The 461,373-nt window shown below is 39.8% G+C and carries 377 protein-coding genes, 3 tRNA genes and 3 pseudogenes (2 of these 383 cut by a window edge); 145 read left to right on the top strand and 238 right to left on the bottom strand.

The window, feature by feature from the left end; translation table 11 throughout:
* Positions 1–104 carry the start of an ABC transporter ATP-binding protein gene (locus P162_RS13375; RefSeq protein ID WP_031428054.1) on the bottom strand. It extends 583 nt beyond the left edge of the window, so only the first 104 of its 687 coding nucleotides appear in the window; it begins with the start codon at positions 102–104; its stop codon lies beyond the left edge, outside the window.
* A 72-nt stretch (positions 105–176) separates the two neighbouring features.
* Between P162_RS13375 and P162_RS13380 the strand changes: the two genes are divergently transcribed.
* The 5 genes from P162_RS13380 (at position 177) to P162_RS13400 (ending at position 5,485) form a co-directional block, all read left to right on the top strand.
* The gene (locus tag P162_RS13380) at positions 177–875 is read left to right on the top strand and encodes an arylesterase (protein WP_031428055.1); all 699 of its coding nucleotides are present in this window, start codon (positions 177–179) and stop codon (positions 873–875) included.
* A 60-nt stretch (positions 876–935) separates the two neighbouring features.
* The gene (locus P162_RS13385) at positions 936–2,261 is read left to right on the top strand and encodes a dipeptidase (RefSeq protein ID WP_031428058.1); all 1,326 of its coding nucleotides are present in this window, start codon (positions 936–938) and stop codon (positions 2,259–2,261) included.
* A gap of 64 nt (positions 2,262–2,325) precedes the next feature.
* Positions 2,326–3,507, top strand: a complete 1,182-nt coding sequence (locus tag P162_RS13390) for an AIR synthase related protein (RefSeq protein ID WP_031428059.1) — start codon at positions 2,326–2,328, stop codon at positions 3,505–3,507.
* An 18-nt stretch (positions 3,508–3,525) separates the two neighbouring features.
* Positions 3,526–4,524 carry a DUF3078 domain-containing protein gene (locus P162_RS13395; RefSeq protein ID WP_241077776.1) on the top strand — a complete coding sequence of 333 codons (999 nt, stop codon included), beginning with the start codon at positions 3,526–3,528 and terminating at the stop codon, positions 4,522–4,524.
* Positions 4,525–4,744: 220 nt separating this feature from the next.
* Positions 4,745–5,485 (top strand): hypothetical protein, encoded by a 741-nt coding sequence (locus tag P162_RS13400; RefSeq protein WP_031428063.1) that lies wholly within the window; start codon positions 4,745–4,747, stop codon positions 5,483–5,485.
* A gap of 79 nt (positions 5,486–5,564) precedes the next feature.
* Here P162_RS13400 and P162_RS13405 read toward each other — a convergent pair whose 3' ends face one another.
* On the bottom strand, positions 5,565–6,059 hold the full coding sequence (locus tag P162_RS13405) for a peptide-methionine (S)-S-oxide reductase (RefSeq protein ID WP_031428065.1): 495 nt from the start codon (positions 6,057–6,059) through the stop codon (positions 5,565–5,567).
* Positions 6,060–6,370: 311 nt separating this feature from the next.
* Between P162_RS13405 and P162_RS13415 the strand changes: the two genes are divergently transcribed.
* Positions 6,371–7,498, top strand: coding sequence for a formylglycine-generating enzyme family protein (locus P162_RS13415; RefSeq protein WP_117434202.1), 1,128 nt, complete (start codon positions 6,371–6,373; stop codon positions 7,496–7,498).
* 175 nt (positions 7,499–7,673) lie between these two features.
* Here P162_RS13415 and P162_RS13420 read toward each other — a convergent pair whose 3' ends face one another.
* Positions 7,674–9,167, bottom strand: coding sequence for an SLC13 family permease (locus tag P162_RS13420; RefSeq protein ID WP_031428071.1), 1,494 nt, complete (start codon positions 9,165–9,167; stop codon positions 7,674–7,676).
* Positions 9,168–9,337: 170 nt separating this feature from the next.
* On the opposite strand from P162_RS13420, the gene P162_RS13425 reads away from it, so the two are divergent.
* A complete protein-coding gene (locus P162_RS13425; RefSeq protein WP_031428072.1) occupies positions 9,338–9,868 on the top strand; it encodes a hypothetical protein in 531 nt (176 codons plus the stop codon).
* Between the two features lie 30 nt (positions 9,869–9,898).
* On the opposite strand, the gene rpe is transcribed toward P162_RS13425, so the two are convergent.
* From rpe to P162_RS13480, 11 genes are all read right to left on the bottom strand, one after another.
* Entirely contained in the window at positions 9,899–10,561 is a 663-nt protein-coding gene (gene rpe / locus P162_RS13430; RefSeq protein ID WP_031428074.1) for a ribulose-phosphate 3-epimerase, read from the bottom strand.
* A 188-nt stretch (positions 10,562–10,749) separates the two neighbouring features.
* Positions 10,750–11,163, bottom strand: coding sequence for a BLUF domain-containing protein (locus P162_RS13435; protein WP_051907888.1), 414 nt, complete (start codon positions 11,161–11,163; stop codon positions 10,750–10,752).
* A 204-nt stretch (positions 11,164–11,367) separates the two neighbouring features.
* A complete protein-coding gene (locus P162_RS13440; RefSeq protein WP_031428078.1) occupies positions 11,368–12,231 on the bottom strand; it encodes an RNA polymerase sigma factor RpoD/SigA in 864 nt (287 codons plus the stop codon).
* Positions 12,232–12,432: 201 nt separating this feature from the next.
* Positions 12,433–13,632: a glutamate-5-semialdehyde dehydrogenase gene (locus tag P162_RS13445; protein ID WP_031428079.1), complete on the bottom strand. Its 1,200-nt coding sequence runs from the start codon at positions 13,630–13,632 to the stop codon at positions 12,433–12,435.
* Positions 13,633–13,655: 23 nt separating this feature from the next.
* On the bottom strand, positions 13,656–14,426 hold the full coding sequence (gene proB / locus P162_RS13450) for a glutamate 5-kinase (protein ID WP_031428081.1): 771 nt from the start codon (positions 14,424–14,426) through the stop codon (positions 13,656–13,658).
* Between the two features lie 15 nt (positions 14,427–14,441).
* A complete protein-coding gene (gene proC / locus P162_RS13455; protein ID WP_031428083.1) occupies positions 14,442–15,242 on the bottom strand; it encodes a pyrroline-5-carboxylate reductase in 801 nt (266 codons plus the stop codon).
* A 298-nt stretch (positions 15,243–15,540) separates the two neighbouring features.
* Positions 15,541–17,796, bottom strand: coding sequence for a polyribonucleotide nucleotidyltransferase (locus P162_RS13460; protein WP_031428084.1), 2,256 nt, complete (start codon positions 17,794–17,796; stop codon positions 15,541–15,543).
* 288 nt (positions 17,797–18,084) lie between these two features.
* On the bottom strand, positions 18,085–18,354 hold the full coding sequence (gene rpsO, locus P162_RS13465) for a 30S ribosomal protein S15 (protein WP_031428086.1): 270 nt from the start codon (positions 18,352–18,354) through the stop codon (positions 18,085–18,087).
* A gap of 93 nt (positions 18,355–18,447) precedes the next feature.
* Positions 18,448–19,305 carry an acetyl-CoA carboxylase, carboxyltransferase subunit beta gene (accD, locus tag P162_RS13470; protein ID WP_031428088.1) on the bottom strand — a complete coding sequence of 286 codons (858 nt, stop codon included), beginning with the start codon at positions 19,303–19,305 and terminating at the stop codon, positions 18,448–18,450.
* Between the two features lie 87 nt (positions 19,306–19,392).
* A complete protein-coding gene (fbaA, locus tag P162_RS13475; RefSeq protein ID WP_031428090.1) occupies positions 19,393–20,460 on the bottom strand; it encodes a class II fructose-bisphosphate aldolase in 1,068 nt (355 codons plus the stop codon).
* A 59-nt stretch (positions 20,461–20,519) separates the two neighbouring features.
* Positions 20,520–23,075 carry a BamA/TamA family outer membrane protein gene (locus P162_RS13480; protein ID WP_316931608.1) on the bottom strand — a complete coding sequence of 852 codons (2,556 nt, stop codon included), beginning with the start codon at positions 23,073–23,075 and terminating at the stop codon, positions 20,520–20,522.
* A 54-nt stretch (positions 23,076–23,129) separates the two neighbouring features.
* Between P162_RS13480 and P162_RS13485 the strand changes: the two genes are divergently transcribed.
* From P162_RS13485 to P162_RS13500, 4 genes are all read left to right on the top strand, one after another.
* Positions 23,130–23,867 (top strand): TrmH family RNA methyltransferase, encoded by a 738-nt coding sequence (locus P162_RS13485; protein WP_031428094.1) that lies wholly within the window; start codon positions 23,130–23,132, stop codon positions 23,865–23,867.
* 137 nt (positions 23,868–24,004) lie between these two features.
* Complete coding sequence (locus tag P162_RS13490) at positions 24,005–25,750, top strand: AAA family ATPase (RefSeq protein WP_031428096.1); 1,746 nt, start codon at positions 24,005–24,007, stop codon at positions 25,748–25,750.
* Positions 25,751–25,842: 92 nt separating this feature from the next.
* A complete protein-coding gene (locus tag P162_RS13495) occupies positions 25,843–26,763 on the top strand; it encodes an arginase family protein (protein WP_031428098.1) in 921 nt (306 codons plus the stop codon).
* Between the two features lie 173 nt (positions 26,764–26,936).
* On the top strand, positions 26,937–27,404 hold the full coding sequence (locus tag P162_RS13500) for a hypothetical protein (RefSeq protein WP_164076260.1): 468 nt from the start codon (positions 26,937–26,939) through the stop codon (positions 27,402–27,404).
* Between the two features lie 256 nt (positions 27,405–27,660).
* Here the strand turns inward: P162_RS13500 and P162_RS13505 are convergent, their stop codons facing one another.
* The 4 genes from P162_RS13505 to ubiE all read right to left on the bottom strand — a co-directional run bounded on the left by P162_RS13505 (position 27,661) and on the right by ubiE (position 32,448).
* Positions 27,661–29,412 carry an ABC transporter ATP-binding protein gene (locus P162_RS13505; protein WP_031428102.1) on the bottom strand — a complete coding sequence of 584 codons (1,752 nt, stop codon included), beginning with the start codon at positions 29,410–29,412 and terminating at the stop codon, positions 27,661–27,663.
* A gap of 225 nt (positions 29,413–29,637) precedes the next feature.
* Positions 29,638–30,870 (bottom strand): porin, encoded by a 1,233-nt coding sequence (locus P162_RS13510; protein WP_051907889.1) that lies wholly within the window; start codon positions 30,868–30,870, stop codon positions 29,638–29,640.
* Positions 30,871–30,989: 119 nt separating this feature from the next.
* Entirely contained in the window at positions 30,990–31,715 is a 726-nt protein-coding gene (locus P162_RS13515) for a porin family protein (protein ID WP_031428105.1), read from the bottom strand.
* A gap of 4 nt (positions 31,716–31,719) precedes the next feature.
* The gene (ubiE, locus tag P162_RS13520) at positions 31,720–32,448 is read right to left on the bottom strand and encodes a bifunctional demethylmenaquinone methyltransferase/2-methoxy-6-polyprenyl-1,4-benzoquinol methylase UbiE (RefSeq protein ID WP_031428107.1); all 729 of its coding nucleotides are present in this window, start codon (positions 32,446–32,448) and stop codon (positions 31,720–31,722) included.
* A gap of 123 nt (positions 32,449–32,571) precedes the next feature.
* On the opposite strand from ubiE, the gene trkA reads away from it, so the two are divergent.
* The 4 genes from trkA to P162_RS18020 all read left to right on the top strand — a co-directional run bounded on the left by trkA (position 32,572) and on the right by P162_RS18020 (position 37,336).
* Entirely contained in the window at positions 32,572–33,921 is a 1,350-nt protein-coding gene (gene trkA, locus P162_RS13525) for a Trk system potassium transporter TrkA (protein WP_031428109.1), read from the top strand.
* A gap of 10 nt (positions 33,922–33,931) precedes the next feature.
* Complete coding sequence (locus P162_RS13530; RefSeq protein ID WP_031428111.1) at positions 33,932–35,431, top strand: TrkH family potassium uptake protein; 1,500 nt, start codon at positions 33,932–33,934, stop codon at positions 35,429–35,431.
* Positions 35,432–35,485: 54 nt separating this feature from the next.
* Positions 35,486–36,460: a YpdA family putative bacillithiol disulfide reductase gene (locus P162_RS13535; RefSeq protein WP_031428113.1), complete on the top strand. Its 975-nt coding sequence runs from the start codon at positions 35,486–35,488 to the stop codon at positions 36,458–36,460.
* Between the two features lie 105 nt (positions 36,461–36,565).
* Positions 36,566–37,336 carry a fasciclin domain-containing protein gene (locus P162_RS18020; RefSeq protein ID WP_035917067.1) on the top strand — a complete coding sequence of 257 codons (771 nt, stop codon included), beginning with the start codon at positions 36,566–36,568 and terminating at the stop codon, positions 37,334–37,336.
* Between the two features lie 100 nt (positions 37,337–37,436).
* Here the strand turns inward: P162_RS18020 and purT are convergent, their stop codons facing one another.
* The 3 genes from purT to P162_RS13555 form a co-directional block, all read right to left on the bottom strand.
* Positions 37,437–38,600 carry a formate-dependent phosphoribosylglycinamide formyltransferase gene (gene purT / locus P162_RS13545; protein ID WP_031428116.1) on the bottom strand — a complete coding sequence of 388 codons (1,164 nt, stop codon included), beginning with the start codon at positions 38,598–38,600 and terminating at the stop codon, positions 37,437–37,439.
* Positions 38,601–38,765: 165 nt separating this feature from the next.
* Positions 38,766–39,962, bottom strand: coding sequence for a pyridoxal phosphate-dependent aminotransferase (locus P162_RS13550; protein WP_031428118.1), 1,197 nt, complete (start codon positions 39,960–39,962; stop codon positions 38,766–38,768).
* A gap of 13 nt (positions 39,963–39,975) precedes the next feature.
* Positions 39,976–41,079: a fatty acid desaturase family protein gene (locus P162_RS13555; RefSeq protein ID WP_031428120.1), complete on the bottom strand. Its 1,104-nt coding sequence runs from the start codon at positions 41,077–41,079 to the stop codon at positions 39,976–39,978.
* Between the two features lie 216 nt (positions 41,080–41,295).
* On the opposite strand from P162_RS13555, the gene rsmG reads away from it, so the two are divergent.
* The gene (gene rsmG / locus P162_RS13560) at positions 41,296–41,925 is read left to right on the top strand and encodes a 16S rRNA (guanine(527)-N(7))-methyltransferase RsmG (RefSeq protein ID WP_031428122.1); all 630 of its coding nucleotides are present in this window, start codon (positions 41,296–41,298) and stop codon (positions 41,923–41,925) included.
* A gap of 37 nt (positions 41,926–41,962) precedes the next feature.
* Here the strand turns inward: rsmG and P162_RS13565 are convergent, their stop codons facing one another.
* The 5 genes from P162_RS13565 to P162_RS13585 all read right to left on the bottom strand — a co-directional run bounded on the left by P162_RS13565 (position 41,963) and on the right by P162_RS13585 (position 47,133).
* Positions 41,963–42,241: a hypothetical protein gene (locus P162_RS13565; protein ID WP_031428124.1), complete on the bottom strand. Its 279-nt coding sequence runs from the start codon at positions 42,239–42,241 to the stop codon at positions 41,963–41,965.
* 158 nt (positions 42,242–42,399) lie between these two features.
* Positions 42,400–44,028 (bottom strand): L-glutamate gamma-semialdehyde dehydrogenase, encoded by a 1,629-nt coding sequence (gene pruA / locus P162_RS13570; protein ID WP_031428127.1) that lies wholly within the window; start codon positions 44,026–44,028, stop codon positions 42,400–42,402.
* A 170-nt stretch (positions 44,029–44,198) separates the two neighbouring features.
* Positions 44,199–44,585, bottom strand: a complete 387-nt coding sequence (apaG, locus tag P162_RS13575; RefSeq protein WP_031428129.1) for a Co2+/Mg2+ efflux protein ApaG — start codon at positions 44,583–44,585, stop codon at positions 44,199–44,201.
* A 4-nt stretch (positions 44,586–44,589) separates the two neighbouring features.
* Positions 44,590–45,777, bottom strand: a complete 1,188-nt coding sequence (locus P162_RS13580) for a DUF3667 domain-containing protein (protein ID WP_164076261.1) — start codon at positions 45,775–45,777, stop codon at positions 44,590–44,592.
* Between the two features lie 93 nt (positions 45,778–45,870).
* Positions 45,871–47,133: a DUF5103 domain-containing protein gene (locus tag P162_RS13585; RefSeq protein ID WP_031428133.1), complete on the bottom strand. Its 1,263-nt coding sequence runs from the start codon at positions 47,131–47,133 to the stop codon at positions 45,871–45,873.
* A 230-nt stretch (positions 47,134–47,363) separates the two neighbouring features.
* On the opposite strand from P162_RS13585, the gene P162_RS13590 reads away from it, so the two are divergent.
* The 8 genes from P162_RS13590 to P162_RS13625 all read left to right on the top strand — a co-directional run bounded on the left by P162_RS13590 (position 47,364) and on the right by P162_RS13625 (position 55,140).
* Positions 47,364–48,716 (top strand): Na(+)-translocating NADH-quinone reductase subunit A, encoded by a 1,353-nt coding sequence (locus tag P162_RS13590; protein ID WP_031428135.1) that lies wholly within the window; start codon positions 47,364–47,366, stop codon positions 48,714–48,716.
* Positions 48,717–48,723: 7 nt separating this feature from the next.
* Positions 48,724–49,935, top strand: coding sequence for an NADH:ubiquinone reductase (Na(+)-transporting) subunit B (locus tag P162_RS13595; protein ID WP_031428137.1), 1,212 nt, complete (start codon positions 48,724–48,726; stop codon positions 49,933–49,935).
* A 60-nt stretch (positions 49,936–49,995) separates the two neighbouring features.
* On the top strand, positions 49,996–50,682 hold the full coding sequence (locus tag P162_RS13600; RefSeq protein WP_051907890.1) for a Na(+)-translocating NADH-quinone reductase subunit C: 687 nt from the start codon (positions 49,996–49,998) through the stop codon (positions 50,680–50,682).
* A gap of 3 nt (positions 50,683–50,685) precedes the next feature.
* Positions 50,686–51,333 carry an NADH:ubiquinone reductase (Na(+)-transporting) subunit D gene (locus P162_RS13605; protein WP_031428141.1) on the top strand — a complete coding sequence of 216 codons (648 nt, stop codon included), beginning with the start codon at positions 50,686–50,688 and terminating at the stop codon, positions 51,331–51,333.
* 68 nt (positions 51,334–51,401) lie between these two features.
* A complete protein-coding gene (nqrE, locus tag P162_RS13610) occupies positions 51,402–52,145 on the top strand; it encodes an NADH:ubiquinone reductase (Na(+)-transporting) subunit E (RefSeq protein ID WP_031428143.1) in 744 nt (247 codons plus the stop codon).
* A 3-nt stretch (positions 52,146–52,148) separates the two neighbouring features.
* Positions 52,149–53,456 (top strand): NADH:ubiquinone reductase (Na(+)-transporting) subunit F, encoded by a 1,308-nt coding sequence (nqrF, locus tag P162_RS13615; protein WP_031428145.1) that lies wholly within the window; start codon positions 52,149–52,151, stop codon positions 53,454–53,456.
* Positions 53,457–53,782: 326 nt separating this feature from the next.
* A complete protein-coding gene (locus P162_RS13620; RefSeq protein ID WP_031428147.1) occupies positions 53,783–54,145 on the top strand; it encodes a hypothetical protein in 363 nt (120 codons plus the stop codon).
* Positions 54,142–55,140: an FAD:protein FMN transferase gene (locus tag P162_RS13625; RefSeq protein WP_031428149.1), complete on the top strand. Its 999-nt coding sequence runs from the start codon at positions 54,142–54,144 to the stop codon at positions 55,138–55,140. Before P162_RS13620 ends, P162_RS13625 begins: the two co-directional genes overlap by 4 nt.
* Before the next feature lie 7 nt (positions 55,141–55,147).
* Here the strand turns inward: P162_RS13625 and P162_RS13630 are convergent, their stop codons facing one another.
* From P162_RS13630 to P162_RS13660, 7 genes are all read right to left on the bottom strand, one after another.
* Positions 55,148–55,915 carry a methyltransferase domain-containing protein gene (locus P162_RS13630; RefSeq protein ID WP_031428151.1) on the bottom strand — a complete coding sequence of 256 codons (768 nt, stop codon included), beginning with the start codon at positions 55,913–55,915 and terminating at the stop codon, positions 55,148–55,150.
* Positions 55,912–56,451, bottom strand: coding sequence for an HNH endonuclease (locus P162_RS13635; protein WP_031428153.1), 540 nt, complete (start codon positions 56,449–56,451; stop codon positions 55,912–55,914). Before P162_RS13635 ends, P162_RS13630 begins: the two co-directional genes overlap by 4 nt.
* A gap of 47 nt (positions 56,452–56,498) precedes the next feature.
* Positions 56,499–57,317 (bottom strand): type I methionyl aminopeptidase, encoded by an 819-nt coding sequence (map, locus tag P162_RS13640; RefSeq protein WP_031428155.1) that lies wholly within the window; start codon positions 57,315–57,317, stop codon positions 56,499–56,501.
* Positions 57,318–57,560: 243 nt separating this feature from the next.
* On the bottom strand, positions 57,561–58,976 hold the full coding sequence (locus tag P162_RS13645; RefSeq protein WP_031428157.1) for a TolC family protein: 1,416 nt from the start codon (positions 58,974–58,976) through the stop codon (positions 57,561–57,563).
* Positions 58,973–60,331 (bottom strand): HlyD family secretion protein, encoded by a 1,359-nt coding sequence (locus P162_RS13650; protein ID WP_031428159.1) that lies wholly within the window; start codon positions 60,329–60,331, stop codon positions 58,973–58,975. The genes P162_RS13645 and P162_RS13650 overlap by 4 nt, the downstream gene beginning before the upstream one ends.
* Positions 60,332–62,005 (bottom strand): peptidase domain-containing ABC transporter, encoded by a 1,674-nt coding sequence (locus P162_RS13655; protein ID WP_031428160.1) that lies wholly within the window; start codon positions 62,003–62,005, stop codon positions 60,332–60,334.
* Complete coding sequence (locus P162_RS13660) at positions 61,998–62,684, bottom strand: TetR/AcrR family transcriptional regulator (protein WP_031428162.1); 687 nt, start codon at positions 62,682–62,684, stop codon at positions 61,998–62,000. The genes P162_RS13655 and P162_RS13660 overlap by 8 nt, the downstream gene beginning before the upstream one ends.
* Positions 62,685–62,876: 192 nt before the next feature.
* Here P162_RS13660 and P162_RS13665 point away from each other — a divergent pair, with 192 nt between their 5' ends.
* Positions 62,877–63,995 carry a DEAD/DEAH box helicase gene (locus tag P162_RS13665; protein WP_031428164.1) on the top strand — a complete coding sequence of 373 codons (1,119 nt, stop codon included), beginning with the start codon at positions 62,877–62,879 and terminating at the stop codon, positions 63,993–63,995.
* Here the strand turns inward: P162_RS13665 and P162_RS13670 are convergent.
* Both P162_RS13670 and P162_RS13675 read right to left on the bottom strand, forming a co-directional pair.
* Positions 63,973–64,398, bottom strand: a complete 426-nt coding sequence (locus P162_RS13670; RefSeq protein ID WP_031428166.1) for a hypothetical protein — start codon at positions 64,396–64,398, stop codon at positions 63,973–63,975. The genes P162_RS13665 and P162_RS13670 overlap by 23 nt on opposite strands.
* A gap of 317 nt (positions 64,399–64,715) precedes the next feature.
* Positions 64,716–65,531, bottom strand: coding sequence for an NUDIX hydrolase (locus tag P162_RS13675; protein WP_051907892.1), 816 nt, complete (start codon positions 65,529–65,531; stop codon positions 64,716–64,718).
* Positions 65,532–65,719: 188 nt separating this feature from the next.
* On the opposite strand from P162_RS13675, the gene P162_RS13680 reads away from it, so the two are divergent.
* The 7 genes from P162_RS13680 (at position 65,720) to tkt (ending at position 74,016) form a co-directional block, all read left to right on the top strand.
* Positions 65,720–66,214 carry a GyrI-like domain-containing protein gene (locus P162_RS13680; protein WP_031428169.1) on the top strand — a complete coding sequence of 165 codons (495 nt, stop codon included), beginning with the start codon at positions 65,720–65,722 and terminating at the stop codon, positions 66,212–66,214.
* A gap of 226 nt (positions 66,215–66,440) precedes the next feature.
* Positions 66,441–66,821, top strand: coding sequence for a PH domain-containing protein (locus P162_RS13685; protein WP_031428171.1), 381 nt, complete (start codon positions 66,441–66,443; stop codon positions 66,819–66,821).
* 217 nt (positions 66,822–67,038) lie between these two features.
* Complete coding sequence (locus P162_RS13690) at positions 67,039–67,278, top strand: DUF3820 family protein (protein WP_031428173.1); 240 nt, start codon at positions 67,039–67,041, stop codon at positions 67,276–67,278.
* Positions 67,279–67,394: 116 nt separating this feature from the next.
* Positions 67,395–69,035: a CTP synthase gene (locus P162_RS13695; RefSeq protein ID WP_031428176.1), complete on the top strand. Its 1,641-nt coding sequence runs from the start codon at positions 67,395–67,397 to the stop codon at positions 69,033–69,035.
* A gap of 110 nt (positions 69,036–69,145) precedes the next feature.
* Positions 69,146–71,023 carry a membrane protein insertase YidC gene (yidC, locus tag P162_RS13700; protein ID WP_031428178.1) on the top strand — a complete coding sequence of 626 codons (1,878 nt, stop codon included), beginning with the start codon at positions 69,146–69,148 and terminating at the stop codon, positions 71,021–71,023.
* Between the two features lie 191 nt (positions 71,024–71,214).
* Positions 71,215–71,715, top strand: coding sequence for a hypothetical protein (locus tag P162_RS13705; protein ID WP_031428179.1), 501 nt, complete (start codon positions 71,215–71,217; stop codon positions 71,713–71,715).
* A 291-nt stretch (positions 71,716–72,006) separates the two neighbouring features.
* Positions 72,007–74,016: a transketolase gene (gene tkt, locus P162_RS13710; protein WP_031428181.1), complete on the top strand. Its 2,010-nt coding sequence runs from the start codon at positions 72,007–72,009 to the stop codon at positions 74,014–74,016.
* Between the two features lie 98 nt (positions 74,017–74,114).
* Here the strand turns inward: tkt and P162_RS13715 are convergent, their stop codons facing one another.
* Positions 74,115–74,654 carry a hypothetical protein gene (locus P162_RS13715; RefSeq protein WP_031428182.1) on the bottom strand — a complete coding sequence of 180 codons (540 nt, stop codon included), beginning with the start codon at positions 74,652–74,654 and terminating at the stop codon, positions 74,115–74,117.
* Positions 74,655–74,869: 215 nt separating this feature from the next.
* Here P162_RS13715 and P162_RS13720 point away from each other — a divergent pair, with 215 nt between their 5' ends.
* Positions 74,870–76,141: an MFS transporter gene (locus tag P162_RS13720; RefSeq protein ID WP_031428183.1), complete on the top strand. Its 1,272-nt coding sequence runs from the start codon at positions 74,870–74,872 to the stop codon at positions 76,139–76,141.
* A gap of 2 nt (positions 76,142–76,143) precedes the next feature.
* Here the strand turns inward: P162_RS13720 and P162_RS13725 are convergent, their stop codons facing one another.
* From P162_RS13725 to P162_RS13735, 3 genes are read right to left on the bottom strand one after another with little or no spacing between them, the layout of a single operon-like run.
* Complete coding sequence (locus P162_RS13725; RefSeq protein ID WP_031428184.1) at positions 76,144–76,797, bottom strand: hypothetical protein; 654 nt, start codon at positions 76,795–76,797, stop codon at positions 76,144–76,146.
* A 5-nt stretch (positions 76,798–76,802) separates the two neighbouring features.
* Positions 76,803–77,450: a hypothetical protein gene (locus P162_RS13730; RefSeq protein WP_164076262.1), complete on the bottom strand. Its 648-nt coding sequence runs from the start codon at positions 77,448–77,450 to the stop codon at positions 76,803–76,805.
* Entirely contained in the window at positions 77,443–78,078 is a 636-nt protein-coding gene (locus P162_RS13735; protein ID WP_031428186.1) for a hypothetical protein, read from the bottom strand. Before P162_RS13735 ends, P162_RS13730 begins: the two co-directional genes overlap by 8 nt.
* A gap of 236 nt (positions 78,079–78,314) precedes the next feature.
* Here P162_RS13735 and P162_RS13740 point away from each other — a divergent pair, with 236 nt between their 5' ends.
* On the top strand, positions 78,315–79,202 hold the full coding sequence (locus P162_RS13740; RefSeq protein ID WP_031428187.1) for a carbon-nitrogen hydrolase: 888 nt from the start codon (positions 78,315–78,317) through the stop codon (positions 79,200–79,202).
* Complete coding sequence (locus tag P162_RS13745; protein ID WP_031428188.1) at positions 79,202–80,245, top strand: agmatine/peptidylarginine deiminase; 1,044 nt, start codon at positions 79,202–79,204, stop codon at positions 80,243–80,245. The genes P162_RS13740 and P162_RS13745 overlap by 1 nt, the downstream gene beginning before the upstream one ends.
* Positions 80,246–80,412: 167 nt before the next feature.
* Here P162_RS13745 and P162_RS13750 read toward each other — a convergent pair whose 3' ends face one another.
* The 5 genes from P162_RS13750 to P162_RS13770 all read right to left on the bottom strand — a co-directional run bounded on the left by P162_RS13750 (position 80,413) and on the right by P162_RS13770 (position 90,496).
* Positions 80,413–81,426: a zinc-binding alcohol dehydrogenase family protein gene (locus P162_RS13750; protein WP_031428189.1), complete on the bottom strand. Its 1,014-nt coding sequence runs from the start codon at positions 81,424–81,426 to the stop codon at positions 80,413–80,415.
* 456 nt (positions 81,427–81,882) lie between these two features.
* Positions 81,883–84,690 carry an alpha-amylase family glycosyl hydrolase gene (locus P162_RS13755; RefSeq protein WP_031428190.1) on the bottom strand — a complete coding sequence of 936 codons (2,808 nt, stop codon included), beginning with the start codon at positions 84,688–84,690 and terminating at the stop codon, positions 81,883–81,885.
* A 60-nt stretch (positions 84,691–84,750) separates the two neighbouring features.
* A complete protein-coding gene (locus tag P162_RS13760; RefSeq protein ID WP_031428191.1) occupies positions 84,751–85,923 on the bottom strand; it encodes a SusF/SusE family outer membrane protein in 1,173 nt (390 codons plus the stop codon).
* Positions 85,924–85,953: 30 nt separating this feature from the next.
* A complete protein-coding gene (locus P162_RS13765) occupies positions 85,954–87,561 on the bottom strand; it encodes a RagB/SusD family nutrient uptake outer membrane protein (protein WP_031428192.1) in 1,608 nt (535 codons plus the stop codon).
* A gap of 10 nt (positions 87,562–87,571) precedes the next feature.
* Positions 87,572–90,496, bottom strand: coding sequence for a SusC/RagA family TonB-linked outer membrane protein (locus tag P162_RS13770; protein WP_031428193.1), 2,925 nt, complete (start codon positions 90,494–90,496; stop codon positions 87,572–87,574).
* Between the two features lie 217 nt (positions 90,497–90,713).
* Here P162_RS13770 and P162_RS13775 point away from each other — a divergent pair, with 217 nt between their 5' ends.
* The 3 genes from P162_RS13775 (at position 90,714) to P162_RS13785 (ending at position 95,524) form a co-directional block, all read left to right on the top strand.
* The gene (locus tag P162_RS13775; protein WP_031428194.1) at positions 90,714–91,733 is read left to right on the top strand and encodes a LacI family DNA-binding transcriptional regulator; all 1,020 of its coding nucleotides are present in this window, start codon (positions 90,714–90,716) and stop codon (positions 91,731–91,733) included.
* Positions 91,734–91,832: 99 nt separating this feature from the next.
* Positions 91,833–93,626: a glycoside hydrolase family 13 protein gene (locus tag P162_RS13780; protein ID WP_241077777.1), complete on the top strand. Its 1,794-nt coding sequence runs from the start codon at positions 91,833–91,835 to the stop codon at positions 93,624–93,626.
* Between the two features lie 17 nt (positions 93,627–93,643).
* Positions 93,644–95,524: an alpha-amylase family glycosyl hydrolase gene (locus P162_RS13785; protein ID WP_031428196.1), complete on the top strand. Its 1,881-nt coding sequence runs from the start codon at positions 93,644–93,646 to the stop codon at positions 95,522–95,524.
* A 3-nt stretch (positions 95,525–95,527) separates the two neighbouring features.
* Here P162_RS13785 and P162_RS13790 read toward each other — a convergent pair whose 3' ends face one another.
* Together P162_RS13790 and P162_RS13795 are read right to left on the bottom strand one after the other, a co-directional pair.
* Positions 95,528–95,962 carry a hypothetical protein gene (locus tag P162_RS13790; RefSeq protein WP_031428197.1) on the bottom strand — a complete coding sequence of 145 codons (435 nt, stop codon included), beginning with the start codon at positions 95,960–95,962 and terminating at the stop codon, positions 95,528–95,530.
* A gap of 244 nt (positions 95,963–96,206) precedes the next feature.
* Positions 96,207–96,530 carry a YbaB/EbfC family nucleoid-associated protein gene (locus tag P162_RS13795; protein ID WP_031428198.1) on the bottom strand — a complete coding sequence of 108 codons (324 nt, stop codon included), beginning with the start codon at positions 96,528–96,530 and terminating at the stop codon, positions 96,207–96,209.
* Positions 96,531–96,742: 212 nt separating this feature from the next.
* On the opposite strand from P162_RS13795, the gene P162_RS13800 reads away from it, so the two are divergent.
* The 3 genes and pseudogenes from P162_RS13800 to P162_RS13810 all read left to right on the top strand — a co-directional run bounded on the left by P162_RS13800 (position 96,743) and on the right by P162_RS13810 (position 101,344).
* On the top strand, positions 96,743–98,878 hold the full coding sequence (locus P162_RS13800) for a S9 family peptidase (RefSeq protein ID WP_031428199.1): 2,136 nt from the start codon (positions 96,743–96,745) through the stop codon (positions 98,876–98,878).
* Between the two features lie 70 nt (positions 98,879–98,948).
* Positions 98,949–99,989: a PLP-dependent cysteine synthase family protein gene (locus P162_RS13805; protein WP_031428200.1), complete on the top strand. Its 1,041-nt coding sequence runs from the start codon at positions 98,949–98,951 to the stop codon at positions 99,987–99,989.
* 90 nt (positions 99,990–100,079) lie between these two features.
* A pseudogene (locus tag P162_RS13810) lies at positions 100,080–101,344 on the top strand (aminotransferase class I/II-fold pyridoxal phosphate-dependent enzyme).
* Between the two features lie 111 nt (positions 101,345–101,455).
* Here P162_RS13810 and P162_RS13815 read toward each other — a convergent pair.
* On the bottom strand, positions 101,456–102,217 hold the full coding sequence (locus tag P162_RS13815; RefSeq protein ID WP_031428201.1) for an alpha/beta fold hydrolase: 762 nt from the start codon (positions 102,215–102,217) through the stop codon (positions 101,456–101,458).
* A 149-nt stretch (positions 102,218–102,366) separates the two neighbouring features.
* Between P162_RS13815 and P162_RS13820 the strand changes: the two genes are divergently transcribed.
* A complete protein-coding gene (locus tag P162_RS13820; RefSeq protein ID WP_031428202.1) occupies positions 102,367–103,179 on the top strand; it encodes an SDR family NAD(P)-dependent oxidoreductase in 813 nt (270 codons plus the stop codon).
* Positions 103,180–103,507: 328 nt separating this feature from the next.
* Here the strand turns inward: P162_RS13820 and P162_RS13825 are convergent, their stop codons facing one another.
* Positions 103,508–105,691, bottom strand: a complete 2,184-nt coding sequence (locus tag P162_RS13825; RefSeq protein WP_031428203.1) for a glutamine synthetase III — start codon at positions 105,689–105,691, stop codon at positions 103,508–103,510.
* 197 nt (positions 105,692–105,888) lie between these two features.
* Here P162_RS13825 and P162_RS13830 point away from each other — a divergent pair, with 197 nt between their 5' ends.
* Positions 105,889–106,908 (top strand): glutamine synthetase beta-grasp domain-containing protein, encoded by a 1,020-nt coding sequence (locus P162_RS13830; RefSeq protein WP_031428204.1) that lies wholly within the window; start codon positions 105,889–105,891, stop codon positions 106,906–106,908.
* Between the two features lie 161 nt (positions 106,909–107,069).
* Here P162_RS13830 and P162_RS13835 read toward each other — a convergent pair whose 3' ends face one another.
* Together P162_RS13835 and folP are read right to left on the bottom strand one after the other, a co-directional pair.
* Positions 107,070–108,026, bottom strand: a complete 957-nt coding sequence (locus P162_RS13835) for a calcium/sodium antiporter (protein WP_031428205.1) — start codon at positions 108,024–108,026, stop codon at positions 107,070–107,072.
* Between the two features lie 54 nt (positions 108,027–108,080).
* Positions 108,081–108,908: a dihydropteroate synthase gene (gene folP / locus P162_RS13840; protein WP_031428206.1), complete on the bottom strand. Its 828-nt coding sequence runs from the start codon at positions 108,906–108,908 to the stop codon at positions 108,081–108,083.
* 65 nt (positions 108,909–108,973) lie between these two features.
* On the opposite strand from folP, the gene P162_RS13845 reads away from it, so the two are divergent.
* From P162_RS13845 to P162_RS13900, 11 genes are all read left to right on the top strand, one after another.
* Positions 108,974–109,528: a DUF1599 domain-containing protein gene (locus P162_RS13845; RefSeq protein WP_031428207.1), complete on the top strand. Its 555-nt coding sequence runs from the start codon at positions 108,974–108,976 to the stop codon at positions 109,526–109,528.
* A 56-nt stretch (positions 109,529–109,584) separates the two neighbouring features.
* Positions 109,585–111,285: a BT_3928 family protein gene (locus tag P162_RS13850; protein WP_031428208.1), complete on the top strand. Its 1,701-nt coding sequence runs from the start codon at positions 109,585–109,587 to the stop codon at positions 111,283–111,285.
* A gap of 3 nt (positions 111,286–111,288) precedes the next feature.
* On the top strand, positions 111,289–112,365 hold the full coding sequence (locus P162_RS13855; protein WP_031428209.1) for an ABC transporter permease: 1,077 nt from the start codon (positions 111,289–111,291) through the stop codon (positions 112,363–112,365).
* A 123-nt stretch (positions 112,366–112,488) separates the two neighbouring features.
* Entirely contained in the window at positions 112,489–113,244 is a 756-nt protein-coding gene (tpiA, locus tag P162_RS13860; protein WP_031428210.1) for a triose-phosphate isomerase, read from the top strand.
* Positions 113,245–113,271: 27 nt separating this feature from the next.
* On the top strand, positions 113,272–114,108 hold the full coding sequence (prmA, locus tag P162_RS13865; protein ID WP_031428211.1) for a 50S ribosomal protein L11 methyltransferase: 837 nt from the start codon (positions 113,272–113,274) through the stop codon (positions 114,106–114,108).
* A gap of 23 nt (positions 114,109–114,131) precedes the next feature.
* Positions 114,132–114,407, top strand: coding sequence for an ATP-dependent Clp protease adaptor ClpS (locus P162_RS13870; RefSeq protein WP_031428212.1), 276 nt, complete (start codon positions 114,132–114,134; stop codon positions 114,405–114,407).
* Between the two features lie 240 nt (positions 114,408–114,647).
* Positions 114,648–115,508, top strand: coding sequence for a M57 family metalloprotease (locus P162_RS13875; RefSeq protein WP_051907894.1), 861 nt, complete (start codon positions 114,648–114,650; stop codon positions 115,506–115,508).
* 137 nt (positions 115,509–115,645) lie between these two features.
* Positions 115,646–115,719 (top strand) — tRNA-Arg (locus P162_RS13880).
* 232 nt (positions 115,720–115,951) lie between these two features.
* The gene (locus P162_RS13885) at positions 115,952–117,208 is read left to right on the top strand and encodes a site-specific integrase (RefSeq protein WP_031428214.1); all 1,257 of its coding nucleotides are present in this window, start codon (positions 115,952–115,954) and stop codon (positions 117,206–117,208) included.
* 625 nt (positions 117,209–117,833) lie between these two features.
* Positions 117,834–118,205, top strand: coding sequence for a BfmA/BtgA family mobilization protein (locus tag P162_RS13890; RefSeq protein ID WP_206340686.1), 372 nt, complete (start codon positions 117,834–117,836; stop codon positions 118,203–118,205).
* A 654-nt stretch (positions 118,206–118,859) separates the two neighbouring features.
* Entirely contained in the window at positions 118,860–119,663 is an 804-nt protein-coding gene (locus tag P162_RS13900) for a hypothetical protein (RefSeq protein WP_031428218.1), read from the top strand.
* Positions 119,664–119,792: 129 nt separating this feature from the next.
* Here the strand turns inward: P162_RS13900 and P162_RS13905 are convergent, their stop codons facing one another.
* The 11 genes from P162_RS13905 to P162_RS13950 all read right to left on the bottom strand — a co-directional run bounded on the left by P162_RS13905 (position 119,793) and on the right by P162_RS13950 (position 136,063).
* Positions 119,793–120,521 (bottom strand): M48 family metallopeptidase, encoded by a 729-nt coding sequence (locus P162_RS13905; protein ID WP_031428220.1) that lies wholly within the window; start codon positions 120,519–120,521, stop codon positions 119,793–119,795.
* Entirely contained in the window at positions 120,511–123,540 is a 3,030-nt protein-coding gene (locus tag P162_RS13910; protein WP_031428222.1) for a type I restriction endonuclease subunit R, read from the bottom strand. The genes P162_RS13905 and P162_RS13910 overlap by 11 nt, the downstream gene beginning before the upstream one ends.
* The gene (locus tag P162_RS13915; protein ID WP_031428224.1) at positions 123,537–123,959 is read right to left on the bottom strand and encodes a hypothetical protein; all 423 of its coding nucleotides are present in this window, start codon (positions 123,957–123,959) and stop codon (positions 123,537–123,539) included. Before P162_RS13915 ends, P162_RS13910 begins: the two co-directional genes overlap by 4 nt.
* 71 nt (positions 123,960–124,030) lie before the next feature.
* Complete coding sequence (locus P162_RS13920) at positions 124,031–126,022, bottom strand: DUF262 domain-containing protein (RefSeq protein WP_031428226.1); 1,992 nt, start codon at positions 126,020–126,022, stop codon at positions 124,031–124,033.
* A gap of 2 nt (positions 126,023–126,024) precedes the next feature.
* Positions 126,025–127,875, bottom strand: coding sequence for a DUF262 domain-containing protein (locus P162_RS13925; protein WP_031428228.1), 1,851 nt, complete (start codon positions 127,873–127,875; stop codon positions 126,025–126,027).
* 78 nt (positions 127,876–127,953) lie between these two features.
* Entirely contained in the window at positions 127,954–128,460 is a 507-nt protein-coding gene (locus P162_RS13930; protein ID WP_031428229.1) for a hypothetical protein, read from the bottom strand.
* On the bottom strand, positions 128,460–129,764 hold the full coding sequence (locus tag P162_RS13935) for a restriction endonuclease subunit S (RefSeq protein ID WP_051907896.1): 1,305 nt from the start codon (positions 129,762–129,764) through the stop codon (positions 128,460–128,462). The genes P162_RS13930 and P162_RS13935 overlap by 1 nt, the downstream gene beginning before the upstream one ends.
* Positions 129,755–132,166, bottom strand: a complete 2,412-nt coding sequence (locus P162_RS13940) for a type I restriction-modification system subunit M (protein ID WP_031428230.1) — start codon at positions 132,164–132,166, stop codon at positions 129,755–129,757. The genes P162_RS13935 and P162_RS13940 overlap by 10 nt, the downstream gene beginning before the upstream one ends.
* Positions 132,167–132,374: 208 nt before the next feature.
* Positions 132,375–133,382 (bottom strand): DUF2779 domain-containing protein, encoded by a 1,008-nt coding sequence (locus tag P162_RS17905; RefSeq protein WP_241077779.1) that lies wholly within the window; start codon positions 133,380–133,382, stop codon positions 132,375–132,377.
* A gap of 3 nt (positions 133,383–133,385) precedes the next feature.
* On the bottom strand, positions 133,386–134,336 hold the full coding sequence (locus P162_RS17910; RefSeq protein ID WP_241077780.1) for a hypothetical protein: 951 nt from the start codon (positions 134,334–134,336) through the stop codon (positions 133,386–133,388).
* A gap of 809 nt (positions 134,337–135,145) precedes the next feature.
* The gene (locus P162_RS13950; protein ID WP_031428231.1) at positions 135,146–136,063 is read right to left on the bottom strand and encodes a helix-turn-helix transcriptional regulator; all 918 of its coding nucleotides are present in this window, start codon (positions 136,061–136,063) and stop codon (positions 135,146–135,148) included.
* Between the two features lie 80 nt (positions 136,064–136,143).
* Between P162_RS13950 and P162_RS13955 the strand changes: the two genes are divergently transcribed.
* The gene (locus P162_RS13955) at positions 136,144–136,341 is read left to right on the top strand and encodes a hypothetical protein (RefSeq protein WP_031428233.1); all 198 of its coding nucleotides are present in this window, start codon (positions 136,144–136,146) and stop codon (positions 136,339–136,341) included.
* 81 nt (positions 136,342–136,422) lie between these two features.
* The gene (locus P162_RS13960; protein ID WP_051907897.1) at positions 136,423–136,983 is read left to right on the top strand and encodes a metallophosphatase domain-containing protein; all 561 of its coding nucleotides are present in this window, start codon (positions 136,423–136,425) and stop codon (positions 136,981–136,983) included.
* A gap of 70 nt (positions 136,984–137,053) precedes the next feature.
* Here the strand turns inward: P162_RS13960 and P162_RS13965 are convergent, their stop codons facing one another.
* The 12 genes from P162_RS13965 to P162_RS14020 form a co-directional block, all read right to left on the bottom strand.
* Positions 137,054–137,362: a DUF6804 family protein gene (locus P162_RS13965; protein ID WP_031428237.1), complete on the bottom strand. Its 309-nt coding sequence runs from the start codon at positions 137,360–137,362 to the stop codon at positions 137,054–137,056.
* The gene (locus P162_RS13970) at positions 137,352–137,891 is read right to left on the bottom strand and encodes a hypothetical protein (protein WP_031428240.1); all 540 of its coding nucleotides are present in this window, start codon (positions 137,889–137,891) and stop codon (positions 137,352–137,354) included. The genes P162_RS13965 and P162_RS13970 overlap by 11 nt, the downstream gene beginning before the upstream one ends.
* Positions 137,892–137,893: 2 nt before the next feature.
* Positions 137,894–139,666, bottom strand: a complete 1,773-nt coding sequence (locus tag P162_RS13975) for an AAA family ATPase (RefSeq protein ID WP_031428241.1) — start codon at positions 139,664–139,666, stop codon at positions 137,894–137,896.
* On the bottom strand, positions 139,667–140,353 hold the full coding sequence (locus tag P162_RS13980) for a hypothetical protein (RefSeq protein ID WP_031428243.1): 687 nt from the start codon (positions 140,351–140,353) through the stop codon (positions 139,667–139,669). It lies immediately after the preceding gene.
* Between the two features lie 19 nt (positions 140,354–140,372).
* Complete coding sequence (locus P162_RS13985) at positions 140,373–142,832, bottom strand: Hsp70 family protein (RefSeq protein ID WP_031428245.1); 2,460 nt, start codon at positions 142,830–142,832, stop codon at positions 140,373–140,375.
* A gap of 16 nt (positions 142,833–142,848) precedes the next feature.
* Complete coding sequence (locus P162_RS13990; protein ID WP_031428248.1) at positions 142,849–143,784, bottom strand: hypothetical protein; 936 nt, start codon at positions 143,782–143,784, stop codon at positions 142,849–142,851.
* Entirely contained in the window at positions 143,784–144,398 is a 615-nt protein-coding gene (locus tag P162_RS13995) for a CFI-box-CTERM domain-containing protein (RefSeq protein WP_031428250.1), read from the bottom strand. The genes P162_RS13990 and P162_RS13995 overlap by 1 nt, the downstream gene beginning before the upstream one ends.
* A complete protein-coding gene (locus P162_RS14000) occupies positions 144,382–146,043 on the bottom strand; it encodes a CFI-box-CTERM domain-containing protein (RefSeq protein WP_031428251.1) in 1,662 nt (553 codons plus the stop codon). The genes P162_RS13995 and P162_RS14000 overlap by 17 nt, the downstream gene beginning before the upstream one ends.
* Before the next feature lie 1,772 nt (positions 146,044–147,815).
* Entirely contained in the window at positions 147,816–149,015 is a 1,200-nt protein-coding gene (locus P162_RS14005) for an AGE family epimerase/isomerase (RefSeq protein ID WP_051907899.1), read from the bottom strand.
* Positions 149,015–150,208: a glycosidase gene (locus P162_RS14010; protein ID WP_051907901.1), complete on the bottom strand. Its 1,194-nt coding sequence runs from the start codon at positions 150,206–150,208 to the stop codon at positions 149,015–149,017. Before P162_RS14010 ends, P162_RS14005 begins: the two co-directional genes overlap by 1 nt.
* An 11-nt stretch (positions 150,209–150,219) precedes the next feature.
* On the bottom strand, positions 150,220–152,055 hold the full coding sequence (locus tag P162_RS14015) for a sodium:solute symporter family protein (RefSeq protein WP_031428257.1): 1,836 nt from the start codon (positions 152,053–152,055) through the stop codon (positions 150,220–150,222).
* A complete protein-coding gene (locus P162_RS14020; RefSeq protein ID WP_051907903.1) occupies positions 152,056–153,198 on the bottom strand; it encodes a glycoside hydrolase family 26 protein in 1,143 nt (380 codons plus the stop codon).
* Between the two features lie 178 nt (positions 153,199–153,376).
* Here P162_RS14020 and P162_RS14025 point away from each other — a divergent pair, with 178 nt between their 5' ends.
* From P162_RS14025 to P162_RS14050, 6 genes are all read left to right on the top strand, one after another.
* Positions 153,377–154,249, top strand: coding sequence for a helix-turn-helix domain-containing protein (locus P162_RS14025; RefSeq protein WP_031428260.1), 873 nt, complete (start codon positions 153,377–153,379; stop codon positions 154,247–154,249).
* Between the two features lie 293 nt (positions 154,250–154,542).
* Positions 154,543–157,683, top strand: coding sequence for a SusC/RagA family TonB-linked outer membrane protein (locus tag P162_RS14030; RefSeq protein ID WP_035917401.1), 3,141 nt, complete (start codon positions 154,543–154,545; stop codon positions 157,681–157,683).
* A gap of 10 nt (positions 157,684–157,693) precedes the next feature.
* Positions 157,694–159,268 (top strand): RagB/SusD family nutrient uptake outer membrane protein, encoded by a 1,575-nt coding sequence (locus tag P162_RS14035; protein WP_031428263.1) that lies wholly within the window; start codon positions 157,694–157,696, stop codon positions 159,266–159,268.
* A 32-nt stretch (positions 159,269–159,300) separates the two neighbouring features.
* A complete protein-coding gene (locus tag P162_RS14040; protein ID WP_164076263.1) occupies positions 159,301–160,344 on the top strand; it encodes an IPT/TIG domain-containing protein in 1,044 nt (347 codons plus the stop codon).
* Positions 160,345–160,417: 73 nt separating this feature from the next.
* Positions 160,418–161,626, top strand: a complete 1,209-nt coding sequence (locus P162_RS14045; protein WP_031428265.1) for a glycoside hydrolase family 27 protein — start codon at positions 160,418–160,420, stop codon at positions 161,624–161,626.
* 86 nt (positions 161,627–161,712) lie between these two features.
* On the top strand, positions 161,713–163,197 hold the full coding sequence (locus P162_RS14050; RefSeq protein ID WP_051907907.1) for an FG-GAP repeat domain-containing protein: 1,485 nt from the start codon (positions 161,713–161,715) through the stop codon (positions 163,195–163,197).
* Between the two features lie 108 nt (positions 163,198–163,305).
* Here the strand turns inward: P162_RS14050 and P162_RS14055 are convergent, their stop codons facing one another.
* From P162_RS14055 to P162_RS14075, 5 genes are all read right to left on the bottom strand, one after another.
* Entirely contained in the window at positions 163,306–164,724 is a 1,419-nt protein-coding gene (locus P162_RS14055; protein WP_051907909.1) for a sialate O-acetylesterase, read from the bottom strand.
* Between the two features lie 44 nt (positions 164,725–164,768).
* Entirely contained in the window at positions 164,769–165,863 is a 1,095-nt protein-coding gene (locus P162_RS14060) for an SGNH/GDSL hydrolase family protein (protein WP_031428268.1), read from the bottom strand.
* A 200-nt stretch (positions 165,864–166,063) separates the two neighbouring features.
* Positions 166,064–168,007 (bottom strand): hypothetical protein, encoded by a 1,944-nt coding sequence (locus P162_RS14065; protein ID WP_164076264.1) that lies wholly within the window; start codon positions 168,005–168,007, stop codon positions 166,064–166,066.
* A 4-nt stretch (positions 168,008–168,011) separates the two neighbouring features.
* Entirely contained in the window at positions 168,012–169,004 is a 993-nt protein-coding gene (locus tag P162_RS14070; protein ID WP_051907911.1) for a glycosyl hydrolase, read from the bottom strand.
* Positions 169,005–169,017: 13 nt separating this feature from the next.
* A complete protein-coding gene (locus P162_RS14075; protein WP_031428272.1) occupies positions 169,018–171,504 on the bottom strand; it encodes a glycoside hydrolase family 9 protein in 2,487 nt (828 codons plus the stop codon).
* Between the two features lie 142 nt (positions 171,505–171,646).
* Between P162_RS14075 and P162_RS14080 the strand changes: the two genes are divergently transcribed.
* The 4 genes from P162_RS14080 to P162_RS14095 all read left to right on the top strand — a co-directional run bounded on the left by P162_RS14080 (position 171,647) and on the right by P162_RS14095 (position 181,622).
* Complete coding sequence (locus P162_RS14080; protein WP_031428273.1) at positions 171,647–172,996, top strand: AGE family epimerase/isomerase; 1,350 nt, start codon at positions 171,647–171,649, stop codon at positions 172,994–172,996.
* A 248-nt stretch (positions 172,997–173,244) separates the two neighbouring features.
* Positions 173,245–176,361: a SusC/RagA family TonB-linked outer membrane protein gene (locus tag P162_RS14085; RefSeq protein ID WP_081868431.1), complete on the top strand. Its 3,117-nt coding sequence runs from the start codon at positions 173,245–173,247 to the stop codon at positions 176,359–176,361.
* A gap of 11 nt (positions 176,362–176,372) precedes the next feature.
* Positions 176,373–177,920 (top strand): RagB/SusD family nutrient uptake outer membrane protein, encoded by a 1,548-nt coding sequence (locus P162_RS14090; RefSeq protein WP_031428275.1) that lies wholly within the window; start codon positions 176,373–176,375, stop codon positions 177,918–177,920.
* A 285-nt stretch (positions 177,921–178,205) separates the two neighbouring features.
* The gene (locus P162_RS14095) at positions 178,206–181,622 is read left to right on the top strand and encodes a CBM35 domain-containing protein (protein ID WP_051907913.1); all 3,417 of its coding nucleotides are present in this window, start codon (positions 178,206–178,208) and stop codon (positions 181,620–181,622) included.
* A 288-nt stretch (positions 181,623–181,910) separates the two neighbouring features.
* Here P162_RS14095 and P162_RS14100 read toward each other — a convergent pair whose 3' ends face one another.
* Complete coding sequence (locus P162_RS14100; RefSeq protein ID WP_316931609.1) at positions 181,911–182,438, bottom strand: molybdopterin cofactor-binding domain-containing protein; 528 nt, start codon at positions 182,436–182,438, stop codon at positions 181,911–181,913.
* An 89-nt stretch (positions 182,439–182,527) separates the two neighbouring features.
* Here P162_RS14100 and P162_RS14105 point away from each other — a divergent pair, with 89 nt between their 5' ends.
* Entirely contained in the window at positions 182,528–183,169 is a 642-nt protein-coding gene (locus P162_RS14105) for a molybdopterin cofactor-binding domain-containing protein (RefSeq protein ID WP_241077781.1), read from the top strand.
* 740 nt (positions 183,170–183,909) lie between these two features.
* On the opposite strand, the gene P162_RS14110 is transcribed toward P162_RS14105, so the two are convergent.
* The 14 genes from P162_RS14110 to P162_RS17735 form a co-directional block, all read right to left on the bottom strand.
* Positions 183,910–185,529 (bottom strand): DUF5597 domain-containing protein, encoded by a 1,620-nt coding sequence (locus tag P162_RS14110; protein ID WP_031428279.1) that lies wholly within the window; start codon positions 185,527–185,529, stop codon positions 183,910–183,912.
* 477 nt (positions 185,530–186,006) lie between these two features.
* Positions 186,007–186,600, bottom strand: a complete 594-nt coding sequence (locus P162_RS14115) for an HD domain-containing protein (protein ID WP_031428280.1) — start codon at positions 186,598–186,600, stop codon at positions 186,007–186,009.
* Positions 186,601–186,603: 3 nt separating this feature from the next.
* Complete coding sequence (locus tag P162_RS14120; protein ID WP_031428281.1) at positions 186,604–187,152, bottom strand: phosphatase PAP2 family protein; 549 nt, start codon at positions 187,150–187,152, stop codon at positions 186,604–186,606.
* Positions 187,153–187,262: 110 nt separating this feature from the next.
* A complete protein-coding gene (locus P162_RS14125; protein WP_031428283.1) occupies positions 187,263–188,924 on the bottom strand; it encodes an ArnT family glycosyltransferase in 1,662 nt (553 codons plus the stop codon).
* A 185-nt stretch (positions 188,925–189,109) separates the two neighbouring features.
* On the bottom strand, positions 189,110–189,562 hold the full coding sequence (locus P162_RS14130) for a PepSY-like domain-containing protein (protein WP_051907916.1): 453 nt from the start codon (positions 189,560–189,562) through the stop codon (positions 189,110–189,112).
* A 66-nt stretch (positions 189,563–189,628) separates the two neighbouring features.
* Complete coding sequence (locus P162_RS14135) at positions 189,629–190,420, bottom strand: hypothetical protein (RefSeq protein WP_316931610.1); 792 nt, start codon at positions 190,418–190,420, stop codon at positions 189,629–189,631.
* 19 nt (positions 190,421–190,439) lie between these two features.
* Complete coding sequence (locus P162_RS14140) at positions 190,440–192,872, bottom strand: outer membrane beta-barrel family protein (RefSeq protein ID WP_031428288.1); 2,433 nt, start codon at positions 192,870–192,872, stop codon at positions 190,440–190,442.
* Positions 192,873–192,943: 71 nt separating this feature from the next.
* Positions 192,944–194,176 carry a sensor histidine kinase gene (locus P162_RS14145; RefSeq protein WP_241077782.1) on the bottom strand — a complete coding sequence of 411 codons (1,233 nt, stop codon included), beginning with the start codon at positions 194,174–194,176 and terminating at the stop codon, positions 192,944–192,946.
* A 25-nt stretch (positions 194,177–194,201) separates the two neighbouring features.
* On the bottom strand, positions 194,202–194,876 hold the full coding sequence (locus P162_RS14150) for a response regulator transcription factor (protein WP_031428290.1): 675 nt from the start codon (positions 194,874–194,876) through the stop codon (positions 194,202–194,204).
* Between the two features lie 59 nt (positions 194,877–194,935).
* Entirely contained in the window at positions 194,936–195,592 is a 657-nt protein-coding gene (locus P162_RS14155; RefSeq protein WP_031428291.1) for a VTT domain-containing protein, read from the bottom strand.
* 6 nt (positions 195,593–195,598) lie between these two features.
* Complete coding sequence (locus P162_RS14160) at positions 195,599–198,595, bottom strand: efflux RND transporter permease subunit (protein WP_031428293.1); 2,997 nt, start codon at positions 198,593–198,595, stop codon at positions 195,599–195,601.
* Positions 198,592–199,521: an efflux RND transporter periplasmic adaptor subunit gene (locus tag P162_RS14165; protein ID WP_031428295.1), complete on the bottom strand. Its 930-nt coding sequence runs from the start codon at positions 199,519–199,521 to the stop codon at positions 198,592–198,594. The genes P162_RS14160 and P162_RS14165 overlap by 4 nt, the downstream gene beginning before the upstream one ends.
* Before the next feature lies 1 nt (position 199,522).
* Positions 199,523–200,797 (bottom strand): TolC family protein, encoded by a 1,275-nt coding sequence (locus P162_RS14170; protein WP_031428297.1) that lies wholly within the window; start codon positions 200,795–200,797, stop codon positions 199,523–199,525.
* A gap of 1,155 nt (positions 200,798–201,952) precedes the next feature.
* Entirely contained in the window at positions 201,953–202,114 is a 162-nt protein-coding gene (locus tag P162_RS17735; protein ID WP_164076265.1) for a hypothetical protein, read from the bottom strand.
* Positions 202,115–202,819: 705 nt separating this feature from the next.
* On the opposite strand from P162_RS17735, the gene P162_RS14175 reads away from it, so the two are divergent.
* From P162_RS14175 to P162_RS14220, 10 genes are all read left to right on the top strand, one after another.
* Positions 202,820–204,019, top strand: coding sequence for a fumarylacetoacetate hydrolase family protein (locus tag P162_RS14175; protein WP_051907918.1), 1,200 nt, complete (start codon positions 202,820–202,822; stop codon positions 204,017–204,019).
* Between the two features lie 490 nt (positions 204,020–204,509).
* A complete protein-coding gene (locus P162_RS14180) occupies positions 204,510–205,025 on the top strand; it encodes an RNA polymerase sigma factor (protein ID WP_031428299.1) in 516 nt (171 codons plus the stop codon).
* A gap of 100 nt (positions 205,026–205,125) precedes the next feature.
* Entirely contained in the window at positions 205,126–206,361 is a 1,236-nt protein-coding gene (locus P162_RS14185) for a FecR family protein (RefSeq protein WP_031428300.1), read from the top strand.
* Positions 206,362–206,584: 223 nt separating this feature from the next.
* Positions 206,585–209,905 (top strand): SusC/RagA family TonB-linked outer membrane protein, encoded by a 3,321-nt coding sequence (locus P162_RS14190; RefSeq protein WP_206340688.1) that lies wholly within the window; start codon positions 206,585–206,587, stop codon positions 209,903–209,905.
* 10 nt (positions 209,906–209,915) lie between these two features.
* On the top strand, positions 209,916–211,448 hold the full coding sequence (locus P162_RS14195; RefSeq protein ID WP_031428303.1) for a SusD/RagB family nutrient-binding outer membrane lipoprotein: 1,533 nt from the start codon (positions 209,916–209,918) through the stop codon (positions 211,446–211,448).
* Between the two features lie 85 nt (positions 211,449–211,533).
* On the top strand, positions 211,534–213,036 hold the full coding sequence (locus tag P162_RS14200) for a mandelate racemase/muconate lactonizing enzyme family protein (protein ID WP_031428305.1): 1,503 nt from the start codon (positions 211,534–211,536) through the stop codon (positions 213,034–213,036).
* A 162-nt stretch (positions 213,037–213,198) separates the two neighbouring features.
* Complete coding sequence (locus P162_RS14205) at positions 213,199–214,137, top strand: RraA family protein (RefSeq protein ID WP_031428307.1); 939 nt, start codon at positions 213,199–213,201, stop codon at positions 214,135–214,137.
* A gap of 32 nt (positions 214,138–214,169) precedes the next feature.
* On the top strand, positions 214,170–214,640 hold the full coding sequence (locus tag P162_RS14210) for a nuclear transport factor 2 family protein (RefSeq protein ID WP_051907920.1): 471 nt from the start codon (positions 214,170–214,172) through the stop codon (positions 214,638–214,640).
* An 11-nt stretch (positions 214,641–214,651) separates the two neighbouring features.
* A complete protein-coding gene (locus P162_RS14215; RefSeq protein ID WP_241077783.1) occupies positions 214,652–215,758 on the top strand; it encodes a bile acid:sodium symporter family protein in 1,107 nt (368 codons plus the stop codon).
* A 43-nt stretch (positions 215,759–215,801) separates the two neighbouring features.
* Positions 215,802–217,079: a mandelate racemase/muconate lactonizing enzyme family protein gene (locus P162_RS14220; protein ID WP_031428313.1), complete on the top strand. Its 1,278-nt coding sequence runs from the start codon at positions 215,802–215,804 to the stop codon at positions 217,077–217,079.
* 45 nt (positions 217,080–217,124) lie between these two features.
* Here the strand turns inward: P162_RS14220 and P162_RS14225 are convergent, their stop codons facing one another.
* The gene (locus tag P162_RS14225; protein WP_031428314.1) at positions 217,125–218,072 is read right to left on the bottom strand and encodes an RraA family protein; all 948 of its coding nucleotides are present in this window, start codon (positions 218,070–218,072) and stop codon (positions 217,125–217,127) included.
* Positions 218,073–218,464: 392 nt separating this feature from the next.
* On the opposite strand from P162_RS14225, the gene P162_RS14230 reads away from it, so the two are divergent.
* Both P162_RS14230 and P162_RS14235 read left to right on the top strand, forming a co-directional pair.
* The gene (locus tag P162_RS14230; RefSeq protein WP_031428315.1) at positions 218,465–219,334 is read left to right on the top strand and encodes an SDR family oxidoreductase; all 870 of its coding nucleotides are present in this window, start codon (positions 218,465–218,467) and stop codon (positions 219,332–219,334) included.
* Positions 219,334–220,758, top strand: a complete 1,425-nt coding sequence (locus tag P162_RS14235) for a phytoene desaturase family protein (protein WP_031428316.1) — start codon at positions 219,334–219,336, stop codon at positions 220,756–220,758. Before P162_RS14230 ends, P162_RS14235 begins: the two co-directional genes overlap by 1 nt.
* 30 nt (positions 220,759–220,788) lie before the next feature.
* Here P162_RS14235 and ligD read toward each other — a convergent pair whose 3' ends face one another.
* Together ligD and P162_RS14245 are read right to left on the bottom strand one after the other, a co-directional pair.
* Positions 220,789–223,233: a DNA ligase D gene (ligD, locus tag P162_RS14240; RefSeq protein ID WP_031428317.1), complete on the bottom strand. Its 2,445-nt coding sequence runs from the start codon at positions 223,231–223,233 to the stop codon at positions 220,789–220,791.
* A gap of 9 nt (positions 223,234–223,242) precedes the next feature.
* Positions 223,243–224,022 (bottom strand): Ku protein, encoded by a 780-nt coding sequence (locus P162_RS14245; RefSeq protein ID WP_031428318.1) that lies wholly within the window; start codon positions 224,020–224,022, stop codon positions 223,243–223,245.
* A gap of 626 nt (positions 224,023–224,648) precedes the next feature.
* On the opposite strand from P162_RS14245, the gene P162_RS14255 reads away from it, so the two are divergent.
* Positions 224,649–225,377, top strand: a complete 729-nt coding sequence (locus P162_RS14255; protein ID WP_051907922.1) for a hypothetical protein — start codon at positions 224,649–224,651, stop codon at positions 225,375–225,377.
* Between the two features lie 474 nt (positions 225,378–225,851).
* On the opposite strand, the gene P162_RS14260 is transcribed toward P162_RS14255, so the two are convergent.
* The 6 genes from P162_RS14260 to clpB form a co-directional block, all read right to left on the bottom strand.
* On the bottom strand, positions 225,852–226,478 hold the full coding sequence (locus P162_RS14260; RefSeq protein ID WP_031428323.1) for a hypothetical protein: 627 nt from the start codon (positions 226,476–226,478) through the stop codon (positions 225,852–225,854).
* A complete protein-coding gene (locus P162_RS14265) occupies positions 226,468–226,971 on the bottom strand; it encodes an RNA polymerase sigma factor (protein ID WP_031428324.1) in 504 nt (167 codons plus the stop codon). Before P162_RS14265 ends, P162_RS14260 begins: the two co-directional genes overlap by 11 nt.
* Positions 226,972–226,981: 10 nt before the next feature.
* Positions 226,982–227,848: a TraB/GumN family protein gene (locus tag P162_RS14270; RefSeq protein ID WP_031428325.1), complete on the bottom strand. Its 867-nt coding sequence runs from the start codon at positions 227,846–227,848 to the stop codon at positions 226,982–226,984.
* A 675-nt stretch (positions 227,849–228,523) separates the two neighbouring features.
* Positions 228,524–229,276 carry a hypothetical protein gene (locus P162_RS14275; protein ID WP_031428327.1) on the bottom strand — a complete coding sequence of 251 codons (753 nt, stop codon included), beginning with the start codon at positions 229,274–229,276 and terminating at the stop codon, positions 228,524–228,526.
* 343 nt (positions 229,277–229,619) lie between these two features.
* Entirely contained in the window at positions 229,620–229,925 is a 306-nt protein-coding gene (locus tag P162_RS14280; RefSeq protein ID WP_031428329.1) for a hypothetical protein, read from the bottom strand.
* Between the two features lie 227 nt (positions 229,926–230,152).
* Complete coding sequence (gene clpB, locus P162_RS14285; RefSeq protein WP_031428331.1) at positions 230,153–232,756, bottom strand: ATP-dependent chaperone ClpB; 2,604 nt, start codon at positions 232,754–232,756, stop codon at positions 230,153–230,155.
* A 186-nt stretch (positions 232,757–232,942) separates the two neighbouring features.
* On the opposite strand from clpB, the gene ytxJ reads away from it, so the two are divergent.
* Entirely contained in the window at positions 232,943–233,335 is a 393-nt protein-coding gene (gene ytxJ, locus P162_RS14290; RefSeq protein ID WP_031428332.1) for a bacillithiol system redox-active protein YtxJ, read from the top strand.
* 77 nt (positions 233,336–233,412) lie between these two features.
* On the opposite strand, the gene P162_RS14295 is transcribed toward ytxJ, so the two are convergent.
* The 4 genes from P162_RS14295 to P162_RS14310 all read right to left on the bottom strand — a co-directional run bounded on the left by P162_RS14295 (position 233,413) and on the right by P162_RS14310 (position 238,171).
* Entirely contained in the window at positions 233,413–234,192 is a 780-nt protein-coding gene (locus P162_RS14295) for a hypothetical protein (protein WP_031428333.1), read from the bottom strand.
* A 20-nt stretch (positions 234,193–234,212) separates the two neighbouring features.
* Positions 234,213–234,941, bottom strand: a complete 729-nt coding sequence (locus P162_RS14300) for an MIP/aquaporin family protein (protein ID WP_031428335.1) — start codon at positions 234,939–234,941, stop codon at positions 234,213–234,215.
* A 12-nt stretch (positions 234,942–234,953) separates the two neighbouring features.
* Positions 234,954–236,447 carry a glycerol kinase GlpK gene (gene glpK / locus P162_RS14305; protein ID WP_031428337.1) on the bottom strand — a complete coding sequence of 498 codons (1,494 nt, stop codon included), beginning with the start codon at positions 236,445–236,447 and terminating at the stop codon, positions 234,954–234,956.
* A gap of 146 nt (positions 236,448–236,593) precedes the next feature.
* Positions 236,594–238,171, bottom strand: coding sequence for a glycerol-3-phosphate dehydrogenase/oxidase (locus P162_RS14310; protein ID WP_031428338.1), 1,578 nt, complete (start codon positions 238,169–238,171; stop codon positions 236,594–236,596).
* 373 nt (positions 238,172–238,544) lie between these two features.
* Here P162_RS14310 and P162_RS14315 point away from each other — a divergent pair, with 373 nt between their 5' ends.
* Complete coding sequence (locus P162_RS14315) at positions 238,545–239,306, top strand: DeoR/GlpR family DNA-binding transcription regulator (protein ID WP_031428340.1); 762 nt, start codon at positions 238,545–238,547, stop codon at positions 239,304–239,306.
* 224 nt (positions 239,307–239,530) lie between these two features.
* Here the strand turns inward: P162_RS14315 and rplT are convergent, their stop codons facing one another.
* The 10 genes from rplT to P162_RS14365 all read right to left on the bottom strand — a co-directional run bounded on the left by rplT (position 239,531) and on the right by P162_RS14365 (position 249,383).
* Complete coding sequence (gene rplT / locus P162_RS14320) at positions 239,531–239,875, bottom strand: 50S ribosomal protein L20 (RefSeq protein ID WP_031428341.1); 345 nt, start codon at positions 239,873–239,875, stop codon at positions 239,531–239,533.
* Between the two features lie 98 nt (positions 239,876–239,973).
* On the bottom strand, positions 239,974–240,171 hold the full coding sequence (rpmI, locus tag P162_RS14325; protein ID WP_031428342.1) for a 50S ribosomal protein L35: 198 nt from the start codon (positions 240,169–240,171) through the stop codon (positions 239,974–239,976).
* A 119-nt stretch (positions 240,172–240,290) separates the two neighbouring features.
* The gene (infC, locus tag P162_RS14330; RefSeq protein WP_081868435.1) at positions 240,291–240,809 is read right to left on the bottom strand and encodes a translation initiation factor IF-3; all 519 of its coding nucleotides are present in this window, start codon (positions 240,807–240,809) and stop codon (positions 240,291–240,293) included.
* Between the two features lie 55 nt (positions 240,810–240,864).
* The gene (thrS, locus tag P162_RS14335; RefSeq protein WP_031428344.1) at positions 240,865–242,811 is read right to left on the bottom strand and encodes a threonine--tRNA ligase; all 1,947 of its coding nucleotides are present in this window, start codon (positions 242,809–242,811) and stop codon (positions 240,865–240,867) included.
* 304 nt (positions 242,812–243,115) lie between these two features.
* Positions 243,116–244,417 (bottom strand): DUF58 domain-containing protein, encoded by a 1,302-nt coding sequence (locus P162_RS14340; protein WP_031428345.1) that lies wholly within the window; start codon positions 244,415–244,417, stop codon positions 243,116–243,118.
* A gap of 39 nt (positions 244,418–244,456) precedes the next feature.
* Positions 244,457–245,422: an AAA family ATPase gene (locus tag P162_RS14345; protein ID WP_031428346.1), complete on the bottom strand. Its 966-nt coding sequence runs from the start codon at positions 245,420–245,422 to the stop codon at positions 244,457–244,459.
* A gap of 164 nt (positions 245,423–245,586) precedes the next feature.
* Positions 245,587–246,780 (bottom strand): DUF4350 domain-containing protein, encoded by a 1,194-nt coding sequence (locus P162_RS14350; RefSeq protein WP_241077784.1) that lies wholly within the window; start codon positions 246,778–246,780, stop codon positions 245,587–245,589.
* Between the two features lie 17 nt (positions 246,781–246,797).
* Positions 246,798–247,550, bottom strand: a complete 753-nt coding sequence (locus tag P162_RS14355; protein WP_031428348.1) for a DUF4129 domain-containing protein — start codon at positions 247,548–247,550, stop codon at positions 246,798–246,800.
* Entirely contained in the window at positions 247,550–248,413 is an 864-nt protein-coding gene (locus P162_RS14360; RefSeq protein WP_031428350.1) for a hypothetical protein, read from the bottom strand. Before P162_RS14360 ends, P162_RS14355 begins: the two co-directional genes overlap by 1 nt.
* Positions 248,406–249,383 carry a stage II sporulation protein M gene (locus P162_RS14365; protein WP_031428351.1) on the bottom strand — a complete coding sequence of 326 codons (978 nt, stop codon included), beginning with the start codon at positions 249,381–249,383 and terminating at the stop codon, positions 248,406–248,408. The genes P162_RS14360 and P162_RS14365 overlap by 8 nt, the downstream gene beginning before the upstream one ends.
* 35 nt (positions 249,384–249,418) lie before the next feature.
* On the opposite strand from P162_RS14365, the gene P162_RS14370 reads away from it, so the two are divergent.
* The 3 genes from P162_RS14370 (at position 249,419) to P162_RS14380 (ending at position 251,451) form a co-directional block, all read left to right on the top strand.
* Positions 249,419–250,138 (top strand): RDD family protein, encoded by a 720-nt coding sequence (locus P162_RS14370; protein ID WP_031428352.1) that lies wholly within the window; start codon positions 249,419–249,421, stop codon positions 250,136–250,138.
* A 40-nt stretch (positions 250,139–250,178) separates the two neighbouring features.
* Positions 250,179–250,799 carry a trimeric intracellular cation channel family protein gene (locus tag P162_RS14375; RefSeq protein WP_031428353.1) on the top strand — a complete coding sequence of 207 codons (621 nt, stop codon included), beginning with the start codon at positions 250,179–250,181 and terminating at the stop codon, positions 250,797–250,799.
* Between the two features lie 109 nt (positions 250,800–250,908).
* Entirely contained in the window at positions 250,909–251,451 is a 543-nt protein-coding gene (locus P162_RS14380; protein WP_031428354.1) for a pyridoxamine 5'-phosphate oxidase family protein, read from the top strand.
* Between the two features lie 3 nt (positions 251,452–251,454).
* Here P162_RS14380 and P162_RS14385 read toward each other — a convergent pair whose 3' ends face one another.
* Positions 251,455–252,183, bottom strand: a complete 729-nt coding sequence (locus P162_RS14385) for a peptidylprolyl isomerase (protein WP_031428355.1) — start codon at positions 252,181–252,183, stop codon at positions 251,455–251,457.
* A 47-nt stretch (positions 252,184–252,230) separates the two neighbouring features.
* Here P162_RS14385 and P162_RS14390 point away from each other — a divergent pair, with 47 nt between their 5' ends.
* Both P162_RS14390 and P162_RS14395 read left to right on the top strand, forming a co-directional pair.
* On the top strand, positions 252,231–252,827 hold the full coding sequence (locus tag P162_RS14390) for a CoA pyrophosphatase (protein WP_316931611.1): 597 nt from the start codon (positions 252,231–252,233) through the stop codon (positions 252,825–252,827).
* A gap of 146 nt (positions 252,828–252,973) precedes the next feature.
* Positions 252,974–253,777, top strand: coding sequence for a lysophospholipid acyltransferase family protein (locus tag P162_RS14395; protein ID WP_031428358.1), 804 nt, complete (start codon positions 252,974–252,976; stop codon positions 253,775–253,777).
* Between the two features lie 31 nt (positions 253,778–253,808).
* On the opposite strand, the gene P162_RS14400 is transcribed toward P162_RS14395, so the two are convergent.
* From P162_RS14400 to P162_RS14410, 3 genes are all read right to left on the bottom strand, one after another.
* Entirely contained in the window at positions 253,809–253,988 is a 180-nt protein-coding gene (locus P162_RS14400; RefSeq protein WP_031428359.1) for a hypothetical protein, read from the bottom strand.
* 122 nt (positions 253,989–254,110) lie between these two features.
* Entirely contained in the window at positions 254,111–254,755 is a 645-nt protein-coding gene (locus P162_RS14405; RefSeq protein ID WP_031428360.1) for a hypothetical protein, read from the bottom strand.
* Positions 254,756–254,760: 5 nt separating this feature from the next.
* Entirely contained in the window at positions 254,761–255,255 is a 495-nt protein-coding gene (locus P162_RS14410) for an RNA polymerase sigma factor (RefSeq protein ID WP_031428361.1), read from the bottom strand.
* Between the two features lie 122 nt (positions 255,256–255,377).
* On the opposite strand from P162_RS14410, the gene P162_RS14415 reads away from it, so the two are divergent.
* On the top strand, positions 255,378–256,673 hold the full coding sequence (locus P162_RS14415; protein ID WP_031428363.1) for an NAD(P)/FAD-dependent oxidoreductase: 1,296 nt from the start codon (positions 255,378–255,380) through the stop codon (positions 256,671–256,673).
* 88 nt (positions 256,674–256,761) lie between these two features.
* Here the strand turns inward: P162_RS14415 and P162_RS14420 are convergent, their stop codons facing one another.
* From P162_RS14420 to P162_RS14450, 7 genes are all read right to left on the bottom strand, one after another.
* A complete protein-coding gene (locus P162_RS14420; RefSeq protein WP_081868436.1) occupies positions 256,762–257,874 on the bottom strand; it encodes an adenylate/guanylate cyclase domain-containing protein in 1,113 nt (370 codons plus the stop codon).
* A gap of 6 nt (positions 257,875–257,880) precedes the next feature.
* The gene (locus P162_RS14425) at positions 257,881–258,711 is read right to left on the bottom strand and encodes an alpha/beta hydrolase (RefSeq protein WP_031428365.1); all 831 of its coding nucleotides are present in this window, start codon (positions 258,709–258,711) and stop codon (positions 257,881–257,883) included.
* Between the two features lie 175 nt (positions 258,712–258,886).
* Complete coding sequence (locus P162_RS14430; RefSeq protein ID WP_031428366.1) at positions 258,887–260,233, bottom strand: cytochrome-c peroxidase; 1,347 nt, start codon at positions 260,231–260,233, stop codon at positions 258,887–258,889.
* A 426-nt stretch (positions 260,234–260,659) separates the two neighbouring features.
* Positions 260,660–261,457, bottom strand: a complete 798-nt coding sequence (locus P162_RS14435) for an aldose 1-epimerase (protein ID WP_031428367.1) — start codon at positions 261,455–261,457, stop codon at positions 260,660–260,662.
* 36 nt (positions 261,458–261,493) lie between these two features.
* Entirely contained in the window at positions 261,494–262,405 is a 912-nt protein-coding gene (locus P162_RS14440) for a hypothetical protein (protein WP_051907926.1), read from the bottom strand.
* An 88-nt stretch (positions 262,406–262,493) separates the two neighbouring features.
* A complete protein-coding gene (locus tag P162_RS14445) occupies positions 262,494–263,006 on the bottom strand; it encodes a hypothetical protein (RefSeq protein ID WP_031428370.1) in 513 nt (170 codons plus the stop codon).
* A gap of 47 nt (positions 263,007–263,053) precedes the next feature.
* The gene (locus P162_RS14450) at positions 263,054–264,337 is read right to left on the bottom strand and encodes a hypothetical protein (RefSeq protein ID WP_031428371.1); all 1,284 of its coding nucleotides are present in this window, start codon (positions 264,335–264,337) and stop codon (positions 263,054–263,056) included.
* 270 nt (positions 264,338–264,607) lie between these two features.
* Here P162_RS14450 and P162_RS14455 point away from each other — a divergent pair, with 270 nt between their 5' ends.
* The 3 genes from P162_RS14455 to P162_RS14465 all read left to right on the top strand — a co-directional run bounded on the left by P162_RS14455 (position 264,608) and on the right by P162_RS14465 (position 268,953).
* Positions 264,608–265,870 carry an NAD(P)/FAD-dependent oxidoreductase gene (locus tag P162_RS14455; RefSeq protein ID WP_031428372.1) on the top strand — a complete coding sequence of 421 codons (1,263 nt, stop codon included), beginning with the start codon at positions 264,608–264,610 and terminating at the stop codon, positions 265,868–265,870.
* A gap of 99 nt (positions 265,871–265,969) precedes the next feature.
* Positions 265,970–266,497, top strand: a complete 528-nt coding sequence (locus tag P162_RS14460) for a hypothetical protein (RefSeq protein WP_031428373.1) — start codon at positions 265,970–265,972, stop codon at positions 266,495–266,497.
* A gap of 83 nt (positions 266,498–266,580) precedes the next feature.
* A complete protein-coding gene (locus P162_RS14465; RefSeq protein WP_031428375.1) occupies positions 266,581–268,953 on the top strand; it encodes a TonB-dependent receptor in 2,373 nt (790 codons plus the stop codon).
* Positions 268,954–269,644: 691 nt separating this feature from the next.
* Here P162_RS14465 and P162_RS14470 read toward each other — a convergent pair.
* The gene (locus P162_RS14470; RefSeq protein ID WP_031428376.1) at positions 269,645–270,784 is read right to left on the bottom strand and encodes a TlpA disulfide reductase family protein; all 1,140 of its coding nucleotides are present in this window, start codon (positions 270,782–270,784) and stop codon (positions 269,645–269,647) included.
* 153 nt (positions 270,785–270,937) lie between these two features.
* Between P162_RS14470 and P162_RS14475 the strand changes: the two genes are divergently transcribed.
* Complete coding sequence (locus P162_RS14475) at positions 270,938–273,313, top strand: GAF domain-containing protein (protein ID WP_031428378.1); 2,376 nt, start codon at positions 270,938–270,940, stop codon at positions 273,311–273,313.
* Here the strand turns inward: P162_RS14475 and P162_RS14480 are convergent.
* Entirely contained in the window at positions 273,305–274,543 is a 1,239-nt protein-coding gene (locus tag P162_RS14480; protein ID WP_035917089.1) for a Pycsar system effector family protein, read from the bottom strand. The genes P162_RS14475 and P162_RS14480 overlap by 9 nt on opposite strands.
* 53 nt (positions 274,544–274,596) lie before the next feature.
* On the opposite strand from P162_RS14480, the gene P162_RS14485 reads away from it, so the two are divergent.
* From P162_RS14485 to P162_RS14495, 3 genes are all read left to right on the top strand, one after another.
* Positions 274,597–278,295: a metallophosphoesterase gene (locus tag P162_RS14485; RefSeq protein WP_031428381.1), complete on the top strand. Its 3,699-nt coding sequence runs from the start codon at positions 274,597–274,599 to the stop codon at positions 278,293–278,295.
* Positions 278,296–278,315: 20 nt separating this feature from the next.
* The gene (locus P162_RS14490; protein ID WP_031428382.1) at positions 278,316–279,872 is read left to right on the top strand and encodes a bifunctional GNAT family N-acetyltransferase/carbon-nitrogen hydrolase family protein; all 1,557 of its coding nucleotides are present in this window, start codon (positions 278,316–278,318) and stop codon (positions 279,870–279,872) included.
* 232 nt (positions 279,873–280,104) lie between these two features.
* Positions 280,105–280,965, top strand: a complete 861-nt coding sequence (locus tag P162_RS14495) for an SdiA-regulated domain-containing protein (RefSeq protein WP_031428383.1) — start codon at positions 280,105–280,107, stop codon at positions 280,963–280,965.
* A 162-nt stretch (positions 280,966–281,127) separates the two neighbouring features.
* Here the strand turns inward: P162_RS14495 and P162_RS14500 are convergent, their stop codons facing one another.
* Entirely contained in the window at positions 281,128–283,263 is a 2,136-nt protein-coding gene (locus P162_RS14500) for a T9SS type A sorting domain-containing protein (RefSeq protein WP_081868438.1), read from the bottom strand.
* Positions 283,264–283,560: 297 nt separating this feature from the next.
* Complete coding sequence (locus tag P162_RS14505; protein WP_164076266.1) at positions 283,561–293,562, bottom strand: PKD domain-containing protein; 10,002 nt, start codon at positions 293,560–293,562, stop codon at positions 283,561–283,563.
* Between the two features lie 747 nt (positions 293,563–294,309).
* Between P162_RS14505 and P162_RS14510 the strand changes: the two genes are divergently transcribed.
* Entirely contained in the window at positions 294,310–295,278 is a 969-nt protein-coding gene (locus tag P162_RS14510; protein WP_031428386.1) for an ATP-grasp domain-containing protein, read from the top strand.
* Positions 295,262–295,912, top strand: a complete 651-nt coding sequence (locus tag P162_RS14515; protein WP_031428388.1) for an HAD family hydrolase — start codon at positions 295,262–295,264, stop codon at positions 295,910–295,912. Before P162_RS14510 ends, P162_RS14515 begins: the two co-directional genes overlap by 17 nt.
* A gap of 258 nt (positions 295,913–296,170) precedes the next feature.
* Here the strand turns inward: P162_RS14515 and P162_RS14520 are convergent, their stop codons facing one another.
* The 4 genes from P162_RS14520 to P162_RS14535 all read right to left on the bottom strand — a co-directional run bounded on the left by P162_RS14520 (position 296,171) and on the right by P162_RS14535 (position 302,480).
* On the bottom strand, positions 296,171–298,522 hold the full coding sequence (locus P162_RS14520; protein ID WP_051907928.1) for a GumC family protein: 2,352 nt from the start codon (positions 298,520–298,522) through the stop codon (positions 296,171–296,173).
* Positions 298,523–298,528: 6 nt separating this feature from the next.
* Entirely contained in the window at positions 298,529–299,347 is an 819-nt protein-coding gene (locus tag P162_RS14525) for a polysaccharide biosynthesis/export family protein (RefSeq protein WP_241077785.1), read from the bottom strand.
* A gap of 50 nt (positions 299,348–299,397) precedes the next feature.
* Complete coding sequence (locus tag P162_RS14530; RefSeq protein ID WP_316931612.1) at positions 299,398–301,179, bottom strand: nucleoside-diphosphate sugar epimerase/dehydratase; 1,782 nt, start codon at positions 301,177–301,179, stop codon at positions 299,398–299,400.
* A gap of 167 nt (positions 301,180–301,346) precedes the next feature.
* The gene (locus tag P162_RS14535; protein ID WP_031428394.1) at positions 301,347–302,480 is read right to left on the bottom strand and encodes a DegT/DnrJ/EryC1/StrS family aminotransferase; all 1,134 of its coding nucleotides are present in this window, start codon (positions 302,478–302,480) and stop codon (positions 301,347–301,349) included.
* Positions 302,481–303,267: 787 nt separating this feature from the next.
* On the opposite strand from P162_RS14535, the gene P162_RS14540 reads away from it, so the two are divergent.
* The 4 genes from P162_RS14540 (at position 303,268) to P162_RS14555 (ending at position 309,158) form a co-directional block, all read left to right on the top strand.
* On the top strand, positions 303,268–305,058 hold the full coding sequence (locus P162_RS14540) for an alpha-amylase family glycosyl hydrolase (protein ID WP_031428395.1): 1,791 nt from the start codon (positions 303,268–303,270) through the stop codon (positions 305,056–305,058).
* 148 nt (positions 305,059–305,206) lie between these two features.
* Entirely contained in the window at positions 305,207–305,641 is a 435-nt protein-coding gene (locus P162_RS14545; RefSeq protein ID WP_164076267.1) for a hypothetical protein, read from the top strand.
* A gap of 60 nt (positions 305,642–305,701) precedes the next feature.
* Entirely contained in the window at positions 305,702–306,520 is an 819-nt protein-coding gene (locus tag P162_RS14550) for an SDR family oxidoreductase (protein ID WP_031428397.1), read from the top strand.
* Positions 306,513–309,158, top strand: a complete 2,646-nt coding sequence (locus tag P162_RS14555; RefSeq protein WP_031428398.1) for an MGH1-like glycoside hydrolase domain-containing protein — start codon at positions 306,513–306,515, stop codon at positions 309,156–309,158. Before P162_RS14550 ends, P162_RS14555 begins: the two co-directional genes overlap by 8 nt.
* Positions 309,159–309,290: 132 nt before the next feature.
* Here P162_RS14555 and P162_RS14560 read toward each other — a convergent pair whose 3' ends face one another.
* From P162_RS14560 to P162_RS14595, 8 genes are all read right to left on the bottom strand, one after another.
* Positions 309,291–312,311 carry an AAA family ATPase gene (locus tag P162_RS14560; protein WP_031428399.1) on the bottom strand — a complete coding sequence of 1,007 codons (3,021 nt, stop codon included), beginning with the start codon at positions 312,309–312,311 and terminating at the stop codon, positions 309,291–309,293.
* Positions 312,308–313,525 (bottom strand): exonuclease SbcCD subunit D C-terminal domain-containing protein, encoded by a 1,218-nt coding sequence (locus P162_RS14565; RefSeq protein WP_031428400.1) that lies wholly within the window; start codon positions 313,523–313,525, stop codon positions 312,308–312,310. Before P162_RS14565 ends, P162_RS14560 begins: the two co-directional genes overlap by 4 nt.
* A 144-nt stretch (positions 313,526–313,669) precedes the next feature.
* The gene (locus tag P162_RS14570; protein WP_031428401.1) at positions 313,670–314,866 is read right to left on the bottom strand and encodes an LETM1-related biofilm-associated protein; all 1,197 of its coding nucleotides are present in this window, start codon (positions 314,864–314,866) and stop codon (positions 313,670–313,672) included.
* A 433-nt stretch (positions 314,867–315,299) separates the two neighbouring features.
* Entirely contained in the window at positions 315,300–316,127 is an 828-nt protein-coding gene (locus tag P162_RS14575; RefSeq protein ID WP_031428402.1) for an anti-sigma factor domain-containing protein, read from the bottom strand.
* 8 nt (positions 316,128–316,135) lie between these two features.
* A complete protein-coding gene (locus P162_RS14580) occupies positions 316,136–316,666 on the bottom strand; it encodes an RNA polymerase sigma factor (protein ID WP_031428403.1) in 531 nt (176 codons plus the stop codon).
* 92 nt (positions 316,667–316,758) lie between these two features.
* Entirely contained in the window at positions 316,759–317,361 is a 603-nt protein-coding gene (locus P162_RS14585; RefSeq protein WP_031428404.1) for a superoxide dismutase family protein, read from the bottom strand.
* 230 nt (positions 317,362–317,591) lie between these two features.
* Positions 317,592–318,347, bottom strand: coding sequence for a C40 family peptidase (locus tag P162_RS14590; protein ID WP_031428405.1), 756 nt, complete (start codon positions 318,345–318,347; stop codon positions 317,592–317,594).
* A 112-nt stretch (positions 318,348–318,459) separates the two neighbouring features.
* Positions 318,460–319,638 carry an acetyl-CoA C-acyltransferase gene (locus P162_RS14595; protein WP_031428406.1) on the bottom strand — a complete coding sequence of 393 codons (1,179 nt, stop codon included), beginning with the start codon at positions 319,636–319,638 and terminating at the stop codon, positions 318,460–318,462.
* Between the two features lie 132 nt (positions 319,639–319,770).
* On the opposite strand from P162_RS14595, the gene P162_RS14600 reads away from it, so the two are divergent.
* The 5 genes from P162_RS14600 to P162_RS14620 all read left to right on the top strand — a co-directional run bounded on the left by P162_RS14600 (position 319,771) and on the right by P162_RS14620 (position 324,396).
* Positions 319,771–321,816: an HD family phosphohydrolase gene (locus tag P162_RS14600; protein ID WP_031428407.1), complete on the top strand. Its 2,046-nt coding sequence runs from the start codon at positions 319,771–319,773 to the stop codon at positions 321,814–321,816.
* A gap of 155 nt (positions 321,817–321,971) precedes the next feature.
* Positions 321,972–322,055, top strand: a tRNA-Ser gene (locus tag P162_RS14605).
* Positions 322,056–322,082: 27 nt separating this feature from the next.
* A tRNA-Pro gene (locus P162_RS14610) sits at positions 322,083–322,157 on the top strand.
* 227 nt (positions 322,158–322,384) lie between these two features.
* The gene (locus P162_RS14615) at positions 322,385–323,638 is read left to right on the top strand and encodes a site-specific integrase (RefSeq protein ID WP_031428408.1); all 1,254 of its coding nucleotides are present in this window, start codon (positions 322,385–322,387) and stop codon (positions 323,636–323,638) included.
* A gap of 350 nt (positions 323,639–323,988) precedes the next feature.
* Positions 323,989–324,396, top strand: a complete 408-nt coding sequence (locus P162_RS14620) for a hypothetical protein (protein ID WP_031428409.1) — start codon at positions 323,989–323,991, stop codon at positions 324,394–324,396.
* A gap of 295 nt (positions 324,397–324,691) precedes the next feature.
* Here the strand turns inward: P162_RS14620 and P162_RS14625 are convergent, their stop codons facing one another.
* A complete protein-coding gene (locus P162_RS14625) occupies positions 324,692–325,693 on the bottom strand; it encodes an IS110 family transposase (protein WP_031428410.1) in 1,002 nt (333 codons plus the stop codon).
* Positions 325,694–325,977: 284 nt separating this feature from the next.
* Here P162_RS14625 and P162_RS14630 point away from each other — a divergent pair, with 284 nt between their 5' ends.
* From P162_RS14630 to P162_RS14670, 8 genes are all read left to right on the top strand, one after another.
* Positions 325,978–326,814, top strand: a complete 837-nt coding sequence (locus tag P162_RS14630) for a DUF932 domain-containing protein (RefSeq protein WP_031428411.1) — start codon at positions 325,978–325,980, stop codon at positions 326,812–326,814.
* Between the two features lie 484 nt (positions 326,815–327,298).
* Positions 327,299–327,931: a Crp/Fnr family transcriptional regulator gene (locus P162_RS14640; protein ID WP_031428413.1), complete on the top strand. Its 633-nt coding sequence runs from the start codon at positions 327,299–327,301 to the stop codon at positions 327,929–327,931.
* A gap of 78 nt (positions 327,932–328,009) precedes the next feature.
* On the top strand, positions 328,010–328,816 hold the full coding sequence (locus tag P162_RS14645; protein ID WP_031428414.1) for a sulfite exporter TauE/SafE family protein: 807 nt from the start codon (positions 328,010–328,012) through the stop codon (positions 328,814–328,816).
* 7 nt (positions 328,817–328,823) lie between these two features.
* Complete coding sequence (locus P162_RS14650) at positions 328,824–329,693, top strand: sterol desaturase family protein (RefSeq protein ID WP_031428415.1); 870 nt, start codon at positions 328,824–328,826, stop codon at positions 329,691–329,693.
* 223 nt (positions 329,694–329,916) lie between these two features.
* Positions 329,917–331,245: an MBL fold metallo-hydrolase gene (locus tag P162_RS14655; protein WP_031428416.1), complete on the top strand. Its 1,329-nt coding sequence runs from the start codon at positions 329,917–329,919 to the stop codon at positions 331,243–331,245.
* An 80-nt stretch (positions 331,246–331,325) separates the two neighbouring features.
* Positions 331,326–331,853, top strand: coding sequence for a DsrE family protein (locus P162_RS14660; RefSeq protein WP_035917101.1), 528 nt, complete (start codon positions 331,326–331,328; stop codon positions 331,851–331,853).
* A 12-nt stretch (positions 331,854–331,865) separates the two neighbouring features.
* Positions 331,866–332,486: a class I SAM-dependent methyltransferase gene (locus P162_RS14665; RefSeq protein ID WP_031428419.1), complete on the top strand. Its 621-nt coding sequence runs from the start codon at positions 331,866–331,868 to the stop codon at positions 332,484–332,486.
* A 31-nt stretch (positions 332,487–332,517) separates the two neighbouring features.
* Entirely contained in the window at positions 332,518–334,110 is a 1,593-nt protein-coding gene (locus P162_RS14670) for a bifunctional metallophosphatase/5'-nucleotidase (protein WP_051907935.1), read from the top strand.
* 162 nt (positions 334,111–334,272) lie between these two features.
* Here P162_RS14670 and P162_RS14675 read toward each other — a convergent pair whose 3' ends face one another.
* The 6 genes from P162_RS14675 to P162_RS14700 form a co-directional block, all read right to left on the bottom strand.
* The gene (locus P162_RS14675) at positions 334,273–335,700 is read right to left on the bottom strand and encodes a bifunctional metallophosphatase/5'-nucleotidase (protein WP_031428422.1); all 1,428 of its coding nucleotides are present in this window, start codon (positions 335,698–335,700) and stop codon (positions 334,273–334,275) included.
* 47 nt (positions 335,701–335,747) lie between these two features.
* Entirely contained in the window at positions 335,748–337,832 is a 2,085-nt protein-coding gene (locus tag P162_RS14680) for a protein-disulfide reductase DsbD family protein (RefSeq protein ID WP_051907937.1), read from the bottom strand.
* Positions 337,833–337,906: 74 nt separating this feature from the next.
* On the bottom strand, positions 337,907–338,479 hold the full coding sequence (locus P162_RS14685) for a TlpA family protein disulfide reductase (protein ID WP_241077786.1): 573 nt from the start codon (positions 338,477–338,479) through the stop codon (positions 337,907–337,909).
* Between the two features lie 106 nt (positions 338,480–338,585).
* A complete protein-coding gene (locus tag P162_RS14690; RefSeq protein WP_031428426.1) occupies positions 338,586–339,008 on the bottom strand; it encodes a sulfur reduction protein DsrE in 423 nt (140 codons plus the stop codon).
* 6 nt (positions 339,009–339,014) lie between these two features.
* Complete coding sequence (locus P162_RS14695; protein ID WP_031428428.1) at positions 339,015–339,413, bottom strand: DoxX family protein; 399 nt, start codon at positions 339,411–339,413, stop codon at positions 339,015–339,017.
* Positions 339,414–339,541: 128 nt separating this feature from the next.
* Positions 339,542–339,859: a hypothetical protein gene (locus P162_RS14700; protein ID WP_031428429.1), complete on the bottom strand. Its 318-nt coding sequence runs from the start codon at positions 339,857–339,859 to the stop codon at positions 339,542–339,544.
* Positions 339,860–340,079: 220 nt separating this feature from the next.
* Here P162_RS14700 and P162_RS14705 point away from each other — a divergent pair, with 220 nt between their 5' ends.
* The 5 genes from P162_RS14705 (at position 340,080) to P162_RS14720 (ending at position 343,486) form a co-directional block, all read left to right on the top strand.
* Positions 340,080–340,643, top strand: a complete 564-nt coding sequence (locus tag P162_RS14705) for a YeeE/YedE family protein (RefSeq protein ID WP_031428431.1) — start codon at positions 340,080–340,082, stop codon at positions 340,641–340,643.
* A complete protein-coding gene (locus tag P162_RS14710; protein WP_031428432.1) occupies positions 340,640–341,053 on the top strand; it encodes a DUF6691 family protein in 414 nt (137 codons plus the stop codon). Before P162_RS14705 ends, P162_RS14710 begins: the two co-directional genes overlap by 4 nt.
* A gap of 188 nt (positions 341,054–341,241) precedes the next feature.
* Positions 341,242–341,394, top strand: a complete 153-nt coding sequence (locus P162_RS17740) for a hypothetical protein (protein ID WP_164076268.1) — start codon at positions 341,242–341,244, stop codon at positions 341,392–341,394.
* Between the two features lie 11 nt (positions 341,395–341,405).
* The gene (locus P162_RS14715; RefSeq protein ID WP_031428433.1) at positions 341,406–341,792 is read left to right on the top strand and encodes a DUF302 domain-containing protein; all 387 of its coding nucleotides are present in this window, start codon (positions 341,406–341,408) and stop codon (positions 341,790–341,792) included.
* A gap of 44 nt (positions 341,793–341,836) precedes the next feature.
* Positions 341,837–343,486: a multicopper oxidase family protein gene (locus tag P162_RS14720; protein WP_031428435.1), complete on the top strand. Its 1,650-nt coding sequence runs from the start codon at positions 341,837–341,839 to the stop codon at positions 343,484–343,486.
* A 441-nt stretch (positions 343,487–343,927) separates the two neighbouring features.
* Here P162_RS14720 and P162_RS17745 read toward each other — a convergent pair whose 3' ends face one another.
* Complete coding sequence (locus tag P162_RS17745) at positions 343,928–344,077, bottom strand: hypothetical protein (RefSeq protein WP_164076269.1); 150 nt, start codon at positions 344,075–344,077, stop codon at positions 343,928–343,930.
* Between the two features lie 678 nt (positions 344,078–344,755).
* Between P162_RS17745 and P162_RS14730 the strand changes: the two genes are divergently transcribed.
* The 6 genes from P162_RS14730 (at position 344,756) to P162_RS14755 (ending at position 349,238) form a co-directional block, all read left to right on the top strand.
* Positions 344,756–345,112, top strand: a complete 357-nt coding sequence (locus tag P162_RS14730; RefSeq protein WP_031428437.1) for a single-stranded DNA-binding protein — start codon at positions 344,756–344,758, stop codon at positions 345,110–345,112.
* Between the two features lie 76 nt (positions 345,113–345,188).
* Entirely contained in the window at positions 345,189–345,569 is a 381-nt protein-coding gene (locus P162_RS14735; RefSeq protein ID WP_031428439.1) for a DUF6876 family protein, read from the top strand.
* A gap of 21 nt (positions 345,570–345,590) precedes the next feature.
* Positions 345,591–345,788 (top strand): hypothetical protein, encoded by a 198-nt coding sequence (locus P162_RS14740; RefSeq protein ID WP_031428441.1) that lies wholly within the window; start codon positions 345,591–345,593, stop codon positions 345,786–345,788.
* Between the two features lie 433 nt (positions 345,789–346,221).
* Positions 346,222–346,602 (top strand): BfmA/BtgA family mobilization protein, encoded by a 381-nt coding sequence (locus P162_RS14745; protein WP_031428443.1) that lies wholly within the window; start codon positions 346,222–346,224, stop codon positions 346,600–346,602.
* Positions 346,603–346,613: 11 nt separating this feature from the next.
* Complete coding sequence (gene mobB, locus P162_RS14750) at positions 346,614–347,645, top strand: MobB family relaxase (protein WP_031428444.1); 1,032 nt, start codon at positions 346,614–346,616, stop codon at positions 347,643–347,645.
* Between the two features lie 9 nt (positions 347,646–347,654).
* Positions 347,655–349,238 carry a type IV secretory system conjugative DNA transfer family protein gene (locus P162_RS14755; RefSeq protein ID WP_031428446.1) on the top strand — a complete coding sequence of 528 codons (1,584 nt, stop codon included), beginning with the start codon at positions 347,655–347,657 and terminating at the stop codon, positions 349,236–349,238.
* A gap of 9 nt (positions 349,239–349,247) precedes the next feature.
* Here the strand turns inward: P162_RS14755 and P162_RS14760 are convergent, their stop codons facing one another.
* The 11 genes from P162_RS14760 to P162_RS14810 form a co-directional block, all read right to left on the bottom strand.
* Positions 349,248–349,994, bottom strand: coding sequence for a hypothetical protein (locus P162_RS14760; protein ID WP_008615570.1), 747 nt, complete (start codon positions 349,992–349,994; stop codon positions 349,248–349,250).
* Positions 349,984–352,896: an Eco57I restriction-modification methylase domain-containing protein gene (locus P162_RS14765; protein WP_241077787.1), complete on the bottom strand. Its 2,913-nt coding sequence runs from the start codon at positions 352,894–352,896 to the stop codon at positions 349,984–349,986. Before P162_RS14765 ends, P162_RS14760 begins: the two co-directional genes overlap by 11 nt.
* 305 nt (positions 352,897–353,201) lie before the next feature.
* A complete protein-coding gene (locus tag P162_RS14770) occupies positions 353,202–353,567 on the bottom strand; it encodes a hypothetical protein (RefSeq protein ID WP_008615577.1) in 366 nt (121 codons plus the stop codon).
* A gap of 7 nt (positions 353,568–353,574) precedes the next feature.
* Positions 353,575–354,408, bottom strand: coding sequence for a DUF4138 domain-containing protein (locus tag P162_RS14775; RefSeq protein WP_031428449.1), 834 nt, complete (start codon positions 354,406–354,408; stop codon positions 353,575–353,577).
* Positions 354,409–354,438: 30 nt separating this feature from the next.
* On the bottom strand, positions 354,439–355,368 hold the full coding sequence (gene traM / locus P162_RS14780) for a conjugative transposon protein TraM (protein WP_031428450.1): 930 nt from the start codon (positions 355,366–355,368) through the stop codon (positions 354,439–354,441).
* Positions 355,358–355,972 carry a conjugal transfer protein TraK gene (locus P162_RS14785; protein ID WP_031428452.1) on the bottom strand — a complete coding sequence of 205 codons (615 nt, stop codon included), beginning with the start codon at positions 355,970–355,972 and terminating at the stop codon, positions 355,358–355,360. Before P162_RS14785 ends, traM begins: the two co-directional genes overlap by 11 nt.
* A gap of 11 nt (positions 355,973–355,983) precedes the next feature.
* Complete coding sequence (locus P162_RS14790; RefSeq protein ID WP_031428453.1) at positions 355,984–356,826, bottom strand: hypothetical protein; 843 nt, start codon at positions 356,824–356,826, stop codon at positions 355,984–355,986.
* 2 nt (positions 356,827–356,828) lie between these two features.
* On the bottom strand, positions 356,829–357,398 hold the full coding sequence (locus P162_RS14795) for a hypothetical protein (protein WP_031428454.1): 570 nt from the start codon (positions 357,396–357,398) through the stop codon (positions 356,829–356,831).
* A gap of 4 nt (positions 357,399–357,402) precedes the next feature.
* Positions 357,403–359,805, bottom strand: coding sequence for a TraG family conjugative transposon ATPase (locus P162_RS14800; RefSeq protein WP_031428456.1), 2,403 nt, complete (start codon positions 359,803–359,805; stop codon positions 357,403–357,405).
* Positions 359,792–360,076, bottom strand: coding sequence for a hypothetical protein (locus P162_RS14805; protein WP_081868439.1), 285 nt, complete (start codon positions 360,074–360,076; stop codon positions 359,792–359,794). Before P162_RS14805 ends, P162_RS14800 begins: the two co-directional genes overlap by 14 nt.
* A 36-nt stretch (positions 360,077–360,112) precedes the next feature.
* Positions 360,113–360,400: a hypothetical protein gene (locus tag P162_RS14810; protein ID WP_031428457.1), complete on the bottom strand. Its 288-nt coding sequence runs from the start codon at positions 360,398–360,400 to the stop codon at positions 360,113–360,115.
* Between the two features lie 189 nt (positions 360,401–360,589).
* Here P162_RS14810 and P162_RS14815 point away from each other — a divergent pair, with 189 nt between their 5' ends.
* A complete protein-coding gene (locus tag P162_RS14815) occupies positions 360,590–361,237 on the top strand; it encodes an N-acetylmuramoyl-L-alanine amidase (RefSeq protein ID WP_031428458.1) in 648 nt (215 codons plus the stop codon).
* A gap of 143 nt (positions 361,238–361,380) precedes the next feature.
* On the top strand, positions 361,381–362,037 hold the full coding sequence (locus P162_RS14820) for a class I SAM-dependent methyltransferase (RefSeq protein ID WP_031428460.1): 657 nt from the start codon (positions 361,381–361,383) through the stop codon (positions 362,035–362,037).
* 37 nt (positions 362,038–362,074) lie between these two features.
* On the opposite strand, the gene P162_RS14825 is transcribed toward P162_RS14820, so the two are convergent.
* The 53 genes and pseudogenes from P162_RS14825 to P162_RS15070 all read right to left on the bottom strand — a co-directional run bounded on the left by P162_RS14825 (position 362,075) and on the right by P162_RS15070 (position 420,923).
* Entirely contained in the window at positions 362,075–362,737 is a 663-nt protein-coding gene (locus P162_RS14825; protein WP_031428461.1) for an ATPase, read from the bottom strand.
* Positions 362,721–363,473, bottom strand: coding sequence for a hypothetical protein (locus tag P162_RS14830; protein WP_031428463.1), 753 nt, complete (start codon positions 363,471–363,473; stop codon positions 362,721–362,723). Before P162_RS14830 ends, P162_RS14825 begins: the two co-directional genes overlap by 17 nt.
* Before the next feature lie 3 nt (positions 363,474–363,476).
* Positions 363,477–363,761: a helix-turn-helix domain-containing protein gene (locus P162_RS14835; RefSeq protein ID WP_031428464.1), complete on the bottom strand. Its 285-nt coding sequence runs from the start codon at positions 363,759–363,761 to the stop codon at positions 363,477–363,479.
* A 296-nt stretch (positions 363,762–364,057) separates the two neighbouring features.
* On the bottom strand, positions 364,058–364,897 hold the full coding sequence (locus P162_RS14840) for an RteC domain-containing protein (protein WP_031428466.1): 840 nt from the start codon (positions 364,895–364,897) through the stop codon (positions 364,058–364,060).
* A 177-nt stretch (positions 364,898–365,074) separates the two neighbouring features.
* Positions 365,075–365,998, bottom strand: coding sequence for a helix-turn-helix domain-containing protein (locus P162_RS14845; RefSeq protein ID WP_031428468.1), 924 nt, complete (start codon positions 365,996–365,998; stop codon positions 365,075–365,077).
* A 2-nt stretch (positions 365,999–366,000) separates the two neighbouring features.
* Entirely contained in the window at positions 366,001–366,495 is a 495-nt protein-coding gene (locus tag P162_RS14850) for an asparaginase domain-containing protein (protein ID WP_031428469.1), read from the bottom strand.
* Complete coding sequence (locus P162_RS14855; protein ID WP_031428470.1) at positions 366,492–367,757, bottom strand: MFS transporter; 1,266 nt, start codon at positions 367,755–367,757, stop codon at positions 366,492–366,494. The genes P162_RS14850 and P162_RS14855 overlap by 4 nt, the downstream gene beginning before the upstream one ends.
* Positions 367,758–367,789: 32 nt before the next feature.
* Positions 367,790–368,986, bottom strand: a complete 1,197-nt coding sequence (locus P162_RS14860) for an efflux RND transporter periplasmic adaptor subunit (RefSeq protein WP_031428472.1) — start codon at positions 368,984–368,986, stop codon at positions 367,790–367,792.
* 33 nt (positions 368,987–369,019) lie between these two features.
* Positions 369,020–373,411, bottom strand: a complete 4,392-nt coding sequence (locus P162_RS14865; RefSeq protein ID WP_031428474.1) for a CusA/CzcA family heavy metal efflux RND transporter — start codon at positions 373,409–373,411, stop codon at positions 369,020–369,022.
* Between the two features lie 203 nt (positions 373,412–373,614).
* The gene (locus P162_RS14870; RefSeq protein WP_031428475.1) at positions 373,615–373,974 is read right to left on the bottom strand and encodes a hypothetical protein; all 360 of its coding nucleotides are present in this window, start codon (positions 373,972–373,974) and stop codon (positions 373,615–373,617) included.
* A gap of 282 nt (positions 373,975–374,256) precedes the next feature.
* Entirely contained in the window at positions 374,257–375,990 is a 1,734-nt protein-coding gene (locus tag P162_RS14875) for an efflux RND transporter periplasmic adaptor subunit (RefSeq protein ID WP_031428477.1), read from the bottom strand.
* Between the two features lie 20 nt (positions 375,991–376,010).
* Positions 376,011–376,499: a DUF305 domain-containing protein gene (locus P162_RS14880; RefSeq protein ID WP_031428479.1), complete on the bottom strand. Its 489-nt coding sequence runs from the start codon at positions 376,497–376,499 to the stop codon at positions 376,011–376,013.
* An 18-nt stretch (positions 376,500–376,517) separates the two neighbouring features.
* A complete protein-coding gene (locus P162_RS14885) occupies positions 376,518–379,244 on the bottom strand; it encodes a heavy metal translocating P-type ATPase (RefSeq protein WP_035917113.1) in 2,727 nt (908 codons plus the stop codon).
* A gap of 77 nt (positions 379,245–379,321) precedes the next feature.
* Positions 379,322–379,879: a helix-turn-helix domain-containing protein gene (locus tag P162_RS14890; RefSeq protein WP_031428482.1), complete on the bottom strand. Its 558-nt coding sequence runs from the start codon at positions 379,877–379,879 to the stop codon at positions 379,322–379,324.
* A gap of 2 nt (positions 379,880–379,881) precedes the next feature.
* Positions 379,882–381,111, bottom strand: coding sequence for a permease (locus P162_RS14895; RefSeq protein ID WP_031428483.1), 1,230 nt, complete (start codon positions 381,109–381,111; stop codon positions 379,882–379,884).
* 8 nt (positions 381,112–381,119) lie between these two features.
* Positions 381,120–381,677 (bottom strand): potassium channel family protein, encoded by a 558-nt coding sequence (locus P162_RS14900; RefSeq protein ID WP_031428484.1) that lies wholly within the window; start codon positions 381,675–381,677, stop codon positions 381,120–381,122.
* A gap of 30 nt (positions 381,678–381,707) precedes the next feature.
* The gene (locus P162_RS14905) at positions 381,708–383,198 is read right to left on the bottom strand and encodes an FMN-binding glutamate synthase family protein (protein WP_031428485.1); all 1,491 of its coding nucleotides are present in this window, start codon (positions 383,196–383,198) and stop codon (positions 381,708–381,710) included.
* 9 nt (positions 383,199–383,207) lie between these two features.
* Entirely contained in the window at positions 383,208–383,867 is a 660-nt protein-coding gene (locus P162_RS14910) for a DUF2231 domain-containing protein (RefSeq protein ID WP_031428487.1), read from the bottom strand.
* A 361-nt stretch (positions 383,868–384,228) separates the two neighbouring features.
* Positions 384,229–384,681, bottom strand: coding sequence for a heme-binding domain-containing protein (locus P162_RS14915; protein ID WP_031428489.1), 453 nt, complete (start codon positions 384,679–384,681; stop codon positions 384,229–384,231).
* The gene (locus tag P162_RS14920) at positions 384,682–385,272 is read right to left on the bottom strand and encodes a DUF3347 domain-containing protein (protein ID WP_031428491.1); all 591 of its coding nucleotides are present in this window, start codon (positions 385,270–385,272) and stop codon (positions 384,682–384,684) included. It abuts the gene before it with no gap.
* Between the two features lie 132 nt (positions 385,273–385,404).
* Positions 385,405–385,725: a four-helix bundle copper-binding protein gene (locus P162_RS14925; RefSeq protein ID WP_031428492.1), complete on the bottom strand. Its 321-nt coding sequence runs from the start codon at positions 385,723–385,725 to the stop codon at positions 385,405–385,407.
* Between the two features lie 68 nt (positions 385,726–385,793).
* Complete coding sequence (locus P162_RS18025; protein WP_316931618.1) at positions 385,794–385,874, bottom strand: hypothetical protein; 81 nt, start codon at positions 385,872–385,874, stop codon at positions 385,794–385,796.
* A 125-nt stretch (positions 385,875–385,999) separates the two neighbouring features.
* A complete protein-coding gene (locus P162_RS14935; protein ID WP_031428493.1) occupies positions 386,000–388,441 on the bottom strand; it encodes a multicopper oxidase domain-containing protein in 2,442 nt (813 codons plus the stop codon).
* 275 nt (positions 388,442–388,716) lie between these two features.
* Entirely contained in the window at positions 388,717–390,021 is a 1,305-nt protein-coding gene (locus P162_RS14940) for an amylo-alpha-1,6-glucosidase (RefSeq protein WP_031428495.1), read from the bottom strand.
* A gap of 77 nt (positions 390,022–390,098) precedes the next feature.
* A complete protein-coding gene (locus P162_RS14945) occupies positions 390,099–390,665 on the bottom strand; it encodes a helix-turn-helix domain-containing protein (RefSeq protein WP_031428497.1) in 567 nt (188 codons plus the stop codon).
* A gap of 2 nt (positions 390,666–390,667) precedes the next feature.
* Positions 390,668–391,900 carry a TolC family protein gene (locus tag P162_RS14950; RefSeq protein ID WP_031428498.1) on the bottom strand — a complete coding sequence of 411 codons (1,233 nt, stop codon included), beginning with the start codon at positions 391,898–391,900 and terminating at the stop codon, positions 390,668–390,670.
* On the bottom strand, positions 391,897–395,724 hold the full coding sequence (locus tag P162_RS14955; RefSeq protein WP_035917116.1) for an efflux RND transporter permease subunit: 3,828 nt from the start codon (positions 395,722–395,724) through the stop codon (positions 391,897–391,899). Before P162_RS14955 ends, P162_RS14950 begins: the two co-directional genes overlap by 4 nt.
* Before the next feature lie 134 nt (positions 395,725–395,858).
* A complete protein-coding gene (locus P162_RS14960) occupies positions 395,859–396,275 on the bottom strand; it encodes an HYC_CC_PP family protein (protein WP_031428501.1) in 417 nt (138 codons plus the stop codon).
* Between the two features lie 352 nt (positions 396,276–396,627).
* Positions 396,628–398,508 (bottom strand): annotated as a pseudogene (locus P162_RS14965) (heavy metal translocating P-type ATPase).
* A 192-nt stretch (positions 398,509–398,700) separates the two neighbouring features.
* Entirely contained in the window at positions 398,701–400,584 is a 1,884-nt protein-coding gene (locus P162_RS14970; protein ID WP_031428503.1) for a malectin domain-containing carbohydrate-binding protein, read from the bottom strand.
* 166 nt (positions 400,585–400,750) lie between these two features.
* A complete protein-coding gene (locus P162_RS17830) occupies positions 400,751–400,981 on the bottom strand; it encodes a cation transporter (protein ID WP_206340689.1) in 231 nt (76 codons plus the stop codon).
* Positions 400,978–401,649 carry a cation diffusion facilitator family transporter gene (locus P162_RS14975; RefSeq protein WP_206340690.1) on the bottom strand — a complete coding sequence of 224 codons (672 nt, stop codon included), beginning with the start codon at positions 401,647–401,649 and terminating at the stop codon, positions 400,978–400,980. Before P162_RS14975 ends, P162_RS17830 begins: the two co-directional genes overlap by 4 nt.
* Before the next feature lie 11 nt (positions 401,650–401,660).
* Positions 401,661–402,017: an STAS/SEC14 domain-containing protein gene (locus P162_RS14980; RefSeq protein WP_031428505.1), complete on the bottom strand. Its 357-nt coding sequence runs from the start codon at positions 402,015–402,017 to the stop codon at positions 401,661–401,663.
* 58 nt (positions 402,018–402,075) lie between these two features.
* Entirely contained in the window at positions 402,076–402,216 is a 141-nt protein-coding gene (locus P162_RS17750; RefSeq protein ID WP_164076153.1) for a hypothetical protein, read from the bottom strand.
* A 73-nt stretch (positions 402,217–402,289) separates the two neighbouring features.
* The gene (locus P162_RS14985; RefSeq protein ID WP_031428507.1) at positions 402,290–402,784 is read right to left on the bottom strand and encodes a c-type cytochrome; all 495 of its coding nucleotides are present in this window, start codon (positions 402,782–402,784) and stop codon (positions 402,290–402,292) included.
* A 116-nt stretch (positions 402,785–402,900) separates the two neighbouring features.
* Positions 402,901–403,119 (bottom strand): hypothetical protein, encoded by a 219-nt coding sequence (locus tag P162_RS14990; protein WP_164076270.1) that lies wholly within the window; start codon positions 403,117–403,119, stop codon positions 402,901–402,903.
* 29 nt (positions 403,120–403,148) lie between these two features.
* A complete protein-coding gene (locus P162_RS17755; RefSeq protein ID WP_164076271.1) occupies positions 403,149–403,325 on the bottom strand; it encodes a hypothetical protein in 177 nt (58 codons plus the stop codon).
* Positions 403,326–403,339: 14 nt separating this feature from the next.
* Positions 403,340–403,519, bottom strand: a complete 180-nt coding sequence (locus tag P162_RS14995; RefSeq protein ID WP_031428511.1) for a hypothetical protein — start codon at positions 403,517–403,519, stop codon at positions 403,340–403,342.
* 1 nt (position 403,520) lies between these two features.
* A complete protein-coding gene (locus P162_RS15000) occupies positions 403,521–404,519 on the bottom strand; it encodes a sodium:calcium antiporter (protein ID WP_031428512.1) in 999 nt (332 codons plus the stop codon).
* Positions 404,520–404,566: 47 nt separating this feature from the next.
* Positions 404,567–405,358: a cation transporter gene (locus tag P162_RS15005; RefSeq protein WP_031428513.1), complete on the bottom strand. Its 792-nt coding sequence runs from the start codon at positions 405,356–405,358 to the stop codon at positions 404,567–404,569.
* A gap of 46 nt (positions 405,359–405,404) precedes the next feature.
* Positions 405,405–406,763 carry a Na+/H+ antiporter NhaA gene (nhaA, locus tag P162_RS15010; protein WP_031428514.1) on the bottom strand — a complete coding sequence of 453 codons (1,359 nt, stop codon included), beginning with the start codon at positions 406,761–406,763 and terminating at the stop codon, positions 405,405–405,407.
* 7 nt (positions 406,764–406,770) lie between these two features.
* A complete protein-coding gene (locus P162_RS15015; RefSeq protein ID WP_031428515.1) occupies positions 406,771–409,299 on the bottom strand; it encodes a heavy metal translocating P-type ATPase in 2,529 nt (842 codons plus the stop codon).
* 25 nt (positions 409,300–409,324) lie between these two features.
* Positions 409,325–410,218, bottom strand: a complete 894-nt coding sequence (locus P162_RS15020; RefSeq protein ID WP_031428516.1) for a bestrophin family protein — start codon at positions 410,216–410,218, stop codon at positions 409,325–409,327.
* 265 nt (positions 410,219–410,483) lie between these two features.
* Positions 410,484–411,200: a ZIP family metal transporter gene (locus tag P162_RS15025; protein ID WP_031428517.1), complete on the bottom strand. Its 717-nt coding sequence runs from the start codon at positions 411,198–411,200 to the stop codon at positions 410,484–410,486.
* Positions 411,201–411,244: 44 nt separating this feature from the next.
* A complete protein-coding gene (locus P162_RS15030) occupies positions 411,245–411,736 on the bottom strand; it encodes a Fur family transcriptional regulator (protein ID WP_081868440.1) in 492 nt (163 codons plus the stop codon).
* Positions 411,737–411,746: 10 nt separating this feature from the next.
* Positions 411,747–412,163, bottom strand: coding sequence for a Fur family transcriptional regulator (locus tag P162_RS15035; RefSeq protein WP_031428519.1), 417 nt, complete (start codon positions 412,161–412,163; stop codon positions 411,747–411,749).
* A 12-nt stretch (positions 412,164–412,175) separates the two neighbouring features.
* Positions 412,176–412,514, bottom strand: a complete 339-nt coding sequence (locus tag P162_RS15040; protein ID WP_031428521.1) for a P-II family nitrogen regulator — start codon at positions 412,512–412,514, stop codon at positions 412,176–412,178.
* A 197-nt stretch (positions 412,515–412,711) separates the two neighbouring features.
* Complete coding sequence (locus tag P162_RS15045; RefSeq protein ID WP_031428522.1) at positions 412,712–413,941, bottom strand: efflux RND transporter periplasmic adaptor subunit; 1,230 nt, start codon at positions 413,939–413,941, stop codon at positions 412,712–412,714.
* 11 nt (positions 413,942–413,952) lie between these two features.
* Positions 413,953–418,416 (bottom strand): CusA/CzcA family heavy metal efflux RND transporter, encoded by a 4,464-nt coding sequence (locus P162_RS15050; protein ID WP_031428523.1) that lies wholly within the window; start codon positions 418,414–418,416, stop codon positions 413,953–413,955.
* A gap of 98 nt (positions 418,417–418,514) precedes the next feature.
* Complete coding sequence (locus P162_RS18080) at positions 418,515–418,832, bottom strand: DUF6660 family protein (protein ID WP_081868441.1); 318 nt, start codon at positions 418,830–418,832, stop codon at positions 418,515–418,517.
* Positions 418,833–418,911: 79 nt separating this feature from the next.
* Entirely contained in the window at positions 418,912–419,283 is a 372-nt protein-coding gene (locus P162_RS15060; RefSeq protein WP_031428524.1) for a YkvA family protein, read from the bottom strand.
* Positions 419,284–419,670: 387 nt separating this feature from the next.
* Positions 419,671–420,537, bottom strand: coding sequence for an IS3 family transposase (locus P162_RS15065; protein ID WP_081868442.1), 867 nt, complete (start codon positions 420,535–420,537; stop codon positions 419,671–419,673).
* Entirely contained in the window at positions 420,534–420,923 is a 390-nt protein-coding gene (locus P162_RS15070; RefSeq protein ID WP_031428526.1) for a DNA-binding protein, read from the bottom strand. Before P162_RS15070 ends, P162_RS15065 begins: the two co-directional genes overlap by 4 nt.
* Before the next feature lie 152 nt (positions 420,924–421,075).
* Between P162_RS15070 and P162_RS17915 the strand changes: the two genes are divergently transcribed.
* Together P162_RS17915 and P162_RS15080 are read left to right on the top strand one after the other, a co-directional pair.
* On the top strand, positions 421,076–421,342 hold the full coding sequence (locus P162_RS17915) for a transposase (RefSeq protein ID WP_031428528.1): 267 nt from the start codon (positions 421,076–421,078) through the stop codon (positions 421,340–421,342).
* A 35-nt stretch (positions 421,343–421,377) separates the two neighbouring features.
* Positions 421,378–422,220 (top strand): IS3 family transposase, encoded by an 843-nt coding sequence (locus P162_RS15080; protein WP_241077814.1) that lies wholly within the window; start codon positions 421,378–421,380, stop codon positions 422,218–422,220.
* Positions 422,221–422,231: 11 nt separating this feature from the next.
* On the opposite strand, the gene P162_RS18085 is transcribed toward P162_RS15080, so the two are convergent.
* The 10 genes and pseudogenes from P162_RS18085 to xerA all read right to left on the bottom strand — a co-directional run bounded on the left by P162_RS18085 (position 422,232) and on the right by xerA (position 430,570).
* Entirely contained in the window at positions 422,232–422,666 is a 435-nt protein-coding gene (locus P162_RS18085) for a DUF6882 domain-containing protein (protein WP_410471170.1), read from the bottom strand.
* Positions 422,667–422,888: 222 nt separating this feature from the next.
* Positions 422,889–423,212 carry a type II toxin-antitoxin system PemK/MazF family toxin gene (locus P162_RS15090; protein WP_031428532.1) on the bottom strand — a complete coding sequence of 108 codons (324 nt, stop codon included), beginning with the start codon at positions 423,210–423,212 and terminating at the stop codon, positions 422,889–422,891.
* On the bottom strand, positions 423,203–423,448 hold the full coding sequence (locus P162_RS15095; protein ID WP_026915895.1) for an AbrB/MazE/SpoVT family DNA-binding domain-containing protein: 246 nt from the start codon (positions 423,446–423,448) through the stop codon (positions 423,203–423,205). The genes P162_RS15090 and P162_RS15095 overlap by 10 nt, the downstream gene beginning before the upstream one ends.
* 292 nt (positions 423,449–423,740) lie before the next feature.
* Positions 423,741–424,202 (bottom strand): hypothetical protein, encoded by a 462-nt coding sequence (locus P162_RS15105; protein WP_031428536.1) that lies wholly within the window; start codon positions 424,200–424,202, stop codon positions 423,741–423,743.
* 24 nt (positions 424,203–424,226) lie between these two features.
* On the bottom strand, positions 424,227–424,688 hold the full coding sequence (locus P162_RS15110) for a hypothetical protein (protein WP_031428537.1): 462 nt from the start codon (positions 424,686–424,688) through the stop codon (positions 424,227–424,229).
* 186 nt (positions 424,689–424,874) lie between these two features.
* The gene (locus P162_RS15115) at positions 424,875–425,603 is read right to left on the bottom strand and encodes a hypothetical protein (protein ID WP_031428538.1); all 729 of its coding nucleotides are present in this window, start codon (positions 425,601–425,603) and stop codon (positions 424,875–424,877) included.
* Entirely contained in the window at positions 425,584–426,999 is a 1,416-nt protein-coding gene (gene dgt / locus P162_RS15120; RefSeq protein ID WP_031428540.1) for a dGTP triphosphohydrolase, read from the bottom strand. Before dgt ends, P162_RS15115 begins: the two co-directional genes overlap by 20 nt.
* Before the next feature lie 177 nt (positions 427,000–427,176).
* Positions 427,177–427,509, bottom strand: coding sequence for a helix-turn-helix domain-containing protein (locus P162_RS15125; RefSeq protein ID WP_031428542.1), 333 nt, complete (start codon positions 427,507–427,509; stop codon positions 427,177–427,179).
* A gap of 9 nt (positions 427,510–427,518) precedes the next feature.
* On the bottom strand, positions 427,519–427,851 hold the full coding sequence (locus P162_RS15130) for a type II toxin-antitoxin system RelE/ParE family toxin (protein WP_031428544.1): 333 nt from the start codon (positions 427,849–427,851) through the stop codon (positions 427,519–427,521).
* A 1,588-nt stretch (positions 427,852–429,439) separates the two neighbouring features.
* Positions 429,440–430,570 (bottom strand): annotated as a pseudogene (xerA, locus tag P162_RS15135) (site-specific tyrosine recombinase/integron integrase).
* A gap of 63 nt (positions 430,571–430,633) precedes the next feature.
* Here xerA and P162_RS15140 point away from each other — a divergent pair.
* Positions 430,634–431,011 carry a DUF2116 family Zn-ribbon domain-containing protein gene (locus P162_RS15140; RefSeq protein WP_031428546.1) on the top strand — a complete coding sequence of 126 codons (378 nt, stop codon included), beginning with the start codon at positions 430,634–430,636 and terminating at the stop codon, positions 431,009–431,011.
* Positions 431,012–431,365: 354 nt separating this feature from the next.
* A complete protein-coding gene (locus P162_RS15145) occupies positions 431,366–431,773 on the top strand; it encodes a BLUF domain-containing protein (protein ID WP_031428548.1) in 408 nt (135 codons plus the stop codon).
* A 213-nt stretch (positions 431,774–431,986) separates the two neighbouring features.
* Here the strand turns inward: P162_RS15145 and P162_RS15150 are convergent, their stop codons facing one another.
* Positions 431,987–432,751, bottom strand: a complete 765-nt coding sequence (locus P162_RS15150; protein ID WP_031428549.1) for a DUF3891 family protein — start codon at positions 432,749–432,751, stop codon at positions 431,987–431,989.
* A 428-nt stretch (positions 432,752–433,179) separates the two neighbouring features.
* Between P162_RS15150 and P162_RS15155 the strand changes: the two genes are divergently transcribed.
* Together P162_RS15155 and P162_RS15160 are read left to right on the top strand one after the other, a co-directional pair.
* The gene (locus tag P162_RS15155) at positions 433,180–433,629 is read left to right on the top strand and encodes a ferritin-like domain-containing protein (RefSeq protein ID WP_031428551.1); all 450 of its coding nucleotides are present in this window, start codon (positions 433,180–433,182) and stop codon (positions 433,627–433,629) included.
* A 330-nt stretch (positions 433,630–433,959) separates the two neighbouring features.
* Entirely contained in the window at positions 433,960–436,092 is a 2,133-nt protein-coding gene (locus tag P162_RS15160; RefSeq protein ID WP_031428553.1) for a catalase, read from the top strand.
* Positions 436,093–436,525: 433 nt separating this feature from the next.
* On the opposite strand, the gene P162_RS15165 is transcribed toward P162_RS15160, so the two are convergent.
* The 4 genes from P162_RS15165 to P162_RS15180 form a co-directional block, all read right to left on the bottom strand.
* A complete protein-coding gene (locus P162_RS15165; RefSeq protein WP_031428555.1) occupies positions 436,526–437,017 on the bottom strand; it encodes a DUF4385 domain-containing protein in 492 nt (163 codons plus the stop codon).
* 66 nt (positions 437,018–437,083) lie between these two features.
* Positions 437,084–437,629, bottom strand: coding sequence for a hypothetical protein (locus P162_RS15170; RefSeq protein WP_031428556.1), 546 nt, complete (start codon positions 437,627–437,629; stop codon positions 437,084–437,086).
* A gap of 61 nt (positions 437,630–437,690) precedes the next feature.
* Positions 437,691–438,521 (bottom strand): SDR family oxidoreductase, encoded by an 831-nt coding sequence (locus P162_RS15175; RefSeq protein ID WP_031428558.1) that lies wholly within the window; start codon positions 438,519–438,521, stop codon positions 437,691–437,693.
* Between the two features lie 160 nt (positions 438,522–438,681).
* A complete protein-coding gene (locus P162_RS15180) occupies positions 438,682–439,698 on the bottom strand; it encodes a helix-turn-helix domain-containing protein (protein WP_031428560.1) in 1,017 nt (338 codons plus the stop codon).
* Between the two features lie 408 nt (positions 439,699–440,106).
* On the opposite strand from P162_RS15180, the gene P162_RS15185 reads away from it, so the two are divergent.
* Genes P162_RS15185 through P162_RS15205 form a run of 5 tightly spaced genes read left to right on the top strand, consistent with a single transcriptional unit; the run spans position 440,107 to position 445,560 of the window.
* Positions 440,107–441,402 carry a glycosyltransferase family 2 protein gene (locus tag P162_RS15185; RefSeq protein ID WP_164076272.1) on the top strand — a complete coding sequence of 432 codons (1,296 nt, stop codon included), beginning with the start codon at positions 440,107–440,109 and terminating at the stop codon, positions 441,400–441,402.
* Positions 441,403–441,404: 2 nt separating this feature from the next.
* Positions 441,405–442,490, top strand: a complete 1,086-nt coding sequence (locus P162_RS15190) for a glycosyltransferase family 4 protein (RefSeq protein ID WP_051907944.1) — start codon at positions 441,405–441,407, stop codon at positions 442,488–442,490.
* On the top strand, positions 442,487–443,554 hold the full coding sequence (locus P162_RS15195) for a hypothetical protein (protein WP_031428565.1): 1,068 nt from the start codon (positions 442,487–442,489) through the stop codon (positions 443,552–443,554). Before P162_RS15190 ends, P162_RS15195 begins: the two co-directional genes overlap by 4 nt.
* A 34-nt stretch (positions 443,555–443,588) precedes the next feature.
* The gene (locus P162_RS15200) at positions 443,589–444,377 is read left to right on the top strand and encodes a glycosyltransferase family 2 protein (RefSeq protein WP_241077788.1); all 789 of its coding nucleotides are present in this window, start codon (positions 443,589–443,591) and stop codon (positions 444,375–444,377) included.
* A 19-nt stretch (positions 444,378–444,396) separates the two neighbouring features.
* The gene (locus P162_RS15205) at positions 444,397–445,560 is read left to right on the top strand and encodes a glycosyltransferase (protein ID WP_031428567.1); all 1,164 of its coding nucleotides are present in this window, start codon (positions 444,397–444,399) and stop codon (positions 445,558–445,560) included.
* Here the strand turns inward: P162_RS15205 and P162_RS15210 are convergent.
* Entirely contained in the window at positions 445,475–446,827 is a 1,353-nt protein-coding gene (locus tag P162_RS15210) for a PIG-L family deacetylase (RefSeq protein ID WP_051907946.1), read from the bottom strand. The genes P162_RS15205 and P162_RS15210 overlap by 86 nt on opposite strands.
* Positions 446,828–446,974: 147 nt before the next feature.
* Here P162_RS15210 and P162_RS15215 point away from each other — a divergent pair, with 147 nt between their 5' ends.
* The 7 genes from P162_RS15215 to P162_RS15245 all read left to right on the top strand — a co-directional run bounded on the left by P162_RS15215 (position 446,975) and on the right by P162_RS15245 (position 454,182).
* The gene (locus tag P162_RS15215; protein ID WP_031428569.1) at positions 446,975–448,069 is read left to right on the top strand and encodes an acyl-CoA dehydrogenase family protein; all 1,095 of its coding nucleotides are present in this window, start codon (positions 446,975–446,977) and stop codon (positions 448,067–448,069) included.
* A 999-nt stretch (positions 448,070–449,068) separates the two neighbouring features.
* Positions 449,069–450,154, top strand: coding sequence for a DegT/DnrJ/EryC1/StrS family aminotransferase (locus P162_RS15220; protein WP_031428570.1), 1,086 nt, complete (start codon positions 449,069–449,071; stop codon positions 450,152–450,154).
* Entirely contained in the window at positions 450,151–450,861 is a 711-nt protein-coding gene (locus tag P162_RS15225; protein WP_031428571.1) for a WbqC family protein, read from the top strand. Before P162_RS15220 ends, P162_RS15225 begins: the two co-directional genes overlap by 4 nt.
* A gap of 12 nt (positions 450,862–450,873) precedes the next feature.
* Positions 450,874–451,569: an acetyltransferase gene (locus P162_RS15230; RefSeq protein ID WP_031428572.1), complete on the top strand. Its 696-nt coding sequence runs from the start codon at positions 450,874–450,876 to the stop codon at positions 451,567–451,569.
* The gene (locus tag P162_RS15235) at positions 451,569–452,504 is read left to right on the top strand and encodes a hypothetical protein (RefSeq protein ID WP_031428573.1); all 936 of its coding nucleotides are present in this window, start codon (positions 451,569–451,571) and stop codon (positions 452,502–452,504) included. The genes P162_RS15230 and P162_RS15235 overlap by 1 nt, the downstream gene beginning before the upstream one ends.
* Before the next feature lie 12 nt (positions 452,505–452,516).
* Positions 452,517–453,203: a hypothetical protein gene (locus P162_RS15240; RefSeq protein ID WP_051907948.1), complete on the top strand. Its 687-nt coding sequence runs from the start codon at positions 452,517–452,519 to the stop codon at positions 453,201–453,203.
* A complete protein-coding gene (locus tag P162_RS15245) occupies positions 453,196–454,182 on the top strand; it encodes a glycosyltransferase family 2 protein (RefSeq protein ID WP_051907951.1) in 987 nt (328 codons plus the stop codon). The genes P162_RS15240 and P162_RS15245 overlap by 8 nt, the downstream gene beginning before the upstream one ends.
* Positions 454,183–454,198: 16 nt before the next feature.
* Here the strand turns inward: P162_RS15245 and P162_RS15250 are convergent, their stop codons facing one another.
* The 7 genes from P162_RS15250 to P162_RS15280 form a co-directional block, all read right to left on the bottom strand.
* A complete protein-coding gene (locus P162_RS15250; protein ID WP_031428578.1) occupies positions 454,199–455,329 on the bottom strand; it encodes a glycosyltransferase in 1,131 nt (376 codons plus the stop codon).
* Positions 455,326–456,435 carry a DegT/DnrJ/EryC1/StrS family aminotransferase gene (locus P162_RS15255; RefSeq protein ID WP_031428579.1) on the bottom strand — a complete coding sequence of 370 codons (1,110 nt, stop codon included), beginning with the start codon at positions 456,433–456,435 and terminating at the stop codon, positions 455,326–455,328. The genes P162_RS15250 and P162_RS15255 overlap by 4 nt, the downstream gene beginning before the upstream one ends.
* On the bottom strand, positions 456,432–457,307 hold the full coding sequence (locus P162_RS15260) for a formyltransferase family protein (RefSeq protein ID WP_031428580.1): 876 nt from the start codon (positions 457,305–457,307) through the stop codon (positions 456,432–456,434). The genes P162_RS15255 and P162_RS15260 overlap by 4 nt, the downstream gene beginning before the upstream one ends.
* Positions 457,304–458,335, bottom strand: a complete 1,032-nt coding sequence (locus tag P162_RS15265) for a GNAT family N-acetyltransferase (protein ID WP_031428582.1) — start codon at positions 458,333–458,335, stop codon at positions 457,304–457,306. Before P162_RS15265 ends, P162_RS15260 begins: the two co-directional genes overlap by 4 nt.
* Complete coding sequence (locus P162_RS15270; protein ID WP_031428584.1) at positions 458,328–459,332, bottom strand: Gfo/Idh/MocA family protein; 1,005 nt, start codon at positions 459,330–459,332, stop codon at positions 458,328–458,330. Before P162_RS15270 ends, P162_RS15265 begins: the two co-directional genes overlap by 8 nt.
* Positions 459,333–459,417: 85 nt before the next feature.
* Complete coding sequence (locus P162_RS15275) at positions 459,418–460,722, bottom strand: ABC transporter ATP-binding protein (protein WP_031428585.1); 1,305 nt, start codon at positions 460,720–460,722, stop codon at positions 459,418–459,420.
* Positions 460,719–461,373, bottom strand: the 3' portion of a protein-coding gene (locus P162_RS15280) for an ABC transporter permease (RefSeq protein WP_031428586.1). 212 nt of this gene lie beyond the right edge of the window; the window shows 655 of its 867 coding nt (coding positions 213–867); the start codon falls outside the window, past its right edge — the gene reads right to left on this strand; its stop codon occupies positions 460,719–460,721. Before P162_RS15280 ends, P162_RS15275 begins: the two co-directional genes overlap by 4 nt.

Consider the following 461,373-nt stretch of genomic DNA (forward strand, 5'->3'; position numbering starts at 1 on the left):
TCCCGTTCCTCTATGCTAAAGGAAATATCGTGTAATACCGTAAGCTTTTTGGAACCATTGGTATAGCCTTTCTCCAAGTGCTCAACGTTTAATATCTTTGCCATCGTACTGTTCGTGTAATTTAGATCCTAAAAAGACAAAATACCGAATCGCTTTTAATTTAAACCCGTATCGCCGTGAAGAGCCTGTTAATGTTTTGTTGTTTTTTAGTGCTTACCTTTTTCGGTTCCTGTAAGGACAAAACGCCATCTGCCGCCAGCGCAAAACCAGAGCAATCCCAGGAAGAGTCAGCAGCTGCCACGGAAAACGATACAACTTCCGGATCTATTCTTTTTTTTGGCGATAGCCTTACCGCGGGCTACGGCCTTGATGACACGGAAGATGCGTTTCCCGCGCGTATTCAGCAGAAACTGGATTCTTTGGGGCTGAATTATAATGCCATCAACGCCGGGGTAAGTGGGGAAACCACTGCTGGAGGCAAAAACAGGATCAGCTGGGTGCTCAAACAAAATGTGGATATTTTTGTTTTGGAACTTGGTGCCAATGACGGTTTGCGCGGTATTCCGTTAACAGAGACCAGGCAAAACCTGCAGGCCATTATAGATACAGTGCATACGAAAAACCCAAATACGCAGATCGTACTTGCCGGGATGCAACTTCCGCCCAACTTAGGCCGGGAATACACTACAGAATTCAAAAATATTTTTCCCGAGTTGGCCGAAAAGAACAATGCGAAACTAATCCCTTTTTTACTCACAGACGTAGCCGGAGTTCCTGAACTGAACCAGGGCGATGGTATTCATCCCATCGTAAAAGGCCAAAAAATCGTGGCAGAAAACGTGTGGAATATCCTAGCACCATTGGTGAGAAAATAGCTTTTTTGACCTAAAATCGGCCTTTTTTGACCCAAAAACAATCTTATAAACAACCAAATTATGAACCGAAAAATTACTAAATACACCTTTTTATTGCTCTTTTTAGCCGTTTTTTTAAATTCTTGTCAGGAAAAAGATAAAAAACAGGAGATGGCAATGACCGATGAAGATCTTACTAAAAAAGCACAGCAAATTCAGGACAATGTCATTACACTCGACACGCATAATGATTTTAATGTCGCAAACTTTACAGATTCAATAAACTATACGCAGGATCTGGAAACACAGGTAAATTTACCAAAAATGAAATCCGGCGGCCTGGATGTATCCTGGCTTATCGTGTATACCGGTCAGGATTCACTAAACGAAGCTGGTTATGAAAAAGCATATGAAAATGCAATGTCAAAGTTTAAAGCCATTCACCATCTGGTAGAGGATATTGCGCCAGACCAGATTGCACTCGCAACCACTTCAGAAGAAGTAAGAAGGATTCATGCAGAAGGTAAAAAGGTAGCTATGATAGGCGTAGAAAACGCTTATCCTATAGGCGAGGATATAAGCAACGTACAAAAATTCTACGATCTGGGCGCCCGCTATATGTCGCTTGCGCACAATGGCCACAGCCAGCTGAGCGATAGCAATACGGGTGAAGCAGACAGCATTTGGCTTCATAATGGTCTTAGCGACATGGGCCGTGAAGTGGTCAAGAAAATGAATGAACTAGGGATGATGATAGACGTTTCGCATCCTTCTAAAGAAGCGATGCGCCAAATGATCGAACTTACCAAAGCACCCATCATTGCTTCCCATTCTTCAGCACGAGCAATGAGCGAACACAGTAGAAATCTGGACGACGAGCAGTTAAAATGGATGAAAGAAAATGGCGGGGTGGTGCAAACCGTAGCCTTCAAGAGCTATTTAAACAAGGATAAAAATGATGCAAGGGAAAAAGCACGAAAAGAACTTGGCCTAAAACTATTAGATTCTATGGGAATAACCTACATAGATGAAGACACGTTACCTCAATTATCTGACAAGGAACAGGAGGCTTACAATGAGAAAATAAAGTCCATGGCACCTATACTTGAGGAAAAAATGAACATGGATAGTTTGCCACCTGCGGTAAATGTTCAGGATTTTGTTGATCATATTGACTATCTCGTAGAAAAACTGGGGATAGATCATGTGGGCATTAGTAGCGATTTTGACGGTGGCGGTGGTGTAGAAGGTTGGAATGATGCCTCGGAAACATTAAATGTGACCAAAGAACTGGTACGCCGCGGCTATACTGAAGAAGAAATAGGAAAGTTTTGGAGCGGTAACCTCTTGCGTGTACTCGATGAAGTTCAGGAAGTTGCCCAGCGCCTGAAAAGTGAAACAAAATAGAGGATAACAAAAAACGGGGTAAAACGTTTAAATAATGCCTATTTTCACCAAATATTGAAGAAATATGAGTGACCAAACCTCAAAAAGATACGCACAACGCGGAGTTTCAGCAGCTAAGGAAGATGTGCACAATGCCATCAAAAAGGTAGATAAAGGCTTATTTCCAAGTGCTTTTTGCAAAATAGTTCCAGATCACCTTACGGGCAGTGAAGAACATTGCCTCATCATGCACGCAGATGGCGCAGGAACAAAATCTTCGCTGGCGTATATGTACTGGAAAGAAACTGGAGACCTATCTGTATGGAAAGGGGTCGCACAGGATGCGCTGATAATGAATATTGACGATCTGCTATGTGTGGGCGCTACAGATAATATCCTGCTTTCTTCTACCATTGGGCGCAATAAAAACCTGATACCCGGTGAAGTGATTTCGGCAATTATCAATGGTACCGAAGAACTTATCACAGATTTGGAAAACTTTGGCGTAAGCATAAAAAGCACCGGTGGGGAGACGGCAGATGTAGGCGATCTTGTACGCACCATTATTGTAGATTCTACCGTTACCGCGAGGATGCGAAGGGCAGATGTGATCAATAATGCGAACATACGCCCGGGCAATGTGATCGTGGGGCTTTCTTCTTCTGGCCAGGCCACGTATGAGAAGGAATACAATGGCGGTATGGGAAGTAACGGACTTACTTCTGCAAGGCACGATGTTTTTGGAAAATATCTGGCCGAAAAATATCCGGAAAGTTATGATGCCCTGGTGCCGGAAGAATTGGTGTATTCCGGTTCAAAAAAACTGACCGAAACGATCGAAAATTCGCCGTTAGATGCCGGTAAACTGGTGCTTTCCCCTACAAGAACCTATGCGCCCATCATAAAAAAAATACTGGAAAACGTAGATCGTTCCGCCATTTGCGGGATGGTGCACTGTAGTGGGGGCGCGCAGACTAAAATTTTACATTTTGTTGAAAAACTACACATAATCAAAGACAATCTCTTTGAGTTGCCGCCGTTATTCAATCTTATTCAGCAGGAAAGCGATACGAGCTGGAAGGAGATGTACCAGGTTTTTAATATGGGTCACCGTATGGAACTTTATGTTGATGAGAACGTTGCGGAGGAGATTATTGATATATCGCACTCCTTTAATGTGGATGCACAAATAATAGGCAGCGTAGCCGCGGCTGAATCAAAAAAATTGAGTATTTCCAGTTCTTTTGGCTCCTTTGAATACCATTAACGATTTAAATAGATTGCCTTGAAGTCTTACCACATTTTGATTGTTTTTCTGTTCATTACCATAAATCAAATAAATGCCCAGCAGGTTTTGGTGCATTTTGGGCTGGATGGCAGGGAGCTTACTGGTATGGTTAATGCTAAAAAAGCCCGTGATGAAAGGGCCTCACGATGGACGGAGAAAAATGTTATAGGCATTGACCTCAGTGAAGTTGCCTTTGTAAACTGGAATGCGGGAGGTAGTAACTCCATCTCTGGCCTTGCGGAAATGAACATAGTCAGAAATTATGCTGATGGTAAAAACAACTGGCGCAACAGTTTAAGGGCGCGATATGGTGTTAATAGTCAGCAGGGACAGGAAGTGCGCAAGACTGATGACCAACTGGAATTAAAGTCAGAATATGGTTACCGAAGGGATACAATATCCAACTGGTTTTATTCGGCGCGTTTTAGTTTCAACACGCAATTTACTAACGGTTATAATTATCCCAATACAGAAAGCACCATATCACAATTCATGGCCCCCGCGTATATCTTCACCGGGGTAGGTTTTGAGTACGGTAAGCGTATTGAGAATCTTTCATTGTATGCATCGCCACTTACTTATAGATCCACTTTCGTACTTGATCAGGAGCTTGCAAACCGTGGTGCTTTCGGGGTAACCGAGGCAATTCGGGATGCTGACGGCACGATCATAAAGGAGGGTGAAAATGTGCGTAGTGAATTGGGTATTCTTTTATCTGGGTCCTATAGTACAGATATTATGGAAAATGTGCGCCTTATCAACGACCTGCGACTTTATACAGATTACCTTAACAGTTTTGGGAATGTGGATGTGGACTGGGAACTCAACTTCAATTTTAAGGTCAACACCTTTGTAGTGGCAAAATTAGGTTCCCATCTTAAGTATGATAATGATATCAAGCTCAGTGAGACCAACGCTGACGGTAAAGAAGAAGTGTTGGGAGCGCGTACACAATGGAAACAACAACTAGGTGTAGGTGTTATAGTAGACTTCTAAGTATACAAAACCTGACGAGAATAAAGTTTATTTTCTTCCTTATTCTATTTTTCTAAACAAAATCAACTATCATCAAGGTGAAGATGTTGCCATTTCAATATGCTCAATTATTATAGCCTCAGAAATCACTAAGATTTATTTAAGAGGAAAAAGCCAATTAGTTAAAAATATTTTGATTATTTTTGAATTTCACAGATGAAATGCATAAAATATCGTCAAAATGCAATTACGAATAATTTCAAAGAAAAATTGGGTATTTACGATTATAGTATCTGTCCTTCTTTTTATTAATCTATCATTCGTTCTTTTTGCTGATTTGCAGAGTAGTAGATTGGCACGATTAGTCACCGTAGCGTTTTTGTTTATTTTTTACCTTTCCAGAAAACAGTATAAGAACTCGTGGGTAAAAGCTGCCTTGATTTTTTTCCTGATTCATGAAATTTTCTTTCAATTTTACGAATACTCCATAGGTTTGAAAGGGTACGTGATCGTAGGCTGCCTTGCATATATGATGGTTATTGTAGAATGTTTCCGTAAATTCAGTATCCGCTTTTTTAATACTTCATTTGTTATTTTAGGTGCACTCCTGCTCATAGTTAATATGTACATGCTTTATTCGGCTATTGAAATACTTAACCTTGTGTTTAGGGATTCCTTAGATATAGCACTTTATTATCTGTATGGCTCTTTCATGATGATCATGGCGGTTATTGCCGTCGCGTACAATACGAAGTACTACAGTACACGGTCTTTACGGTACACGTTACTCGTATTTTGTTTTCTATTTTCTGATGTATCCGCTCTTTTCGCGTATTACTTTGATTTTGAGTTGTGCTATATGTTTTCACTGGTGTTTTTTATTTTAGCACTCTCCATATTTGTTACCTATGGGCTTAATTATGAAATTGAAAGAGAAGAAAACTATCAGTATGAGATGATCCATAGTAACGAGTTCAGGTAACTTAAAATACAAATTACCAGGTTGAAGTAAAAGCCAATTATTGTCCCAACTGTTTCTTTTTACAGCTTAGAATCTATGATTACACGCGTTCTAATTCTTTAAAATTTTTGTTTATGAAGTCTAGTTTAGGGACGATATAGCGCTGGCAGAACGGCGCTTCTTTATTTTTCTCATAGTATTGTCTCAAGCTCATTCGGCTGGGTTCAAATTCACTAAAGGGCAACGCGCGGGTTATTAGTGTGGATTCAAAATTTTTCTGTAGTTCATCGATTATTTTTTCGACTTCCTCAATTTCCGACTTTTCATAGCTATAGACAGCTGATCTGTATTTCTTTCTGAAAGAATGTGCCGATGCGGATGCATGGGTATGCAGGTGAACATATATCAGATCCTTTAGGCTAATTTCGTTGAGATTGTAATGCACCAGGACCCCTTCGGAAAATGAATCGTTTTCATTTGTAGATGCTATATAACCCTGCTCTACATTTATCACGCCTTTCAGGGCATTAAAGACAGCTTCTGTACACCAGTGACAACCGCCTCCCATTCCTACTTTCCCTATATTTCCTTTCATTTTTTGATAGATTAAGCTGTTCTAGTCGTATTGAGGTAACGTTATTATCGTTTTTCGGCACGATATTTTCTGCTTTTGAAATAATAAAAACGGGTATTTTAACCTGAAAACCGGCTTTTTAAGGTATTTATTACGTAAAAAATTGATTGTATATTGATGTTTACGGTATAAATTCTTTTTTATTATATTAAGATGCACTACTAAAAATAGGTATTTATAAACCCTGATTTTGAGTTGAAGTTCTGCTGGTTTGTTCAACTTTATTGATTTGAGGATGAATTCATTCCTTGATTGCAGCAACATGTAATGTTATGAAATCTAGAACGTATTTTAAGAAAAATTCAATGCTCTTTATGGGACTCACCCTGGTGGGCATTTTATACTCTTGCAAAGATAAAGAAGCCGAAAAAACTGCTATAAGCAAGATGGAAGTTTCAGATACTTCAACATTACTGGTAGAGCAACCGGAGGAGATTTTAAAACCTAGCGGGATGGTATGGGTTTCTGGGGTTCACTTTACAATGGGGGCTCAACATGATGATAAACAGGCCCTTCCCAGAGAGAAGCCAGCACATCCCGTGGCTGTTGATGGTTTTTTTATAGATAAAACAGAAGTCACCAATGCAGAATTCAGGGAATTCATAGAAGCAACGGGATATGTGACCCTTGCTGAGGAACCCATAGATTGGGACGAGATTAAATCCCAATTGCCGCCCGGTACCCCACGCCCGGCAGATAGCATACTTCAACCGGGATCCCTCATCTTTAATGATGCGATCGCTGATGTATATGGCATGAGTGATTATTCCCAATGGTGGAAGTGGAAACGTGGTGCCAACTGGCGCCATCCATCTGGGCCGCATTCTTCCATAGAAGGAAAAGATGATCATCCAGTTGTTCACATTGCCTACCGGGATGCACTTGCTTTTTGCGAATGGGCAAATCGCGGGTTACCGTCTGAGGCACAATGGGAGGCCGCGGCTCATGGTAAATTGAATGGTGGAATCTACACCTGGGGAAATGATACTCAAATGATCAATGATAAAGCGAATATTTGGCAGGGCGAATTCCCCGTAAAAAATCTGGCTTCAGATGGATTTGATGGGATAGCTCCTACGGCATCATTTTCTTCTAATTCGCTGGGAATTTATGATATGGCAGGCAATGTATGGGAATGGACGCAAGATTGGTTTGATGTAAATTATTATGTCAGGGCATTAGGGAAAGGTGAACTTAGAAATCCCAAAGGACCGTCTAAATCATATAATCCCGAATCTCCTTATAGTCGGGAGAGGGTAATCAAAGGAGGTTCCTTTTTATGCTCCGCTTCCTATTGCAGTAGTTACCGTATTTCGGCCAGGATGGGAAATACTATGGATTCTGCTACTGATCATACAGGTTTTAGGACCGTGGCAACGGTAGAAATGCTTACGGACTAAGTCGGTTTTTACGCTTCCGCAGTACTTTTTTTCTTCTGGAATATTATCAAGATTAAACGTAGTAAGAAATAATTTTTAATTCTTTCAATAGCATAGATCTAATCATCCCAATAAAATCTACCCATTTTCGATCAAAAATGATCAAAAACAACCAATAAATTGACTCTAAACCTATTTAATTGGGTTTTCTAAAATTTGACGGAAACGAATCCGGTATAAAATCCCATAGATACGGTAACAAATAATAGGTCATCATAGTGAGCAGCAGTATAGAAATAATGTTCATCCATACGCCGGTTTTAACCATGTCTGGAATACGCAGGTAGCCAGAACCAAAAACAATAGCATTTGGCGGCGTGGCCACCGGAAGCATAAATGCACAGGATGCTGCAACCGTAACGCCTACCATTAAAATATAGGGATGAGTATTAAAAATAAGGGCAACCGGTACGATAACCGGTAGCAGCATGGCCGTTGTTGCAAGGTTTGACGTTATTTCGGTTAAAAAATTTACTGCGGCAATTAAGATAAAAAGCAGTAGGATCAAGCTTATATTTTCAATAGAAGTGAGCTGCATGCCTATCCATTCCGCAAGGCCAGTTTCAGAAAAAGCACTTGCAAGAGCTAGTCCGCCACCATAAAGCAACAATATTCCCCAGGGGAGCTTTACCGCCTCTTCCCAGTGAAGCAGCATTCCTTTTTCATCCTTTTTAGAGGGGATTAGAAATAGAACGAGCGCAAAAAATACCGCAATGATGGTATCATCTATTTCCGGAAACAAAGGTTGTAGCAAATATGCCCTAAACATCCAGCAAAAAGCTGTGGCTGCAAAAACAACAAGGACGATACGCTCTTCCCTGCTCATTTTTCCCAGGGACGTTATAAGTCGGTTTATTTCCTCCCGTCCTCCCGGAAACTGCTTGGGCATTGCAAGATCGTTGCCTTTAGAAAACGCGAAATGTGTAAGATATAAATAGCAGATAGCAAGTAAGAGTGCAGAAACGGGAAGGCCAAATTTCATCCACTGAATAAAACTTATTTCCACACCGTAGCTTTCTTCCAGTACTCCCGCAAGGATAAGGTTGGGTGGTGTCCCAATCAATGTAGCCATACCTCCTATGGACGCCGCGTACGCGATAGCGAGCATAAGCCCTTTTCCAAAAGTTAGGTGTTCATTGCCCTTAGAGGCGGGATTGTCCTTTAGCTGGGAAACAATTGCCATACCTATAGGCAACATCATTACGGTTGTGGCCGTATTTGAGATCCACATGGAGAGAAATGCGGTAGCTACCATAAATCCCAAAATGATTCGGTTGACGCTCGTACCTATAAGGTTGATTATGTTTAGGGCAATTCGCCGGTGCAGGTTCCATTTTTCTATGGCGATGGCTATTAGAAAACCGCCAACAAATAAATAGACATACTTGTGCCCGTAGCTTGCCGTAGTTATATCCAGGGGCAAGGCACCGCTCATGGGAAATAGAATAATGGGCAGCAAGGCTGTTGCTGCAATGGGCATAACCTCCATCGTCCACCATACCGCAATCCAGGCAGCACACGCCAGTGTGGACTGTGCTGCAGGAGAAAGACCCTCTGGGGCAAAAAAATAGTTGAGGTATACAAAAAGCAATGGTCCCATTATACCGCCAATAATCTTAGTCGTCTTCATAGTTGTTTCTTCAATCCTATAATGTATTCATTACGAGAATACCGTGAAATTTATAAGCGCTATTCATTTTAAAGACATTCATTTTCATCCCAAACCTACATATTTATTTCCTATGTTAGCCGAATAGTTTTATTTTGAAAAGGATCAACATAGTAAAGCAAAACTAAATGATGAAAATTCTAGGTATAGGATCACGTATCAACCATGCAGAATACGGAAAAGGGGTAATTACAAATAGCACATCTCAGGAATACTGGGTGACCTTTATAGAAAAAGGATTAGAAACCATTGATTTGGACAGTACTTTTGAAGTTATTGAAGCTACCGAAGATGCCGTAGACACCATAAGTCTGTACGAAGTCGAAAGCTCTTTAAAAGAACTTTTAAAGCGCTATTCAGATATTTCTGAAATTGTTCCCATTGCAGATAAGTGGAAAGGCGGCACAATGAATTTAATACCTAAGGACATCAATCTATCTGCTAAAGAAATACCCGTAGACACCTTCTTTCACAAAATTGTTATGGTGCGCGACCGCATACGGGTTATGGAGCAAAAAATCAATGCGAGCAAGAATCTTGACGATCAGGAAAAAGTTGATCTACAGCAATATTTAACCCGTATATACGGAAGTTTAACGACTTTCAATGTTCTTTTTAAAAATAGCTCACAAAGCTTTAAAGGGGAATCTTCTAAAAAGTAATAGTCGCCAATCTCAATATATTTTGAAGATTTATTTAGAGCTCCTCAGTTTTAGGTTTTCAATTGTTTCCAATGGATCTTTCGATTTAAATATAAAACTGCCCGAAACAAGGACATCAGCGCCGGTTTTAAAGAGTTTTCGGGCATTTAAGTCCGTCACGCCGCCATCTATTTCTATAAGCGTTGTGGCATTTTTAGCAAGGATCAGCTCTTTGAGTTCAGCAATTTTATTATAGGTGTTCTCAATAAACGTCTGACCTCCAAAACCTGGGTTTACGCTCATTATACAAACCATATCTATCATGCCTATTACCTCGCGCAAAGCATGAACAGGTGTATGAGGATTTAGGGCAACCCCCGTTTTTACGCCTGCCTGTTTTATGACCTGCAGGATACGATGCAAGTGGGTACATGCTTCGTAATGCACGGTAATGCTATTCGCTCCCAGTTTTGCAAAATCTTCCACAAAACGGTCTGGATCAACGATCATCAAATGAACATCAACAAACTTTTGAGTATGTCTTGTAATCGCCTCAAAAACCGGCATTCCAAAGGAGATATTTGGAACAAATAAACCATCCATGATATCTACGTGAAACCAGTCTGCTTTGCTTCCGTTAATCATTTCAATATCGCGTTGCAGGTTTGCAAAATCTGATGCGAGTAGGGAAGGGGCAATATATTTTTGTGACATGGGTTTCGGTTTTGGACAAAAATAGGACTTTTGAAAAAGTACATATACCAATTTGAACTATAAATGCGGAATTTTAGAATTCTCTCTTATAATTATTCAGAATGCTAATTTATAAACTAGGATCAATGTCGCTTTGTAAGTTTTCAGGGTTTCAAAGAAAGAAATCAGCTCATTTGAATATAAAAAATTTAGGGATTCATAGCTCTTAGAATTGCCTGTACCAGATGGATAGTCTTTTTTAACTCTGGTGTGTCCATTTTACTGATCATGGCAACATAATTTTTTAGATCATTAACAAGCGATGGATTGTCACATATTTTGAAACCGCTATGATAAAAGTCAAATCCTTTGATTTCCGTATGTTGTTCCATAACTGGAATAAGGTTACGATGTCTCCAGTCATTTTTAACGCGATCGTATATCATCATTACTTTTTCCTGGTCACCCTCCAGAAGCTGAAGAAAATTTCCCCTGTCATAAAGCAGAAAGCCAGAGATATTTAATGGATCGTTGTTCTTATGGGCAGCTTCCATTATTGCGTTTACGTCATTATTGTTCAGATCAGGAACACCACTGCTAATATACATTACGGAATAGGGCATAGTTGTAAAAATAGATGTTTGGGGTATTTAAAAATATGAAAAATCCCCGGTAATCAGCCGAGGATTCATTCATCAATCAAAAAACAAACAGTTATGATGAACTGTTGTCGTCTTGGATATTATTAATAAATCTATGTATTTGTTTTTCGATGTCAAGATATAAAAAGCTCTTTTTAAGTAGATGTTTTTTAACTTTTATTGGCATTAGCCAAGATATGTTTTAAGAATTTTACAACGAGAAGTATGTTTTAACCGTCGTATTGCTTTCTCTTTTATCTGCCTTACGCGTTCCCGGGTAAGGTCAAAGGTTTCCCCTATTTCCTCAAGGGTCATGGGTTGTTGTTCCGATAGGCCAAAATAGAGTCGTATTACATCTGCTTCCCGTGGTGTTAAGGTTTCTAGGGCACGTTGTATTTCTACGCGCAGGGACTCATTTAGCAACTCACGATCAGGATTAGGGGATTCGTTGGATCGAAGCACATCATATAAATTAGAATCTTCACCAGGTATGAGCGAAGCATCCATACTTACATGACGACCCGAGTTTTTAAGGGATTCCTTAACCTCATTTATGCTGAGGTCCAGTTCTTTCGCTATTTCTTCTGGACTGGGAGGACGTTCGTTCGCCTGTTCCAGAAAAGCATACGTTTTATTGATTTTATTTATAGAACCAATTTTATTGAGGGGAAGGCGTACAATTCTCGATTGCTCTGCAAGTGCCTGCAATATGGACTGCCGTATCCACCAAACGGCGTAGGATATAAATTTGAACCCACGGGTCTCATCAAAACGCTGAGCTGCTTTTATCAAACCCAAATTGCCTTCATTGATAAGGTCTGGTAGTGTTAAACCCTGATTTTGATATTGTTTGGCAACAGAAACCACAAAGCGCAGGTTGGCCTTTGTCAATTTCTCTAAAGCAATACCATCACCGGCCTTTATACGCTGGGCAAGTTCTACCTCCTCATCTGCAGTAATGAGGTCAACTTTACCAATTTCTTGAAGATATTTATCAAGGGAGGCCGTTTCACGGTTCGTTACCTGTTTGGTAATTTTAAGTTGTCTCATGATGTAGGGCTTTTGTCTATAGCACATTAGGTACTATACTAGGTATACGTAAAAAAGAAAAAAAATGTTACAGATAGACCCTTATATTTTCAATTATTTTTTAGATAACTAAAAATCAAATATTTAGAAACAGATTTATTTAAAGAACAGAACAAAAAAAATCCCCCGAAATGGAGGATTTATAAGAATATGGATTCCTGTTTATACGCGAATGTGGCCATCACCAAATACGTAGTATTTATTGGTTACCAATTGTTTGAGACCCAAGGGCCCTCTGTGGTGTAGTTTATCTGTACTTATTGCAAGCTCTGCACCTACGCCCATTTGACCACCATCAGTAAAACGGGTGGAAGCGTTGTGGTACACGGCAGCACTATCAACCTGCTCCATAAAAATCTTAGCAACATCTTTATCTTCTGTAAGGATCACACTAGAATGGCCTCCGCTATAGGTATTTATTTTTTGTATTGCTTCTTCGATACCGTCTACGGCACCAACAGCAATTTTCATAGCCAGAAATTCTTCTAACCAAACCTTATCATCTTCAATTTTTTCAAGGGTATCCAAAGTTTCGCCCACTTTTAAATCTACAATGGTTTCAACTTCCGCAGCGCTTAAGGTTTGTTCTAGATCCTTGAGGCGTTTTTTATAATCTGGGAGGTTTACATCTACCAATACTTTATCAAGCGCGTTGCATCCTGAAATTTTATCTGTTTTGGCATTTATAATGACCTCTAAAGTTTTTTTCCAGTCTGCTTCTGGATGAACATATAGGAAATTATTTCCACGACCACTAATCAATACGGCACATGTAGCATGCTCTTTTACAAAAGCGATCAATCTTTCACCACCACGAGGAACGATAAGATCCAATTGCTGATCAGGATTTCTTAAAAATTCCTGGGTTTCGGTACGGTTCATATTGAGCATGGTGATCCATTCTTCGCCCAGATCATTCTGTTTTAATGCTTTGTGCCAAAATTCAACCAACAGTTTATTACTATTGAAGGCTTCTTTTCCACCTTTAAGTAATATTTTATTATTTGCTTTAAAAGCAAGAACGGCAGCTTCTATAGTTACATCAGGTCTGGATTCATAAATAATCATAATGGTGCCAAAAGGTGCCGTACGATTAATAATCTCAAGACCACTGTCTAAAGTCCTATTGGAAATTTCTTTATTTACGGGATCTTCCTGATCACGTACTTCGCGAAGCGCCTGAATCATACCGTCAATTTTTTTGTCATTGACTACAAGCCTGTCATACAATGCCTGATCGTCGCGATCAAAAGCATCAAGATCCTTTTGGTTCGCTTCAAGAAGACTCTTTCTATTTTCATCAATGATTTTGATCATTGAATCAAGAACATTATTTTTTTTATCTGTATTTAATAACTGCATAAATTTTCTATTTTAAGTTAAAACTAGGCGTGAAACTTCGTCCCTATATCTTTACCGTCCATGATGTCAACAATGACATTTTTCCTCTTCCCGTTCGCGATATAGGTTATGATATTTTTGCGTGCGGTTTCCTTGGCAATCTTCAATTTAGACTCCATACCACCACGGCCTTCGCCTTCTGCTTTATTGGATTCCTGTACATATTTTTCTACATTTTCATCTGTATGTACGGCATTCAGTTTTTTTGAATCTTCTGCATCCGGGTGACCGGTATAAAGACCGTCCGTGTCAGTAAGAAGTATCAGCGCATCTGCCTGTATCAATTCTGCCACAAGGCTCGCGAGTTCATCATTATCGCTAAACATGGACATGGTCAAAGAAACTGCGTCATCCTCATTTGCAATGGGAATAATTCCTTCGGAAAGGAGCCCTTCATAACAATTGATCATATTCTCCCTGTACTTTCCGGCGGCAAAATCCCTTTTAGTGGCCAAAACCTGGGCGCAGCGCATACCAAAACTGTGAAATAGGGAATAATAATGCCGCATCATACGTGGCTGACCTACCGAAGAAAATATCTGTCTTCTTATGGATGGATCCTGTGCCGCACAATCGCCTAAAATTTCCTTACCGGCAATAGCAGAGCCTGATGATACAAGTACACATGCAATATCATTCTCATAGAGAACGGCTATCTGCCTAACCAATTCATTTAATATAGGGCCTACAATGCGGTTGTCCTTATTGGTCATCACATTGGTTCCTACTTTTATAACTACTCTCTTTTTGCTCATTACTTTACTTATAGGTTATTTTCCCAACTCAGTAGCCCTGTTGAAGGCCGCGTAAGCTGCATCTTTAATTAATTCTTTTACATTATTATCATCCATGCTGTCCAAAGCAGCACGGGTAGTACCTCCTTTAGAAGCTACCCTGTCCATCCAGGTCTCAGGAGATAGGTCTGATTCGTTGAAAATCGCCACGGCACCTTCAAAAGTTTTAGTGACCAACACGCGAGAGTCATTTTTAGAAAAGCCCATTTTCAAGGCAGCCTCTAGCATGCTTTGCATAAAATAAAATATATAGGCTGGTCCGCTACCGCTTATTCCCGTTGATGCGTTTATGAATTCCTCTGTATTAACATGAATAGAGCTTCCGGTGGTATCAAGTAGGTTGCGTACCATGATAAGTTCAACCCTGCTCACTTCTTTAGATTCTGTAAAGGAAGTCACGCCTTTACCTACTTTTGCGGGAAGGTTAGGCATTGTACGTACTACTTTAGAGATACCCAGACCATTTTGTATAGTTTCAATAGTTATACCTGCCATTAAGGAAACTATAATTTGAGAATCATTGACCAGATCTTTGATTTTGCCAAAAAGATCTTCTGTATGAAAAGGCTTAACCGCTAAGAAAATTACATCTGCCTGCGGTACGCAATCTTTAACATCAGCATAGGCATCAAAGTGGGGTAATTTGTCAAGTGCTTCAATTTTCTCAGCGGAGACATCGTGAATCATGAGATTCCTTTTATTGAGAAATGGGGATTGCGCCATGCCCTCGGCATACGTTAATCCCATATTTCCTGCTCCTATTACAAGTACTTTCATGTTTTTGCTACTTTTTATTTAATGAAATATATAGTGTGCAAGGACTATGCGGAATTCATGCAACAAAATAGATTTTCACTAAAATCTGATTAAAAATAGGGTATAATAGCTGTTTTACAGGTAATTAGACTTCTAATTTTTGTTACTATTTATAATTTTAACAGAATAATTCGTATTGCAGATATGGCGCAAACAATGGACAAGCAGTCAATTCCCTGCTATAATGACAGTAAAAAAGCGCCTAAGCTGTGAGGCATAGGCGCTTTTAAAAAATCGTACTTTACAAATTTAGAGCAGATTAATCGTCTTTACGATCGTTGTCCCTGCTTCTGGAATCCCTTCCTCTAGAGTTGTCCCTGTTTCGGCTATCACGGCCTCTGCTGTTATCACGCTTGCGGTCGTCACTGCGTGGTGGACGTTCTTTATAACCTTCTGGTTTAGGGAGTAGCGCTTTACGGGAAACTTTCTCTTTTCTCGTCCTGCTATCCATTCCCAGATATTTGATATCAAACACATCACCCATGTTTACAACATCGGTTACATTTTCGGTGCGTTCCCAGGCCAGTTCAGAAACATGTAGCAATACTTCATTTCCAGGAGCATCCACATATTCTACCACTGCGCCAAAGTCAAGCATTTTTATAGCTTTCACTTCATAAACGCTACCAACTTCTGGTTTGAAAGTAATAGAATCTATTTTTGCCAGTACAGCATCAATACCTTCTTTACCTGTACCTAAAATTTCAACAATACCTTCTTCGGTTACCGGATCTTCGTTGATCACGATCGTTGTTTTGGTCGTTTTCTGAAGTTCCTGGATTACTTTTCCACCAGGACCTATCAATGCGCCAATAAATTCGTTAGGAATAGTTACCGTTACCATTTTAGGTGCGTGGCCTTTAACGTCTGCATTCGGCGTAGCAATGGTTTCAGTCAATTTATCAAGAATGTGCAATCTACCTGCTGAAGCTTGTTTAAGAGCATTTACAAGAATTTCATAGGAAAGACCTTTAACTTTAATGTCCATCTGGCAAGCAGTGATACCGTCTGCGGTACCCGTTACTTTAAAGTCCATATCCCCTAAATGATCCTCATCTCCCAATATATCGCTCAAAACGGCATATTTTCCGCTCTCAGCGTCAGAAATCAGTCCCATGGCAATACCAGAAACCGGTTTTTTAAGCTGAACCCCGGCATCCATAAGTGCCATCGTACCGCTACAAACAGTTGCCATTGAAGAAGATCCGTTTGATTCCAATATTTCTGAGACCACACGTACGGTGTAAGGACAGTCTGCTGGAATCATTCCTTTTAATGCGCGTTGTGCCAAGTTACCATGACCAACTTCCCTACGGGAGGTACCACGAATAGGTCGTGCTTCACCAGTTGAGAAAGGTGGGAAATTGTAGTGCAGGTAGAACGTTTCTTCTCCTTCGTAAGAAGGCATATCAATCTGATTTGCTTCCCTTGAAGTACCTAAGGTTACGGTAGCAAGCGCTTGTGTTTCACCACGCGTAAATATAGCTGAACCGTGGGTAGAAGGGAGGTAATCCACTTCACACCAGATAGGGCGAATCTCGTCTGTTTTCCTTCCGTCAAGGCGTAAACCTTCATTTAAGGTAAGATCACGAACCGCTTTTTTCTCTGCTTTATAAAAGTATTTAGAAATAAGATCACCATATTCCTCTTGTTCTTCTTCAGAAAAACTGGCTTTCACCTCATCTTTTATTTCCGAAAAGGCGCTGCTGCGTTCTTTTTTAGAAGAACCATTTTTTGCAATAGCATAAACCTTATCATACGTAAGCTCCTGTACTTTTTTAGCTAGCGCTTCATCTTCACGTTCAGCTTCGTACTCCCGTACTTCTTTCTTGCCAAAAGCTTCAGCAAGTCTTATTTGTGCCTCACATTGTTTTTTAATGGCTTCATGGGCAAACTTAATTGCTTCAACCATTTCTTCTTCAGAGATTTCTTTCATCTCACCTTCTACCATCATCACAGATTCTGCCGAAGCGCCAATGACCATGTCAATATCACTTTCTGCGAGTTGGGCGCGGGAAGGGTTTATGATAAACTCTCCATTCACACGGCCTACGCGTACTTCTGAAATAGCGCATTCAAACGGAAAATCAGAAAGTTGAATAGCGGCAGAAGCGGCAAAACCAGCCATAGCATCTGGCATAACGTCCTCATCATGTGACATTAGTTGGATCATCACCTGGGTTTCCTGGTGATAATCTTTAGGGAATAGTGGGCGCAAAACGCGATCTACAAGGCGCATGGTAAGTACTTCACCATCGCTGGGACGAGCCTCACGCTTAAAAAAACCGCCAGGATAACGTCCTGCAGCTGCAAATTTCTCACGATAATCTACCGTTAAAGGAAGAAAATCAAGGTCTTTTTTCTCATATCCCGAAACTACGGTACAGAGAAGCATACAATTACCAGATTGAACAACAACAGAGCCGTGGGCCTGTTTTGCAAGTTTCCCGGTCTCGATGGAAATTTCTCTTCCATCGCCAAGGTCTATGACCTCTTTAAATGTTTGTGGAATCATAATGTTTTTCATTTACGCCGCGGTACGGCGTTGTTTTACAAATACATTTTTTGAACGAATTCAAAAAACGCGTGGTCGTTGTGTTGTGTGTGTAGTGAGTGGACCAATGAAAAACCTAGTGATAGCTTTCCTTGCCACAAATGATTGCTCAAAAGTGGTTTTTGTATTCTTGCTTTAAAATGAGAAAAATCCGGTTAAATATGGGTTTTTTCATCTAAAAGCACTATAAATTGGGGTGTTCTGTGCTAAATATAGAAAAATAAAAAGGGGCCGCAAAGCCCCTTGATATTATTTTCTCAAGTTCAATTCCTTAACAATAGCACGATATCTCAAGACATCTTTCTTAGTAAGATAATCTAAAAGTGATCTGCGCTTTCCTACCAGTCTCACAAGGGAGCGCTCGGTGTTAAAGTCTTTACGGTTATTTTTTAAATGCTCGGTAAGGTGGTTGATTCGAAGTGTGAACAAAGCGATTTGTCCTTCTGCTGAACCGGTATCCGTTTTGCTTTTACCGTGCTTTTCAAAAATTTCTTCTTTTTTTGCTGCGTCTAAATACATTCCAATATTATTTAAATGATTTTTATGTACATAACGGTTTTTCCGTTAAGGCTGCAAAGATACATTTTTTAATCTGTGCAGCGTTATGAAAAGTTATTTTCTAACGGGTTGATTCTGAATCAAGTCGAGGTAAAGGTTTACTTTTTGTTTCAGTTTACTGCGGTGTGTGATAAAATCAAGGAAACCATGATCCTGTAAAAACTCCGCCGTCTGAAAGCCATCAGGAAGTTCCTGACCGGTCGTATCGCGCACCACGCGTGGACCTGCAAAACCTATAAGTGCTCCCGGTTCTGAAATGTTGATATCGCCCAGCATGGCAAAAGAAGCCGTGGTACCACCAGTTGTAGGATCTGTACAAAGGGAAATGTAAGGGATTTTTGCGTCATGCAATTGTGCCAGTTTTGCAGAGGTTTTTGCCAACTGCATCAGCGACAGGGCCGCTTCCATCATTCGTGCACCGCCAGATTTTGAAATAATCATGAACGGAATATTGTTTTTAAGGGAATAGTGCGCCGCACGGGCTATTTTTTCCCCTACCACAGAACCCATGGAACCGGCAATAAATTTAAAATCCATTGCGGCAATTACAAGGTCTTTGCCCATACTTTTTCCCACAGCGGTACGTACGGCATCTTTAAGGCCCGTTTTTTCCTGGGCACTTTTCAGACGGTCACTGTACTTTTTACTGTCCTCAAAATCCAGCGGATCTTTTGAGGTCATATTCTTGTCAAATTCCTTGAACTTATTGTCGTCAAACAAAATTTGAAAATACTCTGCACTGTTGATACGTACATGGTAATCATCTTCTGGACTAACATAGAAATTCTTGGCCAGTTCTTCAGCATCAATGATCTTTCCGGTAGGGGACTTATACCAAAGCCCCTTGGGAACATCTTTTTTATTTTCTGTGGCCGTCTGTATTCCTTTTTCTTTTCTTTTGAACCAAGCCATAATTGTCTTTAATTTTAGAAAACCATTTTATACACGCAAAATGCATAAAATGGTTCTGATTACATTATAATTATGATCAACCCTTTATTAGAGTTGGTTTACATTATTAAGATCTTCAAATGCTTTTGTAAGTCTCGCGTTGAAGGAATCTTCTCCTTTGCGCAACCATACCCGGGGATCGTAATATTTCTTGTTTGGGCTGTCAGGACCGTTAGGGTTTCCTATTTGGTTTTTAAGATAGTCCGCATTTTCATCAAAGTAATTGCGAATACCTTCAGCAAAAGCCCATTGTAGGTCTGTGTCAATATTCATTTTGATCACACCATAACCTATAGCTTCCCTTATTTCCTCTACGGAAGAACCGCTACCTCCGTGAAATACAAAGTCGATCGTATTTTCTGGCAGGTCATGCTTCTTAGAAAGGTGTTCCTGTGAATTTTTAAGGATTTTTGGGGTAAGTTTTACGTTCCCTGGCTTGTAAACACCGTGCACGTTACCAAAAGCGGCAGCAATGGTAAACTGATCGCTTACTTCTTTAAGTTGTTCATAGGCGTAAGCAACTTCTTCCGGTTGGGTGTAAAGTTTAGAATCATCAATATCTGTGTTGTCCACACCATCTTCTTCACCGCCGGTTATGCCCAGTTCAATTTCCAGGGTCATATCCATTTTGGCCATGCGCTTAAGATATTCTTTACATATCTCTATGTTTTCCTCTAATGGTTCCTCACTTAAATCCAGCATGTGCGAACTGAAAAGGGAATGGCCAAATTGCTTGTAGTGCTTTTCTGAAGCATCAAGTAAACCATCTATCCATGGAAGTAATTTTTTAGCACAATGATCTGTGTGTAAAATTACGGTAGCACCATATTTTTTTGCAAGTTCATGAACGTGCTTCGCACCGGCAACAGCACCTGCGACAGCAGCCTGCTGATTGTCATTAGATAGACCTTTACCAGCGTTAAACTGTGCCCCTCCATTAGAAAACTGAAGGATTACGGGAGCTTTTAACTTTGCAGCGGTCTCTAACACTCCATTAATGGTATCAGAACCTATGACGTTTACCGCGGGTAACGCGTATCCATTCTTTTTAGCGTGGTTAAAAATTTCCTGAACCTCTCTTCCGGTGGCTACACCTGGTTTAATATGATTACTCATGAGTTATATTGTTTTTATGGTTGCGATCGTAAAAATAAGAAAATAAGCCGTGATTATCTTTAGAACGGGTAATTAATGCCAACATTGAACACAGCATCACCAAAATTATAATTTCTGAACCATCGGTTTCCAAGATCAAGTGCTGGGTTGTATGTTTTAAAGCCTACATCAAAGCGCAATACAAAAAAGTTAAAGTCATACCGAAGGCCAAAACCAGAACCCACCGCGATATCTTCCAGGCTTTTAAAATCATTAAAGCGTGCCCGGGGATCCTGCACATTATCAAGCACGTTCCATATATTTCCCACATCAGCAAAAAGGGCGCCCTTGAGGTCGCCAAGCAGGCTAAAGCGCTGCTCTACGTTAAAGGCAAGTTTCATATTTGCTTCATTAAACTCGTTAGGGCTATTTGTACTGCCCGGGCCCAGGCGATAAGCCTGCCAGGCACGGTTGTCATTGGCCCCGCCACCAAAAAAACTGCGTATAAAAGGGATGCTGTTGCTATTGCCGTAAGGGATCGCTATTCCGCCAAAAGCGCGTATGGCAAGTATATTATCATTCTGAAAATCCCAATGTTTTATAAAAGTAAGTTCTGCCTTGGTATATTGTGAAAATGTTACCCCAAAAACGCGGGCATCCCCATTGGCATCCCTTCCCAGCTGCAGTTCATCTGCCGCCAGGGAGAGCAGGTTTCCGGCAAGTTCTAAGCGCGCCCTAAAACTGGTGAACTCTTCGTCAAAAATGCCTTGTCTGGTATTTTTGAGATAGGTGATGCTTGAGGCCAGGATGAGGTTATCTTCGGTAAGGCGGTCACGGCGCTCCTCAATACGGTTTACCTGAAGGAGCTCGTCATTGGCAACATTAATACTGCCATTTTCTACCTGATTGATAAAACCCAAAGCGCCATCGGGAATGCTCAATCGGGGCAGACCGGTATCTGCTTCCGCTTGGCCATATAAGGGATTATCATCGGTCAGATTGTTACGGGCAATTTCATTCAGGTTATCGTAACTGTTACTGTACACATTAAAGTAGTTACTGGTATTTAGGTTACGTATATATTGAATATCGAGCAGGTCAAAACGGTAATTGACATTAGTGGTAGGATTCCAGCGGTAATCTATACCTGCGGTTAGGTTTTGCTTATCAAGCCCTATATTCTGCTGAACGCCCAGACCTGAAGTAAAACTCGTGCTGGGGGCCATTTCCGGGGTGATAAAACTACCGGTGCGAATAGGAAAAAATATACGTGGAAGGGTAAAGTTAAGATCAACGCCCAGTTCTGTAATATCAAAAAAGGCGCTGGCATCATCTGGGGTCGCAGAGGCACCTATGCTCCCGCGGGCAGAAAGTTGCAGTGTTTCCATACCGCCCAGAACGTTACGCATAAGCAGCGAACCGCCACCGGCTATACCAAATTTCTGAATGTTAGACCTGGAGACATCAAAATTCAACCGAGCATTAAATTTGGGTAGCGGAGAGAGGTAAAAGTTTGCAATTAAGTTTCTTCCGGTAGAATCTGCCGGGTCTTCGGTAAAGCGCAAATCGGGATATTTAAACGTACGCAACTGGCCCAGGCGAATAAGGGATTTATTACGCGACTCGTCGCTATAAACATCTCCCGGATCTATAAAAATTGCATTGGTTAGGTAGCGCGGCTTGTATTCTATCTTATCAAAGCCATATAGTTCATAATCATTAAACGACATCGTGTCTTTAGGAGAATCATTCCGCTGGGCGTAAGTGTAATCGGTATAAACTTTTACCGTACTTATATGGTGCACCTTGAGTTCTTCCTGATATACGGAATCCTGCGCCTTAATCTGTCTGTTCTTTATATACAGTTCAAGGTTTACTTTCTGACCGGTATTTACGGTGTCCCCTATAAAACTGATAAATTCCTGGTCAAAATGAAACATCCCGTTGTTTCTGAACAAAGTGGTAAGGCGCCGTGCTTCTGCATTAAGCTCCAGCCTTTTGTATTGTTCCCCTTGTGAAATGAAGGACTGGTTTTCAAATCTTTTATAGATAGAATCTACTTCTGCAGACTGTATAAAAGTCTTTAGCGAGTCGAGAATGTAGGGCTGGCCGGTTGTGACGTTGTAATCTACCTTTCCACGTTTATAAGATAGAGTGTCTATGCTGTAGGCGGTTTCCGCATTAAACCAACCGTTGCTCTTATAATATTCATCAAGCCGTTCTGCGGAACGCTGGGTAAGGCTTTCGGAAATAACGGTAGGGGCTTCGCCGGTACTTTTTAAGGCTTCATTAAAGGCAATCCTGGTCTCAATATAACGGTCCAGTTGTTTTCGGGAGAGAACGGCAGTCCAGAATTTGCGGGTGGCATCATCTTCAATGGCCCTCGCATGTAAAATACTATCAATATTGGGACGGGCCCAGTTGTAAATATACAGCCGAAGCGGGGCAGTAAAGAGCGGAACACGATTATTGGGCTGCTGGTAGGGAATATTGTTGATATTGCCAAGCTTGTTCCTGGTACCATTGACGTCTATGGTATTTTCCATGAGCAGAAGTTTATCGTCTGGTACGCGCTTAATGGCATTGCAACCCGCAACCGTATACAGAAGTACAATAAATAATGCTATTTTCGTCAACAGGTGCTGCAAGATGGGAATCGCTCAGAATAACGTCAAAAATACATAATAAGCATGGTAGCTAAAAGCCAAATAAAATTAATAACGAGCCTGGCTCAAAAAAAGTACCGGCAGCAGCACGGCTTGTTTGTGGTAGAAGGTATCAAAGGCATTCAGGAATTACTGCAATCCCGTTTTAAACTGCATTCATTATATGTTTTAGAGGAACATAAAACCGACTTTCCAGGCCAAAAAACCATCGAAATTGACCAAAAAACGCTTAAAAAAGTCAGTTTTTTAAAAAGTCCACAGAAGGCGCTTGCGGTATTTGAAATCCCAGAGGAAAGCAAAGCAGAACTTCCTGGGCAGGGGCTGCAACTTGTGCTTGACGACGTGCGCGACCCAGGGAACCTGGGCACGATCATACGGCTTTGTGACTGGTTTGGCATCACGCATTTGATCTGCTCTGCCCAGACGGTAGATTGTTACAATCCCAAAGTTGTACAGGCCACAATGGGTTCGCTGGGACGTGTACACATAACGTATCGCGATCTTACTATTTTCTTAGCAGAGCAAAAACTCCCCGTTTACGGCGCTTTTATGGACGGAACCGCCATTTATAAGGAAAAATTGCCCGAAAATGCCGTTTTAGTGCTGGGAAATGAAGGAAATGGAATTAGTACCGAAGTTGAAAAACACGTCCAGCACCGCATCAGTATACCGCAATTTGGAAGTCCTACTGCCGAAAGTTTAAACGTTGCCACCGCAGGGGCGATTTTAATAAATACGTTTAGGGAAAGGGGCGGGGTGTAGGTTTTAGATGATTGAATTTAATTGGTTGAAAATGATTAAATTAGTCGGAGTATAACGGGATAGACGGAATGGTACGTTTTTACACATGTTATGTCGAATAGAAGAAAACCAGATTTGTTAAATTAAGAGATGAAAGTATGTTGATTGATTCTTTAGAACTTAAAAATGGCCATACAATTGAGCTTAGGTCTCTCAACCTCGTAATTGGTCCAAACAATTCTGGTAAAAGCTCATTTCTGAAGGATCTTCAGAACTTAACTGATCAAGGTTTGATTTTAGGTTCTACAAACCCATCTGGGTTAACTGAGGAGCAAATCAAAATATTCATGGAGAAAGCCAACAACTTTTCTGTGCCTGCACCAAAAGGCGGATCATGGAATAGCGGCAGTTGGGAGGAGGCTCAGACACATGTGAAGCGAGAAATTAAATCCGTTAGCAATACTTTATTAAAAAGAAAATGGACTCAAACTACTATGATTCTTGATGGTAAAACCAGATTGGCGATGGTAGACGACAAGGCATACCAAGGCATATCTTCTAAAGAAAAGCAGAATGTTTTTGAAACTCTTAGAAGAAATAGGAAGTTAAAAGCAGAACTTCAGAAGCATATGGAGGTTATACTACCAGGCAAGTACTTTGCTTTATGGAACCCTAAGCCTGCAGTTTTAAGAGCATACATTTGTAATATCGAACCAATTAATGATATTGAATATTTCGATTCACCAGATGCGGCCACTTTCTTTGAAGAAAATGCTATTCCACTTTCATCTTACAGCGATGGTATTAAAGCATACTTAGGTATATTAATAAATGTTATTGCTGATGGAAAATTGCAATTCTTAATAGACGAGCCTGAAGCTTTCCTCCACCCCAATCTTTGCTTCAAATTAGGTCAGACTCTATCAACCATTTCACTGGGTAAAGATAATATGTGCTTTTGTGCAACTCATTCTCCATACTTCTTGAAAGGTTGTCTTTCACTAACACCAAATGAAGTGAGCGTGACGAGATTTGAATTTGAAAAAGAAATAAGTAAAGCCAATACATTGGCCACTGAGGACTTGAAGGCTGTAATTCATGATCCATTATTGAACAATATTGGGGTAACGGAAGGCTTATTCCATTCTAGGGTAGTTGTGACAGAAGGAGATTCCGATAGAGCATTCTACAACGAAATAAACAATCGGCTTGTCGCTTTTACTGATAAAGGAATTAGAGACTGCCTTTTTGTTAATGCTCAAAATAAGCAGACAATTGCAAAAGTTTTGGGTTTGTTTCGTAAAGTGTCAATTCCTTGTGCTGCTATTTCTGATATCGACACTTTTAAGGAGGGAGGTACAAACTTCACAAATATTCTAAATTCTCTTTCAATTATTGGAGGGTCTGCTGAATCACTTTCAGTACTTCGTGAACGAGTAAATCAAAGTTTGAAGGCGGCAGCCAACAGCACGGGAATAGAAGAAACTACATTTGAAATATTATCCGAAAGATTATCTAACGCCAATTCTGAAGGAAAATCTGTCTCAGAATTTCTAGGGTCACTAAGAGGAATTACCAAGCCCCCAGATTACAAAAGACTTGGTGGGGCAAGTTTGCTTTCAGGTTCTGAAATATCAGACGCCAATAACCTAATTACTCAATTAGCCAGTGCTGGTTGGTTTGTTATACCAAATGGAGAAGTAGAAAAGTGGCTGCTAAGCTTAGGCGTGGGTACTTCTAAACATGGTTGGCTACTACGAATTTTTGAAAAAATGGGATCTGACCCAATGCTCCCAGAATATGTGAATCCACCAAATCCACTTGATGATGTATGGCTATTCACTTCAAAGATTAACGAATGGTTTTTGAATCAAACGAATTTAAAAGAACATAAAACGACATAACACTATATATGAAATCATAGCACCCTGCGGGATGCTAAGCTTCATATACTTAAAGTTATGTGAAAGCTGAAAAACACCCCTGAACTCAAAAAATGAACAGTAATAAAATCACCATTTTGGAATTTCCAACGAACCTGGGGTTAAGAAAGAGAGATGCTGATACCGAACCCGGTGTAAAAAAACTTCCAGATTGGCTGAAAAAACACGGTTTTCACAAGCGGGTAAATGCTGAGCGAACCTTGCGTCTTGAACCGCCTGCATATGCTATGGATTTTGATAAAGTAACAGGGGTAAGAAACGCAGATAAAATCATTAACTACGCAATAGAACAAGCTAAGATCGTATCTGAACACTTAGAAGAGGATGTTTTTCAAATTAGCCTGGGAGGCGATTGTAGTATTTTAATAGGTACTGCTATCGCACTAAAACAGAAAGGAAATTATGGGCTGTTTTTTCTGGACGGGCATACGGACTTTATTACATCTGAAATTTCTCAAACCGGTGGTGTAGCCGGCATGGACCTGGCGATCGTTACTGGTAATGGCCATGATACCTTGACTAATATTACCGGTTTAGAGCCATATTTCGAAGAAAAGAATGTTTTTTGCGTGGGTAATAGGGAGTACGATACAGCCTATGTACGTCCCATTTTAGAATCTGGTATAACTTATTTTGATTTAAAAAGGTTACAAGAAAATGGGTTTACAGAAACAGCAAAGCAATTTCTAGAAATGGTTGAGATAAACAAGTTGGATGGTTTTTTTATTCATCTTGACGTTGATGTATTAAACGATGAGATCATGCCGGCTGTTGATTGTAGAGCAAATGATGGACTCACGTTTGAAGCGTTTAAAGAACTACTGAAACCTTTACTATTGAGCCCAAAAGCGGTTGGAATTGAAATCACCATTCTGGATCCCAATTTAGACGCCGATGGAACGTATACAAAACAGTTTATAAAGCACTTCCTTGAATTAGTAGACTACGGAAAAGCAAAAACTGTTAATACATAGATCATGGTCTTATAAAAACAGAGGGAACAATCTCTTTTGCAAATGATTAAGCCGGTGCAATATAAATTCTAGTTATCTCAAATGTATAATTTTCATGTCGCTACTATAAAAGTTCGGAATTTTATCTATCTTAGATTTATTAAACCATAACGTGTTGGTTTACGATATATAATATGATGAAAAAAGAACTTTCGATTTTAATAGTGCTTGCTTTAATAATTTTGAGTTGTTCTCCTGACGACCATGAATCAACCGTACAGCTTAACCAAAAAATCAAAGCTAAAACCTTTGAAATATCCGCCCCCTCAGGTTGGAAATTAGTAGAGGGAGAGGGAATTGATACTTATATAGGTAGAATAGAAAATGACAGGTTAAGTATTTTGTTTGATCAAGGCTATCTTAGTTTTGGAACCCTGGCTAATATTGATGAAACTGAAGAGACAACCTTTTTTCAACGCCTAGAAATAAATGGTGTTCCTGCCATAATACGTAAAGAAAATCAACCAATTTATGCAGCCGCCCACACTACATTATCGGTTTATCTTGATAATGGTACGAAACAAAATATGCTCTACGTTTTAGATTCAGAAGATGATGCATTTTTTATAACGCTGTTTAAGACCCATAAATTTCTCGATTAAAAAACGCAACAAAAAACTGAAAATAGCCTTTAAAGTGGCATTTTTCAGCTCAAATTGACAAAAAAGATATAAAATTCATTTTAAATCGAATACGTTAAATGAAGGAATATTTTCATTGGAAAAACGCCGCTAAATGCTTAAAATCAAGTCTTATTAAGTAAAAAAAGTGCTTTAAACCATTAAAATTACTCATTTTCTCAATATGATTTACCCTATAAATAGGGATTTTCAACCTTTAATAATTACGGATTAAACTTTAAATCTTCGCTTGATACGTATATAAATCGTGATACCTACCGCCCTGGGCGATCAAAGTCTCGTGAGAACCGGTCTCGGCAATTTTGCCATTTTCAATAACCAAAATCTTATCGGCTTTTTTGATGGTACTTAGTCGGTGGGCGATGATGATCGTAGTTCGGTCTTTAATCAGTTCCTGTAGGGATTTTTGAATCAAGCCTTCACTTTCGGTGTCCAAATTAGAGGTTGCTTCGTCCAGGATAATAATCCGTGGATTGGCTAAAATCGCACGCGCAATAGAAATACGCTGCCGCTGCCCGCCCGATAATTTTACTCCGCGCTCACCAATTAAGGTATCCAGGCCTTCCTCAAAACGATCTGTAAATTCATCAACATAACCCGCATTGACTGCTGCCAGAAGTTCAGCTTCCGAAGCCTCTGGCCTGGGGAATAAAATGTTTTGTCTAATAGTTCCTTCAAATAAAAACTCGTCCTGCAAAACCACGCCCAGATGTTTGCGGTAACTGTTGAGTTGCACGGTAGCAAGATCAACACCATCAATAAAAACCGTTCCCTGCGTGGGATTTATAAAACTGGCACAAAGCCCTGCAATGGTAGATTTACCCGAACCAGAACTGCCCACCAGTGCGATTACCTGTCCCGCTTTTGCTTCAAGGCTAATGTTGTGAAGGACATTTTTTCCTTCCGTATAGGCAAAAGTCACGTCTTTAAGCTGAAGGTGACCGCGTACTTCCTGAAGGGTAACCGTACGGTTTTGCATTTCTTCTTCCGTGGTCATATCCATCAGCTCCTCGGTACGGTCAAGTCCCGCAAGTGCCTCGGTCAACTGGCTGCCTATGTTGCTCATTTGTACAATGGGCGCGATCATAAAACCAAGCAGCAGGGTGAAAAGCAGGAAATCACCGGTGGTCATGCTACTTTGAATCATATAATAACCGCCTATTCCCATAATCCCCACGGAAGCCAATCCCAGTAAAAACGTGGCAGAACTGGTCATAAACGCGGTTGCGGTAAGGCTTTTCTTTACATTTTGAAACAAGCGTTCTACGCCCACTTCAAAGATTTTGTTTTCCTGTTCTTCGGCATTAAAACCTTTAATAACACGCACGCCGGCCAGGGTTTCGGTGAGGCGGCCGGTGACTTCAGCATTGATTTTACCGCGATCGCGGAAAATGGGTCGGATGAATTTAAAAGCTTTTAGCGCCACAAACCCGAAGATCGCAACCGGGACAAAGACAAACAAAGTCATCCAGGCATTTATGCGTATCAATAAAACCAGCGAAATCACGGCGGTAAGTGTACCGCCCACCAGTTGCACCAGACCGGTGCCTATAAGGTTGCGCACGCCTTCCACATCGTTCATGATACGGGAAACCAATGCGCCAGATTTAGTATTGTCAAAAAAACCAATGGGCAGCGAAAGCACTTTTTTCTGAACCTGGGTACGCAGTTCGCTGATAAGGTATTGTGCCTGTACGCTGAGCAATTTTGTCAATAAAAAGGACGTGACCGCCTGAACGAGTAATGCCGCGCCCACCATCCAGAGCAGGTTATAAAGACCGGAAATATCTTTGTTTGGTACAATCTCATCCAGTAGTTCCTTAGACTTGAGCGGTAGCACAAATCCCGCGAGCCTGCTTACCACGATGAGGAACAAACCGAGAAAGAGCAATTTTCTTCTGGGCCAGACAATCGTTTTAAATGCAGAGGCCAGGGTCACCTTGCCAGTGGTTTTATCTTTTTTTATCATAGACCGTAAAGGTACGCCAGTGTAAAATTTAATGGCAAAAACCTTCTATAAATGTGCTAAAAACCGCTAAAAATGGTTGAAAATTGGCTATAAATGATCAATTTCTATGCTGCGGAAATGCGTATTTACGGGTTTTGCAGACCCTTATCTTAGGTTCAGGGGTTGAATGCCTGACAATTACTTAGATATCGGAATATAAACTCCAAATCAGGAGATTTTATTTGCCTAAAAAGAGATATCCCATTGAAGTCGGAAGCGGAATTCGTCATCCATAGCACCTGAATCGGTTTCCAGATCAAACTGCGAAATTTCAACGGATAGTTTGTTGTTATGCCCATGAAAAAACCAATTGAAACCAAGGGTTTTTTCTTCAAAAGCCATACTTTCTTCCATATCAGGTCTAAAATGGGCATACCGGGCGGCTATTTCAAGCGCTTTTGGCCACCACAGAAAGGATTGATGCGCGAGATAGCCTGCATTTACATAATAACCGCCCAGTGTGGTTTTGCGGTTGTCCTCCAGTTTGTTTATGATCTCTTTTCTGTGAAATTCCCCCTGCGCACTAAAACCCTGATAAACAAAAGCTGATTCCAGATTGACCTGGTTGACACGATACTGGCCGTTTTCCTCCTTTTCAAAATCAGTAAGAAAACCACCGCCAGCGGAAGAAAAGCGGGTAAACGGACTACGGTTTGTCACTCCGGCGAGGGCAATAATAGCTTCCGGATCTTTGTGTATTTCCAGGTCGCTGCTATTAAAACCAAGATCTTCCCCAAGTACGTTCCATTGCAAACGGCCAAAATACATAAGGTGGCCATCATCGTTTTCCTGAGTACTCCTGCCCGTACCGGTAAAAACACCTGCCCAGTAACTAAAGTCCAGCGAACCATGCTGCCTTAAGCGGCCATAAAGCTCAATCCCCTGCTGGCGGTCTACGGTAAAGTTTCGGTTGAGGATAGAGCGGTCAACAAGTTGCTGCTTTCCACTACTTATGCGGCGTTCCCTGGAGAATTCTACTTTCCACTGACCCACTTTTAAGTTGAGCCATTCCCATTTTTCGATCATGATCCGGTAATCCAGTAGGTTGGATTGTCCCAGCTCATATTCCCAGTAAAATTTTAACCACGGTTTATACGCGTGTCCACCTACTTTGAGCCTTGCGCGGTTGATTTTAAAAACACTATTGGATTCATTATCAAAATCATCAAGGTTCAAAGGGTTTTGATCACTGGGTGTAGCAATCCTAAACTGAAGTCTGCTCTGTATCTGCAATAAATATTCATTGGAATTTGACCGTAGCTCAAAACCCTTATTTCCGTAGTCAATATTCCAGCCATCAAGAGAATCCTTTTTCATTTCCTGGGCATGTGCACCAAAAATGAAAAGGTTTAGCAGTAGGGCATAGCCTATTGCACGCCCGGAAACGTTGGTATTCTTACCCTGTAAACTAAAAGTCAATTGATTTAAATATAATGTATAATAAAAAGAGGGGTCCAAGATACCTCAATAGAAGGTTATTCTATGTGTTAGTAAGGGATTTTATAAATTTTTACCGCTGTCTGATTGCTGAAATGGACTTATTGAAACGTTAGGTTCAAGAAGATCCCACGGGTGGCCATTTTGTCAACATTGCCCGTATAAGGGCTAGAAATATTATTTATGTTTAGATTGTCCGTATTATCATCACGTACAAGTTCATCATTTAGGGCAAATACACCGCGAATACTGGGTGTAAATTTGAAATAATACAGATAAAAATCAATGCCAAGTCCCAGTTCATAATAATAGGTATTGTTTTTCATCCTGAACTGACCGTCAAAATTATCATCAGGATTGTCCTGATTACTGGAGAGGTTATAAGAATAACTTACACCGCCCATTATGAAGGGCTTAAAATTATTCAGTCGTTTTGTGGAAACTTTTAAAAGCAGGGGGACGTGTATATAAGTCGAATTACTCTCCCGAATGGCCGCTTGCTCGCTGGCAAACTCACCCGGAAATAGGATTTCCCTTTGTGTAAATACAAGACCAGGTTCCAGGCGCAGGTTGAAGTAATCATTGATGCGCATATCACCCAGCAAACCAACGTTGAAACCTAACGTCTGATTGACTAAAATATCATTTTCCTGATAGTCTGCGTAATCAAACTTGAAATCATAGCTGTTCAGACCTAAAAAGAAACCCCATGACCAGCGCTGCTTGTCAAAGTTTTCAATATTAGTGAGTCGCTCTTTACTGAACAGTTGAGCATGCCCTATCTGGGCGCAAAAAAGGAATAAGAAGAAAGGGATTATTTTTCTCATGCTATTATTTTGTAGCGGTATAGATTGTAGCGACCCCAAAGGTTTGTGGATCATCCTGCACATTAGTAAACCCGGTTTTGCGCAAAATATTGTTGAACTTCTCCCCATATGGGAATACAGAGGCGCTTTCGCTAAGATAGGCATACGCATCCTTGTCTTTGGAGAATACCCTTCCTATTAGTGGCAATAAATGTTTTGAGTAAAGCGAATATCCCTGTTTAAAAGGTGTTTTTGTGGGTACAGACGTTTCTAAAATGACAAATATTCCGCCAGGTTTAAGCACGCGGAGAATTTCGGCAAGGCCTTTTTCCAGGTGTTCAAAATTGCGTACGCCAAAGGCTACGGTGATAGCATCAAAATGGTCATTTTCAAAAGGAAGGTTCTCGCTGTCTGCCTGTACCATTTCGATTTTATCATGATACCCTTTAGCTGCGATTTTTTTGCGGCCCACATCCAGCATGCCGGCAGAAATATCAAGACCTACGATTTTGCCAGCCCCGGTGGGAACCATCTGTATGGCAAGATCACCTGTACCGGTAGCGACATCGAGAATACGGTCTGCCCCACTATTTTTTACCAAGTTGACCACTTTTTTGCGCCACTGCACATCGATCCCAAAAGAAATCACGCGGTTTAAACCATCATATTCTCCAGAGATGGTATCAAACATCTGCTCAACCTGTTCTTTTTTAGAGCGGTCTGAACTTTTATAGGGATTGACATTTTTTGACATGGGCAATTTTACTGCAAATATAAGATTTGTTGTGGGATAGCCCTTGTTTTTAAACAGTCTTGATATTCGCAAATTGTTGGTATTAAATCACGTATCTTTGCGCAGTTTATTTTAAAATATTTTATGAAAATAGTCATAGCGGGCGCTGGTGAGGTAGGTTTTCATTTGGCAAAACTACTTTCTTTTGAATCTCAGGATATCACTTTGATAGATGTTGACAAGGAAGGGATCGCTTACGCAGACACGCATTTAGATATACGTACCATTCGCGGGGATGCCACTTCAATAAGGGCGTTGAAGGATGCACAAATAGACCGGGCAGACCTTATTATCGCGGTAACTTCAAGTGAAACCACAAATATTACCGTTTGCGTTCTTGCAAAGCAAATGGGAGCTAAGCGAACCATTGCCAGGATCTCCAATACTGAATTTATTGATAATCAGGAGATGGTGGGCTTCAAGAAATTTGGTATCGATGAACTCATCTCGCCAGAAAGTTTAGCCGCTTCTGAAATTGAACTCTTGTTAAATCAGTCTGCCTTTAATGACAGTTATGAGTTTGAAGAAGGAGCGCTTACCATGGTAGGTACTATTTTATCACGTACCGCATCCTTTGTGGGCAAAAGTGTAAAAGAGGCCGCGCTTATTTTTCCTGAACTTCACTTCATGCCCATTGCCATACAGCGCAGCGGTACCCAGTACACGCTTATACCTAGGGGTGATACTGTATTTAAGGAAGGTGATCAGGTTTATTTCATGACCGTGAAGGGTGGGGTAGAGGAGATCTACAAACTTACCGGGCAGATGAAACAGCAGATCAAACATGTAATGATCCTGGGCGGAAGCAAAATAGGTTACAAAACCGCACGCGATCTTTGTTCTCATAATTTTAAGGTTAAACTGGTTGAAAAAGACCGGGAAAAAGCCATTGACCTTGCAGAAAAATTACCCAGGGCACTCGTCATTAATGGCGATGGCCGAAATGTGGAACTTCTTGAAGAAGAAAATATCTATGATATGGATGCCTTTATCGCGGTAACTGGCAACAGTGAGACCAATATCATGTCCTGTCTGGTGGCCAAATCAAAAAGCGTAAAAAAAACCATCGCCCTTGTTGAGAATATGGACTATTTTCAGCTATCGCACAGTATTGGCATAGATACATTGATCAATAAAAAGTTACTTGCCGCAAATAATATTTTCAGGTACATACGAAAAGGGGATGTGGTCGCCATGACCAAACTCAACAATATGAACGCAGAACTCCTTGAATTTATAGCCAAACCAAACTCTCAGGTCATCGGCAAACGTATCAAGGATCTAGATGTTCCCCGTGCTGCGACCATAGGGGGTATAGTGCGTGATGGCGTGGGGATTATCGCCCTGGGCGATCATGTGATCAAGGCGGGGGACCGCATTGTGATGTGCTGCCTCTTGCGCTCTGTCAATAAAGTGGAACGAATGTTTATTTAATTATCCTACTGTGCCCAGATTAAATTACAAGATTATACTGCACCTCATGGGTGTTTTACTGCTCTTTAATGGCGGTTTTATGATGATTTCGGCCATTTTTGGCTTTTTCTATGATGGCTATGACGTCACCATGCAAATTACCGCAGCAGCGCTGCTTACCATGTTTGTTGGGGCGCTCCTGATGTTTATTACCAAAGATCGCAACAAAGAAATACAACGGCGCGAGGGCTATATTGTCGTGACCTTTGGGTGGATTTTTATGTCCCTGAGTGGCTGTCTTCCCTATATATTTACCAATTCGATTCCCTTATTTACAGATGCTTTTTTTGAGACTATAAGCGGCTATACTACTACAGGCGCTACGATTCTCAATGATATTGAAGTTGTTCCTCACGGGGTACTTTTCTGGAGGAGCACGACCCACTGGATAGGCGGGATGGGTATCATCGTGCTGGCCATTGCTATCCTGCCTTTGCTAGGTATAGGAGGTATGCAGCTTTTTGCGGCAGAAGCCCCTGGGCCCAGTGCAGATAAGCTACACCCGCGTATCACCGATACCGCAAAAAGGTTATGGCTTATCTATTTTGGCTACACCGTTATTGAAACGATCTTTTTAAAGTTAGCTGGGATGAACTTTTTTGACGCTATAAATCATGCCATGAGTACGCTTTCCACAGGAGGGTTCAGTACAAAAAATGCCAGTATGGCCTATTGGAACGATAACCCAGCAGTGCAATATATCGTCATTCTTTTTATGTTTCTGGCGGGTACCAATTTCGTTCTCAGTTATTTCGCGTTTAAGGGTAAGTTGAAACGTGTTTGGGAAGATGAAGAATTTAAATTGTACACCACGTTTGTTTTCGGCTTTGCCATACTTACTTCCATATTCATTATTTGGCAGGCTGATGTCTCCATATCGTCCATTAGCCATCCTATGGTTTTGGGAGAATATGAAAGCGCGATACGCCACGGACTTTTTCAGGTACTTACGGTGATGACCACCACCGGTTTTGTAACCGCAGATTACACACTATGGGCACCGTTTGTGACCGTAATATTTTTTGGTTTGATGTTTCTGGGCGGCTCTGCCGGTTCTACTTCCGGGGGGATTAAGATCGTGCGGCATTTAATTATAATAAGGAACGGTGTGCTCGAGTTTAAACGTACCCTGCACCCTAATGCGATACTTCCCGTACGTTACAACGGCCGCGCGGTCTCTAAGGAAATCGTATTCAATATACTTGCCTTTTTCATACTTTACCTGCTAGCATGGATTATTGGAGCCTGCGGACTTGGTTTTATGGGATTGGGTTTTGAAACAGCACTGGGAACGGCTGCCTCTGCCCTTGGTAACGTGGGGCCGGCATTTGGCGATCTTGGTCCGGTGAACAATTACGACTCCCTGCCGCCCCTGGGTAAATGGTGGTGCTCTTTTTTAATGCTTATCGGCAGGCTTGAGCTCTTTACGGTCCTTATCCTGTTTACGCCATTTTTCTGGCGAAATAGGTAAGGATTGGTTAACTTTATAGTTACGGCCCATGGCCGAAATTAAAAACAAATTGCTTTGAAAACACATCAACTTATAATTATTGGGGCAGGTCCCATAGGGCTTGCCTGTGGTATCGCTGCGTCTAAGGCAGGACTGGATTACGTCATACTTGAAAAAGGCGTTCTGGTCAACTCGCTATATAACTTTCCTGAACAAATGACCTTTTTTTCAACCTCAAACCTTCTTGAGATAGGAGATGTACCTTTTGTTTCTCATAGTGATAAACCTACGCGTAAAGAAGCGCTTGAGTATTATCGTCGTGTTCATGACAGTTGGAAATTAAATATCAAATTGTACACTGCGGTAAAGGGAATGGAAAAGGAAAATGATGAATACCGTATCAAAACGTCTAAAGGTGATTTTATAACCGAAGCGGTAATTGTCTCCACCGGATTCTATGATACAGCACGAAAACTGGGAGTCCCGGGCGACGATTTGCCAAAAGTGAAACATTTTTACGATAGTCCACACCCTTACGTAAATCAGAATGTACTGGTGATAGGTGCGGCAAATTCTGCCTGCGATGTAGCCTTGGAGACTTATTACAAAGGCGCCCATGTGACGATGGCCATACGTGGAAATGAGATTTATGAAAAAACCAAATACTGGATCAAGCCGAATATTGAAAATAGGATCAAAGAAGGGGCGATAAAGGCGTATTTTAATACGGAAGTGAAGGAAATTACCCCAACGACCGTTATTTTAGACACCCCAGACGGGGAGATCGAACTGGAAAATGACTTCGTTTTGGCAATGATAGGATATACACCGGATTATTCCCTTTTTGAGCATTTGAACCTGCCTATTGACGAAGAGCATGAGAAACGACCTGTTCATGATTCCCTGACCCTTGAAACACCTTTGAAGAACGTTTTTGTTGCAGGGGTAATCAATGCGGGTATGAATACCAGTAAATTATACATAGAAAATACAAGGGATCATGCAGATAAGATCGTCAACGAACTCAAAGGAAAATTAGTTCATGCATAACTTGGCTATCCCTGTTAAAAACCTGCCAAACCTTTCCTAATCTGAAAACCGAAGCCCCTATTTTAGCGTTATATTTGATAATAAACCAAAAAAAACGCTATAAATATGAAAATTTCTAAAATTTTACCCGTAACGCTTTTGGCCAGTACTTTTGCTCTGACTTCCATATCCTGTGGTGATCAAAAGAAAGTTGCTGAGAACCGTGCCGATCAAATGAATCAGGATTCAAGAGAGGCCATGGATGATACCAGGCAAATGGCCGAGGATACAAAAGATGACATGGACGATACCATGCAAAATAGTCAGGAAATGGTAGCCAATGAAAAAGACGCCATGGAAGAAGAGGCTATGAATGAAATGGATGAGGTAACAGACGCTATGGGAGGCATGGAGAAAATGGTGGGAGGTGCAATGATGTCCCCTAACGAAACCATTGTAGCGAACGCTTCAAAAGCAAATAACCTTACCACTCTGGTGGCCGCAGTAGAGGCTGCTGATCTAGTTCAAACCTTACAAGGTGATGGACCGTTTACTGTTTTTGCGCCTACGAACGATGCTTTTAATAGTCTGCCATCAGGTACGGTAGAGACCTTATTAGAACCAGAAAACAAAACCATGCTTCAGGATATTTTAAAATATCATGTAGTTGCAGGGAAAATGAATGCTAAAGATGTCATTGCTGCTATAAATAGTGGAAATGGTAAGGCAGAATTTGCTACTGTAAATGGAGCCATGCTTACCGCGATGTTGGATGGTGATAAAGTAGTGTTAGAGGATGAAGATGGAAATACTGCTACCATCACCACTGCTGATGTGGATCAATCCAATGGAGTTGTACATGTCATTAATACAGTATTGATGCCTAAAAAGAATTAAGGATAGGATCACCAATCATATTAAAAAAAACAGTCCCAAATTTGGGGCTGTTTTTTTTTAATACCGATTTTAGAACGATTCTTTGAAATGGAAAAGAGAACTAGTTTGTAACAATGACTTCCTTAGCGCTCTGAAATGCGCGTTCCCTAACGACAGACATATCACTGTCCAGATCGTCGTAGCTTACTACAACGCCCATCCTGCGACCGGCAAAAGCGGTAGGCTTTCCAAAGATCCTGAAATCCGTTTTAGGCATGGCTGCGGGAATTTCAACATTTTTGTACGTAGGCCGCATACTGGTCTGGGTCGAAATAATTACCGCACTCGCACCCATTTTATCTAACGTGATCTCAGGTATGGGAAGTCCTAGAATGGCACGCAGGTGCAATTCAAATTGATTGAAGTTTTGTGTATGCGCGAGGGTAACCATTCCGGTATCGTGCGGTCTGGGAGAAAGTTCGGAAAAATAAACTTCATCTTCGGTAACAAAAAACTCAACGCCCCAGATGCCTGCACCGCCCAGTGCTTCTGTGATTTTTTTTGCGATTTCCTGAGCCGCTTTGAGATCTCCGGGTATCATCTCTGCAGGTTGCCAGCTTTCGCGATAGTCCCCATTTTCCTGACGGTGGCCTATAGGCGCGCAAAATAATGTTTTACCATTGCTCTGGGTTAGGGTCAGCAAGGTGATCTCGTATTCAAATTTGATAAATTCTTCTACAATAACTTCAGTAATGTCACCCCGGGAAGACTCGTGGGCATGTTGCCATGCGTTCGGAATTTCCGCGGGACTTTTTAAGGTACTCTGGCCTTTTCCGCTGGAGGACATCAATGGCTTTACGATGCAGGGAAATCCCACTTCTTTTGCGGCAGTTTCCAGTTCTGCCAGCGATGAGGCATAGCGATATTTCGCTGTTTTGATATCCAGTTCTAGACTGGCCAGATCACGTACCGCTTTCCTGTTCATTGCAAAATTTGCAGCTTTGGCACTGGGTACAACGGTAATGCCCTCTTTTTCATAATCATAAAACCGTTCGGTGCGAATGGCCTCTATTTCGGGTACGATAAAATCTGGTTTGTATTTTTCCACAATTTTATCCAGTTCATTGCCATTCAACATATCCACTACTTCAAAAGCATGCGATACCTGCATGGCCGGCGCATTGGCGTAACGGTCTACCGCAATTACCTTTTGACCAAGGCGCTGGGCCGCAATCGCAAATTCTTTACCTAATTCCCCACTTCCCAATAGAAGAAATGTTGCCATAAATTGATTTTTTTTAACTGACTATAATCAGATTTTGATTCTATATATTTTAAAATGGCCTATGAAATAATTCTTAATTTCATAGGCCCTGCAAACTTTCAATACGCTCCTTGTTTTAATAAAATAGGATAAAACCCGAATTTATATACTTAAAGTGTGATTTTATTAAGAAACAGCCTCTTTAATTCGGCTCATTGCATTTTTAATATCCTCCTGGCTTGCAGCGTAAGAAAGCCTGATGCAATTAGGACCGCCAAAAGCATCCCCGGTTACTGTAGCTACATTTGCGTGCTCTAGCAAAAACATAGAAAAGTCTGAGGCATCCTTAATGGTTTGACCTTTGAGGGTTTTGCCTATATAATGTTCAATATTCGGGAAAACGTAAAATGCACCTTCTGGTTCGTTGCATTCAAAACCAGGGATGTCTGCAAGAAGACCAAGTATTAATTTGCGTCTTTCCTTAAACTGATCTACCATAAACTGTATTTCAGAAATAGGGGCTTCCAGGGCTGTTATAACCGCTCTTTGTGCAATACAATTGGCACCGCTGGTAACCTGGCCCTGAAGTTTGTTACAGGCGCGTGCTATATATTTAGGGCCTCCTATATAACCTATTCTCCAGCCAGTCATGGCAAATGCTTTGGAAACACCATTAACTGTTACCGTACGCTCATACATATCGTCAAACTGGGCCATACTAAAATGATCACCTACATAATTAATGTGCTCATAGATCTCATCACTTACGACAACGATTTGAGGATGCTTCTGAAGCACATCTGCCAGCGCGCGTAATTCCTCTTTGCTATATATTGAACCACTGGGGTTGCATGGTGAGCTGTACCAGAGCATTTTAGTCTTCGGTGTAATTGCAGCTTCCAGCTGATCTGCGGTCATCTTAAAATCAGAATCTATGGTTGTGGGAACTTCTACTGGTACACCGTCAGCAAGTTTTACGATATCACTGTAACTAACCCAATATGGGCAGGGAAGGATAACTTCGTCACCCGCATTAAGGCAAACCATTGCAACATTGTAAAGAGATTGCTTGGCACCTGTAGATACGACAATCTGAGAGCGGTCATAAGTCAATTTATTATCACGCTTAAACTTTGTGATCACGGCATCTTTGAGCTCCGCATAGCCATCAACGGGGGTGTAGCTATTATAGTTATCATTAATTGCCTTAATTGCTGCTTCTTTAATAAAATCTGGCGTATTAAAGTCTGGTTCTCCAAGACTTAGACCTATGATATCCTTTCCTGCTTCCTTAAGTTCACGGGCTTTTGCAGCCATCGCTAGCGTAGCGGAAGTTTCAAGGTTGTTGATTCGATCAGAAAGTTGTTGTTGTTTTGTTTCCATTTAAATATTTAGGTTATGCAGTTTCTAAAGAAGGGCGTGTACCCATATCTTTTAAGTGTTTAAAATGTGCTATGATCGCCTTCCGCGTGGTTTTGTACTCATTGTAGGGAAGGTTGAACTCCCGGGCGGTCTCTTTCACAATGTTTGATATTTTAGTATAGTGCACGTGGCTTATGTGAGGGAAAATATGATGCTCTACCTGATGGTTGAGCCCGCCGGTGAACCAATTTACAATTCTGTTTTTAGTGGAGAAATTGACCGTGGTAAATAACTGGTGAATGGCCCAGGTATTTTTCATGGAGCCGGTATTGTCTGGCAAAGGCATTTCGGCATCATCAATGATATGCGCCAGTTGAAACACCATACTTAAAATTACCCCTGCGGTGTAATGCATTATAAAAAAGCCCAAAAGAACTTTCCACCAGGCAAGATCAAGGACCAGAAGTGGCAAAACAATCCAGATAAGTACATAAATTACCTTTGTTATTACCAGTTTTGTCCATTCTATGCGAGGATTAGGAAATTTACCATACGATAATTTTCGTTTTAGGTAGCGTTTCATTTGTAGAAAATCTACGGTGACTGCCCAGTTGAAGGTTAAAAGTCCGTAGAGGAGCACAGAATAGTAATGCTGAAAACGGTGGTGCTTTTTCCAGGGGGAATGTTCTGAGAAACGCAAGATCCTCCCGGCTTCAAGATCCTCATCGTGGCCGTGAATGTTTGTATAGGTATGGTGCAATACATTGTGCTGTACCTGCCAGTTATAAACATTGCCGGCTAAAATATAAATACTGCTGCCCATAAGCTTATTGACCCATTTTTTACTGGAAAATGAGTCGTGGTTGCCATCGTGCATGACATTCATACCTACACCGGCCATACCGATTCCCATAACAATCGTAAGGAGAATCTGGGACCAACCCGGTAGATTTAAAGTCAACAGTAAAAAGTAAGGCGCTAGAAAAAGACTGAACATTACGGCAGATTTCAGGTAGAGTTTCCAGTTGCCAGTGCGTTGTATTTCATTTTCCTTAAAATAGGAATTGACACGCTTGTTTAGTGTCCTAAAAAATTTAGCAGAGTCAATACGGGAAAATTTTATAATTGTATTATCCATTAGTGTTGTGATAAGTTAAGTGGAGAACATCGTAATCCCCTGAATTAGGGAGTCTTGTTCTTCAGATCGAGAACATCAATATCTCATCTATATATACGCAAATAATTAGGTAAAGATTGTTAATAACCAAAAATACCACTATAATCTTTTTTAAGATCGTCTCAGGTATAAAAATAACATGTCAAAACGTTAATTTTGCACCATATTAAACGATTTATGGAAAGAATACTTCACTATTTTCCAAATATGGAGCCGCAGCAAATTGACCAGCTCACACAATTGGAAAGTTTATATCAGGATTGGAATATTAAAATCAATGTGGTTTCCCGAAAGGATATTGACGAGATTTATCTCCGCCACGTATTACATTCCTTGGGAATAGCCAAAATCCAGGAATTTAGAGCGGGCGCCTCCATACTTGATGTAGGCACGGGAGGGGGTTTTCCTGGAATACCTTTAGCGATTCTTTTTCCGGAAGTTCAATTTCATCTTGTGGATAGCATAGGAAAGAAAATCAAGGTTGTTGATGAGGTTGTGGCAGGTCTGGGGCTGCAAAATGTAAAAACTACCAATGATCGTGTAGAAAATATCAAGGGACATTATGACTTTATAGTGAGCAGGGCAGTGGCGCAGATGGAAACCTTTGTACACTGGGTAAAACCCTTTATTGCGAAAGAAAGCAAACACGAACACAAAAATGGTATACTGTACCTTAAAGGTGGTGATCTAGCCGAAGAACTTGCGGTCTATAAAACGGCGACGGTTTATGAACTGGAAAATTACTTTGAAGAGGAGTTTTTTGAAACTAAGAAAGTGGTGCACCTGCCGCTAAAGTATAAGGGCTAATAAGCATAAAAAAAAGCGGCACTATTGCCGCTTTTTTTTATGCTCTAAGTATAGAGAAATAAGTTCTATTACACCTGTTGCCGAAGTTCTTCAAAAACTCCTGGCATTGATGCAGTACATTAGACCGCTCAGGTTCCTGTTCTTCAAGAAGATAATGCTCTAATTCCTTGAGCTTATCGTCTACAGTATCAGGATCTTTTACGAGATAAAGTTTTTCTTTTTTACGTGTAATTTTTCTTTTTGATTTTTTCTTCGTCACGTCGATCAAAGTATATTTTACCTTGAGCACGTACATTTTGTTGTCATCAGTCACCATAATCCATCTTTTTAAGTAAGGGTAAAGCTACAAAAATATTTCTAAGAATGATAATAAATTTACATTTACGTAACATTAAGTTAACATTGAAAGGTGCTAAACAAAAAAATCGCCCAAATAATGAGCGATTTTATCAATTTATGACCTAATTAAGTCAATTATTCACCTAAAAAAGGATATCTGTAGTCTGTTGGTGTCACAAAAGTCTCTTTGATAAGACGAGGGGAAACCCAGCGAAGCAGGTTGATCATGCTACCGGCCTTATCATTTGTACCTGAGTTACGCGCTCCACCAAATGGCTGATTACCTACAACTGCTCCCGTAGGTTTGTCATTGATGTAGAAGTTCCCAGCGCAGTTTTGTAGCGCATCGGTTGCTTGTGCAATCGCATAACGATCTGCGGCAAGGACTGCACCGGTAAGTGCATATTCACTTGTGCCATCTACCAGTTTTAAAGTATCTTCCCACGCAGTATCCTCATATACATATATGGTAACCACCGGTCCAAAAAGCTCTTCGCACATGGTCGTGTATTTAGGATCTTTGGCCAGAAGTACGGTGGGTTCTATGAAATAACCATCGGTTTTATCATAATTGCCACCGGCAATAATTTCCACGTTTTCATCTGCTTTGGCTTTGTCGATATACTGGGCCAACTTATCAAAAGAACGTTCATGAATTACCGCATTGATAAAATTACCCATGTCCAATGGACTTCCCATTTTAAAGGATTTGAGATCCGCTAACAAATAGTCTTTAACTTCTTCCCAAATAGACTGGGGTATGTAACATCTGCTTGCTGCACTACATTTTTGCCCCTGGAATTCAAAAGCGCCACGAGCGATCGCTGTTGCCACTTGTTTAGTATTGGCCGTTGGGTGTGCCAAGATAAAATCCTTACCACCGGTTTCTCCCACAATACGGGGATACGTTTTGTACTTATGGATATTATCGCCAATTTTTTTCCAGATGTTTTTAAATACGGTCGTAGAACCTGTATAATGTATTCCGGCAAAATCTGGGCTATCAAGAACGGTATCGGTGATCATTTCGGGATCTCCCATAACCATATTGATCACGCCATCAGGTACACCCGCTTCGCGGAAGACATCCATAATTACTTTAGCAGAATATACCTGGCTATCGCTAGGTTTCCATACAACGGTATTACCCATTAGTGCAGGCGCCGAAGGTAAATTACCGGCAATTGCGGTAAAGTTAAAAGGAGTAACGGCGTATACAAAACCTTCTAAAGGTCTTTGTTCTACGCGGTTCCAGGCTGCGCTGCTAGATTCTGGCTGATCTTCATAAATCTGAGACATGTACTGCACGTTGAAACGCAGAAAGTCCACGATCTCACAGGCGGCATCAATTTCGGCCTGATAAATATTTTTAGACTGTGCGAGCATGGTTGCCGCATTCATTTTTTGTCGGTAAGGCCCTTGTATGAGTTCCGCTGCCTTTAAGAAAATCGCCGCGCGTTGTTCCCAGGGTAGTTTTGACCATTTTTTACGGGCCTCTAGTGCACCGCTAATGGCTTCTTCTATATGTGCTTTATTGGCCAGGTGATATTCGCCCAATGTATGTTTGTGATCATGTGGGGGAGACATGCTTCGTGTGTTCCCGGTCCTGATTTCTTTTCCATTAATATACATGGGAGCATCAATGGTGCTCTTGTACATTTCTTTGTAAGTAGCTACAACCTCCTTGCGTTCTGGTGAGCCAGGTTTATAACTCATTACAGGTTCATTTACCGCTACGGGTACTTCAAAAAATCCTTTTCCCATTATTTGTCTAAATTTTGGTTCTTATTGTATCGTGCCGCCAAAATACGAAATTGAAGGCGGAGCGCAGTGGGACTGGGGCAATCATTATGCTAAAATTCACTTAACAATTGAAAGGAAGTAACGATATGTGTTAAATACAAGAAAATGGAGAGGCAATTCTTGCGCAAAAATCAATTAAGCGCAAAAGGGGAATGGAGTTTAAAGGTAGGGATCCTCACCTTAAATGTATTTCCGGTTGTAAAATTGGTCATCGTGTAATAACCACGCATGGCTCCAAAAGGGGCACTTAGCAAACAACCGGAGCTATAAGTATGCAGTTCACCAGGTTGTAGAATGGGTTGCTGACCTATGACCCCCTTACCATCTACAATTTCCATAATATTGAGAGCGTCGAGAATTTCCCAGTGCCTTGAAAGAAGCTGTACACTGTGTGGACTCTGGTTTTCTATGGTTATGTTATAGCCAAACGCAAAATTGATCTGCTGTTCCTTATAGAACGTGCCTTCAAAATGCGAGGTTACCGAAATCCTGATCCCTTTAGTAATCTGCTCAACCATAGTTTTAATAGATTGCCGCCCAACCCGTAAAGAAAAAGAGGGCGGCTATTCCTCCTACCGTTAAAAATACAATATTTATGGCAAAAAATTTGACGAGGGTGAGTATTCGATTTTCCTTGTAAAAATTACGCATCGCTTTATAAAAATAAACTGGTGAAATCAATAGAAAAATCATGCTAAACAGGTCTTTTCCTACTAATAAATCAGGTAAAAGGCAAAGTAGTAACCCTAGGAAAATGAAGATCAATACATGAAAATTGAATACTAAATGTTCCATATAATTTACCGTGCGGCGCACCCTGAAAATCCAATAAAAGAAGCTTAATACATTTAAGAATAGGCTACCAGCTTTGGTTTTGTGAACAAGAAATTGAATTTCTTTTCGGTTAGATCTTTGGATAGATTGTTTTATCGCGTCAAAAGGATACCATCTAAAATAGATCAAAAGATAAAATATTGATAAAAGCGGTGTGAAGAAAAAAAGGAAGAATGGCGTTTTGCCTTTTATATAAGTAATAAATTCATTGGGGTTTTCTTTGATCTGGTCAATGACCTTATTCTTTTTATAGAGCCACACGTTAAATTTGGTCTTGTTGTACTTTAAGCTGTCAAGGGCTATGTTAGGGTCGGTAATGGATTCTTTTTGATAAAATTCGAAGAAAAGAACCACTTTTCGGGCATTTTTATTAAAGAATGATAGCGTGTCAATATCTTTTTGGGAAATATAGGTAAAGTCTTCGCTATCTGTTGCATCAATGCTATCCTTGATACTGTCGTTCAGATTGTCTTCTGTTTCTGAGTTGGAAAACAGCTTAATATTTTGGTCTGTATCTTTTTGATCAATAAAATCCAGAAAGTTACTTACCAGAAAGAAAATGATGCTAACGCTAAGAAAAAACCTAAATGGATTTGCATAACGTACCCTTTTGCCAGAAATGTAATTTTGGCTAATCGTACCGGGTTTTAGAAAAAGATCTGAAACGGTATAATAGATACGTGAATCATAAGTGATCACGCTCATCAAAAGTTCGTTGAAATAGTTAAAGACGGTTAGTCTTTGTGTTGAATTTTGCTGGCCACAGTTGGGGCAGAAGCGATCGCTAATATCCAATGGCGTTCCACAATTAAGACACTGTTTTCCGCGATATTTCAGCGATTTTCTACCAGTAGGGGTGCTATTATTTTTATACACACATAGATGTGATTAGATGCTGTTATATAACTTCTGATTATCGTTTTAAAATCATTATTTATCCGTGGTAAAGAACTGTATAGTGATCACAAGCTAATCCTTTCTTACACCAGAAATGGATGTGGATAATGCGTTGCCCACGCCGATAAGTTCATCAAAGCGTCCCCCTGGTCTTCTGTAATAGATCAAAACATCATATTCATTTTCGGTCTGCCAGAAATCCCCACTGATAGGATTTTGTGGAAGCTGAACGCCCTGAGCGGCAACTATATAGTTATAGTTATAATACCCTTGTTTGAGCAGCAAAGGCAGTTCGTAAATACCAGCTTCGGCATTGTAATCCATTTTCACGGCATCTTCTATCACATAATTATTGAAATTCCCATTGATATAAACTTCCTGCCCTTCTGGTAACTGCTCGTGCTTTACTGCAAAGTGAATCCATGCATATTCAGATTCGGTATCAGGGTTTGTACCCTGTAATGTGCGAATCACAAAATTCCCGTTAATATCTGGATTGTAAGTATATACCTGATCAGCGCGTGTAGGATCCACGTAGAGATAATTGTGGTAGAGGTCTATAAGTTCAATATATTGTACACGATTTGTGGCGGCCCTAACATCTTTGTTTTCAAAAGCGAAAAATTCATTTCCGGCAAAAAATGAAGCCTGTTCATCATAGCGATATTGAAGTACGTTGCCTATGTAGTATTGAGGGATGAGACCGCCTATGGTGTTTTGCAGGTCATTGTTTTGTATTAAAAGCGGATAAACCGTTTCCTCTGGATTAATAAGGGGTTCTTCCCCAGAATCTACCTTGAAGTTTACTACTTGTTTTTCATCAATAAATTTAAGGTCGCGCGTACGTAGAATTTCTACACCTACGCTTACCTGGGGATCATAGATCATAAACTTTCTGGAAAATACGATCTCCTCATCACTGTTGCGAATTTTAAGCATGTAATTGCCAGATTTTGTGAGTGACCGGGTATTTTTATTTGGAATATTTAGTTCGTAATGCGTATAGATTTGAAGTGTAGCCAGGGAATTGGTATAATTGAAGATCCTAATATTGTCAAAACCTTCCATGTATTCGGTTTTGGCAAGTACACTGGGAGTCCAGTCTACGTTGAAATGCTCAATGGTGTAGTAATAATCAGCTTCGTCACCTATAATATCATCAAAACTAATACGTAAATTTTCCCCAAGCCTTAGTAAAGGCAGTTGGCTTAAAGGTGTATCTCCACGAAATTGAACAGTCTTAATATATGGAGGAGCGGGAATTTCAACTTCGACCTGACCCAGCGAAATAGAGGCAAGCGATAAGAAAAAACACACAAGTAATGTTGTCTTCATAAGATGTTTAAATGGTTTTCAAATATAGTTAAAATAGAGAAGTTCATACCTACAATGTTTTCGTAGGTAACGGTTAAGGCTCAAAATCTTATTTAATCCAATGTTTAACATTTTAATTGCCCTAAGATGTGCTTTAACGTACTAAAATTTGTAAATTCGCTCACCCAAAATCCAATTTATATTTCTCTTAAATGGATAGGGGCGAACAAAAAATTTAACATATTTTTTCTATGTCAAAAGACATTAAGATCAAAAGAGGTCTTGACATCAAATTGGTAGGAGAGGCCGAGAAAGTGGTGTCAAACGCTCCCAAGTCAAAAACTTATACGATCAAACCATCCGATCTGCATCTCGTTACTCCAAAGATGATGTTTAAGGAGGGTGGTACCTTCAACGCTGGTGACCCTATTTTTTATTCCAAATCTGATGAGACAATTAAATTTGTTTCGCCGGTAAGTGGTATACTTAAGGAAATTAAAAGGGGTGCAAAGCGTGTGATAACACATATTGTGATCGAAGCTGATGGTAAGGATACGTATGCTGATTATGGCAAAATGGATCCTGCAACTGCAAATGCAGAGCAAATCAAACAGCGGTTACTTTCTTCTGGGCTCTGGCCTTTTATCAAGCAGCGTCCTTACGATATTATAGCTGATACAGATGAAGAGCCACGTGATATATTTATCTCTGGCTACAACAGCGGGCCTTTGGCTCCAGATCTGGAATTGGTGCTAAAAGGGAAAAAGGCCCAGCTTCAGGCTGCGGTCACGGCACTTTCTAAACTTACGGAAGGTGCGGTGCATATAGGTGTACCTAAGGGTGTTAATTCTGTTTTTTCTGATCTAAATGATGCTGTGTTGCACGGGGTTTCAGGACCACATCCTTCTGGGAATGTGGGTACACAAATCAACAAGGTAGGCCCGGTAAATAAAGGTGAAACCGTATGGACGATCAGCGCAGCAGATCTTGTCATTATAGGTGAGCATTTATTGACTGGTAAATTCAATCCAGAGCGCATCATAGCTGTGTCTGGATCCTGCATAGAGAAGCCGAAATATTATCGCACAACTTTAGGGTCTGAAATCGCTACATTTCTGTACGATGCTGGCCTTAAAGATGAAAAGGCGCGTTTGGTTTCAGGAAATGTTCTTACCGGCGAGCGTGTTGCGCCAGATGGAAATTTAGGGTATTACCACAATGAATTTGTAGCGATCCCAGAGGGAGATGATTATGAATTTTTTGGTTGGAACAAACCTGTATTCAATAAAATTTCCCCTACACGTGCACTAACGTTTTCGTGGTTGTCACCAAACAAAAAATATGACCTTGATACCAATACTAATGGTGAGCACCGTGCGTTTGTAGTGACCGGGATCTATGAGGAGGTTTTTCCACTGGATATTTTTCCACTTCAGCTTTTAAAAGCTTGTATGGTGGAAGACCTGGATGCGATGGAACAAATGGGTATGTATGAAGTAGCACCGGAAGATTTTGCGCTCACTGAATTTATATGTATTTCAAAACAGCCCCATCAGGCGATCATTCGCAAAGGGCTTGATCTAATGCAAAAAGAAATAGGATAATATAGCTATGGGTTTTAAAGAAAAAATGAATTCCTTGAAAGAGGAATACAAAGGCAAAAAGATGGCGCCTGCCTTTAATGCGCTGCATACGTTTTTATACACTCCTAATGAGACGACTAAAAACGGGTCGCACATAAGGGCTGTGGATGATTTGAAGCGTACGATGAATACCGTTATACTGGCGCTCGTTCCTGTATTAATATGGGGTATTTTTAATGCGGGTTATCAGTATTATGCAGCTATTGATGCTGCAAATGGGATTATTCGTGAACCTAGTCTTTTAGGTAATTTCCTTACCTGGGATAATTTTGTAATTGGTGCCTGGACAGTTTTACCCCTGGTGATCGTTTCTTACGCTGTAGGCCTTGGTGTGGAATTTGTCTTTGCTGTAATAAAAGGCCATGAAGTGGAAGAAGGCTATCTGGTAACCGGAATGCTGGTTCCACTTATCGTTCCTATTGATATTCCATTATGGATGCTTGCAGTTGCTGTAATCTTTGGTGTTATTATAGGAAAAGAGGTTTTTGGTGGTACGGGAATGAATATCCTTAATCCGGCATTGACCATCAGGGCATTCTTGTTTTTTGCTTATCCTACATGGATGAGCGGTGATAAGGTATGGGTACATAATGCGGTAGATCTTGCAGGAACACCAGACGCGATTTCTGGAGAGACAATTTTGGGGACATACGCCGCAAATCAGGAACCTATCTACAATACTTTTGATATGTTCTTTGGTTTTATACCAGGTTCTGTTGGGGAAACTTCTACCTTTCTTATTATAATAGGCGCGTTGTTCCTTATGTTCACTAAAGTAGCAAGCTGGAGGATTATTCTAAGTGCGATTGTAGGGGCTGCGGTAATGGGATTGATTTTTAATGGTGTCGTAGATCAGGGTTGGATTACAGAAACCAGTAAATTCTATGGCCTGATGAGTACACCGTTCTGGAAACATTTAATAGTAGGTGGTATTGCTTTTGGTATTACCTATATGGCTACAGATCCAGTATCTGGATCACAAACCAATAAAGGTAAATACTGGTATGGTTTTTTAATAGGTTTCTTTTCTATCATGATACGTGTATTTAATCCAGCCTATCCTGAAGGCGTGTTTCTTGCAATATTGCTTATGAATGTATTTGCTCCTACCATTGATCATTACGTAGTTCAGGCAAATATCAAAAACCGAATGAAGCGTTTAAAATTAAGAACAGCTTAAAAAATATAAAGGCATGGCAAATACAGAAAAAATAGTTATACGGTAATTTTTGCCGTTGTTATGGTTCTTGTCGTAGGTTCGGTGTTAGCTTTTACCGCTTCTTCCCTGAAACCTACCATTCAGCTCAATGAGAAATTTGAGAAGCAACAAAATATTTTATACGCAATGGGCGTGAACAGAAATGTGGAAGGCTCTGCAGTTTTTGTTTCTACTGATAGTGTAAAGGATATATTTGACAACTACATAAAAAGGCAGCTAGTTATCCAGGATGGCCAAATCAATGAAGATCCAGAAGCGTATTTGATTGATTTAAAAAGCCAACTTACTAAAGAAGTAAAAGATCGAAAACTTCCTTTATTTGTTGGTGAAAAAGATGATAAGGATTATTATATAATTCCTATGTATGGTAAAGGCCTTTGGGATGCGATTTGGGGATTTATTGCCCTGGACGAAAACTTTGTAGTGCAGGGGGTTTACTTTGATCACAAAGGAGAGACCCCCGGACTTGGGGCGAACATAAAGCAGCGTTATTTTATGGATGATTTTACCGGGGAAGAAATTATGGATGATACCAAATATGGTGGTATTTCTGTGGCAAAAGGTAATAATGATCCTCTTAATGAACGTAAGGATGATGGTAAAGTTGATGCCCTTGCTGGTGCTACCATTACCGGCAACGGGGTGACTGCGATGATAAACAGTACCGTTAAATTATACATACCTTACATTAAAGATTTAAAAATATAAATAATGGCAATACTATCTAAAAAAGATCAAGGCCTACTATTAGACCCGCTAGCTGACAATAACCCGATAACAATTCAGGTATTGGGAATATGCTCTGCACTTGCGATTACCGCCCAGTTGAAAGCCTCTATAGTGATGGCACTTTCCGTAATGTTCGTGCTGGCCATGGGGAATGTTGTAATCTCCCTCATGCGGAATATTATTCCTTCTAAAATAAGGATTATTGTACAGTTGATCGTGGTTGCCGCTTTGGTAATTATCGTTGATCAGGTTCTCAAAGCATTTGCTTACGAACTCAGTAAAGCGCTTTCTGTATTTATTGGTTTGATTATTACCAACTGTATAATAATGGGACGTTTTGAGGCATTTGCCCTTGGTAACGGTCCATGGAGATCTTTTCTTGATGGCATAGGTAATGCCGCGGGTTATGGGTTGATTCTTATAATTGTGGGATTCTTCAGGGAACTTTTGGGATCAGGTACGTTATTGGGTTTTCAAATACTGGGAGACCCTATCCAGAAAACAGGATTGTATGCTTTAGGTTATGAAGATAATGGTTTCATGTTATTGTCTCCAATGGCCTTGATCGTCGTGGGTATTATTATCTGGGTACAGCGTTCAAGAAATTCAAAATTAATAGAAGAAAATTAAATAGATAAATAAGCTCCTTCTGGAGAATACCTCTAGGTTGATGGGTTTAATTCTTATATCTTAAAAAAATGGAACACGTAGAATTGTTTTTTAAGTCGATTTTTATAGACAACATGGTTTTTGCAACGTTCCTTGGGATGTGCTCTTATCTTGCTGTTTCTAAAAAGGTATCTACTGCGGTAGGCCTTGGCGCAGCGGTTATTTTTGTACTTGCCGTAACTGTACCCATGAACTGGTTACTTGATCAATATGTATTAAGACCAGGTGCTTTGGAATGGTTGGGTCCAGAATACGCAGAATATGATCTTAGCTTCTTATCCTTCATCCTTTTTATCGCTACCATCGCAACAATGGTACAGTTGGTTGAGATTGTTGTTGAAAAATTTGCTCCTTCACTATATACTTCATTAGGGATATTTTTACCTCTTATTGCAGTGAATTGCGCCATCTTAGGTGGTTCATTGTTCATGCAGTCTAGGGATATCGCAACTTTTGGGTTGGCATTTAATTATGGTATAAGTTCAGGTATTGGTTGGTTTCTGGCGATTTTAGCTATAGCCGCAATTCGCGAAAAAATTCGTTATTCTAATGTTCCTGCACCCTTACGTGGTTTAGGGATTACCTTCATTATTACCGGTCTTATGGCGATTGGTTTTATGAGTTTTGGCGGTATGTTAACCGGTGGTGGCGACACAGATGAAGATGCTACAGAAGAGCTTATGACCCCACAAGGTGAGGTTTCCAATGAAGCTACGGATGAAGAGCCCATCGCAGAAGTTAGCTTAAAAGACAAACAACAAATAAATAATTAGACTATGTTTTTAGCAGCAAGTACCGTAGGTGTTGTAGCGGCAACAGTGGTGTCATTTCTGGCGCTTACCCTAATTCTGGTAGCTCTTTTGCTTTTCGCGAAAGAAAAATTATCCCCATCTGGGCCTGTAAAAATTACTATTAACGGGGAAAAGGAAATAGAAGTTGAATCTGGTAGTTCTTTGCTTTCTACCCTGGGTGGAAAGAAAGTATTTCTTCCTTCTGCTTGCGGTGGGGGTGGTACCTGTATTCAATGTGAGTGTCATGTTCTTGAAGGTGGTGGCGAGGCCCTACCTACGGAAACCCCTCATTTTACTCGTAAAGAACTTGCCAGTGGAGCCCGTCTTGCTTGTCAGGTAAAGGTAAAACAGGATATGAACATAACCATTCCCGAAGAAGTTTTCGGTATAAAGAAATGGGAAGGAACGGTCGTTCGAAATTATAATGTCGCTTCTTTTATTAAGGAATTTGTAGTGGAGATCCCAGAGGATATGAACTACAAAGCGGGAGGATATATTCAGATTGAGATTCCAGAATGTGAGATCAAATTTGGGGATATTGACATTACGGCGCATCCTGAAGAACACGACGATCCTAAGAAATTTCAAGAGGAGTGGGATAAATTTGGTTTATGGCCATTAACCATGAAAAACAACGAAGTTGTTGAACGTGCTTATTCTATGGCTTCTTATCCTGCTGAAGGTCGTGAGATTATGTTAAATGTTCGTATTGCCACGCCACCATGGGATCGCGCCAAGAACCAGTGGATGGCAGTCAATCCAGGAATTGCTTCTTCTTATATATTTAGCCGAAAAGAAGGCGATAAAGTAACGATTTCTGGTCCTTATGGAGAATTTTTTATAAATCCTTCTGAGTCTGAAATGCTATACGTAGGTGGTGGAGCAGGTATGGCGCCCATGCGTTCTCATTTGTATCACTTGTTCAAAACCCTGCAAACAGGTCGTAAAGTAACCTATTGGTACGGTGGTCGTTCTAAGCGTGAATTGTTCTATCTGGAACATTTTAGACAGCTGGACCGTGATTTTGAAAATTTCAATTTCTATTTAGTGCTTTCAGAACCTCTTGAGGAAGATAACTGGAAAGTAAAAGAAGATATTGATGGGGATGGCGACGGTTTTGTTGGTTTTGTGCACAATGCTGTTATCGACCAATATTTAAGTAAGCACGAGTCCCCAGAAGATATTGAACTTTATTTTTGTGGACCTCCATTAATGAACAAAGCCGTTCAAAAAATGGGTGAAGACTATGGTATTCCAGATGAGAATATTCGTTTTGATGATTTTGGTGGATAAGTATTTGATGTAAGAATTATCTTTTAATCACAATTTTGATAAAAAAACCGATGCCTTTGCATCGGTTTTTTTTGTTTTACTATCAGGTTTATGTGGAATCCAATTTATTGTATTAAAGGTATGATTGAACTTTTAAAAAAATTAAATAGATCGATTCTATTCTGATAATATTGAATAAATTCATCTTAGAATGCCGTTTCATATTTTGAGTATATTTCTACCCTAAAACAGCCCTTTTAACCTTTAAATGTTTAAAATCACGCCAAATTATTAGGTTTTAGATATAGTTTTTAAATCTATAGAAAGTACTTGTTTATCTTTGCAAGATGTCTGAAGAACTAACAAAACAAGAGTTACACAACTTAGCGATGAATATTGTAGGCAAAGACCTGGAGGATCAAGGCTATGAATTTCTTGGGGTGAACTCAAAGCTTAAAAAAGATCCCCAATTTGTCGCATTGAAAGATAAAATACTTCATTTTGTTATTGTTCGTGCTAAATCATATCCTGATGATGCTAACGCATATGATCCCGTTTTTATGCAAACCATAAAGCAACATGCCGATAAATTTGAGGCAAAAACTTTTTATGCCGGCGTAGGTTTGGGTAATGCAATTGATTATGGCAAACCAGTATTGAAGGGATCAGATTATTCCGTTGTTTATAATGGATTACAGCCTATTTTATGAGATATTTCCTTTTACTTTTTATTTTTATTTCCTGTGTTGAAAAAGATGCTACTGAACTTCGGTCTTTCAACGGTGAAGCACTGGGCACGGGATATACTGTTCAGTTTTACAGCGATCATCAATTCCCGGTACAACAGCGTTTTGATTCGGTAATTGCAGCGATCAACCAGTCCATGAGTACGTATATTCCTGATTCTGATATTTCACGTATTAATACTGGCGATACCACAGTTGTTGTTGATGCTATGTTTAAGGAAGTGCTTTCCCAGTCGCGTAAGGTATATAAAGCTACAGAGGGGTATTATGATCCCACTGTTGGTATATTGGTCAATGCTTATGGATTTGGTCCAGAGAAGCCTTTGAAACAATTAGATAAACATATTCTGGATTCTTTAGAACAGTATGTAGGTTTAGATGAAATAAAACTTACTCCGGAAGGGCGGATACGTAAAGAAAATAGTTCGGTTTATATTGATTTTAATAGTATTGCAAAGGGCTACTGCATTGATAGGGTAGGAGTAATGTTAGAAGAAAGTGGGGTAAAGGACTATCTTATAGAAATGGGTGGTGAATTACGGGCGCGAGGTAAAAATATAGAACGAAAAAGTCCATGGAAGGTGGGAATTGAAAATATCAACGCGCCCATTGAAGACCGAACCTATACTAAAATTGTAGCGCTGACGGATCGAGGGATGGCCGGCTCTGGTAATTATAGGAAATTTAGGATAGATTCTACCACGGGAGCGCACTACGTACATACCGTAAATCCACTTACCGGTCTGGCCGAAAAAACGGATGTGCTCAGTGCGACGATAATTGCGCCCACTTGTGCTGTTGCAGACGCTTACGCGACGGCTTGCATGGCAATGGGATTGGAGCGCTCTAAGAAGGTACTGGAGAACCTTAAAGATGTTGACGCGTACTTACTCTATGCTACTGGAGATACTACGGCCATTTATATGTCTAAAGGTTTTAGTCAATATATAGAGGAATAAGATTGATTTATTTGAAACATATAGGCAAAATTTCGCCCTGTGCAAGCCGGAACCGATCTACTTCTTCTGGACTTAACGTGCTTGTATAATCTTCTTCATTTACTTTAAAACCCACTGCTCTTAATTTGTCAAAGTAATCTTTACCATAAACCCGTACATGATCGTATTGCCCGAATATTTTTGCGCGTTCTGCTCTATCGGTTATGCTATCATCTTCAAATGTTTTTTCACGATTGAGATCATGCGGAATTTGCAAAACCGCCATTCCTCCCGGTTTTAGCACTCGATAAAGTTCCTGCATTGCTTTATGGTCATCTGGGATATGTTCCAGTACATGATTGCAAAAAATGATGTCGTACGAGTTGGAATCGAAGGGAAGATCGCAGATATCTGCTTTGATATCTGCCAGAGGGGAATTTAAATCCGTCGTGGTATAATCAAGGGTTTTCATAGCACGGAAGCGTTTGTAGAACGCTTGTTCTGGTGCAAAATGAAGCACCTTTGAAGATTTTGTAAAAAAATCGGTTTCCCTTTTTAAATAAAGCCACAACAAGCGGTGGCGTTCTAAAGATAGCGTAGAAGGTGATAATACATTATCCCGTTGCTGCTCATAGCCGTAAGGTAAAAATTTAGAAAACCATCTTCCATCAATGGGGTCCTGGTAGTTTTTACCTTTTAGGGCAAAGGAAAGAATGGGTCGTGCATAGTAACTCAACCGTATAAGCACAGGCCTTGGCACAACATTTAATATTCCTTTAAAAACCGTTTTTATCATACTTTGAGATCACCCCAATTTTCCCCGGTTTTAATACGATGAAGCTGCATTTCCGAAACGCCGAATTGCTTTGCAAGTACTTTTAACCGTGTTTTTCTGTTGGGATCAAGAAGTTTTTTCTTTAGAATGGTTGCTTCGGCATAAGTAAGTTTGGTATAGTGCCGTTCGCCAGAATTGCGTCTTTTTATATCCATAGGACTGGTTTTCTGATGTGCATAGCGCTGTTTATGCGTGGCCCATTTCAAATTAGTCAAACGATTGTCTGTTTTATCGTGATTGAGGTGCAGCACGGATTTTTGACTAATTGTAGCTTCCAGAAAAGCCTTTGCGAAAAGTTTATGGAGGTAAAAATTACGTCTTTTGCCACTTTTCATTTTGATGTTGACCGTGCAATATCCATTTATATTACCACCTTTTATCACAGTACCTTTAGGATCCTGTGCATAACTGCGAACCCGGCCATAATTGGAAAGACCTATAACAAGATTTTCTTCCCATTCATCTTCCCGGTAATCTACCCATGTTTCTAATTGCATAATTGGTTGTTTTGGTTGTTTTATGGTTGTTTTTCATGCAAATAGGATCAGTTGGTTGTCTGATGTGCCCTAAAAGCGTTTTCTTCAGTACTGGTAACTCCCAGCGCTTCATAAATATATTCAAAGGTTGAAAGTAGTTCTGGTTTACCATCCACGATTGCAACATCATGTTCAAAATGTGCACTTGGTTTATTATCACGGGTTGTAATCGTCCAGCCATCACGATGCTGTTTGATACGGTGTGTACCTAAATTCACCATGGGCTCAATGGCCACTACCATACCTTCTATGAATTTTTTTCCCCTTCCACGACGGCCGTAATTGGGCATTTCTGGATCTTCGTGCATTTTTTTGCCCAGACCGTGACCTACGAGTTCACGAACGATACCATAGCCATGGTCCTCGCAATATTTTTGTATCGCATATCCCACATCTCCTACGCGGTTACCAAATTTAAATTCGGCGATTCCTACGTATAGGGATTCTTTTGTTACATCAAGCAGTTTTTTGACCTCTGGATCGACTTCACCTATAGCAAAGGTGTAGGCATGGTCCCCGTAAAAGCCATTTTTTATTGCGCCGCAGTCTATTGAAATTATATCGCCTTCTTTGAGGGGAGTGGTGTTGGGAATGCCATGAACCACCTGTTCATTAGGACTCATGCAAAGGGTATTGGGGAAGTCGTAAAGGCCTAAGAAACCAGGTACCGCCCCATGGTCGCGTATGCAGGTTTCGGCAATTTTATCAAGTTCCAGGGTGGTTACTCCTGGTCTGATTTCAGAAGCGAGTGCTCCTAATGTTTTTGAGACAATAAGGGCGCTTTCGCGCATTAATTCAATTTCTTCTCGGGTTTTTGCTATAATCATTCTATTGGATTGTAGGATCAAAGGTACGAAGAATACCTAATTTGAAGAGAACAAACCGACTTCTATAATGAAGAAATGTAACATTACCTAAACTTTTGATCGTTTTTGATTAAAATGTTCAATTAGGTAAGCAAAAGGGAGTTTAACAAACAATTTAATTGAATGATAGCAAGATTATTATTTCTTTATCCAATCAGCACTCAAATAGAATGTCAGGTTTTTTGAATTATGTAAATCCAGGTTTTATAGATCGGTGGGATCTATTGCTAAAGTGTTGAATAATTTTGCTTTTGCGGTGTAAAGCTTATTTGTAATTTCAATTGCCTTGAGCCTTGCTTCTATAAGATTGGTTTCCCTGGTATTTATAAGAAATATGGAACTCTCGCCTACCTGGTATTTTCGTTCTTCCGCTTTGAGCATGGTTTCATAATTGATAACTACCTCTTCAACCAAATTATTTTGCTGAATTAAAGTACTCAGTTCAACATATACTGCCGTTATTTTATTCTGAAGTTGAATTTTGGCATTGTCCAGTTCAAAGTTGGCATCTTGAACCTTTAATTGAGACAATGCCAAATCACCGCGCTCCTTTCTCAGGAAAAGGGGCATTTTAAACGTAAGACCAGCTTTATAATTCGGTACTTGAAATGAGTTTGCCAGCTCTGGGGTTGAAGTAATAAAATTGTAATCTACATCAAGCGTAGGCAATAGTTTATTACTTTTAAGGCGTCTTTCAATGTCCAGACCTTGTATTTTGAAATCGAGCGATTTGATTTTAGGATGTTCACTGGTCTCAAACCCTTCCGCCAGGATACTTTCGATCTTTAGTGCTTGTTCCACTACATTTCTAAGATTTTCTTCTGGTTTGATATCCTGTTGAAGTTCTACAGGGATATTGTCATTGAGCCATAGGTAATTTGCAAGTTCCAACCGTGATTTTTGATAATCGAGCTGAACCCCCTGCAGGCTGAGCTGGCGGTTTTGAACGCTTATTTTTGCTTCCGTAGTGTCAATTAAAGGTATGGCGCCGGCCAGTGCACTGCTTTTTATACCACTAAAACGTATTTCGGCATTTTCGAGAAAATTTTCGTACAGATTTACCTGATTGTATGCCTTTATCCAGTCAAAATAGGCGGTTGCAGCTTCAAAAATAATCTGGTTAATGGCCAGATCCTGGTCTGCTTCAAGCTGTTGTTGATAGACCCTCGCCTGTTTTAAAGTCGCCATTCGTTCATTGATCCATAAACCCTGGGCGAGGGAAACAGAAATACCTGCAGCATACAATCCGTTCTCTGGTACGTTGTTCTGCGGATTTAGATAATAGCCCGCATTTTCCTCAAATTGTGCTTTAAGTTCTACGCCATACCAGGTAGGAACTTTGAAGGTGGCGTTCAAAAGGTTGTAATACTCTGTATCTTTAAAAACCTTTTGATTAAAATCAACTTCCACTTTAGGATCAAAACCTCCCCGAGATTTTAAAAGATTTGCGTCTCCCTTTTTCTCAATTAAATAGGCTTGTTTTGCCACGGGGTGAAACTTCTTGACGAGTTCCAGATAATCTTCAAAAAGGAGCACGTTGTTTTTCAACTCCATATCCTGACCACAAAGTATGGAAGTAAAAAACAAGCCGAACAGTATAAAAATTAATCCCTTTCTCATTTTTCTACTTTATACGCTTCGTTTGAAGAAGTTTCTGGCGTGTAATAATTAGGAGGAAACCCATTGAGCTGACGCCACACTTCATACCAAATAGGCACATCTTCCAGAAGTGCCAGGGTAGAGGCGCCAGAGCCAATACTAATAAGTTCTGGCCATTCTTTTTCATCTGTATCAGGTGCAAGTAGGATACGGTATTTTCCGTTAGCACTTATAAAACGTTCTATGGCCACCACTTTTGCACCATAAGTCCCGAAGGAATTATAAGGCCAACCGCTAAAAACAATTGCCGGCCAGCCGTCAAATTGTACGCGCACTTTCTCACCTATGTGTACTAATGGTAAATCAATGGGCCGTACGTAGGTTTCTACGGCGAGATCATATTTAGTAGGCATAATACTTACCAATTGCTGGCCCTCTTTGAACGTTTCTCCCAGACCTCCTATTATAGCCCTGTTTATATATCCCGCTTGCGGTGCCTTGATATAATACAGGGAGTTTCTTATGGAATAATTGCTAAAATCGTTTTGAAGTTTGCTTACCGCCGCCTCAGAATCGTATTGATTTGATTCTGCGGTAGATTGATCGCTCTGTGCCTTTGAGATTTTATCGGCATATTCCGCAGAGAGTCGGTTAAGTTCAATTTTTGCATTGATAAGTTCATTTTTACTTGCCAGTAATTTATTCTCCTGAGACACGATTTTTGCCTGGGCTTCCTGAAGTTTCAGTCTTTTTTCTTCAGTATCCGTGACTGCTTTGAGACCTTCAACCTGAAGTTGTAGCGTACGTTCATACTGGCGTTCGGCAATACTTAAATTGGTCTTGGTAGCTTCAAAATCTATGCTGTCGCTCTTAATTTTGAGTTTGGCCTGTATGCGTTTGTTTTCAGCTTGATCGAGTTTGAGACCCCGTTCCCTGTAAAGTGCGTTGATCTGATTGCCCAGTGCAGATACCTTGTTTGTATACGAAGTGACAGAGCGCTCCTTAGCCTGTACCTGTTCCCCGGTACGTTCTACAAGATCTGGATCAAAGTATTCATTTTTAACTTCGGAAATAAATAAAATGGTATCCCCTTTTTCCACTAAATCCCCTTCCCGCACGTACCATTTTTCAACTCTTCCCGGTATGGGCGATTGAATGGTTTGCGGTCGCTGGTCTGGTGTAAGGGTGGTCACATAGCCAGTCCCTGATATGGTTTGCGTCCACGGTAAAAAGAGAATAACAAAAAGAATGATCGCAAAGGCAAGTAAAAAGCGGTTTAGGTATTTATAGTGTTCCCTGCCAAAAACTTTCTGGGAACGTGTACCTTGATAAACATCAATCTTCTCGCTGAGATTCTTATGGGATATATTAAGCATTTAAGATTGATTTAGAATGGTGATACTGCCTTCTTTTAAATGGATGCGATCTTGACAGTATTGTTGCCAGATTTCATCCTGACTGGCAACAATAAGGGTCCATGGGTTTTCTTTATCAAAAAGAAAATCAAGGATTTTGCGTTCTTCCTCCTGAGCAAATTGATTGAGGGGGTCTTTCAATACAAGCAGATGCGGTCTGCGCACAATACTTCTGGCAAGTACTATTTTCTTTGATACCGTGCTTGAAAACTGTCTGCCCTCAGGATAAACCATTGCCTGGAGACCCAGGGATTGTTGTTTTACAAAATCACGTAGCAGCGTTTTTTCTATGGCCCAGTCAATATCCTTCTGAGGGATGGTTGCATCGCCAAAAGTAATATTGTCCAGGATGGTACCTTCAAACGGCGATTCATCCGGTAAGGATTGTCCTATCAAAGAACGGTAGTGATTCAGGTTGATACCTTTTAAAGAACGGTTGTTTATGAAGATATCACCAGAAGTGGGCTCTAAGATCCCTGTGATGAGTTTCAATAAAGTTGTTTTGCCAGAGCCATTAGGTCCCAGCAGCAGTAGGGATCTTGAAGGAGGAATGGTCAGGGAAATATTCTTTAAAATTTCTTTACCGTCCAGTGCCGACTTAAAGCCTGCCTGATCCAGCTCAATGGTGAAAGATTCATTGTGTTCAAATGGTTTTTCGCCGGTCTGGGGCTCCAGTTTTTTATCTACGACCTGACCTATCTTTTCAAGGGCCGTAAGTACATCATAGAAGGTTTCCAGACCTAAAATCAGTTTCTCCACGGAATTGATAATAGTTAGGATAATAATTTCCGAAGCGACAAACTGGCCTATGTTCATTTGCTGGTTTAGAACCAGAATACCGCCTATAACGAGCAAACCACCAGTAATAAGAACTTTAAAACCTATTAGCTGTATAAACTGAATGCGTAGTATCCTAAAATGATTTTCACGGGAATCCAGATAATCGCTCACCAACGCATCGTTTTTACGGAGACCCAAACTGGTTTTTCCAGACAATTTAAAGCTGACCAGTGTGCGTGCAATCTCCTGAATCCAGTGTGCAATCTTATACTTGTACTTGGACTCGTTCAAACTGGTCTGCAAACCGGAATTTCCCGTAAACCGAAAGACTATATAGACTAAAATTACGAGTAGAAAACTGTAAATAATAAAAAAGGGATGGTAAAGTGATAACAGAAGTAGACCAAAAATGATCTGCACAAGTGCAGTGGGAAAGTCCAGTACTAACTTGAACAAACCTTTTTGAATGGTCAACACATCAAAAAAACGGTTGGCCAGTTCTGGTGGATAATAATTTTCCAGTTCGCTCATTTTGATTTTCGGAAAACGGTAGGTAAATTCAAAAGAGGCACGGGTAAATATCTTTTGCTGTATATTTTCAAGAATTCGTATCTGCATGAGCTGTAATATACCCACAAAACCTACCCCTAAGGTAACGAGCGTTACCAGGATGATCCAGGAAGTACTTACCTGTGCGCCCTGTATCAAGTTTACAATAACCTGTATGCCCAGCGGTAGTGAAAGACTTACAAGACCTGCAAAAAAAGAATAATAAAGAATCTGTAAAAAATCTTTTTGTTCAAGCTTTAATAGGTTGACAAAGCGTTGCCATGCCGTTAACTGTTTTTCAGGCATGGCTATTTGTATTTAGAAGTTGCTGTACAAGATGCTTGAAATAATTGGCCGGCGAGTTGTCTGCCCTGCAATCTGTAATGGAAGCAAAATGTTCTTTTAGAAAATGCTGGTGAAGGGAACCTTCCAGTATGGTGCTTGCAAGCGAAGCAGGATACGGGTAGTCGTTATCCACTTCGATAATCAGGTCTTTCAATCTATTGGCAAGCCGTTTGTAAACCATAAAACAACCATCTTTATTTTCCTGATCCACGTTCTTGGTAAGATAGGATTTAGAATACTCGTTAATGATAATCTTGTTCAGTTTTATCTCGTTAATATGGCTAAATGAGGAATCCTCTTCTACCTCCCTCGCAATGGTTTCAATGGCGCGATCCAGTTTCTGGCCTGAGTCTACGACATTAGTTATTGCAAAAACAAGTTGGTACTCCTTCCATCCCCAGTACCAGGAGGTGAGATAGAGCAAAAACCGGTGTTTGTTTTCAAAATACCTATAAATAGAACTCTCATTTGACCCAAGACAATCCCCCAATTTCTTAAAATTGAAATTCTCAAATCCCAGTTCATTAATAAGAAGTATACCGTGTTTTACGATACGCTGTCCCAGTTTAGAAGATTCTGGGTCCTTGAGGTACAGACTTTCGTTAATCGCAATTTTTACATTGCTGAGTACGTGGTTCATTCAATACATTTAAGCGCTAAAGTAATAGTAATACTATTAGGGTTGAACACAACTCTATTAATTTAACATTACTTTAATAACCTAATACGTTTGTAGTGGCTCTTTTGAAGGTGAACGCTTTGTAGGCTTAGCCAAATTTCAACGGGTTTACCAAAACAAGCCCTATATTTACCCAAAATCAAAGAACATATTTTGGAAAATTTTGCAGCGCTGGGGATCAACAAGGATATCATTAAAGGACTTAATGAAATGGGGATCGTGAAACCCACAGGTATACAACGTGAGGCCATACCCATTCTTATGCAGGGTGAAACAGATCTTGTAGGTCAGGCTCAAACGGGTACGGGAAAAACGGCCGCCTATGGGCTCCCAGTGCTGGAGCGTATTGATCCTACTTTTGATAAGCCACAGGCCCTTATTCTCAGTCCTACACGCGAACTTGCGCAACAAGTAGCAAAACAGCTTTTTAAGTTTACCAAATACACCGAAAAGATTTTTTGCGAAGCGGTTTATGGCGGGGAGAAAATTGATATTCAAATCAAGAACCTGCAACGGCCCACACAGGTTATTGTTGCTACCCCCGGCCGACTCATAGATCTTATTAAGCGTAAGGCAGTAGATCTGCGCTATGTGAAAATAGTGGTCCTTGATGAAGCAGATGAAATGCTGAGCCTGGGTTTTAAAAAAGAACTTGACGAGATTCTGGATACTTTAAAGCAAGTTCAGAACAAGTGGTTATTTTCGGCAACAATGCCACACGGTATTGCGGCGATTGTTAATAAACACATGAGCCCAGAGGCGCATCGCATTATGGTGGGTAAGGACAGTGTGGTCAATAAAAATATAGAACATAAATTTCTAATTTGTGACGATGTCAACAAACTGGAAATCCTGGTTGACTTTCTGAAAAGTAGGGAAGAGGAGCGCGGCGTTATTTTTTGCAAGACCAAAGCGGCTACTGCCAAGCTTGCCAAACAACTTATAGCGCGTAACATTTCTGGCGAAGCCATTCATGGTGATATGTTGCAGAAAGACAGGGATAAGGTAATGCGCGCCTTTAAAAATGAAAGTTTGCGCTTACTTATTGCCACAGATCTTGCCGCACGTGGTATTGATGTGGAAGATTTAGGATTTGTTGTACATTATCAATTTCCAGATCAGCAGGAATATTACACACATCGTAGTGGTAGGACTGCCCGTGCCGGTAAAAATGGTCTATCACTGGCGCTCGTGAATTCATTTGAGCTAAAGACACTTCGAAGCTATGAGAAGGCACTCGGTATAAGTTTTAGCCAGATACGACAAGTGTAATATAACTGTAAACAAAGAGCATGCTCCATAAAATAGTGCGCCACCAGTTATAGTTGACCAGTTTTAAAGTGATTTCTGAAGTTTTTTCAGCAGTTTTTATGGCATTGTGTAAGGGTACGAATTGATAAAAGGTATGGGCCCAGAGGATGATAAGTATTATTAGGCTCATTGTGGTATAGCTGTTTTGATCATCATAGCATTGGAGCACTGTTATTATCAACTGACCCAGCATTTGCGGGGCTATTAGTATGGCAGAAACCTGCATATATTTTTTATGCCAGCGTTTTAAATTGCGTTTTGAGTAGTATCTAAAGCTGGGATAGATAATCACTTGTACAAGCCAAATCAATACGAGCATACCGAAATCAAACAGTAGTCTTAATAAAGAAAGCGTGTTAGGCATTAAGTTGAAAATATAAATAAAATCTTAAGATCAAAAAACCGATTAAAATGACATAAAATCATGCTTTTTAATCGGTTTTTTAATGCTATTTTCTGTTTTTCGGGTAGTTGGAAAAGTGTTTTCTACATACTCGGTGTTATAGTCCCATTTTTTTCTTTTTCTTTTTGACTTTTCTGAAGAATTTATAAGTGTAGAACGCGATTTGTGCTGCACTTGATAACAGGAAAAATTTGCTTAGTATTTTGGTTTTCATAATTTTTATTTAGTCAGAATATCGTAAATATTAAAATAAATGGTGGTTAAAGAAATCTTATTATTTATAGTAATAGACCTTTTTCCTTTAAAAAATCAAATACAAACTGATCTACCTGAGAGACCATCGCAAGGTTTTCATGTGTAAGCCATACAATTGCGCTGACGTCAATCTCTGGAATAAGTTCCCCAATAAATTCAGCTGTATAACAATTTATGCGTACTAAAGCTGCACCTGTAGAGGCATTTGCCCGGCCTTCAAAAATTCCTAAGGGGTTCATGGTCGCGGTAATAAGATCAATAGCAAGTTCCCTTTTTATCTCACGCTTTAAGGTATGAGCATCGGTTTCTTCTGTTTTTTTTATACCGTTAGGTAGATGATAATGCTCTTCATTTAAAGATTTTATGGTCAGGATACGTCCTTCTATAAGATAGATCCAGGCCACTTTTTCAATGATTTGATCTGTAGGTTCGATATAATAATCTATGGAATTTAAAGAATGATCTGGGTCAAGCGCGTCAAGAATACGATCTAAAAGAAGTCCAGAGCTGTTAAGCAGGCCCAGTTTTTTATTCCGCCCCAAAGCGCTGGAAATAGTCTCGTCCCTGTTGCCAAAACGGTAAGCCCCTTTTTTTAACCAAAGTAGGTTGAGCAGGTGCTGCATTGCGACATTCCCCAGCTGATCTATAGAAATGGCCATCTTGAGGCAGTACTCTCCCAGGCCGCGCAGCCCATTTTTAAAAAGGTTATAGAAAAAACCATAAAGGAGCCCGAATGGAGCCGTTATTACGAGCAATAGGATAGAGACAAAAAAGAGCAAAATACCTGTAAAAGGTTGGATTTTTTTGTCTTTTTTATGTGCTCTGTCTTTAAAAATCATCGTGAGTAAATATATTCATTGCCACGCAATGCATCCCTTCAAATTGGTATCAAAACTGATTTTTTTTTGCGGCAAATGGAATATTTAATTTTTGGCTATAGCCAAAGATTAAAGGATATTCAACCACTGTGGATTTTGTTAGTTCTTTTCTTCTTGAAAAGTACCATGATTTTTGCTATTTTGCTTTCATGGAACCAACTTTTGAAACTATTGAACCGCGCAAATTGATAGGTATGCGCATTGAAGCCACGATCTCTTTTGACGATACGGCAAGGCTGTGGAAAGAATTTGTATCCCGACAGGGAGAAATTGAGAATAAAAAGAACACGGGATATTATTCGCTGCAGGTATATCCCGAAGGTTTGAAAATGGCAGATTTTACCGAAACAACAACCTTTGAACGCTGGGCGGCGGTTGAGGTTGGTGCTTTTGATAAAATCCCCGAAGGAATGGAAAAAAAAGTGCTTACGGGTGGTAAATATGCCGTCTTCACCCATGTGGGGCCCATCAAAACATTTGTTGAAACTTCAAATTATATTTATAGCGACTGGTTGCCAGCGTCTAAATATATGTTAGATACACGAGCACACTTTGAACGTCTGGGAGATAAATATTATGGCCCGGAACATCCTGAATCTGAAGAAGAAATCTGGGTTCCTATCAAAGAAAAAAACCAGGATTAGAGATAAATCGGTAATTTATAATGAAAACCGCATTGCATTTTAAAGCATATCCGCAATTGTCTATGGTTTTTCCAGTTTAAGAAAGGTCAAAAAAGATATAGACTTCAAATCAATAGCTGAGTTCCCCGAAAAATTACCGTAATTTTGAAGATCGTAAAGGAATGTTCTTTTTCTTTCTGAATGTAGAATACGCAATAACGCTAACTTATAGTACAATAGTAACCGCATGAGCATTTTTTCATCCATAATGGGGAACGCAGGTGTCGTAGAACCAGAAAAATTAAGAAAGGATTTTGCAGATCTACTTATTCCCTCTGAAGATATTGAAATAGGTTTTAAACTGTTGCGCGATATCTTTATCTTCACTACAAAACGGTTAATATTGATTGATAAACAAGGGATTACGGGTAAAAAAATGGCGTATTTGTCTATTAATTACAAGAGTATTTCAAGGTTTAGCATAGAGACCGCAGGTACTTTTGATCTCGATGCTGAATTGAAGATCTGGATATCAAGTGAAAGTCACCCCAGTATTTCAAGACGTTTCAACAAATCTGTAAATGTTTATGAAGTTCAGCGTATTTTAGCTCAAAACGTGCTCAAATAGCATCTTATTTGGTTATTTTCCCAGTCAATTTGAACATTTGAGTGCATTAAAAGCTAGTTTTCATTCCTTTTTAATTCACCTCTTTTCGTCCAATTCCTGTTTAGATTAGAATAGTTTTTTTTGTTTTACGAATGCTTTCCTTAAGCGTAATCTATGTCAGGAAATTTATAGTCACTTAAAATCAGCAATCCCAATAATTACCCTATAAAAATCAGTTTTGGATCAAGAAAAACTCATAGAACTTGCGCATTATAAAATGCCTTTTGGGAAGTATAAAGGCACCTATTTAGTGGCCATTCCAGAGTATTATTATGTTTGGTACAAACAAAAAGGATTCCCTGATGGAAAACTGGGGCGGTTGATGCATGAAATGTACGAGATCAAACTCAATGGCCTTGAGGAACTTATTTATAAGATCAAAAATAATTTCCCCGCACCCCGGCCCAAAAACAAATAGCCCAAACATTCTTAAAATTCCCTAAAATGGTTCGCAGATTAATCCCTAACTTTGCGCCCCGTAAACGCGCCTTAAAATTTCCCATTTGGTAAAAAAAGGCTTCATCTACAGTTCACATGGCAGATACAAAATACATCTTCGTTACGGGAGGGGTTTCCTCATCATTAGGTAAAGGTATAATCGCGGCCTCACTTGCAAAATTGTTGCAGGCGCGCGGGTACAGGGTAACCATACAAAAGCTTGATCCCTATATCAATGTTGATCCCGGTACACTCAACCCTTATGAACATGGCGAATGTTATGTCACCGATGACGGTGCGGAAACGGATCTGGACCTGGGACATTATGAGCGTTTTCTAAATGTCAAAACATCACAGGCGAATAATGTGACCACCGGTCGTATTTATCAAAGTGTGATAGAGAAAGAGCGCCGTGGTGAATTTCTAGGAAAGACCGTACAGGTGGTTCCCCATATTACCAATGAGATCAAAGAGCGCATACAAATACTGGGAAACAGTGGCGATTATGATATTGTGCTTACCGAAATAGGGGGTACCGTGGGCGATATTGAATCTTTGCCCTATATCGAGGCTGTACGCCAACTCAAATGGGAACTGGGCGATGACAATGCACTGGTGATCCATTTGACGCTAATCCCATTTCTTTCCGCTGCTGGCGAACTCAAGACAAAACCTACCCAGCATAGTGTGAAAACACTAATGGAAAGCGGTATAAAAGCAGATATTTTAGTCTGTAGGACAGAGCATGACCTTAATGTTGACCTTCGGGAAAAACTGGCGCTGTTCTGTAATGTGCGCAAAGAGGCCGTGATTCAGTCTATAGATGCTTCCACAATTTACGACGTTCCTAACCTGATGCTTGAAGAAGGGCTGGATACGATCACTTTGCAAAAGCTCAAACTTCCTGACGATACAGAACCTGTTCTTACGCGCTGGAACGAGTTTTTACGCCGACACAAAAATCCAAAGGCTGAGGTTCGCATCGGTCTGATAGGTAAATATGTGGAACTTCAGGATTCTTATAAATCGATACTCGAAGCCTTTATTCACGCTGGCGCGGAAAATGAAGTTCGGGTAAAGGTGGAGCCTATTCACAGTGAATTTATAAGCCAAAAAGTCATAGATACCAAAGTTTCTAAAATGGACGCACTTCTGGTTGCACCGGGTTTTGGCGAGCGCGGTATAGAAGGCAAGATTAGAGCAGTACAATACGCAAGGGAACATAAAATCCCTTTTCTGGGCATTTGCCTGGGGATGCAGATGGCGGTAATAGAATACGCCCGTAATGTGGTAAAGCTTGACAAGGCAAATTCTACCGAAATGCAGGCAGATACTGAAATTCCCGTAATTGACCTTATGGAAGAACAAAAAGACATTACGCACAAAGGCGGAACCATGCGCCTGGGTTCCTGGGACTGTGAGCTTGCACCAGATTCTATCGTATCGCGGGTTTATGGAACAAACCAGATCAGTGAGCGCCACAGGCATCGCTATGAATTCAACAATGCGTACAAACAGCAGCTTGAAGAAGCGGGCATGCGTATTACCGGAACCAACCCAAAAACAAACCTGGCCGAAATCATTGAATTGCCAGATCATCCCTGGTTTGTGGGCGTGCAATACCACCCAGAATATAAAAGTACGGTTGCCAGTCCACATCCTTTATTCGTGGCATTTGTAGCAGCTGCGGTAAAATATAGCCAGTCCGGAAGTTCCGACAATATGGCACCTCAATAAAAATTGGGTGTGTTCTTGTTCAAGCTTAAAAATGGTATTTTATTCCGGTTTTTCGGCTGAATATTAGGTTTTACAACAATTAAAGATAAAGCAGTTATACTGCCCTTATTATGGAAGAAAAAAAATTAGACTTTAAATCTATTATAGGTTTTGTGCTCATTGGGGCAATTTTATTATTTATGCTCTATCAAAACCAGCCCACGCAGGAAGAGCTGGATGCTGAACAGGCTAGGCAGGAACAGGTAGATGCGGCCGCACAGGCAAAAGAAACCCATAATACCTTAACATCAGAAGGCCAGCAGGAAAATCAAAATGCCATACCACAGGATTCGGTAGGGCAGGCGCGTATGCGTGAGCAACTTGGCAGTTTTGGATATTCAGCTACATTGCCTTCAGCAAAAGCGGGAACCACAACCATAAGTAATGAGTTGGTTGAGCTAAAAGTGAGCAACAAAGGTGGTTTTATTACCGAAGCGCGTTTAAAGGCCTATAAAACATACGATTCGGTACCTGTTTATCTTATAAAAGATGGGAATGCCAAATTTAACCTGAGCTTTAGTACTGCGGATAATCGCAATTTAAACACGGAAAACCTCTATTTTGAACCAAAACTGTCAAAAAACGGAGAAAATCAGGTGCTTACGATGCGCTTGAAGGTTGCGGCAGATAAATATCTTGAATATCGATATGAGTTGGAGCCTAAAGATTATATGATGAATTTTGGTATCAAGACCGTTGGCCTTCAGAATGTAGTCAATACGTCTAATCCCATGAACCTCAAATATGAACTCACAGGCTATCGTCATGCAAAGAGTATCAGTTATGAAAACAGGTATTCCCGCCTGGTTTATGACTATGAGAACGGGAGTACAGACAAACTAGGCGCTACAGGCGAAGAGACTGAAGTAGAAGAAAATGTAAGCTGGTTCAATTACCGCCAGCACTTTTTTAGCTCCATGTTGTTGACAGATACTCCTTTTGAGCAAGTGAAATTTACTTCTGATGATTTGGTCAAAAATGAGGAAGTAGATACAACCTTTACCAAGCATTATGCGGCAGATATGAAATTGACGCCGAAAAATGGCGAACTCAACTATGCCATGAATCTTTATTATGGCCCCACGGATTATACGATTTTAAACAACTATGAGCGTGGTCTGGATGAAGCGATGCCGCTAGGCTGGGGGATTTTTGGATGGATCAATAAGTATATTATAATACCCATATTTGGTTTTTTGATTAGTTTCTTGCCTGCAGGTCTCGCAATTATTGCTTTGACCGTCTTGATAAAACTGGCACTATCTCCCGTGCAGTACAAGCAATATGTCTCTCAGGCGAAAATGAAGGTATTAAAGCCAGAACTTGATGAGATCAAGCAAAAATATGAGGGCAACCAGATGAAGATTCAGCAGGAAACCATGAAGCTTCAGAATACTGCCGGTGCGAGCCCATTAAAAGGATGTTTGCCAGGAATACTTCAAATCCCGGTGTTTTATGCCCTTTTCACTTTTTTCCCTAGTGCTTTTGACCTGCGTCAAAAAAGCTTCTTATGGGCAGATGACCTTTCCAGTTATGATAAGGTTGCAGAATTGCCGTTCACAATTCCATTTTATGGGGATCACGTGAGTTTATTTCCCATTCTGGCTTCTATAGCTATATTTTTCTATATGCGCATGACCACAGGTCAGACCATGCAACAAAATGCACAGCCGGGCATGCCGAACATGAAATTCCTTATGTACCTGTCTCCCTTACTTATGCTTGTATTCTTTAATAACTATGCCAGTGGATTGAGTTTGTATTATCTTACTTCAAACCTGATTACGATAGGGATTATGCTCGTGATAAAGAATTTTATTATCGACGAGAACAAGATTCACGCACAGATACAGGTCAAGAAAAAACAGCCCAAGAAACAAAACCGTTTTCAGCGTAAGATGTCTGAAATCATGGAGCAGGCAGAACAGCAGAAAAATGCTAAGAAATAGTTCTATATGCGCTACGTTGAAAAGCCCATTCTTTAAAGAATGGGCTTTTTTATGTTCTACCTTGATAAACCTATAACGGTTGAGCGGAGGGTACGTTTTTTAAATAAACCTTAACGCGAGGCTATATCGTTTTCGACGATATAATGTATAATTTTAGCTAATATTTTACTTCAACTTAATTCGTTACGGCAATGGTAAAAGGAACAGATTTAATTTTAGGGATACAGGTTTTAATTGTTCAGCATAAAATCTGCCAGGATTTACAGGTTGTTGTGAGTACTAGTGATAAGTTTAAAGGAGATACTACGCTTTCAAATTTTTTTGTAAAGCAGTTTAGACTTAGTAAGAGTTTGAGGACAGATTTACAAAATCTGCTAATAAACCTTGGGAATGCTTACGATCACACTAACATGGATAACTTGCATAATTTTATTCAGGAAAAGCATTTGCCTGCCCTGAATCATGATTCTTTTTCATGCAAGGCGTACAAAGCTGTAAAAAGGCAATATTTTCTTCTTGTAGAAAGTTACAACAACATACTGGCTTTTAAATCCCTTCCAGTAGCAGTTGAATCCATTCTTTTATATCATCTCGCTGAACTGCAGGGCGCAGCAGCTTTTATGATAGATCACCAACTGGAATTTCAAGAGCCATCGACCGAACCTACTGCAAAATTCGACTTGGCAGTTTAGTATTTCAGTCTTCTATAAGGTTATAAACTGGTTTTTCTAAATCTTCATGCTCTTTTCTATTGGAGATATTTTCCGATAAATACATGTTTCTACATCTTGAACTTAAAATTTTTTCAGTATCGCAATTTTGAATTATGCAGATACGCACCTTATAGAACTTTGCATTGGAGCTGAACAGGTTTCCGGAAAATTCTAAAAAATTTGTAAAAAAGCTTAAATCTTCCCTCTTTTCGATAAATTTGTATTATTTTCTTTTTACAAATTTGAATTTATATAAATCAACACATCTCAATGAAAGATACTAACCAAGAAATTGTTCAACAAAGTATAAATACCGTGAGGGTACTGTCTGCAGATGCCGTACAAAAAGCGGAATCTGGACACCCAGGAACACCTATGGCGCTTGCTCCCATGGGACACGTGTTATGGGGTAAAGTAATGAATTACAATCCTAAGAGTCCAAAATGGCCGAATAGGGATCGTTTTATCCTATCAGCAGGTCATGCCTGTATGCTACAGTATAGTTATCTGTATTTAACCGGATACGATATTACATTAGATGATATAAAAGATTTTAGACAATGGGAAAGCAAAACCGCCGGTCACCCAGAGTATGATCTGCTTGATGGTGTTGAAGTAACTACCGGACCATTGGGCCAGGGTTTTGCAAATGCCGTTGGTTTTGCTGTTGCCGAGAAACACATGGCGGCGCATTTCAATAAACCAGATTTTGATCTTTTTAATTATCAAATTTATACTATTTGCAGTGATGGTGATTTAATGGAAGGTGTAACCGCAGAGGCTGCTTCTTTTGCAGGTACAATGGAACTTGGGAATATGGTTTGCCTTTATGATGACAACAATATTTCTATAGAAGGAGATACGGATATAACGTTCAGGGAAGATGTGGCCATGCGCTTTGAGTCTTATGGATGGCATGTAATTACCGTAGAAAACGGTCGAGATGTTGAAGCCCTTACCGAAGCTATTGAAGAAGCTAAAAAAGAAACAAAAAAACCAACCTTAATTAAGGTGCGTACCGAAATAGGTTACGGTAGCCCAAATAAAATAAATACTGCCGGAGCACACGGTTCGCCATTAGGTGAGGATGAACTCCGATTGGTAAAAGAGAAGTTCGGTTTTGATCCTGACAAACATTTTGAAGTTTCTGACGATGTACTTGATTTCTATCGCAAAATAGGGGCAGAGGGGGCAGATAAAGAACAAAAATGGAATGACCTTTATAAAAATTATAAAGAAAAGTATCCAGAACTTGCCAGTGAATATGAACAAATAAGCAGTGGCAAACTTCCCGAAGGCTGGTCTGATGATCTTCCGGTTTTTAAGGTAGGAGATGATATGGCTACGCGTAAAGCTTCTGGTAAAGTGTTGAATGCATTGTCTAAAAAACTACCTAATCTCTTAGGAGGTTCTGCAGACCTTTCCCCATCAACTAATACGGTTCTTGATGCTTATGATTCTTTTTCAGCATCTAACTATGGTGGGCGTAATTTCCACTTTGGTATTCGTGAGCATGCCATGGGTTCTATCTTGAATGGTATAGCGTTAAATGACTACCTTATCCCTTACGGTGCAACGTTTTTAATATTTTCTGATTACATGCGTCCACCGTTACGACTAGCTGCGATCATGAAAAAACGTATTATCATGGTGTATACCCACGATAGTATAGGCTTGGGAGAAGATGGTACTACACACCAACCCGTAGAGCAACTTGCAGGTCTGCGCTCTGTTCCTAACATGACAGTTATAAGACCAGCTGATGCAAATGAAACTGCACATGCCTGGAGAGTAGCAATCGAAAATACAGATGGTCCGGTATCATTGATATTTACACGCCAGACATTGCCAACCATAGATCAGGAGAAATATGGTAAAGCGAGTGGTGTTGAAAAAGGTGCTTATGTGCTTTCAGATAGTGATGGTACTCCAGATGTTATTTTAATAGGTACAGGTTCTGAGGTACAACTAGCCGTTGAGGCACAAAAGGAATTAGCCAAAGAAAATATCGCTGCAAGGGTTGTAAGTATGCCTTCCTGGAATCTTTTTGAAAAACAGGATTCCTCTTACAAAGAAAGTGTTTTTCCTAAAAGTGTAAGAAAACGTGTTTCTATAGAAGCAGGTTCTACCATGGGATGGCATAAATATGTAACCGACGAAGGAGCTGTAATAGGCCTTGATCGTTTTGGTGAATCAGCACCAGCAGAAAAGCTAATGGAAGAATTTGGCTTTACTGTTGAGAATGTTGTTAAAAAAGCAAAAGCGCTTTTAGATAAATAGGCATTTAGCTAGCACTAAATAAATCAAAAACGGCCCTAAATTGACTTTAGGGCCGTTTTTTTATGTTTAATAGATGATAATTGGTTGATGTCTATTTATTAGTCATTCTTTTCTTCACTTTTATCACTATCATCTTCTGCGACAAGGTGTTTCGTTTTGCCCAGACCTACATATTTGATTATGTTAGTAACCATCCCATAGAGCATTAACACTACTACAATAAGGGCTGCACTAAGAATGCTACTGATGATAAGGGTAATATAATAAATGGTATCAAACCAGTGTTCCGGGATGTTATCGCTTTCGGTCACTGGCAGGTTAAACAGGACAAAACAGAGTAGGGATACTATAAAAACCACAGTATCAACTCTCGCAATGTGCATAATATTTATATAATGAGCCTTCTGTAGTTTTGATGAAGTATTTGAACTCAATCCCAATACGGTAAGTAACAATGCTAAAATAGTAGCACTCGCCAGGACGATAGTATTGCAAAGTGTATTTAGTCCGGCAATTGATACTTTGATTAAATGTTTTGCTTCATAACCGCTTAAATGGCCGGTAATAAAGGAACCAACTCCTATTACCGCCAGAAATAAAATACCACCTGCCGCTGCCCTTTTATTAAATTCTGTCATTGTAAGTTACTTGTTTTCAGCTTAAAATATAAGATTTTTCAATTTAGGAATTTGATGCGATATCTTAAACTATTTAGAAGTAATCTGTAAAAATTCTATTTAGATATGTTCAAAAGATTGCTATAGAATCGCATGATTATGCTCAAAATCCCCTCTTTTTTAAAACACCGCTTTAGTTCTTTGAAGTATCTTTGATGCGCTTTAAATATCATCAAATGACTAAAAACGATCCTTATGCCGCCTTGAGGTATAAAGAATTCAATATTTTTTTAATTATTCGTTTTGCGATGGTATTTGCATGGTCCATGCAATTTGTAGTCATAGAATGGGAGGTTTATAGTATAACCAAAAATCCGCTTTCTTTGGGCATTATTGGTCTCATGGAGGTTATTCCTGCCGTTTCCCTGGCATTATTTGCAGGTCATATTGTAGATCAAAAAGAAAAAAAAGGACTTTTACTGAAATGTATTTTAGGTTTTTCAGTGATAAGCGTAGGGCTGTTCTTATTGACCTGGCAAGTTATCGTGGAAGATCTATCCACGCAGCTCACACTCTATTTAATTTACTTTCTGGTATTTCTGGGCGGTATTGTACGTGCCTTTTTAGGACCTACCATATTTTCCCTTTTTTCATTGATAATACCGAAGAAAGTATATCCCAATGCGGCCACCTGGAGCAGTTCTGTATGGCAGATGGGTGCGGTAGTGGGGCCGGCAGTTGCGGGTTTTAGTATTGACGGTATAGGCGTTCACTGGTCTATGTTACTCATTTTTGGCTTTTCAATCATTGCCCTGACCGCTTTATCCTTTATCCCGAAAAAACCAATTTTAAACCCCAAAATCGGTGAGAATGTTTTTGAAAGTCTCAAGGAAGGAATTCGTTTTGTAAGAAAAACTAAGGTAGTATTGAGCGCGCTGACATTAGATATGATTGCAGTGCTTTTTGGTGGGGCCGTTGCGCTTTTGCCCATTTATGCTCAGGATATTTTAAAAGTGGGACCAGAAGGTTTTGGTATTTTAAGGGCGGCACCAGCTGTAGGTGCTTTGCTCATTATGTTTACCTCTGCTTATTTTCCGCTGAATAAAAACGCAGGCTGGAAGTTACTTGGAGCGATATTTGGCTTTGGGGTCTGTGTTATCGTTTTTGGTGTATCAACGATCTTTTGGATTTCGGTCTTTGCTCTTTTTATGAGCGGTGTGACAGATGGTGTTTCCATGATCATACGCCAGACGATCCTGCAATTAAAGACACCAGACCATATGCGTGGGCGCGTGGCATCGGTAAATTCTATGTTTGTGGGATCCTCTAATGAGTTGGGCGTTTTTGAAAGCGGATTAACCGCTAAACTTTTCGGTACGGTAACAGCGGTGGTTTTTGGAGGGAGTATGACCCTGATCACGGTGGTCATAACCGGTTTGGCTTCGCCAAAATTCAGGAAATTGGATCTAAGAAAAGATCTTGAAGAGCTGGAAGCACAGCCTGATTGATGTTAAAACCCGGCGGGCAACGGTGCTGTAAACGTCTCCGAATTTCCCATATCTACAATGACATCATTTTGCGGTTTAGATATAAAACCGTTTCTGAAAATAATAAGGTTCATATAAATATCAACCTGAACATCTACATATACACCGCTTGAATTTGGAGACCTAAAGGTACCATCGTTAAAAAACCCTCTTAAAAACCATGTTTCAGTAGTAGTATTTTTGTAGGCATAAACCTGAAAACCAGGAATCTCGTCCACATTACTGTTGCTGTGAGACATTATGTTTGTATTGTTATTGGGTCCTGCGAAATAATATCCCTGTACGGTAACGAGGTAATCTGTAGTTGAAATTTTTGTGTCGTAATCTAAAAGACCATTCGTATTTGTATTTTCAAAGGCGAACTGGGCATAGTTTATAGGGCCATATTTACTTTGCTCAATATCATACTGCAAAACGGTATTGGTTGTAGAGTTAACAAGCAATTTAGACCCTCGAATTTCATTAAAATCTCCGGGTTCTTCAAGGTATAAATTTCCCTCAAGTAATCCGTTGCCCTCTACGTGAAGCATAGCCCTTGGTTCTGTGGTGTTTATACCTATTTGTGCTTCAGCTGATAAAAAGCCCAATGAAAAAAGTATGTATAGGACTATCCGCATGGTTGTTAATATAAGTTTGGGGTAGAAGATGCCGTACCCGTGTTATTTCCTCCAAGATCTGTTACGATCTCCGGTAGGTTTCTGTAGTAGGATTTATCATATATGATAAGCGTTATATGGTATTCTAGGGATTTTGAAGGAGAGAGATCTAAGAATCTGTTGCGTATTTCCAGGTGCCATGTTCCATTATCCACAAACGTACGAGATACAAAATCCCCTACTGAAATGTTACCATTACTTAAATCTTTTTTTAATATTGCATCCCCTACATACCTAAAATTGGCCAATCCCACGATGTATTTATCAGCATCATATTGAAGATTCACATCCCTTAAGTTGTCTTTGCTTATTCCTGTAAATTCATAGTTGACCACATTGACGGGAGCAACTTGAAGCTCGTCTACATTAAGTACGGCCACTTGTCCTTTTGGTTGGGAATTGGTAAGACGGGTAAGTAATTTAAAGTCAGCATCTGTATCCTGAACAAAAGGCAACGCGCCTATTTCCATAGATTCCTGAACCAATGTATTGCCTATGACGTGGAGATCGTCTTGAGGATCAACCGTACCTATCCCCACTTGCGCCTGTAGGCAAGGGAGGTTAAATAGGATCAGAAGAAATAGCAAAACATTTTTCATATAGAATTCAGTCAATAACAGCATTTGGTGCAGCTCCCGTACTTGCATTCTGCATGGGTATGATCACGGTACCAAACTGTTTGGATAGATCATTAGAATAAATTAGGGTGGTAAATGTCCAGGTTCCTACTTCATTTTGATTTCTATTGGTAACCGAAGGAAAATCTGCAATAAGGTGCCATGTTCCATTCTTTATAAATGCGGAAGTGTAAGGTGCAGAACCGTTTTCCCCGCTGTTGGCACCTGTTATTACCAACTCTCTATCAAAAAATGCAGAAATACTGATCAAAACAAATTCTGAGGCATTCACGCCTGTATCAAAATCCTTGACCCAGTCTCCGTTGGGATTTGTGATGATGTACTTTTGAATGTAGCCTAAAGCCGCACCGGTAGGGTTACTAACATCAAGCGTTTTTATCTCATCAATATCATTTTGGATCAAAAAAGTAGAATTGTCCGAATCCAACATGTCCCTTTTTTCCTTGATATCCAATGTTCCAGATACCACCATGCCTCCGGCGACCTCAAGAGTGGTTCGGGGAGTTGTAGTGCCTATACCTATACTATTTTGTGCCTGTGTTTTAATGGGCAAACCTAGCGGAAATAGAACTAAAAAATTAAGTATAATTTTTTCATGCTGCATCGATTCGGGGTGACAAATATAGAAATAAAGATGAATTTAACCAAATAAAAACCTGTTTAAAAGGATATTATATCAGTTTAAGTGCATAGTATGCGTTCTGTTTGCACTTTTCTTGTAAGAATAAATACATTCTTCCTTTCCTTTAAGAAATTTTCGATTTAGAATAAACTCCCTATACAGGGAGTAAACGGTGTTGATTTAATGAAAAACTGTTATTTTTGAATCAAAATAAAAACATGTCAAGAAAGAAATATACCATTGCAGTCTTACAGCTCAACCTCAATGATAAACCACAGAATAATCTTGAGAAATGTAAACAATGGGTGCGTGATGCCGCTGCAAAAAAAGCAGAAGTGATCCTTTTACCCGAACTCTACAGCAGTCACTATTTCTGCCAGAGTGAAGAGGTGGCCAACTTTGAATTTGCCGAACCTCGTGATGGCGTATCTTTTCAGGAGTTCAGTGCATTGGCAAAAGAACTGGGCGTAGTAATTATCGTTCCGTTTTTTGAAAAAAGAATGCCAGGTATTTACCATAATAGCGCCTTTACGATAGATACAGATGGTTCTGAAGCTGGTCTATACCGTAAAATGCACATTCCTGACGATCCTCATTTTTATGAGAAATTCTACTTTACTCCCGGTGATATAGGATTTAAGGCTTTTGAAACAACTAAGGGCAAGCTGGGTACACTTATCTGCTGGGATCAATGGTATCCAGAAGCAGCGAGACTCACCGCTTTGCAGGGTGCAGAGGTTTTGTTTTATCCCACCGCAATAGGATGGCATCCACAGGAAAAGAATGAATATGGAGAGAATCAAAAAGGCGCGTGGATGAACGCCATGAAAGGCCATGCGGTTTCTAACGGTGTTTATGTGGCTGCCGCAAACCGTATAGGTCTTGAAAAATATATTGAGGGAACCGAAGGAATTCAGTTTTGGGGAAGCTCATTTATTGCTGGTCCACAGGGCGAGATCCTGGCGCAGGCTTCAGAAGATCAAGAAGAAATCTTAATGGCAGAAGTTGATCTGGACCTTCAGGAAAATGTAAGGCAAAACTGGCCCTTTTTTAGGGACCGAAGGATTGATGCCTATGGTGAAATCACTAAACGAGCACTGGATTAATGGATTTTCCACAAAGAAGATTTCCCGCAGAATGGGAACAGCAGCAAGGCATTTTATTATGTTTTCCGCATAGCGGCGATGACTGGCCCGGTAAGTACGAAGCCGTACAATGGGCATTTGTAGAATTTATTAAAAAAGTGGCTGCCTACGAGAACGTATTTCTTGTGGTCGCCTCAAATAAATTGAAACAAAAAGTAGAAAAAATGTTGCAGCGTGCCCGCGTAGATCTAAATATGGTTCAGTTTATTGAGCATAAGACAAACCGTAGCTGGATGCGGGACTCCGGTCCCATTATCGTAAAAAATTCCGAAGGAGAAAACGAGGCGCTCAATTTCAATTTCAACGGTTGGGCAAAATACAGTAATTATAAATTAGACAGGGGAGTGCCGCGCAAAGTAGCAGACGTACTTGAATTGCCACTCACACAGGTTACCTACAATGGTAAACCGGTAATACTTGAAGGCGGTGCGCTAGAGGTTAACGGCAAAGGAACGCTTATAACTTCTGAAGAATGCTTGTTGCACCCAGACATTCAGGTTCGGAACCCGGGTTTTTCAAAAGCCGATTATGAATCTGTTTTCAAAGAATATTTTGGGGTCACGCAGACCATTTGGATTGGTGATGGGATTCAGGGGGACGACACACACGGGCATATAGACGATCTGTGCCGTTTTGTAAATGAAAATACCATTGTCACCGTTGTAGAGGATGATGTCAACGATCCTAATTACCATGCCTTGCAGGACAATCTGGACCGCCTAAAAAAAGCTAAATTACAAGATGGGACATCGCCTAACATCGTTACTTTGCCCATGCCAAAACGCCTGGATTTTGAAGATCTGCGATTGCCGGCGAGTTATGCCAATTTCCTGATCTTAAATTCCTGCGTACTTGTACCAACGTTTAATGATACCAATGATCGTATAGCATTGAATATTCTTGCCGATTGCTTTCCTGACCGAGAGGTTATAGGAATAGGGGCAATAGATTTAGTTTGGGGCTTTGGTACGTTGCATTGTTTATCGCAGCAAATACCGACATAAGCAAATAGAATTCCTGATTTTTCAGAAAAATCTTTTCGGAATTAATTTAAATATCAATAAAAACGAGCTTAAACACCTGATATTCGGTTGTTTAAGCTCGTTTTTGACTCTAAAAGGTAATATTTCGCTCTTATTTATTGCGCTCAAAGCGCTATAAAATACTACTTTTAATATTCGATGACTGTTTTCCCTATTGATTTTCCAGATTCCAGTTGGGCATGAACAGCCTTAAAGTTGTCAACCGTCATTCCCTGCAACGTATTATTGAGCGTACTTCTCAGTTCGCCATTATCCAGTAATTTTGCTACCGTATTTAAGATTCTGTGCTGGGCGACCATATCTTCGGTCTCAAACATGGAGCGCGTGTACATTAGTTCCCAGGAAAAAGTAACACTTTTGTTCTTGAGTTTATTTAATTCAAGTGGTTCTGGAGAACCGGTAATAGAGGTAATATGACCCTGTGGTTTGATCAGTTCTACACAATCGTCCCAATATTGATTTAGATCATGAAAATCAACAATAAAATCCACGGTTTCAAAACCTGCTTTTTTTACGTTCTCTACCAGATTTTTATAATTTACTACATGATCTGCTCCATGGTCTTTGCACCATTGTACCGTCTCATCACGCGAAGAAGTTGCGATAACTTCAAGACCGGCCAGACGTTTTGCCATCTGTGTGGCGATAGATCCCACGCCCCCGGCACCGCCAATGATCAGAATGCTTTTTCCTTCATCTTTTTCCCTTAAAATACGCATACGGTCAAAAAGCGTTTCCCATGCGGTGAGGGAAGTAAGTGGCATGGCCGCGGCTTCGGGGATACTTAGATTTTTTGGTTTGTGGCCTACGATGCGCTCATCGACCAGTTGAAATTCTGCATTGCTACCGGGCCGTGTAAGATCGCCTGCATAAAAGACGGTATCCCCTTTTTTGAAAAATTCCACATGTTCACCTACCGCTTCTACTATTCCCACAGCGTCCCAACCTATGATTTTAGGTTCGTCCAGGGTTTTATCTTTAGCGGCAGACTTACGTATTTTAGTATCCACCGGGTTTACAGATACTGCCTGAATTTTAACGAGCAAGTCGCGACCTTCTGGTTTTGGTGTTTCTGTTTCAAAAGAAATAAAACTTTCTTTTTCATTTATGGGAAGTGATTTTTTGAATCCTATGGCTTTCATGCGTATGTTTATTTATTAAATTTTGCTTCAAACCAATTTAAAGATTTAATTTCTGAAAATCGAACGGAGAATGATAAGCTTGCCTTAAAAAATGTATCGAAGAAATAGGCGGTTAAATGATTTCTTTAAAATATTGTACCGAAGGAATAGGTGGTTGAGTGATTTTTGCAAAAATTGTACCGAAGGAATAGGTGGTTGAGTGATTTTTGCAAAAAATTGTACCGAAACCACCTATTTCATCAATTTTTGGGCGTTCCCCTGCGGGTCGGGCTTTACGTTGCAATCTTTTTACTCGTTCCTCGCAAAAAGGATTTCCACTTCAATCCCTAACGCAAAGTAGTTTTCAAACAAAAAGTTTTATTTTGGAGTATTAATTTTAGAAATAACCACATAAAAAAGCGGATATTTCCCTGAGGAAAATCCGCTTTTTACGTTTAAAATCTACTCCTTTTCACCCTATTTTACGACTAATTTAAAGGTTTTTGAACCTTGTTCATTACTTGCTTTAACCAAATAAAACCCGCTGGATAACTGCGAAATATCCACCGTTTTTATCCGATTTTGACTCAAATTTGCCGATTTTGTCACCTGTCCAGAAATGTTATAAATCGTTACTTCATATACAGGTTTATTGAAACCAATAAATTGTGAAGCGGGATTGGGATACATGTTTAGAGAAGAAAGCGCTTTTGTATTATCAATACTCAAAGTCGTTGCTTCATTAGCGTAAATCTTGAATTCGCCGGGCGCCAGACTTATGGTTTCGTTAGTATTCGCTACATTAATCGTACTTCCATCAAGCATGTTAAACCAGGTACCATTTTCCTGAAACTGCGGATTTATACTTTTTGCAGTAACACTAAGATTACCTATTATGGTTACATATTTAATGGCATCACCCGTAGCCCTGTCATCAGTAAGTTGTATTCTCTTAAGTCCGTCTGGGGTAGACGCGTCCACTGTAAAATTATCGGTTTTAAAAATGGGCTGATTTAGCTTTAAGTCGATGAGTTTTTGCCAGGTATCGTGCAGTGCCACTCGGTTTGCATCGTTGAGATAGTCCCAGCCGTCAGGTTTTGGTGCGAGTTTACAATCGGGATTGGGGTAGGGCTGGGGCAACGTGCCATCTTCACAGGTAAAAATACTCACATCATAACCCAGTTCACCGAACTGCCAGATCATTTTAGGGCCGGGAACGGTAAAGAAAAATGCGCCGGCAGCTTCCATACGCTCTAATGCCGTGGGCAGGTCTTTGACGTTATAATCTGCATTAGCATTGCCAAATGCCAGGTTTTTAAACATGAGGCGCTCTTCGTCATGACTTTCCATATAACCTACCGCTGCAGGGACGTCAAAGCCTTTTTCTTTATAGGAAATTCCAACGAAATCAGCATTATCATAACCCATGGTCGCCTCGTTGTATGGACCGTTCTGAATATTCCAGAGCAGGATTCCCTTGCCTTCATCAGCGCGGTAATTTGCCCACTCGTTTTCTTCCTGAATTCCGCCTAAATGTTCAAAAATGACTATAAAATTATCATTTTTTGCCCAGTTATAGTCGGCATATTGCTTAAGTACGGCGACGCGGTCTGCCTGGTAACGGTTAGTGCAATCTTGATCTTCCGCAGTACAGTTTTGGGTAAAACCTTTGGTAAGATCATAACGGAAACCATCCAGTTTAAATTCGCTGATCCAGTAATCGGTTACGCGTTTTACGTAATCACGGGTTGCGGTTGCGCTATGGTTAAAGTCGTTAAAAACGTTATAGGCGTGGGTTACGGTCTCATTAAAAAAGGGATTATCGCTGCGCGGAACGCCATCGGTGCCGCCATTTGAAGTATTATACAACCTGAAATACGGATTTTGACCGGTCGCCTGATTGTAAACCACATCAAGAATAACCGCGATACCACGGGCGTGACAAGCATCTACAAGTTCTTTGAATGCATTGCGTGTACCATAATATTTGTCTAGCGCCATGTGAAAAGCGGGATTATAACCCCAGCTGATGTTACCGTCAAATTCCTGGACGGGCATCAATTCAATCGCGTTGATTCCCAGATCATCCAGATAATCCAGACGGTTCATCACAGCATTAAAACTGTGGTTGTCATCAAAATCTCGAATATGCAATTCATAAATGACCAGGTTTTCTTTCGCCGGCGCGGAAAAATTTGTGTTTTGCCATTCGTATTCGGTTTCATCCAGCGCTACGTAAGAGACATCCTGAGAAGTTTTATCTGAAGGATATTCGGGAAGGTCAGGATAGACTGAATCTTCAATAAATGCGTCATTAAAAGAATCCAAAACTAAAGTGGAATAAGGATCTGCAATGCGGATATCGTATTCCACCACGTATTGATACAACAAGTCTGAAACTGTATTTTCAGAAAGATCAAGGGTGATCCAAAAGCGGTCTGAAGCACTGTCTTTGTTCAAGATATAGTCATTGGAAATTTCCCAATCAGAACCATTAAAATTACCGATGAGGTGCACAAAATCCTTTTCCGGGGCATATAAAACAAAGGTAGCTTCATCAGGATTTGCAGGATCATAATTGAAACCATTTTGCATTCCTTCTGGAACGGAGGCTTCGGTAGGACTGGGATTTACAAAAGCATTAAAGATTCGTTCTACGGAATTTTCGGTACCGTTTTCAGAAGCGACTAGTTTAAAGTTAACGTTTGCGTTCACTTCATAAGAAAAAGTATAATTGGTTATCCCATTTTGAGTGTTTATTAAAGTCCCATTGGCGAACAATTCAAAATTTGCATTTGCGCTGGTTGTCGCATCGATATTCAAAGTATTTCCCGCGTTGAATATGTTTGTCTGTTCAGTTGGAGAATTCAGCACGAGACGAAAGGTGCCCACGTTAAAAAGAAAATCCCTGGTCTGGTTTGTACCATCCTTAGATTTGGCCAAAACGCCTATGCTTGAAATTTCCGTATCATTGTAAAAAGTAGTTGGAGTGAAGGTATAGGAATACGTTCCATCGTTATTATTGGTGAATTTTGCAGATTCTGGGGAATTTCCAAAATCAGTTCCCGTGGCATCTGGATTGCCCACAAAATCGCCATTGGCGTCAAAATGCCATGCCCAGAGATAAACGTCTGTAGTTCCCCAGGCCTGCTGCGCATCAAGTTCAGAAAGGGTAAGGGTAATTTCCTCATTTTCATCAAAAGGGTTAGGTGCGACCGTGATCTGCTGGGCAAAACCCATTGCGGCAATTAAAAAGGTAACTAGAAAGGGTAGTTTTGTTTTCATAGAAATGATTTAAAATAAAAAAGGCTGAATCGTTTAAAATTCAGCCTTTTTGAGGTGTTTTTATTCAGTAATGGGGATAAAAATATATCCACCAGTGAGATCGTTGAACCAAATTTCATAGGTTCCCGCAGTTACCGGAATATTGGCCCCGCCCATAGTACCAAAACCGCTCAGGGCAGTTGCTGCTCCCCAGTTGGCATCCCAGGCATCATTGGCACGAAATTTAAGTTCACCGTCCAGAAGTTCCACTTCCTGAATCTGCCAGATGTGCGGGTCAAAGTCAGATTGGGTCATATCAGTATCAGGAGCGTCAAAACCACCTTCGGTACGCGCGGTTCCAATGATAGCGATTGAAGTATACGTTGCAGCGCCGGTCACATCAAAAGCTTCTAACGTTATCACAGGTTCCTCTTTATTCAACGTTACCGTATAATAACCTTCTAAAGGAACGGTTACGGGCTGTGGATCTTCACCGCTACCATCGTTCACGGCAGCTACGCCATCCTGAAGCCCCCATTGCGGTTGCCACTGGCCGCGCATTTCAAGAAATTTAAATCCTGTGCCATCTGCCAGGAATTTACCGGTATAACTAAATTCCATTTCATTATCTGGATTTCTAACAAAAGCAGGATTATTCGTATTGTTATTGTAACCCACTGCTGTAGCGTCACCAACTAAAAACAACTGCGGAAGAATGACAACTTCCTCTTCGCCCACATTCTCTGGCAAGAACACATTTAATGCCTGTACCTCAGAAAATTGCTCTACTGTATTTGCATTTCCATTACCTGCAAAAGCGCGAAGGCGTATGTAAACCATACCACTGTTATTTGCTGACTCAATCCCATCAGCATCCGTTATTGTGGTATCAGGATCATTGTCCAGACCTGCCGCGGTTGCCAGTTGCAACAGTTGGTTTACGGTTATCCCGGCGTTGGTTTCCATAGTAGATGCCAAAGGCGAAAGCATGTCTGCAAAATCTGCAGCGGAAGAACCCTGAACTTCATAGGTTATATCTGTGGGCACACCCAGGTCTACTTCGTTCCATACGAAACGTTCTGCAAGGTTTTCCCCTGTACCATCAGTTAAAATGTATTGCGCAGAAACGTTACTTGTAAAATTAAGTCCTTCGGGATCTGGCTGAACGGTAAAGTTTAGCCCTTCATCATCTGAGCAACTGCTCAATCCTATGGCCATGAACAATGTCATTGCAATTAGATATGGTTTTTTCATTTGTATATACTTTATAATTAATATTTGAATTTAATAACCTGGGTTTTGAGTCAGGTTTGAATTTGAAGAAAGGCTTTGATCTGGTATGGGGAACAATTCCCTAAATTCTGGGATGGAAGTTCCAGATTGTGGCCCTCCTTTATAAGACCAGTTGTACTGACCGCCCGAATAAAGTCCAAAACGGATTAGATCCTGACGACGTACACATTCCCAGTAAAGTTCGCGCGATCGCTCGTCAATAAGAAAATTGAGTGTCAAATCCCCATCTGAAATATTTCCAGAACTGTTGCCAAAGGCTCTTGTCCTAAGCGCATTGATATATTCCAATGCGGTAGCACGGTTTCCACCGCCACCCCTTAAATGAGCTTCTGCATACATAAGCAATACATCTGCATACCTGAACAAGGGAAAATCAGTATCTGTAAAAGTCCTGTCTGAACCAAAACCTCCATCTGAAGTCCTATTGGAATATTTTGCAATAATATATCCCTGTGCCGTATTTCCCACATCACTGATTGCTATAGGACGATCTTCAGTAAGTAGTGTGTTGCGCGAATCATTTTCAAAAATTGGATTATCAGTAAATCGTCTTGAGAACTGACTTCTAACCCTAAACAATCCACCAAAACCCGTGGGATTAACACCCAGTGATTCTCCGTTAGCTTCAGGATTTCCTACTTCGCCTTGAATTAAAATGGTGGTTCCCCCATAATTTTGAGCAAAACTACCGTCATTGATTATCGGAAAAATAATCTCATTTTGTGCGCCATTCGTATTGTTATCTGCCATAAAATTATTGAGATAATTAGGGGTGAGCGTATAGCCACTGGCTATGATCTGCTCACACTGCGCAAGGCAATCTGCATATCTGGCTTCGCCGGTGTATACCTCTGCATTGAGATATATTTTTGCGAGCAGCATACGTGCCATTCCCTGATCTACACGACCATATTCATTCTGAAGTGCAGGTGCAAGGTCATTTATGATCTCAAGCAATTCCCCTTCTATGAACGTAAATAGTTCCTGGCGGTTGATTTCTTCTGCCTGCACAAAGCCCACAGCGTCATTTTCTGTGTAGAATGGCGCTTTACCAAACAAGTCCATAAAGTGATAATAGGCCAGGGCCCGTAAAGCCCTTGCTTCTGCGCGGTATGTTCGAATCTCTGTACGCAAACTTTCTGAAACATCCCTTCCGTCTAAAACTTCTGGTGTCGTCTGGCGCAAAAACTCATTAGCAAGGGAAAGTTCGTAACCCGCACGCGCAAAAACACCCAGAATCAAAGGATTGTCAGAACCCCAGGTATTGCGTTGCATGCCACGTAATCCCGGGTCGTTCTCGTAGCTCCAGATCGCTTCGTCTGTACTTAAATTTTCCAGGTTAAAAAGACCACGTATATACTGGCTTGTGCCTCCATCAATACCAGCAAGGTTGGGATCATTGTCAGGGCCCAGGATACCAGGGAAGCTCAAATTCCCATAGACGCCGGCAAGGGCCTGTCTATATGCTTCTGGGGATGTAAAAAGGTCGTCTGAGGTGAGCTCATCATCGTCCTCTAAGGTTACGTCAAGATCATTCTCACAACTGGTGAAAATGGAGAGTCCCAACATTAAAAATAATACTAATTTATAGGTACGCATTGTTGCTGTTTTAAAATCCATAATTAATTCCGAATAAGAAAGTTCTGGGTCGTGGATAGATGGTATTATCTATACCATTATTTGAGATTTCTGGATCAATACCCGAATAATCTGTGATCAGAAACGCATTTTGAATACCCGTCCATATTCTTAGATCATTGCCATCAATAAAATCCTTGTTGAAAGTGTAGCCCAGGGTAATGTTATCCATTCTTAAAAAACTACCATCCTCAAGATAATAATCTGATAAAATAACATCTGGGGTTGTTTGAAAATTAGTTTCTAGTATTTGGGTAGGCACGTTGTTCACAACCGTTCTAAAAACGTTACCGTATTGCGCTCTTGATGAATTTACGTTATTGTAAATTTCATTGCCAAAAGCGGCGCGCATATTAAAACTAAAGTCAACATTTTTATAGCGAAGATCAGTTAGGAAACCCATGGTAAGATCTGGTCTTCCATTTCCTGCAACATATTTATCTTCGTTATTGATGAGGTTGTCATTGTTCAGGTCTGCATAGGCACCTTCTACGGGTTTGCCCGTATTGTCATATAGTTGCTTGTACAGAAAATAAGAAAACGCATCTTCTCCTTCACGTTGTAAAAGTGCGGTAATTCCCGTACCGCCCGAAATACCTCCCGTAAGGATATCCTGACCAAACGCCAGCCGATCGATTTCACGGTCTATATAAGTCGCATTATAATTGAGATTCCAGCTAAAATCATCGTTTTCTATTAAATTTAGGTTAACCGCAAATTCTACACCCTGCGTGATAAATTTTCCGATGTTCTGAAAACCCTGATTGGAGAAGTTAGCTCCGTCTGGAATAGGTGCCTGAGAAAGGAGGTCATCAGATTCTTTTCTGAAGAAGTCTAACGAACCCGAAATTTTTCCGTCTAAAAAGCCGTAATCCAATCCAAGATTGTATTCTGTGATTTCCTCCCATTTAATCCCCTGATTGCGATACAATGGCTGCGCCAGAAATAAAGGTTGGTTGCCAAAAGCATACTGTGAGTTGTTAGTACCCAGTCTATAGCGGGAAAAATAGGCAAAGGCTTCCGTGATATCTTGCTGACCGGTAATACCGTACCCAACCCTTAGTTTTAGATTGCTTAAGGTTTTTGATTCCTTTAAAAAGTTTTCATCGCTAATTTGCCATGCGCCACTTACTGCGGGAAAGTAGGAAAAGCGTTCTTCTGGCCCAAAACGGGAAGTACCGTCCCGACGTACAGAAGCGCTAAGGAAATATTTATTTTTATAGTTAAAATTACCACGGGCAAAGTAAGCCAGTAGGACGATATCTGGAAAAGTAGTAGTATCAGGTTCTAAAGCATTGGGATCAAGTATCTGAAATGAATTATAATCTTCCTGCTCAAATTTTTGATAAGAATAGCCTGTTGTGATTTCTGAATTAAAATCCCCAAAAGAATCATTGTAAACAAAATAGCCGTCAAATAATTTATTGGAAACCTCACTGCTATAATCCCTTCTGCCCCCTATAAGTTCTCCCTGCTGGGCGTTTACACCCGTGGCGCTATTGGGATCTATCAACACCGTACCACGGCTATTGCTCTGGTCAAGTCCCAGGTTGACTACCGCACGTACTTTTGGCAAAAAGTGCAATTTATAGTCAAGTTTGAAGTTGCCATAGTATCTGCGTACATTGCTATAGTCACGCGTTTGTAACAGCTGGGCTACAGGGTTAAGCGGTATATTTCCTAATACGGAACCATCTTCCCCACCGGTGTACTCATAAAAACCACCATATTTTGAACTGGCGTCATAAACGGGTTGGGTGGGGTTATACTGTATCGCCTGTCCTTCAACACCAGGAGCAAAGCGGTTTTTCTCGAAGTTGAGGTTGGCGTTAAAATCCAGCTTGAGGTGATTGTCAAAAAGGCGTGGATTTATGGCGAGGGAGGTAGTGGTCCTTTCAAATTCCGAAGTTTTCCTAAGACCTTCCTGATCTGCATAACCGGCTGATAAACGAACTGGAAGCACATCGAAGAGCGATCCGCTTACAGATGCGTTGTGCTGCGTTGAAAACGTAGTCCGGTAAATTTCGTCTTGCCAGTCAGTGTTTGCCGTACCCAGAAAATCGGTCCGTTCTGGGAAGTTTTCATTGATAAAACCACTAAAATCCTCTGCAGAGAAAACATCTATTTTTCTAGCCAATGAACCTACGCTAACTTGCGTATCCACATTTACCTGAAGTTTTGATTTCCCTTTTTTAGTAGTAATAATGATCACGCCATTGGCACCACGGTTACCGTAAATAGCCGCTGCAGACGCATCTTTTAAAACCGAAAAAGATTCAATATCATCAGGGTTTATTGAAGAAAGAATAGATCGAGAACCTCCAGTGGCGTTGCTCTGTACCGGTAATCCATCAATCACAATGAGCGGACTGTTAGAGGCATTTAAAGAAGCACCCCCACGTATCCTAATCTCAGACCCTGATCCTGGCGCTCCGCTTGTGTTTATGCTAACACCGGCCACACGGCCGTTCAACAGATTTTCTGCGGTAACGTTGTTTCCTTTATTAAAATCGTCCTCGCTTACAAGCTCTACCGAGCCAGTGAGGTCTTTCTTGGTTGTGGTACCATAACCTACCACTACCACAGCTTCCAGTTCTGCGGCATCCTCAGCAAGGCTAACATCAATATTGGGCTGTCCCGTGAAAGGTATGGTTTGGGTTTTGAACCCTACAAACGAAAATTCAATCACATCGCCGTTGTTTATTCCGGTTAGGGTGTAATTTCCGTCAAAGTCTGTAGTAACTCCATTTGTGGTATTCTGTACCAGGATATTCACTCCTGGAATGGGTTGATTTGTAGATGCCTCGGTTATCGTTCCGCTCACAGTATTCTGCGCAAACGATGTAAAAGAGGCAAACAAAAAGAGGAACGAGAGTCCCTTTAAAATTGATCTCATGTACATATTTTGAATAATTCTATTATTAAAATTGCTTAATTCTGAATTTTAAGCGCATAAAAATAGATATTCTCAATATAACAGGGTAGTGTGAAACTAGAGCGGTGCCAACTATAACGGTTTCGTGTTGACAACTTTTTTTGAAGAGGAAGAAGAGCGCTTATTTTATGATAAGAAGTGACAATGTAGCTATATTTTTTTTAAATTGACCCACGCTATGAAAAGAAAAATAACCTTAAAAGATATTGCGAAAGAGCTGAGCGTATCTATTTCAACCGTTTCAAAATCCCTTAAAGATAGTTCGGAAATAGGGGAAGATACCCGTGAGAAGGTGAAGGCATTTGCTGCACTTTACAATTACAAACCCAATAATATAGCGATAAGCCTTAAAAATCGGCGTACCAAGAACATTGCGCTTATCATCCCCGAGATCGTAAACGATTTTTTTGGTGAAGTAATAGGCGGGGTGGAAGAAGCGGCTAATGAGAAAGGCTACAATGTTATCGTTTGCCTTTCCAATGAATCTTTTGATAAAGAGGTTGTCAATATAGATACCCTGGCGCATGGTGGTCAGGTAGACGGATTTATCATTTCACTTTCCAAAGAAACCATGTTGCGCCAGGATTATAACCATCTCATTGAGGTTGAAAATCAAGGTATGCCACTGGTAATGGTAGATCGTGTGACAGAGCAGGTTCTTTGCGATAAGGTAATTGTTGACGATGCACGTGGCAGTTATAACGCGGTAAGCCATCTTATAGAACAAGGTCGAAAAAAGATTGCATTGATAACCACGGTAGACTATATAAGCGTGGGGCACCTGCGTACTCAGGGCTATATTAAAGCCCTGGGCGATCATGGACTGGAAATAAATGAGGATCTAATTGTACGCGTAGATGATATTGCAAAATGTGAGGCGCAGATCGCCGCGATGATAAAGAAGAACGAAATAGATGGTGTTTTTGCCGTAAACGAACTTTTTGCGGTTATTGCTATGCAAGCTGTACATCAGCTGGGCAAAAATGTGCCTAAAGATGTTGCCCTGATCGGTTTTTCTGATGGTAAATTGCTAAAGCATTCCACACCGGCGATAAGTACGGTAAGTCAGCACGGCAGGGAAATGGGTCGTATTGCCGTAAAAATGCTCATAAAACGCCTGCTTTCTGATAAAGAGGAAGAAAGTTTTAGCACCAGGGTAATTAAAACCTCCATCATAAAAAGAAAATCTACGGAATAGTGATCTCCTTTTTAATTTTAAAAATTATAGTTAATGACCCAAAAATGCATATTTATTAAACCTTTCCATCTAACGGTACTATTCTTATTTTTTATTCAAATGACGCATGCGCAATTAAAACGTGTTGAACCGCCATTCTGGTGGTCTGGTATGCATATGGAAGAACTACAGATCCTTCTATACGGCGATTCGATTTCTGATTATGAAGTCAGCAGTGACGTTCTGGAGATTACAGAGGTTAAAAGTACCGAAAATCCCAATTATCTTTTTGTTACCATAAAGGCAAAAGATGTAAAGCCAGGGGAGTATAGCTTCCGTTTTAAGAAAGGCGGCAATACAGGCTTTATTCAGCAATATGTAATAAAAAAGCGAAGGGAGAATTCCGCTTTGCGGAATGGATTCAATAGCAGCGATATGATCTATCTGCTTATGCCAGACCGTTTTGCCAATGGAAATCCGTCTACTGATTCTGTTCCCCCCATGACCGAAAAGGCATCCCGAAAACAGCCCGGCGGCCGGCATGGCGGTGATATAAAAGGGATTATAGATCATCTGGATTACCTGCAGGACCTGGGTGTTACCACCTTATGGAGCACTCCACTCAACGAAGATAATGATGCCAACCATTCTTATCACGGCTATGCGCAAAGCGATGTTTATAATATTGACCCCCGTTATGGTACGAATGAGGAGTATAGGGAACTCGCTTCAGAACTGCATAAAAAAGACATGAAACTGATTATGGATTATGTGACCAATCATTGGGGAATAGAACACTGGATGATGAAAGATTTGCCCATGCACGACTGGATTCATCAATTTCCAGAGGGTTTTAAAAATACAAATTATAGGATGACGACGCAGTTTGATACGCATACCTCCATTATTGATAAGGAGATCAATGAGAAAGGCTGGTTTGTCAAATCCATGCCAGATCTTAACCAGAGCAACCCGTTAATGCTTAATTATCTTATTCAAAATGCCATCTGGTGGATAGAATATGCAGATCTTGATGGGCTGCGGGTAGATACCTATTCCTATAATGAAAAGGAAGGCATAGCCAAATGGACCAAAGCAATTATGGATGAATATCCAAACCTCAATATCGTAGGTGAAATATGGATGCACGAGCCGGCACATATTGCATACTGGCAAAAGGACAGCAAAATAGGAGCTATACAAAATTTCAACTCGCATTTGCCCACGGTGATGGATTTTCCGCTACATGATGTGATGGAGCGGCTTTTTGGAGAGCGACAGGACTGGGATACCGGCATGATACGCGCATATAATGTGCTGGCAAGCGATTTTCTTTACCCAGACACCAATAATTTACTCGTTTTTACCGAAAATCACGATACCCAGCGTACCAATACCAAATTGAAGGGAAGCCTGGCAAATTACAAACTTGCCACAACACTACTTGCCACAACACGGGGGATTCCGCAGTTATACTACGGTACAGAGATTGGTATGCAAGGAGATAAGGACAAAGGCGATGGCGATATACGCCGCGATTTTCCAGGGGGTTGGGAAGGTGATACAAACAATGCCTTCACGCAATCTGGCCGCACTAAAAAACAGGAAGAATATCATGCGTTCACTAAAAAACTATTCAACTGGAGAAAAAATGCAAAAGCGGTACATACGGGATGTTTGTTGCACTATGTGCCAGAAGAAAATGTATATATTTATTTTAGGATCCTTGAAGAACGGCGTATAATGGTCGTGCTGAACAACAATACAAACGATCAGGTCCTAAGGCTGGATCGATTTTCGGAAGGGTTAAATGGGAAATCTTCCGGAGTGGATATTCTCTCGGGAATTGAGGTAAATTTGAAAGATAAACTGAAAGTAACTGCCAAGACCCCAATGGTCATTGAACTGGATTAACTTTTGACCAACGGCATATGAAATACGCATCAACGATAAAAAAATTAGCAGCCGTCCTGTTAACCCTTACCACGCTTTCGTGTAAAACCGAATTGAAAAACACAAAAAACATGCAGAAAACAGCCCAAAAAGAAGTGATTTATCAGGTTTTTACCCGATTATTCGGTAATACCAATGAAACCAATAAACAATGGGGGACACTTGCCGAAAACGGTGTGGGAAAATTCAATGATTTTACGCCAAAGGCACTCAAGGAAATCAAAGATTTTGGGGCGACCTACATCTGGTATACCGGTGTTCCCCACCATGCGGTAATTACCGATTATACTGAATACGGAATTTCCAATGACGACGCAGATGTGGTTAAAGGCAGGGCGGGAAGTCCATATGCCGTCAAGGATTATTATCAGGTAAATCCTGATCTCGCCGAGGATCCAGCAAACCGCATGGAAGAATTTGAGGCGCTCATTAAACGAACACATGAAGCGGGCCTAAAACTGATTATTGATATTGTTCCCAATCATGTGGCGCGGCATTATGAAGGCAAAAACAATCCAGAAGGTGTGACCGATTTTGGTGCTGAAGATAGTACGGATGTGGTTTATGCAAAAGACAATAGTTTCTATTATATCCCGGGAAGTAGTTTTAAAATTCCCCATTGGCAAAATGGTTATGTTCCGCTGGGCGGAACAAAGGATTCCCTGGTAAATGGGAATTTTGAAGAAAACCCGGCAAAATGGACAGGCAATGGCTCCCGTGATGCACAGCCAGATCAAAATGACTGGTATGAGACCATAAAAGTAAATTATGGCGTAAAGCCTAATGGAACGACCGATTTTGATTCCCTTCCAGCCGATTTTAAAGATCGGGATCCTGAAGCGCATTTTGAGTTTTGGAAGGATAAAGAAGTACCAGGGTCCTGGAAAAAATTCAGGGATATTGCCCTATTCTGGACGGCAAAAGGCGTAGATGGTTTCCGTTACGACATGGCAGAAATGGTACCGGTGGAATTCTGGAGCTATATGAACAGCGCGATAAAAAGGAAGAACCCAGACGCTTTTTTATTGGCTGAGGTTTACAATCCCGCAATGTACCGCGACTATATCCATAAAGGAAAAATGGACTATCTGTACGATAAAGTTGAACTTTACGATACTTTAAAATATATCATGCAGGGCTACGGAAGTACAGATCATATCGCCCCAATTATTGAAGCCCAGCACGATATTGAAGGTCATTTGCTGCATTTTCTGGAAAATCATGACGAGCAGCGTATCGTAAGTCCAGATTTTGCCGGTAACGCCGAAAAAGGCAAGCCAGCAATGGTAGTCTCGGCAACGATAACAACGGCCCCCACAATGGTTTATTTTGGACAGGAATTTGGGGAACCGGCCAAAGAGGATCTTGGTTTTGGCGATCCCACGCGAACCTCAATTTTTGATTATGGATCTGTTCCCAGCGTCAGGAAATGGGTAAACAACGGAAAATTTGACGGTGGAAAAAACAGCGAAGAAGAGCTAAAATTGCGTGATTTTTATAAAAAACTGCTCAATTTCACCACAAATAGTCCTGCTTTAATGGGCGATTATGCCGATTTACAAAAATACAATAGGGAGCATACAGAATGGTACAATGATAAGGTTTACTCCTTTGTGCGCTGGTCTGAAGAGGAAAAACTGATCATTGTGACCAACTTTGACGCGCAGGATGCTTTTGGCTTTGAGCTTCAGCTTCCGCAGGAAGTAATCGCGCAATGGAATCTAGCAGACGGCAATTATAAAGTTACAGATCAACTGAACACAGAAAAAACCGGAAATCTCAAGATTACCGGTGGTAAAGGGCAGATTCGCATAGATGTTAATCCTTTGGAATCTTTTATATTCAAAGTGGGCAGTTAACTATTAGTTGGAAGCAGTTGCGATTTTCGCCTTGATTTCTGGAACTTCAAAGCAGATATTAAGTTTTTGATTTCCAAAATCGCGCGCCGCCTGCACATCTGTACCCAGGTGCAGGTCAATTTTTTTCTTATACCTGCGGTTCATTTTATCATTTACCTTAAAAGGTTCGTTAAAACCCTCAATATAGATCATCGTGCCATGAACCATCCCGCTATCTATTAGATCCCGGGAGATTGCAACAGAAGGGACATTGGGGTTGAGCGTATCTCCCCATGCGGTTATTTTGCCATTTGTCCCTATACGCGTCTGGTTGCCCAAACTGTTGTAAGCGGAAGCTTTGACCTCCATACATTTCATTTCCGGCGAATCTTTTTCATCGCAGGAAAGGATTAAAAGCAGGAATATTAAAGCGGAAATTTTTAGCGTAAAATTTTTCATGGCAGTTGGTTTTACACGTAAAATAGGGATTTAGGAGCGTAAATGCTTGTTTTTAAGACAAATATTAGGGTTTTTGGATTTCAAATGTTTCTGATTCTATAAATTATTTGGGGATTATGAACGGTAAATGTTCTATTAAATAACCACGTGAGAAAATATCTCTATAAAAAAGGGTTTATAAAAGCTGGCCATTCGTGACGACCAGAACTTTTATAAATCCTTTCAATGTTTCTATTCTAAAAAATTATTTGAACATATCCAGTCCCGGGATATCTGGCATGCCTTCTTTTGCAACTGCTGCAAGTTCGCCCTCATAATTATTTTTGGCACGTTCCAGTGCTTTGTTAAGGGTAAGGATCAGGTAATCCTCTAATTGCTCTTTATCTTCTAACAAAGAATCGTCAATGTCTATCGTTTTTATTTTTCCGGCAACACTAACGGAAGTTTTTAAAAGTCCGTCATTTGTTTTTTCATCAATATAAACGGTTTCAAGTCGTTTTTTTGTTGCTTCGGCTTTCTCCTGGGCTTCTTTGATTTTTCCCATCATGCCCATCATATCTCCCATCATAATTGTATACTTTTAAAGTTAGTTTAGTTTTCTGCGGTAATTTAAGGTAAGACCCTTTCGCCATTTCAAAAAGGACAGAATACCACATTTGCAAACAAAGCTAATTAAAGCCGCAAAAACAGATCGGCTAAATAACGTTTCTTTTTGATTGAAACGTAAATAAATCAGGCTCATTCTTCCTACATTTAGATAAAATCAAAATTTTCTTTTCAATGAAAAAAACCATACTCCTCATCTTGCTTTCTTGTACTTTTACACTTTCATTTAACGCTCAAAATACACAAGAAGTGCAACAATCGCCCACCCCTCCAGATGCAGAAAAAATTGCCAAGGAATTAGAAAAACACGGTGACAAACGTGTAGATGAGTATTACTGGATGAATGAGCGCGATACACCACGCGTGATGGATTACCTGAAGCGTGAAAATACCTATTACGACGTGATGACCTCGCATACCAAGCCTTTGCAGGAGAAGCTTTTTACGGAGATGAAGGCACGCATAAAAGAAGATGATGAGTCTGTGCCTTATAAATACAATGGCTACTGGTATTACCAGCGGTTTGAAAAAGGGCAGAACTATCCACTTTATTGCCGCAAACCTGAAACCCTGGACGCTCCAGAGGAAGTAATGTTTGACAACAATGCCATGGCAGAAGGTCATGCATATTTTGACCAGGCGGGCTATACGATCTCAGAAAACACAGAACTTGCGGCCTATTCGATAGATACGGTGAGCCGGAGGCAATATACCTTGCAGATCAAAAACCTCAAAACCGGTGAAATCTATCCCGAAAAGATTGAGAATACTACGGGCAATGCAATCTGGGCAAATGACAATAAAACCTTGTTTTACACGCGAAAAGATCCTCAAACCTTACGCAGTAGTCAGGTTTACAAACATGTTTTAGGCACCGCGGCCGATAGTGATACGCTTGTTTTTGAGGAGAACGATGAGACCTTTTCGGTGTATATTACAAAAACCAAGTCCAGGGAATATCTTATCATGGGATCTGGGAGCACATTGACCAGTGAAGCGCAATATACCAGTGCAAACGGACCAGATTTTGATTTTAAAGTCCTTCAACCACGGGTGCGCGGTCTGGAATATGATGTTTCCCACTATGGCGACTTTTTCTATCTGGTGACCAATAAAGACAAGGCAACCAACTTTAAGCTCATGAAAACCCCGGTCAATGCTACCACGCAGGAGAACTGGGAAGAGGTAATTCCGCACCGCGCGGAAGTATTGCTTGAGGATATAGAAATATTTAAAGACTATCTCGTAGTCGATGAGCGTAGCAAAGGATTGAACCAGATCAATATAAAGACGTGGGACAATACAGTGGATTATTATATTCCCTTCGATAATGAAACCTATAATGTCTATACCAGTATCAACCCTGATTTTGATACTAAAAAACTTCGGTATTCCTATAATTCGCTAAATACACCTCCTTCCGTGGTGGAATATGACATGGAAACCAAAGAAAAAATAGTTCTTAAAGAAGCAGAGATACTTGGAGGGGAGTTCAATAAGGATAACTATGAGACCAAACGGGTCTGGGCCACTGCTTCTGATGGTGTAAAAATCCCCATTTCGCTGATCTATAAAAAAGGAATGGAGCGTGACGGCGAGAACCCTTTGTTACAATACGCTTACGGAAGTTATGGCTATACTACAGATCCTTCTTTCTCATCGTCACGGTTGAGTTTGCTGGATCGTGGTTTTGTTTTTGCGATAGCGCATGTACGCGGTGGGGAATATATGGGGCGCAACTGGTATGAGGATGGTAAATTATTTAAAAAGAAAAACACGTTTACAGATTTTATCGCCTGTTCAAAATATCTGACCGGGCAGCGCTATACAAGTGCATCGCATTTGTATGCCTATGGAGGTTCTGCCGGTGGTCTGTTGATGGGTGCCGTTGCGAATATGGCTCCGCAGCTTTATAATGGTATCATCGCCGCAGTACCTTTTGTAGATGTGATCACAACCATGCTGGACGATACGATCCCGCTTACCACTTCAGAATATGATGAATGGGGAAATCCCAATGAGAAGGAATATTATGACTATATGTTGTCCTACTCACCTTACGATCAGGTAAAAGAGCAAAAATACCCTAATATGCTGGTAACCACGGGATACCACGATTCACAGGTACAGTACTGGGAACCGGCTAAATGGGTGGCAAAATTGCGCGATAAAAACCAGGGAGATGCCCTGATTTTATTTCATACAAATATGGATGCGGGTCATGGCGGTTCTTCCGGACGTTTTGAGGCACTAAAAGAAACAGCCGAAGACTATGCTTTTTTGATCGATTTAGAAGGAAAAACAGAGTAATTCGAATATTTCCCGTAACTTTACGGGATTTTTGAATCCAACTCAAAAAAGCAATACAATCAACTTTTTTATGAAAGAACATCTCAATGTTTATAATAACCTGCTTGGTCTTATTGGTAATACCCCTTTAGTGCGATTAAATACCATTACCAAGACTCTTCCAGGTTCTTATTTTGCAAAAGTTGAATCTTTTAATCCCGGTCAGTCTTCAAAAGACCGAATTGCCCTACATATTGTTGAAGATGCAGAACGTAAGGGCATTTTAAGTCCCGGCGATACCATTGTGGAGACCACTTCTGGCAATACCGGTTTCAGTCTGGCTATGGTGAGCATAATAAAAGGATATAAGTGTATTCTGGCAGTGAGTTCAAAATCATCAAAAGATAAGATTGATGCCTTGCGTACCATGGGGGCACAGGTTTATGTTTGCCCTGCACACGTAAAAGCAGACGATCCACGATCGTATTATGAAGTAGCAAAGCGTTTGCACAAAGAAAATGAAGGTTCAGTATATATTAACCAATATTTTAATGCGCTGAATGCCGAAGCCCACTACGCGACCACCGGCCCAGAAATATGGAATCAAACCGAAGGTAAGATCACGCATTTGGTAGCGTGCAGTGGTACGGGAGGAACAATTTCTGGAACTGCTCAATATCTAAAGGAACAGAACCCAGAAATTCGTATATTGGGTATAGATGCTTTTGGTAGTATTTTAAAAAAATATCATGAAACCCATGAGGTAGACATGAATGAAGTCTATCCTTATCGTATAGAAGGCTTGGGTAAAAACCTGGTTCCCACGGCAACCGACTTTGATGCGATCGATTATTTTGAGAAGGTAAGTGATGAAGATAGTGCGCACACGGCACGCGAACTTGCAAAAACCGAAGGTATTTTCGCCGGTTACACCAGTGGCGCAGCGATACAGGGTGTTAAGCAACTTGCCAAGCAGGGCGAATTTGATAAAGATAGCCACGTGGTTGTCATCTTTCCAGATCATGGCAGCAGGTATATGAGCAAAGTATATAGTGATGACTGGATGAACGCTCAGGGATTCCTGGATGAACAACAGCCAACGGCGACCAAAAAAATTGAGTATATAAAATAAATTTTTGGTGTATTGTATCAAATATGCCAGAGGAAAGATTTAACTGTGCAAAATATTCAATAATTTTGCACTTTGATTGAAAATGATTGTATGAAAGATTTATTCGACAAAATTTATAAGGACAAAGGTCCTTTAGGGAAATGGGCGGCGCAAGCCGAAGGATATTTTGTTTTTCCAAAATTGGAAGGGCCTATATCAAACCGTATGAAATTTAGGGGCAAAGAGGTAATTACCTGGAGTATCAATGATTATCTAGGTCTTGCGGATCATCCTGAAGTTCGTAAAATAGATGCTGAAGCTGCAAAAGATTACGGTTCTGCCTATCCCATGGGTGCACGTATGATGAGTGGCCATACAGACCTGCACGAGCAATTACAAACGGAACTTGCGGCATTTGTAAACAAAGAAGCTGCTTATTTGCTCAATTTTGGCTATCAGGGTATGGTTTCTACCGTAGATGCACTGGTTTCAAAGGATGATATCATCGTTTATGATATGGATGCACACGCGTGTATCATTGATGGTGTTCGCCTTCATATGGGTAAACGCTTTACCTATAAGCATAATGATATCGATAGCATCGAAAAAACCTGCAACGCGCCACTAAACTTGCTGAGCAGACCGGCGGTGGGATCTTATTGATCTCCGAAGGTGTTTTTGGAATGCGCGGCGAGCAGGGGAAATTAAAAGAAATTACAGATCTTAAGGAGAAGTACAATTTCCGTTTGTTTGTTGATGATGCACACGGATTTGGAACACTTGGAGCAACTGGTGCAGGAGCCGGTGAAGAGCAGGGCGTTCAGGATAAAATAGACGTGTATTTTGCAACGTTCGCAAAATCTATGGCCAGTACCGGAGCGTTTATCGCGGCAGATCAGGAGATCATTGATTATTTAAAATACAACCTGCGCTCACAGATGTTTGCAAAATCTTTGCAGATGCAACTTGTCGTAGGGGCTTTAAAGCGTCTAGATATGTTGCGCACCATGCCAGAACTTCGTGAAAAGTTATGGGAAAATGTGAATGCGCTTCAAAACGGACTTAAAAAGCGTGGTTTTGATATAGGTACCACACAGAGTTGTGTAACACCGGTTTATCTAAAGGGAAGTATTCCTGAAGCTATGGCACTTGTTAAAGACCTACGTGAAAATCACGGTATCTTCTGTTCTATCGTAGTTTATCCCGTAATTCCAAAAGGATTGATTTTATTACGTTTAATACCTACCGCAACACATACATTGCAGGACGTTGAAGAAACGCTGGATGCATTCTCCGCAATCAGGGAGCGTCTGGAAAACGGTGTTTACAAAAAACTTTCCGCAGGGGTTTCCGCCGCTATGGAAGAAGCTGAATAGGTCGTCATAAGCGTATAAAATTATTTTCAGCTTTTCTAAAGCTTAAATAATAGAGTAAAAAAAGCCCGAAAATCATTGATTTTCGGGCTTTTATTGTGTTTTTCTGATCTATTAATAGACCTGTTTACAGGTGTTGATTATTATGTCAGCGAGTTCTTTTGGGGCTTCCATTGGTATCAAATGGCCTATCTTTTTCAGCACAACTACTTTTGGATCGTTGAAGTAAGGTTTTACTTCCTCTTCTATCCATTTCATTGGGATAACGGGGTCATCTTGTGAACAAACAATCGTAGTGGGGGTATTCCCCTTTTTAATATGGGATGATACATCATTGTTCATTCCGGTTTCCAGCCACCAGTCCCACGTTTTATCATCTATCTCAAGTTGGGATGCAACTGCATGTTGAAACAGTTCGTCATTTAATGCTGCTACAGTTGCATTAGAAACCGTGGTAATAGCCTCCTGGCGATCAGGATGTTTGAGCATACGTTTTTTTTCTTCCACAGGCATTTTTTCAACCGTAGGAGGGGAAGGGGCGATAAGCAATAAATGCTGTGGTGGGTTTTTAGAACGTGCGGCGGCATAAGCGACTATTTTAGCACCCATAGAATGCCCGCACAAAATATACGTGTCCAGTTTTAATGCTTTTATTCGCGCTTCAAGATTTTCGGCAAAAGCCGAAATGGAAATGCGGTCTAAAGGTTCTGTATTGCCAAAACCGGGAAGATTGATCAAATAGCACGTAAAATCGTTTTTTAGGTATTCGGCAAGCCATTGCCAACTTTCAGCATTGCCGCCAAAATAATGGACAAACACCATGTTTTTATCTCCATTGCCCACTTTTAGGCAGTCATTTTTTTGTTCTTTTTTCATAAAAAATAGCAATTTTTTGTTCTTTTTCTTAGCTAAAAGTACTGTTTTGAATACAGAAGTTTTGACACTTTTCAGCCGTTAACATATATATAAAAGTAGCTATACCTATTCATTATAATGTATTTTTAACGAACAAAAAAAATTGAAAAATGGATTTAAAAATTAAAAACAAAGTTGCACTCATTACAGGCGGCGATTCTGGCATAGGCTTGGAAACTGCCAAATTACTTCTTAGTGAAGGAGTAAAAGTTATATTGAGTGATAAGGATCAATCTGACTTAGATGAAGTCATCAAAGAGTTGAAGAAGGAGACCAATACCGAAAATTTGTATGGTATGGCGGCTGATCTTTTAGACAATGATGCAGTAGTTGCTATGGCAGAAAAGGTCAAAAAAGATTTTGGCGGAATAGATATTTTAGTAAATGCGGCCGGAGCCAGGGGTGCTGCCGGGGATTTCCTCACCTTAAGCGATGAGGACTGGATGGAAACCATACAGATAGATCTTATGGGAGCCGTGCGTATTGCCCGGGCATTTATCCCACAAATGCAAGGTAAAAACTGGGGAAGAATCATTATGATCTCTTCAGAAAATGCCATGCAACCTTACGAAGAAGAGAGCCCGTACAATGCATGTAAAGCAGCGATTATCAATTTCGCCAAATGCTTATCACGTATTTATGGAAAAGAAAATATACTTACAAACACCGTTTCACCAGCTTTTATTGAAACGCCCATGACCAATGCAATGATGGAAGATCTTGCGGAAGAAAAAGGAGTTTCTGAGAAAGAGGCTGTAGATTGGTTCTTGAAAAACAAACGCCCACACCTGGAAGTACAACGTCGTGGTCAACCAGAAGAGGTTGCTGCAGTTATTGCTTTCTTATGTTCTGATCAGGCCAGTTTTGTAAACGGTAGCAATTACCGGGTAGATGCTGGTGCAGTAGAATCTGCATTCGGATAAAAACACCGAAAACAATTAAAATCAATCAAAAAACGCCTAATAATTATGATTATTAGGCGTTTTTACTTTTCGTTTTATTGAGCATTCTACTGACTTCTATATCTTTAAAAAATACCTCAAATTTTATATTGGTAAATATATTACACTATTTTTTGGGCGTTTCCCTGCGGGTCGGGCTTTATGTTGCAATCTTTTTGCTCGTACCTTACAAAAAGGATTTCCACTTCAATCCCTAACGCAAATTTAAGTCAATAGACTATACCATTAGATTATTTCAATATAGAACTACGCATTTTATTCATCCAGAAATCGATATAAGATAGCGCTACTACCTAAAAAACAATAATTCCCTACTTTTTGTAAGTGGCCAGAGTTTGTCTTCGACCAGTAATTCCAGTTTGTCACAATGGTAGCGCAGCGTCTCAAAATAGGGTTTTACCTTGTGGGTATATAGTTTTGCGCGGTTATTTAGGTCTAATTGATTTGCCTCCTTACGCGTTTCAATCATTGCCGTAATATCGCTGTTGATTGCGCTCAGGTGATTTGAAATGGATTCAATAAGCTTCATTTGCTCGGCGGCAAGAGGTTTGAATTCCTTACCGTAAATATCCTGTAAACCTTTCACATTCTTAATAAGTATGTTCTGATAGCGAATAGCGGTGGGTATAACATGGTTACGTGCAATATCGCCCAGCACACGGCTTTCTATTTGTACACGTTTTACGTATTCCTCGAGCTCAATTTCCTGGCGCGCATTGATTTCTGTAGCGTTCATGACGCCCATTTTCTCATAAAGCTTGATCGTCTTGGGATCAATTTGAATTTTTATCGCGTCAAGTGTGGTTCTGTTATTGCTTAATTTCCGCTTTGCGGCCTCTCTGATCCAGGCTTCACTATACCCATCGCCCTCAAAACGTATTTTTTTAGACGCTTTGATATATTCCCTGAGTGTATTAAAAATCGCTTCATCTTTTTTTAGACCCTTTTTATCAATGAGTTTATCCACTTCATTTTTAAACTGAATCAATTGATTGGCCACAATCGTATTCAATACGGTCATGGGTTTTGCACAGTTGGCGGTTGAGCCCACCGCGCGGAATTCAAATTTATTGCCCGTAAATGCAAAAGGCGATGTGCGGTTGCGGTCTGTATTGTCCTGAAGAATCTCAGGTATTTTGCCCACCACATTCAATTTAAGGTCTGTTTTTTCCTGTGGTGAAAGTTTGCCGGTGGTAACTTTTTCCAGTTCGTCAAGCACTTGCGTAAGCTGTTTGCCTATAAATATCGAAATAATAGAGGGCGGCGCTTCGCTGGAGCCGAGCCTGTAATCATTACCAGCAGAGGCCACCGAAGCACGCAGGAGTTCCTCATGATCGTGAACGGCTTTAATGGTGTTGACAAAAAAAGTAAGGAACTGAAGGTTTTTAGTGGGTGTACTGCCCGGACTCAATAAGTTGGTTCCCGTATCTGTCGCCAGGGACCAGTTGTTGTGTTTGCCGCTTCCGTTGACCCCTGCAAAGGGTTTTTCATGAAAAAGTACCTTTAAATGGTGTTTTTCGGCCACTTTTTCCATGATATCCATAAGCAGCGAGTTGTGGTCTACCGCTAGGTTGGCTTCCTCAAAAACCGGAGCCAGCTCAAACTGGTTTGGCGCCACTTCGTTATGGCGTGTCTTGACCGGAATACCAAGACGGATACTTTCATATTCAAGTTCCCGCATAAACTGAAAAACGCGTGATGGTATACTGCCAAAATAATGATCGTCGAGTTGTTGACCCTTAGCCGAAGCATGGCCCAAAAGCGCCCGGCCGGTCTGGCTAATATCAGGGCGGGAGGCGGCAAGAGAGGCATCAAGCAAAAAATATTCCTGCTCCCACCCTAAGGTGGCAGTTACCTTTTTAACCGATTTGTCAAAATAGAGCGCAACCTGTGTTGCTGCTTCATCCAGGGTATTTAATGCGCGCAGCAGCGGGGTTTTGTTATCAAGCGCTTCGCCGGTATACGATACAAAAACAGTGGGGATGCAAAGCGTTGAACCTAATATAAAGGCGGGTGAGGTGGGATCCCAGGCCGTATAGCCGCGTGCTTCAAATGTATTCCGAATCCCGCCATGCGGAAAAGAAGACGCATCAGGTTCCTGTTGTACCAGTTGGCCACCATCAAACTGTTCAATGGCAAGTCCATCTAAGGTAAGGTCAAAAAAGGCATCGTGTTTTTCTGCGGTGGTACCGGTGAGGGGTTGAAACCAATGCGTGTAATGGGTGGCGTTTTTGCTTATCGCCCATTGTTTCATCGCAGCGGCCGTGCTATCGGCAATTTTTCGGTCAATTTTTGAACCTTTTGATATGGCTTCTTCTACCGCCTGGAATCCTTCCGAAGGAAGAAATTGACGCATGGCACTGGTATTAAATACGTTACTTCCAAAATAAGTTGATTTTTTTTCATCGTCCTTAAAGGGAATGGCTTTTTGAGACCGCGCCTGCATAACGGATTTATATCGAATTGTTGACATTTTACTTAATTTTCAAGAATATGTAAAAAAATAGGGTGTGCTAAAATATATATAATAATTTACCCTCTATTTTTATAGGATGTCTTGCAAATATAATTATTTTAGAAGCTACCGCCCCTCAAAAATTTAGGGGCAGATTCATAATAATTCTTATATTTGTTATAAATCAACATTAAAACAAAACAATTTATAGTCTTATGGCCAAACCAGTGAAATCAAAATTAGAATATTTATGGTTGGATGGATACGAACCCACTGCCAACTTAAGGAGCAAGACTAAAGTCGAAGATGATTTTAGCGGAAAGTTAGAGGACTGTCCCATATGGTCTTTTGACGGTTCTTCAACACGACAGGCTGAGGGTGGATCTTCTGACTGTTTATTAAAACCCGTAGCTATCTATCCAGATCCAGCCCGTAAAAATGGCTATCTGGTAATGACAGAGGTTCTCAATGCAGACAAAACACCTCACGTTTCTAACGGTAGGGCTACCATAGATGACGAGGATGATGATTTCTGGTTCGGTTTTGAGCAGGAATACTTTATAATGGACAAAGAAACCGGCTTACCGTTAGGTTTCCCCGTAGGAGGATATCCTGGCCCACAAGGTATGTACTATTGCTCTGTAGGTGGTAAAAACACACACGGTCGTGGTTTTGTAGAAGAACACGCAGATCTTTGTATAGAAGCTGGCCTTAACTTTGAAGGAATCAACCAGGAGGTTGCCAGTGGACAGTGGGAATTCCAACTTTTTGCTAAAGGTGCACAAAAAGCCGGAGATGAAATCTGGGTAGCGCGATACCTTTTACAACGTCTCACCGAAAGTTATGGTTGGTATATAGAGTATCACCCTAAACCGGTAAAAGGAGACTGGAACGGTTCTGGTATGCATGCCAACTTCTCCAATTCTACTTTACGTACCTGCGGTGATAAAGAAACCTACATGAAAATTTGTGAGGCCTTCCGTCCTGTGGTAAAAGAGCATATTGAAGTTTATGGAGAGTTTAACGATCAGCGTCTTACCGGTAAGCACGAGACCGCGTCCATACACGACTTCTCTTACGGGATTTCAGACCGTGGGGCATCTATACGCATCCCTATTATTACAGTAGAAAAAGGGTGGAAAGGCTGGTTAGAAGATCGTCGCCCGGCTTCTAATGGTGATCCATACAAAATTGCTGGTAGAATCGTAAAAACGGTTAAATCTGCAGATGTTTAAATTTATCTGATTCTTCAGAATACATATATATTGAAAGTCCGCTTTTTATTGGAAGCGGACTTTTTTTGTGTTTATGGGAAAGAAAATAGGCCAAAAAGCTCCAGAAAACCTTATTTATAGCCAAAAAACAGCCGTTTTTAGGTGTTTTTAAGGATAGAAGGTTACAGTAATACCGTTAAGGAAATAAACACACAGTACAGTCCAAAAAGCAGGAGTCCTTTCCATCTATTAAATATTTTGAAAGGCTTGATAAGTGCTAAAGGGAGTAGAACAACTGCAAAACCAAGCAGCCAGAAAATGTTACTTGATAAAATAAGTGGATCTATGACATCAATAGGTGTAATCATAGCAGTTATGCCAAGTACAGATGCTATGTTGAAAATATTGGAACCTATTAAATTACCAAGCGAAAGAGCTTCTTCTTTTTTAATTACCGCCATGACAGATGCTGCCAGTTCAGGAACACTCGTACCAATGGCCAGTACGGTTACCGCAATCGCATAATCGCCCACGCCCAGCATTCTGGCGAGCGTGGTAGCTCCAGAAATGACAAGTTCAGAACCAAAATAAAGTCCGGCAGCGCCTATGATTAACCAAAGAATGATCTTAAAATAAGATGTTTTAGGAACAACATTTGTGGCATTTTCTATTTCCTCATTTTCAGTAATGCGTTTTGCCCTTGTTCTTTTGATCAATACAAACAGGTACACTAAAAGTCCCACAAATAAACCGATGCCTTCAATACGGCTAATGACCGAGTCATTGAGCAAAGCCAGATAAAGTGCCATCGAGAACAAGACCATTACCGGCCAGTTAAACCTAAAAAAATCCCGATCTACTTTAAGGCTGCCCAGTAGGGCGGTGATTCCCAGTACAAGTCCCAGATTTGCAATATTGCTACCTATGACATTTCCCAGGGAAATATCTGCCAGACCGTCCAGGGCTGCCTGAAGGCTGACAAGCAACTCGGGCGCAGAAGTAGCAAAAGAAACCACGGTAAGTCCCACGAGCATTTTAGAAAGATTGAACTTGAATGACAGACCTACCGCAGACCGCACTAAAAATTCACCACCTATAACCAGAAAAACCAGTCCTAACAAAATATATAAAATGCCCATAAAACCTAATTAGAAGTGCGAATATACTCAAAACCAAAAGACATCTAAAACCCACTATTCTGCCAGGTTTTCAAGTAGTTTTACGGCTTCAATAGCCGGTTTTACATCATGAACGCGTACTATCGTAGCGCCCTTTTGCAGTGCAATCGTGTTCAAAACAGTGGTGCCATTCAATGCCTGGGAAGGTTCCAGCTCCAGAGTTTTGTAAATGGTTGATTTACGTGAAAGCCCAGCCAATAGTGGAAAGTCTAAAGCTTGAAAAAGTTCCATTCTGGAAAGAAGTTCAAAATTTTGATTTATTGTCTTGGCAAAGCCAAAACCCGGATCAATAATAAGGTCATTGATGCCCTGTTTTTGAGCTTCAGCAACGCGTTCACTAAAATAGAAAAGAACATCTTTCACAAGGTTATCATATTCCGTTAAGGATTTCATGGTCTGCGGAGTGCCACGCATGTGCATCATAATGTAGGGAACCTGAAGTTCTGCCACGGTTTTCAACATGTTATCGTCTAACATTCCCGCGGAAATATCATTGATAAGCGCTGCTCCCGCTTCAATACTTTGCCTGGCAACCCTGGCCCGAAAAGTATCTATGGACAGTAAAATGTCAGGAAATCGTTCAAGCAATAAGGTGATGATAGGCAGCAGGCGTTCCAATTCTTCTTCTTCACAAACATGATCAGCTCCCGGTCTGGAACTGTACGCGCCAAGGTCTATAAACGTAGCGCCTTCAGAAAGCATGCGTGCCGTTTGATCAATAATGGACTCATTATCGGCATACTTGCCACCATCATAAAAGGAATCTGGGGTAAGGTTTAAAATCCCCATTACAACGGGTTTTTGTAGCGGTATTAAACGCCCTTTACAGGTAATGCTTTTCATTATATGGCGAAGATTTTTTTAAATTGGCTATTTTAGGCGAAATTTACGCAAAATGAAACGCATTGATGAGCCAGACCGATAAACAATATGACGATGTGATAGCCTCCTGCAGGGCACTTTTTGCAAAAAAAATGGAAGATTATGGTTGTGCGTGGCGTATATTACGACTGCCATCGCTTACTGATCAGATCTTTATAAAAGCCCAGCGCATACGGGGCTTACAGGAAAATGCGGAGCAGCGCGTAGCGGAAGGTGATGAACCAGAATTTATAGGAATTATTAATTATTGTATCATGGCACTTGTACAACTTGAGAAGGGCGTCGCAAAACAACCTGACCTCAATGTTGAAGATACCTTAAACATTTACGACGCCAAGGTAAACCAGACGAAGACCCTCATGCAAAATAAGAACCATGATTATGGTGAAGCCTGGAGGGATATGCGCATAAGTTCCCTAACCGATTTGATTTTACAGAAATTATTGCGCGTAAAACAGATTGAGGATAATGCAGGCAAAACGCTTATTTCTGAAGGTATAGATGCCAACTATCAGGATATGATAAACTATGCCGTTTTTGCCCTTATTTTAAAAGGCGAACAAGCAGGAAAATTGGAGTAATAACCATCGAAAATAGGTGAAAAACGCCTTATTTTCAGTCAAAATCGAGTCATTTTTTGAAGATACTAGTCAATATTTTAAGGATAATTGTAGGGGTTTTGTTCATCATCTCCGGGTTTGTAAAATTGAACGATCCGGTAGGTTTTTCCTATAAATTGCAGGAATACTTTAGTCCGGCGGTATTGGATCTTGATTTTCTGAGTCCGTACGCACTGGGACTTGCCATTATACTTGTAATTGTAGAAATGGTTCTGGGAATCGCCCTGATCATAGGTTATAACAAGATGTTTACGCTATGGATGCTTCTGGCGATGATACTGTTTTTTACTTTTCTGACTTTTTATTCCGCATATTATAATAAAGTTACCGATTGTGGCTGTTTTGGAGATGCATTGCCGTTAACCCCATGGCAATCTTTTACAAAAGATGTAGTGTTATTGCTAATGATTGTGATATTGCTGGCCGGCAGTAAATTTATTGAACCCTTTTTCACCCGTTTTGGCCGTACCATTGCCATTTTTATTTCATTCGTGGGAGCGATGTGTTTTGGATATTATGTGCTCATGCACTTGCCGTTGATAGATTTTAGGGCATATCACGAAGGTGCAAATATTACAGAGGGCATGCAGGTTCCGGCGGGTGCAGCAGAAGCTATTTTTGACTATAACTGGAAGTTCAATTTAAACGGAAAGGAAGAGATCATCACCACCCAAGGCGATTATCCGGAGCACAAAGGTGAATTTATAGGTGTAGAAACAGCGATGGTACAGCAAGGATATTTACCGCCTATTCATGATTTTAGTATTGAAAAAGACGGCGAAGATTTTACCGAACACTATTTAAATACCGAAAATCTATTGGTGATCGTCGCCTACGATATTGCAAAAACAGAATGGAACGGTTGGCCGAAAACCAAAGCAGTTGCAGATGCCGCCTTAAAAAAAGGATATACCGTTATAGGACTTTCAGCTTCCGGAGAGGAGGCTACCCAGGATCTGATAGACAAGCAGAAGCTGAATTTTGAATTTTACAGTACAGATGCGACCACACTCAAAACCATTATACGTAGCAATCCGGGAATCTTAAAACTGAGCAAAGGAACAATTCTGCAAAAAAAACACTGGAATGATGCAGAAGATATCATGCTGGAAACATTGCCTACCGCTAAACCTAATCTTAATCTTTCGCTCAAATTCAAGTTGGATACCATATCCCGCCTGGGCGAGCAATTTAGTGATCTGGAAAAACTTGCGTTGACTCAAAAAAAAACAAATACGCAGCCAAATGAAAGAGGAAAAGACGCAAATGAAATAGAACTTTCAAGACTGCTGGGGGTAAGCAACCTTGATTTTGTAATGTCTTATTTTGATAAGGGAATTTACCCAGGAAAAGATCTTGTAGGAGAACCCACAAACCTTGTACCGCTTAAAATATTGAGGAAAAATTCACAGTATATATCCCAATATTTGGATTTACTAAAGAGAGCGGGGAGGGCAGGGCAACTTCCATACACCTATGTTGCAGAAATTGAAGATCGGTATTTAATGCAACAGGGAAAACCCCAAATTTATGGTACTCAGGCTCGGGTAACAAGAAACCATGGAGCCTTCATCTGGCCCATTGCAGAACCAGATACCGTAAACCAGCGCCGAAAAATTGCCGGTTTTAATCAGGAAATTGCTGATTATGCAAAGGAATTGATAGGTTCAGAATACCAGTACCGGGCGCTTACTATTGCCCAAATCGAAAAACTTTAGACAGTGCTTAAAAACCTCATTTACAAGTTGGGTTATGCCCTGTTCACACTTTATGGTGTGGTAACCGTAATTTTTTTCCTTTTTACGGTACTGCCGGGAGACCCGGCGCGCATGATGCTTGATCAAAATGAAGATCCTGAACAGCTGGCCATTATTAAACAAAAGTATGGTTTTGATAAACCGCTTATCACCCAGTATTTTTATTACTTAAATGATCTTTCACCGGTATCGTTGCACAGCCCTTCCGAAAAGGATTATACCTATCTTCAGGAAGGAAAATACAATCATGTAAAGCTTATCGACTTCGGAAGTGTACTACTCGTCCTAAAAGCGCCGTATTTAAGAGAATCCTTTCAGAAATCAGGAAAACCGGTAACACAGGTGATAGGGGATACCTTGCCAAATACGATGGTGCTGGCGGTAAGTGCTATTTTTATTGCAATTATTCTTGGTATTGCACTTGGTGTAGTTTCTGCAAACTATCAGGATACCTGGCTTGACAAGGCGATACAAGTGTTGAGTACGCTGGGAATGAGTGTTCCCAGCTTTTTTAGTGCGATTTTATTTGCGTGGCTTTTTGGTTTTGTATTGCATGAATATACCGGATTGAATATGACGGGAAGCCTTTACGCAATGGATGATTATGGCGAAGGGATTTATATACAATGGAAAAATATCATATTGCCCGCAATAGTACTAGGGATACGTCCACTGGGCGTGGTTATCCAGTTGATGCGTAATTCGCTGCTTGAAGTATACAACCAGGATTATATACGTACCGCACGCGCCAAGGGGCTCAGCACAATGCAAATTGTGAGCAGGCATGCCTTAAAAAACGCTATGAACCCTGTGGTAACGGCAGTTTCAGGATGGTTTGCATCCATGCTGGCCGGGGCTGTTTTTGTAGAATATATTTTCGGGTGGAACGGCCTAGGCAAAGAGATCGTAGATGCTTTGAATACCCTGGACCTTCCCATTATTACCGGGGCAGTTCTTGTGATCGCCACAATGTTTATCATCATAAATATTTTAGTGGACCTTGTTTACGGTTGGCTTGACCCTAAAGTGCGGGTTTCATAAGGTATAATTTGTAGAATCCTTACCGCTATACTATTTTTATAGCTTAGTTTTGTTAAAAAACTAGCATTAAAATTTAAAATACCCGAAAAAATCTAACTAAAAACCATTCAATTAATAAAAATCATGAGAAAAAACATTGTAGCCGGTAACTGGAAGATGAACTTTGGCCTGGACGAGACGCAAGATCTTATTTCTGGACTGAAAAAAATCAATAAGACCTCTGATGCGGAAGTAATTATTGCTCCACCCTTTACAAATCTATTCAGTGCTTTTGAATCATTGAAAAATACAAACATAGGCTTAGCAGCACAAAATATGCACGAGTCAGATAATGGAGCTTTTACGGGTGAGATTTCGGCAGAAATGCTTAAAAGTATAGGTGTAAACACGGTTATTTTAGGACATAGTGAACGTAGGGCAATCTTTGGGGAAGATGAAAACCTACTGACCGAAAAAGTAAATACGGCCCTGAAGCACGGTATGCGTATCATCTATTGTTTTGGGGAAGAACTTAAGGATCGTAATTATGGTGAGCACCAGGAAGTAGTAGGCAAGCAAATTGCAAATACCCTTTACCATCTGGATGCTGATGCATGGAAAAATATTGTACTCGCTTATGAGCCGGTCTGGGCCATAGGTACCGGAGAAACCGCATCCCCGGAACAAGCGCAGGAAATGCACGCTTTCATCAGAAAAGAAGTAAAGCATGAATATGGCGAAGACGTTTCAGAATCCTTGAGTATCCTTTATGGAGGAAGTGTAAAGCCAGGTAATGCAGAAGAGATTTTTTCCAAAAAAGATGTAGATGGTGGTTTGATAGGCGGTGCTTCCCTAAAGGCCGAAGATTTTATGGCCATTGTCAATGCATTCAAGAAATAATTCCCAAATAACAACGAAGCCTCAACCATGGCAGAAGCCTATATTGAATACGCATTCAAAGTAGCCCCCCTTCAACCGGGGGTTGATATTTTAATCGCACAGCTCGCAGAACTTGATTTTGAAAGTTTTTCTGAAACGGAAGACGGGCTTGATGCCTATATTTTAGAAGCCAAGGATAGTGAAGATCTTCTTGCGGATATCCAAATTTTGCAAAATCCTGAATTTGATATTTTTTCTACCAAATCAAAAATTCTTCCTGTCAACTGGAATTCAGAATGGGAACGTCATTTTGAACCCATTGAAGTAGATGGGATTTGCACGGTACGGGCTCCCTTTCATGCGAAGAGTAATGCGAAATATGATATTGTCATAGAGCCTAAAATGTCCTTCGGCACCGGGCATCACGCAACCACGCATTTAGTGATCAAGCATTTGCTTAAAGCTGAACTCAAGGACAAAACAGTCCTTGATATGGGATGTGGTACGGGGATTCTTGCTATTTTAGCGTCCATGCGCGGTGCAAAACATGTAGATGCCATAGATAATGACAGGTGGTGCTATGAGAACGCCACAGAAAATGTGGAGCGCAATACTACCAGCAATGTTAACGTTTTACACGGTGATGCTGCGCTACTGGGAGAAAAATCATATGATGTTATCATTGCCAATATCAACAGAAATATACTTCTGGCAGATATACCGAAGTACGCCAGTTGCCTGAATGATGGAGGGCTGCTGTTCTTAAGTGGTTTTTATACCGAGGACATCCCAGCACTTACTGAAGTTTGTAATCCTCAGGGAATTAATTTTATAATGAATTTTGAAAAAAATAACTGGGTAGCTTGTAAATTTGTAAAAAATTAGTCGGTTTACTAAAATACAATGTGATGAGCACTAAAGAAAAAATTCAAGAAGAGGTAGATGTTTTAGAACAAGTACGTCCAGATAATGAAATTGTACTATATAACGATGAGGTCAATACCTTTGATCACGTAATAGAAAGTTTAATAACTGCCTGTGATCACACCCCTATTCAGGCAGAACAATGTTCGTTGATCGTTCATTATAAAGGAAAATGCACGGTAAAAACGGGTGCATTTAAAGAACTGGAACCACGATGTTCAAAATTACTTGAAGCTGGATTAAGCGCTGAAATCATATAATTAATCGATAAATGGTAAGATAATCCGCTTTTTTAGCGGATTTTTTTTTGCCATAAAATGAAGGTATCTAATTATTTGAAAAACATAGGATTAAGCGGTTTTTTACTTCTAATTATAAGATATTAGATAAAACTATATTGTCATTAATCGCAAATTTTAGATGTTTTATCCAGCATTCCTACATGATTTGTATTACTTTAGACTAAAATCGTTTTATTTTAACTAATTAATCCAATTGTTATGAGAAAAAATTTCACAAAATGCTTATTACTTCTTGGTGTTGGTGCATTGACTTTGTCATCCTGTTCAACAGACGAAGAGAATATTACAACTCAAGAGTCCAATAGTATAGAAACTAAGGTTTCACCGGAGATCTTAAAACAAGTGAGTGAAGCGGGTATGAATGCCAATTATGTACAATGGAGTGACTTTTACCTACCAGGTGGTGAGGTTCAAAAAAAGTTGCTAATTGAAAATGACATCGTGATCACCCAGGAACAACTGGAGTCCATGGCTATACAGCATAAAAAATCAAAGGGTGACAATGATTCAAAACAGTATCGTACTTCTAATATTGTAAGTCAGGGGAGAAATATAAGCATCATTGGTTATACCGGTGGCACCCAGGCATTGTCTAGTAAAGAACGTACCGCATTGCAGTGGGCGGTAGATAATTACAATGCGCTCAATGGTGTTTCCATATCTTTCACGCTAAGTTTTGGGACTAATTACCAGAACAAGGACATGGTTGTGTATAACAATTCAGTCAATAATCCTGATGGAGCCGGAGGTAGTGCTGGTTTTCCGAGCAACGGGAATCCTTATAAATTTGTGCAGATATACAACATAGGTGGTTATAATACCAATGTAATAGAGCACGTTATTACGCATGAGATAGGTCATTCCGTAGGTTTTCGTCATACAGATTTCTTTAGCCGTCAGAGCTGCGGGGATAATGTTAATGAAGGTGGGGATGCCATTCTGGTAAACGGTACGCCTTCCGGTTACGATGCTACTTCTGTAATGCTCGCTTGTTTTAGCTCATCTGAAGATGGCGAGTTTGGCAATAATGATATAATTGCTTTAAATGCAATGTATTAAACAGGCCTTTGAGTTGAAAAATGAACCGACTATAAATTAGTCGGTTTTTTTCTTAAAAAGAGTTTGTGACACTTACAAATTACCCTTATATTTGCAGCCGCTTTAGGAATGAATATCTTTTGTAAAGTATTTTTAACGGCCTTGTGGCGCAACTGAATAGCGCACCTGATTACGGCTCAGGAGGTTCCAGGTTTGAATCCTGGCAAGGTCACTAAAAGCCCATTAAAACGGCACAATAACCACGCAATTCTCACGGATTGCGTGGTTTTCTGGTTTTTAGGGGTTCGTTTAATTTGAAATGATATGATATTAAATGGTAGCTATTCGTTAGCTAAAAGGCATAGTGGTAGCTGAGCTACCATTTTGAAAAAAACCTAAGCTTACCGTGGGTTTACGTTGGTTTGACAATCGTCTAAAAAAATCACTAATTAAAGACGACAATTATGCGTACTTCAAAAACATTCTCCATTCAGTTCTGGATGGATCAGAAGAAAGCCATTAATGGCGAAGGTTTAATTTATGCCCGGGTGACAGTAGATCAAAAGCGACTGAGCATTAGCTTGAAGAGAAAAGTTCCGGTAAAACTTTGGGATACTAAAAACAAAAAGGTTATAGGTAATACTAAAGAAGCACGGGAGATCAACCAGTATTTTGAGCTGGCGAAATCCCAACTGTTTCAAAGTTACCAGGATCTAAAGGGCAGGGGGGAACCGCTTACCAGCGATCTGATCAAAAGTCATTTTCTTCAAGAAGATCAGTCCACAGCGACACTTCAGGATCTTATCGCTTATCACAGACAAAAAATTCAGAATACCCTTACTGAGGGCACCATCAAAAACTTTAAGGTAACCGAGAATTATATCAACCGTTTTCTAAAATCCATCAAAATCAAAGATATACTACTTTCTAAACTCAATTATAAATTTCTCTGTGATTTTGAAAGTTACCTTAGTGGCTATTATCCCAAAGGGCATCCCAAGGCGATGAGCCACAATACGGTAATGAAACACATTCAGCGGTTACGCAAAATAGTAACTCTGGCCTATCATATGGAATGGGTTGACAACGATCCTTTCCGACGCTGGAAAACCACCTTCAGTAAGAAGGAAAGGGAATTTCTTTCGGATAAGGAACTTTCTAATATAGCTACCCATCGCTTTAGAATCGAGCGGCTGGATAGGGTTCGCGACGTTTTTCTATTCAGCTGCTATACCGGGATCAGTTTTGTGGATATAGAAAACCTTACCCCTAAGAATATCTGGCTCGGAGACGATGATAAGAAATGGATTGTCACGCACCGGCAAAAAACAAATACAAAGGTGAAGATCCCATTGCTCCATACCGCTGAACTCATATTGCAAAAATATGCAAATCATCCTGTTACTCAGGTTTCGGGCTGCTTGCTCCCCACCATTACCAATGAAAAGACCAATATGTACCTTAAGGAAATTGCAGAAGTCTGTGGGATTCAGAAAAACCTGACCTTTCATATGGCCAGGCATACCTTCGCCACAACCGTTGCCTTAAGCAATGGCATGCCCATAGAAACCGTATCGAAGATCCTGGGGCATACCAAGATCGCCACGACCCAGATCTATGCACGGGTACTGGATAAAAAAGTGGAAAATGATATGGCTGCTCTACAGGAGATTTTAAGACAAAAGGAGCTAGAGCGACTGAAAAAAAGTTCAAATAGATAAGTTTAAGATTTAACTCAGATTCATCTTATTAACATTAGTTTGCCAATCCGTTACTACCATTTTGGTGCCAGCAAAGGAACAACACCCAAAACTTGTACGGACGGCATAAAGCCGCTACGCTTTTTATACGTCCTTCACAATTTTGTGGTGTTGAACTATTTTGCAACAACAAAAGCTAACGGAATCTAAGCTATGGGAATAAATCAGATTTTAATAGCAGAAAAAATGTTTAAAGGGATAGTGGGGAGTACTTTAGAAATAGTCAACGATCAGAATTTGTTTTTTACCCAATTTTAGAATTGAGGAAAAAGCTATAAATGTATTGTCTCATCAAGGAAAATATTAAAGTCAGTAAATTGAAATCATAAAAATACGGGTTCATTGTAGTAGAAAAACCAAATATTTAAATTCGTACTAGAGGGTTGGAAATTTTTATTTTCTAAAGAACGAAAAGGAAAGCAAGAGGGTAACGGGCAAAGCCACGTTACGGGTTCCTTTTTGTTAATTAGTTTTCTAAATATCAGATAATTACAAATTCTTTAAAAAAGTTAATTTTTAAAATCTACTCTAAATACTTTGAAAATACCAATAAACAGGCCAAAATCTACTCTAAATCGGTCAAAAAATGAATAAAAACAAAGGATTTACCACCATCAGTATTAAGACTCCGGTGGTTAAAAGATTCAGGGAGTTTTCAAAACAGGTCGCGCCAGATCATACCGAGGCGCTAGAACTAATGTTGGATTTTTTTAAGAACAACGAGATTTCGCCAAAGGAAAATTTTGGGCCCACTGGAAGGAGATTGGAAAACGCTTTACTGAAAAGAATGAATGCAATCATCGCTATTATTCGTGATATTGAAAAGAATAAAACAACACCTACACTGGCGATTTTACAAGCCCTTTTTGAAGAAGCAGAACAGCCGAAAAAAAAGCCGCTTTTATTGGAGAAAAAGCTGTTTGAGGAGAAAAAATTGAAGGGATGGGAGATTCAATGATCAATGTTAGGTAAATGGTATTATTATCATTTCTATGATAGCTATATTCACTTTTATGCAGCACTAGAAAGAAGTCTCATTAATTCTGGTGAGATTGCCAAACGATTAAATGAATTAATAAGAAATAGTGATGCAATTTTATTTCATAAACCCGAAATAGTAGACAAAATCCAAATGAAAAAATATATCATAAGAATTTCACGTAACAATTCCATACAAAAATCACTTAAAAATCCACTTCGCAAAAAATTTAGCATTTTAATATTTTGATCTGTCTATATTTGTCTCAGAGGAGGAATCTGAAAATCCTATAAAGAGTAAGAAAATTATTAAAAGTTAATTAGAAATGGCAAAACCAAACACACCAAAAAATGGTCCTAGCAAGACTGGTGAAAAATCAGGAAATGGACGAGGAAATCATCCTCCCAGCAATCCAAAGTCAAGTAAAAAATAATATGTTCAAACCCTGAAATCTAAAATTATGTCAAGTTTCAAAAAAGACTACCAACCCACTCAGGATGACCTGAATAATCATTCTGATCAATTAAATCCAAACAATGATGAATACAAAGGAACAGAGGAGTGAAAAATCCATTCTATAATTAATCGCAATCGGTCATCTAGGTGGCCGATTTTTTTTTAATCCGCTCTATTATGATAAAAGATTTTAAGGCTTTTATTCAGGAACAATTAAATAATGCAAATCTTATTGAAGAGCAAGTAATTGCTTTTTTAAATGCCAAATATGATGGAAATGCCAATGCTATTATACATAGGCTCAAGAAAGATAGTAAATCTGACGATGAATTCGGCGAGCATCTTATAAAGGAAATTTATGGTGCCGAATTGATGTGTTTATCAAAGTCAATGAAGGATAAAAACAACGTTTCTGACTTCATAACAGAGCTTTTTACAAACCCAAGCCTACGAACGGATAAATTTCACAAATTAGCTATCGTTCTGGAAAAGTTTTCGAAATCTGAATTCGTTAAAAAAATGAATTATTCGGTTATAGCAGAAAAACTATTAAATGAAAAAACAATCCGTATTAAACAGGTTCGTGAGGAAATTGGAATGTCACAACCTACTTTTAAAAAGTGGCTTGATTTTTATTTTCCAAAAGGACAGATTGATGAGATCTCAAAGAAGACACTCTCAAAATATCATGGTAAACATAATATAACGTTCAAAGATTATTTGCTGATTTATCGCTTTTTCTTGGGCGTGCCACGAAAAGAACACAAAACGGAAGTTAAAGAGATCGTTGATCGCATAGCCTCAGGATTAACTGTTTCTAAGATTGACATAAAGAAAGAAACAAAAAAGCGAAGCGATGCAATAAAGGAAGCTATTCTTTATATCAATGAAATCGAAAGATCTCTCAATCCCATACCTTATCGGGTGGATAAGTTTCCGTATTCTATAGCCCTAGAAATCATAGATACCATACGATTATAATTTAATCATTCTAAATATGTTATCAACATATAAAATTCTGACCTCCTCCCATATTTAGGTACTGGTCATAACTGGAGAATCGGGGCTATTCAGTTCTTACCCAATATGGATGTCAAAGAATAATTTTAATTAGTAAGCCCAATCATTATGAGCAACCGGTAAATTATTTAATGCTTCTCTGTGCAATCGCCATTTGGGCATAAATATGTCCATATATTGAATAAAACGCTCATTATGGTTACGTTCTAAGAGGTGAGTAAGTTCATGCACTATAATATATTCTAAGCAGATAGTTGGTTTTTTTCCAAGCTCCAGATTGAGCCAAATACGTTTCTCTTCAATATTACACGCTCCCCATTTTGTTCGCATTTGTTTAACTCCCCAATCCTTAGATTTAACTCCTATACGTTCTTCCCACTTCGCCAATAATTCAGGTATTTCAGATTTGAGGTTTTTACGATACCATTCCTTAAGTATCTTTGATTTTTCAGCTCTGCTGGCATCAGGTTTTACCTTTAGCAATAACTCTTTGGTTCCATTTAAGCTTACGTTTGAGGGTCCTGTTTGTGATACTACTTTTAACAAATAGCGTTTGCCTTTTACATAATGGCTCTCGCCGGTTATAAACTCGCGTTCAGACTCTCTGGGCTGACTTTTAAAGTTCTCGACGTGCTTTTTTATCCAGCTTAATTTAGAAATTGCAAAAAGGCGTAGTACTTCATCATCGGTTTTAACGGGTGCAGATAAGCGTATTCTTCCGGTAGGAGGATATACGGCCAAATGCATATTTTTGATATTCTTTCTTATAATATCAATTTCAATATTTGCTATGGCTAATTTATCTTTACTAGTAGTCACGTTGCGCTTTGATAATATCCATTAATACATCTGTTTTCTCATCATCTTTTAAGATGTTTTGAACCGCTATTCTCAACTTTCTTTCCTTAATACCTGCATCACGCCAACCATCTAGTTTGTTTGCTCTAATAATATTATCTAAAGCCAAAGCTAAAATTTCGTTTGCCTCCAGATTATCGTATAAAGCCCGCTTGGCCGGCGAATCTAAAGACTGTGGATATTCATTTGTTTTTTGAGGAGCTGTCACTAACTCAGCTAATTCTTTAATTCTTCTTAAGTATTCCTGATAGGAGAGTGCCTCTGTTTTTCGTTGCGCTATGATCTCATCAAGAAGCCTTGACATTTTTTCATAATACTTCGGGTTGGCCTGAGTTTCTTCAATGATAACTTTTCTCACGTTATTCTCAATAGTTTCCGCCACAGCTTCTTGCCGTTTAGTCTTGTATTCGGCTTCCGGTTCATTGGCCAGGTTCACAATCAACTCGACAATAGATTTATTTTCAAAGTCTGATATTTTCTTGCTTGACATCGCATCAATATAGCGATCCATCAATTGGCGCATACCCGATTCAAATCGTTTTAAATCTACGTGGTCGCCACTGGCCTGCTTTATGGTATCGCGTAAATCGGAATAAAACTTTACTTCTTCTTTAATTTCTTCAGCTTCTGCATTAGAATACCCCAGCGCTCCCATTTCGTTCGCCACATTAGCATACGAGCGTATGACTGAAACAACAGCTTTATATAATGCAACCCGCTTTTCCTCAGTCTGCTTTATATCATCAGGATTTTCTGTATTGCCACAGAAGAAACGGATGTAGTTAGGCTCATCTTTGGGATGCACTGGTTCGCATAACGCTCTCACCGCTTCCAGAGCAGTATCCAATCTGTTCCTGGACTCCTGAAGTCTATCTTTAAGAAGTCCCTGTACATCATCCTGATCGTAATTGTCAAAAACCTCTGAAGTATAATTCTGAATAGAACGCTCCAGGCTTTTAAACAAATCTTTGTAATCAACAATATAACCGTATTCCTTATCCTCCGTATCTACCCGATTGACTCTGCAAATTGCCTGAAAAAGCCCGTGGTCCTGCATACTTTTATCAATATACAGATAGGTTGCGGAGGGTGCATCAAAGCCTGTGAGTAATTTATCGACCACAATAAGCAGTTTCATTCTACTGGGCTCATTGATAAACTGTTGCTTGGCTTCGTTTTCAAAAACCTCCGTCGATTTTCCTTTCAGCATTTTTGTGTACACCTCATATTTCAAGAGCTTATCGGTGGGATTGGATGCTCCTGAATCTTCTCCTTTAATATCTGCGTGATGTGGCTCGTACGAAGTTATAATCGCACAATCCTTAAAGCCTGCTTGTTGAAACAGTTCATAATATTTACAGGCTTGGTACACACTGCCCGAAACCAACATTGCATTACCTTCTCCCGTATACAAACGTGGTTTAGTATCAAAATCGTGAATGATATCGTTTACGATCTTGGCCAGTCTTGATTTGGAACCCAGTACCTTCTGCATGGTACCCCACTTTCTCTTGAGCTCAATCTTTGCTACATCGGTTAATCCTTGTGTCTTGGCATCAAACCACTCGTCAATTTTATCCTGAGCGGTAACAAACTGCTCCACATCCCTGGCTTCGTATAAAAGATCTAGCACCACGCCATCTTCAACCGCTTCATCAAACTTATAGGGATCTCCTATATATGGGCCAAAGATTTCAATACTCTTCTGCTTATCTTTTTTAAGCAAGGGTGTACCTGTAAAACCAATAAAAAGAGCTTCAGGCAGAATGGCTTTCATCGCCTCGTGTAATTTTCCGCTTTGGGTACGATGACACTCGTCTACAAAAACATATAAATTTCCTTTGGCTTTAAAATCTGAACCCAGACTTTCTTTAAGTTCTTTTATGTATTTGTCGTAGTCCGGCTCATCAGAACGGTTACCAAACTTATGTACCAAACTGCAAATAAGCATTTGGGTTTTGTGATTGAGTACATTTAAGAGATCTCGCCCGGAATTTGTTCTGTAGATACTTTCTTCTACACCTATAAATAATTTCTCAATCTGATCATCTAACTCTTCCCGATCTGTAATGATCAAGACCCGACTATCATCAATATTTTGACGTATCCACTTGGTAAGCCAGACCATCGTCAAACTTTTACCACTCCCTTGTGTATGCCATATAATACCGCCCTCTTTATCACCTATACGTTGCTGGGCTGCTTTAATACCAAAATATTGATTGGGGCGACACAACTTCTTGACCCCTTTGTCAAAAATGGTAAAGTCTTTAATGATTTCCAGAATACGTTTCTTTTCACAGAGCTGCACGATATGCTTGTCTATGATATACTCATAGGCAGCATCTGAAGTTTCTTTCCATTTTAAATAATAGTGCTCTGAAGTTTTTGTGGTGCCGTAACGTAAGCCTTGCGTATCGTTACCCGCCAAAACCAACTGTATGGTCGTAAAAAAGTTGGGAATAAAATAATCGCTTTGATTATCCAGATTTTGACGTATGCCCTCTTCAAGACCTTTACGTGAACTTTTTAATTCTAAAACACCTATTGCAATACCGTTTACATACAGAACCACATCCGGTCGCTTATTGTGCTTGCCTTTAAAACTGACTTCTTCTGCAATTGCAAAATCATTATTCTCTGGATTCTTGAAATCTATAAGCTGTACTGACTCTTTAGCCTCTCCTAAATCTTCCCGCACATTAACGCCATAGCGTATAAGTTTATAGACTTCTTTATTGGCATCATATAAACCTGAAGCAATATTGGTAACTGACTTTAAAAACTTAGATACAGCACGGTCTATAAGCGCAGCAGAATAACCTTGCTTGTTTAAGAAATTTCTAAGCAAGTCTTCCTCTACAGGCTGGGTACGAAATTCGTCCTGCCAGTTACCTAAATACCGATAACCCAACTCGCTTTGAAAAAGCTGAACAATACGATCTTGTGACGGGCGCTCTGCTTTGCCTATATGATTCATGACATTCCGTATTTATTTAATAGCGAATTCAATATGAGACTTAAATTATCTAATAAGTTTTCATAGGACATGGAGCCAAGGGTTAATTCGTCCACGGTTCCTTTAAAATCAAATTTTTCAGTAAGCAATTCTTTAACTTCTTGATCTATTTCACCTTCAGTTCTTCTCGAAAACCTAAGTAAATAACCATCCATTTTATAGGTACAATCCATAAAATAACTTACATCCTTGTATACCCAATTATCATAATAAGCACAAGGTTCTTGGTATTGCTTTGCAACAGGCATTTCTCGTAACTTTTCAAATGGTTTAACATTAACTTTATCCTGTCTTAAATAGAAATAGTAGGATCTCAATTCTCTTTGAGTAGAAAAGGGTAAGGTTTTCTCTAAAAGACGAATATTAAATTCATCTTCCATTTTGAAAACGGCATGTTCACATTTCTTTAGTACCTGTGGCTTTTCTAGTATAAATATTCTCCAATCCGTAATTATTTTTTTTGTTCTTCTATGAACGATTTAATAGAGTCTAAGGAACAATCATTATTATCCAATAAAGATTTTAATACCTCTCTTTTTTCAGAATCATTAAATAAATTACGCCAATTTTCATCTCTATCCCTTGAATTTGCTACTGACGACTTGTAAAACTTAAATCTACTTGTTCCTTGACTTTTAAGCCAAGTGCCATTTGAATCATAAGCGAAAAAAATGCATTGCAAAATAAATTCCTTTGAAGAAACATTACCTTTATTAAAAAGGGTTGATAGCCGATTTAAATAATGTTCAAACTTCAGGCTATCGCTATTTGATAACTTGAAAATAAAATCAATTTGCCCATAAAAATAAAAATGGTTTTCTGCCATATTTATTAATTCTGCCCATTTCAGTTTATCCTCTTTATCATTTAGAAAAATTACTTTTTCACACTCTTCATTTTGTTGCTGTTTATTAAAGAAACTTATCCACTTACCTTTATCCTCCTCAGCAGATATTTGGAATAATGCATTTTTTATATCTAATACTATTTCTTTATCCAGCCTGCTCATAGCTAAAATTGCCGGGACGTACGCAGAACTGTCGTCAATTCTTGAATTGTAAATTATATTTCTACTAATACGTAACCAATCTTTAAATTTCTCCCAATCTTCTTCTGAGTAACTATTAATATCTCTATTACCTTTCGAATCAAGGAATTTAAGGATGGAGAAAAAAAAGGTTTTATGGTATAAACTAAGCTCGTTGAACCTAGTTAGGAGGGTTCGTTTGAAGGTATCTTCCGCTTTTCCTTTAAAAGTTCCAGTCCATACCTCATTAATGGCTCTATTTAATTTATCATCATTATCACTTGCTAGAATATCTAGTATTTTAAATATATATTCTAAAGAGGTTTCATTAAAGACATTCTCTTCTTCATAAACAGAAGTAGGTGTATAACGATTTGGGTTTAGTAATTCAATATCCTTCTTTTCTAGCGAATAGTTATTATCAGACTTAGCATTATTTACTCCTAATTTTACCAACAAGGCTATATTCTTAAAAAAGGCTAAGAAATTTGTATCAACATCCTTTACTTCTTTCTTCGTTTTCCAAAAAAGGTCTAACCAGTCTTTGTCTGTTTTGCTGACCCAATCATAGTCTGATAAGGTCTTTTTATGCTTTTTTTCCAACCAAGCTTTAAAGTTTTCAAAATCTGTTAATCCTTTTCCTCGAGCATTCATTTTAACGTAAAGATCTTCATCAAATCCTTCCTCTTGAATATCGAAAAAGTCAAAACTTACACATTGTTTCTCTACTAGATTTGACCAAGCTTTTTCAAATTCAACTTTCTTTTCTATTGTTTGCTTTCTAATCTCGTCAAGCATTACAAGTATACCTGCAACAGTTGGGTCTTTTTCCCAAGAACTAAAGAACCAAGATTGATTCTTAATACTATTTGAAAGTAACTTAAACCTATTTTCCTCATCAGGCTTAAGTTGTAAAACCGAACTATTTCTTATAATGTTTTCAATGAATTGACTGCTACTCTCTCTAGTTTTATAATTAAAATTTGATAGGACTGAAATATCATTTTTTGCTTGTACACCTATGTATAGATGCAATAGGAATAGAGTAGTGAGTCTCTGTTGTCCATCAAAAGGAATCAATAGCTTGTCTTCACTTGAAGTTATTGGTTTTGGTGACACTTTACTTTCAAAACTTATGCCTGTATCCTTGCTATAGTTCTTAATCACTTCCAGCATTTGTTCAATGCTTCGCTTGTTTTTATTAAAGTTGGCTTGATTAGTTCTATCTACTGATTGTCCGAAAATAAAGTCTAAATTTAACAATCTACCTGAATTGACTGCATCTAATAAATCTGAGACAAATCCTTTTCTAATAGTATTTACGCGCTCAGTAAGCCTCCCCTGAGCATAATCTCTTTGAATTTCAGGGATTTCAATTTTGCTCTCCTTAGCTATTTTCCAAAATGTTACTGCCATAATTAATTATTGCTAGGTAAAAAGTCAAAAAGTAACTTCTTGATATTATTAGTGTAATCTTCAGCATCTTGAGTAGCCCAATAACTAACTTTAATACTATTATCTTCGTTTAGCTTAGTCGTTTTCTTTAAAAAATTGTTGATTGTAGCCAATGGTATATAAGTACCATTTGTATTGTTAGATTCATTTAAGATGATCTCACGTTTCTTTAAAAAACTCTTATTCCCTACTTTACTATTCGTTTTTTTATCTAATAAGGCTTGGTTGCCAATTTGATGCAATCCTAAAACATCGTTAACGGCATCTGAAAAGACTTTAATGTCTTCTAATAACTCTTTTGACAATTTACTACCCTGCAACTCTTGCAAGTCTTCCTTTAAGGACCCTATTTTATCAATATTTTCACTTTCATTATCTTCATCTTTATAGCGTGCTTCGTAATCACCAAGCCACTCTAGAGCTTCTTCTTTAGATGTTATTTGCTTCGGGTTTTGAGGGTGAATATGTTCGATACTCCATTGGGTTTCGGGATTTTGATACAAATCAAATGGGAATCGTTGATTGGGAAAAGTTTTCTCTATGAGTTTAATATTATATAATAACAGAACGTTTTTACATTCAAAGTAAGATACATCGTAACGCAATTTATCTAAGGCGTAAACTTTGTATTTGCCTTTCTCTCCTGTTTTTTCTATGCTAAAAATATCTCTTATTGTTTTTAGAAAAATATTTCTTATTTCTGATTTCTTTTTACCTTCCGTTTCTTTTATTATATCTTCCAAAGACTTAAAACCGGTATTTATAACAAATCCTATATAATGATAACTTTCAACATCCTCATACCACTCTTTTAGCCGTTGAAAAATTTGTTTAATTTTCTCCCAATCCAACGTTTCGTCTCTTGTTGAATATTTGTAGTAAGAATATAATTCACTTTTCCCTTTAGGTTTATTGCAATGAATATCGAATAGTTTTCCAATACGTGTAGGGTATTCCTGTTGTATTGTATTATTAATAAAATACCAAAATGTGTTGTTATGCAACTCATTTTCTATAGCATCCCATTCGTTTGCTAGTTTTTTCTTCCTAAAGTCCTTGACATCCCAAGGGTCATCACTCTTATCAATATCTATTATAAAAAGTGCCTTAATTAATTCCCCGCTGGTCAATTTAATCTTACCAGCATTCATATTTATGAAAAAATCCTCAACTGTTTGGTTTTCTTTTTCTGTCTCAATTGAAATTGGATGCCAAATTACATAGGTTTGATATTTGAGCTTATCATAAAATATTTTATGCTCTCTACTTGACTTGCCTTTAAACCAGCGGTAAATTATTTGATAAGCTCGGCAAAGATGATAGTTGTCTATATTATCATTTTCCGGTTTGAGCTCGGCGAACTTTTCCCATTCTGCTTCATTATTATCTCCTAAAAAATCTTTAAGAATGTCTCTATCTCTAATATCATTTAGAAACGCTTTAGTTGAAGCACGGGTGTCATATTCTAAGCCATACAAAAATTCGTTTTGCAAAGAGAAACAGTTTTTAAGCACTGTTTGTATTAAAAAAATGGTAGTGGTTCGTTGTTGGCCATCTATTAGTTCCCATTTTTTATCCTCTTTCTTTGTTACTGTTAACGGTTGAATACAATATTTTTTATTTGAGCCTACGTCATAAATGTCCTTTAATAAATATTCAATTTCCTCAATCCCCCAACGATAGCCACGCTGATAGCTTGCCACATAAAACGTTTTTAGCTCTGGGTGTGAGTTTAATTGGTTTATGGTAAGAAGTTCAATCTTATCTAATTTACTTTCCGTTCTATTACTCTGATAATCTTCATTTTCTCCCATCACACGAACTGCGTTTTACCAGTAATCAACTTCTGCGTTATCTCTTGTTTAAGGAGAACGTATTTCTCTTTTCTGTTTTCAATCATTTCCAAACTCTTTGAAAAATTGCTCATTCTCTTTTAGATAGAATGATTGATACCCAAAATTCTCGTATTCTTCTTCCCAAGCTTCTCTTATAATGCTGTGATTGTCATACCACGAGTTCATACCTACTTCCCAAGATTTCCATAAGTTCTCATCTATTCGTCCATTGTTAAACCAATAAAATTCCTCAGCACATAGGTTGAAATAGTCATTAAGCTTATTTCTTAGAAAAGGATACTTGTTACGTTTTTTATCCATCAAATGCTCTAATGACTTATACTCGGTTATTTTCTCTAAATAACCGTTTAGGATATCATATCGCTTATTGAACTCAGAGAACAATTCTTTTTGAAGCTGATGACTCGCAATTTGTGATTGATTTTTATTGTATTTATTTGTCGAGAGTAAGACCGCAATTCCCAAAAACAATGTGACTATAACGCTTAAAATATTTATAGTAAGCTCCCAGTCCATAATAAAACTACTTTTAATTAATCCCATCACACCAACCTCGTTTTACCGGTTAATAACTCCTGCATCATACCTTGTTTGATTTGTTGATACTTAGCTTTTTTAGTCTCAAGCTGCTCGATTTCTGCATCCATATCGCTTAAGATTTCAGCAATGGCTTTTTGTTCTTCATAGTCTTTAGGAATATTAATTCTAAGCTGCTCAAATGTTGTTCTTTTTATTCCTTGAGCTGTAGAGCCTGTGGCACTGGAAGAAATATATTTTTGAAAATCATCAGATATCAAAACTTGAAAAATAAAGTGAGGATAGAATTCACTCTTTTGAAGTTGTAATAAAATTGTTCGTTGGCTTAAAATATACCTTTTATTATCTGGTATTAAAGAAACGTTTCCAAGTGGTGCCTCAAGAGTAAAAACAATATCATTCTTTTCCACATCTCCGTTTCTCATCCATTTTTTATAAAGAAAATCTGAACCATAATAGCAATCTGAATCAAAATCTATAAACCCCTTCTTTACATTTCCTGCTGAAAGTGCTATTATATTTCCACCTCCCCAATCCATTCCAAGCTTTTTCGGAGTAACTCCCCTGTAGTCAATAATATTTCTCGTTATACCATCAATTGTCTTCTCCTCCCAATCCCCATCAAAACCGGGTAGGCGTCTGCCTCCTTTTGAAGGCGGAGTCAACAACTGCTGCATCGCGCCTTGTTTGATGGCTTTCTTTTTGGCAATTAAACCGTCTAGCGAACTGATCAACGCATCGACATCGCTTAAGGCTGTGGCAATGGCTTTTTGTTCTTTTAGAGTTGGGGGAAGGGGGATTTGAACTTTTACTAATTGAGTTTTAGAAACACCAAATACTTTCATTCCAACTGCCAATTGAAGCATCTGATTCCTAACAACTTCACTATTTAGGACAATACCCCGATAGTTATCGGCAAGTAAAGAATTTTTATCTCGTATTAAGTATGTATGTAGCCCTGCGATGAACTTGTTATTTTCCACACCACTAACCTCAACTGATTTATTTAGACCTTCTAAATCTTCAGAAGCATCAACCATAATCACATCGCCATCTCTAACAAATTCGTAACTCGCTTGTTTAGTGCTGACGTAGTATTTTATTCCATTTTTAAGATTATAATTTGTGTTTGGAATAGCGTGTACTAAACCATAGTGTATGCATCCTACATCTCCAGCAACATTCATTTGAGCTTTAGAATAGTTGGATGTTGAATAAAAAGAAAAAATTTCATCAAATTTTCTAAGTATCCAATCCTCAGGAATCAAACCTACTTCAGTTTGTTTAAAACCTTTTTGTACTAGTTCCATACCAAACCCATTTTTTCCAGGTGTGCGCTTACCCTGTTTTCTAAATCCTGAGTTTCAGTATCCAGTTCATTTAAAGTATGCTCATAGCGTGCCGCCAGTTCTTTAATACGGTTTGCCAAACGTTGCGATATACCATCTATTTCGGTCTGTATATCCGTATACAAATCGGTAAGCCACTTGGCCTCAACAACGAGTTGGCGTACTTCAGCTTCGGTCAACTTGCCGTATTGCTCTAATGTGTTTTGATCTAATTCGGTCTCGGCAGCTTTAATGTCTTTTTTGACGCTTGCTTCTTTGGTGTATAGCTTTAACCATTTCTGTGTAATTTTCACGAAAGCGGTAGCTTCTTCATCCTGCTGTACTTTCAGCTCTTTATTCAGCCTGGTTACTTCGGCTTTATTGAGCTTATCTAAGGTGCCAAAGGCAGCTTCATCGCCGCTATGCTCTTCCTCCAGTGCTGCGCGTTCTGCCAGAGTCGTTTCCAGCGTGCCCTGTAAATCTTCTAAGGTTTGCTGTTCTTCTGCCAGATAGGTATTGATGACCAACGTTTTTGGGATGAGTTCGCACGTCCAGCCTTTATCTATTTCCTTCCCTTTCTTGTTCTTCTCTATGATGCGCTGAACTTTGGCGACCCAGCCTTCCTCAACCAGCATATACACATCATCTTTAAGGGTAGCGCCCCAGTAGTTCATCAAATGCTGGTACACCTCATAGCGGCCTATAAGCGGCTTATTGGCATAGCGTTGCAAGAGGTCTTCGGCAATTTGCTTAATAAAAGCCTTGGGCTTGGTATCTTTGTCTATAGCATTTAAAACCGGCAGGTTGGCTTCTTTAAACTCTGCAAACAAGGCGTCCAACTGTGCGTTGTAACTTAAAAAGTCCGGATGGTTAAAAATGGTTTCTTTGATATCGGCTTTCGCTACATTTAAACGGGAATAGCCCTCACGGATGGGCGTAAACAATTCTTTACGCAAATTGGGGTAGACTTCCCAATAGGCTTTGAGCGCATCAATATCCTTTTGCGGGATGCCGCCGTTAAGGTGCGCGTTTAAATCCTGTATATCTTCATCTTCCTGCGTATCGATATACCGCGGAATATTGAGGTTGTATTCGTTCTTTTCAATTTCCTCAAAAGGAACCAGTCGCGAATATTTATCCAGCTCCCACTGGTTGTTAAACACATCGACAATTTTATGCAGATCCTGCTCTCGCAAGCGGTTTTTGTTACCGTCTTTGATAAAACCTTTACTGGCATCGATCATAAAGATGCCTTTACGGTTTTCGGCATGTTCTTTATCTACCACAATGATACAGGCCGGGATTCCCGTACCGTAAAAGAGGTTTGCCGGCAGGCCTATAATGCCTTTGATCCATTTGCGCTCAATGATGTTCTGGCGAATAGCTGCCTCTGCGTTACCGCGAAATAATACCCCGTGTGGTAAAATAACCGCTCCCTTCCCGGTACTTTTAAGCGAAGCCAGAATATGCAGTAAAAAAGCATAGTCGCCATTCTTTTCGGGCGGTACCCCATAGCCCTGAAAGCGTTTATATTCATCCTGAAGCGGTGCGATTCCGTTGCTCCAGTTCTTTAACGAAAAGGGTGGATTGGCCACCACAAAGTCAAAGCGCTTTAGATTCCCGTCTTCGTCTGTAGTCTGTGGGTTTGCCAGAGTATTCTTCCCGTAAATAGTCGCCTCGGGATAACCGTGCAGCCACATATTCATAATAGCCAGACCTTTAGTAGCGATGTCCTTTTCCTGTCCGTAAATGGTGAGTCCGTTAGGGGCTTCCTCAGCCACCTTAAGCAACAGCGAACCCGAGCCACAGGTAGGATCGTAAGCCGTGTAGGACGGCACATCAGCTTTATCAACGTCCAGTACTTTAGCCAGAATACGTGAAACCTCAGCCGGAGTGTAGAATTGCCCCTTGCTCTTACCGCTTTCGGTGGCAAAGTGCCGCATTAGGTATTCATAGGCATCGCCCAGAATATCGTCATCTTCTGCACGGTTGTTTTTAAAGTTTAATGCCGGGTTCTCAAAAATGGCGATGAGCTTAGAGAGTCGGTCGATTTTTTCCTGACCGCTGCCCAGCTTTTCATCATCATTAAAGTCGACCAGTTCCATCGAACCCTCCAGGCCGTTAGCGGCAAAGAGCGGTCTTAGTATTTTTTTATTGATATCATCACCAATGCTGTCTTTACCCTTAAGCGCGATCATATCTTCAAAAGACGCGCCCTCCGGAACCACGATCAGGTCATTCTTCCCTGCATATTTATCACTTACATACTTTACAAAAAGCATCGTAAGCACATAATCTTTATATTGAGAGGCATCCATCCCGCCTCGTAATTCGTCGCAACTTGCCCAAAGTGAGCTATATAAATCAGATTTTTTTATTGCCATTGGTAAATTTTGATTTGTCGAAGATAGCTATTACGAAAGTTTTAGAAGACTTGAAGAATAGAAAGTCGTTTAATGAACAACTTCGAAATTTAGTAATTAAGGATTATTGAAATAGAATATTTGCCCACAGACTATATCTTGAACAGTGAGTAGAGTTGCATTGCATAAAATTAATAGGAGGTATTAGCTTTTCATACTTAATTCTTGTTTATTGAAAGTTCTCTGTCACATCTTTAAAATATTCCAGGATCATTACCATTGCCAAAGTGTCCAACTCACAATAGCGCAGGAGACCATTTTCAATCTCCATACGTTCTTCCTGAGTAACATCTTGAAATTGCAGTTTGGCATATGCGACCAGTGCTGCCCAACCATCACTGATCCCTTCTATTTGGGTAACCGCTGCATCTAAGCTGTCTGCGTCCCAATCCTCAAAAAGCGGAGGCAGTTTTTTATATGGACTCACCACGTTGTTGTCTTCAACATGAATGAACCGGTAATCTTCAGGAAAATTCAAGCTGCTTACTCCAATATGGTCTAAGGGTTTTGAATATTTATCTTTTAAAAACTCACTGGAATTAAGAGCGGCAGGCAAGACTGCTTTAATGGAATTGGAACCCGCCATTGCAGGGTCATAATAATAATTGAGCACTACTTTATGGAGATCAATCATATCTCGCGGCCCAGTCCATTGATCTGCATTGCTGCCTGTATTATGACTTATCTGCTGAATAAAATCCATTAAATCCTGCTTATCTGGTTCATCAGCATCTTTTAATTGATTATAGATTACATTGAGAATGGTGTTCTCGTGATTATGGTATCTAAAAATACTGCCAGAATTGTGGGACAACGTGCTCTTTAAGGCGCGTAAGAAATCGAAGTTTGGGAAAGTGCCTATTTTAGTATTTATATATTCCCCCCTATGCTCCACGCGGCCATCCTCGTAAATAACATGATGACTGAATTGGAAGGCTAATTGCTCGTAGGGATGTATACCTGCGAGAAAAGGGATCGCCACTGCGGTAGTCTCAAAATCGATACAGTTCAGCGGATAGATCCAGGATTTCATTTCATTTTTTAACCCATCGATCGCAAAATGGGGTGTAGGATCTTTCTGAACCGTTTTTACTACCTGTAGCCAGCGTCGTTCTGAATTGCTTATCATTCCGGCTTCTGGCTTTATATTAAAATCGGTTTCACTGAGTTGCTGCATAAATTAGCGCCCTTCTTCCATAACTTTCTTTGAAGATCTCCAGTTCCAAACTTCAAATGTTTTGGGTTTGGAAATTTCATTTTCGGGGTGGTTTAATTGTTCCTGCCAGCATTCATGAAAACCACTTTTAGAGAATTTAGAAGGTGTTTCGGTATAAAATTCACAGCCTTTGCAGTGATTTCCAATAGGCGTATAAATCTTTATATCTTCGGAATAATGCTTTTTAAAATAGAATATGGTTTCTTGAAAGGATGATCCTTCAAAAAGTGGATTTTCATTGAATATTTTTTGAATTTCAGTCTCTATATTGATCTTAGCAAGAATGCTTTCACCTAAATCAGTTTTGGTCAAACCAGGTTCAACAGCAATACCAGTGCGCAATTTGTTATCAGAGACAAGTTTGAATTTCTGATTAAGACCATTTATGGTAGCAGTCTTATCTTTATCTACTAAATTGAGAAATGGAGTAATTATAAAATCCGGATGCACCTGCTGGATCACATAGTGCTGAAAAGCTACATCATATAAATAAGCAGACCAGCTACCAGTTAGAGAAAATCCATTATGCACCCTACCGCTTACGGATTTTGCCTTTACTTCGAGAAGCTGGATCTGCTTTCCTTTTTTGATTAAAATATCTGTGCGTATAAAAAGACCGTTAAAGAGAAGAGCGGCTTCAAAAATAACAACCTGCTCTCGCATTAGTAATTCCTGTGTGCGTGAAGCAAGAGCTTCATAATTAAAATCATCTTCTAGAATGGCAATACCATCAGTATATGCCATTCGTGCGAGTTCCTCAACCTGAAAACCTCCTTGGGCTAGTGCTTCTAAAAAAGTGTCGCTTTTACTTTGATTTTCGTATTCTGGCTTGCGGGTGTAATAAAGTTTTGTGGGACAGTCCAGCGCTAACTTAAAGCGTGATTTGGTCAGTAATCTTTTTTTGATCTCGGCCATAATTAATTATTAGTTCAAATTAATTGAATTTATTTTTCATATCCTTACGGTTTTCCTCCAAGCTCAAGATTTATTTGTAGCCCATTTCTTACAATCTAGACTTTAAGGATATCTATTAAAAATCACTAATCAGTGCAGCTTCTTTATTAAAACTCTCCTACTAGAAAAAATCCTTTTGTAAATCCCCATTTTTAAATAATAGCGCTATTACCTGCTTATGCTTTTCCTTACAAATTGACTTATTTAATAAAATGCATAAGGGCAGTTGAAAATGACGATCAAAACAAGTTCTGTAAAAGGCTGCACAATTACCAAGATTTATTTTTCCGGTCAATGAAAAAGTTCCGGCATTAATTGTTCGGTGATCGCCGTAAAAACTGGCTATACTTAATATCGCCTGAGCGGTAATTCAATTATCTAAAATCAAATTTGCTTCGGCAATCAAAGTCATAAAAAATATACTTTATTCTTGAGTATAATCATCTTGTGTGACGATCAAAAAAACTTTGTTTCAAAAAAATTAGGCGCTTGTATATATCTGGGATAGTCACGGCCAAAATCGTCTCGATACTAGTCAAAAAACACTAGCCAGGCCAAATAACGCAGTCTTTGATGTGCAAATAGCGAAAAACAATCTGGTCCGTATTGCCAGAAGTCCACGTCTTTACTGAGTTCCGTATTAAAGCGAACCGGAGATTCATGCCGTGCGGGTTGTGCAAATTTATATTGATACATTCGTTCTTCTTTTATAAACCAAAGATCAATATTAACTCCGCCAGAATATGTCGGTATCAGGGTTTAATGTCAAGCTATTGATAGAACCTAAGCGTTTCCTTCAACATCTGCTTGATCTCCTGGCGAAGCTCAGCAGGAGAAATGACCTCTCCCAGATTTCCCATCTTGAGTATTTGCACTTTAAATTCATAGTTGGGAATAAGATGATACTTTACCGTTCCGTGTGTTTCACCTGGAGCCCAATCAATCTTTTGAGAATGGTGCAGGGGCAGGCTTTGTAAGTATTTTAAATGTTTGTAGTAAACACGCAGGCTTATAATTTTAAGTTTTCCATCGCCAGCGTTAAAATTCAGTCCCACGATTTTGTTGAACTGCTCCAGCTGCTTTTCAAAATCGTTAGTTTTTATTTCCATACTACCCGCGGTTTGCAATTCTTTAATACGGTCCAGGCCAAACGTTCTAATTTCCTTTTTTCCTTGCGGAACACCAATTACATACCAGCGGTTCAGGTACTCCCTGATCATTAAGGGCCCAATCGTATAGGGTTTTTCCGTTTCTTCCCAATAATTGATGTGGAGGAATTGAATATTTTGTTTATGGCGTATGGCCAGTACGATAGGTTTTAGCAGTTCTATACCCAGAAAGAAGGAGGTTTGATGCAGTTGCACCAGTTTACCAAAGCTTTTAAAATCGGTTAAGCCCGATCGGAAAAATTGACCCAACTCTGCAAATTCCATAAACCGAATCCACTCGTCTACATCATGCTGAAATTCAGGATTCAGAAAATAGCCGTTTTTAGCACGGTTGTAATTGATCTCGAGATAAAAACGCTCCCGCAGGTTTTTAATATCCCGTTCTAAGGTGCGTATGGTAATTTCTTCCCGATCGCTTTCGGCTAGTTTTGCCAGCAGTTCTCTTTTGGAGATTCCAGGATAATCCTTCAGATAGCGTACAATGCGGTTAAGTCGTTCTATCAATTTATAATTATCCATTTTCAACTTTTTGTAAAGCTAAAGGTAAACACCGACATTCTCTGTCGGAGTCGCTAACTACTTTTGTCAAAAACCTAAAAATGACACAAACTGAATATACCCTCACCGTTATAACCATAAAAGAAAAGTTCGATGAATGTATAATGCTTATAAATCAACTTAAAAGTTATAATGCCAAAAAACAGAAGTACGCGCTGGCAGCCAGCATGCGAAACATTGAAAAGACCTTACAGGAAAAGCGCGACCAACTTATTGATTCTGAAAAGGGCAATAATTAGCTGACCACTAGAATCAAAAACTGCCAAAAACGGATCAAAAAGGGCTTAGATTGAACAAAAACAGGATAATATTGAGCAAAAATGAAGCGTTTATTCTATAAAGGTAATCAAATTACGCTTATATCAGATACGCACGGTGGGCACCGCAGGTTAACCATACCACCTTCAAATATTCTGGTACATTGTGGCGATGCTTGCAATGGTGGAAATTTAGAAGAGCTAGCAGATTTCTTTTCCTGGTTTACCGAATTACCGGTCAGGCATAGGGTTTTTATTCCCGGCAATCACGATTTAATTTTTGATTTGGAACCGGAGTTGGTACATAATCTTGTTCCGGGCAATATCATTGTATTGGAGAATAGTGGCTGGCTAATAGAAGATATTCAATTTTATTCTGTAGCCGCGCGGCCATGGTTGTATCAAGCACCGGAAATGCCTATACACCCCATTGATTTCTTATTAACTCATGGGCCACCGTATTCAATTCTGGATATGGGAACAGGCTGTAAATTGCTCTACGAATTTGTAGAAAAGGTGAAACCCACCTATCATATTTTTGGACATATACATGATAGGGCAGGGCAGGAAGTTTTGAGAGACGGGGTTTTCTTTTTGAATGTAGGTAGTCAGACATACGCTTAATAAAGGTAGAAATTAATGGAGGGTTTCGATAATTATAAAATCGCAAGGCAATAGATAGTGTCTTGAAATTTTAGTATTGGCTTTTATTTCTATTCATAACTAAAGTTCCAATTAGTCCAATTCCGACAATAACGTCTACAATGTTCCATATTTCCCTTCCAAGTGCTAATTTAAAAAATGGTTGAAAAAATAGGGCAAGACCTCCGTAAATAATCATTTCCGTATTCTTATTCTGTTCGTTTGCTTTATAAGCCAAAATTCCAAATCCGATTAAGGCAACAAACCGAACAAATTGATAATATCCGTATGGCATATCCAATAGGCACAAGAACATCATAATTGCTAGAGCAAATTTTATCAAAGCTTCACTACTCTTCATTTTTGTCTTTAAGGTTATCCAAAATGTCATCATCAATTTTGCTTATCAGCTCAAATTCATTTGAAATGTGAGTGTCAAAAAAGTCTTCTTGTAACCTTGATAAGTATGAATTAGTAATAATATCTTGTTCCAAATAGTCTTCAAAATCAGGATGTTTTTCAAGAATTGGTTCGTTGGCAATTTTCAGTTTTGAACGAATAACCTTAAAAAACTTGATTTCGCTGTATTCAACTTTGTCATCTGCTTTAATGGTTTCAATTGCAACTTCTATCAATTTCAATTCTCTGTCTTCTACTAATTCAGCAGTTGTAAGTTCATTGAAATAATCACTCATAAACTGATGACCATCTTTATTGATAGCAAGTAACAACGTGTCTAATTCCTCATTGATGTCAATTTCTCCAAAGGTTTTACTTTTCTTTTGCAGTTGCTTAATAAGTTTGACCTCACGGTTGTCAATATCGCCATCACACGCCATACACGAAAATGCTGTCTTGAGCAAAAGTTTATTGAATTGTAATGTTTCCATATTTAATTGTTTTTAAAACCGATTCTTGGTCGGACGTTATTATTTTCTGCTAAACCTTCCATTTTCGCTCTTATGGCGATGTAGCTTTGTAATTCATCTAGTTTAATTGAAGGCTTATTATTGTTTATGGTATTAAGTAAAATTTCCTTAGAAATTCTTGATTTCGTTTTCAATGCTTTTCTTGATGCTTCATCACAAAGGAATTTTATATCGCTTGAAACATAATTTTCTGTTGCTATTGCAAGTTCAGAATAGTTTAAACCAACTTCTCTTGGTCTTCTTTCCAAGTAAAGTTTAAACATTAACTCACGAGCTTCAAGGTCTGGCGGTGGTAGATAAATTACTTTATCCAATCGACCTGCTCTCAATATCGCTGGGTCAATCGAGTTGGGTCTGTTAGTTGCTCCAATTATAAAAATGCCATCATCACCACAATTATTCATTTGTGCTAAAAATTCATTTACAGCGCTTGTATTCATATGATTTACATTCGAGTTATCACGATTTGGAACAACAGCATCTAATTCGTCAATGAAAATAATACTTGGTGCATTTTCACGAGCCTTATCAAAAAGGTTTTTGATTTTTTCCTGCGATTCGTTTACGTACTTACTCTGAATATCGGATGGCTTTAACTGATAGAAATTAAAACCTATTTCTTCTGCCATTCGTTCTGCGAAGAACGTTTTACCACAACCTGGTGGGCCATACAATAACATTCCGTTTGGAATGGTTAAACCGTATTCGGCATAACGTTCTTTTTCGTTTAAGGCATCAATTACATCCAATTGAATTGTGTCTTTCAGTTCCTGCATTCCTGCAATTGCTGAAAATCCTTTTTCTTTTTTTATTTCCTTTAGTTTCGGTTTAGACACTTCTTGCGGTGATGAAAGCTGTTGCACTTCCATTTCTCCGTTTATCGCTTTTATGAAGCTTTTAATACTCTTAAATCGATTTTCAGCATTTGATTGTAACGCTTTGCTGATTATGTTTTGAGTTTGTTGGTCTGTAACTGACGAAAACTTTAATGGCTTTTTTCGTTCTTCAATAACAGCATCTTCCAACTTTATGGAATCTGCTTTGTATTTTGAAATTTCAACGAACCAAGGCGGCAAACCTTCTAACAAGTGATAATATAATGCACCAACCGAAAAGACATCACTTTGAGCCGAAAACACTTTGTTGAAGGCTTCGTTGGCTTGGTAAAATGGATTTAAACCTTCCTTCAAAAAATCCTTGTTTGATTGACTTAAAAAACGAGCATAGCCAAAATCAATGATTTTAGGAATCGTAACTTTACCTGATAAATCTAACATTACATTCAGGTTTGTAATGTCATTGTGGATAATAGGATTTTGAAGAGAATGCAAATAGTTCAATCCGTTCAAAACGCCTGAAATGATGTCTTTAGCTTCATAAGGATTAATGGTTTGTTCTCTTTTTAATTTGTCTACCAAGGTTTCACCGCTGATGAAATCAAGAATTGCGTAAGTATATTTTTGACCATTTAAAAGAAGTTCACCACTATCACAGTATTTAACCAAATTTGGATGCTTAATTTTCTTTAAAACCTCAATCTCTAATACATCACCAGTTGAATCAAATTGAGTTCTATGTAATTTTGAGTAAGCAAATAGCTTCAAAAGTTTGGTTTTGCCTTCTTGGTCTTTTAAACGATAAGTTTCAGCATAGCTCCCTTTTTTTAGAAAGAAGGTCACTTTGAACTGCTCGTTAATTGATTGCCCTTTGGATAATATGTTATTATGCTTATTCATTTACAATGCTTCATCTGGACTACTAGGTCGAGTACTAAAATTTCCGTTTTCTTGTAAAATCAGCTCATATTCCAAAATATTATTATTTAATATTTGGGGATCGTCCTTCCCGAAACTTTCGTTGGTAATAAAACCACCTTTTATTTCACCGCCTTTCATATCCTTTTCAGGGTTCCATCCTTTACCATAATAGAAAAAGGGTTGATAAGTACCATTTGGGAACGAGAACGTAAAACTGCTTCCTGAATTAATGTAGGCGTGTCTAATTACTTTATCATTATTTTTTATGGTAACAATCACATCAGAGTTACTCGTTCTCACTTTTATTTGTGAACAGCCGTAATCAGTACAAGTTAAATTCCCTCCATAATACCGGGAATATGGCGTATCACCTGTACTTAAGGAATTGTTGATGTACTTATCATAGATGGCTTTTTCTTGTCTTTCCTTTTCAAGACGAGCTATCCTGGCTATACGCTCTCCTTCCTCACGTTTTTCTTGCTCAACGCGTGCCTGCTCTAATTGAAATGCACGTTCAGCTTCTTCTGTTTTTCGCTTTTCTTCCAATTCAATTATTTGCTGTTCTTCTTTTGCTAAACGTTGTTTTCTTTCTGCATCACTTTCACAGGAAGAAATAATTATAGCTAAAGAAAAGAGCGGTAAAAGTAATTTAGTTCTTAATCTCATAATCAAACTTTTTATTTAATTAAACACCAAATACATTTTCTCCTGGTTTATCAACTTCTTCCAAATAATCAATAACTGAAATAACAATTGGATGCAACTCGTCTGTTGTGGGGTTCTCACTAATAATTTCTAATCCTTTGTTTAAAAGTGTTCTCGCTATACTACTATCTTTCCAATTGTAGGAATTAAAATTGTTATTATGTTGCCTTATAAAATCGACTAATTGATAGATTAAGGTTAATTGAATAAAAAAGCCACTAATCTCTTCCAAAAGACCATTTCCAAGCTTTACATCTTTTGCCCGAACAACTTCATCTAACTGCGAACGGAATTGATTGACCACTTGGGTCGTTTTTTCATTTCCTAACTCGTTATTTGCTTTTTCAAGACGGTAAAATTCCTCTTTTAAAGTTTCCTCTAGATTAGGCCATTCATTCAATTTTTCAACTTGCTCAATTTCTCTGGCAACTTTCTGAAGTTCTGAACGAGCTTCTAGGCGACCAGCTTCTGTGTTCTTGCTTTCAAAGACGTTTTTAACCTTTTCAAGTTCCTTTTCTAATCCGGACTTGTTTGGAGTGTCAATATTTCTTAAATTATTTTCAGTTTCCTTGATTTGTTGTGCAAGCCATTCTTTTGTCACTTCTGACTCATTGCTATTAATTTCTAAGAGCATTTCAAAATCAATATCAAGGAAATTTATTTTTCCTGAAAAATCGCTGCCTTTTGTAAAGTTTAATGTCAAATCAGCAATACTACCTTCAGGAAGAAGTTTTGGGATATCATCTCCTGTTATTCGAACTGTGGTTACTTGATTATTACTAATTGCTTTGGTTTCAGGGATTCCTTGATAAATTGGGATATCAATAAAATCATCCATTCCTGGACGAATTTGCTTTCTTGTTGTCAAACCGTTGGAAACACCTTGTGCAGGAAGAGTTTTATCTTTTTCCAAACCTTTAATAGCTTTCAATAATTTCTTGCCTGCCTTCTTATCAAAAACCTCAATGCAAATTGTGTGGGTTAAAGTTGCTCCTCCGAGAGCTGTATCAGGTTGTATTGAAAACTTCTTGGGTTCACATTCTAATTTGTTTCCTTTTTCATCGTAAAGCAATATTGTGAAAGTATTTCTTTCACCTGATTTTAAATGCAATTCGATGACTTCGCCTATGTTGTTAAGCTGAACCTTTTCACTTTTGAAAGCATCATCATCTCTCGCTATTTCAGCAAACACTATTCTATCCGCTTCTTTAGTTTTCACTGTAACAAAGGTTTCATCACTTGCCACCATCGAATCATAATCTATATGCAACTGAACCTTTGAAGTATCTATATTTTCATCATCGATTGTGTTATTAATTGTAGAAGCATAAATAGCCGCACCTTTAGCAACTACAGTCATAGGGTCAACGCTTGTGTTTGGTTTTTTAATTTGTGCCTCAAGCATATCTCTAACAATTGGCGACAGTGTAGGACCACCGACAAGGATCAATTCTCCTAATGAGTTGCCGTCCAAGTTATTTCGTTTAAGAAGTACTTTGCAATAGTCAATGGCTTTCTGAACAAACGGTTCTATTACTTCTTTAAGCTGTTCCCTAGAGATAGTTAAATCAATTTCAAATTCTTCACCTTCATCATCTTCACCGTATTCATCGTATAAATTGGTAAGAATTGGATATTCTTCTTTGTACGATAATTGATTTTTGGCATCTTCTGCAAGTGGTTTCCACATTTCTTTGAATGCAGTGAATTTTTCCTGGTTTTCAATTATTGAATCAATAGCAAAACGCTCTTTCAGATACGGAATAAATATATTGTCAACTATAGCTTCATCAAGATTTTTACCACCTAAAAAGTTATCCCCTTCGGTATCAATAACTTTAATTATACCGTCTGAAACTTTGACCAAAGCAGAATCAAATGTTCCTCCACCAAAATCAAATACTATCCAAAAACCATTTTTATTTGCGGACTCAACACCATAGGCAATTGCAGCTGCATAAGGCTCTTGGACTAATTCTACATATTCTATTCCTGCCAACTCCGCAGCTTTTTTAGTTGCATTGATTTGATTCATCTCAAATGCAGCAGGAATTGTAATGATTGCGGATTTAACACTTTCATTATCCACATAAGATTTCAAAGTCTTCAATACTTCAGCAGAAAGTTGCTTAGAAGACAGTTCAACGCCAATTTTGTCATCAGTTTTATACTTTACTGAATTACCCATTGTTCGTTTGAACTCAATAAAGATGTTTGATTTAAAATCAAGGTCACTAAATGCTTTCTTTTTATCTTTAGACAATTGAGCATAAGCTTTATCACCAAGCAAAAAGCCTTTTTTAGTTACCATAATGCAAGAAGGCATTGTGTCTCGCTGTGTATCTGTTCGGTGCATTTTCACTTTACCTTCATCCATTACTGCAATTGCAGAATTAGTTGTTCCTAAATCAATACCGAAGTCTATCTTTAATCTTGCCATTTTTAGTTTCTGTTTTTTATTCGTTAAATGCCACAATAACTTTAGCTGCTTGAATCATTTTTCCGTTGTAGTTGATTTGTGGTTTTATGATCCTTTTAATTATTTGCTTCCCTTCATCTAAACTGTCATCAAATTCCATTGTTGCCACCATATTCATCCCTGAATTATAGTTCTGTCCAATAAGTTTTGGTATTGCGTAGCCATAGGCTTTAAGATTGTCTAGAATTGACTCAGAGTATTTTTTAAGATGCTTGTAACCCTTTATGTTTTTGTCCATTACTTCAAGGTTCATCAAAATTCGTGTGACTTCATCAGCAACTTTTAGTACTAACGAATGGTCTTTTTCTTCGCTTTCTGGTTTTCCTGATTGACTTAAATCTTTTAATTTGAGTTGTGTATCCAAAACCTCCATTAGTTTACTATCCAATTTCACGCTTTCTTCTTCAAAAGAAGCTTTGGTATTTCTGATTTGAGTTTCGACATCTGTCTTGCTTGACTTAATGCGCTTGCCTAATAACCAATAAACCAAACCGCCTAAAAGAAGCGTTACCAAAGTGGCAATAATCCAATACAAGCGATTTTGCTCTACACTACTGTCCAATTGGGCAATTTGGTTATCTGCCTTTTGTCCTGTTTCTTGGATTTTAGTTCCAAGCTCTTTAGAATTTGTTACAATATTTTGGCTGTTTGTTTGGATGAGTTGACTTAAACTATCAATTGAAGTATTTAGACCACTATTCTGTTCCTGCAAAGCTGAAATAGTCTGGCTTTGCTTTCCAATTACATAATTTTGGTTGTTCAGCTTTTTAGTCAAAGCATCAATCTCTTGCCGTTGCTGAAATACGTTGTTTTTTATCGTTGGTATTTCCTTAACTAATGTTGAATCTTGTTGCTGTTGAGCAAAAAGATTAGTTGTTCCGAAAAAGAGTGATATGAGTAAAATTTTCTTCATTATTTTCTGATTGTTTTTATGAATTGGTCTAGCCCTCTACGGATTATAAGATTGATACCTTGTTTATTTTTCAGCCTTTCAACCAAATCTGGTGAATACCTATAATAGAGCTTGATAAAGTTTCGACCTAATTTTGTTTTGCTCAAAAAGTCATCTCTGAATTTTCTCAACTCCAAAACTTGTGGATGGTCATAATCACCATAAACCATTGTGGCTACGTAACAACCTGTTTTCTGTTTATTATCACTAATTCTAGTATTAATTTCTGATTTAAAAGAATCTATGATTTCAATTAAAACATCATTTTTCAAGTAATCATTTTCTTGTCTGTTATAATCTAATGCAATGAAAATATTTTCATTCATTTTTTGAATTTCGTGATTATGATTTTGACTTTTTAAAAATGATTTGTATGACTCTATGTGATTTATAAAACTTTGAATAACGTCATTTTTTATTTTTATAAATTCTATATGACTATTTTCTTTTGATTCAATAATCTTTTCACTGTATGAAATTAAAAACATTTTAATAGTGAAATCTGGTGATAATAGAAACCCTTGACTATTCAGTTCACTTTTTAAGCCTTGTATTATTTCATTTCTTAATGACATCGTGGAATATATATATAAATTGATCTAATCCTTTCCGGATTATCAGGTTGGTTGCTTGTTTGTTCTCTAGTTTTTCAACTAGTTTTGGAGAGTACATGTAGTAGAATTTGATAAAACTTTTTCCAATTATTGTTTTATTTAAAAATTCATCTCTGAATTTTCTTAACTCCAGAACTTGTGGATGGTCGTAATCACCATAAGCCATTGTAGCAATGTAACATCCTCCTTTATCAGCTGCACTACTTATAGTAGAACCAACTTTTTTCGCTGTAGCCGATGCTTGAGCAGCCCGAACATCTTTCCAATAGCATAGGTGTTTTACTTGGTTTATTTGAATCGGGCCGAGTTTAGCTAATAAGAAATCTACAAGGTTTTTATATTCTGAAATTTTGCTTTGATTTGAGCAACGTTGAATGGCTTCAACATTATTAATATTAATACCATTACTGATAACTTCTACTACTTTATCCCAGTTTAAGCAGCTCGCCTTCATTTTATCCACTTTTGAATAATTGATGGACTGATTGTATGACATAGTCATTCTCATTGCAGATACCTGAGCCTCAATTTTACTAATAGCATTATCGTAAGCTAACTTAATAGAATGTAATAATGCAATAGCCTGATTAACCTCCCGGTCTTTCATTTCTTCAAGAGTTGCAAGACTGTCATTTGCCCTGTCTTTTGTTAACTTCCCTACCGCAATTGATAATGCTTGTTTGCTGAGTTCTTGGGCTTGTGTTAGGTAATCTTCATTCGAACTCTTTTCTTGGCTTTCATTGAAATAGTCAATACCACATTGCATTATTTCATTTGCCAATTGGTCTGCAGCTGTCTTGTATTTTAGGTCATTAGTGCCAATTAATGATTTTAGAAAGGATAAATCGTCTTTTGTGTTTGTGAACAGCTTTAAACCAAATTCATAAGCATTGTCTTTATCTGCTTTTCGTTTCTTTTTACAACTTTCAATTTGGCTTTCGATTTTGTGTAATGGTTCTTCTGTAAATTTTTTGGAAAGGTAATTTTGCGTGGTTTCATTGCATCCGCTGAACAATTGCAATATTTCTGAACTTACATATTGATTTTTGAATTGTTTAAGCAATTCATCAATCAATTTTTCAGTTTGTTTTTGATTGTTAATTGTGAATGTTTCATCTGCGACAGAATGGACAAAGTTTTCAAAGTATTCAGATTCGATTAGCTTGATTTTGGCTTCAATCCCTGTTTTTATATCGAATTTATTCCTACTTAAAAGTTTGCACGTACCTATATTGTTTAATGCAGAGAAGTTTTTGGCATTGACATTCTTATTGGCGGTTACTTTTTCCCAAATTTCAAGTGCTTTTTCTTCATCTCCATTTTTCAGATATTCAATAGCGGTGTTATCAAATGGACTAGCATTTAAAAACCAAAATAAAGAGTAATTGACTTTGTCTTGATTTTGCTCAATATTTGAAAATGCTTTCTTTACGGTATCTTCAGTTCTGTTAATATTCCTCAGAATTTGAAAATCAAAGTCTGATTTGATCTCTTTTCCAACCTTTGTGTAGGCTTTGATTTTTCCTTTTTGCTTTTCAAGTTCCTTTGTCGTTGCGTTTGAAAGAATACCTGCAATTCGATAAGGGTTATTTTGTATTAACTCCATATTTTCAATCAATAGGTTCAAAAAATTAAAAATACATTATACTAAAACACTCCTTTTACGGTTTTCCTCATTCTGTTTAAATTTTTCGATTTTTGGTAGAAAACAGTTCTTTTTATTTTTTTTTCAGGGTTGGCTTTTGAGTAGAAAAAATTAAATGCCCTTAGCAAAATTGTATACAAAACAAATAGCTGGTGAAAGAAAAAAGTATCTCTTTAAATCAAAATCCATTTTAAGTTAAAAATGTCCCAGTAATATTGGGCTGAAACGGTTTTTGCGTTAAAAACGATAATTCTTGAAAGGCTTTAATATTTATAACTATTTAAATATCAAAGGGATAATTAATGTAACATCGCGCCAGAGTGTTACCCTCTTGCTTATCCCTTGATCTTAAAATTTAAATAGCTTTCTACAGCAGGATTAGAGCATCCGATTTTTTTAGTTGGTATTAGTCCTTTGGAATTTTTAATATCTTTTTATAAAAAACAGTAATAGATTCAAAATGATCTTGATGATACATGATTGTACTTTGATGATAGCTTAAATACTAATAAATACCAGATTTGTTCACTTCTTTCAACACCTTATCGCTTTTATAATATTTGAGTTTTTTCTTTCACCCGCAGTGAATTTTCCAAAATCGAAAAAACAATTTACCAATTACCCAGCCCAGTTATAGCAAGTGTTTATCGTTCAATTTTGACCTTTTTTCTAATTACCAATTACCCATTATCATTGGGTAGATTTGGATAATTACATTTCTATGCTATCTACCCACCATAAAGCCAATATTAATAACGCCTAAGGATGTTTTGGGTAATTGAGTAATTAAATTTTATATGTTTCTAATTTAGTAATACAGGCTGGTAAAATAGAAAAAGATTAATGGAACATAATTTTTATTCCGATTTGAATGAATCCTTTTTTACCTTAAATTTACTTTGAGATTGGAAATCAAATGACATTATTTGATATTATTCAAAACGGTAGCTATTCGGTTACCTGGACTCATTGACATCGGGAAGTCCTATAAACATTGAGGAATGCGAGCCAGGTTTGAATCCTGGCAAGGTCACTAAATGCCCCTTAAAAAGGCACAATAACCACGCAATTCTCACGGATTGCGTGGTTTTCTGGTTTTTAGGGGTTCGTTTAATTTGATATTGTTTGATATAATATGTTAGCTATACGCAACTCCAAATCATTAATGCAACCTCGAGGTTGCATTTAAGATTCGATGCTTTAGCTGTCCAATGATTTGGTTTGACTTTAAAAGAAATTTTTTGATCAAAACCAAAGATCATGCGTGCTAAAAGAACATTTTCCTAACAATTTTGGGTTAAAGTTTTATACTCAAATAGAAGACTATTTTAGGTCACTATATTGTCTTACTTCAGCACTAAAATCTGTGTGTTTATCTGGTGTGTGTGATTATGTTTTAATTACAGTGAGTAAATTCCGCAGTATTGAATTTAAGAATAAAATCCATTCGTTTTAAATTGTAAATTGACGGCTCTTTAAACAATTTCTTGATCATGAATCAAAAAATTGATTTTGGGTCAATCAATTTTTTGAAATGACGAATTACCTTACTGTAATATTAGGCAAAGTAAACATCCAGGCTGCAAAAGTTGATTTAAGGATGTAGTAGATAAACCCATTTTTAATGGGATTTAAATAATTTCCATTACTTAGACATAACTGGGGCACTAGTCATATCGTGATAACTGGCTTTAATCTCTTACAGTGTACTAACTTTAAATTAATTATATTATTTAAAACCTGTCAAGTAAACTAATCAGCGCTCGCGAGTTATGATACGGGCATTTCCACATGCCCAGTTTATCTTCACTTGTGTAGGCTTGATTATTTTCATCTATTCTAAAAAACCATTCCCCATTTTTATGATCGATGATATGGGTTTTTGTGAAATCCCAAATATCAATGATTGCACTTTTATATATTTCGTCAGGATTGATTTTATAAGCATATAGAAGCCCTACCATGGCTTCGGTCTGTGGCCACCAGTGGCGGTCTGTGTCAAGTCTGCCACTTGTTTGATCCAATTCATTCAGAACGCCATTTCCTCTAATATATCCCTCTTTCAGGAAGGTTTTTGCCACTATTAGGGCGATTTTCTCTGTTTTTTGGAGTAATTCGCCATTTTCTGTGACCTTGGCCGCTTCAATGAGCAACCAGGCAGCTTCAATATCGTGACCATACGAAATAGTACTGCTCAATAATTGCCATTTTTTATCAAAAAACAGGTGAAAATGGCCGTTTTTAGTCAAAAATCGATCTAAAAATAGATTAATTAAGTTTTCCAGCGATTTTTTGACTTTAGCATCGGGATATATAGTATAAAACAAGGTATAGGCTTCCAGTACATGCAGGTGCGTGTTCATCGTCTTCTCCGCGTTTTGATCTTTCTCGCTCAGGCGCATATCTTCCACTACAGACCAGTCTTCTTGAAAAGCTTCAATATACCCTTCATTTTCCCTATCAAAGGCATGTTTTTCCAGCAATTCAAAGATTGAAATTGCCCAGGTTTTTGCAGTTTCCTCTTGAGTTATCAGATAATATTGAGAAAGACCATAAATAGCAAAAGCCTGCGCATAGACTTGTTTTTTACGGTTCACCGGAATTCCTTCAGCATTCAATTCCCAATAGACACCGCCATATTTTTTGTCCCGAGAGAAATCATAGAGGTAATTAAAAGCACGCGTGGCCAGTTGGAGCGCTTTGGTATCTCCAGAAAATTTCGCAATGGCAGAAAACGACCATAAAATACGGGTATTCAGGATAATACCTTTATTGGCCTCTGGAACAAGGTTATTCTCGTGATCGCGCTGCCCTACAAATCCGCTTCGTTTTTCATCTACGCTGTACGTGATCCAGTAATCGGTTATGGATTGTAATTCCTTTTTTAATTCGGTATAAAAGTGTTCAGGAAACAGGGAGTGCTCTTGATGCATTAATACAAACCTTTATTATTGTTGATCAAATTGATTATACTGCTTACCGAACCGGCTGAGGTAAACGTATCTTCCGGAGTATTTTTAACGTAATCAATCAATTTTTCCACCGTACTAACCGCGACATGGCAACGGGTGTCTGAAGAGGCATAGTAGATATAAACTTTCCCCTGATCTTCGATCCAGCCATTTACAAAAAGCACGTTGGGAACATCGCCCACCGTTTCTTTGTAAGTAGGCGCCATAAAGTAACCCGCAGGCTGATGGATAACTTTGGCAATATCATCTAGCGCGGTCATAAACATATATAACGTATAGCGCAGGCCACCGGCGGTATTGCGCACTCCATGCGCTAGATGTAACCATCCTTCTCTGGTTTTAATAGGTGAGGGGCCCTGGCCATTTTTAAGCTCGTAAACGGTGTGGTAAGCTTTGTTGTTTATGATTTTTTCATCAAGAACGATGGGATTTTCCATGTTTTTGATGTAGCCCAAACCGATACCTCCACCTGTGCCCACATTTATAAAACCATCCTGCGGACGCGTATAAACAGCATATTTGCCCTCTACAAATTCTGGGTGCAATACCACATTGCGCTGCTGGCCGGTATAGCTTTTGAGATCGGGCAGGCGCTCCCAGTTGACCAGATCTTTGGTACGGGCGATCCCGGCATTGGCAACAGCCTGGCTGGTGTCGCCGGCGGGGGCGTTGGGATCTTTCCTTTCGGTGCAAAAAATACCATAAATCCAACCGTCTTCGTGACGGGTAAGACGCATGTCATAAACATTAGTGTCCGGTTCTTCGGTCTGAGGGAGCTGTATAGGTTTGTCCCAAAACTGAAATTGATCCACACCATTGGGACTTTCCGCGATAGCGAAAAACGATTTTCGGTCATTGCCTTCCACACGAACGACCAATACGTAATTTTCGCCCCATTTTATTGCTCCCGGATTAAATGTAGCGTTGATTCCTATGCGCTCTAACCCTAGCGGATTAGTTTTAGGATTTAAGTCATAACGCCAGTGTATGGGTGCGTGCGCTGCGGTAAGCACTGGATTTTCATAACGTTGAAAGATGCCGTTGTTTTCTGCAACCGGATTATTGGGCGAATTAATGAGTTTTTGGTGGTTTTTGACCAGTTTATTGTAATTAAGGATCGTTTCTGGAGATTTTTTGGTTTCGCTAGCGTTCATTTTTTGGATGCTTATGAATTATAATTGGGTTCTTCGTTCATTTTATCCCACCAGTTTTTCTTGAGAATCACTATACAGATGGCAAGAAGCACAAGTGAAACAAGCATGGGTATATGTTCATGTAGAATAATATAAAGTGGGATAACTACCAGTAAAGTCTGGCCTATCACTCCAATTACTACATTAAACATATCTCTTTTAAAGGCGGTATTTCGCTGAAAACCGGGTTCTTTTTGAATGATTTTTTCATAAATAGGTTTCCAGGCGCCCCAGGGATGGGTCTTTTTATAAAAATGAATGAGTACGTCTTCTTCTGTGGGCGGCGCACTGTAAGTTCCCACAAGCGATCCTATGAGTGAAATTAAAAGAATTACCGGAAAATAATACAAGTCTAGCGTATCGGTAAATATAGGAAAAACCAGCGCTGGAATGATGCCCGAAAGCATTCCCCAGAAATAGCCTGCGCCGTTAAAGCGCCACCAGTGCCACTTAAGCACGTTTGAAATCACGTAGCTGCCGTAGAGCGCAGAAACGATCCATTGCAAAATGGAGTTCACATCCTGTACAAAAAAGCCAAGTACGATACTTACTAAAACCACAGCGATACCACTGCCATAGTTCATAAACCGTACTTTCTTGGCCGAGGCCTGCGGATTGTAATGTTTTAAATAAATATCGTTAACAAGATAGGCCTGTGCCGCGTTAAGCGTTCCCGCAAATGTGGACATAAAAGCCGCCAGAAGTCCTGCAAGCAAAAGCCCTAATAATCCTACAGGAACAAACTGTTGAATGGCTGCCGGGAGAATTTTCTCAAAATCAAGCAGACCAGCGGTACGTAAATCCAAACGGTCATAAAATAACAGTGCGAGCACCGTAAAACCACCTATCATAAGATAACGTGTGGGCATGAGGGCAATACTCGCAAAACCGCTCATTTTAGAAGCCTCCTGGGGTGATTTTGTAGAAAGGATTTTCTGCATGTCATAGTTTGGCGCGGGGCCGGCAATACTGGATAAAATACCTTTGAAGACCATGAGCATAAAGAATATGGTAAACAGGCTGTACCCATCAGACAGTATTTTTGTGTTCACCTCGTCAATAATACCAGTCCAGTCCATATTGAGGTTCCAGCCAAAAAAGGGATTCATCCAGCCTTCGGGTACATTTAAGGTGTGCGTGCCCATCGCCTGCCAGGCGATTACAGCGATAGCGATAGATGAAACGGTCATGATCGTGTATTGCAGCAAATCTGTCCATACGATGCCGGACATACCGCCAATAATAGAGTAGAAAACAGCGAAAAAGGTGAAAATAATCCCATAAAAATGCGGAATGTAAGTCGCCGGAATATGAAAGGGGATGTATGGATTAACCATTTCCCAGGGGATGAAAATCTCAACAAATTTACCCAGGCCAATGAAGCCATAGGCGAGGAATCCCAGGCAGCTCAAAATCGCAAAAACAACAATGATGGTATGCGAACGTCTACCGCCGCGACCAGACCCAAACCGGAATAAAATCCATTCTGCCCCGGTCATCACATTAGAACGGCGCAGCCAGGCCGAAAGGTAAATCATAAGAAATATTTGATTAAAAACCGGCCATAGCCAGGGAATCCATATACTCTTGAAACCATAAACAAAGGTGAGCGTCACCAGCCACATGGTACCCGAAATATCAAACATCCCCGATGCGTTAGAAAGACCCAGCATATACCAGGGCAGGCTTTTACCACCCAGTAGGTAATCTTCTTTACTTTTGCGCGCTTTTTTACTTACGGCCAGACCAATAACGATCGTACCTACGAGATAAGCCAAAATGATCGCGATATCGAGGGGTTGTAACATTTAATAAATTTTATTTTTGGGTTTAAAGGAATAACGATCTATATCTTCCAGAAATAAGATATCCTCCCTTTTAGCAAATGCTTTAAAATCGGTTGCGGAAGCCTCTTTGGGGTAAATGCCAAAATAATGGTCTTTACGCGCGTTGCGCCAAAATAAAACCCAGGCGATCCCGGTATCCTTGATCCCGGGATAGAGAATTTGCGTCCACCACTTTGGGTTTCCAGGGGCGACATTTCCTGTTTCGGTAAGGGCAAGTACTTTATTGTGGGTTTCAGCAAATTGCCGAACGACGCTCAAATCCTGTTGTAGTTTTTTGGCGAAACCAGCATCACCTCCATGATTATAAATATCCATACCCAGAATATCAACAAATGCATCGCCGGGATAAAAGCGCTCATATTCTTGAGGGTTATTAAGCGTATTGGGTGAATACGCGTAAAGTAGGTTATGCACGTCATTATCGCCCAAAAGTTGTACAAAATCGCGATAAAGCGCTTTATATTCTTCAGGGGTGCAACTGGCTGCTCCCCACCAGAACCACCCGCCATTCATCTCGTGGTAGGCCCTGAAAACAAGCGGGATCGCATTTCCTTTTTCATCTTTTATTGATTTTATGAAATCAGCAAGTTTGCTTACCCAATCAATATATTTAGAGCGGTTAAGGCCCTCTTTCATTATTGTTTTTACCGCCGCGGTGGTATCCCAACTGCTTCCACCACTTTGTGGGTTGTCAAGGTGCCAACTTAATGTAGTGATTGCACCGCGTTTGTGAGCTTCTATAATTTGGTGCCGCATGAGGTTAAAAGAAACGGTATCTAAATTAATGTCATGTCCCAACTCAATATGACCCAAATCCCAACCCTGCACAGCGGGATATTTGCCTATTACATCATGCATGTCACTACGGTACTTGTTTTGAGATGAAGCTTTCCAGCCTATCCCATACGCTGTTGGATCCTGTTGCCCAATGGAAATGCCTTTTTTTGCCAAAAAATCAATTTTAGCTTTCAATAATTTAGTCTGTACACTCGCTTGTGAATCGGCAAGGGAAATATTCTGGATAGGAATACTCAAGCTGCTTCCACAAGAAGTGAGGATTAAAGCTATAAAGACAAAATATACAAAGTGAACTGTTTTAATCATATTACCGAACTGATGATTTTAGTATATTGCGGCTAAGCATTAGCTATCCTAATTGATTTAGCTTTTTGGGGCGACATTTATTAGCAAAATCCAAAATTACCACGATGGTTAAGTTTCTGTTAATAGAAATTTGTCAAAATATGATATGATTTTTACTAAATTCATAAATTATACAGTTATGCATAAGGATATTCATAGGGAAATCACGCAATTAGCTCCCGAAGATAGTTTTTTGGTTTTTGACCGCGTTAAGGATGATTTTGATTTTCCTATTCATTTTCATCCAGAGTACGAACTCAATTTTATAAAAGATGGCAAGGGCGTGCGTCGTGTAGTGGGGGATAGTCTGGGGGAGATTGAAGATCTAGAACTCGTACTGGTAGGGCCTAATCTGGTACACGGTTGGGAGCTTCATAATTGTACATGCTCGAGGATTCACGAGATTACCATACAATTTCACGACGACCTATTTGATGAAAAATTGCTCTCAAGACGTATTTTTAAACCGATTAAAGATATGTTCAATAGGTCTAATCACGGTATCGCTTTTTCTAAAAAGGCCACTAATGATGTGATGTCTAGAATTTTGAGACTATCAAAGATAGATAGTATCGATTATTTTCTTGAACTCATTTCCATACTGCATGATCTGGCCATTTCAAGAAACCAGCGTTTGCTTTCATCGTATATTTCACAAAATAAAAATTTTGAAAATAGCGATAAAATAAAAGTAATCTATGAATATATTCAGGAGAACTACAACAGGAAGGTTTCTTTAAACGAAATTTCACAGCTAGTTAATATGAGTCAGGTTTCTTTTAACCGCTTCATCAAAAGCCGAACCGGCAAAACCTTTGTGGAATACCTCAATGATACCCGTATCAGTTTTGCTACGCGCTGGCTCATCGAAACCGATTTGAGCATCGGTGAGATCGGGTATAAGTGTGGTTTTAATAATATTGCAAACTTTAATCGAGTTTTTAAAAAGCTCAAAAATTGTACACCCAGTGAATTCAGGGAGCAATTTGAGGGAATAAAACGCGTATTGTAGTTGGATTGTGACTACACTGTTATTTTAGGCTGATTTACGGTCGTTTTTGCCGGTTTTTAGTTCGTTTTGTAAAATAAGATAAGAAAATGACAAAATGCTATTAGATATAACGCGGAGAATCGTATATTTTTGAAAACTGAAAAAACCCCTTGTCGCTGTTATTTTAGCAAAATTGATTGATTTTAATGATCATAATGCAATTTTTTGGCGATTTAATGTTAATGTCTAAATTTATCTTATTATTTATGGAGCAAAAAAACCATACGTATTCAAAGCGGTCTAAAAACGCGTTTTTGAATACATTTTCTCTGCTTATGCTGCTCGTTTTTACAGCATTTCAGGCTACGGCCCAACAGGAAATATCGGGTACAGTAACAGACGCTGCTGGCAGCCCGTTGCTGGGTGTTAATGTCTTTATTAAAGGGACTAACCAGGGCACCGCAACCGATTTTGATGGAAATTACCAAATTACCGGATCTTCCTCAAACGTTATCGTTTTTACCTATGTAGGTTTCAAAGATAAAGAAGAAACCGTGGGAGATAAAGCAATTATAGACGTAAGTCTTGAAGAAAATGCAGAAAGTCTTAACGAAGTTGTACTTATAGGTTATGGTGTACAGCAGCGCCAGGATGTAAATGGATCAGTATCCAGTGTAAGTGCAGAGGAGATTGAAAATGTACCCCAGGTAAGTATAGACCAGCTTCTGCAAGGCCGGGCTGCCGGTGTAACAATAAGCCAGAATTCGGGTAAACCGGGTAGTGCCGTTTCGGTACGTATTAGGGGTATTACTTCAATAACCGGTAATAATGAGCCGCTTTATGTTATAGACGGTGTGCCTATTTCTGGTGATTCTCGTAACCTAAGCTCTAGTGGGCGCACTGATGCTTCCAGTTTTAATGGTGGCGGGCAGACGGGTTCGAGTCCACTGGCGAGTATCAACCCCAGTGATATAGAATCTGTAGATATATTAAAAGATGCTTCAGCCACCGCTATTTATGGTTCGCGGGGAGCTAATGGAGTTGTTATCATCAAGACCAAGTCTGGTAGCAAGGGCGAAAAAGGTTCATTGCGTTACAGCACTTATATTGCTTTACAGGAACCCCAGGAGCTTCTTGATGTGATGGATTTGCGTACATATGCAACGCTACAGAATTCGCTTGCTGCAGAATATGGAAGTGCCCCACGGTTGGAATTTTCCAATCTTTCTTTGCTGGGAAAAGGTACCGATTGGCAAGATGAAGTTTTTCAGCAGGCTTTAATGAAAAGTCATCAACTTTCCTATAGTGGAAGTTCGGATAAAGTAAACTATTTGATCTCCGGTAGTTATCTTGATCAGGAAGGCATTGTTATAGGCTCTGGTTTTGAGCGTTATACCATTCGTACAAATATAGACGCCCAATTGAACAGCTGGTTAAAAGTGGGTGCCAATATTACAGCGGGTAGGACCAATGAAGATATCACACTCAATGGAAGCCGGGATGGGATTGTAAGCCTTGGGCTTTTGCAAGCCCCTGATGTGGCAGTGAGAAATCCCGATGGGAGTTTTGCCGGCCCACCAGATGATCCCGAAGCGGTGGAGGGTAGTATAAACCCCGTAGGTCTTGCACTGAGCCAGACCAACGAACTGCAAAAAGATAATGTTCTGGGGAATTTTTTCTCAGAATTTCAACTGGCCGAAGGTTTCACCTTTAGAAACGAAATAGGTGGAAATCTGGAATATGTAAAAAATAAGCTGTTTACGCCTACGTATCAATTTGGCCGATTTGTAAATGAAAATGCCACTTTATTAGAAAAAAGGGCAAGCAGCCAGTTTTGGATCATTAAAAACTATTTGAGCTATAATCATAATTTTGAGTCTGGTCATAATATAAACTTATTGCTGGGCCAGGAAGCGCAGGAATCTCGTTGGGACGGTACACAGGTAGTTGGAACAGGTTTTGTAAACAATAATATACAAACCTTAAATAATGCAAGTGGTATAACCAGTTATGATTCCTATAAAGGCAGTGCATCGCTGAGCTCTTATTATGCTCGTGCGATCTATTCTTTTAAAGAAAAATATGGCCTAACGGCTACCGTACGTGCTGATGGTTCTTCTAAATTTGACGCATTGGGAGATAATAAATGGGGATATTTCCCCTCTTTTGCAGCCTCCTGGAAACTATTTAAGGAACCATGGATGGAAGGAATAAATGAAACGGTAGATAATATTCGCCTTAAAGCGGGTTATGGTGTCGTGGGTAATCAGGATATTCCCAATTACCTTTACGGTTCCAGTTTATCGGATACACAAACAGGGGTTGGCCTTGGTTATTTAGTGAACAATATTCCCAACCCTGATTTAAAGTGGGAAGAAACCAGACAGACTAACTTAGGGATAGATTTTACGATGTTTGACAATAGACTTAATGCTACCGTTGAGGTCTATAATAAGATATCAAAAGACTTTTTGTACCAGCTGCCCTTACCCACTTATCTTACTGGTGGACCCAATTATCTTGGCGGTATAAGTGCTCCCTACGTGAATCTTGGGGAAATGCAGAATAAAGGGATCGATGTTTCCATAGGATATTCAACGTTGAAAACGAAAGATTTCTCTTGGTCTACCAACTTGAATGTTTCCCATTATCAAAATGAGGTGACTGCCTTATATCAGGAAAGCCTGGAAGTGATACGTACATTAACATCAGGATTTTTAACTTCACCCATTACAAGAACTGTACAGGGGGAAGCATTGGGTAAATATTATGGTTATAAAGTTAAGGGACTCTTTACCAGCCTTGACCAGATTGCTGATGCGCCCATACAATTTGGAATTCCTTTTTCTGAGGAGCAAGGAGATAATGATTTAGGTGATATTCAATATGTAGATGTGAATGAAGATGGTGTGATCAATGAGCAGGACCGAACGTATATTGGTAGTCCACATCCTGATTTTACCTTTGGTTTCACCAATAATTTTAGCTACAAAAACTTTGATTTAAGTGTCTTTTTGCAAGGCTCTTACGGTAATGACCTTTTAAATCTTACCAGAAAGGAAACCACAGGGCTTGCCAGACTTTATACCAATCAACTGCAAGAGGCTCAGGATTACTATACTGCAACAAATATAGATGCGGAGTATCCGAGGCCACGGCGTGGGGATGACAACCAAAATTTATTTGTGTCAGACCGTTACGTAGAAGATGGTTCTTATGTAAGGATCCAAAACGTTAGCTTGGGCTATAATTTCCCAAGTACAGTTCTCGATAAGTTCAATGTTTCCAACCTAAAAATCTATGGCACCATTCAGAACTTATACACCTTTACAGATTATAGCGGTTATGATCCAGATATTGGGGCCTACAATGGCGATGCGCTGCAAATGGGGGTAGACTTGGGGAGATACCCCATATCACGAACTTTTACCTTTGGTGTAGATGTTGAATTTTAAAAGAAAAAATATGAGAATTAATAGAACTACGATTATACTATTCGTTGTAGGAACCTTTTCTATAATGAGTTCATGCTCTGAAGATTTCCTGGAGCGGCCGCCAGAAGACGGTATTGCCCTGGATAATTTTTATTCTAGCGAAGAAGAACTTGTCGCAAATACAAACGCGCTTTATGATTCGCCCTGGTTTAACTTTAATACCAAAGCTTTCTGGTCTATTTCAGAACTCACTTCGGGTAATGCCAGGACGTATTCGGGGGATGTTGTCAGCTATTATAATTTCAGCGTTACAGGTGATAATACCGTATTGTCAGATGGTTGGAGTTCGCTGTGGGGTGTTGTAGCACAATCAAATGCTATAATTAATTTTTTACCAGATCGCGTTTCTGGGGATGTTTCTGAAGCTGCGGTCAACAACACTTTGGGCGAAGCACATTTAATGCGTGCGACTGCATATTTTTACCTATTAAGAATTTGGGGACCTGTTCCCATTATTACAGACAATCTAGAAAATGTGTATGATCCACAGATTCCTACCAATAGGGTGGAAGATATATATACCTTTATAGAAAATGATCTGCAATTTGCCATAGATAACTGCTACTCAAAAATACGAGGAGCAAATTATGAAGCGAATGCCCATGTATCTAGCGGTTCGGCCAAAGCAATGAAAGCCAAAGTACATTTGTATCAAGGGGAGTACGATCAAGCGCGGCAATTGTCGCAGGAGGTCATAAATAGTGGAGAGTTTAAACTCTATGGAGGTCCAGAACTCCCTTCTAAAAGTTATAACGATCTGTTTCTCACGGCCAATGATAATAATGAGGAATCTATTTTTGCACTGCAATGGACTTCTACCGGAGGTTATGGAGCGGGTAATGCCATGCAGGCTTCTTTTGCAATAAGCTCTGCCATTACCGGAACAGGGGATGGGTATGGCGTTATAGGGCCCACCATTGATCTACAAAATGCTTATGAAACGGGTGATGAACGCAGAAAGGCGACTATTATGCTCGCCGGGGATTTTTATCCTAATTTAAGAGCGGCAGACGGCGGTTACACTGCACCTGATGACATCAATGCACAGAATACACAGGCAGGTATAAAAAAATATGTAGTGGGAACTCCATCAGATAATAATGGCGACAGTGCGCAGCAGGCCGCTGGTAACAATACCTATATTATGCGATACGCAGATGTGCTTCTTATTAATGCGGAGGCCATACTTGCAGGAGGCTCAAGTACAAGCGATCCACAGGCACTACGTTCTTATAACGCAGTACGTCAACGTGCGGGATTAGGTAATAGGCCATCCATTACGCTCGAAGATATCTTGCATGAAAGAAGGATTGAATTTGCTATTGAAGGAGATTATTGGTTTGATTTGGGAAGAATAGATCGCCAAATGGCCATTAATATTATAAGTAATCAAGAGCGCGGTACGTATTCCACGGATGGTACCAATGAGGTTTTTTCTGAAATGTACACTCCAGAATCCAGCGATTTCAGGTATCCATACCCTACGAGTGACGTGGCCCTTAACCCACGATTACTTGAAGAGCCCGTACCTTATGATTTTGAATGAAAAAGAAAATATTAAATAAAAAAGCTACTATTATGAAAAAAATTAATAATACGGTTAGCGTAGGTATGTTACTTATGATGTTTATAACCCTATCTTCATGTACAGGTGATGATACCGGAGTAGATTTCAGTAGTTCTGCTGAGCCGCCCGTTTTAGAACGCGTGAGTTTGGTAGATAAAGATTCAACTACTTCAGAAGGCCTTCGTGGTAACTTATATGCCATTTATGGAAAAAATCTGGCAACAACTACGCAGGTTACTTTTAGTGATAGTGTAGCTTATTTTAACCCGACCATGGTTACCGATACCAATATATTAGTTGCCGTGCCCGATGGTGCGCCTTATTTTGGAGGAAGTGATAAGTTAATGGTTACTACCCAGGCAGGTACTGCAAGCCTAGATTTTGCAGTGGCACAGCCAGCGCCGGATATTGAAGCATTTTCGCCCCTAGCTGCCGGATCTGGTGAGATTGTGACCATAACCGGTTCTGTCTTTGAAGGTTTGGAAGCAGTGCGTTTTGGGGAGATTGAAGCAGAAATTGTAAGTTCCACAGCTTCCGAAATACAGGTTCGTGTACCAGAAGGTGTCGTACAGAGTTTTATTTTTGTGGAAACCGCAGGAGGTATTACGCAGTCCAGCAGTGCTTTTGGTTTTAAATACCTTATTTATGACGATACTCTCAATGCCAGTTGGTGGGTAGGAGGTTGGGACGGTACCCAAGATTTTGAAAACACCCAGCAAGTAAAACGCGGCGATTATTCCGTACAGCGTATCTATACTGGTGGCTATTCCGGATTTCAAATCGGTAATGGCGGCGCTCCTATTTTATTGGAGGATTATGTTGCGATCAAGGTTTCTATTTATGGTGGCGAAGGTGCAATAAGTCTCAAAGTAGTTGTAAATGGTCTTTATGATGATGGTATGGTCATAACAGTAACCGAAGGTGAATACACTAATTTTACCATTCCGCTTAGCGAATTGAATGCGTCTACTGGTAATCTTATGGAAATCGTAATACAGGAATTTAGCGGAAGTGCTCCTTCCACTATTTACATTGATGATCTCGGATTGATTTAGTAATATATAATGACTTAGTGCATATCCTAAGGCTATAGCTTAGGATGTGCTTTTTGATAAAAATTAAAAAATTATGATTAGAATTTTTATGTTGCTCATTTTTATTTCAGCGGGATCTCTGGTACAGGCTCAAAAATTTGAAAACCTTGCCCAAACTCCCCCCATGGGCTGGAACAGCTGGAACACTTTTGCCTGTGACATAAACGAAGATGTAATAAAAAAAGCTGCAGATTATATGGTTTCCAGTGGTATGAAGGAAGCCGGTTATGAATATATTAATATTGATGATTGCTGGCACGGCGAGCGCGATGCGCAGGGGTTCATACATGAGGATAAAGAAAAATTCCCTTCGGGCATGAAGGCACTTGCAGATTATGTACATGCTAAAGGTTTAAAACTGGGTATTTATAGTGATGCGGGTACTAAGACCTGTGGAGGACAGCCCGGAAGCCGGGGTTATGAATATCAAGATGCATTGATGTATGCCAAATGGGGTATTGATTATTTGAAATATGACTGGTGCAGCACTGAAAATATCAATCCCATAGGCGCTTATACCACGATTAGCAAGGCCCTTTATAAAACCGGTAGGCCCATCGTTTTGAGCATTTGCGAATGGGGCGACAACAAACCATGGGAATGGGCGGAAGATATAGGCTATCTATGGCGCACAACTGGCGATATCTATAATTGCTTTGACTGTGAAGAAGATCATGGGGATTGGTCTTCCTGGGGTGTTTTGCAAATTCTTGATATGCAGGAAGGACTGCGAAAATATGCAGGTCCAGGCCACTGGAACGATCCTGATATGATGGAGGTGGGCAACGGTATGAGCACCAGTGAAGACCGTGCCCATTTTACCATGTGGGCCATGATCGCCGCGCCGTTGATCGCTGGTAACGATTTGTCGACCATGAGCCAGGAAACCATAGATATTCTCACCAATAAAGAAATTATTGCCATAAATCAGGATTCACTCGGGGTGCAGGGCTTTAAATATAATGCCGAAAATGAACTGGAAACCTGGTTTAAACCTCTTGAAAATGGCGACTGGGCAGTCACTTTCTTGAACCGTGGCGCTGAAGAGCGGAATATTAATTTTAATTGGAAAGGTCAAATAATTAAAGATCCCGACTTTGAATATACGGTAGATTTTACAAAAAACACCTATACAATCAGAGATTTGTGGATGCACAAAAACCTTAAAAACTCCAAAAAAGTACTAAAAGCTAAAATTAAGCCACATGATGTGCTTAGTTTAAGGTTGTCTATGAGCAAGTAAAACAGGAGTTTTTAACAGCTGTTTACGGATTGATATTAATAGTTTGAACTTTGAGATTGATTATAGTCTAGATTTCCCAAAAATCGATGTATAAATTTGGAATAAAAAAGTGGATCATCGCTCTCTTGTTTATGCTCATTTTAGGAATAGGATTTACTTTATTATTTCCTCTAGCTCCCAGAAAAGATTATACCACAGCAAAGAACACGTATAACACTTATTGCGGCAGCTGTCATATAACACCTGATCCCACAAAAATCCCAAAATCTTTCTGGGAGCATAATGTACTTCCTGAAATGGCGCGGAGAATGGGTTATGGCAATTTGAATAACAGCCTATATCCCTATCCAGAAACCCCGATAATAGATTCCATACAATGGAATCAGATACATGATTATGTTATAAACTTAGCTCCTGATAACATCCCCAATATACCGTTTAGAAAAGGCAGGGGCACGGAATTAAGCCAATTTCATTCTTCCTTGCAAATTTTGGCAAATCCCAAGACTTCAGGTGCGATCACGAATAGTAAATATGATGCTGCATCTGGATACCTATTTATGGCTAATGCTTATGGTCAAGTGCGTGAGTGGAAAAATCGGGTTCCCATAAAAGGGCATTTCAATTCTCCCATTATTTCAACAGTTTTTAAAGAAGACACTACTTATCTTACAGAAATAGGGCTTATGAAGCCCAGTGAAACCGCCCAGGGTACACTTTATATGATGAAAAACGGTGTGATGACTCCTATTTTCAGAAAATTGCACAGACCGGTATATACTGAAATCAATGACCTTGATGAAGATGGCAAAAACGAAATTCTTATTTGTGAATTTGGAAATTATACAGGAGAACTTTCCATACTGATACAAAAGGGGGGCGTTTATAAAAAAAGAACCCTGTTGAACCTTCCCGGTAGTATTAAGGTTGAAGTTGTAGATATGAACAAGGACGGAAAAAAAGATATTGCTGCCTTATTTTCCCAGGGTAGGGAAGGGATTTACATTTTTTATCAGAAAGAAAATCTGCAATTTGATATTGAGAAGGTTATTAGCTTAGAGCCAGAATACGGTTCAAGCTGGTTTTCATTGCTAGACTATAATAAAGATGGCAAATTGGATATTGTTATGGCCAACGGTGACAATGCAGATTACTCTGATTTTCTGAAACCTTATCATGGCATTCGGCTTTATATAAATGAGGGAGGGAATACGTTTGAACAAAAATGGTTTTATCCTATCAATGGAGCGACACGTGTATTAGCCGAAGATTTTGATCTGGATGGTGATTTGGATTTTGCCGTATCAGCTTTTTTTCCAGATTTTAAAAATGCTCCAGAAGAGGGTTTTGTGTATCTTGAAAATAAAGATGCTGCTAATTATACATTTCTTCCCCAGGTCACGCAAAAAGCTGAAAAGGGAAATTGGTTAGTCATGGATAAAGGTGATTTTGATAGGGATGGTGATATTGATCTTATGCTTGGAAGTTTTAGTCTGCAAACTTCAGATAAATTGAAAGCCGGAAGCAAATATGATCTCTTGTATCTTGAAAATAAGGCAGTGAAAAATTAGCACTATTGCGAAAGCATTAAAATTCTGCTGTCACGAAAAGATTTCTGTTGACTAGACGACCTTCATTAGGTGTTAGACCAGACACATGTGTGCAAAATAAAGTTCAAACTATTTTTCTATATGTACCCTAAAACTCGACATGGGCAGATCTGCGACGTTGTATATACCGGGTATAGCTATATTTCCCCAGCCATAACGGATGTATTTGGGATTTTTTATAGCAGAGCTAACCATTATTTTGTCTTTGGTTATTTTAATCTTGTCAGACTGTTGAAACTGCATATCGTTCCCGGCTAATTCAAAAACGGCATTTGCACGATCTTTATTGGCATAATGGAGGTCTTTTCCGTTTTTAAAATAGACTTCCACTTGGTTGTTGCTCACTTGTACAGCCTTATCCACCAGTGGACTTTCAGCCAGTAAATTTTTTCCATAGTGTTTGGCCAAAGCTAGATTTGCAAACCGTAAACCTGGATCCAGTTTATTACGCGGGTGAATGTTATTATCATCGCCCAGATCGCCCAGCACCACCATGCCGGTATTGGGAACGGCTAAAGATCTGCGCTGCGCATCACGAACCTCTACACCAGAAAAGTCGTCACCGTAATTATAAGGTGCGATCTGTGCGAAATAGAACGGGAAATCAGCATTCCAGGCTTTACGCCAACTTTTGATCAAGTTTGTGAACGTATGGGCATAATAGGGCGCGTTTGATGTGTTGGTCTCGCCCTGATACCAGATGACCCCGGCAATAGTGTAGGGGGTAAGTGGTGCGATCATACCGTTGTATGCACGTCCCGGTTCGCTGGGTCCCCATTGTTCTTCTTTTAAAAGTGTTGCAGCTTTCGCCAAAGAATCATTTGTGGTGAATAGTTTTTCTGGCATCCAGATTTCAGCGGGAGTACCGCCCCAGTTCGCCCCGATCAAACCGATGGGCACCTCGTCGAGTTCTTCATTCAATTTTTCCCCAAAAAAATAAGCGATAGCACTAAAGGAAGACATCGTTTCGGGAGTTGATTCCACCCATTTGGCGTCTACATCATCCTGTGGATATTGCGAAGATGTACGCGGCACATCAAAAAACCGGATGTTGGCATTTTTAGCATTTTCAATTGCTTCCTCTTTGTTGGTAATCCCTGCCGAGGCACTCCATTCCATATTAGACTGTCCCGAAGCGATCCACACTTCGCCCACCATTACATTGTTGAGCGTTATGGTATTGCTGCCTTTTAAAGTTATACTATAAGGGCCGGGACCAGCAGGGGTTTTAAGCTGAAGTTTCCACTGTGCCTGTCGGGTTGCAGCTGTTTCAAGGGTATCGGTAGGGTTCCAGGAAGCCACAAGCTGCACCTGTTCACCGGGATCTCCCCAGCCCCAAACATTTACCGTTGTATCACGTTGCAGTACCATATTGTCCGAAAATAAAGCGGGTAACCTGATTTTTGCGTAGCTTTTCTGCACAAGAAGAAGTAGGGGTAAGAGTAAAGTAAGTCTTATAAAAGTTGCTTTAGTATTAGGTAATATCATATGCTTTTAATTTGAGTGGTTCTGAAATCTTCCGTACCTCCTCCCTATGATTTTTTCAATAGATCAGCGTAAAATGGGATGAGCTCACCAGCCAAAACTTTATGGTCTTCAAGATCGGGATGATAACCGCAACCACCGGGTGTCATGGGATCAAATTCAAAGATAGCCACAGTATGAGCGGTATCAAAATGCGTCTTTACATCTTGTAGGCATTTTAATAAAAGATCGGCTTTTTCCCCAGCAACCATTGGGCTTGTCAGCAGGGCAAGTTTTGTGTCGGGATTACGGTTAAAAATGCGCTGGACGAGAGCAACATAGGCCGAAGTATATTTTTCAGGATCAAAGGGCTTGCGTTCTTTTTCGCCTTCCCCATCAGAAAGATCATTAGTACCTAAGGCTATACTGACCAAATCGGGCGATTTGCCTGAAAAATTCCATTTTTTATCGGCATTTCCATCCAAGTAGGTCGTGGCATACACATCGCCCATGACGGGCTGATCTTCATCGTTCCAGTTGCGGTACATACCCATCCCGGAAACTGCATTGAGTCTATATCCTGCATTCAACGCCCTTGCCGCCCGTGGACCATAGGCCAAATAGGCATTGTGCTGATCGTACCATTCGCCGGTATCGCAGGGAATGTCTTCGGTATCGGCGCCAAAACCACAGGTAATGGAATCGCCAATAAATTCGATCGTAGCAACGGTTTTTGGGTCAAAAGAGGCGATTTTTTCGGCTTCTGCACCATAAAACAGGATGGGGCCATTGCTGGCTTCGGTAGCTTTATAAACACCCACCTCATTGTTTTTTCCTTCCGGAAGGGCAATCGTGATGCGGTTTACAGAATCCTTTTGCACCTCATATCGGTCTTTATACTGTCCGTTTACTTCAACCACCACAAAATCATGCGGCTCGCCCTGGGCACCGATAAGCAACGTGATAGAATCTCCTTCGGCCTGAAAAACCACATGCGCCGCCGGACTGATCAAGGCCTGAACGCTGTCGTTCATTATCTCAGTCCTCCCGGAATAAGAGAATTCTTGTTGTGCCGCGTTGAAAAAAGTGGCTGTTTCTTCCGGTTTTGTAGCACAGGAAAGTACTAAAGTTGAAACTAAAATCAGGATTATTTTATTGGACATTTTTTTTAGTTAAGAACCTGAGTTTTATGTAAGGTTCTAAAGTATTTAAAATGGTCAATTCGAGTGATTTTTGTAAAAAAATTTTATCGAGAATGACTATTTTCAATCGAAAAATGCGGTTTTCGATACTAAATTCTTACAGAATTTCACTCAAACTGACGCATATTCCCTTACATCGAACTCGTGTTAAGAGTTATAAATTAATTGGACATTAAAGATACATAACCGGCGCCTTGCAACTCAAATTCGAGCACGCCATTTTTGACGTTTACCGATTTCATCTTTTTAAAGGAATGGTCAATATCGGTTAAATACAGGGTAAATTCGGTCGCTTTTTGAGGTAATCCGGTCAATTTTACGCTGCGTGTGGCACCTTTGTTCACCATATGAATAGCATAACTTCCGGTAGTCTCATCGCCAAAAGCAGCGCAGGTAATTGCCTTTTTATTGCTCGTAATGGGAATGGACTTTAAACCTTTTGGCGTACTGCCCAGTTGTTTCAGGTTGAAAAATCGCTGCGTGGGGTGCAGTTCATCTTCGGTATTGCCAAAAAGACCGCCGCCGGACATCATGGAATAATCTGAAGTAAGCTGCCATTGCAAAATACTCAGTGGTTGCGCCATATTGAGAATCTTCATATAGACTTCGATCTCATCAAGCGCGTAGGTAGGTTCTTCAAAAATCTGCGGGTAGCGCCACGCACCGGCGTCTATACTGCCCTCGCCCACAAAAAGCGGAAGTTCTACACGGTTTGCAATATCCCTCCATTTGATGAGGTTTTCATCGGTATAACCACGCCAGGAATGAAAAGAAACCGCACCAATAAAGGGTCTGGTTTCCGGATCAATAGAGGCTGGTGTGGTAAATTCCCAACCGTTTGCATCTGCCGTGTCGCCCAATAAAAATTGGGTATTTAAGCCGTTTTTTCTAAAATGAGCTCCCAATTCTTTGATCAGTTGGTTGTGCTCTTCCGCTGTTTGGCGCACATCGATGCCCAGATCAGATTCGTTGAACGAAAACATTTTGGCCTCAACACCATATTCCTCTTTTAGATAGGAGATATAGGACGTAAGGGATTTGTAAATCGCTTCTTTTTTGGTCTGATCAAGAGCATTTCCACGAGAACCATCCAGGTTTACACCACGTGTCCGTTCCCCAATAATCGCCCAATCTGGGGCAAACCAGGCGGCCAGGATAACGGGAATTCCCAGGCTATCCAGGCGTTTTGCCATCTCCATGGCCGCTTTTACCTTGGGATCCAGGTTTCCTTTTTTGGCTTCGGCGATGGGATCTACATTTTCATCCGGCTGCCAAAGTCGCCAGGGCATTTCTACACGGGACCAGGCCACGCGGAGGTTTTCTAAGCTGTAATCGATCACCTGTGGATCCATAGATGGATTTTGAAGCCGAAAATTGCCGCCTACCCCGTCAAATTCTCGTCCTTCTTGCTGTGGAAAAATTTTGATTACAGCCGGTGATGTATCAATGTCACCCGAAGCTTGAATAGTCAAGGTGTTTTTATAGGGTTCGTTAGCGCGAAGTTGACCCGCGGCGAGTTTAATGTACAGGGAAATCCCTTCTTCGGTTGAATCATTGGCCTGAATGATCAATTCGGTGGGCATATTAAAAGCTATTTCCAGTTTTCGGGTAGGTGCTTCAATGGTCACTCCTGTGGCAGGTGCTTTATAAGTAGCGTTGCCAAATTTTGCTTTAAGATCGCCCAGCGTCATATTTTCGGGGTTTTTGACCGAAAACTGGGTGTTTTTGCCAAATTCCCCGGGTAATTCCATTTTAAAATAAGCACCGTTAATTAAGGTATCTGCGGTGGCCATGACCTGAAGACCAAGCGTAGCTTCGTTTTCCCCGGTAGTCTGTATGGTATCGGCCCAGGTAAAATGCTCGTTCATTTCATACGTGAATATCTTTTTATCATCCACACGCTTAAAATCGATTTGCTGCCCTTCTTTTCGCGTAGCGCGAAAATCACCCCACTGGTTAAGAAGTACCAGGCTGGTATTAAATTCCATGAGCTGATCATCAACACGGATTCCGGTAAGATTTCCCCAGGTGGTAAATTCAGTCTGAGCGTTAAGAGCCATAGAAAACAGACCGGCGAGTAAAAGCTGTACAATTTTAATTTTCAAAGTATTAGTTGGTTTTAAGTTGAATTTCATCTCTAGTGGTTGTTTTGGGATCGTTATATATTGCTTGTACGCGTTCTGGTGTGTTTGCGGTCTCCAGCCAGTTTGACCAGACCATAAACCAACTCCATTGGGGCTGGGCATGAAGTATTTCCGGCTTGGGCAGTTCGCCCACTTCGCCCAGCGCAATGGGTTTTCCATCGGCGAGCTTTAAAAGCTGGTCATAGTCTTTTTGCTCATAATCATAATGGTACACATCAGTAGCCAGGATATCCACGTAGTTTTTGCCGGGGTAAAAGTCTTTATAGTCAAAAGCTTCATCACCGGGGATATCGCGCGGTGCATTGGCGTTCCAGACCCAGATCAGGTTATTTAATTTGTGATGATCGGTCAGGCGTTCGTAGAGCATTTTCCACAATTTAATATACCCGTTTTTTCCCGGTTTATTGCCCCACCAGAACCAGACGCCGTTAATCTCGTGATATGGCCTCCACAAAATAGGGATATGTGCCTCCTGCAGCTTTTTTAAGGTGGCCGCGATGGTATCTACCTGTGCAAGCCATTTTTTATGAATTTCTGTACCTTCGGTGGTCAATTGTTTCCATTGCTCATCACTAAAGGTGTTCTGCACACTTTGGCTCCAGCCGTACGGAACATCGTCTATGGGTCTCCCCACATGCCACATGAGCGTGACAAGGGCTCCCTGGGTATGTTTTTCTATTGCTGCCTCCACAATGCGGTCGCCGGGATTGTTTTTTCCGTTCCAGTATAAATCTGTACCCCAGACCGCGGGATATTTTCCGGTAATTTCCTGTGCTTTGTTGTAAAAATTTTCCGGTTGCTCGTTATAACTATGCTGACCCGCCAGAATATTGCCGTCAAGATTTTGAATGTAATTCAAAAGGTTTTTTGCCTCTGGAGAAGCATTTGAGTTTACCGGATTTTGACCAAAAACAGTCGAAATAACGAGTAAAATGGTCGGAAAAATGGCTCTTTTCATCTAAAAATCGGGTTTATTCAGCATTTAATAATTGATCTGCGGCAAGCACGAGGAACATATAATCTGTGGTTCCACCGCCCAAAACGTACTCCGTTTGCTGCCAGAGGTAAGGCCATTCCAGCAATTCAGGGAAATCAGGCCGAATCAACGCAGTACCGGAGCCAATACCACCCGGAATATAAGAGGCCTCGCCACGGTTCATGCCGTATGCCTGCGTCAATGACCGTGCGCCCACACCCGAGGCAAAAGACGATGTATTTACGCCTGGATGCACGCCCAGGATAAAATTCATGGCGCTCAACATATATTTTTTTGGAAAAATATTAGGGAAACTGGTATGCAAAAAATACTGTTCCATCCCGAAATGTTGAATTCCCCAACCTGCGCCCCAAATATCCGGGGTGTAAGGCATTCCATACGGAGTTTCTTTTTCCTGGTTTTCAACTACTTTTTTAAAATCTTTTACAGCATTTGTAATGCTTTTTTTGAATTCTGGATTTGAGATAAGCGCTAGCACAGGACCTATTTTCCAACCTATTTGATTGATGTTCTGGATAATATTTTCCTGATTTTCAACAATAAAATCAGCATATTTTTGCTCTTTCGTGGTTTGTAAAAGCGCGATCGCAAGACTGATTTTCGATTGTTGATTCTCCGTTTTGGTTTTCGTCCAGATTTCTTTAGAAATATTCAGGCAATCCGTTGCAAGAGTGTCGTTATAACCTTTTAAAACCCGTGCTGCAGTGGCTAGCGCCGTGGCAGTGTTCAATTCCCGGGACGGATTGTCTTCGGTAAAAACCCAGCGGTCATCCGGCGCTCCGGGCTGCCCCATGGCGATTGCGGTATCCTGCGTTTTATTTGAAAATGGTACACCATCACTATGGTTTACGGGATCGCCCAGCAGGACATATTGCCGTTTTGTGGGAACGATGATCCCGCGATAAAAACGCCCCATAGATTGGTAGCCGCCCACGATTGAGAGAGCACCATGCTCTATTTGTTGTAGCACATCCGGTTTTCCATCAGGTTGCATGATCTCTACGGTACGGGTCTGCTGATCAATACTGGTATTGTCATATTTAACGTTGAAAAGTTCATAAATATGGGACAAACCTTCCACCGTAGCTGCTTGTGATTCCACGCGAAGATCAAAATCGCCGGCATCGTGCCAGGCACCTACATTCAAGCCGGGAACATGTTCACCAGATTCGTAATTAGTTAGCGTTTCAGGTCCTTGAATATAACCGTCAAAATGATTGAAGTTTACAGGCGCCATGCGTGCATCGTCCATATGACAACGGCCATGCCAAACCTTGTACCGGTCATTGACCCGCATGTGGCACATCTGTACAGGCAAAAAATACTCCAGCGTGGGCTGCCACACATCCCGCTTATAAACATCAGCGCTGATCTGAAAAGGTTCTGTGGTATAATTGCCATACTTAATCTGGTACATGCCAGGCTCTTTAATTGCACTAAAATCAAACTGATAATAGGAATATCTCAGAAAATCGCCCCATTTTGCCGGATTTTGGGTGATTATTTCGGTAAAACCACCCGTTTTATTGATGCGTAATAATTTCGCCTTTAGGCTGGATTTGTCAAGTTTATCGGTTTCTATCACCGCAATTTTTTCCTGATTGGGAGTGTAACCCACTTGTGAGACCTGAACTACGGGGCTGTAGAGAAAGTCTTCGGTAACATTAGGCGTAACCAGCCATTCAATGGCATTTTTTGTAGCTCCCGCCGGAACTAGCGACCGCACCACAAACCAACCGTTACTGTGCCGGGCACGACCGTCTATGAGTTCCAAGTCATTATTCTTTAAGTTTTTTATGGAAAGGGTCTGTTTTTCATCTTCCGGAGCGATGGTAAGTTGGTTTCCCGAGGCCATCGGTTTTAACTGAAAATCGCTGTTTTCATCCCTAAACCCGGGGCCGTTTGCCTGCCGATTGAAAATGCCGGAGTTTTCATCCATATAATATGATTTTCCGAAGAGGATACCGGGGAACAATTCGATATTCATTCCAACTTTTCCGGCCCAATCTGCAGGCAATGGCTTATCAAGATCAACGACGATTTTAAATGATTTTCCTTCCGGAATTACTTTAAGCGTATAGGTTAGGTCGAGGTCTGGATAGATAATGGGGTTAAAACCCGTGCGGTCTTTTGAAGGATCTGGGTATTGCATACCCACGCTGATGGCGCCCGTTTTTTTATCCACCTGGCGTTCTCCCACTTTAGGAACGGGCTGCCATTGGCCGGGTGTGGGTTCCAACCTTAAATCACCGTTGGTGGCTACGCGTATCCCGTTCTGGATAAGTCCTACACCACCCTGATGACTTTCAGGGTAAAAGTCATGTGCGAGCATCACATTAGCGCCCCGCATCTCAAGATATTCCTGGTCGTTTAGGTGAAAAACACTTGAAGAATCAACTATTTTCTGGGCAAAAAGTCCGCTTGAAAATAGCATAAATAGAAGTAGGGCGTAATAGCGCATGTTTAATTTTCTTTAAAGTAATAAAACTAGAGGAATGCTTTTAGTACAATTAGTACTATTCTGTCAATTGCACGTAGTATTTTTTCATTATAATTTAAAATCTGAATGAAATATTATCTTTATCCTCAAATATCTTAAAATTATGAAAACGAAACTAGTTGCAGCATTTCTTTTTATAGGATCGGTGGCGTTAGGTCAACAAAAGGCTGAGGATAAACAGCTTATCAGTACCTTAGAAAAAGCATCAAAACAAGAACTACTCGATAAGTGGTACCCACTCGCGGTAGATAAAGAGGACGGTGGTTTCTACAGTGATATTACCTACGATTTTAAACTGGGCGAAAATCAGGACAAAATGATTGTCACCCAGGCGCGGCACGTTTGGGTAAATTCGGTTGCGGCAATGCGCTATTCCCGGGAACGCACCTATTTAAATTATGCCACCCATGGCTTTGAATTTCTCCGGGATAAAATGTGGGACAAAAAAAATGGCGGTTTTTATACGCTGGTTACTAAAAAAGGAGAGCGTATTCCGCGGGAAAATGAAGAGAAAACCGCTTATGGAAATGCCTTTGCCATTTATGGACTTTCTGCGTATTATGACGCTTCGGGTAATGAGGAAGCGCTAGACCTGGCTAAAAAAACATTTCGTTGGCTGGAAGAGCACAGCCATGATTCCATTTACAAAGGTTATTATCAATCGCTGGCGCTGGACGGCACGCCTATAGAGCGTACTGCAGATTTCCCTTCGACCTCAGAAGCGGGATATAAGGATCAAAATAGCTCCATCCATTTATTAGAGGCCATGACCGAATTATACCATGTTTGGCCCGATACGCTGGTGAAAACCCGGTTGGAGGAACTGTTTCTGCTCATTAGGGATACCATTGTCAATGAAGATCACTACATGAACCTGTTTTTTACAAAAGATTGGAAGCCGGTCACATTTAATACAACCTCCCGCGAAAACATTAAAAAACATTATTACCTGGATCATGTATCCTTTGGCCACGATGTGGAAACCGCATATCTCTTGCTGGAAGCTTCCGAAGCTTTAGGACGAACCGATACCGAGGAAACGCTCAAAATAGGTAAGGATATGGTAGATCATTCTTTAAAAACCGGATGGGATAAAAAACTGAGCGGTTTTTATGATGGCGGTTATTATTTTAAGGGAACTGATTCTTTAGAGATTGTTAATGATGATAAAAACTGGTGGTCACAGGCCGAAGGATTAAATACGATGCTGCTTATGCAAAACTATTTCCCGGATGATAAATTGGATTACCGTTCTTATTTTGACAAACTGTGGAAGTATGTGCAAACCTATTTTATGGATGCTGAACATGGCGGCTGGTACGAGTGGGGCATTGACAAACGACCAGAAACTAAAACCGCACTAAAAGGGCAAATATGGAAGGCGACCTATCATAATTACAGGGCCTTGATAAACTGTATTGATCAGTTGGAAGGCGTTAAAAATCGGGAATAATACCCCAAAAATGGCACTTTTAACCAATAAGATACCCTTTTTTTTAAATAACAGAATAAATGTTATTGTGATAACAATAATTATTTATATTAAATATTAACACATCCTTAATTATTTAATAAGAAAATGACAAAATACTATTAGTTTCAGGTTTCTTTACATTCTACATTTGGCTAATGATCTTAGACTTCTAAAGGTATAGGATATCTTTTAAATTGAATTTTTCTAATATACTAACGGCCAACTTTATGAAACATCTAAAATTTTTGACTTTTTGCGTTGTGTTTATGAGCTCCCAATTGTTTTTTGCCCAAAGCAATGAAATTACGGGAACTGTTACCGATGCATCTGGCATGCCAATTATAGGAGCCAATGTTCTTGTTCAGGGCACTGCTGTGGGAGCAGCCACCGATTTTGATGGAAATTACAGCATTAATGCCTCCGTGGGGGATATACTTGTATTTAGTTATATAGGTTTTAAGCCCAAAGAAATTACTGTGGGAAACAGTCAAAGGCTTGACGTTATCCTGGAAGAAGATTCCCAAAGCCTTGATGAAGTAGTTGTAGTAGCCTATGGTACTTCCACTAAAAAAGACCTAACTGGGGCGGTGAGCACAGTATCATCAGAAAAACTTACTAATTTTCCATCAACAAATGTAGATCAAGCGCTACAGGGCAAATCGGCGGGTATACAGGTCACGCAGAACTCTGGTGCTCCCGGATCAGGGATTTCCGTAAATATAAGAGGTGTGGGATCATTTGGAAACGTCACTCCGCTTTATGTGGTAGATGGCTTCCCCACTCAGGATATTTCGTATTTAAATCCAAATGACATTCAATCGATTTCGGTATTAAAAGACGCTTCCGCTGGAGCATTATATGGGGTTCGGGCAAGTAACGGGGTTGTTATAATTGAAACCAAACAAGGTACTAAAGGTGCCATGGTCGTTTCGGTAGACTCCTGGGCCGGGGTGCGTATGGAACCAAAAAAAATAGGGGTACTTGATGCACAACAATTCGCCGCTTTTGCCAATAATCTGGGCAATGCTCAGGATAAAGCAGTACTTGAGGAATGGGCCAATCCTGGTGCTTTAAACAATATAAACTGGCAGGATTATGCTTTTAGAAATGGTTTTAGAATGGGGCATAGCATTAGTATACGCGGAGGTGGCGAGAAACTCAAAGCTGCTTTTACCGCGGGACTTATAGATGAAGAGGGAGCTGTTATCGAGTCTTCATACAAGCGGTATAATGTGGGTATGAATATGGACTTTGATGTGACCGATGATTTTAGCGTGCGGGCAGATTTAAAATATGCCTATAGCGAAAACTATCAAAATCTAGGTCAGGGTTATTATAATTTGCTCAAAGTATTTGCAAATGCACCCTATCTTTCTGATATCACGGGAACCAATGTGCCTTACGACAACAATGGAAATTACGGTACGTTTCCTAATTCTGAGCTTTTGGCGGTAAGTTCAAACGTGCTGGCGAATGCAAAACGCGTAGATAATAATAATGGGCGTAATGTGGTTTTAGGGAACTTTGGAGCAGATTATAGCTTTTTTGACGGCTTTAAGGCAACAATAAATTTTGGTTTCAATTCGCAAAATTTTGCCGGTTGGAATTTTAACCCCAGGTATTTTTATACGAGCCAAGACAATTTTCCCAATGCGCAATACAGCATAACCCAGAATACTTCAAATGAATATCTGGTGGAAAGCCTTCTTGAGTATAACAAAGAGATAGGCAAGCATAAAATTGGAATCCTGGCAGCCGCGTCTTCTCAGAAAACCAAGTATAAAAATGTTTTTGTCAATAGTGAAGGCTTTTTGAACAATGATATCCGTGATCTCTCCCAGGCGGAACGGGTCATAGATAGAAGTGGAACCTTTGGCACAAGCACACTCGCCAGTCAATTTGCACGCCTTACCTATAGCTATGATAGCAAATATTACATTACGGCTACGATACGCCGTGATGGTAATGGAGACCGTTTTGGAGAAAATAACCTCTACGGTACATTCCCGGCATTGGCAGCTAGCTGGAACATTGATCAGGAATCGTTTATGGAGGGCAGTGTTTTTGATGCCCTTAAACTTCGTGCAAGTTGGGGTGAGACCGGCAGCTTTTTTGGTATTCCCCCGTTTCAATTTTTAGGTTTTTATGACGGCGGTACTACTGCAGATGATGCCAATTATGTATTTGGAGGTGAAGTCGTATCTGGATTACAGCCAGTTTCACTCGCAAACCCAGACCTCAAATGGGAAACCCAGAGACAAACTGATATAGGTATTGAAGGGGAATTATTTAATAACCGACTGTACTTTACGGCAGATTATTTTAGAAAGGAATCTTCTGACTTTTTATTTCAGCAGACGATTCCTGCACAGACTGGTTTTACACAACGATCTGTAAATGGTGGGAACATTGTTAATGAGGGACTTGAACTTTTATTAGGTTACAGGAAGAACAGTGGGGATTTCAAATGGGATATCTCAGCTAATTTTACCAAGGTTAATAATGAAATACGTGAGCTTCTGGGCGATAATCCCTATGTGATTTTCCCAACAACTTTTGCTCCCGGTTTTGTGGATAACTGGCAAGGAATTACCCGTTCTTATGAAGGCGGTAACGTAGGCACATTCTATGGATATCGGGCAGAAGGAATTTTTCAGACCCAGGCGGAAATAGATGCTTTAAATAGCGCGGTACCAGAAGGGGTTTATCAATCTGCCCAGACGGCTCCGGGAGATCGCAAATTTCGGGATCTTAATGGTGATGGTCTCATAACTCCAGATGACAGGGAGGTCATAGGTAGTCCGGTTCCGGATTTTTATGGGGGATTAAATCTTAGTGCGAGCTATAAAAATTTCGATCTGGGTGTTGACATTTACGGCACCTATGGTAATGATATTTTAAATTTTACCCGTGTAGAGCTCGAGACCGCCGGAGGTTATGGACTAGACAATGCATATTCTAATATAGGTACTGAATATTTTAATAACAGATGGACAACATCAAATCCATCCAATGAATATTCCAGGGCCGTAATAGCAGACGTTAACAAAAACAATAGGGCTTCTGATCATTATGTAGAAGATGGATCATTTTTAAGGCTCAGAAACTTGAAATTTGGTTACACGGTACCGGCTATGGCCATTGAGAAAATGGGTATGACGAATTTAAAATTTTATGTGAGCGGACAAAATTTAATCACCTTGACCAGCTATAGCGGTTGGGATCCAGAAATAGGTGAAGTAGCCGATATAGATGGGAATTCAGGCGTACAGACCAGGGGAATTGATTTTGGATCTTACCCCATAACCAAAATATTTACACTAGGTGTTAATCTGCAATTTTAAAAATAGCTATTATGAAAACTATAAAAATTATAAATTTAAAGATCATCATTGGTTTGACCTTTGGGATTCTGGCGATATACAGCTGTTCTGATGAATATTTGCAGGATGAAAAACGTGATGGTTTGAGCAGTGAGGTGGTTTTTTCTTCAGAAGAAACGGCCTCCGCAGCAATTATTGGAGTTTATGACGTCTTACAAGGCAGTCCTGCTGAATATATAACAAAAGCGATTTTCTATCCAGCCAACTTTTTGACCCAGGATTACTTGAACATTGGTGCAGATACTTTTTTTCAGACTTTTGAAATCCCTACAGTATTTACCCCTTTTAATGCCCTATGGATTCAAAATTATGCGGGTATAGGACGTGCAAACACAGCCCTGAAGAGCTTAAGTCCCGCTATTGACGCCGGAAATGTGAGCGAGGAACTGGGAACCAGATTAATGGGCGAGAGCTATGGTATGCGCGGTATGCTTTATTCTATGTTGGCCTCTAATTTTGGTGGAGTACCTCTGGTACTTGAACCTGCTGGCGGTTCTGCAGACCCTTTTGCACCCAGAAATACACAGGATGAGGTTTTTCAGCAAGTAGTTCTCGACATGCAGGAAGCCATCGCAAGACTTCCCTGGGAATATGATGAGAATAATACTGGCAGATTTACAAAAGGTGCGGCTTATGCATATATGGGCAGTGCCTATATGTGGTTAGGCGATTATGAGAACGCAATCACCGCTTTTGAAGCATTGGATGGGCATTATACTCTGGAAGAAAACTATTTAGATATTCATGCAGACAATAATAAAAACGGTATTGAGTCAATATTTGAAATTCAATTAACAGATGAGAGCGGGAATTTAAGTTGGGGCCATGATGATAATGTAACTTTTATACAATCTTTTTCCATGCCTAATGAGATTGCCAATGGCGGTGGGTATTCTGCTGCAACGAAAGCGCTCTATGATTCTTTTGAAGAAGGGGATAAAAGAAAACTATATTCTGTTATAGGCCCAGGTGATGAACATCCAGATCCGCTTATTAATATTTCAGATTACCCCAATGTGCAAGCAAATTATGGAGGCATCAACACTGTTGGCACTATAGAAAATCCATGGTTGGGTACTGATGGTCTGGCAGGGAGAGAGGGCTACTATAACGTTAAAATGTGGAGAAACCCCGCAGTAGATGGATGGTCAGGACCTAATATTTTTGGAGGTCAGAATATTATTCTAATGCGCTATGCAGAAGTACTTTTAAGCCTGGCAGAGTCCTACCACAACGTGGGCAATGAATCTATGGCCATGGAAACCTTGATGCGTGTGCGAAACCGTGCTGGTTTTACTACTGAACCTACAGGAGATTTCATTGATGTTGTTATCAGCGAGTATCGCCATGAACTGGCAGGGGAGTTTTCATTATGGTACCTTTTAAGAAGAACCGGCGAACATGTGCGATATCTTCAGGAAGAATTTGGTGTTACTGTTCCTAACGGAAGGGATTTGATACCAATTCCACAAGAACAAATAGATGCGAATCCAAATCTGGAACAGAATCCGGGATATTAATCGTATGAATTAGCCAATTGACCTTAAAGGGCTTTGAAATTTTCAAAGCCCTTTTTGTATAAACTCCCCTGTAACTGGCAATAATTAATTTAATCTAAAAAATTTAAGTTTCAATTTTCTTAATTCATCATTTTTAACCAGTTATTTAAGAATACTATCATATAATGATGATTTTGTATTACTTGATAAACAAGAAGTTGGATAACTTTAAAGCAGCAGCAGCATATTGAAAAGCGATTATTTTAAAGAAAATTATTGTCATATTTCCAACTAATATCTTCTATTATGAAACAATTTTTACTTGTTACATTATTTATTTTGAGCGGTCTTGGCCTTGCTTTTGGCCAGACCACCTATGAGGCCGAAGATGGTACGCTCACAGAAGCCACAATAAGCACTGAAGGTTCCGGTTTTTCGGGGTCTGGCTATATTGTTTTCGAACAGGAGGGAAGCGTGAGCGTTTCCATTAATGTTGAGAATGAGGGCTATTATCCATTAACGATAGGATACCGGGCAGCCTTTGGTGAAAAAATTCAGGATTTGTACGTAAATGGCACATTGGTGCAGAACGTTGTTTTCCCTGAGGGGGAAAATTTCACAAACCTAAATACAGACCAGTTTTTTTTAAATGCGGGTGAAAACACTCTAGAAATACGTGCAAATTATGGATATATGGACCTCGATTATTTTCGGGTGGGCGTACAGGTTGATCCCGGTACGTATCAGGCTGAAGATGCTACAATTATCGATGCCACAGTAAGCAGTGAGGGAACTGGTTTTTCAGGTAGCGGCTTTGTGGTTTTCGAAGCAACAGGCAGCGTTTCTATAACTTTAGATGCAGCCGCCGCCGGCATGTATGAGCTTACCTTGGGGTACCGGTCGGGTTTCGGCGAAAAGATACAGGATCTGTATGTTAATGATATTTTGGTGCAGAACGTTGTTTTTCCGCAAGGCGATTCGTTTACAAGCTTGAATACCGATCTAATCCCCTTAAATGCGGGATCAAATACAATATCTATCCAGGCTAATTATGGATATATGGACCTCGATTATTTTAAACTGGGTAGCCGTAATGTACCTAATGCGCTCGAAGCTGAGGATGGCACACTCACAGGGGTGACCACCAATAATGTGGCTCCTGGTTTTTCGGGAGAGGGCTATGTGGTTTTTGAAGCAGGGGGAAGCGTGCTTGTTTCCCTGGAGCGTGAAAGTGAAGGCCTGTATCCTTTGACCTTGGGATACCGCTCGGTTTACGGAGAAAAAATACAAAATTTGTATGTAAATGGTGATTTTGTTCGGGATATTACTTTCCCCGGAGGCGATGACTTTACCACTTTGGATACCGAAGAAATCCTGTTGAATGTGGGAGTGAATACCATCGAGATCAGGGCAAGTTATGGCTATATGGATCTTGATTATTTCCTTGTAGGCTTAGAAACAAGTCCAGCACCCATTGCCAATGCTGGTTTTCAACAGGTAAAAATGGATGTGGATGGCGATGGCATGGAAACGCTTATTCTAGATGCCTCAGCCAGTTCAGATCCCAACGACGATATTGTATCCTACACATGGTTTTCAGAAAATGGAGATACGCTTGGAACAGGTGAGCAATTGAGTTATACCGCAACACTGGGAGGCTATGAACTTACCTTAGAGGTAGCAGATGCGATGGGTAATGTAGATCGGGATCAGGTAAAGGTATTTGTGGGCGACCCTACCAATAATGGGAATAACCGCATTTCTTTGACTCAAGGCACACAGCTGAAATTTTCTGACGGTATCAACCTGGCCTGGAACAATTTTGCCCGGGATATCGTTGATCTGGATCCCCAATATTTTGAAGGCATAATGGATAGTATTGAAGCTGCTGGTGGTAATACCATGCGCTGGTGGCTGCATACCAATGGAAGCAACAGTCCGCAATTTGACGCTGCCGGCAACGTGACCGGCCTTGATCCCAATACCATACCCAATATGCGCACAGTGCTTGACCTGGCCTATAACAGGGGCATTGCCATAAGTATGTGCCTCTGGTCGTTTGACATGTTGCAGCCACAGGGACAGGACCAGCAGGTCATGAAGGCCTTACTGGAAGATCCGGCCATAACACAGACCTATATTGAAAATGCGCTCATACCCATTTTAGAGGAAATAGGGGATCATCCCGCGGTATTGAGCTGGGAGATATTCAACGAGCCAGAGGGCATGACAGAAGAATTTGGCTATACCCCGGTACGCACGGCAATACGCAACGTTCAGCAATTTATAAATTTAACGGTAGGGGCAATTCATAGAACGGTACCCACTGCTCAAGTTTCCTCAGGAGCGGCAAATTTTGAGACCATGACAGATATAGAAGGGCATACCAATTATTATAGGGACGATCGCTTAATTGCAGTTGGGGGTGATCCCTTGGGGACACTGGACTTTTATCAAGTTCATTATTACCCGAGTAATTTTGATATTGACCTTTCCCCATTTCACCGTCCGGCAGACTGGTGGGGACTTGATAAACCCATTGTGATTGGTGAGTTTCCCAGCAGGGCGATTGATGAGGTAGATGCGCCTAGTTATACAATTTTAGAAGCGTATCAACTTGCCTATGAATACGGGTATGCAGGATCAAACGCATGGGACTTTAGGGGCTTTGATGGGGGAAGTTTTGAGACCGCAAGAGAAGGGATCACTTATTTGGCAGATACGTATCCCGAAGATATAGATTTAGAGATAGATCCAGACCGTATTAATGAGCCGCCAAGTATCGTGGCCAATATCTCGGATCTAAACCTGTTTCTTGAAAATGCGCAAAGTGTAGAAAATTATGTAGCCTTAGATACCATATTTTATGATGCGCAGGATATGACCGACTTGGTTTATAGTATTTCGGCAAACAGTAATCCAGCTATCGCTAACGCGGAAATAACAGATGACGGAACATTAAACGTACTTATAACTCAAAAACAGGAAGGTAATACCACGCTAACAGTTAAGGCGACGGACACTAAGGGTGCTAGTGCATACGCCTCCTTTAATGTAAATATTAGGGAAAGCAATGGAAATCTGGCTCTTTTTAAGCCCATATCAGCCTCTTCTATTGAAAATGCCAGCTTGATCGAAACCTTTGCCAATGACGGTGATGCTGAATCACGCTGGTCCAGCGTTTATGAAAACGATGAATGGATTTATGTTGACTTGCAGGAGAGTATGGAAATTTCCTCTGTGAAATTGCTCTGGGAATCCGCTTTTGGTCAAAGTTATGAGATCCAGATTTCTGATGACGCTGTAAATTGGGAAACTGTTTATACAGAAAGCAATGGTGATGGGGGAACAGATGATATAACACTAGAACTGGTTACAACGCGCTATGTAAGAATGTATGGGCACACACGCGCGACAGAGTTTGGGTTTTCCTTATATGAATTTGAAATTTATGGTAGCCAGGATTTAAATATCCAAGATGAGAATCTTCAATTGGTTTTATATCCGAACCCTTTAAAAACTGCTAATTTGAACCTTAAAATGACCAATATTGAACCTGTAACAGTTAGTTTTATGAACCTTTTAGGAAAAATTATCACTACTTATTGTCTTGAAGGAAAAACCAATTATGTCCTGGATGCATCATCAATGGCTTCGGGTATGTTCCTTATTAAGATTTCTTCGGAAAAAGGATCGATTACCAAAAAAATAATAAAACAATAAGATTTTATCACATTGTAAGTATTTATTAATTGAGGTTTTAGGAGTGTATATATTACAGATAAAATCCTTATCAATCTATTGATATCCTTTGGTATAATTTTAATCTTAAGTAGTGGGATGAAAAATTAGAAGATCTCATTACCGAGCAAGGCTCACAGGTTTGTACTTTTTAGATAGAGAACTTATAAGCTGTATATTTTGATTTTTGGAAACACCACTGATCAGTGCGGTACCGGGCCAGCCGGTACCGCCTGCCATAAGTACTTTTAGAATGATATTTTTTTATTATTATAAAAGCTTATCGACTGTAATCGGATACTCCCGTACTCGTGTACCGGTCGCATTATAAATTGCATTGGCTATAGCTGCCGCTACACCACAAAGGCCTAGTTCCCCAATTCCTTTTGCTTTCATAGGAGACATGGTATTGTCTTCATCTTCAACTAAAATCACCTCCTGCCGTGGAATATCAGCATGAACGGGAACTTCATATCCGGCGAGGTCATGATTTACAAAATATCCCAACCGGTTATCCACCACTAAATCCACCATTAAGGCCGATCCTATGCCCCAGGTCATTGCACCTATAATTTGACTGCGAGCTGCTTTAGGATTTAAAATCCTGCCGGCGTGACAGGCGGCCAGCATGCGTTTTACTCTTATTTCTTTGGTAAATTCATGTACAGCCACTTCTACAAAATGAGCCCCGAAGGTATCCTGTGCATACTCTCTTGAAAGCGTTCCATACGTCATTGCATCTTCGGCTATTAATCTGCCTTTAGCAGCTGCTTTTTTTAGCGAATACGTTTTGTCCAAGCACTATAGGAACTCCCGATGGAAGTACATCAGAGGGTTTTCTTAAGCCCTATTATGAAAGTATTCCAAATTTAAGTATTTCGGATGTATTGTTCCAAACTCCAATCCCAGTATTGTGGTGGCGCTCTGTTTATGCCTCAACAAACGGATTTGCTTTTGAAAGTTTTATGGACGAGCTGGCGATTAAGGCCGGTAAGGATCCGTTGCGCTTCCGAAGGGAACATTTGCCGGCAAAACGTGAGCAGGACCTCATTGATAGAATGATCGAAGTTTCAGGATGGGATCAAGAACGTGAGGCATTTGGAATGGGGGCCGCGATTACTGAGTGTTTTAATACTACCGTGGGACAGGTTGTAAAAGTTTCAAAAGATGCCAAGGGAAAACTAAAAATAGATAGGGTATGGGCGGTAATTGATTGTGGCTGGTTTGTGAACCCGGATATTATTCAAGCCCAAGTAGAAGGCTCAGTCGTTATGGGGTTAGGGGCAGCAACCACACACGAGATCACTTTTAAAGATGGCTTGGTTGAACAGAGCAATTTTTATGATTACCATATGCCCCGTATCACAGATATACCGCCAGTAGAGGTTTTTATTATGAAAAATGATGAAGATGCAGGTGGAGTGGGGGAACCGGGACTTCCACCATTTGCAGCGGCGCTTACCAATGCGATTTATGATCTCACCAAAAAACGAATAAGAAAATTACCTTTTAAATTGGATGAAGTGTAGACGTTTATATTTACCCTATGATTATTTTGATAAGTAATTATAGTGTCAATCAACTTCGATATTAAAGGGGTAGTCCTATGGGCGGTTTCTTGTAACTATATATTACGCATTTTCCAATATCAAAAATTTGCAGATATATTTACACATCTCCTGTTTTTATTGTGCTGGTTTTACATCTTCTTGATTGCTTTCAGTAATATAGTTAACAGTAGCTTGGATTTTTTTAAACCTATGCAAATCGTTTGAAGCTTTGGATGAAAGCATTGTGGGATTAAATACCAAAATATGCCATGACCATAAGTCTTGTTAAAGTGCAATAATAATGGGAATAAATAAACCTTCAGACAGTCCGGTTCTAGGAGATGCTATATTCCCTTAAGAAGTCCATTTAATAAAATTACAGCACACGTAAATGACTTTCTGCTAGATAAATTGAAATGTGCACTAAAAGGATGGGGAAATACATTAGAGGTTCTTTAGAAGATTCGCTTAAAATAAAAGAGAAATGCTTTTGATGGAAGTAAAAAAACTTTAAATAGAAAGGCTTATTTCAGCCAAATGGATAATTTCAAACAAGCTCAAAGTTAATTATTCCGAAGCAATTTTGCCATTTGGTTTCTTAAAATATACAACAAATTGTATTCTTTCAATGTCAAATTTTAGCCACAAAGATCTGTTATTCTGCTATGCACTTTAATGAACTGTTTTGTTGTAGACTGTTGAAACTTGATACTTGTGTCCTAATCATATTCATATAACTGGAATTTCTGGATAGAATAATCTCCATGGCTTATACGAATATGTCTTCCCTGATGCGTTTGATCGCCATTGAGATGTCTTGTAACTTTCCATTTATCATTTTCAAAAATACCTTCTTCATTTTTTAAGATACCTACTATCTGATCCCTTTTTCTCCAATTTTTAAATGTAATCACCACTCCAGAACCGGCCACATAAAATTCATTATTATCGGTCTGAATGATCAGCGCCCCGCCCAAGTCCCAAACATCATCCTTTGCTCCTGCCTCCCAACCCAGTGTGTAGCTGTTTTTAAAAGAAAATTCATAATCTCCCAAAACTACTGTAGTCAGTATTTTATCTTTATCAAGTAGAACCCCCTCTATCTTATTTTTACCAAAGTTTGCGGCCAGCAGGGGTTTGAGTTGGTTTATCAAGCTATATGCTTGGGCCAATTCACTATTTAAACCACTTTCAATGCTAAACGGTGAAAAACCAACGGCTTCGTAATGTCCTATCACGAATATAGCTTTTGCTCCCACAGAATTATCAAATTTATGTTCAGGGACAAATAGAGGGTTGTCCTGTCTGACATAGAGATCGTTCCAGTACTCAAAATCCGGATTGTAAAAGTCTGGGGAAAGCATATCAATGGATGGCGCCCCTGCTTTCCAAACATCCATTAAATGTGGAAGAGGACCAGCACTTGGATATTCTCCCGGAATTTTCCCAGGTCTTATCAGTGCCGCATTTACAAACATGGGCAATGGATAAATTTCTTTTCCGGCTTTGACAAGAGCCTCTGTGAATTGAGAGAAATACCAAGCCATAAATATTTCATCTGTAGCATAGCCCTGGCCAAAAATTTCTTCCCAGGTTCCCTGAGTCTTAAATTTATTTTTTTTCCAGACGTTAAAAAATTCAGGCACTAGATTTTCCTTGTTCTCCTGCAAATAACCCATTAGTTCAGATGGTACTTTCTGTCGAAAAAGTTCATTTGCCAAAGGATTATAATCTCTGGCTGAAGGTAACATCCCAATTTCATTTTCAGGTTGTACCATGATAACGGTTTGTTGTCCCTGGTCAATATCCCTTATATGGGTCATCAATTTTTTAAAAGCATTTATATCCGCATTCAGGTTATTTTCATTGAAAGGACTTAAAATTTCTTGACTTACACCTCTTTCGTTAATTGCCCTTGGATATTTATCCTGATTTTTTTTTATCCAGGAAGGTACATGGCTCGACATACTGTTTTTCCAAGATCCAAACCAAAGGATAATCAACTTCATATTGTTTTTCCGGGTTTCTGCGACCATTTTATCTAAGAGCTCAAAATCAAATTGACCTTGTTTTGGCTCAATAAGTTCCCAGTAAACAGGTGCCAAAATTGTGTTCAGGTTCATGGCCTTGAACTTCTCCCACTGGGGTTTCATATATTCGATAGATGTAAACGATGAGTTTCCCAGCTCACCACCCAAGACTATGAATGGTTTACTTTCGACAACTAAATGCGTTTTATTACCTATTTTCTTTAGATATGGAATATTTTCTTGAGAAACCCCTTCCTGAATTGATAACAAAAGGAAAATGAGCAATATTGTATTATTCTTAACCTTCATTACGTCTTTTTTAATTATATGGCCTGCTACTTTTTGTATTTTTTCAATGAATGACTAATATCGTTAATTTCAGTATGGTTCCCAATCATACCTTTGGCTTTTATATGTAAAAAAGGTGTCCCCGGTTTTAAGCTATAATTCTGATTTAAGTTGGATTTTCAGAATTGATATAGTTTGACAATATCTGCTCCATTATTTTTGTCTTACCAAGCCTTCAATTTTTGATAGTTTGCATCGTTATCTTTATTCATAAGATAGATTATCTGGAGCAAGATCCGGTATTCATAGTCATTACTGCAAATACTAAAAATAATACTATGTATTTTAAGTCAAATATCCTAATTCTGATATTGGAAGGGATCTGTATGGAGTCAAATATCTGCTATTAACATAAAAAATAATACAGCTCATTTTTAAAAGGGTTAAATCGCATGGGGGAGGTAATATTTCGAAGTGCTGAATATATGGGGTTAATAATTATTGATTAATCCCCCCATCTTTTAGCAATCTTATATTTTTGTTTTTCTGGTCATTATAATTTATCCTTCCGTAGGAGGTTTTAAAATCATGCAATTCAAGAAAATGAATATTCATATTAACCCATTCCCTGTCAGAAAATCTCATATCGCAATGGCTGGCCCATTCTAGCCTCAACCGTCTGTTCTCATCTGTAAATGAAGGTTTTCCCAAATGTGCAAGGTCTGCATCACAAATGATCCTCTGCAATTTTGTCTGTGGGTTTTGTGGCATTGCGGTAGTTCTTATTATCTTAAGGACAGTATTTATACCTTCCTGGCCATAACCATTCCTTTTGAGGAAATTCTCTGCAAAAGAGCAGCTTCCCTCCTCATGGCTCTCAGATCCAGCCACATGACCGGTATCATGAAAATATGCCGCGACAATAAGAAATTCCAGTTCCTTGCGATCAATTTTTTCTGCAGATCCTATTTCTATAACGTTCTGAACCACATTTGCCGTGTGGCACCAATTATGAAATGGAAGCTTGGCACAATGGCTCTGTTGGATAAGTTCCTGACAATATGCTTTGACCTTTTGGATAAATGGGGTCATGATCTAAAATTTATAGGTGAATCCCAGGAGGTAACTGTTATCATAGCTGTTAAAGGTTAAGGCCATATGTTCCTGTTGATAATCTGTTGTGAACAATAGCGTACTGCCTATTCCCACCACAGACCCGGCAAGTATGTCCCATCCATCGTGCTTTTGAGCATTGATCCTGCTGAAAGCAGTAAAGCCCGCCATTATATAGGCCGGAATACTGTATTTGAAGCCATAGCGCTTATGGATGAAAGAGGCACCCTGAAAGGTGGTGGACGTGTGGCCAGAAGGGAACGCATTGTCGCCATTATGGAAGGGCCTGGGCTTGTGGAACGTTATTTTTAGCCCATAGGTAACGGCCTGATTGAGCAGGAAGCCCTTGGTAAACTGCCAGCTACCTTCCTTATCCCCAAGGATAAGGGTTGTGCCCAGAGCCGCTACCGGAACGGCAAAAAGGAGCACATCACCAGTTGTTTCTATTGCCCTGCTCTGACCCCAAAGGCCGGTACAAAGGAAGATACAGAGAAAAGAGGATAGTATAAAGCTTTTAAAATAGGGCAACATCGGTTTTGGGAATTTGATTAAAGTAACTCTGATCCTATGGGCTGAATATATATATGAATTAAATGTAGTCGAGGGATCTTTGTTTGTCCTAAGGCAAAACTAAAGGGAATCTAAAGCGCCCTCCTGTTGTAATAAAGTCTCCATTTTGGATATACCTTCTCGCTGTTGTATCTTGATTTTAAGAATCCCAGATTTCCCTGAATGGCCTCCCTGTTGCTAAGGAGAAGGAAATTTCCATCTTTTTTGGAAACGGAATCCATTTTGGAGAGGGTCATGGGATCATGGACATCCCACAAACCTTCCTTCCATTTCTGGTCATTTTCGAACTGAATCTCGCGTTGGGTGGTATTGCGGTCATCCTTGAGGGTAATAAGCTGCGCGTCTGTATAAAAGGGTATTGAGGTAAGCAGATAATCATCGACTACTATGGTCTTATCACTTTCGGTAGAGATATGGTTGATAAAACCCACCATATCCCGTGTACTGTTTATCAAGGCACTGTTGGCGCTCAAAACCGCTGAGGAGATCAGCAACAACCCACCACCAAAAACCGCAGCCATACATGCGGGTTTATAGCGTTTTTCATTGTCAATAATTAAATAGATTATAAAAGAAGCAATCAACACTCCAAGTGCGATCAGTGAAGCGTAGGTGGTGGACTTTATTAGCGGAATTCCAATTATCCATATCCCTATGACGCCTAGACTCAGAAGGCCTATCAAGGTCAAATAGGTAAGGCTTATAATTTTTCCCGTAACTGATTTTATCTTAGACACCTGTGACGCAATGAGCACAACAGGCATCCAGAACATGGGCAGGATATATAAAATAAGTTTTGTCGTGAAAGCCGAAAAAATCAGGAATACCGCTAGACTGCAATACAGTAAAACCATACCGGACCTGGGAAGAGTTTTGATCTGAGCGATTTTTGATCTGAACTTTGGTATTATGGATACCCACCACGGAAAAAGGAGGCCTGTGAGCAACAAAGCATAGTACCAGACTGGTTTTGCCCTGTTGAAGGAGTCGGCGTTCATTCTGGAAACCAACTGTTTTTGTATGAAATAATCCCAAAGCTTAGGGTTTTCCACCATGACAAGGACATACCAACTAGCCCCAATGGCCAGGCAAAGGAGAATTCCCATAATATGATGTAAACGTATTTTTAAGCTCCTTTTAAAGACAATCTTTTCCACTAAAATATAGGTGACAATAAAAAGAAGAGCGACCGGACCTTTGGTGAGCAGTGCGATCCCTATCAAAAAATAGAAGGAATACAGCACTATAATTCTTTTATGACACACATACAACTGCCAGCAATAAATAGCCGCAAGAATAAATGTGGTCAAATAGGCATCGGTTGTCAGGTTACGGCTGGATATAAGTACAATGGGCATCGAGAAATAGATCAGCCCGGATAGAAAAGCGACTTTCCTGTTTCTATAGAGCAGGTTGGCGAGACCATAGACAAAGAACAATTGTATGATAACGGCGATCTGTAGAAAGAAGCGTGCGCCCCATTCATTGATCCCAAAAATCCTATAGCCCACCGTTGTGATATAATAGGTTATGGGCGGCTTGTGAAAGTGGAATATCCCTAATAATTCGGGATTAAGATAGTCGCCCGAGAGAAACATTTCCCGGCTAATCTCTGCATAACGTGCCTCGCTTGTCTCGGCCAGTCCATAGGTGCCAAGGCCGAACAGGAGCAGGGCGAACGCCAAAAGAAGAAATAATATATAATACCTGTCTGTTTTGTTTTTAAAGGTCACTTTGGTAAATTTTAAACCACAAAGATGCCACCTGAATCTATTTTAAATTTTAACCGAATCTAAAGAGAATCTAAATTTATAGGGGACGCTTTTTGGATCTCCCTTTTTTACAAAATAAAAAGGATCCTAAAATTTTACAGATTAGGATCCTTTCCGGCTATTTAAAATAAATGGAAGACAGATTATCAATCCTCGCCCTCTCCGTCATTTTCTTTTTTATTTACTACTTTACCATGGGAATCAAGGGCAACCTCGATTTCTGATCCGCCTTTTTTGACCTCAAATTCATAAACCATACCTTCAGATGTCTCTGATATTTCAGACTCCCTTATTTTGTAGCCGGGAAATTCATTTTTGAGCGAGGCCATGACTTCATGTGGCACATCGGCCTGCCTGACCTCGTGCTCGGTCTCCTTCCAGACCCCGTAATTATTGAAGTTGGCAGAATATTCCATTCCGTCCATTTTGAATTCGGCCTCCCATTCATTTTGAGATTCCTTGTCCCATTTCACAGATTTTGCTTCCGGAAATTTTTTCGCGAACGCGTCTCTGACAACCTTTGGCGCATCTTTTTTGATGGTTCCTGCAAATAGGGATGAACTGAACAACAGAATCCCCAAAAATCTCAACATTTTCATGATTTTCAATTTTAGAATTACACCACAAAGTTACTATACCTGTCTAAAGCTGATTTCAAGAGAATCTTAAGTAATTCCATCTGTATCCTTTTTAGTCATTGAGCGATGGGAGAGATAGATCAATATCCCAATGAGCACTATGGAGACCAAAGTAGCGGGGAGTGTTCCCAGTTCAAGGCCACCCTTTGCGATGGGCTTGGTCAGAAAATCACCGAAGGTTGCCCCAAAGGGCCTGGTGAACACAAAGGCCACCCAGAATAGCAGGATCCGGTTCAACCCTGTAAAGTAATGCAGCAGAAGAACAACCGCTATGACACTTGCGGTCACCAAGGCACCCACAAGATAGCTTAGCCCGGCCACATCGCTCAAATAATCGCCGAATGCGGTTCCCAGACTATTGGAAAAAAGGATCGCGACCCAGTAAAAGATTTCTTTATTGCGGTCGATGATGGGATATACTTTCAGGTTTTTATACTTGCTGTACCAAAAGTATAGAGTAAGCAGCAGCAGCGCGAACAAAATGATGCTTCCCAGCGTGTAGCCCAGCCCGAGGCTTCGGTCCATAAAATCAGATATTTCGGTCCCAAGTGTAGTGGTGGCGATGATCACGAGCCAGTATTTTAGGGGTACAAAGGTCTTTGAGGCAAGCTGAACCAGCAATACGATTATAAAAAACGTGAGGGTAATGCCTATTCCCGTAAGGTATCCCAGGTTGAGCGTCATGCTCAGAAAATCACCAAAGGTCTCGCCCAGTGTGGTTGCAATGATCTTCATGACCCAGAACAACAGGGTAATCTCGGCAACCTTATTAAGTGCTTTCATAATGATATCCTCAAAAACCAGTAAATTTGATTGCAATTTCCTTTTAGGGTTTTGTTTAAAATTTATACGTAAACCCAGCCCTAAAAACCTGTGTCTCATAATAATTATTGTAACGTGCGGTGAACCCCTCTCCATTGAGCCTTTGGCGAAGCCCAAAACGGTTCAGGATATCGGTTCCTGATAGGAAAACCTCCCCTTTTTGCCCAAAAACAGACTTTTTCAGGCCAAAATCCACCGAAGAACGCGCAAGCTCCTCACCTTGTGGAATATTACGTTTTGAGAACCAGATTCCGGTAAGCTGCGCCTCTAGATCCCAGGGCAGTTGAAGGGTATTGCTGATCTTAAAATCCCCTGCAGTGGCGGTGGATTTATTAATGAAAAACGTCCTCTCGTACGGAAATAGCAATGTGCCCTCAAAAGCGTCTATGCCATTGCTGTAAATATTGGCGCTTGAAGTCAATTGCCAATATTCTGCAATATCCTGACTAAATAAAATCTCGATCCCCGTATTGGAACTTTTGCCAGTATTCTGGTAAATACGATTTACGATATCATATTGCGGATTGCTGTCGTCAATACTGAAAATACGCTGGAATGCGCCATCTATATATCTGGTATAAAATGCCGAAAACAGCGAGCCCGATGACCAGGAATAGCGATGGGCCACCTCTATGGAATTTGTAAACTGCGGCCTTAGATAGGGATTGCCAACTTTTAGCAACTCAGGATCGTCATATTTGGGAAAAATACGTAGTTCGGGTTCGCCAGGCCTGTCCACACGCCGGTTATAAAATAGGGAAATCCTATTTTTTGTATTCAATTTATACGTAAACCGCATACTGGGATAAAGCTCAAAATAATCATAACTATCGTTGCTATCGTAATATATGTTTTGTGGATCCAGGGTGTAAGAAACAGAGACCTCTTCTGCTCGTAAACCGGCCTCTATATCATAACCCTCCCGTTCCAGCACATAATTAGCATAAGCTGCGTAAAGGTTTTCTGTCCATTTTGAAAAATCGCCCAGATTGGGATAAATAATGGACTGATTGCCCCTGTTGATAGTATAATCTACGGGTAGGCTTCTAAAACGGCCCTTTAGGCCCGCTTCGATCCTGCCATCACTCAGGGCCTGTTCATAATCTGCCGAAAGGCTTGTGGTATGCTCGATCGCACGGATGTTTGTCATATCCTTACCGATGCGTATTGCGGAACTGTCGTTCAGAAAATAGCTTTCATCTTCTAATCCGCGGGTATATTGTGCGTTTGCCGAGAATGAATGCCCAGGTTCTTCAAAATTATGTTTATAAGCGGTGGCCAGGTTGATAAAGCTGGTCACTTCCTCTTCCTGCCACGTGTATAGGCGGTTGCGCGTAGCGGTATTCAGATCTATAAATGCTACCTGTGACGTGTCAATATGTTTTTCGCGGTCGAACATTGCAGATACAGTAAGTGCATCATTATCAGAAATTGCATAATCGATCCCACCCGTTATGATCGACCTGAACTGTCTTCTGTTTTCAGGAACCTGTGAGAGGATATTGCGCCCGTCATCATAAAAACGGGTTGTGAATTCATTGTTGGGCAGGGCTTCCTGAAAAATGAATTCGGTAAGAAGAAAATAGTTGAGTTTTTCGGTCCTGTAATTCAGGTTGAAACTTGGGATAAGTTTTGGGTTCACCGAATAACTGCCAAAATCCGTTGGTGTATCTTTCCTTCGCTTTGAGAGCGTCCCGAGTCCAAAGGAAAGTCCAACTTCCCCATTAAGACCCTCTTCCTTGTTTTTTTTATAAATAATGTTCACGATTCCGGCAAAACCATTAGCATCATATTTTGCCGAGGGATTGTTGATGATTTCAATACGCTCAATATTTGCCGCGGGGATGTTTGAAAGTCCCTTTTGGTTGCCAAATCCTGTTAGACTGGACTGTTTGCCATTGATGAGCACGACCACTTTATCACTTCCACGCAAAACAATTTTACCCTCCTGATCAAAGGCAACGCCCGGCATTGTTCGCATCGCGTCAAGTACCGAACCACCGGCCTGTGCAAGGTTCTGATCAAGGCTGAAGGATTTTTTATCCAGATCTGCATCTACCGTGGCACGTCTTGCGGTAATCGCCACCTCTCCCAGATTCTGGGCAGATTCTGAAAGTTCTATAGTACCAAGATCAAAAATCGGGTTGATGCCCGTGGAGGCAATAGAACGCTGAACGGTCTCAAAACCGATATACGATATGTCAACCGAGTAATTGCCAGTGGGAAGATCTGTAAGGTTGAAGCGCCCGGAATCGTCAGTTATCGTTCCAGTAATAAGTGATAAAGTTTCTGCACTCTTAACGGAAACCGTCACAAATGGAAGGATCTGCCCTGTGGTGCCCTCGACCACCTTTCCTGTTAGGGAAATAGTATTCTGTGCCATAGCCCCTCCAATGGAGATAATGCCTATAAACAGTACTATAAAATCCTTGATTAAAAGATGGTGCATAAATTAAGTTTTTACCAAAAGTAAGCTTGCTTTCTTAAGAGAACTTAAAGTTAATGGGCGTATCGATTGTTTTATCCCAAAAAACTTACATAGAATATATGATTGCCATCCACAAAGCTATAGCTGGGAACGAAACCGTAATAATCACAGATTTTTTTGACGATGGATAGTCCCAGGCCGGTGGAGTCCACTTGGTTGCTTTCCCTATAAAAACGTTCAAATATACGTTCGGGATGATGCAGCGGCCCATCTCCATGATTCATTATGCGAAGGCTTTCCCCGGTCAGGTGAACCTCTACTGGCCGGCCGGCCATATTGTGCCTGATCGCATTTGATAAAAGATTATTGAAAAGGACCGAGGCAAGGTAAGGATCTATTTTCACAAGAACGTTTGCCTCGATATTTTGATCGATCTGTACGGCGGTAAGTTCCCGGAGGTTCTCTATCCCTTCCATCAGGATCCGGTCAAGGCCTATCATTTTCTCGGCCGTAAACTGATCGTTATCAATCTTTACCAGAAGGCTCAGTCTTTTGTTCAACTGCTTGAGGCGCTGTATGTCGTCCTGTAGGGAGGAAAGTTCACCATATTGTCTTTCGGAAATATCCTGGTCATTGATCAGCGTGTCGATCTTGGCCTGCATGATAGCCAGAGGAGTCTGAATCTCGTGGGACACATCCTCGGTAAACTGCTTGAGGTTGCCATAATCCGCACTCACCTTTTGGGTAAGGCTCTTCATTTCCCGGTTCAGTTCGTCAAATTCCAATATGTTAGACTCGATAAAGTTCAGGCCTGTGCCCGATTGTAGGGAAAAGCCCTTAAGTTTTTCAAGGTTGATGAAAAAAGGTTTCCATAATTTTTCGTTACGTGACCTATTGAGGTAGAACAGGAACACAAAGGCGAGGAATATAATGGCGAGAAAGGTAAAGACGATGGCAAAAAGTATGTTTTCGGATTCTATTACCATGGCACGCACGGCTACGCGGTAGTGCTGACCATGGATCATCTTTGTTCCCGAAAGCTGCCGAAAAAGTTCGATTTCATCTTGCAATGGGTCATAAATAAGGGTGTCCACAAGTTGTTCTTCCTGTGGGTTGTTTACCTTTTCTACCGTCATGATGGGCGGAATGCCTTTCAGTTCCGGATCATCAGTGAGCAAGCGCTCAATACGGTCCTTATCAGAAAAGAGCTCTTCCTCTATCTCATCTTTCAATAAAAAACTAGTGTAGATATAGAGCGCAACCGCCGATACGATCATAATGACTGCGCTGGAGAACAGAAAAGTGGTTGAAGCCTTTCTGAGCAACGGTGTTTTATTTTGTTTTATATTTTTAATCTTCCATAAATTTATAACCGGTACCATAGGCTGTTTGTAGATATTTAGCCCCTACCTTTGTTAGTTTTTTCCTGAGGTTGTTGACATGCACATAGACAAAGTCAAAATTGTCCAACATATCGCTGTCATCTCCCCACAGATGCTCGGCAATGATGCTCTTGGATAGTACACGGTTCTGATTTGTTATAAAAAAAAGCAACAGGTCATATTCCCGCTTCGTAAGGCCTATAGGACATTCATTTACATAAGCTGTGCGTGATGCGGTCTCAAGCCTGATCTCCCTAAAAGTTACGGAGTTGCTACCACCAAACTTTCCGCGCCTCAAAATTGCTTTGACCCGTGAGTTCAGCTCAGCCAGATGAAAGGGCTTTGTCAGGTAATCATCCGCACCAAGATCCAGTCCCTTTAACTTATCGTCAAGAGCACTGTTGGCGGAAATAATGATTACCCCGCAATCTTTATCTTGCTTTTTAAGCTTTTTTAGCAGGTCCAGTCCACTGCCGCTCACCAGGTTGATATCCAGAATCACTATATCATATTCATAGATGTCAAGTTTTTCGGAGGCTTGACGGTAGTCAGAGGCCACCTCACACAGGTGATTGTCCCGTTGGAGATATTTAACGATGGCCTGTTGTAATTCTATTTCGTCTTCCGCAATTAAAAATTTCATATATAAAGATAATAAATCCAAATTAGCTGCTAGTTCTTTGCAAATCTTAAAGCTATTCTTTACTTCGATTTACTTCGAATAATATCAATGGCCATGGGTATTAAGGACAATACTACAATACCTAGGATCACGTATTCAAAATTATTTTTTATAAAGGGAAGATTTCCAAAAAAATAGCCGGTCAAGACTAAAAAAAATACCCACGCAACACCTCCAATAATATTAAACTGAATAAACTTACCATAGTGCATAGCTCCAATACCGGCTACAAATGGTGCGAATGTCCTAACAATGGGTACAAAGCGAGCAATGATTATGGCCTTCGAACCTTGCTTTTCAAAAAAATACCGGGTCTTGTCAATGCTTTTCTGATTAACGATTTGTTTTCCTGCGACTTTCCATTTCAATATTTTCAGACCAATAGTCTTTCCGAGGTAATAGTTAAGGCTATCACCCAGAACCGCTGCTAATATAAGTATAAGTACAACGATCCATAAGCTGAGCCCTGCGGTTTCCCCAGAACTGTTTTGCACCCCAGCGCAGAATGTTCCAGCGGCAAACAGTAGTGAATCCCCCGGAAGGAAGGGCATTACCACCAGGCCGGTCTCGATGAATATGAAGGAAAAAAGGATAGCATATACCCAAGGCCCATAATCCACGATCATGGCAAAAAGATGAGTGTCCAGATGAAGGAAAAAATCAAGTATTGTGTTCATTTTCTTTTATTGCTTTACGAATTTTAAAATTGTAGGCAGAACAACCAGAAGCAGGGGCAGGGCAAAGGACATTCCCCCGATCACCGCAATGGCAAGGGGCTGATGCAACTGCGCACCGGCACCAATCCCCAAAGCGAGGGGAGCAAGGGCCATAATCGCGGCAAATGCGGTCATAAGTTTAGGGCGAAGTCGAGCGGCTATTGCATATTCAATCTTTTCCTTATGGGAAAGTGATTCATCGACCTCCTGATATTGATGGTAGGTAAAAATGGCATTTTCACCAATGATTCCCACGATCATAATGATTCCTGTGTAACTGCCCACATTGAGCGGTGTACCCGTCACTAAAAGGGCCAACATGGAACCGGCCACCCCCATAATCGCAACAAGTACGATTACCCCGGCAACCTTAAGTTTTTTAAACAGAAACAGGATCACCACAAAGACTAATAGCACAGCTGATATGAGTATTTGCAAAAGTTCCCTGAAGGCCTGTTGCTGCTCTTGATAGGAGCCACCATATTCCATATGAAAATTCGCCGGTAGGCTAACGTTACTAGCCAACCTGGATTTTATATCTGCGAGTGTAGAGCCAAGGTCACGGTTGTTGAGACGGGCGGTAATATAGCCCACGGTCTTCTCATTTTCACGGTTCACTTCTGCCACGCCCTTTTTGATCACCACATCGGCGAGTTGCAAAATTGGCACACTGGGGCCTTTGGGCAACAGTATCCTGGTGTTTTTTAGTTCGTTCACAGAGGTGCCATAGGTTTGCGGATAGCGCATCCTGATATTGATCACCCTTATGTTATCGATCATTGTTCCCACCACCGTGCCCATGACCTGGGTCTGTAGCTGTACCTGGAGATCAGCCGGGGTAAGCCCAAACTGTGCCAGTACCGCTTCCTTGGGCCTAAGTTCGATTTCTGGGCCCGCGATAACGATACCGTCAAATACGTCTGTGGTTCCCTTGACCTGTTCCACTTCCGAAGCTATATGTTTGGAAAGCTGCTCCAATTTAGCCCTATCATCACCAAATAGTTTGATCTGAATGGGCTGAACGGAGCTCATAAGGTCACCGAGCATATCACCGATCACCTGACCAAAATCCACGGTAAGCTGGGGCAGTTTTGCCTCTATCTTAGTACGGATCTCATCTGAGACCTCAGTAGTAGTCTTTGATCGTGATTCCTTCAGTTTGATAAGGTAATCTCCCCGATTAGGCTCGGTTATAAAGAAACCCATCTGTGCGCCAGCCCTTGCCGAAAATGCATCTACCTCTGGCTGATTGTCTAGTATGTCATTAACGATATTGAGCATCCTTCCCGTCTCCTCAAGGCTTGTTCCCGGCGGACTGTTGAAATCCAGTACAATGCTACCCTCATCCATTTCAGGCAGGAAACCAGATGGCAGTTTTGGGGGGACAATTATGATGATGGCCACACAGAGTATTGCAAAAATGATCCCGATAATCGGTTTCTCCAGAACGTGGTGAATCCATTTTGTTCTTGGCACATGTTGGTGGCCAATTGATTTTTTCCCTGAAAACATTATTGCGAGGACAGGGACCATAAACCAGGTCACAAAAAAGGAACAGGTCAGGGCAATGATCATGGTAAATGCCATGACTTTAAAGTATGCCCCGGCAACCCCGGTCATCATTACAAAGGGGATGAAGATTACCACCGTGCTCAGGAACGACCCTATCATTGCAGGGAGCAGATGGGAGATGGCCTCCCCTGCGCTCCACGCGATCGGCTTATCAGGATACTCCTCCTTTATTTTATGGATCTGCTCAATGATGATCACCACATCATCGATCATCAGCCCTATGGCTGCGGCAATGGCCCCCAACGTCATGATATTGAACGTATAGCCTACTGCATTGATGAGTATCAGTGTAAGGGAAAGGGTCACTGGTATGGTAAAAAGGACTACAAGGCTTGATGCAAAAGAACGAAGAAAAATTACCACAACAAAGAGGGCAAGTGCGAGGCCTATCCACAGTACATCCTTGATACTCTTGATACTTGTATTTACAAAGTTCGCCTGCTTGTAATAGGGTACCAGTTTTACTGTTTTTGGTAGTATTTTGGCCAGTTCTTCAACCTTTTTCTCAATACTGTCATTAACCGCGATAAGGTTGGCGCTGGGCTGTTTGACAATGGCTATGAGCGGCACGTTGTTGCCGTTGGCGAAGATTTTTGTATACTGCTTGGCCTCGGCCACCGTAACATTGGCAATATCCTTGAGCTGAACCAGCCGTGTGGCGGAATTCTTGATGACCAGATTCTCTAAGTCTTTGAGCCCTTTGACCGAATTATCGGTGAGGGTAAGGTACATCCGGTTGTAATCGATAAGGTAACCATCTGATTGAATGATATTTGAATTTGTAACCGCATTTTGAACAGTAGTGGGGCTTATTCCCAGGTTTTTTAGGATTTCCGGTTTCAGTATGATCTGGTATTCTTTGTCCTTTCCGCCAATGATAGCAACGTCCGACACTCCTGGGGTGGCACTTAAATAGGGTCGCACTTGATATTTGGCAATTACCTTCAGATCGACCTGAGACAAGTCACCTTCCAGCGAATAGCCCATAACCGGAAGTATGGAAGGGTTCATTTTTTCGACCGAAAAATTGGTGTTGGGCAAAATGTCCCCTTTGGCTTGGCCAATAAAAGATTCTATCTGTGAACGAGCAACATCAATATCCATATCCCAGTTAAGGAATACCGAAATTTCCGTACTTCCCCTAGAAGTGGTGCTCCTTATGTAGCTGAGCCCCTGCGTTCTCCTTAACGCATTTTCCAGGGGGATGGTCACGGCCGCCATCATCTTATCCACCGGTTGTTGTCCAGAATCAGCTATCACCTTGATCTTTGGAAAGGTGATATTGGGGAAAAGTCCGGTCTTTAGGTTTTGGTAGGTGAAAAATCCACCGGCAAGCAGCAGTATTCCTAAGGCAAGCAGGGGGAACTTATAACTGTTGAGCCTGTTTTTCATTGTCGCATGATTTTGACCTTGGTGGAATCCTGCATCTGGTAGCTGCCCTCGGTTACCACGCGATCACCAAGTTTCACGTTTGAAGACTTGATCTGTACCACGGAATCATTTTGCAGCAATGGGATAACCTCTTGCTTTGTTGCCAGGGAATCATCAACGATCTTCATCACCCAGAAATCGGTCATCAGCTCATTAGTCTGCAATGCCTGTTGCGGAACGGCAAGTGCAGTACTGTCCTGCTTTACTATGGTTCTTACATTAACGTTGAGGCCTTCGGGCAGGTTGGCATTGGGCATTGCGATAAGGAAGGTCTGTGTCTGGTCAACGGAATCGATCACGGGCAACATTCCGGTAACCCTTGCATCAACGGATGCACCTTCTGGTAAAATTACCTGACACCTCGTTCCCAGCGCCATACCTTTTTTTTGATCAAAGGGAACGTTCACTTTGACCACCAGTGTTTCGGGCTGGGTTATTACCGCCAGTATATCGCCTTCGGCAACATAATCGCCCTTTACCACATTGAGCTGTGTAAGGGTGCCGGATGCATTGGAAGTTATGCGCAATGGCTTTGTGAATTGTGCCAGGGAACTATCAATACTCACGGCATCCGCAAGTGCGGCCTGCTCCTTGGTGTGTAGCGTGGCAAAGGTAGCTCCCCGGCGGATACCGGCCCCGCGGCCATAGGGCAGATAGGTCACATAGCCGGTGACCTGGCTGCGCAGGTTCTCTTTTTTTTGGTACTGGGTGACCCCGTTGTACTCACGGTACTCTTTTATATTGGTGACTTCCACAGTTGCTGCCCTTACATCTATGGCTGCCTTTACCGAAAGGGGCGGGGTACCGTTACCGTCATTACAGGAGACCATGAAAAGGAGCATAATACTCAGAAGAGGGATAAACCCCATCGAATTTAAAAGCCTCATATCACCAGTTTATATATTCATATTGATTTTGTAGGAGCCAGAGGTTTACCTGCATCTGTATGCGTGTACTCTCCGCCGACCTGTAATTCTGCACCACGTTCAGGTAATCGATCACCGAGACCTGCCCCCGTACCAGTTTATCCCTGTAGAGTTTGCGAACGACATCCTGATTTTTCAACTGCTGTTTCATAAGTTTCAGATTCTGTTCCTGGAAAGCGATCTGATCGGTTAGGCTCTGCAAATTATTTTTCTTGACCGTCCGGTTATTTTCAAGGGTGTTTTGTATGTTCTCTTGTTTTATAAGGCTCATTTGGGAATTTATACGCCTCTGGTGCCCGTCAAATAAGGGAAGTGTAAATTGCAATCCTGCACTCGCCCCGACCTTATGGTAAATATTTGGGATCTGCACCGCATTGAGACCGGCATCGGCAAAAGCGGAGACCTGGGGTCTGTACTTGTTGTTAAACACTTCCCTGTCAGCCTCAATCTGAAGGCTATCATTAGTAAAGCGTGCCTGGTAAAAAAAATGTTCAGAACTGGGTTCAATTACCAGTTTTGGTTCAGAAAGATTTATACCCATCTCAATTGGGGCCGAACTCAGGGCGTAGAGCTGTCTTTCGGTTTCCCTCAGACTATTGCGAAACTGTCCAATGATTATCCTAGTTTGGTCAATGGTTACCTGTAAAAGCAGGTAGTCGCTCTGCAATAAAATACCATTCTTGACCAAGATCCCGATCACCTTGAGTCTTATCTGCAGATCGTCAACAAGTTGCTGATTGAGCTTTTCCTGTAACTGATATCCATAGGCGGTAACGTAGAGGGCAATCAAATTATTCTTCAGGTTGTGATATACCTCTTTGTAGTTCAGTGCCAGTGCCCCATTGCGCACCATTTGTTGAAACAACAGGTTATTTGTGATGGATCTGTTAAAAAGTTGTTGGGTTACCCGAACCTGCGCTGCGTAAAGACCGCCATTGGTAATGCCTACATCATAGCCATAGGCATACTCGGAAGGATTGGTAGTAATATCAACAACCTTTCTACTATCAAAATAGGGGGCTACCAGGACATCTGCAAGGGCATCCATTTGTGGTAGCCTGTTCTGGGCAATGATCATCTGCTTCCGGAGTTCCCCTATATTTTCGAGATTTACCGTATTTAAAAGTGAATCATTGTTCTGTTTTGCCTGGCTTAAAAAATAACTTAGGCTGATTTCTTGCGCATGGGAGAATTGCGCAATACAGAAAAACAAAATAGGTATCAGCACTTTTTTCACGAGCGAAATTGATATTTATAAAATTTGGACTTATAAAAATTTTATTTTTCAAAAGTAGCACCTAATTCTAAAGAAGGTTTAAAGGGCATTAATGATCTGCGTTCTGCCGTGCCAGGTCATAAAATATACAAATCCACTAAATATTTTAAGATCTTTCAACATCTCTATAAAGTAGGTAGGTTTCGTAATGATTTGATGCCATTACAGACATTTTAAAAAATCGATAAAATTTATCTTTATGACCCTTAAAATCAAATTTTAATGAGGACTTAACTTCTCGATTAGGCGAAACTCTTTTATATTATAAAAATTAAAGTACGTGTGATAAGAATATTGGCTAGATGAAATCTAGTTGCTACTAATTCAATAGAAGAAATGATAATTCAGTACAAAAGGTTTTGACAATTGAATTTCTAAATGATGTTTATTTTGAAATTTTAAAATAAGATGGCAAATATAGAAATGGATGAATAAAAAAATATTTGCGACGGGGACCATTAGCCGAAATGAAAAATTCAAAATTGAACTCTATGTTTGTTAATTTTTTAAAAATTAAGGAAGAAATTCACAGATTATTCCAAAGACAATTATTTTAGTGATTTAAACAATGAATAATTTGTATATATAGTATGTAAATTATGATAGGTAAAGGGTAGTATGTTTTTTCATATATCCGTAATTACTTTTATGCGATTGATTTTTTTAATACGAAATATATGGCTCACTGTAATCTTAAAATTAAGCGCTGAGCTATATCTTAAAAATATACAAAAATATGTGTAGATTAATGAGCTCGGGCTATAGTCTTTAAAATGCTACATTATAAAATATAAAACCACGCAATTCTTACAAATTGAGTGGTTTTATATTTTAAGGGTCTGGCTATATTTAAAATTCATATAGATAAATCCCAATTAAAAATAATCAAAGCAAAGATTCCCTAAAATTTTGATGTATAGGATAATCTACAATAATATCCTATGACAAGTAATTTAGACCTATAAAGTAATGCTCTAATTTTTCACAGAATTACCGAGAGATACTCAAAACGTTAGTGCTAAAATTACACTGTAAACAATTGTAAATGATTTAAATACGAACATATATTTTAGCTTTTACTTAACAATAAAGAGTGTTTTATCGTTTATTTGTGTACTAAATCTGCGGCTTTTTTTGAATGTCATCTATTGAATTGTCCTCAGAATCTTGTTGTAAATCGAGTTCGGCTTTGATCATTGCCATTTCACGATTCTCTTTAATGATCAATGCCACTAGGATCAGAGCGATTATAATCCAAACAATGTTGCTAATAGTCATAATTAATGTATTTGGGGTTAGATATAAAGTTAACTAAAACTTGGAAACTGATTTTATATTATAGAGCGCTCTTGTAAATGATTATCTCATATTAAAATCAATAGGGGTAAAATCGCCATAAATGACATTTTCTTTATGAAGATCCTTCACGACAATAGAATATGCTCATCACGAAACATATCGATTAAAGGAAAGGTGAAGAAAATAGTATCATAAAAAATGATGTGCAATATGCCACATGTGAAGATGAAAAAAAAAACACTGAATGCTTAAAATAAAAGTGTTCCAAATTTTATATAAAACAAACCATAGTGTTTAAAAATCCCAAAAAATAAATATTAATAAACCGTGTTTCTTTAAAATCATATCTGATAGACTAATTAGCAATTTGTAAAAATATTGATAAGATTTTTATTAAATTTATTCAAATTTAATCAATGAGTCTATAAATATTTTAATTTTCATAAATGTGCGTTTTGTACCATAGCGACGACATATTAAAATTGTTAGGTGTCCTTATGTTAGTAGTATAGCCCCCAGGTATAAAACTTCAAACTAATTGCCATAGTATAAATAACCCCATTAAATTTTTATCCTACAGAGATGATTAAAATGGTGTAGTAAGGAGTTTTTTTATTTAGCGAAGGTCTGAATGAATGAAAAATAGGATTATAGCACAGTTATTATTCAACCAACAGAAATACAATGATATTAGAAACGATTATTCCTATAATGGGAAGTGAAGGTACTTGGATAGGTAGATGTCACGTTCCAAAAAACGCCGCTTTTAAAAATATTGCAGGTCCGCATACGGTGTGGGTTCATAAGGGCGAAGTATATGATCTCTCCTTTTATTTTAAATCTACCAGCGAACTTATCAATACGCCATCTTATAAAAATTTTTTAAATACCGAAGATCGCAAGATTAATAAACTCTGTAACCTGGAGGAAGTCCTTGAGAATTCATTGTATGATAAACGGGATATGGATAAACCCTTTTTATTGGCTCCAAACGATACACAGGCTATCAAAGCTTGTGGTGTGACCTTTATAAAAAGCCTACTGGAACGTGTTATAGAAGAAAAAGCAAAGGGTGAACCAAAACTAGCCATGCAGTTGAGGAATGAGATTACCTCAACTATAGGAGCTAGTCTAAATCATGTAAAACCAGGCTCTCCTAACGCTGTTCAATTAAAGGAAGAATTACAGAAAAGGGGAATCTGGTCACAATATCTGGAAGTAGGTATAGGGCCAGATGCTGAAGTATTTACCAAGAGCCAGCCCTTTTCTTCCGTTGGTTATGGGGCAGAAATAGGAATTCATAAAGATTCCTACTGGAACAATCCAGAACCAGAAATTGTACTTACCGTTTCCAATAAGGGAGAAATAATGGGTGCTACACTAGGTAATGATGTAAATCTCAGGGATTTTGAAGGTCGAAGCGCCTTGCTTTTAGGGGAGGCGAAAGATCAAAACGGATCTTGTGCCATAGGGCCACTCTATAGAATGTTTGATGATACATTTACGCTTGAGGATGTCAAAGAATCTAAAGTTTCCCTGAGAATAGAGGGGGAAGATGGATTTTCTCTTGAGGATACAAGTGATATGGGTCAGATTAGTAGATCCCCTGAAGAATTGGTCGCCCAGGTCATAAGTGAACATCATCAATATCCTGATGGCTTTGTTCTTTTTTGCGGAACGATGTTCGCTCCTACTTTAGATCGGGGAGAAAAGGGATTAGGCTTTACGCATAAACTTCAAGATAAAGTTACCATAGCCTCTCCTAAATTAGGTAAATTAACCAATTGGGTAAATTATGCAGATAAAATTCCAAAATGGGAATTTGGGATCAATGCATTTGTTAATTACACGCTAGAAAGGTCAAAAGCTGAAATTATCGGGTAATTGACAGAACACTATAAGAAACATTTGCTTACTATACGATAAGAATATATTTTAGGATTAGCGATATTATATGGCTTTCTTCTACCACACTTAAATTATGGCTAATATTTTGAGGTTTTAGAGCGTTTTTCGATCATTTTTGGAGCTTTTTTATCTATTAATATTTGTTTTTTCGCTCTACATTCAAATAGTTGGAATAGCAATATACATTGTGCAAACAGGTTAAATATTTTGGATTAGGATTTAGCGCATTCATTAGATCTGAATAAAAGCTAAAGAATAATTTTCCAATCGCATTATCCATTCCTATACAGATTATTGTAGATTATCAAATACGCAATTATAGCGTTAATTTATTTTTGTTAACTTATTTTTTTGCAAAAATATTAAGTTATTAATACCTTGTTGTGATTTAAAAATGTAAAACCAACAATTATATTATCATAAAAAATAATCTTTTTGTGATGCGATCCACTAAAAATCTAAGATTATGAAGAAAAAGGATACTACGGTCTTAGAGGAAATGTTTACAAAACATTATCAGGAGTGGTGTCTATTATCCTTCAGTTATGTAAAAGATCTGGATGATGCCAAAGATGTGGTGCAGAATATTTTTATTAAACTGCTACAGAATGATACGTATGCTTCCTGCAATAATATGAAGAGTTATATCTTCACTGCGGTACGTAATGAGAGCCTCACAAGGATCAAAAAGCAAAAAAAGACCATTCCTATTGGTTATCTGGGTACGGAAACCCCTTCTTTTGAGAATAATATTATTCAAAGGGAAATATCAGAAAAGGTTTTAAAGGAAATTTACTCGCTGCCAGATAAAAATCAAAAAGTATTTAAACTTTGCGTGTTAGAGGGTTTGAAATACGAGAATGCTGCCGAAATATTGGGTATTACCGTAAATACAGTAAAATATCATCTAAAAACTTCTTTCAAAATTTTACGTATAAACTTAAGGGATGTTTACTATAGTGTGCTGTTAATTATTATATAAATAATTAATTTGTATATTTTTTGAATAATTGACTACCCTCAATGTGATATTTTGAGTCTTTACTAAAAGAGGTCTTTTATCTCTTAAAATAGTAAAGATTTTGATAGTAAAAATTATTCTAAAAAGGTTACGAGGAGCGCTTCAGGTTGAGGAAGAAATTCTATTTCAGCATTGGCTCTTTGCAAATAAGAATAATATCAGAACTTACTATAGGCTCAAAGAATATATATCTTCCAATGGATCTATTCCTGATATCACCGAACTTGATGCGAATGAGGCCTGGAAAAAAATCAATGCTACTTTAGATAAGAAAGAATTAAATAAACAACCCATAAAGCCCAAGCGCAGTTTATGGAGATATGCTGCGGTTTTTGTATTTATTTTAGGTGGGTTTTTATACTTCAATAATTCAAACCGTCTTACGGATACCGTTGAGAAAACAACAGTAAACGGAATAACCCTTGAAATGGGCAGCGGGAGAATACAAACACTTTCCCCACAGGGTACTTCTTCCATCGTGAATACTAATGGACAAGTGTTGGGTAAAAAAGAGGGCGCGGTTCTCGATTATACAGAAAATGAGGGGATTGCTAACAATTCAAGTATTGAATACAATACAATTACTATTCCCAACGGTAAAAAATTTCAAATCTTACTTTCAGACAGTACGCTGGTTCATTTAAATTCGGGATCATCATTAAAGTTTCCCACGCAGTTCAGCAAAGGAAAATATAGGGAAGTCACCCTTAGCGGTGAAGCTTTTTTTGATGTACATAAAGACGCTGAAAGTCCTTTCATAGTTACTTCCGGCTCTATGGCAATAAGGGTTTTAGGCACCAGTTTCAATGTGAGCGCCTATCCTGAAGATATGCACCAAAGCGCGGTACTTGTTGAAGGGGCTGTACAACTCTATGAAGCGGGAACTCCATATGAAAAAGAGGATGCCACATTGCTCTCTTCAGGTTTTAAAGCAGAATGGAACACAGCGGATAAAAAACCAAGTCTGGAAAAAGTGGATACTACACTTTACACAGCCTGGAAAGAGGGCAAACTTGTTATGCGAGAGGTGGCGTTTTCTGCCATAATTCAACGGCTGCAGCGCCATTACGGTGTCAAAATCAAAAATGATTATAGAGAACTGGACAAAAGGGTCTTTACCGCCACCTTTGAAAAAGAAACTATTGAAGAGGTATTGGAAACATTTAAAATTGAGACCCCATTTACTTACGATATTAATGGGGATTCAGTACACATTCACCATTCTACGAACAACACTAAAAATGCAATGCCTATGAAACAAAAGGATGATAGGGGGTACCCTGTTACAAACCAATAGCGCTTTATGATTATATACATAGAGATAAACCAATAATCAACTATATGTGATGAAAAACTACCAATCTATAGGAATATTCGTATCCCCTTCAACTAATTTTAGCTTAAAAGCGAGACTTTTTATTTTATTATCCTTAGTGACCCTTTTTTCCCTTCAAGCGAAATCGTTATCGCAAAAGCAAAAAGTGTCCTTTCAGCTTGAGAATGTCCAGATGATAAGGATTATGGAAAAAATAGAATCTACCACAGATTTTAAATTTCTCTACGATATCAATAAAATAGACACCTCTATAACAAAGTCCATAAGAGTAGAGAATATGCCGCTAGACGAGGTACTTGCTATACTCTTTAAGGATTCAACGATTGACTTTGTATTTCGCGGAAATCAAATAGTACTTAAACTAAAGCCTACACTACCCAATAAGGATTCCAGAGACAGTAACGCTAGCGCTGTTTTCCAACAAAATGTTTCAGGTACCGTAACCGATAACAATGGAATGCCTATTCCTGGGGTTTCCGTAGTTGAAAAAAATACTACAAATGGTACTGCCACAGATTTTGACGGTAAATATTCTATAAATCTCAGTCAGGCAAATGCCGCTTTGATTTTCAGTTTTGTTGGTTTTGCGACTAAGGAGGTTTCTGTACCAGATGCGGGTTCCCTAGATGTTATTATGACAGAGGATACACAAAACCTGGATGAGGTTGTAGTTACTGCGCTGGGAATTAAACAGGAAACCAGAAAGCTGGGGTATGCCGTAGCTTCGGTTGAGGCAGAGGAGGTCAATGTTAACCGTTCTTCAAACTTTATGAACTCCCTACAGGGAAAAGTGGCCGGTGTAAATATTTCTGGTTTGAGTACGGGTCCAGGGGGATCTTCAAAAGTGCGCATACGTGGTCAATCTTCCATATCGGGAACTAATAATCCATTAATAGTTGTCAATGGTGTTCCTATAGACAATTCAAGCTTTGGGACCAGTATAGGAAGCAGCAGTGGTGAACTGGGAACAAACAGTGGAGGTGTAACTTCAGACGGTGGGGATGGTTTTTCAAGTATAAATCCAGATGATATTGAAAGTATGACAATCCTAAAAGGAGCGACAGGTGCCGCATTGTACGGTTCACGTGCAAAAGATGGTGTTATTATGATCACAACGAAGACCGGAGGATCAGGGCAGGGAATAGGGGTAAGTTATACGATAAGTATGGCCAATCAAAATCCTCTTGACTTTACTGATTATCAATATGAATATGGGCAGGGGGAAAATGGTGTGCGGCCTACGTCTCCTAATCCTACCTCAGGGCAATGGTCTTTTGGAGAACGTTTTGAGCCGGGCATGACCCAGATTTTGTTTGATGGTATCGAAGTGCCCTATGTGCCTGTTCATGATAGAATCAGAAAATTCTACCGTCAGGGACTGGATATTACCAATTCCATATCCCTTTCCGGAAACGGTGAGAATGGAGGGTTTAATCTTTCCCTTTCTAACCTGGAAAGCACCGGTATCACGCCAAACAATAAATTTGAAAGGATAAATGTAAGTCTGGCAGGAAATTATAACCTTACAGATAAGCTTTCTTTTGCTACAAGTATAAATTACTCAAATGAGAGCAATATCAATCCTCCTAACGTAGGTCAACAGGATAATACCATTTCAGTATCCCTTTATAATCTGGCCAACTCCATGCCTCTTGATCTGCTGGATGCCAATAAATTTGACGAGAATGGCGATGAATATGTTTACTCCCGGTTTAGAAATAGGACCAATCCATATTTTACGCTTAGTGAGCAGTTCAACACCATAAACAGGGACCGTGTTTTTGGTAATGCCTCCCTTAAATATAATTTTCTTCCCTGGTTATTTGGACAAGTCAGGGTAGGACAGGATTACTGGTCTAGGGCTCAGGATTACAACGGTTTCCCCACGGGACAAGCTGCTCAGGGACCAGCGCCCGAAGGTTTTGTGAATGGTACCTACACTCAGGAAGTGCGTAGGTTTAGGGAAACTAACGTTGACTTTTTATTTTCAGCGGATACAGACTTAAGTGATGATTTTGGTCTGGCTGTCCTTTTTGGCGGAAACAGATTATACCGTAGGTCAGACTTAAACAGGGTAAACGTTACAAATTTTGTAATACGGGATCTGTATACCGTACAGAATGGCCGTGTCAAGGATCCCATCTATGCCTTATCAGAAAGGGCAGTCAATTCACTATATGGCTCCGTTGACCTCTCTTTTAAAGAGACTTTATATTTAACCGGAACCTTACGTAATGACTGGTTCTCAACGCTTTCCCCAGCAAATAGAAGTATATTGTATCCTTCATTATCAGCTAGTTATGTTTTTTCAAACAACTTGAACAGCGATTGGTTGAGTTTTGGTAAGTTGAGGGCGGCTTATGCAGAAGTAGGTAGTGATACAGATGTCCCTCCCTATTCAAACACGTTATTCTACAACATTAATACGAATTTCTTCGCAAATCCTGATGGTCAACTACAACCTGTGGCGGGAGCAAATACAAGCACCTTGCCTAATACAAACCTAAAACCGGCACGCGTTACAGAAACGGAGTTGGGATTAGACATTCGTATGTTTAAGAGCAGGGTAAACCTTGACTTGAGTGTCTATCGTAAAAGTACTTTTGACCAGATCATACCTGCGCAAATATCAAACACTTCAGGTTTTGTGAGTACGCTTATCAATAGTGGTGAGAGCCGCAGTGATGGTGTTGAAGCGCTTTTAACGCTGGTTCCATTTAAAAGCGATGATTTTCAGTGGGATATCACCCTTAACAATTCCTATAACAAAACCAAGGTAGTCAGCTTGTTGACCAATACGCCGGGGGAGAGTATCCTGGTAGGAACACATGCCTTTAATGGATTTTTATTTCAGGTTGTAGGCGAGGAAATAGGGCAGTTGGCTGGTTTTGGCTACAAGAAGGATGATCAGGGCAGACAAATATTTGGTACCGATGGGCGACCGCTCAGGACAGATGAGATTGTATATTTTGGCAGCGCACTGCCTCGATGGGTAGGAGGTATAACCAATACGTTTAGGTACAAGGATTTTAACGCCTCTTTTCTAATAGACTTTAAGTTGGGTGGTAAGATGATATCTGGTACTAACTTCAATGCGGTAAGACATGGACTTCACAAAATAACACTTCCAGGAAGGGAAAATGGTGTAATAGGCGAAGGTGTCAATGAAGCTGGTCAGCCCAATACGGTCGCCACACCCTCACAGACCTATTGGGAGGTCGTACGATCCCAGCAACTTATAGAGCCCATTGTATACAATAGCGGATTCTGGAAGTTCAGGCAATTATCTGTCGGTTACAATTTCCGTCAGTTCATACCTGAAGATTCGCCCTTGCAATCCGTTACCCTAAATGTGTTTGCCAACAATCTTTTCATTATTAAAAAATGGGTTCCCAATATAGATCCGGATTCTTTTGGCTATAGCTCAGACAATGTATCTGGTCTTGAATCTACGGGTGTACCCACAACGAGAAGTATTGGCTTTAACCTAAACTGTAAATTTTAAAGAAAAGATCATGAAAAAAATATATAACAGTTGGTTCTTAATTACTTTGGTCCTTATGACCTTATCGTGTCAGGATGATTTTGAAGAGATAAACACTAATTCTGTAGATCCTACAAGTACCAGTGTAGATCCGGTATTTTTATTGAATAGCGCCATAATAAACACTTCTTTTTCAAATGCGCAGTTAATCTATGATATGGGTGTGGTACAGCAGATAGTGTCGCCCAACTCTGGTGTGTTGACTGGTGCAAACTACAATCAGGATAACCGGGACGTAACCGATGACCACTGGGTAAAATATTATGAGAATGTTATTAAGAACACAGGGGATATACTTGGTCAGTTGGAGCAGGAAGGAGCCCCTTCACGCCCCAACCTTAAAAATATTACCCGCCTTGTAAAAGCCCTTACCTTTATGATACTTACGGATGAATATGGCGATATACCCTATTTTGAAGCCGGTAAGGGAATTTATGACCAGATTGTGCTGCCTAAATATGATGCGCAAGAGGCTATTTACAAAGACTTGATAAAAGAAGTCAGAGAAGCTGTGGCAGGTCTCAATGCATCAGCAATGGTAGAAACAGGAGAGGTCATGTATGCAGGAGATACAGGAAAGTGGAGAAGGTTCGGGAATTCACTTTTACTAAGGGTGGGAATGCACCTTTCAGAAGTAGATCCTGCCCTTGCCGAAGAAATAGTTCGAGAAGCCTTTGCTGCCGGAGTTATGAGGGGTAATGAAGATAATTATGTTGTGCGACATGATAATAATTATTTAAATGATAACGGGGCGCTCCTTAATGCTACAGAGGCTAATAATATATACCTCGTCGATACTTTTGTTGATTATTTGTTAGAGACCGAAGACCCCAGATTAGGTGCTCTTGCCATTAGATATACAAATGCTACTTCTGGCCCAGATCAGATCCAGGAAAATGGATCAACAGCTGCGGTGGACCAGATTGGAATGCCCATGGGTTATGACAATGGTACCATTGGCGCGGTTGCTGAAAATATGGGACTTGCCAGTTTTTATGCCTTCTCACAAATTGATCGTTACCGCGTAGTACGCCAGGCAGCACCCATGTTTATCATAACGCATGCCCAGACGCAGTTATTACTTGCTGAGGCAGCAGTGAGAGGATGGGTTTCGGGCAACCCGGCAGATTACTATAATACAGGCATCAGGGCGCACATGGAATTGATGGTTCAATATCATGTAGATTCAGAAATACCTGCGGCAGATATAAATTCCTATCTCACAAATAATCCATTTAATCCGGCAGATGCCATGCAGCAAATTGGCACGCAGTACTGGGTAGCATGTTTCCTTAATGGACCTGAAGCTTTTGCAAACTTTAGAAGGACGGGATATCCTATTTTGACTCCGAATCCCTATCCTTCCCAGGATATTACCGGCGATTTCATCAACAGACTCACGTATCCAAATTCAGAAGTTGCCACAAACACCAGCAATCTCAATGAAGCAGTCTCTAGAATGGGCACAGACGACCTTAATACTAAAGTATGGTGGGACAAGTAATTTGTAGAATAAGCAAATACGCACATCTGTATTACAGTCTTAAATAGTTGTATAATAAGGTAATAATGTATTAAAAATCAATAGTATGGAAAATAGACTTCATAAACTAATCAATAAATTTAAAAAGGAAGAAACTGATTATTCAAATAGCAGAAATGCCGAAATGAACAATCCCTATACCGCAAATGAGCGTCGCAATTTTTTGAAAAAGACAGCTCTGGGAGGTATCGCTTTATCAAGTTTTACTACGGGATATTCCTTCGAGGATACCGTGGCACATACAACTGGAAAGGTAAATAGGGCATCTGCGCCGTCAGAATTAAAAATAACAGATATGCGCTATGTGCTTACTGACGTTATGGGCGGCACAGCTATAATACGTATAGACACTAATCAGGGCATTCACGGTCTTGGTGAAGTGCGGGATGCGGCAGACGTACGCTACGCCTTAATGTTAAAAAGCCGAATTCTAGGGGAAAATCCATGTAATGTGGAGAAGATCTTTAAGAGCATCAAACAATTTGGTGGGCCCTCTCGTCAGGCAGGAGGGGTCTGTGGGGTTGAAATGGCCCTATGGGATCTTTGCGGTAAAGCGTACAATGTTCCTGCCTGGCAATTGCTTGGAGGAAGATACCGCGATAAGGTGCGCATGTATGCTGATACCCCAGAGGCTAAATCTCCTGAAGAACAGAAAAAACTCATTGATTATCGTATTAATGAGCAGGGATATACCTGGCTTAAAATGGATGTCTCCATTGGAGAACTAAAAGGAAAGCCCGGCACTGTTGTAAATGGAAAATTTTGGGAGGATGACAAAGGCAATCTCAACCAATGGGGCGACCGTAGAAATTATATGAACTATGGTAATACCATGCATCCTTTTACCCAAATTCAAATTACGGATAAAGGACTCGAAGAACTTCAGCAAGTTGTTGAGGATGTTCGGAATATGGTGGGCTACGAAATACCCATTTCAACAGATCATTATGGGCATTTTGATATGAATAATAACATAAGATTAGCCAAAGCCCTTGAGAAGTACAGATTGGCATGGTTTGAAGATATGGTTCCCTGGCAATATACAGAACAATGGAAGACGATTACAAATTCCATCGAAACCCCTACCACCACGGGTGAGGATATTTATCTTTTGGAAAATTTCAAACCGTTAATAGAACAACGTGCGGTTGATATCATACATCCTGATCTTGCATCTTCTGGCGGACTTTTAGAAACCAAAAGAATAGGCGATTATGCCGAAGAATTTGGTGTGGCGATGGCCATGCATCAGGCAGGGACGCCGGTATCCTTTATGGCCAATGTGCACTGTGCAGCAGCGACACAAAATTTTCTCGCTTTGGAACATCACTCGGTAGACTTGCCCTGGTGGGAAGATTTAGTTAAAACCGTAGGTGGATATAAAATGATTGATAAAGGCTTTGCGACCGTTCCACTGACTGCGCCAGGTCTTGGGATTGAGTTAAATGAGGAGGTGCTGAAACAGCACATTGATCAAAGAGACAAAAGTTATTTTGCCCCAACTAAAGAGTGGGATGAGCTCAGGTCCCATGATAGGACCTACAGTTAAGAATGTACACTTTGCGAGTAAATAATTGAAATATATTCCAAAAATCGAATTTTTAATAAGGATTGTTTTTAATAAGTGTTTGACAATAGGATAATCAGTTGAAGTACTAAATCGCAGAATTAATACGCGTATCTATAAAAGAAATATTTAAACCAGCGAAAAATGAAGAAAATTAAAATAACCGTATTCCTAATGTGCTTTTTCGGTTTTTGCCATTTGAGGGCACAGGGGGTTACTGCATCTCCAGAACGAATAAAGGAACTTACTTCCAATTGGAATGGAGAACGTTTTGAAGACGGGAGGCCCAAAGTTTCAGATGCATTGCTGGAACGAATGAAGAATATTCAAATTGAGGAGGCCTGGGGCTTTTTAAGAGGGAAGGGCTACAATAATCAATATGAAGGGGATTGGGAAATAATTCACCCGGAAAGCGCAATGACTGGAAGAGTGGTTACAGCGCAGTATATGCCTTTAAGGCCAGATTATCAAAAGGTCGTAAAACTCAATGGAGCGGCAGAACGTCGTGATACTATTGGAGGTAGTAATTCCTGGCCTATTCAGCAACTTGTTCCAGGTGATATCTATGTTGCCGATGGATATGGAAGGATCGTAGATGGAACGCTCATAGGTTCAAATTTAGGAAATGCTATTTATGCCAACTCAGGAAATGGTGTTATCTTTAATGGAGGCGTAAGGGATGTCGCCGGTCTTCTTAATGTCCAGGGTTTTAATGGATGGCACAAAGGTGCCGACCCTTCTTATTTGCAAGAAGAAATGCTAACGAGTATAAATATGCCCATTCGCATAGGTAGGGCAACGGTGTTACCAGGTGATGTTGTTTTGGCAAATCAGCATGGTACCGTTTTTATTCCATCGCATTTGGCTTCAGAATTAGTTCTTTCATCAGAAATAGTGGGTTTAAGGGATCTTTTCGGATTTCAAAGACTGCGTGAAAAAAAATATACGGCCGGTCAGATCGATACGAAGTGGACACAGGAAATAAATACTGATTTCGAAAATTGGTTAAAAGCATACCCAGATACTAAATTACCAATGACAAGAAAAGAACTCACTGATTATATGTCCTCTAGAAAGCAATAGTAATTTGATAAATGAAAGTTTATAAAACCAACATGAAAAAAAATAATCCAGTTTACGCGAAATCAAGATTCTTTGCCTTAGTATGGTTGTTCGTACTATTTATTTTGACACCCTTTAGCAATTTGCTTGCACAGAAGAACAATAGCGCAAAAAATGTTGGACATGCTGTCACCCAACTTTATGAAGCCATGATTCAAAATAATGAGAAGGTACTCAAGGATCTTACTTCAGAAGATTTGACCTACGGCCACTCCAGTGGTAAGGTTGAGAATAAATCCGAGTATATAGATGGTGTAATGAACGGTGCATTTCAATTTTCAGCAATCAGCCCGGTTGATCAAACTATACAAACTTCTGGTGATATAGCCGTTGTAAGGCATATTTTTAAGGGAGAAGGGACAAATAATGGGTCACAGGCAAAAGTGAATATTGGCTGTATGCTTGTTTTTCAAAAACAGGATAAGGATTGGAAATTACTGGCTAGACAGGCGTTTAAACTCTAATTTAATTCATTGTGGAAAAAATAAACTTTTATTCGTCCGCCTTGGGCCTGGCAGCTTTATTATTCATTGTTATCATAGGGATGATCCTCACTGGGAATTTAGAACATTCAGGTCTTCTGATTCTGGGTTTCTTTGCGCTTTTAGCCATAGGATTCAATGGTTATGAAAAAACAAAAGGTCTGATATTCACAACCATGATTTTTGCGGGTGTTACCGCAGCGCTTTTCTACCCACAATATTTTACTAATATTAATGATTTTCAGTTTACGGTCCTGATCATCCCATTGATTCAAATTATTATGTTCGGGATGGGTACTACCATGAGTATAAAAGATTTCGCCGGCGTATTTCAAGAACCAAAAGGTGTTGTTATAGGGGTTACCGCACAATTATTGGTTATGCCCTTAATGGGTTATTTTCTTGCTTCAATAAGCAATTTTCCGCCTGAAATTGCAGCTGGTATTGTACTAATAGGCTGTTCCCCAAGTGGGGTGGCATCAAATGTAATGGCATTTTTAGCCAATGCGAATGTTGCCCTTTCTATTACCATTACTTCCATAGCAACTTTGCTGGCTCCCTTTTTAACGCCACTTATGATGAAACTTTTTGCTGGTGAATTTATTGAAATCGAGGTCCTGGCCATGATGTGGAGTATTGTAAAAATGATCATCCTTCCCATTGGTGCTGGCTTGTTATTCAATAGAATATTCGGTAACAGTATTAATTGGCTTGGTAGGGCCATGCCCTTAATATCTATGCTGGCCATTGGACTTATTATTACCATCATAACAGCAGCAGGCAGGGACAGCCTGTTAGAGATAGGTGGAGTACTGATGGTACTGGTACTTATACATAATATTTTTGGATATTTTCTTGGCTACTGGTATGCGAGGCTTTTCAGAATGTCTGAAGAAGATTCGCGAACAATTGCCATTGAAGTGGGTATGCAAAATGGGGGTTTGGCATCAGGTATAGCGAACAGTCTGGGAAAAATCGCGACTATGGGCCTCGCGCCTGCTGTATTTGGCCCTTTAATGAATATTACGGGATCAATCTTAGCGTCCTATTGGCATGGAAAATCCACAGAAAAACCCGGCAAGGTCGTTACCGTAAACTGATATAAGCATACGATCCATATTTAAGCTAACTAAAACTAAACTTATGAGTAATTCAAGAAGAGATTTTTTTACGAAGGTTGCCGCCACTACTGCTTTGACAGCCATGCCTTTCGTAAATTTTGGTAAAACATTTGAAACCGCAATAGATCTTACGCCAAAAAGTTCAGCACCCTCAGACCTGAAGATCACAGATATCAAATGTGGATATATTAGAAATGGACATAGTCTTTTTGTCAAAATATATAGCAATCAGGATATTGTAGGACATGGGGAAGGTGTAGACGCAACACCGGGAACCTATTATTTGGTAAAAATGTTTGGTGATCGACTTAAAGGTCAAAATCCACTTAATGTGAACCGCCTTTTTGAGGATTTGAGAAAGGGTGGGTTTTTTGAAGGGGCACAATCTGGTATGTATGTCGCGGTATTGACAGCGGTTGAGACCGCATTGTGGGATTTAGCAGGTAAAGCTCTGGGATTGCCGGTTTATCAGTTACTGGGCGGTAAATTCAGGGATAAAATCAGGGTTTACCTGGATACTGCACTATATCAAAATAGACTGCCAGAACCCAAGGATTTTGCTGCCGCGGCGAAAGAAGCGGTAGATATGGGATTTACCGCTGTTAAGTTTGATCTTGATCAGGCTAACGACCCTAATAAATACGACAGGTATAACTGGACGGCTAGTCCGGCTGAGGTTCAGCGTATGTATGATCAAATGGCCGCAGCCAGGGAAGCAGTGGGTCCCAATATTGATATATGTGCTGATATGCACGGAAGATATGACGGTATTACGGGAGAAAAAGTAGCTAAAATTCTGGAGCCCATAAATATGATGTGGCTGGAAGAACCAATTGCTGCGGAAAATCCTGATGCCTATAAAAAAATCACTGAATCTACAAGTACTCCTATTTGTGCTGGTGAGAATCATTATCTGGCCCACGGCTTTAGACCTTTGCTGGAAGATGGTGCCGTGGATATTATAATGCCAGATTTACAAAAAGCAGGCGGCCTGGGAGAGGCGCAGCGAATAGCTAATTTGGCCAATTTGTACTACGTGCCATTTGCCCCGCATATGGTAGCCTCCTTTTTAGGAGCCATGGCCTCCTGTCATGTATGTGCCTCAGTGCCTAATTTTATGATCCTTGAATGGCAGGTTTATTTTGAAAAAGATCCCATGTTCAAAGAAATTATTTCTTATGAAGGGCCCATGGTGGAAAATGGTTTTATAACACTTTCAGAAAAGCCGGGAATAGGCGTTGAAATCAATGAAGAAGGTATGCGCAAATATGCGGATAAGAATGTTCCGTTCTTTAAATAATTTTTACTTCCATAATTAAACCTAGGACCTGCTAAAATAAACCTTTTACCAGGTCCTTGTTTTTAAGAGTTCTTGAATTTGCTCTTTAGGTACCGGAAGTTCATCAATATGCTCATTTAGCCATTTTGAAAAATCCTTTTCAATTGCTTCAGACCATCGATTATCTATTTCGCCAGCGGTGTACTTTTGTTCCCGCAGTCTTTCATGACCAAACATATCCCGTAATCGCACGATTTCAGAAGTTTTTACAACACGCTCTGCAAGATGTGGCGGTATGAAAATAACGCCTCCATCGCGACCCAGTACAATATCCCCAGGCATGACCGTTGCCATACCTATCCTGGTAGGGGTGTTGATACCCACAAGTGTGGTATTTAATCTTCCGTCAGGATCATTGAGATGGTGGGAAGGATGATAACTTCTGAAAAAGGAAGTAAAACCCTCTAATTCTTTAAGGCCATCTATGTCCCTGATAGCTCCATCATATACAATACCATTTCCGGTTTTTGCATAGATGGCATTACCAAGGTTATCTCCAATTGTTGGCCCATCCACGTGCGCACCAAACTGATCTACAACATACACATCACCTTTTTGCAATAATTCCAAAGGCCATGAGTTCTGGGATTTTATTCTTCCGTCCTGATTGTGCCCCCTATCATCAATAGCCCTGTGAATATCTGGTCTGCCAGGCATGAAAATGGCAGTTACAGCCCTTCCTACAAGTACACTATCAGGATTGATCGTTTGCCAATCTTCGGAATACTGAAAATTAAAATTCTCCCCTTTCAATACTGCCCAAGCTTCTTCAAGGGTGACCAACTTCATACGGTTTAGGATGGCTTCCGATACATGTGGACGGCCATCATCAAAACGCTCACCCTTCCATTCTGGAGTTAGGAAAAGAAGTTCTTCTTTTGATATTTGCTGTGAATAGTTGGGAAGTATAATTCCAAAAACAAAAAGAAACAGAATTAATCGATTTAACTTCATAAGGGCTCTTAAAATTTAGATTTTATAGCAGATGTATAATTTAAAGTCAATATTTTAATCAAATTATAGCTTAACGTTTTGAAAGTTAACGATTCTTCACCAATTTAACCTCTATATTTATCAAACTATTTCAATAAAATAGACCTTGCTCTTGGAGGTCTTAAGGAAGTGCTTTTTTTACCTGATAGGATACATTTTGATCCTGCTAAAGATATTGATCCTGTCAGGAACATTTATTAAAAGTCCTACCGCAATTTTTTATGCCTGAATAAGGTATATATGACCAGATCCCTTTTTTCATGCTTTAAAATCTTTAAATTATTCTATTTCTTAATTATTAGTTTGTCAAAACTGGTAAAATATGATCTAATTTTGATCAAAACCTAATTATCATGCTTGAAGGAAAAATATTACTTGCGGGAGCTTCAGGGGCTCTAGGTATGGAAATCCTGAAGTTATTGGCAAACGAAACGCGCGAGGTTAGATGTTTAACACGAACCAGGGAAAGCGCAGAAAAAGTAGGACATTTTTCAAATGAGGTCTGGCAGGCCAATGCAGTAGAAAATCCCGAAGATATAAAAGATATCACTAAAGGTATTTCAGTTATTATATCTGCTCTTGGGGAAAGCCTCAGTCTCTTTACACAATCTGAAGATACTTATTATGAAAGTAATTATTTGGCAAATAAAGCTATTTTAGACGATGCCCTTAGGCATAACGTGAAGCGCTTTATTTTCGTCTCCATAAAAGGAGCGGATACTTCGCCGGAATTTGAAATACCCAGGACACATAACCTTTTTGAAGATGACCTTATCAAATCAGGAATTGAATATACGATCCTTAGACCTACAGGTTTTTTTTCAGGGCTAAACGATCTTATTATTATGGGTAAACGAAAAATAATACCCGTTGTAGGATCTGGGAGTGCCCTTACGAATAGTATTCACCATAAAGATTTGGCAAAGGTCATTGTCTCCTTTTTGCAAACCGGGCCAAAGATTGCAGAAGTAGGTGGCCCTGAAGTCCATACCCGGAAAAAAATGGCCGCAATGATCGCAGAAAAGACTGGCGCAAGGTTGATTTTTGTACCTAAATGGTTGGCCAAATTGGGTAGTAAGCCACCCAAACTATTTGCCAAAAACCTGGGGCAAAATCTTTCTTATTTTATATATATTACAACCCATGATATGGTAAATCCAGAACATGGGACAATAACCTTTAAAGAATATCTTCAAACGCTTGATTTAAATAAAATTCCCTAATGGCAAAGGATTACGATGCGGTAATTATCGGCAGTGGATCTAATGGTCTTTCCGCCGCAATACGCCTGCAACAAAAAGGATTGAAAACACTAATTCTTGAACATTCCAGTACACTGGGCGGTTCTACAAAAACGGAAGAACGTACCCTTCCAGGTTTTAAGCATGATGTGGGTTCGTCAATTTTGCCATTGGGATTAGCTTCACCGTACTTAAGCACATTGCCCCTTGAGAAGTATGGGTTGCAATGGATCTTTCCCGAAATTCCTTTCTCCCATCCTTTTGAAGATGGAAGCGCCATAGCTTGTTACAAAGATATCTATCAAACGGCCGATCAATTAGATCAAGATAAAGATGGTTACTTAAGACTGTTCAAACCTCTGGTAAAAGAATGGGATCACCTGGATCAGGACTTACTAGGTCCCTTGGGCTGGCCACAAAAGCCTTTGGAATTTGTAAAGTTTGGTTTAAAAGCTTTACCCTCCGCAGCAATGATTGCCGACCATTATTTCAATAATAACCGAACAAAAGCTTTTTTTTACGGCGCTGCGGCACATTCCACTTTGCCACTTCACAGTCTTATTTCCTCTTCTTTTGGGCTTGTGCTCACTACGCTGGCACACAACTATGGATGGCCATTTCCTAAGGGGGGAGCAGGCAATTTTATTCAAGCGCTTGTGGGCTATTATGAATCGCTCGGGGGACAAATAGAACGCAACAGTACAGTCACAGATTATGCTAAATTACCTACTTCAAAGGCGTATTTGTTTGATATCACCCCAAAACAACTGCTAAATATCAAGGGATTAGATTTAAGTTGGCTTTATAAAAAACGCCTCAAAGGCTTTAAATATGGCGCTGGGGTCTTTAAAATGGACTGGGCATTGAAAGAACCTATTCCATTTCTAAATGAAAAATGTCGGAAATCAGGGACCGTACATTTAGGTTTTAGTAAACAGGAAATGGAAAATTCGGAAAAAGGTATACATAAGGGAAATATGACCGATACACCTTATGTTCTCGTCGCCCAGCATAGCCTATTTGATGATACACGAGCACCTGAAGGAATGCATACCGCCTGGGCATATTGCCATGTTCCTTCCGGAAGTACGCATGATTATACAGAGCTTATAGAACGCCAAATTGAAAGGGCAGCCCCTGGTTTTAGGGATATTATTTTAAAACGTTCCATCATGAATACGGAACAGCTGCAAACATTCAATCCCAATATCATAGCAGGCGATATCAATGGTGGAAAACAAGATATCACCCAACTCTTTACACGTCCGATTGCCAAAATATCGCCATATAAAACGGCTGATCCCAAAGTTTATCTTTGTTCTTCTTCAACCCCTCCAGGTGGCGGTGTTCATGGCATGTGTGGTTTTCACGCTGCTGAACAAGCGATTAAAGATCACTTCTCATAGGAAAGTGCAATTATATGTTTCGGTAATAGTTCAATCCAGTTTATCCAGCGCGTTAAGGCAGGCTTCCATATCAATTCCTTCTTCGAGTACAGCCTTAAAAAGATCGCCATGTTCTGCTATTCTTTCCTGCATGTTAGAAAGGGTAAAATCAGCTATGCGTAAGCCGCTTTTTACCTCTTTCCATAGAAGTGGGGCAGAGACTGGTGCCTGAGGTTTAGGGCGCACACAGTAAGCGGCGGCCAGGGTTTGTGCTTTTCGGTTTTGCATACAATCCAGATAAATACGGCCATTGCGTTTTTTGATCGTACGTTCTAATGTGGTGAGTTTTGGAAGTCGCTGCTGTACAAAATAACAGATCAATTTTGTGAAATCCCGAGCTTCTGAGTAGCTGTAATTTCCAGCCAGGGGAATATAAATATGAAGTCCGCGAGAGCCGGAAGTTTTACAAAATCCAGGGATTTTGGCCTTGTCAAGAATATCTTTAATGCACTGAGCGGTTTCAATGACTTCTTCAAAAGAATTCTTTTGGGAAGGGTCCAGATCGATTACCGTATAATCCGGATGTTCTAAAGAACCTATCCTGGAACTCCACGGGTTCAATTCTATACAGCCCAGGTTTGCCATATAAAGCAGGGTCGCCTCGTTTTGACAAACCAGATATTCTATATCTTTTTTAGCCGATTTTGACTCAAGAATGACCGTTTTTGCCCATTTTGGGAGGTTTTCATTGTCTTTTTGATAAAATCCTTCGGAACGTATTCCCTCAGGATGCCTGTGCATGTTTTGCGGACGGTCTACCAAATAAGGTAAAATTGTTTCTGCAATGTTGAGATAATAATCGATAAGGTCATATTTACGCAAGCCCGTTTCTGGCCAGTAAACCTTGTCCAGATGGGTCAGCGGTAATTGAATTCCGTCCAGTTCCAGAACATTCCCTGAATCGCTTTTTTGTGTGTTTTTACGCGATTTCCCGCCAACCAAATCCTGCACGGAAGCAGTTTCTTCATTTTGCTTATTTTCTGCCAGTAATCCTTTGTAAATGGGATGCCGCATGATTCCATTACTTGTATATTCCGAAAATTTCACTTTACAGATTAGCTGCGGGTTGAGCCAATTGGGCTTTCTTCCTTTAAGGTTTATTTTTTGGTCAAAAGGCGTTGTTTCTTTGGCAAGCAATTCAAATTTTTCCCTGAGCTTTTTTTGCTCCGAATTGCTATATCCAGAACCGCAATTGCCAATATATACAAGCGCACCTTCTTCCATTTTTCCCAAAATCAAAGATCCAAAAATGGATCCACCGTTTTGTGAATCTGTGTATCCACAAATAAGTACATCTTCGGTCTGAATGGCCTTAACCTTGATCCAGTTCTCGCTGCGGTGACCGGGAGTATAAAGACTGTCCTTTTTCTTGGCGATGACCCCTTCAAGTCCGGCTTCTATCGCGCGGGTATAAAACGCTTGTCCCATGCCCTCCACATGATCACAGTAAAAAATACAATCAAGATCTTCTATAACTTCGGGAATTAAGCTTTTTCTATCCAGGAGTGGAAGGTTCAACATCTCGTGCCCATTGAGATACAGCATGTCAAACACATAATACCGAAGTTCTCCTGGCGTGGTAACAGGATCGTAGTTTTGCAGTGCCTGAAAATTGGGTATACCTTCGGCGTTTACAATCACAATTTCGCCGTCCAGTATAACATCATGTTGCAAACCTTCCAGCGATTTTTTTATTTTTGGATATAGTTTACCGTAGGGATTTCCGTTTCTGGAATACAGTTCCACTTTACCATGTTCTATAGATGCAATGATTCTGTAACCGTCCCATTTTATTTCATAAATCCATTCTGGATCGTTGAAAATTTTTTTTGGTTGCGAAGCGAGCATGGGCGGTACAAAAGTACCTGTAGATAGCTTCTTTACTTTGACTTCTTTTGAAGTATCTGTTTCTTCTTCAGGAAATCCCGTATTATCGGGAAGTTCAATGGCGAACTGATCCTTCTTTTTGATAAGAAGCCATTGTTTGTCATTATTTCTGCCCTTCATCTTGACTAAGGCAAAAGCACCCCTGAGCTTTTTACCCGTAAAACGAATTTTGAGATCGCCTCGTGCAAGCTGTTGCAATTGCTGATCAGGATCATTGTCTGGAAGGATTTCAAAGGTGCCGTGATCCCAAATTTCCATATCCCCAGCTCCGTAATTACCTTTGGGTATAGTGCCTTCAAAACTCAAGTATTCCACAGGGTGATCTTCGGTATGTATGGCGAGGCGTTTGTGCTCAGGATTTAATGAAGGACCTTTAGGCACTGCCCAGCTCTTGAGCACGCCGTCCATTTCCAGGCGCAGGTCATAATGCAGCTTTCGCGCGTCGTGGCGTTGTACCACAAAGCGATTCCCTTTAGTCGTTCCTAAGTTGCCAGCGGGCTCAGGGGTGGAATCAAATTTTCGCTTGTCGTTGTAGCGATCGAGACTCATAAGGTTTCTTTATGAAGCTTTTGATTTCTTTCTTTTTTCCAGACTGTCTTTAAGTCGGCTCATAAGATCCTTGGCCGGGGTAGGGGTAGTATCAATTTCTTCCGTGGCCTCGGTTTTTTTGCCAGAAGCTTTGTTCTTTATGATCTTCAGCAACTGGTCATTATAGACATCTTTATACTTTGTGGGATCAAATTTTGTGGTGTATTGCTCAATAAGTGAAAGCGCCATATCAACTTCTTTCTTTGACACTTTTGTTGTTGGCAGTTTTAAATCTGTGGGATTTCTGATCTCATCATCAAAACGTATCACGTGAAGTACAAGTGCATCTTTGTAAACCCCTATTAAACTCAAATGTTCTTTTTGACGCATCACAAAGGTAGCCACACCCAGTTTCCCGGTTTTTTTGAGCGCGTTGCGCAGGAGGTTATAGGATTTTCCGCCCTCCTTTTGAGGTTCAAGGAAATAAGGTTTTTTAAAAAGGACATCGCTCACATCATCTTCTTCGATAAATTCTTCAATATCTATAGTCTTGTTCTTTTTCATATTGGCCTGTTCAAAATCCTCATCCTCTAAAATCACATAGCCATCGTCACGTTTATAACCTTTTACGATATCCTTCCATTCAACTTCTTTTCCGCTTTTTTCATTGATACGCTTGTAGCGAATGCGTTCATGATCATGGCTATCAAGCATATCGAGATCGATCTTTCGGTCTTCGGAGCCAGAATACATTTTAATGGGGATAGATACGAGGCCAAAACTGATAGAGCCATTCCAGATAGAGCGCATAAGAAATTGTTTTTTGAAAATTAATCAAAACCAGCAAATACCAAATCATTTTTCACGTGGGTTTAACCTTGTGCCCAATTTATGGGATGCGATACGAATGAATTTCTGAGGACCATTTTCAGTATGAAAAGGTTAATAAATAGGTCGGAAAGCACGTTTTATGATCTAAAAAGGAAGAAAACCTGGAATATAGAGAGCTATTTAGTGAATTGAAAAACCTATTAAAAATGATAAAAATCTGCCTGAAATACTCAATAATAGCTGATCAAAACGAGTTTTTTATAGTTATCGTGAGTTTCCTATCTGAAGCCGGTAAAAAAAAAGATTCTTAAAAAGCAAAGCTGATTTTCAGAAAGTAAATCTGCATAAAATGCAGCTTCCCGAAGGAATTTTTAAGAACTATCAGCATATGAAATGAGTAAAAAGGTAAGTGTGAATAAAAGAGATTTTTCTATTCATTTTAAAGGTCAGAATGATAAACTGCTCAATTTTATAAAGTTAGCCAGGGGGAAAGCATTTGCAAAGCGTGGTCTTCACTTTTTGAGTTATTTAAGAAAATTCGGTAAATTTCTTTTCTTAAGATTTAAGATAATTGCCCCAAAAAACTAAATTACAACAAGCCTTCAGTGAATAAACTTCTCGTAAAAATTATCGGTATTGCCAGTTTTTTGTTTTTGAACAGTTGTAAATCACTTGTAAACAAGCAAACTAAAATGGAAAGGTCTGCAGCAGCTCCCTTTATAGAAAATTTTGATTCTCAAAGCAGCTTTGACTTTTTATGGCAGGACGATTCTTCCCAGAGCCCCAGCTCTTATGTTATTGAGGGAGAATCTTTGAAAATCACAACCAGTGTAGGAAGCCAGGACCGTGTAAAAGCGCATACGCGGCGAAAAGATTTTGGTGTTGGTAGCTATATCTGGCGTATTTACATTCCACAATTTGAAAAAAACGCGCGGTGTAGTATTGGCGCTTTTTTGTACCACAGCGGTAAACCGGCTTATGAAGTTGATTTTGAAATAGGTTTTGGAAAATCAGCGTTACGCGAGACGTTAAATGCTGAGGTTGATCAGGCCGTTGTGTTTTGTACTTCCCAGAGCAAACCCTTTACTTCAGAAGAATTTAAAGTTAAAATGGAAGCATGGTCTATTTTTAGAATGGAATTAAATAATGTGGGTGGAAAGTATCTTGTCAAATGGTTTATAAATGACCAACTGGTGAAAACCTTACAAACCGAAGTAAAAACAGCTGTGAAGTTTTCTGTTTATACCAGCTTAGAAAATCTTTCTTTTATGGGTTCAAAATGGCCAACGCGAGAGCATTACGCCCTATTTGATTCCTTTAAGTATGAACAGTAACATTTTTAGGTATGTAAATTAACTGGTTTAAACTCTGGGATTTCGTTTTTCAAGATTCTGGGTCAATTCCTGATAGGTTCTCCAGATTGAAATTGTAATCCTTTTGAAACTTTTCGATAAACTCCAGTTATTTGACCTTGACTTCTAACTATTTGATTTTATCCTGCTTACCCATAACTCGTACTTCGGATTTAAGGTATGTCACTTTTTAACCGATCGTAATTAGAAGATCTTAAAATAGTATAGGATTTTGCAGCACAATTAACGGAGATCTGATAGTTTTTAGTTTGATCAATGATTATTATTTGGCTTAAAATCTACTTTTTAATATTTTTTTGTGGCGCGGTTAATTGTTTTCAATCTCAATCCTGAAGGATATGTTCGATTTTAATTTAGGGATTAACAGGGAGAATGTATTCCTCTCCTCATAGAGAACACTGTCACTAATTAATGTGATCTGTGTTAGGGATGGAGCTATTCAACATTCATTTCGTTCAAGGTTTTCTCAATGTTTTTTAAATATTTTCCATAGAGCAAATTTGTCCACCATCTCGTCATAAAGACAATTATTATGGATGCCAGCAAATAACCAATTATATAGCATAGCAGCGTATTTGTGCTAATTTCAAAAGTAAGTAGATCATAAAGGGTAGAATCCACAAAATCACCTTTACCCGTGTAAACTACAAAAACTAGAAAAGGAAGGATTAAACTACCTGATATTATGGCGGTTTTATATACTTCCAGGGTTAAATGGAGTTCATGAATTGTAGTTATAAGTACATGTTTAGAGCTTGTGGATATATCCAGTTTGCGTTTAAGAAAAGTGCTCATCTTTAAAAGATAAATGATAGTGATCAATGTTATAATAAACAATAATATAAAATACAGGCCTTTTGCAATTCTGTTCATTTCTAACAAACCAGAAATGGTAAAGAGGCTAATAAAAACTACAATTTGAATTAAAATCTCATTTCTTAAGTTTCTTCTTATTTTTTGAAGTGGTAACTGGGTACTTTTTAATTCTTTTATATGCTGCGGAATTGTTTGATTCTCCATTGATTCAGCATTCATTTTGTTTTTTATGTCATCAAAATTCATATCCTTGATTTTTTATAATGTCTTGTAATTTACTTTTAATCCTATTTGTCTTTACGCGAACGTTTGCTTCTGAAATCCCTAAATTTTCAGCTATTTCTTTCCCTGAAAAACCTTCAATATATTGTAGAATCAGTGCTTTTTCAACTTTATTGAGCTCTTTCACTGCTTTATAAAAATGAACCAATTGCAGGTCTTTTTCATTGGTGTAACTATCAGCGCTAACCGGTTCGATCTTTAGCGATGCGTATTTATCAGGCTTCCTGTTTTCTTTTTTAAAGAATACGATTGCCGTATTTAACGCAACTCTATACATCCACGTAGAAAACGCGCTATTCCCTTTAAAAGAATCCAGGGATTTCCATAATTGTAAAATGATTTCCTGAAATAAGTCCTGCTGGTCTTCAAAATTGTCAAAATAAATCCTGGAAACTTTATAGAGAATACCTTTATGCTGATTGATGCGTGCTAAAAATTCCTGTTCGGTTATTTTCATAAGAAATATCTTAATTTTTGACTGGGGTAACCGTATATCCTTTTTTCCTCAAGAGGTTGATTATCCCATACTCACGTACCAAATGTGCTGCACCTACGGCAAATAAATTGCTTTTTTCATGCATCATTTGAGGCATTTTTTCGGCCCAGCTTTTGTTTCGCTCTATTTGCATTACTTCCATTGCATTGCGATCCATATACCTTTCTTTCATAATTAAATCTACCGTATGGGTTAGTTCTTCTTTTTTATAAGCTGCAGTGGCACCGGCAAGATCCTTTTTGTAATATTCAAACAGCATTATTTGCTTAAAGGCAAATGCTGAGTGATACGTTTTTTTCAAAATTTCAATTTGTTGCGAAGCTTTCTCTAAACTGAATATGGGTTTATTACTTTCAGCTGCCATTTTTGTGAGTTCATTTTCAAAGGATTTGAGGTTGGCACAAGGCAACATTTTAGTAATCATCAGCGAGTGCAACATAGAAAGTCCGTAGCTATCATAGGCTTCCAGGGATTGTCCTGTGACTTCATTTACCAGAGAGTCCAATTTTTCATAATGCTGCTCAGATAATTCATCAGATATTTTTTTAGGATGGCTAATGGATTCCTGAAAGATTTGCATCTCATCAGGATCAGATAAATTTACCTCTAAAACCAATGCCTCCGCATTTTCAAATGCCTCTGTTACTTTTTTTGGTATTTTAAAGTCCTTTTCACACATAAAATGAAAAGATCCAAAAATATAGGAAGGCTGCTTAAGGTCTGTGTGCTCAACTTTCCATAGGACAGAGTTTTCCAGATTTGTTTTTTCCTGCGCCTGGGAAGAATTAAAAGATAAGATCAATACAAAAAGTGCCGAACGTAATAAATACTGTTTCATTTTTTTGTTTTTAGAATTCGCACCGTAAGTATGGGAATCTAAAATTTGTTACAAAAAAATAAAAATCGAACTGGCTATGGACGTGTGATTTGCCCTTAATACTGCGAGTATTTTTAACTAATCCAGGATTATGATTTGTTAGGGAAAGTTATTTTAATCGGATTGAAGATTTTATGCTAGGACTTATGAAGCAGGACAGCGGCAGCCACTAACATTGTTGACCAGTATACATAAAAGCTCTGGAACCTTTTATTTCTCTATGTAATTAGTGGCTGTAAGCGAAATAAAAATTACAGTGAAATCTATGAACGGATTATGGCCAAGGGAAAAAGCAAAAAGAATGCATAGATCGCGGTAGGCAATAAGCTATTAAATCAAGCTTTTGTCATTGTTAGATCATGAGTGCCCTATAATGAGAAGTGCATTTCTCTTTTGATAAATGGGTAAGTCAAAAGTAGGATAAGGGTGTCAGCTAATATCTAAGATTTTAGATTATTGGCCAGGGAATAAATAGGTCTCAGATGCAATGTGGAGGCAGCGTTGTTTTTTTTTTCAGTTCTTTGTTACGTATTGTAATCACTAATTTAGCAAATACAAACCGAATAAAAATCTGCTTTGATTTTCGTAAGTTGACGAGATTAAGCCATTAATTAAATACGTTATTGCGCTAGTAATTTAATAATAAAACTGACTTAAAAAACTCGGATTTCCTTTTTCTTCAGGATAGAAATAAATACCGATTAGTAATTTACTACTATCATGAACTTTGTCTTTAATTCCATTATCGAAACTCGACCATTCTGTTTTCTTTAGTATATCAATTAATTTTTGGTCAATTGAGGTGCCAAAACCACTAATTTCCACAACATTTTTAATTGTCAAATCAGATGCAAATGTAATTTCATAAACTGCATAATTTTTTTCAAGTTCAATTCCTTTGAATTGCTCTAAATTATTATGAAGTTTTCCCTTTTCACGATAACTTACTTTATCAGTAAATTCAATATTCTTGGAGTTAAACATTCTTAAAATATTTAATTCCCCTCTTTGCCTTTTTAGATTTCGATTGTTTAAATATAGTAAGCCAGAACACAATCCAACGCTGTATTTCCCATCTTTCCTTTTTCGAGCGTAGATAACTAATTCAGTGTTTTCGGGAATAAATAGTTCACAAGAACTTCCCATTCCTCCATCACTTCTTCCAGCAACATAAATTGATTTTAATTTTTCGCCTTTGAAGATTTCACTAATTATTATATCAGCTTTATAAAGTTCTATCGAGCTTTCATTTTTATAATTCTTAACAATTGTAGCTTTAGCAACGAAATCAGATTCAATGTATTTTTCAGTTATTTTCGGTTCATCACAAGTACAGGCAAAAACTCCGATTGAAAAAAAATATATTATAATTTGTAGTATGTTTTTCATAAGTAGTGGCAACGGTTAGTGTATGAAGTTTAGCGTATAAAAAGACGCTAGTTCTTCGGATAAAAACACAGCCAAATTTTTATTCTTTGTTTTAAATTTTTCTATGCTAAAAGCCAAATTAAAAAAAATTGGCGGTCTTTATTAACAAGCACAAAACTTCAATTTAGCACTTATTAGCTTTGTTTTATACACCATGTTGTAAGTAGTAGTTTTTTTTAATTAATAATTCCATTTTCTTTTTTTCAAAACCGCTGAAAACAAGTCATTTGAATGAGCTTTCATAATTTAGATTTTTAAATTCAGAGTTGAGGTGAATTCGTAAGTTTGAGTCAATTTTCTAAAATTAAACGAGACTATTTATATTAGTTTTTATTCGATTAGAAATCACATCCAGTTCCTCTTGTAAATCCCCAGTATCAAATAAAACAAACGTATTGTATTTCAATGCAATTTCAGTTTCATTGCTCTTAAAAAAAATAGATAATTCCTTTGGGAATTTTTCTCCGTCAACTGTTAATTGACTACCTGCTTTTCTCATTACTAAAATTTGGTCGTCTTCAGTGTGAACAAAGTAACCATATCGAATAAAAAAAGTAATGCATTTTTCCCTATTTAGTGATTCTTTGAATGTGATTTTTTTTGCTTTCATATTGTGTTTACCTATTTTAAATTTTATTTTTCCTGTTCAATTATTTCTGCTATCCCTTACAACATACCTATAAGGGCAGAATTACTCTTATTTCCATTTTACATATAACAATATACCAGATTAAAAGAGAACCCTAAACTTGAGTTTTATACTATTTATTAATTAATTTAAAAAAACACCCCAAAAAAGCTAATTTTTGGGGTGTTTTTGAATAAAAATAGCGGTTTTTATTCTTTTTCCGCCAGTTCATTTTGGTTTCTAAAAACCAGTTCGTCGTCAAAGGCATCCAGTAAAATGATACTGTCTGTAGAGATCGAACCGCTCAAAATTTCCTTGGAAAGTTTGTTGAGTACCTCCTTCTGTATGGTACGCTTTACGGGGCGGGCACCAAACTCGGGCTGAAAGCCTTTTTCACCCAGAAACTTGATCGCATCCTCTGTTGCATCAAGGGTGATCCCTTGCTTGTTGAGCATTTTGCCCACGCTTTTAAGCTGCAAGTTTACCACACTTTGAATGTTTTTACGTGTCAACGGACTAAACATTACGATATCATCAATCCGGTTTATGAACTCCGGGCGTACGCTTTGTTTAAGCATGGCCAGTACTTCCACTTTTGCAGCTTCCATCGCCGTATCCATATCCTTGACCGCTTCAAACTTCTCCTGTATGATATGGCTTCCCATATTAGAGGTCATGATGATGATCGTATTCTTAAAGTCCGCCAGGCGGCCCTTGTTATCTGTAAGTCGGCCTTCATCAAGCACCTGTAACAGGATATTAAAGGTATCTGGGTGCGCTTTTTCGATCTCATCAAGCAAGACCACAGAATACGGTTTTCTACGTACCGCTTCGGTAAGTTGGCCACCTTCATCATAACCCACATATCCCGGAGGCGCTCCCACAAGTCTGCTCACCGAGTGGCGTTCCTGATATTCACTCATATCAATACGGGTCATGTTGTTCTCATCATCAAAGAGAAACTCCGCCAGTGCTTTGGCAAGTTCGGTCTTACCAACGCCGGTAGTTCCCAGGAAGAGGAATGATCCCACAGGTTTCCGCTGATCTTGCAAACCGGCACGGCTACGTCGTATGGCATCGCTCACCGCGACAATGGCTTCGTCCTGGCCCACCACACGTTTGTGCAGTTCTTCTTCAAGGTGCAGTAATTTCTCGCGATCGCTCTGAAGCATTTTTGCCACAGGGATTCCCGTCCATTTGGCGACTACTTCTGCGATATCTTCACTTGTCACCTCTTCTTTGATCAGGCTGTTTTCTTCCTGGCCGGCCAACTGTTTCTGGTATTGTTCCAGCTGCTCCTGGGCTTCCTTGATCTTACCATAGCGCAATTCTGCAACTTTACCATAGTTGCCCTCACGTTCTGCACGTTCGGCTTCCAACTTGAAGTTTTCAATATCCTGTTTAGCGCTCTGGATGTTGTCTACCACTTCCTTTTCGCTCATCCATTTCGCGTTGATCTCATTGCGGTCTTCTTTGAGATTGGCCAGTTCTGCCTGCAGGTTTTTAAGTTTGGTCTCATCCTGCTCGCGTTTTATGGCTTCAATTTCAATTTCCAACTGCATGATCTTGCGGTCGAGAACATCCAGTTCTTCCGGCTTGGAATTGATTTCCATGCGCATTTTAGAAGCGGCCTCGTCCATCAGGTCAATCGCCTTGTCGGGTAGAAAACGATTTGTTATATACCGCTGGGAAAGTTCTACCGCGGCGATGATCGCGTTGTCTTTGATACGTACCTTGTGATGCGTTTCATACTTTTCTTTGATACCACGCAAAATGGAAATCGCACTTTCAGTATCTGGCTCATTCACCTGTACCCGTTGAAAACGGCGTTCCAGCGCTTTGTCTTTTTCAAAATATTTCTGGTATTCATCTAACGTGGTTGCGCCAATGGCCCGCAGTTCGCCACGCGCAAGGGCAGGTTTGAGAATGTTTGCCGCATCCATCGCGCCCTGACCGCCACCGGCACCTACCAGAGTGTGAATCTCGTCTATAAACAGTACCACATCTCCTGCGGAAGTTGTTACTTCTTTGATTACCGCTTTTAGGCGTTCTTCAAATTCACCTTTGTATTTGGCCCCGGCGATAAGCGCGCCCATATCTAATGCCCAAATTTGTTTTTCCTGCAAATTTTCTGGAACATCACCATCTACGATACGATGCGCAAGACCTTCTGCAATTGCGGTCTTACCGGTACCGGGTTCGCCCACAAGTATGGGATTGTTTTTTGTCCTGCGGGTAAGGATTTGCAAAATACGGCGTATTTCCTCATCGCGGCCTATAACGGGATCAAGCTTGCCATCACGCGCCATTTGATTCAGGTTTTTGGCATATTTGCTTAACGAATTGTACGTTTCTTCAGCGCTTTGCGAAGTCACGCGATCGCCATTGCGCAATTCTTCAATTGCAGCTTTAAGGTGTTTTTCAGTGACGCCCTGATCTTTTAGGATCTGTGCTATCTTACTGTTGGATTTAAATATGGCCAAAAGCAAATGCTCTATGGATACATATTCATCGTTCATTTTTTTTGCGATCAGGCCGGCTTCGGTCATTGTTTTTCCGGCTTCGCGTGAAAGTATGATTTCGCCTCCGCTCACTTTTGGGAAACTGGTCAATGTGCTGTCCAGGATTTGTTTCAGCAGATTTACATTGACGTCCAGTTTTTGTAAAAGGAAGGGAGTTACATTTTCATCCACTTCAAAGAGTGCCTTGAAAATGTGTTCGTTTTCTATTTGTTGGTGTCCATAGCCTTGCGCCAACTGCTGCGCGTGCTGTAGGGCTTCCTGTGATTTTATGGTGAAATTATTGAAGTTCATTTTATGGTGTTTTTTAAAGGTCTAAACCAATTAATGTGCCGCTGCAGAATATTGTCAATTAGTCAGTTAATTTGCTATTTATAGTGACAAAATGGCAATTTATAGTGGAAAATGCTTGATTTACCAGTAAATTTATCGTATTTAATGCCGTATCTTTGTTAAAAACAACGTAATTAAAAAACGAAAATGGGATTTTTTGATAAGTTTAAAAGTCAGCGCGATATCGCAAAAGAGGAGATAAAAGAGGTGAAATGGATTGCGCTTGAACGCAAAGAGCAAGTTGAGGAAATTGCTGAAATATCTTCAAAAACACCGGTTTTAATCTTTAAGCACAGTACATCCTGCGGAATCAGTCGTATGTCGCTCAAGCAGTTTGAAAAGGAATATGATCTTGAAAAAAGCGTTGTAGAGCCGTATTTCCTTGACCTGAAACAATACCGCGAAATAAGCAATCTGGTTGCTTCAAAGTTTAACGTTCAGCATGAAAGTCCACAGGTTTTATTGATTATAAACGGCGAAGCCGTTTATAATGAATCCCACGGTAGTATTAGCGTGGGTGCAGTTAAAGGAGCGCTCTAAGGACGATTCAAACATGTACCTTCTAAATATTGGTGTTTTATGTTAAAAAAAATGCGTTTTAACGGTAAAAAACAGCTTTAAAATAAACTCACGGCAATTTGAATAGCGCCGTATTCCTGTACGGTATTCCAGGAAGCCGTGGCAGAAATGGGTAGGGTATAGGACTTCATTATTTTTACATCCCTGTTGTAAATTACCCCTACGTTAGACAAACCGGGATGATCGCCATAAAAGTGTGCGGTACTTAAAAAGGAGAAGGATCCACCCACAAAACCGGCAAACGACCAGTCTTTTTCCTTAAGAATTACGTAACTCGCTTCCACATAGTTGGTAAAAGCATTTTTCAGCTTTCCAGTATTGGTTTCATAGGTGTCCCTGCCCTGAATAACGGTAGACCATGAAAGCTGCAATGGGATTTTTTCAAAAGAATATGCCAGACTAGCATCAATAAAATGAGAGGTTTCTGCGCGGTCATAGTTAAAAAAACCTACATCAGGATAATCGCTGGTATTGTTTATGTCCCAGATGGCCAGGGTAAAGTTTTTATGGGAAAAACTAAGATAGTAATCATATTCAGTATACTCACCGGTAAACGATCTTCCGCCCCACAGGCCAGCCTTAAAAAATCCATTTTTTGAATTGTAGCTGATATCTGCAACGGTTACGGGAGAGTTGCTGACATGCAAACCCCGCCATAAGTGCATATTTTTGACCATTAGGTTAAAATCTAACGTTTTGTAAACCGTATCCTGATCTTCTTCAATATCTGTGGTTATTGCGCGCAGGTCGTCCTGCGCCGCTACTTCTTCAAATACCGATAGGCATAGAAAAAACAGCAGCATAATGTAAAATTTCATAAATTATTTAGCTTTTAGGATTATAGAATGATGAATAGCATTGCGGCGATCAGTGCACCAATTATAGGCCCCACAACGGGAACCCAGGAGTAGCTCCAGTTACTATCGGTTTTTCCTCTTATGGGCAATAACGCATGTACGATTCTGGGTCCCAGATCCCTTGCCGGGTTGATGGCGTAACCAGTGGTGCCGCCCAGTGATAAGCCAATGCCCCAGACTATAAATGCCACGGGGATGGCGCCAATGGAGCCTAGGCCAACAGTCGTGCCCGTACCGTCATTTATTTCTGCTTCGGAAAAGTAGAACACACAGAAAATGAGTACGAACGTGCCCAGGATTTCGCTTAACATATTCCTGAACGTATTGGGGATTGCGGGGTCTGTACAGAAGACCGCGCGTTTGAGTCCAGCGTCTTCTGTGGCGTCAAAATGGTCTTTGTACATGGCATAGACCAAAGACGATCCCAGCATGGCGCCGATAAACTGGGCCAGGATATACAAAGGCACATCTGCCCATGGAAAAAGTCCACCAGCGGCGAGGCCTATACTTACGGCCGGATTTAAATGCGCGCCGCTGTACGGACCCGCGACAACAACACCGGCAAAAACCGCAAGTCCCCAGGCAGTGGTAATGGTCATCCAGCCGCCCCCTTTTCCTTTAGTTTTCTCAAGAATGTCATTTGCGACGATACCGCCGCCCAGGAGTATGAGAATTCCAGTTCCCAGTAATTCTGCAATAAATGGAGTCATAGTGGTTGGTTTTTATAAGGTTGTCCAGTATTTCAAGGCTTCTACCGCGCGATACCAGCCTTTGATTCCGTTTTCCACATCTTTCTTATCTTTTGCTGGTGTAAAACGTGTTTCTTCTTCCCACATTTCTTGAATTTCTTCTTCACTTTCCCAAAAACCTACGGCGATTCCCGCAAGATATGCAGCGCCCAGGGCAGTGGTTTCGGTAATTTCTGGTCGAATGGTGACCGAATCCAGCACATCTGCCTGAAACTGCATCAACATATCATTTACAGAAGCGCCGCCGTCTACGCGAACTTCTTTGATACTGATACCGGAGTCGGCTTTCATTGCCTTTAAAATATCCATCGTTTGGTAGGCAATTGCCTCAATGGAAGCCCTGGCAATGTGCGCATCTGTAGTCCCGCGATTCAGACCGAAAATGGTTCCCTGTGCTTTTTGGTTCCAGTAAGGGGCGCCCATTCCCACAAAGGCCGGTATAAAGTAAACGCCATCCGTGCTATCTACAGAGCTGGCAAGGTGTTCCACATCAGACGATCTTCTGATGATTCCCAGACCGTCCCTTAACCATTGCACTACTGCGCCGCCTATAAAAATGCTCCCTTCCAGGGCGTAACGCGTTTCACCTTTTATTCTCCACGCGACGGTGGTGAGTAGGTTGTTTTTAGAAAGAATGGGCTTTTTGCCTATATTCATAAGCATAAAACATCCCGTACCATAGGTACTTTTTACCATTCCCTTTTTGGTGCACATCTGCCCGAAAAGTGCGGCCATTTGATCTCCCGCAATACCTGCGATGGGAATTTTTGAAGCAAAGACCGTCGTTTTGGTATGGCCATAGATTTCGCTGGAATCTTTTACCTCTGGCAACATGCTTTTTGGGATGTCAAAAAGTTCGATCAGTTCATCGTCCCATTCCATCGTATTGATGTTGAACAACATGGTTCGGGATGCATTTGTTACATCCGTAATGTGCAATTCACCTTTGGTAAAGTTCCATATCAACCAGGAATCAATGGTTCCCATGGCAAGCTCACCGGCCTCTGCACGCTCCCTAACGCCATCTACGTTATCCAAAATCCATTTAACTTTGGTTCCCGAAAAATAAGAATCTATTTTCAGGCCCGTTTTCTTCTGGATCATATCCGCTTTGCCTTCTTCCTTCAGTTTTTCACAATAGTCTGCGGTACGTTTATCCTGCCATACGATGGCATTGTAAACCGCTTTACCGGTTTTACGATCCCACACGACCACGGTCTCCCGTTGGTTGGTGATTCCAATTCCCGCAATGTTTTTACCGTTGAGTCCTTTTTTTGTGGTGGCTTCTGCGGCAACTCCCGCCTGCGTGGCCCATATTTCAGCAGGATCGTGCTCTACCCATCCCGGTTTAGGGAAATATTGCTGAAATTCTTTCTGGGCAACCGACACAATTTTTCCTTTTTTGTCGAAAACGATTGCGCGGGAACTGGTAGTTCCCTGGTCTAAGGCTAAGATAAATGTATCCATTATTGGTTATTTAAGGTTATTATTTGGTTTAAAACAGCTGGTTTTAGTGCGTTCTAGGCAATTATTGAAAAATGCCGGGGGCTTGATGAAAAAAATACCTGACAAAAATGACCAGCATTTCACATTATCATCAGGTATTGAAATTATTATTTACATACGTACTTTTCGGCCATTTTAGTGAATGTTGAAAGTTGGTTATCTTCCCATTCCTGGGTCTGGCCGAGTTCTTCGCGAATTAGCGCAGCAACTTTTGGTGCCATGGCAATTGCAGCACGTGCATCAAGAAAAAGAGCGCGTACACGTCGTGCCAATACATCTTCAACCGTTCTGGCCATCTCGTAACGTACGGCCCATACCACTTCAGCCCCTACAAAAGGCAACCTGTCATCCAAGATTGCGCCCAATTCAGGTCTTTCCGTAATAAGTTTCTCAAGTTTGGGTTGATCGCTACCGTAGATATACAAGTGATTTTCGGTATTTTTCGTTGGTCTGGCGCCGTGTAGCGGGAAGTTTTTAGTCTTGCACTCTTTTTCCGGAAGTTTTTTCAGCGAAATGACCTTATCGATGGCATCTTGCGCCATACGTCTGAATGTGGTCCATTTTCCTCCGGTAATTGTGATCAGATCAGAATCTGATACAATAATCTTATGGCTTCGGGAAATTTCCTTGCTTTTTTCCGAAGCGTCTTTTGGTGCTGCCAGTGGTCTTAGTCCGGCAAAAATGCTTTTCACATCTTTGCGTGTCGCTTGTTTGGAATTGTAATTATTAAAGGTTTTTAGAATAAAATCTATTTCTTTTTCTAGCGGCTGGGGTTCCAGGCTGTGACTTTCAAGATTAGTATCTGTCGTGCCCACTAAGGCCTTGTTATGCCAGGGGATGACAAAAAGAACACGACCGTCCTCAGTTTTGGGAATCATGATCGCGTCGTCTCCAGGCAGAAAAGATTTATCAAAGACAAGATGAACACCCTGACTTGGTACAATGGTTTTTTTCGCATCAGCTTTTTCCATTTTGAGAATGTCATCAGCAAATACACCTGTTGCGTTTATGATTACTTTTCCTGTAAATTGATGTGATATTCCGGTTTCGGTATCTTTCGCAATAACGCCTGAAACCTTTCCTTTGTCATTTTCAGTTAAATCTGTAACCTCGAAATGATTGAGTAGGGTAGCGCCATTTTCTATACATGTTTGTGCCACATTTACCGCAAGCCTGGAATCGTCAAACTGCCCATCTTTATAAACTACACCACCTTTAAGTTTATCCTGCTTTAAGTTGGCTATTCGCTCTAAGGTATTTTCCTTCTTTATGTGATGCGATTTGCCAATGCTCATACTACCCGCAAGCAGGTCGTACATTTTAAGACCAATGGTGTAATAAATTCCTTCCCACCACTTATAATTAGGTATTACAAACGATTGGTTTTGTACGAGGTGCGGGGCATTTTGAAACATCATTCCGCGTTCAAAAAGTGCTTCCCGAACCAAACCTATATCGCCCTGCGCAAGATACCTTACGCCCCCATGTGCAAGTTTTGTGCTACGGCTGGAAGTTCCTTTAGCATAATCTACCTGCTCAAGAAGTAAAGTTTTATAACCTCGTGTAACGCTGTCTAATGCCGTCCCTAAGCCGGTAGCACCTCCACCGATGACGATAACGTCCCAATCACCCTGATGATCAAGACCTTTGAGAATGGATTCACGGGAATATAGGTTTGTTTTCATTTTGCTTTATATTTCGTTTATTTTCAAATATACTATAAGTATGCCAATAAAAGAATAAAAACGAAACATTTAACGAATATTATTCGAATTTAGGTTTCATTTGATTTTAAGTGAAGAATTACGAAAGTAAAAAATAGTTAGCGGAATTAGTATATAAATATAGATCAGACGTATTTCATTCTAAGTAAGAATGTTCTCTAACTAAGGCCTATAGGGAATCAGGTGTTTATTTAAACTGTTTATAAGATGATTGAAGTCTTATTATAGGATTATGTACACGTTTCGAAAAATTTTGAAAAAGATAATTGAATAGTATTCTTTGAGAATATTGCCGTTACTTATTTATCTTTGGATACTAAGAAAATGGGGAGTTATGGAACGACATCAGTTGATTTTAGAGCGATTAAGGGAAAAAAAACATGTAAAGGTTCTTGATCTTTGTGATGAACTTGACGTGAGTGCCGTAACCATAAGAAAAGATCTGAAACTTCTCGAAGAGAAAGGATTACTATATAGAACACACGGCGGGGCATCGCTTGATAACCCTTATATCAATGAAAAACCTATTCAGGAAAAGGAAAAGATTTCGGTAGAGGAGAAGTCTAATATTGCGGAAACCGCATTAAAGCTTATCCTGGAGAACGATTCTATCATGTTAGCTTCAGGCACCACTGTGCAACAATTGGCCAGGGCTATTGTTCCTTTGGGGAAACTAAATGTTATCACCTCTTCTTTGCATGTAGCCCTCGAGCTTATAAAAAATAAAGATGTTGAGGTAATACAGCTCGGCGGACCGTTGAGGCACAGCTCCGGTTCTGTAACAGGTCACTACGCGCAGCATATTTTGAGTAATATTTCCTGCAATCAGCTTTTTTTGGGTGTTGATGGTATTGATCTGGATTATGGCTGTACAACCACGAGTCTTGAGGAAGCAGTCTTAAATAAAAAAATGATGGATTGTGCTCAAAAAACGATTATTTTGGCAGATTCTTCGAAATTCGGAAAGAGGAGCTTTGGTAAAATTTGCGAAATAGATGCTATTGACGAGATTATTACAGATGACAGTCTACCGCTTTCGGTTAAAAACAAATTGCTTGAAATGGGGGTTAAAGTCACGTTGGTGAAAAAGGTTTAACCTTTGGTTTCTAAGGGTTTTGTCAAGAGCACAATAAGGATTACAGCACGTTGCTATTTTTGATATCGAACAACAAAACGTTTTCTTTATCTCTAAAAGAAGCCATTGTGCCAGTTGTAATCTTCCTCTTCAGCGCTTTAAAAAATAACCTTGTAAAATGCAAAAAACCCGGCTTTTGGCCGGGTTTTTTTAGCGGAATGATTATTAATTTTAGGCGTCAGCCCTTATTTTACTTTTTTCACGATAGCTTCAAACGCTTCCGGATGGTTCATAGCTAAATCAGCAAGGACTTTTCTGTTTAGGGAAATGTCTGCTTTTTTAACCGCACCCATAAACTTGGAATATGACATTCCATGTATGCGTGCTCCCGCGTTGATACGGGCGATCCATAACGATCTGAAGTTTCTCTTCTTTTGACGACGGTCACGGTATGCATAAAGCATGGCCTTTTCCACCGCATTCTTAGCTACGGTATAAACGTTTTTACGACGTCCAAAATAACCTTTAGCTTGTTTAATGATTTTCTTTCTGCGGGCTCTGGAAGCTACCGCGTTTACTGATCTTGGCATAATTTAAATTTTTTTGTAGCGGGCGATCCCAAATAAATTAGAATTCTTGTAAAGGCCCGACTCCAGGGTTTTTAATGAATTTTAACCGGTTGCGCGGTTTACTTAAGGCGCAACATGATTTTGACGTTTGGCTCATCAGCCTTATGAACTAAAGTGTCCTGAGTAAGATTACGCTTACGTTTTTTAGACTTTTTAGTTAATATGTGACTTTTGAAAGCGTGCTTTCTTTTGATCTTACCAGTTCCGGTAAGCTTAAAACGCTTCTTGGCACTGGATTTTGTTTTTAATTTTGGCATGTTCCTTTTTTATATGATTATTCCGCTATTTCTTTTTCTTTATTGATTTCGGGACATATTCTATTGACCTCTATTTCTATTTAAAATAGATTTTTTGAGATATACCCTAATCTTAATATTTATTTTGTCTTCTTGGGAGCCAGGAACATAATCATCCTTTTTCCTTCAAGTTTAGGCATTTGCTCCACCTTGCCATATTCTTCAAGATCCTGAGCCAATCTTAAAAGTAGAATCTGCCCCTGATCTTTATAGATAATAGAACGTCCTTTAAAGAAAACATATGCTTTAAGCTTCGATCCTTCTTCAAGGAATTTAATGGCATGTTTCTTCTTAAAATCGTAATCGTGATCATCTGTGTTGGGACCAAAACGAATTTCTTTTACGGTAACTTTAGACGCTTTCGCTTTTATGGCTTTTTCGCGCTTTTTCTGCTCGTAAACGAACTTCTTATAATCCATGATCTTACAGACCGGTGGTTCTGCATTTGGTGAAATCTCCACCAGGTCCAGACCCATTTCATCTGCCATTTCAAGCGCTTTTGGAGTAGGGTAGATGTCCATTTCGACATTATCGCCTACTAGGCGCACTTCCTTAGAGCGTATCTTGCGATTGATATTGTGTTGATCTTTCTTCTCAATCCTGGCTGGGCCTCTTGATCTTTTTCTACGTATTGCTATGACTATTGATTTTTAATTAAACTTTAAATTTTTTAAGCGTGAGTTCTATGTTCTGGTTTACCAGACCTGCAAAATCTGCGACGGTCATTGCACCTAAATCCTCACCACCATGTTTACGTACAGAAACCGTACCATCATTGGCTTCTGTTTCGCCAATTATGAGCATATAAGGAGTTTTTTTGATTTCAGCTTCCCTTATTTTCTTGCCCATTGTTTCGCCACGGTCATCTACAATGGCGCGAATTTCGTGATTTTCAAGAGAATCCAAAACATTTTTAGCGTATTTTTCATATTTTTCGCTAAGCGTTAAAATGCTGGCCTGCACGGGCATAAGCCATAATGGGAAATTACCGCCGGTATGTTCCAGAAGTATCGCCACAAAACGCTCCATACTGCCAAAGGGTGCACGGTGTATCATAACCGGGCGATGCAGTTCATTGTCACTGCCTTTGTATGTAAGGTCAAAGCGTTCGGGCAGGTTATAATCTACTTGAATGGTACCCAATTGCCAACTACGGCCCAGGGCATCTTTTACCATAAAGTCCAACTTAGGACCATAGAATGCCGCTTCACCTGTTTCTACCACATAGTTCAGGTTTTTATCAATGGCCGCGTTGATAATGGCATTTTCCGCTTTTTCCCAGTTGGCATTGCTGCCTATATATTTTTTCTTGTTCTCCGGATCGCGTAAGGAAACCTGAGCGGTAAAATTCTCAAAACCAAGAGATCCGAATACATAAAGTACCAGATCAATCACTTTTTTGAATTCCTCATCCAGCTGGTCTGGAGTACAGAATATATGCGCATCATCCTGCGTAAAACCGCGTACACGGGTCAAACCGTGAAGTTCACCACTTTGCTCGTATCGGTAAACGGTACCAAATTCTGCAAAACGCTTTGGTAAGTCACGGTAGCTCCAGGATGTGGCGTTGAATATCTCACAGTGGTGCGGACAGTTCATGGGTTTGAGCAAAAATTCCTCACCTTCAGAAGGTGTGGTAATCGGTCTAAAGCTGTCTTCACCATATTTCTGGTAATGACCCGAAGTAACATAAAGTTCTTTCTGGCCTATGTGCGGCGTAACCACCATCTCGTAACCCGCCTTTTTCTGGGCTGCTTTAAGAAAATTTTCTAAACGTTCACGCAATGCAGCACCATTGGGTAGCCATAATGGCAGTCCCTGACCCACTTTTTGTGAAAAAGTAAAAAGTTCAAGCTCTTTGCCCAGTTTACGATGGTCCCGTTTTTTAGCTTCCTCCAGTAAATGCAGGTATTCATTAAGTTCTTTTTGCTTGGGGAAAGATATACCGTAAATACGAGTAAGCTGGGTATTGTTCTCATCAGCGCGCCAATATGCCCCGGCGACTTTCATTAATTTGATGGCTTTGACGATCCCTGTGTTGGGGATATGACCGCCACGGCATAAATCTGTAAAGGTATCGTGGTCACAAAAAGTAATGGAACCATCCTCGAGATTCTCGATCAGCTCCACTTTGTATTCATTACCCTGCTCTTCATACATTTTTAGCGCATCATTTTTAGACACACTATGCATATTGAAATCATGCTTTCCGCGGGCGATTTCAAGCATTTTAGCTTCTATCTTGCCAAAATCATTTTCACTGAGCGTTGCTTCGCCCATATCTACGTCGTAATAGAAGCCATTGTCAATCGCGGGGCCAATGGTAAGTTTTGCTTCTGGGTATAATTGCTGAATGGCCTGCGCCAGAATGTGTGCACTGGAGTGCCAGAAAGCCTTTTTGCCTTCTTCATCATTCCACGTAAAAAGGACAAGTTTTCCATTTTCCGTAAGTGGCGTCACGGTTTCCACCACGGTGTCATTATATTTTGCCGAAATCACATTACGGGCAAGTCCCGCGCTGATACTGTTTGCAATATCGATGGGTGTGGTGCCTTTTTCAACCTCTTTTACACTGCCGTCTGGCAAGGTAACTGCTATCATACCTGTTTAATTTTGGAGTGCAAAGATAGGAAGTTTTATAATGAAATGTTAGTGCTTATTCTAAGCAAGTTGTAATTGAAAGAAAACGGATTGCAACGATTAATAAATAGAGTTAATTCGCTGATTATCTACTGGTTATTTTTGAAAGTATCAAAATAAATATCAGTATATGGTATTTAGAGTAAAAATAGAGAGTAATAAGTACGGGAAAATCCTCAGATAACTATCAAAATTTACAACTGGCCTTAAATACTGCTTCTAAATAAATTCAACTTGGTACAGGAATAAATTAAAACGGCCGAATTTAAAGCATCCCTCGCGCTTTGATTTCCAGATATTTATTGATAGTATTTACAGTAAGATCTTCCGGGCGGGTTAAAACAGTCTGAATTCCATTCTTTTCGAGCTCTTTTGCCATTATTTTTTTGTCATAATCCATTTTTTGGGCAATGGTTTTATGATATATTTCCGGAGTACTTCCCGCAGGTTTATCGATCAAATGTTTTATCTCTGTATTTTCAAATAAAATTACCACGAGCACGTGTTTTTTAGCAAGTGCCTTGAGATAGGGTAGCTGGCGTTGCAGCGCGCTGATATGCTCAAAATTTGTATATAAAAGGAGTAAACTGCGATGTGTAATCTTACGTTTTACTTCGGCATAAAGCCGGCCGTAGTCACTGTCCAGAAACTGGGGATCTATACTATAAAGCACTTCAAGGATCGTGTTGATATGCGTTTTTTTGTTGCTTGCCGCGAGATGGTTCTGTATGGTATTGGAAAAGGTGAGCAGACCTGTTTTATCACCTTTCTTTAAAGCGACGTTGCTAAAGGCAAGCGTGCTGTTGATGGCATAATCCAATAAGGTCAATCCTTCAAAGGGCATTTTCATGACCCGGCTGGCGTCTATTATGCTATAAATAGGCTGCGACTTTTCATCCTGATATTGATTGACCATAAGGTCACCAGCTTTGGCGGTAGCCTTCCAGTTTATGGTGCGCACATCATCGCCCATTACATATTCCTTGATCTGCTCAAATTCCATCGTGTGGCCTATGCGACGGATTTTCTTGAGGCCGTATTGCGACAATTTGTTGTCAATCGCCAGGAAGGCGTATTTTTTCATCTGAATGAAAGATGGGTATACCTTTACTTGTTGGTCTTTTTTAAAGGTATAGCGCCTTACCGCGAGATTCCACTTCGTATTCACATATAGGTTAAGATTGCCGAATCTATAATCGCCCCGCGTCACGGGACGTAGTTCATATTCAAATTGATCGGTAGTTTTTGACGCCAGACTGATTTCTTTGCTAAAATCCCGTTTTTGAAACTGTACGGGAATTTCATCAATCGCCGTGACCCGCACGCTAAATTTATAGTTATTGATAACTTTTATGGGAACCGTGTTCAAATCGCTATTGGAAAATTTTTCAGGCAGCATCCGGTCTGCCTGTAATGCATCCTGGGGCCGAAAGAGCGCGATACTATCTATCAAAAGAGCGATAAAAAGTGCTAAAATGCAAAGCCACCCCAAGGGAAAAAAAATGTGATACCAATAGGAAAACAAAAAAAGCACGACGATAACCGCAAGCGCGTAAAATAGGCGCATGCTCAAATAAAGGGATTGTATGAATTTAAAAAATTTCACCTAGCGGGGTATTTCTACAGACTGTACCAGCAAATCAATGACCGTCTCTGGGGTCATGCCCTCCATCTCGCGTTCTGGGGAAAGGATGATGCGATGTCCCATAACTGGTTTTACCACCTGCTTCACGTCTTCCGGAGTTACAAAATCCCTCCCATTAATGGCTGCAAAAGCCTTTGAAGCGTTCATTATGGCTAAGGAGGCACGGGGAGAACCGCCCAGGTATAAATGGGGGTGTGTCCTTGATTTTACTACGATCTCAGCAATATAGTGCAGTATTTTCTCTTCAATAAGCACATCTCTGGTCTGTGCTCTAAAGGTTGCCAATTGGGCAGGGTTTATAGCCGAATTTATGAGCTCTAAAGGTTGTTTTTTTCGCTCGTGATGCGTTTTTAAAATGGCGACTTCATCATTTAACTTAGGATACTCAACTTTGATCTTAAATAGAAAACGGTCCAGCTGCGCTTCGGGCAGGGCGTAAGTTCCTTCTTGTTCAATGGGGTTCTGGGTCGCGAGCACCATAAAGGGTGGCTCCATTTTATGTTCTTTTCCATCAATGGTTACCTGCTGCTCTTCCATAACCTCAAAAAGCGCTGCCTGCGTTTTTGCCGGTGCCCGGTTGATCTCGTCAATGAGCACAATATTAGAAAATATAGGACCTTGTTTGAACTCAAACGAACTGGTTTTCATGTTCAGGATGGAGGTTCCCAAAACATCGCTGGGCATAAGATCTGGCGTAAATTGAATACGGCTGAACTGTGTGTCCAGCGTTCGGGCAAAAAGCTTTGCGGTGATGGTTTTCGCGATCCCGGGCACACCTTCTATGAGTACGTGACCATCCGCGAGCAGTGCTACAATTAGCAGTTCTATAAATTCCTGCTGACCTACGATCACTTTGGCGAGCTCTTCTTTTAACCGTGTAACGGTTTCATGCAGTTCTTCAAGGGGAATACGGTTTTTAAAATCCATGTCCCCGCTTTCGATATGCTGCTCTTCCCGTACGCGCAATGCAGCTTCTAGCGGATTTTCTGCCATTTGCTGCTCATTTTCGGTGTTTTTTTCACCATTTTTGAGCTCATTTTGATCGTTTTCTGAAGGCTGCTCGTTTTCGGTATTTTTGAATTTTTCTTCCATTAGTTTTTCGCTTTAAAATTTTCGATACGCGTATTAAGCTCAATAAGTTGCTGTTCTGAAACCGCGGGCTGTTGCCGTATGGTGATGATCGTGTTTACAAGTTGTTTTACCTCCGTTTGTTCGCTACCACTTTTTGCAGCGACCGTATTTATAAAATTCTCATTCAATTGTCCCGTGCTAACGGTATACGCGCTGCGCACATATTCAAGAAAATGATTGATCTGGTGCTGGGCGATTTCTTTATGGTCTTTGTTTTCTAAATACATATTCGCGATCGTACGTGTAAAATCGAGCGTCTGGTTAGGTCTGGGTCGTATAACGGGGATGCTTCGCTGCTTGCGCTTTCCTTCAAAATAGACCCAAAGCACAGCAATAATAAGCAGTAGGTAATAGGCCCATTTCAGGTATTTGTTACTGAAAATAAGAAAAAGGGGCGAGGTGTTGTATGTTTTTCCGGTTTTATAATAGTGGTCCAGAAACAAGGTTTTTTCTTTGGGCAAATAGGCAAGAACGCCTGCGGTATAGTCACTGTTATCATCTTCAAGCATAAAGAAGTTTGAAAATGCCTGCGGAAAAAGGTGCAGGTAGACAAAACCATTTTCAAACGGAACTTTGACAAAGTTTACTTTTGGTTCTATGATCGCCGTGGAATCCTGATCTCTCATCCTGTCGTAAACTCCCAGTACGGTTGTATTCGCTGTGTCAAGGGATTTGAAATACGACGAACCCAGATCTTTGTCCATCAAATAGGGACGTTCCCGTTTTAAGCCCGGGTTGCTAAGGTTCAACAAGGGTTTTCTGGTGAAGCTGTTTTGCTCATAAAAAGTAGCCAATTCGAGATTTAAGGTATCAAGTAATTTTTTGCTTTGATACGTAGCGGCCACAAAAAGGGTGTTTCCCCGGCCTACCCATTTTAGAATCTTTTTTGTTTCCGAAGGATCAAAGGAAACGTCGTTGTTCAGAAAAAAATAAGTTCCATCGCCCACGCTGTCGATCAGGAATTCAAATGGGGGCGTGGTAACATTTTGCACTCGTTGCGCATCGGTTTTCTTTTGCAGCTGGTCATAAAATATATAGCTTCCCAGGGGTATTTTTGCTTTTGCGCTATAGCTGGGAAACCAGTTGAGCTCTTCTGGTTTTGACGTTTGTACAAAAACCAGCAGCCCAATCAGCAGCACCAAAACGATTGCCATTATTTTATAGCGCCTGTTCATATCCCGCTGTTCAGTTTAATGAATTCCTGCTGCGCTTTAGCAAAAGCGGACTCGTTGACTTCAAAACTGCCATACCATATGAAATCATAGATACGCGTAATCTTGCTGAACTGCGAGCGCAGTTTGCTATCCTGAAGTTCATAAACATAGTCTTTATTGGTTTTCTGCACTTCCCAGGTGATAAGCTCCTTCTTGCTTAAGTTTTGTAGCACCAGCAAATAATAATATCTAATAGCAAGCCGGTAATTATTATTGTTTGTGGCATTATCTATCAGTTGCTGAAGATCATCGTGTTTTAAAAGTTCTTCTTCACTGTTCAGGATAACTTGATTAGGTGTACTCCCCAGCAACGGTGAACCGCTCATATCTACTTTTATAAAAAGCCATACGAGAAAGACTAAAACACCTGCAACAATGAGGTAGGGAAGTGCCCTGATCAAAAATGCAAGTATTCCCGTGGCTTCCCTTTCGTTGAGAATCCAGCGTAGGAAAGAATGCCAGAGTTCATTGAGCCAGTTGTTGAATTGCGTCCACCAATTATCCTTCGGAAGGTATTCCGAATAATCAAAAGCCTCGTCGTTTTTATACGCTTTTAGGTCGTTTTTATCTATTTCTGGAGGATTTACGAGGCTTTTATCGTAGCGTACTTCCTGTACGGTAGGTATACTATCTGCCTGTTGCGCTCCAGCCGGAAGGAAAACACACCAAAAGAGTATAAAAATGGATATATGTAGGTGGAATTTGACCATTAAAGATCGTTGCCTATACTATCAATTCGCTCCAGTGTACCCGTCTGGTTCTTCTTTTCGTTCAGGTTAAAATAAATAAAGGCCGAAGCGATAACGACTATGGTATAAAACAAATAGGACGCGGCAGAGGAAATCACGTTTAAGGTAACATAGACCCAATCAAAAACCTGGCTCATATCACCACCGGAAACTTCCTGGGATTTTGTAAATGCACTAAAAAAAGTATAGATCAACAAGGGGATTTGAAAAACCAGGCCTATTAAGTAAACAATGATATAAATAACAATAAAGGCAAAAAAAGTAGACCACCACTCATTTTTAACAAGGCTAAAGCTCTCTGTTATAGAATTCCCCACACTAAGATTTCTAAATATATAAAGGGCATAAACGAGGGTTAGCGGTACAAAAAGATAGACCCCCGGTAAAAAGCATAGCATAAAACCAATAATAGTCATAAGGAAACTGAGAATGGTCAGCCCAATGATACTTCCCAGGTCGCTACGTACATTTTTGCTAATGAGTTGCTGATCTATAGATGTGGGACCTTCAATATAATTTTTAATATAATGCAACACGGTTCCAAACATGAATCCGTAATAAAGCATGGTGGCAATCCCCAGGATTGAAAGTCCCAGTACGATCCCACCGGCGGCAAAGGCACCACCCGTTGCCAGAAAATTAAAATCTGTCGCCGTGGCCGCATAGTAGCCTGTGGCTGCCAGTAATATCAGAAAGGGGATACCGGCATTGCGCATTAAAGCCTTAAAAAGCCCTTTATATTCAAGACGTATAAACTTAAACGTATCGGAAAGGATCTCGCCAATTTCCCGCTGGCTTTTGAAATTAATTTTCTGGTTAATCATTTAGGAGGTTGTTTACTTGATTTTTATATACAATCCGGGGATAAATTACGTAATAAAATAGAATAAGGCTAAGCGACGCCACAATGATAAGAACCGCGAGCCAGTCTGGCATTTCGGTATGGCGCGTGACAAAACCTTCCAGAAAACCTGCAATTATAAAGAACGGGACCGTACTTGCCACGATCTTGAGTCCGTTTTTCATACTGCGCTTAAAGGATTCCAGGCGCGTATACGTTCCGGGAAACAGTATGCCATTACCGAGTACGATTCCGGCGCAGCCGGCAACAATAATTACCGAAATCTCTATGGTACCATGTATCCAGATGGTACGTGCAGATTCCCATAAAAGTCCCTTATCGTAAAAGAAGTATTGAAAAGACCCCAGCATGACGCCATTGCGCATCATAAAGAAAAGGGAGCCTACACTTACTACAATTCCAAAAACGAATGCCATCAGCGCCACCCGGATGTTATTTATGGTGATGCCCAGAAACATTTCAGTCTCGTTCATTTGTTTATAGACCGCCATGGGATCATCCTTTCCTATATTCTCAAGGGTCATGTTCACATACCCATCGCCCATAATCGTGCGTACATACGCGCCATCTGTTGATGCGCTATAGGCACCTATAATACTGAAAAGGGCAAAAGTGAAAAAGGCCAACAAAAGTTGTTTTTGATAGTTGTAGAATAAAAGGGGGAATTCTTCGGTAAAAAAGGTAATAAAGCGCTTTGAAGATTCCCTTTTAGTCTTGTAGATCTTCTGGTGCGACTTGCTGGCAAGGTTATTAAGGTAGGCTGCTGTTTTGCTCTGGGGGTAGAACGTCTGTGCGTAACTCAGGTGATCTGTAACTTCAATATAAAGGGCCGAGAGTTCATCAGGTGAAAGCCGGGGCTCATTATTAGCCAGAACGTTTTCAAATTGTAACCATTTAGCTTTATTTTGCTTCACAAAGGCAGCCTCGCGCATCGTCTTTTTCTTAGAAGTGTAAAGAAAAGTAATTCATGGACAATTTTCAAATCGAAACCGCCCAAAATGTAAGCATCCAGCAAAATGTGGCAGGAATAGGGGAGCGCTTACTGGGTTATTTGATAGATATGCTTATTCTGGGTATTTATTGGGTAGCCTCACTTTTTTCCCTTGCGGCCTTTGGCATTGATTCTGATTCCGGTAATGTAATGGTATTCTTTATGGTTATGGGAATCCCTACCTTTTTGTACTTTTTATTGTTTGAAACCCTCTGGGATGGGAGGACGCCAGGAAAGGCTGCCTTAAAATTGCGCGTTGTAAAACTGGATGGTTCAAAACCCGGTTTTGGAAGTTTTTTTGTGCGCTGGATCATGCGCATTATAGACATTACCCTTTCCAGTGGCGGTGTAGCCGTATTTACAATATTACTGAACGGAAAAGGACAGCGGCTGGGAGATATGGCTGCGGGGACTACTGTGATCAATGAAAGCGAAAAAGTAAAGATCAACCAGACCCTTCTGGTTAATCTGCCCGAAGATTACGTGCCTAAATATCCACAGGTGACCATCTTTTCTGATAAGGACATGCAAACCATAAAAACGGTATTTGATGGCGCCCGTCGCAATGGCAACCATAATGTGATCGTCAAACTTGCAGAAAGATTAAGTGGCCAAATGCAGGTCCAACCCGTTGAAAAACCTATACTTTTTGTTGACAGGGTGCTCAGGGACTATAACTTTTACACCCAGCAATAAATTATTCAAAGGCTCGCAGTTGAGCATAACCGAAACTAGAATGAATGATCTTACAGAAATAATTGATGTACTGGGTACGATCGCCTTTGCGATTTCCGGAGTGCTTGCCGGTCTGAGAAAGCGGCTCGATATTTTTGGGATCCTTATTGTGGCGGCAGTTACCTCAGTGGGTGGTGGTACGTTGCGTGATGTGCTCATCGGTAAAACACCGGTGACATGGATGCTCAATTTGAGTTTCGTTTATATCATTCTGGTGACCGTGGTTTTATCTGTGATCTTTAGAAAACAGTTAAAATACCTAAGGCGCAGTTTATTCCTTTTTGATACCATAGGTATTGCCCTCTATACGGTTACCGGGGTTGAAATAGGTCTAAGGGCCGGTCTCAATCCTGCAATTTGTGTGGCGCTGGGTACCATGACCGCGTGCTTTGGTGGTGTTATACGCGATATTTTATGTACCGAAATCCCTGTAATTTTCAGGAAAGAGATTTATGCAAGCGCCTGCATTGCCGGTGGCCTGGTCTATGTTTTGCTTGATTATTACCATGTGTATCCTGAATTCACCTCTGTTATTGCCGGTTTTACGGTTATTTTAATACGTATCGCAGCGGTTATTTTTGAAATAAAAATGCCCGCTATATATCGCAATGAGGAGCTTTAAAATATTCAATTTTTCTGATGATGATCAGTAAATTTTAAGTCGGAATGCGTTCTGATTTATGGAAAAAATGGAAAGATTATTGGTCAAATAACCTAATTTATCACTTAAAATGGGCAAAAAATATACTTCTTTAAATACAAAACTTATCTCTTTTATTAAGAAGCAACATCTGTATTTTGTAGGAACCGCACAAGCGGAAGGCCGGGTGAATATTTCCCCTAAAGGACAGGATACTTTGCATATACTCAATGATAACCAACTTATCTGGCTCAATCTTACCGGAAGTGGTAACGAGTCTGCCGCTCACATCGTAGCGGATAACCGGATGACCATTATGTTATGTTCTTTTGATAAAAACCCGCTTATTTTAAGGATGTACGGTACCGCGAGAGTCTATCACGAACGGGATACGGAATTTCATGAACTCATGAGCCATTTTAAGGAGCTGCCGGGGGCGCGGCAAATTTTTAAACTGCATATTGATCTTGTGCAGACTTCCTGCGGCTTTGGCGTTCCATTTATGGATTATCAAAGTGAAAGGGAAACCTTAAACATCTGGGCAGAAGCGAAAGGCGAAAAAGGTATTCGACAATACTGGGAAGACAAAAACCAACAAACCATTGACGGTTTTGATACGCATATTTTTGAATAGTACTTAATTCATCAATTCCATATCAATATAGATATTTTTTTTAGGCCATTCATTCCCATCTACCTCGACTTTATTGATCTCGTCAACGACGTCCATTCCTTTTGTAACCCGGCCAAAGACGGTGTGTTCCCCATCCAGATGATGCGCCCCCCGCGGACTTTGAACAATAAAAAATTCAAAAGGTGAAGAAGCCTGGCTTACATTCTGGTTTGTATATTTTGCGGCAGAAAGTACACCACGATCATGGGGGTGTGCGGGGGTAGCTTCATTAGGGATAAGGTAATTGCCTATGCGCTGGCGTTTCTTTGGGGTGTCATAACCATCACTGTTACCGCCCTGAATCACAAAACCTTCAGAAACCCGGTGCAGCATCGTATCGTTGAAATAGTCCTGCTTGACAAGAAGTATGAAATTGGCACGGTGAAGCGGCGTATCCTTAAAAAGTTCGAGTTCAATATCTCCAAAACGTGTTTTGAGCCGTACGCGCGTTTCTGTATTGTTTTTTCCATATTCCGTTAGAAATGGTTTTAAAACTTCCTGGGATTCTATAATAGATCCCATTTTACTCTTCAGTTTATCATTTTGTGCCTTTGCTTTATCCTGAGGGGTGGAGTCGGGTTTTTGTTCTGTTTTTTCCTTTTCTGATGTTTTCTTGACTGAAGAATTTTTATCTTCACAACCCCCGGCGGTAAACAGAACGGCAAAAAGAAACAATAAGTAGATCGTGCGCATAGATGCAGTTTGAAAAATTAAAGACTAGACTTTCAAAATTAAGCAATTTGCCTTTACCCGGCGAGGTTGCACAGTTTGAAATGGCACCGGTAGAACGGGCCAAAAATTTCGATACGATGGATATTGCAGCCAGAAATCCGCGGGAAGCTGCGGTAATAGGTCTGTTTTATCCATCGCTGACCAAAGAGGCCATGCTGGTACTTATCCTGAGAAAAACATATAAGGGCGTTCATAGCAACCAGGTGGGGTTTCCCGGTGGCAAGTGGGAAACTTATGACGGTTCTATAGAAGCGACCGCGTTACGGGAGACCGAAGAAGAAATAGGCGTGCCGCGCGATCGTATTTCACTTGTAAAAAAAATGACCCGCGTGTATATACCACCCAGTAATTTCTGGGTACAGCCCTTTATGGGTTTTACGGAATACACTCCAGAATTTGTACCGGAAGAGGCCGAGGTTGAAGCAATCCTTGAAGTCAGGGTAACCGATTTTTTATCTGAGGAAAGCCTCGTGGTAAAAAAAATAACAACCTCTTATGCCAAAGATCTTGATGTACCAGCGTTTTTGCTGAATAAAAACGTGGTCTGGGGAGCGACGGCCATGATGTTAAGTGAAATGAAAAACATGCTCATGAAGACAGAATAAAGACTATTTTATACCTAAAATGATATTTAGCTGCAAAAATAAATCTTTCGGGAAAACAGTGTTTTTTTTTAAATATTAAAAAGTAGCGTCAAAACCGCTATATAAAAGCAAAAACTGCTTAAAATACCTAAAAAAACCATCCTTTTATGGCAATTTTTAAAATCAATCCCTTTGGTCATTATTTGATCTTAAAAAAATGGCTTATTCGTATTGCGGGCGTGATGAGTCATAGGCGTTATCGTGGTTTTAATGAACTTCAGATTGAAGGTTCTGAAATTATTAAAGACCTTCCTGGTACCAACGTTCTTTTCGTTTCTAATCATCAGACTTATTTTGCAGATGTTATGGCTATGTTTCATGTATTCAATGCAAGTTTGAGCGGTAGGGTAGATAGTATTAAGAATGTGGGCTATATCTGGAACCCTAAACTAAATGTGTATTACGTAGCAGCAAGTGAAACGATGAAAAGTGGAATTCTACCGCGTATAATGGCTTATGGTGGTGCTGTTACGGTAAGCAGAACCTGGCGTTCCCAGGGAAAAGAAATAGACAGGCCCGTAAACCTGAGCGATACTGAAAATATAGGGATCGCACTTCACGATGGCTGGGTAATCACATTCCCACAGGGAACCACAAAACCCTGGAAACCTATACGTAAGGGAACAGCACATATAATCAAACAATACAAACCTATTGTGGTACCTATAGTTATAGATGGCTTTAGAAGGTCATTTGATAAGAAAGGAATCCGTATAAAAAAACGGGGCATCCTTCAAAGTATGGAAATAAAAAAACCTCTAAATATAGATTTTGAAAAGGATAGTGTAGATGATATCGTAGAAATGATAGAATATGCGATAGAACAACACCCTTCCTTTTTGAAAGTAATTCCCACTGCTGAGTTAAATGCAGAAGAAGAACTCAATAAAGACCGAAGGTGGGAATATTAGCAACGCTATAGTATAAAGAAGTTACTTTAAACTAATGGTTGGGCCTTACTTTCCCGGTGTAAAGCCATATTCCCATTAAGATCATACCCACATATAGAAAAATGATCCAGTTATCTGTAAAATTCACTTTGGTAAAAAGTACGATGCCCGTAACGAATAGAAAATTTATTCCCAGGGCAGCAAGTAAAACTGTTTTAGCGATCTGACTCATGCTCAATTTTGGATTAAGCTATTGTTTTGTTTATTCCTTTCACCTGCAATATAGCGTTTTAGAGTTTAATCCTTAAACAAAATTGCGGTCAAAAAAATAAAAAAAATAACTAAAACCATTAACTAATCGTTTAGCTCAAGTTTGTTCAGTTCTTTATAATTTCTTTTGAGTCGTCTCATAAGTATCCCATAAAGTAACTTATAAAAAAGCCAGAATACCGTTATCAGAAGTATGATAAATCCCGTAGATAGGAGTATCAATCCCCAGGAGGTTATACGGCCGTGGCCACTTTCCGAAATTTCAAGCAACTCTTTGACCCTGGGGTCATAAAAGTACATAGCGGTCATCACCATTATCGCAGAGACAAATAGAAAGGTAAGATTGTAGATTACATAATAGTTGACAGTTCTACGTACTTTTAAAATTTTACGCATCAATTGCCGTGTATTGTCCGTGGTTTGAATATGTTTATAATTTATGAAAAAACGGTATATAAAGTAAAGTATGATCGAAAAGTTGACAATGGTCAAAACAATATTGATCTTATAAAAATGCAATTGTTTGAGGTTTTCGATTGATTCTTTAGTTGACGTTACCACATTGATCCCTACCCAAAAGATGAATTCAATTATGGCAATGATCAGGATCCACTTTGTAAGTGATGATGATCGCTGATGTATCATCTTGTACAGGGCATCTGTTTTGATCTGGGGAAAGCTGGATTCCTGTTTTTTCCAGTCTTTCTTTAAAAGTTCGAGTGCATCCATCGTTCCTAGGAATTTAAAAGTTCCTTTAATTTTTTCTTGACACGGTTCATTTTCACACGGGCATTAACTTCTGTAATTCCCAGCGTTTCTGAAATCTCGCTATAAGGTTTGTCTTCAAGATAGAGAAAGACTAACGCCTTGTCTATATCATTTAACTGTTTTACGGCAGAATACATCAATTTGAGCTGTTCCTCTACCGTATTATCATAATCTTCGCTGGCAACCTTAAACATGACCGTATCAAAATCTTGTGTACGGATTCTCTTTTTGGATTTACGGTATAATGTTATTGCGGTATTTAGTGCTACCCTGTACATCCAGGTGCTAAATTTTGCTTCCCCCCTAAACTTTGGGTAAGCTTTGAAAAGTTGTATGGAAATCTCCTGGAAAAGATCATTGTGAGCATCTGCATCATTCGTGTACAGCCTGCATATTTTGTGTACAATATTCTGGTTTTTTTCCAGCAGGTCAACGAATTGCTTCTCTAGTTTTGGTTCCAAAAGATGTTTGTTAGCTGAACATATGTAGGTATACTGGGTATATTGTTACAGGTTGTGCTAAATTTATTATAAACGCAGCAAAACTCGCTCCCTGTCTGTTAACTTTGTTACAAACTTACTTTATGAATATACCAGATACACAACTGCCTAGAATTGTAATTATTGGCGGTGGTTTTGGCGGTATGAATCTTGCTCAGAGCCTTAAAAAATCTTCTTATCAAGTTGTAATCCTAGACAAAAGAAATTACCATACGTTTCAACCCCTACTATATCAGGTAGGTACTTCTGGTCTTGAGCCAGATTCCATAGCGTATCCCTTGCGTAAAATAATTCAAGGCCAGGAAAACATGTTTTTCCGGATGGCTGATGTATCGCATATTGATACCAAGTTGTCAAAAGTACGTACAGATATAGGCGATCTTGATTATGATCATCTGGTTATCGCCACTGGTACTAAAACAAATTTTTTTGGTAATGAAAGTATAGAAAATAATGCGGTATGGATGAAAACGCTGCCCCAAGCGCTCAACATTCGCAGTATGATGTTTGAAAACCTGGAGAAAGCAAACAGGATTGAAGACCCGGTAAAGCGAAAAGAATTATTGCGTTTTGTTATTGCTGGCGCTGGTCCTACGGGCGTTGAATTATGTGGTGCCATTGCAGAGCTGAGGTTGCACGTGCTGCAAAAAGATTATCCTGATATGAATACAGATGATATAGAGATTCATCTGGTGGAGGGGCTTGACCGTGTTCTACCCCCATTTAGTGAAGAATCTTCCAAAAGTGCGCAGCATACACTGGAGAAAATGGGTGTAAAAATCCATTTGGAAACCATGGTCGATAAATATGAGAACAATCTTGTAACCACAAAAGGTGATTTAAGTTTTCAAACGGCGAATTTTATATGGTCTGCCGGTGTTACGGGAGCGGCCATTTCCGGTTTTGGCAAAACGGCATTACATGAAAAGGCCAACCGGTATATTGTAGATGTTTACAACAGGGTTCATGGTTTTCAAAATATTTATGCCGTGGGGGATATTGCGCTCATGCAGTCTGAAGAGTACCCTAAAGGGCATCCACAGGTCGCGCAACCAGCTATACAACAAGGGAAACACCTGGCAAAAAACCTGAAGCGTTTGACCAAGAAAAAAGATATGCTGCCATTTTCATATTTTGACAAAGGGTCAATGGCGACCATAGGCCGCAACAAAGCAGTTGCAGATATCAAAAAAATGCATTTTAGTGGTTTCATCGCCTGGATTATGTGGATGTTTATCCACCTATGGTTTCTTGTAGGTTTTAGAAATCGCCTCGTCACACTGATCAACTGGACCTACAGCTACTGGAACTACGATAAGGCCGCCCGCCTTATTGTGAGACCTTATAAACAGAACAAAGTACTGGCAAAGGAAGATTAACTGCTGTGTAATAAAAACTGACTTTTTTGTGTTTGAAATGGTCAGATTTGAGAGAAAAGAGGCTATTTCTTAAAAGAAATAGCCTCTTTTATGAATCTGTCAACTCAAAAGTCACCAGGTCAATGGACTCCATTTTCCCTCGTAGATCTGCCGGTCCTATTTCCCTTTGTTTAAAACGGTAGGGTAGGTAGGGAAAGCTTTCAGCAAGCTTTTTTGATAAAAGAATATCCACATCATGCTCATTGCACAGGGCTTGTATGCGCGAGGCCGTGTTCAAAGTATCGCCAGAAAATGCAATCTCTCGTTTGAGTATGCCCACTTCACCGGTCATTACCTGACCATAATGAGCTCCAACCTTAAAATCTGGGTATACTCCATATTTTTTCAGGTATTTTTTCTTTCTTTTATTGATAATGCGCTTCATATCAAAATAGCACCGCAGCACATTGATTTTATAGAGACCATTTTTTAGCTTCCAGGTAACCACCACTTCGTCCCCCACGTACTGATAGACTTCACCGCGTGTATAAATAATTGCCGGTGTGATGTCTTTAAAGAAGTCTTTTAGAAAATTGAAATACTGTTCTTCTCCTATTTCTTCCGCAATAGTGGTGGCACTCCGTACATCGATAAACATAAAAATGCGCTCCTCTTTTTTAGGATGGAAATATTTTCCGCGTAAAAAATCCTGAAAAACGCCCGGGCCATATTTATCATTCACCATTAATAGAATGAGCGTAAAAATTACAATGAGAAGCCAGATCAAATAATTCCGCAGAAAGAAGAAAGTCGCAAAAAACTGCAGCACTTCGCTAAAAACCTCGATTCTGTATAGTGGAAGATTGCTTTCTACAGCATAGAGATAACCTACCCCAAAAACGGTTACAATTATCGCAGTGGTAGTATAGGCCAGAAAAATATACAGCAACGCCTGCCAGAATGGATATTTACGCAGCCAGCTTTCCATTAGGTTTATCGTAAAAAAACCACCCAGGAGTCCGGCCGCCATTCCCGTTATAAATGTAGCGGTAAGATTTGATATAAAATCAAAGCTCGTTGAAACATTCCCACTGCTTTCAAGAACAGAGTATTCATAAAAAAACAACACTACGGAAACTATTGTCCACGAAATAGTTATGTAAATACCTCGTCGTACGTAATATCTACGCCTAAAATGACTTAAAAATGGAAAAATCGACATAAAAATTTATTGCTGAGCTTTCATAAAACTCTTTATTTCATCAAATCTTTTGCTCCATGGCCAAAAATACTGAATGACCATTTTCTTATGTTTTTTATCAAGTAGTACGGGTTTGACTTTAGGTTGAACTTCCTGAAGTGCCAGTACAAACAGTTCATTGTATTTGAAAATAGATGGGATCGTTTTGGTACCCAGGTAAATCAACATGGGCGGGGTGTTCTCATCTATGTAATTTATCGGCGAAACTTCAAGCCAGCTACTATCAGTATTTCCCCATGTGGTCAGGTAATGATCTTCAGATGTGGGCGGATACTCGTTGAGGTAGCTGTACATGTCAAGTCCGGCAGCGTCATTGAGTATTATACCTTTAATATAAGATGTGTCTTTAAGATAAGCAGGGTTCATCGTAGCGAGTGCTGCCAGATGGCCCCCAGCGGAATGGCCCGTAATGAAAATACGATTGGGATTACCGCCAAAATCCTTTATATGCTCATGCGTCCAGGTGACGGCTTCCGTTATTTGTTCGGTCATGGTTTTTACGTCTGCGCCGGGGCTCAACGTGTAGCCGGGAATTACCGTAAGCATACCTTTTCTGGCAAAGTTACGGCCTAACTGACTATACAATCCTTTATTTCCACTATCCCAATTACCACCGTGAACGAAAATTAGAACATCGTTATTATTGCCAGTATTCTTTGGTCTAAAAATATTTAGGGTAGGCAAAGATTCCTGTTGCGTATAATCCTGATCCAGATAATTTATGTTTTTGTACTTTAATGAGCCGCAACCCGTAAGGACAAACAATGCTGCAAGCGCAAAACAATAGGCAAATCTCATAATCTTTTTTTGCAAAAATAGCAATAAAAAGTGCTCAAGGTTAATTTTGCAATGAATACCTAAATAATTAAATGTAATAAAAAGTATGATCTCGAAAAATTCTTAAAACGGGGGATTTCAAAGATTATTTATCAGTTATCAGATTATGCGTATTGTTTGTAATGTAGAAGATGAATTAATCACATCCACAATCTTTCCGGGATTCTAAATCATTGTTTGGGAAACACATTCCAGACTTAAGAACATTAGGTTCATAGCGTTTTAAATCAGGATCCCTGAGTGCTTTACTCACAAATTCGGTTAAGTCATCAATTTCTGAATCCGTAAGATTTATATTGCCAAATTGAGATGCAAATTGAGATGCGGGCACCTGTGTTTTTTGAGGTCTACCGTTATTTTTATAGGTAATTACTTCTTTTATAGATTTGAAAGAACCACCATGGCCATAAACAGGGTTGTCTGCAAGATTGTAAAGGGTAGGGGTTTTAAACTTATAGTTATCTGCAGGGTTTTTTGTAAAGCCGCCCCTACCCAGCGCTACGTCGTCCAGATTCATTCCTGCTTGAACAATTATCTTTTCAGGTCCTTCATTTATATCTGCCATTCCCCAGGCATAAAATTCCTTATCTTTTAAAGCGGGTCCATTATGGCACTCATAACATTTGGCAGAACTAAAAAATAGCGTGGCACCACGTTTTTGTGCATTACTCATAGCATTTTCATCACCTTTAAGGTACTTTTGCCACGGCGCTTTATTGGCCAGCAATGTGCGTTCAAATGCTGCTATGGCGAGGGCAGCGGCGTAATCAGAATAGCGTTCTTCCTCGCTAAGATCAGGAAATGCCTCATCAAAAAGTGCATTGTATCCATAATTTTGGACAAAGTCCTGATCAATTTTAATTCTGTGCACTTTTATTCCTTGCATGGCCTGTACTTCAACTCCTTCAAATCCCATTTTATTTTCTGGGATGTTGTCCCATTGTGCCTCTGTACCTTTGTTTGTGCCTGTACCGCCAAATTTTCCATTCCACAGCATGACATCCTGATAGGCAAGATTGAGCAAATTAGGTGATCTGAAAGGCTGTACATCTACCATTTCTTCGTCCATTGTGGGATCTAAGAACCGCCCTTCCCCAAAAATCCCAAAGCCTATACCACCTTCACCAATACCCTGTACTTTTCCCGAACTGAAACCCGATGCGGCGGCATGACAGGAAGCGCAGGAGTATTTACCTTTATTTTCACTGTTTTTTGGATTGCCCCCAGTTGCAGGATCATGCAATAGTAATTTTCCTAAGGCTATTTTTTCTCTTGTAAGGGGATTTTTTGGGTCTTGAGGTATTGCATTTAAATCTGTGCTCTCTGGTAATGTAAAAAAGGAATTTCCTTTGCCACCAGATACGTCTAAAAGTACCTTTTCTAAACGCTGATCTATTAAAGAAGACTCATTTAAAGTAGTGTAATCATCTCCCTGGCAAGAGATAAGTAAAATGACACCTAGAAAGGATATAAGACTTTTCATTATAATTTGGGTTTTTATTAACGCAAATATAATAAATTATCGATAAAGTGTTTATAATAAACGTTCAAGTTTGGTTTTTAATTACGAAAACGTTATAAATATCTTAATAACTAATATATTTCATGGTTTATTTTCGTCTTAATCTTAAACGGTTGATGAAATTTGAAAGAAGAACTTTTAGATATAAAGACATTTGACATGTTTTTAATATTTTTTCACTGCCTTGATAGCTTGTAAATGTTATTTTAAAATAGACAATCATATAGAAAAATTGATTCGAATCAGCTTTGATCTTAAAAAGCATGGTATCTATGCATCTAGTAAAATATGTTCGTGAAAAGAGTAATGATTTTGTCCAAAAAAAATGCTTCAACACGTAAACTGTTGAAGCAGATCTTTAAAATTGGAATGGGATTGAATAGGTTCTCAAATAAGGATTTTTACCGAAAATTCTTTGGGCTTCGACCCAACTTTATTAAAACCCGAATCTAATTTGTCCTGCTTTACTGCGTAGGGATAAAAGGTTATAGGCTCTATACAGACCATATTCTTGACTTCGGTCCATAGCATAAAATGTTTAAAGCCTGTTGTTTCTATTGTCAGGGTATTTTTATCTTCAAGGGCAATACGAGAACAGTCCAGTACGGAAAGCGCGCGGCTTCCCACGGCAAGTACTTCTTCAAGATTTACAGAACATTTATCCGTTTTGATAACCGGATTTCCTGTAACCAGATTAAAGGCGGGATGATATCCTAACATAAAAGGCATATCCTGATCTGCGTTGATTTTAAATCTAATTTCCAGGCCTTTATCATTCAGCTTAAAAGACTTTTCAAATGTAAAATCATAGGGCCAGGTTAGATATTCAGGATGACCGGCTCCTTCATTTTTCGGTTTTTCTTCTTTCTTGAACTTTGAATTTTTTACGGGATTATCAGCACTATATGTTTTTTTAAACGTTGCGCTGGTCTCATCGCTTGCGGTAAGTTTATATTCCAGTTCCCGTAAAAGACCGTGCTGATCCTGTGTTGCGTCGCCTTTAGGTGTATGAACTTTAAATGATGCCTTTTCCGTAGGGCCTATAAGCGGAAACATTTCTGTATCACTATGACCCCAGCCAGGAGTTCCTTTCTGGTGCATATATTCATGGTTGTTTTTCAGGATGCTGACTAACTCCCCAGAATCTATTTTAACGATGATATTTTTTGATTGTAGCGTGGTCATACTTGCTTTTCTTGGTTTAAATTCTTTAAAAGGGTTTTATACTGCCTTTTTCTCATAGTAATCAAGATGCCTTTTATGAAAATGGTTAATATCTGAATCATTCCTGGACATGGCGACCAGTTCTTTTAATGCTCCCATGCGCTCTTTATCTTTTTTCTGAATACGGTCATCTTCAAATGGGTATGCAATCTGCATCATTCGCTTATCCTCTTCAGATAGCTCTGTATTTACAGCGGTAAAACATGGTGACTCCTCTTTTGAGATAAACATCCAGGCGGGAAAACTGTAATGCATTATCGAGTTTTTATCGTGGGCAGAGAACGTGAGTCCGCCTTCTTGCAATTGGCGAAGATTGTGATCTACTTTGGCTTTGGTCCAGTAATTGGGCGCACCGCCCAGATAGTCATAAAGGGAAGGCCAGTCAAAGTCACAAGTATATGCCGGGGATTGATGTTCATGTTGAAAACCAAGTGCGTGGCCGAATTCATGCAACGTGGTCGCGGCCCAGTCTGAAGGGAGGCGCTTATCAAAGTCAGAAAGGTTCAATGTGATTTCACCAGGCCCAAGTATGGCGGGATCTGCACTGTCATTGCCCACAAGTGACCAATAACCTTCATATTCAAAACCTACGCGTATATGGCTTCTATCATCTGGTGACCACTGCCGGTAGTTTCCCGTACTTTGATCAAAGCCAAAATCGAAGGTTATATTGCCATATTCTGTCCATATATTGGCTGTTTCGGCAATTTTTTGATGCAAACCGGCATCACCTCCCTTAAAACTTACTGTAAGTGTTCCTACACGCCATAATTTAAGATCGTCCAGTACAAGTTCCAGGGCATTGCCAAATATATAACCGGGAACAAACTGTCTTTTTTCTCTTTCTTTCTTTTCGATTTTTGCCTGTATTCTATCAGGGTACGCTTCAATTACAAATTCATTTTCCATAAGATACGTTTTAATCGTTGGGTGATTTTTTCGGTAATAAGATCAGGTTTACATGTTGGGCTTCAGATAGTTCAAATTATTTTAGGACTTAATGAGTATCAGGATCTGTGGTGGCCGTTTGTGTTCCGCTAAAGAAAGAAGCTACAATAGGTACCATCATTCCCAGAAAGGAAGTCGCCATATTCGCCACTCCCTGTGTCGCCTCAGATTCTAAAATAATCCATATAACTACTGCTGTAACACCTATCAAAATATACGCCAGAGCGTAGAAAAAACCGTATTTTGTCCTGTTTTTATCGCGTCCTGGAGGTGGGGATCGGGTAAGGGCACCAAGGGCGTGCAGCTTATTTGTTTTGGTTGGTACTTTCATGTTTCCTGAGGGATTGATGCCAAATGCTGCTGCTACAATACCACCCACTAAAGCGGTCAACAAACTCGTAATATAAACCACCGCATTGTTCATATCCTTCATATAATCTGACGGAAGTATGCCATCATCAAGAATGGAAAACGATTGGTAAAACATAAAGACCGAACTCACGACAAAACCCACTAAAGCCAGAACCACCATAAAATGGATAAGCGTTTTTTGATAATTCATCTTTTATAAAAGTTTGAGTTCATTTCTCGGTTAGTTTGCTGACCCTTTTAAGGCTGTTTTCTGTTCGTCAAGTTATAGCTTAACCCAATAAAAAAACCAGATTGTAAACTGCGTGTCGTTGGAATGGATCCCACATTTGCAGGCATATAAGGGCCAGATTGATCGTTAACCACCACGTCAGAAAGTTTGTCCATTTGTGCCAGTGCCAGACCGCAGGTTAGGCTAACCTGCTTTTGCTGGCCCCAGATTATAGTAGGGCCTAGTAGATAGCGCAATTTTCCGTCAAAAGGCGATATGGCTGCTCCCAGTGCGATTCCTCCCCGCCACTCTGGAAGGAATTTATAGGTAAAATGACCCAATGCGCCTATGCTTATATCAGCATTTGATTTTTCCTCTTCCTGTATGTAAAGACGTCCACTTTCACCTTCCGTAAGGTAATATTCCGGCTCGACCAGATTGTTATAGAAGAACCCGGTAGAAAAGTCAAAAGAGAAATTATCATAAACCGCAAAACTCAGGTTTTGTTCTAAAAACGTCGTGTTTGTATACATATTTAGCAATCGTACGGTCACATCAACCACATCCCCTGAAGCCCTGAACGAAGTAATTGGCAGGGTTGCGCTTGCTTGCTGCGATTCCTCAATAAAATTAAGTAGAAAAGTATAATCTATGCTTTTGATATTCTCGTTGTAGCCTTTTATTGTGGCATATTCTTCAATAAATTCTGCAGTATTTTGATTGTCAGCGTTAATGTTGGCAAGTTGAGTGCTATAAACTTCCAGAACGCTGGGAATGTAAGTATTTGCCAATACCGCTTTAGCATAGGCCTCTTGAATGGAACGTACATCAAGCACCTGCAAAAGCTCTTGTTTTTTAGCCTGAGCCACATCTGTGTTCGGTTGAAAACGCGTTTGCATATAAAGCTCATCACTAATGCGCTGTATGTTCTCGAGGTAACGATAGTACTGGGTTGCTTTAATATAAATCCTACTTTTAGCAGGAAGTTCCTGAGGAAGATTTAGACCCACCGCGTCATCTGGAATGCCTACATAAATACTTCTTAAAATATCTGGAATATCAGAAACAAACCGTGAATTGGTAACTTCGGAAAAAGGCACAACGTGGGCACTATTGATATTTCGTAATAGTATGGTATAGTTCGTATTGTGTTTTACCATTTCCGGTAGGCTAGCTAAATCTAGCGTATTGCTGCCTGCATCATAATCTAGTTCAATTATTTGCTGGGCAGAAGTTTGCCAGGGCAGTAGCCAGAAGGAAGTGGCAATAACGGTTGCTCTAATAAGGAAGGTTTTCAAAAGGATAAATGGCATTAGTTAGGTACTTTTAAAGTTAGTCCTTTTTATATAAATGAATAGAAAGGTTTGAAAATTAGTACCTATTTTGACCGATTTTAGCATTGTTTTGGCGGTTTTTCTTTAGTAAATAAAAAAATTTTTACAAGGGATAGAGAGCTGCAAGCGATAGAATTTTTTGATAATTAGATATAGTTTGAACAGGTTTTATTAGAAAACAGAAAAATCTCATTTCCTACCATTATGTCAACAGAAACACGTACTTTCTCAATAAATTAGCAGAAAATCATGCAAGAGCGTATTTTAATTATTGGGGGCGGCTTTGCGGGTGTTCACATCGCCAAAACCCTGATAAAAGATTCCAGTTTTCAGGTCACTTTAATAGATAAGAACAATTATAATTTTTTTCCACCGCTGATCTATCAGGTATCTACGGGATATCTGGATCCTTCATCAATATCGTACCCTTTTAGAAACCTATTTCGCAATAAGGATAACTTCCGGTTTAGAATGGGGGAACTACAGGAAATCATTGCTGAAGAAAATACGATCATACTTGACAATGGCAGACTTAGCTACGATCACTTAATACTGGCTACAGGAACGCATACTAATTTCTTCGGTCTTGATCAGCTGCAAAAGCACGCCATACCCATGAAGACCTTAGAAGATGGACTGCAAATGCGCAACCGTTTGCTGCAACACCTGGAACAGGCCACACAAATAAACGATACTTCCCTGCGTATGCCCTGGCTCAATATGGTGGTTGCCGGTGGTGGGCCCACCGGTGTTGAGATTTGCGGTATTTTTGCAGAGCTGCGCAATAAGACCATTCGCAAGGAATTTCCAGAACTTATAAACTCTGGCGCAAGAATCTACCTTATTAATGGGGGCGGTGAACTGCTTTCTCCTATGAGTAAAAAAAGCCAGGAATATGCATTGAAAAATTTGCAGGAAATGGGCGTTGAGGTCATGCTCAATACACGTGTGGTAGATTTTGACGGTGAACGTGTGATGCTCAAGGACGGTTCCCATATTTACAGCAAAAATTTAATTTGGGCCACGGGAGTAGTCGGTTTTAAATTCAAAGGTCTGCCGGAGGAAAGCTATGAACGCGGAAACCGTTTAACGGTTGATGGATTTAACAAATTAGTAAATAGTGAGAATATTTATGCCATTGGCGATGCCTGTATTCAACATCATGACGAGCAGTTTCCTGATGGGCATCCCCAGCTTGCTCAGGTAGCAATTCAACAAGGTGTCAATTTGGCTATAAATCTAAAGCGTACCCGCAAAGGTGAAAAAGCGGAACCTTTTGACTACAATGATAAAGGTTCAATGGCCATCATTGGGAAAAGTAGGGCCGTTGCAGATATACCTAAGCCACACCTGCATTTCAATGGGTTGATCGCATGGTTTATTTGGATATTCATACATTTATTCTCGCTTATAAATTATAGGAACAAACTGCGCACCTTTTACAACTGGTCTATAGAATACCTTACTCAAAACCAGGATTTACGCTTGATTATTCGGCCTAAGAAGGAATAAAAGTAATACGGTACGCATTGAAGGGAGAATGTTCTTTTACCCTTTTATTACTATTTTTGAACATAAAATGACCTTTTAGGCCAAAAAACGGCAATTTTTGTGAATAAAATTATTTCACTTTTTCTAACTATAATATTTGCCTTTAATATCCTGGGCCCTATTCTGCTTTTTAAAGTGCATCAATATGAAGTACGTAAACAGTCAATTCTTCGCATAAAAAAGGGCTTGCCAGATGCACACCTTGCCCAGATAGCTGTAGGAAGGGAAAACAGTAAACACCTGTTGTGGCTGGGGGACGATGAATTTCGCTACCGCGGAAAAATGTATGATGTCGTAAGGGCGCAGCAAGTGAATAACGGGAACATAATTTATTACTGCTATGCTGGCTCCCAGGAAAGTTTTCTTTATTCCCGCCTTTCCAAACATTTGAAAGATGCCAAAAAAAATAAAAAAAACAGAAGTTTAACTGCTAAAATCACTTTTAAATACCTTTCAAGAAAAAATACGTATACGGTAATTGAAGACCAAGAATTTTCAATAGACCACATACGCTCTTTTTTTAACTATTCTTCTCATTACAGTTCCCCCACGCTTAAAATTTCCGCACCTCCACCTAAAGTTGTTTGATGCATTGACGATCAACACTGGCATATAGGCGACATTATCAATGTTAGCCATGCCTATATTTTATCAAATCACAACTTTTAATTATGTACAGAAATTTATATATGTTTGGGCTATTTTTTACAATGGCCTTCACCCTTATTGCGCAAAATCAGCAAATCAAGGGCAGGATTACAGACGCCCTTACCAATGCACCTCTGGCCGGCGCAAAAATTTATGTTAACAATACAACTACCACAACCAGTGACGATGGAGGGATTTTCTACCTGCCGTGTGAAGGAGAAACAGACCTTAGCATTAGTTATGTAGGTTATAGTACGTATACCACCACGGTTACCTCGTGCAGCGTTTTTCTCAATATTTCACTCAATACCACGGCAGACAATCTGGATGAGGTACGCCTTTCTGCTTTTGGCAATGACGAGGGAGAATTACTGCGCAAACCTGTAGCGGTGGTGGAGCTTGACACTAAAGAACTGAAGCGAGGCACCGGTCTGTATCTGGATGACGCTATAAATGCCAATGTCCCGGGGGTGACCATGCAACGCCGTGCAGTATCTTCTGGTCAGCAGTTCAACATACGAGGCTATGGCAACGGTGTTGGCTTCCGCGGAGCGTCAAATAATTTTGATGGGCAGGGGTATAAAGTCTACCTGAACAATATTCCCATTACAGATGCTGAAGGCATTACCCAACTTGATGATATTGATTTTAGTTCCATCGGGGAAATAGAAGTAGTCAAGGGACCGGCGGGGAGTACGTACGGACTTGCCATTGCCGGTGCTGTCAATTTACAGACCACAATGCCCAGTCCTGGAAAAGTATCCCTAGGGCAATCTGTAATCGCTGGTCGCTACGGACTCTTACGCCTTACTTCCCAATTGCAAGTGGGAGGGGAGCGCGCTTCCCTATTGCTCAATTATGGGCATCAGGTTTCCGATGGTTATATGTCACATACAGATTCCCAAAAGGATTTTGTAAATGCCATGGTTCAGTTTAAACCGAGTGCGCGACAGTATATCAGCACTTATTTTGGCTACAGTAACAGCTACGATGAGCGTGGTGGTGAGCTGAGTGTAGAGCAGTATGAAGCTAAAGATTATACCGGTAATGGCCGGTATATTAAAAATAATGCACACTCAGAAGTAGTGAGCTTCCGTGCTGGTTTAAGCCACAGCTATGTTTTTAATAACTGGTTGAGTAATACGAGTACGATTTTCGGTTCCGGGGCGAATACTAATTCCAGTTCTGCCGGGGGATGGACGGATAAAGATCCACTCAATTACGGACTTCGTACCAGCTTTGACTTTAACTTTAATCTGGGTAGCAACCTGCGGCTCACAGGTCTTGCCGGTGCAGAACTACAAGAACAACGTGCTGCGGTAATGGGGTTTGGTATGGTGGAAAATCCAGTAGATCCTCAAGGTTACAACATCATAGGCAATGCCCGTAGCAACCAGTTTGCACGCTCTGCTACGTCTACCTTTTTTACCGAATGGCAGCTGCACCTGCCCGCAGATTTTACGGTCACCGCTGGTTTGGGTTTGAGTACAATGACCATAGACCTGGAAGATCGTCTTTATAACCCCGAAAGCGAGCGTACGCGTAAAGTTTCAGCAGATTATAAAGATTTGTACTCTCCACGCATCGCGATTAATAAGATTTTCAATGATAATATTTCGGTCTATGCTTCGTATAGTAAAGCCTATAATGCACCGGTGAGCGGTAATATTGTTATAGCTACTACCGGGGATTTAAATACCGGCCTGGTACCCGAAGTGGGCAATCAATTTGAAATAGGCTCTAAAGGAAATTTTTTCGGTAATAAGCTAAACTATCAGTTCGCCATTTTTAATGCCATTTTTAAGGATAAATTCACCTCGGTTGCAGTTCCGTTAGATCAAAATACGACTGCCTATACCTATATCGCCAACGGCGGAAAACAGGATCATAGAGGAGTTGAATTACTTGCAAAATACACTGCGTATGAGTCGGCTGCAGGTTTTTTTAGTACGGTAAGTCCATTTGCAAATGCTTCCTATTCTCATTTTAGATATGAAGATTATCAATATGAATCTCTGGATAGTGAAGGGAATTCCGTTACCGTAGATTACAGCGGCAATGCAGTTGCAGGTGTATCACCCTGGGTGGTCAATGCGGGTATTGATTTTACCACAAATCCCGGTCTTTACGGAAATGTAAATTATTCCTTCAGGGATGCGATGCCCTTTACTTCAGACGGGGTCAACCGTACAGATACTTATCAATTGCTTAATGCAAAGCTGGGTTACCGAACACGTTTTAACCAGTTTGACCTTGATATTTTTGCGGGAGCAGATAACCTTACGGGCACACAATATTATTATATGGTGTTTTTGAACCAATTACCAGATGCCTATCTGCCAGCTCCTTATGAAGTTCAATATTATGCTGGCGCGAGTCTGAAGTATAATTTTTGAGATGATAAGGTGATTTCTTGACCCAAGTAAAAAATCAAGATTATTAATTAACCTCCATATTTAAAATATATGGAGGTTTTTACTTTAATTAAAAAAAAGTTCTAGAATTAAGAAATTCACCCTTAAGATGAAAAAGATAAAACAAAGCGATTAAGTGATTTAAAGTGAAGCATTTAAAATATGAATTAGTAATTATGGAAAATAAACTTCGGGTTTGACTATGGAAAAAGTTATTCTTTCAGCAATTGATAAGAACGGCTATAATTAATGCATGAATTAAAATTACTGAATTTCCGATAATGCAATAGAACTCGCTTTTACTTTTGTTCTTTTTTCAATTATAAAGACAAAATTTATCAAAGCAATTTATTGAAAAGTGAAGTTGGGATTGATTGAAAAATAAACTTTTGGCTATAGAATCAGTAAATTTCCTGGAGAAAAAGAAATAGGCTTCAGTTGAAAATCGGTTTTGGAAACCTTGAAATGAGAAGTTCTTTGAAGTTTGTTGATCGTTCAGAAAACCGGGAATAAAATACTAAAATGTTTCTGTGTATTGGTTTAAAAAAAACAATACTATTTTTTTGTGCGGAGAGAAGTTGTAAAGACCTTAAGAAATAGCACTGTAAAGGTGGTGAAGACGCATTGTTCCTAAAAACATTAAGAACTTAGAAGGGTATGTGATTGAGACTTTTTAACTCTGACCTAAAAGGCTTGCTATTTTAACTTCCAGATCTTCTCCACGTAGGTTTTTATCAATAATTTTACCTTCTGCATCAAGTAAAAAAGTAGCGGGAATGGCAGAAACTCCATATTTCTTTGCGACCGGTTCATTCCAGAACATAAGATTGGAAACGTGGTGCCAGTCCATTTTGTCTTTAGCAATAGCGTTTGTCCATGCTTGCTTGTTATCAGGTTTATCAAGTGAGACACTGATGATATTAAGTCCCAGATCATGGTATTTATTGTAGATGTTGACCACATTTGGGTTTTCTAAACGGCAGGGTTTGCACCAGCTCGCCCAGAAATCTACGATGGTATATTTTCCCATGGCATCGCTAAGAGCAAGCTCCCCCCCATCTGGGGTAGGAGCGCTGAATTTAGGAGCCATATTACCAATTTCTGGCAACGTAGCGGCAATTTCGCTTGCTTTTGCCTTGGCGATCATTTCGCCTAGCTTTTTACCTTTTTCTGAATTTCTTACTTTTTCGCTAAGCGAGTTGAATTTTTCTTCTGCTTTAGTGGCGTCAATTAAACGCGAACCCAGAAGATCAGAAAGAATAAGTACAGAAATGTTGGATTCGGTATGATTGTCAATCATTTTCATACGTTTTGTGACCGAATTCTCATTGATGTCCTGCATTTCAGAACGAATGGCATCAACCCTTGAGGTATCGCCCTCGCGCATGGCAGCCATTCCTTCTTGCTGAATGCGCTGGCGCTCTTTATTAGAACCCATTACCTCATCAAAGTAGGTTTTGAAAAAATTGTTCTCTTCGCCACCTTTTACGTTAGAAGCAACAATACTGTCCTTGTCTGCTTTGATTTTAAGGGTTTCATTTTCAGAAACAAAAATAATGTTGCCATTGATTCCCTCAACGGTGATTAAGTTGAGGTCGGGATTTTCAACCTCTGCGGGGTCAAAAGAGAATTTGCCACTCTTTACGATAGAAGTATCTATATTTACAAGCTGATTCTGGTTACTTATCTCTTGTAAAAATACTTTAGTACCATCTTTGATACCTTCGGCAGAGCCGTCAATCTTGTAATTGGTTTCTTGAGCGCACGATGTAAGAATCAGTGTGGCCGCAATTGCTTTAATAATATTCGTCATTGCTAGTGTTTTAGTTGCGCGAATATACGGGTTTTACGAAATCTTTATAACTTTAGGAAAGACCATTTCCTCTTAAAACAGATGTTAAAGCAACTGCCCTCGCGAGAACTCGCGTAATTTTTAATTAGTTTTAATAGTACTAAAATTCTTTATATGGTAAAAAGCACAGACCTCCCGGTAGATATACGTTTTAGCATTGCCCCTGTACTCAAGAAACTCAACAAGAAAATGGAGGGTAGTACCAGTGATATATCCAAGAACTATTTAAAAAGCATTTTAGACTATGCCAATGGCTTCCCAAAATTGGTTGAAGGCCTATCAAAACTTGAGGATTTAGAAAAGTATGAAAATGAAATACATACCATACTGGAAAACATTTTTCCGGAAGTGCTCACGAAAAATGAAATAAAAGCTGTTTCGGTACCCTTTGGCAGCACTATATTCAATCCCACTGCGCGCTTTAAGAAATTATTGAATGATGCGGGTCCTGACTATTCTTTACAGATACGCGAAATGGATAATCAGAACAAATATATATTCATATGTATTATTATTCTCAACGAATATTATAACTACACCTATGATTCTTCAAAGCCCCTATTTGCAGATATACCTGACAGTGATGGGATGATGCGTCATTACCGTATGGCTATCAATGCAGACTTTATTACCATAGAACCAAAGGAAAATGCTGTTGAAATAACGCCAGACATTGCCGAAAAACTTGTGCAAAATGTTGATGATATAGACCTATGGAAAACCTATTTCCCCAAGAATAGCTGGACCTTAAGTGGAATGGTAATTCTTAACCTTACCGATGTTACCATTGAAGATGCGATATCTGATCTCAAGACCACATTGCTTTTTAATAAAGATCTTGAAACAGGAGAATCACATTTAAAATTTGAAGAAATCTTTAAGTCCCTTTTTAATAACAAAGATTTGAAAATTGGTTTTGCAGAATTTGACGCGCAGAATAAGGATCTGTACCAGATGGACAATGATTTTGCACATAGTTTTATACTTGATACTAAAAATTCAAAAGATTGCGTCGCTGCGCTTTGTCAGGAGGCTTATGGGACTTTAGTAAAGGATAACAAATACTTTGTAATAACAGATATAGAACAATACGCAAAGGATTCAAATTACAATAAGCTTGCTGAAAATTTGCTGAATCAAGGCGTTAACAGTTGTATTCTCGTCCCACTTTCAAAAGGAAATAAATTACTAGCTGTGCTTGAAGTTGTTTCACCGCATGCCAATGACCTCAATAGCATCAATGCTATGAAACTAGATGCTATTGTTCCTTATATAGTGGCAACGATAGAACGCAAACGCTTTGAGAAAGAGAATCGTATCAAGGCAGTAATACAGTCAGAATGTACCAGCATTCATCCTAGTGTTCTATGGCTCTTCGAAAAGGAAGCTACTCAATATATTACAAATCAGGAAGCAGGGAAATTTCATTCTTTTAGGGATATCGCCCTGAAGGATATTTATCCATTGTACGGGCAGATTGACATTGTAGGATCTTCTCAGGCGCGTAATAATGCTATACAAAAAGATATTACCGTACAGTTGAAGATGGTAGATAGTATACTCGCAAAAGCGCTTGAGCATAAACCTATGCTTATCTATGAACAGATTAAATTCAGAATTGAGGAATTTAGTTCAGAAATAGAAAATGGTTTGAATGCCAGTAGTGAATCTGAAATATTTGATCTTCTTAAAAATGAGATCAACCCTTTACTTGCGCATATTGACACAAAGCTACCTACCCTAAAAAATGCAATTGCGAACTATGATTCGGCAATTAATAGCGAGACGGGCATTGTTTACGACCATCGTAAAAACTATGATGATACAGTGCATCAGTTAAATCAGAAATTAGCCGCTTTTTTAGACTTAAAACAGCAAGAAGCACAGCAGATATATCCCCATTATTTTGAACGCTATAAGACAGATGGTGTTGACCATAATATCTACATAGGCGCTTCTATAGCTAATGAGCAAAGCTTTAATATGGTCTATCTCTACAATCTAAGGTTGTGGCAATTAAGGACTATGTGTGAGATGGAAAACCACTTCTATCACGAGCAGTCCAACAGTAATTTACAACTGGATGCCGCTTCAATGATTTTGGTGTTCAGTAATACGCTTTCCATCAAATATAGAATGGATGAGAAAAAATTTGATGTGGATGGGACCTACAATGCCCGTTACGAAGTGGTCAAGAAACGCATTGACAAAGCACTTGTAAAAGGAAGTGACGAGCGTATCACCCAAAAGGGGAAAATAGCGATCATTTATTCGCAAGACAAAGACGCCCAGGAATATAAACGGTACATAAAGTACCTCCAAGAGAAAAACTATTTGGGCAATGACGTTGAGTATCTAGAACTTGAAGACGTACAGGGGGTCATAGGCCTCAAAGCTATACGTGTAAACGTACTTTATTCGCAAAATTTGAATAAAAAAAACACTTCAAATTCTATCACATACGATGATTTAATGGAAGTTTTAGATTAGCCAGAACGCCACAATAAATGCTACTACAGAGATGATAATACCGGTCATAAAGACAGTATAGGTTTTTCTTAGTAGCATGTATTTTTTGTTTAATACTACGCCGAGTAGCCATAAATCTTTAGTTAGGGCTTCATAAATATAATCCTTATCGTAAATAATTTCGTTCATCGCCCATAAATATTGATCGTAGGGCATTTTATGAAAATTCCCGAAGAATAATATATTTACCTGTTTTTTCTTTACTTGTTCCCTGGTAAATTCACCACTGGTGACATTGGGACGCGTTGAAAGTATAGATAGAATAATAGATGCCACACTAAAAAGCACCAATATCAACGTAGGGATCATTAAATGTCGATTAGTAGGTGCGTCAAGTTTCGGGATTACATTAGAAAGCGCGAGCGATATGATAATAGCATTGACCGAAAGCAAAATGTTTGCCTTGGTATCTGCAATATCGCTCAACTTGATGTGGTTCCTTAAGGTAGTCCTGTAAAGTGTCTGTACACCACGGTCTGGGCTAAGATCTTTATACTTGGTTTTAAGTTTAGCCTTAACTTCCTCTTTCTTGTATTTTCTTTTCTTCTTTTTCTTCTTTTTGAGGATATCAATAAGGTTGCTGTCCTTTTGTAATTTCCAGTGTTGGGCTGCGTAATCCGTATAGAAATGATGTTTTTCGGTAAACATTTCTACATTTTTGTCCCTCCATTCTGATGGAGTATAATTAGCAACATCTGTTAATTTCAATTCTTGTCTGAGAAATTCGCTGGTTTCACTAAAATAGTCTTTGGCAAAATGGGAAGAATCGGCGTCTTTGATTATTTGTTCCAATTCATTATTAGGTGTTCTATCCATTTTTGTGGCGAGAATTAATTCTTCCACGAGTTCAATGGTTTCCTCATCTACATTTTTTTCGGTAAGGTATTCCCGGGCGATTTTTTTACTGATATCTTCATGACCTTCCCGCTGCTGCGTATAACCCGTATCGTGCAGCCATGCCGCGAGTATGAGCGCTTCTTCCTGTTTAACAATTAATTGAGAATTGTCAGCTATTTCTTTAGTACTTTTAACCACCCTTACGGTATGATTAAAGTTATGGTATAGATACGTGTTCGGTAAATTCTCTTTAAATAGCCTTAGAACGAATTTCTGGGTATCTTGTTCTAATTCTGAAGAAAAGGGTGTATTTTCCTCTTTTTCATCGGGTTTCTTTTCAACAACTTCAGCCATGTTACATTTTATTACAACCGAAAAGTACAAAAAAAATCCTCAATTGATTTTAGATGCTAAAAAATAATATACTTCTAACAGTATTTCTTGCGCTTTTATTTAATTCCTGTGCCACCTTTGAACCTCAATACAAAGCTGGTGAAATTCAAAAGTACTTCCCTTCCGAAAAAAAAATAGACAAGACATTTTACTTAGTTGGCGACGCCGGTCTGTCCAATGCCGGGGAGAGCACGATCGCGTTACGTACATTTAGTAATTATCTTAAAAAAAACGGGGCAAAAGGTGATTATACCATTTTTTTGGGTGATAATATTTATCCTGAGGGAATGCCTAAAAAAGGGGAGGAGTACCGTGAAATATCAGAGCACCGGCTTGATGTACAATATGAATCTACGGCAGGCTTTGAAGGCGAAACGTTTATAATACCCGGTAATCACGATTGGTATAATCAAGGTCTTTTGGGATTGATACGTCAGCAGGATTATTTGAATAATAAATTTAACGATGATGAGGTTTTTCAGCCGCGCAATGGTTGTCCACTGGTTGCGTATGATGTTAATGATAATGTGCATCTTATTATAATTGATACCCAATGGTATCTTGAAGACTGGAACCAGAACCCCACGATCAATCAGGAATGTAGCATAAAGGACCGCGAGCGCTTTTTTATGGAGATTGCTGATGAAATCAAGCATAATCAGCAAAAAACGATCGTTTTTGCAATGCACCATCCTATGTATACAAATGGTGTGCACGGTGGTAAATTTGCATTTTCAAAGCATCTTTATCCTTCAAAAAGCCGCTTTCCATTACCTGGTTTGGCTTCTTTAGTGACAGAAATTCGTACACAGGGCGGTGTGTCCAAACAAGACCGGTTTAATGAAAAGTATAATGAACTTATGCGTCGGCTCAAGGAAATTGCAGGTGACAAGCGTATCATTTTTGCTTCTGGTCATGAACATACCCTGCAATACATAGAGCATGACGACGTACACCAGATCGTTTCTGGGGCGGGCTCTAAAGAAAGTTATTCCTCATTGGGTTATGATGGTCTTTTTAGTTATGGTGGTCAGGGTTTTGCAGTGCTAGACGTTTTTAAAGATGGCTCATCGTATGTGCGGTATTATGGTTCTCAGGGCAATGACGAACCTAATTTGTTGTACGAAAAAGAGATCTTTGGACCGAAGCTAAACACAGATTCTGTGGCGATATCAAAGTCCTTTCCTAAAACCGTTGAGGCAGCGGTCTACGATATTGGTAATAAAAAGTCCACCCCATTGTTTGAGTCGGTCTGGGGCAAGCAATATCGCGAAGTTTATGGTAAAGAAATCAGTGCGCCGGTTGCCCTGCTTGATACCCTTTATGGAGGCCTGGAAGTTGTGCGCCCGGCAGGGGGAAGGCAGACTTTTGCCTTACGATTGAGGGATAAGGAAGGAAGGGATTACAATATGCGTGCCCTGCGTAAGAATGCTGTAGAATTTTTGCAGACGGTGGCCTTAAATGAAAATGAATCTGCACGTAAGGAATTGACCGAATCGCTTCCCCAGGATCTTATGGAGGATTTTTATGCTTCATCTCACCCTTACGGTGCCTTTGCAATACCTAAAATGAGCGAGGCCATTGGCGTTCTGCATACTTTGCCAAAATTGTTTTATGTTCCAAAACAACCTGCTTTAAAGGAATATAGTGAGAAGTATGGCGATCAGTTATATATGATTGTAGAGCGACCTGCAAAAGAGTTTGATGGCGAACTCTTTAATTATCCGGATGATATAGAAAGCACAGATGATCTCCTTGAAAAACTTAGGGATGATGAGGAAAATGTAGTTGATGAAGAATCCTATATACGTGCACGCATGTTTGATATGCTCATTGGCGATTGGGATAGGGACAATGACCAGTGGCGATGGGCTGAATATAAAAATAAAGAAGGTAAAGACATATTTGTTCCCATACCCCGGGACCGCGATCAGGTATTTACAAATTTTGACGGTACCGTTCTGGGGATCGTTCGTACGTTATTTGGCGCAGCTAAACGTTTTCAGCTGTATGGCGAGAACCTGGATGACATCAAATGGTTTAGTAACGCCGGGATAAAGCTGGATCGCGCTGTTGTGCGCAATGCTACGCGGGAGGAATGGATCAAGCAGGCTGCGTATATCAAAGAAAATCTTTCTGATGCTATTATTGATGAAGCTTTTAATGATTTGCCTATTGAGGTGCGCAGTGGGCCTTCAATAGAAGAAATCAAAAGGAAATTGAAGGGAAGAAAAGAGAACCTGATAACTATAGCAAATCAGTTTTATGACTATTTTTCAAATCAACAAACCATTACGGGAACCGATAAGGACGATTTCTTTGAAATAACCCGTTCTGATAATGCCACCCGGGTAAAAGTATGGAGAATTAAAAAAGGCAAAAAAGCAGATTTAATGATAGATAGGATCTTCAAATCTGATGAGACCAGAGAACTATGGATCTACGGCCTTGATGATACCGATACGTTTGTGGTTACGGGGAATGGGAAAAATCCTATTTTTACACGGATTATCGGGGGTCATGATAATGACACTTACGATATTAGAAATGGGGATAAGATAAAGGTATATGATCATAAAAGTCTTCCCAATACCGTAGCCGAAAAGGGTGTGGCCAATTTTAGATTCCTGGATTTGTATGAGTACAATACCTATGATTATAGAAAGCAGATTTTACGTGTAAACAGTTTGACCCCTTCCCTGGGATATAATCCAGATGAGGGACTAACTTTAGGTGCTAGTGACATTTATACCGTAAATGGTTTTCAACGTAACCCTTTTAGTCAGCAACACCGTTTTGGCGCAGAATTTTCTTTTGCCACCGGTGGCCTGGATTTTAATTACAAAGGAGAATTTGCCAGCGTTTATAAAACATGGAACCTGCTGGCTACGGCACGCTATACCACGGCAGATTACACGCAGAATTTCTTTGGTTATGGCAACGAGACGCTTGATGATAAAGACGTTTTGGGAATGGATTACAATCGCGCCCGTATGAGCAGGATAGAAGCTTCTGTAAGTTTGGTAAAAAATTCTGACTATGGTAGCACTTTCAAAGGTACGTTACGGTTTCAGGGTATAGATGTAGATAATAATAGTGGGCGGTTTATAGAAACTATAGGTACTATAAAACAGGGAAAGTTAATGACATTTGCGAGTGCCGAAGCAACATATGAATATCATAGCGCCGATAACATACTAGTTCCCACAAGGGGCATGGATTTTGAAATAAATACAGGAGTTACAAATGGTCTGGATGATACAGGTAAGCGCTTTGCGTTTCTTGATCCCAGCATAGGTTTTTACAACTCGTTGAGTGAAAATCGAAAACTGGTACTAAAATCAGTTTTTAGATCGCAATTTCGCTTTGGTGACGGGTATGAGTTTTATCAGTCGGCACAGCTGGGACAGCAGTCTGGTCTAAGGGGATTCCGTTTTGACCGTTTTAGTGGTAAGAAAGCCCTAGCAGGTTCAGCAGACCTTCGTTATGCCTTTGATTCCTTCAGAACCCGTTTGTTTCCATTACAGATCGGGGTATTTGGCGGCTACGACCTGGGTCGGGTTTGGGTACCCGGGGATAGTTCAGAAAAATGGCATGACTCGTATGGGCTCGGTTTTTGGGTGAATAGTAGGGAAGCCTTAAGTGGAACGGTAAACTTTTTTCACGCTGATGAGGGCTTGCGCGTTTCCCTTGGATTTGGTTTTAATTTTTAGAGTATAATTTAACAGAAGACATGATAGAAGAAACAGTAGATAAAGAGAAGGTAGAAAAAATAGATAAAATTGAAATTGAATACCTTAAAGTTAAGGACTTTGAGTCATTAAAAGCGATAATGATCGCCGTTTATCCTTCCATTCCAGATCCCTACTGGAAAAAAGCTGACCTACAGAAGTTGGTACGTATATTTCCAGAAGGGCAGGTAGTTGTTAAGGTGAATGGGGAGATTGCCGGTTGTGCGCTGTCCATTATTGTAGATTATGACAAATTTTCAGACCATCATACCTATCTTCAGATTACGGGCAATGAAAGTTTTAGTACGCATACCCCAAAAGGGAATGTACTCTATGGGATAGATATCTTTATCGCCCACGAATTCCGTGGTATGCGCATAGGCCGCAGGCTTTACGATTATCGTAAAGAGTTGTGTGAAAACATGAATCTGGAGCGTATTATTTTTGGTGGCAGGTTGCCCAATTACCACAAGTACGCAGATAAAATGACGCCCAAGGAATACATTGAAAATGTGCGAACCCGGGAAATTAACGATCCCGTGCTCGATTTTCAGCTAAACAATGATTTTCACGTCAAGAGGGTAATTACAAATTACCTGGAAGGTGACAAAGCATCAAAAGAATATGCAGCGCTATTAGAATGGGATAATATCTATTATCAAAAGCCGCAGAAGAAACCTATTGCTACCAAGACAGTAGTACGTCTGGGACTGGTGCAATGGCAAATGCGTACATATAAGAACTTTGACGAACTCATAGAGCAGGCAGAATATTTTATTGACACCATATCAGGCTATCGATCAGATTTTGCCCTTTTTCCGGAGTTTTTTAACGCTCCGCTTATGGCCGCCTACAATCACCTTTCCGAAGCTGACGCCATACGGGAACTCGCTAAATATACAGAGCAGATCAGGGATAAATTTTCAGAACTTTCAATTTCCTATAATATCAATATTATTACCGGGAGCATGCCCTATCTTGAAAATGGAAGTCTTTATAATGTAGGATTTCTATGTAAACGGGACGGTTCTGTAGAGAAATTTTATAAACTGCACGTGACTCCAGACGAAGCGAAAGTATGGGGTATGAACGGGGGAGACGTGCTAAAGACTTTTAATACAGATTGTGGTAAAATAGGAATATTGATCTGCTATGATGTAGAATTTCCAGAACTAAGCCGTCTTCTTGCAGATCAGGGCATGGATATTCTTTTTGTGCCTTTCCTTACCGATACTCAAAATGGTTATAGCCGTGTACGGCACTGTGCCCAGGCGCGTGCAGTAGAAAATGAGTGTTATGTGGCTATTGCCGGAAGCGTGGGCAATATTCCAAAAGTACATAATATGGATATGCAGTTTGCCCAGAGTATGGTGCTTACGCCCTGCGATTTTCAATTCCCCACAAACGGAGTGAAAGCAGAAGCAACACCTAATGCAGAAATGATCCTTGTGGCAGATGTTGATGTAGATCTCCTAAAAGAACTCAATCAATTTGGAAGTGTACACAACCTCAATGACCGTAGAAAAGATCTTTTTTCATTGAAATTAAAGAAGAAATAAATCTCTTTTAGAGCTTTGAATTAAGGTTTTTAATATTTAAAAAAGCTGCCTAAAGAGCGTATTTTCCGCTTTTTAAGGCAGTTTTTTAGCTTAAAACCCCATTTGTGAGTGCATTTTGATCAATTAAACAGGAATTGTAGTATTTCTAAATGTCCAGATTAACCAGAAAATTGCAACTTAATTCACCCTTTTTAGTGGAAAAATGGAAGTATTACTTTTTAAAACAACAACAATGAAACGATTGGAATTATGGATTATAGGTGCGGTGCTATTGCTTTCGGCAGGTTTGATTTTTGCATTTAGCAGTCGTTTTACCGCTTATGAGCCACCTGAAGATATTACCTACTCCATAGAAAATATGTGGACCCTGCCAGATATCTTAGAAGAAGTGTCTGGGATCAGCTGGATAGGAAATGACGAGATAGCAGCCATTCAGGACGAGGATGGTATTGTTTTTATTTATAATCTTAAAGCAGATACGATTACACAACAAATTAAATTTTCAGGTAGTGGTGACTACGAGGATATAACCGTAAACGGAACTACGGCCTATGTTATACGTAGCGACGGTAAATTGTATGAAATTCGTAATTATAGGGACAAAAAGCCAGAGGTTAATAGTTACGATCTTGACTTTTTAAAGAAAAGTAATGTAGAGGCCATGACGGTAGATGTGGCAAATAACAGGCTTTTAATCGTACCAAAAGATCGCGATCCCAATGATGACAAGTATAAGGGGGTTTATACCTTTTCACTCGATACTAAGAAAGCAAAAGAGATTCCATTGTTGAAAATTGATATGAAGCTAAAAGCTTTTAAAGATTTTGAACAAAAGAAAAAGTATAAAACGGTTCGTCCTTCTGCCATTGCCATTCATCCTTTCACAAAAGATTATTACGTTCTTGAAGGCGTGAATCCTAAATTATTGATTTTTGATGCCAAGGGCAAACTCAAGAATATTCATCTCTTTGATAAAAGAAAGTTTTTACAGCCAGAGGGAATCACCTTTAGCCCAGAAGGAACGCTTTACATTTCAAATGAAGCCAATGGAGAACAACCTACAATTCTTGAGGTCAAGCTGAATGTGAATTAAAAACCATAAATGGAATCCATAAAAATGAAAAAGCCAGTTACCATTGTAGAAAACTGGCTTTTTGGACTCAAAAATAGACCTGGGAAAGGTAAAATATTTATTAAAATGGAATAAATGGAGCTGAAATAGTCGGTTTTTTGACTATAAATACCAGTTTATCACTTAATTACTTTTACTGAATTTTGCCTGAACTGTTGAACCATTGATTCCTTTAAGGCGTAAAATATAAATGCCGTTTGCAAGATTTCCCGTGACAACTTTAAAGCCGGAAGAAGTTCTAACCGAAAGCGCATCATACGTGTTCACCAGTCTTCCCTGCATATCATAAATGGATATTGTTTTAATGGGATCATCATGTTTTGCACTTATGCGGATGTTCAAGTTATCCTTAACTGGATTAGGGTAAACCTGGAATTCCGTAAATGATTTTTTCGGTTGCTGGGTACTCAGCATTTCCGAAGCATCCTCACTTTTAAAATAATCAAAAGTAGTATTGAAGCTAGTTGATGCTTTATTATAAGATGCAAAAATACTGGCAAGGTTGGCGCCGGCAAGTTCATTAGGACTCGTGCGGCCTGCCATAAGTGCATCTGGTACATCAAGTGTGGTATTGCCTAAAAAGTTAAGTAGCATGAACTCATTACCATTGAGGGAATAATATGCCGAAACCGTTTTATTTTGGATGTCAAAAACAAGCTGCAGCGCTACATCTTTATTTAAAAGATCTAGATTTTCAACCGTAATATTATCGGCATTGTTAAATCCACTGGCAGATTGACTATCAATTTCTTTTTTCAACTGAATAGTATTTCCATTGAGAACTATAAGTTTAACAAAGAAATTTTCGTTGAAGCCAAAATTCAATCCCGCCTGGACATCACCAGTTGCTGGCATATTTAGATTGAGAATACGGGTCTCAATTAAAAAAGGTTTATCCAGATTCTGCAATGCCACACCAAGTGTATTCACCTGTCTATTTTCCCCCAGTGCCGCAAGGCCTTTTGTTGCGGTCAATGTGAGATTTTCATTGTTGACCACAATTTTTGAAGGCTCATAGCCATTAACGGAAGGATAGGAGGCAGATTGATCTTCACTGAGTCGGGAAGCACTATGCGGTGCCGCGGTTGTGAGACCGGTAAGGACGCCATTTGCATCTTTCAAACCGTTCTGGCTGCCATCAAAGGTGATATTAAAAGGTACAGTTGTCACCAGTTCATTACAAGGTAAAAGACTCAAAGGGGAACAACCTGCAACGATGGCCAGAGAGGCATTAAACGTAGTTGGTTTAAAACCGGCAGCTGTAGCAATAATGCTACTGCTACGGGTATCTCCAGTCATCATTCCGGTAGCATCCACCGCAAAATCAAGTTTACCAATAGTAGGATTAGGAGGCAAAGAAATCCAGTCATTGGCGTTGAGAAGTTCACCTCCTTCCACAATCATGTCATCTTGAATTATTAGACCAACGGAGGTTGCTCCTTCACCTGTCAGTACTGTGGAAATCGTACCTTGATCTACACCAGTAATCAGACTTAGATTTTTAGTTTGTGGGACGAAACCGAGCATTGCATTTGCAGCATTATCATCGTGCACAATTTCTTCTACTTTGATAAAATTCAATTTACTGTTGTAGGCCCCGGTACTTTCCACTGTAAGCGCTCCATCTTTTACTTCTACGAGCATTGTTACCGTTCGCGTTTCTTGTGGGTTTGGCTCAAAAGCGGCTATGATGCTATATCCTTCTACCGTAGCAGTGTGCCGGCTGTCTGTATAAATGCCTTTTTCACCAAAACTCATTGTAACTTCTAAATAACCGTTAGGAACTTCAAGTTCCCAATATACTTCCTGCCCGCGTGGTTGATCTTTCCATGCAGCAATATGATTACCTTGAAAATGAATGAAAGTACCTTCAAGTTGTTCTGCTGGACTAGCTGTAGTATAATCGTTGCCCAGTCGATTTCTTCCTACCCCATTTCCATTGTTGGGATCGTCTTCAGAAATATCTAACGGAGCTTGCGTTTTTACACTTTTCCATCCGTAATTAAAAGTTTTTCCTATGGCAGATATTGATGAAGTACCAAAGGCTTTACCATAATCTTTTACGTAACCGCTAGGTTGCGTGACATCCCGATTTTGGAAATTTATAGATGTATAATACAACTCAAAGGTTGACACCTTGTTTTTTATCGGACTTTTTTCAACGGGTATAGTGTTAAAACTTAAAAATAAGAGAAGACCGGCACAGGAAATCATGCGAAATGAACGCGCACTATTCCATTTAACTATTTTGGTTCGCATTAAATTGGGGATTTATAGATTAAGTGTGCAATATATAGGTTTAAATACATCATTGCAATACATTTTGAGTAATTGTCCTATAAATCGAAATATTTATCTTACAAATCGGAGTTGGAAGAGATTAAATACGGTCACTACAATTGAATAACGGGATTTTGATAATTCTTAAAAAAGTTTATTATCCTTTTCCTTTTTTATTCTCTCCTTTATAAGATGGTGTACTTCAGAATACTGAGAATAGCAAAAAAAAAGATCCCCAGCTGGGGATCTTTTTTGAATATTAAAATTTAGTGACGTTTAATAATTTTTTACAATTAAGCGTTCTATGTATTCATTTCCGTCCATATCATCTATCACGATAATATACATACCAGCCGCAAGGATGGGTAACGGAATCTGATAGATTGTTTCTTCCTGATCCTGTGGAAGATCATACGTGTGTATTATTCTTCCCCTGGCGTCTACGATCATTGCAGCCTTAGCTTTAGCCGGTGCATTTTCCATTCGTATTGTAATCTGCGTTGTAGCAGGATTAGGATAAATCATGATGGAGAAAGGACCATCCTGTTTGGTATCAATACGTATGGTTTCGGTATCCGTAAGACCTTCAGAATCTGTAACCGTTAAGGATACTTCATATATACCCTGCTCAGGGAACGTATAATCAAAATCAATACTCTCTGAAACTACATTGCCATTAATCCTCCATTCATAGGACACGATAGCATCATCATCTGTGGAGCTGCTACCAGAAAATTCTACATAGAATGGGGCGTTTCCACCTATTTCAGAAGAGGTAATTACCGCCTTGGGAGGTTCGTTTCCATTTGCCGTTGTAACCACAATGTTTAAGGTTGCCCTGTTCGTCAATCCCTGGGCATCTGCTACGATCAAAGTAACCCTATAATTACCTGGAAGCTCAAATAGGTTGGTAAAATTAGGATCTGTAGAAACCGTATTACCATCAATTTGCCATTCGTAGCTTACGATCCCCTGGTCATCTGTAGAATTACTACCTGTAAAGGTTACCGAGAGTGGCGCCGGACCTTGGGTAATGTTTGCTGTGGCTATAGCATTAGGAGCGGTATTACCATCAGGACTTGAAGCAGTAATCGTTAATGCTGCTGTGTCTGATAAACCTTCTTCATCCAATACGGTCAGGACCACCTTGTAATTGCCAACTTCCAAAAAGTTATAATTAAAATCTGGAGCGGTAGAAACGATCGAATCGTCCACCTTCCATACATAACTTTCAATTCGTACATCATCAATAGATGTACTACCAGTAAAGTTTACTGATAGGGGAGCTACGCCTAAGGTTTTGTCTGCAATTGCAATGGCATCCGGAGGATTATTACCTGTAGCGCTGCTGACCTTGATCTCCAGGACCACCATGTCTGAAAGACCTTCTGCGTCAGTAACTGTTAGACTAGCAGTATAGTTGCCTGCTTCGGTAAAGGTATATGGGAAATCTGGTTCTGTCGATACGAGGGAATCACCTATCCTCCAAACATAATTTTCAATGCTAAAATCATCTGTAGAAGCACTACCGGTAAAAATCACATCTAATGGTGCATTACCAGATGCTGGGCTTACGGAAGCTATAGCAATAGGAGCAGCATTCTCCCCATCTACATTTACACGTATATCAATACTGGCACTATTGGATAAGGCTTCAGCATCTGTAACGGTAAGTGTCACTGTATATACACCGGTTTCTTCAAATAGATACTGAAAATCAGCAAGGGTTGATACAATTTCATCATCAATCACCCACTCATATTTTTCTATGCCAATATCGTCTGTAGATGCATTACCTATGAAATCGACTTCCAGCGGCGCCGCGCCAGAAACTGGAGTTGCAGAAATAATTGCCTGTGGACTTGAATTTATACGAGCGATAGGTTCGATTTCCAATGCGGAAAGCATAGGGAAATCTGTACCACCAGTACTTGCAAGTGAAGAAAGTTCAATATTTATCTTTCCATTACTAACCGTAGCCTCAAAAGTTTTTACAACTGGCGTTTGCGCACCCACATCTGCTGTTATATCGTAGTTATCCAGTACTAACGAGTCCTGCACTTTTACATCAAATACGCGCTTACCAACGCCTCCGGCACCACCGCCTGTTGCGCCCCAATATATTTCGGCAAAATGGAGGGTAACTTTATATGTGTAATCATCAGGAACAGGAATACTATAGCCAAAAGTTAAGTCTTCACTTCGTTCTGATTGATAAAGGGTAGGAACCTGAGCGCGACCATTTGTATAACCTTCCCCTGCAGTGAAGAAGCGATCTGATACAAACTCCCTTTCCTGATAGTTCAGGGTTGGGCCACCAGCATTTATACGAAGTGAAAAATCATTTAGTGCTCCACGCTCAATGGTAAAGAGCGTAAATTCTTCGGTAAGTTCTATACCATTTGTATCAGTTGCGGTGATCGTAAAGGTATAAGAATCTAATGCGTTTTCAGGTGGCGTGCCACTGAAAGTACCTGTCAAAGGATCAAAATTTAACCATAAAGGTTGTTCTGATCCTCCAGATGGAACTGCTCGAAAACGGAACTGATTACCAGCATAACCTCGTAGAAATGAGTCTGCCAAACTGTAAGAGAAGGCTTCACCCTGATAGGCGTAGTACGGGGCAATTTTGGAAACGCTTGGTTGTTCCTGTGGTCTAACGTTAGTAATTAAAAAAGTGTTGTCGTTCCAGTCACAGTTGGCAGAACCAGCCCCGCAGCCGTTCTGTACATAATCCTGCAGGACGATATACTGATTAGGAACAATTTCACCGTCTCGATTTATAACTTTATAAACACGTAGTCCCAATACTGCAGGATCTGTACCCCTTAGATCGTTACCACCTGTATTGAGATAATTTTCAACCGCAATACGAAAGGGAGTACTTATACTGTTTACAACGGCATTATTGATTTCACCTTTTGAATTTTTAGGCAATAAGGTTTGATAATAAGGCGACGTGTGTACTGCATTTACACCCCCCACGATTCCCGTACCATTAACTGAAATAAACTTTAAGCTTGCAGGTGTATAACCGTGAAAAGCGGAAAGTTGAAGAATTCGTATGGGAGTAGATTTATCAACCTGTACAAAACTCTCTGCATATATAAGATCGCCCTCATACCCCGCATTGATATTTTCAGCAAGAGGTGCGTTAGAGCTGGGGCGCGTAGGATTAGGGTTGACGGGAGTAATTGTTCCCCTGTCATTTACAATGCTTCGCATACTGGTTCTATACCCAAAGGCATCAAAAACCTCCTGGGCATTGATTTCATCGCTTATGAAATTAGGACCATTTTCTGGTTGAGGGGCAAAGCCTCCATGAAGTGTAGAAATAAATTTACTACTGTTATCAGCATTCGTCTCAATGGCAATGGTTTCCTTGAAAATTTTATTTTGACCATTAGTGGTTGATCCTATTAACTTAATATTTAGATCTACAAATTGGCCGGGCGCAATACTAAGGGGTAGTGTTACATCAGTATTGGAACTAACGTAGGAAAATGAATAATTACGCGTGTTACTTATTGTAATATTAGATACAATAAGATTAGCTGTACCCGTATTATTGATTCTTAGAATATTATTTTCATGAGTTATCGCTCTACCGGGATCCCCCAGTCTATAGAATGTATAGTAGTCATCTGCAGGAAAACCTTGATTTGTACCAGGTATTTTTGTCATATTCTCTACATAGAGAATTGCGTTAGATGCAGGGGAAACGGTAAAGTAATAATTATTGATAACTGAAACACCCTTACTGTCTTCTGCTCTTACTAATAAGATATGATCACCTGTAGTATTTACCGTCAGAGGCGCATTATATGCTTGATAATTGGCGCCATCCAGGGAGTATTGTAAGCTGCTTATAGTGCCGTCATTGTTAACGGTTTTAGCATCTAGCGAAATATTAACACTTCCTCTATAGTTATTGAGTTCATTTTCTACACCGTCAAAGCTGGCGGTTACCTGAGGTGGTGTCTGTGGAGCTGCCATTGGAGCAATCCGAATGTAATTAACTTTTGCATTGACACCCCCTTCACCTAGAGAAAGTCTTAGGATACCATCTCTAACGGTAACTTCTGCAGTGTTCTCAAAATAGGTTAGACCTTCTGGATTGTCGTTTTGTTGATCAAAAGCGATAACAGTCTCTCCATTAACATCAAGCACATGATTGCTATCAGAAAAATCTGGATCACCCACACTAATATTTACTGCATAGCTTCCGTTAGGAAGATTAACGATCCAATCATTTGTAGGATACAGATTTTGATCGCGGTGACCTATTTGAGAAAACGTTTTTAACAGAACATCGTCATTAATTCCAGTATTTCTGTTCCTTCCATTTACGACTGAACTTGCCGGGGTGCGTGTATTGGGTAGCACCCATCCAAAGGTAAGGTCACCATAGGAACTGGCCCTGCCATTATAAGGAAGTCCAAAATCATCTGAATAAGATGCAGGGGACTGTTCCTTCTCATCGATATCCTGGAAATTAAATTCATAAGTATAGTTAAGGTCATTCGTAATATTAACGACAATATTTAGGGTTGCTTGCTTGTAATCTTCTAGTTTGGCGACAACCGTAGCCGTATATTGACCTGGAGTCATACCTTGGGTATTAACACCTATTTCAAAGGGATTATCCAGTGAAATCTCATCAGGTATAATTACCCAGGGTTGAGAAGATGTGAGATCAATGCTATTAGAATTTAAGAATCCATTTGCTGACAGCGTAACATCCTTGACAGGAGGATTACCACTTCCGGGAAGACTTAAATAACTAATATTTTTCTTGTCAAAACTTAAGGCAAGGTCACCTTGATTGAATGGAATTGCGTTGCTCAGAATGAAAATATAATCCTGATAATCCCCATTTGTTGCATCTTCAAAGGTGATTAGGTATTTATTGTCAATCAAGTTGCCCTGTCTATCTTTTAATGGATAGGAGCGTGCCCGGTGTAGAACTCCATCTGTATTTAGGCTATCCTGGGTATAATTATACCTATCAAATGATTGTGAAAAGACATAAAGTCCAAATAGGGAACCCTGTGGGTTAAATATAGTATCTCCAGATGCCAAAGGCGGATAAAGGCGTTGTGCATTAGTTAAACCATCTTCAAGAACCCCTATTTGATTTCTCTCTAAACCATCAGTAGTAGTATACCATCCAAAGGGTAATTTTTCACTAGGGGAATACCTTCCCACTGGAGTCATGGTTATGGGAGCGTCTGTCGCTTGAATCCATTGACTGAATTGTATTTCATCTCCCTGAAGGGTAGGCTCTGTAGTGGTAGTCAAACCAGACCAACCTACGTCTATACCTATTCCTAATGTGTTAACTATATCTTGCAATGAAGGTTCAAAATCTCCCTCAAGGCCCTCTTTCTTAAGTCCGTAGAGACCAATGGTATAGGTGGGATTTTCTTCACTGTTATTTGATATTACAATTTCAGCATTTTGATATCCCAGATCATTTGTATTTTGATCTGGTGCATATGTTACTGACAAGGTAATGTTTTGACCTGGAGCAATGGTCTGTGTTCCATTAAAATCCAAATCGTTAAACTGGGAAGCAAAGTCCCCTTGCAGCGCTATATCGCTAATCACTAAATCAGAAAGACCTGTATTTGAAATTATAATCTCTTTAGTCTGAGTTTTTACTCCCTGATTATTTATTGTAGTCTCAAAAAGCAATTCCCTTACACTAGTTGTAATTTCAGGTCTCTGTGAATCAGGATCGTCCGCTCTCAATAATGTCAATCTGGATACACCATCTTGATCACGATCATATTCAGAGACATATAGATTTCCTGTTTGAGGATCTTCTATAACATCCAGCGGGTCATCAAATCCAGAAAGACCTGGAATGTCCATATAAACCTCACTGATATCACCATTAGTTTCAGGGTTCATGACTAGTAAATCATTTTGTCCACTAAAACGAACAACCATAATAAGACCCTTTAATCGACCTCCGAATGCGTCACCTTTATATTCTATAACGCCGTTAGGTGATTTATTGAAGCCGAAATCATAAGCTGGTTCTAAATAATTAACATCGGGACCAAGTGCACGGGGATATTTCTGTACATCAATATGGGAAGATTCACTCTGGCCTGGAAGTCCGCTATAAGATAGTCCTCCATGATTCAATATGAACTCACCGCGGTAAGGATTGGGATGGCCATGATAAGAACCTCCCCTTGTTTTGAATAACCAGTCTTTTTGTGTTTCACCACCCTTTATCTGCGGTGCATTTTTAACTGTTGTCCTGCCATCTATGCGTCTTGCAAGTTTATAAGAAGACGTTGATGGCGTAACAGGGGAATTGATGTTATTTCCTGCAGTACCATTAGTAGGCATATACAACCAACCATTAGAGTGCCAAAGCAAATCATATGTATTGCGTATTCCTGTAGCGAAAATCGTCAAGGGTGAATTTGTAGCATATGGATTATATGATCCATCGCTCATCGCTATACGATTTGACGGCGCACTATTGATAACATCGATATTATCTGTGGTATATACATCAAGGGGGAGGGCAGCAGGAAGTTTATTAAAGTCAAGCTTTAAAACCGCTCCAGACAACAATCTTTCTTTACGTTGACCCCAGGCAGGGTCAGGTGCGCCCCCGGCAGTATTACTGCCCTGACTGATATACATCATTCCCTCGTTGTCAAAAATGATGCTGTTGGTAAGGTGATCTTTTATAGATCTGGGCAAATGCACAATAATATCCTGCACATTGGTAAGATTAGGACCGCTTAGTCTAGAAACTACTCCATCCCATTCAGGCCCATTGGTAACCGAAGCTGTACTATGCGTAATATAGGCGATAAGATTATCAGCGGTAGAAGCTGGATCAAAGACCAGGCCTATAATTATTCTGTCATTATTATTATTTGCTCCCGTCTCAGGATGCGGTGCCCCTTTTAAATTTGGTCTTAATATTTCTAGATTGGTGAGTGTTCCATCACCTTTTATGTCCCAACGCTGAATAGTTCCATCTGATTGAAAATTGCCCAAAGTGCTGGCGTAAAGTTTACCATCTGGGCCTATGACAAGACTTGAAAACAATTGATCACGAGTACCTTCTCCTAAACCTTCACCTCCTTGTACTTTTGTAAACTTAATACCACTAAGATCGCGCGTAGGGGTAGGTATATCTTCTAAAGCTCCTGTGGTAAAACTAGACTCAAATGGAACAAAATCAAGCCTGTCGTTCAAATCATTGACTCTGTTTGCTTCTACGTCATTTATTCTAAATACATAAGAAGTGAATTCTTTTAATTGATTTCTAGGTGTCAACGTAATTGCATCGCCCCCTCCTGTATCATTAGCATTTGTGGGAAGCAAAACTTCCTCTCCAGAATTACTTATCTCAAACAATTGAACATTACCCCCCGTGGTGGTTTTATCTAATTCATAACCGTTAGGTACAAATATGTCCACAGTGATTTGAAACTCCCTTATGGGTACATCCGTTGCATTATCATTAGGTGTTACACCTGTAAAGTAGGGTAGGTCCTGAGTAGTAGGTTCAATCTCAACAAAATTTATTTTTGTATTAAAACCTCCTGAAGGACTAAGACTAAGCCTGCCATCCTGAACGACTACAATTCTGGTTACGGTAGAAAAGTTAGAAGCGGCACCCGTTGGGCCGCTGGGTACAAATTTGTTTATAATGGTTGCAGATTCTGCATTTATTGTATGCTGGGGTACTTCATTAGTCCGCGGGCTTACTTCTGGATCACCTACGCTTACTGTAACCTCATAGGTTCCATTTGGTAATTCAATTTCCCATTTAGCATCTGGCAAATAGCCCAGACTGGAATCATTGGAAAAACTCCCATATTGCATGTGAGTAAAGGTGTTCTGTAACGTCGAGACACCACTTATCTTTCTATTTCTTGTATTGCGGCTTACATCGGCAGGAGTATTGTCGTTAGCATTTAACCAACCGTATCTACTTCCATTTCCTCTATCGCCAAAGGCGTTTCCACTATCTCTTAAGTATCCCGAAGGTGCAGGGGTTCCAGCATCTGAAAAATTAATTTTAAGACCATCAAGTTGAGCAGGCGCTGGTTTTATATTACGAACCAGGAGTACCAGATCCTGATAATCGAAACCTGAAATATGCTCTTCCGTAACGATTATATAGGCGTTCTGCTCATTGGGTAACTTGTATGTGCGCACGTGATGCGGAATAGCATCTGTAAAAATGTTTAGGGCATCTTCACTATACAATGTTCTATTATTGAAAAAGGGCCATGAACTGTAAAATCCAAAACTTCTTGAAGAAGGATCAAACTGTAGCGTTCCATTAACCATGGGATTAAGTCGTTGCCCATTGCCATTAGCATTTGATACCTGTGCAATTTCATTTTCCTGAGTCGCATTTCCTTCGGTATACCACCCGAAGCGAACTACCGGATTGTTTTGTTCTGGACCAAATGTCCCCAGGACTTCTACATCAACTGCCTGATCACCGGATTTTTGGAACAACTGCCCTTCAATTTCATCTCCAAAAAGTTCATTGTAAGTAGATCCAGCAGGCAAATCAATAATATTTGTAGTTGCATTAGTATCCCCTACGTTTATAACTCCAGTACCTAATTGAGTATCAAGAATCCACTGAAGTGATGGTTCGTTTGTCCCACCGTTCCCTGCCTTGCCCAAACCTCGAAGCGGTAAAGATACAGCTACGGCATTTGTTCCCGTTACTTTGAGATCAGCAAACTGAGGACCGTTTGAGGAAGGGTTGAAAACTACATTAAAATTCGCCGTTGCTCCAGGATTAAGTTGACTCGGAAGTCCATTAAAACTAAATTGTTGTGCAGATGCTCCACCAACAGATGCTCCAATATTATATAATATTGAATTTCCTGTATTGGTAATCGAGATAGCTTGTATGGAGGTGTTATCACCAGCTGTGATGGCATCACCAATAAATTCAGTAGTATTAAAGGTAATTATAGGGCGTAAGGAAACAGGTGTTACATTATCTATTAAGAACATATAATCCTGATAGTCACCATTGCTGGCATCTTCAAAGGTAATGAGATAGCTGTTCTCAACAATTACGCCTTGTCTGTCTTTTACGGGATAGGTACGTACACGACGAATTGTGCCATCTCCATTCAACCCATCTTCAGAATAATTATACCGGTCAAAAGAATTTGAAAAAACATAGATACCGAAATCTGCCGTGCCCGGATCAAAAATTGTATTTCCAGATGATATAGGTGGATAGAGACGCTGGGCATTTAAAAGACCATTGGCCAAGACTCCTATTTCATTGATCTGCGGCTCTCCGCCACCAGTAGTGTACCACCCAAATGGAAGAAATTCTTCAGGTGAATATCTCCCTACCGGAGTAATATTTATAAGTTTATTTTCAATTTTCTTCCATTTCTGAACAAAAACCTCATCCCCTTTTAAGACAGTTTCCGTACCATCTGCCAGTGTTTCCCAACCAACATCTATTCCTATTCCCAGAGTATTGACCACATCTTGCAACGCTGGTTCAGAATCTCCTTCAAGTCCTGTTTTCTTTAAGGCATATAATCCTATAGTATTATTAGTGTTATTTACCGAGTTGCTTACAATAGTTAAAAGCGCATCCTGATAACCCAAATTAGAGTTGTTTCGTTCTGGAGCATAGGTCACATCAAAATTTCTAGATGCCCCCGGGGAGATAGTTTGGTTAGAAGCGTTTGGTACTGCGCTCCATTGCGCTGAAAAATTTCCGGATATATTGAGAGCATCTATGATAAGATTTTCATTTCCGGTATTTGTAATGGAAAGCTGTTTAGTATCAGTATTATTTGCCTGATTGTTTGTTACGATTTCAAAAATCAGTTCGTCAACATTTGTAGCTATTGTTGGGCCTGTTTGACTTGCCGAGATAGTTACATTTATTGAGATTTCCGCATTCGTGTATCCTTGGTCGGGCTGATCTATTGCAAAAACAGTTGTACTGTATGTGCCTGGAGCAAGATTTTCTTTAATGCCAAAACTAAGAACGCCCAGGGAAGGATTTGTAGGTAAAATTAACCATCCAGAGGAATCTGGATCGTCAGATAATACAATGGAAGGATTTCCTTCGCTTGCCGTTAGCGTTACACTTTGATTTGCAATGGCATTTCCTTGCTGCCCACTAAAAGAAAGACTACTTTTTGAAAAGTTTAGGCTCGCTGTTTCTTGCAAGTGTAGGTTTAAGGCATCATTAGAAGGAATTACTCCTTTTTCATGGGAATAAACAGTGCCCATGAAAAAAATTAAAAGTAAATAAAAAAGCGATTTTTTGAGGTAAAGCAGAGTGATAACGTAGTTTTTAGTGATCATGAGCTAGTAATAAATATATTTTGGGTTTAGTTTTCTCACATTCTATACGAGGTATAGGTATTGTGGGATTTTAAATTCTTCTTAAAATCTAGAAATGAGCACTTTTACGTCTGACATTTCAAAATTTAAAATAAAATTTATTTTTTTTAAATAATTGCCAAAGATAATGCTTTAATTCCTTAAAGTGAGGGGCTGGTGATATTTTTACAGCAAGCAATGCCAGCTTTAGTTTTAAGTTTTAGAATTTTAATTTAATCGATATAGTGCTAATTACATAGATAAAGTGTAATGTGGACTTCTTATCTTTGTAGGATAAATGTTTCAGAAGGAAGTTTATGCTTATAACAAATGATGACTAAGATTAAAACCGAACTGAAAAAGAAAGAAAGCGGAGCTTTGAGGGTAAAAAAGGTGCAAAACAGTTGAGAAATCAGTCAAAAGGCACTATTAATCAAAATTAATTCGTTCAATACTTATTAATAAACTTTTTTCAAATTTAGAATAATAGCTTTTCGGATTAATTTTCAAGGAGCTTTTCAAAGAATAGAATTGAATAATACTCTATTTTTTCAATTTTCTTCATGTGCGATCTGCTTTCTTTTTTCTTAGAAAAGGGTTATTTTGCGGTTCTTAAATAGATAAAGCTTAGCTTATCCTATAAATAAAGACTTAATGAATATACTGATAACATCTGCAGGGAAAAGAGTTTCCTTAGTCAAAATATTTAAGACGGAAGCAACAAAGCAAAATCCCAACGCACGGGTTCTGGCCACAGATGCAAATCCTGATCTTTCTGCTGCATGCCAGGTTGCAGATGCCTCTTTTAAAGTGCCCAGGGTAGGTGACTCTTCTTACGTTGAGACGCTTCTTGATATATGTAAATCAAATGATATCCAACTTATAATTCCTACAATTGATACAGAGTTACTGATTCTCGCAGAATATAAAAACATTTTTCTGGAAGCTGGTATTACACCTGTGATTTGTGATAAAGAGTTTATACATAAATGTAGGGACAAACGCGTAATTCACGATTTCTTTACTGAAATGCGTATTGATGTTGCCAGGGAATTTACAAAAGATGCTTATGAGTTTCCGCTTTTTATTAAACCTTCAGATGGAAGTAGAAGTATTGATACTTTTTTAGTAGAAGAAAAGAAATTTATGGAAGAACGCTTTTTTCAGGAAGAGCGTTTTATGTTTTTGGAATATATATCACCACAGCGTTTTGAAGAATATACTTGTGATCTTTACTATGATAAACAAGGGTATTTAAAATGCGCAGTACCACGTAAACGTATTGAAGTTAGAGATGGAGAAGTCAATAAAGGCCTTACGGAACACAACGCCCTTGTTCCCTATATAAAAGAGAAAATGTCTTTCGTGGAAGGGGCAAGAGGCTGTCTGACCGCACAATTTTTTAAAGAAAAAGATGGAGATCGTGTAGTGGGAATAGAAGTGAACCCTCGCTTTGGTGGTGGATATCCACTTTCATACCTCGCAGGTGCAAATTTCCCTAAATGGATTATTGATGAATATATTTTCAACAAGGAAGTTGAAAATAACTTTGATACCTGGGAAAGCAACTTGCTTATGTTGCGATATGATAATGAAATTTTAGTTCATGATTTCCAACATTAATTCTGATCATACTTTTGTTTTCGATCTCGATGATACGTTGTACAAAGAGATAGATTATCTCAAATCTGCCTATACGGAAATCGCCCGGAATGTAAGCGGGCAGCAGTGGCAAGCAACATATGCAAAAATGTTTGCTTTGTACAGGGAGAAAAAAAATGTCTTTGATTTTATTACCAGTCAATTCGACGTAGAAATTGATGAACTATTACAGCTTTATAGACAGCATAAACCTAAAATTGTGCTGTCAGATGAAGTAAAAGGGCTTCTAAATAGTATAAAAGAAAAAGGTGCCCATATCGCGGTGCTTACTGATGGAAGATCTATTGGCCAGCGCAATAAAATAGAGGCTTTAGGATTGGAAGAATGGATCGAAAAAGCTTTTATTTCCGAAGAATTGGGAAGTGAAAAACCTTCGGAAAAAAATTTTATAGCTGTAGAAGAATATTTTAATTCAACTAAGTACTATTATATAGGGGACAATCTAAAAAAAGATTTTATCACTCCAAATAAAAGAGGCTGGAATACCATAGGTTTAATAGATAACGGACTTAATATACATGTTGATTCTACAAATTTTGAAAAAAGTACACATCTCCCAAATCATTTTCTAATTTCCCTTAGTGAACTATTATAACCTATATACTTTAAAATGTAGTTTCCATAAAAATTAGTAGTTTTCACCTCGTTATTAACAAGTAGTATTATTCATTTCAATTTCATTTAGTTCTGGATCGAGCTTAAAATCTCATTGTGAACATAGTTCACATCATTCAGTCATCGTTTATATGCTCTAAAAACGGCTTATTTTAACCTAAAAACGGCTGAAAATAGCCGTTTTAAGACCTTTTCAACCGTTTTCTGTAAGGTATTACCGTTTACTTTCTAACTAAGATTACTTCCCGTAACCGTATCCATAACCATATCCATAACCCGCTTCATAGTTGGTATCGTTGAGCAGTACAGCCATATTACGTAGTCTTTTCTCTTGATATAAAGATTCAGGAACCGGGAGTAGGCGCTTATCAAGATAATTTGCTCGCACCACATAAATTATGGTATCTGAAAACTTACTGATTAGCAGCGTATCGGTTACAAGATGAACGGGAGCCGTATCTACGATTACATAATCATAAGTATTTTTCAAGTATTCCATTAGGACCCGCATTTTAGAACTCTCAAGCAGTTCTGCAGGGTTGGGAGGTATAGGGCCAGAAGGAATTAGATCAAAATTCATATCTTTATTCAAATCCTTAAGGATCATATCTTTTGCTTCTATGGTGCTATCTGTAAGATAAGAAGTAAGTCCCAATGTATTTTTCTTTTGCGGAAGATCAAAAATTTCGTGCAGCTTAGGATCTCTAAGATCTGCCCCAAGAAGTAAAACACGTTTTCCTGATGAGGAAAGCGTTTTTGCTAAGTTGGCTGATATAAAAGTCTTTCCTTCTCCTGAGATTGTAGAAGTAAGGAAAATTATTTTTCCTTTGTCTGCACTACTTCCCGTCATTAAAAAGTTGAGGTTTGTCTTTAAGATCCTAAAAGATTCCGCTAGCGGTGATCTATCATTTGTGGATATTAATCCTTTGAAACGACGTTTTGCCCTGGGTATATCGCCTATAATAGGCGTGCTAAGCACCTTTTCTAAGTCTTCCCTCGTTTGCACCTTAACATTGAGCATACTACCTACATAAATAAATAGAAATGGTAAGAAAAGTGCCATAGCAACTGCTCCACCGTAGATAACGTTACGAGGTGGCGATATAGACCCAGAACGGGTGACAATTGCAGGGTCTATAATTTTCGCATTAGGAGCAGGTACCCCACTAGAAATTTCTGCTTCCTCTCTTTTTTGAAGTAAATAGACGTAAATCTGCTCCTTTACATTTGATTGACGCTCAATTTCATTTAGCGCCTGCTGTTGCTGTGGTGCGGAGTAGATTTTACTGCTATATCCCTCATTCTGAGCTTGTATGCTATTAAGTTTTATTCTCGTGGATTGCTCGAGATTCCCTAGACTTGAAATTAAAGACGATTTCAGGTTCCCCAGTTGTTGATCGAGATTAACGATATTAGGATTCTGCTCTGTCGCGCCCTCCAGCAATCTGTCCCTTACGAGAACTAGATCATTGTAACGGCTGATAATGCTATTCACAGAAGGATCTGAAAAACCGAGACTACCAGGTATGATCTGATAGGATCTTCCTTGATTTGAAACCGTATTTTTAATACTTGATATTATTTCAAGTTCTGTACTCAAAGATGCAATTTCTTTACTGGCCTGTAAATTGCTCTCTGCCATGCGCTGCGCTTGTGAATTAATATCCACACCTAATCCGCGACTGGCTTTAAACTGTGCTGCATCAGTATCTACCGCAGAAAGGTCTGAAGTAATAAGGGCAATCCTATCATTGATAAAAGACGCTGTCTTAGATGCGACGGACTTATTGTTTTCAACAGTAATACCGTTATACGTTTTTATAAGTGTATTTACGATGTCCCTCGCTTTTTCTTCGACAGGATCAGAAAGAGAGATCTTTAGAACTGATGGACTTTTTTCCATTAGTCCGATGTTGATCTTATTCCTGTAATTTTCCGAAACAGCCAATAAAGGAAGAACGCGTATTTCTACCTCTTTATCAATATAATTTTCTATATCAACGGCTGATGGCGTCAAAATAATATCTCCTATTGAAGTGGTTATTTTTTTACCGAAAGAGTGAATCTTTCCTTTTTCATCACTGTTATTGGCAAGTTCGAATTTCGTTTTAGACTTTATCTTTATATGAAATGTCTTTGATTTAGTATAAATCAAAGAGTCAGACGCAAGAAAGTTTATCTTAACGATTCCTTCTGGATAGTTCTCTGTTTTGATGACGTTGCCTTCGCTGAAATGCTGAACATTGAGATTCAGTTTTTTTACAACTTCGTTCATTATAGAACGGGACCGTATGATTTGAATTTCATTTTCAATCTTGTTTTGCGCCTGATCTGTGTAACCCAGATCTTGAAAAACAGCAAGTTCTGAAGCTCCGGGACCGTCTTCCGTATCAATCAAAATAGTTGAATAAACAGAATATTTTGGTATAGAATAGCGCAAATAAGTATAAGCCAGACCTACGAAAATAATGAGGCTAAGTATAAACCACGGCCATTTTCGCAAATAGCTAAAAATGGCCTCTCGGAGATTTATACTATACTCTTTGGGCTTTGTGTTTCTAGAAATGGGGGTAGATTCTTTTAAGGGCATATGCTATTAAAATCGTAATATTATATTCGTAAGTGTAAGTAGTACAGATACTACGCTTAAAACTATTCCCAAGGTGTTTATATTGCCCTCAGAACTTTTAACTTTGGTTTCGTTTGGTTCCACATAAACAACGTCATTCTGTTCTAGGAAATAACCTGGTGAACTCGCTATTTGAGGAGAGGTAATATCAAGCCTAAATTCTTTGATTGAATTACCCATATCCCTTCGGACTAAAATATTCTCCCGCTTACCGGTTATAGTCATATCACCTGCAAGACCCATCGCTTCCACAACGGTTACTCTTTCATTAGGCACAAGATAGACGCCAGGTCTGGCAACTTCTCCCAAAACAGTTATTTGAAAGTTAGTGATCCTTAAACTTACAATTGGATTTCTGATATAGGTTTTTAGCTTCTCAGAAAGCAATCTTTTAGCTTCGTTTCGTGATAATCCACCTAAATGCAACGTGCCTAAGACGGGGAATTCAATATTACCGTCTTTATCGATTAGGTACGTTCCTGGACGACTTTGTGTGTTGTTATCAAGTTCACTACTAGTTGTGCCAGAAGCGCCAACTTCAATACTTTGACCTAAATTGAATTGTTGTGCTGTGCTTGGTACAGGGGAAGAGACCAAAATATTTACAAGATCATTTGCTCTAAATACGGGTTCTGTAGTAGATATGAGCATTTCTGGATTTGTACCTCCGTATCCAGGATCCTGAAAATAAACGACATCTTCTGGAACGCTTCTACAAGAAAATAATAAAAAGGATACGAAAATAGAACTCAATAGTAACCTTGAGCTAAATAAAGATTTTATCATAATAGATGGGGTTGTGTGAAAAAGCGGAAAATTAGGATTTAATTACGAGTTTATGAAATTAAAGTTTTCTCAACAGAATTTCCGCCTGGCCCCTTTATGGTATTGCTTTTTTTATGATCCAATAACTCGTATTCAGAATTTTTTGAAATATATTCTGGTACGATCTCCTTCAGTTTACTAACAATAATGTTTTTATCCATTGAAAAAGAATCAATAATGCAGAGGTCATTGATCTTCTCTTTTAAGATACCGCAATCAATCTCGGCAAATTTGCTCTTCATTATTTTTTTGTGATGTGTAGGTAGCGTTCCTTCATCTGTTGCTAAAAGTTCTTCGTAAAGTTTTTCACCGGGTCGCAATCCAACAAATTCGATTTTTATGTCTTTAGGATAATTTAAGCCGGATAGTGTTATCATTTTTTTAGCTAAATCAACAATTTTAACTGATTCACCCATATCAAAGATAAAAATTTCACCACCATCACCCATTGTCGCTGCCTCTATAACCAATTGTGATGCTTCTGGGATGGTCATAAAAAACCGTGTTACTTCTGGATGCGTAACAGTAAGTGGACCGCCTTGATTGATTTGTTTCTTAAAAAGAGGTATAACAGACCCATTAGATCCCAGTACATTACCAAATCTTGTAGTAATGAATTTTGTTTTAGAATCTTTTTGAAGGCATTTAAGATACATTTCAGCAACTCTCTTCGTTGCTCCCATTACATTTGTAGGATTTACCGCCTTATCAGTAGATACCAGTACAAACTTTTCTATCTCAAATTTCATTGATAAATTGGCGAGATTGCGTGTTCCCAGTACATTTATTTTAACAGCCTCGGTAGGGTTTGATTCCATTAAAGGAACGTGCTTGTAAGCCGCGGCATGAAAAAGTATTGTAGGACGCGTCTCTTCAAAAATAACTTTCATACGTTCAAAATCACGTATATCTGCAACAATGGGCGTAAAGTTGATTACGTTCTTTTGCTTCAGTTCCTGTTGTAGATCATACAGGGCGGATTCGGCTTGATCTATTAATATAAGTTCTTTGCAAGGGTAATGGGACAGTTGCCTTACGATTTCACTACCTATAGAACCGGCCGCTCCAGTAACCATAACTGTCTTGTTGCTGAGCTCTTGTTCTACTTTAATATTATCCAGTAGGATTGGTGCGCGATCTAGAAGATCCTCAATTTGGATCTCTTTGATTTGTGAAGCATTGAGACTTCCATCTATCCATTTATTAACAGGAGGAACTATTTTTACCTTAACACCAAGTTGCAAAATGGTGTCAGAGAGGTTCATTATCTTTTTACTATCTATGTTTTGAATGGATAGAATAATAGCTTCAACATTGTGCTCCTTAATAAACTGACTGTCAATATCAGATCTCTTATATACATTAGAGCCCTTTATTTGCTTGCCTATTTTGCCAGGATTATCATCTATAAAACCAATTATTGAATACGATTCAGATCCATCTCTTCCCATTACCGTATGCGTAATTTGACCAGAAACCCCAGCACCATAGATAAGTATGTTTCTCTTGGGTTTTATTTGTTCATGTAGGGATAAATAGAAATGTTTAAAAGCGAATCTACTTGAAGTAAGCGCAAATATATTTAGAAGAAAGAACATACATAATACAGATACGGGTACGTGTAGGTCATCTGTACTTCCATATAGATTATTGAAAATATTGAAGAGCAGGCCAAACAAAAAAGTAAGTATCAATGCTTTAAAAAGCAATTGGACATCTTTTAAACCTGTATGTCTTACAACACCTTTATAAGATCCTATTAAAAGAAAACCTACTAAAGAAAGTATTACCATGAATGGTAATTGAATCTTAAAATTATCAGTATTGAAATTAAAGGTTAAACCGTATCGTAATGTATAAGCTATGAGAAACATTGACGCTGATATACATAGATCAATACCTAAAACAAGCCATTTTGAAGCATACCTTCCGGAATTTTTTCTTATATACTGTTTTAACATTACCCTATTTTTTTAATTAGTTCCACAACTTTCTCTAAATGTTCCAATTCAAGATTGGATCCACTAGGTAAGCAAAGACCTTTGTTAAAAAGTTCTTCTGATACACCATTGTTGAAAGTGGGACAATTTTTAAAAACGGGCTGCATGTGCATGGGTTTCCACAGCGGCCGTGATTCAACATTATAAGTTTCGAGTTCTTTTCTGATTTCTTCCCGCTGTTCAAAAGAATCAGTTAATATGCACGATAACCATCGGTTTGAATAAACATCCTTTGGTTCATCGAGAAAATGTATGCCTTCTTTACTTGAAAGGTGCTTAACGTAATAATCGTAATTTCTCCTTCTTGCCTGTACACGTTCGTCTAACACAATCATCTGACCTCTCCCTATACCAGCTGTGATGTTGCTCATTCTATAGTTATACCCTATTTCTGAATGCTGATAATGAGGTGCATCATCCCTTGCCTGGCTAGCCAGGAAAATAGCTTTTTTCTTAATTTCAGGTTTGCTGCTTACCAGGGCACCACCGCCAGAAGTAGTGATTATTTTATTACCATTAAATGATAATGCGGCAATGTCTCCAAAAGTACCACATGATATACCATGATAGCGACTGCCTAAAGCTTCAGCACTATCCTCAATCACGGGAATATTGTATTCTTCTGAAATTTTTTGGACCTCATCCACTTTGTATGGCATTCCATATAAATGGACACCAATTATCGCTTTTGGTTTTTTTCCTTTGGCTAAAGAAGCTTCGATTGCTTCTCTAAGTTGTACGGGGCAGATATTCCAGGTGTCTTTCTCACTATCCACAAATATAGGCTCAGCTCCCAGATACATTATGGGATTTGCCGATGCAGCAAAAGTGAAAGACTGGCATAATACGGTATCACCACGTGTTACACCAACTAATTGTAGTCCTAGATGGAGTGCAGCTGTTCCAGAAGACAAGGCTGCAACATGAGTACCTTCCTGTAAGTATTTTTCTAAATCAGATTCAAAGCCATTTACATTTGGCCCTAGTGGAGCAATCCAATTTTCTTCAAAGGCTTTGTTTACAAACTCTTGTTCTTTTCCACCCATGTGGGGGGAAGAAAGCCATATTTTTTCGTCGTTCTTAGTTTCGATCATGAAATGTGTTCTTAAATAATTTCAATATGAATTAAAATAATTTAGAACTACTCATATATTTAGAATACACAGCTGAAAAACATACTTATGCAAATATTTGAATAGTTATAATCATTATAATGAGGGGTTCATCGCGCCAAATATCACCAAAAAAAGACTAGAGACCATGATTAATTGAATTAAATTCGATCAAAAACTCCTTTTTAACGTTGAATTCGGTAAATAACTGGTTGAGAACGGAAAAATATGTGTATTTAAAACGTGCTCAATTATCCAAAACCCTCATCTCATTATATTTAACTCCTTAAAATTTTAGCTATTTGATTAGCAAATTAATCAGCGAATAAACGCAATTTTTAGCTTGTTCTCTGCATTTGGATGATAATTAATTAAAATTTAATATGTCAAACTCATTGTCAATGCATTTCAACATATATATCTATATATAAACGACATTTATAACTATCTAAGTTGAGATCAGCTATCTTTAATAGATATGTAGGCAATACCTGGGAATGAATTTTGAGGTAATAGTATTCTTTCAGTAATAGAATGAAGTGTTTTGGGTATCCTTAGTTAAGGTTTTTCTAAATAGTTATTCTGGTACAACCATTATAATAAATTTAGTCCCTGATACGAATATGAGTTTATTTAAAAATACTTCAATTTATCGCTGTCTAGCCATAGTTCTTGTAAAGGGTCTGCGATCCGATTCAGAATTGAAATATGCTCTAGTGGTTGATTTGTTAGTATAGTATCTGGTTTAACTAAAAATAATTGCAATTTTATGAGTGAAAATTCCAAGGTTGAGGGCATGGGTGCCATTATAACAGATGAAGGAGTTGGTTTTAGGGTCTGGGCGCCAAATGCGCATCAGATTTTTGTGGTAGGTGATTTTAATGATTGGCAAAACGATAAAAACGAACTATTCTCTGAAGACAATGGTTACTGGTTTACTCTGGTGTCTGATGCGAAAGTAGGGGACGAATACAAATTTTATATACGCAATGGTGATACGGAGTTATATAAGATGGATCCCTATGCCAGAGAGGTTACTAATAGCAATGGTAACAGTATCGTTGCAAAGAATTACCACGATTGGTCTGTAAATGACTTTAAGATTTCTTCCTGGAATAGTCTTGTGATCTATGAACTTCATATAGGAACCTTTTTCAGGAATCATGCAGATCAGGTAGGTGACTTTGATTCTGTCACAAACCACTTGAGATATCTACGCGCCCTGGGCATAAACTGTATAGAGATCATGCCTGTTGCAGAATTTCCAGGTGGGCAATCCTGGGGGTATAATCCCTCTTCACCGTTTGCGATAGAGCAGGATTATGGTGGTCAGGACGCTTTAGCGAGGCTCATTGATGAAGCACATAAAATCGGCATTGCCGTAATCATGGATGTCGTTTACAACCACTTTGGCCCCTCTGATCTGGATCTTTGGCGTTTTGATGGTTGGTCTGAAAACGATCGGGGCGGGATCTATTTTTACAACGACTGGAAAGCGGAGACTCCCTGGGGAAGTACTAGGCCAGATTATGGTAGGGAAGAAGTGCGAAGGTATATTAGGGATAATGCGTTCATGTGGTTAGAGCGCTTTAATTGTGACGGTCTTCGATGGGATGCCACGGCGTTTATTAGGGAAGCAGATGGTGGTCTGGGCATGGAAAACAGACTTGAGGAAGGTGTCCAGATGATGCGGGATATCAATAAGGAGATTCAAGATAAATATCCTGAAAAGTTACTAATTGCAGAAGATCTTATGAAAAAGGATGAGGTGACAAATGCGATTGAAAATGGCGGTATTGGATTTAATTCGCAATGGGACTCCGGTTTTGTTCATCCCATGCGTAAATTACTTTCGGAAACGAATGATAGTGACAGGGATTTGGATATCGTTAGTGAAGTTCTCCTCTTTAAATATAACGGTAAAACCTTTCAGCGTATTGTTTATGTCGAGTCTCACGATGAGGTTGCCAATGGTAAAGTGCGTTTGCCCGAAATGATTCAGCCGGGTGAGGCAGATAGCGAATTTGCTAAAAAGAGAGCGGTTTTAGGTGCCGTGCTCGTCCTTACCGCGCCTGGTATTCCCATGTTGTTTCAGGGACAGGAATTTTTGACGGACAGATATTTTAAGGATGATGATGGCCTGGACTGGGAAAAATTCTCAAAATTCAAGGGAATAACCAAATTATTCAAGGATTTAATAAAATTACGGACAGGTAAAGAGGGTTCTGCCTGGGGATTGCAAGGTGAGGAAATTGAAATCGTCCATAAAAACAATAAGGATAAAATATTTGCTTATTATCGCTACAGTTCAGAAGCGAGAGATCATGGAGTGCTGGTTGTGCTCAATTTTTCGAACAATCAATTTGACAATTATAAACTAGGCGTTCCAAGCCCGGGTCAATGGATTAACAAGTTCAATACAAGTTGGGAAGGATATGACTGGCAATTCGGTAATGTTTACGTAGGTGATTTTGAGACTTTTGACGAGAACTACGATAATTATTCCCAGGCTGCCAGTATTTCAGTTCCTGCCTACGGTGGCCTTCTGTTCACGCGATAATTAGATTTTTTAATTACTCTTGAAATGTAAGGGATGTAATGGTTAAGGTTTTGATAAAAATAGATGGCTTACTGCTTTCATCATATTTAATAGATGTTTATTACCTAATTTTATTACTTAAAAAGCAGGAAATTTAAGGGCGATGCTTATGACAAATCAGGTTTTAAATACCATTAGCACTAAGATGAAGCTTCTTCAATTTGAAACTAAGGAATGGTTGAAAGAAGCACAATTGTATCTTGATCAAATCGAAGTGTTTCAGCGGTTAGTGCAAGATAAAAACCTTCCTAATCATGGAGGAGAACAGATTAGCAGGGATGTCAATTTCAATCTCCGCACAATGGCAAATAAAATTTTGAAAGAAATTGTAAATCCTCTTGAGATCCATGAAGCTTTTCTAAAGAGTTGTAATAGGGATAATGTTATTACTACAGAAGAGGCATATGTCAACCGTCACGGTGTTTTGGCAATTTTAGTCAAAAACCTTAAAGCTTCGGTATTGGATTTAAAAGTACAGGTACAAACATTTATCCATCAGAAAGAATTTGGTGTACGAACATCTACACCACAAAACAAATATTAAAAAAATGGGTTTAAAAACCCATTTTTTTTATGATTATAAATCAACTAAACGATTAAAAATATGCAAAAACCCAATGATAGGCTACGTGGTCAAACCTGTATTGTAACAGGTGCTAATTCTGGAATAGGAGAGGCAGTGGCTACGGCAATTGGCCTGGACGGCGCAAATGTTGTTGTAAATTACATTAGCAACCCAGAAAAGGCAGAAGAAGTAGCCCACCAGATTAGTATAAATAACAAGTGTGGTGATGCCATTGCAATAAAATGCGATGTGAGTAAGGAGGATCAGGTTCAGCATATGTTCAAACAGACCATAGACCATTTTGGAACTGTTGATATTTGTATTCCCAATGCAGGGCTGCAGCGTGATGCGCCAATGCATGAGATGAGTATAGAAGACTGGCAACTGGTCATTGATGTTAATCTTACCGGGCAGTTTTTATGTGCAAGGGAAGCCCTGAAGGAATTTATGTCGCGTGGTATGCGCCCAGAAGTATCATCTTCCCTTGGTAAAATAATACATATGAGTTCTGTACACCAAATTATTCCATGGGCTGGTCATGTCAATTATGCTGCTTCAAAAGGAGGCATCGTCATGTTGATGGAAAGTATTTGCCAGGAATATGCCTCGAAGAAAATACGGTGCAATAGTATTGCCCCCGGCGCCATTAAAACAAATATAAACCAGGATGCATGGGATACAGAAGAAGCTCTGCAAAAGCTCAATGAGCTTATTCCTTACAAAAGAATTGGTATTCCAGAAGATATTGGTAGTGCAGCGGTATGGCTGGCTTCTGATGAATCTGAATATATCAATGGTACAACAATATACGTAGATGGTGGTATGACCTGCTATCCAGGATTTACAACAAATGGATAATAATACAGAAGAGCATAAAAGACTGGCCGCAAATTATGCAGATGAGAAAGACTGGTTGCTGTGGGGACCTTACCTGAGCGATAGGCAATGGGGTACCGTTCGTGAAGATTATAGTGCCGAGGGTAATGCCTGGCAATACCTGGATCACGACCAGGCACGAAGCAGGACATATAGATGGGGGGAAGATGGCCTGGCGGGAATCACAGACCGCTACTGTAATATTTGCTTTGGTGTAAGTCTATGGAACGGAAAAGACCCCTTGCTCAAAGAGCGTTTGTTCGGTCTATCCGGGCCAGAGGGAAATCATGGGGAAGATGTAAAGGAGCTGTATTATCATCTTGAGAATACGCCGACGCATTCCTACATGAAACATCTGTACAAATATCCACAGAATGAGTTTCCCTATGTTGCCCTTCGGGATGAAAATGCTAAAAGGAGCAAGGATGACTTGGAATTTGAAATTTCAGATGCGGGAATGTTTAAGGACCATGCTTATTTTGACGTTATTACAGAATACGCAAAGGCTGATAACAATGATCTCCTCATTAAAATATCTATTGCGAATAGAAATTCCGAAGCTGCCAAAATTCATGTGCTACCTATTTTGTGGAGCCGTAACCTATGGGATTTTAAGGAAATGCCGTACAAACCGGTCCTGAAAAAGGAGTTATCTGGGGAGACGGAATATCTTTCCATAGATCATCCTTACGTAGGGAAGTATTTTCTTTATTTTGATAAGGCAGACCGGCTTTTGTTTACTGAAAATGAAACCAATAACGAAAGGATATTCAATACGCCTAACGATCACCATTTTAAAAAGGACCTATTTCATAATGCGGTAATAGAAAATGACTTTTCCATAGCTACGGAAAGGGGAGAGGGTACAAAATTTTCACCACATTATGAACGCGAAATACAGGGTGGTGAGACCTATAGCATTAAGCTCCGCCTAACCGAAAATAAGCTGGAGGATCCATTAAATACCGATTTTGAGACCATTTTCAATCAGCGCATAGAGGAGTGTGACGACTTTTACAACGCTATAACCAAGTGTAATAGCAAAGAGACTCAGCATATTGAAAGACAGGCCCTTTCTGGTTTGCTTTGGTCCAAGCGGTATTATAATTATGATGTGGAAACCTGGTTGAATGGTGATCCTAAAGAGCCTGATCCACCCCAGGAGCGCAAATACGGCCGAAACAGAGAATGGAAAACGCTGCGCAACCATGATATAATGTTGATGCCAGATTCCTGGGAATATCCCTGGTACGCTGCATGGGATTCTGCTTTTCATTGCGTTACTATGGCACTGGTAGATTCAGAATTTGCTAAAAACCAACTTCTTTTGTTCACTAAAGAATGGTATATGGCGCCTAATGGTCAGATTCCAGCTTATGAATGGTCTTTTAGTGATGTAAATCCACCTGTACAGGCATGGGCGGCGATGCGTATTTATACCATTGAAAAGGAAAAAACCGGCAAAACGGACATCAATTTTCTTAAGCGTATCTTCAATAAACTAGCGCTCAATTTTACCTGGTGGGTAAATAGGGAAGACCGCACGCAAAATAATGTTTTTGAAGGTGGTTTCCTGGGTATGGATAACATAGGTGTTTTTGATAGAAGCCACGGTATTCCCGGGGATGCGCACCTGGAGCAGGTAGATGGTACCAGCTGGATGGCTTTGTATTGTCTCAATATGCTTGAGATCAGTATCGAAATCGCTTTGATAGATATTGCTTACGAAGAAATGGCCACTAAATATTTTGGGCATTTTGTGTTTATAGCAGAAGCATTAAATACGATAAGTGAGGAATATATAGGGGTTTGGGACGAAGAACAAGGGTTTTTCTATGATAAATTAGTTTACGACGATGGTGGTTTTCAACCTATAAAAGTCAGATCTATTGTAGGTTTGTTGTCCCTTACCGCGATTTTGACTGTAAAAAAGGAAACGCTCAATGCACTGCCCCAATTTAAATATAGCGTGGAGTGGTTCAAGAAATACCGCATGCGAACGCTCAAATATCCGGTTATTCAGGATTTTGAAGAGGGGAAGGATCTTTTACTTTCTTTAGTGCCTAAAGAACGCGCGCAGATACTGATGAGTACGTTGTTCAGGGAAAAAGAATTCCTTAGCGATTATGGGATACGATCCCTTTCCAAGGCTCATGAAAATCCGTACACGATAAATATTCATGGGGTAACCTATAGTATAAATTATGAACCGGCAGAATCTTCTACCGGTATGTTTGGAGGTAACTCCAACTGGCGCGGCCCGATATGGATGCCCATGAATTATTTGTTTATCCATTCCCTCAAACAGTACCATGCCTATTACGGTGAATCACTTACTTTTGATTATCCTTCGGAAAGCGGCAATACTAAAAACCTTCTCGATATAAGTGTTGATTTGAGTAAGCGGCTATTAAAGATTTTTGAAAAAGATGCACAAGGCGAAAGGCCTGTTCATCGTTTGCATAGTGATCAATACAAGGATGAGTATTTTGAAAATTTAATCTTGTTCTATGAATATTTTCATGGAGACAATGGTAGAGGAGTAGGAGCTTCACACCAAACTGGGTGGACAGCGCTGGTTGCCAATTTAATTGATGAAATTAATGATATTAAGGATTAGGAATATATTCAAACTCAACCACTAATAATAAAAACCTCGCCACAAAAGCTAGGTTTTTATTATTAATCTAAGGATTACTAATTATTAAAAAGCCTAAAAGCGCATTTAGAAAATTACGTAAGTAGTACCCAATCAAATTATTTTTAAGGAACTATAACCCTGACCATTTCTTTTCAGCTGGATCTGCGTCGCAATGCGTTCCTTTAAAGAATCTACGTGGCTAATAATGCCAATGGTTTTTGAAGATGAGGCTTGTAACCGTTCTAAAGTGTCTAGTGTCTGATCGAGCGTTTCTGGATCTAAAGTGCCAAAACCTTCATCTATAAAAAGACTGTTGATCTCCACATTGCGGGATGCAAGGTCAGAAAGTGCGAGCGCCATTGACAGGCTCAGTATAAAGGTTTCCCCACCAGACAACGTTTTTACAGAGCGTCGTTGACCCCCCATATGTTCATCTATGGTGACCAGGCTGTCATCTTCCTCATCCATTGGCGTGTCTAGTCTATATCTGTCGCTGAGATCCTTGAGTCTTGTATTTGCCAGTCGCAATAATTGTGTAAGGGTAAGATGCTGGGCAAATTCATTAAATTTTTTGCCGTTTGCATCCCCTATTAGTTCGTTAAGCAGGCGCCAGCGCATATTTTCTTTCTCCTTTCTACTGATTTTCTCTTTTAAGTTTGAAATAATCTGAAGTCGGTCCTCATCGTTTTTGAGAAGGTATTTAAGGTTTTCACATTTTTCCCTCAAATCTTCGAGTTCGATTTTGGTTTTTCCCAACTTGTCCATCAATTCTTCCTTACTGGAAGTTATATCTTCCTTTTGATACTGATCAAGTTGTTTTTCTAAAGTCTCTAAAGTGCTTTTTTGGTTGGCTATCTGAAGGATAAGGTTTGCCCGTTCGCTCCTTAGGGCTGCATAATTACTGTGCTCTAATACATTATTCCTGGCCGTAGAAATAGTCTCAAAACCGAGGTTTTGCAATTGTGGCACCAGATTAGAACTCAATTTTTCCAGATTTTCAGCACTTTTAGACCGTTTTTCTTCGATCTGAAAACTATAATTTTCTAGATTTTTTTCTTTTTCCTTATGGGAAATCCACTTATTCTGTAAGCTTTGTGTTTCAGTACGAACGTCAGTTCCACCATAAAGATTTTCAATTATTCGGCTCAGTTCTGTACCTTCTTCAATAATCTCCTTCATTTTTTGAAGAAGCGGAAGGGCGTTTGAAAGGGCTTCGTGATAGCGGTCCTCTTTTTCATAAAGTTCAAGGGTTTCCAGTTGATGTTCTTTAAGATCAACTTCCTGCAACCAGGAGGAAGAGTCTTTAAGTTCCCGGTCCTTCAACTGGGTATTTAGCGTCTTTTGCAGGGTTTTTAATTCAATTTCCTGTTTTTCGTATTTGCTATTTAAGGACGCCCTGTTCTTTTTTACATGTTCAAGTTCTGTTACCTGCTGAATGTTCTTTCTGTTCCAAAAAAGGAACTCTTTTTCGGCTTCTTCCAGCGCAATTTTGAGCTTATCGTTTTGTTCTGGAAGCTTGGTCGCATAAGGATGCTCAAGCGCGCCACAAAGTGGACAGGCTTCTCCTTCTTTCAAATGGTTTCTATGTTGTGTAAGACTGGCCTGCAAACGTTGATTCTGCCGTTGTGTTTCCAGTTTTTCCTGCTCTGCTTTGTAGCGGTCTTTTTTTGCAGTGGTAAGTTCTATTTCTTTCGGTAAGCTTTGTTCTTGTTTTTCAAGTTCCTCCTCCTCTTTGAGCGTATTTTTTAAGGCTGAGGCAGCGGTCTCTATTTTTTCCTGAAGGGAGAGCGAAGCGTTCAAAGATTTTATGGTATCTCGCAGGCGTTTTTTCTCATTTTCAGGACGTTTTAAATCTATTTCGCCAAGGTCGTTTTTTAACGTATTTAGGCTGTTTTCTGACTGTTTTAGCTGGTTTTCCAACTGAATACAGCTCTTGGAAATGTCTTTGTGAAGGTTAAAAGCTGTGTCCTTTATACTATTGTCAAACTGTTGTTTTAGGGCTTTATGCTCGCTGCGTTTCTCTTTTCGCTGCTGCTGAAGCTTCTCTACTTTTAAGGCAAATTCCTGGAGTGCAGCAACTGTATTTTCAGGTGTGGTTTGCTTTTTTATAAGTTTAAAAACTGCTGTTTGTAGCGCTTTCTTTTGTTCAGCAGCATTTTTTATTTCATTTTCGTTCTTTTTTTGTTCCGTAAGTAGTTCTTGCTGCGCTGTATTGAGCTGTTCCCAGTGTGTTATTTGCTGGGCAAAAGGTTCCAGTTTCTCGTGATTTTTGAGTAAAACACCTTGTTTTTCATCAAAAATGAGCAGTTTTTCCCTCTCCTTTTCCTGTTTTTCCTTTGTTTGAGCTATTTCCTTTTCTTGATTGGAAATGGATTCTTTTAAACTGATTTTTTTCTGAAGTTGCTCAATTTCCGTGGTTAAAGGAAGAATCGACTTTTCCCGCTCGGCAAGTTCCGTTTTATGTTCCTCGGCAAGTTTCGCGTCCAGCAGTTCTTCCGTTTTATTATTGATAATGATTTGCTGGTCTTTGATTTCCTGATTTTCAAGCTTGAACTTCTCAAAGGCCAATTGTCCCAGGCGGCGATAGATTCCCGTACCGGTTATTTTTTCCAATAGTTCGCCGCGTTCATCCCTTTTTGCCTGTAAGAATTGGGCAAATTCCCCTTGCGCCAGTAAAACCGATTTTATAAACTGACTGTAGCTTAAGCCTATGAGCTCTTCGTTTTTTGCTGGAACATCAGATTTTTTTAGGTCAAAAAGGGTTTCCGTATCTGCATTGAAAAGCGCCATTTCATAATCCCGCAGGTTGTCGTTTCGATTTGTGGAAATGCTCCATTGAGATATAAAATTCCCGTTTTTGCAGGAATAGGTGACGGCGGCACTTGCGTTCTTTTGGTTACGGGTCAGAAGGGCGCCTTTTGCAATAATTTCATTTCGCGTAATACGGCCCAGCCTGGGCACCTGGTTAAAAAGCGCAAGGGCAATCACGTCAAGAATGGTACTTTTTCCGCTGCCCGTGGGACCGGTAATGGCAAAGAGCGCATTTGTTTTAAACGGCTCTTTTGTAAAGTCAATTTCATGTTTTCCGCGCAGCGAATTGATATTCTCAAACGCAACTTTTAGAATCTTCATAAACTGTTGTCTTTTTGGGCGATTTCCAGCAGTTCATCAAAAGCGCTTATAATATCCTGTCTGGTGCTGTGGTCATAAGGATGCTCATCAATACGCTTTTCAAAAACGTCTTTAGGTTCAAGATCTTCCAGCTTCGCCACTTCTCCATACAACTGGGAAGCACTTTGCTGGCGCTCTATAAAAGTTGCACGGTGCTTTACGATCTCATATCCCGGTTTTGCAAAACCGGTAACCATATCGTCCAGATCAATAATTTTCGTGGCATCGTACTGTGCTTCTTTCAACTCAATTTCAATTAAAGAATCGAGTCCAGTATGTTCTTGAAGGGCGTCCAACTTTTTCCGCAGCGCTGTAAGGTCTCCGCTAATTTTCAGTAGTTTTCTAAAACTGGGAACGGCGATACTCTCGTGTTCCCATGATTTTTCAGTATCTAACACTAAAACGCGCTTTTCATCAGTACGTTCGCTAAAAGACAAAGGAAGTGGTGAACCGCTGTAAAAAGCCGGCACAAGCGCATTTACGCGTTGGGGTTTATGTATATGCCCCAGCGCGATATACTTGAAACAATCGCCAAATTGCGCCGCACTAAATGCCGCCTGGTTGCCCACCTGAATATCCCGCTCGCTTTCTGAGGGTTCAATGCCCGCTGTAAAGAGGTGCGCCATCGCAAGAATGGGAAGATCGGGATAGTGTTCTATAGCCAATTCTGCCACGTGCGCAAAAGTGTTCTTTATGCCTTCCCGTATTTGCTCCAGACGATCTTCATAACTATTGCCCACCGCTGTTTTTCTTAGATCAGCATCACGCAGATAAGGGAGTGCGGCAACAACTAATTCTAGCTTTTTATCTTTGTCATACACCGGAATCAGGCATTCTTCAATATTTTTAGGAATACCGCCCTGTACGTGCACATCTAAAGCTTTTAAAAGTTCTTTAGGTGCATTGAGCATATCTGGGGAGTCATGGTTGCCACCGGTTATTATAACGGTGCAGTTTAGACCGCGCAGCTGCATGAGCGTACGGTAATACTGCTGGCGCGCTTCCGAAGAAGGGTTCGCAAGATCAAAAACGTCCCCCGAAACCAGCAAAAGGGAAATATCCTGCTTTTTGATCACGTCATGAAGCCAAGCTGCGAACAAGTCAAAATCTTTGTAAAGATCGTGTTTGTGCAGCTTTTTGCCTATGTGCCAGTCTGCGGTATGGAGAATCTTCATAAAAAATTGAATGGTTTAAGGGCAAGTTACGAATAGCGCATAAATGCCAGAAACAGTTCTATGTTAATACCGAAAAACCAGTTTGAAAAAGGATGTAAAAACCTCTAAAAACGGTTAAAAAAAGACCGAAAACAGTTCGTTTATTTAGTTTTCTGGCAAATCATCTTCAATACGGTTTTCATCAAAGGCAGAGGGCAAAAGTTCTGGAATATAATGTATTAGCAAAGGAAGCAGGATCGTCCCTCCCGGCAATAGAAATATGGCCAATGAAGGAACGCTTTTACAAATGTCCAGCAATTGGTTTTTTACCATTTTTCGTTCTTCTTTACTCAAGTCCCTGTAGGTGGATTTTCCCAGGAGAAGCACCAAATCTTTGCTGTTGAGTATTTCTTTGTGCAGTCTTTTCCGGTTCCTTAAAATAAGCGTTCTCACGATACTACTGGTGTGGTCGTACAGATGCTTGAGCGGATGAGCAGTATTAAAATAAGGAATGACTGATTTGTGTTTATCAATAAAATCGGTCATATTTTCCCGAATTTGAGCTATGTTATCTGAAGAAAGCCCAAGATGTTGCGCCAGATGGAACATAAAATGATCTTCCTGAGTTTCTTTTGGAAAATTATTCCAGAAAACGAGACTCGTAATATCCAAAATATACCGTTTTTCGGTAATTTTTAAGATGTTTTTTAAGTGTAGGGACTCAAGATCTGCTACCTGTGTACTATGTAATTTATGATAGCGCAGCGATTTCTGAAAAAGTTGCAGCAAGAGCTTGTCCTGCTCGCCACTTTGATTTTTGTATTGAACCGCAAGGCAAATAGTGTTAAGGATCAGGAATTCAAAATCTGTCGCTTTCTTCCGCGGAGCGGTCCCTGAATCAAGAAATGCGTCAAAAGTTATGATATCGATATAAAGTAATGCATTCGTAAGGGATGCACTAAAATTTTTTCTAAGAACTGAATCGTTTGTTTTTAGCCTTTCATGAATGATTTTTTCAAGTCGTAAAGAAGAATTTTTTGTACTCTGGTGATATTTTAAAGGATTTGTACCGTTTCCTGAAAGCTGTTCGTAAAACGATAATGTGGTTTCTATAAAATTATCAAATGTGGGGAAGTAGTTTTTATAGGTGTAGGCCAGGGCGTCAAATAGATTGACCTTGGTTATTTCTTCAATGCTCCAGGTGTGTAAATACAGCGGTTGGGCGGTAAGGACTTCTACCGAAATGCCATAAATAAATCCTGTTTTCTTGGTGGCATCGTAGCAATTCGTGCTATTTTTTAAAGAAGTATTTTGAAGCAGCCGTAGCTGCTTTACACTCCACCCTGCGGAAGAAGGATTCATTTCTTAGAATTGAGTGCTCAATATAATTTATATTCTAGAATACAGCAATATTTTTAAAATACTATTTCGTTTTAAAATAGCTAAAAAATAGGCCATATATAACCAATTTTAGGTTTTTCGCCTCTTTTTTACATAACGGAAAACCAGGGTGTAAGAATTTACGTAAGTATAGTAGTTGTTAAGAATTATCAATCTGAATTATGATCTCTTGGGTAGTTGGAATTCAAGATTTCCCATTTTAAAATGGAAATTTAATTTATTGGTTGATTAGTTTTTTTGGATTTTTGTTAGTTGGAGAATCGCTCAATCTTGCATTGGGCGATTCTTTTTTTTTGCCCTGTTTAAAATTAAAACTTAGAATATCGCAAAATAGAATTGAATACACAAAAAAACTCCCGTTAAGGGAGTTTTTTTATAGGTATTTGATGTTTAGTTAACTCGAGATAGCACCCAGCGTATAGAGTTGCGCCATTGTAGGTGTTTTACTACCACCGGCAGGTTCAAGTGTTATCCCAAAAGCTTCAGAGTTATTAGGATTGTCAAGCTCAAATATTTTATTCTCGTCCTGATCAAAATTCTCAAGCAGTCCTATACTTGTGGGTGCCAGAGGGTTCATTTTTAAAGACCATACCTGGTACACCTTTCCTTCAGGAGGTTGGGGTAGGCCTTTTGCATCTATATACACTTTATTTCCCGCTTTGTTCCAGAGTACATTGGCATAGGATTGGGGCGCTACTTCCTGACCGGCCAATGGGATTTTAAGCGTATTGGTATCTCTGAATACATTAAGGATGTTCTGTGCATCATTGAGATCATTCTGCGTTTCTGTAAGCTTTGATTCTGCAGATTCACGTTCAGAAGATAAAACTACCCGCTGCGCATCGCTACGGTTCAGCTCTTCTCTAAGTTGACTGTTTTTAGACAACAAGGAGAAAAGACCAATGAGCAGGGCAATGGAAGCCGCCAAGCTTAAGTACATCAATACGCGCTGCCTCTTCACGGACTTTTCCTGCGGAATAGAGACCACCTTAGACCCTTTTTCACCCAATTTAGCCTTGATAGCGGCCAATAACTTTTCAGGATTGTAAGGCGCGGCTGCTATTCCCAGACTTTGAAGCGCTGATTCAATTTCTTCTACTTCAGAGCGTACTTCTTCATGCTCCCGCAGGGTTGCGGAAACTTCCCGACTTTCTTCTTCAGTTAGCGCACCGCAAACGTAAAGTTCAAGTATTCCTGATGATATATATTCTTGAATATTCATGATGATTATTATTCTGCTAGAATTTCCCTCAATTTATTTATACAAATCCTATTTCGGGTTTTAATTGTTCCCAGAGGCATTTTTAATTCTTCTGATGCATCCTTTTGCGTGTACCCTTTAAAGAAAAGAAGATCAATGATTTTTTTACAAATTGGCTCAAGTATATCAATATATTTTTGAATACCTATTGCATCAATTTTACTGGAAAAACTGCTTTTATGTTCAAGGATATCTACGAAATATTCGTGTGTGAGGTTTTTCTTTTTGTTCTTGTAGGCTTTGCTGCGTGTCTTATCAATAGCTGCATTTCTGGCTATATTGAGTAACCAGGTAAAAAACCTACCCTTTTTGTTGGAATAGGATTTTGCGTTGTCCCAAACTTTTATGAAGACATCCTGAAGGATTTCTTCTGAAGTTGCTTCATCGTGTACGACACTGTTAATAACACCGAAAATACTTTCTGAATACATCTCATATATTTTCTCAAAGGCTTTTTCATCCCTTTGCTGTAAACGTAGGATCAAATCATCTGGTTGCATATACTCTCCTTAAATCATTCATCCGATGAATTTAAACAAAAAAAAGCAGTCCGGAGACTGCTTTTCTTATAATAAAAACGCTTGTGTGTATCTTATTGAATAATACCACCACAGCTAACGCGTGCTCCTGCATCTCCACTAGGTTGTGAGGTAAAGTCATCTCCACCCTGGTGTACTATGATCCCTTTACCTATGATGTTCATATTAGGATCTTCACAGCCTACACACCATTCATCAGTTGTAAAAGTTACAGAGCCATTACCATCGGCGTCAGCTTCAAAATTGCCTATATCACCTTTGTGATAGCCTTCTGCATCTCCCCATTTGCCATGTTTTTCATTTGTTGGGTTCCAGTGTCCGCCGGCAGATGTACCGTCAGCTGCTGAACAGTCTGCATTCTCATGTAAGTGGATGGCGTGAGTTCCTGGCTCCAGACCAGTAAAATCGGCGGTCATGGTAATCTCATCATCATCTTGTTCAAACGTAACGGTTCCTTTAGCATTACTGTCGCTTTTGGATTCCATCATTACAGTCATTTCTTCTGATTCCATATCAGAGGACATCGCTTCTTCATCCATAGATGTTGAATCCATTTCGGTAGCATTCATTTCAGAATCATTACCCTTCTTATCATTTTTACAGGAAACAGTTCCCAGTGTGACTAAGGCTATAAGGATTAATGTGTAGTTTTTCATAGTATAGTGTTTTTGGTTAGAATATTGAGATAAATGTACTGTATAGAAAAGGTTTGCCCAAAGCAATTATTAATAGCTTAACATAAGGTAAAGTATCTTTAGAAGTCTTTAAGAAAATAGCTGCGCCAGGACTTGTAGTACGCAATTTTAAAGGGGGTAGTTAGTCTGTTTTAGAATTAATCCGATACAATCTGATTTGAAGGTTACCTCAAATGGATACCAGGCATCTTCTATTGCTCTACGATACGTTTTATGACCCGCAACCTATGCGTGTGCAAACGGCGGTCCACATTATATATTCCCGTATGGTCAATACGGTCAATGCGTACTTCCCCATGACAATGAACTATATGATTTTCGGGCATCATGATGCCCACATGGATAATTGCCCCTTCGGTATTGTCAAAAAAAGCGAGATCGCCCGGTTCACTTTCTTCTATAAAACTAAGGGCTTCACCTTGCTGCGCTTGTTGGGAAGCATCGCGTAACAAATGATACCCATTTAGTTTATAAACCATTTGCGTAAAACCGCTACAGTCTAGTCCAAAGGGTGTGCGGCCTCCCCATAGGTATGGACTTTTAAGATAGAGTAGGGCGGTATCAAGAAATTGATTTTTTGGTTTTTTCCCATACGTGCTGGATCCGCTATAAAAGCCTTCGATCAACTTAATATTAGTAAGCAATGCGCCCATGGGAATACAAAGAATATTATTTTTTGCATCTGTGATCATTTGTATCAGATCTGCGGCGTACACTTCCCTGTTACTGGTACAATCCTCATATTCTTCTGCACTAATCTCAAAGTATTGTTTATTATCTATCCAACCTTCATAATTGTCATGAGCCAATCTAATTAAGCTCCATTTCTTTCGGATTTCAAGAACCTTGAAATATTCGCCATAGAGCACCTGGTTGATCATCTCACTGCTGTCTGCGGTCTCACGCCGCATGGGTACAATACTTAGGGGACAAATGCCGTAATTCATAAGTAGCTTGAAGAAGTTATGGTTTTATTAGTCTGGGAAAATTTATAGACGTCGTAACTAAATTTAGTATTCCGTAGGATTTATAGTTCTCTTTTTAAGGACCATGACATAATTAAGGACGTTCTATAATCATAGCCGAAGCTCCGCCACCGCCATTGCAAATTGCCGCGGCCCCTAATTTGGCATTGTTTTGTTTCAGGACATTGATCAAGGTAATTAAAATGCGTACGCCGCTACAACCTAAGGGGTGACCCAGGGAAACAGCCCCACCGTTCACATTGACGTTTTTATCAGTAAGGCCCAGAAGTTTCATATTAGCTAAACCTACCACTGAAAATGCTTCGTTAAACTCAAAATAATCGATTTCCTCTTGTTTGATACCGGCTTTTGCCAGTGCTTTTGGTAATGCTTTGGAAGGAGCGGTAGTAAACCATTCCGGCTCTTGTGCTGCATCTGCATACCCTTTAATTATACATAAAGGTTCCAGGTTCAGCTCTTTTGCTTTCTCGCGGGTCATAAGGATTACCGCGCCGGCACCGTCATTAATGGTACTTGCGTTTGCAGCGGTTACCGTCCCTTCTTTTGAAAAAGCGGGACGCAAGCTGGAAATCTTGTCCATTTTCACATTCTGGTATTCTTCATCCTCTTCTATCAATAATGCATCACCACGTCGCTGAGGAACTTCTACTGGAATTATTTCCTCCTTAAACTTGCCATTTTTCCAGGCCTCTGCAGAACGCTGGTAAGACTGTATAGCGTAGGCATCCTGGTCCTCTCTTGAAAAATCATGTTCTTTTGCGCAGAGATCTGCACAAACCCCCATAGCATTTCCGTCGTAGGCATCTACGAGTCCGTCGCGCTGCATACCGTCCACTAGTGTTGTTGGACCAAATTTTTGTCCGTTGCGCATATGTACATAATGAGGTATTAGGCTCATATTTTCCATCCCGCCGGCTACAACAATCTCGCTATCTCCAAGAGCAATGGACTGTGCCGCCATCATAACCGCTTTCATACCAGAGGCACATACTTTATTTACCGTCGTGCAGGGTACGGTTGCAGGGATACCTGCGCCCAATGCAGCCTGACGTGCTGGCGCCTGCCCCCCACCGGCCTGTACCACATTGCCCATATACACTTCAGAAACCAGTTTAGGGTCCAGATTGATCTTCTCAAGGGCGCCCCTAATTGCGGTTTTGCCTAGATCTGTAGCAGATACTGTAGAGAGACTGCCCATAAAACTGCCTATGGGGGTGCGGATGGCTGAGACGATAACGACTTCGGTATGCATTGTGTAGGATTTAAATAGTATTGTGATGCGAATTTAATCAAATTAAAGCGAAAAATCCCTTAATTCAGCTTTCGGAATAAATAAGCATTACGGGTTAATTTTTAGTATTTTTACGCCCTTGTTCAAGTGTTTATGAAAGATTTATTAAACAGGTTCTATAAAAATCAAGGTTCGCTCTATAAAGTGCTGTTGTGCATCGCCAGTACCATATTGATCGTTTATCTCTTTCCGAAAAGTGGAAAATTCCAATTTGATTTTCAGCAGAATAAACCCTGGCAGTACGATAACCTCTATGCTCCGGTAGATTTTGCCATCCTTAAAGATAAGGAAGAGCTAGAAGAAGAACAGGCTACTGCAAGAGAGAATGTTATACCCTATTTTACCTACAATCAAGAGACTGTAGATGAGGTAAAAGCAGCATACAACAATCAATTCAATACCGTATTTACTGATTCTATTTTTAGGGATAAACTGGATGTCCTAAAAGAGTATGGGGAGAATATATTGACTGGATTTTATGAATACGGCGTTATAAGTGAAATGTCAAATCTAGAGGTAGAAGGCCCTGTTTATCTACGTAGGGGCAATGAAGTCGAAGAAACTGTTTTTGATAAATTGACGGGTACTGATGAAATATCAGCCCTCATTAATAGAAAAGTGAGCAACGGTAAATATCCTGATGCAACAAACAGGTTTAAGGAGCTTTTCTTTGATGTTGTGCAACCTAATGTGCTTTTTGACGAAAAGTTGACTGACAAGGAAACTCAGGCAGAGCTGAGCAAAATTTCGCCCACGCGTGGGATCGTAAGCAAAGGAAGCCGTATCGTGGCCAAAGGGGAAATAGTAGAAGAGGGGACCTATCAAATGCTCAATTCGCTCAAGGCGGAATATGAATCAAAATCATGGACCGATAGTAAGTACAATTGGGTGATTTTTGGATACGTTTTGCTTGTTTCGGTGGCCTTGACGATGCTTTTGCTGTTTATAAGGAATTATAGGGAACTAGTCTTTGAGAATAACACGAAGGTCACTTTTATATTTTTTAATGTGATCCTGATGGTTTTCATCACCACCATTGTGGTAAAATATGATGCCAACTATGTATATGTAGTTCCACTTTGTATCCTGCCGCTCGTTCTGAAAGCTTTTTTTGATGCCAGACTGGGCATGTTTACCCATGTAATAACGGTGTTGCTGCTCGGTTTTATAGTTCCTAATACCTCAGAATATATGTTCCTGCAAATTATTGCCGGCATTGTAACTATTCTTACGGTTTCAGAACTATACAAGCGGGCCAATTTGTTTATCTCTGTAGGTCAGATCACGTTTATTTATATTTTGGCATACTTTGCATTCCATATAATCCATGAGGGAACGGTTGAAAATCTGAATCTGGATACCATGTGGATCTTTGTGCTGTGCGGACTTGCGACGCTTTTTGTGCAGCCACTTATTTATGCGTACGAGAAAATTTTTGGGCTTGTGAGCGATTTGTCGTTGCTGGAATTATCAGATACAAATGGCAAGTTACTAAAAGAACTGGCCAATAAAGCCCCTGGAACGTTTCACCATAGTCTAAACGTAGCCAATCTGGCTGAAGCTGCCGCAAATGAGATAGGAGCCAATGCGATGCTGGTAAGGGTAGGGGCGCTCTATCACGACATAGGTAAAATGCCGAACCCTACTGATTTTGTGGAAAATCAATCTACAGGTATTAATACACATGAAGATCTTTCCCCCCGGGAAAGTGCTGATATTATCATAGATCACGTTATCAATGGTATCGAGATTGCCCGTAAGCGGAATTTACCAGACCGTGTAATAGATTTTATACGCACGCATCATGGAACCAGTACGGTATATTTTTTTTACAAAAAAGCACAAGAACAAGATGAAAACGTCAATATTGAAGATTATCAATACCCGGGTCCGTTGCCTTTTAGCAAAGAGACCGCCATTTTAATGATGTCAGATAGTGTGGAAGCGGCGAGTAAAAGCCTGAAGAATCCTACCTCAATATTAATAGATTCCTTTGTAGAGAAAATTATTAATAAACAGATGGATGAGGGTCAGTTTCTAAATGCTAATATTACTTTTAAGGAAATTCAGCTTATAAAAAAGGTACTGAAATCCAAACTGAATAACATCTATCACCTGCGCATAGAATACCCTGAATAACAAAAATTTTTTCTAAAAATCTGTCTGTTAGAAAGATATACGTTCATTGGAAAAAATCATAAAAAAAATGGTTTTATTCTTCAAAATCATTTGGTGTTTTGAATGATTAAATATACATTTGCATCCGCGTTTTGAGAGAGACGTTAACGTTCTTAGGAGAGGTGCCAGAGTGGTAATGGAGCAGATTGCTAATCTGTCGACGGGTAACCGTCGCCAGGGTTCGAATCCCTGTCTCTCCGCAAAACTTTTTAAATAGAAATACACCTCGGGGTGTAGCGTAGCCCGGTCATCGCGCCTGCTTTGGGAGCAGGAGGTCGCAGGTTCGAATCCTGCCACCCCGACAATTACGGTGTCAATAGACACCAAAATATAGCTAATCTTATGAAAATCAAGGATTTTCATTTTTCTTAAAATCATAAGATTGGCTTTAATATCAATTCAAAGGTTACCTATTCGGTTACCTGATTTATTACCAGAATTTTCACTACATTGGTAATTCAATAGACTTGACTTTCGCAGCGATTTGACTTTCGTAAACAAATCGATTATTCACTTAAAGCGAGAGTTTATGCAGACTTCAAAGACTTTTACCATTCATTTTTGGCTGAGTATGGCCAAAGCAAAAGATGATTTTGCGCCCATTTATGCCCGTATCACGGTCGATGGAAAACGTGCCGAAATCAGTTTAAAACGATCTACATCGGTTACCTATTGGGATACCCGTGCCAAGAGGTCAGCTCTTAGGACTTCCGACGGCAAGGCACTAAATGTTTACCTTGACCAAGTGTATTCCGATTTGTTGGCTTGCCACAAACAGCTTCTGGGCGAATCCAAATATGTTACCGCCCAGGCCATCAAAGCCCGTTACCTCGGGGAAGATGAACAGCACAAGACGCTGCTTCAATTGGTGTCCTACCATAACAAGAATATGGTTTCGGTACTCAAGCCCGGCACTTTAAAAAATTATTTCACTACGGAACGCTATATCGTACGGTATCTGAAGCACAAACTAAAGACCAATGACGTTTTCTTGAAACAACTGTCCTATAAATTTATCATTGACTTTGAGCAGTTCCTACGTAACGGAAAGTCGATAAACCGTTCCCAGCCCCTCAAGAACAATGGGGTTATGAAACATTTGGAACGCTTGAAAAAGATGATGAACCTTGCCCTCCGGTTGGAATGGGTAGAGAAAGACCCTTTTGTAAGGTTCTCACTAAAGTTCACAAAACACCAACGGGCATTTTTATCCCAATCGGAACTTGAAGTTCTGGAATCCGGTCAGCTTTCAAAAGGGATGCACCAGAAAACAAGGGACGTTTTTGTTTTTGCCTGTTATACGGGTCTGTCCTATATTGATGTAAAATTACTTTGCGATGACCATATTGTACGAGGCATCGATGGGGATTACTGGATATTCACAAAAAGGGAAAAGAACGATGAACCTGTAAAAATTCCGCTTTTGGATAAAGCCCTTGACATCCTGAAAAAGTATGACCAGGGAACTGAAAACAAAAGCGAAAAATTGCTGCCGGTATTTTCCAATCAGAAAATAAATAAATATTTGAAGGAAGTAGCTGCTATCCTAAAAATCAATAAGAAGCTTACGTTCCACGCAGCAAGGCATACGTTTGCAACTACTGTTACGCTTTCGAATGGTGTGCCCATTGAGACCGTTTCAAAACTACTCGGTCATACGAAGCTTTCCACAACGCAAATCTACGCTAGGGTCATCGAACAAAAAGTGTCATCGGATATGCGTTCGTTGCGCAATAAATTAAACACTACGGACAAGGCCGAAACAAGGGTGCACTATCAATAATTCGATTTGGAAAACACTTTTTAGGTTCTAATCCAGTCGGCACTCTTATTTTTTTTCGTCTAATCCCTTGCAGATTTGGGTTTTGTATTGAGCCATAAATTTCTGCGTTAAGTCATTTTTTATTTCGGTCAGCTGAGGCAACCAAAACCAAACCGGGTCAAATGTAGCCACATCCCACCGCTTGGTCAAGGTCAAGCCCTTCGGGATGCCGAACATTTTTCTGCGAAAAATAACCGCTCATACCTTGCCCCTTCCTCCCTGTGGCTGTTAATGCCCTGTTTTGGTATTGCTCGTTGCCTTACAAGCTGCCAAAACGATTTAAAATAATGTTTAACTTAAAAATTTTAATTATGGCAACAACAGTAAAACAAAACGGAACTGCAAAAAAGGAAAATGCATCCGTTAAAAAAGAAGTACAGAAAAAGCTGACCGATGAAGCTATCGGAAAAGCTGCTTCAACAGAAAAAGCGGTAGCATCCAAAAAAGCTACCATCAATTTGGATGATCGGATCCAAAATTTCGAGAAACTGAGAGGATTGGCCACCCAACGGGAACGGTTATCCCAAACCTTGAACGAGTTGACGAAATTCAACTACAACCAAGGGGATTCAGCTTCATTTTATATCCGGGATTCCCACAATTTGGAGTTTAAAACGACCAATACGAACCTTATCAAATTGGTCACAACACACTTACAGTCCACTTTGGAGGAACGAAAATCCGAGATTGAGGAACAGATTGTAGAATTTGAACTCTAAGGTAACTTTAAATCCTTTAAACAGGAAGCCTACTCGCAAGAGTAGGTTTTCTTTTTTCCTTAAAAAAGGGAGGTAAAGTATTCAATCAATATATGCGCAAAGTTAAACTCGTAAAATACTCCCATCAAAAGACTACGGCATAACCGGGCTCGTTTCTCACTCCTTTTATATACTCTATTGAAATGCAAATAAAATCGTTGATAATTTTGTCATAGATTTTATCCACTTTTGGCACAGATAATTTTTTGATACCTATTCTGGTTGGTCAGTGGATTCTCCCAAAAGGATTTCAAAATCAAGCTATATTTGATTTTTGTTTTTGTTTGAATTCTCTTGGGTCGCGGCATACATGGTTTATGTCAAATGGTTTTCTGCTTTGTAAAACACCATATACCGACCGAAGTATTTTATTTGACACATTGTTCATTATCAGGTAATAAGGTTTTCCTTGGAGCTTTTTGCGTTCAGCATACAAGCTGTGTTCCCTGTTGTGGGCCACGGATTTTTTTGCTGCGAGGAACAGCAGTGATTTCAATTTCTTATCGGCCATATGGCTGGTTTTCGCACCCTTTGACATTTTGCCCGATGAATTTGGGTAAGGGCAGACCCCGGCATACGCAGCGGCCTTCTTTGCCGTGGAAATACGTTTGAAATTCTCTGTTTTTATGATAAGGTTGTTGGCAATTACGGGTCCGATCCCCTTAATGGTGGTGATCAGGTCATAATTATCCTTTAGTTCTGCATCGTTTTGTACAACCTTTTCGATCTGTTCCTCCACTTCACCTATCTCAGCTTCCAAATATCCGATTGCCCTTCCGGCGCTTTGATGGGCGGCAATACTTTGGGAGGCTCCCGGATTTCTTGATTTTTGTCCAAGAATAAGTGATTTCCTGCTTTTGGCCAACTGTTCTCGAAGGGTATAAAGTTCCCTGAGCTCTTTTATGGATTCACCCTTCGGTTCTGCAAATTGGAGTTCTTCAAAGAACCTTTCGCCGTATTTTCGGATACGGAAAGCATCCTTTAAGTCACTTTTGCCTCTCTGTAAGCCCAGGCTGTGCTTGATGTTGTAACCGGAAACGAGGGCTATTTTGATACCCTTCTGATAACAGAGATGTACCAATAGGTCACCATAACTCCCGGTATGCTCTGCAACCAGTATACTGTCATCTGGGACTCTTTTTAAAAAGTTGCAGATACCCTTGAAGTTGTTGCGTACGATCTTGGTTTTCTCCTTATCCCCGGATAAAAAACACAAGTCAAACTTGTCCTTTGATAGGTCAATCCCATAAACTCCCATAATAAATTGTTTTAAAGTTCCCCGTTGAGCGGCTTAAATCATTAATGGGTTTTTCCCTAAATACTCTCTGGCTTTAACTCAAAAACTTGCCGTACTTAATATAAAAAGTAGATTTTTTCTATTCCGTTTCAAAAGTTACTGCAGCAAGTGGAACTCTTTGTATTAGATGATTTTTCTCTTTAATCCTCCTAATAGGTAAAGTAATGATTCCGTTTCCTTTTGAGCTGAGATTTTATCTTCCGTTTGGTTCTAGCTTAAATATTGTTTAACTAAAATCAAATGTTATGTATTTATCAAATTTACAGCAGGATGAAATCTTCGTTCCATCAGAAATGAAATCCTTAAAGAGTCTGACCCAGATGGAATCCCGAAGGGGACTTGAAAATGCCATAATTTCGAATGGCAAAATTGTCAACGTGGTATCGAACAGCTACGGCTACGTACCGAACGAACTATTCTTCAAAAAGGCCGAGGAAATGTTGACCGATGCAAAATTGAATTACCAGAAGCGGACGATCAACAGGAATGATAGGTCTTTCATTACCGACTTTATCATCGACGATAAAAGCCAATTTTCGGTAAAGAATGAAAAAGACCTGATACTGCCGATGCTGCGGTTTAAGAATTCCTATGATGGGAGCGAGAAAACTTCAGGACATTTTGGGTTTTATAGGGAGGTCTGCTCCAATGGTCTGCACGTTTCACAGGCTGAAATCGAGTTCGCCATCAAGCATAGTAAGAACAATACCGACCTGATAATGCCAAAGTTGAACAATTTGTTCGATAAGTTCGTGGATAATGAATTTTATAGCATTACCAAGAAGTTCGATAGAATGAGGGAATTTGAAATCATCGACACAAAGGAATTTGTGAAGGTAATTTTGGACAGAACGAAATTGTTCCGGTACGAATGTAGCGATAAGAACAATGATCCTTCAAAGAAATCCCGTGAAGTCCTTGAAATTCTGGATAATGAAGCGTTGTTACTTGATGAACAACCTAATTTGTGGATAGGCTATAATGCTTTTAATCAAATGCTTCACAATACATTGAAGAAAAGCTTTTCACAACAGGAACGCCTGGACAAAAAGCTGTTCGATGCTGTCTTTGAAATGGCTTAATGCTAACAAAGGTTTATCCAGTACCTTAAACTGGATTTTTTCCTATATTCTGCAAAAGAATTCACTTTTAAATATCTTATTTGGTGAACTTTATTCCTTTCAATAACCTCAATCTTTAGTATTTTTAATGCAGACATTTTTAGATGATAGCAAAAGAAAGTTATATAGTATTCCAACAATGAAATGCCCACGCTGTCATAAAGGGGCGGTCTTGAAATCCCACCAAATAAGTAAGGTTAGGGATCATTGTCCTAAACGTGGTTTGAAATTTAGTACTGAGCCCACCATACAGGCTCTATGTATGTTTGTTGTGGCGATAATGGTTGAGGTTTATGTATTAATATTGATTTTTGGGTTGGAAACTGTTCCATTGAACATATTTGGATTAATAGTTGCTGCCTTATTTGTCCTAATGAAATATGAGTGATTTATTTTTTAAACATGATGAGAAATATGCCAAAGTAAACATAAACGCGCAAAAAAGATGATTGAAGAACTGCAAAAATATTACGGACAACTTTTCGAACCTGAACTGTTGGTCGAAATCAACCAAACGGGAACATTTAAAGAAGTCCCAGAGGGTTTTACACTAATGGAAATTGGCCAATTCGTGAAAGGTATGCCATTACTTTTGTCCGGTGTGGTAAAGGTTTTGCGAATAGATAAAGACGGTGATGAGCTACTGCTCTATTTTCTGGAACGTGGCGAGACCTGTGCGATGACCTTGACCTGTTGTATGGGGCAGACCAAAAGCGAAATTAGGGCTATTGCGGAAACCGATACAAAGATCATTATGGTTCCCATCCAAAAAATGGAAGAATGGACCAGTAAATACAAAACCTGGCGGGAATTTGTTTTCGAAAGCTACCACAACCGCTTGATGGAGGTTTTGGACACGATAGACAGTATTGCCTTTTACAATATGGATGAACGTCTGTTGAAATATTTAAGGGACAAGGTAAAAGTAACCAAGAGCAATATCATTCAAAATACCCATCAGGAAATTGCATATGAACTCCATACCTCACGGGTCGTGGTATCGCGACTCCTTAAAAAACTTGAAAAACTAGGTATTGTTGAACTGAGCCGCAACAGTATAAAGGTCTTTCCCGAATGATTCCCTCTTCTCTCTATGTAACCAAAGTTACTGCCGTCCTCATTTAACGATGCTACATTTGTAAGCTAATAAAACCTTATGGATGTTTTGCAAATTTTAGGCTATGTAGGGGCTCTTGTTATCGGTGTTGTCCTTGGTCTCATCGGTGGTGGGGGTTCCATCTTGACCGTTCCCGTTTTGGTCTATCTGCTGCATATCGATCCGGTTACCGCTACGGCATACTCTCTTTTCGTGGTCGGTGGTGCCTCTCTTGTAGGAACTGGAAGGAATTTTCAAAAAGGACTGGTCGGTTACAAAACAGCCTTGACCTTTGCAATTCCTGCGGTGATATCCGTATTTAGTACAAGGAAGTTCATAATTCCTGCAATTCCGGATAATATCGTGGTTGCTGGCGATTTTACCCTGACCAAGGAAATGGGGATAATGGTATTCTTTGCCCTGCTGATGCTGGCGGCATCGATATCAATGATACGGGATTCAAAGGTGTTGCTTAAGAACAGGGCCAACGAAAAGAGAAAAATAAAATATCCCCTGCTATTACTTCTCGGGCTTTTGACAGGCGGGATTACCGGATTGGTAGGTGCGGGAGGTGGTTTCATCATCATTCCCATTTTGGTGCTACTTGCCGGACTATCGATGAAAAGGGCGGCAGGCACCTCCCTTTTTATCATTGCGATAAACTCGTTGCTGGGCTTTCTTGGCGACGTAGGCCATTTGGACATTGATTGGGGATTTTTGTTGACGTTTACCGCAATGGCAATTTTGGGTATTTTTATAGGTATCTGGCTCAATAGGTTCATCGACGGAAATAAATTGAAAAAAGGTTTTGGTTGGTTTGCATTATTAATGGGATTTTACATAATCACCAAAGAGCTGATTCTTTAAGAATAGTATGGATAAATATTTAAAAATTATAAAACAATCCTTTTCGGGGTATTGGAATTATCTGGTCTCGGAAATTTCAGACCCCGCTTGGGACAACTATTTTTATTGGTTATTGGGCCTGTCATTCTTTGTGTTCTTACTGGAAATTTTAATACCATGGCGAAAGAAACAGCCTATTTTTAGAAAAGGCTTTTGGTTGGATACGTTTTATATCCTATTTAATTTTTTCCTGTTTTCCTTGGTGGGCTATAATGCATTGTCCAATGTGGGAGTTGAACTTTTCAGGGACTTTTTGGGTATTTTCAACATGACCAATATCGTGGCCATCGAGGTAAATAATCTGCCGGCTTGGGGCCAGTTGCTGATAATGTTCGTTATGGCCGATTTCGTACAATGGAACGTCCATAGATTATTGCATAGGATACCTTGGCTGTGGAAATTCCATAAAGTACACCACAGCGTTAAGGAAATGGGGTTTGCCGCACAGTTCCGGTTTCATTTTATGGAGACCATAGTCTACAAATCCATACAATATATTCCCTTGGCAATGATAGGTTTCGGCATAGAACAGTTCTTTATCGTTCATATGTTCTCGGTTTTCGTCGGCCATTTGAACCATGCCAACCTGGACTGGAGCTATGGCAAATTTAGATATCTGCTCAATAACCCGAGAATGCACATTTGGCATCACGCCAAAGAACTCCCCCCACAGCACAGATACGGTATGAATTTCGGACTTACCCTGAGTATATGGGATTATCTTTTTGGCACCGCTTACGTTCCTAGAAGCGGTAAGGATCTGGAAATCGGCTTTAAGGGAGATGAGACTTTCCCTAAGGATTTTGCAGGTCAAGTAATGTTCCCATTCAAAAAATAAGTATCATAAGTGTAGTGCTGATAACAAATAATGCTAAGGCAAAATATTTTAAAAGAAAAAAAAACATGAAAGTCTATAACGGCTAGCTAATCACCGCCTCGTAACCAATTGACAATAAACCTTAGGGTTTCATCCTTTTCAATGAAATACGATATGGTGTAACCTATGTTACTGACTAAAGCTTCTGGGAATTGTAATTTTATTTTTTATAAAGAAGATGATTATGAAAATAAAACAGTTTGAATATAAGCCCCTATCCCATTACTCGTATGCATTGGTCAGCAACGGCGAAATGGTTATTATTGACCCTGAGCGCGACCCGATGCAATATTACGCTTTCGCGAATGCGCATAATGCCAAAATCGTAGGGGTTATTGAAACACATCCTCATGCGGACTTCGTGAGCTCGCATTTGCAGATTCACAAAGAAACCGGAGCGGTTATTTACAATAGCGAAAAATTGGGTGCCGATTATCCGCACCAAGCTTTTGATGAAGGCGATAGCATAAAGGTGGGCAAGGCAACCTTTAAGGCCATCAATACCCCTGGCCATTCACCGGACAGCATTACCATAGTCGCCACAGAAGGCGAGGAAACTATATTGTTTACCGGTGACACCCTGTTCATCGGCGATGTGGGCCGTCCCGATTTGCGTGAAAATGCCGGTAAAATGAAGGCCAAACGCCAAGAACTTGCCGAAGCTATGTACCATACGATCCAAAATAAGTTTACGGACCTGCCGGACGATGCCATTGTCTATCCCGCCCACGGTGCCGGCTCGCTCTGCGGAAAAAGTATGAGCGAAGCCAATAGCAGTACCTTGGGAAATGAGCGTATGGGCAATTGGGCGTTCAAGGAACAGGGCCAAGAACAGTTTATAGATGCGCTGCTCGATAACCAGTCGTTTATTCCCTCCTACTTTGGATTTAATGTGGACGTAAACAAAATTGGAGCGGAAAACCTTCGCCCTGGAATAGCGGAAGTACCCTTTAAGATGTATGCCGCCGCTAAGGGCCTTATTGTTGATGTGAGGGAAGAAGCTCAATTTAAAAATGGACATTTAATGGGAAGTATCAACATTCAGGCAACGTCCGAAGAGTCAAAGTTTGAAACGTGGCTAGGTGCTATTATCGAGCCCGGGGAGAAATTCAGCTTAGTAATCAACGCCCCTGAAGATTTGGAAACGGTTTTACATCGTGTCGCAAAAATTGGCTACGAAAAGCAGCTGCAATCCATACTGACCCTTTCCGGAGACAATCTGGTTCAAATGAAACCCCTAGATGTACAAGATCTCAAAAAAAACCCGGGCAACTATACCATTATAGATGTTCGTAACAAGAGCGAAGTGGCCGAAGGTAGATTCTTTGGGAATGCCCAGTCGCATCCCTTGAATACGTTACGCGATACGAGCGATGAAATACCGACCGACAGACCCATAGTCGTTCATTGTGCGGGCGGGTATCGCAGCGCGGCGGGCAGCAGTATTTTAGCAAAACAGCTTAACCCGGTTACGGTATACGACCTTGGCGAAGCCGTTAAGGAGTTCGAATAAAATCCGCTATACTTGCTAAAGATTTGATTACATGATTAATATCTCATTAAGAAAAGTATCATCCATCTAATATTCCTAACATGAATAAATTTACGTCCCTTGCATTATTCTTTTTGGCAACTAGCTTGTTGACCGCCCAAGAATGGGAAACACCCGTTATCGAAGGCTATGGAAAAATTAAGTACTTCAAAGATGTTGCCGAGCAGCCGGATAGTACATTAAACTATAACCTGATATTCGATGTCAAGGATGCAGAGGAGAAGGACGGCGTGAATGCAGGGCTATTTAAAATCGCGCGCACCATTAATATGTTGGAAGCGGCAAAAATTGCACCAGGGAATATTAAAATTGTAGCAGCCTTACATGGAGAGGCCACCTTTATTGCCCTGAACGAAGAAAAATATCAGGAAAAATTTGGAAAACTTAATCCGAACGCAGAATTGATTCACCGTCTCAATGAATTCGGTGTAGAGCTTTTTGTTTGTGCCCAGGCAACCGCTGCAAGGGATATCTCCGCGGAGGACTTAAACCCCGATGTTGAATTGGCGCTTTCCGCACTCAGTGTTCTTTCCAATTATCAACTTAAAGGATATGTCTTTATGCCCTAACAAAGTTTGAAAATGATAGATTTTTGGAACAAAAGATATATTGAGGAAGCTTTTTCTTATGGAATATTTCCGAATGTATTTTTCAAGCAAGAACTCGATAAATTAATGCCCAAATCCGTTTTGCTCCCTGCAGAAGGGGAAGGAAGAAATGCGGTGTATGCGTTAAGAAAAGGATGGGATGTTACAGCCTTTGATTTTAGTTCCCAAGCCAAGAAAAAAGCGGTTAGGCTGGCCAAGAGCCAACGTGTAAGAATAAACTACGATGTGGTAAGCGTTCTGGATTTTAATACGGATAAAAAATTTGATGTCCTGGGATTATGCTATGCCCACTTTCCAGCGTCAATTCGTGCACGGGCAAATCAGCATCTTCTGCAGTTTTTAAAGCCAAATGGTCTAGTGATTTTCGAGGCGTTCTCAAAAGCGCAATCGGATAAATCTTCTGGTGGGCCTAAAAGTGAAGAAATGCTTTATTCTATCGAAGAAGTAAAAGAGGAATTTAAAGGCTTGGCATTCGACGTTCTTGAAGAAACCGAAATTGTTCTAAAAGAAGGGATTTATCATCAGGGGGAGGCCTCTGTCATAAGGTTTTTGGGTTCAAAAAAGCTTTGGACGAAAAAAGCATATATCAAATGAGAATAAGCAGTATATTTAAAAATAGGACCCTATGAAAAACATACATATTTTTACTTTTTTAGGGATTGTTATTTTAGCAATGGTAAGCAGTTGTAATTCAGATAAAAATACTGCACAGGAACAAATAATAACAATTTTGCATACTAACGATATTCACGGTAGCTATAATCCTTTTTATGCTTTTGAAGGGAACGCTACGGCTCAAACCGGCGATTCGGAAGATAATTATATGACCTTTCCTAAAAATGGTGAAATAGGTGGTTTTGCTAGGATTGCCTCTGCCATTAAGAGTATAAGGTCAAAGAAAGATAGCGCTAGTGTTCTTTTACTAGATGGCGGCGATACCTTTAGTGATGACCTGTTAAGTAATATTACCAAAGGGGAAGTTGTAATCAGTCTGATGAACGAACTTGATTATGATATGATGGTACTCGGTAACCATGATTTTGATTATGGGCTCTCCCGCACCAAAGAACTTGCGCAAATGGCAAACTTTCCTATGCGGGCTGCAAATGTCATAGATTCTACAACCAACGGACCTATTTTTAATGAGGCCTATAAAATCATAGAAAAAAATAATGTTCGCATTGGAGTGTTGCCCATTGCCTACCGGAACACAAATTTGACCGGAAATCCAAAGAATATGGAAGGTATTCGTTTTGAGCAGGGGCTAGCGACCATAAAAAAATATCTACCGGAAATAAAAGATAAATCAGACATTATTATAGTTTTATCTCACGAAGGAATGTCAGTTGATAAGATAATTGCCGAGGAAATAGATGGAATAGATTTAATTGTAGGCGCACACAGTCACGACTTTATTCGTCCTCCATACAAATCAAATGGAACTTTCGTGGTACAGGCCATGTCCGATGCAGCTATCCTAGCGGAAACTGAATTGATCATTAAAGATAGAAAGTTAATGGATGTTAAGACAAACTATCATTTTTTGTACGCCGATGAATGGGAAGAGGATCCAGAAATCTTGGAAATAGTTCAAGATTACAGAAAAGTACATAAGGAAGAGTTGGAAGAATATGTGGCCATTGCTGAAACCTCCATTGGTCGTCAGTATAAAATGGAAAGTCCTTTCGATAAATTGGTTACATCAATCTTAATGGATGAAATGAATGCGGATGTTGCATTTATGCCGGGCGTTGGATATGGAATAACCCTTCAAGATAAAATCCTTAAAGAGGATGTATTTAAATTAATCCCTCATAATTCAAAAATTATCACATTGAATTTGACGGGTAAACAGTTGCTAGAATTATTAGAACAGACAGCAACAAATTTAAAACCAAAAGATATTATGAATACCGTGGGTGGTCTGCTTCAATCTTCGGGAATTACCTATACATTAGATTTATCAAAATCGCCGGATGAGAGAATCATTAGGGCAAAAATTGATGGTAAGGACATCGATTTGAATCAAACATATAAAGTGGCTACGCATTCAGGTATGCTAAACGGAATACATAATTATATTCAATTTGCCGAAGGTACAAATATTCAAAAAACCGATACAAACCTAAACGACCTTATCGTGCAAAAACTACAAGAAATGAAAGACATAAAATTTCCTAAAAATATGGGGGAAGTCACTATTTTAGGTAAGCATTAAATCGAAGATTACGGTATAAGAAATATTAATATACTGTTGGAATTGCGGTAAAGCCTAAAACTTAAGACATTTGCCGAAAGATAGAATGATGAACATTCCATATACGTAAGATTTTACGGATATGACAGAATGTATCCTTCAATAATGGGGCATGAATCTTAACTATACCAGTCGAAAACTTTTTATAGTATCTGGACTGAATTCTGGGTTTTCCTTTAAATAAGTTTTCATAGCTTCAACAGCTTTTTGATTGTGCTTTTTTCGGTTTTTACCATATTTCTTTGAGACACCTTGCATTGTTACAAAACTAACTTTGTAGGTTTTATCCAAATTAAGATGAGAACCTTTATAGTAGATTTCCTGAATGCGATGTCCCTTTGGGTTTTCTATACGCATATTTATTTGTAATCCTAAAACACGTTTTGCATAGCCGCCCATCTGTTTAAGCGGATTGCTACAAAAAGTACGTTCAAGATTTTCCTCTAACATTTCCTTGATTTCTATACCCGTCAACTCAACCGTTGAAACAGGTGGATTCATTGGAGCGATATTGTAAAGGTCATTTTCAGTAATTTTTCCCACTGCAATAGGCGCACCGTAACGCCATCCATTTGAAAATGCAATATCAGTCTTTGTTATGTGTGCAATGGCCTTCAGGAGAAGATTATCCATTGTGGAATTTGTGGTATTATAACGATGTAATATCTCTTTGGTATGGCCTAAAGCAGTCGTACTAATTTCTTGATAGGGCTTTAAAGCTTTCTGAACTAACTTATCCATTTCAGTATTTTTCGGTACCGAATTATCCACTTTTATGAGCTCGTAATCATAGTTTTTAATTTTATTTTCTTCAAAAACAATAGTAAAATTACCTACAAATACACCGTGGCATCCACATTGCACAATACGTGCTCCGTTGACTTCAATTGGAGCATAAAGGCGATTATGGGTATGGGCACTCAAACAAATATCGATTCCATCTACTTTTTTCAGAAGTTCAACGTCCTGCGGAAAACCGTTATGCGAAAGCAGTACGATGATATCTGCTCCTTCTTTTTTTAATTGTTTAATATACTTGGGAAGCTCATCTATTCCCGTAGTAAATTTTAAACCTTCGCTCATTTTCTCCGGCATCACTTTATCTACAATCATTGCGCAGATGCCGATAACTCCTATTTTTACATCTTCTTTTTCAAATAGCGCTGTTGGTTGTAAGAAGTTGAAACCGTTCTCGGCAAAGACATTGCAGCCAAGTATCGGAAAATTCAACGCTTTGTTAATTTTTTGTAACTGTTCTGGACCATATCCAAAATCCCAATGTCCAACTAGAGCGTCGGGTTTTAACGCATTTAAAATGGGAATAATGGCTTCGCCTTTCGAATCCACTAAGGGTTTTGTTCCGTGCAGGGTATCGCCTCCATCAAGAAGAAGCGTGTTCGGGTTTTTTCTACGGATGTCTTCAACCAATCCTGCAATATGCGCATAACCGCCAGCTGTTTCCACTACCTCTCCGGTTTCATCGTAAAATAACTCGGGATGCGGTGCAAGGTATCCGTGCACGTCGTTTATAAATAATAGGTTCAGTTTCATAATTTGAATTTTTTTATACTCAAAATTTCAGTTGAAAATAGCCAGAATTAATTTACAGAAGAACTGAATTCTGCACCTTTTGAGTCACTACTCAAAAGAATTTGATTTGTGTTCCTACTTTCAAATTCTTCCAGCCCATTGTCCAAAAATTCAACAAAGTTGCCCACATCCAGATCATAGCCTTTTGGGTCACTTAACAGGGAACCTTTGGTATCGATCAACGTATAATACGGTTGGGCGTTGGCGTTGAGTTTCTGGATCATAAAATCGAGGTTCTGACCTCCCATGGTTTTTTTCACTCGATCATCGTAAGCGGAAACATACCATTCATCTTCAGGCAATTCGGTCTTTTCATCAACATAAAGAGCCACGACCACATAATCTTCTTTCAGTTTTTTCAATACTTTCGGGTCGGACCAAACAGCAGCTTCCATTTCGCGACAGTTTACACAGCCGTGACCGGTAAAGTCGATAAATAAAGGTTTGTGCTGTTTTTTGGCGCAGGCCAAAGCCTGTTCGTAATCAAAATAGCCCTGAATCCCATATGGTAGCTCCAGCAGGTTACCGTATTTTGGGGCACCGCATTCCGAAACTTCGGCCGTACTGTTTGAGACGGACGACACTAAGGGCGAGTTCAACACAAAATCCTGCGAACTTAATGGTGGCATATACCCGGCCAAGGCCTTTAAGGGTGCACCCAGCAAGCCGGGAATAAGATAGACCACAAAACTAAACACCAATAAGGCCGACATTACCCGTCCTACGGATGTGTTTTTTGGTTTCTGCTCGTGCGGGAATGTAATTTTTCCCAGAAGGTAGAACCCAAGAAAAGTGAATATAACAATCCATAAAGCAAGGTACACATCGCGGTTCAGGATCTCCCAATGATAGACTTGGTCCACAATGCTCAGGAATTTTAAGGCAAGTGCCAATTCTACAAAACCAAGCACGACCTTAACGGTATTCAGCCAACCACCACTTTTGGGCATAGACCTTAGCCAATTGGGAAAGATTGCGAAGAGGGTAAACGGCAAGGCAAAGGCCAACGAAAACCCGAACATTCCCACCAAGGGCTGTATGGTTTCTCCATCGGCAGCCTGCAAGAGAATGGTCCCTGCAATGGGGCCTGTACAGCTAAAACTTACCAAGACCAGCGTAAAGGCCATAAAGAAGATGCCCAACATCCCACCTTTATTGGACTGTGAATCCATTTTATTCACAAATTTATTTGGCAATCGTATTTCAAATAAACCAAAAAAGGAAAGCGCAAATAATACGAATATGGCAAAGAAAAACAGGTTTGGTATCCAATGCGTACTTAAAAAGTTAGCGAAATCTGCACCAAACAATACTGAAAATAAAGTGCCAACTATAGTGTAAATTGCTATAATGGAAACTCCGTACAAAATGGCCTGTGCAATTCCCTTTTGACGACTGGTATTCGATTTTGTGAAAAAGCTAACAGTCATTGGTATCATTGGGAAAACGCAGGGCGTCAGTAAGGCCACTAGACCTGCGCCAAATGATAAAAGGAAAAACGTCAACAAAAATGAAAAGCCCTGTCCTTCTTTCTCGGTGGTTTTAAATTCATTGTCAAAAGCCTCCAAGGCAATAGGTGTCGAAGCATCAGTATCGGTCTTGACAACATCCGATGGTTTTTTGGGAACATTCCCAAATACTGTAATATCACTTTTGAAAGGAATACATTGCCCATTTACATCTGAACATATTTGGTAAGATGCCATTGCCTTGATATTAGGACGCTCAGAATTGACTATAAACCGCTGTTTAAATTTTGCCTCTTTTGTGAAATAAGTGTATTCTCCCTCAAACAGCTCATCATATTTTTTCTTTTGTCCTATCGGTTCCAGACCACCCAATAGTTCAAATTGTTCACTATCGTTAAAATTGAATTCTGTGACTATTGGCCCAAGGTTAGGGTAGAAGTCGCTGGAATACATATACCAATCTTGCGGGATTTCGGCGGTAAAAAGTACGGTGATCGTATCGCCTGGGGCAATGCTTCTTTCTTGTACTTCCGCTTCCCATTCAGGTGCTTCCATCATTTGCGATTGCGCAATTTGGCTTACAAGCGCGATGATGAATACCAATACTAATTTTAGATATCGCATACTATGCTTTGGATTTTAAGTATTCCCAAAAGGGATGGATATCCATAAGGTTCCATCCCGTTTCATGAAAAATGCTACTGTAAACTTTTTAAGAATTTTTTGAAATCTGGGTCGCTATAATCGGCCATTCCCTTGTGGGTCAATGCCAAATTTCCTTCGGCATCGATAATAAAGGTAGTGGGAATTGCAGACGATTGATACATCGCTGGAAGGTTGCCGGCCGGTGCATAAATGGGCAGGTCGTATCCTTTACGTTTATCAAAAGCTTTTGCTTTTTCAAAATCCTGGTCTAGGGATAGCATTACAAAAGCGACTTCATCACCCATTTCTTCGTGCAATTTAGCGATGCTTGGCATTTCTGCTATGCACGGTGGACACCACGTGGCCCACATATTCATAAAGATGACCTTGCCTTTGAAATCTGCCAAGGACTTGGTATTGCCCTCCTTATCAATCAGTTTAAAGTTAAAATCTGCTTGGGAGGGATCTGGCATAGTTGCCGTTTCAGCTTTATTTTCGTTTTCATTCATCCTCGCTTGTGCAATTTCCTCCACATCGGGATTCATAAGGCCGGTGGCTAAAAGTCCGCGCTGGGCGAAACCGATTACCTCGGTGTGTAGACCAGTTGCGTAAAGCGTAATGGCCACTACTGCAAATATTCCATACTGAATCCAGGTTTTCTTTGAGCTCTTTTTTTTTTATTATTGTCCATTTTTGAATTGATTTTAATTTGTGAATATTTTGTTTTTAGCTTTATAAGCTTATGCTTTTATAGCCTTTTTTCTGGAGTTGAAAATTGTAGAGGATGCCGTTGTCCACGGTTTTCATTTCTTTAGGTACCTTCGTGGTATCTATCTTAAACTTCTTAAGGGAAAATCCACAGGCCACCAATTTAACCCCCAGTTTTTCGGCTTTTTGGATAAACTTGTTCATTTTGGACGGATTCGTAATGTCCCCGATTTTCTTGCCGCAGATGATGACCTGAAAATCTCCAAAGGCATCCCCATCTTCTTTTTTGAGGGCTTCTGCCGTTAATAAAATGGGTTGTAACTGGGGTACTTTTTTGGTGAGCACCACATAGTTGTTTTTACTGTTATTCATTTGCTGCGCCTGCATATTAGCTGCGCTAAACAAGGTGAGCATTAATAAAACTGAACTAAAAATGTATGTTTTCATGTTGATTTATTTTAAAAGGTTATTGGTGTCGTTCAATATAAAAAAGAGAAGTCCACCTAAAATTGCTATGTTCTTAAATAACGGTCCAAGAGTGGTAATCTGCCCTACCTGAACCGTTAAGGTAATGGGGATCAAAACCGCCATCAAGATTATTGCCGCCCATTTGGTCTTGTACCCAATCAGGAATAAAAACCCCGCTGCAAGCATTACGATACCAGATAGAATAATAAGCCACTGCGGTTCGCCAAAAAAATGGGCGATACCCTTAAAGCTTGCTTGTTCTATGCGTTGGGCGGTTTTTTCTACATGGAGCAAGTGATTAAAACCCGCTACGAGAAATATGCCGCTCACCAATATTCGCAACAATTGTATGGAACGACGGCTGATCAAAATTTTGGTCGCCATTGTAAAAAATGTAAAAAATGAATGTTTGATTTTGTGCGGTGTCTTTCCGTAATAGTCCATTCGGCCGTATTTCTTTGGAACAAAGAACGACTACGGAAGCACCGACTTTAAGCTTTCTAAAATAAGGGTTAGGCCAAACGAGGAGGTGGGGAGGCGTTATCTAAGTATAGATAACTCAATCTGGAAGAGAAATGTTCGTTAAAAACTACAGTAGGTCCAGCAAAATTAGTTTCCCACGAGAACAGCTCTAATTGAAACTGAGAAGTACAAAAGCCGTTTAATGCTATGACTTGTGAAGCTGATATATCAGTTTGAGAAAAATCGGCAGTTTTTTTTGACTGTTTTGGTGGATTTTCCTTTTTACAGTGCGGGTTTACGAAAGAAATGTCACTTCCGCTGAACAGGATGTTCAACCCATCTGCATCTATGGCAGCAAATTTCGCCATAAAGATGAATGTCAATAGTACAGCTATGTAAGTTTTAGTTTTCACGATTGGCACAAAAATAAGGGAAAGAATACGTTTTATGTGTAACTTTTGTTACGCAAGCCTGTTAAAGTTATTCTAATAGCACTTTTAGAACCTACACAGAAAAATTACATTTCTATTGTAACAAATGTTACTGTCCTCAATTCAGAAAAATATCATATTTGCACAAAACAAATATATGGACTTGATTTATGAACCTTGGCCTTGGTATGTTGCCGGGCCCTTGATTGCCCTGACAATGTTCATCCTGTTGTTTTTGGGAAAACAGTTTGGAATGTCCTCAAACCTACGGACGATGTGTTCCATAGGAGGCGCGGGTAAGGCTGCGGAATTTTTTAAATTAGATTGGAAAAAGGAACGCTGGAACCTTATGGTTGTTTTGGGGGCGGTAATTGGCGGCTTTTTGGCTTCGCACTATATGTCCAATAATACGGTGGAAATAAACCCCAAAGTCGCCCGGCAGCTTTCTCAGGATTATGGCATCGATAGTGCCGGCAGAGCCTATATGCCGCCCAAACTTTTTGCTACAGAAAATCTTGGAGACCCCTTTGTATTGGGCATATTGCTTTTAGGAGGTTTGCTGGTGGGTTTTGGCGCACGCTATGCTGGCGGCTGTACTTCCGGCCACGCGATTTCTGGATTGAGTAACCTTCAGCTTCCTTCCTTAATTGCGGTTATAGGGTTCTTTATAGGAGGCCTTGTAATGATTCACTTTTTATTCCCATTAATTTTCACAGTATGAAATATATAGCTTATTTGTCCACGGGTATTTTATTCGGGATTGTAATGTACAAGTCTGAAGCGGCTTCGTGGTTTAGAATTTACGAGATGTTTCAGTTTGGCTCGTTCCATATGTACGGTATTATTGGTTCGGCCTTAGTTTTGGGCATAATCGGAGTTCAGATTATAAAACACAGGGACATCAAAGCTTTCGGAAATCAGGAAATGCAATTGAATCCGAAGAAAAAGAGCATAGCACGCTATTTGATTGGCGGTATCATTTTTGGATTGGGATGGGCTTTGGCGGGGGCCTGTCCAGGACCTATGTATGTGCTGGCCGGTGCGGGCTACCTTTCTATATTGGTAGTCATCGCCGGAGCTTTGCTGGGAACCTTTCTGTATGGAGTTTTGAAGGGAAAACTACCGCATTGACGCATTTATTTTACATAATTTTAAGGCGCTGGCAATCTTTTTTAAATTTTGATCCCGTATTTTTAGTCAAATTAAAATCAATATATTATGATGTTTCTTTGGATTATCATCGTACTTTTTTTTGGATATCTCCTTTGGAAATTCATCAATAAGAACAAATAAATCATTTTTAACCAAAAACCAAACACATGAACTACTTGAGAAAAATTTCGGCAATCAGCTTAATGATGTTACTTACACTCGCTACCCTTTCCTGTAGGGACACCAAAAATAACAATGACCATATGGATGGGGATCACATGGAAAATAGTGATAATAACATGATGGATGACAACAATTAAAAATTTTTGATATGAACTATTATTTCAGTAAAACCATAGCGTCAGGTTTTGATACAGCCGTAGAAAAAACCACCCAAGCACTTAAAAAGGAAGGGTTCGGTATCTTGACGGAAATCGATATCAAGGCTACCCTCAAAAAGAAACTGGACGTCGATTTTAAAAAGTACACCATCTTGGGGGCCTGCAACCCCCCTTATGCCCACAAAGCCTTACTGGCCGAAGATAAAATCGGGACCATGCTCCCCTGCAACGTCATTGTGCAAGAAGTGGAAGAAGGAAAGACCGAGGTTGCCGCGGTGAACCCGCTGGCCTCGATGCAAGCGGTGGACAATGCGACCCTGAAGGAAATTGCAACCGAAATCACGGAGAAATTGAAAAGCGCCATTGAAAGTCTGTAGCAGAATGAAGCCAACAAAAGGAATCTTTTATCAAAACCAATGAAATGGAGAAGATCGAGCGCAGAAAATTTATAAAACTAGGCGGGGCTGCTACGGTTTTGACGCTTAGCTGGCCATTGTTATCCTCCTGTACAGAAGGGGCCACGGATAAAAAACCGTTAAAGGCCAATCCAGGTTTCAATCCGGATATAGAGATCGAACTCACCGCAAAGGAAAACAGGCTTCCGTTTTTTCCAAATGGGGATACCGGTTTTTGGAGTTTTGAAAGTAAACTTATCAAAGGGGAAACTTCTGTTCTCCAAAAGATTGAAAATAGCTACCTCGGGCCGGTAATAAGGGCACGAAAAGGCCAAAAAATCCGTATCCACTTTAAGAACGAACTCCCCGAAGAGAGCATCGTGCACTGGCACGGGATGCACGTCCCCCAGGTATATGATGGGCATCCCACCGATGTCATCACCAATGGGCAGACGTATGTCTATGAATTTGAAATCATGAACTGTGCCGGCACCTATTGGTTCCACCCCCACCCCCACGGGCGTACAGGGCCACAGGTGTATAACGGTCTTGCCGGGATGTTCATAGTAACCGATGAAGAAGAGGAAAAGTTAAACCTTCCCACCGGGGAATTTGATGTTCCCGTGGTCATACAGGACCGCACCTTTGATGCAGATGGTCAACTGGTCTATCTAGATGGTGGTGGCGGGATGCAAGGTAAAATGCGTGGGTTCCTTGGGGAACAAATTGTTATAAACGGCAAGAACGACAGCTCACTTTCTTTAAAATCCGGTTGCCGCTATAGACTAAGGTTATTAAATGGGTCGAATTCCCGTTTTTATAAACTGGGGTGGGAAGACGGTACGCCCCTGACCGTTATCGGGATCGACGGCAGTCTTTTGGACAAACCAAAAACTATGCCCTACGCGATGCTTGCCGTGGCAAAACGCCTTGATCTGTGGGTAGATCTGACAGACCGTCCCGTGGGGACCGAAATGAAATTGAAAAGTCTGCCGTTTTCTGCAGGGATGATGGGCGGGGGAATGATGGATGGAGGAATGATGGGCGGTAATGAAAAGGCACTGCCCCTAGGTGGTGCGTATGCGCTTTTCAGCATCAAGGTAGATCAAGAGGGCACAGATGATTTTGCGTTGCCCGCCCAACTGGCACCTTTCAATATGCTGGCCGCTTCCTCGGCAATTAATGAGCAAAACCCGCGGAACTTTAAATTCTTTATGGAGCGCATGAAGTGGACCATTAACGGGAATACTTGGGAACCAAGGGAAGCTACAGATCGGGAAACCGTAAAATTGGATACCACAGAAATCTGGGAACTCGTGAATTCCGGTGGAGGTATGATGGGTGGCGGGGGCATGATGGGAAATGGTGGGATGATGGGCGGAAAAGATGAAGGTGGCGGCATGGGGAATATGATGCAGATGCCACACCCCATCCATATCCATCAGGTTCAGTTCAATATTCTGGAACGGGATACCTCTGCAATGGATGCCACGGTCTGGAATTCCATCAAGGAAGGTTTTATCGATGGGGGATGGCAGGACACGGTGCTGGTAATGCCGGGAATGAAAATCAAGATCATCATGCGTTTTGAGGATTTTAAAGGCCTTTTCGTTTACCACTGCCACAATCTGGAGCACGAGGATATGGGGATGATGAGGAATTATAGCATTACTTGATTGCATTTTTTTGGGATTCGTAAAGCTTCCCTCAGAAAACACCGAGAACAAATCTTAAATGATAACTTTCAGATCTGGATGCACAACAAAAAATCGAAACTCCAGCAGTGTCCGGAATTGGGTTTTTGTTGATTGTTTGGGCATTTCAAGTGCTTAAATAATAGATTTATATTTTTGAGAAAATCTTGTTTAAGAGAAACTGATTTTAAATATCCCCCTCAGCCCATTCCCCTCCATTTCGCAGAAAAAGCTGCATTCCGGGAAAAACGCTTCATTACAAAGGTTTTGGACCCAACTCCAAAGCTTCCGATTTCCATTCCACTCGTCCGCCTATTCCCGAGAAAGGTCGGGAAGCAGCCAAACTCCATTCCCATCTACAGCTTTGAAGTCAAGTCCGCTTTAAATCCTACTTCAAAGGATAAACTGTTTTTCATAACCCACTCAGCCCATTCCCCTGCATTCCGCAGAAAAAGCTCCATTTCGGGAAAAGCGCTTCATTACAGAGGTCTTGGACACAACTCCAAAGCTTCCGATTTCCATTCCACTTGCCCACCCATTCCCGGGAAAAACCGGGAAGCGGCCAAACTCCATTTCAATCTACAGCTTTGAAATTAAGTCCGCTTTAAATCCTACTTCAAGAGGATTATCCTTTTACATAACCCGGTCAGCACATTGCCGCTCCATTCCGCGCCCGCCTGCCGAAGGGGCAGGAATCGCTCCATTCCGGGCAAAGAGCTTTCCTACATAGGTCTTGGACACCATCCCCGATTGCTATTTTCCATTCCGTTTGCCCTTCCCGCGCTGCCGGGAAGCGCACACCATTCCAATACGAAATCGTGAACGAAGTCCGCCAAATCGGAATTCCATTTAATTATTTAGTCCCGCTTCCTATGTTTTCATACTTCACAAAAGGCATTTAGACCTACTCCCGCACCGCCGCTGTCCCTACCCTTTTTTTGTAAGCAAAATACCAACATTCGGAAGTTAAACGGAGTGCATAACCGGTCGTGCCTCCCTTTTATAACTCCTTATTAATTCCAAATATTGAAAATGTATCAGCAACAAAAAAGGTAACAGCGGACGGCTTTATGGGAAGTAAATCTAAACGGAATAGTATGAAATCTTACAAAAACATCAAAAAGGAAGTGGGACTAAAAAAACAAAAAAAGGAAAACGCTCTGGATATAATAAGTAAATCACTTCAAAAAATATAAACGCAAACTGCCTGAATGGTTCGGGTAGCCTTAATTAATCTTTAATTCTTTTATTATGAACACTTTAAAAAATCACGTACAGTTAATCGGAAACGTTGGCCAAGAGCCACAAATCACAAACCTTGAAAGCGGTAAAAAAGTAGCCCGTCTTTCACTCGCCACGAACGAGTATTACAAAAATAGCGAGGGCGAAAAAGTCCAAAATACCGAATGGCACACAATTGTAGCCTGGGGCAAAACTGCCGAAATCATCGAGAAGTATGCCGGAAAGGGCAAGGAAATCGGGGTAACCGGGAAATTGAAATCCCGAAGCTACGAGGACAAGGACGGTATCAAAAGGTACGTTACCGAAGTGGAAGCCAACGAAATCCTTTTGTTGGGAACTAAGAACGGCAACAATTCAGCCGACTAATCTAAAATTAAAGAGGGCGTAACCGTCTAAAGATGCGCCCTCTTTTTCATTATCCATTAATTAAAATTAGATAACAATGAAAGCACAAGTTAACGAAATCAAAGAGGGATTACAACATTTTCACGGTTCAGAAACCATATTCCAAATCCCATTATTAAGAACCCGTTACACCAACGGGCTGAAATATTTGGCGGAAGCTGCCGAATGTTTTTGGTTGATTACCGATACCTCAATAATCGCAAAAAGTCTTATGAACCGAAGCAAGTTCATAACCATCGACTTCAAGAGATTGTCCGAGGATAAACAGGATTTTACGGGCTACGAAGCTGAAATAATCTACACGGATGGGAATGATAACCTACTCCAAAAAAATGGGTATCGAGCAACCGATTTTCCGCTTGATGAACTGCGGTTGTTTTTTGTAAATAATACGCTGATGTTACCGAGCGAATATTAACCCCTTCAAAACCTAAAAATTATGATCTATCTAAATTTTTCAGACCTGAACGGGGAGACCCAAGAACGCCTTTTGGAAAGTTCAAAAAAGGACGTTGAGCATAAATTTGGCGATGATATTCGAAACTATGCAAAGGAACATTGCACCAATTTTGAGGTGATGATTGAAGAGGAAGCACTTCGGAATCTATACAGTTATACCTATGTGTTTAATATCTGAAATTATCCAAATAGGAACGGAAAGACCTTTGAATTTTCAGAGGTCTTTTTTTGCTAAAACAAATCCATTTCAATAAAAATCATTATCTTTATTCCGCTGAAATTCAGCATTCAATTTTACGCAGGGGTATCCATTTTTTGACTTTCGCCGATAACCCTGCCCATCGAAAAATTACATAACGGGAAATCTTTTCCCTGAAATTGGCAATTGGCTTTTAGGCCAAATTGTACGAAATTTTTGTCACGCTCTGGCGTGACGAAAAGGAGTAGCAAGAGGGTAACACGCGATGCGATGTTAAGTACTCCTTTTCCTTTTTAATCATCTGATTTTTAAATACTTAAAAATTATTCGATTATTTAGATTTCTACAATTTGCGACAAACGCCCTGTGAGCGCCCATTTTTAGGGAAGGATTTGCGACAAATCGGCGAATTATGGACACATTTATCGGCATTAGATTCAAAAAGGAAACGGCGAAACGTTTTCAGCAATTTTCAAGAACTCATTTCAAGTCGCACACCGAAGCAATGGCTGTGATGCTCGATTTTTTCTTCTACAACGAAATATCCCCACGGGAAAAACTGGGCCCTACCGGAAGGACGATCGAGGCCAATTTAAAGAAACGGATCAATGCGGTAATCGCCATAATGAGGGATATGGAAAAGACTCAAACCAAACCCACCGTGGCGATGATCGAATCCCTTTTTCAGACCGAAGCACCGACAAAGAAACCTTTGATTTTAGAAAAGAAGTATGCAGAGGAAAAGCCGAAAATAAGATTTCAGGAAAAGAAAAATCGCAACAACGAACTTTAAATATTTGAGCTATGTATATCACGATCACACCTCAAAAATTGGGCGGGAACTACTCCCAAAGTTCGGCAGATTTTGTGGGCTATTTGGAAAAGGAAAATCAAGGTTTGGAACAAGAAAGTATGGAACACTTTTTCAATCAATATGGCGATAAAATTTCCGCCGAAGAAGTCGTAAAGGATATTGATGGAAACGGTGCCAAACTGAAAAAGAAAGAGCCAAAATTCTATTCGATTACGGTCAGCCCTTCTAAATATGAATTGAACCGATTACAGAAAAGTAGTGAAGATTTGAAAAACTACACTCGCGAGCTGATGAAGGATTATGTGGCATCATTCAACCGGGAAATCAATGGGCGACCCGTCACCATCGATAACATTAAATACTATGCGAAAATTGAGCACCAACGAACCTTTAAGGGAACGGACAAACAGATCAAGGAAAACCAACCCTTTGCCACCAAAATATTGCACCTAAAAAATGAGATCCGAAGTATTGATAATGGTTCGATGAAAGGAAGTACCAAGAAACGGGAAAGGGAAATCGCAAAATTAGAAAAGCAAGCCCCGCACCAACAAGATGGAAAACGGATTGTCCAGGGAATGCCAAAGGCCGGAAGCCAAAGCCATATCCACATTATCGTGAGCCGGAAAGACGCTTCCAATTCGTACAGCCTTTCGCCCGGGAGCAAATACAAAGCTTCCGATGTCGAGATGAACGGCAAGAATGTCAAACGGGGCTTTGACCGGGACAGGTTTTTTGAAAATGCCGAAAAGACCTTCGACAAGACTTTTGGCTATCAAAGGAATTTTGCAGAAACCTATAAGGCCCGGAAGGATTTTATCAAAAACCCTAAAATCTACTTTGCCTCATTGATGAAACTGCCCACCAACGAAAAGGCAATCGCTTTCAAGTTGATGCGGGAAACGGGCATCCCGATAATACCCAGCATCCCGACCAATCAGGCACAGCTTGCCCTAAAAGTTTTCAACAAGCTGCGCAAAGGTTTGGACGTGGCTATCAAATCAAGTTCAATCGGTATTTAATTCAAGACAATGGAAATAGAAAGTCTTTTTACGGTAATCTCGGTTATTGGCTTGACCAGTTTATTATTTTATTCATTTTTCAGAATCAGTCGGTATGCGTTCGCGCTGAATATATTGCTAATCGCAGTTTTCATTTATTATCTTTCTGAAGATAATCGGTTGATATTGACCCTACTTTATTTAGGTTGTCCGCTGATACTAATTAATACAGGATTGTACGTTTTTTTGCACAAACCAGACGAACCTAAAAATAGCGATAGCAAGTACCGTGTAAGTTTTACAACGAGCAAGGGAAGTTTTACATTAGAAAATGTAAAACGTGGGGCATCCATCATAGGATCTGCCGGAAGCGGAAAGACCGAAAGTGTGGTATATGGTTTTCTGAAGCATTTCCAAAAAGAGGGCTTTTGCGGGATCATTCACGACTATAAGGATTTTGAACTGACGGAAATGGCGTATCCGCTTTTTAAGAACGGTGATATCCCTTTTAAGGTTATTTCCTTTGATAAAATTATTCATAGGGTAAATCCTATTGCCCCACGCTATTTAGAGAACGAGGAAAGCGTAAACGAGGTTTCGAGGGTATTGATCGAGAATTTGTTGGAGCAACGGGAATCCGGTACGAGTGGCACGACCAAATTTTTCAATGATGCCGCCGAAGGATTGATTGGCGGACTGATCTGGAAGCCGAAAACCTCGTACCCAAAATTCTGTACCCTGCCGCATCTAATTGCCATTTATCAATATTTGGATACGAACAGCCTAATCCAGTTTTTGGAAACCAATACGACATCACGGGCAATGGCAGATGCCTTTATCAGCGGTAAGGATTCTGAACGGCAGACCGCCGGGGTTAAAAGTACCTTGGCCAATGCGCTAAAACGGATAAGCACCCAACGCATCTTTATGGCCTTATCTGCGGATGAAGTGCCACTCAATATAAATAGTTCTGAAAATCCAACTGTGATTTCGGTGGTAAACAATCCCAAATTTGAAACTTCTTATTCGCCTGTTATTGCAACCATTATCCATACGATCACCAAACAAATGAGTGTGCGGAATTCCAAACCTTCTTTCCTGTTGATGGAAGAGGCACCAACAATAAGATTGTTAAATATGCACCGTATTCCGGCAACTTTGCGGAGTTATGACATCGCAACCATCTACGTGATGCAGGATAAGATTCAGAACGATATGATGTACGGCGATAAAGCGAGCAAGGCAATTTTGAGTAACCTTTCCTATCAATTTTTCGGCAAGGTAAACGATCCTGATACAGCCAAATACTACGAACGCTTTTTTGAAATTATTAAAGACCCGACCAAAAGCGTGAGCCGTGGCCATAATTTGGATTTTGATACAAGAGTTACGACTGGAGAAAAAGAAATCCCTAAAATCAGGGCTGATGTTTTCTTTCGCTTGAAGCAGGGCGAATTTATTACCTATGCAGACGGGAAGGATAAAAAGGTTCAATTTAAATTGCAGCAAATTCAGAGGAGGCTTCCCGAGGAATCAAAGCAATTTACCCAAGCTGATTTAGAGGCTAATTTTGAACGAGTTTATGAAGAGGCGAAGTCTATATTCAAAAATTAAATCATAAATTTAACTCATTACTATTTTAGTATAATCCAATAATAAATGATATACCAAAAATGATTCATTTCTTCCAAAATTTTTAGTGTGGATAGAACTGTATGTAGCTTTAAAAGTACTATGGAAATTCTGAAATTTCAGATATTGAAGCGTGTGTATCTCTGAATCTTCACTTAATATAGTATTGGCTTTTTTCGCTACAACTGTATGATCTAGCTTTATATTCTCGATAAACGCGATTTGCCCCTCAAAAGGTAACCTCAAATTTGTATGATTTCGATTGGTTACTTTTTTTATATCCCCAATATAAGCTTTGGTGTCAGATAATATTTTTATGCGTTTGCATTCTATAGCAAAATAAACCTGATTATTTTGAGACATCCATTCATCTTGAAGCCCCAACCTATCAACATAAATATCTATTTTGTCAGGTTTTTGCTTAGAATCAATTAGATCAATATACCTTTCCTGAGTCTCAGCACTAAAGTGAATTTCTTCTAATTCAGTGACCTTTTCTTTAAAAAGATGTTTGTTGACGTTGAGATAATTATCTATTAAATCAAATTTTAGAAAATCCTCGAAGGTCAGTGTACTATTCTGAGCGACCGTACTGATAGAATAAGGGGCTACTGTTTTATCCTTGACACAAATTTCATAGCATTCGCATACGTAAGAAATTATCTGCGTTATTCTTTTGTTGGTAATAGAAAAAGTATCTTTTCTATGCTGTATGAATTGGGAGGCATCAGAAATCATTAATCTCACTACTTAAGCTGTTCAACTCTGCCTGCTCAATTGTATTTCTGAATTCCGCAACATCATACCAAGCAAGGGCACGATGCCAACATTTATATTCATTTGGTTTAATGATATAAAATGAATTAGTTTCGAAGCCTTTAATATCTTTTTGAATGAAAAGGTTTTTTGAAGGGTCCTTTGTATTGGTAATCTGAGAAATACTAAGATTACTCGCCAACCTTCTAAGCACTTCTTTTTCGTTATTTTTATCTTGCGGATAAATAATTTTATCTTTGGGTTCTTTGCTCAAAAACACAAAATTCATTGCAATAAAGTGGTCTAAAGGATAAATTTCAATTTGGATAAATTCAGCATTATAAAGATCGCCCATCTCTTTCAGGTAAACTTCTGCATATTTTTTTAGAACAAGATCTCTATTTCTATAATGCTCAGGGTTAAGTTGTGTAAAATCTATTACTAAATATTGTTTGCTTTCTTGAAATTGGTATCTCGAAACATTTAAAGCATAATCTATCAAATCTTTTTCATACTCTTTAATCTCATATACTTCATTGATTAGTTTATTTATTTGAGAAAATACAGAATCGTCAAACTCAGGTTCGCCTAAATTAAATTCTGAGTAATGCTTTTTGAATGGATTCAGGAATTTATTCACCAAATTAATGAGATCATTTTTTAAACCCTTACCTGGTTCCCTATACGGTATTTTTAAAAACTCATCCACAAAACGAATAGCAGGTCTAGTTCCAACGCCCCAGGCACTAGCAATCAAAAACATATAATAGGTGGCCATTTCTGAAATAAGTAACCCATACAGAGGTTTAATAATCTCTTCATTAAGTGAAGAGATTGCAAAAGTTCCTTTTCGAAATACAGAATCTGAATCACAATAAGATATAACTGGTTTGTTCCAATTCTTACTTTGCTCTTTTAATAGAATTTTTTTTCCTTTAAAAATATCTATTTCTCTTCCACGTGCAAGATTGACGTCTGACTCTTCTAATGTGTTGGCCTTATCAACTTGGGTATAATATTCATTTATTTCGCTATTTTCAACTATTGGCATTCCAATCATATTAGGAAAAGGTTTTGCATCTTTTCCCCTCGAAATGCCGGCACCTCCATATAAAGTATCCCCATCGACCAAGTCTGATATTTTGAAAGCATTTTGTGACTCTAATCTTTTAATAAGGCCAAAATCTAAAATATTTCCATATAGCGCTACTTTAAACATCCAATCATTTTCAAGAAAATGTCTCTGAGAGATTTTCTTGTTATCATACTTCTCAATGACTAGCATTTTAAAATATTTTAAAAATGAATTAACCTTTATGCTTAAATGTTCGACAACATTTTCCAGATAATTTTTGTTATTAGCTAGGCGATAAAAAGCTATAGAAGTTGGGCTCTCTTGCTGCTCAAAAAGAGTTTGTTTTACGGGTGAAAGATCTAAAAATTTATCTAGGCAGAAAGATGTCAGGAATTTATGTTTAAATTCCCTTGTAGTGGTTGAAACATTATAGAAAATTGTACTGGTTACTATTAAAGCTGCCACAGTATCCGGTTGCATAAAATCTTGCGAACGTAATAAAAAAGATTGTGCAATTTCTAATTTGCCCGTAATCTTTCTATTATGAATTTTAGTAGAATTGATCCATTTTAAATGCTTAAGGGATTTATCCTTTTTCCAAGGAGGATTTCCTAATATGAAATTCGGTTTTTGCTTTTTGACTACTTCATTAAATTGATGGTCTAAGTCGAAACAATCTGCTTCAAATAGGTTTTCTCCCAAGAAGTTTGGGAAAGGGTATTTTTCGATATCCTTTGGACTTTGATAATCCAAAAGAGCAATATATATAGAGAAGCAGGTTACTTTTAAAGCTTCTGGATTAATATCGATTCCGTAAAGATTTTCTTTGGCAATGTTTCGAATGCGTTTGCTAAAATCCTTATTATTCTTTTTTCCTTTTAGGTCGATTTCTTTTTCAATCATCTTTCTCAAAGACTGAACTAAAAAAATACCGGAACCTACAGCTACTTCGAATATTTTACAAGAAGAAGAAGTGCTATTCGCTAAATATTTATCGACCGTATCATTTAAAACATATTCTACTAAAAAAGGAGGCGTATATACCGCTGCGTCCAATTTCCTTTTTTCTTCATCAATTAATGATTCGTAAATACCAGAGATTACTTCTACAGGAATAATTGAGAAATCAAAAATATGAAAATAATACCCCTCGAATATTGCGCCCTGTTCTTGTATTTCCCCTTTAAAAACATCCGCTAGGAATTGAGACTGTTTTGAAGTTAATTTAATATTGACTTCCTTGAATAAAACACCATTGAAATTTTTATTGAGCCTGCTGAATAAGTTATCCAGTTTAGTTGGTTCCTGTATTATTCTACTAAAACTAAGTCTTTTCTCGTCTAAGGAATTACCTCTTATTTCTTCATCATCGATTTTAACCCCTCTATCAATTAAATAACGAATAAAAATTAATCGGAGAATTAAAGAGTTCGCTTCATTTTCGGTAAGTCCATTAGGTTCATCAATTAAAATTTGCCTAACCGATCTTATATTTTGAAATAGACGCTCATTTACTCTTTTTCTATATTTGTTCTTTTTTGTAGTTTCTAAATATTCTTGTTGTAGCCATTTCCACGTAGATCCGCTTTGAAGATTCCAAAAAGAAAACCTCTCCTGTCTTTCCTCTGGACTCAAGGGGATTTCTTCAAGACTCTTTTCTTTTTTATGGTAATTCAAGGCATTATAAACCTTTACATCTTGTTTTTTAATTACAAAAATTACCGGTGAGTTATCGAAAGACCATACCTGTTTATGAATTTCTAACTCCCGATTTGATCGATCATTTTCATCGAGATAAAAAAATAGCAATAAGGGCTGCTGATTAAAAACATAATACGCATCAGGATTAATAATGTCTATTTTTTGTTTTACTTCTGGAGTAAATCCATTGAAAGGAATACCAAGTGCCTTATCCCTAAAATAGACCGCGTGGTGTTCGATTAGCCCTAATTGATTTAATATGTTTTTTAAAGGTGCGATTAGAAATTGAATTTTGTCTTTGCAAAAATAGAAGATTTAACAGACCACCCATAACATAAATTACTTTTGTTTTACCATTGACGAAAAAATTAACGACCAATTTAAAAAGGAGAAGGTCTATACTATTTCTTTCCTTAAAACGGCCCTTTCTCTCTTGGCCCTTGCTGCGTAACCTTCCATTGACCATCTACCTTTAGAAGCTTGAACAATTCAGGATTTTCCTCATAAGAGGTTGTAAACCTTACCCAAGCGGTCTTATCATCGGCAGTTTCTTCCAGCATTTTAAAATTGGAATCCCCTGATTTTCCTGCTGCCATTAAATCCTGTATCGATTTTAGACCTTCATAGCCTTCGGGGGTGGTATGTTTTTTTAGGGTGGTATTATCTTCATTGTAGAAACTTTCCACCACGATTTTTGAAGTTTCGCTCGGCGAAAGGTCTTGTTTCCCTGCACAGGACAGAAAAAATACTACTAACGAAAAAATGGCTATTCTTTTCATAATGATATTAATTTGAGTTATTGATAAATCTATGCGATATTTTTAATTTTAAGTGCCTTTCCCCGTTCTTTTCGTTGATCTCTAAAACCGCCCTGCGGTCATTGCTTATCGAAAATTTTGGCAGCACGTAAACCAATTTTACGGTTTCATTTTCAACTACTTTGGTCGGCAGATTATATTTAAAAATAGGCTCTTGATAAAGAAGTTGTAAAGATTTCTTTTTACCTTTTTGTCTCGTTTCAACCGAGAACTTCAAGAAGTTCAGATCGTAATCCAAGGTAGATTTATTTTCAATCTGGATTACGAAGTAAAGCTCTTCCTTATCAAAAACAATGTTTTCAACACTTAAAACAATGCCCTCGTTCCGTTTTTTTATCCGGCCAATCCGTTGCTTTCGATCAATTAGATAGGAACAGAATTTTCTGTAATAATAGACCTCGTTTCCCAACTCTTTCTTGGACACATCTACTTTTGCCGAATCAGCAACATTGGGCTTTTCATTACCGATGCTTTTAGACTTCGGTATAAAATAGTTCAGCTTAGTAAGCTGCTCTTTATACCTTACAATATACGAAAAAACTGAGCCATTTCTGTTGACCAACCAGAAGATTACTTTCCTTCCCGGCTTTGCCTGAAGCAGTCCAAAGAATTGTTCTTTCTCGCGATTATAGGTGAAGACAAAATTATCAGAACCCGTGATCCCTTGGCGGATGGGTTCTGGGAAGAATAAGGCAACGTTCTTTTGGTCATTGGCATATATTGTATCGATTGTAATAGACGTTTGGGCTTTAGTGATTGCAGTAATACTTAGAAATATTGAGATAAAAAGAAGATTTTTCATAAGAGTGAGTTTTAAATGCCCATTATGGGCTCATAATTTAGGTTTTAGGATTAATCTGTAATTGTTGAGCACGGTAACCTTTACGTTGCGGTGATTGCGCTGAAATATCTTTTTGAAACCGCTCACTTGTGGTACACCCGCAATGTTTATGTCATCCACCATATCGCCTACAACTTCGTTGGTTACCTCTGCACGAAAGTTGTTTTCCACATAGATGCCTTCACTTCCGTCCTGTAGGTCAAAGGCTTTCAACATTGTGGGTTGATGTTGAATGTTCTCGATTTCAATCAACACCCGATTGGGCTGAAAACTGATAAAACCGTAGATTGGAGTGTTTTTTGGAATCCGTTTGTTATTAACGGTAGCGGCTTTGGTCAGGCGCATCCGCAAGCGCGAATTTGCCTTGACCACTTGGTCGCCATCCACGACCGCATATATTACTGCATCCGTTGTGCCGGAAACGGAAATATCACTTTCCTTTGGATCAGAGGCAAAGAACAACTGGTGTTCCAGCCCCATTTCCTTTGCAGCAATTTTTTGTTCGGCCTTTATTGCTGCTGAATCAACTACTTTTGCGACCTTGGTAACAGCTTTTTTAACGCCAATATTCCGATAGCTTTTTTCGGAATACTTGATTTTCCCTGCGGAGTAGATGCTATCCACTATGCGTTCCTTTTCCCGTTCGGGTAAATCGGCATCGTAAAAGCCCAGGGAATCGATCAACTTTTCGTCGTAGATGCTCGGTGCATTGGTTTCACGCACTTCCTTCAAATCATTGATGGCATCCAGTTTGGAATCGTATTCCTTCTGATCCTCTTCCAGTTTAGGTACAGATGTTTCTATAAGGTTCTCGTTCCCGCTTTCGTCATCGCCCATCACCATCACGGAATAGGAAATCAGAAATAGGAATATCACGGCCAAGACTGCTGCAAAGACTATTTTGTTCTTTTCAATTTTCATCGTTCAGTTTTTTAAGGGATTTCTCGAAATAGTTCGTAATCAACAACCCGTGCGGATTATTGGGGAAATTGCGATTCACGGCAATCAGGTTTCCGGTGGAAATCAGCTCATAGGTATCGATTATTGAACCTCTGTTGATTTCAAAAATGGTAATCGTCCTGAAATTATAAGTCCCATTATTTTCTTCGATTTGGGAATCAATGCTGACCACCTTTTGGACTAATGAATATTGCAATAACCGATTATAGACACCATCGGCCTTCTTTTGGCGATAGAGGTTGTCAACGGAACTGTTCCCCAGCCAAAGTGCCTTTTCCAAGTTCTTTTCGTAATTGCTTGCATCGATGTTGTAGAAATAATTGTGAAAGAGCTCCAAATGAGCCAAGGCTTCCACTTTAAAGTTTTCCTTTTGGGTAACGAGTTTCAATGGGATGATACTTCCATCGGTATTGATGGCAAAAGCATTGTTTAAGGCTTTTTTATTGATGTTGAATACCATCCAAACGGCAAAGAAACTGGACAAAACGGAGCAAATGACAACGGCCAAGACGATGAACCGATTAATTCTAAGGACTGCGTAAATATTTTTATAAGGTGTTTTCATTTGAATGGGTTTTAGGCAGTAAATAATTTTAGGGTAAATGAGGTCGCGCGTCGGTACAGTTTGAATTTTAGAAAGACGATAAATCCTACCGAACCAAGCTGTACGACCGGGGCAAAAAAGCCGCTACCAACGTCAGTTCCAAATAAGTTCGTCCAGAAATTGGTGTTTATCTCGGTATAAAGTGCATTGACGAATACATTGACCAAAAAGAACGCAGGTACCAACATATAAACAGCAGCGTACAATTTGAAAAAGTTATAGGCGAGCGAACGGAACTTTTCAAAAACGGCAAGGCTTATGACCAATGGGAAGAATGCCTGCATTATTCCCAACAAGAAGAAACGTTCCGCAAGGAATAAGGGATAAATGGACAAATCGAGAATCCATAATATTGTACTCACGACGAAAGCAAATATCTTAAAACCGAAAAGTGGTGTTACCAAAGCTTCATAAAGCAAAGACATTGCGGCCTGGGCTGCTTTTATAATATTTACCTCTTCCTCAATGGGAATATCCTGCATCTGCAAGGGCAACAAAGCCGGAGCAGTTCCCCGATATTGTCCTTCGATGGCCACCAGAATACCGTCAAAAAAGCCCAATACCTGTGTTGAAAAAATGACCAAAAGCACGACCGCAAAATTTTTGATCAGTTCCCCCGGGCTCAACCCCCAAGTATAACCGCCCTGATCCGCAACGCCCTCATTATATTTTTTGAGGATGTTGATCAGAAAGAACAGTACGGCAAGTGTTTTCATTCCCGCAATGGTATATTGCGAGAAGCTGCTGTTCTGTATGGTCTGGAAAACGGTATCAACGTATTCCAAGCCTATCCCTAAAATGATTGCCGCGGTCATAATTAATATCCTGTTTCCCTATTATTGATTTTATCCTGCATCTTGCGGAAAGAAATTATATCTCGGTATCGTTTAGTTTTCAATGTGATTTCCGAAACCATATTTTTCGATTCTTCTTCCTTTTCTTTCAGGATATCCGCACGGTCGGCATCACTCATTTTTAGGTAATCGCTGGAAAGAATCTGGTCGATAAAGTCCATTGTGTCCAAGGAATTTTCTACAATGGCACTAAACGATTCCGATACCCTTGCCACTTCATCGGGTTTGATGTAAGGACTGTCAAGAATGTCACTTAAATCATTTTGCATCACTAGGATGAGGCGCTGATTGTTCCGTCCAATTTCTCTAACCGCTTTTAACTGCTTGACCACATCGTTGACCTTTTCAATGTTTTCTTTTTGTGTTTTTAAGAATTTGACGGTCTTGATAATGTTTGCGGTCTGCTTCCCAGATTCTATTAGTTGTTTTACCAAGCTGATAAAATTGGTGTTGTCATAAGTGGGCATTCCTTGGGCTTTCATATTAAAGCTGAACAAGATTGCCATTGCGAGTATTACAAGTTTAGTTTTCATCATATTATTTTTTAGAAGTGAATTCAATGATTGCTTTTTTCATATCGTGATGCTCTTCGTAGAGTTTCATTATTTCCTGGTTTTCCTGTCCATCAGTTAGATAAGCGGCATATACTTCCTTCGGAACTTCGAGCCGGAAAATGTTGCTTTCCTTTCCAATCTTGATGAACATTTCGGTGTATTTGCGTGGTCCAGAAAGGTTGTTTTTGATGGATTTTAACTGGTTCAGGTCGTGGCTGGATAGATTGAGCCTTTTGACCAATTCCGCATAGCCTTTCTCGTTGTTCAGACTGTAAATGACCTGCGTGTTTTCCAGTATGCTTGCCGATGTAGAGTTGTTGGGAAGCTGATTGATGGATTGCAGGATAATCCCAATGGCACCGTTCTGTTTTCGGATGGCCTGATAATAGAATTCCACACTTTCCAGTACGTTTTCAAATTTCAACTGCTTGGCAAACTCATCGAACAGGATAATCCCCTTTTCCGCACGGTTCTTCCAAATGGTTCGTTGGATGGCGGACTTAATCAGCTTCAACATTACGGACAGGATTTCCTTATTGTCCTTTACTTCGTCCAGCTCAAAAACGATCAAACGTTTATCCTCGATTTTATAAGTCTGGTCTTCGCTGACTTCAAAGAGGAAGCTATATAGACCATCGCCAACATACTCCGACATTACGTGCAAAAAACTCGTAACATTGAAGTAGTCAGGATGGATTTTGAGCTGACCTAAAAGGTCTTTTTGGTTGCGCTCGATGAAATGGTAAAAACCATCCAAGGAGTGGTTTTCTGAAATGCTATCATAATAATGGCGCAGTATTTTTTTGACCGAGACGGATTGCGCCTTGGTCACTTTCAGATCCGAGGCAAAGAGTTCAAACAGGAAGACCGATAAATCTTCGAGCCGTTCTGGTGTCAGATCATTTGTATCGCTGATGTAAAATGGGTTGATGCCCAGATTCTTTCCGCTCTCGTATCTGAGCACGGTGTATTTTTCAGGATAGAGTTTGGCAAACTTGGTATAAGAACCGCCCAGATCGATAATGACAAGGCGAACGCCACTTTCAAAATATTGACGCAGAATGTTATTTGCCAAGAACGATTTCCCTTCACCGGTGGGTGCGAAAATGGCAAAGTTCCTTGCCTTGATGCGTTTCTTGCGCTCATCCCAGACATCCTTTAGAACGGGGATATTATGCTCACGGTCATTGAAGATAATACCGGTATCATCAGATTTGTAATTGGTGTTATTGATGAACAGGCAAAGTGCGTGTTTCAGATCCGTCACGTACAGATCATTATTCGAGAAATTGGAAGAAAAGCAGCAGTAGCTGTTGAGGATATAATTCTTCCGTTCCTCGCCCCTTGGATAATAAGGGATAATGTCCAATTCCTTAAATTCGGTTTTGATTTTAGAGCCGATTCTACTTAGGTTCTTTGGATTCTTGTCCCAGTAAACAATATTTAAGTGGCCACGGATAATCCGGGCATTATCATCGGCATTGATCTGATCAAGGATATGCTGGATTTTCCCGAGCACCACTTTGTTCTGCGAACCAAAGTTGGAGCTTTTGTTCAGTTCCTCTACTTTCTTGTCGAGCAGCTTGCGCCACTTTTGTTTATCGTCCAGATATAGGATCTGGTTAACAATGTGGTTTTCGTTAAGCGTAAGCCCCAGCCCATCAATAAACCCTTGATGAAATACAAAATCGTCAGAAGTGAATTTCTCATTGGTCTTGCTGCTCTGTACACTTTCGCCAAAGCACAGTTCGCTGTTGATGGCCAGGGCATCAAAATAATTTTCGCCTATATTGACGTTTTTCTTTTCAAGTAAAATATCCGTATCAAAACCTTCATTGAAGCCATTAAAGTACCCATTGGTCAGTTGCTCAATCCCTTTCGCTTCAAGCGAAAGAAATTCCATTTTACGGCTATTGTTGATAAAGGAAACCGAATCACTTACCGAGCCGATAAAGCGTTGCACGGTATCATCAAGTTCCCGGATAATGCTCTTGGAAACCTTTCGGAAGGGGTTGACATATTTGGGACTGTTAAGTGCTTTGTTCTTGGTCAAAATAAAGAACAGGAAGCAGCGGTGCTCCATATATTCGCGCCCTTTAAAATGGTCGTGGGTCGCTTTTTCCAAAAAGGTTTTGTTTGCAAGCTGTTCAGAGGTATAACTCTTTTTAAGATAAACATCTTGTTTATGAACCACGGTGCCTATGGGCAACGACTTCAAAGCTTGAAACCAAGCCCCGTGCATATCTTCAAAATCCTTTTCGGAGAGAGAGTAAATTTCAGGCAGGTTTCCTTCGTAGCACAAGACCACATTGCCATTGTTAGCAAGGATGATATTGTCCTGAATATCCGCGATGGGCCGGTATGCCGAAAGGTTAATCTTGTTCATAGTCGATGCCGGAGTTTCTTTTGTTACTGATGATTTTTGGGAAGGCTTTTACCATTTGGAAAAGCTGTGGATTGTTTGTTATCCGGGTCAAAGCGATATACAAAGCTGAATTGATAACCAATACGCCAATGATGATCCCGAAGCTGAACGAGAAGATGATGACCAATAGCGAAGCGAGAATAGAAACCATCATTATGGCAAACAGGGAAATAGGCAACCCAAAAATGACTGCCCGTTTCCTGATGTTTTTATAGATCTCGAATTTCTTCATAAAGCTCTTCTATTAAAGCCCTCGATGAGGGTTCATTTATACTACGATTCCGATTAGGTAAGTAAAGATTCCAACCACAGCTCCCGCTATTAGCACAAATACGAGAACACGGGTAATCCCTTTTTTGAGATCGGCGTTTTCCCCGAAGAAATGTCCCGCGTTGAACAGGAAGCCAATCAGGAATATTACACCAAGGATTATTGGAAAAATTGTCCTAATTGTGTTAGAAACGTCATCGACTGAATCTTCGATCCCGCCGATTTGTGCAAAAAGCGATGTTGAGAGCAACGAAAGAAAAGTTGCCAAGTAGATTGATTTTTTCATAACGGAACAGTTTAAGTTTTTGATTCGTTTTCGTTAAGGGAAAAGTACATATATTTGTATTCAAATACTTGAAAATCAAATATTTGTGAATAAAATATTATTTGATACTAATTGAATTCCGTTGCCATTATTTGACATCAAATTCTATGGATTTTGGAAGGTAGATTGTTGATAACCCAAAGATTGAAAATGAAAAAAGTGCTCAAAAACGTCAGTTTTGTCTTTTTGCTCCTAAAAATGTGCTTCATTTTTGGGCAAGAAACTGCCATCCAAAAAAGAATAATTATTGACGTTGGTCACGGTGGAAAAGATTCCGGGACAATCGGTATAAATGGCTTACAGGAAAAGGATGTCGTACTGGACATCGCTCTGGAAATTTTAAGGCTTAACAAAAAGTCAGAAATACCGTTGGATATTTATTTAACCCGGTATAACGATACGCTTATTGCCCTATCGGATCGAACTAAATTGGCCGATGCCTTAGATGCGGATGTATTTATTTCCTTGCATTGCAATCATTCAGATAATGCTAACGCAAGAGGAATTGAAGTTTATGTGGCTAATACTAAATCTCAATTTTCAGACCTTTCAACTTTGCTTGCTTATCTGTTGCAGGCTTATTTTAAAAAAGAATTGGGTTTTGAGAGTAGGGGGGTAAAGTTTGCAAATTTTCAGGTGCTACGGGAAAGTGTTGATTACCGCCCTGCTGTTTTAGTAGAAGTTGGATTTCTTACCAACGAAGATGAAGGGTTCTATTTTTTGCAGCCTTCTAAAGTCAAGGCCGTGGCGATGGCTATTTTAAAAGGAATCTATAACTACTCAAATAAACGATTATGAAAGACTTATTCATCGAAACAATTAAAAGCATCCGAGAAGTATTGAAAGTTTTTTTGTCAGAAGTTCTAAGGCAGATTTATGAACTAAAAAATAAGAAATGAGTATTTTTATACATCAAGTTCATCACCAGGTAAAAAAGCGTAATGGAAACTCAAATGTACGGAACAAAGGAAGAACAGGAAAACGCTATTCGTTACTACGATAAGCTTTCCGTCATTTACGATTACATCTCAAATTGGTATTATAAAAAAGCCAGGAACTATGCCATCAAAGAGCTTCAACTCAAAAATGGACAGACCGTATTAAACGTGCCCTGCGGAACAGGGGTCAACTTCAAATATTTCAACGAATATTTGAACAACTCAGGACTAATCATCGGCATTGACCTGTCGAGTGGAATGCTTGATAAGGCCAAACAAAAAATAGAAAAAAACGGTTGGAAGAATATCGAAACGGAATTAAACGATGCTACTAAAATTGACCGAAATTGGCTTGATTATCGAAACGAACAAATTACTGTTGACGCTGTTTTTTGTGACCTTGGCTTGTCAGGGCTGCCCAAATGGCGAAACATAATCGACAATATGATTTCAATTTTAAAACCAAACGGCAGAATTGTTATTCTGGACTGGTATCTTGAAAAACCAAGTTTGAAGGGCGATTTTGTAAAATGGATCGGGAAAGGCGAAGTGGATAGACCAATCTATCAATATTTAGAGACCAAAGTTTCCAATTTTAAAGTGGATGATAGTTTTAATTATGGAGGTGTATTTGTTGCTTCTGGTAGTAAACCTGAATAAGTAGCGCAAGTTTTATTAAAAGACACTAAGTTTAATTTCACTTCCTTTTATCCCCAGCCCCCTCATCAAAAGCGATCAGATTAAACAGTTCCCGCATCCGGCTACGGACACGGTTTCCATAGCGTTCTTCCAGTTCCTCAGCATTTAGGTTCGTGGTCGCGTGGGTTTTGATTTTATGTTTTGTCTGAAGGTAAAGCTCGTATCGCGATAAAAGGACTTCGCCCATCACATTCAGATCCTTGCCGTAAAACCTTCCGGCCGGTTCTACGCCCAGGTCGTCAAAACAGAAAAATTTTGTATTTCCATAATCCTCGATGGTCTTAAAACCAAGATGATTAAAACTGAATGCCACGTTGCGACAGGGGATCATTTCATACGGGCGTTGCAACGGCACTAAATGCCGTAAAAGTTTCATTAGGGTGGTTTTTCCGCATCCAACGGGCCCAGAAAGTAAAATACCTTTGTCAATATCGATCTCATATTTTTGGCAGTTTTCCTTGTCCTTGATGAAGTAAGAACAGAGTTTTAGCAAAATATCCTTATCCTCATCGTAAATTTTAAATTTCTTTCCAAAAAGCAGCTTTCCCTTGGCATTCAGGTAAATCAGGATTTTCGGGAAATCGTAAAGCACGCATTTCCCGTCAAATTTGCCCAGCGAATATTCCACGCCGCCTTCGGTTATTTTAGAGGGGTTGTCCATAATCCTTGGTTTTAGTGGTTTTGAGGTTGTCCCGTATTTGGGATGCTCCTTTTTTGTTTTGTGTGTTTTCTTCGGTAAACAATTCGGTTCTATCCATCCAATTTTTGGCTAATGCCTGCCAATCCCTAATTGTTTTTCCATCGCTTGTTTTCCAATCGTTGGCTTCATAATGCGCAAAGAATTTTTTTCCTTCATCAGCATTAAAATCTTTTTCAATAAAAAAATCTAAAACGGCCTGCCTGCCCTTTGGTTGTTTAGTAATATTTACTTGTTTGGTATTGTTTATATTAGATACCAATGCTTGTCCACTCACGGGACGGTTCTGGTACAAAGCTTGTCCGTTGGTGGGACGGTGCTGGTACACTACCGGTTCACGTATGGGACGGTACCGTTCCGCAAGCTGTTCTAATTCGGGATTGTACCGTCCCATATCTGGTTCATCACTTGTCCCAATAATGGCCATCTTGATCTTACTCCCTTTGTATGGATTATTGGATGGGAAATAGGATAGGTAGTTCCACGAATCTAGGTCTGTTACGCATCGATGATAAGTTGATTTAGAACCGATTTTGGCCACGCGCATCAATTCGCGACGGTTCACAAAAAACTCATCGGCAAAGCGGCTGCTGTTCCACTCCTGGAACAGAGCCATATATAGACTAATGTGCGTTGGGTTCAAGCGGTCATCAAAGAAAAATTTTTCAAAAGCCGCATTGAGTAGCTTTATATAATTCATCGCCTAAGAATTTAATCCGTGCTGCACACGGTTTGCGGTCATCACGTTCTGGATTTCTTCGGCATCGTAGTAAATGATACCGCCCACTTTCGTGTAGGGCAACGTGCCATTGACGCGAAGATTTTGAAGTGTTCCCGGACTTACCTGAAGCAGTTCCATCACTTCTGAAGATTTCAGGTATTTTTTGAGTTTGCCGGTCGCTTGTCGGGATAGGAGCTTTTTAATGTCGTCGAGCAATTCCATTTTGAATTCCCGAAGATCGTCTGTGGTAATGATACTTGTTGGCATAATAGAACGGTTTTAAATGAAAAGGGCTATCGCCTCAGTCTAAACTAATTTGATAGCCCCTCGCAGGATTTGACTTTCGTTCTACAAATTTGAGTATGTTTAATGGGTTTTATTCCCCATTAAGACCGTAGTACGGTCAAAATTTAACATTTTGAAGGTTGATTGATTATGGTGGCCTTTGAGGCTTGTTTGAGGAAGACGATAGATTAAAAGATGCCAAATTAAATGGAGAATCTTAAAAAGCAGGATTTCGGTAGGTCAACCGTAGTACGGTCTTTTTTTAACAGTTTTTAGAATTATTCTTCACTCTTGTTCATCTCAGTAATTAGGCAGGTACTTAGGGAGTCCAAAAACAATGTTCTGCTGTGTTTTCTATTTTTTATATCCTGATAGGTATTATAGATTTTTCCGGTAGGTTTAAAATCAAAAATTTCTTGAAGCTTATTGGAGAGTTTGATGATACTCAGATCATTTTGATTTGTAATTCCGGCAAAACTTAAAGCATAAACTAGCTCCACCCAATCGGTATTGGTAAATGGCCAATGGATTTTTTCTGTAGTATTCGATTTTACAGTTTTCCCATTTAGATTATTTTTAAGCTTAAATAATCGCTCATCCAAATAGACAACCAATAAATTGTATGCTTTGAATTTACCTAAAAGCATATCCCTTGGGGTGCAAAATTCGGGATCCTGAAAGTAGAATTTTGAAGTGGTTATATGATAGGTATCCAAATAATCACGGGTGTAATATTCCTTATCAAAATGGGTAGCTTTGGAATTGACATACTGCCCGAAATCAATATTATACAGAAAGAAACGGTTAAGCTTGCCAATTTTCTTTTTCAGGAATTTAAGTTGGGCTTTTTTATCGGCTTTTGGAAATTGAATTTCTAATGAATGGATTTCTGAGAAATAAATGAGCTGGACCAGCGGGATTTGTTTTATGTTCTTAAAGAAGTCTATCTCTTGTTCTAGGGAACCAAATTCATTTGCAATGATTTCCTTTTTGAACAAACTAAGGAGATTACGGCATACTTCAATAGAACGAAAAGCCCTATTCAAAATATCATTGTTTTTAAGCTTAATTTCGTTCAGTCCTTCCAGTAGTATTTCTGCTTGTAACTGTAAATCCATCACCAATCATTTTACAGATCATTTTTTAAAAGTTTAAGTGAATTCATTTAAAGATAAATTCAAAACAATAAAATACAAGTGAATTATAGCGTATTTGACTACGCAAAAACCGTATTTTCCTACGGGAATCTATTAAACCTGAGTATTTATAGGGAAATAATAGGATACCATCCTAACTTATTTTTTGAATTTTCTACGAAAGCGTGATAAGAATTGTCGCCTATTTTTTACCCCTGTTTTCTTGAAGATATTGGATGCGTGCTTAGATACCGTGCTTTCGGCAATATATAAATCTTTAGAAATTTCTTTATAAGTCTGATTACTTAAAATTGATAAAGCGACTTCAATTTCCCGTTTGGTTAAGTTTTCATAAACCATACTGTCCTTTGCAGGATATTCGTTTTGTTTTTTGTTCCAATCAAAAATTTTGTGCATTTTATTCTTATTCTCAAGTAGGTAAAGATACCGGTCTATTTCAATGGCGGTAATGGCGTAAAAAGCCAAGTTCATTACAGTAAAAGTTAACCATTGGTAGTCACCAATTACTGTTAAAATGGGTAGTAATGCGATACAACTTACGCTTAGGATTGAAAATTTATTTCGCTTTAGAAAAAAGTGATTGGGATTTTCGAGGTTTGATATTCTTATATAAAAGAACCAAAGAAATACAAAAGCAATTATAGATATTGGTATGGTAAACAGAAATCTAGCCCAATTCAAAGAATGCGTTAAAAAGTAAGGGATTAAGAACAATATAATAAAACTACTAATTGCAAGAATTGCTAAATTTTGGATTGAGAAATGTAGCTTGATAACCACAATATCATATTCTTTATATAGATAATATACTATGTAGATACAAAGGGCTATTGCAATACCATAAGTAATCACATACTGGATTATAAATGGGCCTGGAAAGTTTTCAATGGGTAAAAATCCACCTGTGGTATTATAGGCTATAAAAAGTAAGCCAAGTTTTAAAAACCTAAAATGATTGCTCCTAATTCTTTTAAAGGAATGGTGGTAATATGCAAGCGATACAATGAAAGTATCTATTATAAGGTAGAAAAAAGTTGTCCAATGTATCGGTGTGCCAAACATTTTTATTTTTCATTTTTAGACATAAATTTGTTGGTATCTGTGTTTTTGGTAACATTGTTCCAATGAAAAATTTCACCATTCATAGCGATATAGACATCAGGTTTTAGAAATTGTAAAGCGCTAAAGGCAAAACCTAAATTGAAGGGAGCATCGGTACTTTTAGAATTTCCCAATATAAATGAGCCTACAAGTAGAATGGTTTTTTTAAGTCCCTGCCTTCCAAGATAAGCCGCGGTATCTTCCATCGTAAAAGTCCCGTGGGTTATTAAGAATTTTTCTGCATTGGAAGCTTTTATTTTTTTTAGCAAAAACATCCTGTCTTCATCGGTAATTGATCGGCTATCTTTCGCGAATGCTTTTTCGATAATATAAGGAAAGGAAACATTGGCGGATTCGAGAAATTCTGCAATCGCTATTTTATTTTGTTTTTTCTCATTTTCTGGTTTTTTATAATCCAGGCCTTCAATGGTTCCCCCAGTAGTAATAATGTGTATCATAATTTCTTGGTTTTTTTTAATGGTATTCTTTTTGAGTTATGTTTGGGTCTCAAAAGCAGATAGACTACTAAAAGTAATAGTAGCGTTAGGATGCCGCCGTAGAGAAATTCCTTTTCGGGAAAATTGGTTCCCAAAAATCCGGCTATTGGATAAGCGAAAGCCCACCACAGATGTGAAAATGCGAAATGGGAGCCATATACTTTCCCCTGTTCACTATCAGATATATTTTCTCCTATAAGCGTTTCCGAAGGTATTTCTGCCAGACTTTGTCCCAAACCTGCGATGATCCAAAACACAAATAGCAGAGAAAAATTTAGGTAATTTGCGGCACTAATTGCGAGGCCTAATACTAAAGCTCCCACTATTAAGGAAACCTGCCTTGATTTGGATTTATCAATAGCCCCGGAAACGAAGGCGGCCACCGTTGCGCCAATACCGAAGGCGGCCATAATTAAACCATAATCCCTATCGGTAAGGTTCAATCCACCCTTTACAAGAATTATGGTATTTACCAATATGAAAGCTCCGGCCATCGCCGATACCAGTTCTATGAACAAGGCAAAACGAATGTATTTGTTTTGAAACAAGAGCTTGGCCCCTTTTGTAACATCTTGCCAAGTGGTAGGGTGTTTCTTCGAGACATCTTCCTTGTGGGCATTCAAAAAACTTTTTGGAAGGGTCAAGAGCAAAATCCCTGCGATAATAAATGTCGCCGCATCAATCAAAAATATTTCCCTAGCGCCCAACCAAACTGCAAGTATGCCTGCCAATCCTGGTCCCAGAACCCCCAGTAACTGATACGTGGCAACCGATAGGCCTATAGCTTGCCGATATAATTTCTTATCTACGATCTGAGGAATCACAGAACGATAGGTAGGGCTAAAAAAGGCATTGAAAACATTCATAAGAAACACCAAAACGTAAATTTGCCATTCGGCGGTAATGAACGGTAGCAAGGCAACAAGACCCATTCTAATAAAGTGGGTCGTGTACAGAATCTTTTTTCGGTCAATCCGGTCGGCAAGCACCCCGGCAAAAGGCGAAAAGATAATAAAGGCGGTTACCCGCAATGTGAGGGCGGTGGCCAAAATTACCGCAGCCCTGTCTTCCCCAAATTGATAGGCCAATAATGCCAAACCGACCCAAGTGAAGGCATCACCCAACAAGCTGATGGTCTGCGCGAGATATACTTTTGCAAACAACTTGTTTTGTAACGCCTGAAAAGGTTCTGTTAATTTGGATATAGCCTTGCCGATTTTCATTCTGATCTTCTGGAATTATTTTTTAATTGGAACTATTCTTCTTCAGAATTTCTCAATGCGGACAAGATGGAATAAGCATTTTTGGTAACAGGCTTAAAACTTTTGACATCAGCACTTTCAGCAAAAGTTATGGCCGTGTACCCTTCCTGTTCAATTCCTTTTTTAACCTGTTCCAATCTAAATGTATAACCATTGTCAGATTTTTCGGTTTGAAAGATTACAAAATCCTTCCCCTCATATTGAACAAGAGCTTCCGATGGAATCGCCTTTTGCTTATTTGTACCGCTTTCAATCCAAGCTTTTATGTACATTCCCGGTAATAAGCCTTTTTTGGCTTCTTTTTTTAAATGGCTGTAAACAGGTGTGATACGATCGTTTCCAGTAGCTTTTCCTATTAAAAAGACTTCTGCTGTGCGATTGAATTTATTATCGTTGGCAAGGGAAAACTTCACGGTTTGGCCAACTTCAATTTTTCCCAGATCTTTTTCAAAGGCATTCAATGCCAAATGAATATCGTCCAAATTAACTATCTCAAAAAGCACATCTTGTGGCGATACATAATCGCCGATATTCACATTGCTTGTTTTTACAAAACCTGTAATAGGGGAATAAAGGTTAGCAGTCCGGGAAATATTCCCGTTTTTAACGGAATTCCTACTAATTCCGGCAAGTGCAAGTTGTTGTTCGTACGCCTTGACCCGGCCTTGTGTTATTTTATAATCTGAAGAAACCTGCTGAAAGGTTTTTGCCGAATTGATGTCTTCCTCCCTTAATTGTTTTTGTCTGTTGTATTCTTCTTCCAGAAATTGGAGCTTGCTTAAACTTTCCAAATAATCCTGCTGAATTTGGATAAATTCAGGATTTTCAATCGTAGCCAACACCTGTCCTTTTTTAATCTCCTCACCGGGCAGTCTTCCGGCGGTTTTTAAATATCCCCCCAAAGGTGCAGATACAGAGGCCATACTTTTTGGCTCTACATCAACGACACCGTTTAGCTTCACGATATTGCTAAGATTTCTCATTTCGATCTCCCCGGTTTCAATTCCGGCGAGATTGTATTGATCTTTGGTAAAAGTGATTTGTTTGGATCCGTTGGTAGCAGTTTGTTCCTCTTTCATAGAGGATTCTTTGGAAGAATCCATTTTTTCAGAATCCTTGTTGCCGCAAGCCACTATAAATAGGGTGGATAAAATGAGCAGCGAAATTTTTGTATTAAATTGAATTTTCATCTTTTTATATTTTAAAGTGATACCACTTGATTTTTACAAGCCCAATAAGGCTTCGATTACTATGATGGACTGGTTATATTGATAAAGTGTATTTAAATATTCTGTCTGAATACTATTCGCCAAAGTGAGGTTTTGCAGGTATTGGGCATAAGAAACATTCCCGCTTTTAAAGCTCTTTTCAGAATTGTCAATAATGAGTTCCGCTTGTGGCAGTGCTTCATTTTGATAGTAATTTAAAGTACCCTGAAGTTTATAATATTCCTGCAACAAGTTTTGTAACTCCCCTTCCAATTGGGTCTGGTTCAGCTCAATTTGAGATTGGGCGATATCCTCTTCAATTTTTGCAGCATTTATCTTAGAACGATGGCCCCCAGGAAAAATAGGGATAGCTATACCTACCTGAAAAAACGAGAACCGATCATCCTTGCTGAAATTTTGGTTTGCTATTCCGCTATTTTGAACACCATTGAAGGTTTGGCTGTTATAACCAAACATAATATCCGGTAATACTTTGTTCCTTTCCACGTTGGTCTCCCGTTTCCTAACCTCTAATTGTCGTTTTAAATAAACGTACAAAGGGCTTTGCTCCACAGATTGTTTTTCGATATCCAAATCTATCTCCCGAGCAACCAGCTCAGCATCTGAAACACCAATATCATCATTAGTATTCAATACTACCTGTAAACGTTTTTTGGCAATTCTCAAATCGGCCTCGTTCTGTTGAAGCTTGTTTTTTATCTGCATCGATTGTGTTGCCGAGGTCACACTTTCCAGTTTTGTAGATTCACCAGTTTTATAACGCATTGAGCTTGATCTGTCCAGATTGCTGTACAGGCTATCTTGACGCTGCAACAGATGTTTATTTTCCACTAAAAACATATACCTCAAATAAGCGGATTTTACGTCTGCAATCAGTTTGTTTTCGGCTATAGCTTTAAGTTGCTCACTGCTATTGACCCTAGCTTTTGCCAACTTGAACTGACTGGTGTAAACTGTAGGAAAATTGATCCGCTGGATAACTCCATATGAATTATCCTTTATTGTGGGTGTATTAAATTCACCGCCTGAATAGGAAAATTCTGTTTTGGGAATGGTTATCGCACCGTACTTTCCTGTTTCCTGAACCTCAATTTCATATTGCGCGATCTTGATTCGGTTATTGTTCTGTAGTGCAATTTCAATAGCCTGTTCTAAGGTAAGTTCACGCTCCTGCACTTGATTCATTTCTTGTGCTTGAAGTTGCATCGCCGGAAAGAACAGTCCACCGATCACGATTAAAGTGGTGGCTATTTTCTTTTTCCCGAAATTGGACCTAGCTTTTCTGTCAGTAAAATAGATATACAAAATTGGTAGGACAATAAGGGTTAATGCCGTAGCCGTAATTAAACCGCCTATTACAACAGTAGCTAATGGTCGCTGTACCTCCGCCCCTGATGATGTTGACAAGGCCATTGGCAAAAACCCTAATGCGGCAACGGTAGCGGTCATTAATACCGGTCTCAGTCTCACACTTGTTCCTTTACGAACACGTTCATAAATATCTGTGACCCCTTCTTCTTTGAGCCTGTTGAATTCTGCGATAAGTACAATTCCGTTCAAAACAGCCACCCCAAACAACGCAATAAAACCAACCCCAGCTGAAATACTGAAAGGTAGATCTCGTATTAAAAGTGCAAAAACACCTCCAATGGCAGATAAAGGTATAGCCGTGAAAATGAGCAAACCTTGTTTTAGGGAACCAAAAGCGAAATAAAGCAGTATTAAAATAAGCAATAAGGCTACTGGTAGGGCGATCATTAAGCGTTGATTGGCCTCTTTCAGATTCTGAAATTGTCCGCCATAGGTTACATAATAACCTGGGGGCATATCAACCTTTGCAGCCATAATCTGCTTGATATCCTCAATAATACTTTGAACATCCCTGTCACGTACATTAAAGCCAACCATAACCCGACGTTTTGCATTATCCCGTTGTATTTGGACGGGGCCGGGCTCAAAGGAAACCTTGGCAACCTCACTAAGTGGGACTTGTTGGCCTTCAGGAGTACCTATGTATAGATTTTCAACATCCGTTATATCGCCACGGCTTTCTTCTTGCAGGCGTACTACGAGGTCGAAACGCCTTTCACCTTCAAATACCATTCCCGCTGCCTTTCCGGCGAAACCGGTTTCAATGGCGTTATTTATATATGCTACATTCAATCCATATTGCGCAATTTTATCACGGTTTAATTCAATCTTTATTTGAGGTAACCCTGTAATCTCTTCCACATATAAATCGTTGACCCCTTCTACAGATTTTATTTTCTGTCCTACTTCATTAGCCAAATCTGACAGCGTGGACAAATCTTCCCCATAAATCTTCAGTACCACATCTTGTTTTGCGCCGGTCAATAATTCATTGAAACGCATCTGTATGGGCTGCTGAAAGCTAAAGGTGGCATTGGGGATTACCGATAGGGATTTCTGCATTTCCGCAATTAACTCCTCCCGTTCTATGTCGTTTCCTTCTGGTGAAAGAATTATCATCATATCACCGGCTTCAATGGGCATTGGGTCTGTTGGGATTTCCCCAGAACCGATTTTGTTGACGACCTGATCCACTTCTTCTGGATATTCATTCAATAATATGGTCTGTGCTTTTTGAGAGACATCGACCATCTGCTGAATGGAACTCCCCACAGGAACCCTTGTTTCCACGGCAAAATCTCCTTCGTCCAATTGGGGGATAAACTCGCCACCCATATTGGCAAACACGACCAGCGTAATAACAAATAAGCCTATTGCCAATCCAAGTACCCAAAGTTTCGCACGAAGGGCGGCTTCTATAATGGGACTATACATACGCTGGAAGAAATCCATCATTTTATCGGAAAAATTCCTTTTATGTGCTGTCTTACGACCTAGCGCAAGGGCAGACATCATCGGGACGTATGTAAGCGACAATATCAAAGCCCCCAGAATAGCGAACATCACCGCTTGTGCCATTGGGTGGAACATTTTTCCCGCGACCCCGCTCAAAGCCAAAATAGGCAGGTACACGATCAGTATGATGATTTGTCCAAAGGCAGCGGAATTCATCATTTTACCCGCTGAGCTTTTTACTTCAATATCCATTTGTCCAGAAGACAACTTTTCAACCCCGGCATACTTCTTTTTACCGCTATGAATACCGAACATTACAGATTCAACAATGATCACCGCCCCATCTACAATAAGGCCAAAATCTATCGCCCCCAAGCTCATCAAGTTACCCGCGACCCCGAAGAGGTTCATCATTGCAATGGCAAATAACATTGAGAGCGGTATCACCGATGCTACCACCAAGCCACCACGTAGGTTACCCAAGAAGAGTATCAAAACAAAAATAACGATCAATGCACCTTCTACAAGATTTGTAGTAACGGTGCCGATTGCACGGTCTACCAGTTTTTTTCGATCCAAATAAGGCTCAATGGTCACCCCTTCGGGCAGGGTTTCCTTTATTTGTTCAACTTTATCTTTCACCCTGTTTATGACCGCCGAAGAATTAGCCCCCTTTAGCATCATTACAATTCCCGTGACTACTTCACCTTCCCCGTTTCGGGTTGCGGCGCCATAACGAATCCCGTGGCCAAACTGTACATTGGCGACATCCCTTATCAGTATGGGGGTTCCGTTACTTTCCCTGACAACGATCTTGTTTATTTCATCCAGATTGTTGACCAAGCCTTCACTTCTAATAAAGTATGCATTGGGGCCCTTATCAATGTAAGCCCCGCCCGTATTCTGATTGTTCATTTCAAGAGCCGTGAAAATATCTTCAATGGTTATATCCATACTTTGAAGCTTATTGGGGTCTATGGCAATTTCATATTGCTTTACAAAGCCACCAAAACCGCTCACTTCGGCAACTCCTTTCGTTCCCAATAACTGCCGTTTAATGATCCAATCCTGTATCGTTCGCAGCTCGGTAACATCGTATTGATCCTCATAACCTTCCTCGGGATGCACCACATATTGATATATTTCTCCAAGACCTGTTGTAACCGGTGCCATTTCAGGTTTCCCCACTCCCTCCGGAATTTCATCTGCTGCGGATGATAGGCGTTCCTGAACTTGCTGCCGTGCCCAGTAAAGATCGGTATCTTCCTCAAAAACGATGGTTACAATAGAAAGACCAAAACGGGAAAATGACCGCATATCCTTTATTTCAGGGATGCTTACCATTGTCTGTTCGACCGGAAATGTAACAAGCTGTTCGACCTCTTGCGCGGCAAGCGTAGGGGAAACGGTTATGACCATTACCTGATTATCCGTAATATCCGGTACGGCGCTTATGGGCAGTTTGGTAAGCGAATAGGTTCCCCAGCCAATAAGGAACAGGGTTAATATTCCGACAACAAGCTTGTTGTTGATCGAAAATTGAATGATTTTATCTAACATTATAGTAGAAGAATTTTAAGATGGAAAACGAAAATGAGAATCACCAAAAGCCGATGTTATACACCTGTTAAAAAGATGTATCGTTTTTAATGCTAAAGATGAATTAGGGATAGCTATGACAAAATATTATTGCATAACTAAATAGCAATATTAGTAGCATCAAGTTCTGTTGAAGCTTGAATACTGAATATCACTTTAAAAAATTAACAAGAAGGAGGTCCCCGAAGGGTATGGGAGGATAAAAAAGTTGTAAAATATGGAATTATAGGATAATCCCGAAAACGTTGCTTTTCAAAGTTTGCGTGCCAAATAAATTGATTGTCTATATCAACTATTAAAGCGGAATTTTGGAGAATTTTTGTCTTAACATTTAGGGTTTTAACATCTCCGGTTACATATTTTAAAGTCCTTTCATTAGAAGAATGCTGAAAGTTTTCAAATATGTGACTTAGTTCTAAATGTTCTTGAGCTATTTGTTGAGGACCTATTTCAGAAACAATAGAAAAAGAAATATCTTCGCCCTGTGATATATGATTATGAGGCACAATGTCGTGGCCTATCATAATGAAGGCTGCGGTAAGGAACAGTATATTTCTAAATAGCTTCAAAAATTTAATCCTAAAATTTCTCTGCGAAAATAGCGATAAGTTTTTTCTTAAAAAAATAAAAGATATTTTTAGTGAGTAAAAATATCTCTCAAAACTGATCAAGGTGTATGCCTTCACTGAATAAAATCCGAATCATTGAAAAGTTATACTATACTTTTGGGTTTAAGAATTTACGCTTGGCAGAATGATTAGAAGATTAACGTTTTGCTTGTTCGACGTCTTATTCTGAATTATTTATTACAAAGAATCAATTGTACTCCCACAGGTCATCATCTGCTCTCCATAATATGGATTGCGGATTTCTTTATTGGTACTTAGCCAAAACGCACCTTTGCTATTATTGGCCATCGGACATTTCTGAATCAATATTTGAGGGTCGATATTCTTAATATTCATTACAAGGGGCACCATATTTTGATTCAATACAACAAAATGATCCCTTTGATTTTTGATATTATCCGTTTCATTGATAGCAACCAACATTCGCTTGATTTTGGAAATGTGGGATTGTTCCATTTTACCCAAATCACTTTCCGCGACCGATTGTAGTTTTTCTAATGTAGTTTTGGCGGAAGCAGAAACATCAGCGACATTTCCAGCAACAAATGCATCTTTCATATTTAGATAGGGTTTTAAGCTTTTCTCAATCGCCGTTTGCGCTTCTTGAGATAGTTCCATCTTCATTTCTGGTATCGTGGTTTCATCCTCAACATTGTCTTGGTTCATCATCGATTTTTTACCGCGTAACTGCGCAGCTGCATCTACCGTAAATGTACCATTGGTTACGATTTCATCACCATTTTCAAGACCATCTGTTATGGTATAGGTTTCACCATTTCTATTGCCTATGATTACTTCCCGCATTTCAAAAACAGGTTCGTCAGGATTGGTTTTTACGTAAACCACCGAACGTTCTCCTGTCCACATTACCGCAGATGCTGGAACAACAAGTTGCTGTTTCTTGGAAGCACTAACACCCTCTATGTTTCCAGCAACAAACATTCCCGGTTTTAAAAGGTTGTTATTATTTTGTATGGTAGCCCGTACCGTTACCACTCTGGTTTGGGTGTTTAATACCGGGTCAATAAAAGAGATGGTAGCATCAAATTCCTTATTGGGATAGGCATTGGTGGTCATTTTTATTTTCTGTCCTTTTTTAAATATGGAAATTTGGTTTTCATAAGCATCAAACTCTGCCCAAACCGAGTTTAGGTTGCTTAATTTCAAAATAGGCTGCCCCTGTTTTACGTAATCGCCTTCTTCCGCCATTTTCTCGGAAACTGTTCCAGAAACCGTGGCATAAATCGGGAAATTCTCACGTACTTTCCCTGATTCTTCAATACTGTTGATTTGGTTTTCCGAGAGTTTCCAAAGCTTTAATTTGTTTCGGACCGATTTGTAAAGTTCTGGTTGGCTTTCTTTAAGCGATGCCGTTGTAATAAGCTCCTGTTGTGCTGCGACAAGATTGGGCGCATATATGGTTGCCAAGAGCTGTCCCTTCCGGACTTCCTGTCCTTCATAACTTACATTGAGGCGTTCTATCCTTCCGTCGAAGTAGCTTGCTTGAACAGAATTTGCTTCCTCATTTTCTACAATTTTTCCGGTAAGCGAAATAATATTCCCGTTTTTTCCTTCTGCATCCCCAACTATACTGGTTTGAATATTTGCCAGGGCCATTGCATTTTTTGTCATTTTAAACTGGTCGGCCGCGAGTCCATCTGCACTCGATTCTGCCGGAATCAAATCCATCCCACAAATGGGGCAGTCACCGGGTTCGGGCTGCATAATCTGGGGGTGCATAGAACACGTCCACATTCCTTCTGCGGTTTCAGCGGAATGTTCGTGATTATCTGACATAGTTGACACGTCCTTAACCGCCATTGATTTATCTACCGATGTACCAAAAATGAGCCAACCCGCAAGCAGTCCTACGAGTACTGCAATGCCTATATATATTAGGTTCTTATTCATAACTTATTTTCTTAGTTTATTTATTCGTTATTTTCCAATCGCTCGATATATGCTTTCATTTCGGCGATTTCCTTTTCCTGTGCCTTAATAATCTCATCTGCTAATTTCCGTACTTTAGGATCTTTGATCGCGGCTCTTTTACTGGTAAGAATGGCTATGGAATGATGGGGAATCATAGCTTTCATATAAAGCACATCTCCAATCGGTTTTTGAGTGCGTACCAAAGACAGAGCACCAATAAAAAGTACTAGGCTACCGAGATAAATTGCGATATTCTTTTTTCTGTTTTTATACATTTGGAGCATCAAGGAAAGCATAATTACCGCCATTGCCGAAATCCCCAGACAAGCCATATAAAACCGTGTAAGGCTGAAATAGACGTGGTTCCATTCATAGGTGTTCAAATACATTGTAATGTACATTGCTATAAATGAAAGAACCAGCATCACTATAAATTTGCCATAGTTGCTTTTCTTCGTTCCGATGTTATTTTTTTCAGTTGAATTCATTTTTTTATAATTTATTGGTTAGTTGATAGATTTTGTTCGTAATCTGAGTGCATTTCCTATAACGGAAACCGAACTGAAGCTCATTGCCAAGGCCGCAATCATTGGGGATAATAAAATTCCAAAGAAAGGGTAAAGTAAACCAGCGGCTATGGGGATTCCCAAGGTGTTATAGATGAGGGCGAAAAACAGGTTTTCCTTAATGTTTTTCATAACCGCGTCGCTCAAATTCCTTGCTTTTACGATACCGTGCAGATCGCCTTTGACCAATGTGATCATTGCGCTTTCAATCGCCACATCTGTTCCCGTTCCCATTGCAATCCCCACATCACTTTTGGCCAAAGCAGGTGCATCGTTGATACCGTCGCCTGCCATTGCAACTACTTTGCCTTCGTTTTGCAGTTTTTCCACTTCCTGCAATTTATTTTCGGGGAGCATTCCTGCCTTAAAATCGGCGAGATTGAGTTCGCTTGCCACGGCTTGTGCGGTGTCGTGATTATCGCCCGTCAACATTATTACCGAGATACCCTTATCTTGCAGTTCTTTAATGGCCTTGGCACTTGTCTTTTTAATTTTATCGCCTATCATTACGTAACCCGAAACTTCACCGTCTATCGCCAAATATGAAACTGTTTTTCCTTGTTTCTGAAAAGATTGTACTTCGGCTTCCATTTCTGTTGAGATAGTTGCATTAGCGTACTCCATCATTTTTGCATTTCCCAGATCAAGCTTTTTCCCATCAACCGTTCCTTCTACTCCTTTTCCTGTTACTGCGCTGAAGTTTTCGGTTTTAGAGAATTCGGTATTTTGCTCTTTTCCGTATTTTACAGTCGCTTCTGCAAGTGGGTGCTCACTGGAACTGTTTAGGGAAGCGATGAATTTTAGAATTTCATTTTCGGAAAAATTTGAACCAAAAACACCTATTTTCTCGACGGTAGGTTTTCCTTCTGTAATCGTTCCTGTTTTATCTACGATAAGGGTATTCACCTTGTCCATTTTCTCCAGCGCTTCAGCATTTTTTATTAATACCCCGTTTTGCGCTCCTTTGCCAACCCCTACCATTATAGACATTGGCGTAGCCAATCCTAATGCACAGGGACACGCAATAATAAGCACTGCAATGGCATTGACCAAGGCATATACATAAGCTGGATTTGGTCCCCATATCGCCCAAACTGCAAAAGTAATTAAGGAAATTAGAACCACTACTGGAACAAAATAACCGGAAACCGTATCAGCCAATTTCTGAATAGGCGCGCGACTGCGACTCGCATCATTTACCATATGTATAATCTGGGAAAGTAAGGTGTCGCTACCCACTTTTTCGGCTTTCATCAAGAAAGATTGATTGCCATTTATGGTTCCACTGCTTACCTTATCTTTTTCAGCTTTATCAACTGGAATAGGCTCTCCCGAGATCATAGATTCATCTACAGTTGTATTTCCTTCCGTAATTACGCCATCCACGGGAATTTTATCGCCCGGTTTAACTCTTAGGATATCCTCTTTTTCAATCTGGTCAATAGAAACTTCTTTTTCGTTACCGTCTACCACTCGCACCGCTTTATTAGGTGCCAATTTTAGTAATTCCTTGACTGCGGAATTGGTTTTACTATGTGCACGGGCTTCCAATACTTGTCCCATTAAAACTAATGTGAGGATTACGGTAGCAGCTTCAAAATAAACGTGTACTGCGCCAGAATCCGTTTTAAATTGTTCAGGGAAGAAATCTGGAAAGAACATCCCGAATACACTGAAAAGCCACGCAACGCCCGCCCCTATGCCAATAAGCGTAAACATATTCAAATTCCACGTTTTGATACTGCGGTAAGCGCGTTCAAAAAACATCCACGTAGCATAGAATACTACAGGGATGGATAAACCAAACTGAACCCAGTTCCACCATTTCTGTTCCATCAAATCGTACAATGGATTATTTGGAATCATTTCGCTCATTGCCATTAAGAAAATGGGCAATGTAAAACCCAGTGCTATCCAGAATTTTTTAAGCAGTTTTTTGTAGGTCTTTTCTTCAGAAGAAAGATCTGGTTCCATCGGGACGAGATCCATCCCACAAATAGGACAGGCACCCGCTTCGTCCTTTACGATTTCAGGGTGCATCGGGCAGGTCCATTGATCACCTGAAGTAGCAAATAAATTTTGTTCTTCGACCAAATCCATTCCACATACTGGACAATCCCCCGGTTTGTCATAGGTCTTATCATCCTCGCAATGCATTGGGCAATAGAACGCACCCGTTCCTTTGCCTTTTGGCTTTTCAATCTTTTCCTTAGTAGGTTCAGGACGCTGACCTGCCTTGTAAATTGTATAACCGCCACCATCTTTCTTTAGGATATCCTGAAATTTTTCTATTGATATTTCAGATTTCATATCAACAACCGCCTCGGCTTTTTCCAAGCTTACAGATACGTTTACAACATCATTTACTTTGGAAAGTGTATCTTCTACGTGCGACCTACAACCATTGCAGGTCATTCCATTTATCGGATAGGTGCGCGTCATTATACCATCGGCTTTAACTGGATGTATATGGTATTTGCTTTTCTTTTTTTGTACCGCTTCTTCAAATTTATCTATTGAGATGTGGTTTTGCATTTCAATGGTTGCAGTTGATGCATCTAAGTCTATATCAACATCGATAACATCTGGAACATCGCACAAGGCTGATTTAACGTTTCTCATACAACCCTTACAGGTCATTCCTTCAATTTGATATGTATGTTTCATCTTAAAAACTATTTAATGTTAAGCTGAACAAGTTATGCAGCTTTCAAGGTGGAAGCTTTGATAATTCAGGTTAATTCTTATACAATTCTATCCAGCGTCCTACGATTCCATTTTTGTAGTTTCCTGTATTGGGTCATTGACATCCCCGTCATATTTTTAAATTGCTTTGCGAGATGGCTTCCACTATTATAATCCAAGGAATATGCTATTTCAGCAAAAGTCTTATTGCCCATTTGCAATAGTTCTTTTGTTTTTTCTACTTTCAGTTTTATTAGATATTTTTCGACTGTAATTCCTGTTGAAGCACTGAAAGACTTGCTAATGACAGAGTAATCAACATTGAGTTCATTGGAAAGGAAAGTGGACATCTTTTCGTTTAAGCCTTGGAGGCTTTCGACTTTCTTTATCAAAGCTGTTTTAACATTCTCTACTAGAACGGAAGTATTACTATCAATAACTTCAAATCCATTACGTTCTGCTATCTCTTTTAAAACACTTTGACTAACTGACGCTTCATCCATAACGATTAATTCGCCCAATTCAATAGATAAAATATCTATTCCTGCTTGCTTTAATTCTTGTTTTAGGACCGTTTTGCAACGGTCGCAAACCATATTTTTCAGTTTAACCTTCATATTTATTGGATTAAAAATTTTACAGCCAATCCTCCCGCAATCCATATATAACTGATAAAGGCCGCATATTTTAAGATGTTTTCGAGCAATTGGCTTTTTGGAGCCATTTCACCCATTTTGCTGTCCACATCCTTCTTTTTGAAAAAGCCCAGATAAATCAAGTATCCTGATATAATCAGAAAAGCAAGATTTAGGTAAAAGGTATAGTTGATCTTAAAATATTCGCTATCCTGAACCTGTACCTGTGATGGATCTGGTAAAAGGCTCATCAAGTCAAAAGAATAGTGCAAAATAAGTGAGGCTCCAATTAACGAAGTAAATAGTAAGAAGAGAATAAATAATGACATTTTCCAACCGTAGTACTTCGCATTGATCCTTAAAATTGGAAAAACGACCAGATCACTGAAAATAAAGGCCATTACCCCCGCAAAACTGACCCCTTTTCCGAAGAGCAAAGCAGCCAATGGAATATTGCCCATAGACCCTATAAAAGTCACGAATGCTGCAACGGGGCCCACTATAATATGCTCCAGAATTTCAAAAAAAGAGAAGTCCGTATTGCCCTGACCACTCCCGATAAATAGGGTCTGAAACCAGGCATCAGGAACAAATGCCGCAACAATACCGGCAATGGTAAAGCCCACGGTTACATCTTTCCAGACCATTTGCCATTCCATTTTATATTTTTTGCCCACTTTTGCCCAGCTATCCTCATTTTGCATCTGCTTTTTCCAATCTTTGGAATCGTCCATTCCTGAATCTCCGTCCTCCTTTTCGAGGTTTTTTCTTGCCTTGTCAATGAGCTTTTTGGGATTGATGAGCCGTATTAAAATCCAGCTGATCCCTATTAATAAAATTCCCCCGGCATATTCGCCCACTACGAACTGCCATCCCAAAAAGATGGAAATAATAATCCCCAACTCGATGACAAGATTGGTAGAGGCCAATAAAAAGGCTATGGAAGAAATGAAACTTGCCCCTTTTTTGAAAAGGGATTTTGTGGATGCAAGTGCCGCAAAGCTGCACGAACTGCTAATAAACCCAAAAAACGTACCTAACAATACGCCCTTGAATTCTGCACCGCCCATTGTTTTCTGCATTCGTTTTTCGGTCACGAAAATCTGGATCATACTGCTGATGATGTAGCCCAACACGAATGCCCACAGCGCCATCCAGAAAAATCCGGTGGTGGTATATGCGGCTTCGCCCCATTGTTTTAAAAAATCGTTCATATATTATTTTATTTATTTTCGTTTATGCGTATCTGGTTAATATTTGCAATCCCGAATACAAGTACAAAAAACCGTAATCCTATTTCTAGCATAACAAGTGTTTTGGCGAGTACCGAGATTGGAACAACGTCCCCATAACCTACTGATGAAAAGGTAATTGTACTAAAATAGATATGCTCAAAAAAAATCTTAATTCCAGTAATTCCCATTTTATAGGAAAATTTGAAATTTTGAGGGTCAAAAAATTGCAATGAAGTGAAATCAAATGCAAATGAAATTATAATCATACTTATGAGTAGTCCAAACAAAACAAGTATATGGCTTAGCAAATGACTCTGACCGATGATTTTCATTAATTGGTCAAAGGAAAGCCTTACAATAAAATATGTCTTTACTAATGCAAATACCAGGATTGACCAAGACAACCATATTGCATCTCTAAATCGAGGTAGAACCCAAAGGCTCAAAATAGAAAGCCCCACAATAACTGCAATGGTTGGTAGAGCTTTTGATATAAGCTGGGTGTAAAAAGCATTTTTATATTCTATATCTCTGGGTTCGCTCATCGATTAATCGGGATTTAAATTTTTACTTCATTAATTATAAATTTCTCCATAAGATTTCTCATCAGTTTCATTTATTCTTTTGAAAATATTTTCTTTAGAGATTCCTTTTCTATCTTTTAACCCCATTGAAGTCAATATTTCTTTTAAGCCTTCAATGGTGTTTTTATGATAATTTGCAACTTTGGTTTTCTTATCATCCACAACTAGCGAGGCAACCCTAGAAGGATTCATCGTAGTGATACCCGTAGGACAGGTATTCAGATTACACTTTAAGGATTGTACACACCCAAGGGCGAACATCATTCCTCGGGCACTATAACAAGCATCAGCTCCCAAAGCTAAGGTTTTGTAGAGATCGAAAGATGATATGATTTTTCCTGCGGCAAGTATTTTGATGTATTGCCGTAAATTATAATCGATCAAAGTTTTATTTGCAAAATGCAGTGCTTCGGGTAGTGGTGTGCCCCCCCAATGCAAAGAATCCATATTTGCCGCCCCTGAACCACCTTCAGCACCATCTATGACTATAAAATCTGGATAGTCCTGCATTTCGACAAGTATCTTTACCATTTTCTCAAACTCCGTTTTTTGCCCTAAACAGAGTTTGATCCCAATAGGTTTGCCATTTGAAAGTTTTCGTAATTTTTTGATGAATTCGACTAGTTCTTTGGTGTTCCCAAAAGCACTGTGGTGGGCAGGGGAATGAATTTCGGTATGTGCTTCTATCTCTCTGAATTTTGAAATTTCTTCCGTATTTTTTTTGGCTGGAAGTATTGCCCCAAAACCAGGTTTTGCCCCTTGTGAAATTTTGATCTCGACCATTTTTACGAGATCGTTCCGGGCTATTTCACTAAACTTTTTAGCATCAAAATCCCCATTTTCATTTCTGCAACCGAAATATCCCGTACCAAATTGAAAGATTAGATCAGCACCATATTTTTGGTGATAAGGTGTTAGCCCACCTTCTCCTGTATTTTGTGCAAAACCAGCTATTTTTGCTCCGCCGTTAAAAGCAAGGGTAGCGTTTTTACTGATGGAACCATAACTCATCCCGCTCAAGTTCAAAATACTGGCGTTATAAGGTTGGTAACATTTAGGTCCTCCAATAATCACTCTAAAATCATCTTGAATAGTTGCAGAAGGAAACGCTGAATGTACAAACCATTCCCTTCCTAACTTTTCATAAGATAATTGTGTTCCAAAAGGCTGACTTTTATTAGCGTCTGCGGCCCGTTTATATACAATTTCCTTCTGTATCCAGTTAAAGGGCATCCCTTCCGTACGGTTAAGAAGCAAGGTTTCTTGAAGTACGTGGCGCTGTTCTTCCAATAGATTCGTAATCCTTCCCAATAAAGGATAGGTGCGTTTTATGTTATCGGATTTTTGAAAATAATCCATAAAACCCAACAGTAGAAATGGAATTATTAATAAAGCGATCCACCATAAGTAGGGTAACCAAATGATAAGCCCGGTCAATGCCATGACTAAAAATAAAGCTGTAATTAAAAATACTTTTCTCATCTGTTACATTTAATGGGAATGTCCACCTTCTTCATGTTCCTCGCCCATATACTGTCCCTGTGGCCCCACACCTTCTATATAAACCAATTGAGATCCGTAGTGCCCGGCCCAGGCTACCGAATATCCAGCAAAGGCCATCACAAGAAAGGTCACGATCTCAAACCAGCGTACCTGCTTATAGAAAAACAGGCTGACCACTTTAAGCACCGCTGCGGCAGCACTCGACCACATGGCCCACATGGCATGTTTATCGTGCTGCTCCAGCACGCTTTTGGCCGTTGCGGTAAGGCCTTCGGTATCTGGGTGCACAAAGTTGGCGGCCACATAAGCCCCTATAAAACCCGCTCCTATCGTCATCAGAATGACCCAGTCCATCGTACGGGTCATGGTAAAAAGCTGTATGAGCTGTAGCACAACTGCAAGTAAAAGCAGTACAATGGGGAAGTGAACCACGAGCGGGTGCAGGTTGGGGAACTCATCAAGGTCTGCCGTCACCTGATCTTGGGCCGCAGTGGAAGCAGCAAGGGTGGCGATCGGGACTGTTGTATTATCAACTGTTGTTTCAAGCTTGTTGAAGGACACCTGATTCAAATCTGCCGCAAAGGCGTTTGAGAAGTTTCCAAAATAGGTCAACATCAATACGGTAAAAAATAGTTGTCTCGTTTTCATTTCTGTGGTTTTTGAATTAGTTTCCAGTTAATTGGCGCCACAAAGCCCCCATGATTATATTGGCTATAATTCCATAAATGATAGAGTTGAACCATTTTCTAAAGCCAACTTTCTTTTGTTCTTTTTCATTTCCTGTTTTGCAACAATCTTTCATCGGCTTTCTTTTTTGTGCCTGACAAGGGAAGGGGCTTTTTAAACTAACCAAATTAAGAATACCCTTCCCTTGCAGGACTTTATCATTATACCCTAAAAAGGAAAGGCTTAACTAACCAACCAATCTTCAATGAAAAAAGAATCCTTTCCTTCTTTCAGGTATAACTTTATTTATCTCATTTCTTCAACGCCGCTTAAATATTAAGCGCTATAGCTTATTTTTAAGCTGGGTCATATATTTTACAATTTCCTTTTTCTCCGATTCAGAAAATTTCGCACCCCGATGGACAAACGTGTAGGAATCCAGCGGCATTTCATCATCCTCGATCTGACTGATAATAGACCGTAGTTTACTGTTCTTTCTCCTGTCTGAGTACTCATCCCATTCATTAAAATTCAATTCTGCCTTTCCGTCCTTAATATGGTCTTCAAGAAACCACGCGACCGGCTGAACCCTGTTGTACCAAGGGTATTCGGTATTATTGCTATGACAGTCGTAGCAGGACACTTCTATCTTATTTTGTACCCTAGGGGGGACATTATTGACCCTCATAAAATCGGAAACATACACGGCTTTCTTTTGATTGCGGTCTGTGGGAAAAAATTGGATACCGACAAATGCAAACAGTAAGACCCACGCTATGGTTTTAAAGACCTTCAATTACTTGATCTCTTTCTGCACTTTTCCACATCCCGGCATTTTGCTGCCCATATATGGGTTTTTGATTTCTTCAGTGGTGCTCAACCATTGAGCCCCTTTGTTGTCATTGTACATAGGGCAAAAATCCTGATACAGCTTTTTATCGGTTCCTGTTATCGCAACCATATCGATCATATCCTTGCTCAAGATGTCAAAATGTTCTCGCTGGTGCTCGATTGGGCTTTCTGAAATATGTTCTGCGTGTTCTTTGGCATCTTCGATGATGTCTGTCATTTCCTGTTTTTCTTCTGAAGAGTAACTGCTCTTATCAAACTCCTCAAAATCAGCCACTAACATCCCACCAGCTTTAGCGGCATCTTCTTGGTTGTCGGCAACCAAAGCATTTTTGATTTTCAGGTAATTATCTAAGATTGCAGATAAACCTTCTTTACTTGAATTATCTGCCATCATTTCAGATGCTGAATCTTCCTGATGCATTTCACTGGACATTGGTGCTGTTGCCCCTTCTTTTTTTCCATCCTTACAGGAAGTTGCAGTGAGAGTTGCCAGTGTCAATATTAGGATACCTAGTGTCATTTTTAGTTTTCTCATTTTGATATTGATTTGAATTAATATTCTTTTTTAAAATTATTCTTCGATGGAAGCGCAATCAAACAATTTTGATTTCAGTTTGAATTAATAGTGAATCTTCCCCTGTTTAAAGGGGAAGATTACTAATTAGTGTTAGCTTAAATAAGCTTCACAGGCCTCTGCACATTTCTTACAGGCTTCGGCACAGTCCTTACAATGCTGTGAGTCATGCTTCTCACATTCTTCGGCACATTCTTTACAGATGGCACGGCACTGCTCTACCATTGCTTTCGCGGAAGCGTGGTCAAAGGCCAATAGTGCAGCGGTCGCATTGCAGATTTCTGCACAGGCGCGATCTGTCCTAATACAGGTTACCATCATTTTGAGATTGTCTTCGTCAAGACAGGCATCTGCACAATAATTGCAATGCGCAACACAATTGTTCAATGCTTCAATCAGTTTTGAATTTTTCATAATGTTTAAAATTTAATTAATAATTGAGTTAATTTTTGCAATTGAGCGTCAATAGTATTGACGCCTCATTATATTTTCGTTTTGATTGTTTCTTTAGGTTCGATATATTCTTCTTTTGTGATTTCGCCTTTGGCATAGCGTTCATCCAATATTTTTCAAGGTATCCTTTTGCTTTTTCAGCATTTTATTTTTCCTCCCGGAATAGATAAAAACACCGAGTATGATCTCCCCTACTAAAATCAACCAGTCCCATTCGTACATCATAATATTTCATTTAAAACCTTGCGGAAATCCCCCCTCCAACACCGAAACGGTTATCATAACTTCCCATCAAGGAAAAATTCTTGGATAAAAAATATTCAATACCTGTGCTCCAAGTAACCTCTTTTTTGAAATTATCTCCTTGGGGCAGTTCATCTACCCACCCAAAATCTGCCTGGTACTCATACATTCCGAACAATATTGTTCGTGGAAAAATACTGATTGCACGGCTCAAGCTAATCTGCGGGCGTAACTTACTATCCATCCTCACATCCAATGTAAATAAGTAGGGCGTAAGATATCTTACCCCTGCTATTGCCGTTGTTGTTATCTCATCGAGGCTATCCTCCATTTCGTTCTCGACATTTACACCGCCAAAAACCGTCAAATAATCATAAAGGTATCTATCATAAGCAGCTTCCACCTCCATATTTTTATTCCATCCATATTCCCCCCGGAAACTAAACTGATTTCGGATATTGGACGATATGAGGTTCAATGTGGTCATATGCGATGCCGCATCTATCATTCCATAGGAATAATACCGATCGGTCTCATCCAGAAGCTTGGAGACCGGATATTCTTCTAGCCTTGGATCCCTAGGGGTGTCATAGCTGACAATGCGTGCCATACCACTTACTAAATGGTAAAGAATATGGCAATGGAAAAACCAATCGCCGTATTCATTGCCATAGAATTCAATGGTCATCTTTTGCATGGGCGGTACATTGACCGTGTGTTTTAGAGGGGAATATTCCCCGTTTTCATTGATGACCCTAAAGAAGTGGCCGTGAAGGTGCATCGGGTGGTGCATCATGGTCAAATTGTTGAAGGTAATCCTGGTTACCTCGTCTCCCTTGATCTTTATTTTATCTGCTTCAGATAGAGGAACACCGTTCATACTCCAGATATAGCGTTGCATATTCCCGGTAAGGTTCAATAGGATTTCGGTTACGGGCACATCAGGATCATAGCTGGTCTTTTCTGGCGACTTCAGGTAGTCATAGTTGTATTGCGAAAACATATCCATTCCCTGCATATCATCTGCTTCGTCCATCACTTCCCGTCCTGCAGTCGGGTTCGTCTTGTTCATATCCTCCATTTGAGAGGCCTCTTTCATTTTGGCACCCTTTTTCGTATCCATCCCGGCCATTTTGGAACGGTCCATCTGCATCGAATCCTTTTTCATATTCATTTGCATACCTTCCATTTTACCCTTCTTCATTTCCATATTCTTACCTTTGGACTTGTCCTCGTTCATCATACCCATATCCATTTCCTTCATTCCTTCCATCTGCATATTATCGTCCATTTGCATGCCCCATTTCTCCTTCATCTGATATCGCTCGTCTTTGCCCGGGCGGAATTTTAAAGCGGGTGCACCCATTTTCATTTTCATTTTGGCCATTTGTTGCATCATTGCTATTTTATCGGGTCTGGAAACATCAGGGGCAGCAACGATAGGGCCTTGACCCAAGTAGGCAGTTGCGGAACCGGAGCCATCCTGAGCCATAATTTTAAATTCCAGTTTGCCGTTCTCCGGTATGGTCACGATAAAATCGTAGGTTTCCGCAACGGCAATAAAAGTTTTGTTTCTTTTAACAGGAACAACATCTTTACCATCTGCCGAGACAAGCAAAGGGTCTGGGCCGCCGAAGGCCATCCAGAACGAAGTTGATGCAGAGCCGTCAATAATGCGAAGGCGTATTTTTTCCCCAGGTTTGAATTCTGGATATTCCACATTTTCTTTTCCATTTATTAAGAAGGCCGGGTAATATATGTCCGCTATATCCGCACTTTCCATACGCTGTCTCCAAAAATCGACCTGCGCGCCCAGTGCCCCCCGGGCAATAACCTGATTAAGCGGTGTGGCCGTTCCTTTTCTTATATTGTACCATTCGGTGCCCCGTTTTAAAAACCGCATTACATCCCGGGGCTTTTCATTGGTCCAGTCAGACAATACCAAAACCTGCTCCTTATCATAATCCAATGTTTTTTCTTTCGGTTGTATGACGATGGAACCAAAAACACCACTCTGTTCCTGCAACATCGTGTGGGAATGGTACCAATAGGTGCCGTTTTGCTTTATCGCAAATTCATATTTTAGGGTTTTGCCGGGTTCTATGGGTGGTGTGGAAAGGTAGGGCACGCCATCATAAAAATTGGGCAACAGCATACCGTGCCAGTGGATGGAAGACTCTACGCTCATTTCATTCTTCACATAAATTATAGCATATTCCCCTTCATTAAAATCTAATGTGGGTCCAGGTATCTGACCGTTTACGGTCATACCCATAACCGGCTTTCCAGCCTTGTTGACCTGTTCTTCCCGCAAGGTCAACGTGTATTCCCGCACAGGTAAATTGTCAACGTTTCCTTCTACGGATTTTTCGGTTTGTGCATATGCACCAACAATAGAAAAAAGCACTAAATAAATAATGGTGGTAATTTTCATCTGATATTATATTTTTTATAGGTTTAAGATCAATACTTAAATTGATTTGTGGCTGTCCTGATTATTATCTATAATTTAGCCAATAACTTTGTCGTTGAATTCGTTTATCGTTTGAACCTAAAAAACAAAGTGTATAATGCTACAAAACAGATTATTATTGTTATTTTCATTTATTATTAAAAATATGGTTTAGTTTAAAGTTGTGGTTTAAGAATTATGGCTTATTCTTATATAATTTAGCTTAATGAATTCTTAATTCAGAAAATCCATTTTGTTCAAGGGCCACTTTCTTTATTGAAATTATTTTTTTGCTTTATCATATCAATGATTAATCCGGGCCAAGTAAAATCCTTTGCGCCATGGCCCTTACCGCTAAATGGATCGTAATATTCACGAAAGCCACTTTTCTGTACAAGACGGTACATACTATCCATTAGCCTTTCAGCCTCATCCTTATACCCCTTTTTTAAGAAATATGGGTATAGAAACCAATTGAAGAGCGTCCAGGTAGGGCCCCTCCATATATAAAGGGACTCCTTCGGGTTGAAGGCGGAGCTGTTAATCGCAAGTGAAGGTATGGGAAAGGGAACCCCAAACTCATCAGCATTAAAGTAGTGCCTTTCCAGAATAGCTTTAGCAAGTTTTTTGGGAATGCCCTCAAGTATTAACGGAAAGAAAATAGTAGGGGTAAGTACTTTTAAGGGTTCATCCCCTTTGCCATAAACATCATAGAAAGCGGCCGTTTCATCATCATACATGACATTCAACATACTTCCTGTACATTTTTTGACCCTTTGTTCATATATCTCAGAATCGGGATCTTGCATAATTTCGCACAAGCGGGATAAAGTTTTTAGATTTTGGGCATAAATCGTATTGAACCCAACTTCTTTGACCATAAAATAATCACGATCGGCTATTTTCTTTAAATTGTAACCGCTGAAAAAATTCCTTGCATCCACTGTTATGAATTTTAAAAAAAGTTTCCCATTTGCTTTACCTGATTTGAATCCCACTACCTCGTCAAAAGAGGGTTTCCAATCTATCCCGGATTCAAATGGGGAAATGATTGAGATCAGGCCATCTCCCTGAAAGTCCCTATTTTCAGCGATATAGTTGTAGTATGTTTTCAGTTTTGGCAGCATATCCGCCAAGAAATTTTTATCATTGGACATTTCATAGATTCTCAAAACTGCCTGCGAGACCAAAGGTGGCTGAATCAGGGCACTCATATGCGTGCGCAACAGACCGAACTTCAAACTTGGCCTAGACTGGAATATGTCAGTGATCCTCCCGGGAAGGACGTTGTTCCAATAGATCATGTGCCCTACAAAACCATCACTTTTCTGTAAGGCGAAAAGACTTTTAATATGCTTTTTGGCCATATCTACATTTTCCTTCCTTCCCATTGCTGTCAGAATAAAAACATGAAGGCACGTATCCCAAAAAAACTGAAATGGGTAAGTCTCTGGGGATGGCTTCGTATAATGATACATATGGTCTGCGGCTTTGGAATATCCGTTGACCATGTTCTTTTCAAAAAGCTTCTTTATTTTTTTGTATATTTTATCTTCTGTCATAAAAACAGCTATTTGCTTTAATAGTTACTTAAATATGATTTTGTAATCTTTAGCTATCCCTGTCATTCAATCAATTGTTAATAGATTTGGTCTAATGAATTCCTAATGTTCTTTTCCATTGTTTTGTATTCGGTGAGGCTCATACCTGTTTCTGTTTTAAACTGGTTGCTTAGATGCGTGAGATTGCTATAATTTAAAAGTTGGCTTATTTCCGTAAAGTTAAGCTCCCTATTGTGTATCAGTTCCTTGGCCTTTTCAATCTTCAGTTTGATGAAATATTTCTCAATGGTTATTTTTTCGTTATAGGAGAATATTTTGCTTATTTTGGAATATTCGTGGTACATTTCTTTTGACAGTATTTCTGAAAGCCTCTCATTGGTTGACAAGGGCAGGTTATTTAAAAGGTTGATCAGTATGAGCTTCGTTTGTTCAACCAGTTTAAAGTTCTCCCCATCGATAATGTAAAACCCATTCGATTCTACCACCTTCTGAATTGTTTGTTCATCTTTTTTGGTTTGAATATCGGCCGTAATTTCCCCTAGTTTTATATCCAAAACCTTAATGTTTTCGCCTGTCAGTTCAGTCTTTAAAACCTTGATACATCGGTCGCAGACCATATTTTTTATGTAGATTATTGTTTCCATTCTTAGTTGGTTAAATAATTAATAATGGCCGATTGCACATAATACATTTTAACCGACTCGATTTGGTTCATCTGAAATTTCAATTGCAGTTCCTGAATGTCCAGAACGTCATTAAAATCTATTGTTCCGGTTTCATAGTTCCTTATTAATATATTTTCTGCATCCTTGGCCTGTTTTAGGTTTTTTACTTGGGTGCTGAATGCTATCCTTGCAGAATTCCGGTTTTGTTTGGCCTGTGCAAAAAGGGTTTTCAGGGTATTCAGCCGTTCATTCTTTTGGGCTGTTATTTCCTGTTGGCGCAGTTCATTTTGTTTAGTGCGAGAGTTGTATTTACTATTGAATATGGGGATGGACACCGAAACCATTGGCATTAAGATATCTTTTCCGTTATCGCTGAAATTCATTTCGGGACGTTCTGCTACCGGAATATAATCCAAACCAAAACCAATATTGGGCAGGCTTTCCTTCTGGTTTAAGGACTCTGATTGTGTTATCGATTCATATAGTTTATCGTATTTTAAAAGCTCGGGGTGCATCGCCAAACCATCTTTGGAAAATGGCATATTCTCAAAAGGTATTATCAACGTATCCATTACGGTAATCTTCTTATTTTCTTCCTTGTTCAATAGGTTATTGAACTGGACTTTTTCAGCTAAGTAATCCTCACCTAAAACCTCCTTTTGCTTTTCCAGTTCATTTTGCCTGATCTGCAACCGAAGTACATCTACGGCAGAAGCCTTACCAACTTCTACCGATGTAAGTGCCAATCGCTCGTATGTTTTGAGCAATTGTATGTTTTCTTCCAAAACTTCCTGTTTGGCGGTAATGGCATACAACTGATAGTAGGATTGTGAAACAGAAAGTGCCAATTTTCTTTTCGCAATGGCAATCTCCACGTATTCTGCATCGGCCATTGAAGATGCGTAATTTTCCCTTGCGGTTATTGTACCAAACCAAGGCAGCATCTGCTTGACCGAAAAACGGGCACGTTGCGCCCCGGTACGTGTTTCCGGCTCGCTAACAAAATAGCCCGCCTCAAATTCGGTATTGGGCAGCGAGTTTACTTCATTCACTTTTTCTTCTGCGATGTTGTACCGCAATTCATAAGCTTGGATATCCGGATTGTTGGATTCGGCTTCCTGAATGTAAGATTGCAGTTGTTGTGCTTCGGCAAAACCTGCATACAAGCAAAAAACAAGTACCAAAACTATTTTGTATTTTCTTTTTTTTATCATCTCGAAATATTTTTGGTATTCCCTGATTTGTTTTTTAGTGTTTTCTTCTTCCGCGAAAGGGCGGCCTCCTTTTTCCAACTGAACAAAACAGGAACAATAAAGTAAGAAGTAACGTCAATGATCATTCCCCCAAAACTGGGTATTGCCATAGGTATCATAATATCACTTCCCCGGCCAGTAGAAGTTAAAACGGGCAATAAAGCAAGGATTGTGGTTGCTGTTGTCATTAGGCAGGGACGGATACGTTTTTCGGCAGCCATCAACGCAGATTCTCTGATGGCGGCTTTGTCCGTAGGGTCATTTCTATCGAAGGTCTGTGTCAAATAGGTCGCCATTACCACCCCATCATCGGTGGCAATACCAAACAAAGCGATAAAGCCCACCCAAACTGCCACGCTAAGATTAATGGTTTTCATATTGAAAAGATCCCGCAGGTTCTCTCCAAAAAAACTGAAATTGAAAAACCAATCCTGACCATATAGCCAAATCATTATAAACCCACCGGCAAAAGCTACTGCAATACCCGTAAAAACCATCAACGAGGTAGAAACGGAACGGAATTGAAAATAAAGGATTAAAAAGATAATGATGAGTGCAAGTGGAACTACTATCGATAAGGTTTTTTCCGCACGAATCTGGTTTTCATAAGTGCCCGTAAATTGATAATTGATCCCTTTTGGGACGGTAAGTTCACCGGTATCGATTTTCTGTTGGATAAGTGCCTGGGCATTTTCCACGACATCCACCTCGGCAAAGCCATCGAGTTTATCAAACAAAACATATCCAACCAAGAATGTATCTTCACTTTTGATGACCTGTGGCCCTTTTTCATACCGGATATCCACTAATTCCCCGAGGGGGACCGGGTTTCCATTTGAGACGGGTACATAAATATCTTTTATTTCATCAGCGTTTCCGCGAAGTTCCCTTGGATACCGTACGCGAACGCCATAGCGTTCACGGCCTTCCACAGTTTGTGTTAACGGCATCCCGCCCACGGCCACTTGAAGAACCTGTTGTACATCCTCGATGGAGATGCCATACCGGGCAAGACGTTCCCTGTTTATATCGATCAACAAATAGGGCTTCCCAACGATACGGTCTGCAAAAACAGCTTCCTTTTTTACGCCTTTCGACTGTTTTAAAATATCCTCCAATTTCAGTCCAAAGGCTTCAATTTGTCTCAGGTCCTGACCTTTGACCTTGATGCCCATAGGAGCCCGCATCCCAGTTTGCAGCATTACCAGACGGGTTTCGATGGGTTGCAGTTTAGGGGCGGAGGTGACCCCCGGAAGTTTGGTAACCTTTACGATCTCGTTCCAGATATCATCAGGCGATTGTATTTCCGGTCGCCAATTACGATAGAATTCCCCATCCTCATCAGGCATCAGGTTTCCCCTGTCAATAAGGAACGGATCTTCAACCTTAGCTTCTTTGTAGTTTTCTGAATTGGTAACCTCGTTGTTGGGATTGGTCACCAAACCGCCATCTTTCAGCATAAAAAACCCATCTTCGTTTACTTTATAGCGTTGGGGTTTTCCATCGGAATCCTCCATATATTCCGATTTATACTGGATTATATTTTCATACATCGATAGGGGAGCGGGATCAAGCGCCGATTCCGTCCGACCCGATTTTCCCACTACGGTCTTAATCTCGTGTATTCCTGCCACGGCCATATCCAATTGCTGCAACACCCGCTTATTTTCTGCTACCCCAGCATGTGGTAATGAAGTAGGCATCAGCAGGAAGGAGCCTTCGTTGAGCGAGGGCATAAATTCTTTACCCATATTGGTCATTATTAAGATGCCAAGAACGAAAACGGTTGTAGGAATGCAGAGGAACAGCACTTTATTACGCAAAGCCCATTTCAGAATGCTGGAATAATAGTGTTTAAACAATGAAAACGCTCCTAAAAGGCCAAAACAGATGATCCCCACAAAAAGAAGGTTGATCAATATGCTACGGTCAAAGCCTAATGGACGCCAATATTCTGCCAAAAGAAATACAATGGCTATTGCCGAAATAATCATATTAGCCACATTCGCTCGTTTTTCAGAAAGCCACAGTCTGTCGGAAACTTTTGATGCAATTTTCGCATCCTTTAAAAGTCCAACAATTCCGAAGGCTATCAGTATAAGGCCCAACCAATACCCAAAAACTATTGCTGTTACTCCTAAAAGGATCAAAAGCCCGTTGATGATATTCCGGGTCGTTTTCTGAATATTTTTTCTTCGGAAAAGGAATGCCGCAAAGGGCGGGATTAGGAACAGGGCAACAATAATGGATGCGGTGAGCGCCATCGTTTTGGTAAAGGCCAATGGCCTAAATAATTTCCCTTCGGCACCTATCATTGTAAACACAGGAATAAAACTTATGATGGTGGTAAGAACCGCTGTGACGATCGCCCCTGAAACTTCAGCAGTAGCATTATAGACGAGCGTGTTGATGGGTTGCCTTGTTTCACCATTTAAAACCCGCACATCCTCTTCGTCCAGATACCTGATAATATTCTCACAGAGAATGACCCCTACATCTACCATTGTACCAATGGCAATCGCAATTCCCGAAAGAGCCACGATATTGGCATCTACGCCGAAAAATTTCATCGCAATAAATACCATTAGCACCGCAACGGGCAATAATCCCGAAATAAGTATGGAAGCCCTTAAATTAAAGACCATCACAATGATCACGAGTATCGTTATCAGTATTTCAAGGGTCAAGGCTTCATTGAGTGTGCCTAAAGTTTCCTGGATGAGTTCCGTACGGTCGTAAAAAGGGACAATGGTTAGTTGTGAGGTTCGGCCATCTTTCAATTTCTTTGAAGGTAAGCCGGAGCTCAGCTCTTTTATTTTATCTTTTACATTGTTGATGACCTCCATCGGGTTTGCTCCATTACGGGCCACGACAACGCCACCTACTACTTCAGCTCCTTCCTTGTCCAGAATCCCCCGGCGTGGGGCAGGGCCTAAGTGTACGCGGGCTATATCTTTAATGCGTATTGAAGTATAATCTTCGGAAGTAACGACCGCGTTTTCAATGTCGGCGATGGACTTCACATAACCGAGACCGCGCACCAAATATTCCGCCTGATTTATTTCCAGTGTTTGTGCGCCAATATCCTTATTGCTTTCCTTGACCGCTTTGACAATTTCACTCAGGCCAATATTATATTGGCGCATAAGTTCAGGATCGACATCTATTTGATATTCTTGAACAAAGCCACCAATGGAAGCCACTTCGGAGACCCCGCTTGCGGAAGAAAGGGCATATTTCACATAATAGTCCTGTATGCTGCGAAGTTCTTGCAGATCCCAGCCACCGGTTACGTTTCCATCTTTGTCACGGCCTTCCAAAGTGTACCAGTAAATCTGACCCAATCCGGTCGCATCTGGACCCAAACTTGGGTTTACCCCATCCGGTAACAAACCACTGGGCAGAGAATTGAGTTTTTCGAGGATACGGCTTCGGCTCCAGTAAAATTCCACATCTTCATCGAAAATAATATAGATACTCGAAAACCCAAACATTGAAGAACTGCGGATGGTTTTCACCCCGGGAATACCCAACAACGCTGTAGTAAGCGGATAGCTTACCTGATCTTCTATGTCCTGCGGGGAGCGTCCTTCCCATTTGGTGAAAACGATTTGTTGATTTTCCCCAATATCGGGTATGGCGTCAACCGCTACAGGGTCTGTGGGGAGAAAACCAGTGTCCCAGTTAAAGGGAGCGTTAACGATGCCCCAGCCCACAAAGATCGTGAGCATAAGAACAGCGATAAGTTTATTTTCAATGAGGAATTTTATACCCTTATTTAACATAGGTATTGATAATTAAACAGTTATACATTGAATAAAATCCTGATTTATCAGAAGATTAAACACAACAAAATGAGCCCAAAATGGTATGAACCACAGGGCTAATTTTCCCGATAATTATCGGGAACTGTTTAAAATCAAATTAAATATGTCTCGTTTAATTCTTGCACATCCCGTATGAGATAGGGCGGCGTATAATCTTTAAAAGGGATGATGTTTTCATCCAAGCCCTCAAAAAGATTAATGTAAGTATAGAAGAAAGTGGCAACGAAAGCTTGTTGCTCAAAAGTTAGATTATTGAATGATGATTTTAATTCATTATGACCATCAATTGCTATTTGGGTATCAGAACAGCAAGGCTTCTCAGAGAAAGCCTTTTCACAATTGATTTCAGATTGTTGCTTTTCCATTCCACACGTTTTAACATTGTGAACTAAAGAAAAATCAACCAATGAATCTCCACAATAATGCATATCTACCGCGAATGACGTTGTAGTAAACAGCACTATGGATGCCATTAAAATAGATACTATTTTACTGAAGATTTTTTTCATCGTGGCAAATTTACGAAAATTTGAGAGTTTTAGGTGACATTAACATTTTATTTTAATCTTTTATTAAGAAAACTATGCGCTGATAATCAGTGGTAACTTTAGTTTAAAGAACTGTTGATCATTCCAAAAAAAGATATTCGATAAGTTTTTTCTGTTATAACAAAACCATAAATTCAATGCTTATGGATATTCCCTTTTAGCACAAAAAAGTAGAGCAAAAATGCAGCGATGAATAGAAGCACAAAGGCAATAATACCTTTGACCTTATCCTTTTTTGTGATTTGCTTTTTAGATGGTTTTTGAACTTTTTTCTTTCGTCTGTTTCTTCTACTTTGAGACATTGTTTTTTATATTATTTCCAATTCATTTTATGTAACCGTACCGCATTGAGAATAGCCAGAAATGTAACACCAACATCGGCAAATACAGCTTCCCACATCGTTGCCATTCCAAAGGCACCTAAGACCATAACAGCAATTTTAACCCCAAATGCCAGGCCAATATTCTGCCAAACGATTCGTCTGGTGGAACGCCCTATTTTAATGGCCATTGCAATTTTAGAAGGTTGATCGGTCTGGATGATGACATCGGCGGTCTCAATGGCCACATCACTCCCTAAACCGCCCATTGCGATACCTACATCGCTGGTCGCAAGTACGGGAGCGTCATTTATACCATCTCCAATAAATGCCACCGACGTGCCAGTTTCTTTTTTGAGCCGCTCCACTTCGTTGAGCTTATCTTCCGGCAACAGCCCCCCCATTGCTCTATCGATACCCATTTCCCGGGCAACTTCCTTGGTTATGGAGTCCTTATCCCCAGAGAGCATTATGATTTTCGAAATCCCCGCTTTGCGAATTTGTTTGATTGCTTCGTGGGCATCTTCTTTCAGTTCGTCGGCAATGGTTACGTAACCTGCAAATTTTCCATCAATGGAAATCATTACAATTGATTCAACAATACCGTCTGTTTCTGAAGGAACCTGTATGTTGTTTGAGGTCATCAAAGCTTTGTTGCCTACCAAGACGATTTTTCCGTTGACCGTGCCCATCAATCCTTTTCCCGCCACCTCGGATACTTCGGTAGCTTCAAAATCTGCACTTTCGGTCTTATATTCCAGTATCGCCTTGGCGATAGGATGGGTCGATTGTTCTTCTATTGCCATCAGGTATTTCATCATTTCGACTTCGCTCAATGCAGGAAATTCCGGCTCTTTACTTCGGCCTTGCTCAGCATAAACTTCAGCATCATTATTAACAACCTCTTTGATTTTAAACACGCCTTTGGTAACCGTTCCGGTTTTATCCATTACGACGGTGTTTACTTTAGTCATTGCATCAAGAAAGGATGCTCCCTTGAACAATATTCCATTTCGAGAGGCAGCTCCCACTCCGCCGAAATAACCAAGCGGAATTGAAACTACAAGGGCACAGGGGCAGGAAATAACGAGGAAGATCAAGGCACGGTACAACCAATCTTCAAAAACGTAATTATCGACAAACAGATAAGGTATAAAGCTCAATATAATTGCTAAGAAAACGTCTCGATTTCAATTACCCCCATTGAGATTTATGCTTCCTGCAAATACCTTTTCGCCTTTGACAATGGTATCGGGTTTGCTTTCGCCCGTAATGGCAGCCGTATTTAGAGAAGCTTTTTCTGACAACAGCTTACCGTCCAGAGGAATTTTTTCGCCCACCCGCACCTGAATTTTTTCGCCAATCCCCACCGTTTCGGGATTAACTGATACATAGTCACCATTACGATAAACCAAGGCTTCCTTGGGACGTACATCCAAAAGGGCTTTTATATTGCCCTTCGCTTTTTTGACGGCGGCACTTTGAAAGAGTTCACCGACCGCGTAAAAAAGCATTACGGCAACGCCCTCGGGATATTCGCCAATGGCAAATGCGCCCAGAGTAGCGATGGACATCAACAGGAATTCGGTAAAGAAATCACCGTTTTTTATACTTTTCCAGCCTTCAATTATAACAGGAAAACCTACCGGAATGTAGGCAACCACATACCAAAGCATCCTAATCCAACCGGAAAAAAGTGGAAAAACCTCTATATAATCAACGATAATTCCCGCTATGAACATTACAAAGCTGAATATAGCGGGCAAATAAATTTTTAAGCTACTTAACTTTTCACTATTATTATGGCTGACATCATTGCCATCGCAACAATTATCGTTGGCATCCATATGTCGTAAATTTTGTTTTTTATTCATTGCAGATTATTATTTTATCCCTGGTAAGGTTTATACTCTTTGTCCCGGAACTCTTTTTCGATTTACAAGGTAGTATGGGTTATTTCGAATTTATCGTACCTACACCTCGTTTTTTGTTCATTTTGGATGATTTATAACAGAAAGCGTTCTATAAATCTAGTTGGCACAAGCCAGCAGCACTGCATTGTCTCACTAATTTTTAATGAATTTGATGACTTTACTGCTTTTGGAATCCTCCTTTACAATTTCAATAAAATAAATACCCGATTGTAGCGTATTTGTTTCCAGAGTATATGTATTGGCATAAGGCTCAAACGTTTTGGTTATAAGTTTTGCCCCATTTATACCTTTTATGTTTACCGTGATCGTACTACCCAGTACGTCGATTCCATTGATATTGATATTGTCATGGGAAGGGTTGGGAAAAACTTTTATCGCACCTTCCAGATTTCCTTTGGAAAGGCTTCTACCTTCATTGTTTAGAGTAATATCTGGTTCTATCGGTAATGAGCGCGTATTGTCCCTAAGATCTGTTTCTTTAAAGCCGCCATTTGCGATTATCAGTTGGTCATCAAAAATTTCAGCTGATGGGGCCAGCAAGGGTTCGGGCAGTTTGCAGCGTTCGGTCCAGCTATCAGTAGCGGGGTCATATTCGGTAACGTCATCAAAAAAGAAGAAACCACGACGACCTCCTATTATTATAATTTTATTGTTGTGAACAATGGTTCCTGGTTCAAAGTGGGAACGATCTGAGGGCAGATCAGCCCTGTGAGACCAACTATCGGTTGCAGGATCGTAAACATCCAGATAGCGCAGGTATTCTACCCCGTCATCGTGACCGAACTGACCTCCTATGGCATATACCAGGCCTTTTACGCTGGCAGCGCTAAGTTGGTTTCTACCATGGGGCAACGGTGCGGCGGAGACCCAACCGGCAGCCACATTTTCGGGATCAAGGATATAATGTTCGCTTACATCGGTAACACGGTCCGGCATGAGACCGCCAAAAAAATGTATTTTACCATTATTATAAGCAGCGGCCCCAGCACCTCGGGGGGCGGGGAGTGCCGGGCCAGCCCTCCAAGTATCCGTTGTTGTACTGTAAATCTGCACCTTGTCGGTCGCAATGCCGGGATTGTCTCCGGTAAAGCCGCCTATCATCCATACGTCATCATTCACTACCGCTTTGCCCATATGGGTAACCGGTGCTGGCATGGGAGTGCCATTGGACCATAAGTCATTTTTAACATCATAGATCTCGGTAGCCCCTGTAATGAGAAAACCATCGAGAAAACCTGCAAACGTATACAGTTTACCATCTACTTTTGCAGTTTGGGATTCCAACTTCTTTAGGCTACTGGGTGCTAACTCTGTCCATTGGCAGGGATCCTGGCCTTCTTCGCCCAGTTCACCGTTACCATACAATTCTATGGCACACAGCTGAGGGCGGTCTACACTTGCAGCGAAGTCTATATTGAGCTCGCCATCATTTACACGTACCTCATAGGTTTTTACCAGTGCGGTACCGGTGCCCACTTCCTCAGTAATATCAAGATCATTGATTTTGTTTTCGCCTTCCAAAGAGACGTCAAAAACACGTTTTCCAGATCCCCCCGGGCCACCTTGAGGAGCACCGAACCAAATTTCTGCAAAATGAAGCTTTATTTGGTACGTGCCGCTGGTGACCGGAAAATCATAACTGAAATTGCCTTTGTCACTGTCTGAGCTACGCTCGGTTTTATAAAGTGCGTCTAAGTCTGTGTTCTTGATTTCAGTTAGAGTGGTAGTGCCGGTTTTAGAAGTTCTGTTAAAATAAGCGTCTTCCCCAAAAATTGTTCCGTCAAGGTTTAAGGTAGGGCCACCGGCATTAAAGGCGGCTAGAAACGGAAGTTCTTCGACATCGTCGCCATTATTTATATTTAAGAAAAAAAACGGGGTGTAATCAATAGTATCTGTTTTTGAAATTTCATCGGGTGGAACGGGGATGGTACTATTGGAAAAGGAATTTAATAAAATAAATGCAGCACCTATTGATGCAATTAAAAAGTAACGTTTTATCTTGGAGGTTGATTTCATAATATGGGGTTTTGTTCTTTAATGAATATATTAAGAATTTGAGATGTGCAAAGATTACCAATTATGGGGGATGTTCAAGATAATAGAGATTACCTCCTTTTAAATTTTGACCAGAACTACCTGTAGTATTTGACAAGGCCCGAAACAATATTGGATTTGGCATAATTTATTCTTTTAAACCTTGATAGGGTTTATACTCTTTGTCCCCAAACTCTTTTTCTATTTGCAGGGTGGTATGGGTTATTTCAAATTTATCGTGCAATTGTTCCCGGATATCATATAAAAATTGATCTTCGTGCCCATCGGGGACGACCAAGTGGGTGGAAAGTGCCGTTTCGGTGGTGCTCATCGCCCAGATATGGAGATCGTGGACTTCTTCGACCCCTTCAATATTCATGAAATATTTTTCCACTTCATTGATGTCGATGTTTTTGGAACGGCATCAATGGCTATTTTTACGGAATCCCTCAAAAGTCCCCAGGCACTATATAAAATGACCAGGACAATGACCAAACTAAGCGCAGGGTCTATCCACGTCAATCCTGTGTATTTAATGGCAAGTCCACCAAGAAGCACTCCTAAAGTTACCCCGGCATCGGCAGCCATATGCAGAAAAGCCCCGCGTATGTTCAAATCGCCTTTTGAACCTTTCCAAAATAGGAAAGCCGTACCGGTGTTTACCACCAGACCAATGGCAGCCACGACCATCACGATATTACCGGAGATTTCCGCCGGGTTTTGGAATTTTTGGATGGCATCCCAGGCAATCAGCCCCGCAGCCGCAATGATGATAAGCCCATTGATCATCGAGGCCATAATGGTCGTTTTCCGTAAACCATACGTGTAACGTTTTGACGGTCTTTTAGTCGCTATTTTAATTGCCGCCCAGGCCAGGATCAGACTAAAGACATCGCTTGCATTGTGGCCCGCATCCGCCAGGAGCGCGGACGAGTTTACCATAAACCCATAATACAGCTCTACTGCAACGTAGATGCTATTTAGTGCTATGCCTATCCCAAAGGCCTTACCGTAGTTCTGTGAACCGTGTGAATGATCGTGTGCCATAATTATCTACTTTATTCTTTTATCCATTGTTTTGCCGCTTCCCTATCTTCCAGACCAAAATAGCTGATCTCCGCCTTCGTGAACGGTTTCATAAATTGAGTGATCCAATCCTGCCATTTTTTATCGCCCACCATCGCTATCTTTTCATAATCTTTTGCGTGGGCCGTGTCCATTTTCAGGTCCTCCCATAGCCCGGGAAAATCCCAGCCCGTAAAATCTTCCATTTCAAAATACCACCGAACCTTCACTCCCTTGTCCAGTATAGCGTGGATAAGCGGATGGATTTTTTCTATATCCTCTTTTCCCAATTTGCCGGTCGCTTTTGTTGCAACAATATTTTTTTCTTCCAACTCGATTATATGTAACATTTTGTTTAGTTTTTAAGTGATTATTATCCTTCTAAATCGTAAAACCATTCCTCAGCTTTTACAATGGCCCGGCGATAGCTTCTTTTTCCGTATAGTTTTCCTTTAACACCAGTTGCTTGGCAATTTCCAGTGCCTTTTTCCTAACAGGAGGACTAAGGGAATCCAGGTCAGTTTTAAAATCTTCGAACATCGGGTCCATATTCTTTATGTTTTATCTTTTTCACTTGTAGCGCTCTTCTCTCCGTCTCGGCTTTGGCAATCCCTTTTTGGGTCTAAAGTGTTCTAAAATACTCCAAGATCGCCCTGGCCTCCTCTTCGGTAAGGTTTTGGTCGATCATCTGGGCGCCATTAAATTTGTTCAGCAATTCTTTTGCGGTGGGGTCCTCTTTGATCATTACCTGGGGGTTCAATATCATATTCATGACCCATTCCGGCGAGCGGCGGTCCAAAACGCCCTTGAGGGCAGGCCCTATGAATTTGGCGTCGGTCCTGTGGCAGGCGGTACAGTCATTTGTAAAGAGTTCTTTACCGGTCTTTGCCATTGACTGATCTATACTTGCGTTAAGTTTAACATCCTTTACCGGGCCGATCCCTTTGCTTTTTGGATCCGCCGTACTTGACGCTGGGGCGCCCGCTTCTTTATTGCTGGCCGGTTCTTCGCGGTTACGGAGCTTTATTTGTTTATTTTCCTTGTTATCGCCGCTGTTCCCACAGCTTAGGATAGCCAAAGTGGCTATAAATAGAAGGGGTTTAAGTACATATTTCATCTCAAATGGTTTTTTTTGTTTGTGATTCAGTTGGGTGGAATGCAGTAATAAATTTTGGTAAATCCATAATTCCTGTGGATTTTTTTCCTGATAGAAAAAGGTTTAAAAAAAGGACTTCAGAACCGGTAAAAACTCCTTGAACTGTGTCTATTTTCAGGCTCTTCCATAAGCGCGGAAATATCCCCGTCCGTAAAATCTTTCGTTCGTAAATTCGAACGAACTTTTATTCCCTTGTTAGGCATAGCGTGAATAGGCGGATGGATTTGTTCGATTTCCATTTCGGTCAACGCTTCCGATGCTTTAGCGGCCATGCTGTTATTCTTTGTAAGCTCCAATAGTTGTAATAGTTTTTTGTTTAAAATTATTATCCTTCTATATCGTAGAACCATTCCTCGGCTCTTGTTATGGCCTCAGCTAATGCCTTTTCTTTTGGATAATCTTTTTCCTCTACCAGTTTTTTTGCAATTTCCAGGGCTTTTTTCTTAACCGTTGGGTTAAGGGCATCCAGATCGGTTTTAAAATCTTCGAACATCGGGTCCATAATGCTTATTTTTTTTAAGGTTGGATTTTTCTTTTTTCCATCTCTACCTTTACGATGCCACGCTCAATAGCCTCTTCTTTTGAACAATTTTTATTCAAATAGAAATCCGTCGCATATTTTAATGCTAATGCTCTAATATTTTCATCCAGCACATTGAGCCTCTCCTGATAATCCTTAAATAAATCCTCCTTCATTTTAAAATAGTTTTAGAACAAAAAACACCATAGTCAATAGATAAATTATATACGCCGCATCGAACACGAATATCTGCCATCTGTTAAAACCGTGAAGTTCTTTGCTTTGATGAATAAATAGGGAATACAAAAGCGGCATCAAGCCCACGAATGCCAGATTGACCCAGAACAACTGGAAATCCTCGATAGGGGTGGTTACTAGTGCCAACGGGAAAAATGCCACCGTCATCGTAACGGCATTATCCGCAATCACGCTGGTGGTGCCCGCTGTTACCTCGCCACCCTTTACCACGCTCCAGGTCTTGAATATTTCAGGCGCGGTGGTCATTATACCCGTGATGAACAATCCGCCAACGATTTCAGAAATGCTCAGGGCCGAAACAATATTTTCAGTGGCCTTTACAATGAAAAAAGCTCCTACCGCTATCGCCATAGCTCCGGCAACCGATAACCAAATTTGCTTTTTGTCCCATTCCACTTTTTTTCCCTTTTCCCTGCCTTTTCTGATGGCGTGAACCAGAAAGGCGGCATAGGCCGCGAGCATAATCCACCCGTCAATGGGCTGAAGTCCACGCCAGGCTTTGGGAAGCGTTAATATAGCCACCAAACCGATAATTGCCAGATAGGGGATAGATAATACCGAAACAGAACGTTTGTTCAAGGATAGTACCTTATTATCTAGGTGTTTTTGATGCTCCTCCTTGTTCTTGAAACGCTTTCGCGAAGCAAAATAGGCTATGGTTACCATTAACGGAATGGAAATGATATTTGAGCCCAATAGGTTGCCCAGACCAATATCGGAAACACCTCGTGCCGCACTGGTAATGTTTATGGCCACTTCGGGGCTGGCGGTCACGATGGCAAGGAATGCCGCCCCTGCGGAAGCGGTCAGTCCCCATTGTTTGCGCAGCATCTTTAAAGGTGTCAACAATTGGTCCGCACCCCAATGTGCCGCCCAAGCTGCTAATCCCAACACTACTACCCAAAGCCAAATACTCATTGTTTATTATTTATTTACCGCGTTTCTATTTCAAGGTCTTCCTAAAGCTACTTCGACAGTTTCAATATTCTTATGGCACCACGCATTACGAAAGTGAACACGATGCCGCCAATTACCAAATCGGGCCATTTACTATTCAGAAAATAGACCAGTACCCCTGCCAGAATAATACCCCCATTTACAATGATATCATTGGATGTAAAAATGGCACTTGCCTGCATATGCGCTTCCTTACTTTTAGCTTTGTTGATCAACCAAAGTGAAATGAGATTCCCTAGTAGGGCAAAAATGGAAACGATTATCATCCATTGGAACAAGGGTGTTTCGGTGTTACTAAAAAATCTTCGTAAGACCTCTGCAAACCCAAGTGTCGCCAGGGCCATTTGAAAGTATCCGCTAAATCTGGCCACTTTCTTTTTTCTGGAAATAGCACCGCCAACTGCAAACAGACTGAGTGCATACACGATGGAATCTGCCAACATATCCAAAGAATCTGCAATAAGTCCCATTGAGCCGGATATCCAGCCCGTGGTCATTTCGATAACGAAAAAACCGAAGTTGATGCCCAAGACCCACCATAGAATCTTTTTTTGTTTGGATTGGTCTTCCATTACAGGAGGTTCATCTTCTGTGGTTCCCTCTAAGGAACCTCCAAGTTTTAAGCTGGCTATAGACGTTTGTATCGCCTTGATACCGTCCACGTGATATACTTCCAATTTTCTGTTGGGAATATCAAAATCCAAGTGTTTTACTTGAGCGTAAGCCTCCAACTTCATCCGAATCATCTGTTCTTCGGAAGGGCAGTCCATTTTACTGATTTTAAAAGTGCTCTTGTTCATTCCCGTTTAGATTACGCATTAAATGTACTTTAACATAAGACCGTGACTAGATTTCCTCAATTTCTTCCCTTGTTTCTCTCTTCTTGGAAGCCAGCAGCAAAACGATTATACCGGCAGTGGCATTAATCAACGAGGCGATCAATATGCTGATTTTAGAAACCTTAAGTATTTCTGGTGTGCTAAAAGCAAGGTAGGCGATAAAAAGGGACATGGTAAAACCGATTCCAGCTATCATTCCAACACCAACAATATGATTCCAGTTAATACTGTGGTGTAACTTCAAAACACCTAGTTTTTGACCGAGCAATGTAAAAATGCTTATACCAGCTACTTTGCCGATGCCCAAACCCAGAAGAATTCCCAAGCCTAAAGAACCGGAGAGAACCTCGATTAAATTTACGTCAAGTTTGACCCCAGCGTTTACGATCGCGAAAACTGGAATAATAACGAATGAATTAAAATTAATAAGGGAATTTTCCAATTTGCTCAAGGGGGGTTTTGAATCCTTTGAATCGGTTTTAATGGCTTTTAAAATTTTTAGTTGTTTTTTATCCTGAAGTGGGTTTAATATTTCAAGATCTGATTCCTCAAGTTCAGTAACATTCGCAGCGGTTCTTTCTTTAAAGGATTTACTGTCCAGTTTTGGCCGTATGGGAATGGAAAAGGCAAAAAGCACTCCTGCGATAGTTGGATGGATACCCGAATTAAGGAAACAATACCATAGGACCATACCCACAATAACATACCATATCAAACCCTTGATCCCAATCCAATTCATTACTAATAATATTCCAAAAACCCCAACACCCGAACTTAGGTATATCCAACTCAGTTCACTACTATAAAACAGAGCGATGACCAGTATGGCCCCTATATCATCGGCAATAGCCAAGGCTATCAAAAAGGTTTTTAACTGGGTGGGAACATTTTTCCCCAATAGCCCGATAATTCCTAAAGAATACGCTATATCAGTGGCCATAGGAATTCCCCATCCTTTAACATTTTCGGTACCTAAGTTCAGGCTAACAAAAATGAGGGCCGGAACCGCCATACCGCCCAAAGCTGCCAACAAAGGGGCAGAGGCCTTTTTTAATGAAGATAATTCACCCACCCTAAGTTCCCTTTTCAATTCAAGACCGGCAATCAGGAAGAAAATTGCCATTAAGCCCTCATTGATCCACTCTTCAACAGTTAACCCGAAGCTAAGATGTTCGGAAAGTTCAAAAAGCAATTCATCATCAAGAAAACGATTATAAGCATCTGCCCATTGCGAATTAGCCAAAAGAAGAGCGACTATGGTAGCAATTATTAAGAAAATACCACCAGCTGTTTCCCTATCAAGAAACTTTGTTGCAGTTTCCCTGATATACCCAATAGTGGATTGATTCCGAACTGATTGCCTCATTTTAATTTTATTTATTATAAGCCAATAGCCTCAAAGCGTTAAAAACAACAAGCAATGTTGAACCTTCGTGTATCACCACGGCAACACCAATATTTGCAAAACCGAATATTGTGGCGGGAATCAACAGGGCAACGATACCCAGGCTTACCCAAAGGTTCTGCTTGATTATGGCCTTTGCCTTCCTGCTCAAGCCTATGGCAAAGGGCAGGGTTTCCAATTTATCGGCCATTAGGGCAATGTCCGCAGTTTCCAAGGCCACATCACTTCCCGCCGCACCCATTGCAATACCCACGGTACTGTTTGCCATTGCGGGCGCATCGTTTACACCGTCGCCCACCATTGCGACTTTGGATTCCTGTTCTTTCAATTTTTTGATGGCATCAACCTTTTCCTCCGGCAACAGGCTTCCCCAGGCATCGGTCAACCCGATTTCTTCTGCTACAGCGTCTGCTACCTTCTGGTTATCACCGGTAAGCATGATCATTCGTTTAATTCCTATTTCTTTCAATTCAGAAAGCGTCTGTTTTGCTGCCCCCCGGGGGGTGTCCATTAATGCAATGATGCCTATATATTCTTCATTTTTCCGAATAAGCATCGTTGTATTTCCACCACCTTCAAGACCACGCACTTTCGTAGCTATTTTTTCGGAAGGAGTACGCTCATCAAGCCCTTCGAATAGGTCGAGGTTACCGATATAGATTTTATCCTCGCTCAATGACGCTTTGATACCTTTGCCCAGCACTGCTTCCAGGTTAGAGGCATCTGGAATTTCCTTACCTTCCAGTCGCTCCTTGCCATCACGAACCACTGCTTTTGCCAGGGGATGGTCACTAAGGCCTTCCACGGCGACTGCTATTTTTAAAAGTTCGTTTTCTTGCATATCCCCAAGTGGGACCACTTGTGTTAGTTTTGGTTTACCTTCGGTAAGGGTGCCTGTTTTGTCAAAGGCCAGGGCGGTCAATTCCCCCAAGTCTTCCAGTGGTCGCCCCCCTTTGATAAGTACCCCGCCGCGGGCAGCCCTTGCCACACCACTCAAAACCGCACTTGGTGTTGAAATCGCAAGGGCACAGGGACTGGCGGCGACCAGTACGGCCATCGCCCTATAAAAGCTGGCACTAAACGGTTCGTCAATGACCAAAAAAGCCAACAGTAGAAGACCTACCAATACAAGTACCGAAGGCACGAAATATCTTTCAAATTTATCGGTAAGCAACTGGGTCGGCGACTTTTGTGTTTGTGCCTCGTTGACCAGTTTTACCAGTCGGGACAGGGTCGAATCCTTCGCCTCTTTGATCACCTTTATCTCAAGGGTATTGTTGCCGTTGATCGTACCTGCAAAAACGCGGTTTTCGTCCTTGATATCATCATCCTCCGAATAGTCCTTGGCAGAATCCTCCACGGGAACTTTGTCCACCGGTACACTTTCCCCTGTAATCGGGGCCTGGTTTACACTGCTTTTACCATCGACCACAACGCCATCGGCAGATATTTTACTGTTCGGCTTGACCACGATAATATCGCCTATACCCAATTTTTCGATACCCACCTCTTCGGTTTTGCCATCTTTTTTGAGCAAAGCTGTTTTTGGTGCGAGATCGGCAAGGGCCGCTATGGATTTTCGTGCTTTGTTCATTGCATAATGCTCCAAAGCATGTCCCAGGCTGAAAAGAAATAATAACAAGGCACCTTCTGCCCATTCGCCCAGAACAGCGGCACCGATGGCGGCCACCAGCATCAAAAAATCGATTTCAAAACCACCTTTGGCTACGGTCTGTATGGCCTCTTTTGCCGTAAAGTAACCCCCAAAAAAGTAGGCGCCCACATACAGGGATAAGCTGACCCAATCCGGTATTGATGCTACGTAGGAAAGCCCAAAACCAATACCCAGAAGAGCACCGCAAATGATGGCAAAAATCAGTTCGGTGTTTTTCCCAAAAATGCCACCGTGGGCATGCGCGTGGTCTTCACCCTCTTCGTGATCGTGCCCACCCTTATCCTTATGGTCGGCTTCTTTGCCTTTTTTACCTTCTTCATTTAACTTTTCAGGGTCTTTTTCCGCAGATACAAAACCATCTTCATCGGCAGAGGAACTTTTATCAACTTTTAGGTTTTCCTTTTCAAGCCTTGCACTTATCTCTTCAAGATTGGTCTCGCGTTTGTCATATTCCAGCCGTATCAAACCCCCGGCCGTGGCCGAAGCTTCCAGAACCCCTTCAATTGCCAAGAGGCTCTTTTCAATGGTTCGTGCCTGTCGGGTATGCCTGATACCATTGACCTCTATGAGCAGATGCCCATATTTCTCGGTAATTTCCGCCCCGGTACGTTCTGCCAGCGATTGAATGCGGTCAATGGAGATAATGTCCGGGTCATAGTGAAAACAGAGCTGTGGGACTGAATCCGCCTGTTCATCGGCAATATGGACTTTTTCAAGACCCTCTTCGGCCTCCAGTTCCTTTATCAACCTTTTTACACAGGCATCTTTCTCGTTAGGCACTTGGGGCAGGATTACGGGTATTTTTAGTTGTAGTTTTTTCATTTTAAAAAGTTTTAAGGTGGGTTTCTTAAAGAATATAATACTTGCTCGGTTTTTCTTTGATCGGAATATCTTCATTTCCTATCATTTGTTTTAAATTGATCTCAATGGTTGTGGCCAAATCGGTCACAGGGGTATCCATGGGTTGGTTTTCAAAAGGGTCCTGCATAAGGATGGATGTTTTTTCAATGGCAACTAAAATTATTGGTATAACAAATGTTATAGCGATCTCAACTGCCACGTTCTTATCATCCAGACCAAATGGCAGCATTGTGGCGAACACATAGATTATAAGATGTATCAATAAGCTATGCGCTTTGGGGAAGACCGTGTTTTTTATACGCTCGCACTTGCCCATGGAATCACATAACCTAGCTATGGTACTGTCTATCTGTACCTGCTGAAAATCATTGACCATACCGTTTTCTTTTGCCCCCAGCAAAGTTTCAGAATGTTGTGACAATAAAGTATTTGGAATATTAAAAGATTCCAACTTACGGGATTCCTTGTATTCTTTAACTTTGGGGGAAAAGGGCATTTTTCTCAATGATTCCCCCAAGGCATAGCACCAGACTACCTGACGATCGGTCATTTCTTTGACCATCCGTTGATAGACTTCTTCATCCTCCCGTTCAAAAAAGGATACACACTGCCTGACCAGTGTTCGGGAATCGTTTACAATAGCGCCCCAGATAATACGGGCTTCCCACCAGCGCTCATAAGCTTGATTGGTTCGAAAACCCAAAAGCAAAGCTACTGCGGTGCCAAAAACCCCAGTTATTGCTATAGGGATAGAGATTTTTGCCAAAAAACCATATTGATCCATATAGCCAACCAAAATTGAATAACCACCTATAAATAACAGGTCGAATTTTAAGATCTTCAAGAAGTCAAAGATCGATATACGTTTGTTTAAGAGCATATTAAAAAATTACAGTTATGGTTTACTTATTATTCCACTCTTTTGGGTACGACAGACGCCGCGTCTGCGGACAATCATTTTACCAGCTATACATTAATTTAACTTTCAGTGCAAAATTTGTTGCCAATAGGTGTTTTTAAATTGTTTTTTTATCGCGCATCTTCTCGAGGAGAACCCGTGTTTTTAGTTGTAGTTTTTTCATTTTTAAGAAGGGTCATTATATTTTGGTCTAAAGTCTATTTAAGATTTTTTGCGAAATTAGTCATCAACCTCCCGGCAGTAGCATAAAGAGTAGGAAGCCTCCGAAGAATGCCGCTGTCAACATTGGGTTCTGCCTGTTCTCGTGGGCTTCTACCAAAAGTTCCTCGGTAACCAAAAACAAAAGTGCCGCAAGACCAAAAGCCAATATAACTTCGAGATAGCCTGCCGAAATCCCCACCAATGAGAAAGCACTTAATAATGTGCTCCCCAATACCAGGGCAGACAAACCAAGGTTGGTAAGGATTGTCTGTGTGCGGTTAACGTTGGAACCTGCCAGTGTTATAGAGGTTGCCATGCCCAGGGATAGCAGTTCAATGGAAATCGCTATGGCCAAAAAAGTACCTGTTTCCCTACTGGTCGCGAAGCCTATGCCCATTAGGACGCCATCAATGATGAGATCAACTGCGATCACTACGATGAACGCGGTAGGGAAGCCAGGCTCGTTTCCTTTCTCTTTTTTAGGCTCCAGAAAATAGCGAATCCCCAGCATCAAAAACACCCCGGCCCCAAAACCGGTCGCAATTTCCAATACATCGTGCCTAGCCATGATATCCGGGAGCAATTCTACGGAGACCACGGAGAAGATCACCCCTGCGGCAAAATGCAGGATGGCACTCCGTACCTTGGTGCTTGGCTCTTTTATGACCGAAATTATTCCGCCAAATAATAAAGCTATTGCTGCAATGAAAGCGTATATGATTACCCCAGAATAATTTTCCATCGGTGTTTGTTTCTAAAGGAATGATTTATGGTAGAATGACCTTTTCATTTAAACTTACTAGGCGCATCTTCCTTTTTATTTTTATAATTTGATTCAACAATTCTATGTTTATAAGCTTTAGCTTTTCTACATTTTATACATACCCCTTTTAAAACCAAATTCACATCGTTTATTTCGTATTTAACCGGCAAGCTATCTTGACTTACTTTATTAGGTAAACAGAATGTATTGCCGCAATGGGTACAGTGGAAGTGAAGGTGTAAATCCAGGTTTTTTCCATCGGAAAACGCATATTTAGCGATAGCCGTTCCATCATCTATTTGATGTACTATCCCCTTTTCTTGAAATAGTCTAATGGTTCTATATATTGTTGTTCTGTCCGCGGTTTTATTGTTATCACTTTTTTTGATGAAAGACTTTTCTATTTCCCTTAATGTTATGGCATAAAACTTTCTTTTGAGGTGTTTGTAAATGGTTGACCTCGTTTCGGTAGGTCTAATCCCTTTAGCGGCAAGTATTTTTTCAGCTTCTTTCATCTTTAAATAATCAAACAGCACTACATTTTTCGCATATTCCTTTAACCACCAAATTCACATTTTCGGCCATATATCCTTCCGGTAGATTGATATGAGGGATTTTATGATCGGTCAAACAAACCGTCTCATCACAATTTGTACAGTGAAAATGGATGTGCAGATCCTGGTCAATTTCACAATTGCAGCCAGGTTCACAGAGCGCATATTTTGGTATGCCCGTTCCATCGTCTATCTGGTGTGCAATTCCAGTAGTCTCAAATGTTTTTATCGTCCTGGATAATGTTGTCCGGTCAGCTTTGCCGAAGGCATCTTCGATCTCGGTCAGGGCAACGGCCCTTTCTTTTTTGGCCATAAACCTGTAGATCAGGATGCGCATCGCCGTAGGGCGCACGTTGTGATCATTTAAAAGTTTTTCGATATCGCTCATCCTATATGGGTTTTATTTCTGGGGCTGTTTTATCGATTGTCCGGTCTTGATCTGAAAAGCGTCCTCAACTTCAGACAGATAAATAATACCGTCGCCAGGAGTAGGGGTCTTTCCATTTTCCAGGATGATTGCGACTGCCGATTCCGCTTCTTCATTTTGACAGACCAGCTCTAGCTTGACCACCGGGCTATCCGTAACGTGAAAATCCAGGGATGGCGATGCTCCTTTAGCTTTAAACTTGCCCGTTCCCTCTCCTTGTGATAGGGTCATACTCATGAATTCGGCATCACTTAATGCCTCAATTGTTTTCTGTACCCTCTTGGGCTTTATAAATGCTTTTATCTCTTTCATTTTTTCTGATTTTATCTGTTAAACTTTTTTGTAAAAAACCGGACCTACCAACACTTTACTAACCATTTGACAAAGAGTCTTTGGTAAGCCCGGCATAATTTATTTTCCCTGTCGGGAAGCCTTATGTTGTTCTCCCTATCGTCTCCGACGAGGAGGTACTACGAGAGGAAGACACAGTTAGAGGGCTTCTAGGAAATCTAATGCCCGTGTTCCGTTTCCCCTTTTTTCATTTCAGAGATCAGGTAATAGGCCTTGTTCCAGACAACCATTTGCCCGTTTTCCAGCGGCTGTAGCAACTTGATCTCCGTCCAGCCGTTATCTTCCTCCCCGGTTACCACTTTTAAGGGGCTCAACGCCCATTCTTCCTCACCGCCTTCCATTACTTTTTTGGCCGTGAAAATATAAGGCTCTCCGTTTTCGGTAATGATGGCCTCTTCTGGAAGCGCGGTTACTTTATTTTCCGAAGTCGCTATTTTCGCAGTTAGGTACATTCCCGGGAACAGGTTTCCTTGCTTGTTCTCAATTTCGGCGTGCACGTGCACCGCTTTGGGATTCATTTCAAAGGTTTTTCCCACGGAATAGATTTCTGCGCTCAAGTCGGAATCCGGTAAAGATTCAATATTGAACTGCACGGTCTGTCCCTCTTTTACCTTGCTCACGTCTTTTTCATATACCATTAAGTCGGCGTGGATATGATCGATATTCACGATCTCGAACATTTCGGTCTGCTGTTGGACAAATTGCCCCACTTTGATGTTCACTTTTTCTACGTAGCCGTTTATGGGGCTTACCACGGGTACTTGGTTATATACATTCCCGTTCCTGATGCGGTCTAAATTAACCCCGAACAGGCGTAATTGGGATTCTAGCCCCTTGACCATACCCTTCATACTATTGTACTCCGATTCGGTTTCCTGAAATTTTCGTCCGGAAGCCACTTCGGCATCGTACAATCGTTTTTGACGGTCATATTCCTTATCCAGAAAGTTCATCCGGTTATAGGCATTGGAATAATCGGTCTGCAATTTGATCAGGTCGGGATGGCTCAAATACCCTAAAATACTCCCTTTGCTTACCTTATCCCCCTCAATGACCTTTATGCTGGTAACATTGGCTCCAATAATGGCGGTAACGGCAGCTTCATTCTGCGGGGGTACTTCCAGTTGTCCGTTCGACTCCACAAGTCCGGTCAGGCTTTTGGTGGGCAGGCTATCTACCTTTAATCCCATCGCTTCAAATTTTTGTTGGGACAGGTGCAGTTTTTTGCCCTCTAGGCCCGCGCTCTCTTCCTGATGCTCGCCGCCATTTTCGGCAGATGCCGTTTCGTTGTGATCTCCTTGTTCATCAGCGGTTTTTTCCTGCTTACAGGCACTTAAACTGAATACGACAAGGGCTGCGTAAAAAATCGATTTTATATTGAAATTCATAGCTTTTATATTTATTGTTTAGCGGAATTGAGGAAAAATTCCAATTCGTATTTTGATTGCAGATAGTTGTTTAGCGCATCCCAAGACCTGCTCTGGATACCGATGGCATCACGCACCGTTTGCAGAAAGGTGGTATAATCGATACCACCCTCTTTATAGGCGAACACCGCCCCGTCCCGTTGCTCTTTGGCCAGCGGAAGGGCTTCCTGTAAATAATATTGCCAGGATTCCAGCCATTTTAAATAGTGCTGCTGCAGGTCCCGGTATTGGGAATTGACCTGAAGTTGTTTTTCATTGTAATTCTGCTCGGCGATCTCGGTCTGTATCCTGGCCGATTGCGCCTGCCCCAGCTCCGGACCGAAAAAGAGCGGAATGGTTATCCCGGCCTGAAAATTGAAAAACCCTTTTTGCCCCGCAATTTTCTGCCGTCCATATTGAGCATTGAACTTTGGAAAAAACGCCTTGGTGCGCACATGATGCTCGGCATCAGCCACATCGATCTGACGCTCATAGTATTGTAGCATCGGGTGGTCCGTTATCGAATCTTTGCGCTGCAGGATGGGATCGTCGATCTCATCAACGCGTTCATCGGTCACCGTATAAAGGGAATCGCTTACCAGCCAGAGGTTCAGTTTTTGCAGGTTGCCCAGATAATCCCGGTACACCTGCCTCTTCTGGAGCGTTACCTGTCGCGCCTGATTGGTGGCCGCCAGATATTCCAGCTTTGAGGAAGCCTCGGTCTCATAACGTAACCGCGCCGCCCTTTCAAAATCTCTGAAGATGGAATCGAGCTCCACATACAACAGGTATTTCCGTTTGGACGTATAGGTATATCCCCAGGCCATACTAACTTCCCGTTCCACTTGCAGCGAAGTAAGGTCGAGCGCCGTTTTGCTCAATGCTACTTTCTGCTTCTGCAATTTATTTTTGGCACCGATGCTAAAAACGTCCATCAGCTGCTGCTGGACGCCGATGGTGGTGTAGATGCCCACATTGCCCGTTGCATCGTCCGGCAATTCTTCGCCGCCGGTAAATACATTGGTCCTCCCAAGGTCCCAGGCGGTTTTCTTCAGGGCTTCCTGATTCTCAATTTCCAATTGGGCTGCATTTAACCTGGGATAGTTCGTTTTGGCCCTTTCCACCGCATTCTGTAAAGAAATCGGTGCAAAGCCCTGTTCCACCTGAAGGGTATCCTGCCGGGGCCCATCTTGCTGCAGGCCATCCTGCGTTTGGGCACTTGCACTTGATGGGATGGCCATTGATCCAAGACCCAATAAAACGGCGATCAGGGCAGGATTTATGGCAACTTTACCCGTTTTCCCATTGTTGTTTTTTCCAGTTTTTTCAACAAAACTGTATAAAATGGGAACTACGATAAGCGTAAGCAAGGTCGCCGTAATCAAGCCGCCGATAACTACCGTGGCCAATGGGCGCTGTACGGAAGCTCCCGCGCCGTGGGAAAGTGCCATCGGGAAAAAGCCCATTATTGCGGCCAGTGCTGTTAGCAAAATAGGGCGGATCCGCTCCTGTGTTCCTATTAAAATACGTTCCTGTATATCCATAACCCCTTCTTCTTTTAATGAATTTAGCCTGCTAATGAGCACCAGTCCATTCAAGACCGCGACCCCGAAGAGCACGATAAAGCCCACGCCCGCCGAAATACTGAACGGCATTCCGCGAATAGCCAAGGCGAAAATACCGCCGATCGCTGCCAAAGGCACGGCCATATAGATCATAATGGATTGGGAAAAAGAGCCCAGGGCGAAATAGAGCAACAGAAAAATAAGCGCCAACGCAATCGGGACTACAATTGTTAACCGCTCTTTGGCCCGTTGCAAGTTTTCAAAAGCGCCACCGTAGGTAATACGGTACCCCGCAGGCAAATCTAATTGCGCATCCAGTTTATCCTGTATCTCATTAACCATCGATTCCACATCACGGCCCCGTACATTAACGCCTACGTAAATTCTACGCGAAGTATTGTCCCGGGAAATCTGCATCGGTCCCGGCTGATAACTGATGTCTGCCACCTCTTTTATGGGAATCTGGTTTCCGTCCGGTAAATCGACCAGCAGGTTTTTCAGGTCATCAATGCTTTGGCGGTGCTCCTGATCCAGGCGCACCACCATATCGAAGCGTTTTTCACCCTCGAAAATGACCCCTGCAGAACTTCCCGCGAAAGCGGTACTCACATACTGGTTCAGCTTCTGGATATTCAATCCATACTGCGCCACTTTCCGCCTGTTAAAACGAACCGTCATCTGGGGCAGCCCGGAGGTGGCCTCCAGATTCACATCGCCGGCACCGGGCACTGTCTTGATAATATTGGCCATTTTTGAGGCTTTTTCGGTAAGAATATCCAAATCTTCGCCATATAATTTGATGGCCACATCTTCCCGAACGCCCGTCAACAGTTCGTTGAACCGCAGTTCAACGGGTTGGCTAAACACAAAGTTGACCCCTGGCACCACCGATAGTTTTTCTTTTATTTTTGCAATTAGCCCTTCCTTAGTTTCAGCCGAGACCCAATTGTCCTTGTTTTTATCAAGGATAATATATGAATCGGCAATATCCATCGGCATCGGGTCGGTAGGTATATCGGCCACCCCGATTCGGGCGACCATTGTTTCCACCTCGGGAAAATTATCCAAAATGATATTTTCAATCCTTTTGGAAGTTTCTATCGATTCGCTCAGCGCACTTCCCGGTCTGAAAAGTGCCTGCATTGCTATATCCCCTTCATCGATGCTGGGGATAAATTCCCCGCCCATCCGGCTAAAGGAATAACCTGCACCTACCAGTAACAGCACCGCTATGACCAGAACGACAATACGATGGTTCAGCGACTTCAAAATCACGGGCCGGTATCCCTTGTTGATGCGGTTCATCAGCCCATTGCTGAAGTTCGATATTTTATCTTCCGCTTTATGAAACCAGTTCTTCTTTTTGGTGGCCGGTTTCATTGTAAGTGAGGCAATCATCGGTACATAGGTAAGGCACAGAATAATGGCCCCGAGAACGGCAAAGCCAAAGGTAAATGCCATTGGACGGAACATTTTACCTTCAATTCCGGTTAGGAACAAAATAGGCGTAAATACGATCAAGATAATGATCTGACCGAAAAAAGCGGAGTTCATCACCGTACTACTCGCATCATAAACCACCTCGTCCATTTCGGCCTGGTTAAATTTATGTTTGCCCGCCTTAATGCGTTTCTCGATTTCGTGTACCGTTCCTTCCACAATGATCACGGCACCATCCACGATGATCCCAAAGTCGATAGCTCCAAGGGACATCAAGTTGGCCCAGACCCCGAAGGCCTTCATCAAGATAAAGGCGAACAGGAGCGAAAGCGGTATCAATGAGGCGGTAACCAATCCACCGCGGAAACTTCCCAAAAGCAGTACCAGAACAAAAATTACGATAAGTGCCCCTTCAATAAGATTTTTTTCAATGGTTGCGGTAGTCCGCCCGATCAGTTCGCTACGATCCAAAAAGGGCTCGATTTTCAATCCTTCCGGCAACGATTTCTGTACCTCCTTAATTCGGTTTTTAACCGTATTTACCACCGAATTGGGATTATCGCCCCGAAGCATTAGTACCATTCCGCCCACGGCCTCTTGACCATCCTGTGTAAATGCTCCGTAGCGTACCTGATTGCCAAAATGTACCTTTTCGGCTACGTCCTTGACCAAGATCGGCAGGCCGTTTTCGTTTTTGATAACAATTTGCCGGATATCAGCCAGCGAACGGGCCAGGCCTTCCCCGCGGATAAAATTGGCCATTTTGTTTTTTTCGATATAGGCTCCGCCCGTGTTTACATTGTTCTGTTGAAGTGCATCGAAAACTTCCGTCATCGTTACATCCATTGCATTGAGTTTTGCAGGATTGATGGCAATTTCATATTGCTTGATCTTTCCACCAAAGGCATTTACTTCGACAACGCCTTCCGTAAGCGCCAGTTGGCGCTTCACGATCCAATCCTGGATAGTCCTTAATTCGGTAGGGGAATATTGATCCTCATAGTCTTCTTCTGGCACCAGGGAATATTGATAGATTTCGCCCAGACCGGTAGTGATCGGCCCCATTCCAGGACTGCCGAACTGTTCGGGAATCTCGGATTTGACCTCGTTGAGTTTTTCGGCAACCAGTTGCCGCGGCAAATACGTGCCCATATTGTCCTTAAAGACAATGGTAACTACGGAAAGCCCGAACCGGGAAACGGAGCGGATCTCCGTAACCCCCGGGAGGTTGGCCATAGCCAGTTCCACGGGATAGGTTACAAATTGCTCAATATCCTCGGTGGCCAGGTTGGGCGATTGTGTAATGACCTGTACCTGATTATTGGTAATATCGGGCTGCGCGCCCAGGTTGATGGTGGACATTGAATAGACGCCCACTCCCACGAGTGCGAGTACCATAAGCCCTACAATAAGCTTGTTCCGAATGGAAAAAGCGATGATTTTGTTAATCATATAAGTTGAAAATTTAATTCAGTTTGAAAATGTGAAGTAACGGTCAAAAGGAATTTTGACCTGTCGAAAAAGGATATAGCTATCCTATGAAAACTGAATTAAACTCTTGGAGGGTCTAAAAGGGAATTGATAGGTTCTTCACCTATACTGTCAAAATGAAGGAATATTTTGGAAGATATTTTCGTAGTAATGGGCTTGAAGTTGGCTAAAGCGAAATCTACCGTATGTACGTGGCAACAATGGCAAGTACAGAAAGGGGTGCAACCGTCTGAGGCGCTATGGTTATGATCCAAATTTGAAGCAGATACGACCTCAGTTTGGGGATTATCGGAAACGACATCTGCATTAACATCAGTACAAGGCAACGCATTGAGCGTTAAAATGTATAGGCCAAATATGAATGTTAATAATTTCACGGTGCAAAGATAACAAAATAGTAGTGCATAGGGTGTGCAAAGGTAAAATGAGTATAGGCCTTAAACATATTTAACTATTTCAAAATTTGAAGTAATTGCGAAAAATCCATAAAACAATCAACACCCAAAAGAAAATAATTATACCCCCAATTAACCAGTTGTTCTTTTTGTTCCATTTATAGTCTTTTGCTTTTGTGCTGCATTCCGCTTTTACTTTTTCAGGGATAAGCCTTACTGCAAAATAAATACCAATTGGTAATAGAATTAGATCATCGAGATAGCCAATTATCGGAATGAAATCAGGAATCAGGTCGATGGGGCTTAGCGCATAAGCAATTATGACAAAAATCAGCACTTTAGCGTACCAAGGGGTCCTTTTGTCTTTGTAGGCCAAATGCAACATAACTAGTTGCTGCTTTAGTTTTTTTGCCCAGGCTTTTAATTTTTTCATAATGCATTGAGGCTGTTTTAAATACTTAAGAAGTGCTACAAAAAGGGGGAGCCAAATAAAATTTGATTCTATTTATTGTTTTTTAGTATAAGATATTCATATATCTTTGCTTCACGATAAAAAATCGTTGCAAAGGTTACCTATTCGGTTACCTCGTTTTATTGAAACAATATAAGTGTCTGGTTATTAAAATATTGTCTAGTGGTAAGTTAGTTCTGCCACCCCGACGAACCACATACAAGTGGAAACTAAAAGCCTGTTAATCTATTGATTTACAGGTTTTTTTTATTTTATACTCTATCAAATGGTATGGTTTGATATCAGGCAGTTTAGTGAATTGTATTATACTGATATAGGTTGACCTTTTTTGATCTAATTTTTGACAGTTTAAATGGTCAATAGTTCTAAACTTTCTTTGTTCCTTTTGTAGGAATGATAGTCTACATTTCTATTTAAATGAACAAAGTTAGGGGTGTTCAATTTGAGACTAAAATGTGGTCTTTTGTTGTTGTAAATCTCAACAGCCTTTTTGACCATCTTCCTGGCTAAGGTAGTATTTTTTATAGTTCGTTTTAAATCATATTCATATTTAAGGGTTCTGTTGACTCTCTCAGCCACGGCGTTCTCGTATGGGTCGTACTTCTCTGTCATGCTCATGAGTATTCCGTGTTCCTCAGTAAAGCTGGTGTATTGGGGATTGCAGTACTGAATTCCACGATCTGAATGATGGATGAGTTTCTGATTTTTGTATTTCCTGTTTTTAATGGCCATTCTAAGCGCATCGATACAAAGTGATGTCTTCATGTGGCTTGCCAGTTTATAACCCATGATTTGCTTAGAATAGGCATCTGTGACCAATGCCAGGTAACTGTGTCCGTTCTGCGTTTTGATATAGGTAATATCGCTTACCCAAAGTTGTTCCGGCCTGGTGGGCACTTTGTCTTTTACGAGGTTTTTGTATTTAAAGAATCGATGTTTTGAATCGGTTGTGATATGGAACCGCTTTAATTTAGGAACGAGCAGGTTGTTCATTCGCATTACACGATAGAATTTATCCCTTCCTATTTTAATACCGAGTCTGACCATATCAGCCTTTAATTCCTGATATAGTTTGATTCCACCGGTACGCAGTCCGTACTGACTTCGATACCCTTTGATGAGTCGAATGATCAGCTGTTGCTGTGTTTGCCTGGTCTGATGAGATTTTAACCGCTTATAGAACGCTTGTTTGGAAACCCCAAAACATTGGATCAACCATTTTCTTTTAAACGGTTTTGTTTCTTTTTTTCGATCTCGTCTGCTAATGTTTTGGGCAATGACTTTTTTGCCATATCGACCCCGGTAATAAGTTCCATATCAGCAATAATGTCCTGTTGGAAGTCTTTTACAAACTCCAGTTCCTCGATTTTTTCTTTGGGTTTCTTGATTTCATCTTTCTTGCTCATCCCTTGTTTCTTTTGTTCTAAAGTACTGTATTTTTTCAACCAGTAGTAAATAGAAGCTCGGGAAACCTGATATTTATCGGATGCATGATTGATAGAAATCTGTGCATTTTGGATCTGATCGATGATAACCAGCTTGAGATCGTAACCTACTTTTTTGTAGGAAGTTTTTCGACAATGTTCATTTTGTTCTTTCATTAGGTATAGTGCTAAAAGGTTTAATTTTTAGTCAACCTATTTCAGGAAAGTACATTTTTGGTAATTTGTAGGCTTCCCTAAAAATGTAGGCTTCCCCGAAAACAGGACAGTTGTTAATTCGAATTTACTAATTTTAAATTCACACTGTCACGATGAAAAACAGCAAGTTTAGCGAGGGCCAAATAATCAAAGCTCTTAAGGAGAATGAACAGGGAAGGTCGGTTGGGGATCTATCCAGAGAGTTGGGTATTGACAAGAGTACCTTTTATTATTGGCGCAAGAAGTATGGGGGTATGGAGCAAGAGCAGCTCAAGCGCCTAAAAGAGCTCGAGCAGGAAAATGCGAGGCTCAAGCAGATGTATGCCGATGTGAGCCTGGACAACAAAATGCTCAAGGACGTACTGTCAAAAAAGTTCTAAGGCCTTCCGACAAAAGAGTTCGGGTCAAGTATCTCATCAAGGAATTTATAGTACCGGTTGTACGGGCCTGTAATGTTGTAGGGCTTGCCAGGTCAATGTGGTACTACCGTAGTAAAAAGGACGATAGCGAAGTCATTGATAAGTTAACTGAGCTGGCAGATGCCTATCCCACCCGAGGTTTTGATGAATACTATCACAAGATCCGTCGTGAAGGTCTGATATGGAACAGAAAGCGTGTATTACGAGTTTATCGAGAGATGAAGCTCGGTCTTAGACGCAAACATAAAAAGCGTTTAATAAAACGCGTAAAGCAGCCTTTGGAAACGCCTGCCGTGCTCAATGAATGTTGGAGTATGGATTTTATGAGTGATGCACTTACAGATGGTAGAAAAGTACGGGTATTTAATGTAATCGACGATTGTAACCGAGAGGCCCTTGCTATTGATGCAGGACTTTCTTATCCCGCCAGGGCCGTAGTGGAGACATTGAACAACCTTAAAGAAGAGCTGGGAACGCCAAGATATATAAGGTGCGATAACGGCCCAGAGTTTATCTCGAAAACATTTACAGAATGGTGTGAGAGCAACATTATTGAAATCAAATACACACAACCCGGTAAACCAATGCAAAATGGATATGTAGAACGTTTTAATCGCTTCTTCAGAGAAGATATCTTAGATGCCTATTACTTTAATGATATCTATCAGCTTCAGAAGATCAGTGATAACTGGAGGGAGGATTATAATTTCAATCATCCACATAAATCCTTAGGGAATAAATCACCCAAAGAATATATGCCCAGGTTTGATGAAGAATTTAAATTCTTCATCAAACCTGAACTAAATAACAACTATTTATCGAATTTTAAGGTGTCCTAAAAAGGGGAAGCCTACAATTCGATTAATTCACTCTCAATTATTTCGACTTCTTCTTTCGTTATTTGTTTAGTCAGAAGAAAGTACTTTTCTAAATGGTCAGAAATGACTCGGTAAGTCCCAATTCCACCAATTATATCAAAAGCAATTGATGTTAATTCCCAACCTGTATATTTATCTCCGTCAAAATGAGAGTTGGTCAGTTTTTCATAATTTTTCTTTTCTCCGAACTCCTTAATTTTTAAAGTTCTAAATTTTCTTGGTTCTACAGAATCTTCGTTTGCCCAAGCCCACATCCAACTATTTGTATTCAGCGAAAACGTTCCAACAGGAATGTACTTGAAATAGATTTCTTTGTCGTTATTATATAATCTTAATGTTTCGCTCGATTGATTATAAAACCAATTTTCATAATTATCAGTATCATAATTCTTTCTGAAATCACTCAGTCAGTTTTTGACAAATTTTATCAGCGTATTTTTCGTATTTCAGAGTTCTAAATATCAATTCAGTTCGGTTTTTTTTGCATTAAGCACAACGGTCACGGATATTCGTCAGTTGTGGTAGTGAAGATACGGATTTGTCCGATTTAGGTTTATAATTACTGGCTTCTATAAATATTGTTTTACCTAAATGCCGCAATTGCGAATATGCGATGTTGGCATTAGTACTTAGTCCACAAATGTTTCTTTAAGCACTTCTTTACATTTCTTGATTTCGGAGTTGGATAATGATTCGAAAATTTTTACAATTCTTTGTTTGTCAATTGTTCTAATTTGGTCAATTGCGATCATTCCTTTTTTTCCATTTGATTTGACCGGAATCCTTGTCGGATATTTTTTCGTATTTGTTGTCATTGGAGCAACAACAATTGTTCTTAAGTATTTATTCATCTCATTTGGCGAAATGATTACACAAGGTCTGGTTTTCTTTATTTCACTTCCAACAGTCGGATCTAGATTAACTAGAACTATATCATATTGATTTAAATCCATTCATCGAAATTTTCATCATCAAACACATCATTCATCAGAAGTTGGTCATCTTCATTTTTGGCCATTTTCTTAAATTTCTCTTCCCAATTTTTTCTTGGCGAATCAATTGGTCGAAGTATAATCTGACCTTTTTCTAAAATGAGTTCTACTTTATCTTTTATATGATATTTTTCGAGAATCGTTTTGCTTAAACGAAGTCCTTTTGAATTTCCAATCTGTATAATTGAAGTTTCCATAACTTTTATTTTTGTAAATACAAAGTTATTACTTTAAATCAAATTTCAAAATTAAATTTTCTCTGTTGAAGTATTAATGCCTACGTGTATGTATATGGCAAGTAGCGGGCAAATAGTCGAGAACCTTTCCGCAAAGCACAAGCCAAATCTTTTGTATTTTGCTTTTAACTTTTTTTTTTCAAATGCCAAATCAAAAGATTTGGCGGACTTCCAAATATACCGAAATTTTCGGTTTAAAACCAAACCCCGCTATTTGCTATATACGGTGTTGCCACACGTATTTTTTCCTTTTTTATTTACTTTCAAGATGTTTTATTCGCATTTCTAGTTTTTCAATTTTTTCTTTGTTTTTAGCATTAATTTTTGAGAAATTTATTGATAATGCTAAAATTGCAATTAATAACGACGCAAGAGGAATGAAAATTTGAACAAAATTCTTAAGCCAATTTAAAATAATATCTTCGTTCTTTTTTAAATACTTTTTGTTAGAATAGGCGCTAATACCTGAATTCTCTTCGATAAAACAACCTTTTCCCGCAGTTTCGGAAAATATGATTTCGTTCCATTTATAAAGTTCGGATAAAATCAGCTCTCTTTTAAATGAATCTTCCTTGATTAAATTGTTAATTTCTTTTAGTGTTAATCCTGCTTCTTTAATTGTTACTTTTGTTTTATTTTCAGAATTGGTAATCGAATCTAAATATTTTTTATAGAGTTTTTCTAGAATCAGATGACGTGTTTTATTATATCTCATTATCTAAAAATATTTAAATATGGTTTAGTTAGAATATGGTAAATATTCTACCACATTACTTTTGTTGTCAATAAGAAAAGTATAATTTATATCAACTTGTGAATTCGAATTACTTTTTACCAGACTATAACACTTATAATAATTTTCCGATTTTTTAGTTTGCTTATAAATTTTTGTTACAGAATCAATTTGTGATTGAATAATATTGAGTTGAAGATTCTTGTTCTTTTCATCTTTACCAGTCAATATCATCTTATAAGTTTCTTTGCTAATTTCAATTTTTCTCTCTAAATATTTATATTTGGGATATTCGTTTATAGAGTCAATCTGAATTTTACTATCATCCAAGATAGTTTGATTTAAAATATCTTCTGAGAGTAAATATTTTCGAATATTAAAAGTTATTTTTTCATTGTCAATTTTTTTATCTGCTTGACAATTAATCAAAGTGCTAACAATTACTGTTAAGAGTAGAATTTTTTTCATATGTGTGGCAACGGTTTTGTATAAGAATAGTAGGGCGGAAAACAGACGTAAACCATTCGATTAAAAACAAGCCGAATTTTTAAATTTTTCTTATTATTTTTCTTGTCAATAAGCCAATTTTAAAAATTTGGTGACCTCGCAAATGAGCCCGAACCAATCGGTTTTGCTAAAATTGCTCTATTGTTTTTATACGTTGTTAGCTGTAGGCAATATGCGTTCAATTCTTTCCTTTAGACATTCATCAGAATATAGAATTTTACCAAAATGTTTTATTTGTATGTTCTCCAAATAATCTTCATTATTCTTGTAATTTGATTTCAGATATGATTTCAATTTATCTCCAATTGAAAGATTAAGTTTGTCCGAATAGTAGAAACTATTTACGATACATAAATCTGGATAAGGATTCTCTTCTAAAACCAATTCGATTTTTTTATCTCTCAAAAAACGAAGAAAGTCTATGCCTACGATAAATCTTTTATCATTTAAAGAATAAATAATTGATGAAAAGTTAAAGAAAGTTGTTTTTGGCAGAGCGTTTAAGTAATCAAATTCAAATTTCAACTGACCTTGATTTAACGCCCAAGTCTTTTTTATAACCCATAAATCAATTTCAACAGTATCAAATTTGATTTTGTAACCGCCAAAACTATTTTTTTTATAAATTAAGCTTGGGAAAATATTTTCTAAAATTAAATCATCTTCAATTATTAAATCTATATCTCTAAAAGGTGTATGTTTTTTAAATAGAAAGTAATCTCTTATAATCCCACTAAATATAAAAACCTTAGTTCTATTTTTTAGGGTGTTAATAAAGTTCTCAATATCAGAATCTATATTTTCATAAAAGTAATTATGAAATAAAAAATTCTCATCTTCAATCAGATTTTGTATGTCATTTAATTTTTTGGCCACTTATTTTTTGATAATGATTTAATGCAAATTGGTCAGTCATTCCTGATATGAAATCCACAATAATTCTTAGTTTAAAATAATCGTTTAAGTTATCAAATTTTGCGTCATCTCCAAAAAGTTTATTTTCTTCGTAAGCAATATTTAAGATACTTTCTGAAATCAAAGGAATAACTCTTTTTCTATACTTTTTATCTTTATGAAAGATAAAATCAATATAATAATCTAAAAGACCTTTTATCACGGAATGACCAGTAATTTCTAATGAATTTATTTCTCTAAATTTAAATATTTTGTCAATACATATTTTTTGTAAAGTTTTGGCTAATTTATTTGCATCGTCAAAAATTAGTTCTTCATTGTATTTTCCTTTTTCTATTTGGTCAAGATTTTTGTTGAAATTTTCGACTGCTAAAAGCACTAATTGTTGAATAATCTTGATTCTAAAGTTGACAACTTTTGTAAGGTCATTTTTGTATATGTTTTCTTTGTCTTTATAAATTTTTATCAAATCTTCTTTTAGAGAAGGTATGTGTTTTAGAGCTTTGTATAAATATTTTAAATCGAACAAATCTTTTGAGTAACCATCTTCAATATCCATTGTTAAATAACAAATGGAATCTGCTGCCTCCATCAAATAACACAACGGATGTCTAACAACTTCATCTCCAATTCTTAGTCCGCATTCTTCTACAATTCTATTGAAAAATTCGATTTCTGAATCAAATACACCAATCTTATGCTTTGCAATTATATCCTCATCTACAGAACCGTGGTTTGGATATTTGATGTAAGCACCTAACGTGGCGTAAGTAAGATTTAAACCATAAATGTCATTTAGCATTTGAAGTTTTGTTAAAACTCTCAAGCCTTGAGCATTTCCATCAAAATATAAAAAATCTTGCTTTTGGCTTTCTGACAGTTCCAGCATTATCTTACCAGATTCTTTATCTTTTTCAGTGAATTTGCTTTTAGACGATTTGACAATATTTTTATCAAAAAAATCAGAAAAATAATTTTGCACCACAGACTCTCCAAAATGTCCGAAAGGTGGATTTCCAATATCGTGAACTAAACAGCTATTTTTTAAAATAACTGGAATTTCTCTAAATATATCATATTCAGATTTTTTGAGTCTTTTCTGAAAATCTTTGTTTTCGCATAATTTGACTCCTAATGAATATCCAATAGACATAACCTCCATTGAATGAGTTAATCTTGAATGGATATTGTCATCTGTTGTTAGAGGAAAAACCTGAGTTTTGTCGTGCATACGCCTTATTGCAGGACTAAATATTATTCTTCCAAAATCGCTTTCAAAGTCATTTCTTGCATCTTCTGGATTTCTTCCTTTAGATTGACGTAATCTGTTGTTATTTAAAAGTTTTTCCCAATTCATATTTTTATTTGGTTATGTTTTTTTTTTTGCTTACAGCTAACGGTCTCGCATAACCGAAGTGGTGGAGTTAAATTACCAATTTTTTAAGTTTTGACCCGATTTTTGCTAATAAACAGCGGTTTTTGAAATTGTCTCTTAACCACCATTTCTGTTATGCATTGTTACCTGTAGTGCTTTTTATGCTACTTGAAATTCGGATTCATTCATTTCTACACTAAACTTCACATTAGCTTTTAATGCTCGGAATACTTTTAAAATTGTTTCGATGGTCACATTCTTTGTGTTTCGCTCCAATTTTGAAATCTGGGATTTTTGAACGCCGATTAGTTGTCCGAGTTGTTCTTGGGTCAGTTTTCGCTCTTTCCTAACCGATTTTATCATTTCTCCAAGTAATTCCATTCTTAAGTCAAATTCGTATTTGTCTCTATCTGCAGTTCCAATTTCTCCGATGTCCTGGTCCTTCATTTGGTCAAGTGTCATCATTCTCATTTTTTTATTTTTTGTTTCCATAATCTTGATTTATTGCTCAAAATATTCACTTCTTATTTTCTTTGCTTTCTCGATTTCTGACTTTGGAACTTTATCAACTTTTTTTACTATTCCGTGAGTCGATATTACCAACGTTTCGGATTTGTCTCTTTTGTCCCAAAATGCCAAAAGCCTGTACTGAAGTCCGCTATATTTTGTTCTGAATTCCCAAATATCATCAGTTAGTTTTTTGAAAAGTTTAGGATCGAGTCCAAGTTTAGCTTTATCAATATTATAATAGATTTTCTTTCGTGTTTTTAAATCTAAACTCTCCAAAAAGCCAATTGCTTGTTCGAGAAATATGACCTCAAAATTTTTATTCATTCAGTTTCTTTATCGTTTTACTAAAACAAAGATAATGAAAAATGTTGAGTTATATGGAAACTTTTTTGGTTGCCCGCATTATAGGTAACGGGTTAGGCTATGTGTCCGTAGCGTGGTTTTGTAAACTAAGATAGCAAAAAGAAACCGGCGAGAGAAAATCCGCAGGATTTTCCAAAAGTGCAGGGAAGAAGCTATGGCTTATAGCCAGTGTTAAATACTGGAGCACTTGCCCAACTCCGGAATTTTTGCATTTGGTATGTGCAATTCTTAAATTTCGATTTTGGGTCAATTCCAGTGGTTTTTTTGAGTAATTAGATCGCTTTTATACAGATAGGTTTACAAAATTTTTCCATAAACTTCCGTTGAGTTTCCAGTGTGATTTATGAGCTTGTTATTTTTTAGCGCTATCCGATTTGCAGTGTTGATTTTCCACAATTTTTGGCCGTTTTTCAGGTCCGTAAGTCAGGTTTGTTCGCAATTTTCCATTCAGTTTCCAGTCCGATTGCGTCAGATTTTGAGATATTTTCGAGCGATTTTTGTGGTAAAATGCCCGATTTTAGAAGTTGCCAGCGCACTTAAATTTTATGAAGCTCTTGTATTTAACGTTCCGGCTAAAAGTTCGTTGCGGAAAATGTCCGCAGGACTTTTCCGCCATGCAGTGAAATTAGCAAAAGATCTGGAATTTTCGGTAGAAAATTCCGCCCGCAATGACTTTTAGGTTTTGTTATGCGCCGTTTTTATCAGCCAAAACCCGGCAAAAACACCCGAAAAACCGATGTTTTTACCCTTAAAATCTCCAAATAAACCGACTGCGAAAAAAGTTCGTCGAAACCTTAAAAATCTGCCTAAAATATTGAATTTCCGAACAAAACCAGGCAAAAATCCAGCAGCTCAAAAGTTCGTCAAAGCATGCCAAAACTGACCAAATACAGCAAAAAAGCGTTGATTTATAGCAAGTTTTGCTTGGTTTAAAGTAGCTTTTTTACTGACTTTTTGAAAATAAAATTGGAGGAAAATAAGGAATTTGCAGTTGCTAAAGTAAACCTGAGAAATGGCGCTTAACGACAGCTATATGAATAGTGGCCCCTAACGGATTGGCTGCTCTGGGGCCATTATTTATATAGCCTGTTGTATGACGTTTTTATTTCAGTTTTTAGGTTCTTTCCCTAAAACTTAAATAAATATAAGTGAACCGTTTTTAAATCCCTAGCGTTTAATGAGCCACTTTTTTGGGGGCCTCCACCGGGAGATTGATTTTATGTCTGGATAAGATCAGTGGACCGGTGAGCAAAACAACCGCCGAAATGCCCTTTTCGTCAATTAAGTCCGTGAAAACTTGACCATGTCGGAAATTTTCCCGTCCTTCAAGTAGTTTTTACGTGTCAACGTTTGGAAAGTCTGCTTTCCACGCTGCCAGCGCAACTACTTGATGCAGAACTCTCCCAGGGTCGAGCACTGATATCCGAAAAGGACAGGTCGGCTCCATTGTTTCCCGTACAACTTGCAAGAAAAGTGTCCAACGGGATTTCAAAATGGCATACAACATGTGGATAAACGTACCGGTACGTTTATTTCCATTGTGATCAGACTACGAATCTAAGGGATTTGGAATTGATTTAAAAGTATTTGTGGCCACATGGGTATAAATTTCCGTGGTTTTGGTGGAACCATGACCCAGTAGGGACCTGTATCTTTCTGATGTCAACCCCTGATTCCAGCAAATGGGTGGCGAAGCTGTGACGCAGTATATGCGGACTAACGTTTTTGCGAAGTTGCGCCTTCCGTGCAGCGTTTTTTACGATCTTTAGAACACTTGCGCCGCTGTACCGCTTTTTATCCTGCCCTTCAAAAAGATATTTTTTAGGTTTCCATTTTTTGTAATATTCGCGTAAGTGAGAAAGGCATTTCTGCGATAAAATGGTGTTACGGTCTTTATTCCCTTTACCGGCTTTGATATATATGAGCATGCGCTGGCTGTCTATATCTTCCATTTTCAGGTTGATAAGTTCAGAGCGCCGCAGACCGCTGCTGTACAGTAGTTCCACAATACACTGGTGTTTGATGTTATTGGTGTTTTCAATGATCGCCATTACTTCCCCTTTGGAAATGACCTTGGGAAGGGTACGCTCCCTTCTGGGGCGCTCCAGGTCATAGAACCTATTGGGCATCCCGCACACCGCTTCATAATAGAACTTTATGGCATTTATGGCCTGGTTGAGGTACGAATTGGATTTTGCCCCTTGTACTAACCCTGCAGGAACAGCCGGATATCCCGTTCATCAAGGCTATCTATATCCCGTCCGGGATAATAGTTGATGAACTTTTCGAAGAAGCTCACATAGGTTTTTATGGTACTTGCAGAATATCGTTTAAGCTCCAACTTTAGGAGATACTTTTCCGGGCAGCGGCGGTAGCCTTTTGGCAGATCACGGTTACGGAACCAGGAACTATCCATTGCGACAGTTCCCTTTGTAGCAGGGCGGTTGTGGCAGAATCGGTTATAGTTGATCCATGCCACTCCCTTAAAAGTAGCAAAGATCTGGGAGCGGTTGGCCTTCGTGTTGGGCAGGTAGACCATTTTATGACGGTCGCTCCATTTGGGGTTGTTCAGGTTTTTGATCAGCCCATGAATGACCTTATCTGGCTGAAACCTGATACCTATCATCTTTTGATCCCTGATCGATAAATGATAAAGGCTGATGTTCCTGAAGTAATCCATATTTAATATTACCGGATAAATGGATATTAAATGGTATATTAAGCGTATAATATACTTTTAATTATGAGAGCAGGTAAATTTTGCCCGGTATGTGAAGCGCCTGTAAAGGGGAGGAGCGATAAGAGGTTTTGTTCGACCAAGTGTAAATCGATGCACCAGTACGAAACCCGCCAGAAAAAGGAAGCCTTTTATATCAAGGTAGACCGGCAACTAAAGATCAACCGGAAAGTGCTAAAAGGCTTTAATAAAAAGGGACTTTCAACCTTGCGGAAGAGTGATTTGTACAAAGAAGGCTTTGATCCCAATTTCTTCACCCATTACTGGAAGAACAAAAAAGGGAATGTCTACCTTTTTGTCTATGAATATGGATTTCTCGACTTAAGTAAAGATGGAAAAGACAAATATTTGCTCGTCACCTGGCAGGAGTATATGAATAAATAAATACTTAGTAAATAACACACAATTAAACCTTATGAAATCTTCTGGGTAATTCAAAAGAAATCTTCAATGAGGCTATTTCTCAATATATTATATAAAAACTGTTCTTAACTGATAAGGATAATTTCCATAATGAAAATGAATCAGATCCCGCATAATAGTATAGAGAATGTACAAAAACTTCTTGAATGAAAATACGCTAAATGCAGCAGTCAAAATCCTCATTTATAGGATTATATGCATAAAAAATACGATCAATTGGAAATATTGTGAATTTATTAATAATTTTAGTAGGAAGTAGATTTATTTTTGGAACCATCAAGATATTGAATTTCTTAATTTTTTTACTGGTTTTTAATGAAGCTTCCTCATACAATCTGTTACATCAGCAAGTCAATCAAAAGTCTTACCCATGAAGATATCCAGGATATTTTAGAACATGCGGAGGCAACCAATACAGAATGTAAAGTTAGTGGGGTTTTGTTACATTCCATGGGTAATTTTTTCCAGGTTCTAGAGGGTGGTAAAGAGCATATTACTGCATTGTACAATAAGATACTCAAAGACCCGCGTCATACTGATGTATTTGAAGTGTACAATCATCCATCTGCAAAGCCCGTTTTTCTTGATTATCAATCTAATTTTCATGTTGTAAAAGATAATGAACGCCTGGAATGGATCCGCAAATATCTAGTACAGAATCGTTCCTCAGAAACTTCTGCAAAGCTTACCCGCCTGCTGCGTCCCTTTATCTTTTTTGAATAAGAAAGAGTAGTGGTAGGATCACTGCTTTATCATTGTTTTTCAAAGAACACTCTTGAATGATAGTTTGGTTAAGTTTATACTAGCAGGCGCAATTGAATTATGACCGCACTGTAGTTTTCAAAATAGTACTTTACTGAATAGAAGCTGAATCTATAAAACCTAGATTTTTACAACTGAAATCTGTAAATCCCAAACCATTCTTTAGGACAAAAATTAGTTCTCCTTTTTCCTTCCTACAGGATTTTTCATTGTAAAATTGATCTCTCTTATTTTAACAGGAGCATTTTGTATAGAGTTTTGCAATTCTTTATTATTGATAAAACCAGATTGTTCTAAAATCCTGTACTCGTAGGAAATCTTGAAACTATCCTTCTCAAAAGGCCAGGGATCAATATGTAGCTTTTCACCTATTTCCTTAATGAAGTAGGTCTTGTTATCAATGGTTTTATTAATTTCGATTTGGCGACCTCCTTGTGGTATCAAATGCTGACAGATGATAAGGGAGCACCTGTCACAAAAACGCATTAATTTATACGTGTTTTCCAAGTCGCTCGTGCTCCATCCATACAATTTCAATTGGGCTTTCCTTTCTGTTTTCAGCATTTTGAAAAATGCTTTAAAATCTTTGGTCAGGGTTTCACCAGTATCAAATAAAAATTCAAGATGCCTCCCTACAAGTAAGGCCACAAGTTGTGATTTTTGACAGGAATTGGCGTATACGCGCAACGCATGTTCATGGGCATCTTTCTCAGAACGTTTGTCCAGCGTAAAATCTAATGGCGTTCCTACATCTGTAAGGTAATTTTTTTCACTGAAATCCTGTAAGTGATCATCGTGTTCAATAATTGCTGTCAAAATATCTCCCCAATAATCTGAACGTAAATTTTGGCTGAGCTGCATGGCGATTTTACCAGCTAAGAGGCCATGTGTATAGTGGGAGACAATTTCCCAACCAGTCAATAAATGAGTTGCAATCATATCTTTTTCTTTCAGTTATATTTTAATCCTCGAAGATGCAACCCTAAACAATGGAGCATTTTTTTAAGTTTAATTGCGTACCTCGTTCAACAGAAATTCGGCAAAATACTGACTACACAAATTTCATTAATATTAAGTAGGATAGGTACAGTTTATTATATCCTTAACGGATTTTAAAATTGGAAAGATGACGTAAAAGGCGATATAACGTAAATTCCTGATGTCTCGTCTCGTTTTTTTCTAAACGAACTCGCGAGAGTTTTCCAACTTAAATGTTGAGATTTAATAATCTTGAATTCTTGGACTACAAATTATCGATACAGGTCATTTACTGAATAATAACATATTATTATACTTAAATTATAGTTTTATTACAACTATACGAAGAATCAATACTTAATTTTAAATTCAACTTAAAACTAAAAGTAATGAAAGATTATACCGAAAAGATAGGAGATCACCTTAATGATATTTTGGAGAAAAATATAGACGCTCAGAAAGGTTTTAACGAAGCTGTTGAAAATACTGATAGTATTACCCTAAAAGAATATTTTAGGACACGTGCTACAGAGCGTTCTGAATTTGTTACCGAAATAAAAGCTGAATTAGCACATTACGGTGAGAAATATAAAGATTCTGGAAGTGCTTCCGCAAGTATTCACCGCGGTTGGATGGATTTTAAATCTTTGTTTTCAAGCGATGACGATGAGTCTATGTTAGAAGAGTGCATTCGTGGGGAGAAAAAAGCATTGAAAGAATATGATGAAGCTTTAGAACCCGGCGAAGTGCCTACAACAACTTCAAAACTACTGATGAAGCAGCGCGAAAAAATTCAGCAGGGCTTAACTAAATTGCAAAGTATGGAAGATCTTCATTAATAGAAGAAAAATTTAAATATAAAAAAAGCTCCCTAATCTAGGGAGCTTTTTTTATATGGTGAACATTTTGAACATTCTAAACGATTAGATCGCTTTTCGCTAGTACTGACATTTGTTTTTAAAATTTTATTATCCTCAAATATTGGCTAAAAAACGACTGTTTTTGGCATTTTTTAGGTATTTATCAGTATAAAATAAGATTATTTCAATTGCTTGTATAACGCTAAGATTTTTTAAATTTAGTTTTAAAAAGCACTAATAATAACTTAAACCGCACAATAAAATTGCCATAATACTATAAATTTAAAGAATAAATATAACTAAAATAGGATGGAAAAAAAAGATCATAAAATGAACGATAAGCAGAAACAGTTAGAAAAATATACTGTTGATGCGAAAGGTAAAGCACTGACTACCCGTCAAGGTTTAAAAGTGAACGATACAAACAATTCTTTAAAAGCCGGACCCCGGGGTGCTACCCTGCTTGAGGATTTCCTGCTTCGTGAGAAGATCCATAATTTTGATCATGAGCGCATCCCAGAACGTATTGTGCATGCGCGCGGTAGCGGTGCTCACGGCTATTTTGAGCTTTATGAAAATATGGAAGAGTATTCTAAAGCAGGAATATTCACTGATACTTCAAGAAAAACACCCGTTTTTGTTCGTTTTTCTACCGTAGCGGGATCTAAAGGTTCTACTGATCTAGCCCGTGATGTACGTGGATTTGCGGTAAAGTTTTATACGGAAGAAGGAACCTGGGATCTTGTGGGTAACAATATGCCCATTTTCTTTATTCAGGATGCGATGAAATTTCCTGACCTTATTCACTCCGTAAAACCAGAGCCGAATAATGAAATTCCGCAGGCAGCATCAGCGCACGATACGTTCTATGATTTTGTTTCGCTTACCACAGAAACACTGCACAATCATATGTGGGTGATGAGTGACCGGGGGATTCCCAGGAGTTTGCGAATGATGGAAGGTTTTGGGATCCATACTTTCCGTCTTGTAAACAAAGAAGGGAAATCGCATTTTGTGAAATTCCACTGGAAGCCGAAGCTTGGCGTCCATTCCGTAACATGGGATGAAGCCGTTAAAATAAGTGGTGCCGATTCTGACTTTCACAGGAGGGATTTATGGAATGCCATTGATTCTGGTCAGTTTCCAGAGTGGGAGCTAGGCCTGCAGATCATTCCTGAGGAAGATGAACATAAGTTTGATTTTGATATTCTTGATGCAACGAAACTTATACCAGAAGAAATGGTACCCGTGAAAATCGTTGGGAAAATGGTATTGAATAGAAACCCGGAGAACTTTTTTGCCGAAACAGAACAAGTGGCATTTCTACCTGGAAGTATCGTTCCGGGAATTGATTTTTCAAATGATCCATTGCTTCAGGGCAGGCTTTTCTCTTACCGAGATACCCAATTGTCACGTCTGGGTACGCCTAATTTCCACCAGATTCCCATTAACCGTCCAGTAGTTGATACGCATAACAATCAACGGGATGGTCATATGCAAACGGAGATCCCAAAAGGTCAAACTGCGTATTTCCCCAATACTTTGGGAGGTGGTTGTCCATTTTTATCTTCGGTAGAAGATGGAGGTTTTGAATCCTATCATGAGCGTATTGATGCTAAAAAGATAAGGGCGCGTAGCGATAGCTTTAGCGATCACTTCTCTCAACCTGCACTTTTTTACAGAAGTCTTGCTAAATGGGAGAAAGATCACGTGACCGAAGCTTATTCTTTTGAACTTGGAAAATGTACACACAAGCATATACAGGAGCGCATGCTGTGGTTAATTGCTCAGATTGACGAAGAGCTTTCTGAAAAAGTGGCTAAAAATATAGGTATAAAAGTTCCTAATGATATTGAGAGACCCATCAACCAGGCCATAGGCGCAGATGCAGTTGTTGAAGATCACCAGCCGGGCGAGAAGAAAATCTATCTTGAATCTTCACCCAAATTAAGCCAGGATACAACGGTATTTGATACTATTGCAACCCGTCAAATTGCATTTTTAGTAGGTGATGGATTTAAAATGAGTGATGTTGACAAGATGAAAACCGCGCTTGAAAAGGAAAATGCGGTTGTAAATCTCGTAGCTCCCCACGGCGGAACGGTAAAATGTGACCAGGATATGGATCACAAAGTGACCGCTTCCATTATGACGACGGAAAGTGTTCTTTACGATGCGATTTATATTCCAGGAGGTAAACAATCTGTTGATGCGTTGCTTTCCAAAGGTAAATTTTTGAAATTCGTAAATGAAACCTTTAAACACTGTAAAGCCATCGCGGTGGATAATGAAGGTAAAATGCTTCTTAAAAAGAGCGCGGTAAACGACTTTAAAGATGATAAAGCTGTTTTTGCTGATGCTGAGCCAAAGGCGTTTATTGCTGCAATTGCCAAACATAGAAACTGGGACAGAAGTTCTAAAGTTGAAGATATAGCGGTATAACCTGAATTCACTTATAGACTTAATTAAAAAGCCCGCCTGTAATTTTCAGGCGGGCTTCTTTTCAAAGAATAAATTCAAAATATTTTCTAACAATTAACCTCCAATGATTAGGAAGAGTCCAGTTACCCAAATCTTTGAAAAATAGCAATAAATAACCTTAAAAGGTATTAAATTACTACATAAACTAAATAGGTAAGAAAATTATGAAATCAAAAACACACAGCTTGTTACGGTACGTTATAGTCGCTGTAGCGATTGCTTTTGTATCTGGAATTTTATATAATATTAATTTAGGTGAATTGCTCAAGCTAATCGCTTTGTGCGTTTTAGTAATCGCTCTTGTAGTCGCGTTTGTTCTATTATTTATAGATACCCGCTAATTTTTGTTTTAATATGGAACAACTCCTGTTTTAAGAAATTCTCACTATTGCGCTTACTTGAATTTAACTATGAAGCGTTCCTTCTGTCGCTTGTACTCTGGATGATTTCTGGCCTCGTCCCATTTTGCTTTGAATATTTTTGACGCTTTCTCTTTTTCGGGATCGCCGGTTCCACGTTCTTTTTCTTCTCTGCCGTGCGCACCGCTTTGACCCTTTTTATCATCGGGTACAGGACCTTCGTATTTCTTTCCGCCTTTATAATTGGCATAACGTTTAGCCCTTGTGTAACCCATTTGCAGAAACTTACGGGCCATGTCTGCACCCACAAAATCGTCATTGTTCAAATATTCCAAAAACAGATCAAAAATCTTTTTAGAAGATTCCTTTGCTATTTCTTCATTTTTAAACCTCCAAAAAGGCAAAATTTCTGATTTGTAGGGCTCTACTGTTAAAACACCTTGCTCTCCCCGGCCAATGGCATAAAGTTCTGGATGCTTCCGGAGATTCAGATCTTCATAATTCAATGAATAATCAAAGGTTTTCATATGGAGATATGCTGTAAAAGGTACAAATTAGATATTTGGGAGCATTTCAGAGAAATCATCTATAACTTATTCTTCATTATGCTCTTCTTCCGTTTTTTTAATCTCCTCTTCGGCAACCAGGTGATCTTCTTTCCCCAGACCAACCAATTTTATGATGCTGCTTACCGTACCATAAAGCATAAGTACGACAACTATAAGAGCAGCACTTAAAATACTGCTTATGATCAGGGTCAGGTAATAGATAATATCATACCAGTCTGCAGGGATGTTATCACTTTCGGTTACAGGAAAATTAAACAGTACAAAACAGATTAGGGAAGAAACAAAAACAGAAGTATCAAATTTTGCAATTTGCATAATATTTATATAGTGCCCTTCCCTCAAGGTTGAGGATGAATTGGAACTGAGCCCTAAAACAGTTAAAAGCAATGCCAGGATGCTGGCACTCGCAAGGACGATCGTATTGCACAGGGTATTGAGTCCGGTAATAGAGACTTTAATAAGCTGTTTAGCTTCATAGCCGCTCAAATGTCCCGTTATGAATGAACCAGCGCCTATAACGAGGAGGAATAAAATTCCGCCCACTATGGCGCGCTTTGTAAAGCTTGTCATTGGGTAATCTTTAAATTACTGGGAATTGGTTTTTTAATGCGTTTTGGGGCTAGTACAGAACTTATCCACCTATAACAGAACCGCCATTTATATGCAACACCTGACCCGTCATATAGGAAGAATCCTCACTGGCTAAATAGACATAAGCCGGGGCAACTTCACTGGGTTGACCACATCTGCCCAGCGGGGTATCCTCACCAAATGTTGTAACCATCTCATCATCCATGGTGGCAGGGATCAAAGGAGTCCATATAGGTCCCGGGGCCACAGCATTCACAAGTATATTCTTACTAGCCAGCTGTGCGGACATGGAACGTGTAAAAGAAGTTATAGCACCTTTAGTTGATGAATAATCCACAAGGTCTTTATGACCTCTATAGGAAGTAATGGATGTTGTATTTATTATGCGCCCCCCCTCTTTCATTAAAGGCAAAGCGTTCTTAGTCAGTAAGATCATACTAATGATATTCAGATCAAAAGTTTCCCTAACGTGCTCTTCTTTAATATCCTCCAAGGAGGAAACCGTATACTGGGTAGCGGCATTGTTGACAAGTATATCCAGGGTGGAATACTTGTTTTTAAATTCTTCTATAAGATCTTTACAAAATGTTATATCCCTGAGATCACCGGAGGTAAAACTGCATTTAACGCCCTCTGCTTCTACAAGCTTTTTGGTTTTTTCAGCATCCTCGTGCTCGCTTACATACGTGAACATAATATTGCATCCCTCCTTAGCAAAATGGACGGCTACAGCTCTTCCTATACCACTATCGCCTCCGGTAATCAAGGCGTTTTTATGGTTGAGTTTGCCACTTCCTCTATAATTTTCCCTGATAATAAGGGGTTTTTTCTTCATTTCGGACTCTTGTCCCGGTCTCTCCAAATTTTCCATAATACTTTTTTAAATCGAAATTTATCCTGTCGTTTAAATGGGGCAGTGCGAAATTATAAAGATAAAAAGGTAATGATTAACGGAAAAAAATCCATTTTTAATTAATAAAAATAAGGGCAGGCACTCCATATATTTTTGTCAACCCTAAAATTTGTGGATATTATTTAGAGCGCCTTTGCAACTTGACGTCAATAGGGGAAATATCGTATTTTTCTTTAAAAATCTTAGAAAAATGACTTCGGCTTGAGAAACCAATTTCCAGAACAACATCACTGATCTGGCTGTCTGTTTGACTCAGTAACCAGAATGCTTTTTCAAGACGCCTGTCAACAATATATTGATTTACCGTATTGCCGTAAAGCAATTTAAATCCTTCCTGTAATTTTGCCGGTGTCAAACCCGCCTCTTTGGCAAGATCATCCACACTGGATAAATTCATGAGATCCTCATTGATAAGGTTGGCAACATTATGTATGGCGGTAATTTCAGATTTTCTGAGTATTCTTCCGGAACCTTCATCGCGCAGGTCATCCTCATATTGCAAAAGCATAAAGGACAACATTTCTAGCGCTTTTGCTCCAATGAAATTAATGCGTACAAAATCACCATGGTCAAACTCATCGATTTGTTTTAATATAAGGGCCAGACGAAGGCTAAAATGGCTTTTATGATATAAGATTCGTGTGGCAAACACATCAAAGAATATCTCATAAAATATGGGTTTCATTTCATGGGTCTCTTTTGGAAGCTGGGAGGTAAATAACTTTCTGTCGATTTCAAGAAAGGTGATTGAGGTAAACTTATCCTTACCTATTGAATAGATATCGCCATAGGGATATTTATTGGCGATAATAGCACTATCAAACTCGTCAATTTCATGTATGATATCCTCATTGTCAAAACGATGAAGTAATATGTTTTTAAGACAATATACAAAGCGAAGCGGATGATGCTGATTTTCGCCATAAATAAGATTCAGGTTGTCCTTGAAGGTTGCATTTATACAGACAAATCCCACCCCATTGGGATAGTTCACCGCCGAGATAGTCCCAGAGCCAAATTCGCTGGGTATATGCAGATAATATTCTGTTTGAGCTACTTCATATTTACACTTAAATGCCTCTGAAAGTTGAACAAAAAGATACTCTAGTTTCCCCTCGTTTAATTTTATATCCATAATGTAAAATGAGAATAAAGCTCAAAGTTAAAAATAACTTGAAAATAACGGAGTGTAATAGGAGTTATTTGGGTGAAATGATCAATTTTGAGGTTTAAAAGCGGGGATTTTTACTTTACGTGATACTAAAATTTGTTTCTTAAATAACCTATTTTATTTCGCTAATTGCAAAATGAAAATAGCACCTATATCATGCTTTTAGTAGTGATCTTTACTATTATGATAATACCCTTTACCCAACTTTTAAATTTTTGCAAAACCTTACTGTTGAATGCTTTCAGTATCAATATTGGAAGTATTTTACATGTTTTTCAAAGTCTTTCGTCATTTTTGATGGCAATTATTTTATGCCTGACGGTTATTCTGGCAGTAGCCAGAATCATAATGAGTTCCTTAAGGGGGTTTCCAATGGATAAAATTGCACATACCAGCAAGACCTCAGAATATCCTTCAATCTCGATTCATATTCCATTTTGTAACGAGCCTTCTGAAATGGTTATTGATACAATAAAATCCTGTTTGGGACAGCAATATCCCAATTTTGAAATTATTGTCCTTTCTAATAATACTGAGGATATAAATCTTTGGAAACCGGTACGGGCATTCTGCAAAAACTATCCTGATCAAATACGATTTGAACATTATACGCATGTTGAAGGGTATAAGGGTGGTGCACTTGATATTTGTAGATCCCTTACGGGCAGTGCTGTTGAATATTTATTTACGGTTGATGCTGATTACATTTTACATCCATTTGCGTTGAGAAAGGCGGTGCGACATTTGAAATATACAGGGGCTCAATTGCTTCAGTTTCCACAAAATTATAGCAAGGAAAACCACACTGCCGGTAATGCGATGCATAAAGAACTGTACTCTTACTTTGAAATTTACTCTAAAATTGGGAACCTCACCTGTAATGCGCTTCCCACAGGAACGTTGTCCCTTATTGCACTTCATGCGCTGGATGCGGTAAAGGGATGGTCCGGCAGATCCATCACGGAAGATGCAGAACTGGGGGTTAAATTTTGGCAAAAAGGATTCAGAACCTGCTTTATTTCTGAAATATTAGGCAAAGGGAGGTTACCTAATTCCATTTCAGATTTATTAAAACAAAGAGCACGGTGGATTTTTGGTAATTCGCAGGCATTAAGGGGGTGCTTTGCAAAGGATTCTGGTTCGGCTTTTTCACGTCTCACCATTTTTCTGCAACTGACCGCATGGTCCAATTTGATGGCCCTTCCCTTAATTCTATTGCTTATGCAAGGGATTTTATGGGGGCTCATGATCAATACAACGATCTTACATACCGGATTTATTTTAGCATTGACCTCTTTGACCGTACATCTTCTATCTCAGTTTTTATTGCTGGGTATCGCGACTAATTTTTCTGGTAAGTATTGGTGGGGTGCGTTCCTCGCCCGTACCGCACTTCTAGATCTGGGATCTTTTCAATGGATTCCTGCTCTTTTTGGGGCAAAACGCCCTTTTGAATGTACAAATAAGTTCTCTAAAGATACCAGTTTTAGGGAGGTCCCTATGTTATTGCCGGGATTATTCTTAACGCTTACGATCCTTACAATGGAGCGGGGTCTGCATATCGTGTATGTTCTTATACCACTATTTTTATTATTTTCCATAGCTTCTGTTCATCTTTATTTTCAATTTAAGACGAGAGCCGCAGTTTTAAAAACCCAACTTAACTGATTATGAAAATAGCAATTTTAGCACACACTCTTTTTCCTATTTCTGAACCTTATGCGGGTGGAATGGAGATGATAACCCATTTACTTTCAAAAAAGTTAATGCAGCGGGGTCACGAAGTAGATTTGTATGCTGTCAAAGGATCAGATCCTGAACTGAATGTAGTAGCGTACGCATCTCTTGCTGATGTTAGTGCAGAAGAAACAGAACATGAGAATGCCAATGATTCAAGCCGGTTTGAATGCTATCAGCTCTCAGAGGCCTTACTGAAAATTGCGGTTGGAAATTATGACGTAGTTCATAACAATTCTCAGCACTATCTGCCAGTGCTTCTGGGTGAAAAAATGGCTATTCCATTTATAACCACGTTACATATTCCGGCATTTGAATTTTTGCAATATGCCTTCAAATATCTAGGGGAGGACACTAGACAAGTCTTTACGGCAGTTAGTTCCCATTTAAAAGGTGTTTACAAAGATCTGGGAATTACTTCACGTACAATCTATAACGGTATTGATCTTTCTGTGTGGAAATTTAAGGAGGAAATGCCAAAAAAGACATTGTTATGGTTTGGGAGAATTTGTCCGGAAAAAGGCACACATCAGGCCATTGCAATAGCAAAAAGACTCAATATTGAACTGATTTTGGCAGGTCCTATCAGCAACCCTGATTATTATACTCGTGAGGTTGAGCCTTATATTGATCAAAATAGGGTTACGTATGCAGGGCATTTAGATCATGAGGAACTTAATACTCTTATAGGTAAATGCAGTGCGACACTTTTTCTTTCCACCTGGGAAGAACCCTATGGTCTTGCCATTGCAGAATCTTTAGCCTGCGGCACTCCGGTGGTTGCCTGGAATAAAGGAGCAGCTCCAGAAATACTTACTGAAAAATGTGGTGTTTTAGTCAGGGAAAATGACTTTGAAGAACTTGCCCAGGCCATTCATTATGCTTTTACCCTGAAGAGAGCTGATTGCAGGGAGCGGGCAGAAAATTTTTGTTCCATAGATTCCATGGTAAGCAACTTTGAAACATTATATGAAGAACTTCTAGTTGCCAGTCCTAAGGGTAAAATGATGCTCGTATGATAGCTTATTATGCGCATCAACACGGTTCAGGGCATTCCAATTGCGCCCAAATCCTTGCGAATTCAGATCCTGAAAACGTATTGGTTTTAACCAGTTATCCTTTTGTTTTTTCAAGGGGTACGCAGGTTTATTTCCTGCCCAGTGAAGATCCCGATGGAAGCGGGGCGCCGTCAGGCAGTTATGATACTCCAGATTATTTGCACTATTCGCCTGTAGGCCAGACTAGTATTCAGAAAAGGAGCGCCACACTTTTGAACGTATGTTTAGCTAACAGTGTGGAATTATTAATTGTTGACGTAAGTGTAGAAATAGCTGCCCTCTGCAGGGCAGCTTCTATCCCTTATGCCTATGTGCGACTTTTGGGTAAACGTTCTGACACTGCACATCTTCAAGCTTTTCGCGGTGCTGTCGTTCTTCTAGCGTATTATCCTATGGCACTTGAACCCGAAGATACCCCTCTGTGGATCAGGGAAAAAACAATTTATCTGGGGTTTTTAAGTCGTTTTGAACAAAAAACGCAGTATATAAAGCCAAAAGAAATTAAAAACATTGTAGTGCTTTCCGGTAAAGGTGGAAATGATAAACTACTTAGTTTGTACCCTTTCATCAAAAACCGTTTTAAGGAGTCAAGACTTCATTTCTTCAATGGATGTGAAGTTGTACATGTAGAAGGGAATAGTACCTACCATCCCCATACTTCGGAAATTGAAGACTGGATAAACAATGCAGATGCGGTAATAACAAGTTGTGGGCTAAACACGATTTCAGAGCTTTTATATTTGAAAAAAACAATTTTAAGTGTTGCCGAAGAGCGACCTTATGATGAGCAAATAATTTTTCAGGAACAATTAGAAGCACGTGGGTTAGTGTGTTCACTGGAGTGGGCACTGGATAAGAGCGATATTGATATTTTGGGATCAACGGTTGATCCTTCAGCATACTTAAACAATAATCTGCTTACGGCTTTTTTAAAGTTGGCAGATGATAAATCCCATATTTGGGATTTAAAACAAATAGAAAGATTTAACCATAATGGAATTTTCACTTATAGTACCTGTTCATAATAGGGAAAAGCATTTAATAAATTTACTTAAGGGAGTGCGTAACGCTACTATGCAACCTTCTGAAATTCTCATAATAAATATGGGCAGTTCATTAAACCTTACCGGTTTTGATTCATTGCCAATACAAATTCTGCAGTCACCTATTTCTAAATCTGGCTATCTGCCGTTAGCAAGAGCGAGAAATCAGGGAGCTGAAGCTGCCAAATATGAAACCTTATTTTTTCTGGATGTTGATTGCATTCCATCAGCGTCCTATTTTGACATGATGAATGGACATCTTGAGGCTAACACAGGTTTGATCATGGGAACTCCTAAATATTTAATGCAGCCGGTACAAGATGGGTTCAATGAGAAATCCCTAAATGATTCTTCTATTAATCACCCATACCGCCCAGTGGTAGAAGGTTGTGCGTTAAGTACAGATCCTGGTCTTTTCTGGAGCCTTTGCTTTGCCATAAGAAAATCTTTATTTAATGAAATAGGTGGTTTTGATGAGAAGTATAGTGGTTATGGGGCAGAGGACACTGATCTTTCCTTTTCCATAAGGGACAAAGAATACGATTTCTTTATATCTGATGCCATTGTTTATCATCAACAGCATGCCGTTCATTCTCCACCTTTTGATAAATTTGATCAAATCGTGGAGAATAGCAAAGTTTTTTATAAAAAATGGGGAATTTGGCCCATGGGTCACTGGTTACAATCTTTCAGTGAATACAATTTAATTGACTGGGCGCCACATTATAAAAAAATAGATGTACTGAAAGCACCATCTGACGAACATATAAAATCTTCTTATAAACCAAAGGCGCCCTTTGTATAAGTGCTTTTAGCGCATCCCTATGTATAAATACAGAAAGAATATCCTGCCACCGCCACATGATACACTACAAGTGTGCGTGACTATACCTGCGAAAAACGAGGAGCAGCATATAGGGCGGGCACTTCATGCTCTTTCTCTTCAATACGGTGTCAAAAACGCAAGTTTTGAGGTTATTGTTTTGATAAACCATAGTTGGGATGGTACGCTTAGGATCTGTAAGGAATTTCAGGATAATCACCCTGATTTTAATATGCATATTGTGGTTACCTATTCCCCCGCTGTTATAAATGTGGGTTCTGCACGCAGGGAACTTATGGATATGGCGTACAAGCGATTGCCTTGCGCAAATGGCTTTGTAGCAATGACCGATGCTGATAGTGCGGTAGGCAGACAATGGATCAAAAACCTTCTGAAATATTCTAAAACAAGTATTGATCTTGTTTGTGGTCCTCTGGTTATAGACAGTAGCGGTTTGAAAGGACATACTAGAAAACTTTATACTGCCAAGCAGCAGTACCTTTTGCTGCGCTCAAGGCTTGAATCTGTAATTTTGCCTGATCATTTTGACCCGTGGCCCAGACATGCTTTTTCCTGTGGGCCCAATATGGCAATAAAGAAAGTGGCTTATAAAAAAATTGGTGGAATGCCACCACTTGATTTTCTTGAAGACGCTGCTTTATATGATAAGGTTATTCAACAAGGTTTAGAAGTACGACACTGCCCTGATATGCCCGTTAAGACCTCGGCTAGACTGGATTCCAGGACGGAAAGAGGGTTTGGGGACGAACTTAAATACTGGACAACCAGCGGAATGGAATTTAAATATACCGTAGAGGGACTGGATAAATTAATTGCGCGTTTGCAGGCATTTAAAATGCTTCAAAACGCTTATAAAACGGGCAATAAACAGTGTTTTTCTGAACTTTCTACATTATTTAAACTTCCACTGCTGGTGTTACAAAGTCTTTATACCGCAAATAATAATGCCCGGGCAATGGGCAGTTCACTTGTTCATATTCTGGAAAATCATAAACCATGGATGGAGATCCATCCCAATAGAGACGTGTTTGATGCCGTTGAAGAAATAGAAATTTATTTTAAGAAAGGGATTGGGGAGCATCACCGGTCTTTTTCCAAAGCATTAGTTCATACGCAGCATGAACCACTGATTGCTCAAGTTTAAATTGCTCTGCCACATGCGACATTTTAAATTTTTCATGAACTTCTTTACCTGAAAGAGGATACTCTGACACATAGGAAGTCCAGTGCACCAGGAGTATATGACCATTAGTATTTAAATGTTGTGAGCAATTTTCAAAAAGACCGTTGAGGTCTGCGTTGCTCAAATAATATCCTACCTCAGAAATCAGGATCAAGTCAAAAGTATTCTGGGGAAAGTTCTTTGAAACATCCATTTTAACAAAATCTATATTTCCCAATGGGGCGCAGCGTTTTTTTGCTGTTTCCAGGGGAAATTCACTGATATCCACGCTCATGAGATGATCGCATTTTAGCGCAAGTTGTTCGCTCAGTACGCCTATGGAACATCCCAACTCCAGAATGTTATGATAAAACGGTTTTAGAACTTTAAGGGTTTCTTCATATTTTGATTTTTCATAAAAGCTTTTGGTAAAATTCCATGGATCGTCACTTGTTTGATAAAGCGTATCAAAGTAATCTTGTGAAAGCGTTTCGGAAGCAGTTTTTTTTCGGAAGAAATAGTATTCCAAAGTTCCCATAAAGGGTTTGAGAAGCTTTTCCGTTAATATAAAACCATCGGCATCATCGTCAATCAACCGTGTAGTTTGCGTAACATGAGCAGCGATGGCCAGGTGCTTAGCCTCAAGGACGGTAGTAATATCCAGCCTGAAAAAGTTATAGCTATCCCTAACCGGAATTTCGTCCTGTTTCCCATTCTCCCAGAGCCATATGGGATATTCAATGATCGTAAGCTTTAGATCGTGTGAAGCTGCGAGATCCTGACAAATTTTCCAGGCTGCCCGGTGATCACTATGTGCATCATGTTCATATGGAATGACCAGCGTTTGAATATTTTGTGCTGAAAGTAGACTTTTTAAAAGCTCTAGTACCCGGTCGTATTCTTCTGAAGAAATTGCGTCAAGACCTCCGTCAGGCTGATTTAAAAAGTATAGTGTTGATTCATCCATTCCTAAAAACCGGGCTGCGGCAATGGCCTCTTTTTTCCGCATGACGGCAACCTGCTGAGGTGGATATTTTTTGGAATTGGGATGGGAAGCAGCGCCGTTCGTAACAAAAGCGATACAGACTTTTATGGATTGTTCCCTCAATAGTGCGATAAGCCCGCCGCAGCCCAACGTTTCATCATCTGGATGTGGCGCAATGACTAAGGTATTGCCTAAATCATTTCCTATACCTGAAAGATTGAGTAATGGTGCCTGAGCAATAAATTCCGGGACTTGAATGGCCATAATAAACTTGGATTATAATGTAAAATACTGTTTAAAGAACAGCAATATTGATCGATTTGAGAATCTTTTTGAGCGTATTAAAATCAACAGGGTGAAAAGGCTTTTATTAAAGCCCAATAAATTTAAAACGAAAACAAAAAAATAAGAATGTATATAACAAAGAAAATCGCCGCAGAAATTGAAGCTGCAGCACCTATAGAAGGTAAATTTCCGAAAGAGCAGCTGGAAATATTGGGTAAATGCGGACTCATGAAAGCTATTATTCCTGAAGAATATGGAGGTGAGGGGATAGGTATGCTTAAAAATACAGCCGCTTTTTTGAATATTCTCAAGGTGATTGGAACGCTGGATCTCTCACTGGGACGTATTTTTGAAGGTCATTTTAATACCCTTTTTATAATCGCTCTTTATGGATCTGAAGAGAGCAAGCAGTACTATTTTGATAAAGCGCTAAAGAGCGAATTTTTTGGGGTATGGAACACTGATCAGTTCAATGATCCGGTTCGTATGGAAAACAAAGGGAATTTTCATGCCTTAAAAGGTAAAAAAATATTCTGCTCTGGTGGAAGGTCTATTCAAAACGCACTCATAAGTACATTCAATGGGGGAGTTCCTCAATTACTGGTTGTTCACCTGGATGATTTGGATGCAGGAGCAGAAGATACTTCAAGTTGGAATCCTATGGGCATGTGCAGTTCTGTAAGCACAACAATAAACTTTGATGGCTATACGCTTGAAAACATACAATTAATAGGCAATCCAGGGGATTATTTTAAAGAGCCTTATTTCAATACGGGTTCCGTGCGGTTCGCCTCGGTACAGTTGGGCGGAGCCTTTTCAATGGCCTCCAGTGCAATTTCCCATTTGACATCCCTGGGGCGTCACAACGATACCATACAAAAAGCCCGAATCGCTCAAATTGCGATAGCACTTGAAAGTGGGGATCAATGGATTCAAAAAACCGGGGAAATCATAGATAATAAAGAACTTGAAGATAATTTCAAGATCCATCAGGCCAACATGCTTCGGTGCGCCATTCTTGAAATCTGCACGGAGGTCATGCACTTAGCGGAAAGGGCCGTAGGATTACAAGGTTTTATGCGATCCCATAAAATGGAAAAACTACACAGGGATCTTTCGGTTTATTTAAAGCAACCTGGTCCGGATGCCGCGCTTCAGCGTGTAGGGGAGTGGGTTTTCAATGAAGATTTAAAATATTTGTCTCCTGAGGAAACGGTATAATCTGAAAAAGGCAATATATAATAGCAGGTTATCCTGGTAATTTCATTTAGGGGGCACAAGATAACGAGGAAAAATCACCGATTTTCCGCTTAAAATCGACATTTAGAACGTTGAAAAAGCTTGATTTTAACAGTTTTCTGGGACCAATATCTTTTTTGTTTCAGTTTAATTCTAAATAAATATTCAGGATTTAAGGGCTTTTAATAAAACCAGAGAAATCCATTTCAAAATTACGACTTCTTTCTGTCCGACAGGTAAAAAGAGAATCTGTTGAAAAAGTTATATTTGGTATTTAGTAAAGACTTTTTTTTGATATCTTATAAGACGCCGCGTTTACATGAATTTTGTCTCCTATTAATTTCAATTTTGCGCTTAATTCCTTTAAATCGCTTTCTTGAAGTTTGTTTTTTTTTGCTATTGAGCTCTATTTTAGAGATTGTAGTCAGGAGCTATAGAATCAGTGGTCAGGAAAAACCCACGGGAGTCATGCTGTCCGTCGCATTTGAACTTTTGCCATAGGTTAAACTCCTGGCCTTGTTATTATTAGTGTTTTACGGGATCAGTATTGAAATGAAATTAGAATAGCTTTTTACATTGTTAATGTTGCAGAACTGCTGCTGCTTTGCAAAATGTATAGGGGCCAGTTGAGTTACAGGTTTGTTGTTCAGGTCTTGCGTCAAAGCATTAGTAGCGCGGTTTTATTAGATATATTCTTCCGGGCCTGCTTTATAAGGATTGTCATAAAGATTTCATTACAGTATTTCCGGGACATTATGTAAACCTATTTTGATCAATTCTCAAATAAGCAAAAGTATGTGGTAAAGCTCTTATTTTAATTTATTTAGTTAAACTTAAATACTTAGGGTAATGGAAAATTGTCTGAATTTCTATATTTTTCAAGCTCAGATGTAGCGCTTTTTATAAAGAGAAGGGATCTGGACCATTAAAAAGTAAATGATCAATATGAGTTATAGTTATCCAACTTGCTATACTATCTAAATGAATGAAATTTACGTTACTAAAACCTATTTACCTGAAAGAGAAAAATACGATGAGATTCTCGATAAAATCTGGCAAACCAATTATGTTACTAACCATGGACCCTACGGGGAAAAGCTAGAAAGTGCCCTCTCAAATTATTTAGATTGCCCACATGTGCACTGGCTTTCTAATGGCACCGTTGCACTGCAGCTCGCTATACACTGTCTCAATTTAAAAGGCGAAATACTTACAACCCCCTTTACTTATGTGGCAACGGCAAATAGCATTATGTGGGAAAAATGCACTCCTGTGTTTGTAGATATTGATCCGCATACTTTTGCAATAGATCATAAAGAATTAAAGAAACATATTACTTCCCGTACTTCGGCGATACTGGCGGTGCATATTTACGGGTATCCTGCCCCGGTAAAAGAACTTCAAGAATTTTCTGATGAACATAACTTAAAACTTATCTACGATGGCGCACACGCCTTTGGCAGTTTCTACACAGGTAAGTCGCTTGCTAACTTTGGCGATATTACCACGCTGAGTTTTCACGCTACAAAAGTTTTTCACACGATAGAGGGCGGCGCAGTCGTCACAAATATCGAAGAACTTTCAGAATGTCTCAGTTTAGGCGCTACGCACGGCCACCGTTATGAAGAGTATATTCAAGAAGGAATCAATGCAAAAAATTCTGAATTGCATGCTGGTATTGGTCTTCTGAATTTAAAAAACTTCCAACACATCGTAAATGGAAGAAAAAAGGTTTTTGAACATTATTTATCCCATCTCAATGCTACGGTACTTTATATTTTAAAGCCAGATTATTTTGAAGATTTTACCTATAATTATGCCTATTTCCCGGTAGTTTTCCCATCGGAAATGATACTGCTGCAGGCAGAAAAATCTTTAAATAAGGAGAATATATTTCCCAGGCGCTATTTTTATCCTGCCCTCAATACGCTTCCCTATCTCAATACATCTTCCTGTCCCGTGGCCGAAGATATCTCCAAACGAATTCTTTGCTTACCGCTCTATCATGATTTGCCCCTGGCAGATGTTGATCGTATTTCGATCATTTTGAAAAAGAATTTGCCATGAAGATAGCGGTTATGCAACCTTACATTTTCCCCTATGTTGGCTATTTCCAACTCATACAGGCGGTGGACACATTTGTTTTCTTTGATGACGTACAATTTAAAAGGCGCAGTTATATTACGCGCAATTCCATATTGATAAATGATAAGGCCAATACCTTTTCCATACCGGTACAAAAAGCAAATCGAGATGCAAACATCAATGAAATAGCACTTCATGAAGAAACATTCAATAGCTGGGCAGAAAAGTTTTTGAAGTCTTTGCACCACGCTTATGCCAAAGCCCCTTACTTTGAGTCTGTTTTTAAGCTCATTCAGGGGGTTTTTAAAGAAGGTTCGGCAGATATTGCCAGTCTTACCAAGCGCTCCATTCAGAAAACCTGTCAATACCTCAATCTTAAAACGGAATTTAAAAGCAGTGCCTCCATACCCTATGAAAAATCTGGGGATGGCCAGGATAAAATACTATCCATCTGTGGTTTTTTAGAGGCCAATACCTATATAAATGCCATAAACGGAAGGGATTTATATAATTCAGAGGCATTTGAGAAAAAAGGGACAAATTTGTTATTTTTAGAACCAAATGTGGCAAAATATGAACAGTTCTCGGCAAATTTTACTTCACATTTATCTATTATAGATATGATGATGTTTCTGTCACCTCAGGAAATCGCAGCGCATTTAAAACAATACCAACTTATAACCGATTAAAGTAATCTATTCATGCATGAACAACAATCCAAAAAAATAGTAGTCTTTGGCGAAAGCCAGTTGGCAAGCCTCGCCCATTTTTATTTTAAGCATGACAGTCCGCATGAGGTGGTCGCGTTTACCGTAGACGGGGATTACAGAACCGGGGAAACGTTTGAAGACTTACCTTTGGTTGATTTTGAAAACGTACATAATCTTTATCCACCTTCAGAATTTGCTATGTTTTTGCCTATAAGTTTTAAGCGTATGAATTACCTGCGCAGGGAAAAATTTGAAAAGGCAAAAGAAATGGGTTACAGTTGTATCAGCTATGTCAGCTCAAAAGCGACTACCTGGCCCGGACTCGATATTGGCGAGAATTGTTTCATATTTGAGGATAATACTATTCAGCCCTTTACAAAAATTGGCGATAATTGTATTCTCTGGAGCGGTAATCATATAGGCCATCATACCCAGATAGGTAACCATGTTTTCATTACCAGTCATGTGGTCATTAGTGGTGCGTGTACCATAAAAGATCATACTTTTTTTGGGGTGAACGCTACCGTGCGGGATGAAACGATCATAGCAGAAGGTACGTTAGTCGCCATGGGCGCGAATATCATTAAAGATACCGAAGCCCACGGAATATATATGGGCGCGAAAGCGACCAAACATGACAAAAAAAGTATTGATTTAGACAGTCTTTCACATAAAAGCGGCGGGTAATGGGATGGAATAAAAAAGGATGTATTTTCAAGATCGAAGACTATGATATCCCGTGGGCAAAAACACATGCCTGTGTACCCACTGCGCACCTTTTAGATAAGGAAACCATTCGTATTTACTACGCGCCACGGAATGAAAAAGGGCAAAGTATACCCACATTTTTTGATGTTTCGGCAACAGATCCCCGGGAGGTGAAATATGTGCATAAGGAACCTATTATGCACCTGGGTGACTTGGGAACTTTTGATGATGGGGGGATCATGCCTTGTTGTACGTTAAAGGTAGGTGGAAAGATATATCTGTATTATGTGGGGTGGAATCCCAGTGCTTCTGTACCTTATCGCAATGCCATAGGTCTGGCGATTAGTGATGATAATGGGATGACTTTTCGTCGGCCATTTCCCGGGGCGCTAGTGGATCGCAACAGGACGGAACCTTATTTTACCGCTTCGCCCTGGATTATGCGTGAGTCTGCCGAAAACTGGCACATGTGGTATGCCAGCAGTACCGGCTTTGTCACCATAAATGGAAAGGTGGAACCCATCTATATTATCAAATATGCGCATTCTAAAAATGGGGTGGACTGGCAGCGGGACAATATAACCTGTATTACGCCAGAAAGCGCTGAAGAGGCAAATGCACGTGCCACTGTATTCAAAGAAAATGGAATATACCACATGTGGTACGCTTACCGTGGCAGTCGTGATTTTAGAGATGGAGCGGGTGCTTATCGTCTGGGCTATGCGCAATCCAATGACGCCATAAACTGGGAGCGAAGGGATGAGAATGCGGGTATAAAATACAGCAAAACGGGTTGGGACAGCACTATGCAAACCTACCCGTGTATCCTAAATACGGGTAGTTCACGCTATCTTTTCTATAACGGAAATGGTTTTGGCGCAGCTGGAATCGGTTTTGCCGTTTGGGAAGACTAAAATTGAGATGAAATGACAAATAACCAACGTACGACACCTGATATAAAAATTATAGATTTTGACAAAGAGGAATTTCCTTTTCATAAGATCATTGCAGATTATATTGATACTACAGCATTAGATTCCCTTAGTAGCGCTAATATGACACCGGAAGGGACTAATTCTTATTACAAGAATATGGAGCAACATCCCATCTTCAAGAAAATGTATCAGAAGTTGGGCGGCGATGAAGGTCAATGGTTTTATAAACTTTACCAGCGATTTATAGTAGAGGTCATCCGGCCGCATTACAACGAGGCCATTTATTATCAACGTAAACCTTCCCATAGAATTTTATTTAAGGACATAAAAGGGGAGGCGCGCTTTCATAAGGATAGCGATTATGGGCATAGCAGTGATGAGGTCAATTACTGGTTACCGCAGACAGAGGCATTTGAAACAAATTCCATCTGGATTGAGCAACATTTGGAAAAGGGGGATTATGAACCCGTTTCCCTGAAAGTAGGGCAGTGTCTTCAATTCAACGGGGCCAATTTTAGACATGGTGCGTTTCGCAATTCCACCGGAAAAACCCGTGTTTCTTTTGATTTCCGAATAATTCCTGCCACAAAAATGAAAACGGAAGCACTCAACGATGCAAACGAAGCTGGAGATAATCCCGTAATGTCAAACGCTCATAAATTTGTTCTCTGTGAATAAATCTACCAATAATTCCACATTGAGCGCAAAGCCGCTGGTAAGCATCTCTATAATTACCTACAACCATAAGGATTTTATTGTAGATGCAATAGAAAGCGTACTCATGCAAGAGGTGAATTTTGAGTATGAGATTATCATTGGCGACGATTTTTCAAACGACGGTACTCAGGATATTTTGAAGGATTATGAACAAAGATATCCCGATAAAATTCAGTTGATCCTTCATCCCCGTGATTATGACTGCATTCCCGGAAGAATAAATAACATCACAAATCTTTACGCATGCAGAGGGAAATATATCGCCATGTTAGATGGTGATGATTCCTGGCTGAGCACTGATAAGTTACAGAAACAAGTCAATTTCCTTGAAGAAAATGAAGATTTTGCCGTAAGTTTTCATGATATGATGCTCTACTATCAAAATGGAACTATAGTGAAGCATAGCAGTAAAATCGCGCACTATGATCAGGGGAAAACCGTTTTTACGTATAAGGACGTACTTTCCGGCTGGTTTATTCAAACGAGTTCACTCCTGTTTAGAAATCATCGTATAGGGGAGTTTCCAGATTGGTTTTGGGAAATCTATAGTGCCGATTATGCCATACAACTACTGGCTGCACGCCATGGTAAATTGAAATACTTTCCAGATCTTTTTGCAAAGCGCAACTACCATCCACAAAGTTTTACCGCTACCCAAAATACGACCCAGACGCATTTGCAAAGGAGAAAAAAAGAATTGATATTTTTTGAAAAGTATTTTCCGGGATATAAAGCGTATCAGGATTACGGTCAGGGCAAGAACCGGCTCAAAGATGCATTAAGAAATTTAAAAGAAAAACAACTATCCCATTTCCCAGGCAACTTAACCGGAAGTTTAGTTCATTTGGGCAAGTTCGTTTTTAACAAAGATTTTTCGATTTTAGAAAAAGTGGAGATTATTGACGTTGATTTTATTAAAAAATGGAAGAAAAAATCTTAATTGCCCTCGTTTGAGATCAGGAGAGCCGTTTGTTTAAATCATTGGCAAATGAAGCTGTAATACGGGTATAATCATAGTTTTCGGCTATGAATTTTTTTCCTGCAGCCGCGATTTTTTCCCTTTCCTGTTCATTTGCCAAATAATACGCTATTTTTTTAAGACAATCCTTTTCGTCTGTATACGTAGCAAAAATACCTGCCGGAAAAGTGCTTTCAAAATTAGGTGCCCAGCGGGTAAGTAAAAATCCGCCTACGCCCATTACTTCAAACATACGCTGATTAAAACCTATTCCGTTTGCGGTATCTACATAATCATTGAGTGAGATTTTACTATCTAAAAAAGTCTGGTACATTTCCAGGCCGCTGGTGTATCCCTGATATGTTTTATGTAGAAAAGGAAAATCCTTCAGTTTACGGCCGTCACCACCGTATTTCCACCAGTATCCCCACCATTTAAAGTCGGTTTTGCTGGCAATCGCATGAATAAATTCGGTGCGTTCTGTAAAATTCTGCGTACCCAGACCACCTACAAAACTGCAATCGTATTTTTTTTCCCGGTTTTCAAGTTCCGTAGGTACCCGGATATCAAAACCCTGATCGTTGATTATCGTGTCTGTACCGTGCAGTTGAAAGAATCTTTGAAAATCTGGTTGATCTGTATAAATAAGGTCCCAGTCATTGGGATGCCACAGTTTTGGCAAGCGGGCAGAAAGACGGCTCACCAGCAGCGTATTGTGACGGTAGCGTTGCCAGAACGCAGAAGGAATAGGCTGGGAACGGACAAAAATAACATCTGGGTTAAATTTCTTAATATAGCTGTCTATGACCTGGTCGCGGTAATAATCATATTTTCTAAAAAATTTAGCAGCGATTTTAGATTTTAACTTTAGAAGAAAGCGACCTGTTCCCAGGGTTTCCCGAGCTACTTTTTCCAGATAAACCTTGTCCAGCAAAAAAAACTCTTCCGCTTTCCACGCACCGGTCTCGTTTAAATGATAGGTATAATAATCAGAATAATTGGAACGTAGGTTAATTAGGCGTTCCCGGTATTGCGCAAGGCTCAATTCTTCCAGATCATCCCATTCGGCAATTTTTTTTTGAAGATATTCCGGAGGATGAATAATATCAAATTTGAGTAGTTTTTTCATCTTTCAAAAAAAGTAGTTATACTGGAGATTACATGGTCCAGCTGTTCTTTTTCCAATTCAGCATACATAGGCAGCGAGAGTACTTCATCCTGCAAGCGTGCCGCCACTGGGAAATCAGTTTTTTTATGGTCAAAATCAGAATAACAAGGCTGAAAAGGAAGGGCTTTGGGATAGTGAATGCCGCATTGAATATCTTGTTCCTGTAAATAGGCTTTTAAAGCATCTCTTTTTTTGGTTTTAAGAACATACAAATGCCAACTATGATACCTGTTTTCCCCCATAAGTGTCGGTAAATCAATTTCTTTTATTCCTTTCAGCCCTTCGTGATAATAGGCTGCATGTTCATTTTTCTTCTCTATCCAACCTTTCAAATATGGGATTTTTACAGACAACACGCGCGCCTGTAACGTATCCAGCCGACTGTTGCGCCCATGGATGCGATGATCGTGTTTCGTAAGCTGACCGTGATTTCCCAGCTGCCTGATCTTCAGCGCAAGCTGCTCGTCTTTAGTAAATACCGCACCGCCATCGCCATAACAACCCAGGTTTTTACCGGGATAAAAGCTGAAACTGGAAGCGGTACCAAAAGATCCCACAGGCTGTCCTTTGTAAGTGCTGCCATGCGCCTGCGCACAATCTTCTATTAAATGCAGGTTGTGTTCTTCGGAGAGTTGCACTAAAGCATCAAGATCTGCCGGATGCCCGTAAAGGTGAACCGCGATGATGGCTTTGGTTTTTGTAGTGATCTTCTTTTTAATATCTTCAATGGAAATACAGCAACTATCAAAAGCAACATCGGCAAACACCGGGACAGCACCTGCGGTGACGACTACCTCACTGGTGGATATCCAGGTATGCGCAGGGACGATAACTTCATCACCAGCGCTTATATTCAGAGCCTTTAACGTCATTTCCATACTGTCTGTACCGTTTGCGCAGGAAATCACATGTCCTGCGCCCACGACAGTTTTAAAATCTTCTTCAAACTGCCTGACTTCCGGACCACCTATAAAAGAGGTTTCTTCCAGAATCTGCGTGATGGCAGCGTCAATTTCTTTCTTTATGTCTTGATACTGCGCGTGCAGATCTATCATGGGAACAATCATGCTCTAAAGTTGATTTGAATGGAATTCGGTTGATTTTCTTCTGTAATTAGCCAAATTTTATGGTTATCAGCTGTTTTTATAAGTAATGCGTTTTTCTCTATTTTAAGTATTTCCGGGGAAACTTTTTTCTCGGAAATTATGTCCTTTTTCTCCCATTTTACATCGATAATAGGTAGTTTTTTGTTGGTTTTCAAGGAAATAAATGCGGGATTTGTCTCACTGCGCAGCGCCTTGATCTTTCGGTAAAGCAATGCGCCATCATGCCATTCTGTAAGTTCGCTATCTTCTGGGGATCTACGTTTGATATAAGTCGAATTTTCGATGAAATTTGGCTGTTTTTCAGCACTATTTGCCATTATTTTAGCAAAAACAGCTGGAAAATGCATTTCCAGTTTTTGCATTAGCAATTCACGCAAATCAGCCACGCTCATATTTTCATTTAAAGCTACTTTTTCCTGCCAAATGATTGCACCGTCATCATATTTTGGAGACATTTCGTGCAGGGTGATGCCATGATGTTTTTCTCCATTAATCAGCGCCCAGTGCAGGGGATGCCTGCCGCGGTAACGCGGCAGATAACTGGGATGTATGTTGTAACAGCGGTAAAGTTCCAGAAGTTTTGTGAATTTAAAATTACAGAAACAATTGACAATGCTTTCTATTTCTTTGCCTTCTAAATGATGGATCAACGCTGCTTCTTCAAAAGTGGTCTGAAAAGGTGTTTTATCGAGTATTTCAGTATATTTTTTGAACAATGGCACATCCGGTTTTTTTTGAAGTCCCACAAAAACGGGCAGGGGCAGACCAGCTTTTATCAAAGCTTTTAAAAGTCGTAAGGGTCCGTCATTATTTCCTACCAGCGCGTATCTCATGCCAGTAGCGCATAAAGTTGGTCGCTCAGCAGGCTGGTTTGTTCAGCGTCCAGATCTGCTTTTACCATGGCGTCCGTAAGATTTTTGAGTACTTTTTTATTTTCGGAAATCAGCTTATTATCTCTCTTATTTTCTGCGGAAGCATACGACCAATACGAAATGGGATGTTCATCACCGCCCATACTGCTTTTCCAGCGGCGCAGACCAGCATAACTTTCCCCGCTTCCGCTGAGTCCAAGATCAATAGCTTTGTAATTACGCTCCCGAAAATGGGTTATGAGTTCGTGAAACAGGAGATTGTTCGGCTTTAATTGTAAGAAATCTATTGCCGAGCAGCCGTATTTGTAATAAGCAATTTCGTTATGCTCCAGTATAAACATGCTGGCAATGACGTTTTCTTCATAAACTGCTTCAAAAATCGCCCCAAAATCCCGATTTATCATGGTTTTCCAGAGATTTTCAAAAAATGAAAAGGGCTGCGGAATGATATTGAATTTATCAAAACGCAGGCGGTGGTATAATTTATAAAAACGTTCAACCGCCTCAAGGGAAGTGGATCGCTGAATGCTTACACCATTTTTTTGCGCCTGGGTAACCCCGCGGGTAAAGGAGCTGCTCTGTTTTGGCAGCTTGTCAGAAGTAAGATCAATAGTATGAAAAACAGCTTCTTTTGACAGTTTATAAGGCTTTTCAAGCAGTTTTACAGCGCGGTTTGTCCTGAGGATAATCTCGTATTCCGGAAATCTGGCCGCGCAACTTGCAAAAAGATTTTCATAAAAGGAAGAATCTTCTTCCGTAAAGGGAATATAATCAGAGAAAGGAAGGCTTATAAGGCGTTTCCCCATCATATCGTTCCGTTTACAAAAAGCGGTCACATAGCGATCGTGCTTATCTACGGCAATGATAATCTCAAATTTGTATGTGCTCACCAGCGTATCCAACCAGGATTTTGAAAGATACAAATGTTGTTTTGCCTGGTTTTGAAACCAGTCGGTACTTTTAACGTTAAAACCCACAAAATCAAACACTGCCGTATATTTTTTCGATTGCCTCGATGGATTTCAAGCCTTCAGAACCTTCTACAACCCCTTTTCTGTTTTCAATAATCTGGGAGATCAGGTTGTCTATTAGTTTGTCATGGTTTGAACTTGTGCCCTGATAATGACTATAAACATTGGGTTTGTCTGTAAATTCTTCATCCAGCGGTTGCGGAAAGGACTGCACATCCCAATAATCTATTTTATTTAGATATCGACCACCGATTTTTATGGTGCCAAGCTCGCCCACAATCGTGATACTGCCTTCATAATTTGCATTATAAACACAGGTGGTCCAGGAAAGTGATCCCAGGGCACCGCTATCAAAGCGTAATGCGGAAACACCACAATCTTCGATTTCTATATCATGATTGAAGGTGTCATAAAGCGATTTTGCTTCAACAATGTCACCAAACCACCAGATGAGCAAATCAAGAAAGTGGGAAACCTGGGTGTGCAGAGCGCCACCTTCGGTCTCTTTTTTACCGCGCCACGGGGATTCTTCGTAGTATTTTTGATGCCGGTTCCACAACACATTGGTCTGCACCATGAATATTTTGCCCAGTCGGTTTTCATCTAGCAACTTTTTGACCAGAAGTATAGGTTTGTTATAGCGGTTTTGTTTGACCACATACAGATTTACCCCTTGATCTTCGGCAGTTTTAATCATCATTTTAGCCGCTTCTGAAGTGAGTGCCATGGGTTTTTCAACTAGAATATGCTTACCGGCCTTTGCTGCGGCTTCGCTCATTTCGGCGTGTAAGCCATGGGGAGTACAGATACAAACAATGTCCACATCGCTTTCAGCCAGCATTTTCTCGTAATTGTTGTAGGTTTTTACGTCATAATCCGTCGCAAGTTGGTGCACTATTTTTTCATCGATATCACATACAGCAATTAGTTGCGCATACGGATCGCTGTTGATTACGGCAACATGTCTTTTACCAATATTTCCGCAGCCTACAACGGCAAATTTTATTGAATTCATATTCGTTTTTTTACTTCCGAAGCAATTAAAGTTGGTTTTAACAGCATTGATCTAAAAAAATGATAGCAGCCTAAATATAGAAAGGTTAGTCCGTTTTTTTTGCTGAACGCACAAAGAAATCAAAATCAATGTACTGTTTGTATTTAAAACTTTTGACCACCTGACCCGATTTATAGAAGTCTTTTCCCACAACCTTAAGTGAAAAAGCATTGTGCAGGTGATCTTGAATATCATTGCCCATATTCCCATTTTCCATAAACAGGTCAAGGATATATTCCCCTTCTATCATTGATATTTTTGGAATTTCAAATACAATAACCGCACGATCGTCAATAGTGATGCGCTGGCCCTTAGACCAGATGGACATCATGGTAATTTCCTCACCATTTTCACGTTTTATGCCCACTGCGGCAGAAACAGCGGCTTCTCCCTGATCTGCAGTGGCCACTTCCACACAAATGCGTAGCGGGTGACCCACAGTTGCAACAGGAATATTATGGCCTTCCATGTTTTCCAGCCACAGGTTCTGAAAGCGTACCTGCCCGCGACCTGCCCGGTCTGTGCGATCAGCGATACTTGCAGAAGCCGTTCGCTCAAACATTTGTCGGGAATATTCCGCAATGGCTTCATCTGTGGGGCCGTCAAAAGCAATCTGGCCATCCCGTAAAATAATGGTACGGGTACAAAGCCGGGAAACGGATTCCATATCATGACTTACAAAAAGGACTGTCCTGCCATGATCATGACTTACCTGTTGAATCTTACCGATAGCTTTTCCCTGAAAGGCAACGTCACCTACGGCCAGTACTTCATCTACAATAAGGATTTCTGGTTCTAAGTGCGCGGCGACTGCAAAAGCCAGACGTACTTTCATTCCTGATGAATAACGCTTAACCGGTGTATTTACATAACGCTCCACACCAGAAAAGGCGACAATTTCATCAAATTTGGCAGTTATTTCCGCCTTGGTCATACCCAGGATGGTACCGTTGAGATAAATATTTTCCCTTCCCGTAAGTTCGGCGTGAAAACCCGTTCCCACTTCCAGCAAACTGGCCATTCTGCCTTGCGCTTTAAAACTACCGGTACTGGGGCCGGTAACCTGGGAAAGGATTTTGAGAAGGGTGGATTTCCCGGCACCATTACCGCCAATAATCCCTAAAACTTCACCTTTTTTTACGGTAAAGTCAATGTTTTTTAAGGCCCAGACGTAATCACTGGCGCCACTTTGATCCCTCGTATTTTTCTCGCCTATCTTCAGATAGGGATCCTCTTTGCCACGAATCATATGCCACCAGCGGTTGAGGTCATGGGAAAGCGTACCGGTGCCCACAAGGCCAAGGCGGTATTGTTTTGAAAGGTTTTCGATCTGAATAGCAATATCGCTCATACGGTATCCATAAAGTTTTTTTCCGTTCGGTTGAAAATAACGAGCCCCAATAAAAAAACCACAACAGAACAGACCACACTGTAGATGAGGCCACCCACACTGATGATTCCTGCATTTAAAAATATAGCCCTAAACGCTTCCACGATGGAAGTCAAGGGATTGATCAACATGATCCACCGGAGCGACTCTGGCGCAATGGACAGCGGGTAAACGATGGGTGTTACATACATGGCCAGTGATACAGCAAAAGCGACCAACAGCTGAAGGTCACGATATTTATAAGTAAGACTGCTCAGTATGAGTCCTATTCCCAATGCGAAAATCCCCGAAAAAAGCATTAAAAATGGGAAAAGTAACAAGGAAACCCCCCAATCAAAATCATAACCCGTAAACGCGTACCAGCCAATCGCTGCAAGCAACATGATAAATTGTATCAAAAATTGAAAAAATACCTTGAAGGTTGTGGCAATGGGAACCACTGCCCGCGGGAAATAGACTTTGCTGAACAGGTTGGCATTGGTTTTAAAACTGTCTGAGTTGCTGAGAATACATTCGGAAATAAAAGCCCAGAAAACAGTGCCGGAGAGGTAGAATAATTTAGGAGGGATGCCGTCTGTTGATAATTTGGCCAGGTTAGAAAAAACAATTGTA

The sequence above is a fragment of the Flavimarina sp. Hel_I_48 genome, assembly GCF_000733945.1.
Taxonomy (GTDB): domain Bacteria; phylum Bacteroidota; class Bacteroidia; order Flavobacteriales; family Flavobacteriaceae; genus Leeuwenhoekiella.

Bases quoted from the DNA above. Each gene is read 5' to 3' on its own strand.
- P162_RS14855 (WP_031428470.1), bottom strand. From the start codon at position 367,757: ATGAAAATCGGCAAGGCTATATCCAAATTAACAGAACCTTTTCAGGCG.
- P162_RS14585 (WP_031428404.1), bottom strand. From the start codon at position 317,361: ATGAAAAACTACACATTAATCCTTATAGCCTTAGTCACACTGGGAACT.
- P162_RS14530 (WP_316931612.1), bottom strand. From the start codon at position 301,179: ATGGTAATACTTTCTTTAGTAGGTTTTCTTTTAATAGGATCTTATAAA.
- P162_RS14775 (WP_031428449.1), bottom strand. From the start codon at position 354,408: ATGAAAAATCTTCTTTTTATCTCAATATTTCTAAGTATTACTGCAATC.
- P162_RS14695 (WP_031428428.1), bottom strand. From the start codon at position 339,413: ATGGCGACCAAAATTTTGATCAGCCGTCGTTCCATACAATTGTTGCGA.
- P162_RS14205 (WP_031428307.1), top strand. From the start codon at position 213,199: ATGAAGAAAATTAAAATAACCGTATTCCTAATGTGCTTTTTCGGTTTT.
- P162_RS13685 (WP_031428171.1), top strand. From the start codon at position 66,441: ATGAGCATTTTTTCATCCATAATGGGGAACGCAGGTGTCGTAGAACCA.
- P162_RS14175 (WP_051907918.1), top strand. From the start codon at position 202,820: ATGATATTAGAAACGATTATTCCTATAATGGGAAGTGAAGGTACTTGG.
- thrS (WP_031428344.1), bottom strand. From the start codon at position 242,811: ATGATAGCAGTTACCTTGCCAGACGGCAGTGTAAAAGAGGTTGAAAAA.
- P162_RS13885 (WP_031428214.1), top strand. From the start codon at position 115,952: ATGCGTACTTCAAAAACATTCTCCATTCAGTTCTGGATGGATCAGAAG.
- P162_RS14755 (WP_031428446.1), top strand. From the start codon at position 347,655: ATGGAAATAGAAAGTCTTTTTACGGTAATCTCGGTTATTGGCTTGACC.
- P162_RS13985 (WP_031428245.1), bottom strand. From the start codon at position 142,832: ATGGCAAGATTAAAGATAGACTTCGGTATTGATTTAGGAACAACTAAT.
- P162_RS15040 (WP_031428521.1), bottom strand. From the start codon at position 412,514: ATGAAAGAGATAAAAGCATTTATAAAGCCCAAGAGGGTACAGAAAACA.
- P162_RS13800 (WP_031428199.1), top strand. From the start codon at position 96,743: ATGAAAAAAACCATACTCCTCATCTTGCTTTCTTGTACTTTTACACTT.
- P162_RS14260 (WP_031428323.1), bottom strand. From the start codon at position 226,478: ATGAATTTTGATGACATAAAAAACAAAATGAATGCTGAATCAATGGAG.
- P162_RS14385 (WP_031428355.1), bottom strand. From the start codon at position 252,183: ATGCGCACGATCTACTTATTGTTTCTTTTTGCCGTTCTGTTTACCGCC.
- P162_RS13660 (WP_031428162.1), bottom strand. From the start codon at position 62,684: ATGAACCACGTACTCAGCAATGTAAAAATTGCGATTAACGAAAGTCTG.
- P162_RS15000 (WP_031428512.1), bottom strand. From the start codon at position 404,519: ATGAGTATTTGGCTTTGGGTAGTAGTGTTGGGATTAGCAGCTTGGGCG.
- P162_RS13385 (WP_031428058.1), top strand. From the start codon at position 936: ATGAACCGAAAAATTACTAAATACACCTTTTTATTGCTCTTTTTAGCC.
- clpB (WP_031428331.1), bottom strand. From the start codon at position 232,756: ATGAACTTCAATAATTTCACCATAAAATCACAGGAAGCCCTACAGCAC.
- P162_RS18020 (WP_035917067.1), top strand. From the start codon at position 36,566: ATGAAAATTTCTAAAATTTTACCCGTAACGCTTTTGGCCAGTACTTTT.
- accD (WP_031428088.1), bottom strand. From the start codon at position 19,305: ATGGCTTGGTTCAAAAGAAAAGAAAAAGGAATACAGACGGCCACAGAA.
- P162_RS13890 (WP_206340686.1), top strand. From the start codon at position 117,834: ATGAATAAAAACAAAGGATTTACCACCATCAGTATTAAGACTCCGGTG.
- P162_RS15130 (WP_031428544.1), bottom strand. From the start codon at position 427,851: ATGAATAAAAATTTTGAGGTCATATTTCTCGAACAAGCAATTGGCTTT.
- P162_RS17830 (WP_206340689.1), bottom strand. From the start codon at position 400,981: ATGAATATTGAAGGGGTCGAAGAAGTCCACGATCTCCATATCTGGGCG.
- P162_RS14350 (WP_241077784.1), bottom strand. From the start codon at position 246,780: ATGGCAATCGTTTTGGTGCTGCTGATTGGGCTGCTGGTTTTTGTACAA.
- P162_RS14315 (WP_031428340.1), top strand. From the start codon at position 238,545: ATGGAACGACATCAGTTGATTTTAGAGCGATTAAGGGAAAAAAAACAT.
- P162_RS13495 (WP_031428098.1), top strand. From the start codon at position 25,843: ATGAACAGTAATAAAATCACCATTTTGGAATTTCCAACGAACCTGGGG.
- P162_RS14970 (WP_031428503.1), bottom strand. From the start codon at position 400,584: ATGAAATCAACCTCCAAGATAAAACGTTACTTTTTAATTGCATCAATA.
- P162_RS13555 (WP_031428120.1), bottom strand. From the start codon at position 41,079: ATGGATAATACAATTATAAAATTTTCCCGTATTGACTCTGCTAAATTT.
- P162_RS13600 (WP_051907890.1), top strand. From the start codon at position 49,996: ATGGTTCTTGTCGTAGGTTCGGTGTTAGCTTTTACCGCTTCTTCCCTG.
- P162_RS14190 (WP_206340688.1), top strand. From the start codon at position 206,585: ATGGAAAAAATAGAATCTACCACAGATTTTAAATTTCTCTACGATATC.
- P162_RS14195 (WP_031428303.1), top strand. From the start codon at position 209,916: ATGAAAAAAATATATAACAGTTGGTTCTTAATTACTTTGGTCCTTATG.
- P162_RS15050 (WP_031428523.1), bottom strand. From the start codon at position 418,416: ATGATTAACAAAATCATCGCTTTTTCCATTCGGAACAAGCTTATTGTA.
- P162_RS13790 (WP_031428197.1), bottom strand. From the start codon at position 95,962: ATGAAAAATTTTACGCTAAAAATTTCCGCTTTAATATTCCTGCTTTTA.
- P162_RS14770 (WP_008615577.1), bottom strand. From the start codon at position 353,567: ATGAAAAGAATAGCCATTTTTTCGTTAGTAGTATTTTTTCTGTCCTGT.
- P162_RS14795 (WP_031428454.1), bottom strand. From the start codon at position 357,398: ATGAAAACTAAACTTGTAATACTCGCAATGGCAATCTTGTTCAGCTTT.
- proB (WP_031428081.1), bottom strand. From the start codon at position 14,426: ATGAGCAAAAAGAGAGTAGTTATAAAAGTAGGAACCAATGTGATGACC.
- P162_RS14715 (WP_031428433.1), top strand. From the start codon at position 341,406: ATGAACTATTATTTCAGTAAAACCATAGCGTCAGGTTTTGATACAGCC.
- P162_RS14235 (WP_031428316.1), top strand. From the start codon at position 219,334: ATGGCAAAGGATTACGATGCGGTAATTATCGGCAGTGGATCTAATGGT.
- proC (WP_031428083.1), bottom strand. From the start codon at position 15,242: ATGAAAGTACTTGTAATAGGAGCAGGAAATATGGGATTAACGTATGCC.
- P162_RS15240 (WP_051907948.1), top strand. From the start codon at position 452,517: ATGACAAATAACCAACGTACGACACCTGATATAAAAATTATAGATTTT.
- P162_RS17910 (WP_241077780.1), bottom strand. From the start codon at position 134,336: ATGGCCGAGATCAAAAAAAGATTACTGACCAAATCACGCTTTAAGTTA.
- P162_RS13595 (WP_031428137.1), top strand. From the start codon at position 48,724: ATGGGTTTTAAAGAAAAAATGAATTCCTTGAAAGAGGAATACAAAGGC.
- P162_RS14790 (WP_031428453.1), bottom strand. From the start codon at position 356,826: ATGACCGCGGCAATCATTTTAGGGATAGGCTTGGAATACGTTGATACC.
- P162_RS15205 (WP_031428567.1), top strand. From the start codon at position 444,397: ATGTATAAATACAGAAAGAATATCCTGCCACCGCCACATGATACACTA.
- P162_RS13960 (WP_051907897.1), top strand. From the start codon at position 136,423: ATGAAGCGTTTATTCTATAAAGGTAATCAAATTACGCTTATATCAGAT.
- P162_RS15125 (WP_031428542.1), bottom strand. From the start codon at position 427,509: ATGGAAACAAAAAATAAAAAAATGAGAATGATGACACTTGACCAAATG.
- P162_RS14655 (WP_031428416.1), top strand. From the start codon at position 329,917: ATGAAAATAAAACAGTTTGAATATAAGCCCCTATCCCATTACTCGTAT.
- P162_RS14075 (WP_031428272.1), bottom strand. From the start codon at position 171,504: ATGCGCTATTACGCCCTACTTCTATTTATGCTATTTTCAAGCGGACTT.
- P162_RS14345 (WP_031428346.1), bottom strand. From the start codon at position 245,422: ATGGATTTTAAAAACCGTATTCCCCTTGAAGAACTGCATGAAACCGTT.
- P162_RS14675 (WP_031428422.1), bottom strand. From the start codon at position 335,700: ATGAAACTGAACCTATTATTTATAAACGACGTGCACGGATACCTTGCA.
- P162_RS13815 (WP_031428201.1), bottom strand. From the start codon at position 102,217: ATGAAAAAAGAACAAAAAAATGACTGCCTAAAAGTGGGCAATGGAGAT.
- P162_RS14270 (WP_031428325.1), bottom strand. From the start codon at position 227,848: ATGAAACAGTATTTATTACGTTCGGCACTTTTTGTATTGATCTTATCT.
- P162_RS13405 (WP_031428065.1), bottom strand. From the start codon at position 6,059: ATGAAAGGAAATATAGGGAAAGTAGGAATGGGAGGCGGTTGTCACTGG.
- P162_RS13920 (WP_031428226.1), bottom strand. From the start codon at position 126,022: ATGGCAGTAACATTTTGGAAAATAGCTAAGGAGAGCAAAATTGAAATC.
- P162_RS13630 (WP_031428151.1), bottom strand. From the start codon at position 55,915: ATGATAAAAACGGTTTTTAAAGGAATATTAAATGTTGTGCCAAGGCCT.
- P162_RS14120 (WP_031428281.1), bottom strand. From the start codon at position 187,152: ATGTTGCCCTATTTTAAAAGCTTTATACTATCCTCTTTTCTCTGTATC.
- P162_RS15070 (WP_031428526.1), bottom strand. From the start codon at position 420,923: ATGAAAGAACAAAATGAACATTGTCGAAAAACTTCCTACAAAAAAGTA.
- P162_RS13830 (WP_031428204.1), top strand. From the start codon at position 105,889: ATGGCCAAACCAGTGAAATCAAAATTAGAATATTTATGGTTGGATGGA.
- P162_RS14360 (WP_031428350.1), bottom strand. From the start codon at position 248,413: ATGATTAACCAGAAAATTAATTTCAAAAGCCAGCGGGAAATTGGCGAG.
- P162_RS14975 (WP_206340690.1), bottom strand. From the start codon at position 401,649: ATGGCACACGATCATTCACACGGTTCACAGAACTACGGTAAGGCCTTT.
- P162_RS13950 (WP_031428231.1), bottom strand. From the start codon at position 136,063: ATGGATAATTATAAATTGATAGAACGACTTAACCGCATTGTACGCTAT.
- P162_RS14010 (WP_051907901.1), bottom strand. From the start codon at position 150,208: ATGAACGCTAGCGAAACCAAAAAATCTCCAGAAACGATCCTTAATTAC.
- P162_RS14550 (WP_031428397.1), top strand. From the start codon at position 305,702: ATGCAAAAACCCAATGATAGGCTACGTGGTCAAACCTGTATTGTAACA.
- P162_RS14110 (WP_031428279.1), bottom strand. From the start codon at position 185,529: ATGAAGGTTAAGAATAATACAATATTGCTCATTTTCCTTTTGTTATCA.
- ytxJ (WP_031428332.1), top strand. From the start codon at position 232,943: ATGGGATTTTTTGATAAGTTTAAAAGTCAGCGCGATATCGCAAAAGAG.
- P162_RS14380 (WP_031428354.1), top strand. From the start codon at position 250,909: ATGGGCAAAAAATATACTTCTTTAAATACAAAACTTATCTCTTTTATT.
- P162_RS14440 (WP_051907926.1), bottom strand. From the start codon at position 262,405: ATGGAAAATGAATTTGTAATTGAAGCGTACCCTGATAGAATACAGGCA.
- P162_RS13445 (WP_031428079.1), bottom strand. From the start codon at position 13,632: ATGCAGTTATTAAATACAGATAAAAAAAATAATGTTCTTGATTCAATG.
- P162_RS15190 (WP_051907944.1), top strand. From the start codon at position 441,405: ATGAAAATAGCAATTTTAGCACACACTCTTTTTCCTATTTCTGAACCT.
- P162_RS14645 (WP_031428414.1), top strand. From the start codon at position 328,010: ATGGATGTTTTGCAAATTTTAGGCTATGTAGGGGCTCTTGTTATCGGT.
- P162_RS14660 (WP_035917101.1), top strand. From the start codon at position 331,326: ATGAATAAATTTACGTCCCTTGCATTATTCTTTTTGGCAACTAGCTTG.
- P162_RS14870 (WP_031428475.1), bottom strand. From the start codon at position 373,974: ATGATAGGCCACGACATTGTGCCTCATAATCATATATCACAGGGCGAA.
- P162_RS14595 (WP_031428406.1), bottom strand. From the start codon at position 319,638: ATGCATACCGAAGTCGTTATCGTCTCAGCCATCCGCACCCCCATAGGC.
- P162_RS13765 (WP_031428192.1), bottom strand. From the start codon at position 87,561: ATGCGTACCTATAAATTAGTATTATTTTTAATGTTGGGACTCTCCATT.
- P162_RS14630 (WP_031428411.1), top strand. From the start codon at position 325,978: ATGTATTTATCAAATTTACAGCAGGATGAAATCTTCGTTCCATCAGAA.
- P162_RS13750 (WP_031428189.1), bottom strand. From the start codon at position 81,426: ATGAAAGCCATAGGATTCAAAAAATCACTTCCCATAAATGAAAAAGAA.
- P162_RS14735 (WP_031428439.1), top strand. From the start codon at position 345,189: ATGAAAGCACAAGTTAACGAAATCAAAGAGGGATTACAACATTTTCAC.
- P162_RS14800 (WP_031428456.1), bottom strand. From the start codon at position 359,805: ATGAACAAGATTAACCTTTCGGCATACCGGCCCATCGCGGATATTCAG.
- P162_RS14070 (WP_051907911.1), bottom strand. From the start codon at position 169,004: ATGAAAAGAGCCATTTTTCCGACCATTTTACTCGTTATTTCGACTGTT.
- glpK (WP_031428337.1), bottom strand. From the start codon at position 236,447: ATGGATACATTTATCTTAGCCTTAGACCAGGGAACTACCAGTTCCCGC.
- P162_RS15210 (WP_051907946.1), bottom strand. From the start codon at position 446,827: ATGGCCATTCAAGTCCCGGAATTTATTGCTCAGGCACCATTACTCAAT.
- P162_RS14450 (WP_031428371.1), bottom strand. From the start codon at position 264,337: ATGCCATTTATCCTTTTGAAAACCTTCCTTATTAGAGCAACCGTTATT.
- P162_RS15175 (WP_031428558.1), bottom strand. From the start codon at position 438,521: ATGGAAAATTTGGAGAGACCGGGACAAGAGTCCGAAATGAAGAAAAAA.
- P162_RS14960 (WP_031428501.1), bottom strand. From the start codon at position 396,275: ATGAAAAAAATCTTCAGTAAAATAGTATCTATTTTAATGGCATCCATA.
- P162_RS14425 (WP_031428365.1), bottom strand. From the start codon at position 258,711: ATGAGATTTGCCTATTGTTTTGCGCTTGCAGCATTGTTTGTCCTTACG.
- P162_RS14015 (WP_031428257.1), bottom strand. From the start codon at position 152,055: ATGTTACAACCCCTCGATATCGCGATCATTTTGGCTTATCTCGTAGGT.
- P162_RS15025 (WP_031428517.1), bottom strand. From the start codon at position 411,200: ATGGAAAATTATTCTGGGGTAATCATATACGCTTTCATTGCAGCAATA.
- P162_RS14420 (WP_081868436.1), bottom strand. From the start codon at position 257,874: ATGTCGATTTTTCCATTTTTAAGTCATTTTAGGCGTAGATATTACGTA.
- P162_RS14095 (WP_051907913.1), top strand. From the start codon at position 178,206: ATGAAACAATTTTTACTTGTTACATTATTTATTTTGAGCGGTCTTGGC.
- P162_RS14520 (WP_051907928.1), bottom strand. From the start codon at position 298,522: ATGCCCTTAAAAGAATCTACCCCCATTTCTAGAAACACAAAGCCCAAA.
- P162_RS13775 (WP_031428194.1), top strand. From the start codon at position 90,714: ATGAAAAGAAAAATAACCTTAAAAGATATTGCGAAAGAGCTGAGCGTA.
- P162_RS13550 (WP_031428118.1), bottom strand. From the start codon at position 39,962: ATGGAAACAAAACAACAACAACTTTCTGATCGAATCAACAACCTTGAA.
- P162_RS14220 (WP_031428313.1), top strand. From the start codon at position 215,802: ATGAGTAATTCAAGAAGAGATTTTTTTACGAAGGTTGCCGCCACTACT.
- P162_RS13965 (WP_031428237.1), bottom strand. From the start codon at position 137,362: ATGAAGAGTAGTGAAGCTTTGATAAAATTTGCTCTAGCAATTATGATG.
- P162_RS13590 (WP_031428135.1), top strand. From the start codon at position 47,364: ATGTCAAAAGACATTAAGATCAAAAGAGGTCTTGACATCAAATTGGTA.
- P162_RS15020 (WP_031428516.1), bottom strand. From the start codon at position 410,218: ATGCTCTTAAACAAACGTATATCGATCTTTGACTTCTTGAAGATCTTA.
- P162_RS14955 (WP_035917116.1), bottom strand. From the start codon at position 395,724: ATGTTAAATAAGGGTATAAAATTCCTCATTGAAAATAAACTTATCGCT.
- P162_RS13795 (WP_031428198.1), bottom strand. From the start codon at position 96,530: ATGATGGGAGATATGATGGGCATGATGGGAAAAATCAAAGAAGCCCAG.
- P162_RS14985 (WP_031428507.1), bottom strand. From the start codon at position 402,784: ATGAAATATGTACTTAAACCCCTTCTATTTATAGCCACTTTGGCTATC.
- P162_RS13820 (WP_031428202.1), top strand. From the start codon at position 102,367: ATGGATTTAAAAATTAAAAACAAAGTTGCACTCATTACAGGCGGCGAT.
- P162_RS14280 (WP_031428329.1), bottom strand. From the start codon at position 229,925: ATGAAAGCAAAAAAAATCACATTCAAAGAATCACTAAATAGGGAAAAA.
- P162_RS13780 (WP_241077777.1), top strand. From the start codon at position 91,833: ATGACGCATGCGCAATTAAAACGTGTTGAACCGCCATTCTGGTGGTCT.
- P162_RS13400 (WP_031428063.1), top strand. From the start codon at position 4,745: ATGCAATTACGAATAATTTCAAAGAAAAATTGGGTATTTACGATTATA.
- P162_RS14130 (WP_051907916.1), bottom strand. From the start codon at position 189,562: ATGAAAATGTTGAGATTTTTGGGGATTCTGTTGTTCAGTTCATCCCTA.
- P162_RS15275 (WP_031428585.1), bottom strand. From the start codon at position 460,722: ATGAGCGATATTGCTATTCAGATCGAAAACCTTTCAAAACAATACCGC.
- P162_RS14995 (WP_031428511.1), bottom strand. From the start codon at position 403,519: ATGAAGGAGGATTTATTTAAGGATTATCAGGAGAGGCTCAATGTGCTG.
- mobB (WP_031428444.1), top strand. From the start codon at position 346,614: ATGTATATCACGATCACACCTCAAAAATTGGGCGGGAACTACTCCCAA.
- P162_RS13825 (WP_031428203.1), bottom strand. From the start codon at position 105,691: ATGTCAACAATTCGATATAAATCCGTTATGCAGGCGCGGTCTCAAAAA.
- P162_RS13625 (WP_031428149.1), top strand. From the start codon at position 54,142: ATGAGATATTTCCTTTTACTTTTTATTTTTATTTCCTGTGTTGAAAAA.
- dgt (WP_031428540.1), bottom strand. From the start codon at position 426,999: ATGAATTGGGAAAAACTTTTAAATAACAACAGATTACGTCAATCTAAA.
- P162_RS14245 (WP_031428318.1), bottom strand. From the start codon at position 224,022: ATGCGCTCTATCTGGAATGGCTCTATCAGTTTTGGCCTCGTATCTATC.
- P162_RS14910 (WP_031428487.1), bottom strand. From the start codon at position 383,867: ATGAAAACGAGACAACTATTTTTTACCGTATTGATGTTGACCTATTTT.
- P162_RS14670 (WP_051907935.1), top strand. From the start codon at position 332,518: ATGAAAAACATACATATTTTTACTTTTTTAGGGATTGTTATTTTAGCA.
- P162_RS14825 (WP_031428461.1), bottom strand. From the start codon at position 362,737: ATGGACAACCCCTCTAAAATAACCGAAGGCGGCGTGGAATATTCGCTG.
- P162_RS14140 (WP_031428288.1), bottom strand. From the start codon at position 192,872: ATGCACCATCTTTTAATCAAGGATTTTATAGTACTGTTTATAGGCATT.
- P162_RS14950 (WP_031428498.1), bottom strand. From the start codon at position 391,900: ATGATAAAAAAAAGAAAATACAAAATAGTTTTGGTACTTGTTTTTTGC.
- P162_RS14830 (WP_031428463.1), bottom strand. From the start codon at position 363,473: ATGAATTATATAAAGCTACTCAATGCGGCTTTTGAAAAATTTTTCTTT.
- P162_RS14355 (WP_031428348.1), bottom strand. From the start codon at position 247,550: ATGGTCAAATTCCACCTACATATATCCATTTTTATACTCTTTTGGTGT.
- P162_RS13740 (WP_031428187.1), top strand. From the start codon at position 78,315: ATGTCAAGAAAGAAATATACCATTGCAGTCTTACAGCTCAACCTCAAT.
- P162_RS13805 (WP_031428200.1), top strand. From the start codon at position 98,949: ATGAAAGAACATCTCAATGTTTATAATAACCTGCTTGGTCTTATTGGT.
- P162_RS13915 (WP_031428224.1), bottom strand. From the start codon at position 123,959: ATGGAAGATGAATTTAATATTCGTCTTTTAGAGAAAACCTTACCCTTT.
- P162_RS15225 (WP_031428571.1), top strand. From the start codon at position 450,151: ATGAAGATAGCGGTTATGCAACCTTACATTTTCCCCTATGTTGGCTAT.
- P162_RS14880 (WP_031428479.1), bottom strand. From the start codon at position 376,499: ATGAATTCAACTGAAAAAAATAACATCGGAACGAAGAAAAGCAACTAT.
- P162_RS13680 (WP_031428169.1), top strand. From the start codon at position 65,720: ATGGAACCAACTTTTGAAACTATTGAACCGCGCAAATTGATAGGTATG.
- P162_RS14025 (WP_031428260.1), top strand. From the start codon at position 153,377: ATGCATAAGGATATTCATAGGGAAATCACGCAATTAGCTCCCGAAGAT.
- P162_RS14405 (WP_031428360.1), bottom strand. From the start codon at position 254,755: ATGGATGCACTCGAACTTTTAAAGAAAGACTGGAAAAAACAGGAATCC.
- P162_RS14455 (WP_031428372.1), top strand. From the start codon at position 264,608: ATGCAAGAGCGTATTTTAATTATTGGGGGCGGCTTTGCGGGTGTTCAC.
- P162_RS15180 (WP_031428560.1), bottom strand. From the start codon at position 439,698: ATGGATATAAAATTAAACGAGGGGAAACTAGAGTATCTTTTTGTTCAA.
- P162_RS14665 (WP_031428419.1), top strand. From the start codon at position 331,866: ATGATAGATTTTTGGAACAAAAGATATATTGAGGAAGCTTTTTCTTAT.
- P162_RS13930 (WP_031428229.1), bottom strand. From the start codon at position 128,460: ATGGGATTAATTAAAAGTAGTTTTATTATGGACTGGGAGCTTACTATA.
- P162_RS14940 (WP_031428495.1), bottom strand. From the start codon at position 390,021: ATGACAGAAGATAAAATATACAAAAAAATAAAGAAGCTTTTTGAAAAG.
- yidC (WP_031428178.1), top strand. From the start codon at position 69,146: ATGGAAGAAAAAAAATTAGACTTTAAATCTATTATAGGTTTTGTGCTC.
- P162_RS13425 (WP_031428072.1), top strand. From the start codon at position 9,338: ATGAAAATTCTAGGTATAGGATCACGTATCAACCATGCAGAATACGGA.
- P162_RS14040 (WP_164076263.1), top strand. From the start codon at position 159,301: ATGAAAAAAATTAATAATACGGTTAGCGTAGGTATGTTACTTATGATG.
- P162_RS14445 (WP_031428370.1), bottom strand. From the start codon at position 263,006: ATGAATTATCAAAAAACGCTTATCCATTTTATGGTGGTTCTGGCTTTA.
- P162_RS14740 (WP_031428441.1), top strand. From the start codon at position 345,591: ATGATCTATCTAAATTTTTCAGACCTGAACGGGGAGACCCAAGAACGC.
- apaG (WP_031428129.1), bottom strand. From the start codon at position 44,585: ATGGTTGAGCAGATTACTAAAGGGATCAGGATTTCGGTAACCTCGCAT.
- P162_RS14745 (WP_031428443.1), top strand. From the start codon at position 346,222: ATGGACACATTTATCGGCATTAGATTCAAAAAGGAAACGGCGAAACGT.
- P162_RS13975 (WP_031428241.1), bottom strand. From the start codon at position 139,666: ATGAATAAGCATAATAACATATTATCCAAAGGGCAATCAATTAACGAG.
- P162_RS13655 (WP_031428160.1), bottom strand. From the start codon at position 62,005: ATGCCTGAAAAACAGTTAACGGCATGGCAACGCTTTGTCAACCTATTA.
- P162_RS17755 (WP_164076271.1), bottom strand. From the start codon at position 403,325: ATGGACCCGATGTTCGAAGATTTTAAAACCGATCTGGATGCCCTTAAC.
- P162_RS14000 (WP_031428251.1), bottom strand. From the start codon at position 146,043: ATGGAGTTAATACAAAATAACCCTTATCGAATTGCAGGTATTCTTTCA.
- P162_RS15215 (WP_031428569.1), top strand. From the start codon at position 446,975: ATGTATATAACAAAGAAAATCGCCGCAGAAATTGAAGCTGCAGCACCT.
- P162_RS15005 (WP_031428513.1), bottom strand. From the start codon at position 405,358: ATGAACAAGAGCACTTTTAAAATCAGTAAAATGGACTGCCCTTCCGAA.
- P162_RS13990 (WP_031428248.1), bottom strand. From the start codon at position 143,784: ATGAAGAAAATTTTACTCATATCACTCTTTTTCGGAACAACTAATCTT.
- P162_RS13955 (WP_031428233.1), top strand. From the start codon at position 136,144: ATGACACAAACTGAATATACCCTCACCGTTATAACCATAAAAGAAAAG.
- P162_RS15165 (WP_031428555.1), bottom strand. From the start codon at position 437,017: ATGAAAACCTTTGATTATTCATTGAATTATGAAGATCTGAATCTCCGG.
- P162_RS14340 (WP_031428345.1), bottom strand. From the start codon at position 244,417: ATGCGCCTATTTTACGCGCTTGCGGTTATCGTCGTGCTTTTTTTGTTT.
- P162_RS13995 (WP_031428250.1), bottom strand. From the start codon at position 144,398: ATGTCATTAAGAAATGAAATAATACAAGGCTTAAAAAGTGAACTGAAT.
- P162_RS14085 (WP_081868431.1), top strand. From the start codon at position 173,245: ATGAAACATCTAAAATTTTTGACTTTTTGCGTTGTGTTTATGAGCTCC.
- P162_RS13875 (WP_051907894.1), top strand. From the start codon at position 114,648: ATGAGAAAAAATTTCACAAAATGCTTATTACTTCTTGGTGTTGGTGCA.
- P162_RS14525 (WP_241077785.1), bottom strand. From the start codon at position 299,347: ATGATAAAATCTTTATTTAGCTCAAGGTTACTATTGAGTTCTATTTTC.
- P162_RS14435 (WP_031428367.1), bottom strand. From the start codon at position 261,457: ATGACCACGCTACAATCAAAAAATATCATCGTTAAAATAGATTCTGGG.
- P162_RS14720 (WP_031428435.1), top strand. From the start codon at position 341,837: ATGGAGAAGATCGAGCGCAGAAAATTTATAAAACTAGGCGGGGCTGCT.
- P162_RS15195 (WP_031428565.1), top strand. From the start codon at position 442,487: ATGATAGCTTATTATGCGCATCAACACGGTTCAGGGCATTCCAATTGC.
- P162_RS14785 (WP_031428452.1), bottom strand. From the start codon at position 355,972: ATGAAAACACCTTATAAAAATATTTACGCAGTCCTTAGAATTAATCGG.
- P162_RS14210 (WP_051907920.1), top strand. From the start codon at position 214,170: ATGAAAAAAAATAATCCAGTTTACGCGAAATCAAGATTCTTTGCCTTA.
- ligD (WP_031428317.1), bottom strand. From the start codon at position 223,233: ATGAGTCTCGATCGCTACAACGACAAGCGAAAATTTGATTCCACCCCT.
- P162_RS14730 (WP_031428437.1), top strand. From the start codon at position 344,756: ATGAACACTTTAAAAAATCACGTACAGTTAATCGGAAACGTTGGCCAA.
- folP (WP_031428206.1), bottom strand. From the start codon at position 108,908: ATGAAAAGCATTACCTGTAAAGGGCGTTTAATACCGCTACAAAAACCC.
- P162_RS14115 (WP_031428280.1), bottom strand. From the start codon at position 186,600: ATGACCCCATTTATCCAAAAGGTCAAAGCATATTGTCAGGAACTTATC.
- P162_RS14160 (WP_031428293.1), bottom strand. From the start codon at position 198,595: ATGAAAAACAGGCTCAACAGTTATAAGTTCCCCCTGCTTGCCTTAGGA.
- P162_RS14640 (WP_031428413.1), top strand. From the start codon at position 327,299: ATGATTGAAGAACTGCAAAAATATTACGGACAACTTTTCGAACCTGAA.
- P162_RS13980 (WP_031428243.1), bottom strand. From the start codon at position 140,353: ATGAGATTAAGAACTAAATTACTTTTACCGCTCTTTTCTTTAGCTATA.
- P162_RS14700 (WP_031428429.1), bottom strand. From the start codon at position 339,859: ATGGCGAAATTTGCTGCCATAGATGCAGATGGGTTGAACATCCTGTTC.
- P162_RS14055 (WP_051907909.1), bottom strand. From the start codon at position 164,724: ATGATATTACCTAATACTAAAGCAACTTTTATAAGACTTACTTTACTC.
- P162_RS15255 (WP_031428579.1), bottom strand. From the start codon at position 456,435: ATGATTGTTCCCATGATAGATCTGCACGCGCAGTATCAAGACATAAAG.
- P162_RS14920 (WP_031428491.1), bottom strand. From the start codon at position 385,272: ATGAGAAAACTAAAAATGACACTAGGTATCCTAATATTGACACTGGCA.
- P162_RS17740 (WP_164076268.1), top strand. From the start codon at position 341,242: ATGAACTACTTGAGAAAAATTTCGGCAATCAGCTTAATGATGTTACTT.
- P162_RS15110 (WP_031428537.1), bottom strand. From the start codon at position 424,688: ATGAAAAAAATTCTACTCTTAACAGTAATTGTTAGCACTTTGATTAAT.
- P162_RS14035 (WP_031428263.1), top strand. From the start codon at position 157,694: ATGAGAATTAATAGAACTACGATTATACTATTCGTTGTAGGAACCTTT.
- P162_RS17745 (WP_164076269.1), bottom strand. From the start codon at position 344,077: ATGGAGTTTGGCCGCTTCCCGGTTTTTCCCGGGAATGGGTGGGCAAGT.
- P162_RS13770 (WP_031428193.1), bottom strand. From the start codon at position 90,496: ATGAGATCAATTTTAAAGGGACTCTCGTTCCTCTTTTTGTTTGCCTCT.
- P162_RS13490 (WP_031428096.1), top strand. From the start codon at position 24,005: ATGTTGATTGATTCTTTAGAACTTAAAAATGGCCATACAATTGAGCTT.
- P162_RS14650 (WP_031428415.1), top strand. From the start codon at position 328,824: ATGGATAAATATTTAAAAATTATAAAACAATCCTTTTCGGGGTATTGG.
- P162_RS13605 (WP_031428141.1), top strand. From the start codon at position 50,686: ATGGCAATACTATCTAAAAAAGATCAAGGCCTACTATTAGACCCGCTA.
- P162_RS13485 (WP_031428094.1), top strand. From the start codon at position 23,130: ATGGTAGCTAAAAGCCAAATAAAATTAATAACGAGCCTGGCTCAAAAA.
- P162_RS14415 (WP_031428363.1), top strand. From the start codon at position 255,378: ATGAATATACCAGATACACAACTGCCTAGAATTGTAATTATTGGCGGT.
- P162_RS13760 (WP_031428191.1), bottom strand. From the start codon at position 85,923: ATGAAAAAACCATATCTAATTGCAATGACATTGTTCATGGCCATAGGA.
- P162_RS14475 (WP_031428378.1), top strand. From the start codon at position 270,938: ATGGTAAAAAGCACAGACCTCCCGGTAGATATACGTTTTAGCATTGCC.
- P162_RS14625 (WP_031428410.1), bottom strand. From the start codon at position 325,693: ATGGGAGTTTATGGGATTGACCTATCAAAGGACAAGTTTGACTTGTGT.
- P162_RS14470 (WP_031428376.1), bottom strand. From the start codon at position 270,784: ATGACGAATATTATTAAAGCAATTGCGGCCACACTGATTCTTACATCG.
- P162_RS14560 (WP_031428399.1), bottom strand. From the start codon at position 312,311: ATGAAGATTCTAAAAGTTGCGTTTGAGAATATCAATTCGCTGCGCGGA.
- P162_RS14545 (WP_164076267.1), top strand. From the start codon at position 305,207: ATGACAAATCAGGTTTTAAATACCATTAGCACTAAGATGAAGCTTCTT.
- P162_RS13935 (WP_051907896.1), bottom strand. From the start codon at position 129,764: ATGGAACTAGTACAAAAAGGTTTTAAACAAACTGAAGTAGGTTTGATT.
- P162_RS14620 (WP_031428409.1), top strand. From the start codon at position 323,989: ATGGCAACAACAGTAAAACAAAACGGAACTGCAAAAAAGGAAAATGCA.
- P162_RS15145 (WP_031428548.1), top strand. From the start codon at position 431,366: ATGAAGCTTCCTCATACAATCTGTTACATCAGCAAGTCAATCAAAAGT.
- P162_RS14705 (WP_031428431.1), top strand. From the start codon at position 340,080: ATGGACTTGATTTATGAACCTTGGCCTTGGTATGTTGCCGGGCCCTTG.
- P162_RS14265 (WP_031428324.1), bottom strand. From the start codon at position 226,971: ATGAAAATAACCGAACAGGAATTTTTAGCACGCATCAATCAGCATAAA.
- P162_RS14865 (WP_031428474.1), bottom strand. From the start codon at position 373,411: ATGTTAGATAAAATCATTCAATTTTCGATCAACAACAAGCTTGTTGTC.
- P162_RS14050 (WP_051907907.1), top strand. From the start codon at position 161,713: ATGTATAAATTTGGAATAAAAAAGTGGATCATCGCTCTCTTGTTTATG.
- P162_RS14505 (WP_164076266.1), bottom strand. From the start codon at position 293,562: ATGGGCACTGTTTATTCCCATGAAAAAGGAGTAATTCCTTCTAATGAT.
- P162_RS15170 (WP_031428556.1), bottom strand. From the start codon at position 437,629: ATGACAAGCTTTACAAAGCGCGCCATAGTGGGCGGAATTTTATTCCTC.
- P162_RS13715 (WP_031428182.1), bottom strand. From the start codon at position 74,654: ATGACAGAATTTAATAAAAGGGCAGCGGCAGGTGGTATTTTATTTCTG.
- P162_RS13785 (WP_031428196.1), top strand. From the start codon at position 93,644: ATGAAATACGCATCAACGATAAAAAAATTAGCAGCCGTCCTGTTAACC.
- P162_RS13505 (WP_031428102.1), bottom strand. From the start codon at position 29,412: ATGATAAAAAAAGATAAAACCACTGGCAAGGTGACCCTGGCCTCTGCA.
- P162_RS14900 (WP_031428484.1), bottom strand. From the start codon at position 381,677: ATGAGCGAACCCAGAGATATAGAATATAAAAATGCTTTTTACACCCAG.
- P162_RS14395 (WP_031428358.1), top strand. From the start codon at position 252,974: ATGGCAATTTTTAAAATCAATCCCTTTGGTCATTATTTGATCTTAAAA.
- P162_RS15150 (WP_031428549.1), bottom strand. From the start codon at position 432,751: ATGATTGCAACTCATTTATTGACTGGTTGGGAAATTGTCTCCCACTAT.
- P162_RS14310 (WP_031428338.1), bottom strand. From the start codon at position 238,171: ATGAAAACAAACCTATATTCCCGTGAATCCATTCTCAAAGGTCTTGAT.
- rsmG (WP_031428122.1), top strand. From the start codon at position 41,296: ATGGAAAGAATACTTCACTATTTTCCAAATATGGAGCCGCAGCAAATT.
- P162_RS13720 (WP_031428183.1), top strand. From the start codon at position 74,870: ATGACTAAAAACGATCCTTATGCCGCCTTGAGGTATAAAGAATTCAAT.
- P162_RS15045 (WP_031428522.1), bottom strand. From the start codon at position 413,941: ATGAATTTCAATATAAAATCGATTTTTTACGCAGCCCTTGTCGTATTC.
- P162_RS14850 (WP_031428469.1), bottom strand. From the start codon at position 366,495: ATGATACACATTATTACTACTGGGGGAACCATTGAAGGCCTGGATTAT.
- nqrE (WP_031428143.1), top strand. From the start codon at position 51,402: ATGGAACACGTAGAATTGTTTTTTAAGTCGATTTTTATAGACAACATG.
- P162_RS14200 (WP_031428305.1), top strand. From the start codon at position 211,534: ATGGAAAATAGACTTCATAAACTAATCAATAAATTTAAAAAGGAAGAA.
- P162_RS13645 (WP_031428157.1), bottom strand. From the start codon at position 58,976: ATGAGAAAGGGATTAATTTTTATACTGTTCGGCTTGTTTTTTACTTCC.
- P162_RS15035 (WP_031428519.1), bottom strand. From the start codon at position 412,163: ATGAGCGATATCGAAAAACTTTTAAATGATCACAACGTGCGCCCTACG.
- P162_RS14155 (WP_031428291.1), bottom strand. From the start codon at position 195,592: ATGAACACAATACTTGATTTTTTCCTTCATCTGGACACTCATCTTTTT.
- P162_RS13500 (WP_164076260.1), top strand. From the start codon at position 26,937: ATGATGAAAAAAGAACTTTCGATTTTAATAGTGCTTGCTTTAATAATT.
- P162_RS13735 (WP_031428186.1), bottom strand. From the start codon at position 78,078: ATGCAGCATGAAAAAATTATACTTAATTTTTTAGTTCTATTTCCGCTA.
- rpmI (WP_031428342.1), bottom strand. From the start codon at position 240,171: ATGCCAAAATTAAAAACAAAATCCAGTGCCAAGAAGCGTTTTAAGCTT.
- P162_RS13725 (WP_031428184.1), bottom strand. From the start codon at position 76,797: ATGCGGATAGTCCTATACATACTTTTTTCATTGGGCTTTTTATCAGCT.
- P162_RS14465 (WP_031428375.1), top strand. From the start codon at position 266,581: ATGTACAGAAATTTATATATGTTTGGGCTATTTTTTACAATGGCCTTC.
- P162_RS14600 (WP_031428407.1), top strand. From the start codon at position 319,771: ATGAAAGATTTATTAAACAGGTTCTATAAAAATCAAGGTTCGCTCTAT.
- ubiE (WP_031428107.1), bottom strand. From the start codon at position 32,448: ATGTCAAAAAATGTCAATCCCTATAAAAGTTCAGACCGCTCTAAAAAA.
- tpiA (WP_031428210.1), top strand. From the start codon at position 112,489: ATGAGAAAAAACATTGTAGCCGGTAACTGGAAGATGAACTTTGGCCTG.
- P162_RS14295 (WP_031428333.1), bottom strand. From the start codon at position 234,192: ATGAAATTTTACATTATGCTGCTGTTTTTTCTATGCCTATCGGTATTT.
- P162_RS14005 (WP_051907899.1), bottom strand. From the start codon at position 149,015: ATGCATCAAGAGCACTCCCTGTTTCCTGAACACTTTTATACCGAATTA.
- P162_RS13390 (WP_031428059.1), top strand. From the start codon at position 2,326: ATGAGTGACCAAACCTCAAAAAGATACGCACAACGCGGAGTTTCAGCA.
- P162_RS14180 (WP_031428299.1), top strand. From the start codon at position 204,510: ATGAAGAAAAAGGATACTACGGTCTTAGAGGAAATGTTTACAAAACAT.
- P162_RS13585 (WP_031428133.1), bottom strand. From the start codon at position 47,133: ATGAAGACAACATTACTTGTGTGTTTTTTCTTATCGCTTGCCTCTATT.
- P162_RS13635 (WP_031428153.1), bottom strand. From the start codon at position 56,451: ATGCAATTAGAAACATGGGTAGATTACCGGGAAGATGAATGGGAAGAA.
- P162_RS14485 (WP_031428381.1), top strand. From the start codon at position 274,597: ATGCTAAAAAATAATATACTTCTAACAGTATTTCTTGCGCTTTTATTT.
- P162_RS14980 (WP_031428505.1), bottom strand. From the start codon at position 402,017: ATGTTACATATAATCGAGTTGGAAGAAAAAAATATTGTTGCAACAAAA.
- P162_RS13650 (WP_031428159.1), bottom strand. From the start codon at position 60,331: ATGCTTAATATATCCCATAAGAATCTCAGCGAGAAGATTGATGTTTAT.
- P162_RS13925 (WP_031428228.1), bottom strand. From the start codon at position 127,875: ATGGGAGAAAATGAAGATTATCAGAGTAATAGAACGGAAAGTAAATTA.
- P162_RS14875 (WP_031428477.1), bottom strand. From the start codon at position 375,990: ATGAATAAGAACCTAATATATATAGGCATTGCAGTACTCGTAGGACTG.
- P162_RS13940 (WP_031428230.1), bottom strand. From the start codon at position 132,166: ATGGCAATAAAAAAATCTGATTTATATAGCTCACTTTGGGCAAGTTGC.
- P162_RS14945 (WP_031428497.1), bottom strand. From the start codon at position 390,665: ATGGAAACAATAATCTACATAAAAAATATGGTCTGCGACCGATGTATC.
- P162_RS13435 (WP_051907888.1), bottom strand. From the start codon at position 11,163: ATGCCCTATTCCGTAATGTATATTAGCAGTGGTGTTCCTGATCTGAAC.
- P162_RS14045 (WP_031428265.1), top strand. From the start codon at position 160,418: ATGATTAGAATTTTTATGTTGCTCATTTTTATTTCAGCGGGATCTCTG.
- P162_RS14710 (WP_031428432.1), top strand. From the start codon at position 340,640: ATGAAATATATAGCTTATTTGTCCACGGGTATTTTATTCGGGATTGTA.
- P162_RS13745 (WP_031428188.1), top strand. From the start codon at position 79,202: ATGGATTTTCCACAAAGAAGATTTCCCGCAGAATGGGAACAGCAGCAA.
- P162_RS15160 (WP_031428553.1), top strand. From the start codon at position 433,960: ATGGAAAAAAAAGATCATAAAATGAACGATAAGCAGAAACAGTTAGAA.
- P162_RS14480 (WP_035917089.1), bottom strand. From the start codon at position 274,543: ATGGCTGAAGTTGTTGAAAAGAAACCCGATGAAAAAGAGGAAAATACA.
- P162_RS14615 (WP_031428408.1), top strand. From the start codon at position 322,385: ATGCAGACTTCAAAGACTTTTACCATTCATTTTTGGCTGAGTATGGCC.
- tkt (WP_031428181.1), top strand. From the start codon at position 72,007: ATGAAAGATACTAACCAAGAAATTGTTCAACAAAGTATAAATACCGTG.
- P162_RS14020 (WP_051907903.1), bottom strand. From the start codon at position 153,198: ATGATTAAAACAGTTCACTTTGTATATTTTGTCTTTATAGCTTTAATC.
- P162_RS14540 (WP_031428395.1), top strand. From the start codon at position 303,268: ATGAGTGAAAATTCCAAGGTTGAGGGCATGGGTGCCATTATAACAGAT.
- fbaA (WP_031428090.1), bottom strand. From the start codon at position 20,460: ATGAGTAATCATATTAAACCAGGTGTAGCCACCGGAAGAGAGGTTCAG.
- P162_RS15260 (WP_031428580.1), bottom strand. From the start codon at position 457,307: ATGAGATACGCGCTGGTAGGAAATAATGACGGACCCTTACGACTTTTA.
- P162_RS14500 (WP_081868438.1), bottom strand. From the start codon at position 283,263: ATGCGAACCAAAATAGTTAAATGGAATAGTGCGCGTTCATTTCGCATG.
- P162_RS13870 (WP_031428212.1), top strand. From the start codon at position 114,132: ATGAGCACTAAAGAAAAAATTCAAGAAGAGGTAGATGTTTTAGAACAA.
- P162_RS14555 (WP_031428398.1), top strand. From the start codon at position 306,513: ATGGATAATAATACAGAAGAGCATAAAAGACTGGCCGCAAATTATGCA.
- P162_RS14815 (WP_031428458.1), top strand. From the start codon at position 360,590: ATGAAAAAAGTGCTCAAAAACGTCAGTTTTGTCTTTTTGCTCCTAAAA.
- P162_RS14565 (WP_031428400.1), bottom strand. From the start codon at position 313,525: ATGAAGATTCTCCATACCGCAGACTGGCACATAGGCAAAAAGCTGCAC.
- P162_RS14090 (WP_031428275.1), top strand. From the start codon at position 176,373: ATGAAAACTATAAAAATTATAAATTTAAAGATCATCATTGGTTTGACC.
- P162_RS17915 (WP_031428528.1), top strand. From the start codon at position 421,076: ATGAAAAACAGCAAGTTTAGCGAGGGCCAAATAATCAAAGCTCTTAAG.
- P162_RS13670 (WP_031428166.1), bottom strand. From the start codon at position 64,398: ATGCCTAACACGCTTTCTTTATTAAGACTACTGTTTGATTTCGGTATG.
- P162_RS15090 (WP_031428532.1), bottom strand. From the start codon at position 423,212: ATGGATTTAAATCAATATGATATAGTTCTAGTTAATCTAGATCCGACT.
- P162_RS13845 (WP_031428207.1), top strand. From the start codon at position 108,974: ATGAGCCAGACCGATAAACAATATGACGATGTGATAGCCTCCTGCAGG.
- P162_RS13460 (WP_031428084.1), bottom strand. From the start codon at position 17,796: ATGATTCCACAAACATTTAAAGAGGTCATAGACCTTGGCGATGGAAGA.
- P162_RS14580 (WP_031428403.1), bottom strand. From the start codon at position 316,666: ATGCAACCAGATGATTTGATCCTACGTTTACAGCAAAGGGATGAAAAA.
- P162_RS13900 (WP_031428218.1), top strand. From the start codon at position 118,860: ATGATAAAAGATTTTAAGGCTTTTATTCAGGAACAATTAAATAATGCA.
- P162_RS13565 (WP_031428124.1), bottom strand. From the start codon at position 42,241: ATGGTGACTGATGACAACAAAATGTACGTGCTCAAGGTAAAATATACT.
- P162_RS14885 (WP_035917113.1), bottom strand. From the start codon at position 379,244: ATGAAACATACATATCAAATTGAAGGAATGACCTGTAAGGGTTGTATG.
- P162_RS17735 (WP_164076265.1), bottom strand. From the start codon at position 202,114: ATGACTATTAGCAACATTGTTTGGATTATAATCGCTCTGATCCTAGTG.
- P162_RS14535 (WP_031428394.1), bottom strand. From the start codon at position 302,480: ATGATCGAAACTAAGAACGACGAAAAAATATGGCTTTCTTCCCCCCAC.
- P162_RS13910 (WP_031428222.1), bottom strand. From the start codon at position 123,540: ATGAATCATATAGGCAAAGCAGAGCGCCCGTCACAAGATCGTATTGTT.
- P162_RS14225 (WP_031428314.1), bottom strand. From the start codon at position 218,072: ATGAAGTTAAATCGATTAATTCTGTTTCTTTTTGTTTTTGGAATTATA.
- P162_RS14860 (WP_031428472.1), bottom strand. From the start codon at position 368,986: ATGAAAATTCAATTTAATACAAAAATTTCGCTGCTCATTTTATCCACC.
- P162_RS17905 (WP_241077779.1), bottom strand. From the start codon at position 133,382: ATGCAGCAACTCAGTGAAACCGATTTTAATATAAAGCCAGAAGCCGGA.
- P162_RS15185 (WP_164076272.1), top strand. From the start codon at position 440,107: ATGGATAAAATTGCACATACCAGCAAGACCTCAGAATATCCTTCAATC.
- P162_RS14590 (WP_031428405.1), bottom strand. From the start codon at position 318,347: ATGAATTACGGCATTTGTCCCCTAAGTATTGTACCCATGCGGCGTGAG.
- P162_RS13420 (WP_031428071.1), bottom strand. From the start codon at position 9,167: ATGAAGACGACTAAGATTATTGGCGGTATAATGGGACCATTGCTTTTT.
- traM (WP_031428450.1), bottom strand. From the start codon at position 355,368: ATGAAAATTGAAAAGAACAAAATAGTCTTTGCAGCAGTCTTGGCCGTG.
- P162_RS15235 (WP_031428573.1), top strand. From the start codon at position 451,569: ATGGGATGGAATAAAAAAGGATGTATTTTCAAGATCGAAGACTATGAT.
- P162_RS13515 (WP_031428105.1), bottom strand. From the start codon at position 31,715: ATGAGAAAAATAATCCCTTTCTTCTTATTCCTTTTTTGCGCCCAGATA.
- P162_RS14925 (WP_031428492.1), bottom strand. From the start codon at position 385,725: ATGAAAAATTCAAAACTGATTGAAGCATTGAACAATTGTGTTGCGCAT.
- P162_RS14080 (WP_031428273.1), top strand. From the start codon at position 171,647: ATGAAAACGAAACTAGTTGCAGCATTTCTTTTTATAGGATCGGTGGCG.
- trkA (WP_031428109.1), top strand. From the start codon at position 32,572: ATGAAAATAGTCATAGCGGGCGCTGGTGAGGTAGGTTTTCATTTGGCA.
- P162_RS15140 (WP_031428546.1), top strand. From the start codon at position 430,634: ATGAGAGCAGGTAAATTTTGCCCGGTATGTGAAGCGCCTGTAAAGGGG.
- P162_RS14575 (WP_031428402.1), bottom strand. From the start codon at position 316,127: ATGAATATTCAAGAATATATATCATCAGGAATACTTGAACTTTACGTT.
- P162_RS14690 (WP_031428426.1), bottom strand. From the start codon at position 339,008: ATGAAAACATACATTTTTAGTTCAGTTTTATTAATGCTCACCTTGTTT.
- P162_RS14370 (WP_031428352.1), top strand. From the start codon at position 249,419: ATGGACAATTTTCAAATCGAAACCGCCCAAAATGTAAGCATCCAGCAA.
- P162_RS14680 (WP_051907937.1), bottom strand. From the start codon at position 337,832: ATGCGATATCTAAAATTAGTATTGGTATTCATCATCGCGCTTGTAAGC.
- P162_RS14820 (WP_031428460.1), top strand. From the start codon at position 361,381: ATGGAAACTCAAATGTACGGAACAAAGGAAGAACAGGAAAACGCTATT.
- P162_RS13675 (WP_051907892.1), bottom strand. From the start codon at position 65,531: ATGATTTTTAAAGACAGAGCACATAAAAAAGACAAAAAAATCCAACCT.
- nhaA (WP_031428514.1), bottom strand. From the start codon at position 406,763: ATGAGGCAATCAGTTCGGAATCAATCCACTATTGGGTATATCAGGGAA.
- P162_RS13415 (WP_117434202.1), top strand. From the start codon at position 6,371: ATGAAATCTAGAACGTATTTTAAGAAAAATTCAATGCTCTTTATGGGA.
- P162_RS14905 (WP_031428485.1), bottom strand. From the start codon at position 383,198: ATGAGAAAAGTATTTTTAATTACAGCTTTATTTTTAGTCATGGCATTG.
- P162_RS14805 (WP_081868439.1), bottom strand. From the start codon at position 360,076: ATGAAGAAATTCGAGATCTATAAAAACATCAGGAAACGGGCAGTCATT.
- P162_RS13695 (WP_031428176.1), top strand. From the start codon at position 67,395: ATGGCAGATACAAAATACATCTTCGTTACGGGAGGGGTTTCCTCATCA.
- P162_RS15250 (WP_031428578.1), bottom strand. From the start codon at position 455,329: ATGAAAAAACTACTCAAATTTGATATTATTCATCCTCCGGAATATCTT.
- P162_RS14760 (WP_008615570.1), bottom strand. From the start codon at position 349,994: ATGATTTCTGATGCCTCCCAATTCATACAGCATAGAAAAGATACTTTT.
- P162_RS14510 (WP_031428386.1), top strand. From the start codon at position 294,310: ATGAATATACTGATAACATCTGCAGGGAAAAGAGTTTCCTTAGTCAAA.
- P162_RS13620 (WP_031428147.1), top strand. From the start codon at position 53,783: ATGTCTGAAGAACTAACAAAACAAGAGTTACACAACTTAGCGATGAAT.
- P162_RS14890 (WP_031428482.1), bottom strand. From the start codon at position 379,879: ATGAAGGTTAAACTGAAAAATATGGTTTGCGACCGTTGCAAAACGGTC.
- P162_RS14495 (WP_031428383.1), top strand. From the start codon at position 280,105: ATGAAACGATTGGAATTATGGATTATAGGTGCGGTGCTATTGCTTTCG.
- P162_RS13970 (WP_031428240.1), bottom strand. From the start codon at position 137,891: ATGGAAACATTACAATTCAATAAACTTTTGCTCAAGACAGCATTTTCG.
- P162_RS15105 (WP_031428536.1), bottom strand. From the start codon at position 424,202: ATGAGATATAATAAAACACGTCATCTGATTCTAGAAAAACTCTATAAA.
- P162_RS14810 (WP_031428457.1), bottom strand. From the start codon at position 360,400: ATGAAAAAATCAATCTACTTGGCAACTTTTCTTTCGTTGCTCTCAACA.
- P162_RS13440 (WP_031428078.1), bottom strand. From the start codon at position 12,231: ATGAGACAACTTAAAATTACCAAACAGGTAACGAACCGTGAAACGGCC.
- P162_RS15220 (WP_031428570.1), top strand. From the start codon at position 449,069: ATGAATGAAATTTACGTTACTAAAACCTATTTACCTGAAAGAGAAAAA.
- P162_RS14060 (WP_031428268.1), bottom strand. From the start codon at position 165,863: ATGTCCAATAAAATAATCCTGATTTTAGTTTCAACTTTAGTACTTTCC.
- P162_RS15095 (WP_026915895.1), bottom strand. From the start codon at position 423,448: ATGGAAACTTCAATTATACAGATTGGAAATTCAAAAGGACTTCGTTTA.
- P162_RS14230 (WP_031428315.1), top strand. From the start codon at position 218,465: ATGCTTGAAGGAAAAATATTACTTGCGGGAGCTTCAGGGGCTCTAGGT.
- P162_RS13835 (WP_031428205.1), bottom strand. From the start codon at position 108,026: ATGGGCATTTTATATATTTTGTTAGGACTGGTTTTTCTGGTTATAGGT.
- purT (WP_031428116.1), bottom strand. From the start codon at position 38,600: ATGGCAACATTTCTTCTATTGGGAAGTGGGGAATTAGGTAAAGAATTT.
- P162_RS14430 (WP_031428366.1), bottom strand. From the start codon at position 260,233: ATGAAAAGTCTTATATCCTTTCTAGGTGTCATTTTACTTATCTCTTGC.
- P162_RS14570 (WP_031428401.1), bottom strand. From the start codon at position 314,866: ATGAATCCTTCTTCCGCAGGGTGGAGTGTAAAGCAGCTACGGCTGCTT.
- P162_RS15230 (WP_031428572.1), top strand. From the start codon at position 450,874: ATGCATGAACAACAATCCAAAAAAATAGTAGTCTTTGGCGAAAGCCAG.
- P162_RS15015 (WP_031428515.1), bottom strand. From the start codon at position 409,299: ATGAAAAAACTACAACTAAAAATACCCGTAATCCTGCCCCAAGTGCCT.
- P162_RS14150 (WP_031428290.1), bottom strand. From the start codon at position 194,876: ATGAAATTTTTAATTGCGGAAGACGAAATAGAATTACAACAGGCCATC.
- P162_RS14895 (WP_031428483.1), bottom strand. From the start codon at position 381,111: ATGAACGATTTTTTAAAACAATGGGGCGAAGCCGCATATACCACCACC.
- P162_RS13705 (WP_031428179.1), top strand. From the start codon at position 71,215: ATGGTAAAAGGAACAGATTTAATTTTAGGGATACAGGTTTTAATTGTT.
- P162_RS14515 (WP_031428388.1), top strand. From the start codon at position 295,262: ATGATTTCCAACATTAATTCTGATCATACTTTTGTTTTCGATCTCGAT.
- prmA (WP_031428211.1), top strand. From the start codon at position 113,272: ATGGCAGAAGCCTATATTGAATACGCATTCAAAGTAGCCCCCCTTCAA.
- P162_RS15155 (WP_031428551.1), top strand. From the start codon at position 433,180: ATGAAAGATTATACCGAAAAGATAGGAGATCACCTTAATGATATTTTG.
- P162_RS14935 (WP_031428493.1), bottom strand. From the start codon at position 388,441: ATGAAAATTACCACCATTATTTATTTAGTGCTTTTTTCTATTGTTGGT.
- rpsO (WP_031428086.1), bottom strand. From the start codon at position 18,354: ATGTATTTAGACGCAGCAAAAAAAGAAGAAATTTTTGAAAAGCACGGT.
- pruA (WP_031428127.1), bottom strand. From the start codon at position 44,028: ATGGGAAAAGGATTTTTTGAAGTACCCGTAGCGGTAAATGAACCTGTA.
- P162_RS14840 (WP_031428466.1), bottom strand. From the start codon at position 364,897: ATGGATTTACAGTTACAAGCAGAAATACTACTGGAAGGACTGAACGAA.
- P162_RS15030 (WP_081868440.1), bottom strand. From the start codon at position 411,736: ATGAAAGAAGCTGAAAAAATACTTGCCGCTAAAGGGATTAGACCTACC.
- P162_RS15060 (WP_031428524.1), bottom strand. From the start codon at position 419,283: ATGAAAAAATTAAAAGCCTGGGCAAAAAAACTAAAGCAGCAACTAGTT.
- P162_RS14165 (WP_031428295.1), bottom strand. From the start codon at position 199,521: ATGAGGCTTTTAAATTCGATGGGGTTTATCCCTCTTCTGAGTATTATG.
- P162_RS14365 (WP_031428351.1), bottom strand. From the start codon at position 249,383: ATGCGCGAGGCTGCCTTTGTGAAGCAAAATAAAGCTAAATGGTTACAA.
- P162_RS15270 (WP_031428584.1), bottom strand. From the start codon at position 459,332: ATGAATTCAATAAAATTTGCCGTTGTAGGCTGCGGAAATATTGGTAAA.
- P162_RS14300 (WP_031428335.1), bottom strand. From the start codon at position 234,941: ATGACTCCATTTATTGCAGAATTACTGGGAACTGGAATTCTCATACTC.
- P162_RS13755 (WP_031428190.1), bottom strand. From the start codon at position 84,690: ATGAAAACAAAACTACCCTTTCTAGTTACCTTTTTAATTGCCGCAATG.
- rpe (WP_031428074.1), bottom strand. From the start codon at position 10,561: ATGTCACAAAAATATATTGCCCCTTCCCTACTCGCATCAGATTTTGCA.
- nqrF (WP_031428145.1), top strand. From the start codon at position 52,149: ATGTTTTTAGCAGCAAGTACCGTAGGTGTTGTAGCGGCAACAGTGGTG.
- P162_RS14845 (WP_031428468.1), bottom strand. From the start codon at position 365,998: ATGTTTGGCACACCGATACATTGGACAACTTTTTTCTACCTTATAATA.
- P162_RS14400 (WP_031428359.1), bottom strand. From the start codon at position 253,988: ATGAGTCAGATCGCTAAAACAGTTTTACTTGCTGCCCTGGGAATAAAT.
- map (WP_031428155.1), bottom strand. From the start codon at position 57,317: ATGATTATAGCAAAAACCCGAGAAGAAATTGAATTAATGCGCGAAAGC.
- P162_RS14490 (WP_031428382.1), top strand. From the start codon at position 278,316: ATGATAGAAGAAACAGTAGATAAAGAGAAGGTAGAAAAAATAGATAAA.
- P162_RS14375 (WP_031428353.1), top strand. From the start codon at position 250,179: ATGAATGATCTTACAGAAATAATTGATGTACTGGGTACGATCGCCTTT.
- P162_RS14275 (WP_031428327.1), bottom strand. From the start codon at position 229,276: ATGAAAAACATACTACAAATTATAATATATTTTTTTTCAATCGGAGTT.
- P162_RS14835 (WP_031428464.1), bottom strand. From the start codon at position 363,761: ATGCCAACAAGTATCATTACCACAGACGATCTTCGGGAATTCAAAATG.
- P162_RS17750 (WP_164076153.1), bottom strand. From the start codon at position 402,216: ATGGACCCGATGTTCGAAGATTTTAAAACTGACCTGGATTCCCTTAGT.
- rplT (WP_031428341.1), bottom strand. From the start codon at position 239,875: ATGCCAAGATCAGTAAACGCGGTAGCTTCCAGAGCCCGCAGAAAGAAA.